This window comes from Glaciimonas sp. GNP009 (assembly GCF_054343755.1).
In genome coordinates this window covers 1,614,328-2,075,700 of the sequence record NZ_JBTGUV010000004.1, presented here as the reverse complement: position 1 = coordinate 2,075,700, position 461,373 = coordinate 1,614,328, and the positions used below count along the sequence as shown (strand labels likewise).

The 461,373-nt window shown below is 49.3% G+C and carries 389 protein-coding genes, 6 tRNA genes and 4 pseudogenes (2 of these 399 cut by a window edge); 237 read left to right on the top strand and 162 right to left on the bottom strand.

The genetic code is table 11. The features are described from left to right. Nucleotides 1–250: the 5' portion of an EamA family transporter RarD gene (rarD, locus tag ACXX82_RS10065; RefSeq protein WP_458562852.1), read on the bottom strand. It extends 647 nt beyond the left edge of the window; the window shows 250 of its 897 coding nt (coding positions 1–250); the start codon lies at nt 248–250; the stop codon falls past the left edge of the window. A 148-nt stretch (nt 251–398) separates the two neighbouring features. Beyond that, nucleotides 399–1,637 carry a Bcr/CflA family multidrug efflux MFS transporter gene (locus ACXX82_RS10060; RefSeq protein ID WP_458562851.1) on the bottom strand — a complete coding sequence of 413 codons (1,239 nt, stop codon included), beginning with the start codon at nt 1,635–1,637 and terminating at the stop codon, nt 399–401. 484 nt (nt 1,638–2,121) lie between these two features. Between ACXX82_RS10060 and ACXX82_RS10055 the strand changes: the two genes are divergently transcribed. After that, on the top strand, nt 2,122–4,188 hold the full coding sequence (locus ACXX82_RS10055; protein WP_458562850.1) for a putative bifunctional diguanylate cyclase/phosphodiesterase: 2,067 nt from the start codon (nt 2,122–2,124) through the stop codon (nt 4,186–4,188). Nucleotides 4,189–4,231: 43 nt separating this feature from the next. Here the strand turns inward: ACXX82_RS10055 and ACXX82_RS10050 are convergent, their stop codons facing one another. Beyond that, nucleotides 4,232–5,470: a M20/M25/M40 family metallo-hydrolase gene (locus ACXX82_RS10050; RefSeq protein ID WP_458562849.1), complete on the bottom strand. Its 1,239-nt coding sequence runs from the start codon at nt 5,468–5,470 to the stop codon at nt 4,232–4,234. A 106-nt stretch (nt 5,471–5,576) separates the two neighbouring features. On the opposite strand from ACXX82_RS10050, the gene ACXX82_RS10045 reads away from it, so the two are divergent. After that, nucleotides 5,577–5,720: a hypothetical protein gene (locus ACXX82_RS10045; RefSeq protein ID WP_322234244.1), complete on the top strand. Its 144-nt coding sequence runs from the start codon at nt 5,577–5,579 to the stop codon at nt 5,718–5,720. A 131-nt stretch (nt 5,721–5,851) separates the two neighbouring features. Here ACXX82_RS10045 and ACXX82_RS10040 read toward each other — a convergent pair whose 3' ends face one another. Beyond that, the gene (locus ACXX82_RS10040) at nt 5,852–7,138 is read right to left on the bottom strand and encodes a D-amino acid dehydrogenase (protein WP_323506604.1); all 1,287 of its coding nucleotides are present in this window, start codon (nt 7,136–7,138) and stop codon (nt 5,852–5,854) included. Nucleotides 7,139–7,519: 381 nt separating this feature from the next. Here ACXX82_RS10040 and ACXX82_RS10035 point away from each other — a divergent pair, with 381 nt between their 5' ends. From ACXX82_RS10035 to ACXX82_RS10025, 3 genes are all read left to right on the top strand, one after another. Continuing rightward, entirely contained in the window at nt 7,520–8,008 is a 489-nt protein-coding gene (locus ACXX82_RS10035; RefSeq protein ID WP_458562848.1) for an Lrp/AsnC ligand binding domain-containing protein, read from the top strand. 354 nt (nt 8,009–8,362) lie between these two features. After that, the gene (locus tag ACXX82_RS10030) at nt 8,363–9,526 is read left to right on the top strand and encodes a porin (protein WP_322234236.1); all 1,164 of its coding nucleotides are present in this window, start codon (nt 8,363–8,365) and stop codon (nt 9,524–9,526) included. A 470-nt stretch (nt 9,527–9,996) separates the two neighbouring features. Beyond that, on the top strand, nt 9,997–11,328 hold the full coding sequence (locus tag ACXX82_RS10025) for a voltage-gated chloride channel family protein (protein WP_323506605.1): 1,332 nt from the start codon (nt 9,997–9,999) through the stop codon (nt 11,326–11,328). Between the two features lie 146 nt (nt 11,329–11,474). Here ACXX82_RS10025 and ACXX82_RS10020 read toward each other — a convergent pair whose 3' ends face one another. Next, nucleotides 11,475–12,740: an Hsp70 family protein gene (locus tag ACXX82_RS10020; protein ID WP_323506606.1), complete on the bottom strand. Its 1,266-nt coding sequence runs from the start codon at nt 12,738–12,740 to the stop codon at nt 11,475–11,477. A gap of 374 nt (nt 12,741–13,114) precedes the next feature. On the opposite strand from ACXX82_RS10020, the gene ACXX82_RS10015 reads away from it, so the two are divergent. The 3 genes from ACXX82_RS10015 (at nt 13,115) to ACXX82_RS10005 (ending at nt 15,770) form a co-directional block, all read left to right on the top strand. Next, on the top strand, nt 13,115–13,966 hold the full coding sequence (locus ACXX82_RS10015) for a PA4780 family RIO1-like protein kinase (protein ID WP_322234229.1): 852 nt from the start codon (nt 13,115–13,117) through the stop codon (nt 13,964–13,966). 180 nt (nt 13,967–14,146) lie between these two features. Beyond that, on the top strand, nt 14,147–14,800 hold the full coding sequence (locus tag ACXX82_RS10010; protein WP_322234226.1) for a 2OG-Fe(II) oxygenase: 654 nt from the start codon (nt 14,147–14,149) through the stop codon (nt 14,798–14,800). Between the two features lie 73 nt (nt 14,801–14,873). Next, nucleotides 14,874–15,770, top strand: coding sequence for a TIGR01777 family oxidoreductase (locus tag ACXX82_RS10005; RefSeq protein ID WP_458562847.1), 897 nt, complete (start codon nt 14,874–14,876; stop codon nt 15,768–15,770). Between the two features lie 140 nt (nt 15,771–15,910). Here ACXX82_RS10005 and ACXX82_RS10000 read toward each other — a convergent pair whose 3' ends face one another. From ACXX82_RS10000 to ACXX82_RS09990, 3 genes are all read right to left on the bottom strand, one after another. After that, on the bottom strand, nt 15,911–16,336 hold the full coding sequence (locus ACXX82_RS10000) for a BLUF domain-containing protein (protein ID WP_322234221.1): 426 nt from the start codon (nt 16,334–16,336) through the stop codon (nt 15,911–15,913). Nucleotide 16,337: 1 nt separating this feature from the next. Continuing rightward, the gene (gene folE / locus ACXX82_RS09995) at nt 16,338–17,045 is read right to left on the bottom strand and encodes a GTP cyclohydrolase I (RefSeq protein WP_322234218.1); all 708 of its coding nucleotides are present in this window, start codon (nt 17,043–17,045) and stop codon (nt 16,338–16,340) included. Between the two features lie 517 nt (nt 17,046–17,562). Next, complete coding sequence (locus tag ACXX82_RS09990) at nt 17,563–17,847, bottom strand: hypothetical protein (RefSeq protein ID WP_322234216.1); 285 nt, start codon at nt 17,845–17,847, stop codon at nt 17,563–17,565. A gap of 376 nt (nt 17,848–18,223) precedes the next feature. Between ACXX82_RS09990 and ACXX82_RS09985 the strand changes: the two genes are divergently transcribed. After that, nucleotides 18,224–19,363, top strand: coding sequence for a metallophosphoesterase (locus ACXX82_RS09985; protein WP_322234213.1), 1,140 nt, complete (start codon nt 18,224–18,226; stop codon nt 19,361–19,363). A 57-nt stretch (nt 19,364–19,420) separates the two neighbouring features. Here ACXX82_RS09985 and ACXX82_RS09980 read toward each other — a convergent pair whose 3' ends face one another. The 3 genes from ACXX82_RS09980 to ACXX82_RS09970 all read right to left on the bottom strand — a co-directional run bounded on the left by ACXX82_RS09980 (nt 19,421) and on the right by ACXX82_RS09970 (nt 21,060). Beyond that, nucleotides 19,421–19,783, bottom strand: a complete 363-nt coding sequence (locus ACXX82_RS09980; protein ID WP_458562846.1) for an aminoacyl-tRNA synthetase — start codon at nt 19,781–19,783, stop codon at nt 19,421–19,423. 45 nt (nt 19,784–19,828) lie between these two features. After that, nucleotides 19,829–20,065 carry an oxidoreductase-like domain-containing protein gene (locus ACXX82_RS09975; protein ID WP_458562845.1) on the bottom strand — a complete coding sequence of 79 codons (237 nt, stop codon included), beginning with the start codon at nt 20,063–20,065 and terminating at the stop codon, nt 19,829–19,831. 119 nt (nt 20,066–20,184) lie between these two features. Beyond that, entirely contained in the window at nt 20,185–21,060 is an 876-nt protein-coding gene (locus ACXX82_RS09970) for a pirin family protein (RefSeq protein ID WP_322234205.1), read from the bottom strand. A gap of 352 nt (nt 21,061–21,412) precedes the next feature. Here ACXX82_RS09970 and ACXX82_RS09965 point away from each other — a divergent pair, with 352 nt between their 5' ends. The 3 genes from ACXX82_RS09965 to ACXX82_RS09955 all read left to right on the top strand — a co-directional run bounded on the left by ACXX82_RS09965 (nt 21,413) and on the right by ACXX82_RS09955 (nt 22,679). Beyond that, nucleotides 21,413–21,616: a hypothetical protein gene (locus ACXX82_RS09965; RefSeq protein WP_322234203.1), complete on the top strand. Its 204-nt coding sequence runs from the start codon at nt 21,413–21,415 to the stop codon at nt 21,614–21,616. 120 nt (nt 21,617–21,736) lie between these two features. Further along, on the top strand, nt 21,737–22,276 hold the full coding sequence (locus tag ACXX82_RS09960) for an ankyrin repeat domain-containing protein (RefSeq protein ID WP_322234201.1): 540 nt from the start codon (nt 21,737–21,739) through the stop codon (nt 22,274–22,276). 169 nt (nt 22,277–22,445) lie between these two features. Further along, nucleotides 22,446–22,679: a SlyX family protein gene (locus tag ACXX82_RS09955; RefSeq protein ID WP_322234199.1), complete on the top strand. Its 234-nt coding sequence runs from the start codon at nt 22,446–22,448 to the stop codon at nt 22,677–22,679. Between the two features lie 61 nt (nt 22,680–22,740). Here ACXX82_RS09955 and ACXX82_RS09950 read toward each other — a convergent pair whose 3' ends face one another. Then, nucleotides 22,741–23,154 carry a hypothetical protein gene (locus ACXX82_RS09950; protein ID WP_322234196.1) on the bottom strand — a complete coding sequence of 138 codons (414 nt, stop codon included), beginning with the start codon at nt 23,152–23,154 and terminating at the stop codon, nt 22,741–22,743. 396 nt (nt 23,155–23,550) lie between these two features. On the opposite strand from ACXX82_RS09950, the gene ACXX82_RS09945 reads away from it, so the two are divergent. After that, nucleotides 23,551–23,901, top strand: coding sequence for a 2Fe-2S iron-sulfur cluster-binding protein (locus ACXX82_RS09945; protein ID WP_322234193.1), 351 nt, complete (start codon nt 23,551–23,553; stop codon nt 23,899–23,901). Between the two features lie 140 nt (nt 23,902–24,041). Here the strand turns inward: ACXX82_RS09945 and ACXX82_RS09940 are convergent, their stop codons facing one another. The 5 genes from ACXX82_RS09940 to ACXX82_RS09920 all read right to left on the bottom strand — a co-directional run bounded on the left by ACXX82_RS09940 (nt 24,042) and on the right by ACXX82_RS09920 (nt 28,368). Next, on the bottom strand, nt 24,042–25,283 hold the full coding sequence (locus ACXX82_RS09940; protein WP_322234191.1) for a hypothetical protein: 1,242 nt from the start codon (nt 25,281–25,283) through the stop codon (nt 24,042–24,044). 290 nt (nt 25,284–25,573) lie between these two features. Continuing rightward, nucleotides 25,574–26,290, bottom strand: a complete 717-nt coding sequence (locus ACXX82_RS09935; RefSeq protein WP_323506610.1) for a hypothetical protein — start codon at nt 26,288–26,290, stop codon at nt 25,574–25,576. A 387-nt stretch (nt 26,291–26,677) separates the two neighbouring features. Further along, nucleotides 26,678–27,217 carry a hypothetical protein gene (locus ACXX82_RS09930; RefSeq protein WP_322234187.1) on the bottom strand — a complete coding sequence of 180 codons (540 nt, stop codon included), beginning with the start codon at nt 27,215–27,217 and terminating at the stop codon, nt 26,678–26,680. Next, entirely contained in the window at nt 27,214–27,492 is a 279-nt protein-coding gene (locus ACXX82_RS09925; protein ID WP_322234184.1) for a DnaJ domain-containing protein, read from the bottom strand. Before ACXX82_RS09925 ends, ACXX82_RS09930 begins: the two co-directional genes overlap by 4 nt. Nucleotides 27,493–27,837: 345 nt before the next feature. Continuing rightward, nucleotides 27,838–28,368: a hypothetical protein gene (locus ACXX82_RS09920; protein ID WP_416186792.1), complete on the bottom strand. Its 531-nt coding sequence runs from the start codon at nt 28,366–28,368 to the stop codon at nt 27,838–27,840. A gap of 340 nt (nt 28,369–28,708) precedes the next feature. Between ACXX82_RS09920 and ACXX82_RS09915 the strand changes: the two genes are divergently transcribed. After that, entirely contained in the window at nt 28,709–30,271 is a 1,563-nt protein-coding gene (locus ACXX82_RS09915) for an EAL domain-containing protein (protein WP_323506611.1), read from the top strand. Nucleotides 30,272–30,339: 68 nt separating this feature from the next. Here ACXX82_RS09915 and ACXX82_RS09910 read toward each other — a convergent pair whose 3' ends face one another. Beyond that, the gene (locus ACXX82_RS09910) at nt 30,340–31,791 is read right to left on the bottom strand and encodes a DHA2 family efflux MFS transporter permease subunit (RefSeq protein ID WP_322234180.1); all 1,452 of its coding nucleotides are present in this window, start codon (nt 31,789–31,791) and stop codon (nt 30,340–30,342) included. 133 nt (nt 31,792–31,924) lie between these two features. Then, entirely contained in the window at nt 31,925–33,172 is a 1,248-nt protein-coding gene (locus tag ACXX82_RS09905) for an aminotransferase class I/II-fold pyridoxal phosphate-dependent enzyme (RefSeq protein WP_458562844.1), read from the bottom strand. A 404-nt stretch (nt 33,173–33,576) separates the two neighbouring features. On the opposite strand from ACXX82_RS09905, the gene ACXX82_RS09900 reads away from it, so the two are divergent. Continuing rightward, nucleotides 33,577–34,659: a calcium:cation antiporter gene (locus tag ACXX82_RS09900; protein WP_458562843.1), complete on the top strand. Its 1,083-nt coding sequence runs from the start codon at nt 33,577–33,579 to the stop codon at nt 34,657–34,659. Between the two features lie 300 nt (nt 34,660–34,959). Continuing rightward, nucleotides 34,960–35,478: a hypothetical protein gene (locus ACXX82_RS09895; RefSeq protein WP_322234172.1), complete on the top strand. Its 519-nt coding sequence runs from the start codon at nt 34,960–34,962 to the stop codon at nt 35,476–35,478. A 234-nt stretch (nt 35,479–35,712) separates the two neighbouring features. On the opposite strand, the gene gorA is transcribed toward ACXX82_RS09895, so the two are convergent. The 3 genes from gorA to trxA form a co-directional block, all read right to left on the bottom strand. Next, the gene (gorA, locus tag ACXX82_RS09890; protein WP_458562842.1) at nt 35,713–37,074 is read right to left on the bottom strand and encodes a glutathione-disulfide reductase; all 1,362 of its coding nucleotides are present in this window, start codon (nt 37,072–37,074) and stop codon (nt 35,713–35,715) included. Nucleotides 37,075–37,338: 264 nt separating this feature from the next. After that, nucleotides 37,339–37,740 carry a DUF4148 domain-containing protein gene (locus ACXX82_RS09885; RefSeq protein WP_322234167.1) on the bottom strand — a complete coding sequence of 134 codons (402 nt, stop codon included), beginning with the start codon at nt 37,738–37,740 and terminating at the stop codon, nt 37,339–37,341. Between the two features lie 189 nt (nt 37,741–37,929). Then, nucleotides 37,930–38,277: a thioredoxin gene (gene trxA / locus ACXX82_RS09880; RefSeq protein WP_322234164.1), complete on the bottom strand. Its 348-nt coding sequence runs from the start codon at nt 38,275–38,277 to the stop codon at nt 37,930–37,932. A gap of 120 nt (nt 38,278–38,397) precedes the next feature. Between trxA and ACXX82_RS09875 the strand changes: the two genes are divergently transcribed. From ACXX82_RS09875 to ACXX82_RS09865, 3 genes are all read left to right on the top strand, one after another. Then, nucleotides 38,398–39,225: an AraC family transcriptional regulator gene (locus ACXX82_RS09875; RefSeq protein WP_322234162.1), complete on the top strand. Its 828-nt coding sequence runs from the start codon at nt 38,398–38,400 to the stop codon at nt 39,223–39,225. A gap of 926 nt (nt 39,226–40,151) precedes the next feature. Then, a complete protein-coding gene (locus tag ACXX82_RS09870; protein WP_323507604.1) occupies nt 40,152–41,357 on the top strand; it encodes a glycerophosphodiester phosphodiesterase family protein in 1,206 nt (401 codons plus the stop codon). 225 nt (nt 41,358–41,582) lie between these two features. Continuing rightward, on the top strand, nt 41,583–42,836 hold the full coding sequence (locus ACXX82_RS09865; RefSeq protein ID WP_322234154.1) for a 6-phosphofructokinase: 1,254 nt from the start codon (nt 41,583–41,585) through the stop codon (nt 42,834–42,836). Nucleotides 42,837–42,963: 127 nt separating this feature from the next. Here the strand turns inward: ACXX82_RS09865 and ACXX82_RS09860 are convergent, their stop codons facing one another. The 7 genes from ACXX82_RS09860 to msrB form a co-directional block, all read right to left on the bottom strand. Beyond that, nucleotides 42,964–43,290: a barstar family protein gene (locus tag ACXX82_RS09860; protein WP_322234152.1), complete on the bottom strand. Its 327-nt coding sequence runs from the start codon at nt 43,288–43,290 to the stop codon at nt 42,964–42,966. 245 nt (nt 43,291–43,535) lie between these two features. Continuing rightward, a complete protein-coding gene (gene ggt, locus ACXX82_RS09855) occupies nt 43,536–45,197 on the bottom strand; it encodes a gamma-glutamyltransferase (protein WP_322240301.1) in 1,662 nt (553 codons plus the stop codon). A gap of 410 nt (nt 45,198–45,607) precedes the next feature. Next, complete coding sequence (locus ACXX82_RS09850) at nt 45,608–46,627, bottom strand: polysaccharide deacetylase family protein (protein ID WP_322234150.1); 1,020 nt, start codon at nt 46,625–46,627, stop codon at nt 45,608–45,610. Nucleotides 46,628–46,715: 88 nt separating this feature from the next. Continuing rightward, complete coding sequence (locus tag ACXX82_RS09845; protein WP_323507606.1) at nt 46,716–48,023, bottom strand: DEAD/DEAH box helicase; 1,308 nt, start codon at nt 48,021–48,023, stop codon at nt 46,716–46,718. 413 nt (nt 48,024–48,436) lie between these two features. Then, nucleotides 48,437–48,850, bottom strand: a complete 414-nt coding sequence (locus tag ACXX82_RS09840) for a VOC family protein (protein WP_458562841.1) — start codon at nt 48,848–48,850, stop codon at nt 48,437–48,439. Between the two features lie 215 nt (nt 48,851–49,065). Beyond that, nucleotides 49,066–49,791, bottom strand: coding sequence for a peptide-methionine (S)-S-oxide reductase MsrA (gene msrA, locus ACXX82_RS09835; RefSeq protein ID WP_416186789.1), 726 nt, complete (start codon nt 49,789–49,791; stop codon nt 49,066–49,068). 41 nt (nt 49,792–49,832) lie between these two features. After that, nucleotides 49,833–50,435 carry a peptide-methionine (R)-S-oxide reductase MsrB gene (gene msrB / locus ACXX82_RS09830; protein ID WP_323507607.1) on the bottom strand — a complete coding sequence of 201 codons (603 nt, stop codon included), beginning with the start codon at nt 50,433–50,435 and terminating at the stop codon, nt 49,833–49,835. A gap of 137 nt (nt 50,436–50,572) precedes the next feature. Here msrB and ACXX82_RS09825 point away from each other — a divergent pair, with 137 nt between their 5' ends. Next, entirely contained in the window at nt 50,573–50,896 is a 324-nt protein-coding gene (locus ACXX82_RS09825) for a hypothetical protein (protein WP_458562840.1), read from the top strand. A gap of 14 nt (nt 50,897–50,910) precedes the next feature. On the opposite strand, the gene ACXX82_RS09820 is transcribed toward ACXX82_RS09825, so the two are convergent. Continuing rightward, nucleotides 50,911–51,306, bottom strand: a complete 396-nt coding sequence (locus ACXX82_RS09820; RefSeq protein WP_323519401.1) for a hypothetical protein — start codon at nt 51,304–51,306, stop codon at nt 50,911–50,913. A gap of 848 nt (nt 51,307–52,154) precedes the next feature. Here ACXX82_RS09820 and ACXX82_RS09815 point away from each other — a divergent pair. The 5 genes from ACXX82_RS09815 to ACXX82_RS09795 all read left to right on the top strand — a co-directional run bounded on the left by ACXX82_RS09815 (nt 52,155) and on the right by ACXX82_RS09795 (nt 59,642). Continuing rightward, nucleotides 52,155–52,700 (top strand): hypothetical protein, encoded by a 546-nt coding sequence (locus ACXX82_RS09815; RefSeq protein ID WP_322234140.1) that lies wholly within the window; start codon nt 52,155–52,157, stop codon nt 52,698–52,700. A 387-nt stretch (nt 52,701–53,087) separates the two neighbouring features. After that, nucleotides 53,088–53,393 carry a hypothetical protein gene (locus ACXX82_RS09810; RefSeq protein WP_323518821.1) on the top strand — a complete coding sequence of 102 codons (306 nt, stop codon included), beginning with the start codon at nt 53,088–53,090 and terminating at the stop codon, nt 53,391–53,393. Between the two features lie 2 nt (nt 53,394–53,395). After that, on the top strand, nt 53,396–55,138 hold the full coding sequence (locus ACXX82_RS09805) for an SPM autocatalytic domain-containing protein (protein ID WP_458562839.1): 1,743 nt from the start codon (nt 53,396–53,398) through the stop codon (nt 55,136–55,138). Between the two features lie 44 nt (nt 55,139–55,182). After that, nucleotides 55,183–55,824 (top strand): hypothetical protein, encoded by a 642-nt coding sequence (locus ACXX82_RS09800; protein WP_458562838.1) that lies wholly within the window; start codon nt 55,183–55,185, stop codon nt 55,822–55,824. A 2-nt stretch (nt 55,825–55,826) separates the two neighbouring features. Further along, nucleotides 55,827–59,642 carry a calcium-binding protein gene (locus ACXX82_RS09795; RefSeq protein WP_458562837.1) on the top strand — a complete coding sequence of 1,272 codons (3,816 nt, stop codon included), beginning with the start codon at nt 55,827–55,829 and terminating at the stop codon, nt 59,640–59,642. Between the two features lie 352 nt (nt 59,643–59,994). On the opposite strand, the gene ACXX82_RS09790 is transcribed toward ACXX82_RS09795, so the two are convergent. The 4 genes from ACXX82_RS09790 to ACXX82_RS09775 all read right to left on the bottom strand — a co-directional run bounded on the left by ACXX82_RS09790 (nt 59,995) and on the right by ACXX82_RS09775 (nt 66,171). Further along, complete coding sequence (locus tag ACXX82_RS09790; protein ID WP_458562836.1) at nt 59,995–61,356, bottom strand: carbohydrate porin; 1,362 nt, start codon at nt 61,354–61,356, stop codon at nt 59,995–59,997. Between the two features lie 198 nt (nt 61,357–61,554). Beyond that, the gene (locus tag ACXX82_RS09785; protein WP_458562835.1) at nt 61,555–62,994 is read right to left on the bottom strand and encodes a PepSY-associated TM helix domain-containing protein; all 1,440 of its coding nucleotides are present in this window, start codon (nt 62,992–62,994) and stop codon (nt 61,555–61,557) included. A gap of 178 nt (nt 62,995–63,172) precedes the next feature. After that, nucleotides 63,173–65,569: a TonB-dependent receptor gene (locus ACXX82_RS09780; RefSeq protein ID WP_458562834.1), complete on the bottom strand. Its 2,397-nt coding sequence runs from the start codon at nt 65,567–65,569 to the stop codon at nt 63,173–63,175. Nucleotides 65,570–65,691: 122 nt separating this feature from the next. Further along, nucleotides 65,692–66,171 (bottom strand): DUF2946 domain-containing protein, encoded by a 480-nt coding sequence (locus tag ACXX82_RS09775; RefSeq protein ID WP_323506183.1) that lies wholly within the window; start codon nt 66,169–66,171, stop codon nt 65,692–65,694. A gap of 488 nt (nt 66,172–66,659) precedes the next feature. On the opposite strand from ACXX82_RS09775, the gene ACXX82_RS09770 reads away from it, so the two are divergent. Then, nucleotides 66,660–69,413 carry an EAL domain-containing protein gene (locus tag ACXX82_RS09770; RefSeq protein ID WP_458562833.1) on the top strand — a complete coding sequence of 918 codons (2,754 nt, stop codon included), beginning with the start codon at nt 66,660–66,662 and terminating at the stop codon, nt 69,411–69,413. 83 nt (nt 69,414–69,496) lie between these two features. On the opposite strand, the gene ACXX82_RS09765 is transcribed toward ACXX82_RS09770, so the two are convergent. Then, entirely contained in the window at nt 69,497–70,594 is a 1,098-nt protein-coding gene (locus ACXX82_RS09765; RefSeq protein WP_322234113.1) for a tartrate dehydrogenase, read from the bottom strand. Nucleotides 70,595–70,940: 346 nt separating this feature from the next. Between ACXX82_RS09765 and ACXX82_RS09760 the strand changes: the two genes are divergently transcribed. Together ACXX82_RS09760 and ACXX82_RS09755 are read left to right on the top strand one after the other, a co-directional pair. Next, nucleotides 70,941–71,282, top strand: coding sequence for a hypothetical protein (locus ACXX82_RS09760; protein ID WP_322234110.1), 342 nt, complete (start codon nt 70,941–70,943; stop codon nt 71,280–71,282). A gap of 189 nt (nt 71,283–71,471) precedes the next feature. Further along, nucleotides 71,472–71,837 (top strand): PXPV repeat protein, encoded by a 366-nt coding sequence (locus ACXX82_RS09755; RefSeq protein ID WP_323506184.1) that lies wholly within the window; start codon nt 71,472–71,474, stop codon nt 71,835–71,837. Nucleotides 71,838–72,048: 211 nt separating this feature from the next. Here the strand turns inward: ACXX82_RS09755 and ACXX82_RS09750 are convergent, their stop codons facing one another. Beyond that, nucleotides 72,049–72,513, bottom strand: coding sequence for an RDD family protein (locus ACXX82_RS09750; RefSeq protein ID WP_323506185.1), 465 nt, complete (start codon nt 72,511–72,513; stop codon nt 72,049–72,051). Between the two features lie 446 nt (nt 72,514–72,959). On the opposite strand from ACXX82_RS09750, the gene ACXX82_RS09745 reads away from it, so the two are divergent. From ACXX82_RS09745 to ACXX82_RS09730, 4 genes are all read left to right on the top strand, one after another. After that, nucleotides 72,960–73,679 carry a fimbria/pilus periplasmic chaperone gene (locus ACXX82_RS09745; RefSeq protein WP_323506186.1) on the top strand — a complete coding sequence of 240 codons (720 nt, stop codon included), beginning with the start codon at nt 72,960–72,962 and terminating at the stop codon, nt 73,677–73,679. A gap of 13 nt (nt 73,680–73,692) precedes the next feature. After that, the gene (locus tag ACXX82_RS09740) at nt 73,693–76,143 is read left to right on the top strand and encodes a fimbria/pilus outer membrane usher protein (RefSeq protein ID WP_458562832.1); all 2,451 of its coding nucleotides are present in this window, start codon (nt 73,693–73,695) and stop codon (nt 76,141–76,143) included. Nucleotide 76,144: 1 nt separating this feature from the next. After that, the gene (locus ACXX82_RS09735; RefSeq protein WP_322234098.1) at nt 76,145–76,735 is read left to right on the top strand and encodes a hypothetical protein; all 591 of its coding nucleotides are present in this window, start codon (nt 76,145–76,147) and stop codon (nt 76,733–76,735) included. Between the two features lie 107 nt (nt 76,736–76,842). Further along, nucleotides 76,843–77,619: a fimbrial protein gene (locus ACXX82_RS09730; RefSeq protein WP_458562831.1), complete on the top strand. Its 777-nt coding sequence runs from the start codon at nt 76,843–76,845 to the stop codon at nt 77,617–77,619. A gap of 631 nt (nt 77,620–78,250) precedes the next feature. Here ACXX82_RS09730 and ACXX82_RS09725 read toward each other — a convergent pair. The 11 genes from ACXX82_RS09725 to ACXX82_RS09675 all read right to left on the bottom strand — a co-directional run bounded on the left by ACXX82_RS09725 (nt 78,251) and on the right by ACXX82_RS09675 (nt 93,701). Next, nucleotides 78,251–80,437 (bottom strand): hypothetical protein, encoded by a 2,187-nt coding sequence (locus ACXX82_RS09725; RefSeq protein WP_323506188.1) that lies wholly within the window; start codon nt 80,435–80,437, stop codon nt 78,251–78,253. 971 nt (nt 80,438–81,408) lie between these two features. Continuing rightward, nucleotides 81,409–81,954, bottom strand: a complete 546-nt coding sequence (locus tag ACXX82_RS09720; RefSeq protein WP_458562830.1) for a hypothetical protein — start codon at nt 81,952–81,954, stop codon at nt 81,409–81,411. Nucleotides 81,955–82,083: 129 nt separating this feature from the next. Then, nucleotides 82,084–83,649, bottom strand: coding sequence for an IS66 family transposase (tnpC, locus tag ACXX82_RS09715; protein ID WP_458562829.1), 1,566 nt, complete (start codon nt 83,647–83,649; stop codon nt 82,084–82,086). 29 nt (nt 83,650–83,678) lie between these two features. Then, a complete protein-coding gene (tnpB, locus tag ACXX82_RS09710; RefSeq protein WP_323507754.1) occupies nt 83,679–84,026 on the bottom strand; it encodes an IS66 family insertion sequence element accessory protein TnpB in 348 nt (115 codons plus the stop codon). After that, nucleotides 84,023–84,415 carry an IS66-like element accessory protein TnpA gene (gene tnpA / locus ACXX82_RS09705; RefSeq protein ID WP_416186780.1) on the bottom strand — a complete coding sequence of 131 codons (393 nt, stop codon included), beginning with the start codon at nt 84,413–84,415 and terminating at the stop codon, nt 84,023–84,025. Before tnpA ends, tnpB begins: the two co-directional genes overlap by 4 nt. Before the next feature lie 92 nt (nt 84,416–84,507). Beyond that, nucleotides 84,508–86,091 carry a hypothetical protein gene (locus tag ACXX82_RS09700; RefSeq protein ID WP_458562828.1) on the bottom strand — a complete coding sequence of 528 codons (1,584 nt, stop codon included), beginning with the start codon at nt 86,089–86,091 and terminating at the stop codon, nt 84,508–84,510. Nucleotides 86,092–86,856: 765 nt separating this feature from the next. Then, on the bottom strand, nt 86,857–89,052 hold the full coding sequence (locus ACXX82_RS09695) for a hypothetical protein (protein WP_458562827.1): 2,196 nt from the start codon (nt 89,050–89,052) through the stop codon (nt 86,857–86,859). A 625-nt stretch (nt 89,053–89,677) separates the two neighbouring features. Continuing rightward, entirely contained in the window at nt 89,678–91,033 is a 1,356-nt protein-coding gene (locus ACXX82_RS09690) for an ATP-binding protein (protein ID WP_322234082.1), read from the bottom strand. Next, nucleotides 91,009–91,671 carry a response regulator gene (locus ACXX82_RS09685; RefSeq protein ID WP_322234079.1) on the bottom strand — a complete coding sequence of 221 codons (663 nt, stop codon included), beginning with the start codon at nt 91,669–91,671 and terminating at the stop codon, nt 91,009–91,011. The genes ACXX82_RS09690 and ACXX82_RS09685 overlap by 25 nt, the downstream gene beginning before the upstream one ends. Nucleotides 91,672–91,855: 184 nt before the next feature. After that, nucleotides 91,856–92,452 carry an undecaprenyl-diphosphatase gene (locus ACXX82_RS09680; RefSeq protein ID WP_322234077.1) on the bottom strand — a complete coding sequence of 199 codons (597 nt, stop codon included), beginning with the start codon at nt 92,450–92,452 and terminating at the stop codon, nt 91,856–91,858. A gap of 190 nt (nt 92,453–92,642) precedes the next feature. Next, nucleotides 92,643–93,701, bottom strand: a complete 1,059-nt coding sequence (locus ACXX82_RS09675) for an aldose epimerase family protein (RefSeq protein WP_458562826.1) — start codon at nt 93,699–93,701, stop codon at nt 92,643–92,645. A 429-nt stretch (nt 93,702–94,130) separates the two neighbouring features. Here ACXX82_RS09675 and xylB point away from each other — a divergent pair, with 429 nt between their 5' ends. Continuing rightward, nucleotides 94,131–95,633 (top strand): xylulokinase, encoded by a 1,503-nt coding sequence (gene xylB / locus ACXX82_RS09670; RefSeq protein WP_458562825.1) that lies wholly within the window; start codon nt 94,131–94,133, stop codon nt 95,631–95,633. 314 nt (nt 95,634–95,947) lie between these two features. After that, nucleotides 95,948–96,709: a CDP-diacylglycerol diphosphatase gene (locus tag ACXX82_RS09665; protein WP_458562824.1), complete on the top strand. Its 762-nt coding sequence runs from the start codon at nt 95,948–95,950 to the stop codon at nt 96,707–96,709. A gap of 213 nt (nt 96,710–96,922) precedes the next feature. Here the strand turns inward: ACXX82_RS09665 and ACXX82_RS09660 are convergent, their stop codons facing one another. Further along, nucleotides 96,923–97,843, bottom strand: a complete 921-nt coding sequence (locus ACXX82_RS09660) for a CgnE/CgnB domain-containing protein (protein ID WP_458562823.1) — start codon at nt 97,841–97,843, stop codon at nt 96,923–96,925. 431 nt (nt 97,844–98,274) lie between these two features. Between ACXX82_RS09660 and ACXX82_RS09655 the strand changes: the two genes are divergently transcribed. Next, on the top strand, nt 98,275–98,913 hold the full coding sequence (locus ACXX82_RS09655) for a hypothetical protein (protein ID WP_458562822.1): 639 nt from the start codon (nt 98,275–98,277) through the stop codon (nt 98,911–98,913). Here the strand turns inward: ACXX82_RS09655 and ACXX82_RS09650 are convergent. Then, nucleotides 98,910–99,113: a hypothetical protein gene (locus tag ACXX82_RS09650; RefSeq protein ID WP_458562821.1), complete on the bottom strand. Its 204-nt coding sequence runs from the start codon at nt 99,111–99,113 to the stop codon at nt 98,910–98,912. The two genes, ACXX82_RS09655 and ACXX82_RS09650, sit on opposite strands and share 4 nt — an antisense overlap. A gap of 197 nt (nt 99,114–99,310) precedes the next feature. Between ACXX82_RS09650 and ACXX82_RS09645 the strand changes: the two genes are divergently transcribed. Then, nucleotides 99,311–99,883 (top strand): RHS repeat-associated core domain-containing protein, encoded by a 573-nt coding sequence (locus tag ACXX82_RS09645; RefSeq protein ID WP_503421161.1) that lies wholly within the window; start codon nt 99,311–99,313, stop codon nt 99,881–99,883. Between the two features lie 159 nt (nt 99,884–100,042). Here ACXX82_RS09645 and ACXX82_RS09640 read toward each other — a convergent pair whose 3' ends face one another. From ACXX82_RS09640 to ACXX82_RS09630, 3 genes are read right to left on the bottom strand one after another with little or no spacing between them, the layout of a single operon-like run. After that, on the bottom strand, nt 100,043–100,972 hold the full coding sequence (locus tag ACXX82_RS09640; protein ID WP_458562820.1) for an ABC transporter permease: 930 nt from the start codon (nt 100,970–100,972) through the stop codon (nt 100,043–100,045). Next, nucleotides 100,969–102,030 (bottom strand): ABC transporter permease, encoded by a 1,062-nt coding sequence (locus ACXX82_RS09635; RefSeq protein WP_322240297.1) that lies wholly within the window; start codon nt 102,028–102,030, stop codon nt 100,969–100,971. Before ACXX82_RS09635 ends, ACXX82_RS09640 begins: the two co-directional genes overlap by 4 nt. Nucleotides 102,031–102,055: 25 nt before the next feature. Continuing rightward, the gene (locus ACXX82_RS09630; protein WP_458562819.1) at nt 102,056–103,657 is read right to left on the bottom strand and encodes an ABC transporter ATP-binding protein; all 1,602 of its coding nucleotides are present in this window, start codon (nt 103,655–103,657) and stop codon (nt 102,056–102,058) included. Between the two features lie 176 nt (nt 103,658–103,833). On the opposite strand from ACXX82_RS09630, the gene ACXX82_RS09625 reads away from it, so the two are divergent. From ACXX82_RS09625 to ACXX82_RS09600, 6 genes are all read left to right on the top strand, one after another. Beyond that, the gene (locus tag ACXX82_RS09625) at nt 103,834–104,136 is read left to right on the top strand and encodes a hypothetical protein (protein WP_322234039.1); all 303 of its coding nucleotides are present in this window, start codon (nt 103,834–103,836) and stop codon (nt 104,134–104,136) included. Nucleotides 104,137–104,348: 212 nt separating this feature from the next. Further along, entirely contained in the window at nt 104,349–105,185 is an 837-nt protein-coding gene (locus ACXX82_RS09620) for an outer envelope protein (RefSeq protein WP_322234036.1), read from the top strand. Between the two features lie 147 nt (nt 105,186–105,332). Beyond that, the gene (locus ACXX82_RS09615) at nt 105,333–106,418 is read left to right on the top strand and encodes a BMP family ABC transporter substrate-binding protein (RefSeq protein WP_458562818.1); all 1,086 of its coding nucleotides are present in this window, start codon (nt 105,333–105,335) and stop codon (nt 106,416–106,418) included. A gap of 412 nt (nt 106,419–106,830) precedes the next feature. Continuing rightward, nucleotides 106,831–107,553: a GntR family transcriptional regulator gene (locus ACXX82_RS09610; protein ID WP_323506125.1), complete on the top strand. Its 723-nt coding sequence runs from the start codon at nt 106,831–106,833 to the stop codon at nt 107,551–107,553. A 779-nt stretch (nt 107,554–108,332) separates the two neighbouring features. Further along, a complete protein-coding gene (locus ACXX82_RS09605) occupies nt 108,333–108,791 on the top strand; it encodes a (2Fe-2S)-binding protein (RefSeq protein ID WP_322234028.1) in 459 nt (152 codons plus the stop codon). Nucleotides 108,792–108,935: 144 nt separating this feature from the next. Further along, nucleotides 108,936–111,104 carry a xanthine dehydrogenase family protein molybdopterin-binding subunit gene (locus ACXX82_RS09600; RefSeq protein WP_458563978.1) on the top strand — a complete coding sequence of 723 codons (2,169 nt, stop codon included), beginning with the start codon at nt 108,936–108,938 and terminating at the stop codon, nt 111,102–111,104. Between the two features lie 435 nt (nt 111,105–111,539). Here ACXX82_RS09600 and ACXX82_RS09595 read toward each other — a convergent pair whose 3' ends face one another. The 4 genes from ACXX82_RS09595 to ACXX82_RS09580 form a co-directional block, all read right to left on the bottom strand. Next, on the bottom strand, nt 111,540–111,761 hold the full coding sequence (locus ACXX82_RS09595) for a DUF1059 domain-containing protein (RefSeq protein ID WP_322234026.1): 222 nt from the start codon (nt 111,759–111,761) through the stop codon (nt 111,540–111,542). Nucleotides 111,762–111,948: 187 nt separating this feature from the next. Further along, nucleotides 111,949–113,007 carry a class I SAM-dependent methyltransferase gene (locus ACXX82_RS09590; RefSeq protein WP_323506127.1) on the bottom strand — a complete coding sequence of 353 codons (1,059 nt, stop codon included), beginning with the start codon at nt 113,005–113,007 and terminating at the stop codon, nt 111,949–111,951. Between the two features lie 603 nt (nt 113,008–113,610). Then, nucleotides 113,611–114,870 carry a serine hydrolase domain-containing protein gene (locus ACXX82_RS09585; RefSeq protein WP_323506128.1) on the bottom strand — a complete coding sequence of 420 codons (1,260 nt, stop codon included), beginning with the start codon at nt 114,868–114,870 and terminating at the stop codon, nt 113,611–113,613. 411 nt (nt 114,871–115,281) lie between these two features. Continuing rightward, nucleotides 115,282–116,247, bottom strand: a complete 966-nt coding sequence (locus ACXX82_RS09580) for a LysR family transcriptional regulator (protein ID WP_458562817.1) — start codon at nt 116,245–116,247, stop codon at nt 115,282–115,284. 291 nt (nt 116,248–116,538) lie between these two features. Between ACXX82_RS09580 and ACXX82_RS09575 the strand changes: the two genes are divergently transcribed. Continuing rightward, nucleotides 116,539–117,954, top strand: a complete 1,416-nt coding sequence (locus ACXX82_RS09575) for an FAD-linked oxidase C-terminal domain-containing protein (RefSeq protein WP_458562816.1) — start codon at nt 116,539–116,541, stop codon at nt 117,952–117,954. A 214-nt stretch (nt 117,955–118,168) separates the two neighbouring features. Then, on the top strand, nt 118,169–119,464 hold the full coding sequence (locus ACXX82_RS09570; protein ID WP_458562815.1) for an MFS transporter: 1,296 nt from the start codon (nt 118,169–118,171) through the stop codon (nt 119,462–119,464). Between the two features lie 67 nt (nt 119,465–119,531). Here ACXX82_RS09570 and ACXX82_RS09565 read toward each other — a convergent pair whose 3' ends face one another. After that, a complete protein-coding gene (locus ACXX82_RS09565) occupies nt 119,532–119,990 on the bottom strand; it encodes an Lrp/AsnC family transcriptional regulator (protein ID WP_322234012.1) in 459 nt (152 codons plus the stop codon). A 133-nt stretch (nt 119,991–120,123) separates the two neighbouring features. On the opposite strand from ACXX82_RS09565, the gene ACXX82_RS09560 reads away from it, so the two are divergent. Beyond that, nucleotides 120,124–123,636, top strand: a complete 3,513-nt coding sequence (locus ACXX82_RS09560) for an indolepyruvate ferredoxin oxidoreductase family protein (protein WP_458562814.1) — start codon at nt 120,124–120,126, stop codon at nt 123,634–123,636. A gap of 96 nt (nt 123,637–123,732) precedes the next feature. Next, entirely contained in the window at nt 123,733–124,869 is a 1,137-nt protein-coding gene (locus ACXX82_RS09555) for an acyl-CoA dehydrogenase family protein (protein WP_322234008.1), read from the top strand. A 163-nt stretch (nt 124,870–125,032) separates the two neighbouring features. Here ACXX82_RS09555 and ACXX82_RS09550 read toward each other — a convergent pair whose 3' ends face one another. Continuing rightward, nucleotides 125,033–125,542, bottom strand: coding sequence for a DUF2380 domain-containing protein (locus ACXX82_RS09550; protein ID WP_323506133.1), 510 nt, complete (start codon nt 125,540–125,542; stop codon nt 125,033–125,035). A 369-nt stretch (nt 125,543–125,911) separates the two neighbouring features. Between ACXX82_RS09550 and ACXX82_RS09545 the strand changes: the two genes are divergently transcribed. The 5 genes from ACXX82_RS09545 (at nt 125,912) to ACXX82_RS09525 (ending at nt 132,051) form a co-directional block, all read left to right on the top strand. Further along, nucleotides 125,912–126,904 carry an alpha/beta hydrolase gene (locus ACXX82_RS09545; RefSeq protein ID WP_322234004.1) on the top strand — a complete coding sequence of 331 codons (993 nt, stop codon included), beginning with the start codon at nt 125,912–125,914 and terminating at the stop codon, nt 126,902–126,904. Between the two features lie 341 nt (nt 126,905–127,245). After that, the gene (locus ACXX82_RS09540; RefSeq protein WP_322234001.1) at nt 127,246–128,373 is read left to right on the top strand and encodes an alkene reductase; all 1,128 of its coding nucleotides are present in this window, start codon (nt 127,246–127,248) and stop codon (nt 128,371–128,373) included. A 569-nt stretch (nt 128,374–128,942) separates the two neighbouring features. Further along, nucleotides 128,943–130,253, top strand: coding sequence for an MFS transporter (locus ACXX82_RS09535; protein WP_458562813.1), 1,311 nt, complete (start codon nt 128,943–128,945; stop codon nt 130,251–130,253). Between the two features lie 71 nt (nt 130,254–130,324). After that, the gene (locus tag ACXX82_RS09530; protein ID WP_458562812.1) at nt 130,325–131,560 is read left to right on the top strand and encodes an aconitase X; all 1,236 of its coding nucleotides are present in this window, start codon (nt 130,325–130,327) and stop codon (nt 131,558–131,560) included. Then, nucleotides 131,557–132,051: an aconitase X swivel domain-containing protein gene (locus tag ACXX82_RS09525; RefSeq protein ID WP_322233995.1), complete on the top strand. Its 495-nt coding sequence runs from the start codon at nt 131,557–131,559 to the stop codon at nt 132,049–132,051. Before ACXX82_RS09530 ends, ACXX82_RS09525 begins: the two co-directional genes overlap by 4 nt. 17 nt (nt 132,052–132,068) lie before the next feature. Here the strand turns inward: ACXX82_RS09525 and ACXX82_RS09520 are convergent, their stop codons facing one another. After that, nucleotides 132,069–132,860, bottom strand: coding sequence for a GntR family transcriptional regulator (locus tag ACXX82_RS09520; RefSeq protein ID WP_458562811.1), 792 nt, complete (start codon nt 132,858–132,860; stop codon nt 132,069–132,071). Nucleotides 132,861–133,146: 286 nt separating this feature from the next. On the opposite strand from ACXX82_RS09520, the gene ACXX82_RS09515 reads away from it, so the two are divergent. The 3 genes from ACXX82_RS09515 to mdeB all read left to right on the top strand — a co-directional run bounded on the left by ACXX82_RS09515 (nt 133,147) and on the right by mdeB (nt 138,930). Next, on the top strand, nt 133,147–133,683 hold the full coding sequence (locus ACXX82_RS09515) for a DUF2058 domain-containing protein (RefSeq protein ID WP_322233992.1): 537 nt from the start codon (nt 133,147–133,149) through the stop codon (nt 133,681–133,683). Nucleotides 133,684–134,287: 604 nt separating this feature from the next. Beyond that, nucleotides 134,288–135,868 (top strand): isocitrate lyase, encoded by a 1,581-nt coding sequence (locus ACXX82_RS09510; protein WP_458562810.1) that lies wholly within the window; start codon nt 134,288–134,290, stop codon nt 135,866–135,868. Between the two features lie 377 nt (nt 135,869–136,245). Then, nucleotides 136,246–138,930 (top strand): alpha-ketoglutarate dehydrogenase, encoded by a 2,685-nt coding sequence (gene mdeB, locus ACXX82_RS09505; protein ID WP_458562809.1) that lies wholly within the window; start codon nt 136,246–136,248, stop codon nt 138,928–138,930. A 513-nt stretch (nt 138,931–139,443) separates the two neighbouring features. On the opposite strand, the gene glmS is transcribed toward mdeB, so the two are convergent. Continuing rightward, a complete protein-coding gene (gene glmS / locus ACXX82_RS09500) occupies nt 139,444–141,261 on the bottom strand; it encodes a glutamine--fructose-6-phosphate transaminase (isomerizing) (protein WP_322233984.1) in 1,818 nt (605 codons plus the stop codon). A gap of 172 nt (nt 141,262–141,433) precedes the next feature. On the opposite strand from glmS, the gene ACXX82_RS09495 reads away from it, so the two are divergent. Then, entirely contained in the window at nt 141,434–141,898 is a 465-nt protein-coding gene (locus tag ACXX82_RS09495; RefSeq protein ID WP_322233982.1) for an Lrp/AsnC family transcriptional regulator, read from the top strand. Between the two features lie 121 nt (nt 141,899–142,019). Here ACXX82_RS09495 and glmU read toward each other — a convergent pair whose 3' ends face one another. The 6 genes from glmU to ACXX82_RS09465 all read right to left on the bottom strand — a co-directional run bounded on the left by glmU (nt 142,020) and on the right by ACXX82_RS09465 (nt 147,436). Continuing rightward, the gene (glmU, locus tag ACXX82_RS09490) at nt 142,020–143,378 is read right to left on the bottom strand and encodes a bifunctional UDP-N-acetylglucosamine diphosphorylase/glucosamine-1-phosphate N-acetyltransferase GlmU (protein ID WP_323506140.1); all 1,359 of its coding nucleotides are present in this window, start codon (nt 143,376–143,378) and stop codon (nt 142,020–142,022) included. A gap of 345 nt (nt 143,379–143,723) precedes the next feature. Beyond that, nucleotides 143,724–144,308, bottom strand: a complete 585-nt coding sequence (locus ACXX82_RS09485; RefSeq protein ID WP_322233978.1) for a hypothetical protein — start codon at nt 144,306–144,308, stop codon at nt 143,724–143,726. Nucleotides 144,309–144,546: 238 nt separating this feature from the next. Further along, nucleotides 144,547–144,879 (bottom strand): YegP family protein, encoded by a 333-nt coding sequence (locus ACXX82_RS09480; protein WP_322233976.1) that lies wholly within the window; start codon nt 144,877–144,879, stop codon nt 144,547–144,549. Between the two features lie 307 nt (nt 144,880–145,186). Then, nucleotides 145,187–146,149 carry a tRNA 2-thiocytidine(32) synthetase TtcA gene (gene ttcA / locus ACXX82_RS09475; protein ID WP_416186851.1) on the bottom strand — a complete coding sequence of 321 codons (963 nt, stop codon included), beginning with the start codon at nt 146,147–146,149 and terminating at the stop codon, nt 145,187–145,189. A 32-nt stretch (nt 146,150–146,181) separates the two neighbouring features. Further along, a complete protein-coding gene (locus ACXX82_RS09470; protein WP_323506141.1) occupies nt 146,182–146,598 on the bottom strand; it encodes a dihydroneopterin aldolase in 417 nt (138 codons plus the stop codon). A 49-nt stretch (nt 146,599–146,647) separates the two neighbouring features. Continuing rightward, a complete protein-coding gene (locus tag ACXX82_RS09465) occupies nt 146,648–147,436 on the bottom strand; it encodes an SDR family NAD(P)-dependent oxidoreductase (protein WP_322233972.1) in 789 nt (262 codons plus the stop codon). Nucleotides 147,437–147,668: 232 nt separating this feature from the next. Here ACXX82_RS09465 and ACXX82_RS09460 point away from each other — a divergent pair, with 232 nt between their 5' ends. Both ACXX82_RS09460 and ACXX82_RS09455 read left to right on the top strand, forming a co-directional pair. Further along, nucleotides 147,669–148,847, top strand: coding sequence for a class I SAM-dependent methyltransferase (locus tag ACXX82_RS09460; protein WP_323506142.1), 1,179 nt, complete (start codon nt 147,669–147,671; stop codon nt 148,845–148,847). Between the two features lie 171 nt (nt 148,848–149,018). Then, nucleotides 149,019–149,213 carry a DUF2905 domain-containing protein gene (locus tag ACXX82_RS09455; RefSeq protein WP_322233966.1) on the top strand — a complete coding sequence of 65 codons (195 nt, stop codon included), beginning with the start codon at nt 149,019–149,021 and terminating at the stop codon, nt 149,211–149,213. 58 nt (nt 149,214–149,271) lie between these two features. Here the strand turns inward: ACXX82_RS09455 and ACXX82_RS09450 are convergent, their stop codons facing one another. Both ACXX82_RS09450 and kefC read right to left on the bottom strand, forming a co-directional pair. After that, on the bottom strand, nt 149,272–149,715 hold the full coding sequence (locus ACXX82_RS09450) for an ArsC/Spx/MgsR family protein (protein ID WP_458562808.1): 444 nt from the start codon (nt 149,713–149,715) through the stop codon (nt 149,272–149,274). A gap of 147 nt (nt 149,716–149,862) precedes the next feature. Beyond that, a complete protein-coding gene (gene kefC / locus ACXX82_RS09445; RefSeq protein WP_458562807.1) occupies nt 149,863–151,701 on the bottom strand; it encodes a glutathione-regulated potassium-efflux system protein KefC in 1,839 nt (612 codons plus the stop codon). A gap of 441 nt (nt 151,702–152,142) precedes the next feature. Here kefC and ACXX82_RS09440 point away from each other — a divergent pair, with 441 nt between their 5' ends. From ACXX82_RS09440 to rpoC, 14 genes are all read left to right on the top strand, one after another. Then, nucleotides 152,143–153,228 (top strand): gamma-glutamyl-gamma-aminobutyrate hydrolase family protein, encoded by a 1,086-nt coding sequence (locus tag ACXX82_RS09440; RefSeq protein WP_322233959.1) that lies wholly within the window; start codon nt 152,143–152,145, stop codon nt 153,226–153,228. Between the two features lie 190 nt (nt 153,229–153,418). Further along, nucleotides 153,419–153,504 (top strand) — tRNA-Tyr (locus tag ACXX82_RS09435). A 70-nt stretch (nt 153,505–153,574) separates the two neighbouring features. After that, nucleotides 153,575–153,648: transfer RNA gene (locus tag ACXX82_RS09430), tRNA-Gly, on the top strand. 114 nt (nt 153,649–153,762) lie between these two features. Continuing rightward, nucleotides 153,763–153,837: transfer RNA gene (locus ACXX82_RS09425), tRNA-Thr, on the top strand. Nucleotides 153,838–153,974: 137 nt separating this feature from the next. Continuing rightward, nucleotides 153,975–155,174, top strand: a complete 1,200-nt coding sequence (tuf, locus tag ACXX82_RS09420; RefSeq protein WP_205322864.1) for an elongation factor Tu — start codon at nt 153,975–153,977, stop codon at nt 155,172–155,174. 139 nt (nt 155,175–155,313) lie between these two features. Then, nucleotides 155,314–155,389, top strand: a tRNA-Trp gene (locus ACXX82_RS09415). A gap of 39 nt (nt 155,390–155,428) precedes the next feature. Beyond that, nucleotides 155,429–155,809 carry a preprotein translocase subunit SecE gene (secE, locus tag ACXX82_RS09410; protein ID WP_322233957.1) on the top strand — a complete coding sequence of 127 codons (381 nt, stop codon included), beginning with the start codon at nt 155,429–155,431 and terminating at the stop codon, nt 155,807–155,809. A gap of 71 nt (nt 155,810–155,880) precedes the next feature. Then, nucleotides 155,881–156,417, top strand: coding sequence for a transcription termination/antitermination protein NusG (nusG, locus tag ACXX82_RS09405; protein ID WP_370446503.1), 537 nt, complete (start codon nt 155,881–155,883; stop codon nt 156,415–156,417). A 221-nt stretch (nt 156,418–156,638) separates the two neighbouring features. Further along, nucleotides 156,639–157,070: a 50S ribosomal protein L11 gene (gene rplK / locus ACXX82_RS09400; protein ID WP_168057399.1), complete on the top strand. Its 432-nt coding sequence runs from the start codon at nt 156,639–156,641 to the stop codon at nt 157,068–157,070. Beyond that, the gene (gene rplA, locus ACXX82_RS09395; protein WP_322233953.1) at nt 157,070–157,765 is read left to right on the top strand and encodes a 50S ribosomal protein L1; all 696 of its coding nucleotides are present in this window, start codon (nt 157,070–157,072) and stop codon (nt 157,763–157,765) included. Before rplK ends, rplA begins: the two co-directional genes overlap by 1 nt. Before the next feature lie 359 nt (nt 157,766–158,124). Then, complete coding sequence (gene rplJ / locus ACXX82_RS09390) at nt 158,125–158,661, top strand: 50S ribosomal protein L10 (RefSeq protein WP_205322867.1); 537 nt, start codon at nt 158,125–158,127, stop codon at nt 158,659–158,661. 84 nt (nt 158,662–158,745) lie between these two features. Beyond that, nucleotides 158,746–159,120 carry a 50S ribosomal protein L7/L12 gene (rplL, locus tag ACXX82_RS09385; protein WP_205322868.1) on the top strand — a complete coding sequence of 125 codons (375 nt, stop codon included), beginning with the start codon at nt 158,746–158,748 and terminating at the stop codon, nt 159,118–159,120. Between the two features lie 324 nt (nt 159,121–159,444). Further along, entirely contained in the window at nt 159,445–163,551 is a 4,107-nt protein-coding gene (rpoB, locus tag ACXX82_RS09380) for a DNA-directed RNA polymerase subunit beta (RefSeq protein ID WP_322233950.1), read from the top strand. A 204-nt stretch (nt 163,552–163,755) separates the two neighbouring features. Then, nucleotides 163,756–167,997, top strand: a complete 4,242-nt coding sequence (rpoC, locus tag ACXX82_RS09375) for a DNA-directed RNA polymerase subunit beta' (protein ID WP_322233949.1) — start codon at nt 163,756–163,758, stop codon at nt 167,995–167,997. 377 nt (nt 167,998–168,374) lie between these two features. Here rpoC and ACXX82_RS09370 read toward each other — a convergent pair whose 3' ends face one another. Next, nucleotides 168,375–170,243 carry a phosphoethanolamine transferase gene (locus ACXX82_RS09370; protein WP_323506145.1) on the bottom strand — a complete coding sequence of 623 codons (1,869 nt, stop codon included), beginning with the start codon at nt 170,241–170,243 and terminating at the stop codon, nt 168,375–168,377. A gap of 519 nt (nt 170,244–170,762) precedes the next feature. On the opposite strand from ACXX82_RS09370, the gene rpsL reads away from it, so the two are divergent. From rpsL to ACXX82_RS09180, 38 genes are all read left to right on the top strand, one after another. Next, nucleotides 170,763–171,146, top strand: a complete 384-nt coding sequence (gene rpsL / locus ACXX82_RS09365) for a 30S ribosomal protein S12 (protein ID WP_205322873.1) — start codon at nt 170,763–170,765, stop codon at nt 171,144–171,146. A 134-nt stretch (nt 171,147–171,280) separates the two neighbouring features. After that, nucleotides 171,281–171,751, top strand: a complete 471-nt coding sequence (rpsG, locus tag ACXX82_RS09360; protein WP_108441496.1) for a 30S ribosomal protein S7 — start codon at nt 171,281–171,283, stop codon at nt 171,749–171,751. 126 nt (nt 171,752–171,877) lie between these two features. Then, entirely contained in the window at nt 171,878–173,983 is a 2,106-nt protein-coding gene (gene fusA / locus ACXX82_RS09355) for an elongation factor G (RefSeq protein ID WP_322233939.1), read from the top strand. A 105-nt stretch (nt 173,984–174,088) separates the two neighbouring features. Beyond that, nucleotides 174,089–175,288 (top strand): elongation factor Tu, encoded by a 1,200-nt coding sequence (tuf, locus tag ACXX82_RS09350; protein WP_205322864.1) that lies wholly within the window; start codon nt 174,089–174,091, stop codon nt 175,286–175,288. A gap of 95 nt (nt 175,289–175,383) precedes the next feature. After that, nucleotides 175,384–175,701, top strand: coding sequence for a 30S ribosomal protein S10 (rpsJ, locus tag ACXX82_RS09345; RefSeq protein ID WP_108441493.1), 318 nt, complete (start codon nt 175,384–175,386; stop codon nt 175,699–175,701). A 196-nt stretch (nt 175,702–175,897) separates the two neighbouring features. Then, complete coding sequence (gene rplC, locus ACXX82_RS09340; RefSeq protein WP_240162494.1) at nt 175,898–176,566, top strand: 50S ribosomal protein L3; 669 nt, start codon at nt 175,898–175,900, stop codon at nt 176,564–176,566. Nucleotides 176,567–176,569: 3 nt separating this feature from the next. Further along, nucleotides 176,570–177,190 carry a 50S ribosomal protein L4 gene (gene rplD, locus ACXX82_RS09335; protein WP_168054174.1) on the top strand — a complete coding sequence of 207 codons (621 nt, stop codon included), beginning with the start codon at nt 176,570–176,572 and terminating at the stop codon, nt 177,188–177,190. Next, nucleotides 177,187–177,501: a 50S ribosomal protein L23 gene (rplW, locus tag ACXX82_RS09330; protein WP_168054172.1), complete on the top strand. Its 315-nt coding sequence runs from the start codon at nt 177,187–177,189 to the stop codon at nt 177,499–177,501. Before rplD ends, rplW begins: the two co-directional genes overlap by 4 nt. Further along, nucleotides 177,501–178,328 (top strand): 50S ribosomal protein L2, encoded by an 828-nt coding sequence (gene rplB, locus ACXX82_RS09325; protein ID WP_322233934.1) that lies wholly within the window; start codon nt 177,501–177,503, stop codon nt 178,326–178,328. The genes rplW and rplB overlap by 1 nt, the downstream gene beginning before the upstream one ends. A gap of 10 nt (nt 178,329–178,338) precedes the next feature. Then, the gene (gene rpsS, locus ACXX82_RS09320) at nt 178,339–178,614 is read left to right on the top strand and encodes a 30S ribosomal protein S19 (protein ID WP_108441488.1); all 276 of its coding nucleotides are present in this window, start codon (nt 178,339–178,341) and stop codon (nt 178,612–178,614) included. Between the two features lie 6 nt (nt 178,615–178,620). Beyond that, entirely contained in the window at nt 178,621–178,953 is a 333-nt protein-coding gene (rplV, locus tag ACXX82_RS09315) for a 50S ribosomal protein L22 (RefSeq protein ID WP_184013448.1), read from the top strand. Nucleotides 178,954–178,962: 9 nt separating this feature from the next. After that, the gene (rpsC, locus tag ACXX82_RS09310) at nt 178,963–179,805 is read left to right on the top strand and encodes a 30S ribosomal protein S3 (RefSeq protein WP_322233932.1); all 843 of its coding nucleotides are present in this window, start codon (nt 178,963–178,965) and stop codon (nt 179,803–179,805) included. A gap of 2 nt (nt 179,806–179,807) precedes the next feature. After that, complete coding sequence (gene rplP / locus ACXX82_RS09305) at nt 179,808–180,227, top strand: 50S ribosomal protein L16 (RefSeq protein WP_168054168.1); 420 nt, start codon at nt 179,808–179,810, stop codon at nt 180,225–180,227. 12 nt (nt 180,228–180,239) lie between these two features. Then, nucleotides 180,240–180,431: a 50S ribosomal protein L29 gene (gene rpmC, locus ACXX82_RS09300; RefSeq protein WP_205322877.1), complete on the top strand. Its 192-nt coding sequence runs from the start codon at nt 180,240–180,242 to the stop codon at nt 180,429–180,431. Further along, nucleotides 180,431–180,703 carry a 30S ribosomal protein S17 gene (gene rpsQ, locus ACXX82_RS09295; RefSeq protein WP_168054164.1) on the top strand — a complete coding sequence of 91 codons (273 nt, stop codon included), beginning with the start codon at nt 180,431–180,433 and terminating at the stop codon, nt 180,701–180,703. Before rpmC ends, rpsQ begins: the two co-directional genes overlap by 1 nt. A 226-nt stretch (nt 180,704–180,929) precedes the next feature. Beyond that, nucleotides 180,930–181,298, top strand: coding sequence for a 50S ribosomal protein L14 (gene rplN, locus ACXX82_RS09290; protein ID WP_108441483.1), 369 nt, complete (start codon nt 180,930–180,932; stop codon nt 181,296–181,298). Nucleotides 181,299–181,307: 9 nt separating this feature from the next. After that, entirely contained in the window at nt 181,308–181,622 is a 315-nt protein-coding gene (rplX, locus tag ACXX82_RS09285) for a 50S ribosomal protein L24 (RefSeq protein WP_205322878.1), read from the top strand. A 6-nt stretch (nt 181,623–181,628) separates the two neighbouring features. Next, nucleotides 181,629–182,168: a 50S ribosomal protein L5 gene (rplE, locus tag ACXX82_RS09280; protein ID WP_205322879.1), complete on the top strand. Its 540-nt coding sequence runs from the start codon at nt 181,629–181,631 to the stop codon at nt 182,166–182,168. 7 nt (nt 182,169–182,175) lie between these two features. Then, nucleotides 182,176–182,481 (top strand): 30S ribosomal protein S14, encoded by a 306-nt coding sequence (gene rpsN, locus ACXX82_RS09275; protein WP_108441480.1) that lies wholly within the window; start codon nt 182,176–182,178, stop codon nt 182,479–182,481. Between the two features lie 14 nt (nt 182,482–182,495). Further along, nucleotides 182,496–182,891 carry a 30S ribosomal protein S8 gene (rpsH, locus tag ACXX82_RS09270; RefSeq protein ID WP_205322880.1) on the top strand — a complete coding sequence of 132 codons (396 nt, stop codon included), beginning with the start codon at nt 182,496–182,498 and terminating at the stop codon, nt 182,889–182,891. A gap of 10 nt (nt 182,892–182,901) precedes the next feature. After that, nucleotides 182,902–183,435, top strand: coding sequence for a 50S ribosomal protein L6 (gene rplF / locus ACXX82_RS09265; protein WP_205322881.1), 534 nt, complete (start codon nt 182,902–182,904; stop codon nt 183,433–183,435). A 12-nt stretch (nt 183,436–183,447) separates the two neighbouring features. Beyond that, entirely contained in the window at nt 183,448–183,810 is a 363-nt protein-coding gene (gene rplR / locus ACXX82_RS09260) for a 50S ribosomal protein L18 (RefSeq protein WP_108441477.1), read from the top strand. Between the two features lie 12 nt (nt 183,811–183,822). Beyond that, nucleotides 183,823–184,341 (top strand): 30S ribosomal protein S5, encoded by a 519-nt coding sequence (gene rpsE / locus ACXX82_RS09255; protein WP_322233924.1) that lies wholly within the window; start codon nt 183,823–183,825, stop codon nt 184,339–184,341. A gap of 10 nt (nt 184,342–184,351) precedes the next feature. After that, nucleotides 184,352–184,531 (top strand): 50S ribosomal protein L30, encoded by a 180-nt coding sequence (rpmD, locus tag ACXX82_RS09250; protein WP_205322882.1) that lies wholly within the window; start codon nt 184,352–184,354, stop codon nt 184,529–184,531. Nucleotides 184,532–184,557: 26 nt separating this feature from the next. Beyond that, complete coding sequence (rplO, locus tag ACXX82_RS09245) at nt 184,558–184,989, top strand: 50S ribosomal protein L15 (RefSeq protein ID WP_168054152.1); 432 nt, start codon at nt 184,558–184,560, stop codon at nt 184,987–184,989. 26 nt (nt 184,990–185,015) lie between these two features. Further along, nucleotides 185,016–186,347 (top strand): preprotein translocase subunit SecY, encoded by a 1,332-nt coding sequence (gene secY, locus ACXX82_RS09240; protein WP_108441473.1) that lies wholly within the window; start codon nt 185,016–185,018, stop codon nt 186,345–186,347. Between the two features lie 35 nt (nt 186,348–186,382). Then, the gene (gene infA / locus ACXX82_RS09235) at nt 186,383–186,601 is read left to right on the top strand and encodes a translation initiation factor IF-1 (RefSeq protein ID WP_014004414.1); all 219 of its coding nucleotides are present in this window, start codon (nt 186,383–186,385) and stop codon (nt 186,599–186,601) included. Nucleotides 186,602–186,641: 40 nt separating this feature from the next. Further along, nucleotides 186,642–186,755, top strand: a complete 114-nt coding sequence (rpmJ, locus tag ACXX82_RS09230) for a 50S ribosomal protein L36 (RefSeq protein WP_168054150.1) — start codon at nt 186,642–186,644, stop codon at nt 186,753–186,755. A gap of 27 nt (nt 186,756–186,782) precedes the next feature. Then, complete coding sequence (gene rpsM, locus ACXX82_RS09225) at nt 186,783–187,148, top strand: 30S ribosomal protein S13 (RefSeq protein ID WP_108441471.1); 366 nt, start codon at nt 186,783–186,785, stop codon at nt 187,146–187,148. A gap of 42 nt (nt 187,149–187,190) precedes the next feature. Then, a complete protein-coding gene (gene rpsK / locus ACXX82_RS09220; protein WP_014004417.1) occupies nt 187,191–187,595 on the top strand; it encodes a 30S ribosomal protein S11 in 405 nt (134 codons plus the stop codon). A 173-nt stretch (nt 187,596–187,768) separates the two neighbouring features. Continuing rightward, complete coding sequence (gene rpsD / locus ACXX82_RS09215) at nt 187,769–188,392, top strand: 30S ribosomal protein S4 (RefSeq protein ID WP_108441470.1); 624 nt, start codon at nt 187,769–187,771, stop codon at nt 188,390–188,392. 99 nt (nt 188,393–188,491) lie between these two features. Next, nucleotides 188,492–189,469, top strand: coding sequence for a DNA-directed RNA polymerase subunit alpha (locus ACXX82_RS09210; RefSeq protein WP_205322884.1), 978 nt, complete (start codon nt 188,492–188,494; stop codon nt 189,467–189,469). A 180-nt stretch (nt 189,470–189,649) separates the two neighbouring features. Next, entirely contained in the window at nt 189,650–190,045 is a 396-nt protein-coding gene (gene rplQ / locus ACXX82_RS09205) for a 50S ribosomal protein L17 (protein ID WP_205322885.1), read from the top strand. A 221-nt stretch (nt 190,046–190,266) separates the two neighbouring features. Beyond that, nucleotides 190,267–191,208 (top strand): ATP-binding cassette domain-containing protein, encoded by a 942-nt coding sequence (locus tag ACXX82_RS09200; protein WP_458562806.1) that lies wholly within the window; start codon nt 190,267–190,269, stop codon nt 191,206–191,208. Between the two features lies 1 nt (nt 191,209). After that, a complete protein-coding gene (locus ACXX82_RS09195; protein WP_458562805.1) occupies nt 191,210–191,986 on the top strand; it encodes an ABC transporter permease in 777 nt (258 codons plus the stop codon). Nucleotides 191,987–192,029: 43 nt separating this feature from the next. Further along, complete coding sequence (cutA, locus tag ACXX82_RS09190) at nt 192,030–192,332, top strand: divalent-cation tolerance protein CutA (protein ID WP_458562804.1); 303 nt, start codon at nt 192,030–192,032, stop codon at nt 192,330–192,332. Beyond that, nucleotides 192,333–194,201, top strand: coding sequence for a protein-disulfide reductase DsbD (gene dsbD / locus ACXX82_RS09185; protein WP_322233911.1), 1,869 nt, complete (start codon nt 192,333–192,335; stop codon nt 194,199–194,201). It begins immediately after the preceding gene. A gap of 373 nt (nt 194,202–194,574) precedes the next feature. Beyond that, on the top strand, nt 194,575–195,213 hold the full coding sequence (locus ACXX82_RS09180; RefSeq protein ID WP_322233909.1) for a peroxiredoxin: 639 nt from the start codon (nt 194,575–194,577) through the stop codon (nt 195,211–195,213). A gap of 80 nt (nt 195,214–195,293) precedes the next feature. Here ACXX82_RS09180 and ACXX82_RS09175 read toward each other — a convergent pair whose 3' ends face one another. From ACXX82_RS09175 to yihA, 3 genes are all read right to left on the bottom strand, one after another. Then, complete coding sequence (locus tag ACXX82_RS09175; protein ID WP_322233907.1) at nt 195,294–196,451, bottom strand: magnesium transporter CorA family protein; 1,158 nt, start codon at nt 196,449–196,451, stop codon at nt 195,294–195,296. Nucleotides 196,452–196,639: 188 nt separating this feature from the next. Beyond that, a complete protein-coding gene (hemB, locus tag ACXX82_RS09170; protein WP_322233905.1) occupies nt 196,640–197,665 on the bottom strand; it encodes a porphobilinogen synthase in 1,026 nt (341 codons plus the stop codon). Nucleotides 197,666–198,035: 370 nt separating this feature from the next. After that, entirely contained in the window at nt 198,036–198,761 is a 726-nt protein-coding gene (yihA, locus tag ACXX82_RS09165; RefSeq protein WP_322233902.1) for a ribosome biogenesis GTP-binding protein YihA/YsxC, read from the bottom strand. 261 nt (nt 198,762–199,022) lie between these two features. Here yihA and ACXX82_RS09160 point away from each other — a divergent pair, with 261 nt between their 5' ends. The 6 genes from ACXX82_RS09160 (at nt 199,023) to msrQ (ending at nt 206,417) form a co-directional block, all read left to right on the top strand. Next, the gene (locus ACXX82_RS09160) at nt 199,023–199,685 is read left to right on the top strand and encodes a c-type cytochrome (RefSeq protein ID WP_322233901.1); all 663 of its coding nucleotides are present in this window, start codon (nt 199,023–199,025) and stop codon (nt 199,683–199,685) included. A gap of 202 nt (nt 199,686–199,887) precedes the next feature. Then, nucleotides 199,888–202,044: a cytochrome c biogenesis protein ResB gene (locus ACXX82_RS09155; protein WP_322233898.1), complete on the top strand. Its 2,157-nt coding sequence runs from the start codon at nt 199,888–199,890 to the stop codon at nt 202,042–202,044. A 115-nt stretch (nt 202,045–202,159) separates the two neighbouring features. Then, nucleotides 202,160–203,305 carry a c-type cytochrome biogenesis protein CcsB gene (ccsB, locus tag ACXX82_RS09150; RefSeq protein WP_322240293.1) on the top strand — a complete coding sequence of 382 codons (1,146 nt, stop codon included), beginning with the start codon at nt 202,160–202,162 and terminating at the stop codon, nt 203,303–203,305. A 4-nt stretch (nt 203,306–203,309) separates the two neighbouring features. After that, a complete protein-coding gene (locus ACXX82_RS09145; RefSeq protein WP_458562803.1) occupies nt 203,310–204,020 on the top strand; it encodes an HAD-IA family hydrolase in 711 nt (236 codons plus the stop codon). Between the two features lie 480 nt (nt 204,021–204,500). Continuing rightward, entirely contained in the window at nt 204,501–205,481 is a 981-nt protein-coding gene (msrP, locus tag ACXX82_RS09140) for a protein-methionine-sulfoxide reductase catalytic subunit MsrP (RefSeq protein ID WP_322233893.1), read from the top strand. A 270-nt stretch (nt 205,482–205,751) separates the two neighbouring features. Continuing rightward, on the top strand, nt 205,752–206,417 hold the full coding sequence (gene msrQ, locus ACXX82_RS09135) for a protein-methionine-sulfoxide reductase heme-binding subunit MsrQ (RefSeq protein WP_322233891.1): 666 nt from the start codon (nt 205,752–205,754) through the stop codon (nt 206,415–206,417). 123 nt (nt 206,418–206,540) lie between these two features. On the opposite strand, the gene lysA is transcribed toward msrQ, so the two are convergent. Together lysA and lptM are read right to left on the bottom strand one after the other, a co-directional pair. Further along, nucleotides 206,541–207,830 (bottom strand): diaminopimelate decarboxylase, encoded by a 1,290-nt coding sequence (lysA, locus tag ACXX82_RS09130; protein WP_458562802.1) that lies wholly within the window; start codon nt 207,828–207,830, stop codon nt 206,541–206,543. A 27-nt stretch (nt 207,831–207,857) separates the two neighbouring features. Then, on the bottom strand, nt 207,858–208,127 hold the full coding sequence (gene lptM, locus ACXX82_RS09125; protein WP_458562801.1) for an LPS translocon maturation chaperone LptM: 270 nt from the start codon (nt 208,125–208,127) through the stop codon (nt 207,858–207,860). Between the two features lie 52 nt (nt 208,128–208,179). On the opposite strand from lptM, the gene cyaY reads away from it, so the two are divergent. Further along, on the top strand, nt 208,180–208,512 hold the full coding sequence (gene cyaY, locus ACXX82_RS09120; protein WP_322233885.1) for an iron donor protein CyaY: 333 nt from the start codon (nt 208,180–208,182) through the stop codon (nt 208,510–208,512). A 222-nt stretch (nt 208,513–208,734) separates the two neighbouring features. On the opposite strand, the gene ACXX82_RS09115 is transcribed toward cyaY, so the two are convergent. Continuing rightward, nucleotides 208,735–211,050 (bottom strand): penicillin-binding protein 1A, encoded by a 2,316-nt coding sequence (locus ACXX82_RS09115; RefSeq protein WP_322240291.1) that lies wholly within the window; start codon nt 211,048–211,050, stop codon nt 208,735–208,737. Between the two features lie 465 nt (nt 211,051–211,515). Here ACXX82_RS09115 and ACXX82_RS09110 point away from each other — a divergent pair, with 465 nt between their 5' ends. The 8 genes from ACXX82_RS09110 to ACXX82_RS09075 all read left to right on the top strand — a co-directional run bounded on the left by ACXX82_RS09110 (nt 211,516) and on the right by ACXX82_RS09075 (nt 220,959). Continuing rightward, the gene (locus ACXX82_RS09110; RefSeq protein WP_323506149.1) at nt 211,516–212,595 is read left to right on the top strand and encodes a pilus assembly protein PilM; all 1,080 of its coding nucleotides are present in this window, start codon (nt 211,516–211,518) and stop codon (nt 212,593–212,595) included. After that, a complete protein-coding gene (locus ACXX82_RS09105; RefSeq protein WP_322233879.1) occupies nt 212,595–213,233 on the top strand; it encodes a PilN domain-containing protein in 639 nt (212 codons plus the stop codon). Before ACXX82_RS09110 ends, ACXX82_RS09105 begins: the two co-directional genes overlap by 1 nt. A gap of 28 nt (nt 213,234–213,261) precedes the next feature. Continuing rightward, entirely contained in the window at nt 213,262–213,921 is a 660-nt protein-coding gene (locus ACXX82_RS09100; protein WP_322233877.1) for a type IV pilus inner membrane component PilO, read from the top strand. After that, nucleotides 213,918–214,466: a pilus assembly protein PilP gene (locus tag ACXX82_RS09095; protein ID WP_322233875.1), complete on the top strand. Its 549-nt coding sequence runs from the start codon at nt 213,918–213,920 to the stop codon at nt 214,464–214,466. The genes ACXX82_RS09100 and ACXX82_RS09095 overlap by 4 nt, the downstream gene beginning before the upstream one ends. Before the next feature lie 101 nt (nt 214,467–214,567). Then, on the top strand, nt 214,568–216,712 hold the full coding sequence (locus tag ACXX82_RS09090) for a type IV pilus secretin PilQ (RefSeq protein ID WP_458563977.1): 2,145 nt from the start codon (nt 214,568–214,570) through the stop codon (nt 216,710–216,712). Nucleotides 216,713–216,969: 257 nt separating this feature from the next. After that, nucleotides 216,970–218,772: a bifunctional shikimate kinase/3-dehydroquinate synthase AroKB gene (gene aroKB / locus ACXX82_RS09085; RefSeq protein WP_322233872.1), complete on the top strand. Its 1,803-nt coding sequence runs from the start codon at nt 216,970–216,972 to the stop codon at nt 218,770–218,772. Nucleotides 218,773–218,793: 21 nt separating this feature from the next. Continuing rightward, the gene (locus tag ACXX82_RS09080) at nt 218,794–219,975 is read left to right on the top strand and encodes a deoxyguanosinetriphosphate triphosphohydrolase (RefSeq protein ID WP_458562800.1); all 1,182 of its coding nucleotides are present in this window, start codon (nt 218,794–218,796) and stop codon (nt 219,973–219,975) included. Between the two features lie 285 nt (nt 219,976–220,260). Continuing rightward, nucleotides 220,261–220,959 (top strand): DUF4197 domain-containing protein, encoded by a 699-nt coding sequence (locus ACXX82_RS09075; protein ID WP_322233867.1) that lies wholly within the window; start codon nt 220,261–220,263, stop codon nt 220,957–220,959. Between the two features lie 358 nt (nt 220,960–221,317). Here the strand turns inward: ACXX82_RS09075 and hpf are convergent, their stop codons facing one another. From hpf to ACXX82_RS09035, 8 genes are all read right to left on the bottom strand, one after another. After that, nucleotides 221,318–221,671, bottom strand: a complete 354-nt coding sequence (hpf, locus tag ACXX82_RS09070) for a ribosome hibernation-promoting factor, HPF/YfiA family (protein WP_322233864.1) — start codon at nt 221,669–221,671, stop codon at nt 221,318–221,320. A gap of 133 nt (nt 221,672–221,804) precedes the next feature. Next, the gene (locus ACXX82_RS09065) at nt 221,805–223,292 is read right to left on the bottom strand and encodes an RNA polymerase factor sigma-54 (protein ID WP_322233861.1); all 1,488 of its coding nucleotides are present in this window, start codon (nt 223,290–223,292) and stop codon (nt 221,805–221,807) included. A 26-nt stretch (nt 223,293–223,318) separates the two neighbouring features. Beyond that, on the bottom strand, nt 223,319–224,071 hold the full coding sequence (lptB, locus tag ACXX82_RS09060) for an LPS export ABC transporter ATP-binding protein (protein WP_458562799.1): 753 nt from the start codon (nt 224,069–224,071) through the stop codon (nt 223,319–223,321). Between the two features lies 1 nt (nt 224,072). Then, nucleotides 224,073–224,612, bottom strand: a complete 540-nt coding sequence (gene lptA, locus ACXX82_RS09055; RefSeq protein WP_322233856.1) for a lipopolysaccharide transport periplasmic protein LptA — start codon at nt 224,610–224,612, stop codon at nt 224,073–224,075. 73 nt (nt 224,613–224,685) lie between these two features. Continuing rightward, nucleotides 224,686–225,288: an LPS export ABC transporter periplasmic protein LptC gene (lptC, locus tag ACXX82_RS09050; protein WP_322233853.1), complete on the bottom strand. Its 603-nt coding sequence runs from the start codon at nt 225,286–225,288 to the stop codon at nt 224,686–224,688. Further along, complete coding sequence (locus ACXX82_RS09045) at nt 225,285–225,857, bottom strand: KdsC family phosphatase (protein WP_322233851.1); 573 nt, start codon at nt 225,855–225,857, stop codon at nt 225,285–225,287. Before ACXX82_RS09045 ends, lptC begins: the two co-directional genes overlap by 4 nt. Beyond that, nucleotides 225,857–226,909: a KpsF/GutQ family sugar-phosphate isomerase gene (locus ACXX82_RS09040; RefSeq protein WP_323506151.1), complete on the bottom strand. Its 1,053-nt coding sequence runs from the start codon at nt 226,907–226,909 to the stop codon at nt 225,857–225,859. Before ACXX82_RS09040 ends, ACXX82_RS09045 begins: the two co-directional genes overlap by 1 nt. Nucleotides 226,910–227,235: 326 nt before the next feature. Beyond that, nucleotides 227,236–229,734: a S8 family peptidase gene (locus ACXX82_RS09035; protein ID WP_458562798.1), complete on the bottom strand. Its 2,499-nt coding sequence runs from the start codon at nt 229,732–229,734 to the stop codon at nt 227,236–227,238. Between the two features lie 513 nt (nt 229,735–230,247). Between ACXX82_RS09035 and ACXX82_RS09030 the strand changes: the two genes are divergently transcribed. Next, nucleotides 230,248–232,236 (top strand): monovalent cation:proton antiporter family protein, encoded by a 1,989-nt coding sequence (locus ACXX82_RS09030; RefSeq protein WP_322233843.1) that lies wholly within the window; start codon nt 230,248–230,250, stop codon nt 232,234–232,236. Nucleotides 232,237–232,402: 166 nt separating this feature from the next. Continuing rightward, complete coding sequence (locus ACXX82_RS09025) at nt 232,403–233,338, top strand: alpha/beta hydrolase (RefSeq protein ID WP_323506153.1); 936 nt, start codon at nt 232,403–232,405, stop codon at nt 233,336–233,338. A 30-nt stretch (nt 233,339–233,368) separates the two neighbouring features. On the opposite strand, the gene ACXX82_RS09020 is transcribed toward ACXX82_RS09025, so the two are convergent. Together ACXX82_RS09020 and uvrA are read right to left on the bottom strand one after the other, a co-directional pair. Next, nucleotides 233,369–234,139 (bottom strand): phytanoyl-CoA dioxygenase family protein, encoded by a 771-nt coding sequence (locus tag ACXX82_RS09020; protein ID WP_322233838.1) that lies wholly within the window; start codon nt 234,137–234,139, stop codon nt 233,369–233,371. A 232-nt stretch (nt 234,140–234,371) separates the two neighbouring features. Then, on the bottom strand, nt 234,372–237,221 hold the full coding sequence (uvrA, locus tag ACXX82_RS09015) for an excinuclease ABC subunit UvrA (protein ID WP_322233835.1): 2,850 nt from the start codon (nt 237,219–237,221) through the stop codon (nt 234,372–234,374). A 480-nt stretch (nt 237,222–237,701) separates the two neighbouring features. Between uvrA and ACXX82_RS09010 the strand changes: the two genes are divergently transcribed. The 4 genes from ACXX82_RS09010 (at nt 237,702) to ACXX82_RS08995 (ending at nt 243,853) form a co-directional block, all read left to right on the top strand. Beyond that, a complete protein-coding gene (locus ACXX82_RS09010) occupies nt 237,702–238,898 on the top strand; it encodes an MFS transporter (RefSeq protein ID WP_322240288.1) in 1,197 nt (398 codons plus the stop codon). Between the two features lie 31 nt (nt 238,899–238,929). Beyond that, nucleotides 238,930–239,496 carry a single-stranded DNA-binding protein gene (gene ssb / locus ACXX82_RS09005; protein WP_458562797.1) on the top strand — a complete coding sequence of 189 codons (567 nt, stop codon included), beginning with the start codon at nt 238,930–238,932 and terminating at the stop codon, nt 239,494–239,496. A 456-nt stretch (nt 239,497–239,952) separates the two neighbouring features. Next, on the top strand, nt 239,953–240,348 hold the full coding sequence (locus ACXX82_RS09000) for an RHS repeat-associated core domain-containing protein (RefSeq protein WP_322233832.1): 396 nt from the start codon (nt 239,953–239,955) through the stop codon (nt 240,346–240,348). Nucleotides 240,349–240,502: 154 nt separating this feature from the next. Further along, the gene (locus tag ACXX82_RS08995; protein WP_458562796.1) at nt 240,503–243,853 is read left to right on the top strand and encodes a DEAD/DEAH box helicase; all 3,351 of its coding nucleotides are present in this window, start codon (nt 240,503–240,505) and stop codon (nt 243,851–243,853) included. 47 nt (nt 243,854–243,900) lie between these two features. On the opposite strand, the gene ACXX82_RS08990 is transcribed toward ACXX82_RS08995, so the two are convergent. Next, nucleotides 243,901–244,788: a dienelactone hydrolase family protein gene (locus ACXX82_RS08990; protein ID WP_322233827.1), complete on the bottom strand. Its 888-nt coding sequence runs from the start codon at nt 244,786–244,788 to the stop codon at nt 243,901–243,903. Nucleotides 244,789–245,161: 373 nt separating this feature from the next. Here ACXX82_RS08990 and ACXX82_RS08985 point away from each other — a divergent pair, with 373 nt between their 5' ends. Next, nucleotides 245,162–246,136, top strand: a complete 975-nt coding sequence (locus ACXX82_RS08985) for an alpha/beta hydrolase (RefSeq protein WP_322233824.1) — start codon at nt 245,162–245,164, stop codon at nt 246,134–246,136. On the opposite strand, the gene ACXX82_RS08980 is transcribed toward ACXX82_RS08985, so the two are convergent. From ACXX82_RS08980 to ACXX82_RS08965, 4 genes are all read right to left on the bottom strand, one after another. Further along, nucleotides 246,119–248,419 carry a bifunctional diguanylate cyclase/phosphodiesterase gene (locus ACXX82_RS08980; RefSeq protein ID WP_458562795.1) on the bottom strand — a complete coding sequence of 767 codons (2,301 nt, stop codon included), beginning with the start codon at nt 248,417–248,419 and terminating at the stop codon, nt 246,119–246,121. The genes ACXX82_RS08985 and ACXX82_RS08980 overlap by 18 nt on opposite strands. 458 nt (nt 248,420–248,877) lie before the next feature. Beyond that, the gene (locus tag ACXX82_RS08975) at nt 248,878–251,742 is read right to left on the bottom strand and encodes an insulinase family protein (protein ID WP_458562794.1); all 2,865 of its coding nucleotides are present in this window, start codon (nt 251,740–251,742) and stop codon (nt 248,878–248,880) included. Between the two features lie 168 nt (nt 251,743–251,910). Continuing rightward, on the bottom strand, nt 251,911–252,954 hold the full coding sequence (locus ACXX82_RS08970; RefSeq protein WP_322233818.1) for an FAD:protein FMN transferase: 1,044 nt from the start codon (nt 252,952–252,954) through the stop codon (nt 251,911–251,913). 10 nt (nt 252,955–252,964) lie between these two features. Then, complete coding sequence (locus ACXX82_RS08965) at nt 252,965–254,995, bottom strand: 4Fe-4S binding protein (RefSeq protein ID WP_458562793.1); 2,031 nt, start codon at nt 254,993–254,995, stop codon at nt 252,965–252,967. Nucleotides 254,996–255,575: 580 nt separating this feature from the next. On the opposite strand from ACXX82_RS08965, the gene ACXX82_RS08960 reads away from it, so the two are divergent. Both ACXX82_RS08960 and ACXX82_RS08955 read left to right on the top strand, forming a co-directional pair. Then, nucleotides 255,576–256,724 (top strand): porin, encoded by a 1,149-nt coding sequence (locus ACXX82_RS08960; RefSeq protein ID WP_458562792.1) that lies wholly within the window; start codon nt 255,576–255,578, stop codon nt 256,722–256,724. A gap of 348 nt (nt 256,725–257,072) precedes the next feature. Continuing rightward, the gene (locus tag ACXX82_RS08955; RefSeq protein ID WP_322233810.1) at nt 257,073–258,824 is read left to right on the top strand and encodes a PQQ-dependent methanol/ethanol family dehydrogenase; all 1,752 of its coding nucleotides are present in this window, start codon (nt 257,073–257,075) and stop codon (nt 258,822–258,824) included. 808 nt (nt 258,825–259,632) lie between these two features. Here the strand turns inward: ACXX82_RS08955 and ACXX82_RS08950 are convergent. Then, a pseudogene (locus ACXX82_RS08950) lies at nt 259,633–261,554 on the bottom strand (sigma-54-dependent Fis family transcriptional regulator). Nucleotides 261,555–261,947: 393 nt separating this feature from the next. On the opposite strand from ACXX82_RS08950, the gene pedF reads away from it, so the two are divergent. After that, a complete protein-coding gene (pedF, locus tag ACXX82_RS08945; protein ID WP_322240285.1) occupies nt 261,948–262,367 on the top strand; it encodes a cytochrome c-550 PedF in 420 nt (139 codons plus the stop codon). 136 nt (nt 262,368–262,503) lie between these two features. After that, nucleotides 262,504–263,388, top strand: a complete 885-nt coding sequence (locus tag ACXX82_RS08940; RefSeq protein WP_458562791.1) for a substrate-binding periplasmic protein — start codon at nt 262,504–262,506, stop codon at nt 263,386–263,388. A gap of 198 nt (nt 263,389–263,586) precedes the next feature. Here the strand turns inward: ACXX82_RS08940 and ACXX82_RS08935 are convergent, their stop codons facing one another. The 4 genes from ACXX82_RS08935 to ACXX82_RS08920 are packed head-to-tail and all read right to left on the bottom strand — an operon-like array spanning nt 263,587 to nt 265,827. Then, the gene (locus tag ACXX82_RS08935; RefSeq protein ID WP_322233806.1) at nt 263,587–263,985 is read right to left on the bottom strand and encodes a hypothetical protein; all 399 of its coding nucleotides are present in this window, start codon (nt 263,983–263,985) and stop codon (nt 263,587–263,589) included. Next, on the bottom strand, nt 263,982–264,383 hold the full coding sequence (locus ACXX82_RS08930; protein ID WP_322233804.1) for a hypothetical protein: 402 nt from the start codon (nt 264,381–264,383) through the stop codon (nt 263,982–263,984). Before ACXX82_RS08930 ends, ACXX82_RS08935 begins: the two co-directional genes overlap by 4 nt. Beyond that, nucleotides 264,359–265,270: a DUF6402 family protein gene (locus tag ACXX82_RS08925; RefSeq protein WP_322233802.1), complete on the bottom strand. Its 912-nt coding sequence runs from the start codon at nt 265,268–265,270 to the stop codon at nt 264,359–264,361. The genes ACXX82_RS08930 and ACXX82_RS08925 overlap by 25 nt, the downstream gene beginning before the upstream one ends. Then, nucleotides 265,267–265,827, bottom strand: a complete 561-nt coding sequence (locus ACXX82_RS08920; protein WP_322233798.1) for a PAAR domain-containing protein — start codon at nt 265,825–265,827, stop codon at nt 265,267–265,269. Before ACXX82_RS08920 ends, ACXX82_RS08925 begins: the two co-directional genes overlap by 4 nt. An 832-nt stretch (nt 265,828–266,659) precedes the next feature. Between ACXX82_RS08920 and ACXX82_RS08915 the strand changes: the two genes are divergently transcribed. From ACXX82_RS08915 to ACXX82_RS08865, 11 genes are all read left to right on the top strand, one after another. Next, entirely contained in the window at nt 266,660–268,162 is a 1,503-nt protein-coding gene (locus ACXX82_RS08915) for a PEP-CTERM sorting domain-containing protein (RefSeq protein ID WP_458562790.1), read from the top strand. A 717-nt stretch (nt 268,163–268,879) separates the two neighbouring features. After that, nucleotides 268,880–272,218 carry a transglutaminase family protein gene (locus ACXX82_RS08910; RefSeq protein ID WP_458562789.1) on the top strand — a complete coding sequence of 1,113 codons (3,339 nt, stop codon included), beginning with the start codon at nt 268,880–268,882 and terminating at the stop codon, nt 272,216–272,218. 279 nt (nt 272,219–272,497) lie between these two features. Beyond that, entirely contained in the window at nt 272,498–275,173 is a 2,676-nt protein-coding gene (locus ACXX82_RS08905; RefSeq protein ID WP_458562788.1) for a circularly permuted type 2 ATP-grasp protein, read from the top strand. Continuing rightward, complete coding sequence (locus tag ACXX82_RS08900; RefSeq protein ID WP_322233786.1) at nt 275,173–276,099, top strand: transglutaminase family protein; 927 nt, start codon at nt 275,173–275,175, stop codon at nt 276,097–276,099. The genes ACXX82_RS08905 and ACXX82_RS08900 overlap by 1 nt, the downstream gene beginning before the upstream one ends. A gap of 153 nt (nt 276,100–276,252) precedes the next feature. Continuing rightward, nucleotides 276,253–277,260, top strand: a complete 1,008-nt coding sequence (locus ACXX82_RS08895; RefSeq protein ID WP_322240283.1) for an aldo/keto reductase — start codon at nt 276,253–276,255, stop codon at nt 277,258–277,260. 230 nt (nt 277,261–277,490) lie between these two features. After that, nucleotides 277,491–277,892: a hypothetical protein gene (locus tag ACXX82_RS08890; protein ID WP_322233782.1), complete on the top strand. Its 402-nt coding sequence runs from the start codon at nt 277,491–277,493 to the stop codon at nt 277,890–277,892. A gap of 851 nt (nt 277,893–278,743) precedes the next feature. Then, the gene (locus ACXX82_RS08885; protein WP_322233780.1) at nt 278,744–280,558 is read left to right on the top strand and encodes a methanol/ethanol family PQQ-dependent dehydrogenase; all 1,815 of its coding nucleotides are present in this window, start codon (nt 278,744–278,746) and stop codon (nt 280,556–280,558) included. 106 nt (nt 280,559–280,664) lie between these two features. Then, complete coding sequence (locus ACXX82_RS08880; RefSeq protein WP_322233778.1) at nt 280,665–281,114, top strand: c-type cytochrome; 450 nt, start codon at nt 280,665–280,667, stop codon at nt 281,112–281,114. Beyond that, nucleotides 281,111–282,037 carry a quinoprotein dehydrogenase-associated putative ABC transporter substrate-binding protein gene (locus tag ACXX82_RS08875; RefSeq protein WP_458562787.1) on the top strand — a complete coding sequence of 309 codons (927 nt, stop codon included), beginning with the start codon at nt 281,111–281,113 and terminating at the stop codon, nt 282,035–282,037. Before ACXX82_RS08880 ends, ACXX82_RS08875 begins: the two co-directional genes overlap by 4 nt. Before the next feature lie 47 nt (nt 282,038–282,084). After that, a complete protein-coding gene (locus ACXX82_RS08870; protein ID WP_458562786.1) occupies nt 282,085–282,930 on the top strand; it encodes a hypothetical protein in 846 nt (281 codons plus the stop codon). A 104-nt stretch (nt 282,931–283,034) separates the two neighbouring features. Then, on the top strand, nt 283,035–284,048 hold the full coding sequence (locus ACXX82_RS08865) for an ATP-grasp domain-containing protein (protein ID WP_322233768.1): 1,014 nt from the start codon (nt 283,035–283,037) through the stop codon (nt 284,046–284,048). A 106-nt stretch (nt 284,049–284,154) separates the two neighbouring features. Here ACXX82_RS08865 and ACXX82_RS08860 read toward each other — a convergent pair whose 3' ends face one another. Beyond that, nucleotides 284,155–286,134, bottom strand: coding sequence for a sigma-54-dependent Fis family transcriptional regulator (locus ACXX82_RS08860; RefSeq protein ID WP_323506169.1), 1,980 nt, complete (start codon nt 286,132–286,134; stop codon nt 284,155–284,157). A 520-nt stretch (nt 286,135–286,654) separates the two neighbouring features. On the opposite strand from ACXX82_RS08860, the gene ACXX82_RS08855 reads away from it, so the two are divergent. The 3 genes from ACXX82_RS08855 to gfa all read left to right on the top strand — a co-directional run bounded on the left by ACXX82_RS08855 (nt 286,655) and on the right by gfa (nt 289,292). After that, nucleotides 286,655–287,761, top strand: a complete 1,107-nt coding sequence (locus tag ACXX82_RS08855; RefSeq protein ID WP_322233762.1) for an S-(hydroxymethyl)glutathione dehydrogenase/class III alcohol dehydrogenase — start codon at nt 286,655–286,657, stop codon at nt 287,759–287,761. 20 nt (nt 287,762–287,781) lie between these two features. Further along, nucleotides 287,782–288,645, top strand: coding sequence for an S-formylglutathione hydrolase (gene fghA / locus ACXX82_RS08850; RefSeq protein WP_458562785.1), 864 nt, complete (start codon nt 287,782–287,784; stop codon nt 288,643–288,645). A gap of 71 nt (nt 288,646–288,716) precedes the next feature. Beyond that, a complete protein-coding gene (gene gfa, locus ACXX82_RS08845; protein WP_322233758.1) occupies nt 288,717–289,292 on the top strand; it encodes an S-(hydroxymethyl)glutathione synthase in 576 nt (191 codons plus the stop codon). A 172-nt stretch (nt 289,293–289,464) separates the two neighbouring features. On the opposite strand, the gene ACXX82_RS08840 is transcribed toward gfa, so the two are convergent. The 8 genes from ACXX82_RS08840 to ACXX82_RS08805 all read right to left on the bottom strand — a co-directional run bounded on the left by ACXX82_RS08840 (nt 289,465) and on the right by ACXX82_RS08805 (nt 297,098). Next, nucleotides 289,465–290,463, bottom strand: coding sequence for a GlxA family transcriptional regulator (locus ACXX82_RS08840; protein ID WP_322240281.1), 999 nt, complete (start codon nt 290,461–290,463; stop codon nt 289,465–289,467). A gap of 274 nt (nt 290,464–290,737) precedes the next feature. Beyond that, entirely contained in the window at nt 290,738–291,955 is a 1,218-nt protein-coding gene (gene pqqE / locus ACXX82_RS08835; protein WP_458562784.1) for a pyrroloquinoline quinone biosynthesis protein PqqE, read from the bottom strand. Nucleotides 291,956–291,960: 5 nt separating this feature from the next. Continuing rightward, nucleotides 291,961–292,224 (bottom strand): pyrroloquinoline quinone biosynthesis peptide chaperone PqqD, encoded by a 264-nt coding sequence (pqqD, locus tag ACXX82_RS08830; protein WP_322233754.1) that lies wholly within the window; start codon nt 292,222–292,224, stop codon nt 291,961–291,963. A 70-nt stretch (nt 292,225–292,294) separates the two neighbouring features. Continuing rightward, the gene (gene pqqC / locus ACXX82_RS08825) at nt 292,295–293,026 is read right to left on the bottom strand and encodes a pyrroloquinoline-quinone synthase PqqC (protein WP_322233752.1); all 732 of its coding nucleotides are present in this window, start codon (nt 293,024–293,026) and stop codon (nt 292,295–292,297) included. Further along, nucleotides 293,023–293,949, bottom strand: coding sequence for a pyrroloquinoline quinone biosynthesis protein PqqB (pqqB, locus tag ACXX82_RS08820; RefSeq protein WP_322233750.1), 927 nt, complete (start codon nt 293,947–293,949; stop codon nt 293,023–293,025). The genes pqqC and pqqB overlap by 4 nt, the downstream gene beginning before the upstream one ends. A 165-nt stretch (nt 293,950–294,114) precedes the next feature. Then, nucleotides 294,115–294,189, bottom strand: coding sequence for a pyrroloquinoline quinone precursor peptide PqqA (gene pqqA / locus ACXX82_RS08815; protein ID WP_322240279.1), 75 nt, complete (start codon nt 294,187–294,189; stop codon nt 294,115–294,117). A gap of 488 nt (nt 294,190–294,677) precedes the next feature. Beyond that, on the bottom strand, nt 294,678–295,253 hold the full coding sequence (locus tag ACXX82_RS08810) for a c-type cytochrome (RefSeq protein ID WP_416186850.1): 576 nt from the start codon (nt 295,251–295,253) through the stop codon (nt 294,678–294,680). Between the two features lie 120 nt (nt 295,254–295,373). Next, on the bottom strand, nt 295,374–297,098 hold the full coding sequence (locus tag ACXX82_RS08805) for a pyrroloquinoline quinone-dependent dehydrogenase (protein WP_416186787.1): 1,725 nt from the start codon (nt 297,096–297,098) through the stop codon (nt 295,374–295,376). Between the two features lie 225 nt (nt 297,099–297,323). On the opposite strand from ACXX82_RS08805, the gene ACXX82_RS08800 reads away from it, so the two are divergent. The 4 genes from ACXX82_RS08800 (at nt 297,324) to ACXX82_RS08785 (ending at nt 302,308) form a co-directional block, all read left to right on the top strand. Then, on the top strand, nt 297,324–297,998 hold the full coding sequence (locus tag ACXX82_RS08800; RefSeq protein ID WP_322233746.1) for an ankyrin repeat domain-containing protein: 675 nt from the start codon (nt 297,324–297,326) through the stop codon (nt 297,996–297,998). A gap of 405 nt (nt 297,999–298,403) precedes the next feature. Continuing rightward, nucleotides 298,404–300,599, top strand: coding sequence for a TonB-dependent receptor (locus tag ACXX82_RS08795; RefSeq protein ID WP_458563976.1), 2,196 nt, complete (start codon nt 298,404–298,406; stop codon nt 300,597–300,599). A gap of 75 nt (nt 300,600–300,674) precedes the next feature. After that, the gene (locus tag ACXX82_RS08790; RefSeq protein WP_322233744.1) at nt 300,675–301,727 is read left to right on the top strand and encodes a beta-propeller fold lactonase family protein; all 1,053 of its coding nucleotides are present in this window, start codon (nt 300,675–300,677) and stop codon (nt 301,725–301,727) included. Further along, a complete protein-coding gene (locus ACXX82_RS08785) occupies nt 301,724–302,308 on the top strand; it encodes a cytochrome b (RefSeq protein ID WP_323506174.1) in 585 nt (194 codons plus the stop codon). Before ACXX82_RS08790 ends, ACXX82_RS08785 begins: the two co-directional genes overlap by 4 nt. A gap of 205 nt (nt 302,309–302,513) precedes the next feature. On the opposite strand, the gene ACXX82_RS08780 is transcribed toward ACXX82_RS08785, so the two are convergent. Beyond that, nucleotides 302,514–303,425 (bottom strand): LysR family transcriptional regulator, encoded by a 912-nt coding sequence (locus tag ACXX82_RS08780; protein WP_322233740.1) that lies wholly within the window; start codon nt 303,423–303,425, stop codon nt 302,514–302,516. 272 nt (nt 303,426–303,697) lie between these two features. Between ACXX82_RS08780 and ACXX82_RS08775 the strand changes: the two genes are divergently transcribed. The 11 genes from ACXX82_RS08775 to fba all read left to right on the top strand — a co-directional run bounded on the left by ACXX82_RS08775 (nt 303,698) and on the right by fba (nt 315,691). Further along, the gene (locus tag ACXX82_RS08775) at nt 303,698–305,161 is read left to right on the top strand and encodes a form I ribulose bisphosphate carboxylase large subunit (RefSeq protein WP_322233738.1); all 1,464 of its coding nucleotides are present in this window, start codon (nt 303,698–303,700) and stop codon (nt 305,159–305,161) included. 68 nt (nt 305,162–305,229) lie between these two features. Then, nucleotides 305,230–305,649, top strand: coding sequence for a ribulose bisphosphate carboxylase small subunit (locus tag ACXX82_RS08770; protein ID WP_322233735.1), 420 nt, complete (start codon nt 305,230–305,232; stop codon nt 305,647–305,649). Between the two features lie 29 nt (nt 305,650–305,678). Further along, nucleotides 305,679–306,620, top strand: a complete 942-nt coding sequence (gene cbbX, locus ACXX82_RS08765; RefSeq protein ID WP_322233732.1) for a CbbX protein — start codon at nt 305,679–305,681, stop codon at nt 306,618–306,620. A gap of 65 nt (nt 306,621–306,685) precedes the next feature. Next, nucleotides 306,686–307,468: an HAD family hydrolase gene (locus ACXX82_RS08760; protein ID WP_322240273.1), complete on the top strand. Its 783-nt coding sequence runs from the start codon at nt 306,686–306,688 to the stop codon at nt 307,466–307,468. 1 nt (nt 307,469) lies between these two features. Further along, nucleotides 307,470–308,201 carry a ribulose-phosphate 3-epimerase gene (rpe, locus tag ACXX82_RS08755; RefSeq protein WP_322233729.1) on the top strand — a complete coding sequence of 244 codons (732 nt, stop codon included), beginning with the start codon at nt 307,470–307,472 and terminating at the stop codon, nt 308,199–308,201. Between the two features lie 66 nt (nt 308,202–308,267). Beyond that, nucleotides 308,268–309,365: a class 1 fructose-bisphosphatase gene (locus ACXX82_RS08750; RefSeq protein ID WP_322233727.1), complete on the top strand. Its 1,098-nt coding sequence runs from the start codon at nt 308,268–308,270 to the stop codon at nt 309,363–309,365. A gap of 122 nt (nt 309,366–309,487) precedes the next feature. Further along, nucleotides 309,488–310,372: a phosphoribulokinase gene (locus tag ACXX82_RS08745; RefSeq protein ID WP_458562783.1), complete on the top strand. Its 885-nt coding sequence runs from the start codon at nt 309,488–309,490 to the stop codon at nt 310,370–310,372. Nucleotides 310,373–310,384: 12 nt separating this feature from the next. Beyond that, a complete protein-coding gene (gene tkt, locus ACXX82_RS08740) occupies nt 310,385–312,421 on the top strand; it encodes a transketolase (protein WP_458562782.1) in 2,037 nt (678 codons plus the stop codon). Continuing rightward, nucleotides 312,418–313,101, top strand: coding sequence for a phosphoglycolate phosphatase (gene gph, locus ACXX82_RS08735; protein ID WP_458562781.1), 684 nt, complete (start codon nt 312,418–312,420; stop codon nt 313,099–313,101). The genes tkt and gph overlap by 4 nt, the downstream gene beginning before the upstream one ends. Nucleotides 313,102–313,209: 108 nt before the next feature. Next, nucleotides 313,210–314,406, top strand: coding sequence for a phosphoglycerate kinase (locus tag ACXX82_RS08730; protein WP_458562780.1), 1,197 nt, complete (start codon nt 313,210–313,212; stop codon nt 314,404–314,406). A gap of 217 nt (nt 314,407–314,623) precedes the next feature. Then, nucleotides 314,624–315,691 carry a class II fructose-bisphosphate aldolase gene (fba, locus tag ACXX82_RS08725; RefSeq protein WP_458562779.1) on the top strand — a complete coding sequence of 356 codons (1,068 nt, stop codon included), beginning with the start codon at nt 314,624–314,626 and terminating at the stop codon, nt 315,689–315,691. Nucleotides 315,692–315,727: 36 nt separating this feature from the next. Here fba and ACXX82_RS08720 read toward each other — a convergent pair whose 3' ends face one another. Next, nucleotides 315,728–318,409: a bifunctional diguanylate cyclase/phosphodiesterase gene (locus ACXX82_RS08720; RefSeq protein ID WP_458562778.1), complete on the bottom strand. Its 2,682-nt coding sequence runs from the start codon at nt 318,407–318,409 to the stop codon at nt 315,728–315,730. A 398-nt stretch (nt 318,410–318,807) separates the two neighbouring features. On the opposite strand from ACXX82_RS08720, the gene galE reads away from it, so the two are divergent. From galE to ACXX82_RS08605, 23 genes and pseudogenes are all read left to right on the top strand, one after another. Then, nucleotides 318,808–319,854: a UDP-glucose 4-epimerase GalE gene (galE, locus tag ACXX82_RS08715; protein ID WP_458562777.1), complete on the top strand. Its 1,047-nt coding sequence runs from the start codon at nt 318,808–318,810 to the stop codon at nt 319,852–319,854. 647 nt (nt 319,855–320,501) lie between these two features. After that, entirely contained in the window at nt 320,502–321,632 is a 1,131-nt protein-coding gene (locus ACXX82_RS08710) for a polysaccharide biosynthesis/export family protein (protein ID WP_458562776.1), read from the top strand. After that, nucleotides 321,629–322,066 (top strand): low molecular weight protein-tyrosine-phosphatase, encoded by a 438-nt coding sequence (locus tag ACXX82_RS08705; protein ID WP_458562775.1) that lies wholly within the window; start codon nt 321,629–321,631, stop codon nt 322,064–322,066. Before ACXX82_RS08710 ends, ACXX82_RS08705 begins: the two co-directional genes overlap by 4 nt. Before the next feature lie 25 nt (nt 322,067–322,091). Then, nucleotides 322,092–324,311, top strand: a complete 2,220-nt coding sequence (locus tag ACXX82_RS08700) for a polysaccharide biosynthesis tyrosine autokinase (RefSeq protein WP_458562774.1) — start codon at nt 322,092–322,094, stop codon at nt 324,309–324,311. A gap of 443 nt (nt 324,312–324,754) precedes the next feature. Further along, nucleotides 324,755–325,912, top strand: coding sequence for an MraY family glycosyltransferase (locus tag ACXX82_RS08695; protein ID WP_458562773.1), 1,158 nt, complete (start codon nt 324,755–324,757; stop codon nt 325,910–325,912). Continuing rightward, on the top strand, nt 325,909–326,421 hold the full coding sequence (rfaH, locus tag ACXX82_RS08690; protein ID WP_458562772.1) for a transcription/translation regulatory transformer protein RfaH: 513 nt from the start codon (nt 325,909–325,911) through the stop codon (nt 326,419–326,421). Before ACXX82_RS08695 ends, rfaH begins: the two co-directional genes overlap by 4 nt. Nucleotides 326,422–326,668: 247 nt before the next feature. Beyond that, on the top strand, nt 326,669–328,189 hold the full coding sequence (locus ACXX82_RS08685) for a mannose-1-phosphate guanylyltransferase/mannose-6-phosphate isomerase (protein ID WP_458562771.1): 1,521 nt from the start codon (nt 326,669–326,671) through the stop codon (nt 328,187–328,189). Nucleotides 328,190–328,449: 260 nt separating this feature from the next. Next, nucleotides 328,450–329,460: a UDP-N-acetylglucosamine 4,6-dehydratase (inverting) gene (gene pseB, locus ACXX82_RS08680; protein WP_458562770.1), complete on the top strand. Its 1,011-nt coding sequence runs from the start codon at nt 328,450–328,452 to the stop codon at nt 329,458–329,460. 1 nt (nt 329,461) lies between these two features. Next, nucleotides 329,462–330,622 (top strand): UDP-4-amino-4,6-dideoxy-N-acetyl-beta-L-altrosamine transaminase, encoded by a 1,161-nt coding sequence (gene pseC / locus ACXX82_RS08675; RefSeq protein WP_458562769.1) that lies wholly within the window; start codon nt 329,462–329,464, stop codon nt 330,620–330,622. A gap of 20 nt (nt 330,623–330,642) precedes the next feature. Beyond that, nucleotides 330,643–331,155, top strand: a complete 513-nt coding sequence (locus tag ACXX82_RS08670; RefSeq protein WP_458562768.1) for a GNAT family N-acetyltransferase — start codon at nt 330,643–330,645, stop codon at nt 331,153–331,155. Further along, entirely contained in the window at nt 331,139–332,026 is an 888-nt protein-coding gene (locus ACXX82_RS08665; protein ID WP_458562767.1) for an aldo/keto reductase, read from the top strand. Before ACXX82_RS08670 ends, ACXX82_RS08665 begins: the two co-directional genes overlap by 17 nt. After that, nucleotides 332,026–334,053 (top strand): aminotransferase class III-fold pyridoxal phosphate-dependent enzyme, encoded by a 2,028-nt coding sequence (locus ACXX82_RS08660; protein WP_458562766.1) that lies wholly within the window; start codon nt 332,026–332,028, stop codon nt 334,051–334,053. The genes ACXX82_RS08665 and ACXX82_RS08660 overlap by 1 nt, the downstream gene beginning before the upstream one ends. 8 nt (nt 334,054–334,061) lie before the next feature. Then, nucleotides 334,062–335,573: a UDP-2,4-diacetamido-2,4,6-trideoxy-beta-L-altropyranose hydrolase gene (gene pseG, locus ACXX82_RS08655; protein ID WP_458562765.1), complete on the top strand. Its 1,512-nt coding sequence runs from the start codon at nt 334,062–334,064 to the stop codon at nt 335,571–335,573. Between the two features lie 2 nt (nt 335,574–335,575). Beyond that, nucleotides 335,576–336,631, top strand: coding sequence for a pseudaminic acid synthase (pseI, locus tag ACXX82_RS08650; RefSeq protein WP_458562764.1), 1,056 nt, complete (start codon nt 335,576–335,578; stop codon nt 336,629–336,631). Then, nucleotides 336,631–337,767 carry a FemAB family protein gene (locus ACXX82_RS08645; protein WP_458562763.1) on the top strand — a complete coding sequence of 379 codons (1,137 nt, stop codon included), beginning with the start codon at nt 336,631–336,633 and terminating at the stop codon, nt 337,765–337,767. The genes pseI and ACXX82_RS08645 overlap by 1 nt, the downstream gene beginning before the upstream one ends. Before the next feature lie 2 nt (nt 337,768–337,769). Then, entirely contained in the window at nt 337,770–339,116 is a 1,347-nt protein-coding gene (locus ACXX82_RS08640) for a hypothetical protein (RefSeq protein ID WP_458562762.1), read from the top strand. 222 nt (nt 339,117–339,338) lie between these two features. Further along, the gene (locus tag ACXX82_RS08635; RefSeq protein ID WP_458562761.1) at nt 339,339–340,550 is read left to right on the top strand and encodes an O-antigen ligase family protein; all 1,212 of its coding nucleotides are present in this window, start codon (nt 339,339–339,341) and stop codon (nt 340,548–340,550) included. Between the two features lie 419 nt (nt 340,551–340,969). Beyond that, nucleotides 340,970–341,125, top strand: a pseudogene (locus tag ACXX82_RS08630) (DapH/DapD/GlmU-related protein); the annotation flags it as partial. A gap of 116 nt (nt 341,126–341,241) precedes the next feature. Next, the gene (locus tag ACXX82_RS08625) at nt 341,242–342,072 is read left to right on the top strand and encodes a hypothetical protein (RefSeq protein ID WP_458562760.1); all 831 of its coding nucleotides are present in this window, start codon (nt 341,242–341,244) and stop codon (nt 342,070–342,072) included. Between the two features lie 203 nt (nt 342,073–342,275). Then, nucleotides 342,276–342,830 carry an acyltransferase gene (locus ACXX82_RS08620; protein ID WP_458562759.1) on the top strand — a complete coding sequence of 185 codons (555 nt, stop codon included), beginning with the start codon at nt 342,276–342,278 and terminating at the stop codon, nt 342,828–342,830. Between the two features lie 3 nt (nt 342,831–342,833). Beyond that, nucleotides 342,834–344,090: a hypothetical protein gene (locus ACXX82_RS08615; RefSeq protein ID WP_458562758.1), complete on the top strand. Its 1,257-nt coding sequence runs from the start codon at nt 342,834–342,836 to the stop codon at nt 344,088–344,090. Between the two features lie 30 nt (nt 344,091–344,120). Then, nucleotides 344,121–345,248, top strand: coding sequence for a glycosyltransferase (locus ACXX82_RS08610; protein ID WP_458562757.1), 1,128 nt, complete (start codon nt 344,121–344,123; stop codon nt 345,246–345,248). A gap of 132 nt (nt 345,249–345,380) precedes the next feature. Further along, entirely contained in the window at nt 345,381–346,073 is a 693-nt protein-coding gene (locus ACXX82_RS08605) for an IS6 family transposase (protein ID WP_458562756.1), read from the top strand. Nucleotides 346,074–346,339: 266 nt separating this feature from the next. On the opposite strand, the gene ACXX82_RS08600 is transcribed toward ACXX82_RS08605, so the two are convergent. After that, a tRNA-Phe gene (locus ACXX82_RS08600) sits at nt 346,340–346,415 on the bottom strand. Between the two features lie 120 nt (nt 346,416–346,535). On the opposite strand from ACXX82_RS08600, the gene ACXX82_RS08595 reads away from it, so the two are divergent. The 5 genes from ACXX82_RS08595 to ACXX82_RS08575 all read left to right on the top strand — a co-directional run bounded on the left by ACXX82_RS08595 (nt 346,536) and on the right by ACXX82_RS08575 (nt 352,041). Beyond that, nucleotides 346,536–347,858 (top strand): FAD-dependent monooxygenase, encoded by a 1,323-nt coding sequence (locus ACXX82_RS08595; protein ID WP_458562755.1) that lies wholly within the window; start codon nt 346,536–346,538, stop codon nt 347,856–347,858. Nucleotides 347,859–347,869: 11 nt separating this feature from the next. Further along, entirely contained in the window at nt 347,870–348,637 is a 768-nt protein-coding gene (locus ACXX82_RS08590) for a DsbC family protein (protein WP_458562754.1), read from the top strand. Nucleotides 348,638–348,665: 28 nt separating this feature from the next. After that, on the top strand, nt 348,666–349,262 hold the full coding sequence (locus ACXX82_RS08585) for a nucleotidyltransferase family protein (protein WP_458562753.1): 597 nt from the start codon (nt 348,666–348,668) through the stop codon (nt 349,260–349,262). A 231-nt stretch (nt 349,263–349,493) separates the two neighbouring features. Next, nucleotides 349,494–350,030 carry a DUF3429 domain-containing protein gene (locus ACXX82_RS08580; RefSeq protein WP_458562752.1) on the top strand — a complete coding sequence of 179 codons (537 nt, stop codon included), beginning with the start codon at nt 349,494–349,496 and terminating at the stop codon, nt 350,028–350,030. 190 nt (nt 350,031–350,220) lie between these two features. Then, complete coding sequence (locus tag ACXX82_RS08575; protein ID WP_458563975.1) at nt 350,221–352,041, top strand: M61 family metallopeptidase; 1,821 nt, start codon at nt 350,221–350,223, stop codon at nt 352,039–352,041. 56 nt (nt 352,042–352,097) lie between these two features. Here ACXX82_RS08575 and ACXX82_RS08570 read toward each other — a convergent pair whose 3' ends face one another. Then, nucleotides 352,098–352,739: a UbiX family flavin prenyltransferase gene (locus ACXX82_RS08570; RefSeq protein WP_503421159.1), complete on the bottom strand. Its 642-nt coding sequence runs from the start codon at nt 352,737–352,739 to the stop codon at nt 352,098–352,100. Between the two features lie 10 nt (nt 352,740–352,749). After that, on the bottom strand, nt 352,750–353,061 hold the full coding sequence (gene grxD / locus ACXX82_RS08565) for a Grx4 family monothiol glutaredoxin (RefSeq protein ID WP_322233653.1): 312 nt from the start codon (nt 353,059–353,061) through the stop codon (nt 352,750–352,752). 236 nt (nt 353,062–353,297) lie between these two features. Here grxD and rplU point away from each other — a divergent pair, with 236 nt between their 5' ends. The 4 genes from rplU to proB all read left to right on the top strand — a co-directional run bounded on the left by rplU (nt 353,298) and on the right by proB (nt 356,767). Further along, on the top strand, nt 353,298–353,609 hold the full coding sequence (gene rplU, locus ACXX82_RS08560; RefSeq protein WP_205322978.1) for a 50S ribosomal protein L21: 312 nt from the start codon (nt 353,298–353,300) through the stop codon (nt 353,607–353,609). A 126-nt stretch (nt 353,610–353,735) separates the two neighbouring features. Next, nucleotides 353,736–354,008, top strand: coding sequence for a 50S ribosomal protein L27 (gene rpmA, locus ACXX82_RS08555; RefSeq protein WP_322233651.1), 273 nt, complete (start codon nt 353,736–353,738; stop codon nt 354,006–354,008). Between the two features lie 326 nt (nt 354,009–354,334). Continuing rightward, on the top strand, nt 354,335–355,444 hold the full coding sequence (obgE, locus tag ACXX82_RS08550; protein ID WP_322233648.1) for a GTPase ObgE: 1,110 nt from the start codon (nt 354,335–354,337) through the stop codon (nt 355,442–355,444). 204 nt (nt 355,445–355,648) lie between these two features. Further along, nucleotides 355,649–356,767 carry a glutamate 5-kinase gene (gene proB / locus ACXX82_RS08545; protein ID WP_322233646.1) on the top strand — a complete coding sequence of 373 codons (1,119 nt, stop codon included), beginning with the start codon at nt 355,649–355,651 and terminating at the stop codon, nt 356,765–356,767. 186 nt (nt 356,768–356,953) lie between these two features. Here the strand turns inward: proB and ACXX82_RS08540 are convergent, their stop codons facing one another. After that, nucleotides 356,954–357,523 carry a CNP1-like family protein gene (locus ACXX82_RS08540; protein ID WP_322233645.1) on the bottom strand — a complete coding sequence of 190 codons (570 nt, stop codon included), beginning with the start codon at nt 357,521–357,523 and terminating at the stop codon, nt 356,954–356,956. Nucleotides 357,524–357,531: 8 nt separating this feature from the next. Beyond that, on the bottom strand, nt 357,532–358,161 hold the full coding sequence (locus ACXX82_RS08535; RefSeq protein ID WP_322233643.1) for an RNA pyrophosphohydrolase: 630 nt from the start codon (nt 358,159–358,161) through the stop codon (nt 357,532–357,534). A gap of 201 nt (nt 358,162–358,362) precedes the next feature. Between ACXX82_RS08535 and ACXX82_RS08530 the strand changes: the two genes are divergently transcribed. Then, the gene (locus tag ACXX82_RS08530) at nt 358,363–360,102 is read left to right on the top strand and encodes a proline--tRNA ligase (RefSeq protein ID WP_458562751.1); all 1,740 of its coding nucleotides are present in this window, start codon (nt 358,363–358,365) and stop codon (nt 360,100–360,102) included. 183 nt (nt 360,103–360,285) lie between these two features. Next, nucleotides 360,286–360,927 carry a lytic transglycosylase domain-containing protein gene (locus tag ACXX82_RS08525; protein WP_322233637.1) on the top strand — a complete coding sequence of 214 codons (642 nt, stop codon included), beginning with the start codon at nt 360,286–360,288 and terminating at the stop codon, nt 360,925–360,927. A gap of 410 nt (nt 360,928–361,337) precedes the next feature. Here ACXX82_RS08525 and ACXX82_RS08520 read toward each other — a convergent pair whose 3' ends face one another. Next, nucleotides 361,338–361,700 (bottom strand): SWIB/MDM2 domain-containing protein, encoded by a 363-nt coding sequence (locus ACXX82_RS08520; RefSeq protein WP_205322985.1) that lies wholly within the window; start codon nt 361,698–361,700, stop codon nt 361,338–361,340. Between the two features lie 370 nt (nt 361,701–362,070). After that, nucleotides 362,071–363,438 carry a signal recognition particle protein gene (gene ffh, locus ACXX82_RS08515; RefSeq protein WP_322240265.1) on the bottom strand — a complete coding sequence of 456 codons (1,368 nt, stop codon included), beginning with the start codon at nt 363,436–363,438 and terminating at the stop codon, nt 362,071–362,073. 460 nt (nt 363,439–363,898) lie between these two features. Between ffh and ACXX82_RS08510 the strand changes: the two are divergent. The 10 genes and pseudogenes from ACXX82_RS08510 to ACXX82_RS08465 all read left to right on the top strand — a co-directional run. After that, nucleotides 363,899–364,669: pseudogene (locus tag ACXX82_RS08510) on the top strand (NYN domain-containing protein); the annotation flags it as partial. A 246-nt stretch (nt 364,670–364,915) separates the two neighbouring features. Continuing rightward, nucleotides 364,916–365,725, top strand: a complete 810-nt coding sequence (locus ACXX82_RS08505; RefSeq protein ID WP_322233633.1) for a cytochrome C assembly family protein — start codon at nt 364,916–364,918, stop codon at nt 365,723–365,725. Next, nucleotides 365,722–366,003, top strand: coding sequence for a PP0621 family protein (locus ACXX82_RS08500; protein WP_322233631.1), 282 nt, complete (start codon nt 365,722–365,724; stop codon nt 366,001–366,003). The genes ACXX82_RS08505 and ACXX82_RS08500 overlap by 4 nt, the downstream gene beginning before the upstream one ends. A 120-nt stretch (nt 366,004–366,123) precedes the next feature. Further along, nucleotides 366,124–367,914, top strand: coding sequence for a sensor histidine kinase (locus tag ACXX82_RS08495; protein ID WP_458562750.1), 1,791 nt, complete (start codon nt 366,124–366,126; stop codon nt 367,912–367,914). Nucleotides 367,915–367,941: 27 nt separating this feature from the next. Continuing rightward, nucleotides 367,942–369,444: a sigma-54-dependent transcriptional regulator gene (locus tag ACXX82_RS08490; protein ID WP_323507583.1), complete on the top strand. Its 1,503-nt coding sequence runs from the start codon at nt 367,942–367,944 to the stop codon at nt 369,442–369,444. Nucleotides 369,445–369,582: 138 nt separating this feature from the next. After that, nucleotides 369,583–370,149: a 1,6-anhydro-N-acetylmuramyl-L-alanine amidase AmpD gene (ampD, locus tag ACXX82_RS08485; RefSeq protein WP_322240262.1), complete on the top strand. Its 567-nt coding sequence runs from the start codon at nt 369,583–369,585 to the stop codon at nt 370,147–370,149. A gap of 500 nt (nt 370,150–370,649) precedes the next feature. Continuing rightward, entirely contained in the window at nt 370,650–373,574 is a 2,925-nt protein-coding gene (locus ACXX82_RS08480) for a ribonucleoside-diphosphate reductase subunit alpha (RefSeq protein WP_322233625.1), read from the top strand. A 126-nt stretch (nt 373,575–373,700) separates the two neighbouring features. Continuing rightward, nucleotides 373,701–374,807, top strand: a complete 1,107-nt coding sequence (locus ACXX82_RS08475) for a ribonucleotide-diphosphate reductase subunit beta (protein ID WP_416186786.1) — start codon at nt 373,701–373,703, stop codon at nt 374,805–374,807. Nucleotides 374,808–375,401: 594 nt separating this feature from the next. Next, the gene (locus ACXX82_RS08470; RefSeq protein WP_458562749.1) at nt 375,402–376,223 is read left to right on the top strand and encodes a histone; all 822 of its coding nucleotides are present in this window, start codon (nt 375,402–375,404) and stop codon (nt 376,221–376,223) included. Between the two features lie 272 nt (nt 376,224–376,495). Further along, on the top strand, nt 376,496–377,035 hold the full coding sequence (locus tag ACXX82_RS08465; RefSeq protein ID WP_322233621.1) for a YggT family protein: 540 nt from the start codon (nt 376,496–376,498) through the stop codon (nt 377,033–377,035). 362 nt (nt 377,036–377,397) lie between these two features. Here the strand turns inward: ACXX82_RS08465 and bfr are convergent, their stop codons facing one another. Both bfr and ACXX82_RS08455 read right to left on the bottom strand, forming a co-directional pair. After that, nucleotides 377,398–377,868, bottom strand: a complete 471-nt coding sequence (gene bfr / locus ACXX82_RS08460) for a bacterioferritin (protein ID WP_322240257.1) — start codon at nt 377,866–377,868, stop codon at nt 377,398–377,400. A 353-nt stretch (nt 377,869–378,221) separates the two neighbouring features. After that, nucleotides 378,222–379,130, bottom strand: a complete 909-nt coding sequence (locus ACXX82_RS08455; RefSeq protein WP_322233619.1) for a LysR family transcriptional regulator — start codon at nt 379,128–379,130, stop codon at nt 378,222–378,224. Nucleotides 379,131–379,249: 119 nt separating this feature from the next. On the opposite strand from ACXX82_RS08455, the gene ACXX82_RS08450 reads away from it, so the two are divergent. The 3 genes from ACXX82_RS08450 (at nt 379,250) to ACXX82_RS08440 (ending at nt 381,562) form a co-directional block, all read left to right on the top strand. Continuing rightward, nucleotides 379,250–380,320: an aldo/keto reductase gene (locus ACXX82_RS08450; RefSeq protein ID WP_323507585.1), complete on the top strand. Its 1,071-nt coding sequence runs from the start codon at nt 379,250–379,252 to the stop codon at nt 380,318–380,320. 147 nt (nt 380,321–380,467) lie between these two features. Continuing rightward, entirely contained in the window at nt 380,468–380,821 is a 354-nt protein-coding gene (locus tag ACXX82_RS08445; protein ID WP_323507588.1) for a DoxX family protein, read from the top strand. 135 nt (nt 380,822–380,956) lie between these two features. Continuing rightward, entirely contained in the window at nt 380,957–381,562 is a 606-nt protein-coding gene (locus tag ACXX82_RS08440) for a flavodoxin family protein (RefSeq protein ID WP_322233613.1), read from the top strand. 75 nt (nt 381,563–381,637) lie between these two features. Here the strand turns inward: ACXX82_RS08440 and ACXX82_RS08435 are convergent, their stop codons facing one another. The 17 genes from ACXX82_RS08435 to ACXX82_RS08355 form a co-directional block, all read right to left on the bottom strand. After that, complete coding sequence (locus ACXX82_RS08435) at nt 381,638–382,054, bottom strand: ExbD/TolR family protein (RefSeq protein ID WP_322240253.1); 417 nt, start codon at nt 382,052–382,054, stop codon at nt 381,638–381,640. Then, nucleotides 382,054–382,794 carry a MotA/TolQ/ExbB proton channel family protein gene (locus ACXX82_RS08430; RefSeq protein ID WP_322233611.1) on the bottom strand — a complete coding sequence of 247 codons (741 nt, stop codon included), beginning with the start codon at nt 382,792–382,794 and terminating at the stop codon, nt 382,054–382,056. The genes ACXX82_RS08435 and ACXX82_RS08430 overlap by 1 nt, the downstream gene beginning before the upstream one ends. A 134-nt stretch (nt 382,795–382,928) precedes the next feature. Continuing rightward, nucleotides 382,929–383,615: an energy transducer TonB gene (locus ACXX82_RS08425; RefSeq protein WP_416348586.1), complete on the bottom strand. Its 687-nt coding sequence runs from the start codon at nt 383,613–383,615 to the stop codon at nt 382,929–382,931. Nucleotides 383,616–383,643: 28 nt separating this feature from the next. Beyond that, a complete protein-coding gene (locus ACXX82_RS08420) occupies nt 383,644–383,883 on the bottom strand; it encodes a (2Fe-2S)-binding protein (protein ID WP_322233606.1) in 240 nt (79 codons plus the stop codon). 107 nt (nt 383,884–383,990) lie between these two features. Then, entirely contained in the window at nt 383,991–384,323 is a 333-nt protein-coding gene (locus ACXX82_RS08415) for a hypothetical protein (RefSeq protein ID WP_322233604.1), read from the bottom strand. A gap of 138 nt (nt 384,324–384,461) precedes the next feature. After that, nucleotides 384,462–384,665, bottom strand: a complete 204-nt coding sequence (hemP, locus tag ACXX82_RS08410) for a hemin uptake protein HemP (RefSeq protein ID WP_322233603.1) — start codon at nt 384,663–384,665, stop codon at nt 384,462–384,464. Between the two features lie 456 nt (nt 384,666–385,121). After that, the gene (locus ACXX82_RS08405) at nt 385,122–386,375 is read right to left on the bottom strand and encodes a THUMP domain-containing class I SAM-dependent RNA methyltransferase (protein ID WP_322233601.1); all 1,254 of its coding nucleotides are present in this window, start codon (nt 386,373–386,375) and stop codon (nt 385,122–385,124) included. Nucleotides 386,376–386,616: 241 nt separating this feature from the next. Then, nucleotides 386,617–387,225: a 2-hydroxychromene-2-carboxylate isomerase gene (locus ACXX82_RS08400; protein ID WP_322233600.1), complete on the bottom strand. Its 609-nt coding sequence runs from the start codon at nt 387,223–387,225 to the stop codon at nt 386,617–386,619. 87 nt (nt 387,226–387,312) lie between these two features. Then, nucleotides 387,313–387,735 carry a CopD family protein gene (locus tag ACXX82_RS08395; RefSeq protein WP_322233596.1) on the bottom strand — a complete coding sequence of 141 codons (423 nt, stop codon included), beginning with the start codon at nt 387,733–387,735 and terminating at the stop codon, nt 387,313–387,315. Between the two features lie 83 nt (nt 387,736–387,818). Then, nucleotides 387,819–389,090, bottom strand: a complete 1,272-nt coding sequence (locus ACXX82_RS08390) for a glutamate-5-semialdehyde dehydrogenase (protein ID WP_458562748.1) — start codon at nt 389,088–389,090, stop codon at nt 387,819–387,821. A gap of 118 nt (nt 389,091–389,208) precedes the next feature. Continuing rightward, nucleotides 389,209–390,225: a DNA polymerase III subunit delta gene (gene holA / locus ACXX82_RS08385; RefSeq protein ID WP_323506523.1), complete on the bottom strand. Its 1,017-nt coding sequence runs from the start codon at nt 390,223–390,225 to the stop codon at nt 389,209–389,211. 12 nt (nt 390,226–390,237) lie between these two features. Continuing rightward, nucleotides 390,238–390,846 (bottom strand): LPS-assembly lipoprotein LptE, encoded by a 609-nt coding sequence (locus ACXX82_RS08380; RefSeq protein ID WP_322233591.1) that lies wholly within the window; start codon nt 390,844–390,846, stop codon nt 390,238–390,240. 238 nt (nt 390,847–391,084) lie between these two features. Continuing rightward, nucleotides 391,085–393,730 (bottom strand): leucine--tRNA ligase, encoded by a 2,646-nt coding sequence (gene leuS / locus ACXX82_RS08375; RefSeq protein ID WP_323506525.1) that lies wholly within the window; start codon nt 393,728–393,730, stop codon nt 391,085–391,087. A gap of 192 nt (nt 393,731–393,922) precedes the next feature. Next, complete coding sequence (locus ACXX82_RS08370; RefSeq protein ID WP_322233587.1) at nt 393,923–394,354, bottom strand: ExbD/TolR family protein; 432 nt, start codon at nt 394,352–394,354, stop codon at nt 393,923–393,925. A gap of 54 nt (nt 394,355–394,408) precedes the next feature. Continuing rightward, nucleotides 394,409–395,101 carry a MotA/TolQ/ExbB proton channel family protein gene (locus ACXX82_RS08365; protein ID WP_322233585.1) on the bottom strand — a complete coding sequence of 231 codons (693 nt, stop codon included), beginning with the start codon at nt 395,099–395,101 and terminating at the stop codon, nt 394,409–394,411. Nucleotides 395,102–395,424: 323 nt separating this feature from the next. Further along, nucleotides 395,425–396,231, bottom strand: coding sequence for a 4-hydroxy-tetrahydrodipicolinate reductase (gene dapB / locus ACXX82_RS08360; protein WP_458562747.1), 807 nt, complete (start codon nt 396,229–396,231; stop codon nt 395,425–395,427). A 22-nt stretch (nt 396,232–396,253) separates the two neighbouring features. After that, a complete protein-coding gene (locus tag ACXX82_RS08355) occupies nt 396,254–396,841 on the bottom strand; it encodes an outer membrane protein assembly factor BamE (RefSeq protein WP_458562746.1) in 588 nt (195 codons plus the stop codon). 80 nt (nt 396,842–396,921) lie between these two features. Here ACXX82_RS08355 and fur point away from each other — a divergent pair, with 80 nt between their 5' ends. Next, nucleotides 396,922–397,341 (top strand): ferric iron uptake transcriptional regulator, encoded by a 420-nt coding sequence (fur, locus tag ACXX82_RS08350; RefSeq protein WP_322233579.1) that lies wholly within the window; start codon nt 396,922–396,924, stop codon nt 397,339–397,341. Between the two features lie 127 nt (nt 397,342–397,468). Here fur and hrcA read toward each other — a convergent pair whose 3' ends face one another. Both hrcA and ACXX82_RS08340 read right to left on the bottom strand, forming a co-directional pair. Next, nucleotides 397,469–398,491, bottom strand: a complete 1,023-nt coding sequence (gene hrcA, locus ACXX82_RS08345; RefSeq protein ID WP_322233576.1) for a heat-inducible transcriptional repressor HrcA — start codon at nt 398,489–398,491, stop codon at nt 397,469–397,471. Between the two features lie 151 nt (nt 398,492–398,642). Further along, nucleotides 398,643–399,380: an HAD family hydrolase gene (locus ACXX82_RS08340; protein ID WP_322233575.1), complete on the bottom strand. Its 738-nt coding sequence runs from the start codon at nt 399,378–399,380 to the stop codon at nt 398,643–398,645. 64 nt (nt 399,381–399,444) lie between these two features. Between ACXX82_RS08340 and ACXX82_RS08335 the strand changes: the two genes are divergently transcribed. From ACXX82_RS08335 to can, 7 genes are all read left to right on the top strand, one after another. Further along, a complete protein-coding gene (locus ACXX82_RS08335; protein ID WP_322233573.1) occupies nt 399,445–400,371 on the top strand; it encodes an NAD kinase in 927 nt (308 codons plus the stop codon). 137 nt (nt 400,372–400,508) lie between these two features. Then, nucleotides 400,509–402,188, top strand: coding sequence for a DNA repair protein RecN (gene recN / locus ACXX82_RS08330; protein WP_323506527.1), 1,680 nt, complete (start codon nt 400,509–400,511; stop codon nt 402,186–402,188). 154 nt (nt 402,189–402,342) lie between these two features. Next, entirely contained in the window at nt 402,343–403,449 is a 1,107-nt protein-coding gene (hemH, locus tag ACXX82_RS08325) for a ferrochelatase (RefSeq protein WP_322233569.1), read from the top strand. A 563-nt stretch (nt 403,450–404,012) separates the two neighbouring features. Further along, nucleotides 404,013–404,552, top strand: a complete 540-nt coding sequence (gene grpE, locus ACXX82_RS08320; RefSeq protein ID WP_322233567.1) for a nucleotide exchange factor GrpE — start codon at nt 404,013–404,015, stop codon at nt 404,550–404,552. 144 nt (nt 404,553–404,696) lie between these two features. Continuing rightward, nucleotides 404,697–406,640, top strand: a complete 1,944-nt coding sequence (dnaK, locus tag ACXX82_RS08315) for a molecular chaperone DnaK (protein ID WP_322233565.1) — start codon at nt 404,697–404,699, stop codon at nt 406,638–406,640. Between the two features lie 335 nt (nt 406,641–406,975). Continuing rightward, on the top strand, nt 406,976–408,115 hold the full coding sequence (dnaJ, locus tag ACXX82_RS08310) for a molecular chaperone DnaJ (protein ID WP_322233563.1): 1,140 nt from the start codon (nt 406,976–406,978) through the stop codon (nt 408,113–408,115). A 436-nt stretch (nt 408,116–408,551) separates the two neighbouring features. After that, a complete protein-coding gene (can, locus tag ACXX82_RS08305; RefSeq protein WP_322233561.1) occupies nt 408,552–409,220 on the top strand; it encodes a carbonate dehydratase in 669 nt (222 codons plus the stop codon). A gap of 224 nt (nt 409,221–409,444) precedes the next feature. Here the strand turns inward: can and panB are convergent, their stop codons facing one another. The 7 genes from panB to ACXX82_RS08270 form a co-directional block, all read right to left on the bottom strand. Next, the gene (gene panB / locus ACXX82_RS08300) at nt 409,445–410,284 is read right to left on the bottom strand and encodes a 3-methyl-2-oxobutanoate hydroxymethyltransferase (RefSeq protein WP_322233559.1); all 840 of its coding nucleotides are present in this window, start codon (nt 410,282–410,284) and stop codon (nt 409,445–409,447) included. A 1-nt stretch (nt 410,285) separates the two neighbouring features. Next, a complete protein-coding gene (locus tag ACXX82_RS08295) occupies nt 410,286–410,933 on the bottom strand; it encodes a deoxynucleoside kinase (RefSeq protein WP_323506528.1) in 648 nt (215 codons plus the stop codon). Between the two features lie 216 nt (nt 410,934–411,149). Further along, the gene (gene folK / locus ACXX82_RS08290) at nt 411,150–411,629 is read right to left on the bottom strand and encodes a 2-amino-4-hydroxy-6-hydroxymethyldihydropteridine diphosphokinase (protein ID WP_458563973.1); all 480 of its coding nucleotides are present in this window, start codon (nt 411,627–411,629) and stop codon (nt 411,150–411,152) included. 11 nt (nt 411,630–411,640) lie between these two features. After that, nucleotides 411,641–413,020, bottom strand: coding sequence for a polynucleotide adenylyltransferase PcnB (pcnB, locus tag ACXX82_RS08285; RefSeq protein WP_322233556.1), 1,380 nt, complete (start codon nt 413,018–413,020; stop codon nt 411,641–411,643). Between the two features lie 217 nt (nt 413,021–413,237). Next, nucleotides 413,238–413,909, bottom strand: a complete 672-nt coding sequence (locus ACXX82_RS08280; RefSeq protein WP_322233553.1) for a histidinol-phosphatase — start codon at nt 413,907–413,909, stop codon at nt 413,238–413,240. Next, nucleotides 413,906–414,646, bottom strand: coding sequence for a DnaA regulatory inactivator Hda (gene hda / locus ACXX82_RS08275; protein WP_322233551.1), 741 nt, complete (start codon nt 414,644–414,646; stop codon nt 413,906–413,908). The genes ACXX82_RS08280 and hda overlap by 4 nt, the downstream gene beginning before the upstream one ends. Before the next feature lie 107 nt (nt 414,647–414,753). Continuing rightward, nucleotides 414,754–415,836, bottom strand: a complete 1,083-nt coding sequence (locus tag ACXX82_RS08270) for an AI-2E family transporter (RefSeq protein WP_323506529.1) — start codon at nt 415,834–415,836, stop codon at nt 414,754–414,756. Nucleotides 415,837–415,989: 153 nt separating this feature from the next. Between ACXX82_RS08270 and purM the strand changes: the two genes are divergently transcribed. After that, nucleotides 415,990–417,033: a phosphoribosylformylglycinamidine cyclo-ligase gene (gene purM, locus ACXX82_RS08265; protein ID WP_458562745.1), complete on the top strand. Its 1,044-nt coding sequence runs from the start codon at nt 415,990–415,992 to the stop codon at nt 417,031–417,033. Nucleotides 417,034–417,733: 700 nt separating this feature from the next. Next, nucleotides 417,734–419,359 carry a scabin-related ADP-ribosyltransferase gene (locus tag ACXX82_RS08260; RefSeq protein ID WP_458562744.1) on the top strand — a complete coding sequence of 542 codons (1,626 nt, stop codon included), beginning with the start codon at nt 417,734–417,736 and terminating at the stop codon, nt 419,357–419,359. Nucleotides 419,360–419,799: 440 nt separating this feature from the next. Here the strand turns inward: ACXX82_RS08260 and ACXX82_RS08255 are convergent, their stop codons facing one another. The 9 genes from ACXX82_RS08255 to ACXX82_RS08215 all read right to left on the bottom strand — a co-directional run bounded on the left by ACXX82_RS08255 (nt 419,800) and on the right by ACXX82_RS08215 (nt 430,102). After that, nucleotides 419,800–420,669, bottom strand: a complete 870-nt coding sequence (locus ACXX82_RS08255) for a proteasome-type protease (RefSeq protein WP_322233543.1) — start codon at nt 420,667–420,669, stop codon at nt 419,800–419,802. A 221-nt stretch (nt 420,670–420,890) separates the two neighbouring features. Next, complete coding sequence (locus tag ACXX82_RS08250) at nt 420,891–421,709, bottom strand: transglutaminase family protein (protein ID WP_458562743.1); 819 nt, start codon at nt 421,707–421,709, stop codon at nt 420,891–420,893. Between the two features lie 30 nt (nt 421,710–421,739). After that, on the bottom strand, nt 421,740–422,753 hold the full coding sequence (locus ACXX82_RS08245) for an alpha-E domain-containing protein (protein ID WP_322233537.1): 1,014 nt from the start codon (nt 422,751–422,753) through the stop codon (nt 421,740–421,742). Nucleotide 422,754: 1 nt separating this feature from the next. Then, nucleotides 422,755–424,170, bottom strand: coding sequence for a circularly permuted type 2 ATP-grasp protein (locus ACXX82_RS08240; protein ID WP_322233535.1), 1,416 nt, complete (start codon nt 424,168–424,170; stop codon nt 422,755–422,757). Nucleotides 424,171–424,333: 163 nt separating this feature from the next. Beyond that, complete coding sequence (locus ACXX82_RS08235) at nt 424,334–424,813, bottom strand: cupin domain-containing protein (protein ID WP_322233533.1); 480 nt, start codon at nt 424,811–424,813, stop codon at nt 424,334–424,336. A 321-nt stretch (nt 424,814–425,134) separates the two neighbouring features. After that, nucleotides 425,135–427,186 carry a sodium:solute symporter family protein gene (locus tag ACXX82_RS08230; protein WP_416186784.1) on the bottom strand — a complete coding sequence of 684 codons (2,052 nt, stop codon included), beginning with the start codon at nt 427,184–427,186 and terminating at the stop codon, nt 425,135–425,137. Further along, complete coding sequence (locus ACXX82_RS08225) at nt 427,176–427,508, bottom strand: DUF4212 domain-containing protein (RefSeq protein WP_322233531.1); 333 nt, start codon at nt 427,506–427,508, stop codon at nt 427,176–427,178. The genes ACXX82_RS08230 and ACXX82_RS08225 overlap by 11 nt, the downstream gene beginning before the upstream one ends. Before the next feature lie 263 nt (nt 427,509–427,771). Beyond that, a complete protein-coding gene (locus tag ACXX82_RS08220) occupies nt 427,772–429,376 on the bottom strand; it encodes a sensor histidine kinase (RefSeq protein ID WP_458562742.1) in 1,605 nt (534 codons plus the stop codon). Nucleotides 429,377–429,385: 9 nt separating this feature from the next. Beyond that, a complete protein-coding gene (locus tag ACXX82_RS08215) occupies nt 429,386–430,102 on the bottom strand; it encodes a response regulator (RefSeq protein ID WP_458562741.1) in 717 nt (238 codons plus the stop codon). Between the two features lie 435 nt (nt 430,103–430,537). Here ACXX82_RS08215 and ACXX82_RS08210 point away from each other — a divergent pair, with 435 nt between their 5' ends. From ACXX82_RS08210 to ACXX82_RS08200, 3 genes are all read left to right on the top strand, one after another. Continuing rightward, entirely contained in the window at nt 430,538–430,879 is a 342-nt protein-coding gene (locus ACXX82_RS08210) for a hypothetical protein (RefSeq protein WP_458562740.1), read from the top strand. Between the two features lie 397 nt (nt 430,880–431,276). After that, the gene (locus ACXX82_RS08205; RefSeq protein ID WP_458562739.1) at nt 431,277–432,269 is read left to right on the top strand and encodes a Tim44 domain-containing protein; all 993 of its coding nucleotides are present in this window, start codon (nt 431,277–431,279) and stop codon (nt 432,267–432,269) included. Then, on the top strand, nt 432,236–432,430 hold the full coding sequence (locus tag ACXX82_RS08200) for a hypothetical protein (RefSeq protein ID WP_322240765.1): 195 nt from the start codon (nt 432,236–432,238) through the stop codon (nt 432,428–432,430). Before ACXX82_RS08205 ends, ACXX82_RS08200 begins: the two co-directional genes overlap by 34 nt. On the opposite strand, the gene ACXX82_RS08195 is transcribed toward ACXX82_RS08200, so the two are convergent. After that, nucleotides 432,427–433,845, bottom strand: coding sequence for an aminotransferase-like domain-containing protein (locus ACXX82_RS08195; protein WP_458562738.1), 1,419 nt, complete (start codon nt 433,843–433,845; stop codon nt 432,427–432,429). The genes ACXX82_RS08200 and ACXX82_RS08195 overlap by 4 nt on opposite strands. Nucleotides 433,846–434,071: 226 nt before the next feature. Here ACXX82_RS08195 and aptA point away from each other — a divergent pair, with 226 nt between their 5' ends. From aptA to ACXX82_RS08180, 3 genes and pseudogenes are all read left to right on the top strand, one after another. Then, complete coding sequence (aptA, locus tag ACXX82_RS08190) at nt 434,072–435,391, top strand: omega-aminotransferase AptA (RefSeq protein ID WP_458562737.1); 1,320 nt, start codon at nt 434,072–434,074, stop codon at nt 435,389–435,391. Between the two features lie 306 nt (nt 435,392–435,697). Beyond that, nucleotides 435,698–435,907: pseudogene (locus ACXX82_RS08185) on the top strand (Zn-dependent hydrolase); the annotation flags it as partial. Between the two features lie 50 nt (nt 435,908–435,957). Continuing rightward, nucleotides 435,958–437,454: a M81 family metallopeptidase gene (locus tag ACXX82_RS08180; RefSeq protein WP_322233517.1), complete on the top strand. Its 1,497-nt coding sequence runs from the start codon at nt 435,958–435,960 to the stop codon at nt 437,452–437,454. A 151-nt stretch (nt 437,455–437,605) separates the two neighbouring features. Here ACXX82_RS08180 and ACXX82_RS08175 read toward each other — a convergent pair whose 3' ends face one another. Beyond that, nucleotides 437,606–438,553: an NAD-dependent epimerase/dehydratase family protein gene (locus ACXX82_RS08175; protein WP_322233515.1), complete on the bottom strand. Its 948-nt coding sequence runs from the start codon at nt 438,551–438,553 to the stop codon at nt 437,606–437,608. 13 nt (nt 438,554–438,566) lie between these two features. Continuing rightward, entirely contained in the window at nt 438,567–439,775 is a 1,209-nt protein-coding gene (gene kbl / locus ACXX82_RS08170) for a glycine C-acetyltransferase (protein WP_322233513.1), read from the bottom strand. Between the two features lie 395 nt (nt 439,776–440,170). Here kbl and ACXX82_RS08165 point away from each other — a divergent pair, with 395 nt between their 5' ends. From ACXX82_RS08165 to ACXX82_RS08130, 8 genes are all read left to right on the top strand, one after another. Further along, nucleotides 440,171–440,746: a helix-turn-helix domain-containing protein gene (locus tag ACXX82_RS08165; RefSeq protein ID WP_322233511.1), complete on the top strand. Its 576-nt coding sequence runs from the start codon at nt 440,171–440,173 to the stop codon at nt 440,744–440,746. A gap of 329 nt (nt 440,747–441,075) precedes the next feature. Then, nucleotides 441,076–442,200 (top strand): recombinase RecA, encoded by a 1,125-nt coding sequence (gene recA, locus ACXX82_RS08160; RefSeq protein ID WP_322233509.1) that lies wholly within the window; start codon nt 441,076–441,078, stop codon nt 442,198–442,200. 281 nt (nt 442,201–442,481) lie between these two features. Continuing rightward, complete coding sequence (gene recX / locus ACXX82_RS08155) at nt 442,482–442,973, top strand: recombination regulator RecX (RefSeq protein WP_458562736.1); 492 nt, start codon at nt 442,482–442,484, stop codon at nt 442,971–442,973. 370 nt (nt 442,974–443,343) lie between these two features. Then, nucleotides 443,344–443,976: a DUF2889 domain-containing protein gene (locus tag ACXX82_RS08150; RefSeq protein WP_322233505.1), complete on the top strand. Its 633-nt coding sequence runs from the start codon at nt 443,344–443,346 to the stop codon at nt 443,974–443,976. A 70-nt stretch (nt 443,977–444,046) separates the two neighbouring features. Then, nucleotides 444,047–445,237, top strand: a complete 1,191-nt coding sequence (sucC, locus tag ACXX82_RS08145; RefSeq protein WP_322240246.1) for an ADP-forming succinate--CoA ligase subunit beta — start codon at nt 444,047–444,049, stop codon at nt 445,235–445,237. 96 nt (nt 445,238–445,333) lie between these two features. Beyond that, nucleotides 445,334–446,215: a succinate--CoA ligase subunit alpha gene (gene sucD / locus ACXX82_RS08140; RefSeq protein ID WP_205323055.1), complete on the top strand. Its 882-nt coding sequence runs from the start codon at nt 445,334–445,336 to the stop codon at nt 446,213–446,215. A 444-nt stretch (nt 446,216–446,659) separates the two neighbouring features. Continuing rightward, nucleotides 446,660–447,484 (top strand): Stp1/IreP family PP2C-type Ser/Thr phosphatase, encoded by an 825-nt coding sequence (locus ACXX82_RS08135; protein WP_322233501.1) that lies wholly within the window; start codon nt 446,660–446,662, stop codon nt 447,482–447,484. A 188-nt stretch (nt 447,485–447,672) separates the two neighbouring features. Beyond that, the gene (locus ACXX82_RS08130; protein ID WP_322233499.1) at nt 447,673–448,314 is read left to right on the top strand and encodes an FHA domain-containing protein; all 642 of its coding nucleotides are present in this window, start codon (nt 447,673–447,675) and stop codon (nt 448,312–448,314) included. A gap of 279 nt (nt 448,315–448,593) precedes the next feature. On the opposite strand, the gene ychF is transcribed toward ACXX82_RS08130, so the two are convergent. The 9 genes from ychF to ACXX82_RS08085 all read right to left on the bottom strand — a co-directional run bounded on the left by ychF (nt 448,594) and on the right by ACXX82_RS08085 (nt 459,804). After that, complete coding sequence (gene ychF, locus ACXX82_RS08125) at nt 448,594–449,685, bottom strand: redox-regulated ATPase YchF (RefSeq protein ID WP_322233497.1); 1,092 nt, start codon at nt 449,683–449,685, stop codon at nt 448,594–448,596. Nucleotides 449,686–450,305: 620 nt separating this feature from the next. Next, a complete protein-coding gene (locus ACXX82_RS08120) occupies nt 450,306–452,111 on the bottom strand; it encodes an autotransporter domain-containing protein (protein ID WP_458563972.1) in 1,806 nt (601 codons plus the stop codon). Between the two features lie 1,222 nt (nt 452,112–453,333). Further along, nucleotides 453,334–453,918 carry an aminoacyl-tRNA hydrolase gene (gene pth, locus ACXX82_RS08115; RefSeq protein WP_322233495.1) on the bottom strand — a complete coding sequence of 195 codons (585 nt, stop codon included), beginning with the start codon at nt 453,916–453,918 and terminating at the stop codon, nt 453,334–453,336. 281 nt (nt 453,919–454,199) lie between these two features. After that, on the bottom strand, nt 454,200–454,820 hold the full coding sequence (locus tag ACXX82_RS08110) for a 50S ribosomal protein L25/general stress protein Ctc (RefSeq protein WP_322233493.1): 621 nt from the start codon (nt 454,818–454,820) through the stop codon (nt 454,200–454,202). A gap of 121 nt (nt 454,821–454,941) precedes the next feature. Beyond that, nucleotides 454,942–455,895, bottom strand: coding sequence for a ribose-phosphate pyrophosphokinase (locus ACXX82_RS08105; RefSeq protein ID WP_205323061.1), 954 nt, complete (start codon nt 455,893–455,895; stop codon nt 454,942–454,944). Nucleotides 455,896–456,126: 231 nt separating this feature from the next. Next, nucleotides 456,127–456,203, bottom strand: a tRNA-Gln gene (locus ACXX82_RS08100). A gap of 79 nt (nt 456,204–456,282) precedes the next feature. Beyond that, nucleotides 456,283–457,146 (bottom strand): 4-(cytidine 5'-diphospho)-2-C-methyl-D-erythritol kinase, encoded by an 864-nt coding sequence (ispE, locus tag ACXX82_RS08095; protein ID WP_458563971.1) that lies wholly within the window; start codon nt 457,144–457,146, stop codon nt 456,283–456,285. Nucleotides 457,147–457,258: 112 nt separating this feature from the next. Then, a complete protein-coding gene (locus ACXX82_RS08090) occupies nt 457,259–457,975 on the bottom strand; it encodes an outer membrane lipoprotein LolB (protein ID WP_458562735.1) in 717 nt (238 codons plus the stop codon). 35 nt (nt 457,976–458,010) lie between these two features. Next, nucleotides 458,011–459,804 carry a tetratricopeptide repeat protein gene (locus ACXX82_RS08085; RefSeq protein ID WP_322233489.1) on the bottom strand — a complete coding sequence of 598 codons (1,794 nt, stop codon included), beginning with the start codon at nt 459,802–459,804 and terminating at the stop codon, nt 458,011–458,013. Nucleotides 459,805–460,197: 393 nt separating this feature from the next. On the opposite strand from ACXX82_RS08085, the gene mutM reads away from it, so the two are divergent. Together mutM and mutY are read left to right on the top strand one after the other, a co-directional pair. After that, the gene (gene mutM, locus ACXX82_RS08080) at nt 460,198–461,019 is read left to right on the top strand and encodes a bifunctional DNA-formamidopyrimidine glycosylase/DNA-(apurinic or apyrimidinic site) lyase (protein ID WP_458562734.1); all 822 of its coding nucleotides are present in this window, start codon (nt 460,198–460,200) and stop codon (nt 461,017–461,019) included. A gap of 320 nt (nt 461,020–461,339) precedes the next feature. Beyond that, nucleotides 461,340–461,373 carry the 5' portion of an A/G-specific adenine glycosylase gene (gene mutY, locus ACXX82_RS08075; RefSeq protein WP_323506555.1) on the top strand. It continues 1,076 nt past the right edge of the window, so the window shows 34 of its 1,110 coding nt (coding positions 1–34); the start codon lies at nt 461,340–461,342; its stop codon lies beyond the right edge, outside the window.

The window sequence follows — 461,373 nt, the reverse complement described above, 5'->3', positions numbered from 1 at the left end:
TAGTCCAGTTAGCCGCCAACAAAAACGCACTGGCAGTAAAGCCAGCAAGAACGCGGGGTTGGCGCAGTACCGGCACAATCCAGGCCCATTGCTTGCGAAAAGCCAGCACGATCACCAAGAACAGAAATGACCATAGCATCCGGTGCATGACGATATCGACCGGCGGAATGTCACGTAACGCTTTGAAGTACAGCGGGAAAATGCCCCATAGGACGTAAGAGGAGAACGCGTAAAACATACCTGCTTGCATAGCTGTAAGGATGAAAAAGAGTTAGGGTATTCTACGCAAAAAATTTTAGAGCGTTTTGTTCCTGGGAAATAAACGCTTAGCGATCAATATCGGTATACCGTCATTCACGCATATAGCATTCGTGCTAACGATGGTTTCGCCGACTGCTTCACATTTTTGTCCCTAGTGACAGCATTCGATCATGTTCCGGTCGGGCGATAGTGCGATGTAGAAGCAATGCGCCGACGCCGCACACGCTCATCACCATCATCAATGGTCGCGCAGTGCCGTCGTGCCACAGACTCATGCTGACACCGGCGATGATGCCGAGAGAGAATTGTACCGTCCCCATTAACGCTGACGCAGTACCGGCTTGATGGCCTTGCTGGGACAAGGCGATTGCTGATGCATTCGGGCTGATAAAACCATAAGAGGCCATAAATCCAAAGAAGCCGACCAGTAAGAGCGGCAGATTATTCACGCCAACTGCGACCAGTATCGTGATGACTAAGGTTAAGCAGGCTGGAAGCCATAAAGCCCGCCCAAGAATGGCATCGGGCGTCATTTTGCCGACGAGTCGGGCATTGAACTGCGAAGCACCGATAAGGCCGATGGCATTAGCGCCAAAAACCCAGCCGAAATTTTCTGGCTTGATACCGTGTAGTTCGATCAGCACAAAAGGTGAACCGGTGATATAAGCAAACATACCCGCCTGCAATAAACCGCCGCACAAAGCGTAGGCCAGGAATTGACGGTCCATAAGTAAGGAGCCGTATTGTTTTAATACCCGTCCCAAATGTAGCGGTGCAGTGTCCTGGCGTTTCAGGGTTTCTTGCATCGTGGTATGAATAGCAACCAGACAAAACAAGCCAAAACACGTCAGACCGCCAAAAATGACGCGCCAACCCCACAGTTTAAGCACTTCTCCGCCGATCAACGGCGCCAGAATCGGGGCGATTCCCATGACCAGCATTAATAGTGAAAATGCCTTGGCCGATCCAGCTGCGCCCATGCGATCCCGAATGACGGCACGCCCGACGACCATCCCGGCGCAACCGCCAAGCCCTTGCATAAACCGCGCAAAGATCAGCGTTGTCACATCTGGCGCAAACAGGCAGGCAATGGACGCAAGCGTATACAGCCCGAGGCCAAAATAGAGCGGCGGTTTACGGCCAAAGTGATCACTTAGCGGTCCGTAAAACATTTGACCGACCGCCAGGCCCACCAGGAAGCTAGCTAACGTGAGTTGGACCAGATTGCTGCCGACCGCAAAATCTTTTGCAATAGTTGGGAAACTTGGCAGGTACATATCAATCGAAAGGGAGCCAATCGCTGTTAGTGCACCGAGCAAGATGAGCCAGCCGGGCAGCATTTTTTCTGGCGTTACAGTGTCGATGTTGTTTGTCATTAAGAACTTTGAAGTGTGCGAATGATGCCTGTCTTGCATTGCCTAAACAATCGCATTGGATAGCACAAGATTTTACGCTGAGTGGTGGCGCGACGAAACGTCGACATAGTGTAGGTAAAAAGCAAGAGTGACAAAAAGAGACCGGTGCAGCCAATAATCCAATACTGCATCATTGTTTTTTAAAAATGAAATCCGAGAACAGTCGGCATGTTCGAGGAATAACGTTAGCGGTAGCATTTTATAGCATTCGCCAAATAATTGCCGCTGGGGAATAGGATCAGCCTTATTGCCTGAGCGCCCTGACAGAATACGCGGCAATGATGGTTTGCATTTGCGCTGTCAAAGCGAACGGATTGGCTAGACAAGCGGGCTGCCAATGAAGAACGAAAGTTAACAAAAAAATATATTCAGATTGCTATGACCCGCTTATAGATTGTGTCGTTTGTTGAATGACTTAACGCACTATTACTGTAAACCTATTTTGATGAATGACGCCTCTATTCCTTCGCTTTACATACTCGCCTTCGTTGTTGCTGTCATGGCTTCCTATTTTGGATTGATGTTAGCTGGGCGTGTTAGTCGTGCGCGGCGCGGGCAAGCGTTAGCTTGGTTGATCGGAGGCGGTATCACAATAGGTACCGGAATTTGGGCGATGCATTTCATTGGGATACTGGCGTTTTATTTGCCAATAAAGGTCTCGTATAGTGCAAGGGTAACTTTGCTTTCATGGTTGATTGCGGTGGTCGTGTCTTGCTTTGCTTTGTTCATGGTCAAGGGCACGCGTAGAAACCGGCACAATCTGGTATTCGGTGGCATCGTCATCGGCGTCGGTCTTTCGGCTATGAATTACGTGGGAATGGCTGCGATCAAATTTGGCTCTGGATTGCGTTACGATCCGGCACTGTTCGTGGCTTCGGTTGGCGTGGCGATCGTCGGTGCCATTGTCGCTTTATGGCTCGGGTTTCGTTTGCGTGGGGGCGACAGTTGGCATACAAAATTGACGCGATTTTCGGCCTCGATCATTATGGGGCTGGCGATTATCGGAATGCATTTCACCAATATGGCTGCTTCACGTTTTTCTTCGGCCTCACTGTATGGGTTAAACGACGGGCTGGACCACAATTGGCTGGCGTTTTCAGTGTCAGGAATGATATTGATGATATTGGCGTTTATATTGTTGTGGTCGTTTATCGATATTCGGAGTCGACGCTATGCCGAAGCACTGCGCGCCTCTCTTAAAACGGTCCATTCGAAACTGGCTTATCTCGGCACGCACGATGCGTTGACCAGTTTACCTAACCGCTCCTTACTCAATAAAAAAATTGCGGAGACCATCGCCAGCGCAGAGGGTAAACCAATCCTATTTACCATCCTGCACATCAATATTGATCGTCTGAAAACTGTGAATGAATCGCTCGGACGCGCTGCCGGCGATCAACTGCTCAATGCGTTTGTGTTGCGCATCCGCCAGACGCTGCGCTTGGGCGACATGTTGGCGCGGTTGAGCGGCGATGATTTTGTTGTATTGGCAGAAGTGCGTCAGACCAAGGACGCCGCCCGGATGGCAGAAAATCTGATCGAGCTATTAGGGCGTCCTTTGCATGTTCCTTCGCATGAGATTCATGTGACAGCGTCCATTGGCATCAGCCTGTTTCCCCATAATGGCAACACAGCGGAATCGTTGTTGGCTACCGCAGATATAGCGATGTCGCATGTGAAGCAACATGGGCGCAACAATTATCAATTTTTCACGTCAGAAATGCATGCGCGCAATCGTGACCGGATTGACCTGGAAAGTGGATTGCGTCCCGCATTACGGGAAAATGAATTTCGGATGTATTACCAACCCAAAGTGGATATCAAATCTGGAAAAATTGTCGGTGTTGAAGGACTTTTACGCTGGAAGCACCCCGAATACGGCCTCGTGTCGCCGACCAGATTTATTCCTCTGGCCGAGGAAAGTGGTTTGATAGTGGCGATCGGAGATTGGGTGATGGAGGCTGCATGTAAGCAAAGCCGACAATGGCAAAATCAGGGTTTGATGCCGGAGATCATTCCCATCTCGGTGAATCTATCAGCGCATCAATTTTTACAGCGCGACCTGGTGGATAGTACGATGACTGTTTTAAAGCGGCATGCGATACCGGCAGCAAGTCTCATATTGGAGCTGACGGAAGGATCGCTGATGGGTAATCCAGAGAATGCCATTGACGTGCTGCGCGAATTGAATCGATTAGGCGTGCGGGTTTCAATCGATGATTTTGGGACCGGTTATTCCAGCTTGAGTTATTTACGTCGCTTTCCATTGAGCGAAATTAAGATTGACCGCTCTTTTGTGCAATCCCTGGAGAGTAATCTCGAAGATCGCGCGATTGTGCGCGCGATTGTGACGTTGGCACATAGTTTGCAATTGACCGTGGTCGCTGAAGGCGTCGCTAACGTTGAGCAGTTACGGTTTTTGAGACAGATTGGCTGTGATCAATATCAGGGTTTTTTGTTTAGTGAGCCGGTTCCTGCGGAGACTATTTCAGAGATGCTGGCGAGTCAGTGATTCTCGCCAGCAAAGACATAGAAGCGCCGCATCGACACAGACATTAAGCCTGCAAGAAATCCAGCAACGTCATCGACACCACTTTGGTGGCCTTGCGCAAATCATCGAGCGAAAGATTTTCATCGGCCTGTTTGGCGTTTGACTCGCCCAAAGTGCGTGGGCCAGCGCCGTATAACACCACCGGAATACCTTGCTCGCCATACAGTCGGGCATCGGTGTAGAGCGCCGAGCCATCGGTTGATATTGGTTCGCCGAATATGGCCTCGGCATTTTTTTGCAAGCTATTGCGTAATAATTCGTGACCAGGAAGTGGGCGTAACGCGCGGGCCAGCAACAGGCGTTTAATGTCCACCCGTATGCCCGGCAAATCCGCGACCGCCGCTTCGATCATAGCGCGCACATCGCTTTCAACTTGCGTCGGATCTTCTTCCGGAATCATGCGGCGGTCCATTTTCAGAACCACTTTCCCAGGAACCACGTTGGTGTTGGTGCCGCCATCGATGCGTCCAACAATCATCGTCGGGTGGGTAATGCCAGGAATGGCCGATCTGATCGCTTTCAGTTCAGGTAGTTTGGCGTAGATCGCTTGCAGAACAGCAGTCGCCGCTTGCAGCGCATCATGGCCGGTTTCTGGCGCCGAGCCATGCGTTGCTTTGCCGTGTACGGTCACTTCAAACTGCAAACAGGCATTGTGCGCGGTAACAATGTTATAGCTGAATCCGGGCGCAATGACGTAATCCGGTTTGGTCAGGTTATTCTCCAGCAACCAACCCGGACCAAGCAAACCACCAAATTCTTCATCGTAAGTAAAGTGCAATTCCAGCGTACCTTTTAGCGGCATGCCTAAAGCTTCCAACGCACGTACGGCAAAAATATACGTCGCAAAATCACCCTTCGACACCGCCGTTGCCCGTCCGAATATACGGCCATCCGCAATTTCGCCACCGTACGGCAGTTTGCTCCAACCGTCACCGGGTGGCACCACATCGCCGTGGGCGTTGAGGGCAATGGTCGGTCCCGGCGCGTCATAATGACGGCGAACGATCAGATTGGTAATACTTTCCATGCCATACGCCTGCACCGTGTCAGCCGGCACAACATGCTTCTCAACTTCCCAACCCATGGAGGTCATCAACTCGGCTACCACGTCCGCGTGCGGCGCATTGTTGCCGGGGGGCGTGTCAGTGGGAATGCGAACGATTGTTTGAAGAAAGGCGACTTCTTCGTCGAAATGGTCGTCAATCCAGGTGGAGAGTTGCGTGGCGTTTTGTGGTTTGACCATGGTTGTTAGGGCGAATAGTGGGGAAGGAATGGGAGTGATTTTACGTCTTTATGACGGTTTGGGCGCTGTTTGTGGGAAATGCAGCGATTCTTAGCAGTCTTCGTGAATGAAGCGATTTGCGCCGTATGCAGATTTTTTTACTGGTTTGTGGCAAACTACTTTTGAAACACTCACCGCCTTCACAGTCGATTCCGCTGGTGTGGAGCGACATTTTTTAGTTGTTGGTCATGCTTCGTGGGCAATGACGTGATTACTTCAACATTTCAATTTCCTTGTGCGTGGTGAAGTCGTCGCCAGTCAATGCGTTGCTACTTTGCATTAGAAACACGACGACCAAACACACGCGTTGCTACATCAAACGCTGATTATCTCGCATCCCAATCAAGCATAAACGCCCTCTTCTGTTTGGTTTCCATGTCGACTATAACGACTAACATTCAAGTCATCCGCTGCAATCGCTGGACGTCGGCCGGAGATAACATCGGCCAATAGTGCCGCCGATCCGCACGACATGGTCCATCCTAACGTCCCGTGACCAGTGTTGAGGAACAGGTTGCGAATGCGTGTTTTGCCGACAATCGGCGTGCCATCCGGCGTCATTGGGCGCAATCCGGCCCAGAAACTGGCTTGCGCTGTATCACCTGCGCCCGGGAATAAATCGTTGACGACCATTTCCAGCGTGGCGCGGCGTTTTGGATTTAATGATTTGTTGTAACCGACAATTTCGGCCATGCCGCCGACGCGGATGCGATTGTCAAAACGCGTGATCGCGATTTTGTAAGTTTCATCCAGAATCGTCGAGACCGGTGCAGCATCGGCGTCGGTGATCGGAACGGTAATCGAATAACCCTTGAGCGGATAAACAGGAATATCGACGATAGAACGCAAAAAGTTGGTCGAATAAGTGCCCAACGCCACGACGTAACTGTCAGCTTGTAAATAGTCGTGACCGCATTGCACGCCCGCGATTGCACCATTGGAAAATGTCAGCGAATCGATTTGCAGGTTATAGCGAAATTGCACGCCAAGTTGTTCCGCCATTTTTGCCAGGCGCGTGGTGAATAACTGGCAATCGCCGGTTTCATCGTTTGGCAAGCGTAGGCCGCCATGCAGTTTGTGCTTGACGGCTGCCAATGCTGGCTCGACGCGGGCCATTTCTTCCACGGTCAGCAGTTCAAACGGCACCCCGCTTTCCTTCAACACTTGCGTATCTTTGGCGGCTTCTGCTAATTGTTGTTCGGTGCGGAACACTTGCATCGTGCCTAACTGCCGACCTTCGTAAGCGATCCCGGTATCGGCGCGCAATTCCTTAAAGCAGTCACGGCTATATTCCGCCAATCGCACCATACGTTCTTTATTGACCGCGTAGCTGGCTGCGTTGCAATTGCGAAGCATTTGCCACATCCAGCGCAATTGAAACAATGATCCGTCCGGCGTAATTGATAGCGGCGCATGTTTTTGCAACATCCACTTTAACGCTTTGAGTGGAATACCGGGCGCGGCCCATGGTGATGCATAACCCGGCGAGATCTGACCGGCATTTGCGAAACTGGTTTCCTCGGCAGGTCCTGGCAAACGATCAACTACCGTCACCTCATGCCCAGCCTTCGCCAAATAATACGCAGTCGTCACACCGACCACGCCACTGCCCAGAATAAGCACCCGCATGTTATTTCTCCTAAATACGCAAAAAACACGCCTTCGTTTTGGGGCAACAAGGGGCGTGTCCAGATCAATTACATGAATCGGTATCGATTTATAGTAATTAACGCTATGCTATTTAAAATCTACCAGTTTTTGTTACTGTAAAAATGACAATATTTAGGAAATAATCCTGAAAAAATATTCCTTTTCCCAGATTTTTTAGAAATTGTAAAAGAAGCTAATGGTTTTGTCTGGCTATGTAGCTAAACGCCTCAGGCAGAGTCGCAGGGTTATACGAATGTGTAAAGTTTACCCATCATGCTTTTTGAAAATTATTTGCCAACGAATTGACCGCCACAAATTCGTTGTTTAATTTGTGACTAACACTGCGCCTATAGAATAACTATGAGAACCCAAAAAGAATCCGTTCGCTCTCTTGATAAACTGGATCGACACATTCTCCGTCTCCTGCAACAAGACGGACGGATGTCGATGAAAGAGTTAGGTGAGCAAGTCGGCCTTTCAATTACCCCCTGTATTGAGCGGGTTAAACGGATGGAGCGCGATGGTGTAATTGATGGATATTACGCACGCATTAATCCCGCGGCGGTAGGCGCAAAACTGCTCGTATTTGTAGAGATTACGCTTAACCACAAATCTGCGTCGACCTTTGAGCAATTTCGGCGCGAAGTGTTGCGCATTCCAGAGGTGCTGGAATGTCATCTGGTCTCAGGCGATTTCGATTATCTGATCAAAGCGCGTATCCGTGAGATGTCGCAATATCGTACCTTGCTGGGCGATATGCTGCTGAAATTACCGGGCGCGGTGCAGTCCAAAAGTTATGTCGTCATGGAGGAAATCAAAGAAACGCTGGCGCTTTCGCTGGAACCTTGATAAAGCCTATTAATGGCTCTGAATGACGTCGCTTCGCTATCTTCTCCGAATAATTTACCGGTCATCAATAAATCCAGCAGGCAAGACGTGCGTGCTTGCTGTTGTTTTTTTGTGGCATGCATTTTGGTCGATGTGATGTTTTACGACGGATGTGTTTCTCATTGCGACAGATTTTTTGGAGTTGGTTTTGGCAACTATTCATGCATTGCTCTTTATGCCATTCTTACCTTGTCCTTGATTAACCGGTGCGGACCGGATGCATCATTGATGGCTTTGCAAGTAGCCAAAAATCGGTGCGCGGCGGTAGTCAATATCCCGAAAAGTAGATCGTTACATCCTTTAGGAGCGTAATACATGAAGAAAATTATTCTGGCTGCTGGTTTGTTGAGTGGTGTTGCATGCATGGCGCAAGCGCAGACAAACGTCACCATTTATGGTGTCATTGATTTAGGGTTGAACTACACCAACAATGTCGGTGGTAAAAACGACGTGCAAATGGAAAGTGGCTATGCCCAGGGCAGTCGGTTGGGTTTCAAGGGTAACGAAGATTTAGGTGGCGGTTTGAGTGCGTTGTTTCAGTTAGAAAACGGGTTCGCCGCAGACACCGGCAAACTGGGACAAGGCGGTTTGATGTTTGGTCGTCAGGCATTGGTCGGTTTGTCGAGCAAGACTGCCGGTACCGTCACACTGGGACGTCAATACGACTCGGTAGTTGATTTTCTTGCACCGATGACTGCGAACGGTAATTGGGCTGGTTATCTGTTGTCTCATCCACTGGATAATGACAACACGGATAACTCATTCCGCATCAATAATTCGCTGAAGTACACCAGCCCGACTTTTGCTGGGGTCACGTTCGGTGGCTTGTATGGCTTCGGCGAAACCGCTGGTCAGACCGCTAAAAATCGTACCTACAGTTTGGGAGCGAGTTACGCCAACGGTCCATGGGCGGCGGGTATCGCGTATATGAATTTAAGTTCGCCGGGTTCGACCGGTGCGGGCGGTGGCGCGGTCACTGCAACCGACGCTAACTTTACCGGCCCCAACAGCAAGCAAAAAATATTCGGCGCGGGTGTCAATTACACCATCGGTGCGGCGACTCTGGGGTTCGTCTACACAGGAACGAATTTAAGCAATCCAAACGGTGGCAATGCGTACATCGCCTCATTTGCGCCAATGAATGGCAGCACGCTGAATTCGCTCAAATTTACCAACTACGAACTCAATTTTAAATACCAATTCACTCCTGCATTTTATGTCGGTGCGATGTACACCTACACACAAGCCAAATACAACACGAGTGCAGGTAACTCCAAGCCAAAATGGAACGAAGTCGGTTTGATGGCTGATTACAACTTCTCCAAGCGCACCGACGTTTATTTGCAAGGCGCGTATCAAAAAGTCGGTGGCGACCTGACTGGATCGTCACTTGATCAAGCCTACATTCCCGGCGCCGCCGGAAGTTCGGGTAATGACAAGCAAGCCGTTATTCGTGCTGCAATCCGTCACAAGTTCTGATAACTGGTTGGATGTTGATATAACCTGATCCGGCCAATTGCGGATCAAATTAAGGCGGGGCCGGAGACTTTATTCCGGCCCCGTTTTTGTTTGATGCGGCGCGATGGGTGTCACACTATCTAAGCGGGTCATTAAGATGGGATAAGCGGGAAATAACCGTATTGTTGCAGCAACAAGCACTTTACGGCAGAATGGGCGATTGATAGGAGATGGCATGCCTCCTGGGTTTATTCCTAACCGCTACAAGTGATGACCGCGTTGAAACCGCCTGCATACTCATCGGATGATTAAGTAAAGTCACTGATCCGTTGCCGATGGTTTGCAGTAAGAACTCACGCTGTAACTGATGATGCCTACAAGTTCCTGAATCGGGAAGTTGTAGGCGTGCGTGAGCGGTTAATGTGTTTACATCGTTTGCCAACAATGCAGCTTCCCGCGATTCAGGTTTGTCGCCCCCAAATCTGATCATAATGAAACCATCCAAAATCCCCGAGCAATGCCTGATGCTGCTCTATCTTGGCCGTTGGCTTGTACTGTCTTCTGTCGTCGGCGCGTTAGCCGGTGTCGCTTCTTCTGCTCTTTTAGTCTCGCTCGATTGGGCCACCGCCACGCGCGTGGGGCATCCCTGGTTGGTATGGCTGTTGCCGCTTGCCGGGCTGGCGGTCGGATTGCTTTATCATCACTTCGGCAAATCGGTCGAAGGTGGAAACAACCTGCTGATTGATGAAATTCACGATCCGCAGCGAATCGTACCAAGGCGCATGGGGCCGTTGATTTTGATTGGTACTGTGGTGACGCATTTATTTGGCGGATCAGCTGGTCGAGAAGGGACCGCGGTGCAAATGGGTGGCGTGCTGGCCGATATGGTGACGCGGGTGTGCAAACTGGACAAGGAAGATCGGCGGATTCTGCTGATGGCGGGTATCAGTGCCGGATTCGCGTCGGTTTTTGGTACGCCATTAGCCGGTGCTATCTTTGGATTAGAGGTGCTTGCGATTGGGCGCTTGCGTTATGACGCGATTCTGCCGTGTTTTTTTGCCGCTATTATTGCAGACCAATTGCCCGGCTTGTTGGGCGTGCATCACACGCATTATGCGATTCCGTTCGTGCCTCAAATTAGTTTGATTGTGCTCGGGGCGACGATTGTTGCTGGCATTGTGTTTGGGTTGGCGGGAATGTTTTTTGCCACGGCAACACATGGTTTGTCGCGCTTATTTAAGCGTTGGATCGGTTATGCGCCGATGCGGCCTTTTGTTGGTGGCGCGATCGTGGCGCTTGCGGCGATGCTGTTGGCGACTGATAAGTATTTGGGTTTGGGTATTCCGACCATCGTCGCATCGTTTTCGCAACCGTTGCCAGCATTCGATTTTTTCGGAAAATTCATCTTCACGATAGTGACATTGGCATCCGGCTTTAAGGGTGGCGAGGTGACGCCGCTGTTTTTTATCGGGGCGACGTTGGGTAATGCGCTCAGTTATGTGCTGGCTTTGCCGTTGCCAGTTTTGGCCGGACTGGGTTTTGTGGCAGTGTTTGCGGGTGCCGCCAATACTCCCATTGCCTCGACGATCATGGCTATCGAGTTGTTTGGGCCAGAGATTGGCGTCTTGGCTGCGATCGCATGCATTGTGAGTTATTTATTCTCGGGCCACGCAGGTATTTATCGTGCGCAGCTGATCGGTGACGGAAAATTTTTACGGCTGCCGGATGGATCGCCGCGCTCAGGAATTTCTGGGTTTCGCAGGAGTGCAGCGAAAAGGTCATCAGACAAAAAAGAGGTGGTCGCTGAAGAAAGGGATGACTAGAAGGGGCGCCGGGATTGTGTAGCATTGTTATGCTCTTAATCCCGGCATTGCATGCCGTTGTATCTTCACGATAAAAGTCATCGGGAGATAAGGGCTCTTGGATGATTTGATTAAATTGATGCTTTTTTGGCGATCATAGAGACTAGTTACGAGAACTTACGCACCGCATCCAACGCTAGTCCCGCGCCAATGCTGCCGAACAAATCCCCTTCGACCGCCTTTGCAGTCGGCACCACAGCGGCAATCTGCTGCCGTAACAAGCCCACGCCGCTTGATCCACCGGTAAAAAACACCGTATCGATGGCATTTGCTTTGACACCGGCATCACGCAGCAGTTTGGTCACGGTTTCTTCTACCGATGACACAAGGTGCGAGATGCTGGTATTAAAGGCACCGCGACTGAGAAGGATTGGCTCGTTAGCGGATAATTTTTCCAACGTCAGTTCTACCGTTTCGGCATCCGACAACGCTATTTTGCCTTCTTCTACCTTCATCGCCAGCCAATGGCCAGCGCGCTGTTCGACCAAATCTAACAGTCGATCAAACTTGTCGCGTTCACGGACCTCGCGCGCGACATCTTTCAGTTGCTCCGCCATTCTGCGCGTGTAGATCAGATTGATGGTGTGCCAGGTTGCCAAATTGAAATAGTAACTCGACGGTACTTCACTGTTGTTCATTAGTCGGCTACCCAAACCCAACATCGGCATCACGCTCGACAAACTCAGGTATTTGTCAAAGTCGGTGCCACCGATATGCACACCGCCGGTGGCGAGTATATCGTCGCGCCGGTCCTGCTTTTTGGCACGTGTTGGCGATAGTCGCACCAGCGAGAAGTCGGAGGTTCCACCGCCAATGTCGGCAATTAATACCAGTTCTTCACGGTCAATTGTCGATTCATAGTCAAACGCTGCGGCGATTGGCTCGTATTGGAATGCGATATGTTTAAAGCCGGCGGCGCGGGCGACTTCTTCCAGCGTGGCTTGTGCGCGCTGATCGGCAGCGCGATTATCGTCGACGAAAAATACAGGCCGACCTAATACGACGCTATCGAATTCCTGCCCCGCAGACCGCTCCGAGCGGATTTTGAGTTCGTTGATGAACTGTTCCAGCAGGGTGCGAAAAGGCAACGCCCGTCCGCCCACTTCAGTCTGGCCATCAATCAGTGCCGATCCCAGCAAGCTTTTTAGCGACCGCATCAGGCGACCTTCATAGCCCGTCAGATAACCGGCCAAGGCAGCGCGTCCATAACTGAATAATTCATCTTCGGCGTTGTAGAAGACAACGGAAGGTATGGTGACCTTGTCATCTTCCAGTTGGAGCAAAGGTGATTTTCCGGGCCACGCTTGGTCGGGCCGACTCCAGCCTACGGTGGAATTGGACGTGCCGAAATCTACACCGCAAGCATTCGACATGGTCTTCCTAAAATATAAAAACGGGCGTAATCATAGCGCAAAGCACGGTTTGACGTGCGAGGCAGCGCACCTTTTTTAATCAGTTGGTGCGATCAATGCCGGAGTGTTGTTTTTTAAGTGCTAAGCGATGGTAGAAGATGGCGGTGTTGAGCCAGCGCTTGGGTAGCCCTGCATGCGGCCTAAATTCCCCCCTTGGCAACATCTTCAAAAATGCTGCGGATGCTGGCTAATGGCATCCCTCGGCGTCATAGGAAGATTTCGACGTGCGCCGAATGACGGTGACATACGTTTCTTTAAAGAACTATTAGCCAATTTGCGCCATACTTTGCCTTTATGCCTTAGTATGCAAGGTTCAGATCGTCACCTATTTATCTATGAAAACCCCAAAAAGAATTGAACCGTTAGTAGAAGAGGGCCTGGTAGACGAGGTAATTCGCCAACTAATGAGTGGCAAAGAAGCAACCGTATACGTCGTCCGCTGCGGCGAAGAAATCCGTTGTGCCAAGGTTTATAAAGACGCGAATCAGCGCAGCTTCCGCCAGAATGCATCCTATCAGGAAGGCCGCAAGGTCAAGAATAGTCGTCAGGCGCGCGCGATGGAAAAAGGTAGTCGTTATGGCCGTAAGATGCAGGAAGAAGTATGGCAAAACGCCGAAGTTGATGCTTTATACCGTTTAGCCGCCGCCGGTGTGCGGGTGCCACAGCCTTTTATTTGCTTTGAAGGCGTTCTGTTGATGGAATTGGTCACGGACGCAGCTGGTAACGCCGCAGCACGTCTGAACGATATCGAAATGAGCGAGGAACAGGCGCTGCAATTCCACGCGATGTTGCTGCGTGAGGTTGTGCTGATGCTTTGCGCCGGTGTGATCCATGGCGATTTGTCGGAGTACAACATTCTCGTGGATGCGCACGGTCCCGTAATTATCGATTTGCCGCAGGCAGTTGATGCCGCGGGGAATACTGGTGCGGCTGAGATGTTGGAGCGTGATGTTGATAACTTAGCGACCTATTTTGGTCGCTTCGCCCCACAACTCCAGAGCACGCAGTACGGCAAGGAAATCTGGGCACTGTACGTCGCTGGTCTGTTAACTCCCGATGTCAAACTCACCGGCAAAATCGCGGTGAATAATAAGGTCGTCGATGTAGGCGCCGTGGTGCGTGAAATTGCGCTGGCTCGTGAGGAAGAAGAAGAGCGCCGTCGCGCTCAGTATGAAGCGGAGCACTAAGACGACAACGCGAACCAACACTAATACCGATGTTGGCGTTGGTTACGGCCTGATTTCCCTATTGTTTATTTCTGCAACCTATCAATTTGTGCTTAAAAGTAACTTTTTTAACGTTGTCATTAAGTAATCGAGTTGCTGATAAAATCGGTGAATCCTGTGCCACCGTCGATGCCTTCGCCAATGCTAACTTCCATCTCCGATCAAACGTCTTTGCCGACTGCCATTAACAATCAGATTGCTTCGATCAGTTCAATTGGTCAGATCGTCGACGATTTGGTCGCCCGTGGCTGGTCACAGCAATGTGATTTTTTGCCTCCGAGTGTGGTTTTGGCGCTTGCGGCCGAATGCCGTACACGCGCCGATAACGGTAAGCTAACGGCTGCCGGTGTCGGGCGTGGCGCAGGTCAGGCTATACGCGATGGCGTGCGTGGTGATCATATTCAATGGCTGGAAGCTGGTCAATCGGTGGATTGTGATCATTACTTGCGCGTCATGGACACGCTCCGGCAAGAGTTGAATCTGGCACTGTATCTTGGGTTGGACGCGTATGAAACTCACTTTGCCTTATATCCACCGGGGGCGTTTTATCAGAAGCATGTAGACCGTTTTCGCGATGACGACCGCCGCACTGTTTCGGTCGTGCTGTATCTCAATCAAGACTGGTTGCCGGAACATGGCGGGGCTTTACGTCTTTATCCGGAGGGTGAGCCGCCGCAAGACATTTTGCCGCTGGCTGGCAGTCTGGCATTGTTTATGTCTGGTGACATGGCGCATGAAGTTTTGCCGGCAACCCGTGAACGTTTATCACTGACGGGATGGTTTAAGCGTCGCTAGTCGAAAACTGGCGAGCATGTAGTCCTGACTTTTTTTATCATCCATTGCTTCATTAGGATAGGAGCATCTCAGCATGCGGATTTTGATAACCGGAGGAACCGGTCTGATTGGAAGGCGTTTATGCCAGGCATTGCTTCAGGCCGATCACGACATTACCGTCCTAAGCCGTCAACCTGACACGGTAAAGGACAAATGTGGCGCAGCGGTTCGCGCCTTTGGATCGCTCGATGAATGGAAAAGTGAAGAAACTTTTGACGCAATCATCAACTTGGCAGGCGAGCCGATTGTCGATGCGCGCTGGACGGAGGAGCGCAAAGAATTGCTTTGGCGCAGTCGTATCCGACTGACTGAAGATTTGGTCAAGCGGATAGACGCCAGCCATCAAAAACCATCTGTTATGTTGAGTGGATCGGCGGTCGGTTTCTATGGCGACGGTGGTGACAAGACGTTCGATGAGTCCAGCCCGACGTCTACCGACTTTGGTGCGACGTTATGTGCATCATGGGAGGAAACTGCGCAAAAAGCCACTGCCATGGGCGTGCGGGTTTGTCTGTTACGAACCGGTTTGGTGCTGGATCGCTCGGGCGGTATTCTGGGGAAAATGTTGCTGCCGTTCAAGTTGGGTTTGGGTGCGCGTTTGGGTGATGGACATCAATGGATGAGTTGGGTCCATATTGACGATTATGTGGCGATGGTGCTCGTATTGTTGCATCACACGCATGCATCCGGCCCATTTAACATGACGGCACCGGAACCAGTCACCAACCGCGTTTTTACCGAAAAACTCGCCAGAGCATTGCACCGCCCCGCCATTTTTGTCGCACCCGCATTCGTCATGCGGCTGGCGCTGGCAGAGCGGGCCTATTTGTTATTAGGCGGACAAAAAGTGATACCGACGCAGATAACAGGATTAGGCTATCGCTTTTTACATGCAAAGCTAGAAGACGCTTTGCAAGACCTGCTGGGTTAACAAAACTTAGCGGACTTACGCAAACCGTCTCCGCTGCGTTGTGATCTGTAGCCGTATTGGCATGCTGTTTTCGTGGGCAGGTCAATAAGCTGGTTGTTGTGGCTGACATGAAATTTCTTTAATGCCAGCCACTAAAATTGCTAGTCGCGGGAAGAAAAGCATCCCGTAGCGGCCAATTCTTCAAGTAATGCAACTGTCGTGCAGCCCGACACAACATAAGGATTGAGTGTTGGCGTTGCTGAATATTTTAGCAATAACGATAGATTGATGCGATCCAGGCGGATTTTGCTCATGGTCCAGCCTGAATACTGACGCGCTTCAATTTCTGAATAGTCGAGCAAGATTAGTTTGGTATGGCGCGGGTCTTGTTGCAAGCGTGCGTATAAGTTATTGATTTGCTCGCGACCGCCTTCCAGCGCCTGTACAAATATATTGTCACCATAGCAAAGCACGCCTGTCACACCATTGGCAGGATTGTTCTTACGGGACACCTCAAGAATTTTTTCAATCATCTCGTGATTGACCAATTCGCTGGCCGTACTGGCGTAAATCAAACGGACTAGCATGTCATCCTCGCTTGGTTATCAGGGCTAAAAATTCGCGCCGTAAATTAGCGTCGCTCAAGAACGAGCCACGCATAACGCTATTGATCATCTTTGCATCGGTATCTTTGACGCCGCGCCAACTCATACAGAAATGATCGGCTTCCATCACGATGGCGAGTCCATCCGGTTTCAGTTTTTCCATCAGCAGTTGCGCAACTTGCGATACGGCTTCTTCCTGAATTTGTGGTCGACCCATGACCCATTCGATTAACCGCGCATATTTGGACAGGCCAATCAGGTTGGAATGCTCATTGGGCATCACGCCGATCCAGACTTTGCCCATAATCGGACAAAAATGATGCGAACAGGCGCTGCGCACGGTAATCGGGCCAACGATCATGAGCTCATTGAGTTGTTCAACGTTGGGAAACTCAGTCACTGGCGGCGGCGCTTGATAGCGCCCCTTAAACACTTCTTGAATGTACATTTTGGCAACGCGACGCGCGGTATCTTGCGTATTGTGGTCACTTTCGATGTCAATCACCAAGCTTTGCAGAACCCCGGAAAGCTTGCTCTGCACTTCGGCTTGTAATGCCTCTAGTTCGCCATCCTTGATGAACGAGGCAATATTATCGTTAGCATGAAAGCGGACGCCGGCTTTCTCGATACGCGCACGGATACGCGCTGAAATCGGCTCGCCGCTTGTTTCTGAAGAGTGGTCAGTTGGCATTGTTTTTTGGACGTTATTCTTAGCGTAGTAGTAAGCAGGCACTTAGTCTACCTCAAATCCAAGGATCAGATTTGACGGCCATTGGGTGACTCTTCGCATCATCAGTATCGCTGTTGAATAATGTGGGAGATTGGTGCCGTCGATTTCTAGTTGACGAGGAAAGTGCTGATAATAAAGGTTTGCGCTGGAATCTTAAAAAAGAGTGTTGGGAGTTTCTGGCCGCTAAATCGATTTGTCGCCCGGCGGTCGACAGAAAGTAGCGAAAACCGACTAGATATCTTCGAGGAGCGTTCTATCGGTTTCAACCTTAGGGCGAAATTTAAAATACTCAGCAAACACGAATGTAATGAGTGCGCTTAAAACGCCAGACAAAGTGTTCGACGAAAGATAGTCGCGAAAACGGTTAAGCGCTGGCGCGGAATGTGATGTTCCAAAGGCCGTAGTGGCAGGATGGCTCGCCTATATTGTGACGCAGATACTCCTTCCGCGTCGCCGCGTGGGCGACCCGGACGGTATGTTATTTCAAGCCAAGACGAATCTTGGTTGCCGCGATCAAGTCGGTATCGTAAGGATTGAGGTTTTCGATAAACATTAATTCGGTCTCGGCTGGCTCTTCCAGGCACATCGTCAACATGTTTGGTGCATCGTCAAACGTACCCAAAAATTCGTCACCCCACCGGTTCAAACGGTGCAAGCGTAAAACATCGCTGCCTAACGCTGCTAGTGGCGCTGCTACACCTGCTGCTAACGCTTCTTGTTTCCAGTCATCCCAGAAAAAATTTGTTGCCGGTTGTTCGTTCATTATGTCGCTCCAAATAAGGTGTAATGGCGCGGACCATACTATTGATGGCGCTTTTTATCAATAGCCAATGTTATCGCAATCATGGTGTTCGTTGTAGTTGGGGGCGCAGACTAGCTTTTTTCGACGACAAAGGTTGATGGAATTGAAAATAATTACTGCTAAAAAGATAATAAATGGCATCGTCGTTGCAAAATCGAGCCTATTGAAACTGTCTTGCCCGCACCAATATAATAGTCAATAAGGGCAAACTCAACGCCTGTATACCTTAGACAAAATTTGGACTAAAAATTAGCTTAACAGTTGGATCTAGGCAGCCATCAGCCATCAGTTAGCGACCAGCGCCGGGGTTTCACGACGCTTAATCATAGGAATGTGTATGCGATCACGTGTGACCGTTGCGATTGTTTTTTGCCTACTTGCGGCGCTGCATATTCTCATCGGCTGGCAGATATTGCCAGCGTTGCCCGTATCAACGCCGATGAAATGGCTCGGTGGCGGCTGGCTCCTGTCATCATTTTTGCTGATTCCTGCCGGGTTATTGGCGTCGTTTATTAAACGGCAACCATTATCGGACCGGCTGGCCTGGATCGGCATGTTGGCAATGGGCATGTTTTCGTCGCTACTGATGCTGACGTTGTTGCGCACAGTCATCCTGATAGTGTCGGGATGGTTTGATGTTCCCGCTATCCATTTATCCGTAATCACTGCTTGCGCTGTGCCAGTACTGGCTATTGTTAGTACCTTGCTGGGCTTTTTTAATGCGAGAAGGTTAGCCAAAGTGGTACGAGTAGATATACCGATTAGCCAACTTCCACGTGGTTTGCATGGATTTACGATTGCCCAGATTAGCGATATTCACGTGGGCCCGACGATCAAGCGCGGTTATCTGAACGCGATTGTCACACGCGTCAATACTTTGGGCGCAGATGTGATTGCGGTAACCGGTGATCTGGTGGATGGCAGCGTCAGTCGACTGGCATCGCATACAGCGCCATTAGCGGATCTGAAAGCGCAGCATGGCGTTTATTTTGTGACAGGAAATCACGAATATTACTCAAACGCGAATGCGTGGATCGCAGAAGTACGGCGGCTTGGATTAACAGTGTTGATGAATGAGCATGTGGTGCTTGATCATCAGGGCGAATCGATTCTTTTGGCCGGTGTGACCGATTTTGGCGCGCATCATTTTGACGAATCGCATCGCAGCGATCCGCATCTGGCCATGCGCGGCGTTAAGGGTAATGTGGGTATGAGGCTACTTCTCGCGCATCAGCCACGCTCGGCAGAAGCCGCCGCTGATGCCGGTTTTGATTTGCAGTTGTCCGGCCATACGCATGGCGGACAGTTTTTTCCCTGGAATTTGTTTGTACCTTTGCAGCAGCCGTTCACCGCCGGCTTGAACAAGTTGCGCAATCTCTGGGTATATACCAGTCGCGGAACCGGCTATTGGGGCCCACCGAAACGGATCTGGGCACCCTCCGAAATTACGCTTTTGCGATTGGTATCGACTAAATAAGCTTTATTCACTACTTGTCGTGAATAGATAAACGGGTAAATAGGGTGAAGAAAAATTCTATTTGGCTTGGTGGCATTTCGCATGCTCCAGCAATGCAATGACTGCTTTCACTACAGCAAACATGATGGCGCGATCTTTGGTTGGATGGTCGGAAAGTGGGACGTTGATGGCACCGCTGATGACCGCATCACCATGCTCGTGCGCCGGATCTTTGCCGTATTGGATGGGAATACAATAGGCGGCAATCAATGGTCCGCAGGCTTTCCAGTCACGCGTCCATTGTGGTAGCGCGTCGGTATTGACCAACAAAGTACCGGCCCGTTCGTAGCATTCCTCGATGTTCTCGTAACCCAGCAATTGCGCCAAACGTCGCTCTTTGGCAACGCAACTCCGAAAATACTCCTCGTCGCTCATCCGCATGGCACATTCCTCTCAGTGGAGTTGGCAGTAATGATTAGTTATTTCTTAACGGGCTTTAGACGATTTTACGATTTTTTTAACACTGGATTTTTTAATGGTTTTTTCAATTGCGATCACCGCATTTTTCGCTTCCCAAAGCTGCAAGCGGGCGCGATAGCGTTCCATCTCCTCTTCATAGAGATCAAATATACACGGGTTGCATCCGCTCGCGCAGCAATCATCCAAATTTGGTTGGACTGGCGGGGTTGGTGCCGCGTCGTTAATAATCGGTTTGATGGGCATGGCTGATGAATTTTATCGCATTCGGTAATACGGTTTAAGGATGCCGTATTACCAAACCGATATTGCTCATTGAGAGTCCTGTGAGTTAGCCGCTTGCGTTAGTCAGTTAAGTTAGCTTCTCATGAAGTTGCTGGTGCGATTTCGCCAAACCGTCCACTGTTAAAATCTTGCATCGCCGTGACAATTTCTTCGCGCGTATTCATAACGAAGGGGCCGTGAGCGAATACGGGCTCATCCAGCGGTGCGCCGCTCAACAACAGCAATGTCGCATCACTATTCGCCTCCAGCAGCACTGAGTCACCGTCACGATCAAGCAATACCACTTGTGCCTCACGCGCGACTTCAGCGCCGTTGACCAGTATCGTCCCGTGCAATACGACGACCGCCGCGACGTGACCAGTCGGGATCGGGAGTGTCGTGCTACTGTTCTGACGCAGACGCACATCCCACACGTTAATCGGTGTGAAGGTATGCGCCGGACCTTGTGCACCGTTGAATTCTCCCGCAATGACGCGCATCGTGCCGGCATCGTCCGCCAAGCTGACGACAGGAATATCTTTATTGATGATTCCCTGATATCCCGGCGGTGCCATTTTGTCCTTGGCGGGCAGGTTGATCCAGAGTTGCACCATCTCGAACGCGCCACCCTTTTTGCTGAATTCAGGCGCGTGGAATTCCTCATGCAGAATCCCCGAAGCCGCCGTCATCCATTGCACGTCGCCGGGACCGATAACGCCGCCGTTGCCGGTGGAGTCGCGATGTGCAACTTCGCCCTCATAGACAATTGTCACCGTCTCGAATCCACGATGCGGATGCTGGCCGACACCGCGCTGGTGTTCAGTTGGTGCAAACTCTGCAGGACCAGCGTAGTCGAGAAGCAGGAACGGATTTAAGTGGCCATCGAGCGTGTCGAACGAAAATAGTGACCGGACAGGGAAGCCGTCACCAACCCAATGCTGCCGTGGAGCGCTCAAGACACCGAGAATTGTTTTCATTGCATTTTCCTTTCGTTACACCGTCAAGTTCTTCTATTTGATGATGATACAAGGACTCAACAGAAGTGGGTAGATGGGATAATTTATACTCACTGTTCCATATAGAGAACGATTAAAACACATCGTCCAACAGCTCTTTGTAGTTGCCATGTTGATCATTTCGTTAATACTGACTCACACCCCGCAGCGAAGATTGGGACTTGTGCATTGACCTGTATCATTCACTATGCCGGAAAAGATTGAGGGGTCTTGCGCATTTGTCAGCGCAAGGGTGTGAATCTTGGCTTATGCTGCTTGAGTGGCATATTCAACATTACTGAATGCATCGCAGGCGATGTTAATAAAAGGAGCCATGATGGCAAAAAAGAACGAACTGGATCCAGAGACGCTGGCGTTGATTAACTGGTGTATTGAAGTAGAAGGATTTTTAGTGGCGGGCGGTGCAACGATCGCGCAGGCGCAGGACCACATCGAAGAGGACGTCGAGTGGTTTACCGACCAATTTTATGATGGGCTAACTCCGGAAGAAGCTGCCAAGGCAGCGTTGAGCGATTAAATTCGAACGGGTGTAACGGCGGCACATCGTCGCTGCACCCAATCGCGCACACATAGCTGAATAACCAAGTAACCGTGAATTGAACCGCGTCGCAATGACGGGGAATAGCTGGAGATTCAAATGGATGAACGATTTACAAGTGCACCATCGGCAGATGCCAACCTGGATGACGCCACGCTGAATTTTGCCCACGAAATGTTTGAACTCGCCCGCAACGGCGATAGTGCCAAACTCAGCACGTTATTGACGCAAGGCTTGCCGCCCAATTTACGTAATCACAAGGGCGATAGCTTATTGATGCTGGCCAGCTATCACGGTCATATCGAAGCTGTCCGCCTGCTGCTTGCGCACAAAGCTGACCCGGAACTGCGAAATAATAACGGTCAGACGCCGATCGCCGGCGCGGCATTCAAAGGCGACCTGCCAATGATCCAACTTTTATTGGCGCACGGCGCCGATGTTGAAGGCGCTTCGCCGGATGGCAAGACGGCGTTGATGATGGCAGCCATGTTTAACCGCACAGAGATCGTCGACTTTCTGCTGGCGAACGGTGCTAAACGTAATGCAGTGGATGCCAACGGCGTTACGCCTTTGGCTGCGGCAAAAATGATGGGCGCGCCGGATACTTCGGCCCAACTCGAAAAATCTTCGGATATGTAATTGCGCGATTTTTACGTTAGCTTGGGTGGCTAATTTGATTTAGTTGCATTCCATCGCCTTAACCAACCGCATGAAGACACAACGCCGAAGGGACGATTTTGCGTAAGTCTTAATAAAATCGTGCGGTGCGTTACACTCTGCGCTGCCAAAATGTTTAAGGGAGTTCACCGTGCCGCATAAGACAAATCATGAAATCGATTCAGAAGAGCGCTTTGTCGCCATCGAGATTAAGATCGCGCATCAGGAGGATCTGCTGGATGAGTTAAACAAGCTGGTCTATCGCCAGCAGCAAAAGATTGATCAGCTGGAAACCCTCTGCGCAGCGTTAGCCCGCTTGATTAAAGATGCGCGGGAAAGCAGTGAACAAGGTCAGACACCGCATGAACGGCCGCCGCACTATTGATGCTGGCGACGATGCAATGATCACGCCTGCCGCTGGCAAAATGTGAGAGTGTGCCGTGACGTTAATATTTAGGCACTTTGAATGGGTGATCCAGCACGATGCGGGTTGATGCAATCATGTTACTCAGGCCGAGTATCAGCTGCGTCAATGTGTCGCTCGGTAATGCCCATATTTGCGATCCAGGCGATTGCACGCTGGTCGCCGCAGTGATCACCGGCGAGACCCATTCGGCATCGGGTGTGACGTCTAGTACAACGTCACCATCCTGCGTGGTGTGCAAAAATATCTCACCGCCCAGTTCCAGAAAAAAGCAGATGCCATAACCGGTCGCATTAGACTTTTTTATCGCGTATTGCAGATCGCGATTGTAGCTGTCGATCCATGCTTCAATGTCATAGGTCGTATTCAACACGATCCAGGGCCGTTTAGCATGGAGATCAATTGGGTCAACATTTGGAATATCTGTGTCTTGCATGCTTGCACCTTACCGTTAATCAAAATCCCAATCCCAATACTTAAGTAATTGACCTAGATTGAAGAGCGTTACTTTAATGGATAAATCGACGTCAGGGCAAAAAAATCAGGGATGATCTCTCAAAAGTGGCGTCATTCCAGAATCGCTCGATCGAGATGGACCAAGTATCAGAATGAACAGCAAATTATACTGCGCAAAAAGGTGTATTGTAGTGACACCTTGTTAACGAAAAGGTGGTCATTGTGAAAATCACGTTTATCAGATGTATTGCCACCGTCATGATAGTGGGTTCCACTTATTTGTCGTATGACAACTATCAACAAAATAACCTTAATGATATGTGGTACCAGATGCCTTCCGTCGGTCCGAATTAACTGACGCTAATGAATGTTTTAGATGATAAATGCGCCACCGAGTCGGCCTTTGAATAAGTCCGCGCCACTACCGTTGAGTCAATCATTCCAGGTAAAGGTAGAGCCAAAAGGCTTTGCGTTTGAGTCGACCAGAGATGTGGCGTTGCTAGCAGCGGCCAGAAACAATGGGATTATCCTGCCAAGCTCATGCAGAAACGGGACGTGCCGCACTTGCCTTTGCCGTATGTTGAGCGGGCGAGTTCGATATGATATTGAATGGCCGGGCTTGAGCGCTGACGAAAAATTCGACGGCTATATTCTTCCTTGTGTGGCCCATGCAGAATCGAATCTGGTGATTGAGGCTCCGTTAGCAATGAGGGTGAAAACGGGTTGAAAATAGTTGAAATCAGGTTTAAACGATTCAAAGGCTGCAAAGTGCACCGCTGAAAACGGGTTCAACGCCATAAATTGACGTGATCCCGAGTGAAACTGGTTGTTGAGTTCACATTGGGCTTAGCAACTCGTCCGACAATTTTATGCCGCTTTTTTCTTGCCCACGTTCGCTGTTTTTAGCTTTATATTGCAATTTTCTTTTAAAAATTTGATCGCGCTGAGGTACTTGATGTCGTCTTGATCAAGTAAGTAAGATGTTGCTTCCGGCAAAAACTCATCTTCCCAAAGCGACAACAGGTTTTCTTTCATCTCAAATGGTGCAGCCGTGGTGATAAATTCCGCTACGGCGTCGGTATTGAATCCATGTTGGCGCACCTGCCGCGTAATCGCTTTTGCTTCCGCTTCTGAAATCGTTGTTTTTGGTTTGATGTCAGCGGCGATACATAAAAAGGCGGTGAGGCGTGAGAACGGATCCTCTTTGCCACCGGTGACCCGTCGCCATTCCTCTGACATTAATGTGTCAAATTCCTCGACATCATCCATGCCACTTTCGCGCACGAAGTAGCGTAATTCGATTGTATTGCGCAATTCGTCGAGGGCAATGGTGTTGTTGGCGATCAGCGGGGCATCGTGCTTTTCAATTTCCTTGCGAATTTTATCGCTGATTTTTAGATATTCTTCCGGCACATCGTCGAGCAATTTTTTTGCTATTTTTAGTTTGCCAACTGCGGTTGCCTGTGCACGGATCGTACTCAGCAAAGTGGCAAAAGCATGCCGGTTAGGGAAGCTGTCGGCTCCCGCGGCGCGTACCAATATGGCGCTGCGGATAACCGTTTCTGCGCTGGTAAATTCGAGTGCGGAGCGTGGTAGCGCCATACTTTTGGCAAACCAGGTTGCCGCTGCTAATGTGTTGGCATCTTCTTCGCGAGTTTGGCGTTCCTTGCGGTAGGCGCTTAAGGTATAAGGTTTGATGAGCGTCCGCTCGTCCTGGAAGCTTTTTAAATCCTGGCTTTTTACATCGCCGAACACCGCGCAATCGGGTAATGCATGCAAGGCCTTTAACATGTCGTTACCGCCGCGGGAGTGCGATAAAAAGGTATTGTCGCGTAGCGAGATCGCCGCTTTTTCGAGGTCGCTGGCATAAGCATCTTCAAGGAACAGGCTGATCAGATTAATCATCCGCTTGCGGGCGTTATCAAGGTCGGTATAGAGATGGCTGGAACCGAAAAAATCTGCGATCTGCACTGATCCTTTCGCGCCATCACCAATGATTGCCTGACGTTTGGCATGGTCAATGATGTCGTTTAGTACGCCGTAACTGAGCGCTTTTTCAAAAAAAGGGCGCTTATCGACGGTGGCAATATTACGATTGTTATCGGTCATGGCGAGACATTTAAGAGGTAAGGAACGGGTGTGCTGGCAATATGAAGCGCCAGATTTTGGAACCCAAAAGCGCGGTACGGAAAACGCAACTGACCGGCGAACAGGCTGACACGAAAAAGCAAGTCACCGTTATCCCTGAGAGTGATAGCTAGCTAAGCTAGTCAGGGATAAAGTCTCAAGGTGACCGCAGATTCGATGATGGTGAACGGTACTGCGCGCATCCACGCGTCAGCTGTCTTGCTTTAAGCGTCCGTTCAGCCAAGACCTTATTTCAATTCTGCGTCAGTCCGTTACAGCGCCGACTCTTCGGATGGATCAATGGCGATGGACGGTTTGGCTGGGGATTTAACCGGTGCTGGCGCGTCTTCCTCGTATTCCTGGGCGGCCTCAAGTTGTTCAAGGCGTTCTAGTTCAGCTTCGCGCCGTTTGCGCTCGATACTGCGTTTTTTTAACGTTGGCCAGACTTGCTCAAAAATGTCTTCGTGCTCATGCTTGAGCAACCAGGTGAGTTCTTTCCAGTCGCGGTCCGCCACTTCAGATTTTTCGACGGCGTCGCGATCTTCGGTGAAATTCACGTTAAATGTGTCAAACGCCGCAAAATGGGTGACTTCATCGTCGCGGTCCGACAGATAGTCGATAAAAGCTTCGTAACCGCCCTCGCGCTCGGCGATCGCTTCGATGAAATCACTGGTTTTTGTGTCGTCGCGAAAAAGTACCGAGTTCATCATGCCGCGCAGACGCACATGCGTATGATCGGCGTACAGCTTCTCGATCACAACCGCGCGCGCAAACTGTTCCGGCGTTACCAGCAAATTAACTACTGATTCTTTGGAAGTGTCGTACTCGCGGATCACGGCGAGCAAATCTTTCGGTGGCATTTCTTCCAGCACGGCGACCAGGGCGTAATCGCCTTCCGTTTCTGCCAGATTAACCAGTGCAAATTCTGCACCGGCAATATCGCCTTCACGGATTAGATTGGCTGCTTTAACTATGAGCGCGTTTGTCATGGTTTACTTTGTAAAAGGATACAAAAAATAGGGATAAAGGCAAACAAGTGTCATTGTCGGGTAACTGACGCTAATCACATAAGAATACGAACGCTCAAAGTGCCCGATTTGTATGTCGTGTAAGCGGGTGATCAATGGCGGGTGATCAGCGAGTAAATGTTAAGAAGGTCCGGTGCGATGACCTCTGCCACCTTGATAAATCACGTTTATAAGTCGTCCTTAATACGGCATCCTTAATACGTCAACGTTGCTACAACAGCATCGATAAATGTATTACTCAGGCAACCCATCATCGTGACTTACATCCTGGCTTACTGCTTGGAGACGGTCGTTGACCGGCATCACAGCGCCGCGGAATTAAATGCAGCGCTTTGATGCGGTGTCATTTTAGTGACGGTCAAAACCTTGCTCGGCGAGCCAGTCGGCGCCTTCGGTTTCAAGATCCTGATCGCGATCTTCATCACGTTCGACTTCATCCACGCTGTCGTCTGACTCATCAATACTGGATTGATTGGCATAATCACCGTGATAATTGCCGTTGCTTTTTTCGTAGAGGTATTCAAGGCAAACGGTGGTAATCAGAAAGCTCTCGCCACCGCTTTCTTTCAGCGCAATCGCCACTAACTCATCCGCCCATGGCGCAAACTCTACCGTGGCAGCAATCTCATCCCAGGACGGAAATTCGTCCAGCTCATTAGTCGACAGCAGAACCATCGCATGCGGATTCGGAAAACTGACGCCACCGTGAAAGGCGACCGATACCATTTCCGGCGCGGTGTCGATCATTGGCATCATCAGGGCAAATTGGGCGCGCTTGGCTTTAAGTCGGGACTTGAGGATATCGTTACCCTCAGAGTCGCTACGCAAGTCTTCCAATTCAGCCTGATAGGCTTTGGTCAAGTCTTCAAAATAGGAGGAGAGCATCATTGCAAAACCTTGTTTATGTAGGTGGTCCAGATTTGTTGCGCCGTTTCGAGCGGACTTTCTAACAGACTACGTCGTCGATTTTCATCGTATTCACTGCGCTTGGTTTCATCCGACAACAGATCGTAGGCTTCTTGTACTTGTCTAAATTGCGCTGGTGCGTCCGGTGACGTGTTTCTATCCGGATGGAATTCTGAGGCTTTTTTGCGGTAAGCATTTTTTATCGCGCTAATCGACGCATTACTTTCGGTGCCGAGAACGGCGTAATAGTCTTTCATACATCCTTAGACCCGTATTGGAGCGGTTAGTTTTGAATCCGCACACTAGCCTGCCAGTGTCGTTGGTGTTTTGATGAGTGTTGCTGCTGCCTGCGGATGGATAAGTTGCATAAATTGCATTTATTTTTCCTTGGAGCGTCTAGCAGTATAAATCAATCTTATACATCGTGTCGATGATCAAGACGACAACTCTAGCGCTTATATGGTGATGGATAGCCCGATGACAAGTTGATTGTTCTGGCTGGACCACTCACCATCGCGCAAATCGCCATTCAAAGGTTATTTAAGAGTCGTCTTGAGCCGGATTACCCTTATCAAGCTAAATAATTTGTTATTAAATTGTTATTAATTTGGCTTGCGGAAGTCGGCTTCCACCCAAGCGGCGGCACTATTTTTATTCAACGTGAAATTTGATCTGACCTGGACTTGTGCCAGTTGCGTACCATCCTCATTATGCGCTGTCAGCACCGCATACGGAAAGTCATCATCTGGAACGATGTCTAGTGTCACGTTGACCGTTGCAGATGGCGTCGTGACAATAATTTCTTTATGCAGCATCGCGTGCAGTTGCTGCTCATGCCGACGCAGAACTTCTGAAGCGGTCTTCACCAGTGTATTAAACGCGTTTGTGTCCAGAGGTTTGGGATTTTTTTTGTCGCGTCCCATGGTCCATGGGCCAACTAGCGCCGGTTCGGGCTCGCCATCCTTGATCATCTCAACCGCCCAGCCCTCGTCGTCCACATTTTTTATAACGCGTGCTGTCCAGCCGACGTCACGCCACAAACGGGGTTCCTGCGTGATGGTGTCCAGGCTGTCCTCGGCATCGTGGTCCGGTTCATCAAGCATGCTTTCTGAGGGGATTGGCAAATCAGTCATTACGGTATCGCTCGCTGCTAAAGGTTGGGAACGTATCTTAGTCGAAATCACCGCACACCACATCATTAGGCTGACTGCTCAGAGGGCATCCGATACGGCAACAGATACTAGAGAGCGGCGGCGAGTGGTAGTGACAAAAGGCGAGATCTGGTTGAGGCGCGAGGTTAATGACTTAGATTCCATTCGAAAGTACGATGCTATATTTATAATTAGTTGCAATGCGGCATTGCAGGGATGGGTTGTCATGTATCCTCTAATTATTATAACCAGCGGGGCACGGTACGATGGAAGTGAGCGTAGCCGAGATCCTGGCGCACCAGAACGTAAGTAGGAGCACGATTTGAATCGTAAGCAGGTCATGATCTTTGCAACGCTGCTGGCGTTGGCCGGTGTAGCAGGCTCGTTAGCATTGACTTTTTTTGTGTCCTGGAATCTTGCGGTGAGCGCGGAGGAAGAGCGTCTTCAACTTTTTTCTCAACTCGCTCTTGACCGATCAACGATGACTTTCACCAGTGCGGCGAAGGCATTGCATAAGTTTGAGCATTTGTCAGTCAAACCATGTTCTGAAGACCATATCAGGCACATGCGCCTAGTGACGGTCACCACGCAAAACATTGAGGATATTGGATACATACCAAACGGTCTGCTGGAGTGTACTGCCGGTGGTCCCGCTCCCAATCATATAAAACAATATCCGGTTGACTTTACGCTCCCTGATGGCGTCGCGGTAAGCGTGGGCGTGACTCCTGAGTTCGGCGGCGACCAAACCATGACCAGCCTATATTACAAGTCGCACATGGTGCTGATTGCTTCCGGGCGATTTGCTGATGTCATTCTCGAACCCGACGTGCAATTGGCCGTGTTAACCTCGGCAGGTAAGTTACTTGGAACCCTGCACGATCCAGATATGGAAACGGTCAATGCGATTGTGCGCAAGGGTGCCGGAATCCAAAAGAAAGGTACCCTTTTTTCGGTACTTCGCGACTCCGGATTAGTGGCAGTGGCCATTGAGCCGCGTAGCAAAATAATCGCTCAATTGAGACGCGAGCAAATGATGCTGTTACCGCTTGGCTTGTTGAGTGCATTACTTATTGTCGCAGCCATCGTCGTTCTTTCGCGCCGAAGGCTGTCACCCTTGGGTGAATTGAAAATCGGGATTGAGCGACGCGAGTTTGTCGTTCACTATCAGCCGATAATAGAACTCAAAACCGGCATGTGCGTGGGCGCCGAAGCCTTGGTCCGATGGCAGCGACCAAGTGGCTACATGATGGCACCAGATCTTTTTATTCCGTTGGCAGAGGATAGTGGTCTGATTTTTGCTATCACCGATCAGGTTGTCGATGCAGTTGTTCGCGATATGAAAAATATACTTGTGATGAACCGCCGCTTGCATATTGCCATTAATCTTAGTGCGCGCGACATCAAAAGTGGGCGTATTTTGACGGTATTAGGAAAAGCTTTGCATGACACCGGCATACATCCGCAGCAGATCTGGTTAGAGGCAACAGAGCGTGGGTTTATGGATATCAGCGCTGCACTAGGGACGATTACGAAAGCGCGGCAGTTAGGATATACGGTGGCGATTGATGATTTCGGTACCGGTTATTCCAGTTTGGCGTACTTACAGGGCCTCCCGCTGGATGCGCTAAAAATTGATAAGGCGTTCATTGATACGATTGGGACCGATGCACTGACCAGCAGCGTAACGCCCCATATTATTGACTTGGCTAAAACCTTAGAGTTGAAAATTGTCGCCGAAGGCATCGAAACGCAAGCGCAGGCGGATTACCTTGTGATGCGTGAGGTTGATTACGGTCAGGGATGGCTATTTGCAAAGGCATTACCCGCGCCTGCGTTTCTGGATTTTTATCAGAAAAACATTGCGGCGCGAGCGGAAACATGACCAGAAGAGAGTATGAAGCGGTCTCATAGTCTGACTAACCGGATGATGGTTTCCGTATTATCTTTTTTTCATCGATTGACGAGATCCTTGATGCGTAGAGCGACAAATATGCAAGAAGTGATCAGAAGTACGATACATATCAGTTGAAATGTATCTTGAAACGCAGATTGATAACTTTGATAGGCCAGTGAGGACAGTGAAACCCCCGGGACGTCTGCATAAGTACGGATCAAAACAGCGTAATAGTGTATTTGCAGATAACTGACTAGCGTGGTTAATACGGCAACTCCTAACGCGCCGCCAAGTGTCCGCGATACATTAAATAAAATCGATGCGGATGCAGCATCGGCCTTTTTTATCGAGGTTGTTGCCAATATTCCTAAAGGCGTCAACATGAGTGTCCCGCCCAAGCCTCGTAATATTTGCGCTCCGATGATCCACTCATAATGAAAATTGGTGGATGCGACACTCCAGGTGATGGAGCTGAGTGCAAAGAGAAAACTGCCCGTAGCTATCAACACATAAATATTGATTTTCTTCAAAATAATGGGCATACACATCAGTGCCGCCAGCTGTGCGATTCCTCCGAATATAATAATATGACTGATCTGGATAGGCGAATAAGATTTCAGCGTGATGAGGAAGTAAGGAATTAAAAAATAACAACCAAATAACGCCGCTCCCGCCAGCAGATTCGCCATGCAACTAATGAATAACTGACGATTTTTTAAAAGCAAGAGATTCACCAACGGATCTTTCGTACGCAACTCATTCACCACGAAAAGGGTTAATGCGGACATTGCCGTTACGAACAGCATAGAAATGGGTGTGGATGCAAACCAGCTATGACTGCGCCCTTCTTCGAGAACGTATTGAAGACAACCTAACCCGACCACGATAGTTATTAGCCCCATAAAATCGATCCGACCCTTTACGGAAGGCAGATGAATATCGTGCCGTAATCCGACCATCATCAGACAAAGTGCAAGCAGGCCGATGGGAAGATTTATATAAAACAGCGACTGCCATCCAAAAGCCTCGGTCATCACGCCTGCAATCATGGGGCCAAGTGTGGGCGCCAACGCCACGGTAGCACCAAATAGCGTGTTCGCTTTGGAGTGCTCGTGCGCTGGCAATTTGATGATAATCAAATTATAGGCAAACGCCATCAGCGCACCGCCCGCCGCCCCCTGAAGTGCGCGAAAAATAATCAGACTTGAAAAACTCCACGCTTGGGCGCACAGAATGGAACTGACCATAAACATGACGCAAAAAATAAAAGCGTAACGTTTTGTTCCCAACGCCTTAAGCAGCAGCCCAGACAGAGGCAAGGTCACGATCTCAGCCATCAAATAAGACGACGATAACCATGAGCCTTTTTCCAGTGGGAACTTCAGCGCCGTTTGAATCGTACCAATGGCTGCATTCGTAATCTGAATGTCCATGATGCTCATCAGCACAGCGATGATGCTACCAATAAAGCCCATCCATGCCAGAGTGGACTTTTTGTCAGATGTCATCGCCCCGGTTTTTGAAAGCGTGTCCATTTAGACGATTAAAAATAGAGGTCGAAGTGGAAGCGCGTCGCTGTTCGCGCTAAAACGCATGCGTAAGCAACGTGCGATGTGACATTCGCGATGATATGGTCGGCTATTAATGTTGCACATCCATTTTGCGCAGTATGTCTTTTAGTTGATCGACAAAAGACTGCACTATTTCTGCCGGCAAGTCACCGCGTAACATGAGCCGAACACCCGCTCTGTCCCGACCTACGATAGGAAAAAATACTGGCGAACAGTAAAACCCTTTCTCATAAAGGGCTTTCGATAAATGGACCGCTTTACCCTGATCACCGACTTCGACTACCTTGATATTGAGTCCGTTGCCACGCTGAAGCGTGGTGATCTGACGATCAAATAAGGCAATATTGTGTGTTAACTGTTGCTGAAGCGTGTGCAGTTCAGCGCTCTTATGTACTTTGATGCTGCCTAAAGTGGTACCGATTGCCGCTGTGCGCAGGCTTTGTGACCATCCGAGTGGTCCAGCCCGGTATAAAAATTCGAAATGTTTTTCTGAACCCAGCATGGCGATGCCGCCGGTACTCCCAAATGCCTTGGCGATTGAGGCAACGATAATGGTTCTGTCGTTTAACGCGGCAAGCCGGGATCGGATGTGACCTTCACCGTTGTTGCCCTCAACCGAAAGAGAGTGCGAGTCATCAAAGTAAAGAAACAAGCCATAACGCTCTTGTAGCGACAATAGAGCGGCAAGATCAGCGACGCCGCCAACCGAATACACGCCATCGCATATATAAGCCACCCGGGGATATTTTTTGCAGATTTCCTCCAGATACATCATGTCGTTGTGAGGACAGTTCAGGACCAGTGTCTCATCGGCGATAATCGGTTTAATAAAAGCCATTGAAAAATGCGCGCACTTATCAAACACCATCACCATCGGCTCACCATCGGTTAAATGTCCGGATGCCAGCAGCGGCAATATTCCTGCGGTCAATGCACTGCAAGAAATCGCGGGTAACACCGGTCCATTAAAAAGATCCCTCAATTCCTGCTCTAACTCCTCCATCACACTCAAGCGGATGCGGTATTCCGCCATCGCAAGGCCAGTAATACCCTGACTTTGCAAAGCGTCAATGCCACCCTGCAACACCGCAGGATGACTATTCAGCCCCAAATATGAGCAAGAGCATAAATTGACAAAATCCTTGCCGGTTGCGATATCACGCAACTTGTTTTGCCCAGCGCTGGCGTCGACACGGATACCGATCATGTTCTGTTCTTGTGCAATTCTGTAGCCGACCTCCGAAGCGGCCACCATTTTTGCATTATTGCGGAACAGGTTTTTACCAATTACATTGATAGACTCAAAATCAGGTTTCACGAATGAGGTGCCTTTCGTTATTACGACATTTTTAATGGGAAAAATGGATAAATATTGAGAGAGAATTACGCTACGGAGCACGTAGAAATAGGCATGCTTTACTTACTATGTCGTTAGGTTGTCAGTCCTTTTTGTCGGAAAACGCAGTAACACACGATGCAGGATTTCAGCGCGTGAACGCTGAGAGGCTTTCTTTTTGATAAGTAACGGTACACTTGAATTGGGTCGAAACGTGCTTCGTTCGATGCGATTTAAGTAAATGGCTAATGTTTGTGAAGTGACATATGTTGCTGACAAGCGCTGCGCCTACGTATCGCTCGGTTGATTGCCTGCATTGCAATCCCTTGCTGGAAAAGCCAAGCAGTCGCTTGCCAAAAATCCTTGATTCGTGTCCAATCGGAAACATGAAAAAATTTCCCTCGCTCCCCATCTGGACTGTCGTTGCGCCGATTGCCGCGTGGATGTTAATTATCGGAACCCGGTTTGATCTCGGTCTTGTCTATACATTCTTGCTCGTGGTGGGCCTGCTCGGAGGCGTGCTTGCTGCCGTTTATCATGCAGAAGTCGTCGCGCATCGGGTCGGCGAACCTTATGGAACATTGGTCCTGGCGCTCGCGGTTACCCTCATTGAGGTGGCGCTGATCGTATCGCTGATGTTGGCTGGCGGCGAGGAGACGATGGGACTGGCGCGTGACACGGTTTTTGCCGCGATCATGATCATCCTCAACGGTATCGTCGGTATTTGTTTATTAGCCGGTGCTAGTCGGCACAAAGAGCAAACTTTTGGGCTGTTGGGCGTCAGCGCATCGCTAGCTACCTTGGCGGCCATTGCTGTTCTGACACTGGTATTGCCTAATTACACGTCAAGCGCCGTCGGCCCGTTCTACAGTTCCAGTCAGCTTGCATTTATCGCTATCATTTCATTAGTCCTTTATGGCACCTTCGTGCTGGTGCAGACGGTACGGCATCGGGATTATTTCCTGCCCGACGAATCGACGAATGATGAAGAGGTACACGCCGCGCCGCCATCCGACAAGGTGGCGTGGATTAGCGGCGGTCTCTTGCTGGTTTGTCTGGGAGCAGTCGTTTTGTTGGCGAAATCGCTAGCACCGTCGCTGGAAATGGCTGTTGCCAGCGTCGGTGCGCCAAAAACATTGGTCGGTATTATTATTGCAGCAGTCGTGTTGCTGCCGGAAGGTTTGGCTGCGGTGCGCGCGGCACGTGCCAATCGTCTGCAAACCAGTCTCAACCTGGCGCTTGGATCGGCGCTGGCAAGTATCGGATTGACCATTCCAGCGGTGGCAATTGTCTCGCTGACGACCGGTTGGTCGCTGTCTCTTGGGCTTGATGTAAAGTCGACTGTGTTGCTGTTGTTGTCTTTTATTGTTGCTACCTTATCGTTAGGAACGGGTCGCACAACCGTTATGCAAGGGACGATTCATCTGGTGATTTTTGCGGTGTATCTGTTCACAACGATTGTCCCGTAGCGTGTGCCCATGATTTCAGCGCACGGTTGCGCAGTGATTACGCGCCAGACTTAGCGCAAAATTGTGGCAAGCGCCACTTTTATATCCGCATATTCAACAAATACGGGGATAAAAAAATATTTTTCAAAAATATTTTTCAGTAGTCTGCTCGAAATAAATCCTGTCGGGGGATAATGTCGGTATTACTTAATTTACTGACTTGATTTCACCCGGCACTGATCACGCCTGCATTTTGTGCAAATCTATCTGCATCGAATTCACCGCGATCTGTTCAGCCATCATTATTGGAAATATTGTATTTTGAAGACGACAAGAAGCAAGCGCTGGGACGGCACGATTAACACTCTGTCAGTTGACTACCTAAACGACGTTGTAGGACAAATGGTCGCTTATGGCGACCGCGTGCAGTTCGGACTAACTGGTACTGGTCAACGACCGTATTATCAGGTTATTAATAGTTCCGATAAGAAAATGGCATTTAACAGCACCAATCACCTGATGCACCCTATCGGTGAAGAGTTTGATGGCAGCAATGGCAGCATGGTCTACACGCTCGATCAAATTAAAAATGCCATGGCCGGTGTCGGTACTCGTACAACGGCAGTCACGGCAACCCGCAGTCGTAGCGTAGGCGGCACGCGCGCACCAACGGTCAAGATTCAGGACATCATCGACTCCCAAAAATACGATTATTTCAAAGCGCACCGCGATTTGCTGCCGCCGACCATCGGCGAATACTCTATTGAAATCACTGATTTGATGAAATTGGGGCAGTCGGCAGAAGAAGCGTTTGATGCTGTGATTAAACTGCATTTCTGATGCATTGAAAGTGTGGTTAATATGGATTCGTTGGTTTGATGCAAAGCTAGGAATAGTCTTGTATTTTGATAAATGCGTTTATTTTTAATTATGTAACTAGCGGCATAATCAACGAAAATAATCAACGAAATAACTAACGTCGACAAAAAAGAGACCCAAACGGGTCTCTTTTTATTTTTCTCTACAGAGTATTTTTTATCACCACTATTAGGATAGTTACCACCATCAATCCGATTATTTTGCCGGCAGTGGCGTCCGCAAAGTAACAAACTCTTCTGCTGAGGTCGGATGAATGCCGATTGTGTCGTCAAATACACGCTTGGTTGCGCCCGCTTTCAGCGCCACCGCAATCCCCTGAATGATTTCACCAGCTTCGGGCCCGACCATATGGCAGCCGAGGACTTTGTCGGTGTCGGCATCAACGATAAGCTTCATGAGTGTTTTTTCGTCAGACGTGCTGAAGCTCAGCTTCATCGGGCGAAACCGACTTTCAAAGATGGTCACGTTATGGCCCGCGCTCCGTGCTTCCTCTTCGCTTAGTCCGACCGTGCCGATGTTAGGCAGACTAAAAACTGCGGTAGGAATCATTTTGTAATCTACCGGGCGGTATTCTTCCGGGCGGAATAAGCGTCGTGCCACGGCCATGCCTTCGGCCAGCGCCACGGGCGTGAGTTGTACGCGGCCGATGACATCGCCGAGTGCGAGGACCGATGGCTCGGTGGTGCGGTATTCGTCATCGACTTTAATGAAGCCCTTGTCATCGAGGGCGACTGCGGTATTTTCAAGCCCTAGATTGTCCAGCATCGGGCGCCGTCCGGTTGCGTAAAACACGCAATCCGTTATTATTTGACTGCCATCCTTAAGGGTTACGCACAAGCTGTCGTCATCCTGTTTATCGATGCGTGCGATATCCGCGTTGTATTCCAGGCTCAACCCCTTTTTTACCAACTCTTCATGCAAGTGTTGCCGCACGCTTCCGTCAAAACCCCGTAATATTTTTTCTCCGCGATAGACAAGGCGGGTTTCTGCACCCAATCCGTGGAAGATGGACGCGAATTCGACAGCAATGTAACCGCCCCCAACCACCAATACGCGGCGCGGCAGTTCCTTGAGGAAAAAGGCTTCGTTCGAAGTGATCGCCAACTCTTTACCGGGAATGTCGGGAACATGCGGCCAGCCGCCGGTGGCGATCAAAATATTGGCCGCGCTAAACCGTTGATCGTTGATTTCCACGGTGTGGGGATCAATCAGGCGCGCATGGCCTTCCATTAGCGTGACGCCGCTGTTGACCAGTAAAGAGCGATAAATATCATTGAGGCGATGTATTTCGCGGTCTTTATTGGCGATGAGTGTGGTCCAGTCGAATTTCGGCTTATCGGTGGTCCAGCCAAAACCGCTTGCCTGACCGAAATCCTCGCTGAAATGCGCGCTATAGACCAACAATTTTTTGGGAACGCAGCCGACATTGACACACGTGCCACCCAGATACCGACTTTCCGCAACGGCAACGCGAGCGCCAAAGCTCGCGGCAAAACGCGCTGCACGAACCCCGCCGGAACCGGCACCAATGACGAACAGGTCAAAATCGAAAGACATACTGCTTCTCCTCAGCCGTTTCCAGCCGGTTGTTTGCCCAGAACGGGGTCGATGATGGATCCAGAAATGATCCACAAGCGATCTTAACTGGTTTGAATTAGTCCCGTTGATCGGATTGACTTACACGCGACCAATGTCAAACGAGGCAGATTGCGTTGATCGCAAGCTGCCTCGTTTAGCCTCGCACTACTAAGTTGTTCGATCTTGCGATGGACAACTTGGCAGGCGCTAGCTGAACTACCACTTTATTAATTAGTTACTAACTTAGTTGCTGCCGGTGAGTTGTTGATCAGTATCGATATCAGCGGTGGCTAACTCTGCACGTACTTGTGCACGGGTTTTAGTTGATGCAGTCGATGGCGTCACTGGATAGGATGCGTGACTATAGTTCAGGCGCCCTTGATCGCTAGCCTGGGTCAATTCCGCAATCACTTCTGCGCGCGTTTTGGTCGAAGCCACAACCGGGGTGATCGGATACAGCGTGTGGCTATAGTTCAAGCGCCCTTGGTCGCCAGCTTGCGTCAGTTGCGCAACGACTTCTGCGCGGGTTTTGGTGGAGACAAATGGTGCGTCGACTGGATAACGAGCGTCAGCAAAAGCAGAACCCGCAATAGCGGCAGTAGTAGCAACAAAAGCTGCAGTAAGAGCAAATTTTTGGATGTTCATTTTTTTTCTTTCAGTAATAGAGCATTGGAGCTTTAGAGATTACTGCTTTATAAATGACTAATAGAGCAAGGTTTAAAGACAATGTTAGTGCAATGCCCGTCAGGCAGAATTGCCCGATGGGATAAATCAAGACCACATATTTAAAATCAGGTTAAGCGTGTTCGTTTGCGTGATGACTGTGTAGATCGGTCAAGCCGATCGTTGTTGATGCTGCAACACCGCTTGACTTAACCACGCTTGCAACGAGGACTTGCTCTGCAAGCCTACTTTTTGCGAAATAGGTTTGCCATCTTCAAACAGGATCAAAGTCGGTACGCCGCGTATGCTATGCGTTTGCGCCAGTTCGGCAGCGTTATCGATATTGACTTTTGCCATCCGTATCTGTCCTTCAAATTCGGACGAAAGTGCGTCCAGCGTTGGTGTCTGCGCAATACATGGGCCGCACCATGGCGCCCAAAAATCAATCAGTGAAACGCCGGATGTGCTATTGGTAAAGGCAGACACGGCATCGGCTTTAAGATCAGGTAACGCGGACATAGTGTGTTTCCTTTCAAATTGACTGCTGAGTGCATGAGTAGAATCATGCCACCGAAAGTGATACTATTTGTCATCAATAGTCTTCTAAATAACGCAGTTAGTATCAATGTGAGGAAAGTAATGGATCGCTTGTCACCGTTGTTCGCACGCTTCGCCCCTTCTGCCCGCGTATTTCACTCCGGTTCACTGTGCGGTAGCGCAGATGCTGATTTATCGGCCGGAACAGGTCATATTCATCTGATCAATAGCGGTCGCCTGACAGTATTGCGCCCGCGTATGGAGCCCATCACCATTGCGGAACCATCCGTATTGTTTTTCCCACGACCCAGCGTGCATAGATTGCATGTGGAGGAGCGCGACAACACCGAAATGGTTTGCGCCACCATTCAATTCGGCAATGGTGTGGAAAATCCCGTCATGAAGGCACTCCCAGAAGTCATGGTTGTCCCATTGGAATTGGTGCCTACCTTACAACCGATGTTAGCGTTGTTATTTGCCGAGGCGTTTTCAGATAATTGCGGTCGACAGGCTGCCGTTGACCGACTTACCGAGTATTTGATGATCTTGTTGCTGCGCCATGCAATGAGCAACAAATTAATAGGCGGTGGTATTTTGGCCGGTCTGGGCGACCCGCGTCTTGCAAAAGCCATCACAGCGATGCACGAGCGCCCCGAACAAAGTTGGTCATTAGAGCAATTGGCGGAATCCGCCGGTATGTCCAGAGCCCGTTTTGCTGTCCATTTTCGCGAGACAGTCGGGATGACACCGCTGGATTATCTGACCGACTGGCGCGTTGGTGTTGCGCAGGTTTTGTTGCGAGCGGGTCAGTCCTTGAAACTCGTCGCACCCGCTGTTGGTTATTTGAGTCCAACCGCTTTTACGCGCGTGTTTAATCAGCGGATAGGTGCTTCACCGACAGAGTGGTTAGCCCAAAACCCCGCCACCTAAACTTGCGGACTGTCGCAAATCCGCCCCAGCTGCGTTGTGCTTTCCTTGCCGTACTAATCGTACTGTCTGCGTCGGCACGCCTTGCTGGGACGAATTTGCGACAGTCCGCCCTGTCAAACTGGTTGAAAAGTTTCTGGGTTTAGTTTTTAGGTGACTTTGAGCTCATGTTTCTCTCGCCAAAATCGGGTTTGCTACGTTATCTAATAAGTTGTCAATTTTCGGTGGTTTTTAACCGTGACAAAATGATAGCTGCGTTGTGCTTTCCTTGCCGTACTAATCGTACTGTCTGCGTCGGCACGCCTTGCCGGGCCGAATTTGCGACAGTCCGCCCTGTCAAACTGGTTGAAAAGTTTCTGGGTTTAGTTTTTAGGTGACTTTGAGCTCATGTTTCGGTCGCCAAAATCGGGTTTGCTACGTTATCTAATAAGTTGTCAATTTTCGGTGGTTTTTAACCGTGACAAAATGATAGCTGCGTTGTGCTTTCCTTGCCGTACTAATCGTACTGTCTGCGTCGGCACGCCTTGCTGGGACGAATTTGCGACAGTCCGCCCTGTCAAACTGGTTGAAAAGTTTCTGGGTTTAGTTTTTAGGTGACTTTGAGCTCATGTTTCTCTCGCCAAAATCGGGTTTGCTACGTTAGCTAATAAGTTGTCAATTTTCGGTGGTTTTTAACCGTGACAAAATGATAGCTGCGTTGTGCTTTCCTTGCCGTACTAATCGTACTGTCTGCGTCGGCACGCCTTGCCGGGCCGAATTTGCGACAGTCCACGGTTATTGGCTGACAATTTTTTTAGGTGAGTTTCAGGTCATGAAGCGGTCACCAAAATGGTGTTTACTACGTTATCTAATAAGCTATCAATTTTCGGCATTTTTTAACCGTGCCAAAATGCTGCTGGTGACTTCCCTAAACGCATCTCAAAGGACTTATGAAACGATTACTGACTGTTACCGCCTCACTCATCACCGCTACGTTATTGATCGCAGGGTGTGCTGGCAATAATGGCAATTTGCAAACTGCCGGACGTAGTGGCGGTGTCTTTAAAACATTGGATGGCAATCCGCCTTTGATTGTTGGGCATCGTGGGTTGCCTGGTCTTTATCCTGAAGAAGTCATCGCTGGTTATCAGGCTGCGATTGCCGCCGGTACTGATGCGCTCGAACTGGATTTGCAATCTTCTAGCGACGGTGTTTTGTTTGCCTGTCATAACGTTTTTTTGAGCGACACAACCGATGTTGCTAGTCACCCCGAATTCGTCCCACGCAAAAAATCGCGCATGGTGGATGGGGTTGCTACCGGTCCAGAGTGGTATTTCAGTGATTTCACGGCTGCCGAGCTGAAGACTTTGCGTGTCAAGCAGCCAATCGCTACGCGTAGCAAGCAATATGACGGTTTGTATCCGCTGGCGACGTTTCAGGAAGTGATTGATCTTGCCAAGGCGACTATGGCCGCCCATCCGCAACGCAAAATGTTTATTTATCCGGAAACCAAAAATCCGATTTATCAACGCCAGTTAGGTGTGCCGCTGGAAGAAAAATTGTTGGCAATGCTGATTAAAGAAGGTTGGAATACGCCAGACTCGCCCGTTTTTGTGCAGTCGTTTGAGCCGACTAGTTTGAAGTTAATGCGCAAGATGGGGTTGAAAACCAAGGTCGTGCAATTGATCGACGGCGACGGCACCAATTTTAAAACCGGTGCAATGACCTACGGTTCGCCCGACACTGCTAAACCTTACTCATGGCTGCAAGCTAATGACCCGCGGACTTTCGCGGCAATGGTCACGCCAGCCGGTCTGGCAGAAATTAAGACTTACGCAGATGGTATTGGGCCATGGAAGTTATATATTTTGCCACCGCAGGGCGTTGATGCATCCGGCAATGCGGTGAAATCGTTAGATCAGGCCTCAAATATGGCGCCGACAAGTTTGGTCGCTGATGCGCACAAGGCGGGTTTGTTCGTGCATCCGTTCACGTTTCGTGATGAAGGTGTGCGCCTGACCAAGACCTATAACGGCGATCCTAAAGCGGAATACAAGGCGTATTTTGACTTGGGTACAGACGGTGTTTTTACCGACTTCTCGACGACCGGCCGCGTGGCGCTGACCGAGTGGATGAAGGCTAACGCGGCTAAGTAAGCAAGCCATGCAGTGCTATTCAAGCCGTCGCTGAATTGATGCGCCGAACGGGTGTCAAGGTGTTTGCGCCATTTTTTGCTATGCGTCTCACCGTCCGTTCGGCCCGACGTATCAGCTTCGGCAGTTTTGTTGATCAACGGCCGTCGAGTAGAAACGATTGCAATCTGCGTCGCAACTGGCAATACTAGCCAATGTGAATGTATCGACAACTCGGAGAATAAATCCATGGCTAAAAAGAACGCCTTTTACGCGCAATCCGGTGGCGTCACCGCTGTCATCAATGCTTCCGCCTGCGGATTAATCGAAACCGCGCGCAAGCATAAAGACACTATCGGTAAGGTCTACGCTGGTCGTAACGGCATCATCGGTGCGCTCACTGAAGACTTGATCGACACCACCAAAGAATCGGTCGCCGACATCGCAGCCCTGCGCTATACGCCGTCGGGTGCATTCGGTTCCTGCCGCTACAAATTGAAAAGCTTGGAAGCCAATAAGCGTGAATACGAACGCCTGATCGCCGTGTTTAAGGCGCATAACATCGGGTATTTTTTCTACAACGGTGGCGGTGATTCGGCTGATACCTGTTTTAAAGTCTCGCAGTTATCGGAAGCATTGGGCTATCCGGTGCAAGCCATTCACGTGCCAAAGACGATCGATAACGATCTCCCGATTACCGACTGTTGTCCCGGTTTTGGATCGGTCGCCAAGTACGTTGCGGTATCAACGCTGGAAGCCTCGTTCGATGTCAAATCGATGGCCAAGACTTCCACCAAAATTTTTGTCCTTGAGGTGATGGGGCGTCACGCCGGATGGATTGCGGCAGCGGGCGGACTGTTGATTGATCACAATATTCCAGTGGTGATTTTGTTTCCGGAAGTCGTATTCGATCAGAAGAAATTTCTGGCCCGAGTCGATGCAAACGTTAAAAAATTTGGTTATTGCACCATCGTCGTGTCAGAAGGATGTCATTACGCGGACGGCAGATTCTTGGCCGAACAAGGCACTACTGATGCATTCGGTCATGCCCAGTTGGGTGGCGCGGCGCCAGTCGTGGCGAACCTTATCAAGGATGCGCTTGGCTATAAATTTCATTGGGCGGTGGCGGATTATTTGCAGCGCTCAGCCCGTCACATCGCCTCTAAGACCGATGTCAAGCAAGCTTATCAACTGGGTCAGGCGGCGGTTGAGCTGGCGGTGAAGGGACGCAATGCCGTGATGCCGACGATTCAGCGCTTGTCTGACGTGCCGTATAAGTATCGGATTGGCGTGGCGGACCTGAAAGACGTGGCGAACGTGGAGAAGTTTATGCCAAAAGACTTTATCAGCCGCGATGGGTTCGGGATTACCGAGAAATGTAAGCGCTATCTGTTGCCCCTGATTCAGGGCGAGGATTATCCGCAATATGAAAACGGTTTGCCGCAATACGTCACGCTTAAGAATGTTGCTGTAGCGAAGAAGTTAGCCGCTTTTAAAGTGTAGTTGACTTAGTCTAATTGAATTAGTGTTGTTATCTTTTGCAAGATTAAGCATCCATGACGCTTAATCTTGCACCTTGAGATATCGGCGCTATTGTCCACCTGCACTGCGTCCAAGTTATCACTACAACTCAGCACAACCGCAATACCAATGCCAATTTTTCGCCATAGTCGTCATAACGCTCATTGATAGCGCTGACGCAAAATGACAATTCCTCGACGATGTCGGGTGACTTTTGTTGCAATAGTGCGCTGTCGTGGAGTTCGATGATCAAAGTTTCATCGGGCTTCAATTTGAATTTACTCATGCTCTCGTCGTCGCGCAAATAGCTCAGACAGTCAATCCAGGCGCTCATGTTGCGTCCGTAAAAGTCGGGGAAACCGAATATTTTTTGGGATTCGGTGTGAAAGGCATCCCAATCGGTGATAAGGCTACCGTCTAAACGGACTGTTGGCATGATGTTATCTCGCTAGGTAAAAGGTGCAGTGTTCGATTTGATGGACAGACTAATTTTACCCATGTAATGGATTGATGCTGTGAGTAAATCATTGACGCTGATCGGTCTCTGATTGACTTGCTTGAGTCAACGTATCCAAATTAGGGGCGGCTCCACGGTTTTGTCGCCGCAGAATAGAAAAGAGGAAGCGCATGCGCTTCCTCTTTTATACCTTTTTCAAGTCAATGCTGCAACTTTGGCAGAAGTTAGTAACCGATCGCGGCACCGGCAGGACGACGACCATCATTTGCGCCGTAATAGTATCCAGGCAAAACCTTGCCTGAAACGCCAGCGTCGTTACCGGAACTAGTCGCAGAAACACCCGCTGCACCCGGCACGCCCATCATGACCATTTCAGCCGCACCCCATGGCGTTTGTTCGGTCATTTTGTAACCCATTCCACGCAAGACCTTCAGGGTATCCGCTGACATACCGCGCGTTTCGTAATACACCTCGTCCGGCAGCCATTGATGGTGGAAGCGTGGTGCGTCAACTGCTTCTTGCGGACTCATGCCAAAGTCGATCACATTGAGTGCGGTTTCCAATGTGATAGTGATGATGCGCGAACCGCCCGGAGAACCAATCACCATAAAAGTTTTGCCGTCTTTGGTAACCAAAGTTGGTGACATCGACGACAGTGGACGTTTGCCCGGCGCAATCGAATTGGTTGCACCTTGCACCAGACCGTACAGATTCTTTACACCGATTTTGACGGTGAAATCATCCATTTCATCATTGAGGAAGAAGCCCGTGCCCGGCGCAATCACTACCGCACCAAAGCGACCGTTAATGGTGTAGGTGGTCGATACCGCATTGCCTTCCTTATCAACGATAGAATAGTGCGTCGTTTCAGGTTTTTCGTGCGGCGCCATACCGGGTTGTACCTCTGCGGACGGAGTGGCTTTATCGGCGCTGATCTTCTCACGAATCGATGCGGCGTAAGGCTTGCTCAACAGACGCTCTAGCGGATTTTTCACAAATTCGGGATCGCCCAAGAATGTGTTGCGATCCATGTAAGCGTGGCGCATGGACTCTGTCATCACGTGGACTGCCGCTGCGGAATTAAATCCCATCGACTTCAGGTCATACCCTTCAAGCGTGTTGAGGATCTGGCACATTGTCGCGCCGCCCGAGCTTGGCGGTGGTGCGGATACAAATACGTAGCCGCGGTAATCGCAGGTCACCGGCGCAGTTTCGGTAATCTTGTAATCAGCAAAATCGGCGGCAGTAATGATGCCTTTACCGCTCTTGGATGCCCGCTCAACTGCCTCTGGAATAGCGCCTTTATAAAAGGCGTCAGGACCGCGGCGGGAAATAGCCTCAAGCGTCTTGGCCAGATCCTTTTGCACTAGTCGGTCGCCAGGTTGTAACGGCGAGCCATCGCGGCGCAAGAAAATTCTACTGGCTTCAGGATCTTTTTTGAAGTACTTAATCGTTGTATCGAGAATATCGGTATCGCCACGATTAAGGATGAATCCGTCACGCGCCAGCTTGATCGCCGGCAGCATGACTTGCGCGCGCGTCAACTTGCCGTATTTACGCTGTGCAGTGTCCAGACCAAGCACGGTGCCCGGTACGCCGACCGCCAGATAGCCATACAAACTGGCATCGCCGATGACTTTACCGTCAGCATCCAGATACATATTGGCGCTTGCCGCAGCGGGTGCTTTTTCGCGGAAATTAATAAAAGTATCGCGTCCATCGGCTAGGTGAATGGTCATGAATCCGCCCCCACCGATATTGCCGCAGCACGGATTGACGACCGCTTGCGCATAACCGACTGCGACGGCAGCATCAACGGCGTTGCCGCCCATTTTCAGGATATCTACACCAACTTGTGAGGCTAAATGCTGCGAGGTGACGACCATGCCGTTTTTTGCCTCGACCGCCGGCACGCCGACCGCATTAACATTCCCAATTAAGGCCAGTGCGAACACCGACGCAACCAACGGTTTTAACCAATTTTTGAGATGCATACATTCCCCTTTTATGGACTAACTAAAACTTGAAGATCATTCAAGCTTGCGACTTAAGGCTTATTACTCATTTGCAAATTAAAAATGACTGAAACCCGTAGCGAACTGATATGGTGTTCGCCTGCTAAGGCAAAGGCTAACGGAGGTGGCAAGGACCGCATCGTTCAGATCGGTGGAATCGGCAGATGCCAGTGGTTTCAGATGATTCTTAATGAATAAGTAATTAGGCTGACAGCTATGCCATTGTAGCTAGCTGCGCTATTGTTGTGTAATGGTTTACGTTGTTTCTGCACAACGAGAGGCTACATCCATGCCCATAAAAAATTCCAGAAACCGGGTAAGTGAGTGGTTTGCTCACCATCACGCACACTTCTGGCCAAGGCGGCGCGCTCCACCGCCTCTTTGTTCTCGTAAAAAGGTTTGGCGGCGGTTGGCAAGTGCACTGCCCGCGCACAATCCAGCAGAATCTGTAAATATTCGGCCATGTGATCGGCGGTATAGCCGTTAATGTCGTGGAAGGTGACGACCACCGGAATATTTCCGTCGACCACCGGCAACTCGCCCGCTGCGATTCTTTCGCGTACATCGGTCAACAAATGCAACATGTTCGAGCGTCGCCGCAAGCTCGCTTTGAAGCCGTAGATCTTGCCGTCATTTGCGCTCAAATCAGTGAGCAAAATATGCATGCCGTGCTGTTGATAGACGCCAAAAGTGCGCTTGTCGTAATTCCAGAACGGCGGCCGAACCAGTTTGGGCGCACTTCCCTGAATGGCAACAATGTCGCCAATTCCCTCATTGAGCGACTCGTCGAATTTTTCCGGACTAAGAAAGCGATGATTGGCGTGGCGCGGCGTAGCGGTATGAAAGCCCAGCAAGTGACCTTCTTCCACTTCACGGCGTAATATATTGCGCCCAAAATCGGTTTCTCCCGCGCCTGATGACCGGGTTTGCACAAAAAAGAGCGCTTTTATGCCGGGCTGTACGGGATTCACCAACAGCGTGTTCAGGATGGAAAGCGTCGAGTTATCAGTCTTCGGTCTGGCGGGGCCATCGTCGAAGGTGAGCAAAAATCGGATCGGCGGTTGAGATTGCAACGCCGCTGCAGTGCGCGGTGACATCGGGACTGGCTCAATCGCGCAGCCCGCGGCACTGAGCGCCACCAACATGATTATCAAGTTGGAAGCGATTTTTTTGAAACGGTTTGATGTGGTTGCAATGACGGTATAAATAATACCGCGGTAGCTCGGTGAAAAAAGAAGAGTAGTAGTCATACGCAGCAGACACAAAAAGAGGAACTTGCCCGTGGTAAAGGCGGACCTCATGATACGTCCGCCTAAAGGTAGATCAGCCAACTGTTACAAACGAGACGCAACTTTGTTAACTCGGCTGAGAGTGCTTCAACGCGTTCTTCTACTCTATCGGATCGGACGCTGTCGCTTCACGTAGTTTGTCTTTTTTGCTCTTACGTTTGCCTTTTATACCGCCATTAGCCGGATTATCCGGTGAGTTTTCCGATGTTGTATCGACTGAACTATTCATAGCAAAGGGAAGACCTGTGTTGGAATGCAATGTCTCGACCGGTTCAAAGCCTGCGATTTGTTCACGGGGGCAGCGCACATTATGGCGTTTTTCTATCAGCCGAAAATGGGCTTCGGTATCAGCACTGATAAAGCTGACAGCGATGCCGGTCTCGCCCGCACGACCGGTACGACCGATCCGGTGCGTATAGTCAACAGCCGACCGTGGCAGGTCATAGTTCAACACGACCGGCAATTGCGGGATATCAATACCGCGCGCGGCCACATCGGTGGCGACCAGCACCTGCAACTCGCCGGCTTTAAATTCTGCCAATATCCGGGTGCGCGCACCTTGGCTGAACTCGCCGTGAAATGCCGCGGCCTTAACGCCTGAGCGGTGCAATTTTTCAGTCACGTAATCGGCGGCATATTTGGTCGCGACAAAGGCCAGTACGCGATCCCATTTATGTTCTTTCAACAGATGCACGAGCAATTGCGTGCGGCGTTTTGGATCCACCGCAATAGCGCGTTGCACAATGTCCGGCTGATTGTTTGGCTCGGCCGCCACTGCGATGCGCGTGGGATTGCGTAATATTTTCCTGGATAGCGCTTCCACTGCGGGAGGAAATGTTGCCGAAAAGAATACACTTTGTCGGGTCATCGGTAAGAGTGCCAGAATCCGTCCAATTTCTTCCGCAAAACCCAAATCCAGCAGGCGATCTGCCTCGTCGAGTACCAACATCGATACGGTCGAAATCGTCAGTGCGTGATGGTCAAGCAAGTCGAGCAGACGTCCCGGTGTGGCGACGACGATATCTGCACCGCCACGCAACGTCATCATCTGTGGATTGATCGACACGCCACCAAATATCGTTACGATCTTTAATGTTTGCGCATTGTGCTGTGCAAGTAGTTGTAGTGACTCACCGACCTGCACAGCCAGTTCTCGCGTTGGCACTAAAATCAGGGCACGCACTGACCGGTCCCGAGACTTTTCGCTGGGTGTTTGATTTAATAATTGTAACAACGGCAAACAAAACGCGGCGGTCTTACCGGAGCCGGTTTGGGCCGAGCCCACGACATCGTGGCCCTGCAAAATGGCGGGAATAGCAGCTTCCTGAATCGCGGTGGGTGCAAGATAACCCAGGTCATTGACGGCGCGCAGAAGGGAGGGAAGCAAACCCAATGAAGAAAATGGCATAAGGGAATGGTCGAATTTCGATTTAATGAGACTGAGAAATGGCACTAATTAGGTGGCTGAATTCGTGCCTGACAAGTGGCTGAATACCTGGCCATGTGTGCCCTTGCATGGCTATTTGGCACGCGATGGTGGATTGTCGCTTGAAATGGCTTCTTTTACCACCGGCATCGAAGTGCGTGGATCCGAGAGCGCATCAAAGAAGTTGATTACTAACCAACTTCTTTGATGCGCGGTCTGGGACTTATTTGATGGTGGAACCGTAATGGCGGCTTGGCACGTATTAAGAACGCAAGAGACGTTCATCTGAGCGATCTGCCTCCCGCGCCGTTTAGGGGCGCAGGTAATATCAACTCGACATATCGCTAAACGTCAGGTCGATTGGGGAAATCGGGACCCGGACCTCAAGCAACACGTCACTCCGGTCTCTTCTCACAATTAATCATCCATGGAGTACCGAACTGGTCGGTGAGCATCCCAAAACGTTTAGCCCAGAAAGTCTCCGCAATCGGCATCTGTATCGTGCCGTTTTTCGCCAATGCTGCAAATGCGCGTTCGGCTTCTTCCGGTTCATCAATACCCAGCATCACATGAAAACCTTTTGCTGCCTCATAGCGTTCAGGCGGACTATCCGCACCCATTAATAGTTTATCGCCCACCATCAGGCGTGCATGGATAATCTTATCGCGCCACTCCGGTGGCGTCTGCTCTGCTATAGGCGTATCGCCGTGCGTCATCATCGCGACGATTTCACCGTCCAGACAGGCGGCATAAAAGGTAAATGCTTCCTCACATTGTCCATTAAAGTTGAGATACGGATTCATTTGCATGGTCGGCTCCTTAAAATGGGTTCAAACTGTTTTGAGCCATTGGAATTACTTCGCCCCAATATGGCTAAAGCGACATGTTCTCCCATAGGACCGATACAAACTTTTAATGTTCCCCCATCATATCGGCTAATTCACATAATATTTTTCTTGAAAAAAATGTCAAGAATTGACCTTGCTTTGTCATCAAACGCGTCTTAAGTCAGACACCATCACTACTAATAACCACTGGCAACCGGTACATTGGTATAAAGTTTTGGGAAGACACGTTTCAGATTGTCGATTTTAGGTAAGTCATTGAACACGATGTAAGGATACGTAGGATTGTGGAGCAAGAAATCCTGATGATATGCCTCCGCCGGGTAAAATCCTTGTAATGGATCGACACGTGTCACGATGCTGGCCGGAAATGCATGCGCTTTTGTCAGTTGCGCAATGTAGGCTTGGGCGATGTTTTTTTGCGTGTCATCTGCATAGAAAATATTGGAGCGATATTGCGTGCCGGTATCAGGCCCTTGCCGGTTAAGTTGGGTCGGATCCTGTGTCACCGAGAAGAAAACCTGGAGTAATTCGCCATAGGAGACGACTGCCGGATCGAAGGTGATCTGAACCGACTCGGCGTGCCCGGTTTTTCCTGAACTGACTGTCTCATATTGGGCGCTGTTCTTATCGCCACCGCTGTAGCCAGAAACAACCTTGTGTACGCCACGAACGTGTTCGTACACGCCTTGTACGCCCCAGAAACATCCTCCAGCGAATACGGCCGTTTGAAGCGGGCCTTTAGTTTTTGCGATGTTGGCCTCGGGTGGCGCGATGATGACGGGCGCCTCGGCAGCGTATGACGCGGTTGTCCAGGCAATGCAGGTGGCGCTTGTGATGCCCATTAATAGCGTAAAAATAGTCCGCATAACGATTTTTGTATGGCGTGGTTTAAGAGATTTCATTGTGTCCTCCTGATGATTATTCATTCTACAGCGACCGTAGATTAGCCGCGCGCGACGAAACGTAGCGCAACAGAGTTCATGCAATAACGTAAACCGGTTGGCTTGGGACCGTCATTGAAAACGTGGCCCAGATGCGCGTCGCAAAGATGGCACGAAATCGCATCACGTTGCAACCCTAAACTATTGTCAGCATCATTGACGACATTGTGTGTCGATATAGGTTGCCAAAAACTTGGCCAGCCCGTACCGGATTCGAATTTTGTTTTTGAGTCGAACAGTGCCGTATCGCAACAAATACAGCGATAAAGTCCATCTGCATGGTTATCCGCGTATTTCCCTGTAAATGGGGTCTCGGTTCCCGCCTTGCGCGTGACTTGATACGAATCAGCAGAAAGCAAATGTCGCCATTCATCATCAGTTCTGACAAGTTTTTGTATGGAGGCCACTTTCAGACTCTTGCCCGATGCCGAAAAATATTCAATGGTGACTTCGTGACTTTTGGCTGGTGTGGATAGCGTCGCCGCCATTGCCTTACCAAGCAGATTACTGGCGACAACGGCGCTCACGCCATACTTAAGCAGCATGCGCCGTCCGAACTTTGTTTCGCCAATGATCAATGCACATTTTTTATCTGTTGCGTTCATGATGCATCCTTACCGAAAGATGAATGTTTGATGTTGCGTCGTGCTGAGTCGTGTAATTTCGCTGCGACAACATCGACCGATGTACACGTCACTAATGTCTATTAAGTCGTCAATTTGAGCAAAACCTTACACCCGAAATGAAATTTGTTTGCCGCCGGCATAGCTGCGGACGGGGCCAGCGCGCAACTATTGCGTGGTGCTTAGCCGCTTTTCTAAAGACTGGTCGCAACAACCATACTGCATCGTTCGATGCCATGAATGACGTGGTGTCGCACTCCATGCAACATATGACCGATGCCGATCTGGGTAGCATTGCCGTATATCTGAAGTCACTAGCGCCCAAAAATCTACAGGCAGTGCCATTTAAGGCGGACAGCAAAGTCGCAACGGCTTTATTTAACGGCGTGGTAAGTACAACTGGCGCGCAGATTTATCTCGACCGCTGCGCTTGCTGTCATTGATCGGACGGTAACGGTTATAGCAAAGCTTTTCCTGCGCTGGCTGGCAATGCCGTGCTGCAAACCGCTGATCCAACCTCCGCAATTAATATTGTATTGTCAGGCAGTGCGTTACCAGCGACCAGGACAGCTCCATCGGCGCTCACCATGGCGGTGCGGCAACGGCTGCACAAGTCGCCAAAATCTGCAAAATGTCGGTTCCGGTCAAGGCTGAAACTGCCGGTTCCGGTCAAGGCTGAAACTGCCGCATCACTTGCGCCCGGACGCGCGAGAACTTTCCCCGCGGCCGAGCTTGCGACAGCGTCCTCTCGATAGGTGACATCTTTAATCTCACACCAGCTAATGAGACCAGCAGCATTCTGATCTACGTGATGGTTTGCGTAAATCAGAAACGCATTTAACGCTACTTTCATTTACTCTTCAATTTCTTTTAGCCAGCTTCGTGCTGGCTTTTTTACGTCTGAAGCGACGATCTACAAAGAAATCAAATTGTCGCTCATCCCCGACATGATCAACATCAAGCCCAACATTAAGCCTGACAAAAAAATACATCGATAGCGCAAAAAACACTCTGACAATCTTGCTAACAAAATTTTCAAAGAAGTAGAAATGAGTCAAATCACGATCACCTTTGGCATTTTAATAGTGTGATCAACTGATCCAGCATGAGGGGAAGTGTATTTTGTAGAATTTTCTCTGTTAATTCGAGAATAGTCTCGTATCAATCTGGAAATTTCATTTGTAGAATTGAAGCCAATTAAAAATAAAAGAATAACGAGAATAGGTCACGAGAGCGCTCACCGCGATTGCAGTTACGCCACCACATCTTGACACCAGATCGAATAACGGTCGATGAAAATATAAATAACGGAATGAAGTCGTTCCGATCCAAACATGATTGATCAGTACTCCAGGCGCGCAACGCTCCTCGATATTTAAACAAAGTGAGAACTTACGCAAAACTGTCCCAGCAATGGGGTTGCAAACCTTGCTGACGGTGACAGTGCGCTAGTGCTGAGCCGTCAAGGTCTGGCCTTGTCGGCGGCTAGGAAAGTACAACGGAGTTGGACAATTTTGCGTCAGTCCTAAAAGTAAAGAAAAGTTTTTAACCGACAAATACTGACAGAGTTATAGACAGAATCAACCAAGGAACAGTGAGCATGAGGAACGCATTTTGCATGACGATACGCATACCATTTTACTTAATATTTTTTCTGATGATGAAATCGGTTCTAGTTAGTTTCTTTAGCGAGACGACACATTGAAACAAATACACTCCAAAGACCGCAAAGCGACTTTTACTTTGCCTGCCGAACACCAGCGTGACAATCCCAACAAAGACCGCATTACCTTTGCTTTTCATTATCCGGATATGACGCCGATAGCGCAGGGAAACGCACCTGAAAAAGATGAGATAAAAATATATTTGAGCCCTGCATTCGCAACTGATCGCCTTAATACCAGCTATGCAAAAAATCTGGAAGAAAATGCCATAGATTACTTTGATCCGATGCGGAGCGAAACCAAATATCGCACCGGCCGGGAAGGTATATACCGGAAGTATCAACTAGGCAAACCAGACAAGCCGGATTTGGTAAGCATCTATTACATCTTTCAGGCAGCCGATAAGCAACAAGTATGGGTGAACGACCCCGCGCGCTGGATGTGCGTTTTTAAAGTTCATAGAACTGTCGATTCGTACTTCGATGTGCAATACACGATTGCCAAATCGCTAGGCAAAGACTTCTTCGAAATCGACAAAATCGTCGCCGAACTGATTCACAAAAATATAACCATTCACCCTTGATTAGAGTAATCAAGCATGACTGCAATTGAATTGTGTCTTGGTGAAGTGTTGAGTTTAAGGCGGGTGGTTAGCGACCACCTATTTATTGAGGTGCGAAGTGGACAAAACTAAGGAGACAAAATGAGAAAAAAGGTCGCTGCATGATCAAACGTAAGCGGTCATGGCTCCGTATTTTTTGGATATTTTTGATGGAGATAGTAATTTTCATATTTTTATATTTTTGTCGATGGCATCGCAATGAGGGATTACATTGATATATCTTATATTCGAATTTTTTTCATATTAATTGTTACAGTTTTTCCCGATGTATATGTTTGTCTTTGTATAAGAGCATTCAAATATTTTGGGGGCTTAACACATTTAGAATTTTTTATAGAAAATTTATACATGTCATTTTCTATAATCAATGTTGCGGTTTTTTCTTTGTTAATAGTTATTCGTGAAATTTCATTTGATAAAACGGCGTATAGAAATCAAGTCAATATAAAAAAATTTCTAAAAGATAATTGGATATTTTTCTTGGTTGTAATAGCTCTTTATCTTAAGTTGAATGAAATTAAATTCCTCTCTCCAGATTGGCCATTAACGCAAGGTCGGTTGTTTATATTGTTTAGCTTGATAAGTGCATGGTGCACTTCTGCCGTTATCGCAAATACGGTAATTTACATAAAAAATATTTCTTATAAAGATTGAACATGGACTCCACTGTAATTACTCGTAAGCAAGCCGCTACTCATGCAATTAGTAAAAGTATAAGCCGCCTCGTTGATCGATATGAAAAAGGGGACACAGCAGGAGTAGCGCAATCACTTGCTCAAATTACTGCTGTCTCCGCTGCATATGTTGCTGGAACGTTAGCCGGATTTGGCAGAAAGTTTGCCGTTTCAGGCTTGGATCAAGCAATTAGGCTTTTAGGTAGAGATCCCAGTGGCCTGGGAAAAGTACTTTTACGTATGGGGTTAATTTCTGATCCTCTAGTTGCTCAGAGGCTTACCAACGTTGGGCGCGCTTTTGGGGCTGGGGCCGCTACGGCATATCTCGTCGATCAAGCTATTGATTGGGCGAATAAACAAAATCTAGGTGGTAAATTGTACGATGCACTTCACCCAGACGAAGCTGCCCGTGGCTACTTCAACCGTTCACGCACCTACCGCTACGATCCCTTAGTCCTCGACCTCGACGGCGACGGCATCGAAACCGTCGGCAGCAAAAACAACATCTACTTCGACAACAACAACGACGGTATCAAAACCGCGACCGGCTGGGTCGGCGCTGACGATGGCTTGCTCGTCATGGATCGCAACGGCAACGGCGTGATCGATAACGGAACGGAACTCTTCGGCAATTCCACCCAACTCGACAACGGCCACACCGCCAGCGATGGTTTCGGTGCACTGGCTGATCTGGATTCCAACCACGATGGCAAGATCGATAAAAACGACGCCAACTGGAATCAGCTCAAAGTCTGGCATGATCTCAATCAGGATGGCATATCTCAATCCAATGAATTATTCACGCTGGATCAACTCGGCATCGCCAGTCTCAACGTCAACAAAAAATCACATAACCAAACACTCGCCAATGGTAACCAGTTAGCCGACCAAGGTACGTACACAAAAACCGATGGCAGCACCGGCAACATGGGTGACGTGAATTTTGAAGAAGACGCCTTCCATCGGGAATTTACTGATGAAGTCGTGATTGCCGATAACGTCAAAGACCTGCCCGATATGCAAGGCGCAGGCAAAGTGCGCGACCTGCGCGAAGCCGCCAGCTTATCCACTTCGCTACAAAGCGTATTAGCGCACTACAGCGCCGCCACCACACGAGAAGAACAGCGCGGCTTGCTGGATCAAATGCTGTCCGATTGGGCCGACACATCCAGCATGACTAAAACCCTGCAAGAACGCGCTGGCAGTGCTTATACGGTGATCTGGCAATCGCTGGGCGGTCAGGTTATTACTGACGACGCCGCCGGTCGCGCCATCGTTGCCGCGTGGGAAAAGAAGCTGCATATTCTGGAAGCGTTTAACGGGCAATATTATTTTGCGATGCATAACCTGACCGGCATGGGTTATAACGGCTTCAAGATGGTCGAAGGCAAAAATGGTCAGCCTGGGACTATCACGATTAGTTTATATGCCGAACAGGTAAATAGCCTCAATCAAGCTTATGACGCATTGCAGGAATCGATCTACGGTTCACTGTTATTGCAGACACGGTTTAAGTCGTTGATTGATCAGATTGAATTGAAGGTGGATGCCCATGGGATGCATCTGAATGGTTTTGACGCTATTCGAAACACGCTGGATCAATTTGAACCAAGCGCGCAACGCGCTCTGGTGTTAAGCAAAGCGCTCAACAATCACCTGTTGAACACCCCAATAAGTGGACAAAATCAAAGTGCCGAAATAACGAGAAACAAGGTCGCTGCATGACGAAACGTAAGGGGTCATGGCTCCGTATTTTTTGGATTTTTTTGATGTCGATAGTGATTTTTATATTCTGTATTTTATTGTCGGTGGTGGTGTTCTATTTGATCGTTTCCAACACGAAGGACGATTCGGTGAAACAACTGCATTCGAATGATGGGAAAGCGACTTTCACTTTACCGTTCAAATACAAACCTAGTACTGCAAATAAAGACCGGATTATTTTTGCTTTTCATTATCCTAGTTTGGAACCGATAAGACCGGGATATGCACCGGAGGAAGATCAGATAACAATATATTTAAGTCCCACAATAGCACCTGATCGCTCTCGAGCAAATGCCGCAAAAAATCTGGAGGCTAATGCAATAGGCCAGTTCGACTCTCATCGTCCCGGATTGGAATACCACGTTGGACAATCTGGTATTTATCGAATGTATCAGGAGGGTAATCCCGATAAGCCCGATTCTTTAACCAAGTATTACGTTTTTAAGGCAGCTGATGGACAACGTGTCTGGGTCGAAGACCCGGTTGATTTTATTGTCCTTTATAAAGCGCTCCGTACTATCGATTATCACTTCGATGTTCAATATACGAGTGCTAAAGAATTAGGCAAAAACTTCGCCAAAATCGACGAAGTCGTCACCACGCTGATTAACGAAAATACTACCTTCCAACCACCACCAAAGGAATAAAAATGTCTGCTATTGAATTATCGATTCATCAAGTTTTGAAGCTGCAAGAAATGGGAACGAATCATCAATACGCGGATGCGTACCGCTATCTGCGCGATATTGTCGGAGAGATGCAAAAGAGTAATTACACGGATCAACGTAATCGCCTGGAAACCTGGCTGGACCGTGCGGCTAGTATTAACGCCAATGATGGTTCTAGGTCCAGCGAGTTTGTGCGCGGAGCGACGGAGTCGATTGGGGAACAAATGGGTAAGCCGATTACAGAGAAAAAATTTCAGGAGGTATCTGATGGATTGGCAAGATCAGTCATTAAGCGAATTCTGGAAGAAAAAGGCATTCCCGATGCAGAAAAAATTATTGAAGAGGATGTCAGATCAGCGGTAGATGGTTTCAAGCTACCAAAATGGGCATGGGCCGGCACCATGGGCGATATCGTCCCAACCGTCTTCGGCGGACTCGGCAACGATTACGTCCAGCTACCTGACGGGGATGCACGAGAATACGGCGAAGCGTTCGGCAAAGCCGCCGCCGCAAACGCGGCTGGCGCGTGGCGCATGTTGGGCGGCGATGCCATCAGAGATTTCTTCAACCGTTCACGCACCTACCGCTGCGATCCCTTGGTCCTCGACCTAGATGGCGACGGCATCGAAACCGTCGGTAACAAAAACAACATCTACTTCGACAACAACAACGACGGTATCAAAACCGCGACCGGTTGGGTCGGCGCTGACGATGGCTTGCTCGTCATGGATCGCGATGGTAACGGCGTGATCGATAACGGTACGGAACTCTTCGGCAATTCCACCCAACTCGACAACGGCCACACCGCCAGCGATGGTTTTGGTGCGCTGGCTGATCTGGATTCCAACCACGATGGCAAGATCGATAAAAACGATGCCAACTGGAACCAGCTCAAAGTCTGGCGTGATCTTAATCAGGATGGCATATCTCAAGCCAATGAATTATTCACGCTGGATCAACTCGGCATCGCCAGCCTCAACGTCAACAAAAAATCACACAACCAAACACTCGCCAATGGTAACCAGTTAGCCGACCAAGGTACGTACACAAAAACCGATGGCAGCAGCGGCAATATGGGTGACGTAAATTTTGAGGAAGACGCCTTCCATCGGGAGTTTACTGATGAAGTCGTGATTGCCGATAACGTCAAAGACCTGCCCGATATGCAAGGCGCAGGCAAAGTGCGCGACCTGCGCGAAGCCGCCAGCTTGTCGACATCACTGCAAGACGTCTTGGCACACTACAGCGCCGCCACCACACGTGAAGAGCAACGCGGTTTGCTGGATCAAATGCTGTCCGATTGGGCCGACACATCCGGCATGACTAAAACCCTGCAAGAACGCGCTGGCAGTGCTTACACCGTGATCTGGAAATCGCTGGGCGGTCAGGATATTACTGACGACGCCGCCGGTCGCGCCATCGTCGCCGCGTGGGAAAAGAAGCTGCATATTCTGGAAGCGTTTAACGGGCAATATTATTTTGCGATGCATAACCTGACCGGCATGGGTTACAACGGCTTCAAGATGGTCGAAGGCAAAAATGGTCAGCCTGGGACTATCACGATTAGTTTATATGCCGAACAGGTAAATAGCCTCAATCAAGCTTATGACGCATTGCAGGAATCGATCTACGGTTCACTGTTATTGCAGACACGGTTTAAGTCGTTGATTGATCAGATTGAATTAAAGATAGATACCGATGGGATGCATCTGGATTATGGTGCGCTGGAAAAACACTTCAAGGCAGCGATTGCGGCGGATGGCATAAAAGGGTTGTACGATTTGATCGACTTTAATCGTGCAGCGGGAAGTGCGATGCAGGATTTTAGCTGGATTGGAGCTGAGATGATTGCCTTGGGTCTCTCCACACTGGATGCATCGCCTGAAATACAAAAGTTATTTGCTGAACTGAGCAGCGTTATGAACAAGAATGGTACGAAGAAAAAGGATTTGATTGTCGGTGGGAATGGAAATGATACTTTGAATGGCTACGCAGGTAACGATGTCATGCTGGGAGGGAGGGGCGATGATTCGTTAGATGGGGGTGAGGGCGATGACACGCTAAGTGGTAATGCTGGTGACGATCGTCTCAACGGTGGGGAAGGTAATGACACTTTGCTAGGTGGCGCTGGCAACGATACCTTGATCGGTGGCGATGGCAACGACATTCTGACCGGTGGTAAAGGGGGCGATACACTCTATGGCGGCCTTGGCAATGACACGTATATATTGCGCCGTGGTGACGGACATGACACGATCAGAAACGAGGATCGTGGTACTGATAACAGGGGCGGTGGTCGCACGGATGTCGTGATTTTTACCGACATGAATGCCAGCGATATTCAGAGTCTGCACACTGTCAATTACGATCTGGTGATCGAATTCGGAAGCGGTGACAGTCTCACGATCAGGAACTATTTTAATGACGCGACCTATCACATCGACCAGTTCCGGTTTGCGGATGGTCAGGTGTGGACCGGCTCGCAAATACTGGCTGCACATCCGGTTGTGGCGACCGACAATAATGACAATCTGGGATTTACCAATAGTGCAGATACGATCTATGCGCGTGGCGGTAATGACACTATTTATAGTTATGGCGGGGATGATGTCATCGACGGCGGGACCGGGAATAATTCCCTGTGGGGTGGGAGTGGCAATGACCGGCTATCCGCGGGTGATGGTGACGATGCGTTTTATGGCGAATCGGGCGATGATGTGTTGGACGGTGGCGACGGTAATAACTCTTTAGACGGTGGAAGTGGAAACGATACGCTGATCACCGGTGCTGGCAACGACAGGTTAAGCGGTGGCGATGGCAACGACATTCTGACCGGTGGTAAAGGGGACGATACGCTCTATGGCGGCCTTGGCAATGACACGTATATATTGCGCCGTGGTGACGGACATGACACGATCAGAAACGAGGATCGTGGTACTGATAACAGGGGCGGTGGTCGCACGGATGTCGTGATTTTTACCGACATGAATGCCAGCGATATTCAGAGTCTGCACACTGTCAATTACGATCTGGTGATCGAATTCGGAAGCGGTGACAGTCTCACGATCAGGAACTATTTTAATGACGCGACCTATCACATCGACCAGTTCCGGTTTGCCGACGGCAAGACATTGACCGGAACAGAATTACTTTCAGCATATCCGATTGCTCTACCCGAAGCTGCCGATAGCATGGGCGTTATGAACGCAGATCAGCATAGTCATGCTGACGTTAGTGATGATAACGGTCAAGCTGACAATGATGACGTTAAGAGCGAAGCAGATAACGACGACAAAGTGATAACAGATAGCATAGGCAAGCAGGTGGTTGCTGTGCATGTTAGCGAGGGAATCGCCGCTGCTGCTTTGCTGTTTGGACAAGCGGGCGATCGGGTGTTGGCTAAGGCTCGGAAACAGCAGGCAATTATTGATAATTGGTTCACGAAAGTGGATGGTCGTCGCGCGTTATCTTTGCAGACGGTGACTGACAATTCGACCGTTGATGCTGCCGGTTCTACTGATACGCTGCCCAATCAGAAGATTCCGCAGTTTAATTTTGATGCCGTTGTTGCGCAGTTTGAACAACTGCGAGGCACGCCTCCCGCTGTTAATTTGTGGGCGGAGTCGGCTGCGTTGCTCGATTTGCATCTCAAGAAGAGTAATGCGGCTGGTCTTGGTTGTGATCTGGTCGGGCAATATGCAAAGAATGGCCATGACGTCGGTAGTGCAGTCAATTCGGCGCAGGCAATGTTGGCACCGCCGCATTTCGGTGCGACTGATTTGCACGGGCGACGATAGTCATTTTGTAATCAACGTATCGGCAGGGAATGTTTAATCTTGCCGATATTTCATCCTACGCTAAGGCGTTACCCAAAATCGGTTTGGTGGGATTATTTGCCTGACCGTTGGTAAATGCCCTTAGTTGACGGTGTTGTTAATCTCGCTATCACTAACTCGCCTTTGGCTCAAACATGTTTCCCAACAATTCCCGCCGGATGACTAAAATACTGGCAGGGCCAATGACGGGGTAAGTCATTAGCAGCAGCCTTCGTAATTGACGAGATTCGGTGTGCGCTAACCTCGTCTACAAGGTCTATATATCAGCACGCTCTAGGGCTAATCGCTTGCCCAATCAGGGTCGGGCAAACAATTAAAATTCTGCGTGAAGCCGAATAGTCCCCACATTGACCGGACCGCGATCTGCGTTATAGGCGGGATTGGTAATACGTTGAGCGTCAAACATCAAGTAAGTATCTTTGTATAGGTGGATGTTGTAATACGCCTCCAGAATTTTTTCCGGTTTGTAATGCAATTTTCCATCGCCAATAAACGCACCAAGGCCACCTAGCGATAAATAGTCCTGATGCGCTTTGCTTAAGCCATTTTGCGCGACGGCAACACCAATCGTGTCTTTGGAGCGTCCCCACTGCTCGCCTTTTATTGCTACGCCAGCGGTGACAGAGCGTTCGATCTCGGTGAAAGAATACGTCTCGGTCTTGCCATCGTTTCTGCTGGCCCGGGCGAAGAGGCCAATGTCAGAGCGCAGTGCATGTTCCAGACTGAAGCCATAGCCAACCTTGAAACTGTCTTTGCGCACGGCAGCGACTGAAGGAATGCCGCCGTTGTCAGCGGCGATAGCATCGCTGAAACTGCCCATGTTTTCTTTGTTGCGGAAGACTAGAAATCTTACTTTGCCGACTTGATTGCCGAGGGCGTAGCCGCGTTCAATTTCAATTTGATCGCCGTAATACTTGGCCAGACGAGTTTCCAGCGGCTGTCCGTTGGACATAATCGGGACCATGAACCGACCGTAACGTATCGCCCAATCGTCATAGTAATATTCTGCCGCACCGCCCCATGTATAACCACGGGCGTCACCCGCATAATCGTATGCGCCGTAAGTCAAAAAGGACCAGTTAACGAATTGCGTGCGGGCATCGTGCGCGTAGGCGTTGTTATCGAAAATATCGGTGACGCTGACGTTCCCCAGCGTAACGACCAGCCGCCGCTTATCGACCATGCCAGCCAACTGATTTGGCCCGGATTCGACGGCATCACGCGCCCCGCCAAAGTCGAATGTTTGCCGTAAGAATAGCCGTGCACGATAAAACTTTGGGTTGGGTCCGCTGGTTTTTTGTTGCTCGCTATTGGTCATGCCGCCCAAACCATGCAAACCTGAAAGCGGTACTGCCTGGACCATTTCCGGATTGAAATACAGTTCTGCTCCACCCCAGAGCCGAAGGCCGAAATAACCGGTCGCTGTCAGGGAATATGCTTTTTCGCGTTCTGGCGACAAGCTGTTAGTGCCGCTATAAGGCGCATCGAACGACTGTTTACGCTGCCAGATGTAGGTTGACTGAAATTTTGCGTTCCATGTCTCGGGAGCAATAATTTTTTCTGCTTCCCGAGAAACTGGGGTCGGTTCTTCCTGGGCATTGGCCATGGGGATACTGATAAGGTAGGCCGACGCTATCAGGCAGCCGATAAGGGTATTTTTTTTACTTGTAAACATAGGGGCTCCGAGAACAGCGCGAGTCTATTGGCCGCCATTTTTTTAGTCAAGAACAATGGCGGAAATAAAATTAGCTTGCGCTCGCTACGTTGCTACGTGGAGACAATGACATAATACAGTAGCATATTTATGCTAGATGTTACTGAATCTCAATTTGATTCTGGTGACGTCATTTGTGATTAATGACCTAAAAAAGCATCAAGGTTTCTTTCTAAAAAATAGGGTGTCGCCTAACCACACAATAAGCATCGACACGCCCATCAATGGGAATAAAAACCCCATAATCGCCAGATATCCTTTCCATCGCTTGATGGAGGATGGTGGTTGCAGCACCCGCTTTGGCGCGCCCAATGCTTTTACTGGACGGCGTTTCCACCAGATCACAAAGCCAGTAATTGCCATTCCTAGCAGCGCTAATGAAATCGCTGCGCAAATCAGTTGATTCGCCAAGCCAAAATATTCGCCCATGTGCAAGGCAACACCTAGCGAGACTGCTTTGGACACGGGGTTGTAGTCGGAAAAACGCATATCTTTCAACATTTTTCCGCTATATTGATCAATATGCAGCGTGCGTTGTTGGTCAAGATCGGAGCGTAAAAATATCGAATTGCCGGGAGCATACGATACGGTAAATACACCGGATTTTTTTGTAGGCAGCGCGAGTTGATAGGTCAGCATGCCGCTGGCCGCCGCTATCGCCGCGACTTGATCGATGGAGAGTCTTTGCGGTGGCATCATGTGGACATGTGACATCGGCACGGTGGTCGCGCCCACCGCCCAGGGAATCTCGGCCAATGGGAGATCGCGCATCTTCATTGGTGGTGAGGGCATCGCTGGCGTGGAAAGGTTTAACGGCGCTGTCGATCCATGAATATGTTCGGTTTTAGACGCCGGTGCAGAATGATCGACATTCGCCCATGTGACGATAGCTTGAAAATTCTTGCCCCAGAAACTCGACCACGGTAATCCGCTCAAGATAAAAAACAAGGCACCGATTGCCACCCAGATACCGACGACCAGATGCAGTTCTCGCCAGATGGCGCGTCCGCGTAAACCGCCGCGTGGAAGTAACGTTCCCCATACAGAAAATGCTGTTCTGGGCCACCACAAAGCGATTCCGGTTCCCAGCATGATCAATGTCCAGCAAGCCGCCAGTTCCATTAACCATCCACCCCATTTGCCCAGCATTAGATCGCGATGAATCTGTCGTACCTGATTCATGATGCGATGTTCTACGCTGAGCGTGCCTAGAACACTGCCGGTGGTTGGATTGACGTACACGCTGGTGCTTTCGCCCGAGGTTAAACGGAATACCGCTTCGGTGCTGCGTTGCGGATTGGCGCTGACGCTTAACGAGGTGGCGACGGCCTCATTGGGAACCGCGCGGGCGGCAATCGCTAACTGCTTGTCGTAGCTAATTGGGTGTTGCGTGCTGGCGGCGACGAATAACTTGTCGCCATACAGCGCGGTATCGATCTGCGGCTTAAAGACATAGATCGCGCCGGTAATTGCCAGTGCGATCAAAAAAGGCATCACGAACAGTCCGGCATAGAAATGCCATCGCCATAAAATACGGTAATTGCGCGAGGCAGAAAGTGCTGAGTCGGTGGGCGATGGCGCTTGAAGGGTGGTTTGCATAGTTTGTTTTCGGTACTAAATGTGTTTTTACGGGGCGGTGACTAATGGCTAGTCGCTGCCCCTTTTGCGTCAACCAATAATTGGCGGTGTACAGCCGAGCTGATCTTAAGAGTGTGATAGAGAGTGAACAGGCGCTGTCTATACGGTATACGGTGCCTATCTGTCACGCATCTATCTTCTACATGCTGACTTTTGCTTCCATATAGAAAGTTCTGCCAGGATACGGGTAGTACACGTAGTAGCGTCGGTCGGTCAGATTGTCGATGCCGAATCCAAGCTCAGTATGTTTCGTCGGCTTAAACGTCAGCTTGGTGTCGAATACCAAAAATGAACTGGTGCCGCCAAAAGTATTGGGATTGATATCGGTATTTGTGAGCGTGTTGAACTGTCGCCCGGAGAAGCGCCCGCCAAGCATCACGCTGGCTTGCTCATTGAGGCGATAGGTGCTGACCAGATTTGCGCGCCACAATGGAATGCGGTAAAAATTCTTTCCAACCGTCGCCGGATTTTTGCTATTTTCCACAATGATTGAGCGTGTATAACCAACGCTGGCACTGAGATCAAGGCCGCGCAGGATGACATTTTCACCGGAATAACGCAGCTCGACGCCGCGCGAGCGCACGCGATCAATATTCTGGATATTCGTCACGTTAGGAAACACCGCCGTATTGGTTTGGCTAAACAAGGTGTTTTTTACATCATCTTCAAATAGCGACATGCGCAGCAGACCGTTCGATTGTGACCACTCGGCACTCAATTCTTTTGCCAGATCGTTTTCGGGCTTCAAATTGGGATCGTTATTCACTAACGTTGATCCGGTCAGGCTGCCTTGAAATAGTTCGCTCACCGTTGGGAAGCGATACGCGCGTCCTGTAGAAAAGCGGAAAGTCAGATCGGGCGTGGCCTGATACGACAATGCCACCTTTGGCGACCAATAAGATTCGGTGCGATTGCTATAGGCTTGCGACGAACCAACCACTGCGCGCATGCCATCATAGGCGCGCCAGTCTTCATAGCGCAATCCGGTGGTTAACTTCCAGCGTGAGGATAGTTGCCATGCGTCTTGGGCAAACAGCGCCTGTGTTTCGGTTTTGCCGGCAAAGGCATTATTGAATCCGCCGCCACCACTACCATCACCATCTCGCCAGTTGCTTAGATTTTTGGTCGTATTTTCCAGGAAGTAATTGTCGTAGTGATAGCCGAAGGTGGGCCAATGCGTCCCTGCGCTGACGGTAACCGGTTTGTAGTCGGTCACAAGATCGAGCGTTTTCCAACCGGAACCATCGCCGAAGGTGGCCACGCCGGTCAGATCATTTGGCAGTCCGCTGTTGGCGGATCGCGAAATGCTCTTTGAAATGTCGAAATAGGAAGCAATCGCCGAATAGTTCCAGCCGTTCGGGTGTTGGGTTTTGAGTGTCAGGCCATAAAGCTGATTCTCGCTTTCGCTGGCCGCGGGGGCAAAGAACCCTTTTGGGAGGTTGTATTGATAGCCACCAATATTGACCAGACCGGCGACCACAGGATTACCATTAGCGTCGCGCAAGAATGTTGTGGTGTTGTTATTCACTTGTTGACGCCAGTAGCCGAACGTCAATCCTGCCTGCAACGTTGGCGTGATGTCGTAAGTTGCTTTGAACTTGAACTGATCTTGCACGACGCGTTCAGCACCTTCGGAGTTCACGCCAAATAGCGTCGAAGGTGCACCGTTGGGATTGGTATATTGATAAGCGCCAGTGACCGGAACAGCCCCGCCAGTGGCTAATGTGGTGGAGCGCAGCTGGTTGCCATAGACGAAAGGTTGCCCGGCATTGCTGAGATGATCAATCCCCAACAGGAAGGACAGATTTCCAACCTTGTTGCCAATCGACGCGGTGGTTTTATTGCCATCAAAATGGCTATCCACACCGAACAGATTGAATTGCTGACGGAATACTTGGGTCTTCAGCGTGGCCTCAAGTTTGGTCGGTATTTTGGTTGTGATCGCCACGGTTGCTCCCATTGAATTGCCCGGGTATAAGGCCGAAAAAGGACCGTACATGACGTCAACCTGCGCAATATCTTCGGGAAAAACCATCGACCAATGCGGTGGAAAGCTGAATGTATTGCCTAGGAAATTGCTCAACAAAAGACCATCCGCGTACACCAATCCGCGTGCGGTCTGTGAGTTCCCATTGCCACGGACGGAAATGGTGGCGTTTTCATCACCGATAAAGCGCTTGCGAATCGCCATATTAGGCATGTATTTCAATGCATCTTCGGTGTTGATGACGTTCATATTTTCTACCTGTTGGGCGGTGATACGTTCACTCGTAGCTGGCAAATTGACATCAAACACTTGTTTTTCTCTCACCCCCGTGACGACGACTTCTGGAACATGACTTTCTTCTTCAGCGGCAAACGCAGGTTGAAAAAGGATAGGCAGGACAAAAAAAGAAAGCGGTAACAATGCCGCTGTTAAGTAGGATGACTGGCTGGATGATGAAGTGCGTTGTGATGCAACAAGCGCAATTGAACACCCGATGGCACGTGCATTAGCACGCACGACTCCCTTAGTTTGCGAACGCAAATTAAGCATAAACTTCCCCTGGATTTCACCTAGCGCTTTAATTGGCTAAGCAAATGAATAAGCACCTCCGCACGGCATAAGCAATGCAGCGGCGGCGACACTATCGTGTCAGCACATGACTAATCAGAAAATCAGGACTGCTTCAGGGGCGAGGGAGGATCGAGCGGATTGGTCTGCCCGCGAAATGGGCGTGGTGGATAGTAATCGTATAACAACGGCACCGCATGCGACGTCGTGACCGCCGTGACGACCATGATGTGGAAATAACTGGTGACGAGCGGGCTATGCGCTAGCAGCGTGCAGTAGCCGCAGGCATCGCCATGGTCGGCGTGACTGTCGTGACCATCGTGCCTATCGTGACCATCGTGACCATCCTGATTCGGGTGATCTTGGTGATCTCCAGTCTCGTTGACCAGGAGCGAGTAGTTGTCGCCCTTATTCGTGTCAAGATGAACTAATCCCGAGGATGTGCAGAGGTCATTGACTATCTGCGCCGTCCGCGTCGCCGTCATCGCCTTCATCGTTTGTGAAATCGCAGGCATGAACATGCTTAGCCAGAGGGCTATGAGGCACGTCCAGACGATGCGTTTTTGAAAACGGGTAAGTGACATGCGGTACTGACGGAGAGGGTGTCAACTATAAGTGAGGCCGTGACACTAGGTGTGGCATGGCTGACATGATGCAAATTCGGGACTAAAAATGATAATGATCCGAGCCGCGATAATGCTTTGGCATTCTATTGTGAAGGTGTGAGAAATACAAGCTGCAGTGACGCCTAAGCGGTCAATATAATAATATCGAACTGCGGCCACCTCGTAGACTATCCCGGCGCATCCGTTGATATAGTTATCTAAATTACAAATCACTGTATTATCCAAATATGCCTGGACTGGGGTTGCTGGGCTGGCGTGCTAAATCCGGGGTGTCTTAAACCAGTGCATTCTTTATCGGAAACTAATACTTTCCGGCATCGAGTTCGGGGTTATTATTGTTTTTGAGAATTATTCTTCTCGGACGTAATTAATCCGTTGGCTTGCGCACCGTCAACCATCCGGAGTTCGGCATTCTCGGTCTCAATGCATGTTCCCGAGATATAAAAATGATTAAAAAAAGTATTAAATCTTTAGTCATCATTTCCCTCGTCGTCGTAGTGTTCGTACTCGTTCTATTAGCCAGCTTGTCTGTATACATGGAAACGAAATTGAACAGTGCCACGAAATGGGTCGACCATACCCATCAGGTCCTGAGTACGATTGAAAAATTTCAAAATAATCTGATACGCGCCGAATCGGCACAACGCGGGTATTTTGTCCTCCGGGCGGCGCGTTTTTTAAACGATCGTGAAAATGCAGTCGATTTGGCGCGCGTGAATATACGCGAAATAGAAGCGCTCACGTTAGATAACAATAAACAAATACATTACCTGAAGACGCTTCAAGACTTGTTTGCGCAGAGAGTCGCGATGTTCATCAAAACGCAGGCAATTAGTGACACCTTGGGGAGCATTCCTGCAGCGCACTATTTTGTTGAGGGCGCCGATATATCTAACAGGTTGCAGCACGTGACCAAGAACATGATAGACGAGGAAAATGGGTTGCTGACGGCCCGCAATGCAAAAGAATCGAAGAGTCTGCGCTTAGCTCACGCTAGTTTCATTTTGCTGGGCGTCTCACTTACACTGGTTTTATTGCTGTTGGCAAGGCGTATCGTTCGGGATTTGGGGGCGCAAGAACAAGCGATTGAGGTGCTGCGACGGTCCCGCGACGAACTTGAAACGCGAAACCAATATCAGGCAAGAATGTTGCGCAGTGAAGCACTGATTCAAATCGCGAGTCGTATCGCCCATTTTGGCGGTTGGATGGCTGATTTAGAGACCGATCAGGTTTCCTGGTCGGAAGAAGTGTGTGACATCTATGCCGTATCACACGGCACCACTCCGACGATTGCAGATGCAAGTCAGTTTTACGTGGACAAAGGGCGCGTATCACTGACACATCTCTTTAATACTTGCGTCCGCGACGGCACGCCCTACGACCAAGAGGTGGAAATTTTAACGGCCAGCAAGCGCCAGGGGTGGGTACGTATCACTGGCGAAGCCGTACGCGATACAACCGGACTGGTCATACAGATAAGGGGAGGAATCCAGGATATTTCCGAGAGGAAGCGTTCCGAGGCGAACGCGGTACGGCAGGCGGCGCTGTTGACGGCCACTCTGGAAAGTATTACCGACGCGTTTGTGATGGTCGATCGACAATGGCATTTTAAGTATCTCAACCACGAAGCTGAGCGGCTATTGCAAATTTCGAGTGGGCAGGTTCTTGGCACCAGTTTGTGGGATATATTTTCTGAAGCGGTCGGTGGCCAATATGCCAGGGAATATCATCGGGCGATTGCACAAAACTGTTCAGTGGCTTTCGAGGAATATGACGGGAAACTGAAAATATGGATGGAGATACGGGCATATCCTTCCGAAGAGGGCCTGGCTATCTACTTTCTGGATATCAGCCAGCGTAAGGCAATGGAGGGCGAATTACACGCACTTGCATTCTACGATGCGCTGACTACACTTCCCAATCGTCAGTTGCTGCTCGACCGGATCGAGAAGGCGGTGGCGTTAAGCCGGCGTACAGGACGTTTTGGCGCTGTGCTATTCATTGATCTGGATAACTTCAAGGGTATTAATGACACTCGCGGGCATGACGAAGGCGATATGTTACTAAAGTTAGTTGCTAACCGGCTGAAAGAATCTGTGCGGGTCAGCGATACGGTGGCGCGGCTCGGTGGCGACGAATTTGTTGTCTTGTTAGAAGATTTAGCGGATGCCGAGAAAGAGGCAGCGGACAATGCCGGGGGAGTTGGTGAAAAAATACTTAACTCCTTTGGCAAGCCTTTCGAGATCATCTATCAGGAGCACTATAGTAGTGCCAGCATCGGCATCGCCATTTTCGGCGGTCCATCGATTACTTCCGAAGACGTTTTGAAACAAGCTGATCTTGCAATGTATCAGGCAAAAGCGTCCGGGCGCAATGCCATGTCGTTTTTCCTCCCCGAAATGCAGGCACTAGTCACCGCTCGTGTTGCTATGGTCACCGATCTTCGTCATGCGTTGACCAGGAATGAGTTTCTTCTCTACTTTCAACCGCAGTCTGATGTGCAGGGCCGAATGACCGGGGCTGAAGCGCTTGTGCGCTGGAACCACCCGGTGCGGGGATTGGTGATGCCAGCAGAGTTTATTTCCATCGCAGAAGAAACCGGTTTAATTATGCCACTTGGGCTGTGGGTATTGAGCACGGCTTGCGTCCAATTGGCTCGATGGGCTAAATCGCCAGAGACCGAGATGTTTAGTATGTCGGTAAACGTCAGCGCTTCCCAGTTTCATCATCTGGATTTTGTAGATCAAGTTGTGAAGATCCTTATTGATACAGGTGCGAATCCCGCCAGACTCAAGCTTGAATTGACCGAAAGCCTGTTGATTAAAGATGTTGAAGGCACGATTAGCAAAATGCATGCTCTCAAGGCCATGGGCATTGGATTCTCGCTAGACGACTTTGGAACGGGTTATTCTTCACTTTCCTATCTACAGCGCCTGCCTCTGGATGAGTTGAAAATTGATAAAGTCTTTATCCAGGATTTTGCCGATGAACAACAAGGCGCGATCATCATCCGTATGGTCGTAGCTTTGGGTAAAGCGTTTAATCTGGACGTGGTTGCAGAAGGAGTAGAAACGGCCGAACAATATGCATTCGTCGTAGAAGAGGGCTGTCAGGCATACCAAGGTTACCTGTACAGCAAACCGCTACCGAAGCTTGCACTAGAGGCATTCATTCTTGAGCGGTGCGATGTATCGCCGTAAGCAAAAGGTATTATTTTGGAATAGGCCCGGTCAAGCATCGAGTATCAACTATCGCGGGCCATTCCCAACACTACAAGCCTTCTTTAGATCGCTTCAGACACCAGTCGGGCGATCGCTTCACCCATCGCAGTGGTGGACGTATTTCCGCCCATATCAGCGGTATGCGGCCCAGATGCGAGCGTAGATTTGATTGCAGCCAATATTGCGTCATGCGCCTGACGGCCCTTGCTATCGCTACTGCCACCGCCGAGAAAGTCGAGCATCATCGCACCCGACCAGATCATGGCAATTGGATTGGCGATGTTCTTGCCGTAGATATCCGGGGCCGAGCCGTGGACCGGTTCGAATAAGGAAGGAAAATGGCGTTCCGGATTCATGTTCGCCGATGGTGCCAGACCGATAGTGCCGGTGCATGCTGGTCCGAGGTCTGAGAGGATGTCGCCGAAGAGGTTGGAGGCAACCACGACGTCGAAGCGTTGCGGTTGCAGGACAAACCGCGCGCACAAGATATCGATGTGTTGTTTGTCCCACGTAATGTCTGGATATTGGCTTGCCATCTCGGCTGCGCGGGCATCCCACCAAGGCATGGAGATTGAAATGCCATTGCTTTTGGTCGCCACCGTGACGTGCTTGCGTGCACGCTTTTTGGCCAGTTCAAATGCGAACTTGAGAACCCGATCACTGCCGCGACGTGAAAATATCGACTGTTGCATCACGATTTCGTTAGGCGTTCCCTCGTACATAATGCCACCGACGGACGAATATTCACCTTCAGTGTTTTCGCGTACGATCATCATGTCGATATCGCCAGCGCCACGATCTGCCAGCGGGCTGCGCACGCCTTCGAAGGTTTGCGCCGGGCGCAAGTTGATGTATTGGTCAAACTCGCGACGAAACTTTAATAACGAGCCCCATAGCGAAATGTGATCGGGCACGATGTCAGGCCAGCCGACTGCGCCAAAATAGATCGCGTCCATTCCCGACAACTGCGCCTTCCAGTCGGCTGGCATCATATTGCCGGTTTGCGCATAATAGTCGCAACTGGCCCAGTCGAATTCGGTGAGTTCCAGATTAATGCCAAAACGTTTGGCGGCAGCGTTGACGACGCGCAGGCCTTCGGGCATGACTTCCTTGCCGATGCCATCACCTGCGAGTACGGCGATTTTGTATGTGGTGTTCATTGGTGTTCTCCTAGAGCGTCGTGGACGCGGGCAGTTGTCATTATAGTCATTCTGCTTGATCTTATAATTATGACTTTAGTTAACGCATTGCAGATGGTGTGAAAAACCGCTGGCATCCCAAAATGTAGGCGTATTTAACTTGCGCGTATTTGTTGCAGTGGTTCAAAAATCGCGCTGCTCAGCCGTCGCCGATAAGTAAGGTAGTCTGCCCGTCTATATCACGCCAACGTTAAGGAGCAGAGTTGTAACGGGTTGTAATGCGCGTCAACGTTATCTTTCCCAAGTCGTTTATATCTCAACTCCTCGAGAATCATCTTGAGGCTACTAAGATACCTAAGGGACACACATGAACAAATTCCACGCTGCTTTGATCACCGGTTTGTTAATCACTGCTGGTTTCGCTCAAGCTGCAATGCCAACCGCAGCAGTTAATGCCGCAACATCTACCTCAGTATCTGCAAATCCTGATGTAAAAGCACCAAGTGCTCTCGTTGCTGCAGACACTAAAGCAAAAGCTGGCGCAGAAGATGTCAACGCAAAAGCACATGCTGGTGTCGTAGATGCTAAAAGTGATGCGATGAATACTGCAACGAAAGCGCACCACACTTCGCTTAACAGTAAAGTCAAAGTGCACCCCGCTGGTGTTGGTGTGAACGCAAAAGCAGGTGCATCTGCATCTGCTAAGTAATCAAGTTAGCGTGTAAAAAAAGAGACAGGCTTGTCCTGTCTTTTATATTTCAGTATTTGACTGACTACGTTCAACAAGTTCTTGTATTACGTCTGGGTTAATAAATTTCTTTGAACGATAACTGCCAATTCATGGTAGTGGCGCAAGCCGAATCGGTATTAAAAATGGTTTAAACAGAAGGAAAAAATGATGAAAAAAACGATTAGCATCATAGCCGGGCTGATCACCAGCGCGGTATTAGTGATGGCGGCAAGTCCCGCTATGGCGCACGTGGATGTGGGTGTAAATATTGGCCTTCCGGGCATATATGTTGCCCCTGAACCCGTCTATGTTCGTCCAGAACCGGTGTATGTTCAGCCGCGTCCGATATATGTTCAACCTCGCCCTGTTTATATAGAGCAGGATCGTGAGTCAGAGTGGCATGAACGCCGTATGCGTGCGCGTGAATGGCGTGAACGTCAATGGCGAGAAAATCATTACCGCGAAGATAATCACGATGACCACCGTGATGGCCGCCGTGATGAGCGTCAAGAAGAACATCGCGATAACCATTAATATTTGTCGCGTTAAAGCGGCTTTTAGCTGCCAGACCACAATGTACTTATCTTCCAGCCTCGGGCCGCCTATTGAACAAAATAGGCGGCCCGAATGGTTTAAAAACTATGCACGTGCGTATTGGGAATGCTGGCCAAGATAGCTGGCTAAGGAAAGCATATGTCGTAAGCGTATGACCACCAATTTTATAAAGCGACTATTTCTCGATTTTTTAAATGCCGAACCTGACAGGCTCTGTTCCTTTGTTTTTCTTCCGCACAACCACCGTTCCCGCCAGTTTGTCATGCCACCCCTGTTTTTTTCTATCGAATCCAACCCAGATAAAACCAAGGCAAAAGATAATCGCTGAAAGGTAATAGCCGATATAGCGGATTACATGCTGCTTCAGGCTTGGTGGTTCGCCGGTTTCTGCATCAACGATAGTGGCACCTATCACCATTTTTCCCGGCGTTGCATTCTTGGTAGTCCAAAATATAATTACGACGACGGCCGGCAAAATATACGAAATCAAAATATTAGACGCACCCGTCAACGTGACGCCGGATGCCATTTCCACACGCCCATAAATGGCGAACAATATCGGAAAAATCACCATCATCATCAAAATGGTGTCAATCAGACTGGCCCAGACGCGCGCCCAAAATCCTACATATTCAAGCTCGGTGGATATAAACATCGGTTAGCTCCAGATAGTGCAAGTTGGTGATGATCGGGGGGATCAAGGCTGTAAGGGAGAATCCAATACTTAGCAAATTGGTTCTTTGGATTGTGCCACATTTAATTTTTCGATAGTCTATTCTTGATACCATTTTATTCAAATAATCCGGTTCTGGTACCGTTTAAAGCAGAGGGCGCTCCATTCCCATTGCAAGGTAGAAACCACCTGCAAAATGCTTTGTTCAGCTGACCCCTCAATAAATAAATTTCTGCTTTTCCCTACACCCTTTAGGGAATTCTTTTTTCATTACAGATATGTCTAATTTGTCGGTAATTTATAGATACTTCTCACGTATTAAAAGGGTTCTCCAGTATTTTTCGACGCCAGTATTTTCTATAATTCTTCCACTATGTTTTAGCTTGGATATGACAGGCGTCTGTCAATAATACGAAGGGATCAATGAAATGTTTTTTCAAAAAAAAGCGTGTCTTTTTGCGCTCACGCTAGCTTGTGCATTACCCTTTTTTGCGAGTATTGCAAAAGCCTCAGTCACGCTGGAACGCCTGGCAGTGATTGTCGATAGCAAAACTGGTGAAGGCGTAAATAATGTCAAAAATACGTTTCCCTATCCTATATTGCTGCACTCTTTTATTGAAGATATTCCTGAAGATACGACGACTAAAATAATCGTATCGCCACCAGTCGTACGTATCGAACCTGGCGAAACACAAATGGTACGATTTATGCTCAACGGCGATCAGAAGTCAAAAAAAGACACGCTGAAGCGTGCTGTGTTTGAAGCTATTCCACCGGAATCAACCGGCATCAAATTCGTACTCCAGCAAGCTGTTCCGCTTTTTGTTCACGTCAATGCCGCCGAGCAAGAAAATGCCGAAGACACCTACAAAAAACTTCAGTGGACGCGTGATGGTAAGCAACTTAACGTGGTCAACAACAGCAATCAGGTCGTTATGTTTATGCCGCAACTGACATTATTGCCGTCAAAAGAACAGGCAGTTTTATCGGGCGGATATTTATTGCCTGGCCAACAGCGCGTTGCGGTTTTGAGTGATGCAACATCTGCCTTTTCTTCGCTAAGTCTGTTGCCTGTAAATGATTATGGGCACACCACGAAAGAGATTGTTTCTTCCGTCACCGATCTGATGACCAAAGCACCAACCTAAGAAAAAAACTGACATGAAGAAATTAATACCGGCAGCTTTAAGCTTGGCCGTAAGGATAGCGCACGCCTCAGAATTGGCAATGGTAAATTTCGATACGGATATTTTGCGAGCACGATCTTTGCCGCAAGAAATGGCGACCCACTTTGCTAAAGGTGGCAAATTTCCGATGGGCAACCAGCGCGTTGATGTGCGGATTAACCGAGTCAAAACTATCACAGCGACCATCCGCTTTGATGATGAGGGAGTGCCTTGTTTTAGCGCAGACAATTTGCAAATACTTGGTATCGCGCCAGCACCGGAGCAAATGCTTTCCATCGGAGAAGCATGTCGACCTTTGACCGAGCTTGTGCCGCTAGCTACCGCACATTTCTATCCGCAACGTCAAGCGATGGATTTATATGTTCCCGCTGAAGTGATGCGAGCATCAAGCGAGCCAGAGCTCGCTCTTCAACGAGGTGGTGCGGCTGGAATGTTTAATTACGACGTGTCCTACTTTCAGGGGCGTTATGCAGGTGGCGGGTTTGATTCCTTTTCTGGTTTCACAGAGCTTGGTTTGAATGTCGATAATTGGGCGCTACGGAGTCGACAAACGTTCACGCAAGATGACACCGGTCGTTTGGATCTTCAACACCAGTACGCTTACGCGCAGCGTTCGGTGATGAAGTCGCGTACGATTTTACGTGTTGGGCAATTGAACGGGGACGGCTCTCTCTTTTCTGTTCCTTCCTACGTCGGCGCGCAATTTATCCCTGATTTTGCTGCAAACTCCCTGGATGGTGTGACGACCACAGTGTCTGGAATGGCGGAGACCGTGGCGCGTATTGAAGTGCGTCAGCAAGCCACGCTGGTGTACTCAACGGTGGTACCGGCAGGTGCTTTTTCGTTGAAAAAAGTGCCTCTCCTAAGTCGTACATCAGACGCAATTGTTACAGTGATTGAGTCGAACGGTCAGCACCAGACGTTCTCTGTACCGGCTTGGGATTTCGCAGGCGGTGCCGGACAATCACGTCCTACTTTTTTTGTCGGGATGGGACAAACCGGCGTTCTTAATACAGGCAACAAGGATCGTTCCAGCTGGCTTTCCTACGGTTCAGTTCAAATGCCGCTTGGAGAGGCCAGCAGTGGAATGGCGGGATTTTTATTGGCTGACCGATATTATGGCGTCGGCGCTACTGCGCAACGTTCGTTCGGCTCCGTCAGGAACCGCATTGGTTCGCACAGCCTTAATATGGGCTTGCGCACGGCCACAGATCAAAGTTCCGACAGCACCGGGGCAATAGTCAATATTGGTAGTAGTCATCAACTTCGCTCCGGTTTTGGCGCTAGTTTTGGCGCGTCGACGCAGACTGAAAAATATCGGGAATTTGGTTCGCGTTTCCGTCAGCTAAATGCTGATGAGCAGCACACGGTAAATGCGCTGGACGATCTGGATGAGCGTAGGAATTCCTATAGCATGGGAGTGAATTATTCCCACCGCACGTTGGGTAGTGTGAGTGCGTCTTACTACCATCATGTGTTGGCACATCATGGTGAGACTGGGCAATTCCGCGCGAGCTGGCGCAAAACGCTCAAACGAATGTCGTTTAATGTAAATGCCGAGCGCACTACCCGACAAGCCAGTGACTGGCGCATTTATGCCAGTTTGAGTATGCCGTTGGGCAAAGGTAATTTTGGGGCCTCAGCGCAGAGATCTGGTGGTCATACATCACTCGCCGAGACTTATAGCCAGAGCGTTAACGACCAGTTCGCCTATTCTTTGGGATCAGCACAATCTGCTTACGGTGGACCGAGTGCTTCCGGCTCAGTATCGTACCTATCGCGGGTGGCAGCAATGAGTGCCTCAGTTTCAAGTGGCTCTGATGGTACTGGCAGCAGTAGCTTCAGCATCAAAGGTGGTGCGGTGGCGCATGGCGGTGGAGTGACATTAACACCGCATCGGGTCGATGACACCTTTGGCGTCGCTTCGGTTGGTGAGTTCAGTGGCGTCAAAATGATGACACCATCGGGACCAGCGTGGAGTGATTGGCGTGGCTACGCAGTTATTCCAAATTTACGCCCCTTCAGTGCTGAACGTATTCAGCTTGTCCCTTCAACGCTGCCACGTAATGCAGATATTAAAAACGGCGTCAAAGAAGTAAGAATGGCGCGCGGCTCCGTGACCAACATTCCGTTTGAGGTCACACAGGTACGCAGAATGTTTTTGAACATGCAGGATGGAGATGGCCATCCAATTAAAGCCGGTGCGATCGTTTCGGACGTTGAAGGCACATACATCACCACGATAGTCGGTCGCGATGGTGGCGCTTTCATCCCAAATGTTACAGATTTGGACGCAGTCCAGGTACGCGTTGGCAAGACGATTCTATGCGAGGTCGCCTTACCGAAAAAGCAGGCAAGCGACCAGATCTATGAAACAGCCACGGCGGTGTGCCAGCAATCAATTAATAGTGAAAAGAAATCTTGAGATGAAACATTACACAAAATGGGCAAAGTATTTTGCCATCGCGGCTTTAATGGGAGGCAGTTGCGCATCCGCGGCCTTTGCGCAGACAGGCGAAAACTGCTCTCTGGCGCTATCTCAAACGCAAATTGATTATGGCAATTTCACGCATGAATATTTGCAAGCGACCAGCGTGGATGGCAAGTCTGCATCTGCTGGACGGCAGGAGCTATCCGTGCAGGTTAGTTGTCAACGACCTGTCCGCCTAGGCTTGAGAATTACCGGGATGGGTGCAGAAACTGAGAAGACGATCCAGTTTGGTACTGCAGATGAAGGCCATGTTATCGCTACTCTAGGCCCAGCTATCGTCAACGAGCGGCCCATCCAGCAATGGCGTGTGTTGCAGGCCAACAAACAGAACGACATACAAAAAGCGGACTTGCAGTTGCAGGCAGATGAGACGGTTGTTCCTCTGGCATCTGATGGAACAGAAATATTGGTCAGCACATTGCAGGCCAAATTAGCACTCTCACCACAACTCAATCTACAAGGAAAGTCGGGTTCCGCGCAAGCCATTATGAGCAGCAATATTCGTATTTCTATTATTGAGTTGTAGTAGGAAAAAATTGGAAGTGAGTTTTATCCAAAAAAATTTCTCCCGTTAGGGAGAAATCTTCGCGCGACATAACGTGCATTATTTTTAATTTATGAGGTTTTACAACAATGAAACAAATTTCTAAACACTTATTAGCAGCATCTATTGCGACGGTATTTTCTGCTGGCGCAATGGCGGCAGACACTGCGACCGTTACGTTGAACGTAAAACTGACTCCTGGCGCGTGCGTCGTATCGATTGGTAATGGTGACGCTACGTTTGAATATGGTACACAGTCTGCTTCAGCGCTGGGTAAAGCACTTTCTAAAAAGACAAAGACTTTTACAGTAGATTGTAACGGCGCAGACACACCAATTGCGCTAAGTATGAATGATACTAATTTTGAGAACGGCGACAAAGTTGGTACCGATATTCCTCTGGCGGATCTGGGTATTACTTCGATACTGGGCTCCATCGCGCCTGCTTACTTCTACAACATGACCACATTAGTTGATGCAAAACCGGTCAATGTCGGTATCTGGGGTGCCCAGCTTGACAATATCAAGTACGGTGCGAAGACCAAAGCGTTGAAGACAGCACATCCGATCCGTCTGGCGATCGAGGGCTCAGACAATGTTGGCCTGCCTACCATACCAATCGCTGATATCGCGAGTCTTACTGGGACTAAAGAGTATCTGACTCCTGGTGGCAGTAAGATACATTTGGCTGACCCGCTTTCAGTTTTGAACCTTCACAAAGCTATCGGTAGCTACTATACCGGTGAGATAAATGTTCAGCCAGCCATCGCTTCGCTAGATAAATTGATTGCAGCGGGCGTGAAAACTGAAGAAGAAGTCGACATCACTGGTGTCGCTACATTCACTGTAAATTATGGTTCTTGGTAAGTAGCCGCCGCGCAGGTAATAAAACTGCGTGCTAGTTAATGAAAAACACAGCATCTAAAAATGCTGTGTTTTTTTTATTTAGATTTAATTTAAGGTTTTTCGCCTACAAACCGCACAATTATTCAGAGAGTTTTTCCTACATATATTGAGAGGCATGTAAATCCTAGGGCACTGTTTTTTTGCTAAAACAGTGTTGCAAAATTGTGGAAATATTGTCACTCTACAGTTGGGGGGCTTCGACATGACCAGATTGGTAGTCGGTTATGGGCTTTCACACTGAATGGCGCAACCACGCAGGCGAGTCACAACTGAATTGTTCCATGTAACCGCAGGACCGTCGAATAAACGATGGAAAATTTCAACCTGAATAAAAGCATCATTGGTACATCGGTTGAAAACCAGATTGGAGCAGAATTCTCTCCCTTTTGTGACATGCGGCATTGATGGACCGTTGAGCGGTTTTGAGCAGTTTTTGCGTGATTTAAAAAGCGTTGACGGTTTCGAAAAACCGACGAGCGTCAGTCCGATACAAGTCTTTAAATTGTCAATGTGATTTTCCTCGCTTTGCTCTTATGAAGAGAGCAAAACGAGGACTTTGAAGAAGATTTTAATTATATTCTTACAGCGCTACCTAGAACGGGTTAATCTCATCTTTAATCGGCTGAAAAGAGACGGTAGTAGAAGAAGAAATAGTATGTGTATCTTTTTGATACCCTTTTACAATAATACTATATTCCTCAACTTGTCCCGCTGGCATTGTAAATTCAAATGTTGAAGAATCAGTGAGTCTCTCTGTCGGATTATGTTCCGTGGATCTAACTGGTCTTCCCCATCGATATTCGATCGGCATCGGAGGCGTCGCTTCATGTGGATTACTGGCTTGAACAACGACTCTGGTTGCGCCACTTTCCAACCTGGTTTGAGTGGAGTGAAACGTCAATCCATTCAGAAAGGCTTGCGTCGTCCCGATTGGCATAATTGAAGTCATATGTGGAGCTCTTACTTTATTATTTCCCTCTTCGAATCCTTCGATATTAAAATTATATTCTTCAATTTGTGTCGCAGGCATTGTAAATTCAAATGTAGAAAACTTGGTGCGCGAGCCACTTTTAGGATGATGTTCGGTTGAGCCCGGTGGCGCTATCCAGTAGTATTCCACCGGTGTCGGCGATGCCGACATGTGCGTATTGATAGCCTTGACTACTACTTTGGTGCCGCCTACTTCTAACTTGGTTTGGGTAGTTTCAAGCGTCAATCCATTGAGGAACGCTTGTGTCGACTCCGCAGGCGTAATTCGCGTCTCTAATATGCGGATTAATTTATTATTGACCTTGTCATACGTAGGGACGTAGAGATAATAGTTTTCAGTTTGTGCTGCTGGCATCGTATATGCAAACGTAGTCAACTCAGACCTCTTTCCATTTGCCGGATGATGTTCGGTCGAACCTGTGGGGCCTCTCCATCCGTAGGTCAACGGTGTTGGAGGCGTTGGCGCATCCCGATTAATGGCTTTGACGACGACTCTGGTCTCGCCGCTGGCTAATTTATCTTGCGTGACATCAAGTTTTAATCCGTTTACGAAGCCTGTGATCGACTGACTCGATGGAGCGGTGCGACTGCCTTTCAAATTAGATTGCGTGTCACCAGGCTGCAAGCGGTTCAGAAACGCCTGATGCGCTTTAAGAGGCTGAATTGAGGCATGAATAAAAGCATGAACGGTAGTATGCGCCCTTTCGGCTACCATCATACTAAGATCGTATTTTTCAGTTTGTGCGGCAGGCATCGTAAATGTGAACGTCGAAGACTCGAGCTGTTCTAATTCAGATTCAGGATGATGATCAACGGAATTCGATGGCGGTATCCACGCGTAATCCATCAGTTTTGGCGACGTTGGTACAGTCGGATTGCTGGTTTTAGCAACCACCTGTATTTCGCCATTCGCTAACTTTGATTGCGTTATATTAAGCTCTAATGCGTTCAGGTATGCCTGCGTCGATCCAAGGGGTACAACGGAGGCATTGACGGTAGCGGAAACGTTAGTGTTCCCCTTTTCCATTCCTGTTACGCCCAGGTTGTAATTTTCAGTGTGCGCTGCTGGCATCGTAAATGCGAACGTCGAAGACTTACTTTGTTCATATTCAGAGGCAGGCTCATGATTAACTGAATCATACGGGGCTCCCCAATGGAATTCTACCGGCTTTGGTGACGTCTGGACATTCGGATTGCTGGTTTTTACGACTACCCGTATTGCGCCATTCGCCAATTTCGATTGCGTAAAGTCAAGCTTCAGCCCGTTCAGGTAGGCTTGCGTCGACTCAATTGGTACCACGGAAGTACTGACATGACCGGCGATGTTACTGCTCCCCATTTCGATTCCCATCAAATCGATAATGTATTTTTCAGTTTGTGCTGCGGGCATTGTAAATGTAAAAGTCGACGACTCGGTTAGTTCTGATTCTGGTTGATGATCTTCAGAATTCGACGGCGTTATCCAGTAGTACTCCATCGGCGTCGGTGGCATTGGCATTTTGGGATTATTGGCAACAACAGTCACACGGATTCTGCCGTCTGCCAACTTAACCTGGGTTACATCTAGATCCATCCCGTTCAAAAAATCTTGCGTCGACTTGGCGTTATTTGCGTTAGCTCTCAGTTTGTTGTTTGGAGCGGCTTCTGCTGCACGCGCGTTTTGACCTGCCTTCACTTTACCTATACCGTCATAAAGAATCGGGCTTGAAACGGCCGCCTGCGCAACACTCAGCACCCCTAATGCAGCCACTGTATAGGATACTTTCTTTAACCACTTTGTTTGTTTCATCGCTTTCTTTCACTGGATTGATTGTAGGATTATTGGTATTAGTTCGCGAAGGTAAAGCACCCCCGTAACTAAGCATGTTTATCAGGCCTGTTGACTTATGATTGGGGGGTACGAGGTTGCGGCCGGCGCTGCGAATGAATGTGGAGCGAGGCGACGTAGCGGTACGATAGAATGTAGCGGCAAGCTCAAACCCAACGTGTGCTGGTTCTGCATGGTTTGTCGGAGCGGTTCCCAACTTTGCCAGGCGCTTTGCTGTACACATTTTGAATTTAACGCAATTTCCAAAATCATATGTCAACAGGCCTTGCGTAATCAGGCCCATTTCAGTTGGTATTAATCAATGATCGGATGCATGAAGTACTTCTCTGACCATGTCAAATACGCAGGCTAATATTACAAATTATAAAGAGGGATTGATACCAGAACAATCTCTAACGACGTAAGAGGATTCTCTAATGTGTATAAGATTCCTGTAGTTGCCTAAATCTGCACAACATTATGTCGCGTCTTTGGATAGCCATAACCCGATAAGTTATAAGTGACCTAAAGTGATAGTTTTTTTGTGGTCTGACGCAATGTGTGGAGAGTCGATTAACCGAGAAAATGGAAATGGCAAGGTGCTAAAAGTGTGCTTGGTATTTGGTGCGCGGGACATCGTTGGCAGAATTTTTGCGACAAGAACATCGAATTTAGAATAAGGGATTAGAGGAATATGTGCGCGTAATCGCAGCGTAGTAACGCCAAATTTTGAAATTGATATTTTACGACATCACCCTTTGAAGGAATGCTGCAATGATCGTATGTCGCGCTGTCTTTGAGTAGTTTGAAAAGCGTTGATAGCTATGGGAAATTGTGAGCGCCTGCTGGCTATCGGACTTCAGGGTGCCACTATGAGTTTCCTCGCTTTGCTCTTATGAAGAGAGCAAAGCGAGGATTGTTAAGAAGAGTCGATTAAATTATTACTGTGCCACTTAGAGTGGGTTAACCTCTAAAACCGGCTCGATAGAAATTTTGAAAAAAGAAGAAACAGAATGTTTATCCTTTTGATATCCTGTCACGTTGGTGCTGTATTTTTCAGTTTGTCCGGCAGGCATTGTAAATTCAAATGTTGAAGAATCCGTGAGCGGATGGTCCGGATGCTGCTCCGTTGAGCCACTTGGTTTTTTCCATAAATATTCTACCGGCATTGGAGGAGCCGCTTCATGCGGATTGCTGGCCTGAACAACGACTCGGGTTGCACCACTTTCTAACTTGGTTTGTGTGGCATGAAGCTTCAATCCGTTTAGGAAGGATTGCGTCGTCCCAACTGGAATAATCGAAGTGATATGAGTAGCGCTAACTTTATCACGCCCCGCTTCGTATCCTGTGACAACAAAAGTGTATTTTTGATCTTGTGTCGCAGGCATCGTGAATTCAAATGTTGAAGAATGGGTGAGCTGGCCAATGGCCGGTTGATGCTCCGTTGAACCCCTTGACCCTGTCCAGAAATATTCAACCGGTGTTGGCGATGTAGGCATGTGCGGATTGTTAGCCTTGACTATTACTCGGGTTGCTCCGCTTTCTAACTTGGTTTGTGTGGTATCAAGGTAAGCGTATTCCCACGGCCGTCTCGATAAATTCCGGCAGAGAAATTCAATCGGCAAGAATTAGCGGGCTATCGCCATCGTAGATGTGAAGTTCCACGGCAGGAAGTCATGGACCTGATTGACCGGGTGGTCGGCGATATGGGTGAGAACGTGGCGTAGCCAGGCTTCAGGATCAATACCGTTTAATTTCGCTGTGCCGATCAGTGAATAAACAGCGGCAGCCCGCTCTCCACCGCTGTCGGCACCCGCGAAGAGATAATTACGACGTCCGATAGCGACGCCACGCAAGGAGCGCTCCGCTGCGGAATTATCGATTTCAATGCATCCATCGTCACAATAACGTTTTAGCGCAGGCCATAGATTGAGGCTATACATGATGGCAGCGGTCGTGTCTGACTTGCGCGATAGCAGCAGAAGCGTCGCCCGTAACCAGAATTCGAAGTCATCGATAAGCGCGAGCGATTGTGCTTGTCGGGCTGCGCGACGTTGGTCCGGTGGTTGGCCGCGAATCTCAGCTTCAATCACATACAGTTCGCCGATCCGGCGCAAGGCTTCAGTGGTGACCGCAGATGGTCGGGCCACATGCAAATCATAAAATTTACGGCGTGCATGCGCCCAGCAAGCGGCTTCCACGACCTGGCCGCTTTCATAAATGGCGTTAAATCCAGCGTAGGCATCCGCTTGCAACACGCCACTAAAAGAGGCCAGATGTGTTTGTGGATGGATGCCTTTACGGTCCGGAGTATAGGCAAACCAGACTGCTGCTGGTTCAACAGATCCGGAAGGACGGTCATCCCGCACATAGGTCCATAGTCGCGCTGTCTTGGTCTTGCCATTACCCGGTGCCAGAACGGGTATGGGTGTGTCGTCGGCATGCAGTTTCGTGGCAGCCAGCACATGGCGTCGAATCGCGTCCACCAGTGGTCGCAGCAAACTGCTGGCAGCACCGACCCAGTCAGCCAATAATCCCCGATCCAGTTCGACACCTTCACGGGCATACATGACAGATTGCCGATAGAGCGGCAGGTGATCGGCATATTTACTGACCAGTACATGGGCCAGTAATCCGGGACCTGCCAGACCGCGTGTAATCGGACGACTGGGCGCGGCAGCTTGCAGGATGGTATCGCAGCACTTGCAGGCCAGCTTCGGACGAATGTGTCGGATGACTCTGAAGCTGGCGGGAATGAATTCGAGTTGTTCAGCAACGTCTTCGCCCAGTTGCCGCAGGCCACCACCGCAATCCGGACAGGCATTTTGTTCGGGCAAATAAATCTTCTCATCACGGGGTAAATGAAGGGGCAGCGGTTTGCGCGGTGCACTCTGGCGTGGCTTTCTGGTCGGAGGTTCTTCCATGGCAACAGCACTCTCATCGGCCTGCAAATCTTCCAGTCGCAGTTCAAGTTGTTCGATCTGGTGATCGAGCTTCTCGGATTTGCGGCCGAACTGCATGCGTCTGAGCTTGGCGATAAGAAGCTTGAGGTGTTCGATTTCGATCCCGCGCGTGGAAAGCTCTTCCCGCAACTGCGCCAGCGTTTCACTTTGCGCGGCAAGGGCGACGTCACGCTCCAGGATCATGGCCTGCAAGGTCGCGATATCGTCAGGAAGAGTGGTGTGCGTTGGCATGGTGCCAGTTTACGCATGTGTGGCGATGTTTACAAGCCTGATGAGGGCCGATTCGTGCGTTCCGGACGCCGCCAGTCGATCCCTTCCAATAGCATCGACAACTGCGCTTGCGAGAGCGACACCGATCCTTCCGTTGCCTGCGGCCAGATGAAACGGCCGCGTTCGAGGCGCTTGGCCAGCAGGCACAGGCCATCGCCGGTCCACCACAGAATTTTAAGGATATCTCCACGCCGTCCCCGAAAGACGAAGACATGACCGCTGAACGGATCTTCGGCCAATGCCGTCTGCACCTTGGCTGCCAGGCCATTAAAACCACAGCGCATATCGGTCACACCCGCTGCCATCCAGATACGTGTGCCTGCCGGCAGACCAATCATGCGAGCAACCGTTCCAGAACAAGGGCAAGCATGGCAGAGTCGACGACGCCTTCGAGTCGAAGCCGGGCTTTGCCTACTTCCAGAATAATGACCCCGGGGGAAACAGCGGTACTGGTAAAGACCGGTTGTGTATCTACCGGCAGGGGATCGCTGAGCACAACCGGCAATAATGTACTCTGCGGGCCCGAGGCAGTTTCAAAGGCTCCCACATGAAATAGCTTGCGCCATGCAAAAACCTGATTGGCATTGAGGTCATGCGCACGCGCCACCCGCGATACCGAAGTTCCTGGCACCAGAGATTCTTCGGCGACCCTGCGTTTAAATTCCGTTGAATGCTGGCGATAAGCGCCGCGCTTTGCTCGCGAAACCGTCCCAATATTTGTGTCCATAATGTGAATTTGTGGGCACAATTAATTTGTGCCTTCCCATTCAAATCATGCAGAAATTTGGTGTTTATTGGTAGAGGGTACTGAGGGAACGCTTACGTATCAAGTGTCAATCCGTTGAGGAAGGCTTGCGTTGACTCTGCGGGGGTGATCAGTGTCTTTACAATGCCGCTGTAACCTTCATTGTTTGCATCATATGCTGTCATCATGAACTGGTAGGTTTCAGTTTGTGCAGCCGGCATCGTAAATGTGAATGTAGACGACGTAGTCTCGCCCGCTATCGGATCATGGTTGGACGCACCTTTGGGGCCTCTCCAAAAGTAGCTCAACGATGTTGGCTGGGTTGGCATATCCGCATTAATGGCTTTGACGACCACTTTCGTCTCGCCACTGGCTAATTTATCTTGCGTGACATCAAACTCTAACCCGTCTACGTAATCTTCGATCGACTGAATCGATGCCTCGGTGACACTGCCTTTTAATGTAGCTTGCGCATCGCGAGGTTGCAAGCTGTTCAGAAGCGCTTGCTGGGCCTTAAGAGGCGTAATTGATGCATTAAGATAAGTGTCATTCTTGGTGTTCTCTTTTTCGTAGCCTAGCAGATTAAGTCTGTAATTTTCAGTCTGTGCTACGGGCATAGTAAATGTGAACGTCGAAGATTCGTTTTCTTCTGATTCAGATTCAGGATGATGATCAGTTGAATTCGATGGGGCCTTCCAGAAGTATCCCACTGGTGTTGGTGAAGTTTGCATATCCGGATTGCTGGCTTTGGCGACCACCTGTGTTGCGCCATTCGCTAATTTCGATTGCGTAAAATTAAGCTTTAGCCCGGTTAGGAAGGCCGTTGTCGAACCAATGGGGATAATCGAAGTATCGATTTCAGCTTGAACCTTATCGTTCTCCTTTTCGAAGCCCGTCAAACTAAAATCGTATTTTTCAGTTTGTGTGGCGGGCATTGTAAATGTAAATGTCGAAGACTTGCTCCGGTCAGATTCTAATGCCGGATGATGATCAACAGAATTAGACGGGGCCTTCCAGTGGTATCCGACCGGCTTTGGTGACGTTTGTGTATCCGGATTGCTGGCGTTGGCGATTACTTGTATTGCGCCATTTGCTAACTTGGTTTGCGTGACATTAAGTTCTAGTCCGTTCAGATAAGCTTGCGTCGATTCAATGGGGACAATGAAAGTATTGATAATCGCGTAGACGCCATCGTTTGTCTTTTCGGAACCCATCATACCAAATTTGTATTTTTCAATCTGTGTTGCGGGCATCGTAAATGTGAACGTCGAGGACTCGCCTTGTTCTGACTCTGATGCCGGATAATGATCAACTGAATTAGAGGGAGCCGACCAGTAGTATTCGATTTGCTTCGGCGGAATTGGCGTTTTCGGATTGCTGGCATGAGCGGTCACGCGGATTCTACCATCTGCTAATTTAACCTGGCTTAAGTCTAGCTTCATCCCGTCAAGGTAGGTTTGCGTCGACTCGGCGGTGCTGACATGAGACTTCAGTTTATTGTCTGGTGCCACTTCTGCTATACCCGCGCTTTGACTTGCCTTCACTTTACCTGTCTTATCATAAAGAACCGGGGCGGAAACGGCGGTTTGAGCAACACTCAGCAGTCCGAACGCGGCAACAGTATAGGACATCTTCTTTAGCCACTTTGTTTGTTTCATTTCTTTCTTTCTCTGGATTGATTGTAAGATTTTTTGTAGCAATTCACGAAGGTGAAAAACGCCTCCATAATTAATCCTATTGATAAGGCTTGTTGATATATGATTTTATGGGTGCGAAGGTGTCGCGATAAGATAGGAAGGCAGGAAGCGGTTGCAACTGTGCCACGCACCACTTTGCCCTGGATGCGTGTAGGTATTGAACGTAGTTCTTAAATCGTATGTCAACAGGCTCTGATTAAACAGACTTATTTCAGTTTTCACTAATAGATACCGCATCCATAAAATATTTCTCTGACCACATTAAGTACGCAATCCAATTTTACAAATTACACAGAAAGATAGATATGAGAGCAATCTCTAACGTAGCAAGAAAATTCTATAATTTCGGTAAGATTTCTGTAGTTGCTTAATGTCGAACAGTCTTGTGTGGCGTTCTATAAAAGCATAAACGGAGCAGTGATAAGTGACCTGATGCCGTTATCCTTTTGTGCCGTCTAACTCAATAAAAAGAAGCCATCGGCAGAGGAAATGTTGGTGGCAAGGCGCTGAGCGATTCTTGCGTGGCTTGAAGGGGGTGACGGATGTGGAAACTGCGAGGGTCAGTCCTACACCAATCTTAGAATTGTCAAATTAAGGTTCCTCGCTTTGCTATCATACAGAGCGCAAAGCGAGGATTGTAAAGAAGATTTTGACTAAATTATTACCGCACTATTAGCAGTGCTTTGGTCGAGTCACTTTCTAACATGGTTTGCGTGCGTTCAATCATCAATTCTTTGAAGGGGCTTGCGTCGACCCGACCGGGACAATGGAAGTTGTATGCATAGCGCTAACTTTATCATTCCCCTCTTCGTATCCTGTGACATAAAAATTGTATTTTTCAATTTTTTCCGCTGGCATCGTAAATTCAAATGTTGAAAGCTTAGTGCGCTTTCCACTGACTGGATAATGTTCTGTTGAGCCCGTTGGGGCCCTCCAGAAGTAGTCTACTGGCATTGGAGGGGTCGCCTCATGCGGATTGCTGGCATAAACAACGACTCTGGTTGCGCCACTTTCTAACTTGGTTTGTGTGGTATGAAGCGTCAAGCCATTCAGAAAGGCTTGCGTCGACCCGATTGGAACAATAGAAGTCGTATGCATAGCGCTTACATTATTATTGCCCTCTTCATACCCTGTGACATAGAAATTATATTTTTCATTTTGTTCCGCAGGCATCGTAAATTCAAATGTTGAAAGCTCAGTGCGTTCACCACTGACTGGGTGATGATCGGTAGAACCCTTTGGCCCTCTCCAGAAATAGTCGACTGGTGTCGGCGATGTAGGGGTATGCAGGTTGTTAGTCTTCACTACTACTCGGGTTGCACCGTTTTCTAACTTGGTTTGGGTAGTATCAAGCGTCAATCCGTTCAGAAAGGCTTGCGTCGACTCCGCTGGTGTAATTTTCGTCTTTACAAAATCGATGAATTTGTCAGTGTTCTTGTCATATGCTGAGATCATGAACTGATAGGTTTCAGTTTGTGCCGCCGGCATCATATAGGAAAACGTAGACAACTCAGTCCTCTCGCCCCGTATCGGATTATGTTCGGTTGCACCTTTGGGTCCTAGCCAGAAGTAGCTCAATGGTGTTGGTGGAGTTGGGACATCAGGATTAATGGCTTTGACAACCACTTTAGTTTCGCCATTGGCTAATTTATCTTGTGTGACATCAAGCTTTAAGCCAGCTACGAAATCTTGAATCGACTGAGTCGATGCTCCTGTGTCGCTGCTTTTCAATGTAGATCGCGCATCGCGCGCCTGAAAGACGTTTAGAAACGACTGATGCGACCTAAGAGGCGTAATTGGGGCATTAATGTAGGTGTAAACGTTATAGTTTTTCTTGTCGGTGCCGATTACATTAAAATCGTATTTTTCAGTTTGTGCAGCAGGCATCGTAAATGTTACCGTCGAAGACTCGCTCCGTTCAGCTTCTGATTCAGGACGATAATCAGTTGAACCCGATGGTTCTTCCCAAAAATATTCTACTGGCGTTGGCGAGGTTTGTATATCAGGGTTGCTGACTTTTGCGACGACTTCTATTGCGCCATTCGGCAATTTTGATTGTGTAACATTAAGCTTTAGTCCGTTCAGGTAGGCTTGCGTCGACCCAATAGGGACAATGGGAGTACTGACAATGGCAAAAACTTTAGCGTTTCCTTTTTCAGCTGCCTCTATGTGGAAATCGTATTTTTCGGTTTGTGTCGCTGGCATGGTGAACGTAGCCGTTGAAGACTTGCTTCGCTCGGACTCAGTAGCGGGATGATGATCAACTGAATCAGGCGGCCCCTGCCAATAGAATTCCACCGGTTTTGGCGATGTTTGAACAGTTGGATTGGTGGTTTTGGCGACAACCTGTATTGCGCCATTTGCTAACTTCGTTTGCGTGATATTAGTTTCTAGCCCGTTCACGTAAGCTTGCGTGGATTCGATGGGAACAATGACAGTATTGATAATAGCGTAGACGCTTTGGTTCGCCTTTTCGTAGCCCGTCATACCAAATTCGTATTGTTCAAGCTGTGTTGGGGGCATTGTAAATGTAAGCTTCGAGGACTCACCCTGTTCTGAGTCTGATGCAGGATAATGATCAACTGAATTAGAGGGTGCCGACCAGTAATATTCGATTTGCGTCGGTGGAATTGGCATTTTTGGATTGTTGGCATTAGCGGTTACGCGTATGCTACCGTCCGCCAACTTAACCTGAGTGAAATCTAGTTTCATCCCGTCCAGGTAGTCCTGCGTCGACTTGGTATGGTTAGATTTTAGTTTTCTGTTTGGCGTTACTTTTTCTGCATCCGTGTTCTGACCGGCCTTGGATTGACCTCTTGCATCATAAAGAGCTGGGCTGGAAACAGCCGTTTGCGCAATAGTCAGTAGCCCAAATGCAGCCACTGTATAGGACATTTTCTTTAACCACTTTGTTTGTTGCATTGTTTTCTTTCTCTTCATTTATAGCTAAATATTTGGCATCAAGTCGCGAAGGTAAAAGTACCTTCTGTAATTAAACCTGTCGATAAGGCCTCTTGACGTATTATTTGTGTTTTCCCACGCGGCAGGCGTTGCATGTCGATGCAGATTGGAGCGGCGTCGTAGTGCACCGGCAAGGAGCTGCAACAATGGCATGTGACGCTGGCAGTTCATTTTGGTTTTAATGAAATTTCCCAAAACATAGGTCAACAGCCCCTGATTAATAAGGCGTATTTCAGTTGGTATTACTCAAGACCTTATGCAGGAAATATTTGCACTGGCTCACATCAAATACGCAGCCGAATTTTACAAATTACACGGAAGGATTAATATGGGAACTATCTCTTTCTAGGTAAGAGTATTCTGTAATTGACATAAAATTCCTTTACCTTCCGCATTCTGCACGGGGATATGTAACGTTAAGCCATCGTCTTAACATGACCGGCTATGAGTGACTTGAAGAAATAGGTTTATTTTGTCGTCTAACGCAATGCGTAGAAAATCGATGACCCAGGCTAGCGCTATCAGGGTCTGAAGTGTTTGATAGTTATTTCAACAGAACTACGAAGTTAAGAGCAATGCAGCAGATTCAGACTGGTAGTCGAATGGTGACTTTTAGTCCAAACGGTGCGATTAGATGTGCGTTCTGCAATGTGACTGTGCCCTGCAAGCGCAGGACGATCGATTTGACGATGGAGAGTCCGAGTCCAGAGCCTTCGCTGTCATTACCGAGAATGCGGTAAAACGGGTCAAAAACGCGCTCTCGTTCCAGCTCAGCAATGCCCGGACCGGTATCTTCGACTTCAATCCATAGTGCGCCATCCGCGGTGCGTACGCGTACATCTATGGTCCCGTCAATTGGAGTATAGCGAATCGCGTTTTCTAGCAAATTGCGGAGTAGCGCAACGAACTCTACTTCTGATGCAACCAAGGTAAGGTCGGAGTCACGGTCAGTGTGGGTAGCCACGCCGATGTCGATTCTTTTCGCTTCTGCCATTGGCAGTAACTCTTCCATGACGTGTCGGAGCACGGCCGTAACCGAAAGTTGCGTGGCCTGTGCACCTCGCGTATTTTGTGAGCGCGCAAGTGTCAGCAATTGCTCTAGCAAGTTCTTGGCACGTTGTAATCCCTGCCTTAACGGAATCAGTCGTTCCTGGGATTTCGGGGAGAGATTAGTTGCAGCCAGATTTTCGGCTTGCAGCGATAATGCGGTTAACGGTGAGCGCAACTCATGTGCGGCATCGGCGATAAAACGACGCTGTGCGTCCATCGCCTCTGCAACGCGCCGCAGCAGGCGGTTGATTGACCCTATCAATGGTCGTATTTCATCCGGCACGTGCTGGTCGTCAAGTGGGCGGATGTCCTGATCGTCACGCTGGTCAACTTCGTGGGAAAGTCGGGTGATTGGTCGCAACATGCCGCGTATCATCAGACTGATCAAACCGATCAACAAGGGAATGAGCACTATCAGTGGCATCACCGTTCTCAGGCCCCCATCGCGCGCAATTTCATCACGCACTGCGGTTTGCTGACCAACCACCAATCGTTGTCCCGTGTTTATGCTGCGCACGAATAAGCGCCATGGCACACGATTAACTGTGGCCGTTTGTAGCCCATCTGCCAGATTGTCCGGCAACGCCAGATGTCCTGATGCCAGTGGATAATGCGAGTTTGCATCACCTAAGGTTTGTACGATGACCTGTGATTCGTCATCTTTCATTTGGCCGACGCTAGCGGGCGTTGGTGTCGCAAGGGGAAGACCACGACTATCGACTAACGCAGCGACTTGCCGCAATTGATCGTCCTGCAAATCATTGGCTTCGCGAAAAGCTGAAATAAATGAAAATACGCCGGCCAGTATGGCCATCACTAAAATCGTCAGTGATAACCATAGCGACAGACGAAATTGCAGCGAGCGGTTCAGTTTTGCTTTGACACCATCCATCCCAACCCCCTGACATTCTTGATCGATGTGGCACCCAACTTTTTGCGAATCGAATGAATCAGAAATTCGACGGCGTTGCTTTCCACTTCTTCATTCCATCCATAGAGCCGGTTCTCCAGCTCTTGCCGCGATAAAATCGCGCCCGGTCGCAGCAACAATGCATGCATCAGCGAAAATTCTCGCGCCGACAGGCGAGTGACGATGCCTTCAACTGTAACCTCTCGCGTACTTGGGTCCAGGCTCAGTGTGCCATTGGTCATGGTCGGGGTGGCGTTACCCGCCTGCCGACGTATCAATGCGCGCATCCGCGCCAGAAGCTCACCCATTTCAAAAGGCTTGACGACATAATCGTCGGCACCCAGATCAAGCCCGCGTATCCGATCATCCACCGCGTCGCGTGCGGTGACAATCAGCACTGGCAACAAATTGCCTTGTTGGCGCAATTGGCGCAACACTTCCAGGCCATCCACACGCGGCAATCCCAGGTCGAGCAACATCAGGTCGTAGGACGCCGTTTGCGTGGCGATCAGCGCGGCTGAGCCGTCATGCGCCCAGTCCACGGCGTAGCTGGCGTCGCGTAAAGCCACTTGAACAGCTTCACCGATCATTCGGTCGTCTTCAACCAGCAATACTCGCATGATGATTCCTTATTGTCAGGACTTATGCCAAATCGCGCCTACTGCATTATGCTTTTCTAGCTTGCATACGGTTGTGGTCCGCAGAGATGGTAAGTCCGTTGCAGGGACGGTTTTGCCCAAGTTCCCATCATTAATATAACGAAAAACCAACGCTTTATGTCCGATAATAACTATTCTGCTTTGGTTATTTTATCAACCATCCACGCCGAATGAGCGGCCCGAAGAGCCAGCGATGTATTGCTGTGGCATAACGGAATGTCTGCGCAACATACCATTTTGCCGTCCATAATCCGATTCCGGCACTCACCACCGCGACCACTGCTGCGCCTAGCATGTCTAATGGAAAATGAACGCCGACATAAATTCGCGCCCATGCCACTGGCAACCCCATCAAAGCAAACATCAGACCAATCACTCGGACACGACGATGGCAAATAAAGCTGAATGCCACCGTCCATAACAAGGTCAAATGGTCGCTTGGAAAAGATGAGTCGGCGGCGTGCGGGACAAAGTTATGGCCCAATCCGATCATAAACGGTCTTGGATGCTGCCAGACCAAACCAATTAATTGGCTGAGCAACATGCCGATGATGCCCGATACAGTCGCTTGCAGCATGATTTTTCGCGTTTTCTCTGCACCTGACAACCAGCCCACCAATACCGCAATCGGGATCAGCCAAATCAGTTGTTCAGCACACACTTTGGCAAATATGAGCAACGCGGGAGTGGGATGTGCAGGCGCATTAATGAGCAGAAACAAGCTTTGATTCAATTCTTCCATGGAACCTCAAAAAATAGCACATTAAGGGCAAAGTCAGAAGATTGATCCTAAATGCAAGGATCGATCTCCTTTTGGACTTTGTTTGTTATGTGCCTCTGAGGATAAACACAGAGACTTAGGAGCGACTGAGGGCTTTTAAATAGCCCCACGAGCCCATTTAGCTTAACAATAAGCGCACCGACTGCCGCATTCATGCGCGTACGCTCAAACGATACACAGTAGTTTGCCGATAAGTGCGGCCAGGGCGCAATATCACCGCCTCGGCGTCAGGGCCATTTATTTGGTTGGGGAAAGCTTGCGCCTCAAGGCAGAATCCGTCATGCGTCGCATACGGTAGCGCGCCACGACCTTTGACACCAGCGAGATAATTTCCGCTATAAAACTGGAGCCCCGTTTCGGTCGTCGCGACGGTTAATTCGCGTCCGGAACCGGGATCATAAACATTCGCTACGTCACGTAAAGTGCCAGGTTCAACGCCTGCGTTCCAATGCAAGCAATAGCAATGATCGAACCCACCCGCCAATTTGATTTGGGCATCCGGCCAGGTTAAACGGGGACCAATCGGCGCTGGCTGCCGAAAGTCGAACGTACTGCCCGCCACCTCGGCACGTTCTGTCGGAATCAATTTTGCATCGACTTTTAGAAAATGATCAGCATCAATCGCGAGTAAGTGATCGCCAATACCGCTGCACCCGCCATTCAGATTGAAGTAGGCGTGCGAAGTCAGATTGACCGGCGTCGGTGCGTCCGTGATCGCTTGATAATCAATGGTCAGGCAACCATTGTCATCAAGCTCATAGCGTACCTCCACCTGAAGATTGCCAGGAAAACCGGCTTCGCCTTCTGCCGACGTAAGCGTGAATCGTAACCCGTCTTCCTCCGGATGGGCTTGCCACATAGCCAGATGAAAACCAGCATTGCCGCCATGCAGATGATTGGTACCGTTATTCTGATCGACCAGAAAATCTACTCCGTCAAGCGTGAAGTGGCCATCCGCAATACGATTGGCCCAACGCCCGATCAGACCGCCAAAATAGGTGGGGTTATTAAGATAACCTTGGCTATCTGGATACCCGAGCAAGACATCGGCGATACGATCGTAGCGGTCAGGAGTGTGCCACGAGATCATTGTTGCACCGCGATTGCTGATCACGACGCGCATATCGCGGGCATTTTGTAATGTGTACAGCGTTTCACCGCTGTCGGTCTCGGTGCTGGTGATGGGAAATGGGATCATTGTCGCAGTCATTGGTTACAGTCATTCATCTGGCAAGATCCTCACGGTCAACGCAAAAATAACGAGTGGAACCGTCAAGTGTTATCTTTTAAGTCCCTTCATTCGTCCAGATCGAGACTTAAATTGTACGCAGCATGGTGTAACGCGTCCGATTAAATATATTTAAGCGCGAGTAAAAAACGATAATTATGTGCTCATTTTAATAATTTTATATGGGCGTGCCATTGTCAATATTCGACCACACCCTCTTGGATTAACGCAAAAACGTCCCCGCAACGGACTTAAGCAAGCCTAAATAATGCCGACTGTCGCAGCGTGGGTCCTTCAGTATCCCAGTAATATCTGTCGACAAAACCATGGCGAATGGTATGTTAAGCGGTATAGCGCCGCTGGGGCATCTGCCGTCAGTCTCCGTAAAAACAAATAACCACAAGTGACCATATGTTTATAGGTATCGATCTAGGTACATCCGGCGTAAAGGCGATTCTTCTTGATCGCCAGGATAATCTGCGCGGGAGCATCACCATACCGCTAACGGTTACCCAACCGCAACCATTGTGGCGTGAACAAAATCCAGCAGATTGGTGGCATGCTTGCCAGCAAGCGGTGGATGCATTGCTGGTCGCGGCGGCCAAAGAAGGTATTCGCCCCGCTTCTATTGAAGCGATTGGTCTGACCGGTCAAATGCATGGTGCGACTGTGCTCGATGCCAAAGGCGACGTGTTGCGTCCGGCAATTCTGTGGAATGACGGGCGCTCCTTTGAAGAATGCGCTGAACTGGAACGACGCGTTCCCACCTCGCGCACACTCACTGGCAATTTGATGATGCCCGGCTTTACCGCGCCAAAATTGTTGTGGCTGGCAAAATACGAGCCTCAACTATTTGACCAGATTGAAATGGTATTACTGCCCAAAGACTGGCTTCGCTACCAGCTTACCGGTGATTTCGCCAGCGATATGTCGGATGCCGCCGGTACAATGTGGCTTGATGTCGGGCAGCGCGACTGGAGTGATGAATTGCTGGTCGCGACCGGACTCACCCGCAAGCACATGCCCCAACTCTATGAGGGAACCGATATCACCGGAACGTTGCAGCCAGAGTTGGCGCAACGTTGGGGCTTGAAGCAAGTGCCGATCGTGGCCGGTGCGGGTGATAACGCGGCCGGCGCAATTGGTGTTGGCGTGATCAAGCCGGGTCAGGCCATGTTTTCTCTTGGTACTTCGGGCGTCTACTTTGCCGCGAGCGACGGTTTTCATGCCAATCCTGAGCGGGCAGTCCACAGCTTTTGTCACGCGCTACCCAATACCTGGCACTTGATGTCGGTCATGTTATCCGCGGCATCATGCCTCGACTTCACGGCACAACTGACAGGTTACGCCGATGTGCCAGCGCTACTCGCGGCCGCTGAAGCACGTGGCGAAGACAATACCGGTGATGGCACTGGCAATAGCGGCACGCCATTATTTCTGCCCTATCTGAACGGCGAGCGTACACCGCATAACAATCCCGCTGCACAAGGCGTTTTTTTTGGACTCAATGCTAGCACCAAGCCTGCCGATTTGGCCTATTCAACTTTGGAAGGCGTCGGTTTCGGCCTCGCTGATGGTATTGATGCGCTGGAGTCGACAGGGTTGGTATCGACCGATATCACACTTATTGGCGGTGGTTCGCGTAGCGCATTTTGGGTGCAGATGCTGTCTGATATCAGCAACAAGCCGCTCACCCGGCGTCAGGGTGGTGATGTCGGGCCAGCCTTAGGTGCCGCACGATTGGCACGGATTGGTGTCGCGCAGATCAGCGGTGACACCGCTACGCTGAGCGAAATCTGCACAGTCCCTAAAGAGATCGCCATTCATACACCGAATCTTGATCGTCATAACCGTTTTGCAACCCGCAGAAAGAAATTCAACGTGATTTACGAACAGTTGAAATCTGTGTTTTAAACCAAAACTTGGTGACCGGCTTCGTCCCATTTTTTATCTGAAGTCAGGAAAATGTGAACGGTTATCAAAGAGAAAAAATGAGGTTTTCACATTTTCTCTGTTTTGATAGATGTTGCGCGAAGTCGGCATATATGCCATTAAGGTGCGGTGTTCGCATAGACCCGGTTATTGAAAAAATGGTGTGTGGCAAACCGACCTAACCTTAATAGCTGGCGGTAAGCTAAGGGATTAGCACGCATGCAGATGGGCACTCTACAAGCCTATTGTTTGCATAAATAGACATTTCATATCGAATAAAAATGACCGGAAGAAGAGTGAAAAAGTTAAATCAGATCATTGTTTTGAGTGCATTCAGCATATTTTATACCGCAGCTTCAGCCGCAAATTTCTGCGTGGCAGAAGGCGCTAATAGCAACAAACTATGGGAAGTCGTTAAAAAATATTGTGTCCAAACAAAGACGCCTGATCACGTGCAATGCTTAACAGAAAACAAGAATTTCGTAGTATTTAAATCGAATCAGATTCCACCGCATTATCTTTTGATTCCGACGTTAACCGTTACAGGTATTGAATCACCTGAAATGTGGCGCCCTGGTTACCCAGCGTATTTTTCAGAAGCGTGGCGGCAGCGTTATATTGCAGCGGCGCAGTTTGGCAACAAACCAGAACAGGTCGGCATTGCGATTAACTCTGCCTGCAATCGTAGTCAAAATCAGTTACATGTCCACATGAATTGCATCAAGCCATCTGTCACCCAGGAATTGGAAAATATAAAATGGAAAATAAATGAAAAAAAATGGATCAAAATCAAGATTAATAGTCAGCAAAATTATTATGCCAAACGCATGCCAGGCGCAGATATTCCCAATAATCTCATGCAAGATTTTTTAAAATCTTATCCTAGCGCAGCGCATCACCCGGATAGGCAGAGTTTTTTTGCGACCAGCATGCATTATGGAAGCCTTGGAGAACGTGCGGTCGTATTACGTAGCGAGTATCGAAAAACTAATCCTAGCCGTTACCCTGGACATGCTGAAGACTTGCTCAGCAGCTGCGCGCCTGTTAGCGATAAATAATTTTTCGTGAAACTTTGTGCAAAAACTTTATCATCGGTGTAATTAATCCACATTTTTTGTTGTATTGATAGGCGGGTGAATGTGGCCTGATCGCAGGTCAACGTATCGATGGAATCGGGCTGTGGATTTTCCCGATTCTGTATCCGTACTTTGAATCATTTCTCTATATTTACTTATTGATAAAAATCAAGCCGGGCAACCTGTCGATGATTGTTACAACGCCTGCGTACAATTATCAAAGGATAATCCCTTCGCAATGAAATCGATGTGTGGTGCTTGCTGTCCCATACCAATTCCAATATGCATTCCGTAAGTGCTTTCGTTTAACAACGAATTAATATTCCACTGAATCGCATCATGTTCCACGCATCCAAAGGCGAATTCGGTGGCAGACATTTCCCTTCTGTCCCGTTCAAACATTCTTTGTAAACACGCTGTCTCGTCTTGTCCCCCCGCGATCAATGACACCAGTTTATTATTTTCAAATGTGACGAGGTTTTTCCCCTGGCTAACCAGTTGCAGTAATCGATCAGCATCCTTGTGACATTTTTTCTTCAATTCGGAATTGTTGGCGAGATAAATTAATCCATCGAATTCCAGGGTGCCAGCGAGAGAAAAACTTGATCGCTCCGATTCCATATTCACTACCGACGCTTCAAACCATTCTGCAATCGAGTAAAACCAACCCCCGGATAATTCGAGATCACAATTCGCGATTTCCAATTCATCACCGAGCGTGCAACGCACGTCCGTCGCGCCGCGCTGTATGTGAACAATGTCGCTAACAGAGAATGCCTCGTAGACTTGATTACGATAGTGAATAGCCTTTGCGGCATCGACAGCCAGCATCCGTTCCAACGCGTAATCAATACTTGCTATCGAATTGTCAAATTTCGCCACCGCAATATGTGATACGTAGGCGCGGGAAGTATCCCATAACACTTTTAATTTATCGTGGGTTTCATACAACGAGATGATTGCAAAGCATGGTTTCTCAATGCTGAAATCAAATCGATCAAACGCCACCAAATTTCTAAACCCCTGACGTCTTAGCGATTCGTATACCGGCATGCTGTCGTAGAGGCAGGTCAACTCCCTATCCTTCAACGCTTTGAAATAGTCGATAAAATGCATTTTGTTCTCCCCAAAAAATAAAGAGCCCGCAAGCTCTTTATTCTTATTTATTTTTGATTTACCAGTAGGCGTTTTGATTTTTTTTGCGGGTGTCTTTGGAGATTTGTTTGAGTGTTTTTTTCATGATTGTTTTCCTTTAAAAATTTTAAAAAAGCGAAAAATTGGCGCGATTGAAAACTAATTCAGTCATCACTTTAGCCTCACGAATAGAGACTTAAGCGAACATAAAGTTCATCGAAATCTTATCTTTTTGAGGGAGGTAAATAGTCGCCGCAAAAACGTATCAGTCGTGCGCGATAATCGTATTATATTTTTGTCGTTTAGTAATTAAGTAATACCCCTAGATCGCCAAATCTGCTGTCCTGAATATTCAAATCCGAGTCTATTATTTGGCACGAAATTCCAAATAAAAAATTAGGGAGATGCGATCTATGGGGCAATCTGTTCAGTCGGGTAATGGGCATTTTCGAAAGCAAATAAGGCGGCAATATACGGCATTATTTAGAATATTTATAGACAGACGACATCGCTATATAACGATACTTACCATTGTCGTATTGTTGATTCTTGGTGGCCTTGATAGCACAGTCGCCACCGCTCAAACTGGTCCCAGCACCACCACCTATTTCTACGACAAAGTCGGCAACCGGACCCAAGTCACCGATCCGATCGGCCGCATCACCACCTACCAATACGACATCCTGAGCCGACCGATTCAGCAACGCTTGCCGTCCGCGGTATTGAACGGCGTCGGTCCCACGATCCATCTGCAATATGGCCCGCTGGATTACCTGCGTTCAGTGACCGATCCGCGGAATCTGGTGACCCACTACACCGTCGATGGATTCGGCAACCCAACCGCCACTGCCAGCCCGGACACCGGCAACACAACCCGCACCTTTAACGCCGCAGGTAAGTTAAAGACAGCCACCGATGCCCGTGGCAAGACAACGACCTTTGCCTATGATGTACTCGGACGCCTGACCCACATTGGTTATGCCAGCGTCCGGCGACCATATTCACGTATGACGGCGCCTCCGGTGGACAGCCCGCCGCGACCGGTTATTTAACCGGGATGGTCGACAGTTCCGGTGAGTCCGTTTATACCTACGATGGCTTCGGTCAACTGTTGCATCAGCAACACACCATCGTCGGCGGCCCCACCCTTCACACCCTGTCCGTCAAGTATGTCTTTGGCGAGAAAGGCAGCAGCACGGCCAAACCGATTCTGATACGCTATCCCAGAGGCAACAGTCTTTTGTATGCGCATGACGCAGCAGGACGCCTCAACAGCATCAGGCTGCAACCCGCCCACGCGAACGGAAGCACGGTCACCTAGATTCCTCTTGTCTTAGCAATTGGTTATCAACCGTTTGGTCCGATCAATAGCTGGACGTGGGGCAACAGTACCGAAACGGATAAAAATACGGTAGCGCGCACGTATGATCTGGACGGCCGCATGACGGCATGCGCCACTACACCTACGATGACCGCGGACGCATGCACAGCGCAACCAACGGCGGTAACACCGTCATCCATACCTACAACGGCATCGGTCAACGCGTCCAAAAACAAGGCCCAAACACGGTTGTTGCCACGGGCATCAACCGCTACGTCTATGACGCCGCCGGTCATCTGCTCGGTGAATATGACGCCGCATGGAACCCGATACAGGAGACGGTCTATCTCGGTGATATTCCCATCGCCGTATTGAAGCCACGCCTAATTCCTAACGGCGGCGAACCAACGACCGTCACCGATATTTTTTACATTTATGCCGATCACAGCAATACACCCCGCGTCATCGCCGACGCCAGCAACAACCAGATGGTCTGGCGTTGGGATCAGGGCGATCCGTTCGGCATCTTGCGACCAAGCGAAAACCCGAGCGGACTCGGTAACTTCCCCTACAACCAGCGCTTCCCCGGCCAGTTGTATGATCGCGAGACGGATCACTTTTATAATTACTATCGAGATTATGATCCGCAGTTGGGACGGTATTTGCAGAGCGACCCGATTGGGTTGGCGGGTGGGATTTAAACTGGAAGCCAGAAGATTACGCTTTAGCAGTGGCATATTTTGCGCAGAATTTACCTCATGAAAACAATAGCACGCCCTCATTTAGTAAACAGTGGAATAAGAATGCAGCGAGTACATGATGCATTCGCTGCCACATATCATTTGCCATCCATCCTACACTCAAGCATCAGGATGAAAACTACGTCCAAGCGACACCGGTTGATTCAACAAAATAGTTTTGGGATCGCGGCAGATGATGACCAGTACGACGATTGTTGCTACGTAAGGCAGCATCGATAATATTTGTGACGGTACGCCCAAACCGAAACCTTGTGCGTAGAGTTGTAATACGGTGACGCCACCGAACAGATAGGCTCCGAACACGACGCGGAGAGGTTTCCATGTGCCGAATACGACGAGTGCCAACGCGATCCAGCCTTTGCCTGCGGTCATTCCTTCTACCCACATCGGGGTCTGCACAATCGATAAATACGCGCCTGCGATTCCGGCTGTTGCACCGCCGAACATGACGGCAAGATAGCGGATCAGGATCACTGGGTGACCGATGGCGTGTGCGACTGCTGGCGATTCACCGACGGCGCGCATTTTTAATCCGGCGTGACTTTTGGTGAGAAACCAATACACCGCGCCACACAGTACCAGCGACAAGTAGACCATGATGTCGTAATGGAACAAGAGCTGACCGATGACGGGCAAGTCTGACAGCAACGGAATATCAATGCCTTTCAGGCCTTGAATCGGGGTTCCAGCCAGATCGTGCCCGACGAAAGCCGACAAGCCAATGCCGAATAGTGTCAAGGCGAGTCCGGTCGCCACTTGATTGGCTTGCATACTCAGCGTCAAAAAAGCAAAGATCAGCGACAGGAGAACGCCCGCTGCTGCTGCGGCGATGAAGCCCGCGGTCGCGCTGCCGGTCGTCAATGCTGCGGCGAAGCCAGCGACGGCGCCGACCAGCATCATGCCTTCGATACCGAGATTAAGAACGCCCGCTTTTTCGACGACCGTTTCGCCGATTGCGGCATAAATCAACGGCGTGGCGGCAATCACGGTACTGGTAATGATAGGAAGGATGGGGCTGGCGGGATTCATGCGGCTTCCTTGGTGACGACGAGCGGGGCTTGTTTGCGAGCAACCTTGATATTGATCAATCTGAAAGTAATGAACAGGTCGGCAGCCAGCAAGTAAAACAACAGCAGACCCTGAAACAGGCCGGTGATCGCTGATGGCAACGCCATTTGCATTTGTGCCGATTCGCCGCCAAGATATAACAGCGACATCAGCAGCGCGCCCAGCACGATACCGACCGGATGCAGACGCCCGATCCATGCGACGATGATGGCTGCAAAGCCATACCCCGGTGAGATTTGCGCCTGCAACTGACCGATTGGTCCAGCCACTTCACATAGTCCGGCGAGTCCGGCGGTAGCGCCGCTGATGAGTAGCGCGGTCCAGACGTTACGCTTATTCGAAAATCCGGCATAAGCAGCCGCTGCGGGGGCCAGACCAGCCACTTGCATGCGAAATCCGGCAAAGGTTTTACTGGAAAATAACCACGATGCGAGGGCTAGCACTAGTCCAAGGATAAAACCCCAATTGGTACGCGCACCTTCGATCAGCAGCGGAACCAGATGGGCGTCGCTAAATGATTTGGATTGCGGAAAATTAAAACCTTGAGGGTCGCGCCATGGACCGTGCACCAGATACGACAACAGCAATTGCGCAATATAGACCAACATCAGTGTGACCAGAATTTCACTGGTATTAAACCGATTGCGCAGGAACGCCGGGATCGCGGCCCATGCCATACCGCCAAGTGCGCCAGCCACAAACATCAGCGGCAATCCCCACATGGAGGTGCTGTCGCCCAGCCACAGTGCAACGCCACCACCGGCTATCGCGCCCATCGTCAGTTGACCTTCGGCACCGATGTTCCAGACATTGGCACGGAAACCTAAAGCGAGACCAAGAGCACACAATAATAAAGGTGTGGCTTTGAGCAGTAACTCACCGACGCCATATAGGGTGGCCAACGGTTTAATGAAAAAGACGTAAAACGCTTGTTGCGGGTCTTTGCCAAGTATCGTGAAGATGACGATACCGGTCAAGAGCATCGCCACCGCCGCTATCAGAGGTGAGGCGACTCGCATGATCGGCGACGGGGCCGCACGGCGTTCAAGTTTGAGCAAGATGGCTCTCCTGTTTGTTCGGTAAGGGTGAAGACGTGTTCGCATCAGCAGAATGAGACGGCATTTCGTCAAATTGGCCGCTCATCCAGTTGCCGATTTGTTCGATGTTGGTGTCAGCCAATCGTACCGCTGGCGACAACCGACCTGCGGCCAGTACGCAAATACGGTCGCTGATGGTGAATAGTTCTTCCAGTTCTTCTGAGATGACGAGCAACGCCACGCCTTGCAGGCGCAGATCGATCAGGGCTTGCCGAATCAACTGCGCGGCGCCGACATCGACGCCCCATGTCGGTTGCGCGACGATCATCATTTTGGGGTTTAGCATGGTTTCACGTCCGACGATGAACTTTTGCAGATTACCACCGGAGAGGCTTGATGCTGCCGATTGTTCACCGCCGCATTTGACGCCGAAGCGGGTAATCACGTCTTTTGCAAACTGCCGGATTGCCGTATGTCGCATTAGACCTTTGCTTACCATGCCATGGCGAGCGCCGGTCAGCAGCGCGTTTTCTGCCAGACTCATGGCCGGGACTGCACCACGTCCGAGTCGTTCTTCCGGTACAAATGTCAGACCGAGTCGACGCCGCTGGGCCGGGTTAAGTTGGCCGACCTGTTCACCCATCAGTGTGATCATCGGACCGTGCGGGCTCAGGTTTTCGCCAGAGAGGGTAGCCAGTAATTCTTTTTGACCGTTGCCCGATACGCCCGCAATGCCAAGGATTTCACCGCTTTTGACCGCCAGACTGATATTTTTCAGCGTGGTGCCAAACGGATCGATGGTGGTAAGCGATAGCTTATCCAGCGCGAGCCGGACTTCGCCGGTGGCTTGCGGTGTCAGGTGACACTCAGCCAGTTCGCCGCCAATCATCATGCGCGCCAAACTATCGTTGGTTTCGTTCTTGGGGATGGCGGTGCCGCTGACGCGTCCACCGCGCAGGACGGTGGCGGTGTCACACAAGGCGCGAATCTCGTCGAGTTTATGGCTGATGTATAGAATGCTACAGCCTTCCGCTGCCAATTGTCGCAGGGTGGCAAATAAGACGAGTACCGCTTGCGGTGTCAGTACCGAGGTTGGTTCGTCCATGATCAGAAGCTTCGGCTCTTGCAAAAGGCAGCGCACGATTTCTACGCGCTGGCGCTCTCCCACCGACATGCTGTGTACCAGTCGATGTGGATCGATGGGTAGGCCGTACTTTTCCGAGACTTCGGTAATCCGCGCAGCTAATTTTGCTGGCGGCATTTGCGCATCCAGTGCCAGCGCAATATTTTCAGCGACGGTCAGGGTTTCGAACAATGAAAAATGCTGGAATACCATGCCGATGCCCAGACGTCGCGCCTGAGAAGGACTGGCGATGTCCAGATAGCGACCTTCCCACAGAATACTGCCCGCGTCCGGCTTGGTGACGCCGTAGACGATTTTCATGAGCGTGCTTTTTCCTGCGCCATTCTCGCCAAGCAAGGCGTGAATCTCGCCAGGTCTTACGCTCAGGCTGATGTCGTCGTTGGCGACCACCGTCGGATATCGCTTGGTAATGCCGTTTAAGACAAGGCGCGGCGGCAGATCAGAATAAATCGGCAGGAGGTCCATGGAAGCGTCCGTAATATAGATTGAAAAGCGATAGATTAAAAAAAGATAAATTAAAAACAATTAAATTGAAAATGATAGATCGAAAACGGTAGATAAAAAAATCTAAATTTCAAACGTTTTACATTTAAAAGCGAAAATTAAATAGCGATTCGTAATAAGAAGGAAATGCAATTGTTGTGCCAGTTCTGCTGAGAATGCACGATGCGACTGGTTGGGGCGCAACCATCGGACACAAACCATTTCTGGCAATAATTGGTAACGGATTATGTGCTTTCCTAGAGCACGATGCGATCGATCTGGCATCTTTAAAAATATTTTGTCGACAAAAAACATCATTGATTGGATGCAATAATTTTAAATTTTGCGTAAATATTTCAGCTAAAACAAATTTTTTATTCCCCCTTTCTGCACCGCAACAGTGCATTTATGATTCTAAGAGCGCCAATTTAATGCAAATTATTGATGCGCTGCACCGATAGTCGTCATAAGTTTTTACATAAATAAGAATATTAATTATTTTCACCAGTGACTAGTAATTGTCAACAATTGGCATGAGAATTGCTGTGAATAAATCAAACGAATTTATGCATAGTTATTATTTATTTACAGCAAGTTTTACATAATCATCGTAATAGGGAGAAACGGGGCTCCTTAATTCCTTTTTTGTATTATTAATAATCTTGGAAAAAAAATGGCAAAGCAAGCAGCAATGAAAATGGGCAAGTTGGCGGTCAATGCATTAACGGTCGCAGCGGCGCTGGCAAGTGTTCAGCAAGTCAATGCAGCGGAGTGGAGCGATACGTCAATTGGGTATCGTTACGGTACGCAATTTGCTGAGCCATACGTCGGCAATGGCATTTCGAAGAACATCATCAATCTGACCCACGCAAGCGGTTATAAATACGGCACCAACTATTTCAACGTCGATTTGCTGCAATCCAATAGCAAGGATGCCAACGCACAAGAAGCCTATATCGTCTATCGCAACACGCTTGATATGGGCAAAGTCTTTAACAAAAACCTGTCCTTCGGTCCGGTTCGTGGTCTTGGCGTGACTGCCGGTTTTGACTGGAATACCAAAAATGATCCTGGCTATGCTTCCAAAAAACGTATGTTGGTCTTGGGACCTACGCTGATGATGGACGTACCGGGTTTTCTGAGCATCAGTTTGCTGTTGATTCAGGAAAGTAATCAACCAGTTGGCATCACCAGCCGTTATACCTACGATTTGCATCCCATGTTGAGCGCAGCATGGGGAATTCCTATTGCTTCAACTGGATTTGCATTTGAAGGTTATATGAACTACATCGCGGCCAAGGGTACCAATGAATTTGGTGGCGGCACGGCGCCAGAATTAAACATCGACGCCCAAGTCATGTATGACCTCGGCACACCTTTGGGAATGGGTAAAAACACACTACGCGCGGGTTTGGAATATCAATACTGGCGCAATAAATTCGGCAACCCAGCCAACGTACGCGGCTCTTTAGCAAAAACACCGATGGTGCGTGTCGAATACCATTTCTAAATAAGTGCAGAAACGTATTCTATAAATACGTTTCTGCGATCCTGAGAATTGGTCCTGCGATAGATTTTTAAGTCTGCCTGTGCAATTTTTTTTCGATTTTCTGCAAGTTACATTGCGGAAAATTGCATCCACGTAAAGGAGTTCAAGATGTTTCGATTACGCTCTACATTAGCGGCCATTGCGGCAGCTACCGGTTTGGTTTTGGGTGTGCTTCCGGTTGCGCACGCTGCTGAGCCGCTGAAAGTGGCTTTTGTGTATCTTGGCCCAGTCGGTGATGGTGGCTGGACATTCCAGCACGATCAGGGGCGTCGCGCTTTAGAAAAAGAATTCGGTAATAAGATCAAGACGACTTTCGTCGAAAACGTGCCAGAAACGGCAGATGCTGAGCGCGTGATTCGCCAATTGGCGGTTGACGGTAATCAGATGATCTTTACGACCTCTTTTGGCTACATGGACCCAACGATGAAGGTAGCAAAATCCTTCCCGAAGGTCCATTTCATGCATGCGACCGGTTACAAAACGGCAGCCAATGTCGGCACGTATCAGACTCGTTTCTATGAAGGCGCTTATCTGTTAGGCATGATCGCCGGAAAAATGACGAAGACCAATACATTGGGTTTCGTTGGTTCGTTCCCGGTCCCGGAAGTAGTGCGCAATATCAACGCTTATACATTGGGTGCAAAGAGCGTCAATCCTAAGATCAAGACCAAGGTTGTCTGGGTAAATACCTGGTATGACCCGGGCAAAGAGCGTCAAGCTGCAGAAACATTGGTAGCCCAAGGTGCGGACATGCTGGCACAAAATACCGACTCGCCAGCTGTTGTGCAGGTTGCCGAAGAGAAGGGTGTGCATGCATTTGGTTGGGATACTGATATGGCTAAATACGGCCCGAAAGCCCACCTGACCGCCAATACCGAAAACTGGGGCGTGTATTACATTCAGGAAGTCAAGCGCGAGCTGGCCGGAACTTGGAAACCAGAGCAAACGTTGTGGGGAATTAAAGAAAATCTGGTCGTTTTGTCGCCATTGAATGCGTCTGTTCCTGCGGATGTATCGAAACTATTCAACGACAAGAAAAAAGATATCGTGGATGGAAAATTGGTACCTTTTGCGGGACCGCTTAAAGATAATACCGGTTCTGTAAAAGTAGCCGCTGGCGCTGTATTGCCGATGGGTGAGTTGATGAGTATCAACTGGCTGGTTGACGGTGTAGAAGGTTCTTTACCTAAGTAAATATTGGCATTGCTCAATTGTATGCTCTTGGCATCTTAATGGGCTAAGAGCATGCTGATTTTTTGATCATGTTAAGCACTTATTTTTCCGCATTACTAGTGTGCCGATGCCTCTCCAAAATGTAGGGTAATATCGTCACTTATTTATTTCCTGTATTTAACTTTTTAGGGAAATAAGAACATTGTTGTCGCCAATTTAAGGCGATTGAATCAAAATATATTATTAAGAATGAACATAAACACTTCTTTGTGTCATTGCGATTAGACATAGAGTCGATGGAGTTCAATCACACATTTTTCATTTTTTAATCAAAACAAATTAATTCGATCACGGTCAAACACAGGATTATTGAATTTTTAAATGGTTGTCATCGACAAACGCTTTCGATATGGCTGTTTCCAACGCGATAAATATGAATAAACCAGTCAAACCCTTGCGCCTGGCAAGTGCCGCCGCCGCTAAACCGCAGGCCAATGCCGAAGAGCGTATTTACCACGATGTGTATGACGCCATCATGGAACATCGGTTGCCGCCTCGCACCAAACTGACCGAGCAGGTCTTGTGCCAGATTTACGATACGGCGCGTCATACTGTGCGCAAAGTACTGATCCGTCTGGAGACTGAAGGACTCGTCGAATTGGAGGCTAATCGTGGAGCCTTCATCGCCAGTCCGACCAGCGCAGAAGCAAAAGACATGTTTGAGTTACGCAATATCATTGAACACGCAACACTGGAAAAGGTCGCCCGGAGCGCGACCCCGAAGCAATTGGCGGCGCTACGAAAGTGCGTTGACGATGAGCGGGCCGCCTATCTGAGCGGTGATCGCCCGCGCTGGATTCGGCTGTCGGCGCAATTCCATCTGGAATTGGCCGAGATCACCGATAACGCTATGCTGGTAGAAGTGCTGCGTAAACTGGTCTCGCGCACGACATTGCTAATCGCTAAGGTCGAAGCGCCGGGGCAAAATGCCTGTTCTTTTGACGAACACGAAAGCGTACTGGTTGCGTTGGAGAATGGCGATGCAGCACTGGCACAAGCGCAAATGGCCCACCATTTGCATAGTTGCGAAGAGCGCGTACAACCGGAACAATCTACCAATTTCGATTTGCGGGCAGCACTGGGAAAGCCTCTGTAAGTGGGTATCAGTAGTTGATTTAAGCGGCAATATCTGTTTGATGGTCGATTTCCCTGCGCTGAATCATCCGAATACTGCAACAGTATTGGTGTTGCGTTATTCAGTTAGTCAGACTTATTGCTGTTTCGTGAAAGTCTCGGATTTTCAAATTCGGATTTATTTTCGGGTAAATCGAAAAGGCCAGATTTACTGATCCAATTTTGATGGCAACAAATCATACAATTGGCAGATTTAAATCAAGTTCGTGAATTTATAGTAATCTCATCTTATTGATGAAAAGAAACTTTATCACTCCATCAAATTTATCGGCAAACCGAATCTGGAGCCGATCCCTTTAATACCTCTTAAGAATGGCTATCAGTCTGGAATTCAGGCAAATGATGGCCTGAGAATGCCTTTGTCCGCAGATTGATAACGGCATTCGCTTAATCAACAAACCAAGTTCTAAGGAAATCTCGGGATTGCGCCCGGGATTCTGCGTGGATGAAAGCTTTATGTCTCAATGAATATAGCGGTGCTTTGAGTTTTTAAAAATGGTAAACCGTAATCGTCGTCGACGCTCAAGCGCGTTAGGGTTGGGTGTATTAACACGTTACGTAATGGCAAAATAGGAGCTTCGCCACTAACTATATTCAATTAAATATATTTAATTCAAGGACTTATGGAAAACCATCCCGGCAAGGCGTGCCGATCGAAGACGGCACCGAGTACCGCTAGGAAAGCGCAACGCCGCTAGGGCGATTTTTCATAAGTCCTTATTTTTCAAGGAAAAAAGAGTCATGATCAGCATAAATATTAACGGCAAGGATACGCAAATCGACGCGCCTGCCGACATGCCCTTGCTATGGGCGTTGCGCGATGTTGTCAACCTCACTGGTACCAAATTCGGTTGCGGGATGTCATTGTGCGGCGCTTGCACTGTTCATCTTGACGGCGCAGCAATCCGTTCTTGCGTGACCCCGATCTCTGCGGTAGCAGGAAAAAAAATCACCACCATCGAAGGCGTTGACATCGGTCACGTCGGTCAGGCGGTACAAGCAGCGTGGCGCAAGCTTGACGTGGTGCAATGTGGTTACTGTCAGTCCGGTCAGATCATGTCTGCGGTTTCATTGCTGAGTAAGAACAAACAACCAACGGATACGGATATTGATCAGGCCATGAGCGGCAATATTTGTCGTTGCGCTACCTACGTCCGCATTCGCGCCGCCATCCACGAAGCCGCTAAAACGCTGGCATAACAGGAGACCAGGATGAAATCTATTGATCGCGCTTTTCAGTCAGCTTCCCTCCAACTGGCATCGCCCGACGCCCAGAGTAACGATGATTTTGCCATCACTAATGTTAGTCGAGGTCTTAGTCGCGGTGTCAGCCGTCGACGCTTCATGCAAGCCTCCGGCGGTCTGGTATTGGGCTTGCATTTAGGTTCTTTGATGGCTGCCACCGGCACACAGGGAACCACCGCTGCGTTCGAACCGAATGCCTTTGTGCAGATCGGCAACGATGGCAGCATCACCATTCTGGCTAAACATCTGGAAATGGGACAAGGTATTTATACCGGTTTGGCAAGTCTGATTGCGGAAGAACTGGACGCAGACTGGAGCAAAGTCCACGTCGAAGGCGCACCAGCTGACGTCAAGCTTTATCAGAATCTGGGATGGGGTATTCAGGGTACTGGCGGCAGTAGTTCGATCGCCAACTCCTACGAGCAAATGCGTAAGGCCGGCGCGACAGCGCGTGCAATGCTGGTGTCAGCAGCGGCGGCCAAATGGAAAGTCGCGCCAGCCAGTATTACCGTCAGCAAGAGCGTGGTGCATCATGCCGCATCTGGTCGCAAAGCCGGTTTTGGAGAATTAGCGGCAGCGGCGGCGGCACAGCCGGTCCCAACCGACGTCAAATTGAAAGCGCCGAAGGAATTCAAGTTAGTCGGCAACGCCAAATTGCCGCGCCTTGATAGCTTTGCCAAGACCAATGGCACCGCAATGTTTACGCAGGATATCAAGTTGCCCGGCATGTTGGTGGCGGTACCATTGCATCCGGTCCGCTTTGGAGCGACGGTTAAAAGCGTCAATGCAACCAAGGCCAAGGCCATTCCCGGTGTGGTCGAGGTGGTCCAGTTTGCAGGCACGGCGCGCAGCTTTGCCGGTGTCGCAGTGCTGGCAACCAATACCTGGGCCGCCCGCCAGGGACGCGATGCGCTCGAAGTAGAGTGGGATGAAACTCACGCTTATAAAAAAGGTTCGCCCGAAATTCTGACGCAGTATCGTGCTGCATTGGAAAAACCGGGTCTCGTTGCGCGCAAAGTTGGCGACGTTGACGCCGCATTGGTCAAGCCAGCGACCCTGATCGAAGCGGACTACGCAGTGCCGTTTCTTGCGCATGCCGCCATGGAACCGCTGAACTGTCTGGTACAGCTTGGTGAAAGCACTTGCGAGATATGGAACGGCGAACAATTTCAGACCATCGATCAGGGTTCAGTTGCCAAGTTTTTGAACATGCCAGCCGACAAGATCAAGATCAATCAGCTATATGCAGGCGGCAGTTTTGGTCGACGCGCCAATCCGCATAGCGACTATGTAGTGGAAGCAGTCTCCATCGCCAAGTCGGCACGCGCGCAAGGCGTCAAAGGACCGGTCAAAATGGTCTGGATGCGAGAAGACGATACGCGTGGTGGTTATTACCGACCGATCAATGTGCACCGTGCACGGCTGGCGCTGGACGCGCAAGGGCGCTTGTCGGCATGGCATGTAAGAATGGCCGGTCAATCAATCATGGAAGGTTCTGCGTTTGCGGGTGTGATCAAAGACGGTATTGATCCGACCTCAGTCGAAGGGCAAGCGGATCTGCCTTATGATGTGCCGAATCTTCAGGTTGAGCTATATACGCCGACGGATGTTGGCGTTCCGATACAATGGTTCCGTTCAGTCGGTCACACGCACAGTGCTTTTTCATCAGAAGGCCTGATGGATGAAGCAGCCGTTGCTGCCGGTAAAGATCCACTGGCGTTTCGACTGGCGATGTTAGCCAAACACCCGCGTCACAGCGGCGTGTTGCAATTGGCGGCGCGTCAGGCCGGATGGTCAAAACCATTAGCTCCGGGCGCAAAAGGTGAGCGTCGCGGTCGTGGATTGGCGGTGCACGAATCCTTCAATACATTCGTCGCTCAAGTCGCCGAAATCACCGTTAAGGCAGATGGAACTTTCAAGGTTGATCGTATTATTTGCGCGGTCGATTGCGGTGTTGCAGTGAATCCCGACGTCATCAAGGCGCAGATAGAAGGTGGTATCGGCTTTGGTCTGGCCGCTGCCTTGCATGGCGCGATCACACTCAAGGACGGGGTGGTTGAGCAATCCAATTTCCACAACTATCAGGTTTTACGCATCAATGAGATGCCTAAAATTGAGGTGTTTATTGTGGGTTCAACTGAAAAGCCAAGCGGTGTCGGTGAACCGGGTGTGCCGCCGGTAGCGCCAGCGGTCGTCAATGCAATCTTCAATGCCATGGGAAAACGTCTGCGGACGTTACCAATCGCGGATCAATTGACAAAGGCTTGATCATCTTGAGGTAATGATTTATCTTGACGGCTGATGTGCAAAAGTAGAATTATCTGGGAATGTGATTGTCAGGTAATAAGGAAGATTGAGTCGGTGGCGATGCTGCCGATTCATGCATTACCAGTCTTTCGTGCCTGTTTGCATATAAGTTTTTTTGATGACGTTCATACAAACTGAATTACATAAACTTTAAAGGCGGTTGCGGTTATATTTGAATTTGTTTTTGACTTACCCCGACATTGTCAGCGCCAATGTCGGGGTAAGTCAAATTCAAAGACAACCGCACCAGCACTAACCTTGATGGTGAATGTGATTTGGTTTGCATTTACCTCATTTACAATCTTTAATAAACACCCTGATAGTCCAGTGTTGTAAAACAACCGCGCAACCCGCTAGTCGCCGCTAGTTTATATTGAATCCTTGAATCAGCACCCTTTAACCGGCCACTGCATCTTTTCGAATTTCTAACGGAGGCGTGCCCTCCTTAAATAACTGGCTAATCTGGCCCCGTAACTCAGGCGAATCCTCATGACCATGCACGCTGACGGCATGCTGGACCGCTGCTTCTAACAGTTCTTTATCATTGTCCGCCGAAATCGCTACCGAGCAGTTTGAGTCGCTTGGATATTCGCGGCAATCGATGTATTTACGTGTCATGGTGAACTCCTTTAACGAGGATCAAATAGCCGCATCGCGCTCGACTACAGCACTTACGGCCCCACCGCAATTGCCTGCCAGAATCCGAGTGCAAAACGGTCCGAGTGGTCACGATTTAACACTGAACTATCTGCTGACAATGTGCGTGATGCTTAGTTGGATGAGGTTTTAGATCACGGATAGCTTCTCAGGGCCTCGCTTCCAATATTAAGTTGAACGGCGTCTCGGTGGCACGACGGAAATGACGGAATCCACCTTTGACGACAACGTCTTTTAAGCGCTTTTCTCCGGCTTGCGCACCGAGACCCATTTGACCGTCCTGCGATAGCGATGCGGGCGTGCAAATCAAAGTCGATGCAGCGTAGAAAATGCGCCCGACCGGATTAAGATTATCTTCTGTTCTATCATTCGCAAACGGTTCCACAATCATCCATGTGCCATCCGGTTTGAGTGATTGACGGACGTGCTCGGCGGCACCGATTGGATCTCCCATGTCGTGCAAACAATCGAAAAAAGTCACCAGTTCGTAGTCGCGCCCCGGAAAATCTTTTGCGGCAGCTACTTCAAATCTGACTCTATCGGTAACCTCGGCTTTTTCTGCAGCGCGACGGGCATACTGAATTGATGGCTCATGGTAATCAAAGCCGACAAAGGTGGATTGGGGATAAGCTTGCGCCATCAATATCGTTGAGGAGCCATGCCCACAACCGACATCTGCAACTGATGCACCGGCTTTTAGTTTTGCATCCACGCCGTCCAGCGCCGGTATCCATGTGCTGATCAGATTGGCTGCATAACCGGGACGGAAAAAACGTTCGGTTCCGTGGAAAAGTGCATGACTATGCTGATGCCAGCCTACGCCTTTACCTGTCCGAAAGGCTTCTTCGATTAACGGTAAATCATTAAACATGGATTCGCAAACCTGAAAGAACCCAGGAATGAAGACAGGGCTGGTCTCGTCAGCGAAACAGAGTGCCTGTTCAGCGGGTAGTTCATACGTTTGGCTAGATGATTGGTACTCAACGAACCCGGCTGCGGCCTGTGCTGATAACCATTCGCGCAGATAGCGCTCGGTCATGCCGGTGCGCGTGGCAAGCTCGGAGGAAGTCATGGGACCGCGCCCTGCCATTGCCTGGTACAAACCAAGTTTGTCACCGAGCAATATCAGCGCCGCTGATGCGACGGCGCCGAACTCGCCCACCATGCGCCCCATAAAAGTCTGAAGTCGTTCTTGATCGACTGCCATGATGCGCCTCCTCATTATCAGTCAAAATATAATTTGGTCGCCGCGCAAGTGCAGAGTTGGTGTGGGTAAACTACGCCCAACTGGCGCAGTACTATTAAATTTTAGGAATCAAAGTTGTGTTTGTCAACGCCGAAATCAGGCGTTTATTTATTTTATTAATAGGTAATGGTTCAGCTGACAGCGATCTAAGATAAGTGCCCACGCCATCGAGATTTCTATGCAGATGTGTGCATTGTGGCATTAGCCAGAAAACGGCTGGTATCGGTCAACCGCGTATAAAGAAGTTAGTATCAGAGGCCGTCAATGTAATGTTAATGCGATGGAAAAGCGTCTGCGGGCGCTGCCAATTGTGAATCAATCGACGTCTAAAGCACTGTAGTTGACGCCAGCGGCAACAGAACTGAATCCGATTGCAGATACAACGGAAAGAAAGATAAAACAGGCCGCGTCAGGCAGGTCGCAGAATTTGCACTTTCCACTATTTCTGATTTTTTGCGCTAGTTGAGAGTGCAGAGTGAAGAGAGGCGGGACCAAATCTGCTGCAGCCTTATAAACCAAAGCTGCAGCAATCCAGCGGATTTGGCATTCTACGTCTGGAAAATATTATTCAACCTTTTCGCCAATGGCGCGAAACATCGCCAGCATCTGATCTGTGTATCCTTTTTTATCGAGGTTCAGATCATTACTAACTTTGGCGATCACCAGATTTTTCTTTGGGTCGACATAGATAAATTGGCCCTTTAATCCGACCGCTATAAAGTCCTCTTTCCCATCTTTTGGCACCCACCACATATAGCCGTAACCGATGATGGTATTAGGTGAATCGGCACTTTTGTCCTGCGCGGGGTTGGCACGACCGCCTTCGGCGGTTAAGCATGGCTCGTCAGGAGTGATCGCCTTATCCTCATATTTTCCGCAGCGATAGTCAGTAGGGGTTGTTGATTCTTTCACCCAAGCCGCAGGCACAATTTGTACACCGCCAATTTTTCCTTGATTTGCGTAAATTTTTCCGAAGCGGGCGAAGTCGCGTAGCGTCATGTTGGTACAGCAAAAACCCATCTCAAGACCATGACGGTCAGTTTCTAATGTGGCGATACTTTCCATGCCCGCTGGTGTCCACAATTTTTCTTGCATGTAGTCACTCATCGACATACCCGTCGCACCGCGTAGCACGGTTGCCAATGCCGCAGGATCCATACCGATGTAATGCCAGTATGTGCCAGGCACAAAATTTTCAATATGTCCACGTCCTGCGATGTAGCCATCCAGCGTATTAGGAGGCCATCCAAGATAAGTGATCATCCATTTATAATCTGCGTCAAAGCCATAGCCTTCGTTAAATTTTATCCCGCTCGACATTTGTAGCAAATGGCGCAACGAGACGTCTTTGTAACTCGAAGAGGCTAATACGGGCGCGTATTGTGCCACGCTATCGTCAATCGATCGAATAGTGCCATCATGCAAGGCAATACCAACCATCGCAGACGTGATCGATTTATTGATCGAGTAGGATGGGAAGAGCGTTTTCTGGGTGCTATTTCCGAAATACTCCTCATGCAATACCTGATCTTGCTTGAGCACGAGCAAACCAAGTGTCGCTGTATCAGTTAGCGTATCGGTGACGGTGAGTGACTTACCTTCAGAAACGTAGGTAATATTTTCCAGTGATAGTTTTTTGTCTGACGTCTTTAACTCAGAAATATGATCAGAAAGATTGGAAATTGTTTTGGTCTTCCACTTAACTGGCAGTTGTTTTTCACTTATGGGTGCTTGAATTTCAGGGGCTTTAGTCATGGAATAGGCAGTTGTGCCCATCAATAGCGCGACTGAAAATAGGAGTAATTTGATATTAATTTTGTTCACTTAAACTTCTCGAATGGTTGCAAAAAATGTTGATAAAAACGCCTGATACAATTTGGGCGTTACACTTTTTGGGGTTGGTGAGAATACAGCGAAAATTCTTCAAGAAAGACCAATAACTCGAGCGATTTAAGTAATTGGAACGGTAAGCAAAAGGCCGTTACTGTTTTGGCATTCCTATTCCATTCCTTGCCAAATCTCAGCCACGCCGCCATCGGCTATCTCTTCTCAATTTTTGAGGGGATTGGCTTCTCACTGAAGTGCATCGAGAACGTTCATCAATAACGCGTAAAACGACTTATGAAGTAGAAGATAGGATCTTCAGTATATATTTGACAATGCAGGGACTGTGACTGCCAGTATATTGGCAACGCGCTCGACTTCAGTGCTGAACGACTTCGTGCGGGATAGATACTAAAGTGCGCCATCCTTCAGATTGCTCATCCGCAGCGATGGCCACTTCCCACTCGCGCACAGCTCGCCAACCAGGCGTGCAATCAATTGCGCCACTGCCCGTTTCGCGTTAGTCGCAGGAATGTTGTTCGACGTGCAAATTCCCAAGGTGCGCGAGATCTGGGTCGGATCGATTCGTTTGGCTTTCAGTCTTCCCTGCGTCACTTCTTGCTGCACGAGTGCAAGCGGCATGATGGTATTGCCCTGACCTGCTTCAACTGCGATTTTGAGAATGTGTACCGAGTTGATTTCGGCAAACAAGGACGGCATTTGCATACCTAGTCTGACCACCGTTTCTTCGATGATACTGCGGATACAGTGGCTGTGTTGCAAGCCCGACAGCATCAGTTGCCCGGAAAGCGCTTCTTGCAGCGATACGTCACCTTCTTCACATGTTTTGGACTTTGGGCCTTTGGCGGGCTTGACCAGATAAAAATCCTCTTGCGCAATCGGTGTGAAGGAGAAGCCCTGTAACTGGATGTTAGACGTAAAGACCGCCAGATCAACGCGGCCTTGCCACAGTTGTTCCAGCAGATTCCCGGTTAGTTCTTCATTAATATGCAGGGATACGTTTGGTAATTGTGCCTGCACCGCGTTAATCAGCGGTAACGCCAGCGCCGCCGAGACACTTTGCGGTACACCCATGACGACATTACCGACGATGGCTTCGCTTGAAAAATGGACAGCTTCACGGGCATCGCCTATCTGTTTCAGAATAGCTTGTCCGTATTCATAGAACACCTTGCCGCTTTCGGTCGGAAACACGCCGCTGCGACTGCGATGCAACAATTTGACGTCAAGATCGATTTCCAGATCCGAGATTTGTTTGCTGAGTGCCGACTGGGCCACGAACAATCGTCGGGCCGCACGCGAGACGCTGCCACTGTCGACCACGGCGAGGAAATATTTGATTTGCCTGATTTCCAACTAAGTTATCTCCGCTGCCGACACCGACATAATGTTGATGACGAATTATTTGTTTTATTGTCAATGTTCTGTATCGCTTATGTCACTCTCATGGCACTCTTATGCCACCCTGCTTATGTCATCCTTAATGGTATTCAATTCGCAGCCATCTGGAAACGAGAACGAAGGATATGCAATCGATATTACCACTGGCTCTTGTTTCCACAGTAACCTGATTTCCGATTCATACTTACCAGTAGATTAGCCTTAGAACCGCCAGAGTTCGGCTCTGCAACATAACGGAGATGCCCCATGACAGCCCTGCCAAAAATTGCGCCTTTGAGCGCTCGAATTCTTCCCGTGCCATTTTACGAAGCGATGACCGTCTTGCTTGGTGCGCGATTTACACTGTCGCTGCCCGTGCGCGAACATCACGGCAAGGACGAATCGCCGTTCGGTATCATCGCCCCGGACGCCGTAGCCTTTGTCAAAACCACGGAAGAGGCGGCGGCCGTCATGCAGTTGTGTCACGAACACCGTGTTCCGCTGATTCCATTTGGCGCAGGAACGTCGATTGAAGGACATGTTCTGGCACCGTACGGCGGTCTCAGTCTTGACCTTAGCGGTATGAACGCCGTCGTTGCAGTGCATGCCGATGACTTGACGGTGACCGTGCAGGCAGGTGTTTTGCGGAAGCAATTGAACGAAGAAATCAAACATACCGGCCTGTTCTTTCCGATTGATCCGGGCGCTGATGCGTCTATCGGCGGTATGTGCGCCACGCGCGCGTCGGGTACCAATGCGGTGCGTTACCAGACCATGCGGGAAAATGTGCTGGCCCTGACCGTGGTGACGCCCGAAGGCAAGATTATCCATACCGGAACAAGGGCAAAGAAATCCTCGGCTGGTTACGATCTGACCCGCGTGTATATCGGCAGTGAAGGCACGCTTGGTATCATCACCGAGATCACGCTACGCGTTTATCCGCAGCCGGAAGCGATTTCGGCCGCCGTGTGCGCTTTTCCTACGATTGCGGATGCGGTGCAGACGGTGATCGAAACGATCCAGATGGGCGTGCCGATTGCGCGGGTCGAGTTCGTCGATGCGTTGTCGATTAAGGCGATTAACCGGCACGACAAACTCGAATTGGCAGAAATGCCGACACTTTTTTTCGAATTCCACGGTAGCGAAAATGGCGTCAAGGAACAGGCCGAGACTGTTCAGCAGATTGCTGCAGAACACGGCGGCCATCAGTTCGAATGGGCAACGCAACCTGAAGATCGCAAGAAGCTATGGAACGCACGGCATAACGCCTACTTTGCTGCGTTACAACTCAAGCCTGGTTGTCAGGCTGTGGTCACTGACGTTTGCGTACCGATTTCGCGTCTGGCTGAATGTGTGATGGCGACGGATGTGGATTTGCAGGCCTCATCGCTCCCTTGCCCGATCGTGGGCCATGTGGGTGACGGCAACTTCCACGTCATTATCCTGATTGATCCGAATAAGCCGGAAGAGCGGATAGAAGCAGAGCGCATCAACGCCAATATCGTTGAGCGCGCTCTTGCCGTGGGTGGCACTTGTACTGGCGAACACGGAATCGGCATGCACAAAATGGATTTTCTAAAAACCGAGCACGGTGACGATGCGTTAGATGTGATGCGTGCGATCAAGCGCGCGCTGGACCCACTGAATTTGATGAATCCCGGCAAAATATTTGAACTGAAGTAATGTTCAGGCGGCAAAGATCAGCGATTGCCAAGGGGCGAACGAGGATTCATTCCTCTTTGGTCAATGCCGATTTCAACGGAAAACTGCGTTAGCAGAATAAGAATAGATTTTTTGGAAGGTAGTTCACGGCAGCTTTTTAACGTTAATTTCGCAGCTTTAAAATAACACACTATTAAAACCGGTTCAAACCGGATAAACAAGTCGGAGACAAAAAATGAATGACACCACTGCCGAGGGCGTGCGATTTAACGCGTCGACTGGCATCGACCAAATATACAAAAAAATTAGCTTGCGCCTGATCCCGTTTCTTTTATTCTGCTACATCCTGTCGTATCTGGATCGCGTCAACATCGGTTTCGCCAAACTGCAGATGCTCGGCGAGCTGCATTTTACCGATGCTGTGTATGGACTTGGTGCCGGTGTATTCTTCATCGGCTATTTTTTCTTTGAAGTACCCAGCAATATCATCATGCATAAAGTCGGCCCACGACGTTGGCTGGCGCGTATTTTAGTGACTTGGGGCCTTCTGTCGGCGGCGATGATGTTCGTTCAGGGTGCTACCTCATTTTATGTTTTGCGCTTTTTGCTGGGCGTGGCCGAAGCGGGCTTTTTCCCGGGCATCATTTATTACCTCACCCGCTGGTATCCAGCTGACCGACGCGGACGTGCTACATCGTTATTCCTGTTGGCACTTCCTTTATCCGGTCTGATCGGTGGTCCGCTGTCTGGTTGGATTTTGCGCGATACCCACGGTATCGGGGGACTTTCAGGATGGCAATGGATGTTTTTGATCGAAGGCCTTCCTACCGTGATTGCAGGATTTTTTCTGTTTCGCTATCTGGATGACAACGTTGCAGATGCCAAGTGGCTTACCGAATTAGAAAAACGCGAAGTCATCGCCCTCATGCAAAAAGAAGAAGCGACTAAGACCCATTCGGGCACAGGCAAGGCTTTTGGGAGTGCCCGTACCTGGTTGCTAAGCCTGATTTATTTTCTGTTCGTGTTCTCTCTGTACGGTATTAGCTTCTGGTTGCCAACCATCATCAAGGCCGCTGGCGTAAAAGACGCGCTCGACATTGGCCTGCTCAGCGCATTGCCATGGGCGGCTGGTGTAATACCTATGTTATTGATCGCCCGCAGCGCGGATCGCCGTGGTGAGCGGCGCTGGCACATCTTCGTCCCGGCCGTCATCGGAACCATCGGATTTATCATCAGCGTGAAGTTTAGCGCCAACGTACCGATCGCTTTAATGGGCATGTCGATTGCAACAATGGGGATCTTAAGCGTGCTGCCGATTTTCTGGAGTCTGCCGACTGCCTATCTTGGCGGCGCGGGTGCGGCGGCCGGGATTGCGTTGATCAACTCATTCGGTAATCTGTCTGGCTTTGTCGGGCCGACGCTGATAGGTTGGGTCAAAGGGATTACCGGTACGCTCGACAGCGGCGTTTATATGCTTGCCGGATGCTTGTTTTTGGGCGGTTTGTTGACGCTGTTCACGGCATCAAAATAGTGCAATCCCAACTTCACTATCAGCAAGGCGGCACTATCATCAATACCGCATTGCGTTCAGGCGTTCATTAAAGCGGCGGTGCATTTCTCATCAAAACGGTTTTCAGTGCAAAGCTCGATTTGATATGCGCCACGCCCGGAATACGGGTAAGGGTGTTGGTCAAGAATGCTTGGTAATTGTGCAAATCCTTGACCACCACGCGTAACAGATAATCTGCATCGCCCGTCATCAGGAAGCAACTCATTACTTCCGGCACCAGCGCAATTCTCTCTTCAAAATGGTTCAGCGCTTCAAGCGCCTGTTTGTCCATAGCGACTGACACAAATACCACCAATCCCCCGCCTAGTCTTGTCTCATCCAATCGGGCTATATAGCCCTGAATATAGCCTCTTTCTTCCAGCAAACGCACGCGGCGTAAAGTCGGTGTTAGAGACAAACCAATTGCATCGGCCAACTCGCGCCAGCTAATTCGCCCATCATTTGCCAGAATATTGAGTATTTTGACGTCGAATTTGTCTATTTTCATTTTTATTGAACTATTAAATGTCACTTTGTTAGTCGAAACACTTTAATAACTACAGTTAACGTAGTCCTTTTTGGTCCCAATTGCTAGCAGTTGAGACCTATACTTTTCTGACTATAAAAAGTGTGGAGATTGTATGACACAAGTTGATCTGACGTATTCTGCTGAAGATGTTTATACGCGCACGGATGGCCGTATTTATCTCACCGGAACACAGGCGCTGGTGCGCTTGCCGATGATGCAGAGAATGCTGGATCGTGCGCGGGGTTTGAATACCGCCGGTCTGGTGTCGGGTTATCGCGGTTCTCCACTTGGCACTTACGATCTGCAACTATGGAAAGCCTCCAAGGCGCTTGCGGCGCACGATATTGTGTTCCAGCCTGGTCTTAATGAAGATTTAGCCGCGACCGCTTTGTGGGGCGCGCAAATGCATAAAGCGTATGGCGAGACCAAAGTCGATGGCGTTTTCGGTGTTTGGTACGGCAAAGGACCGGGGGTTGACCGTACCGGCGACGTGTTTCGCTCCGCCAATATGCTGGGGACTTCGGCTCTGGGTGGCGTGCTGGCGGTATCGGGTGACGATCATTCGGCGCAATCATCGATGTATCCGCATCAGACTGACGGCATATTTTCTGCGGCGTCGATTCCCGTTTTACAACCATCTAACCTGGCTGAAATTCTTGAATTCGGTCTGGCGGGCATTGCGTTGTCGCGCTTTTCGGGTTTGTGGGTGTGCCTGAAGACGATCGCTGAAGTGGTCGAAACCGCTGGATCACTTAAATTGCCGCCATTGCCACATTACGTGACGCCGGAGGACTTCATTGTGCCAGCGCACGGTTTGAACTGGGATCCAAGCATTGCGTGGCCGGGTGAGCGAGCTGAGCTTGAGCGGCGACTGATCAATGAAAGACTGCCTGCCGCGTTGGCGTGGGCCCGCGCTAACAAACTCGACCGCACTATTGTGACGACGCAAGGCGGCTGGTTAGGTATTGTGACGGTCGGCAAGGCGCATCAGGATGTGATGCAGGCGGTGGAAGATTTAGGCCTAAAAGCCGCGGATTTAACGGCGCTCGGCATTGCGATTTATAAGGTGGCGATGAGTTGGCCGCTGGAAACGGTCGGCATGAAAGCGTTTGTTGACGGGCGCGAAGAAATCTTCGTTGTCGAAGAAAAGCGCGCCATCGTCGAGGCCCAGATTAAGGAAGCGCTATTTCATGAAACCAGTGGAAAGCGTCCTTGTGTCGTCGGTAAGACCGATCAGGTCGGCAAACCGTTGTTGCCGGAAATCTCTGAATTTACGCCATTGATGCTGGCGCGTGCGCTGGTGGCGCGCATCGGCGACAAAGCACCGATACTTCACACCCGGCTAGCCGCACTGGAAGCCCGTTTGTTGCCGCCACAACGCACAGTGATTCCGATTCGTCGCCCGTATTTTTGCTCGGGTTGTCCGCACAATACTTCGACCAAAACGCCTGATGGTTCAATTTCTGGTGGTGGTATCGGTTGCCATGTGATGGCATTATCTGATCCAAAATTAAAAACCACTACCTTCAGCCAGATGGGCGGCGAGGGTGCGCAATGGGTTGGTGCGGCGCCGTTCTCGGCGACATCACATGTGTTTCAGAATCTGGGCGATGGTACATATCAACATTCTGGCTTGCTCGCTATTCGCGCTGCGCTGGCGGCAAAAACCAATATTACCTACAAAATTCTGTACAACGACGCGGTGGCGATGACCGGCGGGCAAACTGCGGAAGGGTCAATGGACCCGCTGCGTATTACGCGTCAGTTGCAGGCTGAAGGCGTGGAGACGATTGCATTTGTCTCGGACGATCCAGAACGATGGGAAGGTAATCCCGAACTGGCAAAAGGCGTGGACATTTATCATCGTGATGCGTTGGATGAAGTACAGCGCAAATTGCGCGAAGTTGCGGGTGTCAGTGCCATTGTCTATGAGCAAACCTGTGCGTCGGAAAAGCGCCGGCGTCGTAAACGCGGTGCTTTTCCTGATCCGGACAAGCGTTTATTCATCAATCCTCGCGTGTGCGAAGGGTGTGGCGATTGCTCGGTGCAATCGAACTGCATCGCGGTGCAACCGCTGGAAACTGATTTCGGCCGCAAGCGCGAAATCAATCAGAGCGCCTGCAACAAAGACTTCTCCTGCGTCAAAGGTTTTTGCCCAAGCTTTGTCGAAATTGACGGTGTGCAATTGCGCAAGCCCGACCCTAAACGTTTGCAAGAACTGGAGGCACAGACAATTCTTTCATTGCCAGCAGTCAACGTACCGTTACTCGACGGTCCTTATAACGTGTATGTGACCGGTATCGGCGGTACTGGCGTACTGACGTTGGGCGCGTTGTTGGGCGCGGCTGCGCATATTGAAGGTAAAGGGGCGAGCGTGCTCGACTTTACCGGTCTGGCACAAAAGAACGGCGCGGTAGTCAGCCAGATACGGATTGCGACAATGGCCGAAGAGATCAGCGCAGTGCGGATTGGTGTGGGCGCAGTCGATCTGCTTATCGGGACCGATTTAGTAGTGGCCGCTGCGGCCGATAACCTGGCGCGTTTTGCTGTCCATCGCACGGCTGCAATCGTCAACCTGGGGCAGACACAGACGGCCGATGTCGTGTCTCAACGCGATGCCAGTTTGCCGGTGGACGAGATGCTCGAACGCGTGCGTAACCGTACCGTTACGGATCGCTTTTATACATTCAATGCCAGTACTTTGGCACAAACTTTATTTGGTGATACCGTCGCCGCCCATACGCTGATGCTGGGTTATGCGTGGCAGTCTGGTCTGGTCCCTTTGTCGCTGGAAGCGTTGACACGGGCGATTGAACTCAACGGTGCGGCGGTGGGAATGAACAAAAGCGCGTTGGCTTGGGGGCGCATTGCTGCGGCTAGTCTAGAAACGCTGGATAAAATCGATGCGCCAGAGGTTGACCTCAATACCGCTGCTATTCGCCCGAAAGACTTTGAAGGAACGGTCGATTTTTTTGCAAATGAACTTATTGCCTATCAAGGCGGTGATTATGCGCGACGGTATCGCAATCTGGTTATGCAAGCGCGTCAGGCGGAACAGCGTCTGGGCAACGATTCGGAAGCATTTGCCACGGCAGTCGCCGAGCAGGCATTCCGTTTGATGGCGTATAAAGATGAGTACGAAGTAGCGCGTCTTTATGCCGCACCAGATTTCAGGGCGTCGCTGGCAAAGCAATTTTCGACTACGGACAAACTCTCGGTATGGCTATCGCCGCCGTTGATTTCGGGTATTGATCCGGCTACGGGACGACCTAAGAAACGTCGCTTTGGCCCGTGGATATTTTCTGCGTTTGCGGTGTTGGCAAAGTGTCGCGGGTTGCGCGCTACGCGTTTCGATCCTTTCGGTTATACCGAGGAGCGTGCCAGTGAACGTCGTTTGATTGTCGACTACTTCTCGATGATCGAAAAACTCTGCAGTAAAATCAGCAAGATGAATCTAACAGCGGCGGTCGCCTTGGCCCACTTACCGGGTGAAATTCGTGGATACGGACCAGTCAAACACGCGGCAATCGTGAAGTATGTCGAAGATAAAGTTGTACTGTTGGAAATATTCGACAAACCAGTCGATTTATCTGGCTACAAGACGCTATCTTTTAAGGCCGCGTAAGCCTTGATAGAAAAGATCAAACTAGAAGATGTGGTGCTTGGCGTTTTAATGTTCTAACGTTAAGGCAATGCATTAATAAATACAATCGGAGATAACATGATTTTGACCGAAGAACAGCAAATGATCCGCGCAGCGATACGCAGCTTCGCTCAAGAACAATTGGCTCCGTTTGCCGAAAAATGGGAAGCGGAATCCCTATTCCCGCGGGAAGCATTGAAAGCGCTAGGCGGCTTAGGCGCGATGGGCGTGACAGTGAGTGAACAGTACGGCGGCGCGGGCATGGATTACGTCACACTAGCCGTGGTACTGGAGGAAATCGCAGCAGGCCACGGCGCGACATCCACCATCGTGTCAGTTCAGAATTCGCTCATCTGCGGGATCACTGAAAAATTCGCCTCGGAAGCGCAAAAATCGCGCTATCTGGAAGGCTTCGCCAGCGGTCGCTTATTGGGATGTTTTTGTCTGACAGAACCGCAAGCGGGTTCCGATGCATCGGCATTGAAGACCAGCGCACGGCGTGATGGCGACGAATGGGTACTCAATGGCGTCAAGCAATTTATCACCACCGGACGTGAGGCCGATGTCGCTATCGTACTCGCGCTCACCGATCCCGCTAAAGGTAAAAAGGGAATGTCGTGCTTTTTGATACCGACCAATACGCCCGGTTATCGGGTTGCCGGTATTGAGAAAAAACTCGGACAGCACGCATCGGACACCGCGCAAATTAGCTTTGAGAATTGTCGCGTACCACTTGATGCGTTGGTTGGTGAGGAAGGACAGGGTTACAAAATTGCACTGTCGAATCTGGAAGCGGGACGTATTGGTATTGCAGCCCAATCAATCGGCATGGCGCGTGCCGCGTATGAAGCAGCGCTGACTTATGCGAAGGAACGTGAATCGTTCGGTGTGCCTTTACTATCACATCAGGCGGTCGCTTTCCGGCTTGCAGATATGGCGATGACCATTGAAGCATCGCGGCAATTGACGCTGCATGCCGCCGCACTGAAGGATGCCGGATTGCCGTGCCTCAAAGAAGCATCGATGGCTAAACTGTTCGCGTCTGAAGGCGCGGAGAAAGTGTGTAGCGCGGCGCTGCAAACCTTGGGCGGCTATGGTTATACGCGTGACTTTCCGGTCGAACGGATTTATCGCGACGTGCGCGTGACGCAGATTTATGAAGGTACGAGTGATATTCAGCGGATGGTGATTGCCAGGGCAATTGCGATGGATTAGTGGAAGAGTAGCAAATTGGCATAGAGCATGACCGTTGAGGGTCATGCTCTGCCAATCTTTGCGGAGCTGTTACGTTTATCAACCTGTTGGGGTGGAAATATGGCGCCGAATTAATCAAAATTTACATACAAAAATTCGCGTGCCGTCTCGGCATGATGCCGCATTAGAGGTGCGGCTGGCTGGCTTCGGAGCGTATCGTATCGTTTATCTGTTGTGCCAGACGGTCCACGCCTTTTGGCGTAATCTTGTTTTGCTGACCCTTGATTTCGACCGAGTATTGTTCGACCACTTGTTTGGTTTTTGTATTAATCAGTTGGGCTTTCAAATAGACAAACAAGAAACTCGCTTTGTGCAAGCGCCCAACCACGATCCAGTCTGCGCCCACGCTTTGCCCAAGTTCTGCAGCAACGTCGGGATGACCATAAAGATACCCTAATCCTGCATTTGCTTTTTCCTGAGTGGGCGAATCGATAGCGCATATCGTGTAGCCGCCCTTCGCTATCAACGCATTTTTTAATAGCGATTGAAGCGTCGATGTACGCACTACCTCTTCAGGATTGACCGGATTAGCGGTCAAATTGAGTGTCAGGTCATTGAGCTCAAAATCCAGGATAGCGATGGGCGTACCCGCAGCGAAGACGCCGATAGCAGGAACAAGGCTTAGTAAAATCACTAGCAATCCTTGTCGACAGGTCGAAAAAATAAAATGCATTCTATTCAGTCCCTTTTAGTCAGAAAGAATATTCGCTGTGGTGATGCCGCGAATCGTCTTCCTCATGTCGGTATGTTATCAGCATGTTATCAATAAGGAATGATTCAACAGTATCTTTTTTGCCGGACAAGACATAAACACAATTGTAATTGTATTTTGTTAATCACCGCGATCATTAATGCGCTGGTAATAGCGAAATAACGGCAAAATAATGGCGTATCGATGACGCCCTTAATTGACTAAAGTTTATAGCGCACTATGCTAAAAACATAGCAAACGATCTCAATCACTAGCGCAGTTTTCATCCCATTCAATTAGAAAGGAAGCTCTATGGAAACGGATAAAGATAAACCTATGAAGAACGTTGCGGCAGGAAACCCGTCAGTTGACCATCAAGTGCAGGCATTCCTGGAAAAGCTGGCGGCCGCGGGCGGTGAGCCGATGGAGAAATTATCACCTGAGGAGGCACGAAAGGTCCTGGCTAACGCGCAATCTGGCGTTAATTTAACGCTACCAGCAGCCGAAGTGATGGAAAAGATGATCAACGTCGATGGCGGCGATATCAAGCTGACGATCGTTCGCCCGGTCGATGTTTCCGAGGCATTGCCTGCTTTCATGTTTTTCCACGGCGGTGGCTGGGTCTTGGGAGATTTTCCCACTCATGAGCGGATGGTGCGAGACCTGGTGGTTCAGTCGGGTGCAGTGGCTGTCTTCGTTAACTACACGCCTTCACCTGAAGCACAGTATGGTATTGCAATTAAGCAAGCTTACGCAGCAACAAAGTGGGTTTCAGAGCATGGTAACGAAATGAAGGTTGATGGTGCCAGGCTAGCGGTGGCGGGAAATAGCGTGGGCGGCAACATGGCAACGGTGGTCGCGTTGATGGCGAAAGATCGGGGCGGGCCGCCACTTCGGGCGCAGATATTGTTTTGGCCAGTAACTGACGCCAATTTCGAGACGGCATCCTATAAACAATTTGCGGAAGGTCATTTCTTAACGCGGAATATGATGATGTGGTTCTGGGATAATTATACGACCGACCTTGCCAAGCGGAGCGAAATTACGGCCTCGCCTTTGCAAGGCAGCACCGCACAATTTAAAGGATTGCCGCCAACACTGATTCACACTGCCGAAAATGATGTACTGCGTGATGAAGGCGAGGCCTATGGCCGCAAGCTTGATGCTGCTGGCGTACCGGTCACCAGCGTACGTTTTAACGGCATGATTCATGACTTCGGTCTGCTCAATGCTATCAGCGAGGTACCAGCCGTGCGGTCATCAATTGAGCACGCCGGTGAAGAACTGAAAAAGCAGTTAAAGTAGGTTTACATGGCTATGGCGTGCGCAAAGCTGCTTTGTGCAAAGTTAAAGTTTTATGACAGATCGTCGAAGACGTAGCGTGTTTAAGATGTCTGATTGTCGCCTTTGTTGGCAAAATCATCATTTGTCCAAGGTGATGCGATTATCATCGCATCACCTGAAAATCTCGATGACCCGGCAAATAAATGCGACATTTTGTTTGATGTCGACAATAGCCTTGCAAAATTGCCATTCTTCGGATGGTGAGGTATTTAAATAACGGGTTTTTTCTCACCAGCGTTAGGTAAATAAATATCTTCCTCGCTCGCTCACCTTCAATCCCATTCTTTTTAATCAGGATCACTATGCAAACAGGTTCAAGCAAGACAGCCAACCCTAGTAACGACCGTTTATTCGAAAGTGTTCAACTCGGTCCTTATCTACTCCCTAATCGTATCGTGATGGCGCCGTTGACACGCAGTCGGGCGACTGATGGTGATGTGCCGAGTGAAATGGCGATTTTGTACTATGCGCAACGCGCGAGTGCGGGGCTGATTATTGCCGAAGCCACTCAAATTTCGCCCCAAGGTAAAGGGTATGTTTTTACACCAGGCATTTATAACGAGACGCAAGTTGGGGCCTGGAAGAAAATTACCGACGCGGTCCATGCTAAAAGCGGCCATATCTTTTTGCAGTTGTGGCATGTTGGCCGGATTTCGCATCCTTCCATTCAGCCGAATGGTGAATTGCCGGTTGCGCCCTCTGCGATTAAACCAGAAGGACAAGCCTATACCAACGATGGCTTCGTGCCATTGGTGACGCCGCGGGCATTGCGGCTGGACGAAATGGCGGGCATCGTTACCCAGTATCAGGATGCGGCTAAGTACGCGTTAGCTGCCGGTTTTGATGGGGTTGAAATTCATGCGGCGAATGGTTATTTACTTGATCAGTTCCTTCGCGACAAAACCAATCAACGCACGGATGAATATGGCGGCAGTATCGAAAACCGTGTTCGCCTTTTGGCAGAAGTCACGGAGGCAGTCACCGCAGTGTGGGGTGGCGATCGGGTGGGTTTAAGGATCTCACCGCTCAGCAAATTCGGTGATATCTGGGATAGTAATCCACAGGCTCTTTTCACCCACGTGATTGAAAAATTGAACGCTTTTAATCTTGCATATCTTCACGTCATTGAAGGCGATACCGGTGGTGAGCGCGAGGTACCCGGCGGCTTCGACCTGCAACTATTACGCTCTTTGTTTAACGGCGCGTATATGGCAAATAACGGATACGACGCCGCATTGGCAGATGATCGGTTGGATGCGGGGCAGGCTGATTTGATCGCATTTGGTCGACCGTTTATCAGCAATCCAGATCTGGTCGAGCGTATGCGACTATCCGCACCGCTCAGCGAAGCCGATCCATCGACGATGTACGGCGGTGATGCGCATGGCTATGTTGACTATCCGACACTCGATGGCAGCGTGGCCGCATAAGAAATCGGGCAATACACCTTGATACTCGGGATTCCGTCATAACAGACGAAACTCCCGACAACAGGTTATGCATTGTTGCGTTTAAACCTTCCTGCAATGCGATTATCCTTGGCGTAGCCGGTTTGTCTTTTGCACTCCAGGATAGGTTCTGCTCATGTTAGTCGAGGTGAGTGAATCGGCTCGCATGACGAGTAACACGCCTATTTCGCTGCTCCGTTCGTGAGGTGCGACTTGCAATCACATCGGAATGCTTCCTCAATCCAGGCTCGCATGAACACCAACGATAATCTGCATTAGCGACGTAGAACAAGCGGCAAACAGGTTGACCTGACTTCCTTCGCAACATTTATATCTTGATATCTTGAATTAAGACGATTGTATCGAGAGCGGCAAATAGATGTCTCGATGGCAATCTATCGCAAAGCTGTTGACAGGCATTATGCCGGTCTATATTCTAAGATGTATTAAGTCGTATTAATACATTGAAGTGTAGACTTGGCGAGATGGTGAGATAGATTCAAACACCTCGCTTGCCTAAAAAGGAGGGATCGGTGGACAGTAGAACGGTAGTGAAGAATCTTCGCTGGAAGCCGAAAGTGTCAGATTGCGTACTTCTTCTGATCTGTCTGCTCTATCTTGTTCAGTACTCAGACCGCGTCAATATTGCGACTGCAGCAGATGCCATCCGCCGCGATTTGCAACTGTCGAATACGCAACTCGGGTTTGCGTTTTCCGCCTTTGCCTATCCTTACGCCATCGTGCAGTTATTCGGTGGCTGGCTAGGTGATAAGTTCGGGCCGCGTCGGATACTGACAGCCTTTGGTTTAATTGTCGCTTGTGCGTCGTTGCTGACCGGATTTGTTGGCGGCATTGTGTCACTGGTCATGTGCCGGATTTTACTGGGCATCGGTGAAGCGCCGACGCTTGCTACCGCCACGAGTGCGATGGCTCGCTGGTTGCCTGCGGAACGGCGCGGACTTGGTCAAGGCATTACCCATGCGTGCGCGCGTCTTGGGAGTGCATTGACGCCACCAATCGTGGTGTTGCTGATGACCTTCTGGAACTGGCGCGGTACCTTTATCATCGCAGGTGTTATCGGCGTGCTGTGGATCATGGCGTGGTACTGGTATTTCCGCGATGACCCAGCAACGCATCCGGGCATGAATCCTGAAGAGCTTGCGCGGTTGCCTAAGCTTGCATTACATAAACAAAGTGTCAAAGTGCCGGTCAGGCGTCTATTACGGCGGATGCTGCCGGTCACGCTGGTCGACTTCTGCTACGCCTGGACGCTATGGGTTTTTCTGACCTGGCTGCCGTCCTTCTTCATGCACAACTATCACCTGAATCTGCGTGATTCGGCGTTGTTCACTTCTGGCGTGTTCATTGCGGGGATCGGCGGGGATATGGTGGGCGGCGTGTTGAGCGATCATGTATTCAAACGGACTGGTAACGTACAAATGGCACGGCGTAACGTCATCATTCTGGGTATGGGTGGTGCACTGATTTTTTTGCTGCCGGTACTCTTTCTCACTGATCTTAAGGTTGTATCGATCTGCTTGTGCATGGCGTTCTTCTTGATGGAGTTGGTGATTGCTCCGCTCTGGGCAGTGCCGATGGATATCACCCCCCGTTATGCAGGAACGGCAAGTGGTTTTATGAATATCGGCTTCGGCGTGGCAGGGATTACTTCACCATTACTATTTGGTTTCATCATCGACGAGACGGGGAACTGGCACTTGCCGTTTGTATTATCGATTGGCTTGCTGTTGATCGGTATGGTGGCCGCATTCTGGATGAGACCAGACAAACCGTTTATCGATCACGACGATTCCGCGCCAGGCACCGAGATCACGGCGGGTATTGTGGGTGCAAAAGCATGAGTTGCAGATTACAAATCAGGTTACAAAACAGATTAAAAATAATTTACAAAACAACTTACACAGGATAAAACATGCACCTCAATGACGAAGAGAAGGCGATGCTGGCCGGTGAGATGGGTGAAGTCGTGCAGATCGCTATGCAACATCAGATCATGGTCGGTGATTTTTTTGAGGCACGCGACTTTGTTCCTGTCACGCAAGCGCACGTCATGGCCGATACCGAAAGCCTTGGTCAGGCTGGCGTCATGTGGCTGGAACGCTTGTGCGACGTCAAAGATGGCCTGCATCGCGTCCGCGTGCCGACCATCACCGATCCGCGCGGGACCGATTTTTCCAAAGCGAATGAGCTGGGCCAGCAGTCTTGGATGTTAGAGCTGGAACGTCGCGCAATCAATGCCTTCATCAAGCTCGGTGTCAGCATGACGGATACTTGCATCAACTATCAGACGGTGCAGGCAGCGACACGTGGCGAACACGTCGCGTTCGGCGATACCGGTGTCGTGATCTATTCCAACTCGATCAACGGCGCGCGCTCGAACTTCGAGGGTGGTCCTTCTGCTATTTCGGCAGGTTTGACCGGACGGACGCCGCGCTATGGCTTTCATCTTGATGCGCATCGTCAGGCGACGCTGCGTTTTCAGGTTAACCTGACGCCAAAAACGCTCAACGAGTGGGGCGCACTGGGTGGCGTAATCGGGCGATTGGCGGGTAACTATTGGGAAGTGCCGGTGATTGATGGCCTCACCGTTGCGCCGACTTCGGATGAGTTGAAACACTTTGGCGCAGCGATGGCGAGCTTCGGATCGATCGCGCTGTTTCATATCGTTGGTATCACGCCGGAAGCGTCGCGACTGGAAGATGTTGGAGGCCACAAGCTTCCAGTGCATCATCGTATTACCCGAAGCGATATCGATGCGCTGACGAAAAGCTACGCTGTGGAAAAGACTATTGATGTCGTCGTGTTCTCCGCGCCGCAACTGAGCTTGTACGAACTGCGTTCCCTGGCTGAACTGTGCGAAGGTCGCCGCTTCAAGATACCGCTGCTGGCGATTACCAGTCCGCAGGTTAAGCCAGATGCGGATCGTTTTGGTTTCACCGACCGGATTGAGGCGGCAGGCGGAACCGTGATGTCGGGCATGTGTTTTTATCAGTCGTACGCACGTGAAATCGCAGAGGCCAAGGGCTGGAAACGGCTCGCCAGTAATAGCGCCAAGTTGATTAATATACTGGGCGGTTACGGTTATGTACCGATGCTCGCATCGATGGAAGACTGCGTGAATGCTGCTGTAACGGGAGAGTTATCATGAGTGAACTAGTCTTGACCGCGCGCTATGCGATGGGAAATAAAGTGACCGCTGAAGCACTGGTGGCGAAGGATGGATTCTCCGCACGCTACGATTTGAATCGCTTGCGCGGGGTGTTTTCCCGACCAACGCACAAGCTTGTCGGCCAATCCTATATTGGCAAAATTTTGGTACTTGATACCGCTAAGGGTGGCGTGGCGAGTGCGTGGATGTTGAATGAAATGCAGTCGCGTGACATGGTGCCACTCGCCATTGTGTTCAACAGCGTCAACCCGATTTTGGTACAAGGTGCAGCGCTTGGCGGCATCTCAATGATGGCGGGGTTCGATGAGGACGTGACGTCGTTGATTCCCCATGGTGCATTGGTAGAGATTGATCCGGCAACCAAAACCTTGCGTGTGTTGCGCGGCCCTGTTATTGCCCCGGCGTCAGCGGATGATCACCTGGCTGCTGACGGTTCGCCACAGAAGGTACGTTTTATTGGTCGCGAGTAACAACTGAGCTGTGTGGATCAGACCGTGGCGCTAGTGTGCTGGTCGGGCGTGGACAAGACGTTAAAAAGCGATGAGCTAATCGGCAACGGTCCTGAAACACTCAGTTTGAACTCATAGTTCTCAGGTCGAATGTAGAACGTCGAGTGCTCACGGACCCGACCACGATTGCAAAAGGACGTACGCTGCATGACCAGTGTGGAGGCCCGCGACGGCAGGGCGAGTTCTTGACTGACCTTGCGTGTGGCTTGTTCTGAGCGAATGCGTATGTCGGCGCGGGCGATTTGGGCAGATGTGAAGTGGTCGAGCAAACCATAGATCGGATAGCGCTGCGCCTCTTCCCAAGTGACATTGGCGTTGTCCAACCGCAGATAGCCATAGGCGATAGCGATGGGTTTGTTATCGACCAGATACAAGCGTTTCAGAAAATGCAATTGCGTGACAGTTTCGTCGAAGGTGGCCACCAGTTCTTGCGGCGTGAGGACTGGTACAAATTCCAGCAATTGCGTTTGTGGCACGACTCCTTGTTTAAGCAAGACATCATAGAAGCCTTCCAGATCACCTAGCTCATGATGCATGACCTGACGTGACACAAACGTCCCCTTGCCTTGTTTGCGGGTCACAAGCCCCTGACGGCCCAACTGATCGATAGCCTGACGAACAGTGACGCGGCTGACTGCGAACTGGGCCACCAGATCCGCTTCCGAAGGTAGGCGCGCCGATGGTGGGTATATGCCCTGCGCGATGTCGCGCGCCAGCGCATCGGCGATCTGCACGTACATCGCTACATTACTATGACGATCGAGTTTCATTTGGATTCCTTGATGACGCAGAGGCAGACGCAGTCCGTGCCGACAGCATTTACTTGTATTGACTCATATTATAGCTTTGCGATGCGTGGAATCGGCATGGTTTGATGCACAGAAAATCCACATTCAAGCCGCACAATCCCTTGCCACAGCGGTACTCTGACAGAGTTTGAATGCTTGCCAGTCACGATCCCTGATCTGCTTGGTCGACATTTTTGCTATGCTAGCGTCTTTCCACTGATCGGCATCATTGCATGATCCGGTAGACCCTATTTACGGAGTAGTTCATATGGCCTCTTTGCAAGAGCAATTTTTAAAAGCTGGCCTGGTCGACAAAAACAAAGCCAAAGTGGCGCACCAGGACAAGAGTAAGCAGCAAAAGGCTGAGCGCCGTGCAGGTACGTCCAGTGTTGATGAGTCGCGCCAGGCAGCACTCGACACGCAACGCAAGAATGCTGATCGCGCCCGCGAACTCAATGCACAGCGCGACGCGGCCGCAACCCAAAAGGCAATCCTGGCGCAAATTACCCAAATGGTGCAGCAGAATCGCCAGAGCAAGGGCGCTGGCGATATCGCTTATCATTTTACGCATGACAAGAAGATCGAACGGCTATATGTATCTGCCGCGGTTCAAGCGCATTTAGTGGCTGGGCGTCTGGTGATTATTTGTCAGGGCGGCGTGCCTGAATTGGTACCTAGAATTATTGCCGACAAGATCGCGGAGCGCGATGACTCGCTCGTCGTGCGGGTGAGCAAGACTAGCACTGAAATTGACGCTGACGATCCGTATGCAGCCTTCCAGATCCCGGACGATTTGATGTGGTAATTGCGATAATGTTGGCTTGCGTTAACGTTTTCAACGTTCGTCCTTCAGCGTCAGCGTCCGGGCTTGGCGGGCGCTCGATCCATGTATTTTTCATCTCATGCAAAAAAGTAGTTTCCCTTTTTCCGTTAAAAGTCATTAGGCGGAAGGGCGAATGTGCCGCTTTCGCAACACACGCCTGCACTGCCTCTCCGGCGGTGACTAAATTTCGGCGTTTACATCATTTTTGTCTGTCATCGCTTAACAATTCGCTCGCTTAAACGGGTTAAGGCGAACTGTAACTGTGGTTTTCCCACGATACGGAAAGTTGATTCCACACTGTGAAATGACGGCATGAAAAAAATGAGGGAATTTATACATTTTTTTTGAAAATACATTTCACATAGCAAAAAATAGTATGTAAGTATCTGAAAATAAAGAGATTAATTTAAGTCATATGTCTTATATAAGACATGGCTCATATGAGAAAAACCGGCTATTATTGATCCATGCAGTTTTGCTTTGAGTTCACCGCCCTGTTGTTCGGGCATGAGTGAAGAGATGCCTCAGCACCCGATTCGTTTTTTAGTCTTACTTATTTTCAAACTTACTTTATTAAGGAATCCACATGTCACAATATCAAGAAGACATCAAAGCCATCACCGGTTTGAAGGACAAAGAAGGTAGTGCATGGAACGCGATTAATCCTGAGTCCGCTGCACGTATGCGCATTCAGAACAGATTTAAAACGGGCTTGGATATCGCACGTTACACTGCGAAAATCATGCGCGATGACATGAACAACTACGATGCTGACTCGTCCAAGTACACCCAGTCTTTGGGTTGTTGGCACGGTTTTATCGGTCAACAGAAGATGATTTCTATCAAGAAACACTTCAACAGCACCGATCGTCGCTATTTATATTTGTCGGGTTGGATGGTTGCCGCATTGCGTTCTGAGTTCGGCCCATTGCCTGACCAGTCGATGCACGAGAAGACTGCTGTAACGGCGCTGATCAAAGAGCTTTACACTTTCTTGCGTCAAGCTGATGCACGTGAGTTGGGTGGTTTATTCCGGCAATTAGACGGTGCTGAAGGTGCTGCCAAGCAAGCGATTCAGGATAAAATTGATAACCACATCACGCACGTAGTACCAATCATTGCTGATATTGATGCCGGTTTCGGTAATGCGGAAGCGACCTACCTGTTGGCTAAGCAGATGATCGAAGCGGGTGCATGCTGCATCCAGATCGAAAATCAGGTTTCTGATGAAAAGCAGTGCGGCCATCAAGACGGTAAAGTAACGGTTCCTCACGAAGACTTCCTCGCCAAAATCCGCGCGGTTCGCTACGCGTTTCTGGAACTGGGTGTAGACGACGGTGTCATCGTTGCGCGTACCGACTCATTGGGTGCTGGCCTGACCAAGCAAATCGCAGTAACGAATGAGCCTGGCGATTTGGGTGATCAATATAACGCCTTCCTCGACGTTGAAGAAGTGTCGGCCGATGCGATGAAAAACGGCGACGTCATCATCAAGCGCGACGGTAAACTTGTCCGCCCTAAGCGTTTGCCTAGTAACCTGTTCCAGTTCCGCGCTGGTACTGGTGAAGAGCGTTGTGTTCTGGACTCAATTACATCCCTGCAAAACGGTGCTGACTTACTGTGGATTGAAACTGAAAAACCACACATTGCACAAATCGGCGGTATGGTTAAGGCGATTCGTAAAGTTATTCCAAATGCCAAGCTGGTGTACAACAACAGCCCATCATTCAACTGGACACTGAACTTCCGTCAGCAAATTTTTGACATCATGAAAAGTGAAGGCAAAGATGTTTCTTCGTACGATCGCGCTGGTTTGATGAGTGTTGAATACGATGCAACGGAGTTGGCGATTGCTGCTGACGAAAAAATCCGCACTTTCCAAGCCGATTCAGCACGTGAAGCCGGTATTTTCCATCACCTGATCACGCTGCCGACTTATCATACTGCTGCATTGTCTACTGACAACCTGGCAAAGGATTACTTCGGTGATCAAGGTATGTTGGGTTATGTTGCTGGCGTTCAACGCAAAGAAATCCGTCAGGGTATCGCTTGTGTTAAGCATCAAAACATGGCCGGTTCAGACCTCGGCGATGATCACAAAGATTACTTCAGTGGCGACGCTGCGCTGAAAGCATCTGGTAAAGACAATACGATGAACCAGTTCTAATAACTGCCTCTAGTGTCAAAAAAAGCTCGCTTCGGCGAGCTTTTTTTATGGGCGTTGTGAGCGTTTGAGGTCATCGTAATCAAATGAAAAGTGAATAGACATCAATCAATGTTTGCGTCGCACACGCTTGTGAACTGACAGGTTCTGATGCAAATACAATATAGGTATTAGAATCGACGACATCATTTGAAAAATCCACATCCAATGATAGCGGGCGTTAACAGTCGGACTAGCTCGGTAATCCTTGATAGTGGTGATCTTGTAGTCATTATTTAAACTTTTTGAGAAGGTTGGACGTGTAGGAGGATGTAATCGTTACCATCCCTCCTTTATCTTGTTTTCGATTCATTCTATGTATCAAGCGAGGAACGAAAGTCATGGAAATGTCATCCACGAACCATTTGAATGGTCAGTTCGATAGCGATGTGCAAGAAACCAGCGAATGGATGGAGGCATTCCAAGGCGTGATCGAAGCCGCTGGTCCGGAACGTGCGCGTTATCTGCTGTCGCGGCTGAGCGCAGCTGCGCAGAAGGCTGGCATCAAATGGCGTGACTCGCGCAATACACCTTATACCAACAGCATCCGCGTTGAAGACGAGCCTCCTTTTCCGGGCGGTTCAAATGCGCTCGCCATGGAGCAACATCTGGGTAGTCTGATCCGCTGGAACGCATTGGCAATGGTGGTGCGCGCCAACCGCGCGTATGGCGAACTGGGCGGACATATCGCCAGTTATGCCTCGGCAGCCGATCTGTTCGAAGTCGGCTTCAACCACTTTTTCCGTGCCAGGACTGACGATTTCGGCGGTGATCTGGTGTACTTTCAGGCCCATTCTGCTCCCGGTATTTACGCGCGTGCATTTCTTGAAGGCACGCTGACGGAGAAAGAATTATCGTTCTACCGGCAGGAAATTGAAGGCAAGAAACAAGGTACGCAGGGATTGTCGTCCTATCCACATCCGTGGCTGATGGAAAATTTCTGGCAGTTTCCGACCGGCTCGATGGGACTAGGTCCGATCAGCGCGATTTATCATGCGCGCTTTATGCGCTACATGGAGAACCGCAGTTTGCTGAAACCGCAGGACCGCAAGGTCTGGGGCGTATTTGGCGATGGTGAGATGGATGAGCCGGAATCGCTGGCCGCGCTCAGCCTTGCTTCGCGTGAGACGCTGGATAACCTCGTCTTCGTGGTTAACTGCAATTTGCAACGGCTCGACGGTCCGGTACGTGGCAACGGTCATATCGTCGACGAGCTGGAAACCTTATTTACCGGCGCTGGCTGGAACGTCATTAAATTATTGTGGGGTTCAGACTGGGACCCGTTATTTGCACGCGACAAATCGGGCGAGTTGGTCAATGCGTTAAACGATACAGTAGACGGTCAGTTGCAAACATTTGCGGCCAATGATGGCGCATTTAATCGCGCCCATTTTTTCGGGCAGAATCCAGCGATGCAGGCGATTGGTGCAACGCTGACCGACGATGAGATCGATCGTCTGCGACGCGGCGGCCACGACATGAAAAAAATTCATGCGGCGTATGAGGCAGCGGCCAATCATCGTGGTCAACCTACGGTGATTTTGGCGCAAACCAAAAAAGGTTTTGGTATGGGCGCAGCGGGTCAGGGCAAGATGACCACGCACCAACAGAAAAAACTCGATACCAGCGATCTGATCGCGTTCCGTGACCGCTTTCGTTTACCGATTTCGGATGCGGATTGCGAAGCGCTGGCGTTTTATAAGCCCGCTGATAACAGTGCCGAAATGTGCCATTTGTTGGAGCGACGCGCTTCGCTGGGGGGTTTCATGCCACGCAGAAATAAAGTGCAAACCAAATTGGCAGTACCGGAAATCCGTGCCTACGCTAAATTTGCGCTCGAAGCCGATAACAAGGAGATGTCGACCACCATGGCGCTGGTGCGGATGATGGGGGGATTGTTGAAGGACGCTGTAATAGGCAAACACATCGTACCGATTGTGGCCGATGAGGCACGTACTTTCGGCATGGCCAACCTGTTTCGGCAAGTGGGGATTTATTCCGCACAAGGTCAACTATATGAGCCAGAAGACATTGGCTCAATTCTGTCCTATCGCGAGGCCAAGGACGGACAGATTTTGGAAGAAGGCATTACCGAAGCGGGGGCGATTTCTTCGTGGACGGCGGCTGCAACCAGCTATTCGGTACATGGTTTGCCGATGTTGCCGTTCTATATCTACTACTCGATGTTTGGCTTCCAGCGCATCGGCGATTTGATCTGGGCCGCCGCCGACCAACGTGCGCGCGGCTTTCTGATTGGCGCGACCTCAGGGCGCACCACGCTGGCGGGCGAAGGCTTGCAGCATCAGGATGGTTCCAGTCATGTGATGGCAGCAATGGTGCCGAATTGTGTGTCCTACGATCCTGCGTATGCCTATGAATTGGCAGTGATCGTGCAGGATGGTATGCACCGTATGCTGGACAACAATGAGGATGTTTTTTACTACCTCACCGCGACTAACGAAAATGAAGCGCAGCCGAGCCTTCCGCAAGGTGCTGAAGAGGGTATCAAGCGCGGCATGTATTGCCTACAATCGCAGGAAAATCCTGACGTACGTTTGCTGGGTGCCGGACCGATCTTGAAAGAAGCAATTGGCGCTGCTGCTTTGCTTAAAGAAAAATTCGGTGTGATCGCGGAAGTCTGGAGCGTCACCAGCTTCACCGAGCTGGCACGCGACGGCATCGCAGCAGAACGCAATCAACGCCTTTCTTACGTTTCGACCGAAGCGTATGTCACGCAGCAACTGAGCCCGAGTAGGGGGCCTGTTATTGCCGCCAGCGATTACGTGAGGAGTATTCCCGAAAGTATCCGTGCCTACGTCCCGGCAGATTACGTTACATTGGGAACGGATGGCTTTGGACGCAGCGATACACGCGCTAACCTACGTGATTTTTTTGAAGTCGATGCGAAATGGATTGCGTTTGCTGCATTGCGTGCGCTGCCTTCCGGCAAAGATGCCGCGCAGTTGGCGAAGTTTGCAGAAGTGCTTGGGCTGGATTTGGGTAAACCGTTAGCGATGACGGTTTAATGTATGCGGAGAGGTCGCCATTGCAATCCAATAATCGCTTGTGACCAACGTGAGGCCGGTGACAGGTAGCGCCCCCGAGTTGTTGCGTATGCGCTAACGCACACGGGAATCAGGTTTTTGGAAAATTGGATGCATTAAATATCGGGGATGTTCGCTGACGATTTTAATAAAAAGATCCGGCAACGCGATGTTGTCGCCACGCCGAAGGTGGTTCAGCAGTTGGTTTAAGGAGGGTTCGGCAATTATGGACAACTTGCTCCTCGCGGCTTAGTCGCGCGCCGCATGCTGTTTGGCTTGTTTAAACCAGACGACATTTAGTGCTAGTCACCAGCGGCTCCACGACGGTGAAAGTGACCTTAGTGAGCCGCTTTCGTAAAGATTTCATAGCGGTTTCGGATGGCCGAAAAACTGGTCACATGATGCAATAGCGGTTGCCAACTTAGGGAGGCATTACTCAATCATTAAGTGAATTTTTTTGTGGTCCACACATTAAAATAACGCGCTTACCTCTACTCACTCAACCGTCACCGACTTAGCCAAATTTCTCGGCTTATCCACATCCGTCCCACGTGCCAGCGCGGTGTGATACGCCAGTAACTGTAACGGCACCACGTGCAGAATTGGTGATAGAACGCCATAGTTTTCCGGCAGTCGAATCACGTGTACGCCTTCGCTGGAATTGATACGGGAGTCGGCGTCGGCGAAGACGTATAACTGACCGCCACGAGCGCGGACTTCTTGCATGTTGGATTTGAGCTTTTCGATTAGGGCGTCGTTGGGGGCGACGGTGACGACGGGCATTTCTTCGGTGACTAGCGCGAGCGGGCCGTGTTTTAGTTCGCCAGCGGCGTAGGCTTCGGCGTGGATGTAGGTGATTTCTTTGAGCTTTAATGCGCCTTCGAGGGCGATTGGATAGTGAATGCCGCGCCCGAGGAAAAGTGCGTTTTCTTTACGTGCAAAGGCTTCGGCCCAGGCGACGATGTGCGGTTCCAGTGCTAGGACGCTTTGGAGCGCAGCGGGCAGATGACGTAGTGCTTTGAGGTGCGCTTGCTCTTGTTCGTCGCTGAGGCGATTTTTTGACTGTGCTAATGCCAGGGTCAGCAAGAAGAGGCCGACCAGTTGCGTGGTGAAGGCTTTGGTTGAGGCTACGCCGACTTCGACGCCTGCGCGGGTGATGTAGGCTAGCGCGCATTCGCGCACCATGGCACTGGTGGCGGCGTTACAAATCGTCAGCGTGTGCAGCATTCCTAGGGCACGCGCATGTTTCACGGCGGCGAGTGTGTCGGCAGTTTCGCCGCTTTGGGTGATGGTGACGACCAGTGTGTTTGGGTTCGGCACGCTGTCACGATAGCGATACTCGCTGGCGATTTCGACATTGGTGGGAATTTTGGCGATTGATTCTAGCCAGTATTTGGCGGTCAGGCCAGCGTAATAGCTGGTGCCGCATGCCAGTATAAGGACTGAATCTATTTTTTGAAAAGTGCTGAATGCTTTGTCGCCGAACAGTTCCGGCATGATGTTAATGACGCCTTCGAGCGTATCGGCAATAGCGCGTGGTTGCTCGAAGATTTCTTTTTGCATGTAGTGCTGATACGGCCCCAATTCGACCGCGCTGCTATACGCATGGACGGTTTTGACTTCGCGCTCGACAGATTTTCCATTGGCATCGACGATCCAGACGCCTTGCAGTTGCAAATCGACAACGTCACCTTCTTCCAGATAGACAATCTGATCGGTCGTGCCAGCGATCGCCATTGCGTCGGATGCGACGAAATTTTGCCCTTTCCCGATACCAACAATCAGCGGTGAACCTTGGCGGGCAGCGACCACGCGATGTGGCTCATTAAGGCTAAATACTGCGATGGCATAAGCGCCAGTGAGGCGCTTGACGGCCTGCTGGACGGTGTCGAACAAGTCGCCGGTGTACATGTGATCAACCAGATGGGCGATGACTTCGGTATCGGTCTGACTTTCGAACACATAACCGACGGCTTGCAATTCGGCACGGAGGTCATCGTGATTTTCGATAATGCCGTTGTGTACTAGCGCAATGCGGTCGCGGGAAAAGTGCGGATGGGCGTTGTGCGTGGCGGGTGCGCCGTGGGTGGCCCAACGAGTGTGGGCGATGCCGGTAAATCCGTTTAGCCCTGATGTGACGATCTGGCTTTCCAGATCGGCAACGCGCGATGTGCTGCGCGATCGTTGCAACTTTCCATCCAGATGTACAGCGACGCCGCAAGAGTCATAGCCGCGGTACTCAAGGCGTTTTAATCCTTCGATGAGGATTGGAATGACATTGTTTTGCGCAACTGCGCCGACGATACCGCACATGGCAACCTCAGAATAAATATGAATAATTCTATTCTAGGCGTAAGAGAATGAAATAAATGTTCTTTATACAGTTAAAAATGACGTATTATTTCACTGTAATTAATTGGTGATATTTAAATTCAAATATCACTAATTTTCGGTTAAATATTTCAGATTAATTTTGAATTTCCATATGGATATTATTTTAGATGGGCTTGATCGGCGTATTTTGAACGCGCTGCAAATGGATGCATCGCAAACCAACCAGCAGTTGGCGGCAACTATTCATGCATCTGCACCAACCTGTTTGCGTCGGGTTAAGCGCTTGACCGATCTGGGCGTGATCGTGCGCCAGGTGGCAATCGTTGCGCCGGAAAAGGTGGGTGCGGGACTAACGGCGCTGGTGGAAGTCACACTGGATCATCAGGGTGACGAATATCAAGTGGCATTTGAGGCGCTGGTTGCGAAAGAGGCGTCAGTGTTGCAATGCTATCGCGTATCGCCAGGGCCGGATTTTGTGTTGGTAGCGCAGGTTGCCGATATGGCGGCCTATCATGCGATGGCGCATAAGTTATTTGCGGCGCAAAAAAATGTACGCAACGTGAAAACGTATTTTTCGATTTTGCGCAGCAAGTTTGAGACTAACATTGCGGTTTGAGACAGAAGTGCTCGCTGTGTTGACGGTCTAAGGCGGTTAATGATGATCGGTTGAATGGTGTAACTTTCACCATGAACCGCCTTGGCTAGCGTTCAAATTCTGGCGCAACTTACCAAAAGTACTATTTTTTTATTTTTACAGGGCGTTCCCAGCCATCGATCGTCATTTGCTTACTGCGCGCTACGGTGAGTTTGCCTGCTGGCGCATTTTTGGTCAGCGTAGTTCCTGCTCCCAAAGTAGCGCCTTTGCCGACCGTGACGGGTGCCACGAGTTGACTGACGCTACCGATAAATACGTCGTCTTCAATGATGGTGCGGGATTTATTGACGCCGTCATAGTTACAGGTAATGGTGCCGGCCCCGATATTAACGCGCGAACCGATTGTCGCGTCGCCGAGGTAGGTCAGATGATTGGCTTTGCTGTGCGCGGCGATCTGGCTGTTTTTGACTTCGACGAAATTGCCGATGTGGACTTCTTCGCCCAGTGTGGTACCGGGCCGTAACCGGGCATAAGGTCCGATTTGGGAGGCTGCACCGACTGTCGCTTGCTCGATGTGGCAGAAAGGTTTGATATTGGCTGCAAGGCCAATGTGGGCATTTTTGATGACGCAATTGGCACCCACAGTCACGCCATCTTCTAACGTGACGCTTCCTTCAAAAATACAATTAACATCGATCGTGACATCGCGACCGCAAGTTAGCGTGCCGCGCACGTCAAGACGCGCTGGATCAAGCAAGGTCACGCCCTGTTCCAGCAGACGATCCGCAACGCTACGTTGATGGATGCGTTCCAGTTCGGCCAATTGGACTTTGCTGTTGACGCCTAAGGTTTCCCATACTGCGTCTGGCTGCGCTGATACGACTTCGGTGGCGCCGGCAACGGCGCTGGCGACGATATCGGTCAGATAATATTCGCCCTGTACATTGTTGTTCGATAAGCCAGCGAGCCATTGCTTTAGCAGCGCGGTGGGTGCGACCATGATGCCGGTGTTACATTCGGTAATAGCGCGCTCGGTTGGGGTGGCGTCCTTTTGTTCCACAATACGAACAATTGCGCCATTTTCTCGAACGATGCGGCCGTAGCCGGTTGGGTCGTCAAGTTGTACTGTCAAGATGCCGAGTTTGTCTGAGCCAGCTGCGGCTACCAGACGTTGCAACGATGCGCTGGTGGTCAGCGGCACGTCGCCGTATAGAACTAGTGTCGGCACAGCGTCGTCGAGTTGCGGAATCGCTTGCATGACCGCGTGGCCGGTGCCTAGTTGCGGCTCTTGCTTGGCAAATACTAAGTCGGCAGCAGTAAATTGGGTCAACACTGCATCGCCGCCGTGCCCGTAGATGACGCACAACGTCGTGGGCGATAAGGTGCGTGCTGTATCGATAACATGCGTTAGCAAGGATTTACCCGCCAGCGGATGTAAGACTTTGGGTAGGGCGGACTGCATGCGTTTGCCCATTCCAGCGGCGAGGATGACGACGTTCATGACGGTACTTTGCAGTGAAATGAGGTGCGAAATTTTAGCACGATGGCCCACAATCATTTCAATGGTTTTTGGTCGGCAATAGCGGATAAACAATATGGCAAGGCAATATCTCCGCGATCAGTAATGAGAGGCCTTAAAAGAGAACGAAGCGAGAAAGATAGTACTTTCCATTTGGTCGATGCTGGAGCTTCTGCTACGACGCTGAGGATATTTTTAAATACGGATTGGACGTCAACCCAGATAAATAATCCGTCTAGACGTAAACCTCCCATGGTGGCATTGCCACGGTGGGAGGTAAATATGCGATTTATAGCAACTTCATCTCATCAAAGACACTTTAAAGGCTTAATAGTGCTGCCAGAATCCGCTGGAAAAGGTCCAGGTGTTGCCACTTCGATACCAATGTGCCGGTGCATAAAAATAACCGTCGCGTCGCACTTCCCAATGTCCGCTGACCCATACGTGCTCGCCATTGTTCCAGCGCCAATAGCCGCCGATCCAGACATGGTTCGGACTAGGCGAGGGCGTCAGGTTTTCGATTCTAGGTGGAGGCGGCGCGACGTTGATGACTATTGCTGAGGTGCTAGTGGTTGGAACCAGCGTTACCCAACGACCTGGATGATAGGTCCATTCGACACCATTGTTACTCCAATAAGGATGCTGAAACACTTGATTTTGACGAGATTGTTCCCAGTGTCCGTTGTTCCAGACATAGCGGTTACCTTCCCATTTCCAGTGGCCGCCAATCCAATAGGCATCGGGATAAGGTGGCGGCGGGATCACCTCGGATAATGGCGCTGGTGGTGTTTGAACAATGTGATTTTCATGCGCTACGCGCTGTTGCGGTGCGACCACGCAACCGGCGACAGTAAGAGTGGCTGCAATAGTGAACGCCAGGACAGCATAACGATGAAGGTATCGATGTTTCATGTGAGCCCTTAATTAGTATTGTGCAGTCTAGAACGGATTGTCGTCAGAAAAGATGACGCGGCTTACAGTTGGTTGCAAATACAATAATAATTATTGCCTCTTGTGCAACAGTCTCGCAACAGAAAGCTAACTTCACACAACCATCAAGTGATCCGCCAAGTTATGCGGAGGTCGATGGAAATCGTATTTTTAAACCGTTATGTGATGACGTTGACTGGCCCATTACGTGACTACGTCGTCACGTGTCATTGACTACCGATTGCGTTGGTCCATTTTTCTTTACCGTGGCGATGGCAACATCGCGGGCAACGGTCGTGCTGTACATCAGACTGTGGCCGATGACTTGATGATTGGCAGCTTTCAGATTGAAGTAAAACTTGCCATTGGCTGCCTGATTTCGGCTGTACCGGTCATCATGCGAGCTGTTGGTTTGTACTGAGGCGATGCCATTTTCTGCAGATGCTTTGGCTGCGTAGGTTTCGCTGGTTAAGACGACTTCACCATTAGCTGCGTACAACACAAAATAAAACTGTCCATCGCTGTCCCTTTTGAGGGTGTAGGAAGCGGGCATATAATTTCTTCTCCGATGATTAATAGAGCGAGATGAGCACCCGTAAAACAAATTCACGTCCCGTTGACATGGCGGATTGATACAGCTTATTGAGGCCGCTTATCGACTTTGCTTAATGCCAGCAGGAGTTTTGATTATATAGTCCGATCTCGCAACTACCATTGAAAATTTGCAAGATGGTGAATTGTGCGTTTAACTGCCATAAACGGTTTATCGGTTAAATCAGTGATCCAAAGTTGGAAAACGGCTTATTTGTAACGTTTAGCGTCACAAATAAGCCGTTTGATTTGCCGAACTGGTTATTCAGTTATTCGGCAACTTGCAACGGAATGATGCTTGAGACAGTATTAGTTGGCACGGCGCATGGCTCATCATCAAAGGCAATATCGCCGTTGGGGTCGGCAATGCCGGTTGCTTTCAGTCCGGTGAAGTCGAACAGGTTGCGATCCATCAGATGCGATGGCGCGACGGTGGACAGCGACGAGAAAATGTTATCTACGCGCCCAGGATGCTTCTTTTCCCAATCACGCAGCATGCCTTTGATCTGTTTGCGCTGCAGATTTTCCTGACTGCCGCACAAATCGCAGGGAATGATCGGAAATTGTTTCACTTCAGCGTAGCGGCTGAGATCCGCTTCTTTTACATAGGCCAATGGGCGGATGACGATTTGTTTGCCGTCGTCTGACTGTAACTTGGCCGGCATACTTTTTAACTTGCCGCCAAAAAACATGTTTAGAAAGAAAGTTTCCATGATGTCGTCACGATGATGACCAAGCGCGACTTTGGTGGCACCCAGTTCTGTGGCGACGCGATACAGAATGCCGCGGCGCAGGCGGGAACATAGCGAGCAAGTGGTTTTGCCCTCCGGGATCAGGCGCTTGACGATACTGTAAGTATCCTGATTTTCAATGTGGAACGCCACGCCGAGTTTGGTCAGGTAGTCGGGCAGTATATGCGCAGGAAAATTCGGCTGCTTTTGATCCAGATTGACTGCGATGATCTCGAAATTGATCGGTGCACGCTGGCGTAACGTGATCAAAATATCCAACAGCGCGTAGCTGTCTTTGCCGCCCGATAAACACACCATAATTTTGTCGCCGTCTTCAATCATGTTGAAGTCGCCGATGGCTTGTCCGACTTGCCGACAAAGACGTTTATGCAGCTTGTTATTTTCGTGGGCGATCTTTTCGACTTGCTTTGCACTCGGCGGCGCTGGCTGCTCAGCAACGGCGCTCGCGAGATGGGGTATGGCTGGGATGAGATCCAGCATATTTGGATCGAAAAATGTTTTTAATACGGAATTCATAATGGCTCCAACAATGATGCTTTCGGTTTGATCCGAAATACTTCGACGCCAACTGAATCGCAGTCGTTATAAGCGTCCGGTTTTTCGGTGATGACACGCACGGCACGTACCTTGGGATGTGCCAGCAACGCGCTGGCAAGGTCATCACATAAAGTCTCTTGGAGATGTATATGGCCTTGCTGCATGCGTTTCGCGACAGTGTTACGCATGAAGTCGTAGTCGACAACTTCATCGAGTTGATCATTATTGGGTGTCGACACCGCCAATGGGATAAACAGATCAACGCTGATGAGCGCCCGCTGTTCGCCTTTTTTTTCGAATTCAAAGACGCCGATATTGATCTGCACTTCGTAGTTACGCAAAAATAGGCGGCGGCAGTCGCTAAGATCGGGATGGATGAGCGCAGATGGCATGGTTTCAGTCAGTAAAAATAAGGTTGATGTTGGCTGATTTTTTCATGAATCAGGTCGCCGATAGTGCAGATGCTGTGGTCGGGACAATGACATTCCGATTTCCTGAACGAGCGCGCAAATGCGCGCCGCCGTCGATCAGCAAAGTGGTGCCGGTAACGGCGGTCGAACTGGCGATAAAACAGATGCTGGCGGCAAAGTCATCCGCGGTCGTGGCAGCGTCCAATGTGAGAGTCAAACCGGGAGCATCAAGATTGAGCGCCGGGGCAATGCCAACCACGCGTACCCTTGGTGCCAGCGCCAGGGCCAGCAAGTCTGTCGCCTTTTGAAGTGCCGCTTTTGACAATGTGTAAGATAAAAAGTCAGGTGCGGGATTAAACAGTTTTTGGTCTAATAAATTAATGACCACCGCTTGCGCTCCTTCAGCAGTGGTTGCATGCAACGATTGCGCCAATAGAATTGGCGCGGCTAAATTGGTGCGCATATGCCGTTCCAGGTGTGAGGCTGAAAAATCGGCGGCAACATCAGCCACAACACGGGCTGCGTTATTGACCACGCACGTTAGGCTTCCAAGGGCGACAATGATCCGTGGGATCAACGACTTAACCTGTGTTTCATCGGCTAGATCGGCGCTGATGAGATGCACGCGATGACCCAGATTTTCGCATTCTTTGACGAGCTTCAGCAGCAATGCCGGTGGCTGTGCATCCCCGTAATGTAGGGCAAGGTCCCACCCTTGTTGTGCCAGCGCGCGCGAAATGATGCTGCCGAGTGGATTCGAGGCGTCGGTAACAAGTGCTACTTTGGCGTTTAATAGCGGCCGTGTGGGAGAGTAATTCATTGGGGAAAAAATTCACTAAAATTGGCTAAAATTCATTAAAGTCGAGTATGTTTCTTTAATATTCTCGAATAATTTTCTGAGTTGTTTCAAAAATCGTGCAAGCTCGGGATGACTATTCGTCTTTGTTTGTCTTTGCTTACGCTAAGATTTGCAGCGAATTGACAGTATGTTAGCATTTAAAAAAAGCTATTGAAGTTGCTATGAAACCGGTGATATCTCCTACAATATCGCCATGCAACTGCAACTACCCGAAGCTTCTATCGAAGCGCAGCACGCGTCACGCTTGCTGCACAACCTCATTGCCGCCGAAATCCGTCATTATGATGGCTGGATTTCATTCGCTCGTTATATGGAGTTGGCGTTATACGCACCAAACCTCGGGTATTACAGCGGTGGCGCAGCAAAACTGGGTAAAGACGGTGATTTTACAACCGCACCGGAGATTACGCCGCTTTTTGGCGCAACACTTGCGCAATTATCCACAGAACTGATCACTGCGACAGACGCAACGTTAGCGCCGCAGATGCTGGAGTTCGGCGCCGGTACCGGGCAATTGGCCTTTGATATCCTGACCGAATTGCATGCCAATGGGTTTAGTCTTGACGCATATTACATCGTTGAGCTGTCGGCCGAGTTGCGCGCACGGCAAGAGCAGAAGCTGAGTGGCTTTAGGCAAGTGCAGTGGCTGGATCGGTTGCCAGCGTCTTTTTCAGGCGTGGTGATCGGTAATGAAGTGTTGGATGCGATGCCGGTTGAGATGCTGTTACGGGGCGAACAGACCTGGATGCAGCGCGGAGTTGGCTTAGAAGAGGTGACGGATTCAGTCGGTGAGGCGCAGTTCGTCTATGTTGATCGGTTAGCAAATCCATCGTTGGTGGAGCAAATCCCAGGCGCTGATGACTTGGCGGTTGGCTATTTGACAGAAGTCCATCCGGTAGCAATCGGTTTTATGCACTCGGTAGCCGCAATGTTGAACGCCGGTTCTGGTGGTGTGGCGATATTCCTCGATTATGGATTTCCTGCGGCTGAATATTATTTGGGACAGCGCGATCAAGGCACGCTGATGTGCCACTATCGTCACCACGCACACCCAGATCCATTTTATTGGCCGGGTTTGCAGGATGTGACGGCCCATGTTGACTTTACCGCGATGGCCGTCGCCGCCATTCATGGTGGCATGGATGTGTTGGGGTATACCTGCCAGGCGGCTTTTCTACTTGATGCAGGGATTGCCGAATTGTTGTTGCGGACCCCGCCGGAAAATGCCTTGCAGTATTTACCTCAGGCGAATGCGGTTCAAAAATTAATATCTCCGGCTGAGATGGGTGAATTATTTAAGGTGTTGATTGTAGGGAAGCAAGCAATTTTTCCGGCCCGCTTTGGACGCAATGATCGTTGCCACAAATTGTGATCGAGCTTGATGGGCCTAAATAGCGATAGGCTCAAATTAAATTGCCAAACTTGTTTGTTTTACTTAACGCATTTAGCGGCTTGGTCATAGCTGTCGATCATGTTCTAAGGTGTTGTACGTAAGACCGTCCTGCCGCTGGCATCAAGATGTGGCTTCAATTGAAAGAACGGTATGATTCGTTGGGTTTTAGTAATTTTTCTTGCGGTAATTGTATTGTCCAGCGCTCTGCCATGGTTAGAAAAAATGGGCATCGGACGCTTGCCTGGAGACGTCCGATTTAAGCTGTTTGGCAAAGTATTCTCGTTGCCATTTGCCTCGACGATTCTGATTTCGACAGTCGTATTTTTGCTCGCACGATTTCTGTAGAAAAGGGGCGTCCAAGTGTTATCGCGATAGCTTGCTGGTCATGCGTCTTATAGGCGGTTTATTCTGCCGAAGGTGGTGCCGGGACCACATCCGCAACGGTAACCGCAGCCGCAGCCGCAGATTTTGACCGGGGTTTTGCTTTCCCCGAGGTTTCAAATAATGTCTCTACCAATGCGGATGGTTGTGCGATGACGGCACGATTTTGATATTCCACGATGGGGCGCTGTAGCAATTTTGGATAATCAACGAGTGCTTGTAATAGCTGGGAGTCGTCAGCCTTGGAGAGCTTGAGTTTTGTGTACTTTGGATCCTGATTGCGCAACATGGCACTGATCGGAAGGCCTAATTTCTTTTGCAAGTTAATCAGCTGCGGGATACTCAACGGTAGTTGCTGATAGTCGATTATCTCGAGGATAAGGTTTTCACGGGTCGAAATTTCTTCGATCAGGTGAAGTGCTTCGCGCGAAAACGGGCAGCGAGGATGGTGATAAATTGTGATCATAATTGGAAGCCTTTTTGTAATACTGCTGCCAAATGCTGGCGGCGTTGAGTGTAAACGCGCTAGCGAAGGATGTCGAGTTTGTCGGTTCTAAGCAGCAGCGAGATCGCCCGATCCGCCGTGAAGGTTGATTCCGCCTGCGTTGGCGACTCAGTCGCGCCCATCGTCCGCATCCGGATCCTTGCCTGTTTCACCACCAATTGCAATTTCGTTATTGCGAATCATCTGATCGTGCGCGAACATTTCTTCAAGTTCGGCACGGGCTTGCCTTGCTAACGAAACCCTCTGTTGCTGATCTTTATGATGCGGATAAATATCATGCACGGTTTGTAAATTGTGTGCACGAAATTTTATCGCAGCTTGCTCCGCGCGCGATGGACCGAAGCCCAGTTGTTGTAAAGCTTGTCGACCAAGTTGTAAGGCGGAGTCGAAGGTTTCGCGCTCAATAACAGTGACGCCAAGGTCCATCAAATCGTAATAGTGGGTAATATTGCGTGCACGCGCCGCAATCGGCAGCAAAGGATAAGCGCGACGAACTGCAGCGATCAATCGCAAGCTGCCGTCAATATCATCAATGGCAACTACCAGCAGGCGCGCTTTGGCGACGCCCGCCGTGCGTAACAAATCGATGCGGGTAGCGTCACCGTAAAAAACTTTGAAGCCGAATTTACGTAATAAATCGATCTGATCAGGGTCATGGTCAAGCACCGTCATGCTGACCTGATTGGCGTGCAGCAAGCGTCCTACAATTTGTCCGAAGCGTCCAAACCCAGCAATGATGACAAGATTTTCGTTGTCGTCGATGACGTCATCGGGCCGCTGGCGCGTTGACACAAAATACGGCAAGACGACCTTGTCATAAAAAATTAGCAATAAGGGTGTGGTGACCATTGAGAGCGCCACGACCACCACCAGGAGTGAGGAAGTCTCCTGTGTGAAGACCTTGGCTGCGGCAGCCGCACCAAATACGACGAAAGCAAATTCGCCGCCTTGGGATAGCAATACTGCGAACAAAAATTGTTGGGCTCGGGCGATTTTGAATAGCTTGCTGAGGATATATAGCACGCTTATTTTGATAAGTAAAAAACCTGCGACCAAGCCAAGTACTAACCATGGCTGCGCAAGAAATACGCCGAAATCTACGGACATCCCTACTGCAATAAAAAACAAGCCAAGTAACAAGCCCTTGAAAGGTTCTAGGTCGGTTTCCAAGGCGTGTCGGTATTCAGAATCGGCCAGCAAAACACCAGCTAAAAATGCGCCCAATGCCATCGACATGCCGACCCACTCCATCAGTAATCCAGTCGCGATCACCAGGAGTAAGGCAAATGCCGTGAAAATTTCTCGCAGGCCGGTTTTGGCGATCATGCGTATCAGAGGTCGTACCAAAAAACGGCCACCAAAAATCAGTGTAGCGATTACAGCAACAGCCTTAGCAGCGCTCAGCCAACCGGCATCGCTGCCTTGGACCGCGGCGACCCCTAGCAAGGGAACAATCGCAATCATCGGAATCGCGGCAATATCCTGAAACAACAGTATCGCGAATCCAGCAGAACCTGCAGGCGTGGCTGTCAATTTACGCTCTGACAGCGTGGCGAGCACGATAGCGGTGGATGATAGCGATAACCCAAGCGAGGCGATGAGTGCGGTTTTCCAGTCAACACCAAAGCCGATTGCTGCGCCAAATAGCGCTAGCGTGACGATACCAACCTGCGTACCGCCCCAACCGAAAATTGGCCGCCTCAATGACCACAAACGTTTAGGCTCAAGTTCCAGTCCGATCAAAAAGAGCAGCAGAACTACGCCGAACTCAGAAAAATGCAAAATATCTTCAACGCCATCGATCAGGCGCAGACCCCAAGGTCCGATTACCATACCCGCCAACAGATAACCTAGGACCGCCCCTAGTCCTAGGCGCTTGGCAATCGGTACTGCGACGACAGCTGCGGCCAAATAGATTAATGCATTGAGTAAGAGACTTTTTTCCATTGGCTATGTGTAATTTATTGTGGGACATTTGCACCACGTTGATCGATAGTTGCTCGACGCTGTTCCAAGTGGAATCATGGTATCAAACATCGTGATACCGCGATGATGCCAGAGGTTGTAGGGGTGTTTAGGCCTCAACGCAGAGGTAACGCTTGATCGACCGTTCTATATGCCTAAATATTGCATCAAGCGCTAAATTAAACTAAGTAGGCCTATACTTTGGTAAATAATTTTTTATCCTGCTGGCAAAATTGTATCGCTGGCGCCAGCGCAGTGAGCCAGTTTGCGCGGAAGCGAATGGATCGCTAGAAGTATCAATAAAGTGCTAAGTGGTCAACGTAATAAAGCAATGTAATAACGAGGATTAGCGAAATTTAGCTGCTACGGATAGTTTTGCCCTGGCGATAGTCTACCTACATTCCACTTTAAGTTTTCGACACCATGACCGATAAGAAAAATTCTGAATCAATACCTACCCTTCCTATTGAGCCCCCTGTTATATCCGAAAATGCTTCTGAGCCGCTTGCTGCGTCTCCTGAGCCAGTAACTGCGTCGTCTCCCGCCATGGCAGAAAAAATTATAAAGCCGGCGGAACAACCGACGGTGTATACCAGTTTAGGCCACGCTGGCAGCGCAACTTCTGGCGCTCGAGCAGATGACGCGCCATGGACGCAAACCTGGAAATTGATTGCAGCGCGGGTCCGAGCAATATCGGACAAGGCTGGCCGCAGAATGATGCAGCGTACGCTGAAAATTGGCGTTTCCGCGCGTATATTTCATCCTGAAGAAGGGGCAAAAGGTTTGCGCGGACGGACATTGCAATATCTTGAAGAATCGATTGCACAGTGGGTGATGTCGCGCGACGTACTCGTATTCATGATTCCGACCGTGAACACCAATGGCCTGGTACATCCTAGTAGTATTCGTCTACGTGACTATGCCAAGCATCTGGATGGATTAGTATTGCAAGGTGGTGCAGATGTTTCGCCGCAAAGCTATGCCGAAGCCGCTACCAGACCAGAGTGGGGTGGTGACCGCGTGCGTGACATGTATGAGCTCGAGTTGCTGCACGAATTTATAGAGGCAGGCAAGCCAGTACTGGGCATTTGCCGTGGTTGTCAACTAATCAATGTGGCGTTGGGCGGGACCTTGTATCAGGACATCGCTACCGACGTCCCGACCTCGATCGCCCATGTGAACGATGAATATGATCGTCTACATCACGCGATCCAGTTTCCACCGGGATCGTCGCTGGCGGCCCTATTTGCGTCGGACAGTGATACGCGCAAAGAGTGGGTGGTGAATTCAATTCATCACCAGGCAGTTAAGGATCTTGGTCGCGATCTCTCCGTTGAGGCAGTGTCCGGCGTAGATAACATCACAGAGGCTATCCGCTATCGCAAAGCACCTTTTGTCATGGGTTTGCAATGGCATCCCGAATTCCACCGTGCAGGTGGTCCAGAATTGCTCGATTGCACGCCAATATTGGATGGATTTTTGCGGGCAGCGCGGGAAACGCGTTTCTAAAATACACATTCGCAAGAAATATCATTATATTTTGATGTAGCGCTTGTCTATTTGAAAATCTTCGTTGTATACTGTTGGGCTTGGCTTTCAGCGATAAAGCTGTTTAATGCATTATGAAACTAATTCATAAGAAATTATCGGTAGTGGTTGACAAAGTCAGGAAGTTTCACTATAGTTTTGGGTTCCGTGCGGAGGGGTGGTCGAGTGGTTAATGGCAGCAGACTGTAAATCTGCCCTCTTGCGAGTACGCTGGTTCGAATCCAGCCCCCTCCACCATTGCCGGAAATAGTGAAGTAGTACTGTTGTGCAGAGTAAGTAAAAATGTTGTGGTTGAAGAAATGATCTCGCGGGTGTAGCTCAATGGTAGAGCAGAAGCCTTCCAAGCTTACGACGAGGGTTCGATTCCCTTCACCCGCTCCAGTTCAGTAAAAAGTTTGGCATTACAGATTTAGTAGTACATGAGTTGCAAGTAAATGGTTTTCAAGTTTATAAGTTGAACGTGCCACTGTGAGTTTTCGGTGTACGGGCAGCATAGCCCTTGTAGCTCAGTGGTAGAGCACTCCCTTGGTAAGGGAGAGGCCACGTGTTCGATCCACGTCAAGGGCACCAGCTATACAGTTTGTTTGCAGTGCCCGAATCAGTGTGAAGTTAGCGCTGTGTTCTCTGGATTAGTCAATCGTAGTATTCAATGCAATGCAGTCGGGCGCGTGCCTGAACATTCTCATCAAATCTTTAGGAGTTCCAAGATGGCAAAAAGTAAATTTGAGCGGACCAAGCCGCACGTGAATGTGGGTACGATTGGCCACGTTGATCATGGTAAAACTACACTGACTGCGGCGATTTCTAAAGTGCTGACCAAGAAATTCGGCGGCGACATGCGCGATTTCAGCACGATTGACTCTGCCCCGGAAGAGCGTGCACGCGGTATTACTATTAATACTTCGCACGTAGAATACGAAACAGCGAATCGCCATTACGCGCACGTTGACTGCCCAGGCCATGCTGATTATGTTAAAAACATGATTACTGGTGCTGCTCAGATGGACGGTGCGATTCTGGTTTGTTCTGCTGCTGATGGTCCAATGCCGCAAACGCGTGAGCACATCCTGTTGGCGCGTCAAGTTGGTGTGCCATACGTCATTGTGTTTCTGAATAAAGTAGACATGGTTGACGACGCTGAGTTGCTCGAGCTGGTTGAAATGGAAGTGCGTGAGTTATTGAGCAAGTACGATTTCCCAGGCGACGATCTGCCAATCATCCAGGGTTCAGCGAAGCTGGCGCTGGAAGGCGACACAGGTCCGTTGGGCGAAGAAGCGATCATGAAACTGGCCGATGCGTTGGATAGCTACATTCCAACCCCGGAGCGCGCAGTTGACGGTGCTTTCTTGCTGCCAGTGGAAGACGTATTCTCGATCTCCGGTCGCGGTACTGTTGTGACTGGTCGTATTGAGCGTGGTATTGTGAAAGTTGGCGAAGAGCTGGAAATCATCGGCATCCGCGACACACAAAAAACGACCTGTACTGGTGTTGAAATGTTCCGTAAGTTGCTAGACCAAGGTCAAGCTGGCGATAACGTCGGTGTGTTGTTGCGCGGTACCAAGCGTGAAGACGTTGAGCGTGGTCAAGTCTTGGCCAAGCCAGGTTCGATCAAGCCACACAAGCATTTCACTGGCGAGATCTATGTGTTGTCGAAAGATGAAGGCGGCCGTCATACACCGTTCTTCAACAACTATCGTCCACAGTTCTATTTCCGTACCACGGACGTCACTGGTTCGATCGCTTTGCCAGAAGGCAAAGAAATGGTCATGCCGGGCGATAACGTGTCGATCACTGTGATGTTGATCAACCCAATCGCGATGGAAGAAGGCTTGCGCTTCGCTATTCGTGAAGGTGGTCGTACAGTTGGCGCGGGTGTTGTTGCCAAGATCCTGCCAGATCCACAATAAGTTAGCTGAACGCGCCGCAATTCTGGATTTATCCGTCTTGCGGCGTTGATGTCTCAGCAAATAGTGGTTGTAAAAGTAGTGAGTAGTAGAGTCTAGAGTGAGTTAAGAAGCCAGATAACTCATGGTAATGTTAAGCGTTAGGGGTGTAGCTCAATTGGCAGAGCGCCGGTCTCCAAAACCGGAGGTTGGGGGTTCGATGCCCTCCGCCCCTGCCACCGATTTAGGTGTAGGGTACTGAAAGTATAAATCCAAGTATGTCTAACCACCCTGTGCAAACAGTCAGCCCATCCGGCGACAAGCTCAAAGTAGTATTGGCAGTATTAGCTGTCGTTGCCGGCATAGTCGGCTTTTATTTTTTGTCGGACAAGCCAAGCTTGGTACGTGCAAGCGTTTTGGTCGCCGGTTTGCTTGTGGCGATTGCCTTGGCATGGACCTCGACGCAAGGTCGTGGTTTTCTGAGTTTCGCGAAAGAAGCTATACGCGAAACTAAAAAGGTGGTCTGGCCTACCCGCAAAGAAGCGATGCAAATTACTGCAATCGTATTTGTCTTTGTTCTGGTGATGGCCATTTTCCTATGGGGCACCGATAAGCTCCTCGAGGTTTTGTTGTACGACGTGATTCTGGGTTGGAAATAATAATGAGCGAAAGCACACAAGACGACGCACAAGCAACGCCGGTCGATGTGACGACACCGGCGTCTGCGCCTATGGGCAAGAAGCGCTGGTATGTTGTGCACGCCTATTCTGGTATGGAAAAAAGCGTCATGCGTGCGCTCACCGAGCGTGCTGAACGTGCCGGTATGCAAGATCAGTTTGGCCAGATTTTGGTGCCAACTGAAGAAGTAATTGAAGTCAAGAACGGTCAAAAATCTGTCACCGAGCGTCGCTTCTTTCCTGGCTATGTTCTGGTTGAAATGGAAATGACTGACGAAACATGGCATTTGGTCAAGAATACGAATAAAGTTACCGGTTTTATTGGTGGCAAGTCAAACAAGCCGACTCCAATTCCACAGCACGAAGTCGACAAAATCATGCAGCAAATGCAAGATGGTGTCGAGAAGCCGCGTCCAAAGGTATTGTATGAAGTCGGCGAGTTAGTGCGTATTAAAGATGGTCCGTTTACAGATTTCAACGGTAACGTTGAAGAAGTGAACTACGAAAAATCGCGCGTGCGCGTGACGGTCACCATTTTTGGTCGTGCCACACCGGTCGAGCTGGAATTTGGGCAGGTCGAAAAAGTTTAATTTTTGAGTCGAATGTTGTTAATCGTCGCAAGGAATGCAGGGCTCGGAAGCAAAGAATTAGTAATACAGAAGTGAGTATTAGAGAAATTTTAGGATGCGCCCAGCGAAGCGCAGTAAGTTAGAAGAACTTGTCAATTCGCTGTTATTAGTAAGAGAGGAGCCCAATTAGGTCAGGCAACTGAGCGAAAAGGCGCTAACACTCAACCAACGTAGGAGCCATCATGGCAAAGAAAATTATTGGTTTTATCAAGCTGCAAGTTCCAGCTGGTAAAGCAAACCCGTCCCCTCCGATCGGTCCAGCACTGGGTCAGCGCGGTCTTAACATTATGGAGTTCTGCAAAGCGTTTAACGCCCAGACTCAAGGTGTTGAGCCAGGTCTGCCAATTCCAGTTGTGATCACAGCATTTGCGGATAAGTCCTTCACGTTCATCATGAAGACGCCTCCTGCAACTATTTTGATCAAAAAAGCAGCTGGTATCACTAAGGGTTCGGCTAAGCCGCATACCGATAAGGTCGGCTCGATTACTCGTCAACAAGCAGAAGATATCGCTACTCAGAAGAAGCCCGACCTCACTGGTGCTGATCTGGAAGCTGCCGTGCGTACTATCGCCGGTTCCGCTCGTTCGATGGGCATCACGGTAGAGGGTCTGTAATGGCTAAGTTAACTAAACGCGTAAAAGCAATCAAAGCAAAAATTGACAGCACCAAGGCTTATCCATTCGATAACGCCATTGTTTTGATCAAAGAATGCGCAACTGCTAAATTCAATGAGTCAATCGATGTCTCCGTCCAATTGGGCGTTGATGCAAAGAAATCGGATCAAGTTGTCCGTGGCTCCGTCGTATTACCAGCTGGTACAGGCAAGAGTGTTCGTGTTGCTGTTTTTGCCTCAGGCGAAAAAGCTGAACAAGCTAAAGCAGCGGGTGCAGATATTGTTGGTATGGAAGACCTGGCTGAGCAAATTAAAGCCGGTAACATGCCTTTCGATATCGTTATCGCTTCGCCAGACACAATGCGTATCGTTGGTACTCTGGGTCAAATCCTAGGGCCACGTGGCCTGATGCCTAACCCAAAAGTCGGTACTGTTACTCCTGACGTTGCTACTGCAGTTAAAAATGCGAAAGCTGGTCAAGTGCAATACCGTACCGACAAAGGCGGTATCATTCACGCAACAATCGGTCGTAAATCGTTCAGCGATGCTGATCTGAAATCGAACCTGTTGGCACTGATCGATGCATTAGCTAAAGCTAAGCCAACAACCAGCAAAGGTGTTTACCTGCGCAAGGTTTCGCTGTCTTCAACGATGGGTGCTGGTATCCGCGTTGAGCAAGCAAGCTTGGTTGCTTAATTACTGAATCAAGTCCTTATGGCGCCGCGAAGGTACAACTTGTACTAGCGCTGGTGATTAAGGCAAATCTTTGGGCTAGATCGTCATCGTCAACGATGGTGGCGGTTTAGACAATCAAAGACCGTTGGGCGGCGTGCATGCAGGTTTATGCACAAAGTTAAAATGTCAGATGATGTTAAGTTGTCTGGACCCCAGCGCAGATGGTGCACCCGAACAAGTTTTGTAGTCTCAACACTGCTGCGTTATTTATAGCGCCCTGGTACTGAACTCCTAACTTCGGACGCCGTGTTCGAACCGATGTGAGGTGAGTAGCCACTTGCGGCTATGTTGTTACTGAGCATCATTTATGGAGGTTGATCTTGAGTCTCAATCTGAATGACAAAAAGGCCGTTGTAGCCGAAGTTTCTGCAAAAGTGAAAGCTGCGCAGACTATCGTCTTGGCCGAATACCGTGGCATCCAGGTTAGTCACTTGACGCAACTGCGCGCCAATGCGCGTACCCAAGGGGTGTACTTGCGTGTATTGAAAAATACATTAGCACGTCGTGCCGTTGAAGGTACCGCTTTTGCTGAACTCGCAAACGAAATGACCGGTCCGTTGATCTATTCGATCTCGGTTGATGCCGTTGCTGCTGCTAAAGTCCTTGCTGACTTTGCAAAAACCAACGACAAACTGGTCCTCAAAGCGGGTAACTTCGCTGGCAAATCGCTTGATAAAGCGGCTGTCGTAGCGTTGGCAAATATCCCAAGTCGTGAAGTTCTGCTGGCCCAGGTTGTGGGCATGATGCAAGCTCCGATATCCGGATTTGTGCGTGGTTTGGCTGCTTTGGCAGCGAAAAAAGAAGCCGACGCTGGCGTTGTTGCCGGCGAAGTTGCAGTCGAAGAAGTAGCCGCTTAATTTCATAGTTAAGGTGCATTTCGACGCTTTTTTCAGCGTTAGTACTAATTAGATGTTGTTATCAAATAAATTTAGGAGTTTCACATGGCACTTGACAAAGACGCAATCCTGGACGCAGTTGGCGCCCTGACCGTTTTGGAATTGAATGACCTGGTTAAGGCATTCGAAGAGAAGTTTGGCGTTTCGGCTGCAGCTGTTGCTGTTGCTGGCGGCGCTGCTGGCGGTGGCGCTGCTGCTGCTGAAGAGCAAACTGAATTCACAGTTATCCTGACTGAATTCGGCGCGAACAAAGTTGGCGTAATTAAGGCAGTTCGTGAAATCACTGGTCTGGGCTTGAAAGAAGCTAAAGACCTGGTTGACGGCGCACCGAAGCCAGTTAAAGAAGCTGTCTCTAAAGCAGATGCTGAAGCCGCACAGAAGAAATTGGTTGAAGCTGGCGCGAAAGCGGAAATCAAGTAATTCTGATTTCACAGTGCGCCTCCGTCAAGGAGGTGCAGGAGTCAAAGTGCAGAATCCCCCGAAAGTGGGGGTTCGGCTTTGGCTCCTTTGTCGTTTTCAATTTTATTGTTGTTATAAGTTTTACTCGTTGAACCAGGTTAGCTCTTGACCGGTTTATAGCGTTCTTTTTGCAGCCAAGCTCGAAGGGCTGAGACTTGAGGTTTCGTAGCTGTTGGGTTTTATAGTTTGTCTTAACGGTTAATCAATTTGGTTAGCCGGGAGATATATCTATCTAACTTATCGAATCCTGAATTCTCTATCCTTCCTGTCACTCACGGAGTGTCCATGCATTACTCATTTACTGAGAAAAAACGCATTCGCAAATCTTTTGCGAAACGTGCGAATGTTCATCAAGTTCCGTTCCTGCTGGCGACCCAGCTCGAGTCGTATCTGGGCTTTTTGCAGCAAGACAAAGTACCGTCTCAACGCAAAAACGAGGGCTTGCAATCTGCCTTCTCGTCCATTTTTCCTATCGTTTCGCACAATGGATTTGCGCGTCTCGAATTCCTGTCGTACGTCCTCGGTGATCCACCGTTCGATGTCAAGGAATGTCAACAACGTGGATTGACGTTCGCGTCGCCTCTGCGTGCCAAGGTGCGATTGGTTATTCTTGATAAAGAATCTCCAACTAAACCGGTTGTTAAAGAAATGAAAGAGCAAGAAGTTTACATGGGCGAATTGCCTTTGATGACAACTACTGGCTCGTTTGTGATTAATGGTACTGAACGTGTCATCGTGTCGCAGTTGCATCGTTCGCCTGGTGTGTTCTTTGAACATGACCGCGGCAAAACGCACTCGTCCGGTAAATTGTTATTCTCGGCCCGTATCATTCCTTACCGCGGTTCATGGCTTGACTTCGAATTCGATCCTAAAGACATCTTGTTCTTCCGTGTCGACCGTCGTCGTAAGATGCCTGTCACGATCCTGCTAAAAGCAATTGGTATGTCGGTCGAGCAGATTCTGGCTAATTTCTTTGTATTCGACAATTTCGCATTGCGCAATGAAGGCGCAGAGATGGAGTTCGTTGCTGAGCGCTTGCGTGGTGAAGTTGCGCGTTTCGATATCGTTGATAAAGCTGGCAACGCATTGGTCGCCAAAGACAAGCGTATCAATTCGAAGCATGTTCGCGACATCGAAGCTGCTGGTATTAAGAATATCTCGGTTCCGGAAGATTACTTGTTGGGCCGCGTTTTGGCGCGCAACATTATCGATGAAGATACCGGCGAAGTAGTTGCCAACGCGAACGACGAGTTGACTGAAGAATTGCTGGCAAAGTTACGCGAAGCTGATATCGCTGCTATCCAGACGTTGTACACCAATGATCTGGATCAAGGCGGATACATATCGCAAACGCTGCGCAGTGACGACACTAACGATCAGATGGCGGCTAAAGTTGCTATCTATCGCATGATGCGTCCTGGTGAACCGCCAACTGAAGATTCAGTTGAAGCGTTGTTCAACGGCCTGTTCTACAACGAAGATCGTTACGATCTGTCGGCTGTTGGTCGTATGAAGTTCAATCGTCGTATTGGTCGTGATGAGTTGACCGGCGCGATGACGTTGTCGAACGAAGATGTGTTGGCTGTCATTAAGATTTTGGTTGAGTTGCGCAATGGTCGCGGCGAAGTCGATGACATCGATCACTTAGGTAATCGTCGTGTGCGTTGCGTCGGAGAATTGGCAGAAAATCAATTCCGTGCTGGTTTGGTGCGGGTTGAGCGCGCGGTCAAGGAACGTTTGGGCCAAGCTGAAGCTGATAATTTGATGCCGCATGATCTGATCAACTCCAAGCCGATTTCGGCCGCAATTCGTGAGTTCTTTGGTTCGTCGCAGTTGTCGCAGTTTATGGATCAAACCAATCCGTTGTCGGAAATCACCCACAAGCGCCGTATTTCGGCACTTGGGCCCGGTGGTTTGACGCGTGAACGTGCTGGTTTTGAAGTACGTGACGTGCATCCAACTCACTATGGCCGTGTGTGCCCGATTGAGACACCGGAAGGTCCGAACATTGGACTGATCAACTCCTTGGCGTTGTATGCGCGTTTGAATGAGTACGGTTTCCTTGAAACACCATACCGCAAGGTTGTTGACAGCAAAATCACTGAACAAGTCGATTTCCTGTCCGCGATTGAAGAAGGTCGTTACATCATCGCTCAGGCGAATGCGACCATCGACAAATCGGGCAAGTTGTCGGATGAATTGGTTTCGGCGCGTGAAGCGGGTGAAACAATTCTGGTATCGCCCGAACGTGTTCAATACATGGACGTGGCAACCGGTCAGGTGGTTTCGGTAGCTGCTTCGTTGATTCCATTCCTGGAACACGATGATGCGAACCGTGCGTTGATGGGCGCCAACATGCAGCGTCAGGCAGTTCCTTGCTTGCGTCCGGAAACGGCACTGGTTGGTACCGGTATCGAGCGTACTGTGGCGATTGACTCTGGCACTACGGTGCAAGCGTTGCGCGGCGGTATTGTGGATTACGTCGATGCTGGCCGTGTGGTGATTCGGGTCAATGATGAAGAAGCGTTGGCTGGTGAAGTCGGTGTTGATATTTACAACCTGATCAAATACACCCGCTCGAATCAAAACACCAACATCAATCAGCGGCCTATCGTTGAAGTCGGTGATCGCGTTGCTAAGCTTGACGTTATCGCTGATGGTGCATCGACTGACCTGGGTGAGTTGGCTCTTGGTCAAAACATGCTCGTGGCATTTATGCCATGGAACGGTTATAACTTCGAAGATTCGATTCTGATCTCTGAAAAAGTTGTTGCTGATGATCGTTACACGTCGATCCATATCGAAGAGTTATCGGTTGTGGCACGTGATACCAAGCTGGGCGCCGAAGAAATCACGCGTGACATCTCGAACCTGGCCGAAAATCAGCTAGCGCGTCTGGATGAAGCAGGGATTGTTTATATCGGTGCAGAAGTTGAAGCTGGCGATACATTGGTTGGTAAAGTTACACCTAAAGGTGAAACGCAACTAACACCAGAAGAAAAACTGCTGCGTGCGATTTTTGGTGAAAAAGCGTCAGACGTAAAAGATACTTCGTTGCGCGTGCCATCGGGCATGGTCGGTACCGTTATCGACGTGCAAGTATTTACACGCGAAGGTATTGTGCGCGACAAACGTGCGCAGCAAATTATCGATGACGAACTGAAGCGCTATCGTCTCGACCTGAACGATCAGTTGCGGATTGTTGAAGGCGATGCCTTTGAACGTCTAGAGCGTATGTTGATCGGCAAGGTCGTCAATGGTGGTCCTAAGAAATTGGCCAAAGGCGCCAAGTTGACCAAGGAATACCTGGCTGACCTGGATAAATACCATTGGTTTGATATCCGTCCATCGGACGATCCGACTGCTATCGCGCTGGAAGCGATCAAAGAATCGATCGCCGAGAAACGTCATCAGTTTGATCTGGCATTCGAAGAAAAGCGTAAGAAGCTGACTCAAGGCGATGAGTTGCAGCCTGGCGTGCAAAAAATGGTCAAGGTTTACCTGGCTGTTAAGCGTCGTCTGCAACCTGGCGACAAGATGGCGGGTCGCCACGGTAACAAGGGTGTGGTGTCACGCATTCTGCCTATCGAAGACATGCCGCATATGGCAGATGGTACGCCAGCTGACATCGTATTGAACCCGCTGGGCGTTCCGTCACGAATGAACATCGGTCAGGTGCTGGAAGTCCATTTGGGTTGGGCTGCAAAAGGTCTGGGTCTGCGTATCGGCGAAATGCTGAAGGCGCAAACTGCGATTGCTGAGCTGCGTCAGTTCCTCAACACGATTTATAACGAATCGGGCAAAGTTGAAGATCTGGACAGCATGAGCGACGACGAGATATTGCGTTTGGCCGCAAACCTGAAAAAAGGTGTGACTTTCGCAACGCCGGTATTTGATGGCGCGAACGAAGCCGAAATCAACCGTATGTTGAATCTGGCTTATCCAGATGCTGTTGCTAAGCAACTTGGCATGACGCCATCGAAGAATCAGGTCACGATGTATGACGGTCGTACTGGTGAAGCGTTTGAGCGTAGTGTCACCGTTGGCTATATGCATTACCTGAAACTGCACCATCTGGTCGACGACAAGATGCATGCACGTTCCACCGGTCCTTACTCGCTGGTTACTCAGCAACCGTTGGGTGGTAAAGCGCAATTCGGTGGTCAGCGCTTCGGTGAGATGGAAGTTTGGGCATTGGAAGCGTACGGCGCATCGTATGTACTGCAAGAAATGCTGACAGTTAAATCAGACGACGTGAACGGTCGTACTAAGGTCTATGAAAACTTGGTCAAGGGTGACCATGTTATCGAAGCCGGTATGCCGGAATCTTTCAACGTGCTGTTGAAAGAAATCCGTTCGCTAGGTATTGATATGGATCTCGATCGCGACTAAAGCGGTTTCGATTTTGATCCATTGTGGGACAGGGTTTATGCGGCTGACTACTAAAATAGGCGCCAAATGACCCTGTCCCACAACTGATTCAACTAGCAGCTAAAAGGTCGGTGAAAGTTGCCCCCTCATTTGTGAATAATGAGAGAAACAGCCCACCGTACTAATAAAAGAATTTAGTTTTTTCACGCCAACCTGGAGTGATACATGAAAGCACTGCTCGATTTATTCAAGCAAGTTCAGCAAAATGAACAGTTCGACGCAATCAAAATTGGCCTCGCGTCGCCAGATAAAATCCGTTCATGGTCTTATGGCGAAGTAAAAAAGCCAGAAACCATCAACTATCGTACCTTTAAGCCTGAGCGCGATGGTCTGTTTTGCGCCAAGATTTTTGGCCCAATCAAAGACTACGAATGCCTGTGTGGTAAGTACAAGCGTCTGAAGCATCGCGGTGTAATCTGCGAAAAGTGTGGTGTTGAAGTCACGCTGGCAAAAGTGCGTCGTGAGCGCATGGGCCACATTGAATTGGCATCGCCAACTGCACATATCTGGTTCCTGAAATCGTTGCCGTCACGTCTGGGTATGGTCCTCGACATGACGTTGCGGGATATCGAACGCGTTCTCTATTTTGAAGCGTACGTTATTACTGATCCAGGCATGACGCCGCTGAAGCGTTGCCAGATTATGTCGGAAGACGACTACGCAGCTAAATACGAAGAATACGGTGATGACTTCACGGCATTCATGGGCGCCGAAGGTATCCGTGAATTGCTGCGCGCGATCGATATTGATCGCGAAGCTGAAACTTTGCGTCAAGACTTGAAAGATTCCAAGTCAGAAGCCAAAATCAAGAAATATTCCAAGCGTCTAAAAGTGCTGGAAGCATTCCAGCGTTCGGGTATTAAGCCGGACTGGATGATCATGGAAGTGTTGCCAGTGCTGCCGCCAGAATTGCGTCCGCTGGTACCGCTGGATGGTGGTCGTTTCGCCACTTCTGATCTGAACGATCTTTATCGTCGCGTCATCAACCGTAACAATCGTCTAAAGCGCCTGATGGAATTGCGCGCGCCGGAAATCATTACGCGTAATGAAAAACGGATGTTGCAGGAAGCTGTCGATTCGTTGCTGGATAACGGTCGTCGCGGTAAGGCAATGACTGGCGCCAACAAGCGTCCGCTGAAGTCATTGGCTGAGATGATTAAGGGTAAGGGCGGTCGTTTCCGTCAAAACTTGTTGGGTAAGCGCGTCGATTACTCTGGTCGTTCAGTGATCGTGGTTGGTCCACAACTGAAATTGCATCAGTGCGGTTTGCCGAAATTGATGGCCTTGGAACTATTCAAGCCATTCATTTTTAACAAACTTGAAGTAATGGGCATTGCAAGCACCATCAAGGCAGCCAAGAAGGAAGTTGAAAATCAAACTTCCGTGGTGTGGGATATTCTGGAAGAAGTGATCCGTGAACATCCGGTCATGTTGAACCGCGCGCCTACATTGCATCGTTTGGGTATCCAGGCGTTTGAGCCGGTCCTGATCGAAGGTAAAGCGATTCAGCTGCATCCATTGGTCTGCGCTGCGTTTAACGCCGACTTTGACGGTGACCAAATGGCGGTCCACGTTCCACTGTCGATCGAAGCACAGATGGAGGCACGTACGCTGATGCTGGCGTCGAACAACATTCTGTTCCCATCGAACGGCGAACCGTCGATCGTTCCTTCGCAAGATATCGTGCTGGGTCTGTACTACGCTACTCGCGAACAGATCAACGGTAAGAACGAAGGCATGATGTTCCCGGATGTTTCAGAGGCGATCCGTGCGTATGACAACAAGGAAGTCGAACTGACAACCCGTGTCACCGTCCGTATTACCGAGTATCCGAAGGACTTGGTCACGGGCGAGTTCGTCAAGACCATCAAGCGTTACGAAACGACCGTTGGCCGTGCGATCCTGTCAGAAATTCTGCCTAAGGGTCTGCCATTCACCGTTCTGAACCGTGCGTTGAAGAAAAAAGAAATTTCAAAGCTGATCAACACTTCGTTTCGTAAGTGTGGTTTGCGTGCGACCGTTGTCTTTGCCGATCAACTGATGCAGTCGGGTTTCCGTTTGGCGACGCGTGCCGGTATCTCGATCTGCGTGGACGACATGTTGGTCCCGCCACAAAAAGTGACATTGATCGCTACTGCAGAACAAGAAGTCAAACAGATCGAACAGCAATATTCGTCCGGTTTGGTTACTGCTGGCGAGCGCTATAACAAAGTGGTTGATATCTGGGGCAAAGCCGGTGATGACGTCGGTAAAGCCATGATGGAACAGCTGAAGGTTGAAGACGTCGTTCGCCGCGACGGCACCCAAGGTACGCAAGAGTCGTTCAACGCCATTTACATGATGGCCGACTCCGGTGCACGTGGTTCCGCAGCACAGATTCGTCAGTTGGCTGGTATGCGTGGTTTGATGGCAAAACCGGATGGTTCGATTATCGAAACGCCGATTACCGCGAACTTCCGCGAAGGTCTGAACGTTTTGCAGTACTTTATTTCCACCCATGGTGCGCGTAAAGGCTTGGCAGATACTGCGTTGAAGACAGCAAACTCGGGTTACCTGACGCGTCGTCTGGTTGACGTGACCCAAGATTTGGTTGTGATCGAAGATGATTGCGGCACGTCAAACGGTGCAGTCATGAAGGCGATGGTTGAGGGCGGTGAAGTGATCGAAGCGTTGCGTGACCGTATCCTTGGCCGTGTTGCTGCGAATGACATCGTGAATCCTGAAACGCAGGCAACGTTGTACGAATCCGGTACATTGCTTGACGAAGACTCCGTCGAAGAAATCGAACGTCTGGGTATTGACGAAGTGAAAGTTCGCACGCCGCTGACTTGTGACACACGCTATGGCCTGTGCGCACAATGTTACGGTCGGGATCTGGGACGTGGTTCATTGGTTAACGCCGGTGAAGCAGTCGGAGTGATCGCGGCGCAGTCGATTGGTGAGCCAGGTACCCAGCTGACGATGCGTACGTTCCACATTGGTGGAGCGGCATCGCGTGCAGCTGTCGCGTCTAGTGTTGAAGCCAAGTCGAACGGTGTGGTGCGCTTTACGGCAACCATGCGTTACGTCACTAACGGTAAGGGCGAGCTAATCGTTATTTCCCGTTCCGGCGAAGTGTTGATTACTGATGACCATGGTCGTGAGCGTGAACGTCATAAAGTGCCTTACGGCGCAACGATGATCGTTAATGACGGTATGACGATCAAGGCTGGTGCAACATTGGCAACGTGGGATCCGCTGACACGTCCGATCATTACCGAGTACACCGGTACTGTGAAGTTCGAAAACGTTGAAGAAGGTTCAACCGTTGCACGTCAGATCGATGAAGTAACCGGTCTGTCGACATTGGTTGTTATCGATGCCAAGCGTCGTGGCTCTGTGACTAAAACTGTTCGTCCGCAAGTTAAATTGCTGAATGAACAAGAACAAGAAGTGAAGATATCCGGCACTGAACACGCTGTGACGATTGGTTTCCAGGTCGGTGCGCTGATTACCGTGAAAGATGGTCAGCAAGTACACGTTGGTGAAGTACTGGCGCGTATCCCGACTGAATCGCAAAAAACACGTGACATTACCGGTGGTCTGCCGCGTGTTGCTGAGTTGTTTGAAGCGCGTTCACCGAAAGATGCTGGTATGTTGGCTGAGGTTACCGGTACCGTGGCATTCGGTAAAGAAACCAAGGGTAAACAACGTCTGGAAATCACAGACATGGACGGCAACAAGCATGAGTTCTTGATTACTAAGGACAAACAAGTGCTGGTCCATGATGGTCAAGTGGTGAACAAGGGTGAAATGATTGTTGACGGCCCAGCCGATCCACAAGACATTCTGCGCTTGCTGGGTATTGAAGCATTGGCGCGTTACATCGTTGACGAAGTGCAGGATGTGTATCGTCTGCAGGGCGTGAAGATCAATGACAAACACATCGAAGTAATCGTTCGTCAGATGTTGCGTCGCGTGCAAATTGTTGATGCTGGCGATGCTAATTACATCACTGGTGAACAAGTTGAGCGTTCAGAGTTGCTCGATGAGAACGATCGCGTGATTGCTTCCGGCAAGATTCCGGCAACTTACGAAAACGTATTGTTGGGTATTACCAAAGCATCGTTGTCGACCGACTCGTTCATTTCGGCAGCATCGTTCCAGGAGACTACTCGTGTCCTGACTGAGGCTGCGATCATGGGCAAACGCGATGGTCTGCGCGGTCTGAAAGAGAACGTCATTGTTGGTCGTCTGATCCCGGCTGGTACGGGTCTGGCATTCCACCGTGCACGTAAGGAAAAAGACACGTGGGAAGCGGAAGAGCGCACTGCGTTGCTGCAATCTGAGCAACAGGCGCGTAACCTTCAGGCTGAAGCGGAAGTGCACGCAGCGGAAACACTGGGAACGACTGACGGCGAAGCTTAATTCGTTAGCATCGTTTCAATAGAAAACGGCACCGAAGATATTCTTCGGTGCCGTTTTTATTTGTGCGTACCCAACGGTGTTTCTTGCGCTGTACCGGAATAGAAAAGTGGGGCTGTGAAGTTGTGGCTAACTTCTCTGGTTTTCCGACCGCTGGTGGTCAAGTATCGTGGAGGTGGAAAGACGCTGCAATGCCCCATTTATGCCGTTGGGCCGGTAGGTTGATGCGGAGCGGGTATTTGGCTAGGACGATGGTAAAAGTAGGATTACAGAGTCCTCTATTCGGGGTAAAAGAGACTTATTCACTTCTTATACTTTAAGCCCTTTGCGCATTTAATTCAAAAAATACGAGGCGACCGACTGCGTTGTTTAGCCCTCCATTAATCTTTCAATTGCACTAAGGGCTTGCCGTTGTCTTTCACTTCTCTGCAATCGCCTTTAAAGGTCGAGTTGTCGTAGTCAGACCAGCCATAACTGTCCACATAGCGCTTCTGAGGACGCAGCTTACTGCTGAGGAAACTCCTTTCCAGATGTTCGTCCGGGTATCGGATATCCGACAAATCCAATAAGGAATGAAACACATTTTCAGTGTTGATGCGGGCACGTTTATGACGTATCAATTGCGCTACTTTTTCTGGGTACGCAACTTTGTACGCATCTGAATACCACATCAGACCTGGAATATGGAACTCGAACTGCGTATTGTGTCCGTGGAAAGCGATCTTGCAACTGCCATCGTATAAAGTCTCCCCATGGTCAGAAAAATACATCATGGCCGTCAGCTGGTTAGTAGATTTGAGCGTCTTAATGACCTGCTCTAAAAACCAATCGGTATACAGTACGGAGCTATCGTAACTGTTATTGAGCGCTGGCTTGTTCCCCAGGTTGGTATAAGCAGGATTTGAGATGCCGTAGAGCGACGGTAGCCACTTATCGAATGCCTGTGGGTATCGGTGGCTATAATTCCAATGGCTGCCTAGCGTATGCAGCACAATGAGTTTTTTTGGATGCGGGTCATGAATTGCGGACTGAAAAGGCGAAAGCAGCGCCTGATCCAAGCTCGAAGTATCTGTAAAACCGCCTAGATTGATAAATTGTGTGACGTTCGCTTCATTGGCGAATACAGAAATCGGCGTATCGAATTTGCCGAAGGACATTTGGTTAGAAATCCAGTAGGTCTTGAAACCAGCTTCCTTATAGGCTGTGATGAAGGACTTTTCTGAAAATCCGGCACGCAAGCTTTGTACGATTGGCTTACGTGAAATCATCACGGGAACTGACAAGCGCGTCGCGGCGACCCCGGTAAGCACGTCTGAAAAGCTGACAAGGTTTGGTTCTTGTTTTAATAGCGGATTAGTTTCACGCGCGTAACCATTCAGACTCCAGCGATCATATCGTGATGATTCGCCTATCACCATGACAACGATCTGTGGGGTTTCTTGCTGACTCGCCTGATGCGCAACAAATGCAAAATTGCGATTCTTGTGCTGCAAATCCTCTAAATATCGATGCTCTTTCCAAAAATCGTATCCGCGCACCGCCAGTCCGAACGGCCAAGTGGCGCCGAACGGCTCAACCTGAAAGGGAATGCTTGCCCAGCTCGGTAGCTTGCCTAATTTAATTGAGGTTACGGCCTCCTTTGGTACAGAAGTGAGGCCCGCGTCCGATATGTCGCTTGCTCCCGCCATCGGAGTCTGGACGCTACTTGCGCCATCTTTAGTAACGGCTATGATCGCAGCGCTATCCGGCGGCGAACTTTTACTCAGCGGCTGCGACACGATTAGCGACGCGAACGGGGATGCCTTAATCCCAACTTGTTCACCGTACAGCCAAATTCCAAATGCCACCAAAGCCAACACACAAATCATCCCACGTGAGCCGCCACGCCAGTCCAGATCGCGGGTTCGGATCGCAGCAATCCAGCTCAGGCCCCACCACAAAATGATAACCACCAGTAAAAATGCCAGCAGCCAGATTTTATTGCCCAGGAATTCAATTGCTTCCGCTGGAGATGTCTCTGCAATGATCCCTAAATGATGCGTGGAAATACCTTGTCCATAAAACTTGCGCAAGTAAAGCTCGACGGGTAATGCGATAAATGCGGGCAGCAGCAGCCAATGGAACATTGCTGGGCGTTTGAAAATCCCCCACACCGTAATCCAGGCGATAAATTCGATTGCGACGACCCGGCCCGGCCGGACCACTATCTGACCAAACAGCCAAGGCGCAAACGGAACTAATGACAACATTAGATAGGTAATTAATACAAACAGATTATTTCGGCGCAGCAAGTAGGGCATTGTGATGACGGAAAAAAGAGAAAAGCTATTATCCCGTAACGCCGCACACTTGCGCGCTATAAACAACCAAACTACCAGTTGTTAGCTTGTTACTTATGATTCTAGTCGGACTGTTCCTTCGCGGTTGAGGGCGAAGGTCAGGGATTCATTCATAATGAGGAGAGACTCAGGCCGAAATATAGCAAAGTATGGCGTTTGTTTTCGTTAGTTGTTGCAAAGTTTGCACACCCATGCATATAGTAGTGCAAGACTTGACCTAAACGCCTCATGCCGATATACTCGCGGGTTCTCGATTCTAAGTTTTACTGGTTTCGACGTTCTTTAGTGTGCTTACGCCTGCTGTGGTGCGTTTCTCCTTTATTGCCAAATCGAACTGCGCGGGTTTTTCGTGCAAGTATCTGTCCAATCCCGGACAACCGATTTCGGGATTGTTGTTATTAACGTCGTAATTTTGTTGGATAAAAAACGATGCCAACCATCAATCAATTGATTCGCCAGCCACGCGTATCTGCTGTTGTAAAAAGCAAATCGCCGGCGCTGGAAAATAGCCCGCAAAAACGCGGAGTATGTACCCGTGTTTATACGACAACTCCAAAGAAGCCAAACTCGGCTCTGCGTAAAGTTGCCAAGGTACGCTTGACCAACGGTTTCGAAGTTATTTCGTACATCGGCGGTGAAGGCCATAACCTGCAAGAGCATAGCGTCGTGTTGTTACGCGGCGGCCGTGTAAAAGATTTGCCGGGTGTGCGTTACCACATGGTTCGCGGTGCATTGGATACTCAAGGCGTCAAGGATCGTAAGCAATCGCGTTCGAAGTACGGTACCAAGCGCGCTAAAGCTACAAAGAAATAATTTCGTCAGGCTTAGGCCGGATGAAACAGGTGTCGGTCCCCAATGGGCCGAGTAAGTGGTTAGCTATGATGGCTGTCCGCGAGGGTGCAGGAGCAAAGCTCTACACACTCAACTGAAGATTGAAAGGAATCGAAATGCCACGTCGTCGTGAAGTTCCCAAGCGGGACATATTGCCGGATCCTAAGTTCGGTAACATTGATGTTGCGAAATTCGTCAACGTCTTGATGCTTTCCGGTAAAAAATCGGTAGCTGAAAATATTATTTACGGTGCTTTTGAGCACATTCAAACTAAATCCGGCAAAGATCCGCTGGAAGTGTTTGCATTGGCTATTGGTAACTGCAAGCCGCTGGTTGAAGTTAAATCGCGTCGCGTTGGTGGTGCAAACTACCAGGTGCCAGTAGAAGTTCGTCCTATTCGCCGTATGGCTTTGTCGATGCGTTGGTTGCGTGAAGCAGCTAACAAGCGCAGCGAAAAATCGATGCCACAACGCCTCGGCGGTGAGTTGCTCGAAGCTGCTGAAGGTCGCGGCGGCGCAATGAAAAAGCGCGATGAAGTACACCGTATGGCAGAAGCGAACAAGGCGTTTTCGCACTTCCGCTTCTAATAGACTGGATAGCTGTTTCCCGAGATGGAGACAGTTATTCGCATCTGAAATTTGCTCGAGCCGAGCGCATATTTTCATTGAAAAATAGCGCTCGGTTTCGTGCATTAAAAGACTTAGGAATAAATCATGGCTCGCAAGACCCCCATTGAGCGCTATCGCAACATCGGTATTTCCGCTCACATTGATGCTGGTAAGACAACAACCACTGAACGTGTGTTGTTCTACACCGGTGTGAACCACAAAATTGGTGAAGTGCATGATGGCGCGGCCACCATGGACTGGATGGAACAAGAGCAAGAGCGCGGTATCACTATTACTTCCGCTGCTACCACCTGTTTCTGGAAAGGTATGGCGGGTAACTTCCCTCCGCACCACATCAACATCATTGATACTCCGGGTCACGTTGACTTCACAATTGAAGTTGAGCGTTCGATGCGCGTATTGGATGGCGCTTGTATGGTGTACTGCGCAGTTGGTGGCGTTCAGCCGCAATCTGAAACAGTATGGCGTCAAGCTAACAAGTACAAAGTTCCACGTTTGGCATTTGTCAATAAAATGGATCGTACTGGTGCTAACTTCTTCAAAGTTTACGAACAAATGCGTGCGCGTTTGAAAGCGAACCCAATTCCTATGCAAGTACCTATCGGTGCCGAGGAAAATTTTGAAGGCGTCATCGATCTGGTAAAAATGCAAGCGATTTACTGGGATGATTCAACTCAGGGTATGAAGTTTGACTACCGTGATATCCCTGAAAATCTGATGGCCGAAGCCAAAAAATGGCGTGAGAACATGGTCGAAGCGGCTGCTGAAGCATCAGAAGAACTGATGAACAAGTACCTCGACGAAGGTGATTTGACAGAAGAAGAAATCAAAGCGGCGATTCGCCAGCGTACTATCGCTAGTGAAATCGTTCCAATGATGTGCGGTACAGCCTTTAAAAACAAGGGTGTGCAGGCAATGTTGGATGGCGTGATTGAATACTTGCCATCGCCAGTCGATATTCCACCTGTTCCAGGTATGGATGAGGACAATGAGCCAGTAGTGCGTAAAGCAGAAGATACTGAGAAATTCTCAGCATTGGCATTCAAAATTGCAACAGATCCGTTTGTTGGCCAATTGTGCTTTATCCGTTGCTATTCAGGCACTTTGAATTCGGGCGACACAGTTTATAACTCTGTTAAAGAGAAAAAAGAACGTATCGGCCGTATCGTTCAGATGCACGCAAATCAACGCGAAGAAATTAAAGAAATGTTGGCGGGTGATATCGCAGCGGTCGTTGGTCTGAAAGATACAACTACCGGCGATACATTGTGCGACGACAAAGCAATTGTTGTGCTCGAGCGCATGATCTTCCCTGAGCCAGTTATTTCGCAAGCAGTTGAGCCAAAGACTAAGCAAGATCAGGAAAAAATGGGTCTGGCTCTGAATCGCCTGGCCGCTGAAGATCCATCGTTCCGCGTACGTACCGACGAAGAATCGGGTCAAACCATCATCGCCGGTATGGGCGAGTTGCATCTGGATATTATTGTCGATCGTATGCGTCGTGAATTTAACGTCGAAGCGACCGTTGGTAAGCCACAAGTTGCGTATCGTGAAACGATCCGCAAGACTTGCGAAGAAATTGAAGGCAAGTTCGTTAAGCAATCTGGTGGTCGTGGTCAATATGGTCACGTGGTTCTGAAGATCGAGCCACAAGCGCCAGGTAAGGGCTTTGAGTTCGTCGACGCTATTAAAGGCGGTACTGTTCCGCGCGAATACATTCCTGCAGTTGAAAAGGGTGTTCGTGAAACATTGACTTCAGGTGTATTGGCCGGCTATCCAGTTGTTGACGTTAAAGTCACACTGTTCTTCGGTTCGTACCATGACGTTGACTCCAACGAAAACGCCTTCCGCATGGCCGCTTCAATGGCATTCAAAGACGGCTGCCGTAAAGCTAGCCCGGTCATTCTGGAGCCAATGATGGCCGTTGAAGTTGAGACGCCAGAGGACTACGCCGGTACAGTAATGGGCGATTTGTCTTCACGTCGCGGTATGGTGCAAGGTATGGATGAGATTGCTGGCGGTGGCGGCAAAATTATCAAAGCCGAAGTACCATTGTCAGAAATGTTTGGTTACTCGACTTCGTTGCGTTCGGCCACTCAAGGCCGTGCAACTTATTCGATGGAATTCAAGCATTACTCCGAAGCGCCGAAGAACATCATCGACGCAATCGTGACATCGAAGACTAAGTAATTAATAAGTAAGACACGGCATTTTGCCCGCCTCGGAAGGGGTAGGCATTTGCCTGAAAAATTTCAGTATTTCATTGAATAATCGCTCTTTTGAAGGAAGAATAAAATGGCAAAAAGTAAATTCGAACGGACCAAGCCGCACGTTAACGTCGGTACGATTGGCCACGTTGATCATGGTAAAACTACACTGACTGCGGCGATTTCTAAAGTGCTGACCAAGAAATTCGGCGGCGACATGCGCGATTTCAGCACGATTGACTCTGCCCCGGAAGAGCGTGCACGCGGTATTACTATTAATACTTCGCACGTAGAATACGAAACAGCGAATCGCCATTACGCGCACGTTGACTGCCCAGGCCATGCTGATTATGTTAAAAACATGATTACTGGTGCTGCTCAGATGGACGGTGCGATTCTGGTTTGTTCTGCTGCTGATGGTCCAATGCCGCAAACGCGTGAGCACATCCTGTTGGCGCGTCAAGTTGGTGTGCCATACGTCATTGTGTTTCTGAATAAAGTAGACATGGTTGACGACGCTGAGTTGCTCGAGCTGGTTGAAATGGAAGTGCGTGAGTTATTGAGCAAGTACGATTTCCCAGGCGACGATCTGCCAATCATCCAGGGTTCAGCGAAGCTGGCGCTGGAAGGCGACACAGGTCCGTTGGGCGAAGAAGCGATCATGAAACTGGCCGATGCGTTGGATAGCTACATTCCAACCCCGGAGCGCGCAGTTGACGGTGCTTTCTTGCTGCCAGTGGAAGACGTATTCTCGATCTCCGGTCGCGGTACTGTTGTGACTGGTCGTATTGAGCGTGGTATTGTGAAAGTTGGCGAAGAGCTGGAAATCATCGGCATCCGCGACACACAAAAAACGACCTGTACTGGTGTTGAAATGTTCCGTAAGTTGCTAGACCAAGGTCAAGCTGGCGATAACGTCGGTGTGTTGTTGCGCGGTACCAAGCGTGAAGACGTTGAGCGTGGTCAAGTCTTGGCCAAGCCAGGTTCGATCAAGCCACACAAGCATTTCACTGGCGAGATCTATGTGTTGTCGAAAGATGAAGGCGGCCGTCATACACCGTTCTTCAACAACTATCGTCCACAGTTCTATTTCCGTACCACGGACGTCACTGGTTCGATCGCTTTGCCAGAAGGCAAAGAAATGGTCATGCCGGGCGATAACGTGTCGATCACTGTGATGTTGATCAACCCAATCGCGATGGAAGAAGGCTTGCGCTTCGCTATTCGTGAAGGTGGTCGTACAGTTGGCGCGGGTGTTGTTGCCAAGATCCTGCCAGATCCACAATAAGTTGGTGTACCTGTTCGGAGCGCTTTAGGCCGGACAGGTTGTTAAATATACCTTGGATGGCTATTCATTCAAGGGTCGTTCTTTAAAGGAAAATCATGTCTGCTCCAAATCAAAAAATCCGGATTCGTCTGAAAGCATTTGACTATCGTTTGATCGATCAGTCGGCACAAGAAATCGTCGATACAGCAAAGCGCACTGGTGCAGTCGTTAAGGGTCCGGTACCTTTGCCAACACGTATTCAGCGTTTTGACGTTTTGCGTTCGCCGCACGTTAATAAGACTTCACGCGATCAATTCGAAATCCGTACGCACCAACGTTTGATGGACATCGTTGATCCTACAGACAAAACTGTTGATGCATTGATGAAACTGGACTTGCCAGCTGGCGTTGATGTAGAAATCAAACTGCAGTAATTTCTGATTTACAACAGTTGCGTTGCAACTGTTGTAAAAAAGATTTAACGGGATATATTCTGCACATACCATGATCAACTTGGTGTTGCAAATTAAATTTATCCCGGATATACTAGTCGGCTTCGGTGTGGTCGTGGATTCCACAATCACACGTATTTAGTAGTACAACATCAGCCCCGCCCAATCGTAGGCGGGAATGGAGAAAACAATGAGCCTAGGCCTTGTTGGTCGCAAGGTTGGTATGATGCGCATCTTTACGGATGATGGGGAATCAATTCCTGTTACCGTTGTAGACGTATCGAACAACCGTGTGACTCAAATCAAAACGCCTGAAACAGACGGTTATACCGCTGTTCAAGTAGCATTCGGTCAGCGTCGCGCTTCACGCGTGAATAAAGCTGCAGCCGGTCACTATGCCAAAGCTGGCGTAGAAGCTGGTACCATCCTAAGAGAATTCCGTATCGATTCTGCTAAAGCATCTGAATTGACTGCCGGCGACGTTATCGCTGCTAGTTTGTTCGAAGCTGGTCAAAAGGTCGATGTGCAGGGTACTTCAATCGGTAAGGGTTACGCTGGTGTTATCAAGCGTTACAACTTCTCATCCGGTCGTGCTACCCACGGTAACTCCCGTTCACACAATGTTCCAGGTTCCATCGGTATGGCGCAGGATCCAGGTCGCGTTTTCCCTGGTAAGCGTATGACCGGTCACATGGGTGACGTTACTGTAACTACGCAAAACCTTGAAATCGCACGTGTTGACGCTGAGCGCCAGCTACTGATGGTTAAGGGCGCAGTTCCAGGTGCAAAGAACGGTCAAGTTGTCGTGATGCCTGCTGTTAAAGTCAAAGCAAAGAAGGGAGCCTAATTCATGGAACTCAAGCTCCTGAATGACCAAGGACAAGCTGCTTCAAATGTTGCCGCTCCGGATACTATATTCGGTCGTGACTACAATGAGGCGCTAATTCACCAAGTCGTCGTCGCTTATCAGGCTAACGCTCGCAGCGGTAACCGTAAGCAAAAAGATCGTGAAGAAGTTCATCACACAACCAAAAAGCCTTGGCGTCAAAAAGGTACGGGCCGCGCTCGTGCTGGTATGTCGTCATCACCTTTGTGGCGTGGCGGTGGTCGTATTTTCCCGAACTCGCCTGACGAAAATTTCACGCATAAAGTTAACAAGAAGATGTATCGCGCAGGTATCTGCTCGATTCTGTCTCAGTTGGCACGCGAAGGTCGTTTGTCGGTTGTCGAGAATTTCTCAGTAGAAGCACCAAAGACTAAGCTGTTGTCACAAAAGCTAAAAGATATGGGTCTGGATTCCGTGTTGATCATTACTGACAACCTGGAAGAAAACCTGTTATTAGCGGCGCGTAACCTGCCAGGCGTACTGGTATGTGAGCCACGTCATGCTGATCCAGTTTCTCTGGTGTTCTACAAGAAGATCTTGATCACCAAGTTGGCATTGGCCAAGATTGAGGAGATGCTGGCATGAACGCATTAAAACATAGCGAAGAGCGCTTGATGAAAGTGCTGTTAGCGCCAGTTATTTCCGAGAAGGCAACGTTTGTTGCGGAAAAAAACGAGCAAGTCGTTTTCCGTATCGCACCAGACGCTACCAAATTGGAAGTTAAGGCTGCTGTCGAATTGCTCTTCAAAGTGCAGGTTGAGTCGGTGCAAGTCGCCAACCGCATTGGTAAGCAAAAGCGCTCCGGTAAATCCAACGGCCGACGTAATCATACTCGTCGCGCATTTGTATGTTTGAAGCCGGGTCAAGAGATCAACTTCACCGAGGAGGCTAAATAATGGCACTCGTTAAAGTTAAACCGACCTCGCCGGGTCGCCGTGGAATGGTTAAGGTCGTTAATCCCGACCTGTACAAAGGCCGTCCATTTGCCGCCCTGATCGAAAAGAAATCGAAAACTGCGGGTCGTAACAACAACGGTCACATCACTACTCGTCATATCGGTGGTGGTCATAAGCAACACTATCGCGTTATTGACTTTAAACGTAACAAAGATGGTATTCCAGCGAAAGTGGAGCGTATCGAATACGATCCAAACCGCACAGCGAATATCGCTTTGTTATGCTATGCAGATGGTGAGCGTCATTACATCATTGCAACTAAAGGCATGGCAGTAGGCGATCAAGTGATGAATGGTTCGCAAGCGACGATTAAGTCTGGTAACTGCCTTCCAATCCGCAATATTCCGGTTGGTACCATCATGCATTGCGTCGAAATGCTTCCAGGTAAAGGCGCTCAAATGGCGCGTACTGCTGGTGCTGGCGTTGTGTTGATGGCTCGCGAAGGAATCTACGCTCAGGTTCGCCTGCGTTCCGGCGAAGTCCGTCGTGTGCACGTCGAATGTCGTGCAACGGTCGGCGAAGTCGGCAATGCGGAACATAGTCTGCGCAAGATTGGTAAAGCGGGTGCGATGCGTTGGCGTGGTGTTCGTCCTACCGTTCGCGGTGTGGTTATGAATCCGGTCGATCATCCTCACGGTGGTGGTGAAGGTAAAACCGCAGCTGGTCGTCATCCAGTTTCGCCATGGGGTCAACAGACAAAAGGGAAGAAGACACGCCGTAACAAGCGTACTACTTCAATGATTGTCTCGCGCCGTGGCAAGAAATAAGGGGTAACACATGACACGTTCATTGAAAAAAGGGCCGTTCTGCGACGCCCACCTGGTGAAAAAGGTCGAGGCTGCTCAGGCAATCAAAGACAAAAAGCCAATTAAGACTTGGTCGCGTCGGTCAACCATCATGCCGGACTTTATCGGTTTGACGATTGCTGTGCATAACGGCAAACAACACGTCCCGGTTTATGTTTCCGAAAATATGGTCGGTCACAAACTCGGCGAATTCGCTTTGACTCGTACGTTCAAGGGTCATGCCGCCGATAAAAAGGCTAAGAGATAAGGTCCGATGATGGAAACTAAAGCTACCCTCCGCGGTGTGCGTCTGTCGGCCCAAAAGGGCCGTCTGGTCGCCGATCTGATTCGCGGCAAAAAAGTTGATCAAGCTCTTCATATTCTGACGTTTAGTCCGAAGAAGGGTGCAGCTATCATTAAGCGTGTTCTGGAGTCCGCAATTGCGAACGCCGAGCACAATGATGGTGCTGATATCGACGAACTGAAAATCACGACGATCTATGTCGAAAAAGGTTCGGTCCTTAAGCGCTTCACAGCGCGTGCAAAAGGCCGTGGTGATCGTATCTCGAAGCAATCCTGTCACATTTACGTGACTGTCGGAAACTAAGGAGTCACGATGGGACAGAAGATTCATCCAACCGGTTTTCGACTTGCAGTAACGCGTAACTGGAGCTCACGTTGGTATGCTGGCAATAGTAATTTTGCCACTATGCTAAATGAAGATCTGAAAGTTCGCGCTTACCTCAAGAAAAAACTGAAGAACGCCTCCGTTGGCCGTGTTGTTATTGAGCGTCCTGCAAAGAACGCCCGTATTACAATTTACAGCTCACGTCCTGGTGTTGTTATCGGTAAAAAAGGCGAGGACATCGAAGTATTGAAGTCAGCGTTGACTAAATTGATGGGTGTACCGGTTCACGTTAATATCGAAGAAATTCGTAAGCCTGAAACTGATGCACAATTGATTGCTGATTCGATTGCTCAGCAGCTCGAAAAGCGTATTATGTTCCGCCGTGCGATGAAACGCGCAATGCAGAATGCAATGCGTTTGGGCGCGCAAGGGATCAAAATCATGTCAGCCGGTCGTCTGAATGGTATCGAAATTGCTCGTACTGAATGGTATCGCGAAGGCCGTGTGCCACTGCACACTCTGCGCGCTGACATTGACTACGGTTTCGGCGAAGCTGAAACTACGTACGGCATTATCGGTATCAAAGTCTGGGTTTACAAAGGTGATCGTTTGCCTAACGGTGAAACACCGGTAGTCGACATCCCTAATGACGATGACAAAAAGCGTCGTGGTCCACGTCGTGACGATGGTAAGCCGTCTAGCCGTCCACGCCCTAAAACTACAACGGCAGCAGGACCAGGTGCAGCAGTTGCGCGCCCAGCCCGTGCCAAAAAGCCGGATGGCGCTGCTGAAGGTGCTGTTGTTGCACCGGCTGAGAAAGCAGGAGAATAATCATGCTGCAACCAGCACGCAGAAAATTTCGTAAAGAGCAAAAAGGCCGCAACAAAGGCATTTCTCATTCGCGCGGCACTGCTGTGTCGTTCGGTGAGTTTGGTCTGAAAGCGGTTGGCCGTGGTCGTATTACGGCACGTCAGATCGAAGCTGCACGTCGCGCAATGACACGTCATATCAAACGGGGTGGTCGGATCTGGATTCGTATTTTCCCAGACAAGCCAATTTCCCAAAAACCTGCCGAAGTCCGAATGGGTAACGGTAAGGGAAATCCTGAGTACTACGTGGCTGAAATTCAGCCAGGTAAAATGCTTTACGAGATGGATGGCGTCGATGAAACACTCGCGCGTGAGGCATTCCGTTTGGCTGCAGCTAAATTGCCGCTATTGACCACGTTCGTCGTGCGTCAAATCGGCCAATAATTGGAGTGAATCATGAAAGCATCTGAACTCCGCGACAAAGATCAAGCGGCATTGGCGAAAGAGCTGAAAGAGTTGCTGAAGGCGCAGTTTAGCCTTCGTATGCAAATCGGTACTCAGCAATTGAACAATACGTCGCAATTGAAGAAAGTTCGTCGCGATATCGCACGGGTAAAGACCGTCATCAATCTGAAGGGCGCCCAGTAATGAACGATCAAGTGAAACAACCGCTGAAGCGCACGCTGGTTGGTAAGGTCGTATCCGATAAAATGGATAAGACAGTTACCGTCCTAATCGAACGCCACGTAAAGCATCCTCTGTATGGCAAAATCATCGTACGTACTAACAAGTACCACGCGCATGACGAAGCCAATCAGGCCAAGGAAGGCGACGTAGTTGAGATCCAGGAAGGCCGCCCTATCTCCAAGACTAAAGCCTGGAGTGTGACGCGTGTTGTACAGGTTGGACAAGTTTTATAAGTATTTGTTGCGAGCCAAGCATTTTGATGTAATAATGCTTGGCTTCGCTCTTGTTGGTTCCCGATGAGAGCGAAATGAATACTCTGCAGTTGAAAGTTAGAATTAGCAAGAAGTTTTGGAAGTCGTCCACCTAAGCAGTACATCCATCAGGATGTTTCTGACAGGACCAAGACTGACCGTAAATCCGCATAGTGCGGCCGCGAGTTAAGTTGGGAAAGAAAATATTATGATTCAAACGGAAAGCCGGCTCGAAGTAGCCGACAACACTGGTGCGCGCGAAGTTATGTGCATCAAGGTTCTGGGTGGTTCCAAGCGTCGTTACGCTAGCATCGGCGATGTTATCAAGGTAACTGTCAAAGTTGCTGCGCCGCGTGGTCGTGTTAAAAAGGGCGAGATCTACAACGCCGTGGTTGTTCGCACTGCTAAAGGTGTGCGCCGCCCCGATGGTTCGTTGGTCAAGTTCGATGGTAACGCAGCTGTGTTGCTGAACGCAAAGCTGGAGCCAATTGGTACGCGTATTTTTGGACCAGTCACTCGTGAATTGCGCACAGAGCGCTTCATGAAGATTGTTTCACTCGCGCCTGAAGTGCTGTAAGGAGTCGAGATGGATAAGATTCGGAAAAGTGACGAGATAATCGTCCTGACTGGTAAAGACAAGGGCAAGCGCGGAGTTGTAAAGCAACGCGTTGATGCTAACTTCGTTATCGTTGATGGTATTAACATCGCTAAAAAAGCGACTAAGCCAAATCCGATGACGGGTGAAACTGGTGGCATCGTTGATAAGCTGATGCCAATTCATGTGTCAAATGTTGCGTTGTTCAACGCAGCAACTGGCAAGGCAGATCGCGTTGGTTTTAAAGACGTGGACGGTAAAAAAGTTCGCGTCTTCAAGTCCAGCGGCGAAGTTGTTAAGGTTTAAGAGATCATGGCCCGTCTCCAAGAGTTCTATAAAAATAAGATCGTTGCTGATCTGGTAGCGAAATACGCTTACAAATCGGCAATGGAAGTTCCGCGTATTCTAAAGATCACCCTGAACATGGGTTTATCTGAAGCCATTGCGGATAAGAAAATCATTGAGCACGCTGTTGGCGATTTGACCAAGATTGCAGGTCAAAAGCCAGTTGTGACCAAGGCGCGTAAAGCGATTGCGGGTTTTAAAATCCGTGAAGGCTACCCAATTGGTTGCATGGTTACGCTTCGTGGCGCTCATATGTACGAGTTTTTGGATCGCCTGGTCACTGTCGCGCTACCGCGCGTTCGTGACTTCCGTGGTGTGTCCGGTCGTGCATTTGACGGTCGTGGAAACTACAATATCGGTGTGAAAGAGCAGATCATTTTCCCCGAAATTGAATACGACAAGATTGACGTATTGCGTGGTCTGAATATTAGTATTACGACGACTGCTAAGACCGACGATGAAGCAAAATCGCTTCTCGCCGCATTTAAATTTCCGTTCAGAAACTGAGGTTGCCATGGCAAAACTGGCACTGATTAACCGTGAACAAAAGCGTGCTGACCTGGTAAAGAAATTTGCTGGTAAGCGTGCCGAGTTAAAGGCAATCATTGATGACCAATCGAAGTCGGAAGAAGAGCGCTACGAAGCTCGCTTGAAATTGCAAGCGCTGCCACGTAACTCGAATCCGACTCGTCAACGTAATCGTTGCGCCTTGACTGGTCGTCCACGTGGCACTTTCCGCAAGTTCGGTCTGGGCCGTATTAAGCTCCGTGAAATCGCCATGCGTGGTGAGATTCCGGGCATGACTAAAGCTAGCTGGTAATAGGAGAATATGCAATGAGTATGAGCGATCCTATCGCCGATATGCTGACCCGTATCCGCAATGCGCAAGTAGTACAAAAGACCGCCGTGGCAATGCCATCGTCGAAGGTCAAAGTTGCGATTGCTAACGTCCTTAAGGACGAGGGTTACATCGAAGATTTTGCTGTTGCCGAAGCAGGTGGCAAAGCAGAACTGAAAATCGGTTTAAAGTATTACGCTGGCCGTCCAGTTATCGAGCGCATTGAGCGCGTATCCCGTCCAGGGTTGCGCGTCTACAAGGGCAAAGATGACATTCCAAATGTGATGAACGGCTTGGGTGTTGCAATTATTTCGACACCACAAGGTGTCATGACGGACCGCAAAGCGCGCGCAACCGGTGTCGGTGGCGAAGTTATTTGCTACGTCGCCTAAGGAGCCCAACATGTCACGTGTAGGTAAAATGCCGATTGCACTGCCAGCTGGCGCGGAAGCGACCATCTCTGCAGAGCAGATCGTAGTAAAAGGCCCGTTGGGCACTTTGTCCCAGTCCTTAACAGGTCTGGTGACTATCGAAAACAACAACGGTACGCTTAATTTCGCAGCTGCGAATGACAGTCGCGAAGCCAATGCGATGTCCGGAACACTACGTGCTCTGGTCAACAATATGGTTACCGGCGTTACTAAGGGTTTCGAAAAGAAGCTGAACTTGGTAGGTGTTGGTTTTCGTGCGCAAGCGCAAGGCGATAAGTTGAATTTGTCGCTCGGTTTTTCGCATCCTGTTGCTCACCAAATGCCAGAAGGCGTAAAGTGTGAAACTCCGACGCAAACCGAGATCCTCATCAAGGGTATCGATAAGCAACGTGTTGGTCAGGTTGCTGCTGAAGTTCGTGCTTACCGCAAACCTGAGCCTTATAAAGGCAAGGGCGTTCGTTACTCGGACGAAGTGGTAATCCTTAAAGAAACCAAGAAGAAGTAATAGGGGTTGACGATGGATAAGAAACAATCACGTCTGCGCCGCTCACGCCAAACGCGTGCCAAGATCGCAGAGTTAAAGGTGACTCGCCTAGCAGTGCATCGTACTAACTTGCACATCTACGCCAGCATCATTGGCCCTGACGCAAAAGTGTTGGCTTCGGCCTCGACACTGGAAGCCGAAGTTCGCCAAGAGTTGGCAGGCCAATCTGGCAAGGGCGGAAACACTTCTGCTGCATCGCTGGTTGGTAAGCGTGTCGCTGAGAAGGCATTGAAAGCCGGAGTTACCGAAGTTGCGTTTGATCGCTCCGGTTTCCGTTACCATGGCCGCGTCAAAGTGTTGGCAGATGCCGCACGTGAAGCTGGTCTGAAGTTCTAAGGGAAAATCGTCATGGCAAAAATGCAATCGAAAATGCAAAGCGACAAGCCGGATGATGGCATGCGCGAAAAAATGATTGCGGTCAACCGTGTAACCAAAGTGGTTAAGGGTGGTCGTATCATGGGATTCGCAGCATTGGCTGTTGTTGGTGATGGCGATGGCCGTATTGGCATGGGCAAAGGCAAATCGAAAGAAGTGCCAGTTGCTGTGCAAAAGGCTATGGAAGAAGCCCGTCGCAAGATGATCAAAGTAACGCTGAAAAATGGTACTTTGCAGCATACCCTGACCGGTAAGCATGGCGCCTCATCTGTTTTGATGGCTCCCGCTAAAGAAGGTACTGGTGTTATTGCTGGTGGTCCAATGCGCGCTATTTTTGAAGTGATGGGTGTAACTAACGTTGTGGCTAAATCCAACGGTTCCACTAATCCTTACAACTTGGTTCGGGCTACGTTGAATGGTCTGGCAAAAATGAACACTCCATCGGAAATTGCTGCTAAGCGCGGTAAGTCCGTTGAAGACATTATCAGCTAAGGTGATCAAGATGACAAAGACTCTAAAAGTACAATTGATCAAAGGTTTGATCGGTACGCGTGAAACACATCGTGCGACAGTGCGCGGTTTGGGCTTACGTCGTGTTAATTCGGTTTCCGAATTGCAAGACACACCGTCTGTGCGTGGCATGATCAATAAAGTGTCCTATCTTGTGAAAGTAGTTTCGTAAGCTTAGGCTTACGAACGGAGCAAATTATGGAATTGAATACTATCCAACCAGCAGATGGCGCAAAGCATTACAAGCGTCGCGTAGGTCGCGGTATTGGCTCAGGTATCGGTAAAACTGCCGGTCGTGGTCATAAAGGTCAAAAATCTCGTTCAGGCGGTTTCCATAAAGTCGGTTTTGAAGGCGGTCAGATGCCTTTGCAACGCCGCTTGCCTAAGCGCGGTTTTAAATCAATGGCGACACCGTTCAAAGCAGAAGTTCGCTTGTCGGAACTGGAACAATTGCCTGTTACTGAGATCGATATTTTGGTCTTGAAGCAAGCCGGTGTTATCGGTGAACTGGCACGTGTGGTACGGGTTATCCTGTCTGGCGAGCTGACAAGAAAAGTAAACTTGAAAGGCTTGATCGCCACTAAAGGCGCTAAAGCTGCGATTGAAGCAGTTGGCGGCACTGTTGCTTAATTTGGCTTACTGATTCGGAGCGAAAATTGGCGACTACTCCACAACTTGCGAAAAGTGCTGCTAGCGGTTTCCCTTGGGGCCGTTTGTGGTTCTTGCTTGCAGCATTGGTTGTTTACCGGATTGGCGCACATATTCCTGTGCCGGGCATTGACCCGACACAGTTAGCCCAGTTGTTTAAACAGAACCAGGGCGGTATTCTGGGTATGTTTAACATGTTTTCCGGTGGTGCGTTATCACGCTTTACTGTCTTTGCATTAGGTATCATGCCGTATATTTCGGCATCGATCATTATGCAACTGATGTCGATCGTGTCACCTCAACTCGAGGCCTTGAAAAAGGAAGGCGAGTCGGGGCGACGTAAGATCACGCAATATACACGTTACGGTACGCTACTATTAGCGACTTTTCAGGCTTTAGGGATAGCAGTAGCACTTGAATCACAAGCAGGCTTAGTACTTGACCCAGGTTTAGCTTTTCGTTTCACGACGGTAGTTACTCTGGTGACTGGTACGATGTTTTTGATGTGGTTGGGCGAACAAATTACCGAGCGTGGTCTTGGTAACGGGATCTCGATCATTATCTTTGCGGGTATAGCGGCTGGTTTGCCGAATGCAGTTGGTGGTTTGTTTGAGTTGGTGCGTACTGGTTCGATGGCAGCACTATCAGCGATTTTGATTTGCCTTATTGTTGCGGCGGTCACATTTGTGGTGGTATTTATCGAACGTGGTCAACGCAAGATTCTGGTGAACTATGCCAAACGGCAAGTCGGTAATAAGATTTATGGTGGTCAAAGTAGTCATTTGCCACTGAAGCTAAATATGGCTGGAGTAATTCCTCCTATCTTCGCTTCGTCGATTATCTTGTTTCCGGCAACGATTACCAGCTGGTTCATTTCAGGTGATACTACTAATCCGGTAGTACGTTTTCTGAAAGATCTGGCTGCGTCACTGGCTCCTGGCGAACCGATTCACGCGTTATTGTATGCAGTTGCGATTGTGTTCTTTTGCTTTTTCTATACCGCATTGGTATTTAATAGCAAGGAAACAGCAGATAACCTGAAAAAGAGCGGTGCATTTGTTCCAGGGATTCGTCCGGGTGATCAGACTGCACGGTATATTGACAAGATCTTGATGCGCTTGACGCTTGCAGGTGCGGTTTATATTACACTGGTGTGCTTGTTACCAGAGTTCTTGATTGCGCGCTGGAAAGTACCATTTTATTTCGGTGGTACATCTTTGTTGATTATTGTTGTGGTTACCATGGACTTCATGGCGCAAGTACAAAATTATGTGATGTCGCAGCAATATGAATCGCTGCTTCGTAAAGCAAATTTTAAGGGCGGAATTCCTACGCGTTAAGTTGGATGCAGCGCCCAGAGGAACCAGTAGACCGAATGGCAAAAGACGACGTTATCCAGATGCAAGGCGAGATTCTTGAGAATCTCCCCAATGCTACATTTAGAGTCAAGTTGGAAAACGGACATATCGTTCTCGGTCATATTTCTGGCAAGATGCGAATGAATTATATTCGTATCCTTCCAGGAGATAAGGTGACGGTAGAATTGACTCCTTATGATTTAAGCCGGGCACGGATTGTTTTCCGTACCAAATAAATAGTATTTAGAACCTTAAGCTGAAAGAAAGAGGGCTACCATGAAAGTGCTCGCATCAGTTAAGCGGATTTGCCGCAACTGTAAGATCATTAAGCGCAAAGGCGTTCTACGCGTCATTTGCATAGAACCGCGCCATAAACAGCGTCAAGGTTAACTAACGTTATTGATCGAGGAATAACGAATGGCACGTATTGCAGGGGTAAATATCCCAAACCATCAACACACTGTTATCGGCTTAACCGCCATTTATGGTGTTGGCCGCCCACGTTCGCAGAAAATTTGCGACGCGACGGGTATTTCGACCAGTAAAAAGGTCAAAGATCTAGACGATAGCGAATTAGAAAAGCTGCGCGATGAAATTGCAAAATTCATCGTCGAAGGTGATCTACGTCGCGAACTGTCGATGAACATCAAGCGTCTGATGGATCTGGGTTGCTACCGTGGTATGCGTCACCGTAAGGGTCTACCTTGCCGTGGTCAACGTACCCGTACCAACGCCCGTACCCGTAAGGGGCCGCGTAAAGCCGCTCAATCGCTGAAGAAATAATTAACTTCGCGTTGATTTGTAGTCGGATTCAAGGAAATTATTATGGCAAAGTCCCCCAATAACGCCGCAGCAGCACGTGTGCGTAAAAAAGTTAAAAAGAACGTTGCAGAAGGTATCGCACATATTCACGCGTCCTTTAACAACACCATCATCACGATTACCGATCGTCAAGGTAACGCGTTGTCATGGGCGACATCTGGTGGTGCTGGCTTTAAAGGCTCCCGCAAGTCGACTCCATTTGCAGCGCAGGTAGCAGCTGAAGCCGCCGGTAAAGTAGCAGTTGAATGTGGTGTAAAAAATCTGGAAGTTCGCATCAAGGGCCCTGGTCCTGGTCGCGAATCTGCAGTTCGCGCTTTGAATAACCTGGGTATCAAAATTACCCAAATTCAAGACGTGACACCAGTTCCACACAACGGTTGCCGCCCTCCAAAGCGTCGTCGCATCTAAGCAATTATTGCGCTGTTAGTTTTCGGATTGACAGTTAGCAAGTAACCCGCCAATGACCTTGGCGGGTTTTGTTCTTAAGCCCACCGTCTGTTTGTAGGTAGAACAGACTAGCGTCAGGTAGCGTTAGCCCTTACAGGCTATACAGCCAGGCGTCACTCATCAAAGGAATTAAAGTGGCACGTTATATTGGACCTAAAGCAAAACTATCACGCCGTGAAGGCACGGATCTGTTCCTCAAAAGCGCACGTCGCTCTTTGGATTCGAAGTGCAAACTGGATTCAAAGCCGGGTCAACATGGTCGTACCTCAGGTGCGCGTACTTCGGACTACGGTAACCAATTGCGCGAAAAGCAAAAAGTTAAACGTATGTACGGTATTTTGGAACGTCAATTCCGTCGTTATTTCGCTGAAGCAGACCGTCGCAAGGGTAACACCGGCGAAACGCTGCTGAGATTGCTGGAAGCGCGTCTGGATAACGTTGTTTATCGTATGGGCTTTGGTTCGACTCGTGCTGAAGGCCGTCAATTGGTCTCGCACAAAGCGTTCACAGTCAACGGTAACGTTGTTAACATCGCTTCTTATCAAGTCAAGGCTGGTGACGTTGTTGCTGTTCGTGAAAAATCGAAAAAGCAAGTACGTATAGTTGAGGCGTTGTCGCTTGCAGAGCAAATCGGTATGCCTTCATGGGTATCCGTTGACGCTAAGAAAATGGAAGGTACTTTTAAGTCCATGCCAGATCGCAGCGAAATCGCCGCTGATGTCAACGAATCGTTGATCGTCGAACTGTACTCGCGTTAATTCGTTATTATTTTTGTTGCCCATCCTCGGATGGGCTTTTTTCGTAATGCCATCAGCCTTATCGGTGTAATGAGCCGAGGGTATTGAAAAGGACATTTCATGCAAAACAGTTTGTTGAAGCCCCGTATTATCGAAGTAGAAGCGCTTGGTGCAGGTCACGCTAAAGTTGTGATGGAGCCGTTTGAGCGTGGTTATGGTCACACTTTAGGCAATGCGTTGCGTCGCGTCCTGCTGTCATCGATGGTAGGCTATGCACCGACTGAAGTTACTATCGCTGGTGTTGTGCATGAATATTCATCATTGGATGGCGTGCAAGAAGACGTTGTTGATATTTTGTTGAATTTGAAGGGTGTAGTTTTTAAACTGCACAACCGCGACGAAGTAACACTGACCTTGAAAAAAGGCGGCGAAGGCGCTGTATTGGCTTCCGATATCGATCTGCCGCACGATGTTGAACTGGTTAATCCAGACCACGTTATTGCGCATTTGACCGGTGGCGGTGAGTTGGATATGCAAATCAAGGTCGAAAAAGGCCGTGGTTATGTACCGGGTAATGTTCGTCGTTTGTCGGAAGATTCGAACAAGACGATTGGCCGTATTATTTTGGATGCATCTTTCTCACCAGTTCGCCGCGTGTCATACGCAGTTGAGTCGGCTCGTGTCGAACAACGTACGGATTTGGATAAGCTGGTCATCAACATTGAAACGAATGGTGTAATTACGCCAGAAGAAGCGATTCGTCAGTCAGCACGTGTGCTGGTTGATCAATTGAATGTGTTTGCCGCACTGGAAGGTACTGAAGCAGCTGCTGAAGCACCATCACGCGCACCGCAAGTTGATCCTATCCTGCTGCGTCCGGTCGATGATCTGGAACTGACAGTGCGTTCAGCGAACTGCCTGAAAGCAGAAAATATTTACTATATTGGTGATTTGATACAGCGTAGTGAAAATGAGCTGTTGAAGACACCGAATCTGGGTCGCAAGTCATTGAACGAAATCAAAGAAGTTTTGGCATCTCGTGGTCTGACTCTGGGTATGAAATTAGAGAACTGGCCTCCTGCTGGTCTGGAAAAGTAATTCTGTTGTAATTAATATTTGTTGTTTCAACGCGGACGGGTTAAAATCTCGGCCCTGTTGAGACGATTTGGTTATGTTGACCAAGCTGTTGTTAACTCGTACTAACCGGCCCGCGACTAGGTGATAAGCCTAAATCGATCGAAGAGCTGGATTTAAACTCAAAAACTGAAAGGAATTATCATGCGTCATCGTCACGGCCTACGTAAGTTAAATCGTACCTCTTCCCATCGTTTGGCCATGTTGCGCAACATGACTGTTTCGTTGCTGCGTCACGAAGCAATCAAGACGACATTGCCAAAAGCAAAAGAATTGCGTCGCGTTATCGAGCCGATTCTGACATTGGGCAAGACCGATACACTAGCGAACAAACGTCTTGCTTTCGCCCGTCTGCGTGACCGCGAAATGGTATTGAAATTGTTTGCTGAATTCGGCCCTCGTTACGCAAACCGTAATGGCGGTTACCTACGCATCTTGAAAATGGGTTTCCGTGTTGGTGATAACGCTCCGATGGCATTCATCGAGCTGATGGATCGTCCTGAAGTCAGCGACGACGCTGAAGTCCCAACAGCTGACTAAGACGTCACAGGTTACAAGTAACGCATTGCGTTAAAATCGAAAGCCAGGCTATGCCTGGCTTTTTTGCATTTCCCGTACACTGAAAGAAGTTTTTGCGGTTGTTCATTCTGCTGTCGATTAGTCACGATTTTTATCATTGATATGAAACGTCGCTGTCCGATGATTTGCTACGCATTGGCGCGTGGCTCTCGTAATAGGTGAAATAGGTAAATTGATAATTTATGTCTGAAATCCCAGATTCATCTATTTTAAGCGTCACTGACCTACGTAAATCCTTTGGTGCAAAAGATTCTCGGACGGTTGTCATCGACGGGCTTTCGTTTGCCTTGCGGGCGGGCGAATGCTACGGATTGTTGGGGCCGAATGGTGCAGGTAAGACAACCACATTGCGCTTGTGTCTGGGCTTGACGACAGCGGACAGTGGAGATATTTGCCTCGCAGGACACCCTGTGCCGGCAGACGCGCGTTTGGCTCGCTTAAGAGTCGGTGTGGTGCCACAGGGCGACAACCTGGATCCTGATTTCACCGTGTCGGAAAACCTTTTGGTATTTGGTCGCTATTTTGGCATTCCTGACGCGGTTATTAACGCCAGGATTCCGAAGTTGCTGGAGTTTGCCAATCTAGGTACCAAGCAGCATGCGCGTATCAATGAATTGTCGGGCGGCATGCGAAGACGTTTGACCCTGGCGCGCGCTTTGGTGAATGATCCTGATCTGATTTTTATGGATGAGCCGACTACCGGCCTCGATCCACAAGCCCGGCATATGATCTGGGAGCGATTGAAGACTTTGCTGAGTCAGGGCAAGACCATCCTGTTGACTACGCACTTTATGGACGAAGCAGAGCGTTTATGTGACCGACTCGCGGTTGTTGATCATGGAAAAATGATTGCTGAGGGATCGCCGCGTGAGTTGATCGCGCAGCATATTGAGTCTGAGGTCGTTGAAATTTACGGCGACAATGCAAAGGCGTGGCTTGATGCAAATAATGGCCATGCTTCGGCGCGGATAGAGATAAGTGGTGAAACGGTTTTTTGTTATACCAACGATGCGCAGACGTTGGTCAGAATGCTTCAGGGGGCACACGGCGTGCGTTACATTCATCGCCCCGCTAATCTTGAGGACTTATTTCTAAAACTCACTGGCCGTGAAATGCGGGATTAAAATGAATATCTACGCACTTCCTGAATTTTCTAAACGCTTCCAACCGATCTGGCGACGCAATTTTCTGGTATGGAAGAAGCTCGCTGTCGCCAGTGTTCTGGGAAATATAGCTGATCCCCTGATTACCTTGCTCGCGTTCGGTTACGGCCTCGGTAGTTTGTTAAAAGAAGTTGACGGCATTCCCTACATTCACTATCTCGCATCAGGCTCTATTTGCATGTCGATCATGTGGGCGGCGTCTTTTGAGGCATTGTATTCAGCTTTCTCACGCATGCACGTGCAAAAAACCTGGGATGCGCTTTTAAATGCGCCATTGGCGCTCGATGACGTGATATTAGCCGAAATGTTGTGGGCCGCGACGAAGTCGATTTTTTCCGGTGTGGCGATTCTTCTGGTGATGTTTTGTCTGGGAATAGGGTTGCATCTCCACACGTTGCTGGTACTGCCTCTATTGTTCTTGATCGGCATGACGTTTGGGTCGTTAGGCTTGGTCTTCAATGCGCTGGCCACAGGTTATGACTTCTTCACTTATTATTTCACTTTAGTGTTGACGCCCATGATTTTTTTGTCTGGCGTCTATTATCCATCCGCACAGTTGCCTTCATGGCTACAAATAGTCGCCCATATATTGCCTCTGAATGCCGCGGTAAATCTGGTGCGACCGCTATTGTTAGGCAATTGGCCGGTCACGCCAATCACTGATTTGGCTATTTTAGTAGCGTATTGTTGCGTGGGATTTTATGCTGCCGTGGTCTTGACCCGGCGGCGTTTGTTGTAAGGAGTAGACTCGTGGGGCGACTATGTTGGATGTGATCTTAGTGATGACCACAATGCCGAATGTGGTCGACGCAAACGTACTCGCGGAGCAACTCGTGGAACGTAAGCTGGCGGCGCGTGTCAACCTACTGCCGGCGGTGCAGTCTGTATATCGATGGGAGGGAGTTTTAGAGCGAGCAAACGAGGTGGCGATGCTGATTAAGACTACGACGGAGCGTTACAGTGAACTTGAGGAATTTATAAAAGCGGCGCATCCCTATGCGCTGCCAGAAATCATTGCGATCCCGCTGGTTAGCGGCTTACCAGCCTATCTCGAATGGATAGGCGCAGCAACACAAAGGAATTGAATGTTTACCTGGAGCAAACTGCGATCGATGTTTTTTGTCATCCTGAGCCTGATGGTTCTATTGATGTCTTCTGCGCGTGCAGAAGAGGATTATCTGGCGCCTGAAGTCGCATTTAAATTTTCTGCGCGTATGGCCGATCCCAAAACCGCCGAAGTGACTTATGCAATTGCAGATGGTTATTACATGTACCGTGAGCGGTTTAGCTTTAAGGCTGAGGGCGCGACGTTGGGTGAGCCGAAAATTCCCGCGGGTGTGGTTAAATTTGATCGGACTTTTCAGAAAAATGTGGAGATTTATCATCACAGGGTGACCATCAATATTCCGGTCGAGTCCACCAAGGCATTTACGTTGATTGTTACAGGTCAGGGATGCGCGGATAAGGGCTTGTGTTACCCACCTATGGAGCATCGCGTTAATCTGTCTGCCGATGGCATTACAGCTGGCGGAGGCTTGATGGGTGCAATCTCTGCAGCGAAAGGTGCTGGCGCAGCGCTTGATACCTCCTCATCGTCCCGTACATCAAATCCAAATATCGATACGCCATCGAATTCTGTTGTTAGTAATTCCGCAGTATCTTCCGTGGACTTATCCGGCGGCTCTGACATCGGCCGTATCGAATCATCATTGAAGGGCGGCAAACTGCTGGTTATCATGCCGTTGTTTTTGTTATTAGGGCTCGGCTTGTCATTCACTCCTTGCGTGTTACCGATGGTCCCTATTTTGTCGTCGATTATTGTCGGCGAAGGGACGAAGGTTAAACGACGTCGTGCGTTTGTGTTATCGGTTGCTTATGTGTTGGGAATGGCGCTCGTTTATACCGCGCTCGGCGTCGCAGCAGGTCTTGCTGGCGAAGGTTTGTCGGCGGCGTTGCAGAACGCGTGGGTATTGTCTGCTTTCGCGCTGCTGATGGTATTGATGTCGCTATCTATGTTTGGTGTATATCAATTGCAGTTGCCCGGATCGATGCAAACCAAGTTGTCACAAGTGTCGGATAAGCAATCATCGGGCAAACTGGTAGGTGTTTTCGTAATGGGTGCGCTTTCTGCATTGATCGTTGGTCCTTGCGTCGCGGCTCCGCTAGCGGGCGCGTTGGTATACATCAGTCAAACGCGCAATGTGGTTATTGGCGGTAGTGCGTTGTTTGCGATGGCTGTGGGGATGAGCGTGCCGTTATTATTAGTCGGTATTTCGGCCGGTGCGCTATTGCCCCGCGCAGGTGCGTGGATGGAGTCTGTTAAACGATTCTTTGGTGTGCTGATGTTAGGCGTGGCGGTGTGGATGGTCTCGCCGGTCATTCCTGCGGCAGTGCAAATTCTGTGTTGGGCCGCGCTAGGAATCGGTTACGGCGCTTATTTGTTGTGGCACGTGTCCACCAGTTGGTTTTCGAAAGCGGTCGGTTTGGTGTTCGCTGCACTCGGAATTTTGCAGTTAGTGAGCGTTGTAACGGGTGGTCGTGATGTACTGGCACCGCTGGCGCAATTAGGTAGTGGCACGCAAGCGGCGCATACCGAATTTGTGAGAGTCAAGTCGGTTGCTGAGCTGGATGCAGCGTTGGCCCAAACGAATGGTAAACCGGCATTGCTGGATTTCTATGCTGACTGGTGCGTATCGTGCAAAGAGATGGAGAAATTTACGTTTACTGATCCGCGTGTTAAAGCCCGCCTCAACGATATTGTGTTGCTGCAAATTGATGTGACCGCAAACAACGCCGACGACAAGGCCATGCTCAAACGCTTCAATTTATTCGGGCCTCCCGGGATTATACTTTTTGATCACCGAGGTAAAGAGTTGGCTGGCGGTCGAGTGATTGGTTTTCAGAATGCGGATAAATTTACGCAGTCATTGGCTGTTTTAGATCAGCCTCGGTAAGGTAAAGGGGTACACCGCCGGTTACAAGTGATCAGTGATAGTGCCTTGCATCAAGTTCTTAAAATCAACATGTCACGAGTTTCAACATAGGGTAAAGTTATTTGCATAGTCGTTAAAAATCCTTAGAAAAGTCTTTCGATGAGATTATAGTTTTAGGGCTATCAAAGTCCCGGCTGGAATCAATAACGGTTCTAAGAAATTGGTAATGCGCACCGAAGGCAGTCAGATGAGCAGACAAATTTCATGAGATTGCGTTAATGTTTTCTGTGGTTTTCAGAATGCCGTCGGTATTTTTTACGATATCTTTACAGATATTTTGCCGATTCACTGGCGCAAATTTGTCCGATAACCGAATTATTTAAAGGAGATTGACATGACCCTACGTCTTGGCGACGTTGCCCCTGATTTTCAGCAAGATTCTTCGCTGGGCCAGATTAAATTTTACGATTGGGCTGGCGATTCCTGGGTGGTACTCTTTTCTCATCCATCTGACTTTACACCCGTATGCACGACCGAACTTGGTTTGACTTCTAAATTGAAATCGGAGTTTGAGCAGCGCGGCGTTAAGGTGATTGCACTCTCGGTTGATCCTGCGGATAAACATCTGGAATGGATTAAGGACATCAATGAAACCCAAAACACCATAGTGGGCTTCCCTATTATCGCCGATGCCGACCGCAAGGTTTCGGAACTATACGATTTGATTCACCCGAACGCGAGTACAACGGCCACTGTACGTTCATTGTTCGTCATTGATCCAGCCAAAAAAGTACGTTTGACCATTACGTATCCGGCCAGCACGGGCCGTAATTTTGATGAAATTTTGCGGGTGATTGATTCGTTGCAATTGACTGACAGTCACTCGGTCGCAACGCCAGGTAATTGGAAGGATGGTGACGATGTGGTGATCGTGCCTTCGTTACAAGATGAGGAAATTCTCAAGCAAAAATTTCCTAAAGGATACAAGGCGATAAGGCCTTATTTACGCTTAACTCCGCAGCCAAATAAATAAAAACGTACCTTAAAAAAAGGCCTCAAACACGTGTGTTTGAGGCCTTTTTTTTCTATCTTCATTACGCCGCGATGACCGCATTAATGGCGCTCTGACGGAGGATTTTCAAGATAGCGGCGGCGGCGAAAGAACGCTAACATCCCGACGACAATGAGGACCATGCTGATCATGGTCAACCAAAATCCAGTCTTATTTTGTAGCAATGGCATGACGGCAAAATTCATTCCGAAAATACCGGTAATCAAGGTAAGCGGCATGAATAGCGCGGTAATAACGGTCAACGTGCGCATCACTTCATTGGTCCGATGTGCAACCGCAGAGAAGTGGATTTGTACAGCAGATTCAATCGATGATTCGAGACGACTGGCATGATTGAGCACGCGGGTGATATGTTCCATGACATCGTTGATGCGCACTAATAACAGGTCGCGGGTACGACTGATGGTAACCCCGTCACCCTCATCATCCATATCCACAAAATAATCGCGCAGCTCTTGCATCGCGTCGTGCTGTTCTTCGCACAAACTTTCAAGTTTGCGTAATTCAATCCGTGCATCAAGTAATGTCAGCCAATCCTTGAACGGCCGTGCCGGATCGAGCAAGGCACGTTGCCAGCGATCCAGTTGTGTTGTCAGCGGCTGGCGCAATTCCAAATATTTATCGACCATTGCATTTAAAAGCCGCAGCATCAAGTCTTCGGGTGACGTGGGCAATCGGTTTGTGTGCTGTGCTTTGTTACTTTTATTCGCATAATCCAGCAGTCGGCTGCGCGTTGCGCTGATGGTGCGGCTGTGGTGCTCGTGCACTGTCACCAGCGCATTTTCCAGAATGAAAAATGTAATCGGTTGCGTGGTCAGGTTGCCAAAAGCGGCGGGCAGCGGGCGCTTACTACCAATCGCAGTGGTGGGGTTATCAGGCTCCTCCGCTGCAACCGCTGCCGTATCGATATTGCGACTACCATTATCATTCCCATGTAGCGATAGCTTGCGAAATACCACCATGCCGTAATCTTGCGTTGAGTCAAAATAGGATGGGTGAGCCGGATTGATCGCATCCTTTAAATGAGGGTCGTAGATCTGCGTGCCGGTAGCGCAAGCAATCAGATCGCGCCAGCCTTCTGGATCAGCGGCAACTTCTTCATGGGTGGTGTCTATCCATAAAAAACCTTGCGGCGGAACGCTGTCTGGTAGTTCGCTAGTTTGGGTGACTTGATTGTCACCGATTAAAAAAATATCCATATTGAGTGACGAAACCGCTGAAGTGTATGGGAGTGATGCGCCATGTAATTATTGCTAATTACATGGCCTTGTTCTGCCATCATCTGACTTTCGTGATTGTCGAATGTGCGAAAGCTGTTCGCTCGCAAAAGCAAGTTTTGTATGCGGTGACTCTTTGGTACAAAGAAGCACCACATTGATTAGTTCGTTTAATTTTTGTGCAAGAGTCGCGCAATATCCAGAGCGAAATAGGTGAGTACGCCATCGGCACCAGCACGTTTAAAGGCCATCATTGCCTCCATCATTGCCTTGTCGTGATCTAGCCAGCCATTTTGTGTCGCCGCTTTAATCATCGAGTATTCGCCGCTGACTTGATAGGCAAAAGTTGGGACTTTGAATTCGTCTTTGACGCGGCGAATGATGTCCAGATATGGCATGCCCGGCTTAACCATTACCATATCTGCACCTTCAGCCAGATCCAGAGCCACTTCGCGCAAGGCTTCGTCACTGTTGGCCGGATCCATTTGATAGGTATTTTTGCTACTCTTGCCAAGATTGGCCGCTGAGCCCACTGCATCGCGGAACGGGCCATAGAATGCAGAAGCATACTTTGCTGAGTAAGCCATGATGCGCGTATGAATGTGATGATGCGCTTCCAGCGCAGTCCGGATGGCGCCGATGCGTCCGTCCATCATGTCGGAGGGCGCCACAATGTCAACGCCAGCATCGGCCTGAGTGAGTGCCTGCTTGACCAGAAGGACGCAGGTCTCATCATTGAGCACATAGCCATCGGCGTTCATGACGCCATCCTGGCCATGGCTGGTATAAGGATCTAACGCTACGTCAGTCAAAATACCCAACTCAGGAAAGCGCTGTTTTAGCGCGCGGACCGCTTGCGGAATCAAGCCGTTTGGATTGGTCGCTTCTATTCCGTCGGGGGTTTTTAGTGAGGGATTGATTACGGGAAATAGGGCTATAACCGGAATGCCCAGTTCGACGCATTCCTCGGCCACATTTATTAGCAAATCGATGGAGAGGCGCTCCACGCCTGGCATGGAAGCAACCTTCTCGCTATGATTATTTCCTTCGACCACAAAGACTGGATAAATCAGATCGGACACGGTGACGGTATTTTCGCGCATCATCGCGCGAGAAAAGGCGTCCTTGCGCATACGACGCATACGCAATGCTGGGAATGGGGCAACCAACTGGTTGGCTTTTGGGGTATTTTGCATATGAGCTCCGAGATTTTTAGTCAACGCGTGGTGCGGTATTCGTTAATCGGTGTCTGGGCTGAGTGTTGAGGAAGAAAAAATAAAATGTTAGAAAAAATTAGAAACTCTTGAACTTTTCATGTTTAACCGCCTCTTAGCGATAGGTGCATTATTCACCTCCCGCTTCCCTCCCTGAGCGGGGCCATGTCGCTTTTAGTGATAAGGCATTCAGCCCTGAAGATCTTCCCCTTTCTTCAGGGCTTTTTTATTCCCGAGAGGTTTGCGATGTAAACATCATGGCATCCACGGATTTAATAATGTGCTTTAGTTTCCCTGTCGGTTCCTACAGGTTTCACTAAAATTTCTTTTATCAGCAGCCGCACGAACCAGATTATTTGTTATCTGCTTTCTGGGTATCAACGCCAGCGTCGGCGTCAGGTTCTTCTTTCGTGACGTTAACTAAACCCGCTAACTCAAGAATGCGCTGATTGGCTTCATCTAAACCAGTGCGTTTCAACGCTGAAAACAACTGTGCCGTAAATGGCAGTGGTTGATTATTTTCGTCAACGTAACTACCTAAAAAAGTATGTGCCTGGCGTAAAGCATTGGTTGCATCGTTTCGATTGAGCTTGTCAACCTTGCTTAATATGCAATGAATTGGCTTGCCGGTTGGGGCAAACCACTCGACCATTTGCACATCCAGGTCAGTAAATGGCCGACGGGAATCTACAATAAGTACTAATGCAGCTAATTGTGAACGACGGCGAACATAATCGCCGAGTAGCTCCTGCCAGTGCAATTTAGCGGATCCTGAAACTTGCGCATAGCCATAACCGGGTAAATCGACCAACATTGCGCGAATTTCATCGACCTTAGTTTCATCTTTGCGATGCTGACCGACTTGCGCGCCACCGATTGAAAAATAGTTGATATGCTGGGTGCGCCCGGGCGTTTTAGAGGCAAACGCAAGCTTCTTCTGATTGCACAGAAGGTTGATGGCGGTTGATTTGCCTGCGTTTGAACGACCCGCGAAGGCAATCTCAGGGATTTGGGTGTTGGGTAAATCACGGAGGTGATTTACCGTAGTAAAAAAACGGGCTTGCCAGAGTAGAGACATGGAATGAGCAGAAAATGCGGTAGAGGCGGCGAAAATGCCGGAAAGCTATTGTACAATAAGGGGTTGTGTAATGCTGCATTGCGTATGTCAATAGCATGCCGCTAACGCAGAGGAGATATAGTTGGAGTTTGTTAAACCGCCAACAGACCATGCGTAACATTGATAGCAGTGACAGCCGCCATAAGCGATAGCAGCAATAATTACTCGCCGTCTGGGCAGAATTTATTGTCAAGTTTAATTATAAAGTCTCAGGGTGTTTGAATGAACCGTGCGTTTCTATCCGTTTTAAAGTCAGTATTTATTTCCATGCTGGCTTTGTCGTCCTTTGCCTATGCAGCAGATGCACCGGCAGTGGCTCCAAAAGTCGATCTTGCGAAGGGTGAAGCCTTATATACTAATGGCGATCCAACCCGGAATATTGCCGCCTGTATTTCTTGTCATGGTGCTGCCGGTGCTTCCACAATTAGCCAAAATCCGAAATTGGGTGGTCAGCACGCTGCATATGTTTATAAGCAGCTAAAAGATTTCCAGGGCCCTGATCGCAATAATCCGATCATGACGATGTTTGCCAAAGCATTGACTGACGATGAAATGAGAAATATCGCTGGTTATCTGGATGCGCAAAAAGCCAAGCCAGGTGCGGCCAAAAACAAAGATACGCTCGATATGGGCAAAAAAATCTTCCGCGCAGGCATAGCAGAAAAGAATATTCCGGCTTGCGCAGCTTGCCATGGTCCTGGCGGTTCTGGCATTCCAAATCAATTTCCGCGTATTGGCGGACAACATCAGGATTACACTGTCGCCGAGCTAACCAATTTCCGTAGCGGCGTGCGTAAGAATAGTCCACAAATGATGACCATTGCCAAACGCATGTCCGACGACGAAATGAAAGCTGTAGCAGACTACATTGCTGGCTTGAAGTAGCAACAAATACTAAATTCGCGAATAGACTTTTTTTTGAAACCTCATACGCACCATCAAGATTGCGCCCGTGATGCTCGCCGTAGCTGCGTACAGTTGCGGTTTTCGGCACAACCTTGAAGGTGGTCGCGACGGTTCTGAAAGAAGTCAAATAAAGGGGGGCGGCGAAGGTCGTCCCTTTTTCTTTTCAAAAGAGCAATTACTTATGAGCATCAGTAACAAACCGACGACCGGCCTTGACGACGCACCGCGCACTGGCGGCATAGAGTTGAAGACCAAACACCGGTGGCTCGCCGAGGCAGTGGAATTAGTGTCCTCGATGCGTTTTGCCATTAGCATGCTGACGTTAATTGCGATCGCCTCAATCATCGGCACCGTACTAAAGCAAAACGAGCCAATGCCGAACTACGTTAACCAGTTTGGGCCATTTTGGTTTGATGTTTTTGCAAAACTAGGTTTGTACGCTGTGTATTCGACATGGTGGTTTTTGCTGATAATGGGATTTTTGGTCCTGTCTACGTCACTCTGCATTAGCCGCAATGGTCCGAAAATGCTAAAGGACATGCGTAGCTGGAAAGAAAATGTCCGCGAGCAATCATTGCGCAACTTCCATCACAAAGCGGAGTGGACCGCTCCAGTGATACCGGCCACGCTGACGCAGCAGTTATTGGCACGGATCGCTGCCAAAGGATATAAGACTAAAGTTGTTCAAAAGAATGATGCAGTATTAATAACGGCAAAACAGGGCGCAGCGAATAAGTGGGGCTACATCTTCGCACACAGTGCCATTGTGATCATTTGTATCGGCGGACTATTAGATTCTGATCTGCCAATTCGCGCCCAAAAGTTAATTTTTAATAAAACGCCTTTCAGCGGCACGGGCGTCATCGCCGATATTGGTCCGGAGCACCGTTTAGGGTTGGGAAATCCAACCTTTCGGGGCAACTCGTTGATACCTGAAGGTTCTGCCAGTAGCACGGCCATTATTCCGCAACAAAATGGGGTCTTGATTCAGGATTTGCCATTTACGCTGCAACTCAAACGTTTTGTCATTGATTATTACAGCACCGGCATGCCTAAGTTGTTTGCCAGTGACGTGGTATTGCGCGACAACGTCACGGGTGAAACAGTCACATCAACCGTCAAGGTTAACCAGCCCCTGATTTACAAAGGAATATCGATTTACCAATCCAGCTTTGAGGACGGTGGCAGCAAATTACGGCTTACCGCATTTCCGATGCTAGGCGATCAAAACAAGACCTCACCTTTGGCCGGTGTTGTCAATGGAACGACGCCACTAACTGCCGGTCCTAATAATGAGTATACGGTTGAATGGTCAGGTTTTCGCCCGTTTAACGTGGAGAATATGGCGCAATCCGGTCAAGATTTACGTGCTGTTACCAAGACCAAAAGGAGTTTTAACCAGACATTGTCGGACGACATTGGTAAGCATATGGGTTCGGGTGCTAAAAGCGCCAATGTTAAAGAGTTGAAAAACGTCGGGCCGAGTGTTCAGTATAAGTTGCGTGACAAAACGGGTCAGGCACGCGAGTTTAGCAATTACATGCAACCGGTGAAAGTCGATCAGGATTATGTGTTCCTGGCGGGTGTGCGCGATGTGCCGGATGAGCCATTCCGTTATCTGCGCATTCCGGCTGATGAAAATGACTCGGTAGAAGAGTGGATGCGCCTGCGTTCGGCGTTGATGAACCCGGAGTTGCGGAAACTGGCAGCGCAGCGTTATGCACAGCGTGCTATTCCTCAAGCACGAGCCGATATGCCAACTTTGCGCGACCAGTTGGAGCAATCTGCATTGCGCGGATTGTCGATGTTTGCCGGTGATGGCAAACAGGCCGGATATATGGCGATATCGAAATTCTTGGAGCAGGTTCCGGCGCAGGAGCAAGAAAAAGCAGCTGATATTTTCATGAAAATATTGAACGGCAGTCTGTGGGATTTATGGCAGGTGGCGCGTGAAAAGGATGGTTTGAAGGATATTCCTGTGAATGAAAAAAACACGCGCTTCCTACAATTGAGCAGTAATGCACTGTCTGACGCAACCTTCTATAATGCTCCGGTATATCTTCAACTCACTGGCTTCGACGAAATCAAGGCCTCGGTATTCCAGGTGACGCGTTCGCCGGGTAAGAAAGTGGTCTATTTGGGCTGTTTATTCTTGGTTCTAGGTATCTTTTCGATGTTATACATACGAGAGCGGCGCTTGTGGGTATGGATACGTCCCGACAGTCTGGTCGAAGGTCAGTCGCACATATTGATGGCCATGAGCACGCAGCGAAAGACGCTGGATTTTGAAAAAGAAGTTGATGTGATGAAAATACATTTAAAGCAATCGCAAGGCTAACCCGAATCCGCCCGCAGTAATGACTAAAATGCAATCGTCATTACGCGTCCTCAGATTCAGCAATTAAATACATACATGCGCCCTGCGCAAAGATAAGAACGATTCGGAGATCATGATGGAACTGACCCAAACTTATTCACCACCGGATGGCTTTTTTAAGCGTTTGTCGATACTAGACTGGTTGTTCGCTTTTGCGCTGGTGGCCGGTTCACTCTTCGCATTGGGTCGGTATGGCACGCATATGGACTATTACGAAAAAGGCGTGTTGCTTCTGGCTGCTCCGACCTTTGCGCTAGTGGGCTGGAACTGGAAATCGGTCCGCTGGTTAATGCCGTTGCTAGCCTTATTGGCGCTGTCTGCGATTGCCATGTATGGCGGCGTGCTTGATATGGCAAATAAGAAATTTTTTCTCAAATATATTCTTTCCAGTCAATCCGCAATTCTGTGGATGGGCACTTTATTCTTTCTATCCACATTTTTCTATTGGATCGGTTTAATTGCGCGGTCAGATTTCGGTTCGTCGATCGGTTCCAAATTATGTTGGGCAGCGGTGATATTGGGATTTACCGGCTTGCTGGTACGCTGGTATGAGTCCTATCTGATTGGTGTGGATATCGGTCATATACCAATTTCTAACCTGTATGAAGTTTTTATTCTTTTTAGTCTGATTACAGCATTATTTTATTTATATTACGAGCAACGCTACGGTACGCGCCAACTTGGTCCGTTTGTCATGCTGGTGATTTCTGCTGCTGTCGGCTTTTTGCTTTGGTACACGGTTGCGCGCGATGCCGCTGAAATTCAACCACTGGTGCCTGCACTACAAAGCTGGTGGATGAAAATTCACGTACCGGCCAACTTTATCGGTTATGGCACGTTCTCAATGTCCGCGATGGTGGCGATGGCCTATTTGCTGAAATCAAGCGGCTATCTGGTTGATCGTCTGCCGCCGTTGGAAGTGCTGGACGACGTGATGTACAAGGCGATTGCGGTTGGCTTCACATTCTTCACTATTGCTACCATTCTCGGTGCGCTTTGGGCTGCGGAAGCCTGGGGCGGTTATTGGTCATGGGATCCAAAGGAAACGTGGGCGCTGATTGTCTGGCTCAATTATGCCGCCTGGCTACACATGCGGTTGATGAAGGGCCTTCGCGGTCGCGTCGCCGCTTGGTGGGCGTTAATCGGCCTCTTGGTGACGACCTTTGCTTTCCTCGGCGTGAATATGTTTCTGTCTGGTTTGCATTCTTACGGCGAGTTGTAAAAAGATGTCCGCACTATTGCCTATTATTGCAAGCCCGCTTGATGGTTCGTTGAAGAGTGCGATTAAAAACTCTTTAACGGATGGCGAAGTCGATCTGGTTATTTTCGATTCTGACGGTACTTTGGTTGATAGCGAGCTACTGGCTGCTGAGGCAATGGTAGATTATGCTGCCGAGTTCCAGATAGTCATGACCGTGACCGAAATCATGGAGCGATTCAAGGGCGGCAAAATGGCCGATTGGGTTCTCGCCATGGAGCAATTAGGTGGCGCGGCGTTGCCAGAGTCATTTGCTTTGACCTTACGTCAACGCACCGCCGTTCTATTTCGGGAGCGACTACAGCCGGTTGAAGGCGCCCTGGAATTGGTGCGCTCCCTCAGCATACCTTTCTGTCTGGCCTCCAATGGGCCGCGTGACAAAATTGAGTTGTGCCTGGGAGTCACTGGTTTGTTACCCTATTTTGAGCGACGCATTTTTAGCGCCTATGAAGTGGGCACGTGGAAACCCGAGCCAGGTTTATTCTTACACGCAGCCGAGCAAATGGGCGTCAACCCCTCGCGTTGCGTCGTAGTCGAAGATAGTGTTCCCGGCGCAAAAGCGGCCGTTGCAGCTGGCATGCGCGTATTTGCGTTACAAACCGGCGACGTCGAGCCTGGCATGCCGGCACAAGCAACCGTTATCAAACGGTTGGATGAGTTATACGATCATTTCGGCTAATCGCCGTGAGTGCGCTTGCGCATTAAAACGTCCGCGTTCTGCCTTAATTGCCTTATCCCTATATGATGGCTGGTTGGTGGCGTCGGCTTCGACAATGCTAACTTGCGGTTACGCCTTGGCGATGTCATTTGGTAGTCTCAGCTTAGTCTAGCTCGACCTATTTCGGCTGCCTTAATTGGTCGGCAACTCTTTCTGCCGGATCGATTGGGATTTTGGCACAGCGATGGCAAAATTCAGGTAGCAGTGTGATGGCGGTTTCTGTTTAATGACGCACCTCCATTGCTTTTATTGCATTGAAAAAAGTCCTTTACTTAGATTAAGTTGCATCTGCGACTCAACATTTTGCGTATAAGTTAGAGAGGGTCTGTAAGGATAGGTGACGCCCGTCGACCAATGAGCATATCAGCAACACCCCTATTCGTATTTAAACAGCCAAGCACAATAGACAAATTGTCTCACCGATTTTCACAGGAGATTCGCATGCTGATTCGCCGCAGCCAAAACATCATAGAAATTCCCGCCGCATCCGACATTACGCCGCGTGCGATATTTGATTCGCGCCGCAGTTTTATTCGTCAATTGGCCGTGGGTTCTATCGCCACCGGATCGATCTTGGAACTTGCCTCGCATGAGGCTTTTGCGCAAAACTCTACGTTGCCAAAACTTGCCGCGAAGCGCAATGCTACCTACGTAGTCACCGATAAGGCGACTCCTTATAAAGACGCCACAACGTATAACAATTATTACGAGTTCGGGACTGACAAGGCCGACCCTGCGCAAAATGCTGGGACCTTGAAGACCAGGCCCTGGAGCGTCTCAATCGAAGGAGAAGTGAAAAAACCGATGACGCTTGATCTGGACAGCCTGATGAAACTGGCGCCGATGGAAGAGCGCATTTATCGGCTCCGTTGCGTGGAAGGGTGGTCCATGGTGATTCCTTGGATCGGTTATTCGCTTTCGGCATTGATCAAAAAAGTTGAGCCGACCAGCAATGCAAAATATATTGAATTCACAACTTTGGCTGACAAAAAGCAAATGCCTGGCCTGAGTAGTCCAGTGCTTGAGTGGCCTTATGTTGAAGGTCTGCGCATGGACGAGGCGATGCACCCGCTGGCGCTGCTGACCTTCGGTATGTACGGCGAAGTATTGCCCAACCAAAATGGTGCGCCGGTGCGGATGGTATTGCCGTGGAAATATGGTTTCAAGTCAGCTAAGTCGATTGTCAAAATTCGCTTTCTGAAAGAGCAGCCAAGAACTGCCTGGAATCTGACTGCGGCGAATGAATATGGGTTCTATTCCAACGTAAATCCCAACGTCGATCATCCACGCTGGTCGCAGGCAACCGAACGCCGAATCGGCGAAGACGGTTTTTTCACCAAAAAGCGTCCCACTTTGATGTTCAATGGGTATAACGACGTCGCATCGTTATACACAGGGATGGATTTGAAGAAATATTTCTAATCGTTAAGCGGTTTAAAGTACCCAAATATATGAGCCCGGAGCGTCTTAAAGATGCATAAAAGTCGGCTCTACAATTTGGGTCGCACCCGATATTGATGCCATTTTTTCTGACGAAGTTAGAGCAGAGTCTTTGTGGAAGTAATTTTCCAACAATCCTGCAGCGTCGAATAAAACAATACGAACTGAGTCTGGTATTGCGGCGTTAAGCGGTCTGGCACAAACGTATAGACAATATGTCGCAACACGTTTTTCTGATGTCGAAAGTAGACAATGATTAATCCAAATCCTAAGCAATTCCGTGTTCTGAAAGCCGCACTATTTGTGCTGGCTTTGCTTCCTTTCATTCGATTATTTGTGTACGCGTTCACGGATCAACTCGGGGCCAATCCAATCGAATTTATTACGCGCAGTACTGGCGACTGGACCTTGTATTTTTTGTGTATTACTTTAGCGGTGACGCCGTTGAGACGCTGTACCGGTTGGAACTGGTTGATTAAATTGCGGCGCATGCTAGGTTTGTTTGCGTTCTTTTATGCTGCCTCGCACTTCACTACTTTTCTTTGGTTTGATCATTTTTTTGACGTTACAGCAATGCTCAAAGACGTCTACAAACGGCCATTTATTACGGTAGGATTTATCGCGTTTGTGCTACTGATTCCCCTAGCGCTAACGAGCACTAACGGCATGATTAAACGGCTTGGTGGCAAGCGTTGGCAATGGTTGCATCGCACCGTGTACGGCATTGCCATGCTGGGAATTTTACATTTTTGGTGGATGCGCGCAGGAAAGCATAACTTCGAAAAACCAATCGTATTTGGCACAATCGTTGGCGTGTTATTACTGTTGCGCGTTTATTGGTATTTCAAGCAAAAGCGCGGTGCAAGCAACCGTCAGACAGATGGTATTCAAAAGCGCCAGATAATCTCTCCGCAATGAGCACACAGCAATAAAAATTGATTTACTGTCAAGGCATTGCAATCTGGCATGGTGTGAAATAAAAAGGGGCAGGGTATTTTTACCGTGCCCCTTTTTTACTCCATCACTTTCGTATGCTGACTGTTATGGCAGCATGGATTCCAGCGCAAACAAATCTTGCGGCGCTTCCCGCTTGCGTATCAAATGGACCTCGTCACCATCCACCATCACTTCAGCAGCACGTCCACGTGTGTTGTAATTGGACGCCATCGTCATACCATAAGCGCCAGCGGACTGGAATGCTAGCAAATCGCCTTGTTCGACCGCCAGGACGCGTGCGCGAGCCAACCAGTCGCCCGACTCACAGATCGGCCCAACGACGTCGTAGGTGGCGCTGCTGGCCTTAGGATTCAGTTCTATAACAGTTTGAACACCATGCCATGCTTCATACAATGCCGGACGCATCAAGTCATTCATTGCGGCATCAACCACCGCAAAATTTTTGCTCGTACCATATTTCAAATATTGCACTTCAGTGAGTAAGATACCGGCATTTCCTACAATCGAACGGCCTGGTTCAAACAGCACTTTCAAAGGTATCCCTTGATATTTTTCCTGGCGCCATGTGTCAATTTTGGCGAACAAACGGCCGAGATAGGCGCTTACCGCAACAGGTTTTTCATCATCGTAAGTGATCCCGATACCGCCACCGATATCGAGATGGTGCACGTGTATATTTTCACTCGCTAACTGATCTATTAATTGGATGACCTTTTCCAGCGCTTCAAGCAATGGCGCGTCGTCCAGCAATTGCGAGCCGATGTGGCAGTCGATACCGGTAATGTCAATATGTGGCAAAGTAGCCGCTGTACGATAGCAGGACAGCGCGTCTTCGTAGGCGACACCGAATTTGTTATCTTTCAGGCCGGTCGAAATATAGGGATGGGTTTTGGCATCGACATTGGGGTTAACCCGCAACGAAATAGCAGCGGTCTTGCCCATTTCGCCAGCGACCTCGTTAAGTCGGTGCAGTTCTGGAATTGATTCCACGTTAAAGCATAAAATATCGTGCGTCAGCGCCAAACGCATTTCATCACGTGTTTTGCCAACACCGGAAAAAATTACCTTGCGCGGATTACCGCCAGCAGCCAGAACCCGCAATAATTCGCCACCCGACACGATGTCAAAACCGGAACCGAGTTGACTCAGTACTTGCAGCACGGCCAGATTAGAGTTGGATTTGACCGAATAACAGACCAATGATTCTGCAGCCTCGCGGCCGCCCGCGGTACAAGCGTTGGCATAAGCCAGGAAATGATCGGTCAGAGCTGCTTTGGAATAAACGTAAGTCGGTGTTCCAAATTGCTCCGCGATAGAGGTCAGAGAGGTGTTTTCGGCGTGCAGTGCACCGTTTTGATACGAAAAATAGGACATGGAAAAGTCAGTTATGAAGTCAATAAATTATTGGGAAATAGTGTCAGGCCCAGTTGGCTCAGGCGGTACCATTTGAGTGTGTGGTCCCGCTTTCGCTGCTCCGCTCTCCGTGGTACCCGGTGCCGTCACTGTTGCCGGTGTCGCTAGCGGCGCGGATGTTCCAGATGGTTGCGTAGCCAGTGGAGGTATTTTTGGCATGAAAAGAGGGCCTTTTTGACCGCAGGCGGTCAGGAAGAGCGAAAATGCAAGCGTACTACCTAAAATTGCTACGCGGGACAAATCAAATGATGGTTTCACGGATTAGAATCACTGAGTAAGTTTAACAACATGGAATGGATTGGAGTTTAGCATGACAGAATCAGAATTTCTGGTTGCGGCTGAGGCGACCTTGAGCGCGCTAGAGGCGGCATTGGAGCGTGCCAACGATAACGACGAGTTGGATGTTGAGTGCAGTCGTCGCGGCAATGTACTGGAAATCGAATTTATCGATAACGGATCAAAAATCATCGTCAATAGCCAGGCACCGATGCAAGAGCTGTGGATTGCGGCCAAATCGGGCGGTTTTCACTATAAATTGAAAGGTAACGTCTGGCGCAATACACGTGATGACTCTGAGTTTTTTGCCGCTTTATCAACTATGGTCGGCGAGCAAGGCGGAACTACATTACAACTAAAGCCTTAGTCGGACTCACGCAAAATAGCATCAGTGGCTGGCTAACGCCCAGCCACCTGAATGGTTTCCGGGCGATACCGTTCTCACGTTTTTAATGTCATCGTCTGTCTGTCTGTCTGTCTGTCTGTCTGTCTGTTTCGTTCGTTCGTTCGTTCGTTCGATTTTGCGTGAGTTATCATCTGACCAGCGCTGTTTTTGTACGTTTGTCAAAACGCACCTAACTGCTTGTGTCTAGAACAATTCGTTTTTAACCTCGTCTTGCGCTTTATCATCGCCACCAGGAGCGCCAGTACTGCCGACGCCAATACTTTGGGTACCGGTGCCCGGCGGATATTCAGCATAATAATACTCACTGCCACTGTGCAGCAGGCCTTCTGGTACTTCTCGCTCCACAGTCGGAAGTCCTTTTAATGCTTTTTCCATATAGTCGACCCAGATTGGAAGTGCCAGGCCACCACCAGTCTCGCGATCTCCCATATTTTTTGGCTGATCAAAACCCATCCAGGTGACAGCAACCAACGTCGGTTGATAGCCCGCAAACCATGCATCCATCGAATCGTTGGTGGTACCGGTTTTGCCCGCCAGATCGGTGCGTTTGAGTGACATCGCTTTGAATCCGGTGCCAGCACGCACGACATCTTTGAGCATGCTATCCATCAGAAATGCGTTGCGTGCATCGATGACCCGATTGTTTTCATCGCCAGCTTTGGCGGGGTGCGCTTCTGCCAACACCTGGCCGTTCGCATCCAGAATTTTACTAATGAGGTAAGGATTGACCTTATAACCGCCATTGGCAAATACCGCATAGCCAGCGGCTAACTGTAAAGGCGTCACGGCCCCTGCTCCGAGGGCGAGCGTCAGATAAGGAGGATTCTTGTCTGGATCGAATCCAAAACGGGTCGCATATTCCTGCCCGTATTGCGCACCAATCTTATCGAGAATACGTACTGATATCATGTTCTTGGATTTCATCAATCCTCTGCGCATGGTCATCGGACCTTCGTATTTATTGCCATAATTTTTTGGCTGCCATACCTGACCGCCTGTCAGGCCGCCGCCAAAAGTAATGGGCGCATCGTTGATTATTGTCGCTGGCGACAAACCTTTTTCGAGGGATGCAGAATAAATGAATGGCTTGAACGCAGAGCCCGGCTGACGCCACGCTTGCGTCACATGATTGAATTTATTCCGATTAAAATCAAAGCCCCCCACTAAAGCGCGAATAGCGCCATCGCTGGTGCTGGTGGAGATTAACGCCGATTCCACCGCAGGCATTTGCGTAATGATCCAGGACTTTTCATTTTGCATCACGCGGATGATAGCGCCGGGTTTCACTTTGCGTTGAGGTGGCGCTTTGTCGCTCAATAAATTTGTGGCAATACTTAAGCCGCTACCGGTAATCGTGATTTCTTCTCCGGTGGAAAGCACGGCACGGACGCTTTTCGGATTCGCCTCCAACACCACAGCGGCAACAATATCATCGCTGTCAGGATGGTCGGCTAGCTCCACTTCGATCGCGCCATCCAACTCTTCCTTTGAGCCGGTAGGAATGGTCATATAGCCTTCGGGGCCGCGGTAACCGCGTCGTTTGTCGTAGCTCATCACGCCCCGTCTCAACGCAAAGTAGGCGGCGTCCTGATCGGCCTTGGTGATTGTGGTGAACACATTCAAACCACGTGTGTAAGTGGCGTCCTTAAATTGTTCATAGACTAATTGTCGGGCCATTTCAGAGACATATTCCGCATGAATACCAAATTCGGTCGCCCCGGTTTTTAAGCGCAGTGGCTCGTTTTTGGCTTGATCATATTGGCCCTGCGTGATGTAGCCCAACTGCAGCATCCGCAACAAAATATATTGTTGACGCGCAGTGGCCCGTTTCGGATTAACAACAGGGTTGTTGGCCGATGGTGCTTTGGGCAAACCTGCGAGCATGGCGGCCTCGGCGATAGTCAGTTCCTGTAATTTTTTACCAAAATAAACTTGTGCAGCCGAAGCAAAACCATAGGCTCGTTGTCCCAGATAAATCTGGTTCATGTACACCTCAAGAATTTGATCCTTGGTCAAATTTTGCTCGATTTTCCAGGCCAGGGGAATTTCATAAAGAAATTTACGTGAGGCCTTCTGGAGAAATGTTGGTTCGTTACTGGTCAGGAAAAAATTACGCGCAACCTGTTGTGTAATCGTACTGGCACCGCCGCCGCCGCCGGTCAGGTTAGAGAATGTGGCGCGCAAAATACCTTGATAATCCACGCCGCCATGTTGATAAAAGCGATCATCTTCAATCGCAAGAACGGCTTTTTTAACGACATCAGGAATGTCGTTAATATGCACCAGACTGCGCCGTTCTTCGCCAAACTCACCGATTAGCACACCGTCTGCCGAAAAAATACGAAGCGGAATTTTGGGACGGTAGTCGGTCAGCGAGTCCAGAGCAGGAAGGTTCGGCCAAGCCAGCGCAAGCATGAATCCAAATGTAAGTGCCGCGATTGCCATAAGGCCCGCGACGATACCGAAAAATCCAATGAGCAGCCTTAACGCCAACGGCATGCGACGCTTTGGCGTTGGGACTGATGTCGGATTGCTAGAATTTAAATCGGAAACTGGAGGTGTCATGCGCGTGTGAAATATCTGTAGTGATGGGACGCATTATAACGGCACGCGTTAAACGTACAACAGGGCATAAAACTTGCAAGCCTTGGCAATATACTTAAATTTGTTATTTCTCGTACAAAATCACACAGAAAGTGGACAAAAAGCATTACATTTGACAATTATTTTCCATCGATGTGACCGAAATTGGCGGTCCATCTGGACTTAGTTGCCGCCTGGAAAAAAGTTAATTCAAGGCACTTAAAAATGTTGTTCTGGTTGAATAAATAAATGTAATAAATAGTGCGGATAACCAACACTGTATTTATTTATTAATTAATTAATTGGACTTGCCAAAATATTATTTTGATTTGCTGATCAGTAAATGTTCCTGCAAAAAATACGCTCACCGGAGATAGGCTCTTGGTACTAGATCTTGGATCATTGTTCGGCAAAAAGAACCCACCGTTAGTGGGGATAGATATTAGCGCCTCAGGCGTGCGGTTGGTGGAGTTGGCGTCGGCGGGTAGCGATCAGTTGAAGTTGGAGCGCTACGCCTCAGAGCCGTTGCCGCGTGGTGCAGTTGTGGACGGCAATATCGAGAACATCGAATTAGTAGCTGACACGGTTCGGCGACTTTGGAAAAAAAGCGGCTCGAACACAAAAAATGTTGCCCTTGGCATGCCGTCCGCATCAGTTATTACAAAAAAAATTATTTTGCCCGGCGGTATGAGTGATGACGAGCTAGAGCTACAAGTCGAATCGGAAGCAAATCAGTACATTCCTTTCGCATTGGATGAGGTGAGCCTGGATTTCCACGTTATTGGTCCCTCGCAACAGGCGCCGGAAGATGTTGAGGTGTTACTGGCCGCTACACGTAAGGAGAAAGTCGAGGACCGCGTAGCCGTAGCTGAAGCGGCAGGGCTGAAGCCGATCGTCATGGACATTGAGTCGTACGCTGCACGTGGGGCAATCAACCGCATTGTCGCGCAATTGCCCCAGGCTGGGCGCGGCCAAATGATTGGACTTTTTCAAATTGGTGGCCAAAGTACCCACGTTTCGGCGCTGTTGGATGGGCAGCTTATTTATGAGCGCGAACAACCTTTTGGTGGACATCAACTAACGCAAGATATTGTGCGTGCGTACGGATTGTCTTACGAGGAGGCAGACGCCAAAAAGCGCACAGGCGATTTGCCTGCGAGCTATCAACAAGAAATACTCAATCCGTTTTTGGAAAGTGCTGCTATCGAACTCAGCAGAGCGATTCAGTTTTTCTTCACTTCAACTCCCTACACCCGTATCGACCAGATATATCTGGCGGGCGGCTGTGCAATCATTCCCGGCATAGTTGAAGCCGTCGCTGGGCGCGTCAAGATTTCTACCTCCTTGGTTGATCCCTTTGCCGGCATGCAATTGGCCTCCAATGTGCGTGAAAAGCAGTTGCGAATTGAAGCGCCTTCGTATTTGGTCGCTTGCGGCCTAGCAATGCGGAGATTTGGCTGATGATAAAAATTAACCTACTCCCTCACCGTGAAGAAGCGCGACAACAACGTAAGAAGGCATTTTTTGCCATGCTTGCGCTGTCGGCTGTCTGCGGATTGCTTTTGGTATTGGTACTCGGTGCCTTTTTTGCTCATAGTATTTCAAATCAAAGCGAACGTAATCTCTTCATTCAGGCTGAAAACACGCGCCTGGATGGTCAAATCAAGGAAATCATCAGCCTCAAGCAAGACATCGCCTCTCTTAAAGCGCGTCAGCAAGCAGTCGAAAATTTACAAAGCGACCGCAATCAGCCTGTGTATTTAATGGATGAACTGGTTAAGCAAGTGCCGGAAGGAATTTATCTGCGTAGTTTCAAACAAGAGGAGCAACGCGTCGTGTTGAGCGGCTATGCGCAATCTAATGAGCGCGTATCTGAACTGCTGCGCAATCTGAGTAACAACTCCCCTTGGTTGGAGCGTCCTGATTTAATTGAAATCCGTGCTGCAAATATTGCAGTGGGGAAGGATGGTAAGCGGGTTTTCGATTTTACGATAAACGTCGGCATTAAAAGACCTAGCGACACCGTACCTGGCAACGCAGTTAAAGCGACAGATGGGTCAAATGGCGGTCAAGTTACCGGCCCGGTGATCGTTAAGTGAGACCGCAGCATTCAAAGAGAGATGCACGATGACGGATTTGAAAGAATTACAGGCGATAGTCAGTACCCAGTTTAAGGGGCTGAACGGACGCCATCCTGGTCAGTGGCCGGCTATTCCCCGCAATCTTTGCGGCGTCGGTGTTTTATTGGCGGTGTTATTCCTCGGATGGTTTTTTTATTGGAGCGATCAACAGACTGATCTTACCAATGGCCAGCAACAAGAGGTGCAGCTAAAGGATCAATACAAAAGCAAGATTGGACAGGCAATTAATCTGGATGGTTTGCGTAAGCAAAAAAAACAGGTCGCTGAATACGTTATTACGCTAGAAAAGCAACTCCCAAGCAAGGCTGAAATGGACGCGTTGCTGTCAGACATCAACCAGGCTGGCTTAGGCCGGGGATTGCAGTTCGAACTATTTAAGCCGGGTCAGGTTGTGGTGAAGGATTACTACGCCGAGTTGCCTATTGACATCAAGATTACGGGCGGATATCACGATGTTGGTTCTTTTACTAGCGATATCGCCAATTTGCCCCGCATTGTCACATTAAATAACATGAGTTTGAGCGCCGGTAAAGATGGCGCATTGACGTTGGAAGCGGTGGCAAAGACGTTCCGTTATCTTGATCCAGAAGAAGTGGCGGCGCAACGCATCATCAGTGATGCGGCCAAGCAGAAGGGTGCAAAATGATCCCCTTTCCCGTGCCCAGTTCGATCAGATCAGTGATCGCCATTATTGCTATTGCTACCTTATCCGGTTGCGGTGATAGCGGAGTGCAAGAGGTAAGAGAGTGGATGGCAGATGTCAAAATGCATACCCGTGCATTTATCCCTCAGCTGACGGAACCCAAAAGATTTATCCCTTTTATTTATGCAGGCAACACCAGTATTGATCCGTTTGATCCTAACAAGTTACTGGTCGTGTTGGCCAAAATGCAGGCTAATTCCAACGGTCTAAAGCCGAACCTGGAACGGCGGCGCGAAGCGCTGGAAAATTATCCGCTAGACACCATCAAGATGGTGGGCACATTACAAAAAGTTGGCTTGAGTTATGCGTTGCTGCAAATTGATAAAACGGTATTTCCGGTGAAAGTCGGAAACTATGTCGGGCAGAACTTTGGCATGGTCACTCACATTAGTGAGACCGAAGTAAGTTTAAAAGAAATTGTACAAGATGCGTCGGGCGAATGGGTCGAACGCGAAGCCAAGTTAGTATTGCAGGAGAGCATAAAATGAGTGCAGCAATGGGTGCAGTAACGGGTGGCATAAAGGGTGTAACAAAATCCGTAGCAAGAGCGCCATTCAACTGCCTGGACGTAATTCGTCATAAAGCATTGATGCTGGTGACGATGGTTCTATTGGCTGGGTTTGGGAGCGCTGCGCTGGCCGACGACAATGCCGTGACGTCAATTAGTGCGAATCATCAGGGTAGTAATACTATTGTGACGGTTCACCTCAAAAAACCAATAAAAACGCTGCCGGTGGGCTTTGCGGTTGTCAGCCCTGCGCGAATCGCGCTGGACTTTCCTGGGATCGGTAATGCGACCGGAAAGACTGTGCAGGACGTTAGCTTAGGCGATGTTCGCAATGTAATTGTTGCTCAGAACGATGATCGCGTGCGTCTGGTTATTAATCTTAAGCGCTCGTTAAATTATGCCCTGGCTATGGAAGGTAACGCAGTCGTTGTAACGATTGATGGATCGGGCGGTCTGGCGACGGCGGTCAACTCAGTCGGTGAGCCAGTTCTACCTGTCGCGCCGAATCGCCCCGCTGTTCTCGATGGCTCTGTGGTACCGACAACAACATCTACGGTTGCTTATCCCGCGACTCTTGAAGACAGTAAGCCCGCGTTGCGCGATATCGATTTCCGTCGTGGCAGCGCAGGTGAAGGCCGCATCGTGGTTGATCTGCCGAGTAAGCAAGTTGTGGTCAACGTGCGACAACAGGGACAGTCGATTGTCGTCGATTTCAGTAAGACAAGTTTACCGGCAACTCTACGTCGCAAATTGGATGTTGGGGATTTCGGAACGCCAGTACGGACTATCACTACCATGCAGCAGGGTGAAAATGTTCGTATGGTGATAGAACCTAAGGGCCTGTGGGAGCATACCGCTTACCAGAGTGATTCCCAATTGGTGATTGAAGTCAAGCCGATCAAGGAGCAGCCGAACAAGTTAGGGCAAGGCGTGCAAAATTACCGTGGCGACAAATTGTCGTTAAACTTTCAAAACATTGAAGTCCGTGCAGTACTGCAGGTCATTGCGGACTTTACTGGTTTAAATATTATTACCAGTGACACGGTCAGCGGTAACCTGACATTGCGTCTAAAAGACGTGCCCTGGGATCAGGCGCTCGACATCGTCATGCAGTCCAAAGGATTAGACATGCGTAAGAATGGCTCAGTCGTGTGGATTGCGCCGAAAGACGAGTTGCTGACGAAAGAGAAGTTGGAGTTGGAGCAACGCGCCTTAATTGCCGATCTGGAGCCCTTGCGGACCGAGTCGTTTCAATTGAACTATCAAAAGGCCGATGCGTTCAAAAAAGTATTTGGTATTAATGATGATGGCAGCAGCGCAGGTGACAAAAAGAACAGTATTTTGTCCAAACGCGGAAGCGCCGTGATTGATCCACGTACGAATCAGTTATTCATTACAGATACGGCGACCGTCCTTGAAAATATTCGTACGCTAGTCACCAAGATCGACATTGCCTCGCGGCAGGTACTGATCGAAGCGCGTATGGTGGAGGCTAACGATGGTTTTAGTCGTAATCTGGGTGCGAAGCTTGGATTTGGTTTTAATAGCAATAACGTCGCCGCTGGTGGACAGCAAGTTCCAACTACAGTGACGACTACCTCGACAGGGGCGACTATCCCAGGTATTGGACAAAGTGCGGTGAATTTGCCGGCTAATCCTGCTACTGGGTCAGCGGGTTCTGTTGCATTGACGTTGTTTAATGCGGCTGCATCAAAATTTATTAGTCTCGAATTGTCCGCGCTTGAGGCGGATGGGGAAGGTAAGATCATATCCAGTCCGCGCGTTGTTACTGCCGATCAGCAAAAGGCATTAATTGAGCAAGGAACGGAGATTCCTTATCAAAGTGCTACCAGTAGTGGCGCAACTTCGGTTGAATTCAAAAAAGCCAACCTGAAACTTGAAGTGACGCCACAAATTACGCCGGACGGTAACGTCATTTTGACTGTCGATGTGACTAACGACAGTGTCGGCCAGGTTGTTCCGGGTGGCGTATCAATCAACACCAAGCATGTGCAAACGCAGGTTCAGGTAGAAAATGGCGGAACAGTCGTTATTGGTGGTATTTACACGCAAACAATTTCGAATGCCGTCAATAAAGTGCCTTTGCTTGGAGATATTCCGGTTCTGGGTTATCTTTTCAAACAAACAGCAATTGTTAACAAAAGAACGGAATTATTGATTTTCCTTACACCAAAAGTCGTCATAGACCGGATCGCTGGGCGCTAAATGCCTAAAGATACCGGCTTTACGCGGGTGTCTGGATTTGTAGTGAACTTGTTCGTATCTGTTGTTGGTTGGCTAAAGGCTGGATAAAAAGCGCAAAAGCTGAGATACACTTGTTTATTGGTAATCGGATTTTCAGCGAAACGCTTCTCTGAGTTTTACTACGATAAGTTAGCGTATTGAAATGGCAACTCCGAATCCGACTAATAAGATACGAAACAGGTTCCGAAACGGCTTAGTGGTGAAATGGTACGGTGTACATGAAAGGCAATATTATTCTGGTCGGCCTGATGGGATCAGGCAAGACCACGGTTGGTCGTGCTTTGGCGAGAAAACTAAACAAACTTTTTATCGATTCGGACCATGAGATTGAGGCGCGTACTGGCGCTTCAATTCCATTGATTTTTGAGATTGAAGGCGAGCCGAGTTTTCGTCAGCGCGAAGCAGAAGTCATCCGCGATCTGACTGCACGTCAAAATATCGTGTTGGCAACGGGTGGGGGCGCGATCTTAAATCCGGACAACCGGGCTTTGTTAAAGAGTTGTGGTACTGTCATCTATTTGCGCGCCAGTGTGCATCATATTTTGCAGCGTACAGGCCGTGATAAAAATCGTCCTTTATTGCAAACAGCTGATCCTCGCAGACGGCTAGAGGAGTTGTCGCGCCAGCGCGATCCACTCTATCGGGAAATTGCCGATATCATCATTGATACGGGCCGTCCTAACGTACAATTTTTGGTTCATAGCATTTTGTCTCAGCTTGATATGACGCGTGTCAACGTCGATGAGCATGTCGGGCTAATGAACAATAACGCAACGGATCTGACTGCTACAAACGCGGTATCCTCAAGCGACCATCTTTCTACCAATTTTTCTATGAATCAACAAAATACTTTGAATGCATCTCCATACGCAGCAACTTCTACTTTATCCGTCAGCTTGCAAGTTGAGTTAGGTGAGCGTAGTTATCCGATAGAGATCGGACAGCGGCTGTTGTTGGATGGTGAATTGATCGCCCGACTGGTCAAGGGCAAGCAGGTTGCTATTGTCACCAATACTGTAGTCGCCCCGCTGTATCTGGATGTGTTGCGTTCATCGCTCCTTTCGGCAGGCAAGTCGGTTGTTGAAATCATTCTGCCAGATGGTGAAGAAGAGAAAAACTGGACCAATCTGATGGTGATTTTCGATCGCTTATTGAGTGAAAAGTGTGATCGTAAGACAACATTGGTTGCACTGGGCGGTGGCGTTATTGGGGATCTGACTGGCTATGCGGCGTCAGCTTATATGCGTGGCGTGCCGTTTGTGCAAATTCCTACTACTTTGCTGGCGCAGGTTGATTCATCCGTTGGTGGCAAAACCGGCATAAATCATCCGCTTGGCAAGAATATGATCGGTGCTTTTTACCAACCTCAGGCAGTACTTGCGGATATCACAACACTGCAAACATTGCCGAAGCGCGAATTATCTGCCGGTTTGGCGGAAGTTATTAAATACGGCGCGGTAATTGACGCCGCATTTTTCGATTGGCTCGAGGCGAATATTGGCAAATTGATGGCGCGCGATAGCGCAGCGCTGGCTTACGCTATCCAGCGCTCATGCGAAATCAAAGCTGATGTGGTACGACAGGATGAGCGCGAAGGTGGTTTGCGAGCGATTTTGAATTTTGGACATACTTTTGGTCACGCTATCGAATCCGGTCTGGGTTATGGCGTATGGTTGCATGGCGAAGCGGTCGGCTGTGGCATGATCATGGCGGCTGAATTATCACACCGTCTGGGTTATATCGATGCCGTTGCACGTGATCGCGTGAGCGCGTTAGTGCGGGCGGCGGGCTTACCAACTGCCGCGCCGAATCTTGGTGCAGGGCGCTGGCTTGAGTTGATGCAGGTCGATAAGAAAAACGAAGATGGTCAAATCAAATTCATTTTAATGAATCAACTGGGTGGATCATTGGTTAGCACGGTGCCACAGGAACCACTATTGGCGACGATACAACAATTATCGACTGTGCCCGTTAACCCATCAATTAATCCGTCCGTTAATCCCCCTAAATCCATCGCTTAATAACCCGCTTAGCGCCGTCCCATGACAAATCAAGAAGCGTCTCTTGCACCGTATGCTGCACATTCAGCGACATCACGGGGACGCTTGTTTGACGAAATTGCGCCCAACACCCGCACTGAGTTTCAACGTGATCGTGACCGCATTGTCCATTGCACAGCCTTTCGTCGGCTAGAATATAAAACGCAGGTATTCGTTAATCACGAAGGTGATCTATTTCGTACCCGGCTGACGCATAGTATTGAGGTTGCTCAAATCGCCCGCTCTATCGCCAGAAATCTGCAACTGAACGAAGATCTGGTGGAGGCGATTTCGTTAGCGCACGATCTTGGTCACACGCCTTTTGGGCATGCTGGACAAGATGCCCTAAACGCCTGTATGAATAACTTCGGTGGCTTCGAGCACAACCTGCAAAGTCTGCGACTGGTCGACAAACTGGAGCAACGATACGGCGCATTCGACGGTTTGAATTTGATGTTTGAAACGCGCGAAGGTATTTTGAAGCACTGTTCAGTGGCTAACGCCAAAAGATTGGGCGATATTGGTCATCGCTTCCTCCAGCGCAAACAGCCCAGCCTGGAAGCGCAGGTTGCCAATCTTGCGGATGAAATTGCCTATAACAATCACGATATTGACGACGGCTTAAGGTCGGGACTGCTGACACTTGACCAGATGATGCAAATTGATTTTTTTGCACGTCATAATCGCGAGGTCGAAACGACTTTTCCCGGACTACGTGGACGCCGTGCGATCAACGAAACTGTGCGCCGCATGATTAATGCCTTGATCAACGATTTAATCAATACATCGCGTGAACGCATTAAAGCTGCTGCACCGCAGACGGTCGATGACGTGCGGGATGCGGCGCCACTGATTGCTTTCTCGGACCCAATGGCGCGTGAGGCCATTGCACTGAAACAGTTCTTGCGTGAAAATCTTTATCGCCATTATCTAGTCAATCGGATGACCAGCAAGGCCAGGCGGATTGTGGTGGAGTTATTTGACTGCTTTGTTAATGAACCGGCTTTGCTGCCGCCGGATTATCAGTTAATACAAGCTGTTACGCAGCCAGGGCTCCCTGATCCACAGGTTGATAGTGTCCAATTGCAAGCGCGTCAAGTCGCCGATTACATCGCGGGGATGACCGATCGTTATGCAATACGTGAACATCGCCGGTTGTTTCTGGTCGATGATGGACATTTATAATCTCCTTTGTTGAATCGCGTTACGTCATTGCGTGATGGCGCAGCAGATATCAATGCGATGATACATAGCAATATACGTTTTTATATCTGAACGTCTTATCGTACTTTCTGTCAATACATGTCGTCGCGTTATTCTCATACGAACATAAAAATGCACCGCTGTTTTTATTGAGTTGGATCAATGGCTGCATTGACAGGATGATCGGCGAAGTGATCAGCTGATGTTTCTTATATATTTTTGCGCGTGTTTTTGTTTGCTTTTTCGTCTTTATAAAAGGGACTTTACATGAAATTTATCTTTCAACCGGCATTACGTTTAGGTCTGGTGATCTCTTTAGTCTCTACCGCCGCGATGGCATTTTCTTTGGCGGATTTGAGCAATCAGGATGCCAACTCAGGACTGAAGGCGGCGCTCAATAAAGGCGCGGACGTTGCAGTTGCCAAGCTGGGCGTCGAAAACGGATTTTTAAATAACGATAAAGTAAAAATCGGATTGCCAGGGATGCTAGAGAAAGCACGACCGCTGCTTAAAATGACAGGGAAGGGCCAACAACTGGATGATCTGGTCGTGTCGATGAATCATGCCGCAGAGTCTGCCGTGCCATTGGCGAAGCCGTTGCTCCTGAATGCGGTGAAATCCATGTCGGTCACGGATGCGAAGAATATTCTGAGTGGCGGCGACACATCGGTAACCGATTTTTTCAGAGAGAAAACTGCCACCCCGTTAGGAGAAAAATTTCTCCCGATAGTAAAGAAAATCACCGACCGTAACGGTGTATCCACACAATACAATTCGACGATGGGATTGGTCAGTAAAACGGGTCTTGTGCCAGGTCAGGCGGCGACTGTTGAAGGCTATGTCACGCAGCGCACCTTGGATGGCTTGTTTTACATGATAGGGGAAGAGGAAAAAGCGATTCGACGTGATCCGATCGGTGCTGGCAGTGCAATTATCGGAAAAGTTTTTGGCGCATTAAAGCAATAGGCTGCGGCATACCATCGTCATGGTATTTTTGATGTGGACCGAATTGGGAAAGTTACGGGTCTGGCGACTTTATGAAAACTCTTTTGAGAGTGACGTTATAAAGCTTCTTGCTTAGTTATTTGTTTTGGCCGCTGTTTGAGGTGTACCCGGTTGCGTTCGAGACATTCGGCGATGCCTCCGAACACTGCTAAACGATGCAAAGTGTTACGAACATATTCGGGCAGGGCGTGTGTAAGTAATATAATTTTAAAATGACAAAGGGCGCATTAACTGCGCCCTTGCTCATTTGTCAGTATAGTATTTTTCAATTTATTTATTGAGCAATACTTACGTTGACCGCATTAGAGAACCCCGTCCATCACGTTGCTGCGATGGGCAAATCCTCAGGTAGATGCTTGATTGCCGAATGTTGATGATTCTGCAATTTGTCCTTATATTTAATCACTTGTCGATCGAGTTTGTCGATTAACAAATCGATGGCGGCGTAAAGGTCATGCGCAATGCTCTCGGCATGCAGGTCTTTGCCTTTAACGCGCAGATTAATTTCGGCTTTTTGACGCTTTTCTTTCTCTGTGATTTTGTCTACCGTCAGGATCACACTAATATCTATGACCTGATCGAAGTGGCGCTTGATACGCTCCAATTTGCTTAGCACGTGTTCGCGAATGGCGGGAGTTACGTCGAGGTGATGCCCACTAATTGTGAAATTCATACAGCGCTCCTATCAAGTGTGTCGTTGGCGGTTCGGACCGGGACGATTAATTCAGTGTTGAATCACCAATTTATTCATCAACCATAAATCAATCAGTCAGAACACAGCGACGTTTGTGCAAACAAGCAAACAGCTATAAAGATTTACGCAAATTGACCGGCGGAATTCGTAAAGCTTCGCGATATTTTGCGACGGTGCGACGGGCCACTACCATACCTTGTTCCGCGAGCATGTCGGCAATCTTGCTGTCAGAGAAAGGACTTTTAGAATCTTCCGCTCCTATCAGTTGTTTGATTAACGCCCGTATCGCCGTTGAGGAAGCCTCTCCACCTGCCTCTGTAGCAACATGGCTGCCAAAGAAATACTTTAATTCGAACATCCCGTGTGGGGTGAGCATGTATTTCTGAGTAGTTACACGTGAGATAGTACTCTCGTGTAATCCTAGTGTATCAGCTATTTCGCGCAACACAAGAGGTCGCATAGCAACCGCCCCATGTGAGAAAAAATTCCGTTGACGCTCAACAATTGCCTGCGCTACACGCAGTATGGTATCGAAGCGCTGACGCATATTTTTGATCAGCCACTTTGCCTCCTGTAGCTGCGAGTTAAGTGATCCCTCGCTCTTGCCCTGCTTGAGAATGTTGGCATAAAGAGCATTAACTCGAAGCCTTGGCATAACGTCATTGTTGAGCATTACCTGCCAACCATTTTTTGTTTTTCTGACAATTACATCTGGTACGACATAATCTGACGCACCGCCAGCAAAGGTCGCGCCGGGATGAGGATTACATTTTTTGATAATAATTTGTGCCTCGCGCAAATCTTCATCATCACACTCCAGCGCTTTTTTGATTTTATTAAAATCGCGCTGGGCAAATAAGGTCAGATAACCTTCAACGATTGTTAGTGCCAGTCGGCGTGTGACGAACGCTACTTTGGGAAATGCTTTGATTTGCAATGCGAGGCATTCTGACGCGTTGCGTGCTCCGACACCAGTTGGGTCGAAGCTTTGGACCATCTTCAAGGCCATCGACAATTCTTCTATCTCGATATCAAGTTGCTCTGGAAGACGTGCAAAAATATCGTCTAGTGATTCCTCCAGGTAGCCGTTTTCATCAAGCGCATCAATGATCAACTCGATCAATGCACGGTCGCGTTGCTGATCAACAGCTTCACGCATTTGTTTGAGCAAATGTTCGCGCAACGTCGATTCGCAGGCTTCTAATTGTGGTCGTGAATCCTCATCATCTGGGGCTTTGGAGGTTCGGGAAACGTCGTCAAAGCTCCATTCGCTGTCAGTATTGCCGTTCTCTTGATTGTTTTCGCCAGACTCGGGCGCTTCACCACCGCCCTCAGGCTCAGTTGGCGAGCTGCTTACTTCACTGTCACCTGGTGGCGCATCCATTGTTGAGGCACTGGTACTGATCGCCCCGTCGGCGAGTAATCGCACTGAATTGTCCAGGGGATCGTCGAGGCGTTCCAGTAACGGGTTATCCGAAAGGATATGTTCAAGTTCCTGATGTAACTCCAACGTAGACAATTGCAACAATCGAATCGATTGCTGCAATTGCGGGGTTAGCGCCAGATGCTGCGAGGTACGGAGTTGGAGAGATTGTTTCATGGGCGCTAGGGAATCCGTTGAATCCGTTACATGCGGAAATGTTCACCCAGATAAACTCGTCGCACTGATTCGTTGGCGATGATGTCGTCTGGACTGCCGCTGGCTAGCACGCTACCTTGGTTGATGATGTATGCCCGGTCACAAATGCCGAGCGTTTCGCGCACATTATGGTCGGTGATCAAGACACCGATGCCGCGCTCTTTAAGGAACCTGACGATACGTTGAATTTCGATAACGGCGATAGGATCAATACCGGCGAACGGCTCATCAAGAAGCACGAAGCGCGGATTGGTGGCTAAAGCACGGGCGATTTCAACTCGTCGTCGCTCTCCACCGGACAAAGATAATGCCTGATTTTCCCGCAATTTCTCAATTTGCAATTCTTGTAGCAGTGAATCGAGTTTGTCCGAGATTTCATCTTTGGTCAGTGCTTTGCCGTTTGGCCGCTGTAATTCAAGTACCGCACGAATATTGTCTTCGACCGTTAGCTTGCGAAAAACAGAGGCCTCTTGCGGCAGATAAGACAGGCCAAGCACCGCGCGTTGATGAATCGGTAAACGCGAGATGTCAACGCCATCTAAATCAATTGTTCCACCATCCGATGGCACCAGACCGACGATCATATAGAAAGAAGTCGTTTTTCCAGCGCCGTTAGGACCAAGCAAGCCGACGACCTCGCCGTTATTTACTTTCAAAGAGACATCGCGGACTACTTGGCGCGCGCCATAACTTTTTTGCAGCCCTTTAACGATCAAGGTGCTTAAATTTGTAGAGGTCATCTTATTTACTCTTCGGCTGGATGACTGCTTTGATGCGGCCCGCGCCAGGTTGACTATTGCCGGAAACATTGTTACTGACCGAGTAGAACTCCACGCGACTATCGTAAGAGATGAATTCGCCGTTTACAACATCGGTGACTTTGGTCCCTTGCAGACGTCGCATTTGCGCTTTCGAAAATAATTTAACGATTTCAGTTTTATCGTCGTACTCAATTCGCTCAGCTTCACCTTCGATCCATAAGTCAGGACCGCCGTCGCGCTTTTGGCGAAACGTGGCTAAGCCACCGGGAGGTGCGTATAAGGTGGCAAATTGATAGCCTGATGGGTCCGTCGTGACGACGACTTTGTTGGCTTTCATGATCAGCGTGCCGCGGGTCAGTATCACCTTGCCGGTGAATATCTTTACTTGTTTTACGTCGTCCAGCGTGAACTGGTCTGCGTCTACGTTGGATGGTTTATCTGCGTCAGCTTTTTCAGCATGGGCACCTGAAATACAAGTCAGTTGCAGCGCGAGTAGGGTTAAAAATAGAATACGTTTCATAAAAATCCTGAAAGGGGATACTGGCACTAAAAGCAACAATGGCTTCAATAGGATTATCCGGTAATCATGTGAGTTATTTAGTCTGCCGCGGTGTTGCGCGATAGGTGCCACGGACATTGTTTAATAGGCGTAATTGCATAGTCGCATTATTGGCATACATACCAACACCGGTCATTTTCGACTGATCGATCGTGATTTCGACCGCCTTGTTACTTGTCATAATGTCATCATCTGGCAATAGCTGAAGGTACTCGGACTGCAAATGAAGCTTTGACGACTTTGGCGTCGCTGAGCGGTCTGCGTTCACATTGCCGTACATATTCACTTTACTGTTGTTGTCTTCGATTTTGGCAGTATTGGAGCGCAAGGTCATCGGCGGTTGTTGTTTATCAAGGCTACGAATGACGGGAAGAATCACGTCAAATGAATCGTCGGCGGGATTGTGCGTCAGGCGTTGACCTGAGATGTTGTAGCGTGGCTGACCATTAAGTGCGAGTTGCACATAATTAAAATTTTCGACGTAATAATCAGGCGCAACACGCGGCGCACCCGGCAATAATTGCTCTGTATTTTTACGCATCACTTCCATGATCCAGAAACTACCGAGAGTGAGTGCCACACACACCGTCAGCAGCAGCATGAAGCGTAGGCGAAAAGTTGACCGCAGGTTTTTCATGCCGCCTCTATGACGCCGGTCAAATACTGTGCCAAAGCGGCGGCGTACTTGCCTTGCGCACGCAGAATTAAATCACAGACTTCACGCGCAGCGCCTTGCCCGCCGTTTGCCTGCGTAACATAGTGAACGCGCGATTTGACCTCCTGATGACCATTGGGGACACTGACAGCAAAACCGGTACGCGTCAAAATAGGCAGGTCAATGATGTCGTCGCCAATAAAACCGCAAACATCTGGGGTAAGGTTGGTATCGGCCAATAACGCGGCAAATGCGGTATTTTTGTTATGCGCGCCTTGATAGACGTGCGTAATGCCGAGATCGCTCACCCGACGGCTGACGATGGCTGAGCTGCGCGCACTGATAATGGCGGTGATAATCCCTGCTTGTTGGAGTAATTTGATGCCGAGTCCGTCGAGTACATTGAAACGTTTTATTGCCTCTCCGTCGGGACCAAACAATATGCCACCATCGGTCAACACGCCATCGACGTCAAAAATCATCATCTTGATTTGGGCGGCGCGCGCCATGACTTCTGCGGGTATGTTAATAGTATTGGGGGCGGCTACCATCAAATCACCTTGGCACGGGTCAAATCATGAATATGTAGCGCACCGACCAGTTTGCCATCGGCATCTGCCACCAGCAACTGGTTAATTCGGAACTCTTCCATGATTTGTACAGCATCAACTGCCAATTGGTCAGGGCCAACAGTACGCGGATTAGCATGCATCACGTCGGCAATTGTCAGCTTGGAAAAGTCCTGTACGTGTTCAATTAGGCGTCGCAGATCGCCGTCGGTGAATACGCCGACAGGGTGAAATTTATCGTCCACGATTGCCGTCATGGCAATACCTTTGTGTGTGATTTCGAGCAATGCTGCCGATAACGATACTTCTGCGGTGACCGCAGGAATATCGGCACCGCTGCGCATAACGTCACGCACGTGGGTCAGTAAGCGTCTGCCGAGCGCGCCGCCAGGATGGGAGCGAGCAAAATCTTCTTCACGAAAGCCACGCGCATCCAGCAATGCTACCGCCAGCGCGTCACCTAGCGCCAAGGTCGCGGTAGTACTTGCAGTTGGCGCAAGATTAAGGGTGCACGCCTCTTGGTCTACTTTGACGTTGAGATGAACTGTTGCTAACTGTGCAAGGGAAGAGTGGTCATTGCCGGTCATCGCAATTAGCGTCGCGCCCATGCGTTTAACGATCGGCACGATCGCCATTAACTCGGCGGTTTCGCCGGAGTTGGAAATAGCGATAAAAGCGTCATTTTCTGTCACCATCCCAAGATCGCCATGGGCGGCTTCGGCGGGATGAATGAATAAGGCCGGTGTGCCGGTCGATGCCAGCGTTGAGGCAATTTTTCGGGCTATATGACCGGACTTGCCGATACCAGAAACAACGACACGACCGGTACAGCTCAACAATAGTGCGACCGCTTGCGCAAAGGGAGCTTCAATGGCCCCCATTGCACTGTCGGCAGACATCCCGGCGCTGTCAGAAATGCGGTTTTTTAGCGCAATTATTGCATCCGCTTCGATTTGTAGCGTTTGACACGCGAGCTCAAGCGCTCGTTTGGCGTTAAAAGATTTTGGCAAGATTTTGGCATGGATTACACTCATCTCGAAAGTATAAACGAATTCCTAAAGCAAAAAACTTGCCAGTGTCATTATGGTGCAATTAATATCGACATATTGCACGGTGGTGTTGCGTACAGCGTCGGATAATCATTTTAATTATTAAATTAATTATTAAATTAATTATCAATCATGCAATTGTTGAGCAATAACTAAGCAAACATGTTTTCCACATCAGGATTGACGCATTTCTATGCGCTGTTACACAGTATTAGATGCTTATCCTGCCCATCGCAGGCTCGCCTAGCGGATGCCGGGTGAATACTTGATGAGCGAGATTGCGTAGCCAGCACGACAGCGCAATCAAACCATTAATGGTTGCATGCCCCACGATCAGCCCACTCAAAGCCCCAACCTTGATTGATGGTATCGGTATAAGCCGGATCGCCCGGTTCCCGTTGCGAATGCCACATTGCAAGATAGATGCGACCGTTATGCTGGACCATATCTCCCCCTTGATAGCTCTGACTTTGCTTCCACAATGGTTTGCATTCTTCCACTGGTATTGGTGCGACGTCATCTGCTTTCACTATTACGGTGTGGTTCTTCTGCGCGCTCAACTTTCCGTCATTTGCGGTGACGGTGAAGTGATACTGTGTCTCCTGTGCCAGTGTAGGAGCAGTGAAAGTGAGTTGCGCGCCATCCGCTATGAATGCCAGTGGAGGCGATACTTTCCAGCTATAAGCTAGCTTGCCGCCATCGGCAGCGCTTGAGCCCGCAGCGTCTAACTTCACCGAAGTGCCGCTTGTTGCTTGCGTGGGACCGCTAACGACGACGACCGGTGGTCGACTTTCTTCCGACTTTTTCACAGTAATTTTTTGCTCAGCGTGCGCTTTACGTCCGCCATGGCTGCTGGAGACATCAATTGTTACCTGATAACTGCCGGCGGCTAATGTTGAAAGCGTCAATTCCTGCTGCGCGCCTTGCAACACTCCCGCACCAGTTGCATCCTGAATTTTCCAGTTATACACCGGGGGTGTACCAGCTTCGCCTTTAAAGTTTGGTGCGGCCTTCAAATTCGCTGCTTGCCCCTGTACGATTGACGTCGGACCGACAATTTCTACGTTCGTGGCTACTACACTTACTTTCATGGTGGAACTGCTTTGCACACCCTTTTTGTTGGTAATGGTGAGTTGATAGATGCTTTCGCCAGTCTGGTGTGTGTTCACGACCGCTTCGGCAATGGCTTTATTTGCATGGCGTAGCGAAAAAGGACCGCTCAACATTTTCCATTGATACGTCGTCGCGTTTTGGCTTTTACTACCGTCCAGTTGATAGGCAAAGGAGGTGCTGGTGGTTGAAACAGCATGTATATCTGCTTTGACAACCGCTTCCGGTACATCAATATCTACCGGCGGCTCGCCTTTATTTAACAACAACTCAACCGCAGCTTGCACGTCCGGTTGCATGCCAATCGGGCGCTGCGCATCAGGAGACGGCAGCGGATGTCCCGTATCTACCAATACCTGGCGCATTTTTTTAGGTGAAATAGCCCCGAGTCCGTGGGCAAATGCAATACTTTGAACTTGTGCGACAGCACCTGCGATGATCGGATTGCTGGAAGACGTGCCGGAGAAAGTATGGCTGTAAATGTCGTTGGAGCAGTCTTTACCGCTGCATGACGTGGTTGTAACGTCTCCGCCCCAAGTGAAGAGATCAACCCGGCTTCCATACTCTGAGAAACTGGCGCGTTGTCCACTTCCCGGATTTGCCGCACCGGCGTAAATAGCCCCAGTGTCATTCAGATTGCGATCATATCGACCCTTAAAATAAGGGTGATCGAGGTTGATATTGCCGTTGCCGGCAGCAATAATGACATGCACCCCCTTTTCTTGCGTTAGGTAGCTAATTTCATCGGCCACAGATTGAACCGATTCAATGGGTAAGAAACAAGCGTAACGATTTTCTTTATCGCAGACTTCAATTGGAATGGGCAACGGCGGCCCAAAGTGGATGCCAACCTGGACTACATCTCCTGGTTGTAAATGTTGGCCCAGATTAAACAAGCTTCCTCCTCCTGGCTGAGAAAATTTGCTATAGCCTGCTTGCGCTTTTGGCACAAATCCTGTGGTACCAAAACCATTGTCTTTCGAAAACATAATTCCCGCACTCATCGTGGCATGGGAGTTCGGGGCGCGCTCCGCCACTTCCCCGTGTTGCAGAAAGGGACGAGGCAAATCAGCGTGATCATAAGACCAATGGTTCCATTCAGTTGAGATAATGCGTACGTATTCCCCGTCACCGCCAGGATAAGCGCGCGCCGCAATCGCATTCAAGCCGCCCAGTTTAAATCCGCCTTTAGACGTTGCGTCTTGCATATAAAGCTGGCGCGAAGTGTAATCGGGAGTGGCGTTGGATCCTGCGGTACTTTGTTTTGCATCTGTTTTCGGCACCCCAGCAACGACAAAATTCTCGTCTTGACGTGCTAATTCCGGTGCAACTTGGGCCGACTCGACTAGCGGGTTATTTCTTAAATCCGCCAACATTTCATTTACGGCATCGTTTGACTTACCGCTGGTATCGATTGCGTAATAGCGCGTCAGATTGTGCCGCTCCATTGCGGCTATCTCATCGGCTGAAAACGTCATCGGCACAGGAAATATTGCATTGAGACGCGGTGCAATTTGTTCTAATTGGTGTAGTGCAGCGGAGGTTCTTTTAGGTAATTGCTGTTGCGACTCTAGTGAAGTAATGGTGGCGCGTAAGAGCACGGTAATGCTGGTCGGCTCAACCTCTTTCGCGTGTAGCGGTCCTGAGAATAGCGCGCCAATCGTGGCGCATAGAAATAGTTTCGTGAACGTATTTTGCATGATGGTAACAATTTTCTTTAATAGGTCGCAAGCGAACCCGTGCGTCGCATTGGCGTACGTTTAAACGGCTTTAGTAACAAAGTCGGCGGGAGTTTTTGGCTGGCTTAAAACGGCTTCAGTTACGTTTAAGCCAGTTTTTTGCGGCAATTTGACGCCACGCATTCATTGGCGGGACATAGCTTGAACCAGCCCCGGAATTATCAGTTTTTGTATTGCAGCAGGCTAGGAGACAACCAGCCTGAATCGCAGAGAAAGTGTCTTGTTTTTATGTGGAATACTCTCGGCCTCTGAAGAGCCACCACCGGAATGTCTCTTGCGATAAACGTTCATTACGCAAATGCGGCCAAAAGATTTTGGCATCAATGACACTGATTTCTAAGGTATAAACGAATTATCAATCGCAAAAATTGTCCGTATCATTTAAGACAATGCAATGCGACATACAACACCATCGCTGTGTAGATTAAGTCGTGAAATTATTTTTATTGTTAATTAATTAAGAACTGAGCAAGCATGCTTTCTGGTTTAGAACTGACTATTTTGTTACTCGGATCCGCGGTATTAGGTGTCGTGGCGTTTCGTATGTTCCACTTGCCACCAATGTTGGGCTACCTGACTGTCGGTATACTTATCGGCCCGCACGCACTTGGGTTTGCCGAGGACAATGAAACCACGCATACGCTGGCGGAATTCGGTGTCGTGTTTTTAATGTTCTCCATCGGATTGGAGTTTTCATTATCCAAACTGTCAGCGATGCGCCGGATCGTCTTCGGACTTGGCATGGCGCAGGTATTGTTGACGATCGGCGCGACAATGTTGTTTGGTTGGATGGTCGCCTATATATTGCCGCAACTGACCAATATCAGCTGGCAAGCCGCCTTCGCATTGGGTGCTGCGCTGACCATGTCCTCCACCGCCATCGTCTCAAAACTGTTGACTGAGCGGCTGGAACTGGAGACAGAACACGGACGCCGCATCATCGGCGTCTTATTATTTCAGGATTTGGCGCTGGTGCCGTTACTGATCATCGTTCCCGCTTTAGCAAAAAATTCCGGTGACCTCGCCGCAACGCTGGGATGGGCCAGCGCCAAAGCGGTGATCGTGCTCGTATTGTTGCTTTTCATCGGACAAAAACTCATGCGCGGCTGGTTTCAGATTGTCGTCAGACGGCGTTCGCAAGAGTTGTTCATGCTCAACTTGCTGCTGATCACTTTAGGCGCCGCATGGATTACCGAGCGCGCTGGTTTGTCGATGGCGCTTGGCGCTTTTATCGCGGGTATGTTGATTTCAGAGACCGAATATAAGCATCAGGTTGAAGAGGATATCAAATCATTCCGTGACGTCTTGTTGGGCCTGTTTTTTATTACCATCGGCATGTTACTCAACATACGGCTAGTCATTGAACATTGGTGGCTGGTATTGCTATTGTTGTCCGGGCCGGTATTACTTAAATTTGGCCTGATTGCGGCGCTCTCAAAAATTTTCGGCTCTACTACCGGTGTCGCACTAAGAACGGGTTTGGCCTTGGCGCAGGCGGGCGAATTTGGCTTTGTGCTGTTGAGTCAGGCCGGTGGCTTGCATTTGATGGATCCTCTGCTGATCCAGTTAATTCTCGCATCGATGGTGCTGTCGATGCTGGTTGCACCCTTTATTTTAAATAAATCAGACGCCATCGTCATGAAGCTTTCCGCTAACGAATGGATGATGCAATCGCTAGCGCTGACCCAATTGGCGACCCGCACCATGTCGACCAAGAAGCACGTCATTATTGCCGGTTTCGGCCGTAGTGGCCAAAGTCTGGCCACGTTACTTGAAGAAGAAGGGATTGGTTATCACGCGCTTGATCTCGATCCAGATCGCGTGATTGAAACGCGCGGAGCTGGCGCGCAAGTTTCCTACGGCGATGCGTCACGCAAGGAAAGTCTGGTCGCAGCCGGGATACATCGGGCAGCGGCATTGGTCATCACCTATGCCAACACGCCATCGGCGTTGCGCGTGCTGCACCATGTCCACGAACTGGCGCCGGAATTGCCTGTGATTGTGCGAAGCTACGATGATACGGATCTTGATAAGTTGCGTGCGGCAGGCGCTGCTGAAGTCGTGCCAGAAGCATTGGAAGGTAGCCTGATGCTGGCATCGCATGCGTTAGTGATGTTGGGTGTACCGTTGCGGCGCGTTGTGCATCGGGTGCAAGCATCCCGTGATGAACGTTACGCTTCCCTGCGAGGATACTTTCACGGCGTAGGCGATGCGAGTGATATCGACGACTATTTGCAGGAAAGACTGCATTCCGTGACCTTATTAGAGGGCGCAAAAGCGGTCGGAAAGTCATTGGCCGCGCTTGATCTGGCAAAAGTCGGAGCAGAAATCAGCAGTGTTCGTCGTGGCAAGGGCCGACTTAATATTACGCCCGAGACAGTGCTTGAAAGTGGAGATATCATCATTTTACGTGGTGCTGCCGAGGGTATTGCCAAAGCGGAAGAACGGTTGTTCGCCGGCTAAATTAGGCGGCCGTTAGTAAATTATGCCTGAATCTATTGTGGCGTTTAGTCACAGTAATGCGTGAATTCGCTTGAATTATTTGAAAAAGTTGAATCCATCACCGATATTTTGTCGTATAAATAACGTCAATCCACAATTTAATGTGGTGATGTTATGGAGTTAGTCCATGGTTCTTTTGTCAAAAATTGCATTAATTTTCTGCGCGGTGACGTTGGCTTTGGTAGCGACGGTTGCCTGTTCGCCGCTCACCGCGATCAATGCGTTGACGACCGAAAGTACTTACGACAAAACCAGTGACGTTGTCTATGGCGCGAATGACCGTAATCAACTAGATATTTACACTCCTAAAAATCTGCATGCCGCCGCGCCGGTCGTGGTATTTTTTTACGGCGGCAGTTGGAGTAGCGGGGCGCGTGGCGATTACGCGTTTGTGGGAGAGGCGCTGGCCTCACGCGGCGTCGTCGCTGTTGTAGCCGACTATCGACTCTATCCCGAAGTCCGCTACCCGACATTTCTCGAAGACGGCGCACACGCAATAGCGTGGACAGTCAGGGAAATCTCAAAATACGGTGGCGACCCCAAAAGGTTGTATGTCATGGGTCACAGTTCGGGTGCCTACAATGCGGCGATGTTGGCGCTTGACCCGCGTTGGTTAGCCGAGGTTCATCTGACGCCTGCCGTGCTGCGAGGATGGATTGGATTGGCTGGCCCTTACGATTTCCTACCGATTGAAAATCGCGGGGTGCGACCAGTATTTTTCTTCCCCAATTCACCCGTTGATTCTCAGCCCATTAATCACGTAACCTCGTTAGCGCCTCCGACGTTGTTAATTGCGGCGAATACCGATAGTTTGGTGAACCCAGTCCGCAATACCGGCGGCTTGGCAGCCGCATTGCGGACTGCGCATGTGCCCGTGACTGAGCAATATTTTGACCATGTCAGCCATGCCACACTGGTCGGTGCGATCTCGCGCCCGTTGCGGGGTTTAGCTCCGGTTTTAGATACTGTCGATAAGTTTATTAAATCCGATGCCGGTCGAATTGCGTCACCTATTTCACCTGATCAAAGTGATCAAAAATCGGTCGCGCTGAATGCGCAGTAAACGCTGAATTTTGCTGCGGAATGGCGCATTTTAAGAGGACAGCACGATATCCTCAGAAGCGGCCGAACGGCTGCCTGGCAATGGCGCATTGGTGATGCCGTGATACGCAAAAACGACTGATTCTTTTATCGCCTGACTATTATTCCTGCCAGCAGCATGGAACAGACCGCTGTGAAAAAAGACCACGTCGCCGGGGTTCAACTGGAGTGCGAAACCTTGCGCAAATAGTGTTTGATTTTCAGCGACATCGGGACGCAAAAAATCAAGGCCATCCATTTGTGATGGCTGAATGTCGAGTCGGTGTGAACCAGGAATAAGACGTAACCCGCCATTGTTTTCGTTTTCATCATCCAAAGCCAACCAGACCGAAATCAACGCATTGCGCGGAAAGGACCAATAGCGGATATCGCGATGCCAGCCGGTCGCAGTGCCAAAGTCAGGATGTTTGGTCATCACGCAATTATGATGCGCCAACGTTAAGCAAACCTGTTCTCCGAGAAGCTGGGCAAGCATCGCTACCAGAAGTGGATTGCCCGCCCATTCCCGAAACGATGCATGACGTTGATAAGCATCCCGCAAGCGCCGCGCAGTGCGCCCCCCAACGCTATCGAGTGAGGTTGGCGCGCCAGCGTAGCCGACCGCGGACTCGTATTCCAGTGGCGCCACCGCATCGCGTAAATGTTGGTTGGTGATCGATGCCATTTCGGCACAATCAATGGTCGACACCAAGCGTGGCAATATCAGAAAACCGTCTGTTTCAAATGCCGCAATTTGTTCGGCGGAAAGAGGGGTGCTGTTCATTACGACGTTCCTATGGTTGGAAGAAAGCGCAAAACGTAAGCAAAACAAAACAAGGCAGAAGCCGCAGAGCTGATCGATAACGACGCGTTACCGAACATCCAAGTCGAGCGCTATTCGCCGATCCTGGTACGCCTATGTTGCGCCGTACCGGATCGATCTTTGGCGCTTAGCGCTTACTCGCTCTGCTACCTTCCTGTAATGCTATTATCCTCTTGCGCGTGTGCAATTGCTTTTATTTTTCCAACAGCGGGGCGAGATATTTTCCCGTCACACTATTCGGATTTTTAGCCACATCTTCCGGCGTTCCTGTTGCAATAATCAGCCCGCCTCCAGCGCCACCTTCCGGACCCAGATCAACCAACCAGTCGGCGGTTTTAATCACATCCAGATTGTGTTCGATGATCACTAAAGTATTACCCTGATCACGCAAACGATGAATCACTTTCAGTAATAAATCGATGTCGTGGAAGTGCAGACCGGTAGTCGGCTCATCCAGGATGTACAGTGTGCGACCGGTATCGCGTTTGGATAATTCGAGCGACAACTTGACCCGTTGCGCTTCGCCACCAGAAAGCGTTGTAGCGCTTTGGCCCAGACGAATATAACCGAGACCAACATCTAGCAATGTATGCAATTTTCGCGCGATCACCGGCACAGGTTTGAAGAATTCATACGCTTCTTCGACCGTCATTGCCAACACCTGAGTGATATTTTTTCCCTTGTATTGGACCTCTAGCGTTTCGCGGTTATAACGCTTTCCGTGGCACACATCGCAGGGAACATAGACATCCGGCAAAAAGTGCATCTCGACTTTGATCACGCCATCGCCCTGACACGCTTCGCAACGACCGCCTTTGACGTTGAACGAAAAACGTCCGGCGTTATAGCCTCGTTCTTTCGCCATCGGCACGCCAGAGAACAAATCGCGGATCGGTGTAAACAGGCCGGTATAGGTTGCAGGATTGGAGCGCGGAGTACGTCCGATAGGCGCCTGATCGACGGAAATAACTTTGTCGAAATGTTCCAGTCCGCTGATCGATTCATGCGCCGCCGGTTCGGCTTGCGAGCCATATAAATGGCGCGACGCGGCATGATATAGCGTGTCATTGACCAGCGTTGATTTGCCAGAGCCAGAGACGCCAGTGACGCAAGTCAGTAATCCGACTGGCAACCGCATCGTGACGTTTTTTAGGTTGTTTCCGCTAGCGCCGGAGATGATGAATTGTCGATCCGGATCGGCTGGTGTACGCTTTTTCGGAACAGCAATTTTGAGTGTGCCGTTCAGATATTTCGCCGTCAGTGATTTTTTACTTTTGAGAATTTCGGCGAGCGTGCCCTGAGCAATAATCTCGCCTCCATGCACGCCAGCGCCGAGACCCATGTCGACCACGTAATCAGCGGTGCGAATGGCATCCTCGTCATGCTCAACGACCAAAACGCTGTTCCCAATATCACGCAAATGACGCAGCGTTTCAATCAACCGGTCATTGTCGCGTTGATGCAAACCGATGGACGGCTCATCCAGTACGTACATAACGCCGGTCAGGCCAGAGCCGATTTGCGATGCCAGGCGGATGCGTTGCGCTTCGCCACCGGACAACGTATCGGCGCTGCGTTCCAGCGACAAATAATCGAGTCCGACATTGTTGAGGAAGGTCAAACGTGAAATGATTTCCTTGATAATCCGGTCGGCGATTTCTTTCTTCGCGCCGGTCAGTTTCAGCTTTTCAAAGAAATGCAAAGTCTCGCGCAATGGCGTCGCCGCCACCTCGTAAATGGCGCGCTCTTGCTTGCCATTGCCGACCTTAACGAAGCGTGCCTCGATTCGCAGACGCGCACCGTGGCAGGACGGACACTCTTTCTCGTTGATGAACTTGGCAAGCTCTTCCTTGACCGCCATCGAATCAGTTTCGCGGTAGCGGCGCTGTAGATTGTTGACCACGCCTTCAAAGGTATGATCTTTGATCACTGCCTTGCCACGCTCGTTAATATACGTGAACGGAATCGTCTCGCGCCCCGAACCATACAACACAACTTGCTGCGCTTTTTCAGGCAGTTTTTCAAATGGCATATCCAGATCGAATGCGTAATGCGCAGCAAGATTCGATAACATCTGGAAGTAAAATTGATTGCGTCGATCCCACCCTTTTACTGCACCACTGGCAAGCGACAGGTTCGGAAAAGCAACGATCCGCCTGGGATCAAAGAACTCGATATGACCAAGCCCATCACATTCCGGACACGCGCCCATCGGATTGTTGAAAGAGAACAGGCGTGGCTCAAGCTCTTGCAGAGAATAGCCACAAGTCGGGCAGGCGAATTTGTTCGAAAACATGTGTTCAGCGCCGCCATCCATTTCCAGTGCAATGGCGCGTCCTTCGGCCAGACGCAATGCGGTCTCGAAACTTTCTGCCAATCGCTGCTTGATGTCCTCTTTTACCTTCACGCGATCAATCACCACGTCAATGGTGTGCTTCTCGGTTTTTTTCAGCTTCGGCAAATCATCGACTTCATAAATCTTTGCCTTGTTAGTACCGCTTTGAATCCGGAATCGAACAAAACCTTGCGCTTGCATGTTTTCAAACAGATCGACATGTTCGCCTTTTCGATTCGCCACCACTGGCGCCAAAATCATCAGCTTGGTCTCATCCGGCATTGCCAGCACCGCGTCAACCATTTGCGACACAGATTGCGCAGCTAACGGTTTCTCAGGATGATCAGGGCAATAGGGCGTGCCAACCCGTGCGTACAGTAGACGCAAATAATCGTGAATTTCAGTGACGGTACCGACCGTTGAACGCGGATTGTGCGAAGTCGCTTTTTGCTCAATAGAAATGGCAGGAGAAAGACCTTCGATCAAATCGACATCCGGTTTTTCCATCAACTGCAAAAACTGGCGCGCATAGGAAGACAGTGATTCGACGTAACGACGCTGACCTTCCGCATACAGCGTATCGAAAGCCAGCGACGACTTGCCAGAACCAGATAAACCGGTAATGACAATCAGTTTATTACGAGGCAAGTCCAGATTGATGTTTTTGAGGTTGTGCGTACGTGCACCCCGGATGCGAATTTCTTCCATTAACAGCTTTCTGCGTAAATATTTACGGCGATAGTTTATGTTGGAGTTGCAGCTTACTTGTTCTGAATTACCGCTTCGTTACCGTCGAGCCCGGCGTCTAACTAGCATTAAAATAATACCTAAGCATCTCTGGCAATCACATCTCGTACCAGCCGAAACATGCGTGGGATCAGCCATAAGCCAGTAGATTCTTTAAGCGCCTTGCCAGATTTGTTTATTAACTGCCAAGCAATCAACGGAAAAGGGTCAACCTGATATCATAACGGGTTTCGAACATCGTCGTCATATACGCCGCTATACTTTAGTCCTTGGATGAAGATTGCACAGACGAATGCAATGTCGCCAACGCCCTCAATTACCCCCATTTACTCGCCTTGCTAGCAAGGCATGACAAAACTCCACATGACTAGCTCGTTATCTACACCCGCCATTGCCCCAAGGGCAGAATCAGATCCAGGCTCTCCTGACGATAGTCAACGCATGAATAGCGCTGAAATTCGATCGAGTGCATCTCTCGCGTCGATTTTTGCTTTACGTATGTTGGGTTTGTTTTTGATTTTGCCAGTGTTCTCGGTGTACGCCAAAGGCCTCCCGGGCGGTCAAAGTGCAACGCTGGTTGGTCTTGCTATGGGGATTTACGGATTGGCGCAATCGTTCGGACAAATTCCGTTTGGTGCAGCGTCCGACAAATACGGTCGCAAAAAAATCATCATCATCGGCTTGATCCTGTTTGCAATTGGATCCTTCATAGCCGCTGCTGCACCCAATATCTATTGGATCATCATTGGACGCGCAGTGCAGGGCGCGGGCGCGATATCAGCCGCCATCACGGCCTTCATTGCCGACTCCACGCGCGAAGAGCATCGCACCAAAGCCATGGCCATGGTTGGCGGCTCGATTGGTCTGACCTTCGCCTTGTCGATGGTCGCTTCGCCGTTGTTGTATGAATGGGTGGGAATGGGCGGTATTTTTGCTATCACCGGGATATTGTCGCTCGCAGCCATTGCCATGATCATTTTCGGTGTGCCTGACGCGCCATTGATAAAAGTTAAGCAAGTCTCCTGGTCGGAAATTCTGCGCAATGGCGAGCTGATGCGGCTAAATGTTGGCGTGTTCTCTCTGCATCTGACGCAAATGGCGATGTTCGTCGTGATGCCATCCGCTTTGGTGCAATACGCAGACTTGCCAGTTACGCAACACTGGAAGATTTATTTGCCGGTTGTGTTGATCTCTTTCGCATTGATGCTGCCGCCCGTCTTTGTTGGCGAAAAGCAAGGCAAGATGAAGCAAGTATTCGTTGCCGCTATCGCTATGCTGTTGGCAGTGCAGATCGGCATGTGGCTGGCATTCTCCCAAGCAACCGTGCATTGGCCGTTATTGGTTGGTTTATTGCTGGCATTCTTTATTGCGTTCAATGTGCTCGAAGCCAGCCAGCCGTCGCTGGTCTCGCGTATCGCGCCGCCCGGAGCCAAAGGAGCGGCGCTGGGCGTCTACAACACACTTCAGGCGCTCGGCCTCTTTTGCGGCGGTGCCATAGGCGGTTTACTTAAACAACACTTTGGCACGCCCTCCGTATTCATTTTGGGTGGAATTTCAACCCTGTGTTGGCTTATAATCGCTTCCGGAATGATAAATTTACCGCGTCGTGGTAAGCCAGCCACCGCGGTTACACATTAAATTATAGTTAATCAAGATTTAGGAGAAATATATGGCGTCGGTCAATAAAGTCATCATCGTCGGTAATCTAGGCCGCGATCCGGAAACCCGCTACATGCCGAATGGCGAAGCGGTGACCAACATCGCCGTGGCGACTACGGAAAGCTGGAAAGACAAAAATAGTGGCGAAAAGAAAGAATTGACCGAATGGCATCGTATTACTTTCTATCGCAAACTGGCTGAAATCGCCGGGCAATACCTGAAAAAGGGCTCGCAAATCTACATCGAAGGCCGTCTGCAAACCCGCAAATGGCAAGATAAAGAAGGCGTAGAGCGTTACACAACCGAAATCATCGCGGATTCCATGCAGATGCTAGGTAGTCGCCAAGGTCAGGGCGGCGCCTCAATGGATGACGGCGGTTACGATGGCGGCGATGCACCACGTCAAAGCGGCGGCGGATCGTCATACAATAATGCACCATCCGGTAACGCTCCTTCACGCCCGGCCCAAGCGCCCGCATCCCGTCCGGCACAAGCACCTGCTTCGCGTCCGGCACAAGCACCTGCTTCGCGTCCGGCACCGAACTTCTCGGATATGGATGACGATATTCCATTCTGAGACCCTACTAACTGAATTTGTAAAACAAGACCCGCTAAGTCACTGATTTAGCGGGTTTTTTAATTCTTACATTTTTTCTTCGACGACCATACATGATAAATGTCGCAAGTTAATCTAGAAAGGTGTGAGTAATGAACTGCCTTTTCGCTCCAAAAAAGTATCAAATCCCCGCGATTATCGTATCGGATAGGCGTGATGCTGAACATTCCTTGAGTAAGTAATTCCCCTAACTCAATAGTTCAACGCCATCCATAGCGCAACAACCCCGCCTATTATTTAGCACGAAATTTCAAATGCAATATTTGGGAGGTGGGATGTATGGGGCAATCTGTTGAGTGGGATGAGGATCATTTACAGAAGCAAGCAGTGCAGCAAATTTCGGCATTATTATTAAAGCACTGACACGCTGCCGATATCACGGCTGGAAATTTTTCACCGTCGTCGTATTGATAACTCTTGCCGGTCTCGGCGGCACAGTCGCCAGCGTACAGGCGACACCCAGCAGATCGGGAGACGGACCACTTTTATAATTACTATCGGGATTATGATCCGCAGTGGGGACGGTATTTGCAGAGCGACCCGATTGGGTTGGAGGGCGGGATTAATACGTATGGGTATGTGGGTGGAAATCCGGTTTCGTGTAGTGATCCGTTTGGGTTAAATCCCGTTGCTGGCGCTATTGGCGGTGCGGGAATTGGCTCTGCGTTTGGACCGGTCGTTGGCGGTGTCGTTGGGACGGGTGTTAGTGCTTGGTTTGGCCGGAATGTGGTTGGGCCGATTATTAACCAAAATGGTTCTGGCGATCCTATTGTCTATCCAGAGATTCCGACTGCCGCAGTTGAACGACGATAGTTACATACGTCCAATGAAAATTGGGCATTTCGTTCGCATGACTGATTCGTCATCTGTAAGTATCACGAATTTTTCTTGCTGAATCCTTCACTCCCTTTTTAATGAGTTGCTGACAAGAAAGCAGTGTTTTCATTTTCTTGCGCACACAAAAAATATGACCTCCGAATATATCAAAACACTCCGTTACTGGTTTGACGTCGAAGCCCTAATGTATCCGGATATCCCCAAAGAAAATGTTAAGCGACGACGACGCGCCTTTAAGAAACAATACGCTGAGCTGCTACCGTGGCAGGTACCGCCCTATGACACACGCCAAGAGGAGTTTAAATATTTTGTTTATTTTGGAGTGGTCGATAAAAAAATATTGGAGAAGGAACTATTAAAGCTGTATGCCGGCGCAGAGGATGCCGAAAATTACTCAGGAAATCAAAAGCGTAACGTATACGGGAACACATTCCTTTGTGCCATCGAAATGACCGGCGCTGGCGGTCCGGTTGTTTCAAGTTTGCAATTGGCTGCATATGCCATCGCGTTTGCCGAACGAAAGAATCAAAAAAGATACGATTACGAAGCAATCTCTTTTTTGCTCAAGACAAAGATTGAGAACCTTCTATCACGAGACCACGACAGTGTCGTCGACGGGTACTGGTTCGAGGAAATTATTGAAATTCTGATTGAAGAGTTAGATTGGAGCCCGCGAGCGCTAATGGCTTCGTCTCAAATATACGTCCACACGATCCCTCTGCTTAATGAGAATGGTAGGACCATCTCGCCACCGACTGAAATGGACCCAATTAATTCGTTCTATCTTGAGGATATTCAGCGGATTCTGAACCTCGGGGAAAGAGGTTCAGAATCACAGCAAATAAAGAGATATTTGCAAGATGAGCGGCCTATGGCGCAAAAGATTGATGTGAGTCAACTGGACATAGCGAATCGCCTCTTGTCCGCAGAGAAATTTCCTTTGGGGCGCTGGCCGTCTGAGTTCCCGCTGTTCATGATGCAGCAGGTTGCGGTCAACACTGCGCTGCATGAAATGAAAGATGGAGGAATTTTTTCGGTAAATGGTCCACCAGGTACGGGAAAGACAACGCTGTTAATGGATGTTATCGCTGCCCGTATTATTGACCGCGCAGAAGTTCTAGCGTCTTTTGCCAATCCAGCAGAGGCATTTTCTCGCAATGAGCAGCGCGTCGAATATCCTGAAACGAGTAAGTTACCTGTGGGTGACGGCTGTTACTTGGTGGATCAACGATTATTAGATTTTGGTATCGTAGTTGCTAGCGCAAATAACAATGCGGTCGAAAACATTACGCGTGATCTGCCTAACATCAAAAAGGTCTCTTCAACGTCACTCACCATAAACGGCACCCCGTTTAATTATTTCGGCGCTATTGCCGAATCGATTGTCAATGACGAAGCGAATAAGCGAAAGAAAAGTAATAAAATGTCCTCTGCCTACGGGGATGTTATCAGCAGCGCGGAAGATAAAAATCTCGAAGAGCAAATCTCTATAGAGCAAGACCTGATGAAATGCTGGGGATTGATATCAGTACCTCTCGGAAAGAGGGCAAACTGCAATCTCGTTGCTGAAAAGTTGAGGCGGTTTAGTGAAAAGGGAGGATTGTCAGGGGCTCTCGACGCTGAGCCTTCAAATGATCTGAATTGGGAGCAAGCGCGTACACAATTTCGGACCGCGATGGATAACGTGCGGGCCACACAAGCCAAAATGTGTGAATACGAACTTAACTTATCCCGATTGAATGTCGCAGTAAAATCATTCTCTGATTCAGAGGAGCGCTTAAGGCAGGCGCTCGATAACTTAACGCCGGTGGTGAAAGAGCGAGAGGGTTTAAAACGAAGGCTCTCTGACATAGAAACGCAGGCAAAATCTACCCTTGATGCGCACACAATACTCCATCAAGAATGGCCAGTTTTGCGCCAAATCTTAAAATGGCTATTTGACCGAGAAGAATACCGAAAATTTCGCACACGACAGATTGTGCTTTCGGATGCGTCCAACACTCTTTGGCAGGCCGCCGCAGGCTTAAGAAGAAATTGCCTTGAAATTGAGGAGCGTGCAGCAAAATTGGAGCGAATCCTCTCTGATGCACGACTCGCTGTTGCGGCATCCGCGAAGGAGGTGACGCGTATTGAAAAATCCACTGCATCGCTCGTGGAAACCCTGGGTGTGGCCGCGCATGACCATACGGGTTTTAAATCCTTACCAATAGACGTTCAACAAACGAGTCTGCCCCGCAATAACACTCTCTATCAAGAGGCGCGTGCCGCGGTTTTCGTTGCAGCGATGCATTTGCATAAATCGTTTATGAAGCATGCGGGAGAGGCATTTGATATAAATTTCCAACTTGCACTCGGCATGCTTGAGCGGCAGCCGCATGTTCAAGAGTTGCTGCCGACGATGGCACCGCACTTCTGGGCAACATTTTTTTTGGCAGTGCCTGTCGTTTCTAGTACATTCGCGTCGTTTCCTCGTTGTTTTGGCAATCTTGGAGAAGGTGCAATAGGGCTTCTTCTCATTGATGAGGCCGGTCAAGCAGTGCCATCTAATGCGCTTGGTGCAATTTGGCGCTCAAAACGTGCCCTCCTTGTCGGAGACCCGCTGCAGGTTGAGCCGGTGATTACAGTGAACAGAAAACTAGATAACGAAATATTGAAATATCATGGTGCGCCGATACGCCATCTCCTGACAGAATACTCCGCACAGCATCTGGCAGACCGCGGTAATTCCCATGGCTCGCACGTGACGCAATATGACGGAGCAGAGCTGTGGGTCGGTTCACCTTTACGCGTTCATCGACGATGCGTTGCTCCAATGTTCTCATTGTCGAACGCTATTGCCTACAATAATAAGATGGTATTTGGTCCCAACCCAAAAGATGAAATAGCCAACACAATCTCTCGGCCTCTGTTCGGGCGTTCCCGATGGATTCATGTGGAATCGGATGACTTCGATGAGCATTTCAGTACCGCCGAAGGCTTAGTTGCCACGCAAATTGTTATTCGATACCAACAAAAAAAATGGGTAAATCAGATCGATGGCTTGCCAGATATCTTCGTCATTTCGCCATTCAAGTCAGTTGCTGACGGACTGCAAAATCTCCTTGCTGAGCGACTCAAAGAATGGGCTCCACAGGCAGATGAAGGCGCGGTCAAGAAGTGGCTCAAGAGCCATGTTGGAACAGTTCACACATTCCAAGGAAAGGAATGTGAATCTGTAATCTTTGTCCTGGGCGGGCAAACTGCCGGAGCCATAGGATGGGGCGGAAACAAGCCAAACATTATCAATGTCGCAGCCACAAGGGCAAAGCGACGTTTCTACGTAGTGGGGAATCGCAAAAAATGGGAGACTTCGACCTTTGGTGGGGAATTAACACGCGCGTTTTCCTCTGATGGTAAAGATGACCAATTTGTCGCCGATGCTGTTAGGAACGCATCGGCTCAGAATAAGGCTGCGCCGTTAATGCCGATGTATCTCCCATAGAAATTACCTTGAGTTCTATTGAAATTTTGGTTTGGGTGATGGCAACTTTATTGCAATGTCGCGTTTGCCGAGGCGTTAATCGGAGAGATCCCTGTGTCCGTCGGCATGCCGATTCCCTTTAAAAATTTTTCCGTTTCCGGCCACCAAATGTCCACGCCGTCCTGACTGCTGCTCATGCCGTGTGAATCGTTTTTAAATGGGCCGTAGGCGATTAATATGGCTTGACCGCCAGCAGCATTATAAGCAGCAAGCATTTTGGTGGCGACTTCCGGATTAAAGTAACTATCGTTCGCGCCGTAAAACCACACACTAGGCACCTTTGTCTTCGCGCCATAGTCAGCAAAAGCATCCACCAATGCAGATCGCCATGTGCAATCCTCGAGGCGCAGTCCTCCTGCAAAATTGATCAATCCCTTCACGCCGGGAAAATTGCGCGATCCGAATGCCATTGTGGTCAATCCGCCGTGTGATTGGCCCGCAATGATAATGCGCTTTTTATCAGCCCAGGGTTGGGCTAGCGCGTATTCCAGCGCACTTTGCAAATCATCGGCCTGCGCGCGTCCGTTACCAGCAATATTGCATCCACCCGCGACGTAAAGGCCGGTGGATTGAGAAAAACCTTTGCGCATCGGGATCACCACCGCATAGCCGCGTTTGACAAATTCTCTGCTGATGACCGTGTAACGCGCACGTGGTTGAAAATGCGGATTGCCCGCAGCCTTGCCGTGATTCATTATCAGCAAGGGAAAAGGGCCTTCTCCCGGCGGTTTAAAAATAGTGGTTTCCAGTTTGACGCCAAAAATGCCGGAGCCGACCGGTATCATCACGACCTGTTCGCCTAATGCGGCATTCAATATCGGTTCTTGCGCCATGCAGGCGCTGTTGAGCAGCGCTAATATGAAGCCGACTAGAAAGGTTTTTATTTTATTTTGCATCTGTATCGGTCCATGAATGTGTAAAAGGCATGCGGCCATTTTGTTGCGCTATATTGTGGACGATGAATTGTTCCAGTCTTGGTGCCAATATATTGGAAAGTGACCTGCGTCAGTGCGATAACGTAATGTTGGCGTAGACTAATTGTATATTTGTTAATTTGCGTTTATTTGTTTAAGTTGGCTTCTTTGCGCAAAGTGGCGGCGCAGTTTAGTTGCGTCATTCCGACAATTACAGGTTTTTTCTGAAAGGAAATAGGGGCAGATACGCGCTTAATCTACCGACACAATGTGCAGCGGCACCCCTTGCGCCGTTACAATTCCTGACCAATTAATTATCGCGGCATCGGGAAGAGGTTAGTACAATCGATTGTATATGAAGCAAATTAAATACAAAAAAATGACGGGAATGGGCGGGATCGTCGCCCTAGGGTGGTTGATTTTTACCACCGCAGTCGCTGTGACGCAACGCAAGCTGATTTTCAAGCCGGTCCGCATTAAGGAAGTTGAGCGTCCTCGCAGTATTGGGCATCGCACTCGGCCAGTCGTGCTGCGCAGCATTGATGGTACAAGGCTTTCCGGTTGGTTATTGACACCGCGTGCGCCCGGCCCGCATCCCGCGGTCGTGTATTTTGGTGGGCGTTCGGAGGAGGTTTCCTGGGTGGCGCGCGATGCCTGGCGCATGTTTCCTAATATGACGGTGCTGGCCATTAACTATCGTGGTTATGGGGATTCGGAAGGAATTCCGGGTGAACTAAAAATGATTGAGGACGCGCACATGTTGTTTGACTGGATGGTCGAGCATCGGCATGTCACTGCGGGGAAAATCGCCGTAGTCGGTCGCAGCCTCGGTTCGGGCGTGGCTGTCCAGTTAGCCGTCAGCAGACCTGTCGCAGCGGTGGTGTTAATCACACCTTATGATTCGTTGCTGGCGATTGCAAAGCGCCGCTTTCCCTCGATACCGGGCTTCGTTCTGAGGCATCGCTTTGATTCAGTCAAGCATGCGCCGTTACTATCTGCGCCGACATTTGTCATTCGTGCTGCGAGTGATGACGTTGTTCCGGCTTCGCACACAGACTTGCTAGTGGCAAAATTGACCTCCGTTTTGCGCGATGAAACCATTCCTGATTCGGACCATAGCACCATCCCTTATCTTGAATCAACACAGGATTGCATCGCTGAATTTCTTACGACACATTTTAATGAAGTTTCTGAGGCTGTTCTTGTCGATATTGAAGTGACCGCTAATGTTACCTCGCCGGTATTAGCTGATCTGGCTATTTCTATTCCTTCAGGCGTCTTGCCCATGCAGATTAATCCTGGTGACACTGGCTTAAACGACCGTCGGTAGTTCACCAACGTCCGAACGGTTAAACGCGGTCATGCCAGAAAATTTCTCAAGTAAAGCCGGTATTTCTTCCGGCGGCAACGGCCGGCTATAGAAATATCCCTGTGCAAGTTCACAAGAGAGTTCTTTTAACATGTCTCGCTGGATACTGGTTTCGACACCTTCTGCGATGACTTGTAACTTAAAGCTTTTTGCCAGTGCGATGACAGTGCGAATAATTTCGATCGAACTGCTTTGGATAAACGCACGGTCGATTTTTAAGCAGTCTACTGAGAAATTCATAAGCGAAGCAAGCGATGAATGGCCAGCGCCAAAATCATCGATCGAGATCTTGACGCCGATTGCCCTCAGTTCAAGCAGTATCACCTCGGCTGCCACAGGGTCATCCATTACCAGACTTTCGGTTAGCTCGACTTCTAATATGGAAGGAGGGACGTCATACTTTTTCAGAACCGCAACAATTTCCTCTAGCAAACTGTCGCTATTAAATTGACGGGCGGAGACGTTGACCGCAACGGGTATCCAGCCTAATCCGGCCTGATGCCAGAATTGCATTTGCGCACAAGCCATTTCTAATGCGCGCCGACCTAATGGCAAGATAAGACCTGTCGCCTCTGCCACAGGAATAAACTCTCCGGGCAAAATGATCCCTTTAAATGGATGTCGCCAGCGCATAAGTGCCTCAAATCCGACAATGCGCTCAGTTCTTAAGTCAACCTTCGCCTGGTATGTGAGAAAGAATTCACCGTTAGAAATCCCTTCCCTGATTGATTGCTCCAGCGCCAGTCGATCTGCCAGTTCGTTCCCCAATCGCGCTGAAAAGAACCTATAAGCACCTTTTTGCTCGGTCTTGGCCTGGTACATTGCGATGTCAGCGCGCTGTAGCAATTCTGACGTTGTGTTGCCATCCAGCGGATATCGGCTGATGCCCACACTTGCGCCAATCGATAGCGATCTTTCATTCATCGGGAATGGTCGTTCCAGTGCCGCAAGAATGCGGTTGCAGGCCAATACCGCCAGTCTGTCATCGGTGAAATTATTTAAGATTACGGTAAACTCATCGCCGCCAAGTCGGAATACGCTATCGGTGCTGCGAACAGAAGATTTCAGGCGTTCGGCCACAGCGCATAGCAACTGATCTCCTGTTTCGTGTCCCAGACTATCGTTAATATTTTTAAAGTTATCCAGGTCGATAAACAGTACGGCGGTACCACCATTGCCTTCCTGAAAATGGTTAATCGCGTTTTGCAGACTGCGGAGAAATAACAGGCGATTGGGCAGCTGGGTAAGCGTATCGTGTCCCGCCAAGTACTCCATCTGCGCCTGATGATTTTTGAGTCTGAAAGCTAACAGACTAGTGACCAATAAAAATATAGCTATGAGACAGGTTGCGGCGGCTGCCCATCGATAGTGGGTCACCGCTGCTAAATTGACATCCCGCAACACATCCTCCATGGAAATACCGACACTGACAATAAAAGGATATTCTTCGAGTTGTCGGTAGGCGGAAACGCGGGGAGTGTTATCAATCGCTTTAATGACTACCGGGGTCTCCGCTTTGCGGGCCTCAGAATATAGTTTTACCGTGCTGGTAAAGTCGACCGTAATATTTCTTTTTGCGGTATTACCGATGCGGATTGCGCGATAGATACCGTCGGTTCCAAGCAAGCTGACTAAACCTTGGGTTCCAAAATCTGCTTTATTATAAAAATCGGTGAAGGTTGAGGGTTCGGCAGATAACACAACGACACCGGCAAATGTCCCGTCAGCATGATTAAGACGACGGGACATCTGTAAGGTTTCTGTCGCCGAAACACGACCGACGACAGGCTTGCTAATGAACATTTTCTGCGAGTCTGCTGAGACGTGCGTATAGAAATGCTCGCGATCGCGCAGATTGACTCTCTCGAACGGTTCTGGTCGCGTGGTTGCAATGAGGTCACCATTTTCGTTGATGATGGACGCCAGCGTTAGCACATCGGACGACAGCAGACCGCGCTCAACAAAGTCTGGTAGATCGATTGCGCCCTCTCTACTTTCGTACTGAAACTTTAAAAACTTGACCACCTCGTCATCGTGATGGAGAGTCCGTAAAATGTATTGTTCGTAGCCACGCACAAGGTTTTCCATGTCGCTATTAGCGGCATGAATAGCGGCCGTACTTTCATTTTTTGTGTATATATTTATTCCGACCCATAAGCCCACCAACAATAAAAAATTGAAAGCGATGAGGAGGGCCAGCAAGGATTCGTGGCCCCGACGAAAGAGAGCAGCTTTGAGTGGCATACGACGCCCTTACGTTATAGCCAGCATATATGCGACGATCTAAAAAATACCCACAAGTTTTCGGAGATTTTTTTTAGATTGGAAAGAACATCGGTGCACCGTTTTTGGTAGCGCCAGACTGAGAGAGTCTGTGGCGGTAATGTGTTATTTTTCATTAGTAGAGTAAAAATTTAGCTTAGAGAAGCTTATCGTTTTAATTATTAAGGGCTAACAACGTTAACCTCGCTTTGTGCTTTGCTTTGTGTATTGTTTGTACGCGTGATCACATGCAGCTTCATGTCTGATCGTGGTGCCTGATGTTCATGCTTGATATATGCTCCGTACGAACGCCATTATTGCCGCCATTATCGCTGTTTTTTCTGCTGTTTTCGTTTTCGTTTTTACCACCGCTTTTGGCAGCTTAATTACGACGATTAGGACATAAAAAGTGGAAAGAAAACGTTTTTCAAGGATGCAACTTACATCAGCGAAGCCAACTTGGTGACGCTAAGTGCTGCCATATCCTGATCTATTTTTCCGACAAAGGCAGCACGGCTAGGAGTAATGTTGAGTAGCCATTTTTTTGCTGCAGTCTTTAGATCAGCCGCAGTACAGCGCAGAACATTTTGACGATATTGCATCCGCATGTCTTCAGTGACACCGATCTGCTTGCGCGACCAACTATTGTGGGCTTCCGCGTAAGGTGAGCGGGGCTGGTCCATTGATTGCACGACGCTAATGATTGCTTCTTCGATACTTTCTTCGGTCAACTCGGACGCCAACACCCAAGCAATCGCTTGTTCAAAATCAGCATACGTGGCAGACAGACGCGGATCCCGGAACGACGTCATTTTGAAAAGCCCGGATCCTACCGCATGCGAGGCTTGCGCGCCGTATGCACCACCTTCTTCACGGATTGATCGGTGTAACACTTCGTTGGTCATTAATTCCGCCAGCACGGAAACAAACGCGGCGTCCGGCTCTGCGATAGTCGGTCCGGCCCAGACAGCGAAACAATGATTGATCTGGGCCGATGCATGCAATGCCGAATTGGCTAATGGCAGAGCGGCAGAGCGTGGCGCGACCCCCATCAGTCGTGAAGCTGTTGTGAAGGGTTTGACTAATGACTGAGCAAATAGAGACGCCACCTCTGGTTCCGCCGCAACAATCACTGTGACGGGGCTGCTGCTGACTTTTTGATGTAATGTGGTCAGTCGGTCTGCGATTGCCTTAATGCCTTTTTCATCTTCAAGCTGTTCTTGCAAATACCGATAAAAAGGTAGTCCCGGTGCGCCAAACACCGCTTCCTCAAACTGACTTGAGCGAGATAACGGCGCCGACGCTGCCAGTGCAGCATAGCGACTGCCATCTTCTGCTAAGTCGTTTTGTACGTCGCGCACCATGCTGTCAATTAAAAATGCCAGTCTATCGAGTTCATCAAAGCGCGCATCGGCAATCGTCTCGTGCAATGATTGCTGGAGTTGATTTTGCTCCTCTTGCAAGCCTTTGGCAGAAAACTCCACCGAAATATGCAATGCCGCATTGTGGTCCAGCGGCTGATGTACATCCAGATTGACTTCAAAGTCAGGGACTAAATCCTGTCGCCAGGCGCTTGCTGTTTCATAGTTCTTTTTTCCTACGCCGACATCCGGAATCAATCCGGCGTACAAATTTAGCCAGCACCACTCATCTGCTGAAAAATCTGAAACGTTAAACAGAACTGATGCGTAGCTCACCCCGTTGGAAGCGATTGGGAGGACGATTGCACCTTGTTTTGGTTCCGGGATGGGGAAGCCGGGTTTGGCTACCGGCGAAACGTCAGCAGGGCGGATGCGTGGGAGGATATCCTTGTTGACTGTCTGCCGTTGCCGATGGAGCAGTTCCGCGGATTCGTTAACGATACGCGCACGATCGTCAGTGGTGAGATGTTTTTCGATTTCAGCCAGACGCGCAGTCTCTTTTTCCATGCGGTCGGTGCCATAACGCGCTTCGGCGACGACACTTGACTCGAGTCGCGTCGGAGAATCGAGCAACGTTTGCACCAATCCTTTGAAAAAGGCCGGATCTTTGATTTCATCGTCAAATTGTTGCAGAACAGGTTCGACATCAAAGGCCTGGATGATATCGCCGCCATTCATCTCGAAGGGCAGGGCGTTAAGCAACAGATGCAGGCCATACGGCAGACCGCCGCCTTTAATTTCGCGCTGATGAAACCGCAGGTCGCGCAGGCTTGCTTGTAGCGTTGACGATGGGACGCCCTCAATGGCAGTTTTTTCCAGTGCATCCCAAATACGTGTTCTGGCTTTGCTGATTTCTGATTTCTTCAAACCTTCCATGCCGGTGTGAAAAGTGATTTGGCGTGAACTGGTTTCTGCATGGTTCAGGGCAGATGGGCGGCCAAATCCTGCGGATTCCATCGCGCGCGATAACGGCGCTGATGCGTCTCCCAATAACCCTGCTTCTAATAATTTGGCCCGAATATTACCCGCGGCATCGGATGATTCGCCTAATAGCCAGCTCATCTGAAATCCATATTTATTATCATTTCCTTCTTGCGCAGGAATGACGATAGTCGCATTTTTGGGCGCATCCCATGTCGCGGCGAGTTGCGGCATCATGCGTTCTGAACGACCGGGTAATTTTGTCAGTACACGCTCAGTAATAATGGCTTGCACCGCTGTAATATCAACGTTCCCGGCGGTCATAAATACCGCTTGGGATGGGTGGTAATGCTTTGCATGGAATGCTTTTAACGCTGCGTGTGTCAGTGATGGAATTTCCAGCGGATCGCCGCCGGATTCCATCATGTACGTCGTGTGTTGAAAAAGATGCTGATTAATACCCTGATCCAGAGCCCGCATCGGGTCCGAAAACGCTCCTTTCATTTCATTCAACACAACACCTTGCACACCCAGTTTGCCGTCTTCGAAAGCAAGACGCCATCCTTCCTGCAGAAAATCGTAATAGTCCAGGGTAGGAAAGAAAGCCGCATCAAGATAGACATCGAGCAAATTGAAGAAATCGGTACGATCAGTCGTAGCAAATGGATAAACGGTTTTCTCGGGATAGGTGAGTGCATTCATCCAACCTAACGAGCGGCGTGTCATCGAGAAAAATGGATCGCGCACGGGAAAGCGCGCCGAACCACACAACGATAAATGTTCGAGGATGTGTGCCCGGCCGTCGCTGGTCTCTGGAATGGTGGGGAAAGCGACCAGAAATACCATTTCCTGATCGTCGGTACGCAAATGTATATGACGCGCGCCGAAGGAAGAGTCTTCGTATTCTTCTACTACAGCACGGAGAGCAGGAACAGAATGCAGACGGGTTTGTTTGAAAGCCATGTATGAATTATTGAATAGTTTAATTACCAGTATTCAATAGTGCCTGAAAAACCCGATTAACGGTTTTCAAAAGCGATTTCATCCACAATTTTCTCTCGTGAAATAAGCGAAAGGACAACACACAATTATTGCTAATGTGGACATTATTTGGTCTTAAAATCTATGTCTTTAAATCAATGATTCGCGCAGGTTGGGGGTTTTCCAGCTCTTTCCTTTTTTGTCGACCAGCAGAACGTCCACATTATCAAGTTTGGGTGCAAGAATCATGGCTTTTTCAGATCCCAGGACAAATAATGCGGTAGACAGGCCATCTGCTAACAATCCGGTTGGCGCCATAACGGTGACGCTGGCTAACTCAACAGGAGAGTCGCCGGTGGCGGGATCAAAGATATGATTGTGGACAAAATCCGGTGTGAAAGTCGTTTCATAATCGCCCGAGGTTGCCACGCTGCGTCCATCCATCTGCAAAGCTGCGGTAAATGCATCAACAATCCTGGGGTCTTGCACCCCGACAGTCCAGCGACGGTCCGGTGTTTTAGTTCCAATCGAGATAAATTCGCCGGTATCAAGCAATGCATGCCTGATACCGCGGGATTGGATCGCAGCGAGCGCCAGATCGACAGCATAGCCTTGGGCGACGCCATTGAGCGTAATTGACATACCGGATTTCTCAAACTGAACCTGACGCGCATCAATGGATAGTTTTTTCCAATTGACAAGAGATTTTGCGGCCTCTACTTCAGCATAGGACGGTAATGTATTGACAGCAGCGGCTTGGCTAAACTTAACCCAAAGCGGTTGCACCGTTATATCGAATGCACCGTCTGTCAGTGCCGAGAAGCGTTGCGCCTCTTTCAAAACGACTAACAGATGAGGATCGGGGTGCGGCAAACGGCCATCGCGGTTCAACTGAAAGACCTGACTAGTGTCACTATAGATGCTCATGAGTGCATCAATCTTCTTCGCCTCATGTATTGCGTCTTGTATGGCCAATTCTGCTAGGCGCTGATCATGATGCAACAATTGAACCCCAATCGTTGTACCAAACGCCAGATCGGCACCAGAAAATAGTCGTTGGCCGCATGGAAGCACATCGCTGCGACTAAACTCACCAGAGATGGCCTGCGGTTGCAAAAATTGCCATCCCGCCAAACCGGTCAAACCAGCCACAGCGCCGCCAATAGAAGCTGAAATAAAGGTGCGACGTCGCATGATAATCTCCTTAAAGGTTGACGGGGGATGGCTGAATTGGAATTATCCGGGCACGTTTTTTTTCTAATATGAGTGGCGCGCATTTGTGGTCGCTTTCATAAATAACGACGCAATCCAGACATTGAAAACATTCTTCGTAGACGATTTTTCCATCCGGCTTAATCGCCTGATAGTCGCATCGATGACGACAGGTCTGGCAGGGCGTTCCGCATTCTTTACGTCTTGGTAGCCATTCGAAAAGACGGAAGCGTCTCAGCACCGCTAGCGCCGCACCAAAGGGACAAAGATAACGGCAGAAAAATTTATAGACAAAACTGCTGGCGATCAATAATCCAACGGCGTACGCAACATACGGCCATGAACGGATAAAGTTCAGCGTGATGGCGGTTTTAAATGGCTCCACCTCGACTAATGCATCGGTTAATCTGGGGGTAAAGAAAGTACTGATCAGAATGCCGAGCAGGACAAAATATTTAATGCGCTTGAGCTTTACATCTGTTTTTGATTTTATTTTAAGCTGAGGAATTTTAAAAAAATGGGCAAGCTTCCCGACCAATTCCTGTAGCGCGCCAAACGGACATAACCAACCACAGAAAGTGCCGCGCCCCCACACAAACAATGACACGCCGACAAATCCCCATATAACGACCGTCATTGGGTCGTACAAGAAAAATTCCAGACTACGGCGTCCAATCACTGCCTGCAAAAAACCGGTGATATTGACGATCGACAATTGTCCTTGCGCGATCCATCCGATAAACAAGAGCGTGAAGGTCAAAAAACCGCGTCTGAACCAGACAAACGCCGTGCCATTGGTTGTCAGTCGTTTCTGCAGCGTCAAGGCAACAGCAAGTACGGTAAGTCCGGCGACAAGAAGCGCAATCTCCCACCATCGTTTTATCCAACTACTTTTCCATGTCTTGTCATCTCCTTCTGCTTCCTGATAAAACTGCTTTGGTAATGTAAAACTGAACGGAAAGTTTTCGGTGATGCGTTCTGGATAAATGACACCACGATTACGCGTCACTGCCAGTGAAAAATCAAGTGATCGCGAAGGGTCCAATCCGGATTGGCTAATGACGCGAAATACCTTGATTGAATCCATCTTCAGATCATCGTTGCCAGCAAGGGCAATATCCAGATCCAGGTCGCGCATTTCAATCGGTAGCTTGTCCTGCTGCAATTGCAAGCGGTCTGGAATCGTGCCACTGACAAAGGTATCACTGAGTACGCTATAACGGCCTTTCGACATCACCAGAAGTGCGTGATCACCTTTGTCCAAACGGTTCTCGAGTTTTTTCCAGCTATCTGCGCTCAACAAATTGCGACCAATACTGGGGACCGATACATAGGCAACATAGAGATCAATAAAGATGGATTTTGGATCCATCGCCGCTTCGGGATCAAGACCTTCACCGGCGGTCTTTTTAAACTTTTCTTCCACCGCGCTATTCCGCAACACAAGGCGTTTGATCAACCCCGTACTAATTAACTGCGCCACGGTGCTCGGTACAAAAATATCTGACTTTACCCGCGCAATCAAATCCGGATCACGACCTTCCGCAAATCCCAGTTTTTTGCGCGCAACTTTGAGTGCCGCCGAAAGAACGGTTTGATTCATGATCCGCACTGAGGCGGTGGCTTTGGTCACGCCGTCAAGATAAACATTTACGCCGTGTGTTTTGTTGGTGTTATTTTTTTGCGTTTCTATTTTTATATTTTGAAATAACGACAAGCCCTTATATTGACTGACGAATTGAAACATTGGCGCTTCGCCCAAGCCATCAAGAAACACCGGCTCGTGATGTGTCAGTACGCTGACCTCAAGAAAGTTACCTTTGGGATCAAGCGCAATCAGAAGGTTGATCGGCAAGCCGGAGAAGCCAGAAATCGGTGCGAGGTCGATTGATTCGAACACATAGCCCACCAATTCATTGGCTGTCGCGTTTTGTTTAAAAATGGGCCACACCGGGATCGTACTATCTTTTTCGCCGATGATAAACGGTGCAGGGAATCGCTTCACCAACGTAGCATGCGTCATTTCTCCTGCTGAAGATGGCGTGGCGCAGCAGAATGCTATCAACCAGGTGAAAGCGATTAACCAATGGCGCATCGGCGGCCTTATAGGTATAAATGAGATTGCGTATTAAAGATAAGCGCGGCTAATTGCCTTCGGTATCTTCACTAAATTAATGTGAGATGAGCAATAAATGTGCCATCTTAGCGAATCATAATCACGACGTTTGATTCATCCCATTCGATCAGAATAGGAACAAGTTGACTTCAAAGTGATTCATATTTGGACACTTTGCCCGCACCGAATGTTTTCGGAAGTATTTCAAAAAGCCAATCAATCCAAGCCATATCCCCGCTTATTTACGTTCATATATTGCATCTCCGTAGCGTTGATTCCATCACCCTTCGTCACTCCGCTGTCGAGCCTTTTTTAATCGAATGAGGGGGCTTCGATTGGGTGCCCATCCGTTTGTTCTCTTGTCGGAATATTGGCCTTGGATTGCGAGCATAAAATCATTGGCATGGCTTTTGCCAAGAGCCAGATGCCGCAAGCCGTTTAAAAACAGGCGCGGAATGTATAAAGAAAATAAACCAAGGAGACTTTTGTGAAAAAAATAGTAAAGCGTGTGGCATCCCCGACAGCACTCATGGCGCTCATGGCACTTAGTGCGATTGCTGGTACTGCACAAGCGCAATCATCCGTGACCATCTACGGTGTGGTAGATGCAGGACTTGTGTTCGTCAACAATCAAAAAACGCCTAGCGGCGGTACGGGAAGCGTCACAGCCTTAAACACCGGCGGCGTGACACCTAGCATTTTTGGTTTCAAAGGTTCGGAAGATTTAGGGGGCGGATTAAAGGCCAATTTCAACCTTGAAGGTCACTTTTTTGCCGGTACTGGACAAGGCGGACAATGGGGCGGGCTGTTCGGACGTCAATCGAACGTTGGTCTGTCTAACAGCTACGGTACCATCACGTTGGGTAAGCAATATTCGCCTGCTGTACTGGCTTATGCTGCGACTGATCCACGCGGTCTCAAGGAAACTTTTTCAGGTCTGATTTCATGGGCGCTAACCCAAAGCCCGTTGAATGTTGGCACAGCGACTGCGCCAGCTAATTCGAATTCCCCGATTGATGTGTTTGTGGCGAATGCTTTGGCGCTGAGCACAAAAATTGCGGATGTCAATTTGAGCGGATCGTACAGTTTCGGTGAAAACGCCGGTAGCAACGCCGCAAACCGAGTTATTGCTTTGGGCGCAGTCTATACCGGTCCCGTCACGCTGTCAGCCAGTTACCAATCTGAGAATGGACAAAAATTCGGTTTGATCGGCGGAACTGGAGTGCAAACCAGAAAATATAGCGTTGGCGCAGGTTATGTCATTGGCGATGCAACGTTGACGGTGAATTATCTGAACAACAAAAACAGTGATCCTGCATCAGGATCCGAACTGGCGCAGTACCGCGTTTATGGTGCTGGCGTCAACTACCGGACTTCGGTCGCCAACACCGCGACGCTGGCTTACTACTATTCCAGTAACAAAGTCGGCGCAAGCGACAACTCTAAAACCATCATCCTTAGCGATGATTACGCTCTTTCGAAGCGGACAACGCTCTACGGACTGGTCGCGGGTGTGAAAGCGGGTAGTGGCTACACAGCTGGCTCCGCCTTTGGTGTCGCCAATAACAATCTTTACCTTGCTTCTGGCGGAAAAACCATCACGGCTGTGGAGTTGGGCATCAAACACGCATTCTAGTTGGTAGCGTAAGGTGATTGTCCATGCTACCTCGGACTTTTGCCATTGTGTTCATCGTATCGTCTATGTAACGGCGTCCAATGTGGTTGTTCTGTTCTGAGACAGTTGCTAAATTTTAGCGCAGTTAATAAGACACATTGGACGGTATAACCCCCTAAAACAGGGCAGTGCTTAGAGAAAATAGATGGCATGCACCTTGCCTATATAGAACGCGTGGGTGGTACGACAAACGCAAACGAGATTGACAAAGGCGTTGGTAAAAAACAGTAAAAAAGTAGTAGAGAAAAATAGCAAAAAAAAACAGTAGCACAACACATTCAATATTCGATATACAAATAGGAGGATGACATGCATAAAAAACTGATAGGAGTGCTGCTCAGCGCGGTTGTTAGCAGTGCGTTTGCGGTGCCTGAACCGGCCGTGACGGATGCGATGATTGCCAATGATGCCAAGGCACCAAATACGGTTTTGTCATGGGGAATGGGCACACAAGGTCAACGTTTTTCGACCTTGACGCAAATTAACACCAGTACCGTTAGTAAGCTGACGCCAGCGTGGTCGTTTTCATTCGGTGGAGAAAAGCAACGCGGGCAAGAATCACAGCCGCTGATTTATAACGGAAAAATGTTTGTTACCGGTTCGTACTCGCGTATTTATGCGATTGATATGAAGACTGGAACCAAGTTATGGAAATACGAACATCGCTTGCCAGACGGCATCATGCCTTGTTGCGACGTGGTTAACCGCGGCGCAGCTTTGTACGACAATTTGGTGATTTTCGGCACTCTGGATGCGCAATTGATTGCGTTGGACCAAGACACCGGCAAGATCGTCTGGAAAGAAAAAGTAGCTGACTACTCAGCTGGTTATTCTATGTCTGCCGCACCACTGATCGCTAAAGGATTGTTGCTGACTGGCGTATCGGGCGGTGAGTTCGGCGTTGTGGGACGTGTGGATGCGCGCAATCCGCGCACTGGTCAGCTAGTCTGGTCACGTCCGATGATCGAAGGCCACATGGGCTACAAATACGATAAGGATGGCAAGGCAATTGAAAATGGTATTACCGGTACGACCAACAAATCATGGCCTGGTGATTTGTGGAAAACCGGTGGTGGCGCTACATGGCTCGGCGGAACCTATGATCCGTCGACTGGCTTAGCTTATTTTGGTACCGGTAATCCATCGCCGTGGAACAGTCATTTACGTCCTGGCGATAATCTTTATTCGTCCTCTACAGTGGCGTTGGATCTGGAATCAGGGCAAATCAAATGGAGCTATCAGACTACGCCGCACGACGGCTGGGATTATGATGGTGTGAATGAATTTGTTACCTTTGATATGGACGGAAAACGATTCGGTGCAAAAGCTGACCGTAATGGATTCTTTTATGTCCTCGATGCTAAAAACGGAAAGTTAGAAAACGCTTTTCCTTTTGTTAAAAAGATTACCTGGGCATCAGGAATCGACATGAAAACAGGTCGTCCTAACTACATTGAGGCAGGACGTCCAGGCGATCCAACCAAAGGTGAAGAAGGCAAAAAAGGCGCAACCGCTTTTGTCGCACCCGCTTTCCTCGGCGCGAAAAATCAGATGCCGATGGCTTACAGTCCGCAAACCAAACTGTTCTATGTCCCAGCAAACGAATGGGGAATGGATATATGGAATGAGCCGGTTAGCTACAAAAAAGGGAGTGCCTTTTTGGGTGCCGGATTTACTATTCGCCCAATCAACGACGACTATATCGGTGCGATGCGCGCGATTGATCCTAAGACAGGCAAAATCGTCTGGGAAATCAAAAATAATGCACCGCTATGGGGTGGTGTCATGACGACGGCGGGTGGTCTGGTTTTTTACGGCACACCAGAAGGCTTCCTAAAAGCGGTTGATGCTAAAACAGGTAAGGAATTGTGGAAATTCCAGACCGGTTCCGGTGTCGTAGCGCCGCCAGTGACATGGAAAGATGGCGACACGCAATACGTCGCTGTTGTGTCAGGTTGGGGTGGTGCTGTGCCATTGTGGGGCGGTGAAGTTGCCAAGAAAATTAACTCTATCGAGCAAGGTGGTTCGGTCTGGGTTTTCAAGTTAAGTTCAAAAATGTAAGAACGTTGCAGTGATCAACGTTGATACTTTTTTGACGTCACTTCAAGTGATCAAAGATCGCTAGATTATCTGGCGAATCACATATTGAAGGCGTACTAGTATTTCTCCTCCTCTCCAGGTGATTTTTCTGACGACTACGGTCGTCAGTTTTTTTTTGTCACAACGCTTTTATCCCCGACTTGAAAGTCAAACTCACAACATGATCTAGGCCCGCCACTATCCTCTTGCTGTGCGATTTACCTACGCCCGGTAACAGTTTGGGACGCGTATTGGCACATCAATTTTTGTTCACTTTAATATTTCTTTATTGTTGATCGGAGTTATCCCATGATGATCAACGATACATAGGTTGCTGCGGTTGCTGGGCGTCTAGGGAATATTTGAATGAGCAGAGCGAACAAATGGTTGGGAAAATGTTGTGCGGCCCTATGACTTCTTACGCTTTAGTTATTTTGACTAATCTGGAACGACCAAATATTAACGTCATTTAGCCAGTTAAAAAATGAAGGAATTTTATTGCTGGTGTCACAAACGGGTGAAATTGGTGACGGATTTTCCTTGCATTCTTGCGCAGATAAATACAAATAGAGCTATCGGTAAATGTGCAATTGGTCGATCAAACGGAGCGCTTGTTGGCATTGACTTTCGCGGGGGCAACCCGCTTGCTGCGGCAGCATCTGTCGCGCCAATAAGGGGTAATTAAATTGACGTGCCATTGAATTTAATTACTCCACACAGGCGCAATTTTTGGGAACTGAAATAGCCCCGGATGTAGAAATAGTAATCGACTAATAATCAGAGAATCTGACTATTTTTGTAGAGGAATTTTTCGATAGATCGTATTGCGTGATACTCCCAATGCTCTGGCGGTTGCCGATACATTGCCGCCGTGTGAGGCCAGCGCTTTTTCGATCACCGATCTTTCTACTTCCTCTAAATTAGCACCGCTCGATACCAGCCATTTCGTATTGTCGTTTTGTTCGCTGACACGAGCTTGTTCAATATCTTCCAGAAAATCATCAGGCAAATGGTGATGCTGAATTTCATGTTCCTGGTCTGCCATGACGATGGCGGTGCGCAGAAGATTGGTTAGTTGTCGGAAGTTGCCGGGCCAGTTATGCAGCTTGAACAGTCGCATGATTTCAGGCGCAACCGTGTAGCGCCCGGTAACGGATTCGGCGATAAGTATTTTTTCGACAACGATGTCCATGTCGGTACGCTCACGCAACGGCGGCAACTTGACGACCAGGCCATTTAATCGGTAATAAAGATCCTCGCGAAATTCACCCTTGGTGATCAGGTCTCGCAGATTACGGTTGGTGGCGCAGATCAACTCAACATTGACGGTGATTGACTTGGTGCTGCCGAGTGGCGTGACCATGCGCTCTTGTAAGACCCTTAAAAGACGGGATTGCAGGCTAAAAGGCATGTCGCCGATTTCGTCGAGGAATAGTGTTCCACCATTCGCTTGCAGTATTTTCCCCACCGCGCCTTTTTTACGCGCCCCGTAAATGCGCCATCCTCATAGCCGAATAATTCCGATTCAATCAGTGTCTCGGGAATGGACGCGCAATTGACTGCGACAAAAGGACCGCTTGAGCGCGGCGAATCGTTGTGAATGGCTTGTGCCAGTAACTCTTTGCCGGTACCGGTTTCGCCCATGATCAAAATCGGAATATCGCGTCCAAGTACCTTGTTCACTTTTTCAATCAGCGCCGCTACTTGTGGATCGCCGGTGTTCAGATAGCGAAGGCCAGACATGCGCCGCGCTGCTTGAGTAGCGCGATTGATCGCCATCGCATTGGCTGTTGTTGTCCCGGTATGGTTGTTGGTTTCAACGTCCTGCTCAGAATCAGCATTGGCGCGAACCAACTCCACCGAGCGATGAAATGGGCTATTGGCCAGGTGCATTTGAGCGCGTCCGTATACGCGGACACCGCTTGGCATGCAAAGATTCAAAAATCCTGGTGCTGCCGTGCGGTAATGGTCGAACAAGGCCGCAATCGACAAGCCGAATAGCGAACTAAAGGTATGCGATTGCAGCGCCGACATGGGTAGGCCAAGCTGAAACAGTCCGGTCCGGTTGGCAGACAGAAACCGGCCATTTGGAGAGAACGAAACAATGCCTTCCATTAACGTGCCGATAAATTCGGGTCGTGTATTAAAGTGTAACGTGATCGCATCCTGAAACGCCGCCAAAAACAAATGATTTTCGATCATTTGCGCCGACATACGGACCAGCGCCATCGTGTGTTTGTGAAAACTGGATTGATCTCCGGTGACGTCGAGCACGCCGATGACGTTGCCTTTGTGGTCCAGAATGGGAGCGGCAGAACAGGTGAGGAAGTGATTGGCGACCAGAAAATGTTCATTCGCATGGATCTGGACCGGCAGTTGTTCCGCAATCGCCGTGCCAATCGCGTTGGTCCCCTTGCTGGCCTCCGACCATGTCACGCCGGGTTTGAGGGCGACCCGATTGGCTTTTTCTAAAAAGTCGTCGTCTCCCAACGTATGCACGATCAAACCGTTCACGTCGGTGAGTATCACCATGTTGTGCGTGTTAATGATTTGTTCGTAAAGCGTTTCCATCACCGGTATCGCGTGCGTGTGCAGCGTGCGGTTTTGGTCCAACAATAGCGCTAAATCAGGCCGCCCAATGGGACTGAAATCTGGTTTTTCACCTTCCGACAGGCCATACGCTTTTGAGCGTTGACGGGATTCTTCTATCATCATGGCTCCATCGCAAGCAGAAAGCGTGCCACGGGCCTCTTTATTAGCCGAATTGCTATTTGAGATAGCGGCGGGCTTGCCGCGGGAGTCGGAAGTGTCAGTTGGATGCATGGTTGTCTCCTGCTTGTATGTTGCGGCACGGATTCTGTCGGCTTAGCGCTCAGACTCCTGGAGCCGCATTATTTTTTTGTATTGTTTTTTTATATAGTGCTCTTAAATATAGCACTTGATGGCGCTGTTGTTCAGAAATAGAACAAGATTTGGTGCCAATGTGTCGTATTTGCTTGGCATGACAATTGCCACTACCTCCGTATTATTTAAAAACGTTGTAGAGGAGATCGTATGAAAAAACTAACCCACCTTATTTCGTGTTGCGCTTTATCGTTTGCCATCATGGCACCGTCGTTCGTGTATGCGCACGGTGACGTGATACCGCAACCGGTTGATACCAAAACATTACCAGCGCTGGGAGCCGCATGGCGTGACGAAAATCCTTTCCGCGGTCAGAAAGAGGCCATCAATATAGGCACCTCTGCCTATGCTGAAAATTGCGCCCGATGCCATGGACTGCAAGCACAATCGGGTGGTATCGCGCCAGATTTACGATTATTGGATCGCGATTGCATGGATCTGAAAAGCCCTGATAAAAAAGCAGCCTGCTTCAAAGAGACCGATAAATATTTCCTGGTTTCCGTGCGTCACGGCAAAGTCCGTAATGGTGCTGTGTATATGCCGCCATTTGAAGGAATCCTAAACCAGGAAGCGATGTGGTCTATCAAAGCGTATCTTGAGACGCTACGCGCAATCAATTAGGGCATGATGATCGCGTGATAATGATCAAAACGCGATCATATTGAGGGTCATCGATGCGGCACATCTGAGACGGTGTCACCCATGACGTCACCAAGTAACGGTAACCAAAAAACATACAATAACAAGGTGCTATTTAATGTACACACTTTCTTGTCAGGTCGTCGGTGCAATGCTAATACTTGCCCGAACATCGCTCGCCAGAATTCCTGTCTTTCTCTCCCTCAGCGTTTGTCTTTTCTTCAGCGCTCCGGCGCATGCTGAGGCGAGTGCCGATTTTTTAAAAATCACACAATCGGGTGTTTTAAAGGTCGCCGTTTATGATGACTTTGCGCCGTTTTCATCCACCAAGGGCGGGATCGATATCGATATCGCAGAAGCGTTAGCAAAAAAATTGGGACTCAAAGTGAGTTTGCTACCGTTCCCTGCCGGTGAAGATCTGAGTGATGATTTGCGCAATATGGTGTGGAAAGGGCATTACCTTGGATATGGTCCCGCCGATCTGTTGATGCATGTGCCAGTAGATCCGCTTTTGATAAACCAAAATGACAAGGTCAGCATTTTTGCGCCCTATCATCGCGAAACGGTACGCCTGGTGCGGGATATCCGTAAAGTGCCGGAGTTCGACAACCTCGATTCAATTACCGGAAAAACTATTGGTGCCGAAAAAATTTCAATTGGTGCCATGTTGTTACTCGGCGCGGAAGACGGCAAGTTTCGAGAAAATGTAAAGATCTATCCGACCGCGACCGAAGCGCTTGAAAAACTCAAGGCGGGTAAACTGGATGGCGTTGTCGCCAATCGTTCAGAAATAGAATCAGTGATCGGCAAAGATCCCCATTTTCAAATGACCGAAGTTACCTTTCAGCGGCTGCCACGCAAAGGTTGGGTGATCGGCATGGCGGTGAAAAAGGATGATCCTGAACTCGCAAAGGCATTGCAAGATGCTACCGACGCATTGGTCTCCTCAGGCGAAATGGCCCAGATATTTGCTAAACATGGGGTTGAGGTGGTGACGCCTTGATAGGCTACAGATGACATCCCTGTTTTTGTATTTCCCTCAACGTTATCTGTAGCTTCAATATCTGAGTCAGATGGTCGACCCGTGTGCTATTTATTGTTAAATAGCGCACGGGCCGCGTTCCCTTTCGCCAATTTGCATAAGCAAAATAAGTAACCATGGGGAGGATTATGGATGTGATGTGCATTTTTCTGATTTTTATCATGGCTCGCTTGAACTTCTCGGAAGGATAATTATGCCCTCGCCATCCTTACCGCTTTCCTCACCATCCATCATTATGAGTTTATTGCGCGCCCAAAATACGTGTGCCATTGGCATTCCGTGCGCGTACGTTTCTCCAATAAAGTCTCCGGCCGCCGTGTATGCTCTGACGTAACCGTCTACATAAAACAAACTGTCAGAACCTCCGCCCGGCAACGGCATGAAGGGAATCAAGTCGTCGATGATGAAGACTTTGTATTGCTGATAGTAAAACTCCTTATTCGGGCTATATTGTTTTTCTCCGTAAGGCGTTCCCTCATGCCAATTTTCATAAGAAAAATAAGCAAGCACGGGAAGGGCTATTAATATGAAAAGCCATTTTCTTCTGATTTTTATCATGGAAAACCTACATCTTTTGGAAACTTAATTCCTCCGTCATCATTCTTGCTTTGAAGGCCATCCATTACTACAAGTAAGTCATCTATCCAGAATATGTTTGCCATCGGCATTCCATGTGCGTACGCTTCTCCAATAAAATCTCCGTTTGCTGTATATCCCCTGACGTAACCGTCGATATAATACAAACTATCAGAACCTCCTCCTGGCATCGGCACGTACGGAATCCACTCCTCAATGGTGATGACTTTGTATCGCTGATAATAGAACTCCTTATTCGGGCTATATTGTTTTTCTCCGTAAGGCGTTCCCTCATGCCAATTTTCATACGTAAAATAGGCAAGTACAGGAAGAGCTATTAATATGAAAATCCATTTTATTTTGATTTTGATTTTTGCCACGGTAGCGCTATCTCCATTTTTTTAGGTACTTTTACCCACATCACATCCGAATACACCACAAAATCCCCACCTGTCTTATGGCGCGTTTGGTAGCGTCGGAAGTCGTCGTTAAAGGCAGGGACCACACTCGGGAATTGTTTACTCATGTTTGTTTTGTTTATAGCGCTGTACAACAACATGTAAGCAGCCATTTCATCTTTTGGAAGTAATCGCGTTTTGCTCCATACCCCCAAAGGAACCATTTCTTCAAAAGTGCTAGTAGTATTGAAATCGTACGTGTCTCGACAGTAAATGCCGATATGTTTGACATGAAATATGTCCTTCTGCAGCAACCAATTGGTGCTTGTTTCGCCGACTACGGCCAGTTTAAAAATACCCTTACCAACAGCACCGTATAACTCGTCAAAAGTATCCAGTTTTGTGCCAAATTCTCGGTAATTTACTTGGCACTTACTATCTAGTTCACGCGCAGACATGACGCGATCCCCTAACTTGAATGGTTTTATCGATTTTGGTATCCAACCCCCTTTAACTAATTTTTTCTTAAGCTCCTCCTTTCCCCTATCCGTTGCCCAATTTTCCAAAACATAATCAAACGCCTCCACCGCACGTGGGAATTTCAGTAGCCACGCCATCTTGATAATCTGGTCGTCATACTCCGCTGGCTTCAGTTTACAAGGATCAAATTTCCCTATTTTTACGTCGTTGGGCATCACCCACCCGGTGTCGTTCGCGAACCAGTGCCGCATAATCTGTGCGGCGATAGGCCAGCCCATCTTTTCCATGATGTCGGGGATGTCACGGAGCTGCATCATTTCTATTGCGCATTCCACTCCCTTGCGATCACTGCACGGGGTTGTCATGGCGACTGCAATGGGTAGACTCATTTTTTGTCCACTCCGAATCGCGTTGGTACTGCGTATTGCAAGGTGACTTTGTGCGGTGCCGAAGAATGGGCCTGAACCGTTTCGCCTTGATCATTGGCGCTGCCGTGGTGTTGGCCGGATTCAGATTGGATTCCGTAGGCGACGCCTTCGACTGGCAGCCCAGTTACGCTATCAAGCAACACAAAATGCCGGTCGTATGCGCTGCCAGCGTTGCCGAGGGCTGCGTTTTTATGGTGATTGCCAAAGTCTTCATCGGAAGGCGTGGCGTCGCCTTCGGTGTACGAAATGGATTGTGAGGCGATCAGGCGTGGCTTCCGCCTGCATCTGCAATTGCACAAATCACCGTCCAGTGCGGCTTCTTTACCGTGCGAACCCAGGTTAGGGACACGGGTGCCGGAACAACTGATCGTCCCCGTCGATCTGCAAGTACGGCAATAGACATCATCGCCTTCGAACGATCGCGTCAGGCCGTGCCATTGATCGTTGGCAAGCCCTTCCTTGACTACCCCGCGGGCCGTTGTCGCATCACCTTCATGGATGTAATACCGTCTTGTCATAGCATTCTCAATAGTGTTGGTCGTCAAAAATTACGACGAGTATCAACGCTATTGCTTGCATTTTTACGACGCTTCTATGCTTGTTAGGTGTTCGGCTTAGTACAGGCCGAAATTCGTCCCGTCGAGTCAGGTCCGGAGTTTTTACATCGTCGAGCGATGTGGTGATCGCGACCACGCTGACAGTGATATTGATAAAAGAAACAACGCAAAATCGCAGACCAGAGCATCAAAATAACTCACCACATCATCACGCATGAGCCGCCGCGGAGTGGCGTCTGTTCAACATTTCCATCAGTTTCCCCGTATCGGAAATAGCATTGGAAATGTCGTTAAAAACTTTTTAAATTGAGGTGCCATATAAATATTACGCGGTAGTAATGCGCCCGTCATTTAGCTGGTGTACGTCAATATGAAAATAATTTCTATCTCGCCCAGATGACGATTTTTTTTACATCTTTTATTTAAAAGTTATTTTTGTGAAGAGAAAACAATAGAAAAACGACCATAAAATTCACAATCAGAAAAATGGACTCAGAAAATTATTATTCAGCGTGTTTTCTCAAAATAAAATGCCTGAAATATCGTTAAAAATTTTCCTTAATTACATGCATCACACAACTATCATATTCCTGTAATACGCCGGTCATAAATATCGTATAGCTGCATATGACCAAAGATAATTTACCCCTCTTTGAGATGTCGAAATTTTTTACATTCATGCTTAAAAAATTATTTCAATCGATCTAAATACCTGATTTATATCATCTTATTTTTCTGGCTCACTATTTGCATAGAAGCGGCGCAACCTTGATCTTAACCCACAGAGAATTCTATGCATCCCTCCTTCCTGCCACTGCAGCGCCGTTACGCATCTTCCGCCGTCGTTCTACTTGGAGCGCTTTTTGCAGCGTCTTCAGCGATGAGTGCACCCATTACCAGTTTCACTGCTGGTAACCTCGTTATTAGCACCGTGTCGTCTTATAACGGGAGCGGGCTCGACTCCGCAGCGCCTATCGTATTGGTACAATTGCAGCTTGGTGCTGGCGGTACCACGGCGACACAAAACGGTTCGCTGACACTGTCGCAAACCAACAACGGAAATAATTCCGCAATTTCCGGTGAGTATGGCTCGGCCTCTGAAGGTATTTTGCAAACCTCAGTGAATGGTCAATACCTGACTATCGCCGGCTACGGAGTCAATGCCACAGCTTTTAATACCGCACCAACATCGGTCTACGGCAACGCGGCATTGGGCCAATCGACAAGCTTAACAGTGGGAAATCAAACCGGAACTCCGGTCACCACCGTGGCCCGTGTCGTCGCATTAATCGGCGCTGATGCCAAAGTCGATACCAGCACTGCATTGTCAGGAATTTTCAATCAAAATAATCCACGCAGTGTTGCAACGGTAGACGGTTCAACGTTATACGTATCAGGCCAAGCTGCCAGCAAAACCGATCCGACTCAGGGCGTGTTTGTTGCCGCACGCGGCGCAACCACAGCAACGGGTATCGATAACACGACTGATACCCGCGTCGTCTCGATCTTCAATAATGGAAATGGGAATACTCTGTATGTTTCGCGCGATCGTAGCCCTGGCGGCGGAGCTGCTAATAACCTCTCTAATATCAGCGCATTGACTAGCGCCACAGGTCTCTTACCGACCTCTGCTACGGGTCTCCAGACTACCCATATCACACCGGTTGCTTCGCCACTGTCGCTTGGTGGCAATAATGGCTCTATCAATCTCACTGCGAATACGGCAAACGGCGTCAACAACGCGCGAATTGGTAGCTTTGTATATGTCAGCCCTGAGAGCTATTTTTTCGCCAGCCCGACTGTTCTTTATGTAACCGACAGCGGCCAGCCCAAGAACGGCAATGTAGATAAAGCTGCCTTGGGCGAAGGCGGATTGCAAAAATGGGTGCTGACCAATGGCAATTGGACTTTGGCCTATGACCTTGTCAAAGGATTGAATCTGGTTGATAACGCCGGTGCTAACGCTGCAACGCCAAGTGCGCCTGGCGTGACCGGTTTGTTCGCGCTGACTGGCGAAGTCATAGGTAACCAGGTGGAGCTGTTTGCTACTAGCTACGGACTCAATGAACTCTCCCAAAGCTATTTGTATAGCATCACGGATGCTCTGAGCAATACCACAGCAGCACAGGCATCCAATGAGAGTTTCTCGACCCTATATACGGATGCTACTGGCAACACCTCGATTCGTGGCGTTGCATTTGCTCCGGTTCCTGAGCCAGGTTCATTGGCACTATTTGCTATCGCACTGATGGGATTGTTTACATTGCGCCAGCGTAGTTTGTCACAGCGCGGTTAACGAGCATTAGCCGGACTATCGCGTAGCAAGACCGTTGCGCGATAGCAGTGCAATACTATGGCGGTGAGGTGGTGAAGTTCAGTTGTTGCGGATCAGTTCTTTAAAGTCGACGAGATGCATCAGCATCAAGACCCGAGCGAAGCATAGGTAGCACATGCCGTTCTGCGCGTGAGCACTGTTGGGCCAGCGCACATCGGCGGATGCAATAAGTGGGCATGATGCAAAGTCGTCTTGGGTCTTCCATCGGAGATCTTTTTGAAATTGGTTTTTGTGTTGATATTTTCACCTGTCGATGCTGCCATCGTTTATTCGACGCTATCCATTTTTGCCAGAGCATCTTGATGATGCTAAAATGACAATTTTATCAGCGGATTTCCTCTAGGCACACCGTCTATCGATGCGTGGGGATGCCGTATCAAAAAAATCGTTCGTGTCCCTCCCGTCAATCCCGCATTGAAGTAATATTGTGAGGTAGAAAAATCGCAAGATAGCACGCGAAGGAGTCGCGAAAGTTGCAATGGTTGCGTCTGGCCCTGGGTAACTCGACCGACTTTAATTTGGTTGCTATAACTAGATTGGCTCTGTGATATCCCTACGTGGCTTTTCGGGTATGAATCCTGCTTAGAGAGAAATGGACCTTTTTTAGCGATTTTTAAACATTACTGGCATCGCTTATCCACCCATTTCGCGTCAACTTTCATCGAAAGGCATCACTCAATGGCCATCCGTGTCGCGCTGCATCACAAAACCAGCTACCACTATGATCGCCTGGTCACTTTATCTCCGCATGAAGTCCGTTTGCGTCCTGCTCCGCATGCGCGTACCCCGATTCTGTCGTATTCGCTGAGCGTCACGCCTGAAGACCATTTTATCAATTGGCAGCAAGATCCTTACGGCAACTATATCGGCCGTTTTGTGTTTCAGGAGAAATCTGACGTCCTGGAATTTACGGTTGATTTGATTGCCGATATGACGGTCATTAACCCGTTCGATTTTTTTGTTGAGAAGTACGCAGAGACATTTCCGTTCAGCTATCCCGCACAACAAAAGTCCGAACTCAGTGCGTATCTGGCGGTGGATGAACCGGGTCCGTTGCTGGTGGAATGGGTCGCGGCAGCAAAGCGCGACATTCTCAAAAAACCGCTCGCGACGAACGATTTTCTGGTCGCCATTAACCAGCGTTTGCAGGGCGATATTGCTTATCTGCTGCGGATGGAACCGGGCGTGCAAACGCCGGAAGATACGCTCCTGAAACGGTCTGGTTCTTGCCGTGATAGTGGCTGGTTGTTAGTCCAAATTATGCGTCAGTTGGGTTTAGCTGCGCGTTTTGTGTCGGGCTATTTGATTCAATTGCGTCCCGATCAGGAATCACTCGACGGCCCAAGTGGCACCGAAGTCGATTTTACCGATTTGCATGCGTGGACCGAAGTGTATATCCCGGGCGCAGGCTGGATCGGCCTGGATCCTACGTCAGGCATGCTGGCGAGTGAAGGGCACATTCCGCTCGCTTGCACCGCGATGCCATCCTCGGCAGCGCCGGTGAGCGGCTTTACCGACAAGGCCGAAGTAACGTTCTTCCATGAAATGACCGTCACACGGATTCATGAAGATCCACGCGTGACCAAGCCCTATTCGGAAGAAGACTGGCTAAAAATCGATAAGCTTGGACATCAGGTCGACGCTGACTTGAAGCGCCAGGACGTGCGCCTGACTCAAGGTGGCGAACCAACCTTTGTGTCTGTTGATGATATGGACGGCGCGCAGTGGAATACTTTAGCGCACGGCGACGAAAAGCGTGAATTAGCGGGGCAGTTGATGCACCGCTTGAAGAACCATTTTGCGCCGGGCGGCATGCTGCATTATGGTCAAGGAAAATGGTATCCTGGCGAGCCATTGCCACGCTGGGCGTTAAATATTTTTTGGCGTGTTGACGGTCAACCAATGTGGCTAGACGCAACGTTGTTCTCAGACGAGAACAAGCCGGATGGTTATGTCGGCGACGAAGCAGCGCGCTTCACTGCCGAACTGGTAAAAGCGCTCGGCCTTCCTGCCAACAGTGCCATCGCGGCCTATGAAGATGTCATGCTTCAGGTCCATCGTGAGCAGGGAATGCCGGTCAACGTTGATCCGTTAAAAGCCAATTTAAAGGCTTCGGAAGAGCGTCGTCGGTTAGCGCGATTGCTGGAAACCGGCTTGGGCGAGATAGTCGGTTATGTCTTGCCGTTGAAGCCAAAAGACTTTGATCCTGCTACGTCTTTAGGGACAGTCTGGCGTACTTCAGCATGGCCGCTCAAACGCGAGCATTTGTATCTTACCGAAGGCGATTCGCCGATGGGACTGCGTTTGCCTCTAAACGCGTTGCCTTGGGTGTTGCCGGACGAAGTGCCGCCGGAATTTGACGTTGATCCGTTTGCTCCTCGCGGCGCTTTGCCTACGGCAAAAAATGGAAAGCGTCCTACGCTGAGTCTGGACCCTGAAAAAGGGACCAAAGCGGCACCTGTTCCGGGTGTCGATCCTAAACCCGCACCGCGTGAAGTGATTCATACCGGCTTGTGCATTCAGGTTCGGGCGGGGCGTTTGCATATCTTTATGCCGCCGGTCAAACGCGTTGAGGATTATCTGGCCTTGGTGACGGCGGTGGAAAATACTGCGGCCAAGCTGAAGTTGAAGCTATGGATTGAGGGTTATCCGCCACCGCGCGATCCACGGGTCAAGTTGCTTAGCGTGACGCCGGACCCTGGTGTGATTGAGGTGAATATTCATCCTGCCGCAAGCTGGAAGGAACTGGTCTACAACATGACCACGCTGTACGAAGAGGCGCGCCTGACACGTCTTGGTACGGAAAAATTTATGGTTGACGGACGCCATACCGGCACTGGCGGCGGCAACCATGCCACGTTAGGCGGTGCCACGGCAGAAGATAGCCCGATGCTGCGTCGTCCTGATCTACTGAAAAGCCTGATCACGTACTGGCAAAATCACCCCGCCTTGTCATATCTGTTCTCGGGCACGTTTATTGGACCTACAAGTCAGGCGCCGCGGGTGGATGAAGCGCGTGATGACAATTTATACGAGTTGGCAATTGCCTTCCAGCAAATGGACAAAGTGTTGCCGACCTTGCATCCGGGCGACAAACCGTGGATGGTTGATCGCTTGTTACGTAACCATCTGGTCGATTTGACTGGTAATACCCATCGTTCCGAATTTTCGATTGATAAACTGTATTCACCGGATGGTCCGACTGGCCGCTTAGGACTAGTCGAATTCCGTGCATTTGAAATGCCGCCGCATGAACGCATGAGTTTGCTGCAAATGCTGTTGCTGCGCGCGCTGGTGTCGCGTTTCTGGAAGCAACCGTATCAGGCTAAATTGGTCAATTGGGGCACGGCATTGCATGATCGCTGGATGTTGCCGCATTTTGTGGCACAAGATATTCGTGATGTTGCTAAAGATCTACGTGCTGCCGGCTACGCGTTCGAGGAAAACTGGTTTGACCCGTTTATCGAGTTCCGCTTCCCGCGCTTTGGTACGGTTGTCTATGAAGGCGTAGAGATGGAACTGCGTCAGGCGATTGAGCCATGGAACGTACTGGGTGAGGAAATGGCTGCTGGTGGCACCGCACGGTATGTTGATTCTTCGGTCGAACGCATGCAGTTGCTGGTACGCGGACTGACCGACGGACGTCACGTTATCGCTTGTAACGGACGCATGTTGCCGTTGCATCCAACTGGTATTCCCGGCGAATATGTCGCCGGTGTACGGTTCCGCGCCTGGAGTCCGTGGTCAGCATTGCATCCAACGGTCAAGATCCACGCGCCGTTGACCTTCGATCTGGTCGATACCTGGAGTGGCCGCGCCATTGGCGGTTGCACGTATCACGTGGTCCATCCGGGTGGTCGCAGTGAAGCAACTGCACCAGTGAATGCTAACGCTGCCGAAGCACGCCGCTTTGCACGATTTTGGGCGCATGGCCACACGCCAGGACCCATGACCGTCTACAAAGAGGAAACTAATCCAAGCTTCCCAATGACGTTGGATTTGCGTTGGCATGACTAATACATTTTTAGCGTAACTAGTGCAGGGCCGTGTCAGAAGGCTGGATGAACGCGACATGTGCTTAAGTCATCCGGTGGTGAAGCCTTGAGAACAACAATCCTCATGTAAATATCTGCATGAGGATTGTGCCCAGTGCGCAACGCAGAATTCATCTTGCGCAGTAGCTTACGAAAAAAATCAATTGGTCGTATCCTTAAGATTCGGGTGTGTGGGGGCGCATAGTGTTATTGTGCGACCCCGCACACCGATTGAATCGCTCGAAGAGGAAAAAGCGACAAAATGTTAAATCAAATACTCGCAAGCTACCGCGCTCCGCCAGACAGTTTCGATGAAATGCTGGATGCGTCTCATCATCCGCGTCCACATTGGCGCGCTTTGTTGGATGGTTTAGGAGCAGAAGCACCCTACATGATGCGCGAACGCATCGAAACGGTGCAAGAGCAGGTGCGCGAAAATGGTGTTACATACAACGTTTATACCGATTCCAAGGGTATCCAACGTCCCTGGGATCTAAATGTTTTACCTTTAATTCTGCCGCAGGATGAATGGAGCGGCATTGAAGAGGCCGTTATTCAACGTGCCACTCTGATGAATCAGCTGCTGGGCGACGTTTATGGCGACCAGAAAATGCTGGAAGAGGGCTTGTTGCCGCCAGAATTGATCCATGGTCATGCTGGCTTTTCTCGCCCTTGCCACGGCATGCAGCACCCCGACGGGGTCGCCTTGCATTTTTACGCGGTTGATCTTGCACGTGCGCCCAATGGCAACTGGTGGGTAGTGGCAGACCGCACACAAGCACCGTCCGGTGCCGGTTATGCACTGGAAAATCGCGCCATCATCGCGCGTACTTTTCCTGATTTGCTGCGTGACCTCAAGGTTCAACACCTGACTGAATTTTTTAATACCATGCGCGACAGTCTTGCGCATTGGGGGCGGCTATGCGCAAAAAATGGCAATGGCGGCAAAAATGGTCCGGCGTTGCGTAACAGTGAAGCACCGTTAATCGTACTGCTAACGCCTGGACCCTATAACGAAACCTATTACGAACAAGCCTATCTGGCGCGTTATCTGGGTTTGCCGCTGGTCGAGGGCGGAGATCTTACCGTGCGTAACGGTGTCGTTTGGCTTAAAACCTTGTCCGGTATGCAGCGTGTGCACGTGATCATGCGTCGAGTTGATGATGATTTTTGCGATCCGCTTGAGTTACGGCCAGACTCCGGATTGGGTGTGGCGGGGTTAACCGAGGCGGCGCGGCGCGGCAATGTGCTGATTGCGAACAGCCTTGGATCAAGTTTGCTGGAGTCCGGTGCGCTACTCGGATTTTTGCCGGGATTATGTGAGCGCCTGCTCGGTGAATCATTAAAAATGCCGTCAGTGGCGACCTGGTGGTGTGGCGAACCAGCGGCTTTGGAGGAAGTGATTGAAAAAATGGATGAGCTGATTATCAAGCCAAGCTTTCCGCAGTCGCGCCAATTTCCAGTGTTTGGGCAAGACCTTAAAGGTGCCGAACGAATTGCTTTTATCGCAAAAATGCGTGCTAAACCACACGATTACGTGGCACAGGAAATGGTGCGATTATCGCAAGGTCCGGTGTGGAAATCGGAGGGACTGAGTGCTTGCGCCATTGGTCTTCGGGTTTATGCTTGCGCTACGCCGCAGGGTTATGTAGTCATGCCGGGTGGGTTGACGCGCGCGGCGACGGGAACGGATGCACGTATTATTACCATGCAACGTGGCGGCGGAAGCAAAGATACCTGGGTGCAAGGCAATGAGCAGATTGCAACACAAAGTCTATCCAGAAGAACGACTACCATTGATGATCTGGTACGCGATGATACGCACCTGTCGAGTCGCATGGCAGAAAATCTGTTTTGGTTTGGGCGCAACGCTGACCGCTGCGATAATGTCGCTCGCCTGTTGCGCGTTACGCTGAATATTTTGTTCAATGTTCGACCCGCCTATCGCGGCGCTGAATGGCCGACTGTGGAATCATTGTGTATTTATTTCCATCTGATTCCCATGAAAGAATCGGAGTCCGAGGCAGTTGCCATTGCGGCAGCAAGCCAAATAGCGGATTTGAATCATAGTCAAATGCAAACGCAGGTTCAAACGCAGGTTCAAATCCAGACGCAGAGCCAAAGCCAGATTCAAAGTCAACGTCAAAGCCAAATCCAAAGTGTAGTCAGTAAGCCAACAGCGATTTACAGCGATGCGCAAATTGAATCCACTTTATTACGTGCTGTCATATCACCAGATGTTCCCGGTCTGGCCCGACAGCAGCAACAACTGTATGGTATTGCCAGTCACTTGCGTGAGAGATTGTCGGTTGACAATTGGCGTGCCCTGAACCGGATGGTGCCGCGTGAGACCAGTGACGATCATAGGTTGTCTCAGGCGGAGGCGATGACCATTCTGGACGACGCAACAGCATCCTTGATGACTATGGCTGGCTTTGCCTTGGATGGTATGACGCGCGATCTTGGATGGCGTTTTCTGTCTCTTGGTCGTCGTCTCGAACGCTTGCAGTTTCAAAGCGTTATTTTGCAGCGCGCGCTGGAGATGGATGCAAACGGCAGTCTCGATTGGTTGCTTGAGTTGTCGGACAGTATTGTTACTTACCGCTCCCGTTATCGCGCACAACCAGAGTGGTTGCCGGTGCTTGATTTGTTGTTACTCGATGAGACCAATCCACGTTCCATTCTGTTTCAGCTTGAGGGCATCTTAAAAAGTCTGAGAAAAATTGCGGTCACTTACGGGCCTTGCGGTGCAGAGCGATTAATTCCGCTAAAAGACGAATTGTTGACGTTGGCACCGGAAACTGATTTGTATTGCGGCAATGCACATTTGATCGATTTATTACATCGTATGCAAGTCGCCAGCGAAGCCATGTCGGAACAAATCAGCGTAAAATTTTTTAGTTACACGGATAGCTATCAAGACAGGACGAAGAAATAATGAGCGATTCACCAGCGACTATCGCTCCCGGCGCTCCCGGCGCACGTTTTCGCGTCGTGCACGAAACGCGCTATACCTATCAAAGTCTGGTGACGCTGTCGCAGCAATACCTGCATTTGACGCCGCGCACGTTTCTATATCAGCACATTGAATCTCATAAGATCGATATTGAGCCACGGGAAGAAGATGTTTCCGAAGGCCGCGATTATTTTGGCAATATTACGCGTCATATTGCTATCACTGTGCCGCATAAAGTGCTGTCGGTGCGCGCTGAGTCGATTGTCGTACTGAAGCCGCGCTACCAACTCGCGCAGCTTCAGGGCACGCTTCCGTGGGAAAGTTTGCGCGATAGTGTCGGGCAAGATAAATCGGCTGCTGCGCTTGATGCATGTCGTTATTTGTTCTCATCGCCGCATGTTCAGTTCAGCACCGAGTTGGAGCAGTACGCGCGCGTTAGTTACACGGCGGGCAGAGCATTGCTCGATGCCGCATTGAATTTGACGCAGCGTATTTTTGATGACTTTGAATTCGACGATAAAGCCACTGAAATCTCTACGCCATTGGATGAGGTTCTAAAGGGGCGACGAGGTGTTTGTCAGGACTTTGCGCAATTGATGATCGGTTGCTTGAGAAGTATCGGCCTTCCCGCACGCTACGTCAGCGGTTACATACTCACGCATCCGCCTGCCGGACAGCCGCGCATGATCGGTGCAGACGCTTCCCATGCCTGGGTCTCGGTCTTCTGTTCGGATCTTGGGTGGATAGATTTCGATCCGACGAATCGCTGTCTCGTACAGTCCGAGCATATTACCTTGGGTTGGGGCCGCGATTTTAGCGACGTCACACCGATGCGCGGCATCGTGCTCGGTGGCGGTGAGCAGACCTTGGATGTTGAGGTGACGGTCACGCCGTTATCCTGGGTGTAAACAGCTGTAATGAAGGTACTGGATTTGATGGGAAATGACGGTATTGGCGTCTTTTCGGCATAATACGAGATGCGTATACGATTTTTGTCCGAATTATACAAATGAATCGGATGCCTCCCGATTTTCCTTACTCTCAAAACAGGATACAACATGATGCAATATCGACGCCTAGGCAACAGCAACCTGAAGGTCTCCGCACTTTGTTTGGGAACCATGATGTTTGGTGACCAAACCGACATCGGCGAAGCAGAGCGGATTGTCGCTTCAGCCCGTGAGCATGGTGTTAATTTTATTGACACCGCTGATGTCTACACCAAAGGTGCTTCAGAAGAAATGGTCGGTAAGGTACTAGCTGCCGATCGCCCTAACTGGGTGCTTGCCACCAAGCTCGGCAATCCGATGAGCAGCCAGCCCAATCAATCGCATTACTCACGTCACTGGATCATCAGTGAAGTCGAGAACAGCTTGAAGCGGTTATCGACCGACTATCTGGATATCCTTTATCTCCACCGCGATTATCACGAAGAAAATCTGGATGAAGCGGTTCGCACCCTTGGCGATTTGATTAGCCAGGGAAAGATTCGCGGATTCGGTCTCTCCAACTTTCGCGGATGGCGTATTGCCGAAGTAGTGCGCCTGTGCGAAAAAAACGGCATCCCAGGCCCTATCGTCTGCCAGCCGTATTACAACCTGCTCAATCGCATGCCTGAAGTTGAAATATTGCCAGCTTGTGCGCATTACGGACTAGGCGTTGTGCCTTATAGCCCGATTGCCCGCGGCGTATTGACCGGCAAATATTTGCCGGGGCAGACACCACCCGAAAACACGCGGGCAAGTCGCGGCGACAAGCGCATCATGGAAACTGAATTCAGAGAAGAGTCACTACAAATCGCACAGCGCCTCAAGCAACATAGCGACGAACTTGGTATTCAGTTGGGACAGTTTGCCACCGCCTGGGTACTGGCAAATCGGCATATCAGTTCGGTGATTGCCGGTCCCCGCACGCTAGCCCAAATGGACGATTATTACGCAGCGGTGGATGTCAAAATTTCGATGGATGATGAGGCTTTAGTCGATAGCCTGGTGCCGCCGGGCCATGCATCAACACCTGGCTATACCGATCCTGGTTATCCATTTTTTGGCCGTGTGGTTGTTGGCTGATTAACGTTTCAAAAGTGATGGAACGGCTACGGTATTTGCGGTTCCATCACCTCAATTTTGCTTTTTTTAGCTCCCTTTCTCATTTTCCTTTCTCGACCCCATTCTCATTCTCATTCTCATTCCTATTCCTATTCGATCCCTGATGGTTAGTTGTTCGGTAAAGCTGCGTGACAATTGTTTGATCGATGGATTGAGCTCTCATCACAACAGATCAGCTCATGGCATGATATATGCATATTTTTTGTTTCCTGAGATGGAAATATAAAATAAATGGAGATGAAATGAAGGTTTTACGCCTGTTTTTACTACTGACAATTCCCGCCTCGGTTGCTGCTCCAATCAGTGCTTACGCCAACGATTTTCCGACCACGGACCGGATGGAATATGTGCTTGAATGCATGAAAAATCATGCCGGAAAATACGAGTATTTATATAAATGTTCTTGTGCCATAGATAATGTTGCGCAGGCGGTTAAGTACGATGAATACGTCGAGATATCACTAGCGGCGCGACCGCAAATGGCGAGTGGAGCGCGCGGGTCGGAGTTTCGTGATCCGGAAATTGTTAAAACCATGGCAAAAAAATACAAGACAATTCAAGCAACTGCTAATCAGGCCTGTTTTGTTCAATAGCTGATGCGACCGCGTAAACACTATACGTGAGGCTGATCGTCGGCGATTCATAGACGATCGTCGCTCAATGATGGGCAACCATAAGCATGGACAATTTCTGATCGCCCACGATCTGATGGCAGACGACTAGTGCACTCTCGGTTTCGGCATTTTATAGTGGGCTGCGACCAAATTCATTACCGCCTGGCGAAATAGCGCTCGGGGGCAATTAACGGTGTCCGCCGCTGTTGTTTAAACACGACGATGTAGTTTCTTTGCTGGCATCTGCGCGAAACAAAAGACGATATTTGCCGCTGGTAAATCGTTAGGCGCAATTTTCCGGGCGTATTTGATAGATAGTTTCCCGCTACGTCTGCGAAGCAATCATCGCCGGGACCGGGTCTGTTCCACTACTCTTCACTCCACTCCACTCCAATTCATTTCAGCTCTATAAGCGATGCATGGCTTATACGTCTCCGCATTTTTTATTGGTTTCATTGGCAAATGCTTCGCCACTGTGTTTTAAACGCGGTATCGACAGTTCGGCCGGCAGGGTATGACACGGAAGTGACGCAAACTGATTTTCCAACTGTTCATCAACCAGAACATGGTGCTCTGCAACATCGTTTGTTCTTTGTAGGCCTAACGCCGAGTTTGGAGCGAGCCGCCGTCGGATACGCCCGACGGAGTGACTTTTTTGCGGGTTGTTGGCACGTTCTATGCTGAGAGTAACTCGAAATTTGGAGAGAAATGCGTTTGGAAGTAGAAGTTTGATCCCTAACGAATCCTCCTATTTCATCGCCAGGCAGCACATTGGCAGCAAGTGGGTTCGTTGAAGTTTTACTTAAAAAAAATCAACAAGGAGATTACACATGGCATCCCGAAAGAGCTTAAAAAGCTGGTGGCAATGCGCCATTTTGCTCGCGGTACCGGTTTTTGCGTTCGCTAACTCAGATATTGAAGCGCTCACTAAAGATCCCAATAACTGGGCTATGCAGTCGGGTAATTTCGCCAATCAGCGTTATAGTGAATTGAAGCAGATCAATAAGAGCAACGCGAAGGATTTACAAGTCGCCTGGACCTTTTCTACCGGTGTTCTGCGTGGGCACGAAGGTGGTCCGTTGGTGGTCGGTGACACGATGTATGTCCATAGTCCGTTTCCTAATAAAGTGTTCGCACTGAATCTCGGCGACCAGACGATTAAGTGGAAATATGAGCCAAAGCAAGATGCCAGCGTCATTCCTGTAATGTGCTGCGACACGGTTAATCGTGGTGTTGCATACGCTGACGGCAAGGTGTTTTTGCAACAGGCTGACACCACCTTGGTAGCGCTTGACGCCAAGACTGGTAAAGAACTCTGGAAGGTCAAGGTAGGCAATCCAAAGATTGGTGAGACGACGACAAATGCACCGCATATTTTCAAGGATAAAGTGATCACCGGCATCAGCGGCGGCGAATTTGGTGTACGAGGCCGTTTGGCTGCCTTTGATATCAACACCGGCAAAGAAGTCTGGAAAGCGTATAGCACAGGTCCGGATGATGAAATGTTGATGGACCCTGCGAAGACTATGACCTGGACCGATGGCAAGATGGCGCCAGTGGGCAAGGATTCGTCGCTAAAAAGCTGGAAAGGTGATCAATGGAAACTCGGCGGTGGCACAACATGGGGATGGTATAGCTATGATCCAGCCCTAAATCTTGTCTACTACGGCAGCGGCAATCCAAGTACCTGGAATCCAAGCCAGCGTCCCGGCGACAACAAATGGTCTATGACGATTTTTGCACGCGATCTGGATACTGGTAAAGCGAAGTGGGTGTTCCAAATGACGCCGCATGATGAGTGGGACTATGACGGTGTCAATGAAATGATTCTGGCTAACATCAAAGTCAAGGGTCAGGACCGCAAGACGCTGGTGCACATGGATCGTAATGGCTTCGCTTACACGATGGATCGCTCTACGGGTGAATTGCTCGTCGCGCAAAAATATGATCCAACGGTTAACTGGGCCACAGGTGTTGATATGAAAACAGGCCGTCCAATTCTTGATGCTAAATACAGCACCGATAAGCAAGGACCTGACGTCAATATCAAAGGCATTTGCCCTACAGCGCTCGGTACTAAAGATCAGCAACCGGCTTCATTCTCACCTAAAACCGGTTTGTTCTATGTACCAACTAACCATGTGTGTATGGACTACGAACCGTTTGCAGTCGACTACACAGCTGGTCAACCGTATGTTGGTGCAACGCTTTCGATGTATCCGGCTGAGAAGGATAAGGGCAATGGTCACATGGGCAATTTCATCGCCTGGGATGCCGGTACGGGCAAAATTGTCTGGTCCAAGCCTGAGAAATTTTCGGTATGGAGCGGTGCCTTATCAACTGCTGGTGATGTGATTTTCTACGGCACATTAGAAGGCTATTTGAAAGCGGTCGATACCAACGGTAAGGAACTATGGAAGTTCAAAACGCCTTCCGGCATTATCGGCAACGTGCATACCTGGACTTATAAAGGCAAGCAGTTCGTCGGCGTGTTGTCCGGCATCGGCGGTTGGGCTGGTATTGGTCTGGCTGCAGGTCTTGAAAAAGACACTGAAGGTCTGGGCGCAGTGGGCGGCTATAGAGATCTGGCCAAATACACTGAATTGGGTGGTGTCTTGACAGTGTTTGCCGTACCTGGCGTTTGATTACCGTAGCATCGTTCTATTGACAAATCTGGACATTAGTACTGACATTCCGGCATGCCGGAATGTCAGTACAGTGCCAGGATAATTCCCGATTAGAAAGACTTTAATGACTATACGCACCATACAAGTAGCGCTTCATTCAGCCTTCTATGCAGCTTCTCATGCAGTGGTTCAGGTAACCATTGTCGGCGTGGTACTGGCCGGTGCAGTTGGCACCGCAAGCGCAGCCGATGCGCCTCCTTATACAGTGGTAAATGGCAATCAAGTCGATAGTAATACGCTCAAAGGCTGGCATACATGGAGAGCGATGGCATGTGAACGTTGCCATGGCGCCAATCAACAAGGTCTGGTCGGCCCGGCGCTGGTGGATAGCCTTAAAACCATGACTAAGGAAGACTTCAAAACCACGGTGCTGCTTGGCCGAATGGAAAAAGGCATGCCCAACTTCAATGGCAGTAAACAAGTTGTCGATAATATCGATAATCTTTACGCATTCCTCAAAGGGCGTTCCGACGGTGCTATTAATACAGGTAGCTTGAAGGAAATTCCAAAGTGAAAAACCCCCAAGGTTCAGGTCTAGCAGACCAGATATCTGTGATCGGTCGTCCCGCCAAATTCTGGCGCTTGGGTGCGGTCGGCGCTCTTTTGGTAACGGCTTTTGCCGTGATTCCGGCGCATGCCGCCGATCCGGAGCCGGAGCAAGATAAAGTGTTGCGGGTCTGTCAGGACCCGAACAACATGCCTTTTTCTAACCGCGATTTAAAGGGGTTCGAGAACAAGATTGCGGAACTTTTCGCGAAGGACTTAGGCTGGAAAATTGAATACACGTGGTATCCGCAGCGGATGGGCTACATACGTAATACGTTGAAAAAGAAGGTGCCGGATTCGGATAAATTTGAGTGTGATCTGGTGACCGGGGTCGCCGTTGGTTTTGACATGGGGGCAACCACGCAGGCTTATTATCACTCGACTTATGCGATGGCCTACGTTAAGGGCAAGGGATTTGATGACATCAAGTCGCCGGATGACTTACTGAAGCTCGACCCGACTAAACTCAAATCGCTGAAGTTAGGCGTTTTCGGGCGTTCACCGGTGGTGGACTGGTTGCTCAAAAATGGGCTAGCGGATCAGATGGTGTCTTATCAGACCCAAACCGGTGATCCAGATCAATATCCTGGAGAGATCGTGGAAAAAGATTTGGCAAGCGGCAAGATTGATGTTGCTTTTGTTTGGGGACCCATTGCCGGTTATTTTGCGAAAAAATCGCTCGTACCGATCGTAGCAGTGCCACTGAAATCGCAACCGAACATGCGGATGGACTTCAGTATTGCCATGGGGACACGTTATGGTGAAAAGGAATTCAAGGACCGTATCGATCAATTAATTATTAAAGATCAGAAACAAATTACAGCGATTCTTGAGCAGTATGGCGTGCCGTTACTTGATACGCAGGGTAATTTATTGATGACGGTGAAATAACCGCTATTGATTCTCTGATTCATATGTGCTGGCGTGTGGATATGAAGATGAATGAATCAGCAGGCGGGCTGTTTATGTTACGTGCGCTCCGATCAGCGTTAATTGTTAAGGACTCACAGATGCAAATTTTTTTCGGACATCGGCTTAGCGCAATCCGAGAACTGATGTGCGTGGCCTTTTTTGTCCCCACAGTCCTTGTAATGTCAATGTCAGTGTCATTGGCCGCACCTGCAGAAACCGCGGCAACATCGAGGCCCTCAGCGCCAGTGCAAGAGATTTCTCCTGCTGAGGTAATGCTGTTCCAAACCGATCATTTAAAAAATATACGCATGCCCGTCGACCTCACTTATGCCTACAGGAAAGTGAATGAAAGCGGATCTGCTGTGGATGATCAGATTCACGTGGATGTGACCAAAATCAATCCCGATGGATCGTCGACAGTATCGCTGCGGTTCTTAACCGGAACCCGGAAACTGGAAATTCCGAAGGTGGAAAATTCAAGAGGAAATCCTTTATTACTGGGTTTTTTAGAATGGGATATCGGCCAGATGAAACAAGAGACTGGCGGTTCGACAAACTATTTCCGTAAGCGGATTCGAATGGCGCTGGCAGATACCGCACAAGTTCGCCCGATCACGTTTATGTACCACGGAAAAAAATTGGATGGCCAGGAGATTAGTATTCAGCCGTACCGCAACGATCCCATGCATGCGCGCTTTGAAAAGTACGTCAACAAGCGTTATGTATTTATATTAAGTAGCCAGATCGCAGGTGGCGTGTATCAGATAGGATCGTCTTTGTCGGGGGTTCTGACTGATGTATCGACCCAGCGAAAAGTCGGCCAAATGGAGGAATCCATAACCTTGGTTAAGGAAGAAAAAAGTAAACGTTAAATCTTTTAACGCGTTTTTGATCGATCTACAATCGATTACAAACAAGATATCTTTGAATGGCCGCGCATGGACCAGCCCTCTACAATTAAAAAAACGGTGTCCCCATGAAAGTTTTTTTGTTTGACTATGCGTCAGGCGGTGGCCTCGCGCACCGCGCTCTGGAACATACTCACATGCATCAGAGCGAGATAATAGTGCGCGCTTTGATGACTGATCTTTCCACACTTCCTGGCATCAACGTCACCACTACCTTGGATGCCCGTTTACTGGAAATCGATCTGGCGCAGTCCGCCAACGTCATTCCTATATCAGGACAGGTCGAATCGCATTTCAACGATTGTGTAGAAGACGCTGATGCCGTATGGCTGATTGCGCCGGAAGCCGACGATATATTGGAAACCCTGTCGCGTTCAGTGTTGTCGCATAATCGTATTTTATTGGGGTGCACGCCGGAAGCTGTTCATGTGTCCGCCAGCAAGTTACGTACTGTCCAGATATTGGCCGAAGCAGGTATTCGAACCGTTGATACTTATACGATAAGCGATGATTTTCCGACGCAGATCGTGCCTTCGGCCTGGGTAGTTAAGCCTGACAAAGGCGCTGGTTGCCGAAATAGCCGGATATTAAGCTCGCCTCTCAAGGCGCTCGCATGGATCAGAGAAAATAGCGAGGATGACTTTATCATGCAACCCTTCATTTCTGGACAACCGTGCAGTCTTTCGTTGATTTGCTGCAACGGCGTAGCGCGGGTGTTAAGTTACAACAAGCAGCGAATCGCCGTACGAGATAACCAATTGTATTTTCTTGGTAGCACGATCAATAGTTTCACGGATATTAGCGGAGAGTTGGACCGATTAGCGCAAAGGATTGCGGCTGCTATTCCCGGTTTGTGGGGCTTTGTCGGTGTTGATTTTATTCTCACGGATACGGGGCCGATAGTGCTTGAGGTGAATCCCCAAATGACTACCTCATGTGCCGGATTGCATGCATCAATTGGTTGTAATCCGGTGGCACTTATTCTTGATTTATTGAACGAAACTGGGGCGGAGTCGTTATTAAGGACGACGCTTAAAGCGGATGCCGTGAGTATTGATGTCGCTGCATTCGATGTTCACTAGTTCTATACTATTCTCAAGGCAGATTTGCTCTGTTTAAAAAAATAGCCGGTTGCGTTAGAGCGCATCCGACTACATTTTGATGATCATAAGTCTTGGTGTGGAGTGTTTATAGCGATATTTTGTCCAAATCCTTGACGTCCAGTCGACGCATTTTTCGATACAGGGTATTACGGCTCATCTTGAGTTGTTTTGCCAATGTGGTGATGTTCCAGTTATGTTGTTCCAACTCCTGGATAAGTGCATCTCTTTCCGCATTCTCCAAGGGGTTGCGGACGACTTCCAATCTCATCGCGCAATCACAAGCAAAGTCGCAATCGCAGCCTGGAACACGCAGCGGTCCCGTGTAAAATCCCGCTGGTAGGTCGCAGATGGACAGCACGTCGCTTTCACGCAAGGCAATCATCGTGCGTAAAAGGTGGCGCATTTGGCGAATATTTCCCGGCCAGCGATGGTGATCAAATACCGACAAAAGTGCGTCATCTATTTCGACATTGTCGTCGCCACCACCTTCTTTAACCAAAAGATGTTTGATTAACGCATGTCGGTCAGTGCGTTCGCGCAGCGGTGGAAGCGTAATGGTCAAGCCAAGCAGTCGATAATATAAATCTTCACGGAAAAGATTCTGGGCAATTTTTTCCTGAAGATCACAATGCGTAGCGCTGATCAGCCGGATATCTAATTTGATGGGTTTGTCCGCGCCGAGCGGCATGACTTCTCGCTCTTCTAAAACGCGCAGCAACCGCGCTTGAAGGGACATCGGCATGTCGCCGATTTCATCGAGAAAAAGTGTTCCGCCATTCGCCTGAAAAATCTTGCCGCGTTGACCGTCTTTGCTCGCACCTGTAAATGCGCCGGATTTATAGCCGAACAATTCACTTTCTATCAAGGACTCTGGAATCGACGCACAGTTAATAGCAACAAAAGGTTGCTGTGCCCGACTGCCTGACAGATGGGCGGCCTTGGCGTACATTTCCTTACCGGTTCCGGTTTCACCGCACAGTATCACGCCCACATCGCGCTCCAGGACGCGTTTGGTGGCCTGAACGTTGGTGGCCATCACCTGGTCGCCAAAATGCAGCTCATCGAGCGCACAGCGGGCGCTGGAAGCCTCTTTGCATGCGTCGCGCTTTAGGGTCGCCATGCGCGATGCGCCATGCGTCGGTTCCGGTGGATAGATCACCGCGAAATAACGTGCGCCGCTGCGAACTTCAAAAATAGGTGTCGGGTGGAATGCTTTTTTCAGGCTGCTGTCCAGCAATCCCGATAACGACACATTAAACAATTCCGTAATATTGCGGCCGTAGATATCGGCAGGCGAGCGAACGCCAAGCTGGAATTGCGCACAGCGGGTCGCGGCCAAAATAGTGCCCGCGCCATCGAATGCAATAGCGCCTTCGCTTAATGTGCCGACGAATTCAGGCCGGTTATGAAAGCGTACGATGTATTCTTTATTGAACTGTTGCAGGAATACACGATTTTCAATCATCTGCACGGACATGTTGACCAGCGCCAACGTATGTTGTTGCGCCAATCGCGATTCGCCCGAAGCATCCAGTACCGCCAGCACATCGCCTTGATGATTACAAATAGGCGCAGCGGCGCAACTGATACCGATGTTCCGCACCAGATAGTGTTCGTTTTGATGCACGATAATGGGTTTTTTTTCGACCAGACACGTCCCCATGCCGTTAGTACCTTGCAAGCGTTCGCTCCATACTGCGCCTTGCATGAGGCCAGTTTTAGACGCCGCATGGGTGAAGCTCGGATCACCAAAATAATTGAGCAGTACGCCATCGCAATCCATCAGCATGATCGCGTAGCCAGATCCCGCTAACTGCTGATAGAGGTTCGCCATTTCTATTTTTGCGACTTGCTGAACATCAGCTAAGCGTGCCTGTCGCTCCTGCAATTCAACATTGCCGATGACGACAGGTTCGTCGCAGTTATCCGGGTCCAGACTGTATTCGTTCAGACATCGTATCCACGAATTAACGATCGGATCTCCGATCATATGGCCATCCGGTTGCATGCCTCTTTGGACAACCGAACGCACGTGTTTAACGTGGCTTGCGGTAACTACTGTCATGCTGTCTCCTCTTACAAACATCTGATGACGGCTTCGGAATTCTTTCCGTCAGATGCCTATTTTTTTTGTGGACTGTTTTTTGCTTATGTCGGGTATAACGAACCCGTATGTGTCATCGCAATTTTTTATTTGTCACTGAATACTACCCTAACTACGGGGTAAGCAGGGGCGAAGTGTTTTTAAGTTGTAAGACTGGGATGTGCAAATTACGGAGCAGTGCGGGGATTTATTGATGCAGAAGCGTAGCAATTAGTATCAAGTTGCATACAATGGTGAGGACGTCTTGCGCAGTCAGAAGACGTCTTGCCACTGAATGTGGATTGCGCGTAGCGATTTAATATCGTCGTATCGTCGTTACCGCGTTGAATTGCCTGCAGTATGGAGTAAAACCAACTGCTGGAAAGGATGGGACGCAAATGCGGACGGAATTGCGGCATTTTCAGCCAACATTTAGCCGATTTCCATTTGTCTCCTTTTGCGGACAGCAGAATACGTCTATTGAATATATTGGAGCCACCTGATGAAAACGAAAGCCGCAGTCGCATGGAAAGCCGGAGCGCCGCTCACGATTGAAGAAGTTGATCTGGCTGGACCGCGAGAGGGTGAAGTACTGGTCGAAATTAAGGCCACCGGAATTTGCCATACTGACTATTACACGCTCTCAGGCGCAGACCCTGAAGGAATTTTCCCGTCCATTTTAGGCCATGAAGGTGCAGGAATTGTGGTGGATGTCGGCCCCGGTGTTACGTCGGTAAAGAAGGATGATCACGTTATCCCTCTATACACCCCGGAATGTCGTCAATGCAAATTTTGTTTATCACGGAAGACGAACCTGTGTCAGGCGATTCGCTCGACCCAAGGTCGTGGTTTGATGCCGGATGCGACATCACGTTTTTCGATGGATGGAAAACCGCTTTTCCACTACATGGGAACCTCGACTTTCTCCAACTACATCGTCGTACCAGAAATCGCATTGGCAAAAATCCGTGAAGATGCGCCATTCGATAAAGCATGCTACATCGGCTGCGGTGTGACAACCGGTGTCGGCGCGGTGGTTTTCTCAGCTAAAGTCGAAGCGGGCGCAAACGTGGTCGTGTTCGGACTTGGCGGTATTGGGCTGAACGTGATTCAGGGTGCCAAGATGGTCGGTGCTGACAAAATTATCGGGGTCGATATCAATCCGGGTCGCATAGAAATGGCGCGTAAGTTTGGTATGACCCATTTCGTGAATCCGAAAGAAGTCGCCAACGTGGTTGATCATATTATCCAATTAACCGATGGCGGCGCGGATTACTCCTTTGAGTGCATCGGCAACACGACCACTATGCGGCAAGCGCTGGAATGTTGTCACAAGGGATGGGGGCAGTCATACATCATCGGCGTTGCAGCAGCAGGGCAAGAAATCAGCACGCGTCCGTTCCAACTGGTTACCGGACGGGAATGGAAAGGTTCCGCTTTTGGTGGTGCACGCGGACGTACAGATGTACCGAAAATCGTTGACTGGTATATGGAAGGCAAACTCAACATTGATGATTTGATCACGCATACCTTGCCGCTTGAGCGGATTAATGAGGGCTTCGATCTGATGAAAAGCGGTGAATCGATTCGATCCGTTGTGTTGTATTGATCGTGGCGAAAGAAGCGCAAATGCCTACTTCAACACTTGAGATCGTCAGCGAACACGCCTGTTTTGGCGGGGTGCAACGGTTCTATAGCCATCACTCTAAAGAAATCGGTTTGTCTATGCGGTTCTCAGTATTCCTGCCGCCACAGGCGCGTGACGGCAAGGTTCCCGCCTTGATGTATTTAGCGGGCCTGACATGCACTGAAGAAACTTTCATGACCAAGGGCGGTGCGCAGCGGGTGGCGGCAGAAAAGGGTTTGATGCTGATTGCGCCGGATACCAGTCCGCGTGGCGCCAATTTTCCGGGTGAGGCAGAAAGCTGGGACTTCGGTCTCGGCGCGGGGTTTTATGTGGATGCTACAGAAACGCCGTGGAAGCAGCACTATCGGATGTACAGCTACGTGCTGGAACTGCTTGAATTGATCAAGGAGAACCTTCCGGTGCAGCCTTCCAGTATTGGTATTACTGGTCACTCAATGGGCGGCCATGGCGCGCTGGTGTTGGCGCTGCGCAATCCCACATTGTTCAAATCGGTATCGGCATTCGCACCGATTTGCGCACCGATACAGTGTCCATGGGGCGTGAAGGCATTCTCAGGATATCTCGGAAGCGATCAACATACCTGGCGGCAATACGACGCCAGCCTATTGATGGAACAACAGACCGCGCCGTTTCCTGGCGGAATTTTAATAGATCAAGGGTTGAACGATAAGTTTTTGCCGAGCCAACTGTTTCCCGAAGCATTTGAAGCAGGGTGCGAAAAGGCGCGCCAGCCTTTGGAGCTGCGCAGGCAAGCTGGCTACGATCACGGCTATTACTTTATTTCGACATTCGTCGAGGACCATCTGCGATTTCACCACCGACAACTAAATGGAGCCGCCCGGTAAACGGCAAAACGATATCCATCCCATTTATTAACAAGCTGTTCACAACCATAAAATCCACTAGGAGAAGCTTCATGAATACTTCAGTCAAGATCCATCCAGCCGTAGATAACGGACTTAAGCCAGCTGCAGCTGGTTTCGATGGTGGCACCATTTCTTGCGCCTGTTCGAGCAACAAGGTGGAAGTTGCCCTTAAAGGTCAGGTTGCGCATAATCATGTGTGCGGTTGTTCGAAGTGCTGGAAGCCGGACGGTGCACTGTTTGCACAAATTGCGGTCATCTCCCGCGACAATGTAAGCGTCACAGCAAATGGCGACAAACTAGCCGTTGTCGATGCAAGTGCTGCTATTCAGCGGCATGCTTGTAAAGAGTGCGGCGTGCACATGTACGGTCGCATTGAAAATACGGGACATCCGTTCCATGGCCTGGATTTTGTTCACACCGAGCGCTCGACAGCAAGCGGATGGGCACCACCGGAATTTGCGGCATTTGTGTCGTCGATTATCGAAGCCGGCGCTAAGCCAGAGACAATGGGTGCGGTCAGAGCCAGATTGGTTGAACTAGGCTTGCCTCCTTATGATTGCCTGTCACCGCCATTGATGGATGCTATCGCCACGCATACCGCCAAAGCTAAAGGTTTGCTGCAATAATCTTGATTGCTGCAGGCGCGTCCTGCTGCGGCAGCATCCTGGGTTTGCATCACCATGCGCGGTTGTGCGGGTGATGCATTACCAGCATGGTGAAATAGTGCTCGGCTGAGTTGCTTGGTTAAGTTGGTTTGAGTTAAGTTAAGCAAACCGAGCGGCCTCTCACTATCTGAATCTATACCGTAGTTGAAAAGCGTTCGCGATAGACTTTTGGTGTCACGCCGATTTTTTTCTGAAAGACGCGGCGCATTTTTTCTTCTGTACGAAAGCCGGTCTTCAGCACGATTTGCTTTAATGCAGATGTGTTTTCTTCCAGCATTCTTCGTGCCACTTCAAAGCGTGCACTTTCTATAAACTCTGCCGGACTTTCTGCCGTCTCACGCTGAAATACACGCGCAAAATTGCGTTCGCTCATGGCTATTCTCGCTGCCAGTTTAGGAATACTCAGATCGTCATCAAGATGCAACATAATCCAGCTTTGTAACTCGCGGATCGTTGGATGGGTTGTCATCTGGCTCGAAAGATGCACGCTAAACTGTGACTGACCGCCCGGTCTTTTTAAGTAGATCACCAGATCACGTGCGACTTCGAGCGCAATCTCACGGCCAAAATCTTCTTCCACGATGGCTAATGCCAGATCCATTCCTGCGGTCACGCCAGCGGAAGTCCAGATATTTCCCTCTCGAATAAATATCGCATCTGCATCGACTTTTATAGCCGGATATTTTTTGCCCAATCGTTCCGAAAAGCGCCAATGCGTGGTGGCACGTCGACCATCTAGCGCGCCGCCTTCAGCCAGGAAAAAGCTGCCCGTACATAATGCCGCCAAGCGCTGAATTTTTGGTGCAGCATTGGCCACCCATTCGACAATCTCCGGCGAATCCTGCAACGATTTTTCGATATCAGGCGCACCAACGATGATGGCAAGATCCGGCAATGCAAGCGTGCTGATGGCTTTTGTCGCCTCGAGCGACATGAGCGTGTCGGACACGATCATGCCGATTTTGGTCGACGCAATCGCGACTTCATATCCCCCCGACAATTGACGTTGACGCAGGCAAGTATTGGTATAGTCAAAAACCTTCAAAGGCCCAATGGCTTCGAGCGCTTTAAAACCGGGATAAATAATAATGTCGACGGTGCGTGTTTTGGAAATCGGTACGTCATTGCGCATAATTGGTGGTTTATTCAAAACAGCCTTGACTGGGACGGTCTTGCAAAAGTCCTAAGAGTTGATGTGTTGTGACGGCCTCGCTATTTTAGCGGGTATTGGCGATCATGTAATGGTCGGGCTGGACGCGGGGAGAGCGAAGGGGCGACTCCACCTTTTGAGCATCGTGCTCATGTGAAGGCATCGGAAACGATGTTCAGCGTCGGACGATGGCGGCTGTAATCTGCGCACTCGTTTGGGCGGCAAATTCCTCGGCTATCAGGCCGAGGTGGTCATGTTATTTTTCGATTGTCAGGGCGTTGGGCGCTTTGCCGCTTGGCGTGCCATTGGCAAAGCGTAGCGAATTGGCGTCGGTACGAAACAGGATCGGTTGCGTTGTATGTTGCGGTGCGCCGGTCTTTTGGTTGGGTTGCGCGTGCAGGACGATTTTTTGTAAGTCGCCATGATGCGGGGATTTGCTACACACGGGATCTGCATTGGTCGCATCACCAGTCAGGGCCAATGCCTGGCAGCGGCAACCACCGAAGTCTTTCTTTTTATCCGGGCAACTTTGGCATGGCTCTTTCATCCATGCGTCGCCACGATAGCGGTTGAACGCATCGCTGTGATGCCAGATGTCATGCACGCTGTCTTGCAGCACGTTAGGGAAATCAAAACCCGGCAATGATTTTGCGGCATGGCAAGGCAATGCCGTGCCATCGGCGGCTACAGCCAAAAATACGGATCCCCAACCATTCATGCACGCCTTCGGGCGCTCTTCAAAGTAATCGGGCACCACGAACAAAATACGCAGCTTATTGCCAATCTTGGCGCGATAGGCATTGACCGTTGCCTCGGCGCGCTCGAGTTGTTCGCGCGATGGCAGCAAATGGGCGCGATTGACTAAACCCCAACCGTAATACTGGGTGTTGGCCAGTTCAAGATATTCAACATCCATCTCGATCGCCATCTCGATAATACGGTCGACATGATCCAGATTATAGCGGTGCAATACGACGTTGAGCACCATCGGATAATCGTATTGCTTGATCAGTTTTGCGACCTTTGATTTTAGATCAAAAGTCTTGGTACTGGTCAGGAAATCGTTCATTTCCTTGGTCGAATCCTGAAACGACAACTGGATATGGTCCAGTCCCAACTCCTTCATGCGGGCAATACGCGGCTCGGTCAAACCGACTCCGGAAGTAATCAGATTGGTGTAAAAGCCTAGCCGACGACCTTCTCCAATCAGTTCTTCCAGATCGTCCCGCAGCAATGGTTCGCCACCCGAAAATCCCAATTGTGCCGCGCCTAATTTACGCGCCTGACGCATGACGTCGAACCATTGTTCGGTTGTCAGCTCATTGCGATTTTCTGCGTAATTCAACGGGTTGTAACAAAACACGCAGTGCAGCGGACAGCGATAGGTGAGTTCTGCCAGCAACCATAAGGGCGGCGTTACGACGATATTTTCGACCTGCTGAACTGGTTCGGTTTGCTGCGTTAATTCGGTCATGTTGATCACCTTATCCAGCCTTGTGCATCAGCTGTATGTAAAAAGCTTTCTACATCGGCAAGCAGATTTTGCATGCCGAAAGTTGTCTCCAGATCGCTGACAATAGCGGCACAATCACGCTCACCATCGCACCGCTTCAATATTTCGGCAGCGCTTTGATTCAGCTTCACCATGCCTTCCGGGTACAACAACACATAGTTGTTCTGCGCCTCTTCCCATTGCAATCGAAACAGTTTGGATAACTTTGGCTTCTCGGGAAAAGTGTTCATAGTGATATCAATGGTGATGACAGAGGTTGCTTAATCGGTTGGATTGACTGCCGATATATTTTTACGGAAATCAAGGCAGTGATGGATAGGCTTTATCAATCGCGTCCAGCATTGACCATAAAATGTCGAGCTTCAGCTGCAAAATATCCAGCGCACGATCTTGCTGCACGCGGGTAGTAAAATGATCTAGCGTGACTTCAAGCCCATGCTCGACATCGCGTTCGGCCAGCGAAATCCGGCTACGGAAATATTGCAGACCAGTCGTTTCTATCCATGGATAGTGTTGCGGCCAATTTGCTAACCGGTCCTTGTGGATTTTCGGCGCAAACATCTCTGTCAGCGAAGAGCATACAGCCTCTTGCCATGGTGATCGGCGGGCAAAGTTGAGATAAGCGTCCACCGCAAAACGCACGCCCGGAACCACATATTTCAACGACCACAGATCTTCGCGTGAAATGCCAACAGCTTCGCCAAGCGCGGTCCATGCTTCGATGCCGCCTTCATTCTCTTCCCATCCATCATGATCAAGTATCCGCAATACCCATTTACGTCGGGTTTCGCGATCATCGCAATTTGAAATAATTGCGCCGTCTTTTTGCGGAATGATGATCTGATAATAGAACCGATTGGCGACCCATCCGCGGATCTGATCGTTGGATAATTCGCCGTTGGTCATCTTGACGTTGAACGGATGATGAATATGGTATCCAGCACCTTTGGCGCGTAATTGCGCCTCGAATTCTGTACGGTTCCAGGGCGCTGCGACTATTGCCGCAGTGGCTTCTCGCGTGTTGGCGTTCATAGCGTAATCTCCATACCGTCAAATGCCACTTCGATTCCGTGTTGCGTTAAAGTTGCGCGCTGATGCGAGTCTGCATCCAGAATAGGATTGGTATTGTTAATGTGAATCAGAATTTTGCGGGGCGCTCCGATAGCATCCAGCACTTCAATCATGCCGCCGGGACCGGATTGCGGCAAATGACCCATATCAGCTGATTTCTTTTTAGAAAATCCCAGCGTGATCATTTCGTCTTCTGTCCATAAAGTGCCATCGACCAATACGCAATCTGCGCTATGCATCGCCGCCTTGATGTGTGGTTCCAGCTGGCCCAAACCGGGTGCGTAAAACAATTTTTTCCCGGTAGCGATCTCTTCGATCAACAGCCCGATATTGTCACCTACTTGCGGTTGCTCGCGATGCGGGGAATAAGGCGGTGCTTTGCTTTTGAGTGGCAGCGGCGTAAAGCTAATACCTTCGATGCCTGGAATTTGTATCGCTGGGTAGTGCGTGAACTGATTGTTGGTTGGCAATGGATGCCATTGGACGCCGCAGTAATGCGACAACACATGCATTAACGGCAGTCCTGTCGTGAGGTCGTCCCAGACAGATGGTGTGCAATAAATGGGTAGCTGCTTGCCCTCGCGCAGCATCAATAATCCGGTGACATGGTCGATTTGTGCATCCATCAACACCACCGCTGCAATACCGGAATCACGTTTGTGACGGTTCGGTTGTAGCGCTGGTGTGTTGCGAATTTGGGTCAGTATATCGGGTGATGCGTTGATCAATACCCAATCGGTATCGTTGGCTGAGACAGCAATCGAAGATTGCGTTCGCGCTGTTGCGTTGATGGTGCCGTTACGCAGGCCGTTGCAATTATGGCAATTGCAATTCCATTGCGGGAAACCACCACCAGCTGCCGAACCTAATACGATGATTTTCATGTGGAGAAGGTATTAAGCGAGGATTTAATAGGGAAGCAATTCAATAGCTAAATTGGCTGTCTTGATGCTGGTGATACGTACTATGCAATACAAAGTAATAAAAGTTGGGGTGAAGAACGGCGATTGCGTTAACAATCGCCGCAAAGCCTAAGTTGCAAGGCTCAATTAACGATTTGCAATGTACATCGTGATTTCAAAGCCAAAACGCATATCTGTAAAAGCAGGTGTAGTCCAGTTCATGTTTAATCTCCAGTTGTTATTAAAAAATACTACGGGTTGCTACTGTGGTTGCTACGGTAAAACTTTATTCCATTCACTCTCAGCGGGACGCTGATATTAAGGCAATCATCTAAATTTAGAGCAATTTTCATGCCCAAAACTTTGTTCCTTCTAGCAGAAATCGGTGATTGTCTGATATCACTAGTCTTGCGTAAATGTTATCAATAGGAGTTAAACTGCTCGCCTATTTGATACGGTACGGTATTGTCTCAAACTGTATCGAATACGCGTAATTAACACGTAACGATATGACAACAAGTGGTTATTCAATTGCGCACAAATAATATTCATATGTTCGAAATTGACACAGTCGTTGCGCCAACTGTTCAATTATCGGACCAGAAACATGACACTATTCGACCATCTTACAGTCAGGCGATTGGCAGTTCCGCCGTCTCGAATGGTTTTATAAACAATGTTGTCGATCTTAACCGGCCGATCGACGATTCCTAGTTGATATTAGCAATGTACTGCGACAGGTTGATGATGTCATCGTCGGTCAGGTTCTTGCTTACGGCCGTCATATTGCCCGCATCATTGGTGCGATTGCGTGCTCTGAAATCCGTCAATTGCTTCACTATGTATTCATAGTGCTGTCCGGACAGTTTTGGAATTTCATTTTGTCCTTTCATTCCGCCCAAGTGACACATGGAACACAACACCTGTTCTGCTTTGGCAAAACCCAGTTTTACCCGAGCCGGATCAGCGGTGAATTTAATCGCTGTCGGTGTTTGCGCCGCAAAATAGGCTGCCAAATCCTGCATGTCTTCCTTCGATAGATTTGCCGCCATTGGGCTCATCATCGGGTTCACACGCGCACCCTCTTTAAAATCTCGTAGTTCCAGATACAAGTAACGCGCATTTTGTCCTGCAAGCACTGGAATCAGAGGCATAACCGAATTGCCGCCTGCTCCATGACAGGCCATGCAGGTCTCGGCTTTTTTCTTACCCGCTTCGATATCAACGGCGTGACTCTGAATGGAAAGCGTGGTCAACACCGCAAAAATTATATGGGAAGCTTTCATGTGTTTCGTATCCAAAATGATCTTGTAGAAGGAAAAGAGACCGGGCCAGGGGTGGATGCGGTCTCTATTTCCGTTATTCAACAGCAATTGTCGTGCCTAATGCCTGTTACAGATCACAGATTACAGACCAAACACAAAAATACTATTGCCGCGTTTGAAATCCATTTGTGAATTACCGCCTGCAGCAACGGCGATGTATTGCTTACCGTTGACTGAGTACGATACTGGTGGTGCATTCACGCCCGCGCCGCACTGGAACTTCCAGAGCAGTTTGCCGGTTTTTGCGTCGTAGGCCTTGAACCAGCCATTACCTTCGCCTGCAAACACCAGATTGCCAGCAGTTGCCAACGCGCCACCGATCATTGGTTGGTCGGTTTTTGCTTGCCATGCGATCTTGCCGGTATCGATATTCACAGCCGTTACGTTACCCGATTGCTCTTCGCCAGCTGCGTTTTTGAACGCGCCGCCAAGCCATAGCTTGCCGTTTGGATAGTTCGATCCATCAACCTGATAAGTCATCGGTTGATTCAGATTCAGCGCATAGGTCAAACGTGCACCTGCGTTGTAGGCCATTGGCGACCATTCAACACCACCATTTGCGCCCGGCAACATGCGTGCACCGGTTGCAGTAGGCAAAGTCCACATGTTTTCTTGTGGAATCATCGCATCTGAAAAACGAATCAAACTACCGTCCCGACGATCATGCACGTAGACGTGACCAGTTTTGCCAGCGTGTACGATTGCAGGAATCATCTTGCCGCTCTTGTCTTTAACATCGACCAGAATCGGTGGGCTTACAGCATCCAGATCCCATACGTCGTGCGCGATGTACTGGAAATGCCATTTGTATGCACCGGTATCAAGGTCGATGGCGACCAGTGAATCAGTATACAAGTTGTCGCCAGGGCGCTCTGCACCGTATAGGTCAGGCGATGGATTGCCGACTACGAAGTACACCGTCTTAGTGGCGCGATCAATTGCCGGAGTAGTCCAGACACCGCCGCCCAAGGTTTCATGGAAGTTGGATTTCTTGGCAAACGCGACTTTTTCAGCAGCGATGTCACGGTGCATATCACGGCCGGTTGCGTCGTTTTTCGCCCATACGCCTTCATGACCTTTTTCTGGAATGGTGTAGAACGTCCAGACCAGCTTGCCGGTATTAGTATCGAATGCTTTGACGAAGCCACGGATACCATATTCACCACCGTTTGTGCCGATCAGGACTTTACCGTCGATAACAGTTGGTGCCATTGTTTCGCTATAGCCTTTTTCAGGATCAGCGATTTCAGTTTCCCACAATAGCTTACCGGTCTTGGTGTCCAGCGCAATTAGCTTGGAGTCTAGTGTGCCCATATAGAGCTTACCGTCTGAGACCGCGACGCCGCGATTGTTTGGACCGCAACAGAACGTCGTCACTGGCCCCATCTTATGTTTGAAATGCCAGAATTCCTGACCGGTGACTGCATCAACTGCGTACACGTGGTTATAGGCGGTGGTCAGAAACATGACGCCATTGACCACAATTGGCGCAGTTTCCATCGACTCAACAACAGCAGTCTGGAAAATAAATTTAGGCTTCAGTGTTGCAACGTTTTTCGAATTGATTTGCGCAGATGGATAAAAGCGCGTCTGGCCGTAGTCGCCATTCGTGTGCAACCAGTTTTTGCTGTCTTTAGCAGCACCATCCAGCATCGCTTGGCTGACGGGAGCCAGCGCTTGCGACATTGGCTGTATTTTAATACCGGCACCGCCTTCGGTTTCTTGCCCGCTGGACATTCCTGCGGCAACTATCATGCTTGCTGCCAGAGCGAATTGCCCTATTGTTTTATAACTTGAAATACGCATTACTATCCCCTTGGTAAGGTTGCCTATGCAACACAAATTTTTACTTTTGATTATGCTTTTTTTTTGTTAAAACATTTTGAGTATCAAAAAACAGACAGTGATTTGCCTAGTTCTTAATTCTGTTTTGGCATAATATCCCTATTTCATATTGCAATGTATTAAAAATAGAATGATGAGCTTAATAGCTAAATTCTATGCATCCGATACAACTAACAGGAACAAAACATGCGCGTAGTTCGATCAATCACTTTTTCAATCATTTTTTTAATACTAGGATCGGGATGGCTGAACGCCGTCCATGCCAACGACGAGCAAGTGGACTTGAATCGCCAGGCTTTAGCTGCCGCTCGAAGCGGAAATGCAAAAACGTTCAAAGAGTTTATCGAACTTGGGGCATCGCCCAATACGCGCAATAGAATCGGCGACTCGCTATTGATGAGTGCCATCAAAAACGGACAAACGGACATCCTTCTAATGCTGATAGAGCGCGGGGCGGACGTTAATCTGGCAAACGTTGCGCGGGTGACGCCTTTAATGGCTGTCGCTTATTATGGTCGGCCTGCCATGGCGCAGATTTTGATCGACAAAAAAGCCGACGTCAATGCGGTCGATCAAATGCACAAACCCGCCATGGTCTACGCGGCCGGTACCGGACAGACCGAGATCGTAAACATGCTGTTAAAGACCGGCGCTACCAGCGGCATTAAAGTTAATACAGTGTATCCAAACGGGCTTACCGCGCTGATGTGGGCTAGCGGTGCCGGTCACCTAGCGACGGTTCAAGCACTGCTGGATCAGGGTGCAGACGTGAACATGGTCGACAACCGTGGCAAAACCGCATTGCAGATGGCAGATGAAAATAGCCAGCTGGATGTCGTCAAACTGCTAAAACCACTGTAAACAACTCTCATTGGGTTGCGTACGCATTACCGGAAGTATTGGCGTTCCAATACTTCTTGAGCGCAGCGCAGTTCTTCCGTATCCAACGCGCATTCCACATTTTTTACCGACTAATGTGTCACGTATTAGTCACGTAATGAAGATGGGGTACGCGATTGAAAGTGTTGCTTTTTTTTGAATACTTTTGCTTAGCCCAGCAGTATCCCCCACTTCACCGTTATGAAGCTTTTCTGCCGAACGTTATCTGGTCGGCATGGATATTGCATAAAAGAATGATTGTTGGCTCACGTTATACAATTGTGGGTCGAAAACACAACTAAAAAAAGACAAATAGGAGATTAAAAGATGGCGCATTGGAAATCTTTACCCGGCGCAAGTGAACTTGCACTCGGCAGCGTCCTGCTGATGTTACAAGGCCCCGTTTTTGCCGCTGGTGGTGCAGTTGTAGCCGATGAGAAGTTATCCGAGATTGTTGTTAACGGAACCACGCCGCTTCCTGGCCTCGGTTTGCCATTGCGCGACGTTGCCGCAAATATACAAACAGTCGCGGGAAAAGAGATTACGCGTCAACACGCTGGCAATATCACCGAATTTTTGGAGCAAAACCTGAATAGCGTCACGATCAATTCGGCGCAAGGCAATCCGTACCAGCCCGACGTCAATTATCGTGGCTTCACCGCATCGCCACTTTTAGGCACGCCACAAGGTCTTTCTGTGTTTCAGGACGGTGTGCGTATCAATGAGCCGTTTGGCGATGTTGTCAATTGGGATTTGTTGCCACAATCAGCTATTGCGAACCTGCAAGTAATGCCGGGTTCGAACCCGGTATTTGGCTTAAATACGCTCGGCGGTGCGCTCGCGATCACAACCAAAGATGGTCGAAATAACCCGGGCGGTCAGGTCGAAGTCTCTGGTGGATCGTTCGGTCGCAAGACGGTAGAAGTGGAGCAGGGCGGAACGGTTGGCAATATCGATTATTTTCTGACTGCCAACGACTCAAAAGATAAAGGGTGGGGCGATCACAATCCGAGTAGCGTAAAGCAATTTTTCGGTAAGCTCGGTTATCAGGACGCTGACACAAGGGTAGCGCTCAGTTTGACGGCGGCTGACAATGACTTGCAGGGTACGCAAACTATCCCGCGCGCATTTTTAAATAATCGCCGTCAGGCCTATACCTTCCCGGACGAAAACATCAACCGTGCGCAGCTTTGGAATTTGTCGGCGAGCCACTTCTTCAATGAAAAATTGCAGTTGTCGACCAATGCGTATTATAAAAACTACCATAACAATAATATTAGTAGTAACGTCAATGGGGACTACGACGCCGTTAATAATCCGGTGCCGGCTAATAATACCCGTTCGGTCATTGACCAAGGCAGTTATGGTTTCGGGGCGCAACTAAGTTATTTGGGTAAGCTGGGCAACATGAATAACCAACTGGTGGTTGGTGTATCCGGCGATTTTGCTAATTCACGCTTCAAGCAATCAAGACAGGATGCTGATTTCACTGCTAGCCGGGATACGATTGGTCTGGACGCCTTTATGTCTGGAACTGACGCCAAAACCCATAATAGCAATCTCGCCATTTTTATTTCCGATACATTAGCGCTCAACGACCAATGGTCATTGACCGGCTCTGGTCGCTATAACTATGCACGGGTGAATATTAGTGATCAAACGGGTAATCAGCCATTATTGAACGGGAAAAATACGTTTACTCGTTTTAATCCCGGCGTTGGCCTGACGTACAATCCGAGCCCGGCGATCACTGCCTACGCCACCTATAACGAAGGCATGCGCACCCCAACTGCGATCGAACTGGCTTGCGCCGATCCAAACGCTCCTTGTTCGTTACCGAACGATTTCATCGCCGACCCTGCATTAAAGCCGGTTATCGCCAGAACGGGTGAATTTGGTCTACGTGGAAAATTGGGTCCCGTATCCAGCTGGAGTGCTTCGATATTTAGAACCGCACTGGATAACGACATCCAATTTATCAGCAGCAGCGGCGCATCTGCCAGCACCGGATACTTTCAAAATGTGGGCAAGACCCGTCGGCAAGGAGCAGAAGTTGCAGCCCATACGATGGTCGGACCAGTCGGCGTGACAGCGAGTTATAGCTATATCGATGCAACCTATCAGACCGGCTTCGACGAGCACAGCGCCAGTAATTCAAGCGCCAGTGCAGCGGGTGTTATCACCGTCAATCGCGGCAACAAGTTGCCGGGTATTCCAGAAAATACCTTCAAGCTGCGCTTTGACTATGCACCAACGTCAAGCTGGAACATTGGTACTAATGTGGTCTACCGCAGTAATGTTTATGCGCGTGGCGACGAAAATAATCAGGATACGAACGGCAAGATTCCTGGCTACACAATGGTTAATCTTGACACCACGTATTCGCTTACCAAGCAATTGCAAATCTTTGCTCGGATAGATAATTTATTTAATCGTCAATATGCAAATTTTGGCGTTATCGGTCAAAATTTTTTCAATGGGCCAGGGCATTCGTTTGACGGTGGCAGTATCTCCAACGAGCAATTTATCGGCCCAGGCGCACCGCGTGGTGGTTGGATCGGTTTGAGATACTCGTGGAGCTGATGGCGGCTTCATGTCAAAGTCGTCTGAATCTTCCATCTGATTATTCTGCTAAATTCTTTTAAAGGTATCACCATCATGAAGTGTCATTTTCTGCGTAAAAATTCTTCAAACGTTGCCCTCAATGGTCTTCCTATCTGTGCATCGCATACTTCTGGCGCCGCTTTCGGCGCGGTGCGTGGCGCGATCTTGATCGGTGCAGTGTTATCAGTTTTTTCACTCGGACTGTTGCCAGGCATTGCCAGCGCCAGTCCTTTTGCTTACGTACCTAACGAAAAATCGGGCACTATTTCTATTATTGATACCGCCAACGATACCGTCGTTGGCGAAATCAAGGCAGGCACCAAGCCACGCGGTCTGGCAGTGCGCCATGATGGAAAAGCCTTATACGTCAGTGACCAACCGACCAATTCGTTATCAATCGTTGACTTGGGTAGCCGAGCAGTTGTCGGCTCTGTAGCAGTCGGAGAGTCGCCTGAAGGTGTGGGGATTTCACCGGCTGGTGATTGGATCGTGGCAGCAAGTGAAATTACCAACTCGGTGAATTTCATTTCCACGGCGACAAACAAACAAGAATTCATCATCAAGACGAAGGGTAAGAATCCGGAACATGCGGAATTTAGCCCGAATGGTAAATGGCTTTATGTCAGCGCTGAAGAGGCAGACTCGATCGATATCATTGACATGACCAAGCGTGAGCAAGTTGATCTGGTCAAGCTCGGAAAACGTCCTCGCGGCATCGCCTTCACGCCCGACGGCACGCGTGCTTACATCGCAGCGGAACTTGAAAGCATGGTCTATGTAGTCGATGTTGCGACCCACAAAGTGATCGCGCAGGTAAAGGCTGGCACGTTCTCGAACGGCGTCACCATGGCTCCAAATGGCAAACGTGTTTATATTTCGAACGGTAAAGACTATACAGTCTCGGTCATCGATACTGCGACCAATACCGTGGTGGCGACTGTTCCGGTCGGCAAACGTCCGTGGAATATGGCGATCACACCGGATGGCAAAAAATTGTATGTTGCCAACGGTCGCTCTAACTCGGTATCAGTCATTGATACCGATACCAACCTGGTGAGTAAAGAAATCCCTGTCGGTGAATTACCTTGGGGCGTCGCTATCAGATGACCACGCCAACCAAGTACGCGTCTAACGACAGGTCAAGAGGCACGTTCGGCGGCAGGTTAGCCGGTTACCGCTTGCCTGCGATCGCCCTGCATTGGCTGGTTGGATTGTTAATCATCGGGATGCTTATATTGGGCTATTACATGATCAATGTACCCAAAGGCACGCCGGGGCGCGCGTTTTATTTTAACCTGCATAAATCCATCGGAGTGATGACCGGCGTATTGATATTGATACGTTTGGCCTGGCGTCTTACACACCGTGCGCCGCCGTTGCCGAACGCCATGCCGCGCTGGGAAGCACGCGCTGCGCAATGGAGTCATCGCCTGTTGTATCTATGCATGATTGTGCAGCCGACGAGTGGTTATATATCGTCGTCGTTCAACAAATATGGGGTGAAGTTTTTTGGCATTCCTCTACCTAAATGGGGCTGGGAAGATCCGGGTTTGCGCGATCTTTTTGGCCTTATCCATTATGTGGCAGGCGCGGTATTTACGGCACTGGTCGTGCTGCATGTTTTGGCCGCTTTCAAGCATCTCCTGATTGATCGGGATGGCATTTTTCAACGCATATTACGGCCATAATATTGGTTCGATGTTGCATTGAATAAATTGCGCAGCTCGGGTTCTAACTTAGTCTGTAACTCAGTTGGAACTAAGCAATGTTTTCCTGTAGTCATTTTCAATGAGCTAAAATCGGGCCGACGCAAAATCAACTCAGCGGCGGGTATTGAACGTCGCACCACATAACATGGTTGGACGGCGCAACGCCGTTGGTGCTCCATCGAGATTAAGCCCAAAGATTGATTAACGGCGCTGCTTCTTCGATCAGAAATGTTTTTAATACGTGGGCCGCTGGTGAGAGCCTTTTTGACGTTAAATGCGTCACGTGCCAGTGTCGCACAATCGGTAATCCTTCAATATCCAACAAAACCAAATGCCCGGATGCCAGTTCGTGCCGGATCGTCCGCAACGATAAAAAACTCAGTCCCATGCCCGCCATGACCGCCTGTTTGATCGTTTCATTGCTCGGCATTTCCATCACGATGGGTGGATTGATCTTGTACTCCGCAAACAGGCGTTCCATCAATTGGCGCGTTCCCGAGCCTTTTTCTCGTACGACAAATTCATGGTGTTCGAGGATCGACAGCGGCGCATTTCGTCTGCGCGACAGCGGATGCTGCGGTGCGCTGATAACACCTAGCGGGTTGGTAGCAAATATGTTGGCGGTGCAATCCAGCGTATCCGGCGCATGGCCCATGATTACCAGATCAATCTCATTGCGCGCAAGCAAATTCATGATGCTTTCACGATTGTGTATTTGCAGTACGACTTCAATTGCAGGGAATTTTTTGCGAAACAATACCAATAGCATCGGCACAAAATACTTCGCCGTGCTGACGATTGCCAGTTCCACGCGTCCCTTCTTGAGGCCACGCCTTTCTGCCATCGCATCTTCTAGTTGTTTCAATTGTGCAATGGCCCCAATCGCATATTGTTGGAAATCCTGGCCCGCATCCGTCAGGCGAATCTTGCGACCAATCTGTTCATACAGCGGGATGCCGATGGCTTCCTCAAGTTGCCGCATTTGCATCGATACCGCAGGCTGCGTGACGTGCATTTTTTCTGCCGCGCCGGAGACCGATAGTTCGCGTGCGACCAAAAGAAAAGTATCCAGCTGACGAAGAGTGTAGCGGCGCATAAAAAACCTCGAATTAAGATTTACCTATAAGTATTTTCTGATGCACATTTTAGTTTTATTTATTAGACCTGATGCTAGTCGTTTTATATAGTGAAGTCCATAGGCAAGTGCAACCAAAGTCTCGTGTAGATGTTGTTGAAATTTCTTGTCGTACCTGCGTGATGCCTGCGTCGATACACCTGATTTGCACGATTTTTTGGTGACACTTAAAAAGGACTTACACAAAGTCCTGAGGTTGTTAAACGGGTATCGGCCCAACTGAGGAGAGCACGATGGGAAGCAACGACGCAGGTCAGATCATGGATTCAAAGAAGCGCTATTCAGCAGGTGTTTTGAAATACGCCCAAATGGGTTATTGGGATGCAGACTATGTGCCGAAGGAAACAGATATCCTGGCCCTCTTCCGTATCACGCCACAAGATGGCGTTGATGCGATTGAGGCCGCTGCCGCAGTCGCCGGGGAATCATCGACTGCGACCTGGACCGTCGTATGGACTGATCGCCTGACCGCTTGTGATATGTATCGTGCCAAAGCGTATAGGGTTGATCCGGTACCGAACAATCCTGGTCAATATTTTTGTTGGGTCGCCTACGATTTGTCATTGTTTGAGGACGGTTCCATTGCCAACGTTACCGCGTCGATTATCGGTAATGTATTTAGTTTCAAACCGTTAAAAGCAGCACGTCTGGAAGACATGAAGTTTCCGGTTTCCTATATCAAAACCTTCCCAGGTCCACCGACCGGGATCATCGTTGAGCGTGAACGCCTGGATAAATTTGGACGCCCTTTGCTCGGTGCGACGACCAAACCTAAATTGGGTTTGTCAGGACGTAACTACGGCCGCGTTGTTTACGAAGGTTTAAAGGGTGGACTCGATTTCATGAAGGATGACGAGAACATTAATTCGCAAGCGTTCATGCATTGGCGCGATCGTTTTCTGTTCGTGATGGAAGCGGTCAATCGCGCCACCGCAGCAACCGGTGAAGTCAAAGGTCATTACCTGAATATCACTGCTGGAACGATGGAAGAAATGTATCGTCGTGCCGAGTTCGCTAAGGAGTTGGGATCGGTGGTCGTCATGGTCGATTTGGTAGTCGGCTGGACTGCGATCCAATCGATGTCTTACTGGTGTCGTCAGAACGACATGATGCTGCACATGCATCGTGCTGGTCATGGCACTTATACACGTCAGAAGAACCACGGCGTCTCGTTCCGCGTGATTGCAAAATGGCTCCGTATGTGCGGTGTCGATCACTTGCATACAGGTACAGCAGTTGGCAAGCTTGAAGGCGATCCAATGATCGTGCAGGGTTATTACAATATTTGCCGCGATACACAGACCAAGATGGACTTGGAGCGCGGAATATTTTTTGATCAGGATTGGGGCTCATTGCGCAAGGTGATGCCGGTCGCTTCCGGTGGCATTCATGCGGGACAAATGCACCAGTTGCTGGACCTGTTTGGCGATGATGTGATATTGCAGTTCGGTGGCGGTACGATCGGTCATCCGCAAGGCATCCAGGCGGGCGCAGTTGCTAACCGCGTGGCGTTGGAGACGATGGTATTGGCGCGTAATGAAGGCCGCGATATCAAAAATGAAGGACCACAAATCCTGCGTGATGCAGCCAAGTGGTGTACACCATTGAAAGCGGCGCTTGATACATGGGGTGAGATTTCATTCAACTATGCATCAACCGATACGTCTGATTTTGCACCGACTGCTTCGGTTTCATAAACCTGAATTTACGGTAAAAAATCGTTCATCCGCGCATCACGTTAATTATAGAATTGAAGAGGATCATCATGCGAATTACTCAAGGCACATTTTCATTTTTGCCCGATCTGACCGACGCACAAATCACTAAGCAAATCGATTATTGTCTCGAAAAAGGCTGGGCGTTAGCGGTTGAATACACCGACGATCCCCATCCGCGCAACACCTATTGGGAAATGTTTGGACCGCCGATGTTTGATCTGCGTGATCCGGCAGGCATTATGCAGGAACTGACCAATTGTCGGAAGACGTTTCCCCAGTATTACATCCGCCTGACGGCGTTTGATTCGAGTCAGGGTGTAGAGTCGCTGGTGATGGCGTTCATCGTCAATCGTCCTGAAGTCGAGCCTGGCTTTAGATTGGTGCGGCACGAGGAAGCGGGGCGCACGATTCGTTACAGCATCGAGAGTTATGCGGTGCAAGCCAAGCCGGAAGGTGCGCGGTACTAGTCGGTTATTTTTTTAAGAGCGAGTGAATTATGCAAACGCCGAATATCTTATCTGCCGTGCCAGTTGATCCGGTCGCATCAGGAAACCCCTTTGCACAAGCATTGGCAGCTTCTGGTATTACCGAATTGTTAGCGCAACTGGATCGCGAATTGATTGGTCTTGCACCTGTCAAGCAGCGTATTCGCGATATTGCCGCCTTGTTGTTAGTCGACAAGCTACGCGCAGAACGAGGATTTTCGGCTGGGGCACCGAGTCTGCATATGTGTTTTTCGGGCAATCCCGGTACAGGTAAAACCACCGTTGCCTTACGAATGGCGGAGATATTGCATCGCCTGGGTTACGTCAGAAAAGGTCATCTGATCGCCGTCACACGCGACGATCTGGTCGGCCAGTATATCGGTCACACCGCACCTAAGACTAAGGAAGTGCTGAAACGGGCGATGGGCGGTGTGTTGTTTATTGACGAGGCTTACTATCTCTATCGCCCTGAAAATGAGCGTGATTACGGGCAGGAAGCAATCGAAATTTTATTACAGGTGATGGAAAATAGTCGCGATGATCTGGTGGTGATTCTGGCCGGTTATAAAGACCGGATGGATAAATTTTTTGAGTCCAATCCTGGCATGTCGTCGCGCATTGCTCATCACATCGATTTTCCTGATTACAGTACGGGAGAACTATCCCAGATTGCCGATCTAATGTTGCAGACGATGCAGTATCGGTTCGATGATGAGGCGGTTGCAGTCTTTTCTGACTATCTGAATCGTCGTATGTTGTTGCCGCATTTTGCTAACGCCCGCAGTGTACGTAATGCGCTGGATCGTGCACGTTTGCGACATGCTTCGCGCTTGATGAACGATGCCGACTCTGCAGCGAATGACGTGACGTTGACCACTATTACCGCTCCCGATTTATTGGCAAGCCGCGTATTTGCGCAGGGACCTTCGCTGATTGACACAAAGGAGCACTAACAATGCAAACGCAGTCGCAGGTAACTATTCCAAATAACGTTGCAGCCGCCGAAACTGCCAGCAGCATGAGTACCGCAGGGACACTACGCGCGCTAATTTTTGATGTGGACGGTACGTTAGCCGATACCGAAACCGCTCACCGCAATGCCTTCAATGCGGCATTTGTTGAAGTCGGGCTTGACTGGCATTGGAATGAATCACTTTATGCCGGCCTCCTTGACGTGACCGGCGGTAAGGAAAGATTGCTGCACTACTGGAATATTATCGACCCCGACGAATCCAGTGGTTACAAAGTGCAGGAAACCATCAACGCCGTACACGCCATTAAGACGCAACATTATGCAGCGCTGGTGAGTGGCGGCAAATTGTCTTTACGGCCTGGAATCTTGCGATTGATACATGAGGCGCACGCAGCGGGTATGCCGATGGCGATTGCTACCACCACCACACCGGCCAACATCGATGCACTATTGCGGACGTCTTTAGGCGACGATTGGCGACAGTTCTTTGTCGCGGTCTGCGATGCCTCGACGGTCAAAAATAAAAAGCCTGCACCGGATGTATATCTGGCTGCGCTGGAAGCGCTTGGGTTGCCCGGCGCTGATTGTCTGGCTTTCGAAGATTCCGAGAACGGGCTGCGTGCAGCCGTTGCGGCTGGGATTCCTACGCTGATCACGCCGAGTACTTTTACCGCTGGTCAGCAGTTTGCAGGCGCATTGCTGATAGTGCCGCATCTTGGCGATCCGGATCAACCCATGCATCAACATGTTCCCGGCGCCGACCAGCGTTGGGTCGACCTGGCGGCACTGCGCCGCTGGCATTACGGCACTCTATTTGAAGCGGCATAACATGACTACTCCACACATCTCTTCCATGTCGACAACGCAGGGACTTCGTATTGCACCATCAATCTTGTCCGCAGACTTTTCGCGACTGGGCGAGGAAGTCCGCGCCATTGAAGCTGCAGGAGCAGACTTGATTCATTTTGATGTGATGGACAATCATTACGTACCAAATCTGACCATGGGACCGATGGTGTGCGAAGCCATCCGCCCACATGTGACGATACCTATTGACGTCCATTTGATGGTCGAGCCGGTGGATGCGTTGATACCGCTGTTTGCTAAAGCGGGCGCGAATATTATTACATTCCATCCAGAGGCGAGTCGTCACGTTGATCGTACATTGAGCTTGATTCGCGAGCACGGTTGTCGGGCTGGATTGGTTTTTAATCCAGCGACACCCCTGGATGTGCTGGATTACGTCATGGATAAAATTGACATTATTCTATTGATGAGCGTCAATCCGGGCTTCGGTGGGCAAAAATTTATTCCCAGTACGCTCACCAAACTCAAAGCAGCGCGTGCACGCATTAATGCCCATTTGGCTGCTGGTGGTCAGGAGATCTGGCTGGAGGTCGACGGCGGCGTCAAGGCAGACAACATCCTTGCGATTCAGCGTGCGGGAGCAGACACATTCGTCGCAGGCAGCGCCGTGTTCGGCGCGCCGGATGCTGATCAAGGTTATCGCACCATCATGCAGCAACTGCGTTCACAGCTTAATGCAGAACGGATGATGTAAAAATTGATGCAACTACAAATACAATCGTATCTAAAAAAATAATGCAAGTATATATAGGAGACCGGCATGCCTTTAACCCACCATCGCACGACACTGACCCAATTCTTAATTGAAGAGCGGCGTCAATTTCCGGAAGCCAACGGCGATTTCAATAGCTTGATCTTGAACGTCGCGCTGGCCTGCAAAAGTATTGCGCGCGCGGTTGCTTTTGGCGCGTTAGGTGGCGTACTAGGTAACGCTGCAGGATCTGATGGCACGAGCGCCTCGGTCAATGTACAGGGCGAGACGCAAAAGAAACTGGATGTCATGAGCAACGATACCTTCTTGCATGTGACGGAGTGGGGCGGTCAATTGGCGGGAATGGCATCTGAAGAAATGGAACTTCCGTATCAGATTCCAGAGCAATTCCCAAAGGGAAAATATCTTCTCGTATTTGATCCGCTGGACGGCTCATCCAACATCGATGTTAACGTCGCGGTGGGGAGTATTTTTTCTGTGCTGCGTGCACCGGACGGTATTGAGTATGTTACCGAAGACAGTTTCTTGCAACCCGGATCGCAACAAGTTGCTGCGGGTTACGCAATTTATGGCCCCGCAACGATGTTGGTGTTGACGGTTGGAACTGGCGTAAGCGGTTTCACGCTTGATCCTAACCTGGGTGAATTCATGCTCACCCATCCGGATTTGCAAATCCCACCCGATACCAATGAATTCGCGATCAATACATCCAACAGTCGCTTTTGGGAAGAACCGATTAAACGTTACGTCGACGAATGTGTTGCCGGTAAGAGCGGTGTACGCGATAAAGATTTCAATATGCGCTGGATCGCCTCAATGGTCGCGGAAGCGCACCGTATTTTAATGCGCGGGGGCGTATTCATGTACCCGCGTGATACCAAAGATCCGAGTAAATCCGGTCGTTTGCGCCTGCTGTATGAAGCCAATCCAATCGGCTTCATCATGGAGCAAGCGGGTGGCAGAGCCAGCACCGGGCGTGAAGCGATTATGTCAGTTGAACCGACCTCTTTACATCAGCGTATTGGTCTCATTTTTGGATCGCGTAATGAGGTCGAGCGGATAGAGGCTTATCACCATGCGCCAGTGAGGGACGAGCTGTCGAGTCCGTTATTCAATGAGCGCAGTTTGTTTCGGGTTCCTGCTTAATAGTTATCGATAGTGCGGTTTCATTTTTTTTACTTAGCCGCAGCGCAACTATTCTGATGTATAGCAGGGATTTTCCCCGCACCCGCATCACGTAATTCTCACCAATACTTTGAGAGATCACCATGTCCGAACGCTATCCAATCATTGCGATTACCGGTTCTTCGGGGGCGGGAACGACGTCCGTCACGCGCACTTTTGAGAATATTTTCCGTCGTGAGAACGTCCGTTCGGTGATCGTCGAGGGCGATAGTTTTCATCGCTATGATCGTCAGGAAATGAAAGTAAAACTATCTGCTGCCGAGGCGAGTGGTGACAATAATTTCAGTCACTTCGGCCCTGAGACCAATCTTTTTCCTGAGCTCGAAGCGCTATTTTCGAACTATGCAAAAACCGGTAACGGACGGCGTCGCAAGTATTTGCATGACGTGGAAGAAGCAGCACCATACAAACAAGAGCCAGGCACTTTTACGCCTTGGGAAGATTTGGATCCCAACAATGATTTATTGTTTTACGAAGGTTTGCACGGCGGGGTGGTGACCGAGAAAGTCAATATTGCCCAACATCCGGATTTGCTGATTGGTGTTGTTCCCGTCATCAACCTTGAATGGATCCAAAAATTATGGCGCGACAAGTCGAAGCGTGGCTATTCAACAGAAGCCGTGACCGATACGATCCTGCGCCGTATGCCGGATTATGTGAATTATATTTGCCCGCAGTTTTCGCATACGCATGTCAACTTTCAACGCGTGCCTTGCGTCGATACTTCTAATCCTTTCATTGCACGGGAAATCCCCGCACCGGATGAAAGTCTGGTGGTGATCCGATTTTCTAATCCGAAAGGGATTGATTTTCAATATCTGCGCAATATGGTGCACGACTCCTTTATGTCGCGTGCCAACACGATCGTAGTTCCTGGCGGAAAAATGGAATTAGCCATGCAATTGATCTTCACGCCCTTCATTCTACGCATGATGGAACGTAAAAAACGCGCAGCAAGCTCACTCTGACTGAGGACCGATATGAACGCTCCAGAAAAATTAGGTGTTACGACGCCGACTCCCGCCGATGCCTTACGTTTTTTAGCAGCCGATGCGGTGGAAAAAGCAAAGTCAGGTCATCCTGGTGCGCCAATGGGAATGGCGGAAATTGCGGACACGCTTTGGCGTGGTCATCTACGCCACAATCCAGCGGATCCAAAATGGCTTAATCGTGACCGTTTTGTTCTATCCAACGGCCACGGTTCGATGTTGCTGTACGCTCTGTTGCATTTAACTGGTTATGATTTACCAATCAGTGAATTGATGCAATTTCGTCAGTTGCACTCCAGAACACCCGGTCACCCCGAAGTAGATGTAACGCCCGGCGTAGAAACCACGACCGGACCGTTGGGCCAAGGTCTGTCGAATGCGGTTGGCATGGCGCTGGCCGAAAAAATATTGGCTACCAGTTTCAATCGCCCCGGTCATGCCATCATCGACCATTACACTTACGTATTTGTAGGTGATGGCTGCCTGATGGAGGGGATCAGTCATGAAGTCAGCTCGTTAGCAGGAACATTGGGTTTGGGTAAGTTGATTTGCTTCTACGACGATAACGGCATCTCTATAGATGGAGATGTAAAGGGCTGGTTTGCTGACGATACACCAAAACGTTTTGTTGCCTATGGCTGGAACGTTATTGCGGGTGTGGACGGACACGACGTAAAGGCGCTCGACGAGGCAATCCGCCAGGCCAAGGCGCAGAGCAGTCAACCCACTTTGATTTGCTGTAAGACAGTCATTGGAAAAGGGGCACCAACCAAAGCTGGTGGTCATGATGTCCATGGAGCGCCGTTAGGAGGTGGCGAGATCGCCGCTATGCGTGCCGAAAAAGGATGGACTGCTGCACCTTTTGAGATACCACCAGAAATCGCAGCAGCCTGGGATGCGCGCGGTGTCGGACAAGCGCGACAGGCAGAATGGAACGTTCATTTTGCCAACTATAAGTCTCAGTATCCGGCATTAGCCGCCGAATTAATGCGCCGCATGGCCGGCTCATTGCCAGTCGGATTGATGCAAGTGTTTTCTCAGTTGGTTGATACTCAGGGTGAATTGCATAAAAAAATCGCAACACGTAAAGCTTCACAAATAGTGCTCGAAGCCATCAGCGCCACACTTCCCGAATTTTTTGGGGGCTCCGCAGATTTAACCGGTTCTAACCTTACCAATGTCAAGGCGTCGGTTTGGGTCAATCATCAGAGCAACGGAAGTGGCAATTACCTCAGCTACGGTGTGCGTGAATTTGGCATGGCGGCAATGATGAACGGCATGGCCCTATACGGCGGCTTGATACCGTACGGAGGCACATTTATGACGTTTTCCGATTACTCCCGAAATGCGATCCGCATGGCTGCGCTGATGAAGCAACGCGTCATTCATGTTCTGACACATGACTCGATAGGATTAGGCGAAGATGGCCCAACCCATCAACCAGTTGAGCACGCTGCGAGTTTACGTTTAATCCCTAATAACCGACTCTGGCGACCGTGCGATGGGGTGGAAACAGCTATCGCATGGCAAGCCGCAATTACCCGTGCTGATGGCCCGACTTGTCTGGTTTTTTCACGCCAGGCTCTGACACCTTTTATGCGTAGTCCTACCCAGATTGACGATATTGCACGCGGCGGTTATGTGTTAAGTGAGACCCTGGCAGATCGCTTGACTCCGCAGGTGGTTCTCATCGCGACAGGATCTGAAGTCGAGATTGCCGCCGCCGCCGCCGCACAATTAGCTAATAACGGGGTATCGGTAAGGGTCGTATCGATGCCCTGCGTAGAGGTTTTTTATGCACAGGATAAGAGTTACCGCATACAAGTTCTGCCGGATGGCATTCCACGTGTCAGTATCGAAGCAGGGGTAACCTGGTACTGGCGCGCAATCGTCGGAGACAATGGGATCGCAATGGGAATTGACACCTTCGGCGAATCGGCGCCCGCAGAGCAATTGTATGCACACTTCAAATTAACGCCCGATCACATGGTGAGCTGCGCGATGTCAGTTTTAGAGTGCGCATTATGAGCCACATAGATACCTCGCAACGCGCCGTCCTGATCGACCTCGACGGCACACTGGTGGATACTGCGCCGGATATATTTGCGGCAGTTAATCGAGTACTCGATGATCTGAAGGTTGAGCCCCTACCGTATCAGACGGTTTGCAATTTTATCGGCAAAGGCGTTCCTAATCTGGTGCGACAGGTACGAAAAGCCAGAAATATTGTCGCTATGACGGACGAAGAGACCTGCGCGTTATTTTATCGCCATTATTGGGACACCAACGGCCGATTTGGCCATGTATTTCCAGGAGTACTGGAAGGCTTGATAGCCTTGAAAGCGGAAGGTTACCGAATGGCCTGTATTACAAATAAGCCGTTCGCACTGGCAGAGTCTTTATTACAAATCGCCGCCCTCGACGGCTATTTTGACATACTGCTGGGCGGTGATTCGCTACCGGAAATGAAGCCTGCGCCAGAGCCTTTACTACACGCCTGCGACTTTTTATCAACACTCCCGGACAGGGCAATAATGGTCGGCGACTCCGCGGTAGATGTTGCCGCAGCCCGTGCGGCGGGAATTCCTGTGTATGTAGTCCGCTATGGCTATCCGGGCCCAGCCGGATTGGATGCGCTAAACAGTGATGGACTGATCGACTCTTTATTAGAGCTGGTGCCACAATTAGCCGATCCTTTAGCGGTCTGAGTGCAGCGAGAAAAGTCGCCCCATAGCGGGTTTAGTCCCTGATAGATCGCATTGACAGTTGTGCTCTCCAGGATGCTGAGCAATGCCATTTTTAAGAGAAAGCACTTTATGCGATTTATTAAATTAACCGATTTTCCGGCGGCACAATTGACTGGTCAACGGGTGTTTATTCGTGCTGACCTGAACGTCCCTATTGATGATGCGGGGAATATCACAGACGATACCCGAATCCGCGCGGCATTGGCTGGGCTACGCTTTGCGGCCAACGCGGGTGCGCGGGTGATGGTCACTTCGCATTTGGGGCGACCCACAGAGGGTGAGCTAAATCCGGTCGAATCGCTGGTATCCGTGGCAAAATCACTGAGTCACCATTTGGGTCAGCCTGTCAGACTGATAAAAAACTGGATAAACGACGCGTTTTTCGTCGCCGACGGCGAAATTGTCTTACTGGAAAATTGCCGCGGTAATGTCGGTGAGAAAAGTAATAGCACCGAATTATCGAAGACCATGGCAGCACTCTGCGATATTTACGTGAACGACGCATTCGGTAGCGCGCATCGCGCCGAAGCGAGCACAGAAGGGATCGCCCATTACGCCAAGATCGCCTGCGCCGGGCCTCTGATGGCTGCAGAACTGGATGCTCTGACGATCGCACTGGCTAATGCCAAAAGGCCATTGGTAGCCATTGTCGCTGGCTCCAAAGTATCAACCAAACTGACGATCCTGGACGCTTTGGCTGAAAAGGTAGATTTATTAATTGTTGGTGGGGGTATCGCGAATACCTTCCTTCTCGCACAAGGATCGCCAATTGGCAAATCACTGGCGGAGCCAGATCTTGTTTGCGAAGCGCGGTCAATCATCGCAAAAATGCAGGCACGCGGCGCGGCGGTGCCACTCCCAACCGATGTAGTATGCGCCAAACACTTTTCCCCCGATGCGCCACCTACGATTAAATCGATCAATACCGTAGAAGCAGATGACCTGATTTTTGACATTGGTCCTGATAGCGCAGCAGCACTTGCCAGAACACTCCAAAGTGCCGGGACAATAGTGTGGAATGGCCCGGTAGGGGTATTTGAGTTTGCGGCATTTTCCGAGGGTACACGGATAGTCGCAAATGCGATCGCAGCTTCTGCGGCCTATTCGATTGCTGGTGGCGGCGATACGGTCGCAGCGATCAATGCGTTCGGGATCGCGGATCGGATCGATTATATTTCCACTGCTGGCGGCGCGTTTCTGGAATTTCTGGAGGGGAGGGAATTACCTGCGGTAGCAGCACTAAATCGGAGGGGCGAGCGAGCTTGATTCGCCATAAAAGCCCGGGTGCGGTGTATTCAAACGGTAGTGCTACACGTTGCTGAGTTCGGCTTCAGGGCTAGCGTTCAGGTACTGGACAGCAGAGACGACTGCAAACTGTATTCGCCACCAAGACCGTAATTACGCGACCAATAAGCTGTTCCAAAAGCACCCATCACACTAAATACGCTTTACTCATCGATCCAAAAAACCAACGGAGATTTCCATGTCCCTCGTATCCCTGCGCCAACTCCTCGACCACGCCGCTGACCACCAATACGCTCTTCCAGCTTTCAACGTAAATAATCTTGAGCAAATTTTAGCCATTATGCAAGCGGCAGATGCTTGCGACAGCCCCGTCATTCTGCAAGCTTCCGCAGGTGCCCGCAAATATGCCGGTGAGGCATTTTTGCGCAAAATGGTGGAGGCTGCGATTGAAACTTACCCCCACATCCCGGTGTGTATGCACCAGGATCACGGCGGCAGTCCTTCTGTTTGTCAGACCTCGATACGCTCAGGATTTTCGAGCGTAATGATGGATGGCTCATTGATGGAAGATATGAAAACTCCTTCATCGTACGACTACAATATACAGGTGACTCGCAAGGTCGTAGATTTTGCACACTACGTCGGCGTATCGGTTGAAGGCGAATTAGGCTGCCTGGGTTCACTGGAATCTGGTCAGGCAGGGGAGGAAGACGGCTCGGGTGCAGAAGGAATATTATCGCATGATCAGCTACTGACCGACCCATCGCAGGCGGCTGATTTTGTCAAGCGTACCGGCGTGGATGCGTTGGCGATCGCGATTGGCACCAGCCATGGAGCGTACAAGTTTAGTCGTAAGCCAACCGGTGACATTCTTGCGATCAATCGGATTAAGGAAATACATGCGCGCATTCCGAATACACATCTTGTGATGCACGGCTCTTCCTCTGTTCCACAAGAATGGTTAGAAATTATCCGGCAGTATGGCGGTGACATGAAAGAGACCTACGGCGTTCCAGTCGAAGAAATTTTACTGGGGATTAAGCATGGCGTACGCAAAGTAAATATCGATACCGATATTCGCCTAGCAATGACCGGTGCGATGCGGCGCAGTATGGCCCAAAATCCCTCTGAGTTTGATCCGCGCAAGTTTTTCAAAGACGCCACCGCCGCCGCCAAGGATATATGCAAAGTACGTTTTGAGGCATTTGGCTCAGCAGGTATGGCCTCGAAAATCAAAGTCAATTCGCTGGATCAGATGGCACAGAGTTACGCCAAAGGCAATGTGGCAGCAGCTGTCAACGCATAACCTAAATAGTTTTGCTTAATGGGTAACCTAAACGGGTTATCCTGATTTTTCAAGTTCCACCGCCTCTTCAGGGAAAAGAAACCGCTTATATAACAGGGTTTCAATTTCATCTGCCGGAACCGGTCGAGAAATATAGTAGCCCTGTATTTCATTGCAGGATAATGCTTGTAAGATTCGAAGTTGTTCTAGTGTCTCGACGCCTTCCGCCACGACGCTCATGTTGAGTACGTGCGCCATGGAAATGATCGCCATAAAAAATACTTCACCTTCTTTTCCGTTGCCAAGTTTGGCAGTGAAAGCACGGTCAACCTTTAAAATATCCAGGTCAAGCCGTTGCAGTTGCGATAGCGATGAGTAACCGGTTCCAAAATCGTCAAGCAACAGCTTTACGCCCAACGCCTGAATCGCTTCAAGTTGTGAAAATATCGCCAGATCCTCACCCATCATGCAAGATTCGGTAAGTTCGATTTCTACCATCGACGAATCGATTCCGTACCGCTTCATATGCGATGCAAGCGTTATCGGAAAATCGCCCTGATTAAATTGTGGCGATGAGACATTGATCGACACCGGCACCATTGGCACCTTGTCTGCCTGCCAGCGGGCCAACTGAGCACATGCTTTTTCGATGACAAGCTCACCCAGCTTGACGATTAATCCGGTCTCTTCTGCTAATCGGATAAACTCGTCCGGTTGAACCATTCCACGGGTTGGATGTACCCAGCGCACTAGTGCCTCCAGGCTGCGTAATTCACCGCTGGCGGCATCTACTCGTGGCTGGTAATACAGGACGAATTCGTCACCCTCAATGGCTGCTCTCAGGCTCTGCTCATTGTTTAGTCTGACCACCAGGTTTTGTGATAATTGGGGTTGAAAAAATTGATAACTGGCCTTGCCATTCGCTTTTGCTGCGTACATGGCGATGTCTGCGTGTTTGATTAATGTCTCAACGTCGTCGCCGTCCTTTGGAAAAATACTGATTCCAATTGATGCACACACGACATGGCTACTTTGGCCGGATAGAAAAAAAGGACTTCGAAGTGCTGCAATAACGCGCTGACTGACACTTTCCACCATTGCCGTATCGTCCGGGCTCTCAAGAATTATCGTGAACTCATCACCACCAAGACGCACGACGTTGTCACCAGGGCGAATCACAGAGCGCAGGCGCGTGGCGGCTGCCTGAAGTAACTCGTCGCCTGCCGCGTGGCCCATGGTGTCGTTTATGTTTTTGAAGTCATCCAGATCGACAAACAATAACGCTAATGAAGTTTGACTGCTGCGCGCACGGTTAATTGCCAGCGGCAAATAGCCCATTAACCAGTGGCGGTTGGGGAGGGCGGTCAATGCATCCGAATTTGCCATTGCTAATAGCGCTTGTTCATGCGCTTTGTTTTCGCTGATATCGCGTATCGTGAGCGCCAATCCTACGTTTGAACGCATCATTTTTCGATGCACCCAAGTCATTTTAAGTGGACTTTCAGGAGGAATCGAAAAATCGTCTTCGTAAAAATTGGTATTGATTGCCTCGACATAGGTCCGCATCAACTGTTCGAAATAGGGCAGATTGGCATACATACCAGAGAGTCGACGTCCTACCAATTCATTTCTGGTTAAACCGTACTGCGCAGCCCCGTACTCGTTGCAGTCTGTGATAATAAAGTCGACGATACCAGCGCCTCGTCGACCTTGTGCTGCGAGCATGAAAAAGCCCTCATTACCGCCTCCGCTAGAAATTCCATAGGCCTCGCGTGCTTGGATAAACTGATGCTTGCGCCAAGCAAGTCGACCATTAAAAAAAACGGCAACGATGGTAAAGAAAAGTACGCCAACTATGCGCGCCAGTGCCAGCAGCCATTGCTCACGCGCTATGGCATGAAGAGGAATTAGTAACTCCTCTTCAGATAGGCCAGCCACCGCAAGAAGCGGAAAGTCTTTAATTTTTTGCCACGCAACAATACGCGACCTTCCGTCGATAAACCGATCATGTTCCAAATGACCGACGCCTTTAACAGTGTTGAACACCGGCTTGGATCTAAATACCGTAGGACGGGAACGAAGACTTTCACCCATGCGTTTTGCGAGTACGACGCCATCTACAGTTCTGAGGGAAAGAAAACCATTTTTTCCGAGTGCTGCGTCAACTGCCGGGCTATAAAAATAGGCGGGTTCAACCGATACCATAACAATGCCGTCGAAAGCGCCATCCTTATCCAGCAGGCGGCGTGTGAAACGGATGATCATTTTTCCGGAACCAGCGCCAATGGAGGGCTTTGTGATCACGAGTTGGTTGGTATCAGCGTTTTTTTGCGTTTGAAAATAATCTCGTTCCGAAAGATTCACTGTCTTTCTAGGCAAGGTGGTAGTAATAATGTCGCCGCGGCGATCGGCTATAGTCACGTACAACATATCGGTGACGGGATAAAGACCCGCTTGCATCTGGTCTTCTAATTTTAAGGTGCCGCCGCTGGTTTGCCAGTAATATTTGAGGTTGAGCGTAATCTGATCAATCTGCTCAAGTGGGCGTGCCAGCTGTTCGGCATATGCTCCAGATAACAAAGCGACTTCTGCAGTGCCGTTCTTGAGCAGGATTTGCTTCTGTTTCTCAATTTGAGAGGAAGTGAATAGCCAGATGAGAGCCACAAGCACCAAACCAACGCTTGGCCAGATCGCGATCGTCCGAAACGAGCCGCGGAGAAATCCGAAACTTGTGGTCATGCGGCTGAGGCATCCTGGGGGGCGAAATATAGGCATTAAGATGCTTTTTGTTTGGTCACGCTTGGTACTATTCGCATAAACAGATCGTTTTCTTTTGGAATTTAGCCCGAAACGTATTTAATATAGTTCTATTTGGAAAGACTAGCACGCACGGCAATTTATTTCTTGACAATTTGAAAGGAAATGCATGGTGTCAGCCAATTGCTTGTTCGGCTTAAGGACTTTTACTCATTGATGACACGTTCGTGGAGCGCTGTTTTTTTACCTCATTATTCTGGACACTTCGTTTATGGTCTTGATTCAAACAGGATAAATTTGCATAAAAAATTCTTCGCTTATGTAAAATTTATGAACATTTCAAGTCGATTTTTATCTTATTATTTATTTTCTAGGGTCGTATGAGCATCGCAAAAAACGCAGTCATCCTGCTTACGGGCGCAACTGGCTATATCGGCTCCCATACCTGGGTCGAATTGCTGATGGCTGGATATGAAGTCATTGGCGTAGATAATTTGGTTAATAGTAGCCCGCTCGTTCTGGATCGGATTGCAAAAATCACTGGTAAGAAACCGCAATTTATCGAGGCGGATTTGTGTGACCGTAAGGCATCAGAACAAATATTCAACAATCATCAGATTACTGCCGCAATTCATTTTGCGGCGTTGAAATCGGTGGGCGAATCGGTAGCCAAACCAGTTGAATATTATGCGAATAATTTAGGTGCTTTGCTAACCCTTTGCGGTGTAATGCAAAGTGCCGATGTAAGTCAATTCGTCTTTAGCTCCTCGGCTACGGTTTACGGAAACCCAGCAACAGTACCCATTGACGAAAATTTTCCTTTGTCGGCGACCAATCCATACGGTCATACCAAGTTAATGGGGGAGCAAATCCTGCGCGACCTGGCCCACTCCAACCAGAGCTGGAAAGTGGCTTTCCTCCGGTATTTCAATCCTGTCGGTGCGCACGAAAGTGGATTGATTGGTGAGGATCCGCGCGGGACACCTAATAATCTCATGCCTTACATTGCCCGCGTCGCAGCCAAACGTTCTGCGAAATTATCTGTGTTCGGATCTGATTATCCAACCATCGACGGAACCGGCGTGCGGGACTATATTCATGTGGTTGATCTCGCCAAGGCGCATCTTGCTGCGCTGAATTATCTGCAAAAAAAAGGGCAGAGCTTCACTGCAAATATAGGAACTGGTTGCGGGTATAGCGTGCTTGAAGTCATCGCTGCGTATGAAAAAGCCAGCGCACAATCCGTCCCGTACGAGGTAGTGCCGCGCCGTCCAGGTGATATCGCGTCGTGCTACGCAGATCCTGCACTTGCTGCCGAACTACTCGGCTGGAGAGCGGAGAAAAGCCTGGCAGCGATGTGTGCAGACTCATGGAGATGGCAGTCATTAAATCCAAAGGGATTTGATGTCGAATCGGATGCGGCATAACCTTATGTCGCATAACCGTATGCCGCATAACCGTATGCCGCATAATCGTATGCCGCATAATCGGACGCCGCATAATTAGTTAGTCAAAGCGGCACGCCTGTCACTGAGTCCATTAATTTGCACGCGAAGTGACATCATCAGGAAACCGGAAATTAGAAACAGTCCGACCCACGCAGTGATGCTGGGGTTGGACTTTTTTTTGTGCTGATTATCATGCCCGAAATTTCAAGTAAGAGTCGCAGCAGAATATGTCGCTTATTTTCATGTTTTATTTTCAGCGCAGCCCAAAGTTGTGGCGTGTAAGTAAAGCAATCGTGGTAACGAGAATGGATTCAACTTTTAATAGTCAATAATTAATTTTATAAATGTTCCATTATGGAATAATTAATTATTTGCTATGATTTTGCTCATCATTTAGCACTTTTTTATGTCATAACGATTACTTTTTTTAACGTGGTTTTTACGCCACGTATTCATATTTTGCATAATGTTGCGCTAATAAAATGTTGTAAAATCTAAATTAACGCTAATAGCAATTGAAAAATGGGTGCATAAAAATTTGATGTGTTCCGCGAAAGCGGTGGACGTTTACTACTAATGCATGTGCAACATTAAGCCGCAGCAGGCTTACATTTCAGGTTAGATTCATGCATTTCTTGTCCAAAGTCACTTTTAAAAAAATGGCATTAGTAGGGTTAATTCCTTGGTTGGCAGCCTGCGCATTGGCGCCTGGAATGCACATGGATAAAAAATATATATCCGAGCCTCCTGTTTCCGACGTTAAGCCCACGTTCAAGCAGATTACCCCTGATCTGTTACAAGCTGAAAAAATAGCGCGTGAAAATCAAGCCAGCCAGGATATTAGTAATCTGCTGGCTAGCCCGAAACCTTATCTCATCGGCAGTGGCGATATTCTTTCCATAGTGGTGTGGGATCACCCTGAGCTTTCCACGCCAGCGATGACAGCAGCGACAATTGTCGGTGCAGCAACGACTGACGCAAGTTCAACTAACGTTACCGGTTTTGTTGTTGATCGGGACGGGTTGGTGCAATTTCCCTACGCAGGACAACTCAAGCTGGCTGGATTGACTGAGGGGCAAGCGCGCACTCTGTTGACCGGGCAGCTGAAAAAATACCTCAAAAAACCGGATCTGACGTTACGTGTTCAGGCTTATCGCAGCAAGCGCGTATACATCGACGGCGAAGTCAAAACCCCAGGTATCCAAAGCATCAATGATCTTCCAATGACATTAATGGAAGCGATAAGTCGGGCTGGCGGTTTCTTGACAACTGGCGATCAAAGCCAGATAGATGTTAGTCGCGCAGGGGTAACTTATCGCGTTAATCTTCCTGAGCTACTACGAAAAGGAATTAATCCCTCCGGTATTCTGCTGGCAAATGACGATGTAGTGCGGGTGATTGCGCGTGAAGAGAGCAAGGTTTTCGTTTTGGGTGAAGTCACGAAACCAACGACATTGACGCTGCGTAACGGCCGACTCACACTTAATGAAGCGCTGGGCGATGCAGGTGGTCTCAACCAGCTAAGCGCCGAAGGCCGCCAGGTATATGTTGTACGCAACGCCTCAGACATGAATCCAACCGTTTATAACCTTGATGCTCGTTCGCCGGTAGCGCTGGCGCTGGCAGAAAACTTTGAACTTAAGGCCAAAGACGTGGTGTACGTCGACGCCTCATCGCTAGCTAACTGGGCACGTGTAATCAGCCTGATAGTGCCTAGTGCGCAGTCTCTCACTGGTGCCGTCCAGGTCACAAAATGATCCGCAACATCTTAGTGATTTGTATTGGCAACATCTGCCGCAGTCCCATCGCCGAAGGATTACTCAAGCGCGCTTTGCCGGAAGCATCGGTGCGCTCTGCCGGAATCGGGGCAATGATAGGCCAGCCTGCCGATCCGTTGGCACGCCAACTGACACAAGAGCAGGGTTTTGATATCAGCGCGCATCGAGCACAAAGTCTGACGGCGTGGATGGTGAACGAGGCCGACATCATCTTAACGATGGATCTGGAACAAAAGCGTTTCATCGAACAAAAATATGCGACATCCAAAGGTAAAGTCTTCCGCCTGGGGGAATTTGATAAGTATGACATTCCTGATCCATACATGGAGAGTCTGGAAGTTTTTCGTCAAACATACGGACTTATCGCGCAAGGCGTTGACGCGCTGGTCGAGCGCATCGCACATATCAATTAATAGCACCGTTTAAATAGTCATCACAATGAATCAGCCTATTCAACAATTAGTTCCACTCAACATCCCGGACGATGACGAAATCGACCTGGCAACTTATCTTGATATTCTTTTAGATAATTGCTGGCTAATCGCTAGCATCACGTTAGTGATTGCGTTGCTCGGCACTGCTTACGCGTTTATTGCTAAACCGATTTACGAAGCCAATATGATGGTCCAGGTCGAGGATAGCCCTAACTCGTCGAAAAACATCCTGGGTGATATGTCATCGATGTTTGACGTTAAAACCGCTGCGTCATCCGAAATGGAAATTCTCCGTTCGCGTATGGTGGTATCGCGTGCGGTAGACAATCTGCGCCTCAATATTTCGGTACACCCAAAATATTTTCCATTAGTTGGATCGTGGCTGGCTGGCGGCAATAAAAAACTGTCCGATCCAGGGTTGTTTGGTTATGGCGGTTACGCATGGGGCGCTGAGAAAATTGATGTTTCCACCTTCATCGTTCCAGAGTCCCTGGAAGGTCGTGAATTTGTTCTCACAGCAGAGGCCAATGGACAATACACCCTGAATGAAAGCAAAGACAATCTAAGGTTAAAAGGTAGCGTCGGATCCGCACTCAAAGTCGGCGAAGAAGGTGGCAACCTGGAACTGCGCGTCGATCAATTGTCGGCCCGTCCAGGGACGCAATTTATATTGAGCGCGACCTCCCGTTTAGGCGCAATCGAAAAGTTGCAAAATGCAATGGGCATCGGTGAAAAAGGCAAGCAGTCTGGCATTATCAACGTCACGTTAGAGGGCACCAACCCGACACTCACCAGCAGCATACTCAATGAGATCGGTCGCGAATATGTACGTCAGAACGTAGAGCGCAAATCGGCAGAAGCAGAAAAATCTCTGAGTTTTTTAGATAAGCAATTGCCAGCCCTGAAACGGCAATTAGAACAGTCCGAAACCAAATTTAATCAATTCCGTAATGCGAGTGGCACCGTCGATCTTGGCGAAGAGGGAAAAATGCTATTGCAGCAATCCGTCGCCGCTCAAACCAAACTGATTGAACTGAAACAAAAGAGAGAAGAGTTACTGGTCCGCTTTACGGCCGACCATCCTGCGGTGGTGGGAATAGATAGCCAGATGAAAGAAATAACGGCTGAAATGCAGACCATCGTAGCGCGCATAAAAAAGCTCCCATTAATTGAACAAGATGTTCTCCGTCTTACTCGCGACGTAAAGCTAAACACCGATTTGTACACTGCCTTATTGAATAGCGCGCAACAGTTGCGTCTGGTCAAGGCGGGGAAAATAGGCAACGTGCGTTTGGTAGACGCAGCCATGGTGCCGGAAAAGTCGATCAAACCTAACCGACCTGTAGTGATAATGGTCGCGTTGTTGATCGGCCTGTTTTGTGGGGTGATCGCCGCCTTTATCAAAAAATCGTTGTTCGGCGGAATTAGCGATGCCCATGATATTGAGCAAGCGCTTGGGCTCACAGTGTACGCAAATATTCCGCACAGTAAACAGCAAGAAGCTTTGTACCAACAGGTGCTTGCCAAGTTGCCGCAAAACTCAGTATTGGCGCAGATAGACCCAACCGACACAGCGATAGAAAGCCTGCGCAGTTTTCGCACGTCGCTGCAGTTTTCGATGCTGGACGCAAAAAATAATATCATCCTCATCACCGGACCAACACCAGGATTAGGCAAGTCATTTATATCTGTCAATATTGCGGCCGTCCTGGCAGTCGCAGGAAAAAAAGTATTATTAATTGATGCAGATTTACGTAAAGGTTATTTGCATCAATACTTTGGTTTAGGTCGGGAAAACGGACTGTCAGAGATTATTGCTGGCTCCAGCACCGTTGAACAAGCTGTGCATAAAGGCGTCTTGCAAAATGTCGACTTTCTCGCCTCTGGCCGTCTCCCACCTAATCCATCGGAATTGCTGTTACACGAGAATATCGGACGCTTGCTGAAATCGTTATCCAGTGTTTACGATTACATCCTGTTAGATACGCCTCCTGTTCTGGCTGTTTCGGACACGCTAATACTAGGTCCACTGGTCGGTGCGGTGTTCATGATTACGCGTGCAAACGAAAGCACAATCGGTGATATCAGGGAGTCGATCAAACGCTTTAGCCATACAGGCATTCCGGTTAAAGGCGTGCTGTTTAACGATATTAAACGGCGTCCAGGTAGCTATGGATATGGTGCCAAATATGGCAAATATCGATATACCCAATATAAGTATTGATGAGCGCGCTTTGGAAGAAACAACCGGTTAAAAATTTACTTTTTTCTATACATTAAATGTGAAATGTAAGGTAAAAAATAGATGCATCGATCAATCATCCAGCGCTTGAATTCAGTCTTTTATACGCAAGCGAGATGATGATCGGATATGGCTCGATAAGGGTACTACCAGTAAAAGTGATGCTTGAATCTAGGTGGCTATTTATCCGCCACGATATCGACACGAACGTGTTTTCAGAAAATTTTTACGCATTATTTTTGGTTAAACGTGAACCTTAGAACAAACAAAATGATGCAAATTTTTTTCAATCAAAGCTATGACCATGTCTTGTACGCTTTGGTTCGATCTTTTTACGTTCAATTAAAAATTTATTGCAATACGCTGATAAGCGCAAATCACGCGCTTGTGAAATTCGGTGACACACGCGCTGATGGAAGAAGTCTATGATCTCAATGCTCAACATTTCCGCTACGGCCTTGGCTGCGGCATCGGCAAGCTTTGTTACCAGTGTGATAATCGTGGCATCACAAAAGTGGCACGGGAAGCATTCGTTGGATCACGACACATCTGGCGTTCAAAAATTTCATACGGTTGCCGTACCGCGCGTCGGTGGAATTGCCGTCGTAACGGGAATTACTTTCACGTTATTACTGTTAATAATCACTGATCCGTTTCTTGCGGCAGTCTCAGGCAGTGGGGACGCATTCAAACTTCTACTTGCGGCCATTCCCGTTTTTTTTGCAGGGACTGTAGAAGATCTAACAAAAAAAGTCTCTGTTAGGGTGCGACTCGGTGCAAGCATTTTTTCAGCGTTGCTGGCTAGCTGGCTGCTGGGTGCCACCATTGACAGCCTAGATATATGGGGTTTAGACACGCTATTAACAATCGCTCCTATCGCAATTATCGTGACCGCTTTTGTTGTCGCAGGCGGAACCAACGCCATTAATATTATTGATGGTTTTAACGGGATCGCCGCATTCAGTGTCATTATCATATTGGCTGCCATGGGATATCTGGCATGGAGTTACGGTGACATGTTTGTTATGCAGTTAGCCGTGATTGGCGCTGGTGCAGCGTTTGGTTTTTTGTTGGTAAATTATCCGACTGGTCGAATATTTGTGGGCGATGGCGGAGCTTATCTTTTGGGCTTCTGGGTCTCCGAGGTCGCAGTATTGTTGCTGATAAGAAATCCATCGGTCAGCGCCTGGCAACTGCTAGCCATCTTCGCCTATCCAATTATCGAAGTTCTATTTAGCATCTATAGAAGAAAGATTATTCGAAAATCAGACCCGGGGCATCCCGACTGCCTCCATCTTCATACGCTAATTTATCGCCGTCAGGTGTGCAAATTGTTACGCCATAATCCTGATAAGCCTTGGATCAGAAATGCTGCTGTCGTTTGTTTTGTTGGAACATGGATCGCGCTTATGGCTGTTGTTGCCCTATTTATTGGCAGCACTATTGCTGGCGCTGTTGCGGTCGTACTGGTGCAGCTCGGATTATATTTGTTAGTGTATGCACGCTTAGTGCGGGGGCGATGGTATGGGAGCCCGTCGCCAAATGTTGCCTTGCCGATCGTTGCGAATGCAGAGTTGAAATGATGGACTTGGTGCCTTCAGAGAGGCAATCCTGGTACGTAATTCAGTCCAAGCCGAGGCAAGAATTTAGGGCGCTGGAACAGTTACACTACCAAGGTTTTGAGTGCTTTTTACCGATCTTGCAAAAGGAACGGATTCATCGCGGAAAATTAGTGCACTGTTCCGAGCCTTTGTTCTCAAGATATTTATTTATTCAACTCGATACTCTAAAAAGTAATTGGGGCGTGATTCGCAGCACTCGTGGAGTAAGCAATCTCGTTGCGTTTGGAGGACGATATGCAACCATATCGGACACCTGTGTTCACGCATTGCAAAATACGCCGCAGGCTCAACCCCAACCCATCTTTGAGGCAGGCGAGCCGGTTGCGATTATCTCCGGGCCTTTTGCCGGTTTAGAAGGTATTTATCAGGTGCCAGACGGTGACGCGCGAGCGATTGTTCTCATCGAGCTTTTGAGCCGGCCGCTAAAATTAGTATTTGGTGTTCAGGTGCTGGAAAAATTAGAGCCGTAAAAATATTTTGATACAAATACCGTGCATAAGCACGGGATTTATATCTCCGTTGAGATTTCGGTATTTGGAAGAAGCCCTCAATCCGAGGGCGGTAGCGTGCCCGAAGCACAATGACAACCGTTGAACCGCGCCGCTTTGACGCTGACGCATGCTAAGCCCGATAGCACCCCTTTGATGCAGGCATATGCTATACGTGATATCACCCATTATCGTGCGTTATTGTTGTTTTTTGGATTGGCGAGTTTTTATGATGTGCAAAGCACTGGCTGATGGCGGTGTTCCGGAAATCTTTAACGGCACTATTAAGTATGAATTTGAAGCTAGTATCGAAAGCGAAAAACCTGTCATGAGCATAGTGAAGATTCTACCGGTTGTCCTCTGTGGTGGTTCCGGTACCCGTTTGTGGCCACTCTCCCGCGAGTCATTCCCTAAGCAGTTCATACGTCTACTCGGTTCAGATTCCCTGCTACAGCAGACCATTCTCAGACTGAAGGCAATTGATGGAGTAGAACCGGCACTACTGGTTCTCAATGAGTCATCCCGGTTCATAGCGGCAGAACAGTTGCGTGAGATCGGTATTGAAGATGCAACGATTTTGCTTGAACCCATGCGCCGCAACACCGCACCTGCCATTGCCGTGGCCGCGCTACACGCTGTTTCAAAAGGCGAGGATCCTCTTCTCCTGGTATTGCCATCGGATCATGTCATAAAAGATGCCGCCACTTTTCGTGCCGCTATTAGCGATGCCACGCAGGCAGCCGCTGCGGGCGACCTCGTGACATTCGGAATTACTCCGCTCCGCCCCGAGACCGGATACGGTTATATCCGCGCGCGCAGAACCGAGTTGGAAAGAGTGCAGAAGGTATTGGAATTTGTAGAGAAACCTGATCGTGCTGCCGTAGAGCAATATGTAGCGAGCCGCGACTATTATTGGAACAGCGGTATATTTATGTTCCGTGCCAGTAGCTTCCTAGAAGAATTAGCACAGTTCCATCCGGAGATCGTTGAGTCCTGCCAAATGGCAGTAGCGGCGGCGATCAAGGATCTTGATTTCATTCGACTAGATAGCAAGTCGTACGCGTTAAATCCTGACATATCGATCGACTATGCATTGATGGAGCATACCAACCGAGCTTCCATGGTCTCAATGGACGCCGATTGGAGCGACATTGGTTCATGGGCATCGGTATTGGAAGCCTCTGATAGAGACGTCAATAATAACGCAACGTATGGCGACGTGATGCTGCAAGACTGCCAAGACTGCTTGGTATACGGTAACTCTCGCCTAGTCACAGCTGTCGGTCTTCGTAATATTGCAGTCGTCGAAACTGCCGACGCGATACTGGTCATGAACACTGAGCACGCTCAGGACACTAAAAAACTGGTAAATAAGCTGGCAATACATAAGCGTCCCGAAGTGCCAAACCACCGTGAAATATTCCGTCCTTGGGGTACCTACGATGCGATCTGGAATGGCACGCGCTTTCAAGTCAAAAGTATCAAGGTGAAGCCCGGCGGAAAGCTTTCTCTTCAATTGCACCATCACCGTGCTGAACATTGGATCGTGGTAACGGGTACAGCGAAAATCACTAACGGTAATGATCAATTTTTGTTGACAGAGAACCAATCCACGCATATTCCTTTAGGAGTAGTGCATTCGTTGGAAAACCCCGGAAAGGTCCCGCTGGAGCTGATCGAAATTCAATCCGGCGCCTATTTAGGTGAGGACGACATTGTGCGTTTCGATGATCGATACGGTCGCGCGTAAGATGCTTAGTGGACGATCCGTTTGCGACCGCATAAGAGTATAGGTTTGGCCAAGATCGCACTCGACGTAGAGCCTTGTCTGTAATGGGCGATATGAATTCCCTCCTTGCTTGAAGACACTCTCGTGTACGGGGGTATTAATCGAAGTGCAAAGCGGTGACTATCTGGGCGCAGACGACATTGTCCATTATGAACATGGGTACGGTCAAATAACCTGCATAACTGAAGTTTCAACCTTATAATTTTTTTAAAGTAACGACCATGCTAAATAATAAATCCATTCTCATTACCGGCGGCACAGGTTCGTTCGGAAAAGCATTTGTTAAAACTGTGTTGGAGCGTTATCCGACAATTAAACGACTCGTTGTTTTTTCACGGGATGAGTTGAAACAATACGAAATGGCCCAGCAGTTTTCGGATAAAACTTACTCCGGGATGCGCTATTTCATTGGTGATATACGTGATGAGCCTCGTTTGCGTCGCGCGCTTGAGGGTATTGATATCGTCATCCATGCCGCAGCTCTCAAGCAGGTGCCGGCAGCAGAATACAACCCTTTTGAATGTATAAAGACCAACGTACTTGGTGCGCAAAACCTGATTGAGGCATGTCTAGATAGCAATGTGCAACGTGTTGTTGCACTGTCCACTGACAAGGCTGCCGCGCCAATCAACCTGTATGGTGCCACCAAGCTATGTTCGGACAAACTATTTGTAGCAGCCAATAACATTAAAGGCCATCGCGATATCCGCTTCAGCGTAGTGCGCTACGGTAACGTTATGGGTAGCCGTGGTTCCGTGATCCCATTCTTTCTTGAAAAACGATCAAGTGGGGTGCTGCCTATTACCGACTCGTCTATGACACGTTTCAACATCAGCCTACAAGAAGGTGTCGACATGGTGTTGTGGTCTCTAGAAAATGCTTGGGGTGGCGAAGTGCTAGTGCCGAAAATACCGTCTTATCGCATTACAGATGTGGCGCACGCCATCGGCCCAGAGTGCAAACATCCAGTCATCGGCGTACGCCCAGGTGAAAAGATCCACGAAGAAATGATTACAGCCAGCGATAGCTTTAATACGGTTGATATGGGTAAATACTACGCCATCCTACCAATGGGGGCGATGTATACGATGCAGGACTACTGCGAACAAGCGGGCGCCACGCCGGTCCAGCCCGGTTTCAGCTACGACAGCGGCAGTAATACGCATTTTTTGACCGCAGATGAATTGCGTCACTTGATTCAAACGCACGTTGACCCTACTCACACAGTCTAGAATGAATATCATCCCCTACGGACGCCAAGACATTTCCGAAGCTGATATCCAAGCCGTGGTGGATGTGCTGCGCTCGGATTTTTTAACCCAAGGTCCGGCGGTCCCCGCCTTTGAAAAAGCCGTTATCGAATATTGTGTTGCCAAGCATGCTGTGGCGGTCAATAGTGCTACCAGTGCCCTGCACATTGCGTGTTTGGCGCTTGGTGTGGGGGCGGGCGATGTGGTTTGGACCACTCCCATCACCTTTGTTGCTAGCGCCAACTGTGCACTGTATTGTGGCGCGCAAGTCGATTTTGTGGATATTGACCCGCGTACTTATAACATAAGTGTGCAGCGTCTTTCTGAAAAGCTGGCGCAAGCTGAACAAGCCGGACTGCTGCCGAAGGTTGTCATTCCGGTACACCTTTGTGGTCAGTCTTGTGACATGGCGGCTATTCACGCACTCAGCCAGCAATACGGATTCAAAATTATCGAAGATGCCTCGCACGCCATTGGTGGAAAATATCGCGGTGAGCCCATAGGTAACTGTCATTTCAGCGACATCACCGTATTCAGTTTCCACCCGGTCAAGATCATCACCACTGCCGAAGGCGGTATGGCACTAACCAACGATGTGCAACTTGCTAAACGCATGCAGTTGCTCCGAAGCCACGGCATTACCCGCGATGCGACCGAAATGACACATGCCCCGGAGGGACCGTGGTACTACCAGCAGATTGATCTGGGCTTCAACTACCGGATGACTGACCTGCAAGCCGCATTGGGCTTGAGTCAGATGCAGCGTCTGGATGCGTTTGTAGCCAAGCGACATGACCTCGCCCAGCGCTATGACGAGCTGTTGGCAGAACTACCACTTACCACACCTTGGCAGCACGCCGACGGCTATTCCGGTTTGCATCTGTACGTGATCCGACTCAAGCTTGATGAAATTCACAAGACGCACCGTGATGTATTTGAGGCACTTCGCGCGGCGGGTATTGGTGTCAACCTGCATTACATTCCGATTTATCGCCAGCCGTATTATGAAAGACTGGAGTTCAAGGCAGGAGACTACCTTGAGGCGGAGAAGTATTACGCAGAGGCGATTAGTTTGCCAATGTATTCGGAGTTGACTGAAGTTCAGCAAGGGATGGTGGTAAGCGCACTAAGATCATCCTTATAACTACCATCGACTCAGAACGGTTGCAGTTCAGAATTCTTGGTAAAGAGGATGTCACGGAGCGCTACTTGGGCTGGCTTAACGATCCTGACGTAAACCGGTTTCTTGAGACACGTTTTGCTCACCAGACGCTCGATGCATGCAGGCAGTTCGTCTCAGACATGGAGCGTGACCCTTGTAGCCATCTGTTCGGTATTTTTGATAAAAAAACACTAGAGCACCTTGGCAACACAAAGCTGGGTTTTATCAATACAAACCACCGGAACGGTCAGTTGAGCTTGTTAATCGGCGAAAAATCCCATTGGGAAAAAGGCTACGCAGCCGAATCGGTCAGAAGCATTACCAAATGGGCGTTTGACGTCCTTGCGTTGGAGCGGATCTCGGCAGGTTGTTACGACACGAATACACGCTCGCTCCGTGCTTTCCTCAAAGTTGGTTATTCGGTGGAAGGTTTTTTTCGGAATAGCATAGTTTCCGATGGCCGTCGAATAGGCTCCTTTTCGTTAGGTATTCTCAAAAATGATCGAGTTTCATAAATGCGCGTCGAGGCTTGCTCTCGGTACCGCCCAATTCGGCCTGTCGTACGGCATTGCCAATCAAAACGGCCAAGTCACGCGGCCAGATGCCAAGGCAATGCTGCAACTGGCCGCGGAAAATGATATTGACACGCTCGATACCGCTATCGCCTACGGCGAGAGCGAGACCTGTCTCGGTGAAGTGGGAACCCCAGGTTTCAGCCTGGTCACCAAATTGCCGGCAGTACCCGATGGCTGCGCTAATGTAAGCGCCTGGGTTCAAAATCAAGTCGCCGCATCGCTGTCCCGCCTCGGCGTGAATTCTGTATATGGCCTGTTGCTGCACCGTCCGGAGCAGTTGCTTGGTATAGACGGCAAAACACTCTATCAAACCTTGCAAGCATTGAAAGAAACAGGGCTGGTGCAAAAGGTGGGCATCTCCGTCTATGCTCCAAGCGAATTAGAAGCGCTGGCCCAGGGATACCGTTTTGATCTGGTACAAGCCCCTTTCAATCTAGTGGACCGCCGCTTACACATGACAGGCTGGCTGCAGCGCATGAAGGATGATGGTGTTGAAATTCACACTCGTTCGGCCTTCTTGCAGGGTTTGTTGTTGATGCCGCTAGCAGCCATACCAGCCCAGTTCGCGCCGTGGGTTAACTTATGGAGCAAATGGCATGAGTGGCTTGCACGTCACAACATATCCGCTGTCCAGGCTAGTCTGGCGTTCCCATTATCCTTTCCAGAGATTGACCGTGTCGTCGTAGGTGCCGAGAGTATGCGCCAACTGACGCAAATTATCGGTGCCGCGAGCAGCGACGTGCCATATAATTTGCCCGACCTGCAGTGCGACGCAGAGAATTTGATTAACCCCGCCCGCTGGTCTCATTGATGAAAACAATTGCCATTGTTCAAGCCCGCATGGGCTCTACCCGTCTGCCTGGCAAGGTGATGAAGCCTATCGGCAGCATCCCCATGATTGAGCTCCTACTCTCGCGCCTGTCGCACGCCAAGGAAGTGGACAAGATCGTTGTCGCCACTTCGGCGGATGAGCGCAACCAACCATTGGTCGCGCATGTCCGCAAGCTCGGCTACGCCTGCGAACAGGGCAGCGAGAATGATGTGCTAGACCGCTTTGTGCAAACAGCACGAGCACATCAAGCCGATGTGGTAGTGCGCATCACCGGCGATTGTCCGTTGGTAGACCCGGACTTGGTGGACGAAGTCATCCGTCGCTTCAACGCTTCAGGCGTAGATTACTTCAGCAACACTAATCCACCCAGCTACCCGGACGGCCTAGACATCGAAGTGTGCTCCTTCATAGCACTGGAACAAGCCAGTCAAGAAACCAGCAAACCATTTGATCGCGAGCATGTGACGCCCTACCTGCGCGAGCCTGGACGGTTTAAGACTGCTGCGATGTCGCACAGTCAAGACTTTTCTGCCTTGCGCTGGACCGTGGATGAGCCCGCCGATTTCGCCGTTATTGAAAAAGTCTTCCGGCACTTCCACCCGCGCATTGATTTCACCTGGGGCGAAGTGCTCGACTTGCAACACCAGCAACCAGACATTTTTAACATTAACAATCACCTGATTCGTAACGAAGGAGCAAGCATGGGCACAGGTCAGAAGCTTTGGAAACGCGCCAAACAAGTTATCCCCGGCGGCAACATGCTGCTCTCCAAGCGGGCAGAAATGTTCCTGCCCGACTTATGGCCCGCCTACTTCAGCAAAGCCAAGGGCTGCAAGGTCTGGGACCTGGACGGTAACGAATACATCGATATGTCCATCATGGGCATCGGCACCAACATCCTCGGTTACGGTCATCAGGAAGTCGATGATGTCGTACGTAAGACCATCGACGCCGGCAATATGTCCACCTTCAACTGTCCGGAAGAAGTCTACCTGGCCGAGAAGCTGGTTGAACTGCACCCCTGGGCCGATATGGTGCGCTTTGCCCGCTCCGGCGGGGAGGCCAACGCCATCGCCATCCGCATTGCCCGTGCCGCTTCTGGCAAAGACAAAGTTGCCATTTGCGGCTACCACGGATGGCACGACTGGTATCTGTCCGCCAACCTCGGCGACGACAAGAATTTGGCAGGCCACCTGTTGCCCGGCCTGGAGCCAAAAGGCGTCCCGCAAAACCTGCGCGGTACCGTGTTCCCGTTTAACTACAATAACTTTGCCGAGTTGGAAGCGCTGGTCAATACCCATGACATTGGTGTGATCAAGATGGAGGTCGTGCGTAATCACGGCCCGGAAGACAATTTCCTGCACAAGGTGCGTCAGCTCGCTACCGACCGCGGTATTGTGCTGATTTTTGATGAATGTACTTCCGGTTTTCGCCAGACTTTTGGCGGCTTGCACAAGCAGTATGGGGTAGAGCCCGACATCGCCATGTTCGGCAAGGCACTGGGTAATGGTTACGGCATTACCGCCATCATCGGCAAGCGCGAAGTCATGGAGGCCGCCCAATCCACCTTCATCAGCAGTACCTTCTGGACCGAGCGCATCGGCCCCACTGCCGCGCTCAAGACACTTGAAGTGATGGAGCGCGAGAAGTCCTGGGAGCAGATCACTCGGACCGGTCTCGACATTACCGAAAAGTGGACAGCGCTGGCGCATAAACATGGCCTGTCCATTAGCACTAGCGGCCTGCCTGCACTGACCGGTTTCGCCATCAATAGTCCCGACGCGCTGGCTTACAAGACCCTGATCACGCAGGAGATGCTGCACAAGGGCTATCTGGCAGGAACCAGCGTCTATGTATGTACCGAACATACCCCGCAAGTCGTTGCCGACTTTTTTGAGTTGCTGGATCCTGTGTTTGCGCTGATCAAAGAGTGCGAGGAAGGCCGGGACGTGATGAGCTTGCTCAAAGGTCCAGTGTGCCATGGCGGATTCAAGCGCCTGAACTGATTGCGCCGATGAACATTGCTATTCGTGTCGACGCCTCTAGCCAAATCGGCACTGGACATTTCATGCGCTGCCTCACCTTGGCGGACGCGCTGAAGCAGCGTGGTGCAAAGATTCGTTTTGTCAGTCGCCATATGCCCGCGCATTTACGGGATATGTTGGCTGTCAAGGGGCATGAGTTCGCACCGCTCACCAGTAACCCTGGCGAAGAAACCGCTGATGGCCTGTCCCATGCTCACTGGCTTGGCACCAGCCAGGCGCAGGATGCGACGGCCTCGATCCATGCACTATCCGACCAAACCTGGGATTGGTTATTGGTGGACCATTACGCATTAGATACTTGCTGGGAGACGGCACTACGCACAACAGCCAGACGCATTATGGTCATCGACGACATTGCCGATCGCCAGCATGACTGCGATGTGCTGCTTGACCAAAATTTCTATGCGGATATGGATATCCGCTACCTTGGCAAGGTTCCTCCGGATTGCCAGTTATTGCTAGGCCCGCGCTATGTTCTGCTACGCGACGAGTTCCGACAATTGCGAGAACAAGTCAAGCCGCGCACTGGGCCGGTCAAGCGCGTGCTGGTCTTTTTTGGTGGTGTGGATGCTGAGAATTACACGGCACTTGCGATTGAGGCACTAGCCAGTATCGCCCGTTATAATTTGCAAGTCGATGTGGTGATCGGTGCGCAACATCCTGCCCGCACTGAGATCAAAGCCGCATGTGCTCGGCACGGTTATTTCTGCCATGTACAAATACCCAATATGGCGGAATTGATGGCCCAAGCCGACTTGGCCATTGGTGCCGGTGGGACAGCAACATGGGAGCGGTGTTGCCTCGGGTTACCGACACTCACGCTAAGTGTTGCTCGCAACCAACGAAAGTTGGTCGACGACTCCGCCCTTTTCGGCCTAGTCTACGCCCCGGTAATGGGGAGCAATGTAAACTCGGGGTTACTTCTTCATTTGCAGGCTTTGCTCGAAAACCCAGGTTTGCGAGCGCTCATTTCACGACATGGGATCGACGCAGTCGATGGTCGCGGTACATTGAGAGTCTTACGTACCATGGGGAACAATTCGGTTAAAGTGCGTTTGGCAAATGACAGGGATTCAGCTGATCTCATGTCTTGGCGCAATCATCCTTCTATCCGAGCAGTTTCACGTAATAGCGCACCGATCAGTGCTGAGAACCATGGGCACTGGCTGCATGGGGTACTACGAGATGAGAACCGAGCTTTACTCATTGGTTATCGTGATGAACAACAGCCAATAGGCGTTGCGCGCTTTGATATGGCGGGTGATTGCGCTGAAGTGTCGATTTATCTAGTGCCTGGATTTAGCGAACAAGGCTTAGGAGCTGAATTACTGGAAAGTGCCGAACAATGGTTGTGTAGTACCCGCACCGACATCAAATACCTCCGGGCGGAGGTATTAGGCAACAATGCGCCGTCTCACCGTTTGTTCACGGCTGTCGGATATGTTAAAGACTCCACTCGCTATCTAAAAAAGGTGCACTAAGCATGACTGATTCAATCAAAATCGGTGAGCGGTTCGTAGGCAAGGGCCACGCCCCGTTCATCATCGCCGAAATGTCCGGCAACCATAACCAGTCGCTTGAGCGCGCACTGGAAATCGTAGAGGCTGCCGCCAAAACGGGCGCTCACGCGCTGAAAATCCAGACCTACACACCCGACACCATGACACTGGACCTGGATGAGCGCGAGTTTCATATCAGCGATCCCAAAAGTCTGTGGGCTGGCACCTCGCTCTACAAACTTTACGGTGAGGCATATACACCCTGGGAATGGCATAAGCCAATTTTTGATCGCGCGCGCGAACTCGGCATGATCCCTTTCAGCACACCGTTTGACGCCAGCTCGGTAGATTTTCTGGAAACGCTTGATGTTGCTGTGTACAAGATAGCTTCGTTTGAAAATACCGACTTGCCGTTGATACGTCGCGTGGCGGCTACAGGCAAACCGATGATCATTTCAACCGGCATGGCCACAGCGGCAGAAATAGATGAGACCGTCCGCGCTGCCCGTGAAGCCGGATGCAAGGATTTGGTTCTACTTAAATGCACCAGCACATATCCCGCAACACCAGAAAACACAAACATCTTGAGCATCCCGCACATGCGTGAACTCTTCGGCTGCGAAGTCGGCTTGTCTGACCACACCATGGGCGTCGGAGTATCCATTGCAAGCGTTGCTCTAGGAGCAAGCGTGATTGAAAAGCACTTCACGTTAAGCCGTGCCGATGGCGGCGTCGATAGCAGCTTCTCTATGGAACCAGCGGAAATGGAGCAACTGGTGGTCGAGACCGAGCGTGCCTGGCAAGCGCTTGGCAAGGTCAGTTACGGCCCCACGGCTGCCGAAGAAAAATCACTTCAGTTCCGTCGCACGCTGTACATCACGCAAGATATGCAAGAAGGCGATGTCCTGACCGTACAACATGTGCGGGCGATCCGCCCAGGTCTGGGGCTGCCTCCAAAATATTATGATGTCGTACTTGGCAAGCGGATTAATCAGACAGTGCGGCGCGGTACGGCTTTGTCTTGGGACTTGTTATCCTAATGGTTACTTTAGCGTCCAATACCGCAAGCCGATCCAATGTGATCCATTGGTTAGAGCAAAGCGAGCTGGCTGCTGTGCTGCGCCAAGAGCAAGGTGCAGCATGGCAAGATGCATGGGGAAGGCTGGAGTCGCAATCTACAAGCGCTTCGGCATCCATGATCGATTACCAGCACGCCTATATGCGCAGTGCGGGGCTGTGTATCGTTGATATGTCCCTAGTGTTATTAAACGATGGCAAACCTTGTGCGATCTGGCCACTGACCCTCACACTAGACGACATAAGCGGCAAACTAAGCTCTCTTGGAGCGCCTGTGCGCCCCCCCGCATTTGTTACCAATCTGTCGCCGCGCACCGTAAAAAAAATGACGGCAAGCGCGCTGCGCTTTGTGCTCGCCATACAAAAAGCAATATCACAAGAGACTGTACACACCGAGGAACCGATTACGCCGAATGCTATTACTGGTTTGTCCGAATGGCATCAACAATGGATGTCGATTGGCGCTTCTGTAGCTGTAAAACATGACCTCTACGTTGATTTACGCTTGAGCCTGGATGAGATACGCGCCAACTTCCGCAAAAGCTATCGATCACTGATTTCCTCTGGGCAAAAAAAATGGACGGTGGATGCAATGGACAACACCTGTTCCAATATCGACGTCTGGGCAGAGTTTAAGTCACTACACCGCCAAGTAGCTGGCCGTGTTACGCGCAACGATGAAACCTGGGCCTTGCAGTTTCAAATGATCGTGCAAGGAGAAGCCATACTCATTACGCTACGCGACCCAGCCTCCCAAAACCGAATGATCGGTGCCGGATTTTTTCAACTTACCCGTGACGAAGGACTTTACTCGGTCGCTGTCTATGACCGCGAATTATTCGATCAGCCAATTGGTCATGTCGTGCACCAGCGCGCCATTGAATTAATGAAGCAACGCGGCCTGCGTTGGTATCGGATTGGAGAACGGTGTTTTCCCTCAGATTGCCCTAAACCCAGCGACAAGGAAATCGACATTTCATTCTTCAAGCAAGGGTTTGCAAGTAACCTTTCTCCGCGGTTTGTGTTTAGCGTGCCATGCTCAGCAACGGCTTTTAATGCGCCTGACATTGGTTTGGGTGAACGTGGAAGTTTGAATTAATTATGAAAATATTGTTTATTGAAAATCGATATTTCACATGGATTTTAGATACGGTTGCGAAAGGGTTACAAGCATCTGGGCATGATATCCATTGGATAGTACAAAACCCAATGTTTACGCCAAAAACTGGCCATATTCATTTGCTGTCTTTTCCGAAATCTAGCGCTGCAAATAAAGTGGTGGATTCTTCATGGTCATGGTTGCGGGAGTCTGATCGCGGCGTGCGCTGGTTTGGCGGAAATGGCGCTCATTGGGAGCCATATCATCGCCAAATAAGCGAAATCATTCGGAATGTATTGCCAGATGTCGTATTTTGCGAGATGACACAGTTTCATGAATTATTGACGTTGGACGTGTGTAAAGAACTGGGTATTCCATTGTTATCTCCTAACGTCACGCGCTATCCAGTCGGGCGACTCCATTTTCTTGCCAACGACACGCTAGATCCAGTTGGTGGACGGGGGGTAAATCTTACCGATCCTGAAGTGGACGAGATGTTAAATGCGATTAATAGCAGGACTTTACGCCCCTCGTATATGGAGCCCATAACTCAATCTAAATTAAACAAAATAACTAAGATACTCACAGATAAGGTTCGCATTCTCACGGGATGGTTCATAGGCGAACGTTATGTTACTCCTTCCCCTTGGGTAAAAATGCAGCTTGAGCGTAAGCACGCCCGCCAATATATGCACTGGGAGTCATTTGCGCATCAAACTTTGCCTGACGCGATTATTGACAAACCCTGGGTCCTTCTTCCATTGCAGATGCAACCAGAAGCCAATATCGAAGTTTGGGGCCGGCCTTGGAGCGACCAGACAGACTTGGTAAAGCGTACCGCAAAAGCTCTTGAGCACATTGGTGCTGTGTTAGTGGTTAAACCAAACCCTAAATCAAAATATGAATTGATGCCCGAGTTATGTGACCTTGTCGCACGCACGCCAAACATCGTTGCCATTTCACACACCACACCTATGAAAGCTGTGTTTGCGCAAGCACCTCTTGTAATGACGGTAACTGGCACAGTGTTACTAGAATGTGTATTTTCTGGCAAACCAGTTGCAAGCTTGGGAAGTCATGCCATGACGCGTTACCCAGGTGTGAAGGCGCTCAATACACCAGAAGAGGTTGCTTCAGTTCTAGAAAAAGTTTTGAACAAGGAAATTGTTGGTGCTAGTAGAGAAGAAGCTAAAGGTTTATTAAATTTTTTGTATAAGACAAGCTACCCGGCGATGATTTGGGATCCATTAAATCGACCAGAGTTGATGACAACAAAAAATATTGGTGGAATTTTGAGTGCTTTTGTCGATATTCTGAACATCTACGAAAAGAAAATTACTGATTTTTAAATATACATTTTTCAACAAATTTTTTATTTAATATCAATAATGGGATTGCTGACGTGACGTATGAGATTTAGCAATAAGCTTAATCCATTACTTAAAATAATTTTGATTGATGCGTTTTCAATAGATTTTATTTTTATGACTCACTTGGATTTTTTTCAGACTTGATAGACCTGACTTACTATTACCTTAGATGTTTAAAAGCCATCATTAAAAGAAAAGAAATTGTTTAAAATCATAGAATCCCTCCCTTTGCCAAATGATAATCGCTCAAAGATAGGTTTTTTTGTCGTTATCCTAATCTATTTTGGTGTTTATATTAAGGACATCGCCTCACCAGTAGTTGGTGTGGCGATACCCACGGCACTCATTGGATTGGCAATTATTGTCGGCTTCAACGTGGTTTTGTTACGAATCGCCAGTGCGGCAAAAATAAACAAAATCTCACAAAACGTTGTGCTAGCCAGTATGACTGCCTGGCTACTTTCAACGATCGACGCGGGATCTTTAAATTTAAGTAGTTATTACCTCGCAATACCATGTGCTTTTGTCATAATCAATACTAAGCCAAGATTTTTTTTAAAATTGATGGTAATCCATTTCTTAATCAGTTTAGCAATGCAAAGTATTGAATATGCTACGGGTCATTATTTTTTTATATATAACGCTGCTGATGGTAGTGTGCTTAACGAAGAGTTGTTTGGCGGAGGTCTTGACATATTTCGTGCCAAGGGAATGTTTCAAGGACCTTTAAGTGCGGTTGCCTTTTCTTTATGGCTTGCATTTATGTTTAGGGGCAGTGTTTTTTTTGTTATAGGGTTATTTTTATCCGCCTTTTTTGCTAGTGGCCGTTTAGGGATGGTCGTTGCTACTATATTGTTAATAGTGCGCGTATTTTTGCAGAAACAAGACGATAAACGCTCAAAATCCTTGCTTGGATTAGCAATAGTGGCATCAATTGCATTTTTGCTATTTAAGTCAATTGATGAAAATCGAATGATTTTTATATCTTCTGCTTTTGATTTACGAAATGACCAAAATGTATCTAGATTAGAGTTTTGGGGCACATCCTTACAACACTTTCTAAATTACCCTCTGGAAAAAATAATGTTTGGTAATTTCGGTTATATTCAAGCAAAAGAGGGCGGAACTGAAAACGACTTTTTACGAATAGCATTGGACAATGGCGTTGTTGGCTTCATGATTTACATGATACCTTTCGCTATATTATTTTTATCAAAATTAAAGAAAAGAAAACTCGGTTCTGAGAGCGGGTTAATCTGGATATTGATTTTTTTACTTATGAATATTTTCCCGTTCGTGCAGTCTTTATCCTCATCTTTATTGTTCTGGATTTTCGCATTTACGTATTTGAATTACAATTCGATCAGAAAAAGTGAACTAAATTATGTTCCATTGCCTTATCTAAAAGATTAGATTTTAAAACGTAATGCAAAGAATTTTGCGATGCAACACCTACTTGGTGACTCTTGAAAAAAATAATACTTAAAATTGAATTTCTAATTTATGGATTTTTCTTTGTCTCATTGATTGTTACAATCATCGACAAGCTCATACGCAGAGTTTTTTGGGTATGGGGACGTGCACGTTTTGGTGCCTTAGTAAAAAATCGTGGTTCCGGTTGTGTCTGTCACTGGGCGACTGATCTCAAATATCCTGAAAATATCTTCCTAGGTGAACGGGTCGTAATTGGTGTGAATGCTTCATTGGGTGCCCATAGTGAGATTCGTATTGGCGACAATGTACATATTTCTCGCGATGTTCACTTGGAAACTGCGGGATTGGATTTTCATGAAAAATTTCCGCCGTATGCACATCTATCCCAACCGATAACGATTGATAAAGGTGTCTGGATTGGCAGTCGATCAACGATCCTCGGAGGCGTGCATATTGGTGAATACGCGATTATCGCAGCAGGATCAGTTGTCACGAAAGATGTTCCGCCTTTTGCCGTTGTTGGCGGTATTCCTGCACGAATCCTGAAAATTAGAAATCAACCTGTAGAAGCCGAAATATGCTGAAGAGAAAATTCCGTCGTCTTTTAATGGTGCTATCGGACTCTCGCTGGTGGCCGTTTTATGTGCAGCGTCGGTTTATGCAACCTAAAATGAGAGCTTGGTTGTCTTCTTTGGCTGCGACAACGCGACCAACGTCACTGCCAGTAAGATCGGACTATGATGAGTTATCCAAGCATAGTGCAGCATTGCAAGGTGCAGGTATTTCTCACTTAGGTGCTTTGCTGACACAAGCGCAATGCGAGGAATTAAGAAAATATTTTTCTGGCAAACTCGTATGTGATGATTATCGGCCAGAAACACCACCGTACCTTCCGGGTAGTAATGCGAGGCATCCTGAAAGCCATGTTGCCCATCATAGCCCTGGAGATATCTTGTGCGCGCCTTATTTGCTCCAGTTGGCAAATGATCCCCGAATATTGGATATTGCGGCGACTTTTTTAGGCTGCAAACCAACCATAGGATACCTTGCCGCGTGGTGGAGTTATCACACGGAAACCGGCGCACAACAGGCAGAACATTTTCATCGAGACGTAGATGACTGGCGTTTCCTGAAGCTCTTTATTTATATAACCTATGTAGATGAAAAGAATGGTCCCCATATTTACGTGGCTCATTCTTCATCCAGTGCCAAGTTACGGGAAATTCGCCGATTCGAGGATGCTGAAGTTGTCGCTGCATTCGGACAAAATAATATTTTGCAGCTGACAGGTCGCGCAGGCGAAGGCTTTTTGGAGAACACTTATGGCCTGCACAAAGGGCAACCTGTCAAGGAGGGGACGCGGCTCATTTTCCAGGTTGTGTACAGTATGTTCGCTTTGCCGTATGGGCCAAAAGTGCCGGTGATCAAGCAGAATGAGTGGACAAGTCAGAATGCGTTTGTGCCGGACCCTTGGATTAATCGTTTGTATATTGCACCATGAAGAAAAAAATTGTCCGCATTATGACGGCAGTTGTCATTTTTTGTTTGCCGTCTCTAATTGCCGGGCCATTGCTGAGGTTGTTGGGGCACCGGATTGGGCGCGGCTGCCGATTTGGATTTTCCTTTGTCTTAGTAGATGGGCTACTGTTAAAAAACCGGGTAAAAATAGGGCATTTCAACTTTCTCCGGATACGCATTTTAGTCATGCGTGATGATGCTTATATTGGCCGCATGAATATGGTTCATGGCCCTATCGATCTCATCATCGGGAAGCGCTCTTGTGTCGGCAATACCAACAAGATAACGCGTGCGCCACAAGATATCGTGGCGGTTGGTAGGGGTGTCCTGAGACTTGGTGAATTGTCTTCGATCACGGCCAATCACAGAGTAGATTGCGCTTCAAGCGTACGACTAGGTAATTTTACGACACTGGCTGGCGCAGGCTCACAAATCTGGACACACGGCTATATCCATGACACACAGGGTCCAGGGCGTTACCGGATCGATGGCGGGATTGAGATTGGCAATAATGTATATATAGGAGCGGGATGCATTATCAGCATGGGTGTCAGGATTGCTTCTGGGGCGATTGTTGGTGCAGGCGTGACAGTAGCTCGTAACCTGGATGAGCCAGGACTATATGTGTCTGCTGCGATTCGTCAATTACCTCGCCCTTCCCCGCCTGATGAACGAGTTGATCTACGTCCTGTATTGGATGCTCGTCTATGTGAGCGCGTCTATGTCAAGACTTCTCGTTAATCAATGAAAAAATTATTGCGCCTCGGGATTTATCTTGCCAGCTTTATGTTTGCGCGCGGAACACTCTTTTTCGCCCCAATTGCTCTTGCTAACTTATTGCCAATCCGCTCGTACGGCACGGTGGAGTGGGCCTATGCGGCAGCATCTTTTGGAGCCTCGATTACGGCAATTGGAACAGGTGCGGCTCTTCCGCTGATTACTTTGAATAAGGCAGTCAAAGGTACGATGAGCGGTATTCTTGCCCATCATATTGTGGTCGTGCTCATGTGTGTCGCTTTAATTTGCGGTGCTTTGTTGCTGAATGGAGGAATAGCTTTGCAGATGGCAGCTTTGTTGGTATCTGCTGTCGCATTGCAGGCACTATGGAGCATCCATCTAAAGACATGCGGTAAAGGTGAGGCGTCTTTGCTGCTGGACGCTGGCTTGTTTGCTTTGATGGCCTTCACTGCCGCAGCGGTGAATTATTTACATTTATTGGATTCCTTGTTTTGGCTCGCGTGCGCGGTTGCTGCGTATGTTTTTTGTTTGCTTAGTGTGACGGCGATTGCGCTTTTTAAGCGATTGTATGCGGGTGAAGTCGTCGCATATCAAACTATCTTAACCTTAGGCTTTCCATTGATGTTAGGTGCGATGGTTACGATTGCGGCAACGACTTCAGGCCGATTGGTAATCGGCTATCTTGGAGGGCCGTTGTTAACCGCCGATTATGCGATCCTGGCCCGTGCGGCCGCATTGCCAATTGTTGCGCATCAGATTGTCCTCGTTGCCAAATTCCGTCACTTATACACATTGCAGGACAAAGAAATGGAGCGCGTCATTTCTTTCATCCTTGGCATGGTTGCATTCTCGGTTGTGGGGTTGTGGGTTGTGAGCCCTTTCTTCAGCTGGATGCTTGGTCCTGCATTTGCGAAAGCATTTCAAAGTTATACGTTGCCGGCTCTTTGGATTTTGTCGCAATCCATATTGTGGTCCGGAATATCTCTCAACGATACGATCAATACACGCAAGCAGGCAATGCACAAGGTTTTACCTTGGAGCGTGCTTTTTCTGGTTATTTCGATCCCATTTTCTATCGTATTAATTCGATATGTGGGCGTTACTCTAGCGCATTTTGTTTATATTCATGGCCTGCTGATGTTGCTGTTTTATCTGACCCAAATTTTTGCAATGTATCAGGCGGGCATTCGGCTGTTTCGGGCTTGGACTTTTTCAGTATGCGCCTACGTCATCCTGATTACGCTAGCGAGTTTGATGTATTGATTGTACGTATTTTATGTGGCGTCAAAAATCATGACCAAGATTGTGCATTTCGGTAAATATTATCCTCCCGATATGGGTGGCATTGAGAGTGTAACGCAGACTTTAGCGGAAGGAGCGTTTGCAGCCGGCTATGAGGTGAAGGTTGTTTGTTTCGATAAAACCAAGGTGGGTAATCAAATAAATTCTTCTGTACAGGTTAAGCGCTATCCTATTAAAAAAATGTTCAGTTCACAGCCATTGAGTTGGGCATATTTTATTGGCGCGGTACGTGAGGGGCGCAGGGCCGATATTGTCCATTTACATGCACCTAATTTGCTGGCCGCGCTGGCCTCTTTATTTATCGGCCATAGACCGAAGCTGGTGGTTCATTGGCATAGCGATGTGGTCAGCAAAGGATTGTTGGGTCGCTTGGTGAGGCCTATGGAGCGGTGGATGTTGTGGCGTGCCACCTGCATTTTGGCAACTTCGCAACATTATGCCGATGGCTCCAAACTCTTAAAGTCATTTGTTAAAAAAGTACGCATCGTTCCGCTGGGCGTATCAACACCAGAATTTAAGGTTGAAACTATGCCTTTACCCCCCAGATTGGCGCAGTTTGCGGGTGGCAGGCGATTGGTCCTGAGCGTTGGCAGACTGACACCTTATAAAGGGTTTTCTGTTTTGGTGGATGCAGCAAAATATTTTGCAGAGGATGTCGCTATAGTCGTTGCGGGTGACGGCGAGTTGTTGGAAAGTCTTACCAAACAAATCAATCTGAATCATCTCGGGCACAAAATCCTGCTCGCGGGACGCGTGACAGATGAGGAATTAGCAGCTTTATATCAGAACGCGGATGTATTTTGTTTGCCGTCAATAGAACGCTCTGAGGCATTTGGTGTGGTATTGCTCGAAGCAATGGTGTACAGCTTGCCGATAGTTGCAACCAATATTCAAGGTTCGGGAGTGCCGTGGGTGAATGAGCATCAGGTTAGTGGTGTTAATGTCATGCCCGGCGATGCGAAGGGCTTGGCAGCGGCATGCTCAGATATTTTGTATAAACCGGCATTGAGAGCCAAATATGCATGTGGTGCCAAAGCGAGGTTTGATGGCAACTTTACAGCTGAAAAATTTTGTGCAAATACGCTTGCAGTTTATACAGCTATGACCTTTCCCCCTTAATATGGTCTCAATACGGTAACGTTAATCAATTTGTTCTGACATCCTTAGGCTAACATATGGTTCTGTCGCATTAAGCGCAGTCATCAAAGCATTCGAGTAGACTTCTTCCTTTTAAAAAAAAGGCGAACCGAGATGCTGGATACCAAAGGGATGCGATTTCCGATCGACGTGATTCTGTTGTGTATCCGCTGGTACGCGGCCTACCCCTTGAGTTTCCGGCATCTTGAGGAAATGATGGAGGAGCGTGGTGTGGTTGTCGACCATTCTTCGATCAATCGTTGGGCTATCAGATTCTTGCCGCTGCTGGAAAAAGTATTCCGCAAATACAAGCGTCCGGTTGGCGGCAGCTGGCGAATGGACGAAACGTCTATTAGCGTAAAAGGGGTCTGGAAGTATCTCTATCGGGCCGTTGACAAGGAGGGTAAGACGGTCGATTTTCTTTTGACGGCCAGACGGGACAAGGCGGCAGCCACACGTTTTTTCGACAAGGCCATGCAGACCAACGGTATCCCGGAAAAAGTCACGATGGATAAAAGCGGCGCCAACAAAGCGGTGATCGATAAGATCAATGCCGGCATGGACACGCCAATGGTAGTTCGGCAGGTCAAATACCTCAACAATGTCGTCGAACAAGACCATCGTGCCGTCAAGCGTGTGACCAAGCAGATGCTCAACTTTAAATCATTTCGGTCCGCCCGAAACGTCCTGGCCGGCATCGAACTCATGCACATGATCCGCAAAGGACAGCTCATGATGGAAGACTCCGATGCGATGTCTTTTGCCGACCAGTTTTATGCGCTGGCAGGACAAATCCGTCCAGTTTGAAGGCGGGGGGCAAGAGCCAGCCAAAAATCCGATCTGTCCTTGCTAACGCGACAGAACCTTTTGGATTGTGCTTCGCGCACATCCTTAATTTTTTGTTAATAATTGAGCGATCCGCGCCACATGCTCCAGATTAATTTAATTGAGGTAGCTAGAAGTTCAGGTCTGACAAGTTATCTGCAAGGCCAGGTTTGAATTTTATCTGAACCAAGGGTATTAGAATGCAGAAAAGCCGCTGAGTAGATTTCTCTACTGAGCGGCTTAATTCTTGGTGGCCCGGGGCGGAATCGAACCACCGACACAAGGATTTTCAATCCTCTGCTCTACCGACTGAGCTACCAGGCCAAGGAGCCGAATTATAGCAAGACATTTTGAATTCGCAAACCCCTTATGTAATTATTTTATTTAAGTAGTCGTTATAATAGTGGGATGAATGATTCCAGACTACCTTCCAAGAGCGTTTTAATGGGTATCGCGGCACGCGGCACGCGTGGTGTGTCTTCGCGAAATGTTTCTCACAGTGATATTTGTATCGTTGGAAACGGTGCAATTGGTAAGACGGCGGCGTTGGGTTTGGCGCAAGCGGGTCTTACTGTGACTTTACTGGCCCAGCCCCCTACCGTCCCGCGTGGTGCCCCTTCGGGAAGTTCAACGAGTCCATCTTCTATTCCTTTGCCTCGGGTGGAGAGTGATAGTGCTGACGCTGTTGTTGACTGGGACACTCGCGTTTTTGCGTTGAATCACATTGCCCGTAGTTTGCTGTCTGGACTTAAAGTATGGGATGCGTTGGATGCCAGTCGTGTGGCGCCCGTGGAGAGCATGCTGGTCAAAGGCGGTGCAGACGCCAATGCGGGGAGTATTTCCTTCGATGCGTTTAGTGCGCGAACGGGGGCGCTGGCGTGGATTGTTGAGGGTAGCAATCTGAACCAGGCGCTGGATGCGGCGTTGAAATTTGCGCATAACGTGCGTGTCGTGGATGGTCGGGCGCAGCAGATGACGATTGATGCCGACAATGGTGGCAGTGCCACGTTGACGTTGGATGATGGTTCGCTGCTGAGTTCTACGTTGCTGGTTGGGGCTGATGGTGCGCAATCGTGGGTGCGTCATCAATGCGATATTGGGATTGATTACCGGTCTTATCATCAGCGGGCGATTGTTGCCAACTTTGAGGCTGAACTGCCTCATCGTGGTGTCGCGCATCAATGGTTTACCGCGGAAGAGGGGATAATCGCATTATTGCCGTTGCCGGGACAGCGTGTGTCGCTGGTATGGTCGGCACCGGAAAGCCTTGCTCCGACCTTACTGGGAGAGTCAATGTCCCAACTGGCGGAGCGTTTATCTTTAGTAGCGGGTGATCAGCTGGGCCGATTGACGCCGTTGCAGCCTGAGAAAGTACAAAGTTTCCCGCTGGCGTTGATTCGCAGCCATGCTTTGGTGGCCCCACGTGTTGCATTGATCGGTGATGCGGCGCACTTGGTGCATCCGCTGGCTGGACATGGGATGAATTTGGGGTTTGGTGACGTCGCGGCTTTGATTGCGGTGTTGAGCGGGCGGGGTCCGCATCGTGATTGTGGCGATGCGACGGTGTTGTTAAAATACGCCCGCTTGCGCAAGGAAGAGATTCTATTAATGCAGTTTGCGACTGACGGTCTGGAGCGTTTGTTCGGGCTCGACATTGCGCCGCTGCGCTTGGTGCGAAACGTGGGATTGAACTTGCTGGATAGACTGCCGGTCTTAAAGCGGCGACTGATGGGGCATGCGTTTGGTCGAACATTCGAAAAAAATTGATCGGAGTGGTAATGCAAGTACGGATTTGGGAACGTTTGAAGCCATTATTGCTGGTGGTGATGTTGGGTTCATTGATGACAACAGCTATCGCTGAAACAGCTCAAGAGGCGGCGGTTAAAAGACTTATCGAGCCGCGTTTGGGAGACGGCGTTAAAGTCGATGCGGTGACGAAAACGCCGTTTTTGGAAATGTTTGAAGTGCGCGTCGGGAAAGATATTTTTTATACCGACGCTGGCGCTAAGTTTATGTTCGTGGGCCGGATTCTTGACGCTAAGAATTCCAGGGATTACACCAAAGAGCGGATGGATGAAATCAATAAGGTAAAGTTCTCTGACTTGCCACTGGACTTGGCAATGAAGTCAGTGAAGGGTAACGGTAAGCGTGTCATCGCTGTATTTGAAGATCCGAACTGCGGTTATTGCAAAAAATTCCGGAAGACTTTGCAGGATGTTGATAACATCACGGTCTACACTTTTATGTTCAATATTTTGGCCCCAGACTCGGCAGTGAAGTCAAAAAATGTCTGGTGCAGCGCTAATCGCGACAAAGCCTGGGACGATTGGATGCTGAGTGGGAAGTTGCCAGCCACGGCAGCGGCGAGCTGTGTGACGACGCCAAACGAGAAAGTTCTGGCACTTGGACAGGCGCTTGGCGTGAGTGGAACACCGACCATTATTTTCGCCGATGGCTCGCGCATTCCAGGCTTTATCGATGCAAGGGCGCTTGAAGAAAAGTTTGCTTCAGTAGTGTCCGTTGCGCCGGTTACATCCGTTAAGTAAAACGGTTAGCCATCAAATGGACGTTGCCATGTCCAATCGAATAGTCGGGATTTTGCTGGCTGCAGGACGTGGGCGTCGGTTTGATCAGAGCGGGCAGCAAAATAAATTGCTGCAACTTCTCCCTGGTGGCGACTCGGTTTTGGTGACGGCTGCAAAGAATCTATCCATAGTCGTGCCGACCACCGTTGTGTGCCGGGCTGATGCTGCTACGGCAACCGCGCAAATGGCAGCGCATGATAAATGCGGTGAGTATGGTTGTAGCGTACTGCATTGTGCCAATGCGGACGATGGCATGGCGACGACGTTGGTGCATGGCCTTTTGCAAACGACGACAGCGGCGGGTTGGGTAATTGCGCTTGCCGATATGCCTTTTGTGCAAGTCGCTACCATCATGGCGTTAAAAACGGCGTTGGAGCAGGGGGCTGATATTGCTGTCCCAGTGTGCAATCAGCGTCGCGGCAATCCGGTCGCTTTCAGCCGTCGTCACCTGCCGCGTTTATTAGCGCTGCGCGGCGATCAGGGAGCGCGTGCGCTGTTGCAAAATTTTCCTGTGGTAGAGGTGGTCGTAGATGACCCGGGTATCCTGCAAGACATCGATACCGTCGCCGATTTACCACATTTATAAGCTGTGAGAGATCGTTTGGTGATTAACCCGCTTGGCAAGCGATTAAGCTGATGTTGGTTTAGGGATAACCCCGTAGACTATTGTTTTTCCACGCCATCGGTCGACGAATTCCATTCCTGAATCATACGTGCATCTTGCGTCGCCTTTGCCTTGCATTCGCGCTGCCTGCTACTTCCAGTGTAGGTTTCGGTGTCTGTTCCAGGCCGGTTGCGTTTGATTTAGAAATGGAATTTGTTGCCGCGAAATGCCGTGCCGGTGTTTCCCTTATTAGCCAACTTTCTTAGCCAATCTCCTGCGATGAATCCACACTTTTTAAATAAACGCCTGATCCTTGTTCTGGGTTATACCGGTTTGGTCCCGTTCGTGTTATTAACGCTCGGCTGTTGGGTAGTCAGTCCAGATTGGCTTGGCGAGTTTATTCGCGGTCAGATGGCTTACGGTGTCGCTGCGTTATCGTTCCTTGGTGGTATTCATTGGGGGGCGATGGTATTGCGTGCTGACCTCTCAGCGGAACGAACCAAAAGGGCGTTAATCTGGGGCATCATGCCGACCACGATAGCCTGGTTTTCGACCCTATTCTTTGCGTATGGTTATACTTTGTTGATTCTTGGCTTTATTGCGGCGTATCAGGTGGATAAACGTTTGTTCGTTTGGTACGGTTTGCCGGGCTGGTTCATTGAATTACGTTATAGACTAACTTGTGCTGCGGTCAGCGCGATGGTGTTAGCGATGCTTGCCGTGGGAGTGAGAGGAAATCTTGGTACATAAATTGACTCAAAAATCTGTTGCAAAACCGACGGCGAAGGCTGCCGCAAAATCGACTACGAAGCTGGTAACTTCCAAGTCCGCCGTCAAGCGGACCAAAGGTGGATCAAAAGTGGGGGCTAAGCTGAGCGCTAAGTTATTGGCGAAGGCGCTTCCGAAACGCATCCCTTCGAGCAATACCGCCGCTGGCGATATAAAAAATTCCGCTGTGCATTACAGCATCGTAGCGTCGGATCCGGCGGCCCATTTATTTGCGGTGACATTGGTGGTTGATGCACCAGCAGCAGTCGGACAAATTGTGGCGCTACCGGCATGGATACCTGGCAGTTATATGATCCGAGAATTTGCGCGTCATGTGGTTCAGATTCGCGGTGAGTCAAATGGTCGAACGATTGCGTTAAAAAAACTTGATAAGCATTCTTGGCAAGCTGCACCATGTGATGGGCCGCTAACCTTGCACTATCAGGTATATGCATGGGATTTATCCGTCAGGGCCGCACATCTGGATCAAACGCATGGTTTTTTTAATGGGACCAGCGTATTTTTACGGGTTGTGGGTCACGAAAACCTCTCACACGTGGTTGATATTCAGCGCCCTCATGGTGATGAGTATGCGGATTGGCGTATCGCAACAGCGTTACCCGTCTTGAAGGCCAGACGCGGCACTTTTGGTACTTATGTTGCGGGCAATTATGATGAATTGATTGATCATCCGGTTGAGATGGGATTGTTTCAGCTCGCAACTTTTAAAGCCCACGGCGTCCCCCACGAGATCGCTGTTACCGGTAACGTGCCAAATCTGGATATGTCACGTCTGACAGTTGACCTTAAAAAAATCTGTGAAACCCAGATTGCGTTTTTTGAGCCAGCGGGAACCAAATTTGCCAAACAAGCGCCGATGCCGCGTTATGTATTTTTAACGCTGGCAGTGGGAGATGGATATGGCGGTCTTGAGCATCGCGCGTCGACTGCATTAATTTGTGCGCGCGCCGATTTGCCGGTCAAAGGACAGCCTGAAACCAGCGATGGTTATCGTACCTTTCTCGGACTTTGTAGTCATGAGTATTTCCATACATGGAACGTCAAGCGCATTAAGCCTGCTGCGTTTGCCCCCTATGATTTGCAAGTTGAAAACTATACGCCGTTATTGTGGCTGTTCGAAGGATTTACCAGTTACTACGATGACTTAATGTTGTTCCGTTGTGGCCTGATCGATCAGGCTCAATATTTGAAAATGGTCGCAAAAACGATCAATGGTGTCTTGCTCGGAACTGGGCGCCGCAAGCAAAGCGTCGCTGAGTCGAGCTTTGACGCATGGGTGAAGTATTATCGTCAGGATGAGAACGCACCAAACGCGATCATCAGTTACTACACCAAAGGATCGTTGGTCGCGCTGGCGCTGGATTTGATGATACGTAGCGAAACCAAAAACAAAAAATCGCTCGATGATGTGATGCGCGCACTGTGGCAACAATATGGCCGGGATTTTTTTGCTGAAAATGATATGTCTGGGCGTGGCATAACGGAAGCGGCGGTTGAGGCTTTATTCGATGCGGTGACCGGTCTGAAGTTAAAGCGGTTTTTTGAGCGGTTTGTGCACGGTACAGAAGATCTGCCGATGGCAAAGTTGCTGGCTACCGCGGGTGTGACGATTGCTGATACACGCAAAACGACAAAGCCCGGACTGGGAGCGCGTATTAGTCGCACCGGTGCCGAGAGCAAAGTGGTGAATGTTTACGAGGGTGGCGCTGCGCATCGTGCCGGTTTATCGGCTGGAGATGTATTGTTGGCGCTCGACGGCATCCGCGTACAGTCCAATCTGGATATTCTTCTGGCCCGCTATCGGGTTGGTGATAGCGTGACGCTGCATGTATTTCGACGCGATGAGTTATTGATGTTGCGGGTCAAGTTGCTGTCTGATACGACGCCGCAATGGGGGCTCAACCCTGAGTCAAAGCCAGTTGGTGTTTTGGCGGCGCGCAATGCTTGGCTGGATGGACGAACCGGGCGCTAATGCCTAAGGTGTTGGAGGGTTTGGCGGCAAAAAATGGGGAAGCCATGCTTTCACATTTAGGTATTGGCCTTCAAACCGCTCCAGCGTGGGGTCAACGTATGCGTAACGCCATACAAATCGAGCACGCGGCCGACAGTATGGTCGATCATTTCGTTGATGGTTGCGGGGCGATGATAAAAACCTGGAAGTGGCGGGAAAATAATCCCGCCCATTTCGGTAACGCTGGTCATATTGCGCAGATGCGCTAAATTAAATGGTGTTTCACGGACCATCAATGTTAACCGTCGACGTTCTTTCAGGACTACATCGGCCGCGCGCGTAATTAAATTGTCAGACAGACCGTTTGCCACCGCTGCCAACGTTTTCATGGAGCAGGGCGCAACGATCATGCCATCGGACTGAAACGATCCGCTCGCAATCGAAGCACCAACATCGCGCACGTTATACGTCACGTCCGCTAATGCTTCTACTTCTTTGCGGCGCATATCGAGTTCTTGATGCAGATTGAGAACGCCCGCATCCGAGATCAATAAATGCGATTCAATCTCCGGCACTTCACGCAAAAATTGCAAAAGCCTCACACCGTAGGCAACACCGGTCGCGCCAGTGATGGCTATAATTAACCGACGTTGCGCAGCCGGAGACGCTGGCCGCTGATCACGATCAGCGGCCTTAGATTCCTCGGATTCAGCCGACACCGCGGGCCGCTTAAGGCGTTAACAAGGTTTTCAGTTCGCCGGATTCGTGCATCTCGTTCATGATGTCCGAACCACCAACAAATTCACCTTTGACATACAGTTGCGGGACTGTCGGCCAATTTGAATAGTCCTTGATACCTTGACGCACGGCGGGATCTTCCAGCACGTTGATGGTGACGATGTTGACCGCGCCGTTAGCTTTGAGTAGCTGGATGGCACGACCTGAAAAACCGCATTGTGGAAATTGGGCAGTGCCCTTCATGAACAAAACCACTGGGTTTTGTGTCACGGTTTCTTTAATCCACGTTTGTACTTCGCTCATGGCAAACCCTTAAAATTATTCAGAATGCAGTCATTATATGAAAAAGCAGCGTGCCCCGCTGACGCGACTGAAATGCGACACAATTAACGTGTGCTTAATGCAATTGTCAAGAGTTTTTGACTCTGAAGAGAAGACTATGTATAATCTCAGGTTCTCCCGACTCCGGATGACATTTTATGCCGTGCAGGGAAGGATGAATTGTTGTTAGTTATTCAATTATTTCGATGAGGTTTCATATGTACGCGGTCATAAAAACCGGTGGCAAACAATATAAAGTTATTGCCGGCGAAAAACTTAAAATAGAACAGATACCTGCAGACATTGGCACCGAACTCACTATAGATCAAGTGCTGGCAGTTGGCGCTGGCGATACTCTGCAGGTTGGAGTGCCATTGGTCGAAGGTGCTACGGTGTTGGTTAAGGTATTGGCGCAAGGTCGCCACGATAAAGTCAAGATCTTCAAAATGCGTCGTCGTAAGCATTATCAGAAGCATCAAGGCCATCGTCAAAATTACACCGAAATTCAAATCGTTTCGATCAACGCTTAATTTAGTTAGCAGCTGACTTCATTCAAAACCGTAGCGCGCAACGCAGTTTTTGCGAGGCACATCACGTTGCGAAAGAAGTCTGACTAAATGACGTTGATTGACTTAACCAAATATCAGGAGTTTTAAATGGCACATAAAAAAGGCGGCGGCACTACGCGCAACGGCCGTGACTCAGAGTCAAAACGACTCGGCGTCAAGGTCTACGGTGGCCAGGCGATTAACGCTGGCGGCATCATTATTCGTCAACGCGGTACTAAAACGCATCCAGGCGAAAATGTTGGCATGGGCAAGGATCACACCTTGTTTGCACTGATTCAAGGAAAAGTACAATTTGTGATCAAGGGTGCTGAGAAGCGTCAATACGTCACTGTTGTAGCGCCTGCTGCAGTTGCTGCTTAATTAAGCAAGCAGTAAGCATTACTTGAAGTAGATGAGCGCGAAGCGCAAGCTTGGCCGCGAAAGGCTCTGCCGCAGGTAGAGCCTTTTTAGTTTTTTAGTTGCAAAATTCATTCGATGTCAGCCTGTAGTCTGAATATCATGCCAGAAGGCAATATGCGTTGTACACATTGAATGGGGCAACTCGGTAATTGTTGTGTTAGTTGCACCTGGTTGTGCGGACTTCAACAATGCTGCGGTAGCCTGCTCCCGGATTTTTTATAAAATCAGAGCGGCAGACAAAATAGTCAAATCAGAATTAAAATAGTCAATCTCATTAGGATCTTCGAATGAAGTTTATAGATGAAGCAAAAATCGAAGTCATTGCCGGCGATGGTGGCAATGGGGTTGCGAGCTTTTTGCGCGAAAAATTTCGTCCCTTTGGCGGACCAGACGGCGGTGACGGCGGCATTGGCGGCAGTATTTACGCCGTGGCTGACCGTAACGTCAATACACTAGTTGATTTTCGCTTTTCCAAAATGCATCGCGCAGGCCGCGGCGAAAACGGTCGTGGCTCGGATTGCTACGGCAAAGGCGCGGACGATATCAAGCTGCGCATGCCGGTTGGCACGCTGATCGTTGATGTCGATACCGGCGAAAGCATTGCCGATTTGACCGAACATGGTCAAGAAATCATGTTGGCTAAAGGCGGCGAAGGCGGTTGGGGTAACATTCACTTCAAAACCTCGACCAATCGCGCACCACGTCAAAAAAGTGATGGTAAAGAAGGCGAACGCCGCATCTTGCGCTTAGAACTAAAAGTACTCGCTGATGTTGGTTTGCTGGGACAGCCGAATGCCGGTAAATCGACGTTTATTACGGCTGTGTCAAACGCACGTCCGAAAATTGCCGATTATCCATTTACAACCCTGCATCCTAATCTGGGCGTTGTCCGCGTCAGTCACGAGAAAAGCTTCGTGATTGCGGATATTCCGGGATTAATTGAAGGTGCAGCAGATGGCGCAGGACTGGGAATTCAATTCCTGAAGCATTTGCAACGTACCGGTTTGCTATTGCACATCGTTGATTTAGCACCATTCGAATCAACGGTTGATCCGGTGAAAGAAGCCAAAGCAATCGTCAAAGAACTCGAAAAATACGATCAGTCGTTGTTTGATAAACCACGTTGGTTGGTTCTCAACAAACTGGACGTTGTACCGGAAGACGAGCGCAAAAAACGGGTGAAGGATTTCGTGAAGCGTTTTGGCTGGAAGGGCCCGGTTTTCGAAATCTCTGCATTGACGCATGCTGGTTGCCCTGAACTGGTTAATGAGATCTATGCTTATCTGGCAGAAAAGCGTCAGCAAGAACATCGCGCTGAAGAAACGCATATGACGGAAGAAGCACAAGGTATTCTGTCTATCGATCCAGATGATCCGCGCTTTAAAATTCTTGATTAATATTTTAAGCTCGGTTGAGCCTTATTATTTCGGTTTTGGCCTCGGCCTTGGCCTCATCAAAGCGCTGCATTAAGATTCAGCAAATTGAACCGGCTAATTGGCTTTGCCAATCAACCGACATGGCTAGCGCTTAACGCTCTGGCGATGTCGGTTTTTTATTATCAGCGCCAAATCGGTGCTTTCGGCTGTGGCAGATAAAAAAATATGAATTCCGTCATTCAAAAAGCGAAACGTATCATCATCAAGGTCGGGTCGTCGCTGGTTACCAATGATGGCAAGGGACTTGATAGCGAGGCGATTGCTACCTGGGCTGAGCAAATTGCTGCCTTGCGAGAAATGGGTAAAGAAGTGGTGCTGGTCAGTTCCGGTGCTGTGGCAGAAGGTATGCAGCGACTTGGTTTTGATAAGCGCCCAACCAGTATTGATGAATTACAGGCATGCGCTGCGGTAGGGCAAATGGGGTTAGCGCAGATTTATGAAACCAGTTTTCGTGCGCACAACTTGCATACTGCACAGGTGTTGTTGACGCACGCTGATTTGGCTGATCGAGAGCGTTATTTGAACGCCCGTTCTACGCTTTTTACACTGCTACGTTTTGGCGTTATTCCGATTATTAATGAAAATGATACGGTGGTAACGGACGAAATCAAATTCGGCGACAACGATACGCTTGGTGCGTTGGTAGCGAATTTGATTGAGGCTGAAGCTTTAATCATTTTGACCGATCAAAAGGGTTTGTTCACCGCCGATCCGCGTAAAGACCCGAACGCGAAATTTGTGCACGAGGCGCAAGCTGGCGATCCTGCACTCGAAATAATGGCTGGCGAGGCCGGTTCAAGTATTGGTCGCGGTGGGATGTTTACCAAAATTCTGGCGGCAAAACGTGCGGCAACCTCCGGCGCGCATACCGTGATTGCGTGGGGCCGTGAAACGGATGTATTGACGCGACTTGCTGCCGGTGAAGCGATTGGCACGCAGTTGAACGCACAGACTGGCCAATTAAAAGCACGTAAGCAATGGATGGCAGATCATCTGAAAACAGCGGGGAAAGTGCTGCTGGACGCGGGTGCGGTGCAAAAGTTGACGGAAGAGGGCAAGTCATTGCTGCCGATTGGCGTCACCGATGTGTTGGGTGAGTTTGGTCGTGGCGATGTGATTACTTGCGTCGGTAGCGATGGTCGTGCGGTTGCGCGTGGTATCAGCAATTACACCAGCGCAGAAACCAGGCGGATTATGCGACATCCATCGTCGGAGATCGCTACTATTTTGGGCTTTGTCGAAAAGTCAGAATTGATTCATCGGGACAATATGGTTTTGTTGTAAATAATTAAATAATTAAATAATTAAATAATTAAATAATTAAATAATTAAATAAAAAACCGATATGTAAACCATATCGGTTTTTTTTAGGCATTTAGTTGATCCGAACCTAAAATGGTCATTTGGCCTGAGAGCCGGACAGTTTTCTAGCGCTAGCTCCGATTTACTTGAGCTTACTAAAATTTTTGCTTAACCACCCGGTTTCAATGGCCGATTGTCCCGTAGGCGAGTTTGTATATCCGTTACCTTGCCAGCGATGGTGCCGTTCTGGCACAAAAAATCTTTGAATAGCGCGGCATGTTGGCGGTTTGCGTTAACGTCGGTGATTTGCTGCCATTTGCTGAGGCGAGCACGCGACCAAGTGCCGTCTTTATGCCCAAAAGCATACAACTTTCTTTCGGCAGTCTGGCAGCGGATTCCTTCATAGCTGACATTTTCAGCGCCGCCACTGCTGGTACTGATCAGCGTGTAACGTACCACGCCATCTGTCCCAACTGTTATTGATTTAATATCAATTGCGAATTTCATGATCGATGTCGGGCTGACATAGAATGAGACCATACTCGCCGGTTCCGGTTGTGCCGGTAATTGAACAGCGAGTTCCTGCCAGGTTTTTACTTCATCATCGAAATCGTCGTCAAACCCGGGCCCCGGGCCAGAACCGGGAGCGGCATGGACATGGGCAGTCGCGGAAAGAAGTAGTGCCGTGACGACAAACAATTTACGCAGTTTTGGTTGGAAAGTGGCGTTAAAAAACATAGAAAAACTTACTCCTTATCGATACTCGGTTCAGCCGAAATGCAGTGTTGTGGGGCATTTCCAATTTCTTCGTCGCAATCTGGGTCTGGTGAGTCTCTGGAGTCGTGCGTTTCTCCTGATTCTGCGCAGCGCAACGGGCGAGTATGACGTCCAGCACTTTGCATCGGACGTGTCAGGAAGCGCGACAGCTCTTGCAAGGCGCGTTGATAAACATCGCGCTTGAACTCGATCACGACATCTAGCGGGACCCAGTAATCGTGCCAGCGCCAAGCATCAAATTCGGGATGCTCGGTCAGGCGCAGGTTAACATCACAATCGCGTCCGACCATCCGCAGCAAGAACCAGATTTGTTTCTGGCCGCGATAATGCCCGCGAATATCGCGTTTGATGAAATGATCTGGCACTTCATAGCGCAGCCAGTCACGGGTTCGACCGATAATTTTGACATGCTCCGCCTTGAGGCCGATTTCTTCCTCTAGTTCGCGAAACATGGCTTGTTCCGGCGTTTCACCGTACTTAATGCCACCTTGTGGAAATTGCCACGAATGTTCGCGCACGCGCTTGCCCCACCACACTTCATTCTGGGTGTTAAGCAAGATAATGCCGACGTTAGGGCGGAAGCCTTCACGGTCCAGCATACTGATACCTCAAAACTTTCTGCGACTAGGCGATCCCTATGCCAACTTGCTTACGTGTTAAATCAACACGAAACAGGTCCCAATCAGAGGTTAATCCGATCAGAACATCAATCAATTGTGCAAAGAGTGGGCGCATCAGCCAGCTAATCCTTTAAAATTGAGTCGATTATAACCCTCTCTTTTTAAAAAGAATTCACCGTTATGCGCGCCTCCCGTTTTTTTGTCTCAACTCTTAAAGAAGCACCATCCGACGCTGAAATCGTTAGCCATAAATTAATGATGCGCGCCGGCATGATTAAACGCCTCGGTTCCGGCATTTACACCTATATGCCGATGGGTTTGCGGGTTATTCGCAAAGTTGAAAATATCGTGCGCGAAGAAATGAATCGTTCTGGCGCGGTTGAACTATTGATGCCAGTCGTACAACCTGCTGAACTTTGGCAAGAAACCGGCCGCTGGCAGAAATACGGCGATGAACTGATGCGCGTCAAAGACCGTCACGGCCGTGATTTCATCATTCAGCCGACTTCGGAAGAAGTGATTACCGACATTGCGCGGACCGAATTGCGCTCGTATCGCAAACTTCCAGTGAATTTTTATCATATTCAGACTAAGTTTCGCGATGAACGGCGTCCCCGTTTTGGTTTGATGCGCGGTCGTGAGTTTACGATGAAAGATGCCTATTCTTTTGATCGGGACCTTGATGGCCTGAAAAATTCGTATCAAATTATGTACGATGCCTATATTCGGATTTTTAATCGTTTTGGGCTGCAATTCCGTCCTGTCGCCGCGGATAACGGGGCCATTGGCGGCACTGGTTCGCATGAGTTTCACGTCATCGCTGCTACCGGAGAAGACGCGATTGTGTATTGCCCGACGTCTGATTACGCGGCAAATATGGAAGCTGCCGAGGCGCTGCAAATTGAAGCAGTGCGCGCTGCACCAACGCAGGAGCTGACCAAAACGGCAACGCCGGGCAAGGCCAAGTGCGAAGCGGTTGCTGAATTGCTGAGCATCCCACTGAGCACGACCATTAAGTCGATTGTCCTGACCGTTGAGAAAGAGGCGACTGAAAAAGAAGCCGCTTCCAAGCAAGTCTGGTTGTTGATGTTGCGTGGCGATCACGCTCTTAACGAAATCAAGGCTAACAAAATCCCTGGTCTGACGGGTTATCGCTTTTCAACAGAAGAAGAAATTGTTGAGTGGTTTGGTACGCCACCGGGTTATCTGGGACCGATCAATACTAAAAAACCGATTATGGTCGTTGCTGACCGAACCGTCGCCAACATGCATGATTTCGTCTGCGGCGCGAATGAAGTAGACTTCCATTTCACTGGTGCGAATTGGGGCCGTGATCTGCCCGAGCCGATGGTGATGGATATCCGTAACGTGGTCGCTGGCGACCAGTCGCCGGATGGCAAGGGCGTGCTGGAGATTCAACGTGGCATTGAAATTGGTCATGTGTTTCAGCTTGGTACCGCCTATTCGGAGGCAATGAACGCCACCTTCCTGGACGAGAACGGCAAGCCGCAACCGTTGCAAATGGGTTGTTATGGTATTGGTATCACGCGCATTTTGGGCGCCGCCATCGAGCAGAACTTTGATGACAAGGGCATCATCTGGCCAATCGCGATTGCGCCATTTGAAGTTGTTCTCTGTCCAATGGGCTATGATCGTAGCGAAGCGGTCAAAACCGAAACGGACAAACTCTACGAAGCGTTGCTAGCCGCAGGTGTCGACGTGATTCTGGATGATCGCGGCGAACGTCCGGGTGCCATGTTTGCGGATTGGGAGTTGATCGGTGTGCCGCATCGCGTGGTGGTCGGTGATCGTGGATTAAAAGAAGGCCAACTGGAATATCAGGGTCGACGTGACACTGAAGCGACGAGTGTGCCTTTGGCTGAAATGGTGAATTTTGTGAAAGCGCGCCTGATCGCTTAATGCGATTAATGCGCTTAGTTGGTTAAATAAGCGTGGCTGTTGGTCGTTTCTTCGGCATCCTGGGTATTTCTTCCTCCTCCTTGAAGGACGGGAAAATGGCTTAGGATGCTAGTTGGATTGTTGTTTCAAATCGGGTGTTTCCTTGGAAGCTAAACACCGGTAGTTTATTTTCCAGGAGTTCACTTGCGTTTGATCGATCGTATTATTCCGTGGTTGTCGGTAGCGCTGCTCTTGGTGAGTGGTGTGACGCATGCCGGCAATCAAAAGGAAGAGGCGATGGCCGATTCGGTGCGGCTGGCTCTGTCGCGTGCGATTAACGATGCGGGGCCTCCCAAACCACAATTCACCGACATCAATCAGCGCATACAGTACTTATATTGGCTGGTTGAGATGTCGACACGTCTTAAAAAGAAATTTCCTGATGCGCAGATGCGTAACGAATTTCTGGAAACCACCTGGTATGAATCCAAACGCGCAGGTCTTGATCCAGCGTTGGTATTGGGCTTGATTCAGGTTGAATCAGCATTTCGTAAATATGCGCTGTCTAGCGTCAACGCGCAAGGTTACATGCAGGTGATGCCGTTCTGGACGCGTGTTATCGGCGACTCTGATCGCAGCAGACTTTTTAATATGCAGACCAACCTGCGCTACGGTTGCGCGATTTTGCGGATGTATCTGGATATGGAAAAGGGCAATCTATATTTGGCGTTAGGCCGTTACAACGGTAGCCGCGGCCGTCCGGAGTATCCGAATGCAGTGCAGGCCGCATGGAAGCGGTGGGAATATAGCCAGGTTCCTCTTAATACGACGGTGGCGGTGCAGTAGTAGTTTGGGCAGTTGTGCCGACTGGCCCAGATTGATCGTAACATCGCATACATCGTTACTAATATTAGCGCTCGGACACATTTCGTTAGCTGCGTTTGAGATGTGCTTCCTCTTCGTTTCAATTCTTTGTAGGTCGGTTCCAGATCGGTTTCACATATTTGCCTGTTCCTACCTTTTCATAAGAATATAGACGTTTGTGTCTCTTTGATGCGCTTTGCACGTAGCGATGCCTCATTCGATCTTAATGAAGGGGTCGTGATTTTGCAGAGATGTGTTGAAGGGAGAAGTGGGAGTTAATTCTGCTCAGCGTGTGCTAAAGAAAATATAAAAACGGAAAAGAGAATACAAAAAAACCCGCGCAATGCGGGCGTTTTTGTTTGGCACTTAAGATATTTTAGAACTGCTATATCTTAAGCATTGCTCAAGTGGTCAGAAATGAGTTTAGTCATTTCAAACATAGACACTTGTTTTTTGCCGCCAAAGACAGCTTTTAGCTTTTCATCAGCATCGATGTTGCGCTTGTTTTCTGGATTTTGCAGATTGTGCTTTTTGATGTATTCCCAAACTTTCTTGGTTACTTCAGTACGTGGCAAAGGATCAGCGCCGACGACAGCAGCCAAAACAGCAGATGGTTTCATTGGCTTCATGAACGCTGCGTTTGGCTTACGTGCTGGCTTGTCTGCTGCTGCTACTTTTGCTGGTGCTGCTTTTTTTACCGCTGGTTTAGCTGCAGGTTTTTTTTCTGCAACTACTGGTTTTTTTGCTGTGGCCATCTTTGAGCCTCCTTGACGAAGAGAGTGTGAAAAATGCGTCAATCACGCATCGCTCATAGTGGTGCGGTTTCCTCAGTGACGCAAGTGTTTTTTGTGGCTTTTGCAGGTTTTGTTGAGGGTTGATCAGGAGTGCCCAAAAACATCCTTTTTTCATAGGAGTTTGGGGAACTAAATGTGATGTGATTTTACGATCAATTCGATGGCAAAATAACACCATATTTAGTCCGCTGCATGTCAATGGCGCATCGCTTTCAGTCCCATCGTCGACAGTCGGTAAAAAGCGTGAAAGCCTTATCAATCAATGCTTTAACCGCTTTAATGCCATTAAAGTGCGATGCTTCCTGTCAACACTAGGGAATAAGAACTGGGCTTACTTTAAGCCTGGCATCATCCCTTTCATACTCCGCATCATTTTCATCATGCCGCCGCCTTTAAGTTTTTTCATCATCGACTGCATTTGATCAAATTGCGACAGCATGCGGTTAACTTCTTGCACCTGAACACCGGCACCGGTTGCTATGCGGCGCTTGCGCGATGCTTTTATTAGTTCCGGTTTGGCACGTTCTTGCGCGGTCATGGAGTTGATCATGCCTTCCATGCGACGCACGGATTTTTCTGCCTGACCCATATTTGCCGCTCCTGCAGCTTGCTGAAATTGTGCTGGCAGTTTATCCAACAGGCTCGACATACCGCCCATTTTTTTCATTTGACCTAGTTGCGCTTTAAAGTCGTTAAGGTCAAATTTTCCACCGCCTTTGATTTTTTGCGCTAAATCTTGCGCAGCGGCGACATCCACACCCTTTTGTGCTTCTTCAACCAGCGCCAGAATATCGCCCATGCCGAGAATGCGGTTTGCCATGCGCGAAGGATCAAATGCTTCCAGACCGTCCAGCTTTTCACCGACACCGGCAAATTTGATTGGCTTGCCGGTAATATGCCGTACTGAAAGGGCGGCACCACCACGAGCGTCACCATCCAGTTTGGTGAGGACTATACCGGTGAGCGGCAACGCATCGTTAAATGCTTTGGCGGTATTGATCGCGTCCTGACCAAGCATCGCGTCGACGACAAATAAGGTTTCAATTGGCTTGACCGCGGCATGCACTGCAGTGATTTCCTGCATCATCGCTTCGTCAATACCAAGACGACCCGCGGTATCTATAATTAGCACGTCGTGATAATGACGCTTCGCAAAATCGAGTGCCGCCAGCGCAATATCAACTGGTTTATCTGTTGTCAGGCTCGGGAAAAAATCCGCGCCGACTTGTTCTGTGACCGTCTTTAGCTGGCCGATCGCCGCAGGGCGATAAACGTCGGTAGAGACGGTGAGTACTTTTTTCTTTTTCTGCTCACGCAGATATTTAGCTAATTTACCGACGGTAGTAGTTTTACCTGCACCTTGCAATCCAGCCATCAAAATGATCGCGGGCGGTTGCGTGGCGAAGTTCAGTTGCGATGCTTCGGGCCCGAGATCTGCGCCCATCAGTGAGGCTAGCTCTCGCTGCACGACGCCGACAAGTGCCTGACCCGGTGTGAGCGAGGCGATGACTTCTTCGCCCAGCGCTTTTTGTTTTACGTTGGCGATAAACTCACGAACGGCGGGTAGCGCGACATCGGCCTCTAACAACGCCAAACGAACTTCGCGTAGCATTTCGGCAGTATTGGTTTCTGTCAGGCGCGCTTCGCCGCGCATGGTTTTGACGACTTTGGCAAGACGCTGGGTAAGATTGTCTAACATAGGTGACTGTTTTTCAGAAGAGGGGCAAAAGGGCAATGCGTCATTGCGTCCGCTAAGGTTCCGGATGCAATTTTCATCACGGATGATGACAGACGCGGCGTACTGAAAATAATCCTCCATTTTACCCGATACGGCTGCAAAACCGCTTTGAAGACGGCGGCGCAAAGCAGAATAAGGCATTTTTGGAGAAAATTTTGCCACAGGGCACCATAGTCGTTAACAAGGTCACCATAAAAAGCTTTGCAAGCGCTTCAAAGTCTGGCCCGGTGTTAACCTCGGTGTAATTAAGCCCTGCCGCGAGTCGTTCTTGTTAATTAGTAAGCACGCATAAAACACGAATAAATGATTGGTCCCTTGGCTTAAGAATCAAATTCGGTTGGTGTATGCTGCAAAACGGGAACGACTAGAGTGTGCTCTTCCCTTCGGGTATTATTCTTCTATTCACAATTGAGGAATGGCTATGTCAGGAAACACCGCTTCTGAAGCACCGCGTCTGGCAGTACTAATCGATGCAGATAATGCGAGCGCGGCGATTGTCGACGGCTTATTATCAGAGGTCGCCAAATATGGTGTTGCCAGCGTCAAACGGATTTATGGCGATTGGACCGATAATCGCCTAGGAAGCTGGAAAGAGTGTCTTCTGCGTAACTCGATCCAGCCGATTCAGCAGTTTGGGTATACCAAAGGTAAAAATGCGACAGACAGCGCGATGATCATTGATGCGATGGATTTGTTATATACCGGTCGTTTTGATGGTTTTTGCATCGTCTCAAGCGATAGTGATTTTACCCGACTAGCCTCGCGCATCCGAGAAGAAGGATTGACCGTCTATGGTTTTGGAGAGCGGAAGACGCCGCAGCCTTTTGTGACAGCGTGCGACAAATTTATCTATACAGACCTGTTGATCGAGTCAGCGGTGTCAGAAGTTGCGGAGCAGGACGGTGCGAGCGATGTACCGAGCAAGTTGCATCGGGCCGCCAATGAGTTACGCCAGGATACGCGACTGTTGCGGTTGTTACGCAGTGGGGTTGAAGCGGTATCGGATGAGGACGGTTGGGCGCAGTTGGGTTCGGTTGGGAGTTATATCGCTAAGCAGGCGCCTGATTTTGATGCCCGTGAATATGGGTATGCCAAGTTAAGTGGTCTGGTCAGCGCGACGGAATTATTTGATGTCACGCAACGCACTTTGGCGAATAACAAATTGGCAATGTATATCCGTGACAAGCGCAAAAAATAAGGTGGAAGACTTTTAAAACGACCGGTTGGCGTCATTATGCTGATTGTGGCGTTACCTTTGCTATGTTTTGATTCAAGCATCCCAGTCATGACTTTGCTGATTATTTTTGCGTATTCCGAGTGACGTAAAGCATTTTGAATTGGTGTAACCAGTCGTTGTAGTAAATTTCTTTTGAATTGTTGGCTATCACATGCCCAGTAATCGGTCACATACTGCGGTCACATACTGTAAACTTATACGATGCAAACTTATCTATTTATTCTCACAGCTTTGTTATATCTTGGCTGCGCCATATTGCCGTCGAAGCAGCGAAAAACCATTTCGGTTGTCGCTGCGGTCGGCTGGCTGTTACATGGCGGCGTGTTGTGGGCCGACGTGGTCGGGCCAGAGGAAGTACGCGTAGGTTTTTCGATGATGTTATCGGCGACACTATGGGTTTCAGTCGCCGCTTATTGGCTTGAAAATCGTAACTATACTCTCGATGGATTGCGCGTTCTGGTGTTGCCAACGGCGGCCGTTGCAGTCATCTTGCCAGCGTTGTTTCCGGGGAATATGGTGTCGTTGAGTGGTAAATCACCGATATTTTTATGGCACATCGTCATTTCTATCCTAGCTTATAGTACGTTGACGATAGCGGCGTTTCATGCGGTACTCATGGTGTTACAAGAATCTCGACTCCATACGCGGCCCGGCAACGCCAATGCCAGTTGGTTCGGCGCGGCGCTGGATCGATTGCCTGCATTACTGACCATGGAAAAATTGCTGTTTCGATTGATCGCTTTCGGGTTCGCTTTATTGACGTTGACGGTGTTGTCCGGCGTTGTGTTCTCTGAGGAGTTATTTGGGACCGCGTTTAGATGGGACCACAAGACCATTTTTACGCTGCTGTCGTGGGCGCTGTTCGGCTTATTATTGGCCGGACGTAAATGGCAGGGTTGGCGCGGACGTACGGCGCTCAGTTTTACGTTGATCGGGTTTGCTATTTTGCTGCTGGCTTATGTCGGTAGTCGTTTTGTATTGGAAGTTGTATTGCATCGGGTCCTGGTATGAAATATGTGATTTGGTTAGTTATCGCGCTGGCGGTTATCGTCTGGTTTCAGCGCGTCAAAAAAAATATCATTAATAAGAGCGGTGCTGCGCCAGATGGTGCCAGCGGTGCAGGTCCTAGAGACGGGCGCCCGTCATCGTTATCGGGCGCGTCGTCACCTGTGGAAGAAATGGTGGCCTGTGCACATTGCGGGTTGCATTTTCCTGCATCTGAAGCGGTGACTGATTATGCCGGTACTATTTATTGCGGTGAGGACCATCGGCGCTTACACGCGCAATGACCAGCATAATGATCCTGCGCAGTGATAATCTGGTCGTATAAGTCTTTGATTGGTGCTTTGTAATGCGTGTTTTGTACTAAGCGCTTTGAATATAGTCTGAGTTAGCCCGAGTTAACGTGCATGATCAAATCCGCAATGTCCTTTCACCTGCCCAAAACGATGTCGGCCTTCTTTACCGATGGCGACAAACCAATGACGTTTTGGCGCACCCTGCAAACGTTTAACATCACCCGTATTGTTGTCGCGCTGGTACTGCTCGTGTATCTCAGCGCGAATGTAAAAAATGCTCTGCAATTTTCGGAGTTTTTTAACTATCCGCAAACTTGCTCGCTCTATTTACTTTGCGCGATCATCTTCACTTTGTTGGCAGCGTATTGCCAACGGCAATACCGGTTGCAAATTGTCGTGCAAATTTTGGTCGACATAGGAGCAATTTCGATTCTCTATATCGGTGCTGGTGGCGCTAAAAGTGGATTAGCTGTTCTTTTTTTGTTTCCATTAGCTGGTGGTGCTATTTTGGCGTCGTTGCCTTTGGCGATGCTATTCGTATCCATCGTGACCTTGATTTTATTGGGTGAGAGTGGATATCAGATTTTACAAGAAGCTTCAGAGGCGACAACAGTAAAAGCAGGATTGTCGGGCGCCGCGTTCTTTTTTTCGGTGTTTGTGATCAATCGCCTGGCGAATCGCTTGATCCGCCAGGAGGACCTGGCAAATCAGCGTGGGAAAGATTTGCGTGTACAACTTGCTATCAACCGTATGGCCGTTGCCGATATGGGGGATGGTTTGTTGGTGGTTGGGCCAGACGGCACTATTTTGATGGCAAATCCGATGGCTGGGCGTATGCTTGCACTATCGATACTGGACGATGGTCCCAGGCATAAACTGAGCGACTTTCCCGCCTTGACGCCGATTGCTGAGGCTTTTTTTGTCTGGACTGCGACGGTTAACCAATATCCTAGCGCAGCTGCGCAAGCCGCATCACAAGCTACTCCGTACTTTGCACAGTCAATTTCTGATGCGACGTCCAGTGATTCTCCCTTTTTGGTCACCATTAAACATACTGATGACCGAAGACCCAGCGCCGTGTTGATGGGGGCGAGCGGGCACGAGCTGGCAGTGCATTTCAAGTTACGCTTTGCGGCAGTTAAAACCGAGGATTTGAGTGAATATGTCGCTGTGATTTTTTTGCAAGATGTGAGTGAAATCGAAAATCAGGCACAGCAACTGAAGTTGGCATCAATGGGGCGATTGACCGCGAGTATTGCCCATGAGGTACGAAATCCACTTTCATCAATATCCTATGCGGCTACGCTTTTGATCGAAGATGCGACTAATCCGACACATGTACGTTTGCTCAATATTATTGAGGATAACGTGGCGCGGCTGAACCGCATGATAGAAGATATCTTGTCGCTTTCGCGCAAGGTACAACGACAAACCGCGCCGATCCTTTTGTGTCCATTGGTGTTCGATATAGCCGAAGAATTTCAGCAAATGAATGTTATCAAGAAAGGCGTATTGCAGTTGATGATTTCGACGACCGATAAATACGCCGTGTGGTTTGATCCTTTGCATCTGCGCGAGGTTCTGGTAAATTTATTGTCGAATGCGCTGCGTTATGCAAGCGGCGGTCCAAACAGTATACGACTTCAGGTCATGACGAACGCCGCAGGTGGTCTAGAGTTACATGTACAGGATGATGGTAATGCGATTATGCCGGCGGTTCGCTCGCATTTATTTGAGCCGTTTTACACGACTTCTAATAGAGGAACCGGTTTAGGGCTATTTTTGGCGCGCGAGTTGTGTTTGAATAACGGCGCTATGCTGGATTATGAATATAGGCACGAGGTGCATGAAGACCTTACCGGGCGATTTGTGATCGCATTTGCGGTGCGTGGACCAATTTAATTTTATTTGAGCGGGAAAATTGTTGCTATGACTTCACCCCGTATTTTAGTTGTCGATGACGAAGCACATTTGCGCGAGTTGCTGGAAATCGCGTTGGTCAAAATGGGTTTGGACGTCGATAGTGCCGATTCACTGGCAGAGGCGCGACGTTTCCTGCTGCTACGTGACTATGCACTCGTGCTGACTGATATGCGGCTTCTTGATGGTCTTGGCATTGAATTGGTGCACGAGATTGTCGCCAGTGGCAAGATGACACCGGTCGCCGTCATTACTGCGTTCGGCAGTGCGGACAACGCGGTAATGGCATTGAAGGCGGGGGCATTCGATTATTTGTCGAAGCCGGTTGCACTTGATCAATTACGTTTGATGGTGCAATCGGCGCTACGCGTCCATTTGCCAGAGCGCAACGGCGTGCCTCCTGCTGGCATATTGCCACGCAATGGACTGAGTAATAACAAGTCCGGCGCACCGGCCTTGCGTCTGATCGGAGTATCGGCGGCAATGCAGGATTTGCGTACGCAAATTGCGAGGTTGGCGCGAAGCATGGCACCGATTGCGATTAGCGGCGAATCCGGTAGTGGAAAAGAGTTGGCAGCGCGCGATTTACACGCACTCAGTCCACGCGCTGATAAACCGTTTATTGCTGTCAACTGTGGCGCAATTCCAGAGAATTTGATGGAAGCGGAATTTTTTGGCTATCGAAAAGGTGCGTTCACTGGTGCAGCGGATGATCGGGACGGTTTTTTTCAAGCGGCAAATGGCGGTACGCTATTGCTTGATGAGGTGGCTGATCTTCCACTGGCGATGCAAGTAAAATTATTGCGTGCAATTCAGGAACGGCGGGTGCGCAAAGTCGGTGCAACCACGGAAGAAGTGGTCGATGTACGTTTGGTGAGTGCGACTCACCAAAATTTGGCGGAGTGTGTGGAAAAGGGTAAGTTTCGGCAGGATTTGTATTACCGTTTAAATGTCATCGAGTTACATCTGCCACCTCTGCGGGAACGCGTCGATGATATTGGCTTGTTGGCGGAAGTCATTTTGACGCGTCTTGCATTTCCAGATCAGCACCAGTCGCCAATATCGCTCAGTCCGGCTGCCTTGCAGGCCCTGCGTGGGTATACTTTCCCCGGCAACGTACGTGAACTGGAAAACATTCTTGAGCGCGCATTAGCGTTTGCGAACGATGGCCAGATCGAAGTTTCCGATCTGGCATTAAGAGCGCCGGGATATCGGCAGACGGAAGCAGGCAGAGCGATTGAATTACGAGAGCCTATCGGTCCTGAAGAGTCTGCGGCAACAGTCGCGGCCATTATGGCGATGGGTGGACAGTTCATTATAGAGCCGGATGATACGAAGGTCAGCTTGCCGCCATCGCTGCCGATGCATCTGGACGATGTGGAGCGCAATATAATACGGCAAGCCTTAGGTCGAACGCAATTCAACCGTACCAAAGCAGCTGAGTTGTTAGGGATCAGCTTTCGCCAATTGCGATATCGCATGCAGCGGCTATCAATTCATGAGCAGGAATGACGAGTATTCGTGATGACGGATAAATTATCCATGGCGGCCGTAGCGGCAAATGTTGCTGGAATCGGGCCACAATCGCAATCGCCGATTTTTCACATCGGTGAGGACGGCTGGTGCAATATCAGTGGAGAAGGTATTGGCATGCCCGCCGTTCAGCATCTGCGTTCGCCCAATTGCGATGCACGGCCCTCGGATGGTGGGATTGAGTTGTTGGTCATTCATAATATTAGTTTGCCGCCAGGACAATTCGGTGGTCCTTTTATTGCAGACCTGTTTTGTAACCAGTTGGACTACGATGCTGATCCCTACTTTGCGCAATTGCGACCGTTAAGGGTATCGGCGCATTTCCTGATTCGCCGCGATGGTGATGTTGTGCAATTCGTATCGACTAATGAAAGGGCATGGCACGCCGGTGCATCTTCGTTTGGCGAGCGAGAGCGTTGTAATGATTTTTCGATCGGAATCGAGCTCGAGGGAACCGATTTTGAGCCTTTTTCCTCGCGGCAATACCTTGCTTTATGCGCAATCACCGATGCATTGATGTCTCGACACGACTTGCTGGCGGTACGTGGGCACAGCCATATTGCACCCGGCAGGAAAACTGATCCAGGTCCATTTTTTGACTGGCATCAATACCAGCAAGGCTTGGCAGGCTATCGACCGCAAGTGCTCACCAACCCCACATTGCGCTTCCCTGTTGGAAGCTAGGAAAGTCAACAGATTTTGGCTTTTGTTCTAAAAAAAGATTCTACAAATGCGCACGTATAAGCATTGCATCTACGCAGTTCAGGTACTACAATTAGTGCATACACCGATAAAAAAGACTATATATAGTGTTTTGTGGTGAAAGGTGTGATTTCTTCATTTTGCTGTTTCAGGTGTCTTATCTACATCACTAAGAGTGTTTTGGTACTCATGTTGGATGGGCCCGTTGCAGCGCCCCTCGTTTAAAATTGATGATGTTTGACCGTAGTGTCAAATAGAATTTTGCGTTTACGTACGGTTTTAACAGCCTGCAAAAGGCATGAGGAATCGTGTATTGGTAGACGCAATGCAATGAGTTGAAGTGATTTAATTGCAGTGCATAAGTTATTACGACGTAGGCGTGGTGGTATGTCAGTGGATCCTGAAAGTTTCAGTGATTCTCAATAATAGTTAACAACAACAGACGCGATGAGCGCGTTTGTCAACTCAGCTCGGGAGGCTCAGTGCAATCTACTCAAGAAATTTCTATCAAATCTTCCTCAGACTTCGGCGGCGCATCGTCCCAATCTGGCAAAGCTTCCGCTCCCGCGAATGCGCCGGTCAGTTTTGGTGATTACCGAATCATCCGCCGTAACGGCGCAGTGGTCGGATTTGAACCGTCCAAGATTTCAATCGCTGTGACCAAAGCTTTTCTAGCGGTCAACGGCGGTCAAGGTGCTGCTTCCGCACGTGTGCGCGAGTTAGTCGAGCAGTTGACCCTGAACGTTGTCAACGCATTGGTGCGTCGTCAACCAACCGGCGGCACTTTTCACATTGAAGATATTCAAGACCAGGTCGAATTGTCCCTGATGCGCTCGGGCGAGCATGACGTGGCACGCGCTTACGTGCTGTATCGCGCCAAGCGTATGGAAGAACGTGCGCAACTGATTACCACTAACGCTGCTGCGACATCGGCCGACATATATGTAACGGAAGATGGACAACGTCGCGTTCTGGACATGAATCAAGTGCGTGATTTGATTTCGGCGGCTTGTATCGGTTTGGAAAAGCATGTTGATGCCGAAGCGATTCTGTCTGAGGCAGTCAAAAACCTGTACGACGGTGTGCCGGTTGAAGAGTTGCACAAGTCAGCCATTTTGGCAGCGCGTGCTTTGATGGAAAAAGATCCTGCTTATAGTACGGTGACAGCACGTTTGCTGATGCATACGATTCGCAAGGAAGTCTTCGGAAAAGAAGTGACGCAAGCCGATGCGCCAGCGGAATACCTTGAATATTTTCCAAAGTATATTAAAAAGGGTATTGAGGCAGATCTATTGGATAGCAAGCTGGCCCAGTTCGATTTGAAAAAACTGGCCGATGCATTGCAACCAGAACGTGATCTGCAATTTGCTTATATCGGTCTGCAAACTTTATATGACCGCTATTTCCTACATATTCAGGATGTGCGTATCGAAATGCCGCAAGCGTTTTATATGCGCGTCGCGATGGGCTTGTCGCTAAACGAAGTTAACCGCGAAGAGCGGGCGATTGAGTTCTACAATTTGCTGTCTAGTTTCGATTTCATGAGCTCCACGCCAACCCTGTTTAATTCAGGGACATTGCGTTCACAACTGTCATCGTGCTATCTCACCACAGTGTCGGATGACCTTGAAGGTATTTACGACGCTATTAAAGAGAACGCTTTGCTGGCGAAATACGCTGGCGGGCTAGGTAACGACTGGACGCCTGTGCGTTCGCTTGGTGCGCACATTAAGGGCACCAACGGCAAATCACAAGGCGTGGTGCCGTTCCTGAAAGTGGTTAACGACACAGCTGTTGCAGTCAATCAAGGCGGCAAGCGCAAGGGCGCAGTGTGCGCTTATCTGGAAACCTGGCACATGGACATCGAGGAATTCCTCGACCTGCGTAAAAATACTGGCGATGATCGTCGCCGTACGCATGATATGAATACCGCCAACTGGATTCCTGACCTGTTTATGAAGCGCGTGATGGAAAAGGGCGAGTGGACTTTGTTCTCGCCTAGCGATGCGCCGGATTTGCATGACAAAGTCGGTAAAGCGTTTGAGACGGCCTACATCGGGTACGAAGCCAAAGCCGCACGCGGTGAACTGCGCACGACTAAGAAGCTGCATGCGCTGGATCTGTGGCGCAAGATGTTGTCAATGCTGTTTGAAACCGGTCACCCATGGATTACTTTTAAAGATCCTTGCAATATCCGTTCGCCACAGCAACACGTCGGTATGGTGCACAGCTCTAATTTGTGTACAGAAATCACGTTGAACACGAACGAGTCAGAAATCGCGGTATGTAATTTGGGCTCGGTCAATCTGCCAGCGCACATGAAAGACGGCAAGCTGGATCCGGTCAAGCTGCAGAAAACCATTACTACGGCGATGCGGATGTTGGATAACGTCATTGATATTAACTATTACGCAGTTAAAAAGGCACGTGATTCCAATTTGCGTCATCGGCCGGTCGGTCTGGGCATTATGGGTTTCCAGGATTGCCTGCACATGATGCGGATTCCTTATGCGTCCCAGGAAGCGGTTGAGTTTGCCGATCGTTCGATGGAAGTGGTGTGTTACAACGCGTATTACGCATCGACTGAGTTAGCAGAAGAGCGTGGTCGTTACAGTTCATTCCGCGGTTCTTTGTGGGATCGTGGCATTTTGCCGCAAGATTCCCTGAAGCTGTTGGCAGAAGAGCGTGGCGGTTATCTTGAGACGGACATGTCGGAATCACTCGACTGGACTTCTTTGCGCGCTCGCATCAAAGAGTTTGGTATGCGCAACTCGAACTGCGTAGCGATCGCGCCGACCGCCACCATCTCAAACATTATTGGTGTATCGGCTTGTATTGAGCCGACCTATCAAAATCTGTATGTGAAATCGAACCTGTCCGGCGAATTTACGGAAATCAATTCTTATTTAGTGCGTGATCTGAAAGCGCGTGGTCTGTGGGATGAAGTCATGATCTCGGACCTCAAGTATTTTGATGGCAGTCTGGCCAAAATTGATCGCATACCGCAAGATTTGCGCGCTATTTATGCGACCGCTTTCGAAGTCGAGCCGTCATGGTTGGTCGAAGCTGCCTCGCGTCGTCAAAAATGGATCGATCAAGCCCAGTCATTAAATATCTACATGGCCGGCGCATCGGGTAAAAAACTCGATGAGACTTACAAATTGGCATGGTTGCGTGGACTAAAAACCACTTACTATCTGCGCACAATCGGCGCTACGCACACTGAAAAATCAACGACCAAAACTGGTGCGTTGAATGCGGTGTCGGTGGACGGCGCTGTTAGCGGCGGTGCAATGGCAAATTATGCGGCAAAGCCAGTGGTGTCGGATGAGTTGGAATTGGATGGGCCGGCGTGCACCATGCGTCCAGGTGATGCAGGTTTCGAAGAGTGCGAAGCTTGCCAGTAAATGCAGTACAACGGCACGTTCCGGCCAGTCCGGAATGTGCCGATAACATTGTTTAAGACACGAACTGTTGCGCTGGCTGAACTAAAGTCGCGCATACCAATCAAAAGATAAAGTGAAGGAAGAAATATGCTCTCTTGGGATGAACAATCAAGTTCAACACCCGACTCGCGTGTAATGCCACCTGTGATGCCGACAGAGGCTGCCGTGGATACGACACATCGCGTCAATGCTGCTGATAAGCGCATTATCAATGGTCATACAGACGTCAATCAATTGGTGCCTTTTAAATATAAATGGGCATGGGACAAGTATCTGGCCGGTTGTGCTAATCACTGGATGCCGCAAGAAATCAATATGCAGCGCGATATCGAACTGTGGAAAAGTCCAAATGGGTTGACTGATGACGAGCGTCGTCTGGTAAAACGCAATCTGGGTTTCTTCGTCACTGCTGATTCACTGGCTGCCAACAACATCGTACTTGGCACTTATCGCCACATCACTGCACCAGAATGTCGTCAGTATTTGTTGCGTCAGGCGTTTGAAGAGGCTATTCACACCCACGCATATCAATATATTGTCGAGTCGCTGGGTTTGGACGAAGCTGAAATTTTTAACGCGTATCATGAAGTCAAATCGATTCGTGACAAAGATGAGTTTCTGATTCCGTTCATCAACACGTTGACCGATCCTGAATTCAAGACCGGCACAACGGAGAACGACCAGAAATTATTGCGTTCGCTGATCGTGTTTGCCTGCATCATGGAAGGCCTTTTCTTCTATGTCGGCTTTACTCAGATCCTGGCGCTTGGTCGTCAAAATAAGATGATGGGTGCGGCAGAACAGTACCAATATATTTTGCGCGATGAATCAATGCACTGTAACTTCGGCATCGATTTAATCAACACAATCAAGATGGAAAATCCGCATTTGTGGACCTCCGAATTTCGTGATGAAATTAAATCGTTGTTTTTAAGCGCAGTAGAGTTGGAATATCGTTACGCAGAGGATACAATGCCGCGTGGAGTGCTCGGTTTGAATGCGCCAATGTTTAAAGGTTATTTGCGGTTTATCGCAAATCGCCGCGCGCAGCAAATCGGACTGGACCCAATGTTCCCTCAGGAAGAAAATCCCTTCCCCTGGATGAGCGAGATGATCGATCTGAAAAAAGAGCGCAACTTTTTTGAGACACGTGTCATTGAGTATCAAACCGGCGGTGCACTGAACTGGGAATAACGGTACCAGAATCTCCGACAAGAATATGAGGTGGACGGAAAGATGCAGCGAGTAGTTTAAAAAAACGCTGCATAACCAAAGGTAGCAATTCAATTTAATGAACAGTCAAAGACCGCAAAGATCTTATCTGTCGTCGCCGCTCATCCCGACTAAATCGGGCATGGCGGCTTTTTCTTTGGAAAATCCGAACACCTTTTGTAACTGAATAAACTTCTTTTGGAACCGCAGCAAGTTAATGAAGATAATCTGCACCGGGCAACGTGGTATTGCGAGGCGGAGTAGGTTCCGGAAGAGGTTTAATTAAAGAATTCCGACGTTGGCGTAATAGCTGGCGTTTTTTTGGCTAGGTTCGCAGCCGCAAGGCGTTGCGAATAACGTGACTCTTCCAGGTCGGCGATCGTGGAAGATATCCCTGGCCAATAATGGCTGAAGTGCTGCATCAATGAGGGGATGGAGCAGTTCAGCTGGTGCCGAATTCATTAGCGCAAGCAGAGAGTTGATTGCGCCGATGAATAATCCGCCGGACCATCGCGATGGGCCGTCGGGTTTCCAACTTGGAGCTTGATTTTTTCCATCACGTGAAGGAGAAACAAAATGGCAACAGCAACAAAGAAATCCGCAGCGAAAAAAACCGCTGTGAAGAAAGCCGCTCCGGCAAAAAAGCCAGTAGCAGCTAAAAAACCAGTGGCTAAAGCAGCAGCGAAACCTGTAGCAAAAGCAGCGGCCAAAAAGCCAGTAGCAAAAGCAGCAGCGAAACCTGTAGCAAAAGCAGCGGCCAAAAAGCCAGCAGCGAAACCTGTAGCAAAAGCAGTGGCCAAAAAGCCAGTAGCAAAAGCAGCAGCGAAACCTGTAGCAAAAGCAGCGGCCAAAAAGCCAGTAGCAAAAGCAGCAGCGAAACCTGCTGCAAAAGCAGCGGCCAAAAAGCCAGTGGCAAAAGCAGCAGCGAAACCTGCAGCAAAAAAGCCAGTAGCAAAAGCAGCAGCCAAACCTGCGGCAAAAAAGCCGGTAGCTAAAGCAGCAGCAAAACCTGCTGCCAAAAAGCCGGTAGCTAAAGCAGCAGCAAAACCTGCTGCCAAAAAGCCAGTAGCTAAAGCAGCAGCGAAACCTGCAGCAAAAAAGCCGGTAGCTAAAGCAGCAGCAAAACCTGCTGCCAAAAAGCCGGTAGCTAAAGCAGCAGCGAAACCTGTCGCTAAAGCGGTAGCAAAGCCAGCAGCTAAAGCAGCGGCGAAACCTGCAGCTAAAGCAGCAGCGAAACCTGCAGCTAAAGCAGCAGCGAAACCTGCAGCTAAAGCAGCAGCAAAAAAGCCAGCGGCAAAAAAAGTAGCGGCAAAACCGGCAGCAGCAGCTGATTCAGCAGTAAAAACTATACTGAATCCGGCAGCAGCATGGCCTTTCCCTACTGGTACGCGTCCGTAATTGTTCGCGTGTCGGAAGAGAGCCTAGTTAGTTTCAGGCGTACTACCCGCTGTATGGCCTTGTGCTATCAGCGGGTTTTTTGTTTTTTCATCGGATTGTGCTGCTACCACTCTGAAGAAAAAAGTAAGAAGTAGGTAGTCCGTATGGCAATAGCATTTTCAAATACGTCATCTTAGGTCATGATGCTTCTCTAGCGTGATTGTGTGCCATCGTTTAAAGTGGCTATAGTGTATTGAAATGTCACGCTTCATCCGAAAAGAGAGAAAAACATCGTGCTGCAGAATATTTTTTCATTGATCATCGAGACTGCCGGGAGTGTTTTAGGTGGCGTGCTGTTATTACGTTTCTGGATTCAGGCCGTCCGCGTGCGTCCACCCCAACAGGTGGCCCATTTCATATTTACCATTTCAGACTGGATGGTGCGCCCACTGCGCAAAGTGCTGCCTGGTTTCAGTGGTTATGACTGGGCGAGTCTGATTGGTGCGCTAGTGGTCGCACTTGTTTGTGTAGCATTGCAACTTGCAGTTGCTTCAGTTTTGAGTGCTCCGGTGGTATTGGTTTTGGCGGCGTTGCTGTTTCTGCAATGGGTTTTTTATGGCCTGATAGGGTTGTTAATTATCGAAGCCATTTTTAGCTGGGTAAATCCGCAGGCACCATTGGCGCCCTTCGTGCGGGCACTGAATGCCCCGCTGCTGGATCCTGTGCGTCGGATTATCCCTTTATTAGGGAATGTCGACTTATCGCCTCTGGTGGCGCTTATTCTATTGCGGATAGTCCACCAACTGTTGATCGCGTTGATTCAATCTCTTTAATTAATTCGTAGTAAGGCAAGGAGTGGACAAAGAAGGAGAGTTCGCGCAGGCGAAAAATGCCGCTGTTGTGCTGCCTGGATTGCTCTTGATTGGTCTATGTTCGGGGTGGAAACGATATTTTTTGGTGCTCGGTGATGCCTGGCATTATTATCGATTCTGGAGGAGTGCGCTGGCGCTAAACCATATCGCAAGCTCACTACTTTGCGTCTATGCCACGTGACCCGACATTTTGCTGTATCGCTTGAGCAGAGATGCGCATAACATTGTGTAGCGCCAACGGTGCGTATTTGCCGATAGCAAATATTTCCGTTGGCTCAATGCTAATTGAACGCTAACTGCGTGTTAATGAAATATTAATTAACTCAGCTTCCGATCTGGGTTTGCAGATAATTCTGGATACCGACTTTGTCGATAAGGTCGATTTGGGTTTCGAGCCAGTCGATGTGTTCTTCGGTGTCATCCAGAATGTCTTTAAACAATTCGCGTGAGATGTAATCACCCGCAGCCTCAGACGCAGCAATGCCTTCTTTGACGGTGTGTTGCGCAGCTTTCTCTAACTTCAAATCGCATGCCAGCATCTCGGGCGTATTCTCGCCGATCATCAGTTTGTGTAATGCTTGCAGATTAGGCAGTCCATCCAGCATCAGGATACGATCGATCAGGCGATCAGCATGCTTCATTTCGCCGATCGACTCTTCGTATTCTTTCTTGCCCAGTTTTTCCAGGCCCCAGTGTTTGTACATCCGGGCATGCAGAAAATACTGATTAACTGCGCTGAGTTCGTTGGTCAACTGTGCGTTGAGCAGTTTAATGATGTTTTTGTCGCCTTGCATAATTGCCTCTCTAAAAATAATATCGGCGAACGAAGGTGATATGACGTGGGGAAATATAACCAGCACCGCCCGAAAAGAGCAATGATAGCTTAGCCACTCAGCTTTTTCACCATACATTAGCAGGAATCATTCGCACTCTTGTTCAAGCCTTTTAATCCAGGATTAAAATTGTCTTAAGCTTGGCAAGGGTAAACTCGGCGGCAGTTGTTTTAAAGAGAGTTGCGGAATAAATCGACGTAGGTGCGTGCTTGAATCAAAGTACTGAATAGCACGCAGATGCATAAAGCCTCTAAAGCAACACTCCCAGACTTTCGCTTTGTGCGGGAATGAGTTATCCGCTTTGCCTATGCGCGCTAACGATCTAGATAAGGCGCCAAAATTTGCTCAAGCCACTCGATGAAGATGCGCACCCGACGCGACAGGTTCTGTCGGTGCGCTACCACGATTGACACCGACAATGGTTCCGGACGCAAATCTGGGAGGACTTCGATTAGCTCGCCACTAAGGAGGAAGGCCGAGAGGCTTGAGAGCCCGGCCTGTATGAGCCCAAGCCCAGCCAATCCCGCGCCATGATACGTCTGCACGTTGTTGACACTGAGCGAACCGGGAAGCGCAAGCATTGCATAGCTGTCGCCGTCTGGATATTCCCAGCCGAGTGGCCGACTCCCCAATGTTGGCGTGTAGTGAACCATGCGATGGTCCTGAGCCAGCAGATCTTCCAGCGTGCGAGGTATGCCATGCCGCTTGAGGTAGGCCGGACTTGCCGCATTGACCATCCGCAAGGCTCCAAGCCTCCGCGCAACGAGCGTCTCGTCAACGATTTCGCCGACGCGGAGCACGCAATCCATTCCTTCCTGAATCAGATCAACGCGCCGGTCAGTGCTTGATATTTCTAGCTCGACTTCCGGGTAGGCGTCCATGAACGTTGGCAACGCAGGCAAGATGGTGGAGCGAGCGAATTCGGTCGGCATGTCGACCCGTAGACGACCGCGTAGAGGCGCCTCGCCTCCAGCAAACATCGAGTTCAGATCCTCGGCATCTGTAAGCAGGGCGCGCGCGCGTAGATAGAAGCTTCTTCCGTCCTCCGTCAACTGTACCGTTCGGGTTGAGCGGTGGAGCAAGCGAACACCCATCTGTGCTTCCATTTTGCGAACAACATTCGACGCTCTGCCCTTTTGAATGCCGAGGCTCTCCGCTGCGTGAGTGAAACTGCCCATTTCTGCTATGCGAACAAAGATCGCCAGTGCGTCGAGATTTTGCATTGTTCTTTATCTGGGTAACAATGAGTTTTGATTGGAGTACTTTATAGCAAACGTCGCGCGGCGCATAGTTAACGCTTGTGGAGCCAGAAGGGCTGGTCCCACGCACTTTGGAGGCCACAATGCGCTACAACCAACTGGGTAACACAGGACTTTTCGTATCAGAACTTTGCCTCGGCACGATGACCTTCGGCCCTTCAGGGCAGGAAGGCCTTTATCACGATATTGCGGGAATGGATCAGGCAACAGCCGATAGTATCGTGAAATGCTGCCTTGCTGCAGGTGTGAATTTCTTTGACACCGCCGATGTTTACACCCACGGCCATTCTGAACGCATGCTGGGTCAGGCGCTAAAAAACCTGGGCGTACCGCGTAAGGATGTCGTCATTGCGACCAAAGTATTTAATCCATCCGGCAGCGGACCGAATGACCGGGGCTCCTCTCGTGGACACATCATGGATTCGGTTGAGGCGAGTTTAGAGCGCCTCCAGACCAATTATCTCGACCTTTACCAAGTTCATGCCAACGATCCGGTGACGCCCATAGAGGAAACTCTTCGCGCGTTCGATGACCTTATCTCGCGCGGACTTGTGCGCTATATCGGCGTTTCAAACTGGTCGGCATGGCGCATTGCCAAGGCTCAAGGCATTGCTGAACGCTGCGGTTTTTCTCGCTTTCAAACAGTCCAAGCTTATTACTCCATCGCGGGCCGCGACCTTGAGCGGGAAATAGCGCCGATGTTGACGGAAGAAAAGATGGGTTTGATGGTTTGGTCACCGCTTGCAGGTGGGTTGCTGTCCGGAAAGTTTGGTCCGGGCTCGGCAAGCGAAGGGCGGCGTGCGACCTTCGATTTTCCACCTGTTGACAAAGATAAAGCCTGGTCCTGCGTGGCGGCGATGCGCCCCATCGCAGAGAAACACGGCACCAGCGTGGCGAGCGTCGCGCTTGCTTACGTCTTGGCGAAACCCTTCGTTACGTCCGTCATTACTGGCGCAAAAAGCCTTGATCAAATTGAACAGAACTTAGCCGCCCGAGGGCTCAAGCTTGACGCTGATGATCTTGCTACGCTTGACGCTGTTAGCAGGCTCGCGCCGGAATATCCAGGCTGGATGCACGAGCGGACCGCTCCCACGCGAATGCCCTCAGGTACGCAAATCAAGCCGAACAGTCCTCCGTCCAGTAGCAAATCATAAAGCCATCAATTAAAAGGAGGCAACCATGCCGCAAATAACTGAGCAACAAATGGCGTTTCAGGTCAGCAACGCAACTTTCGGCCTGGAGGGCGCTAGCAAACGAAATATGCGTGCGCTTGCCTCTGAATGGAGGGTTAAATTTTGAGAATGATCTCCTGGCGCGCACTTTTGACATGGAGCCTTGTGGCATTTTTCGTGTTTGCTGGCCTACTAAATATCTTCGCGCCGCTATCGCTACGCGAGGACTACCTCAATTGGGGATACCCCGGTTGGTTTCACTACGCAACTGGCTCACTCGAACTTTTGAGCGCAGTTCTCCAGGGGCGACGTGCGACCAGCAAGCTCGGGGTATTACTTGGGGCGTTAGTCATGGGAGCCGCCGTCATTACTTTGCTGATTTATCACGACTGGCTACATGCAACCTTCCCGTTACTAATTTTCGTCGCCTTGGCCGGAAAGCTTATGCCTGAGGCACAAAGATCTCAGCGGCTCTCAATTTGATAAATAAACGGCGCAAATGGGGCAACTTCAGGAAGGAGCGAAAAGCGCCCCGATGACAGCTATCTCAACAAGTCCGATTTTTTAATCGCCTCTTAAATGGGGCAAACAGTACTACTTAACGTTAAGGGTTTTATCATGAGCATTTCTTCTTCGGAATTAAAAGGCGTCGTTGTTTTCCATTCAGGCTATGGCCATACAAAACGGGTGGCTGACGCCATAGCGGAGGGCGCGAACGCTAGCTTGTTGCAAATCGATGCTGAAGGAAATTTGTCTGACCAGGCGTGGGCAGACATCAATGAGGCGCACTACATCATTCTCGGATCACCCACATATATGGGCGGCCCCAGTTGGCAATTCAAGAAGTTTGCGGATGCGTCGTCCAAACCATGGTTCGCCGACCTATGGCAGGACAAGGTCTTTGGTGGGTTTACCAATAGCGCCAGTATCAACGGAGACAAGCTGGCGACTCTTCAGTATTTCACTCTCCTCGCTGCACAGCATCGCGGGATTTGGGTGGGCATGGGAATGAAATCATCCAATACGAAGGCTTCTCAACGAGATGACATAAATCGCATGGGTTCCTTCCTTGGCCCAATGGCTCAGACGCCAGCCGATGCATCTCCTGAAGAAATGTCTTCGGGAGACCTGGAAACCGCGCGTCTATACGGCTTGCGCGTTGCTGAGATAGCAGCCAAATTGTTCTCGATTGATCCACAAGGTGGCTCGCTCAATAGCCTGTGAGATAGTGAGGCAGGGCTTTTTCGCTGAATTTGAAGTTAGTGCGGCCAAAGCCTGACCCAATGCGGTCAGGCTGGCTTATTTAGATTCAGGATCGGTGACAAAGCCAATTTTCCCTAATCCGCCAGATTGCGCCGCCGCCATTACCTGCGCTATTTTTTCGTATTCAGTGGTGCGTTCAGCGCGCAAATGTAATTCAGGCTGCGGTTCTTTTTTTGCCGCCGCCGCAATCTTTAGTTGGAGTGCGTTGCGATCAACTATTTCATCGTTCCAGTAAACTTTGCCGGCAGCATCAATTGACAGGCTAATGCTTTCTGGCTTCACCTGATCTGGCTGGTTAGTGGCACGTGGCAAATCGATTTTGACAGCGTGATTCATCACCGGAATCGTCATGATAAAAATGATCAGCAGGACCAACATTACGTCGACTAATGGTGTGGTGTTGATCTCTGGATTAAAGTCGTCGTCCGAGTCGGACAGGGAGCCCATTGACATCATGCACCTTTCACAGCGACTAACTTGGAAGTCGTTTCAGGGCTTGTTCCGTTGCCAATTTTGTTGGCATCAGCACGTGACCCTGTGACGAATAATGCATGTAAGTCAAAGCCAAATTTATTGAGTTTGGCGATGATGGTTTTGTTGCCGCGCACCAATGCGTTATAGCCAAAGGTAGCTGGAATAGCGACCGCGAGACCTAACGCGGTCATGATGAGCGACTCACCCACCGGCCCGGCGACTTTGTCGATGCTTGCCTGACCGGAAGTGCCAATCGCCACCAACGCGTGATAAATCCCCCACACGGTACCGAACAATCCAACGAACGGTGCCGTCGAACCGACTGAAGCCAACACCGCCATGCCTGTTTGCAATTTGCTGGAGGCCTCATCAATTGCCTGGCGCAAAGACAAGGTTACCCAGTCACTGGTGGAAAGTTGATCGTGTAAATGACCGCTATGAGCGGTGTGATGGCGCATGGAAACGACGCCAGCTTGGGCAACGTCGGCAAACGGATTTTCGGTGCCTAAAGTGGCAATACCTTCAGGTAGATTGGTCGTATCCCAGAACTGATGTCCTGCTGCGTGCGCTGCGCGCTGCAAGCGGATAAGTTGGATTGCCTTGGTTAGGATAACGTACCACGAAGAGATGGACATGATGACCAGCAATAACGCGACACTTTTAATCACGATATCGCCCTGTGACCAGAGCGCTTCTAAACCGTATGGACTTACTTCCATGATTGTTCCTTTATTTCTGACAATGCGATCGTTGATTTGGTTGGTGCGGCGCTTCGGTGCATAGATTGCGCGCCACACTAACGGTATGGAATACGTTTGCTAAATGGTGCTAATAGGGTGTTTGAATGCTTTATTTAATTTGAAAGCTGAAAATTGATAGGTACTATTGCATACACTGGCAGGGCTTTGCCATCCTCCATGTAGGGCTTGAAAAGCGCCCGCAAAAGCGCCTGTTTGGCTGCTTCGTCCAGACGTGCCGAACCGGAACTTTTTTGTATCTCTACGCGTTCTGCGCGCCCCTTTTCATTGATCAGCACGCGCATGACGACTTTTCCTTCTTCGCCCATACGTTTGGCAGCAGCAGGATATTCAGGACTAGGAGGTCGAATATACTCCACTCCAGAGCTGATCGTCCGGGGAACAGCAGGTGCGGCCGGTGCCGCAACCGGTGCCGGCGCAGGTGGCGAGTATTCTTCTTTTTGTGGCGGCTGCGGCGGTGCCACAGGAACAGAAATAGCTTGCTCGGAAGGCGTATTATTTACGATTACCGGTGTAGGGTGGGGCGGCGTGACATGTTTCCTCACGACTTGAACCGTCTTCGGTACCGCGGGTTGGGGTTTTGGCGGCGTTGGTTCAGGTGCGCGCTCGGGGGTGATGAAGGTGGCGAACACTTCTTTCGGTATTGCTTGTGCCACTTGATGAATCAGGCCACTTTTCAGGGCGATGAAAAAACCAACATGTAACAAGATAATCGCGCCGAGCGGCCCGATACGTTTGACTTGATTCCACACAAAAGTGGAGACCTGCGGTGAAGACGACATTGTTGCGCTCATTTACACTAACGACTCTTTATGCAACGATTGCACCGTTTGGCATCGGTTGGAATACCAATGCGTGAATATGACGGTGTGCTGTGGGAACATTATTATCCAAACATTCACGCAACACATTCTTGGCGCAAGAATGGCATTTTCCACAGCTGGTTGCGACCCCTAGATTCTGCCGCAATTCCCGCATAGAAGACATGCCAGAATTAACCGCCTGGCGTATTTTCCATTCAGAGACATTATTGCAAACACAAACGATCATTTTTTACCTTTACTATCTATTAGCAATTTATTAGCAATTGATATTAACGAATGATTTAAGAAATAAGCGTAAAAACAGGTGTGGTTTTTACGCGATAAGTGACTGTTTTAATGACTGCGATTGCCCGTCACAAGACGCGCAAATAAATTATATTTTTCCTGCCGCGGCATACTACGTTCTACTAATGTAGCCCACTGTTCCGATAGTTGCTGACAAGTAGTACGCAATACCGGTGCCAGATTTGGTAACACCGCCAAAGCCTTTAAATGTCGCTCGATGACCGATGCCAATTTTGTGCAGCCGCGTGTCTCTGGCTGATTCGTCTGATGATGCGCCGTATAATGGGACATCAGATGTAATACCGCTGATACCAATAGTTCCGGTTGTGCCGGCGCTTCATTAGGTGCCGCAAACGTGATATCCAACTCTTCGTTAACCATCAAGTGCTCCTTGTCAGTAAATCGCTGGCTGTTCGGCTGGCTGGTATCGGGAACTTCATCTTTTATCGCTACATTATTCAATGAAATTAACGCAGTTCTATTCGGCATCTTCAGAAGAGAGGAATCTTCAACAACACTTCAAGCGGTCAAAATTAATTTATTCAATTGCGTCAGTCGTAACTTGTAAATTCTGCCGCCGTGATCAATTTCCAGCTCACGCATTTGCTGAAAAAGGTCCCGACTAGTAATCCGTGTGATGGTCGGTTTGACTGCTTTACTGACAACTGAAACGGATTGCTCACGGTCCTGATGTTCATTTGCGCGCTGTAACGAGTGACCCATAATAGTCCTTTATGTAAATGCGAACAATTCTTATTTAGATTATTCTCTATTTAAACAGGGATTGCAAGTGCTTTTACTATCTTTGCGATAGCTATTTTATAAAAGGCTTCTACTATGCGGTCAAAATGATATCGTATCATCAACTTCTATCGACAGTTGTCCTGCCACAAACCAATAAAATTTTCGAGTACAGTATTTATACCACGAAATAAGAATCATTATTATCTGAAGTCGTATTTATACCTCGTATTTACAAAGTTAAGCGCTCTGCGGGATTTTTTGACTTTAGCGTTTTACAGATTCCCTAAGTCCTGATGCGGTCGTTGTATTTAGACCAGATTAGGGGATGGGGTCCATCGTGGATTGAATAAAAAAAAAGCCATCAAATCGCATTTGACGGCCCTTCAAGTTTTCTAACTTGTTCGCTATAAAGATAGCGTCATGCGTATGACAACCTTACTCTTTTGGCTTAGCTGCCTCACGGCGATTGAAGCCGGCCACCATGTCAAAGCGGAACAAGCGGCATTCCAATGCGCCGTTGAAAAATGGTGTTTTGCGCGCTTCTTTCAGACGTAGCAATTTTGGCAAAGTCAGGTCAGCAGTGAACAAGAATACTGTCCAGCCAGCGAAACGTTGCTTCAGCGTATTGCCAAAGGCACTAAAGAACGCATTGAATAGATCTTCGGTTGCCAGTGTGCTGTCGCCGCGCACGCCAATCCGCTCACCGTACGGAGGATTGGTCAAAATAATGCCCCCGCTGCCGCTGAGTTCATTTGGCGGCCTGACTTCCTGTGCCTCAATTTGTTTCAGCGGAACTTCAAAAAGGATACCAGCGTTACGTAAATTTTCTGCCGTCATGTCGATCATCTCGCCAGAAATATCACTGCCGAAAATGGTCGGTATCAGTGGCATTGGATTTGGCTTAATGGCGCCTTTAATGGCTTGCCATTGGCCAATCTCGAAGCCATGAAATTTTTCAAAAGCAAACGCGCGTCGGGCACCAGCAGGAATGCCAGCTAACATTTGTGCAGCCTCGATCAAAATGGTGCCAGAGCCGCACATCGGGTCGAACAAGACCGTGCCGGGCTTCCAGCCAGCAGTGCGTAGCAATCCGGCAGCAAGATTTTCACGTAACGGCGCATCGCCCGTTTCAGCGCGCCAGCCGCGTTTGAAAAGTGCTTCGCCCGAAGTATCCAGATAAAGCGTGAAATTATGCGCATCCAGAAATCCGACGATCCGCATGTCGGGTGCATGGGTATCAACTGAAGGGCGCTCGTCGCAGATGTCGCGGAACCGGTCACAAATCGCATCCTTGATTTTGAGCGTTGTGAACTCCAGGCTGCGCAAGGGCGATTTAATGGCGGTGATATCGACGCGAATAGTATGGTCAACCCGAAACCAGTTCTCCCATTCTTGTTCGAGCGCCTTATCGTAAATATCATTTTCAGTCTTGTAGGCGCAGTGTGCTAGGCGCATCAATACGCGACTGGCGATCCGTGAGTGCAGATTGACAAGCCATGCGTCACTCAATAAGCCAGAGCAATGTACGCCTCCCGGCACCTGATTATGGACTCTGAGCGTTACCGCGGGAGCGGCTAGTTGTGCGATTTCATTGATTTCTTCAGCAAGTGCGGTCTCTAATCCGCGTGGACAAGGGCAAAAATACGAGTGTTTCGAACTTGCTGATTGTGCTGTGAGTGCTTGTGCCATAGGGGGTTCTCTTAATCCGTTAACTGCATCGACTGGGATGCAGCGGTGAAATGATTACTCACGAAAAAGTGAATAACGGTGGTCTTACTTGCGAACTGCCTGCAGACTATTCGGATAGTGATGGTGCAAATAGTTTGCAATTTTATTTATTGCTATCCATTGGTGCGATCTACTTAAAGTGCCAATAAAGCATTAGTAGCCGTGTATTAAAACGTAGTGTTAAAACCGCGTGCGGATCAGATCATGCTATTTTTGCAAAGGCGCGCTCGACGAAGTCTAATCGGTCCTGGCCCCAATGACCTTCTCCATCGACAACGTACCAAGGCGCACCAAAGACATTGGCGGCAATGGCTTCATCGGTAAAACGAACAAACTCGGCCTCTACGCTAGCAGTGTCGGCAGATTTTAACAAGGTTTTGCCATCATGCCCAAGTGCTGTGGCTATGCCGATTAAGGTGTCTGTATCTGCAATGTTTTTCTCATCTTCCCACACGGCACGCATAATGACGCCAGTCAAATCTAGTGCAGCCTGAGTTCCGTGTGCCAACTGGGTCGCGATGATCAGTTTGGCTGCCTCGTCGCTGTGCACCGGAAAGTAGGTCGGTTGCAAATTCATTGGCAATCCTAAATACTCTTTCCAGCGTCGGAGATCCTCAAGTCGATAAGCTTGGCGCTGTGGTGAGCGCTTGGCTAACGGTAATCCACCTGAAACACCAAATACTTTTGACAAGTCGATTGGCTTTAATACAATTTGTACACCATATTTCTGGGCTAACGCGACAAGTCGCGCATGTCCCAGATAAGTAAATGGCGACTGAGGCGCGAAATAATACTCACAGATTTTGCTCATGTCGATTCCTGTCTCTGTTGTTTATTTTATGGTTTTTTTTATGTTTTTTATGTTTGCTTCCATTCGCCAACTAATGATCAGCCCGATTTAGAACGGCTTGACGACCACCAGAATAACAATAGCTAGCAACAAAACCACCGGTACTTCATTGAAATAACGAAACCAGACGTGACTACGCTTATTGGTACCTAATTCGAATTTCTTCAACATGCTGCCGCTGGCGTGGTGATAACCGATTAAAAGAATGACTAATAGCAACTTTGCATGCAACCAGCCGTTTCCCGGGCCTTTTCCAATACCATAACCTAGCCACAACCACACGCCGAAAACAATAGTACCTATCGCAAGAGGCAGCATGAAACGGTATAACTTGCGTGCCATCAACAATAATCGTTGTGTCGCCACCGGTTCCGTCTCTTGCGCCAGATTAACAAGAATACGCGGCAAATAAAACAGGCCTGCAAACCATGAAACGATGAAGACGATGTGCAGCGCTTTGATCCAGAGCATGAAGTATCCTTAGAAAAGTTAATTCGAAAACAGAGGGAAAATCGATAGTCTTTGTTGATTTAACAGGTTGTTTTGACAATCCTCTAGGTGCGTACTTCGCCGTGACCAAACACCACATATTTCAAGGAGGTCAAGCCGTCCAGACCCACCGGACCGCGTGCGTGTAACTTGTCATTGGAGATGCCAATTTCAGCACCAAGCCCAAATTCGAAACCATCCGCAAACCGGGTTGAAGCATTCACGATTACAGAGGCCGAGTCGACCTCACGTAAAAATCGCATCGAGCGGGAATAATTTTCGGTCACAATGCTATCGGTATGATGGGAAGAGTAATGATTAATATGTGTAATCGCTTCGTCCATATCCTCAACCACCTTCACGGCCAGAATTGCCGCCAGATATTCAGTGCTCCAATCTTCCTCGGTCGCTGCGACCACGTGCAAATAGTCGCAAGAGCGTAATATCTTGCTAGCCTCGGCATCGGCGCGCAGTTCCACGTCTTTTGTCCGATATAAACGTGCCAGTTCCGGCAAGACCTGCGGCGCAATGGCACGTCCTATTAGCAGGGTTTCCATGGTGTTGCAGGTGCCGTAACGGTGACATTTTGCATTAAAAGCAATTTTTACCGCTTTTTCTGGATCAGCCTGATCGTCTATGTAGACGTGACAAATGCCATCCAGATGTTTAATCATCGGTACCTTGGACTCCTTCATCAAGCGCTCAATCAAGCCCTTGCCGCCGCGCGGGATGATGACGTCAATATATTCCGGCATGCAGATTAAAGCGCCGACTGCAGCGCGATCAGTGGTTTCGATAACTTGCACCGCATCGCTTGGCAGGCCTGCACCATCCAGTCCTTCTTTGACCAGTCTGGCTAGCACCTGATTGCAGTTAATCGCTTCCGAGCCGCCGCGCAAAATAGTCGCATTACCACTCTTGATACATAAACCAGCCGCATCAATGGTCACGTTGGGACGTGCTTCGTAAATAATACCAATGACGCCGAGAGGAACGCGCATCTGTCCAACCTGAATCCCGGTCGGACGATATTTCATGTTCGAAATTTCACCGATCGGATCGGGAAGGGCGACGATTTGCTGCAATCCTTCAATCATGGTGGTGATCGCTTTGTCGGATAGCGTCAGACGATCCAGCATTGCTTCTTCCAAACCATTGGCGCGTGCTGCATCCAAGTCTTTTTGATTGGCGATGCGCAAGGTGTCCGATTCGCGCCGGATCGCTTCAGCGATTAACGTTAGTGCACGGTTCTTGGTTGCCGTATCGGCGCGTGCCATCAGGCGAGATGCAGCCCGGGCACGTTGACCGACGTTAGTGATGTATTGTTGGATATCCATAATTGGTAGTATGTCTGATATGTTGAGTGTTGGTCTGGTTTCGTGAAATACAGAGCCAAAGCCATGCGTCAAAATGCCTTTCGGGATATGGATACAGTAGAAACTACATGGCAGTCACTTACGAACGTGCGACTTTTAGTCCCAATTGCAATAGTGCATCCCAAGCATCACCAGCGAACGTCTTGGCACGCAAACCTTTTACCATTTTGTCGATCTGCGCTGCCTGTTGTAATGCCGCTTCCAGAGTCGTCAATGATAAGCGACGCAGTGCCGGCTCCATTAAACGTTCACGTGGCCCCCAAATACGATATTCTTTCAGCAACGCGCTGAGTGGACGGCCTTGCGTCATACCGGATTTTAGCTTCAATAAGGTGCGGCACTCTTCTGATATCGCCCAAAGAACCAATGGCAATGCTTCGCCTTCACCTTTTAAACCATCAATCATCCTGACTAAACGGGCAACATCACCGCCTAACATTGCCTCATTTAATTTAAAAACGTCATACCTTGCGACATTGAGAACAGCATCGTGCACTTGTTCGAAACTGAGCTTGCCCGGTGGATGCAATAAAGCCAGTTTCTGAATTTCCTGATGAGCGGCCAGCAGGTTGCCCTCAACCCGATCAGCGATAAAGTCGAGTGATTGACGATCAGCGCTTAGTTGTTGTCCTGCCAACCGGACACCAATCCAGCTTGGCAATTGAGTCCGTTCAACCAGCGGAATATCAATATACACTCCCGTTTGCTGCAACGATCCGACCCATGCCGCTTTCTGAGTTGCCCAATCCAATTTCGGCAACGTGATAATAGTCACATTGTCGGGGTTAAGCGTCGTCGCATATTGCTGTAATGCCTGACCACCGTCCTTGCCCGGTTTGCCGGTTGGAATATGTAACTCAATCAATTTTTTGTCGCCAAACAACGATTGCGACTGGTTGGACGCCTGTAATTCGCCCCATTTAAAACTACGATCCACCGTTAAGACATCGCGCTCTGAGCAGCCATTGGCTCGGGCACTCTTGCGAATTTTATCCGCCGCTTCGAGCGCAAGCAGATGCTCGTCGCTGGTGATGACGTACAGCGGCGCGACTGTCTTGGCCAGATGAGTATCGAGAGCGTCAATCCGCAGTTGCATCGCCGGTCCTCGTTATGGCGCTGGTTTTGTCGATGGAACTGACGGGGCCGGCGATGTTGTTGGCGATGTCGCTGTCGATGGCTCTATCACAGTATTGTTAGCAGTGTTAGCGGGTTTGAGTGCGTTCATCCGGCGCAGAATTTGCTGTACCAGATCAGTTTGCATATCGCGATACAACAGCGCTTCTTCAGCCACTTTTGATAGTTCTTGCGATTCGTTGTAGCTGATGTCACGCTTCAGTGTGATCAGGGTTTGTGGCATTAACTCCTTCTGCTGCGCATCTTTTAGACGGAATGAAAATCTCGAGTACAGCATATATTCACGCGCACGGCCTTGACTGTTGAGGGTCAAAATGACTTTTTCCTGCGTCTGCGAGATCACTTCCATCACAGCCTCAGCCCCTTTTTCATTAGGAACTACTTCAGTGGTCCCGCTAGCCTGAATATTACGTTTGAGTTCGACTCCCAGTGGTGTGCCTGTAGCAGACCCCAAATAAATAGTCTTGAAAGGAAGGTTGGCAGTGCCGCGCAAGTGAAACCCGCACGCGGCAAGCATAGCGGTAAGGGCGATGATAATCGACCAGCGAACCAACGGTTGGCGACTCATGAAAACGCGCGTCATACAGATATTCCTTGTTTCAAGATTCGGGACGAAAATCGCTGTCCTGGCTGGCAATCGGACGGTCCACTTATGTGACTTAGTGGACCGCTTTAATAGATCAAGCAGCATGTTTTATGCGAGCTATCACTAAGCGTTTCACGGGTGATTTAATTCGCGCTTTAGCTGAGCCTTTCGTTAAGTGCTCGGTTTAAAGCGCAACTTACACTGTCCATCAAATACTCAGCGATTCATTTTTACATCAGGCAACGATATTAATCAATTTGCCCGGAACGACAATTACTTTCTTTGGTGCTCCTTCGAGATACTTTTGCACATTTTCATGCGCCAGCGCCAGCGCTTCGACGGTGGCTTTGTCAGCATCTTTGGCGATTATAATGCTGCCGCGTAATTTGCCGTTGACCTGAATCATCATCTCGATTTCGCTTTGCTCAAGCGCCTTAGCATCAACCTGCGGCCAACTTGCGTCCAGAATATCGCCATGCACTTTCGCGAAGCCGAGCTCTTGCCATAGCGTGTGCGTGATATGCGGCGCGATTGGGTTGAGAACGCGCAAGAAAATTGACAGACATTCAGTCAGTACGGCATTGCTGGCTCCCGATGCTTCGAGCTTGGTAGCTTCTAGCGTGTTGAGCATTTTCATGCAAGCCGATACGACGGTGTTGTACTGAATGCGCTTCAAGTCATGGTCGGCCTGTTGCAAAATTTTATGGACTTCGCGCCGCAAGGTTTTGAGCGGGACCGACAAATCGGCATATTGCTTATTTGATCCCGGAATAATATTCGCGGCCTGTGCGTGGCTGAAGCTCCAGACCCGACGTAAGAAACGATGGGCACCTTCGACACCCGCGTTCGACCATTCCAGCGTTTGTTCTGGTGGCGAGGCAAACATCGTGAATAAACGGGCAGTATCGGCGCCGTATTGGTCAATTTGTGCTTGTGGATCGATGCCGTTATTCTTTGATTTCGACATTTTTTCCGTGCCGCCGATAATGACTGGCTGTCCGTCGGCTTTTAGAAGCGCTGAAAGTGGACGTCCCTTGTCATCGAAAGTCAGAGTAACGTCTTCCGGGTTGTGCCAGATTTTCTTGCCGTTGGCTTCTTCGCGATAGTAGGTCTCATTGAGAACCATGCCTTGCGTCAGCAAATTGGTAAATGGCTCATCAAATTTCACCAGTCCAAAATCACGCATGACTTTGGTCCAGAAGCGCGCATACAACAAATGTAATACTGCATGCTCGATGCCGCCGATGTATTGATCCATCGGCATCCAATAGTCGTTACGCGCGTCCACCATCGCATCGGTAGAACCGGGCGAGGTGTACTTCATGTAATACCAGGACGAATCGACAAACGTATCCATGGTGTCAGTTTCGCGGCGTGCAGGTTTGCCGCAAGTCGGACAGTCGACATGTAAAAATTTTTCATGCTTGTTAAGTGGATTACCACTGCCGTCCGGGACGCAATCTTCGGGTAATAAGACTGGTAAATCTTTTTCTGGTACCGGTACGTCGCCGCAATCTTCGCAATGGATGATTGGGATCGGTGTACCCCAATAACGTTGACGCGAGATGCCCCAATCACGCAAGCGATAGGTGATTTTCTTTTCACCCAGACCATGCGCGGACAAATCGGCAGCGATGGCGTCAACAGCTTGCTGAAAGTGCATGCCATCGTATTTTCCGGAGTCGACGCAGCGACCATTTTGTTTGTCTGCATACCAGTCGTGCCAGGTTTCGGTGGAATACACTTTGCCTTCCACGGCGATCACCGGGCGAATCGGCAATACGTATTTTTGCGCGAACGCAAAGTCGCGCTCGTCATGTGCAGGAACACCCATCACGGCACCATCGCCGTAAGTAATCAGGACATAATTGCCGACCCAGACTTCGACCAGCTGGCCGGTCAGCGGATGCGTAACGTAAAGCCCGGTTGGCATCCCTTTCTTTTCCATTACCGCCATATCTGCTTCGGCAACCCCACCTTTTTTGCATTCGGCGATGAATTCAACCAGTTCGGGATTCGTTTTTGCGGCGAAGGTGGCCAATGCGTGTTCTGGCGCTACGACGCAAAAGGTCACGCCTTTGATGGTATCGACACGAGTGGTGAACACCCACAATTTGCCATCCTGAATGAGCTTGCCATCTTCTTCGATTTTATGTGGAAAAGCAAAGCGCACACCGGTTGATTTGCCTATCCAATTCGCTTGCATCAAGCGCACGCGCTCTGGCCAGCCTGTTAATTTGGTTTCGGTGTGGTCCAGCAATTCTTCGGCGTAATCGGTAATTTTGGCGTAATACATTGGAATTTCGCGCTTTTCAATCAGCGCACCTGAACGCCAGCCGCGACCATTGATAACTTGCTCGTTGGCTAACACGGTTTTGTCGATCGGGTCCCAGTTCACGGTACCGGTTTTTTTGTAGATGATGCCTTTTTCGAGCATCTTAAGGAACATCCATTGGTTCCATTTGTAATACTCTGGCTTGCACGCCGTCATTTCACGTGACCAATCAATGGCGAGTCCCATGGATTGCATCTGCGTTTTCATGTGGTCAATGTTGCTATAAGTCCACTGGGCCGGTGGTACGTTGTTTGCCATCGCCGCGTTTTCCGCAGGCATGCCAAACGCATCCCAACCCATTGGCATCAACACATTGTAGTTATTCATCCGCATGTAGCGATACATGACATCGTTGATGGTGTAATTGCGGACATGACCCATGTGCAATTTGCCGGATGGATACGGCAGCATCGAACAGGCGTAAAACTTTTGCTTATCTAGACCGTTCTTGTCTTTTGCGTGTTCGACGACTTTATAGGCATCAATAGCGCGCCAATGGTCTTGCGTCGATTTTTCGACGTCGGTCGGGCTGTATTTTTCTTGCATGGCGTGATGGACTAAAAAAGTGAATGTGAAAAAGCATAGGAGAATTATCCCTGAACCGGTGATTATACTGGTTCAGGTGCTCTCATACGATAGTGGGATTGTGGGAGTCGACGGAAGTTAACGATGAGACGATCTTTTTGCCAAAAGCGAGGCGGTTAGTATTTCACCAAGTGACCGTCTTTCAATAGGGAGTTATTTTGCTGCAGGGACGCTTTTTGGGTCGGTTACGAAGCCGATTTTTGTCAAACCGTTATTTTGTGCCAGTGACATAACCTGCGCCAACACCTGATATCGGGTGTCTTTGTCGGCCCGCAACTGCAATTCCGGCTGGGGTTGGCGTTGTGCGGCAGCGATTAATTGCGTTGTCAGTTCTGGTTCTGCGATGGGCTTGTCATTCCAGAACATTTTGCCCGCGCGGTCAATTGACAGCGATACCGTCTCTGGCTTTTCTGGAGCGGGAGCGGATTGGGCGGTCGGTAAGTTGACTTTGACCGCATGCGTGAATAGTGGTGCTGTGATGATAAAAATCACCAATAACACCAACATGACGTCGACCATGGGCGTGATATTGATATCGGCCATTGGCGCTGAGTGCTGATTGTCGTTAAATCCACCGAATGACATACTGGTTCCGGACTGAAGTTAGTGATGAGTGTATAAGGCTATTAGGAGGCTAAATTATTTTCCAACGCGACTGCCAGTCGTCAAATAAGCATGTAAATCATGCGCGAACGCATCCAACTCTGCCAGTGTAACGCGATTAACACGTGTGAACGCGTTGTAGGCCAGTACTGCGGGAATCGCAACTACCAAACCAAGTGCGGTCATGATGAGTGCTTCGCCAACTGGTCCTGCGACTTTGTCGATCTGCACAGTTCCCGATGCAGAGACTGCCATCAAAGCATGATAAATACCCCAGACCGTACCAAACAAACCGACGAAAGGGGCGGTTGAACCGACTGATGCCAGTAATGTTAATCCGCTTTCCAGCCGTGACGAAACGCGATTGATTTCTCGTCGCAATGTGCGTGTGACCAGTTCGCCAAGATCGGTGCCGGCGTTGAGCGAGGCGGCGGGTTTGCTGGTCATCGGTGACCGAATGCCTGCAGCGTCGGCCGCTTGTATGGCTAAAGGTGCGTAAACATTTTCGGTATCGACCGGTTTGATGACGGCAATCGCATCATTTAGTGTCGGTGCTTGCCAGAATCCTTCAAGCGATGAAGCGCTGCGCCGGATACGCCAGGAACTCAAGGCTTTGGACAAAATGTAGTACCAGCTAATCACGGACATCAGCAATAGCAAATAGGCTACGCCGTGAGAGACAGCATCGCCTTGCGACCAATAGTGGGCGAACCCGAGATTATCATTCATGTTGTTGATCCGGATGGTGGTGGGGCAGCATAACGATCTTTAGGTGAAGATCATTAGTTGGCAACAATTTATTACATTTTGAGCGCAACTCCAGGTCGGTTGAGTCATCAACATCAAACTCGCCATGAGAAGCTAGGAGGAGCGCTCAAAGTATGGGTAAAAATCGAGTACAAGCAGGCCGAACATGGTTAATGAACAAATTAGTGTTATCTGCTGCGCACTTCCCATGCCATAGGCGAGTCATTGTTTGTATTTTGACATCGCCCGGCCCTGAATTTGCGTAAAAATCATGGTAACAATCAGCTTATTACTCTGCTAATTACTCAGCGAAGCCCAAGAACGTCCTGCATATCATATAAACCCGTTGCTTTGTCGTTAAGAAAGCGCGCAGCGCGCAAACTGCCATGGGCATAAGTCACACGGCTGGACGATTTATGTGTGATTTCAACGCGCTCTCCATCGCTGGCAAACAGCACGGTATGATCGCCAACGATATCGCCGCCCCGTATGGAAGCGAAGCCGATGGTAGATGGATCGCGTGCACCGGTTACACCCTCGCGCGAATAGACGGCGACTTCGTCGAGTTTGCGACCAAGTGCATCAGCAATCACTTCGCCCATTTTCAGCGCTGTGCCAGACGGCGCATCGACTTTGTGGCGGTGATGGGCTTCAATGATTTCAATGTCATAGCCGTGCGAAAAACTCTTCGCTGCCATTTCAAGCAATTTCATGGTGACATTGACGCCGACACTCATGTTGGGAGCGAACAGGATGGCTGTCTTTTTTGCTGCTTCTGCGATCGCCGCCTTGCCAGCCTCATCAAAACCTGTCGTGCCGATGATCATTTTGATGCCATGCTCGGCGCAATAGGCGAGATGTGCAAGCGTGCCTTCTGGACGCGTAAAGTCAATTAAAAAGGTAGCGTTAGCCAAGCCCGTAGCAAGATCGAACTCGATATTCACGCCGGACGGCTTGCCCAGAAAAGCGGCGGCGTCGGATCCTAATCCGGGCGCAGTCGGCACATCCAGCGCGCCGGTTAATGTGGCATCTTCTGCATTCTGGATGGCTTCGATCAGCATATGTCCCATACGACCGGACGCACCAGCAACAGCAATTTTCATTTGATTCATCGTTATTTAAGGCTTTGACTGGTTATTTTGTGGGTGCTGTCGGAGGAGGCGTAGGCGCATCCTTTGCAATTCCACTATCTTTGGTGGCTTTTTTAGCTTCTTTATTACCACCCGAAATACGTGCAAGATAATCTGCTTCAGTCGGCAGATCACCACCCTCTACGCGGACCACAAGGTTATCCTTGAAGAAAACGCTGACGCGGCTGGAAGTGATTTCGCCATTGCCTTTTTGCAAACGGAAAACATAATCCCAACGATTCGCGTGAAACATGTCTGTCAGTAATGGCGTACCCAGCGCAAAAGATACTTGCTCTGTGGTCATGCCTTCCTTGACTTGCGAGATCATCTCTTTCGAAACAAAGTTACCCTGTTGGATATTGTAGCGATAAGGAGAAAGGATTCCGAAAAAACGGGGATTCTTTATGGTTTGGACGCCATCGCCCGCTCTATCGCCAGTCGGTATTCCCGAACTGGCGTTAGCTGCATTGGCGCCGGTGGCCGAAGTCGGTCCGTCAATGAGAGGATTTTTTGATGCGCAGCCAGCCAGCAAAGCCATGGAAACAGCAGCTATTGTAAAGGCGGAGGTGCGGGCAGTACGGGAGAGCAACATTCGCATAAGTATCTTAATTGATTGAGCAATTGTGCTAAAACGCTATATGATAAAGCAGATCATCCATTTGCGACGTAAACATGCCTAACAATCCATCCGAACTAAAAGCTAGTGGCCTTAAAGCTACTTTGCCCCGACTCAAAATTTTGGAAATATTTCAAAATAGTGAAGTCCGACATTTAAGCGCTGAAGACGTTTATAAAATTTTGCTTACCGAGAATCTTGATGTCGGTTTGGCAACTGTGTATCGTGTATTAACCCAATTTGAGCAAGCTGGCTTGTTGCAGCGTAATCATTTTGAAACCGGCAAGGCCGTTTTTGAGCTAAACGAAGGATCGCATCATGATCATCTGGTGTGTCTGACCTGCGGTCTGGTCGAAGAGTTTTACGACGAAGAAATTGAGGTTCGCCAGAAAGCCGTCGCCACAGAGCGTGGCTTTGAGATTGCGGATCACGCCTTGGCGCTGTACGGTCACTGCCGGAATTGCGTAAAAAAGTAATTGGGTCATGCGCCGAGTAGCATTAATGCTGTGCGTTCCAAAGCTTCGGATCGTAAGGCATTAAACGATGCTTGCTGTTTTTCTTACTGAGCGAGACTTAGTGATCCGAAATAGTTATTAAGCCAGACTAGTTCTGGCTTAATGCATTGGAAAGCAGCTTTGCTGTAATGTCGACAATCGGTATCACGCGTTGATATGCCATGCGCGTCGGACCGATCACACCCAGCGTGCCCACGATTTTTCCGTTCACCTCATAAGGTGCGGTGACGACGCTCATCTCTTCCATTGGAACCAGTTGTGATTCGCCGCCAATGAATATTTGAACGCCGGTGGCCTTGCCTGATATGTCCAGCAGTCGCATCAAATTGGTTTTTTGTTCAAACATATCAAACAGCTTACGTAAGGAACTCATGCTCGATGACAGGTCAGTCACGCTGAGTAGATTGCGCTCACCTGAAATGACAACTTCGTCAGCATCGTCGGTCATCGCCTCGCTACCGGCCTCAACTGCGGCCAACATGAGTCGATTCATATCATCCCGCAACTGGCGAACTTCGGTTTGCAGGCGTAAGCGAACGTCATCAATACTATGGCCTCCGTAGTTTTGATTGATAAAATTGGCCGCTTGTACGAGCTGTGAAGGGGTGTAGTCGACATCTGTTAACAAGAGTCGATTTTGCACATCGCCGCTAGGGCCGACGATGACGAGCAGAATACGTTTTTCAGAAAGTCGTAAAAATTCAATCTGCTGAAACACCGATTCACGCCTTGGGGTTAGTACCACGCCTGCAAATTGTGAGAGCGATGACAACACTTGCGCAGCGTTGGCGATGATCTTTTGCGGCGAGTTAGTTTGCAGTCTTGCCTGCATTCTCGATTCGAGCACGCCCTCGTCAATCGGCTGGACCGTCAATAGTGTGTCGACAAAGACACGATAGCCGCGGGGCGTTGGTACCCGTCCCGCTGAGGTATGCGGACTCGCAACAAAACCCATTTCTTCCAGATCGGCCATGATATTGCGTATGGTCGCGGGAGATAATTCCAGCCCGGAAATTTTTGAGAGTGCGCGCGAGCCTACCGGTTGCCCATCCGCGATGTAGCGTTCCACGAGGGCTTTGAGAAGAGTTTGAGCGCGAGTATCAAGATGCATGGCGATTATTGGTAAGTGCTGGCGTGATTTGCCATGAGCCAGGTCTGACAGGTGTCTGGCCCTTAATAATTGTATTTATACACTGTTAAGCCGAATCGCGCCTATTCGTCGGCGTGGATTTTCTCTATCAAAAGAGATTTTATGAGGGATTTTACGTGCTGGCGGATTGATCTTCCAGCCATGTTTCAAGCTCATGTAACGTGACGCATTGAGCATCTGCTACGATTCCAACGGGCAATACGCGGTCAAACCGATTAATCCAAACGCTTCGCAAGCCAGCTTCACGCGCGCCCACCACGTCTAAAAGCGGATCGTCACCCACATAGACCGCTTCTTCGGGTCTGACATTAAGGGCTTGGCACGCCGCATGGAAGATCGCGGGATCAGGTTTAGCGCAGCCGAAGCTATGCGCGGCGATGGATATAGCGAAATGCTGTGACAGGCCGATTTTCTCCAGATCCGCAAATCCGTTCGACACTGAACCCAGTAATACGTGTTGTCCTAAGCGAGATAGCACCGGTTGAACGTCGTCAAAGGGCGTCACCGCATGACGCGCCTCAGCAAACAGCGCCATGGCGGCATCAATCTTGCTAATATCTTCGCCAACAGTATTAAATGCTTCAGTCAGTCCAGCGTGTCGTAAAGCCGATAAATTAATTTTGAATAGGGCATTAGTGGCACTCAACGCTTGACGCCGTTGCCGCAGACTGGCGATCGTAAATGCCTCCGAGACGGCCGGTGCGTTGAGGCAAAGCCAGTCATACAATAATTGCTCTGCGCGGATCAATACCGGTACGATTGGCCAAAGTGTATCGTCCAGGTCGAACAAGACGGCTTTAATGGGTGCAGCGCTGGGCGAGTGTTGACGGTGACTAGCGATATTATTCATGGAATCGTGGAGTATCCTCTAGAGAAGCTTTAATGCAGACCCAAATTATGGTCTAATCGGCGGCATGTGGCCTATAAAATTATCTCATCAACAGAATTTACCTAGTTTGCCTAAAACTATTGCGATCGTTGGCAAGTATTTTGCCGCCGGTATTGACGACTCATTGACCGAGGTGGCCGACTTTCTTCAGGTGCGCGGACATAAAGTCGTGTTTGAGGCCGAGACCGCGCAAAATATTGCCTTAACCGGATTCGAGGCGATGACGCCCGAGCAAATCGGCCAGCAAGCCGATGCCGCGATCATTGTCGGCGGCGATGGCACGATGTTGGGTATTGCGCGTCAACTGGCACCTTACAATGTTCCGCTCATCGGTATTAATCAAGGGCGACTTGGTTTTATGACCGATATTTCTCTTGAACGCATGCTTCCGGTATTGGGGGAAATGCTGGATGGAAATGTCGAGTCGGAACGGCGGACCTTATTACAAGGCGTGGTCAAGCGTGACGATGTCGTTATTTTTAGTGCGCTAGCGTTTAATGACATTGTTGTCTCGCGCGGCGGTACTTCCGGCATGGCAGAGTTGCGGGTCGATGTGGATGGTCGTTTTATGTATAACCAACGTTCCGATGGCCTGATCGTTTCGACTCCCACCGGTTCTACGGCATATGCGCTTTCTGCTGGCGGGCCTTTGCTGCATCCATCGTTGAATGGCATTGTGTTGGTGCCGATTGCACCGCATGCGTTGTCCAATCGTCCGATTGTCGTGCCGGACAGTAGCGAAATCGTCATTGAAATTGTCAATGGTCGGGAGATCAATGTTAATTTTGATATGCAGTCGCTGACCAGTCTGCAACTTGGGGACCGCATCGTCATCCAGCGTTCTGAGCACGCGATCACTTTTTTACATCCTGCTGGCTGGAGTTACTATGAAACCCTGCGCCAGAAGTTACACTGGAATGAGTATCCTTCGGCAGACGGTCATTTGCGTTAATTGCGGAATGGGTGCGGTGTCCTGCGCGATCAATTGCAGTACACTGCTGCTTCGACGGTATTGTCACCAGCGCTGACCGCCGATACCTTAGTCCGCTTTCCTGAAACCGATTTTGTTCTACAACCTGATTCGATTCCATGCTGCGCACCCTTTCCATTCGCGATTTTGTTATCGTTGATGCCATTGAGCTTGACCTGGCCTCTGGCTTTACTGTCTTCACCGGTGAAACCGGTGCGGGGAAATCCATCCTGATCGACGCGCTTGCTTTGGCGTTAGGTGGGCGGGGTGACGCCAGCGTCGTACGCGAGGGTGCGGCCAAAGCAGACATCAGCGCCGAATTTTCGGTATCAAACCGCAGCGAAGGCAGCCCGATTGACACCAGTGAAGCAGTCAGAGCATGGTTGACCACGAACGAATTTGAGAGCGAAGAAGGTGGTGTACTGCTGCGCAGGGTGATAGATAACGCAGGACGTTCCAAGGCCTACATTAACGGCATTGCCGCGACCGCAGGGCAATTGCGCGAACTCGGCGAAATGCTGGTCGATATTCATGGGCAACACGCGCATCAGTCGCTCTTGAAAGCGGATTCACAACGTCTACTGTTAGATGGACAAGCAGGATTGCAGGACGATTTGCAAATCGTTGCGGCTGCGTATAAAAAATGGCGTGGATTGGCGCGTCAACGTCAGGAATTTGAGACAAACGCCAAGAACGTTTTGCTGGAGCGCGAGCGCCTCGAATGGCAAGTGAGTGAGTTGGAAAAACTAGCGGTCAAGCCGGGCGAGTGGGATGACATCACCAACGAGCATAGTCGCTTGTCGCATGCCGCCAGCTTGATCGAAGGCGCGCAAGAGGCGCTGAATATAATTTCAGAGTCTGATATTCCCATGCTGTCGCAGTTATCAGGACTCAACATCAAGATTGGAAAATTAGTCGATCTGGATGCGGATATGAAGCCGGTATTGGAAGCCCTGGAACCAGCGCGGATTCAGTTGCAAGAGGCGGTGTACGCCCTCAATGATTATCTGAGCCGGGTTGAGCTGGATCCTGCACGCCTGAACGAAGTGGATCGCAGGTTAGAGGCAATTCACTCCGCTTCACGTAAGTTCAGGCTCGAACCTGATGCTATACCGCAGGAGCTCGTCACGCTCTCCGTCCAATTGCAGCAATTAGCCGATGCCAGCGATCTTGATGCTTTGCGCGCGCAGGAAGAAAAGCTTAAGACGATCTATCTTGGATTGGCGCAAAAGTTATCAAAGGCCCGCGCCAAAGCGGCCAGAAATTTGACGAATACCGTGACGATAGCGATGCAAGAGTTGAGTATGAATGGTGGACGTTTTGTAGTCGCTTTAAACCCTTGTGAACCTGCTGCGTATGGCATTGAACAAATTGAGTTTTTGGTCGCTGGCCATGCCGGAGTTGCGCCTCGACCCTTGGCAAAAGTTGCTTCCGGAGGCGAACTGGCGCGGATTGCCTTGGCAATTTCGGTCATTACGTCAAGCGCCACGGCTACCCCAACGTTGATATTTGATGAGGTCGATAGTGGAATCGGTGGCGGCGTCGCCGAGGTAGTCGGCCGCTTGCTAAAACGCCTTGGTCAGGCGCGTCAGGTGTTATGCGTCACCCACTTGCCGCAGGTCGCGAGTCAAGCCAATCAGCATTTTCAGGTAAGTAAACAAAGTGCTGCCAACAAAACCGTATCGGCAATTGATGGCCTTGATACCAAGGGCAGAGTGGAAGAAATCGCGCGGATGTTGGGCGGTCTTGAAATTACCGCAACAACGCGTAAGCACGCACGCGAGTTACTGGCTTCATAGTGGAACGTCGAAGGCGGTGTTGCGCATTATCCAGATAATGCGGCGGCGCGGTCAATGACGCGCGCTAAGTAAGAAGTTTCAAGGAACTGGTTTTATTCAAGCTTTCAAGTGCGCTCACTATATTGTGCCGCAGATAATTTTTTAGGAATTTCGCATGCGCTTTCGTAAAGAGCCACCTTTCACTCACGGCACGACATCAAAAACAGCAGTCGTACTGGTAAACCTGGGAACACCTGACGCGCCAACATCTAGCGCGGTGCGGCGGTATTTGAAAGAGTTTCTTTCCGACACGCGAGTGGTTGAAATCCCACGGGCAATCTGGTGGTTGATTTTGCATGGCATTATTTTGCCGTTTCGTTCAGGAAAATCAGCCCTGAAATATGCGTCGATCTGGACCAATGAGGGCTCACCACTCAAAGTGCACACCGAAAAGCAGTCAACCTTGTTACGTGGTTATCTGGGGCAACGTGGGCACAAAGTGCAGGTTGCCTATGCCATGCGGTATGGCAATCCGTCCGTGTCATCGGTGCTGGACAAATTAAAGTTGGACGGCTGTGATCGGGTACTCATTGTTCCAGCCTATCCGCAGTATTCGGCGACCACCACGGCGTCCATTTTTGACGCCGTATTTAGTCATTACGCCAAGGTACGCAATGTGCCCGAGTTGCGTCTTATCAAGCATTATCATGATCACGAAGCCTATATTCATGCGCTAAAAGAGTCGGTGCTGACGCATTGGGCGATGAATGGGATGCCGGATAAGTTGGTGTTGAGCTTCCACGGTGTCCCCAAGCGGACATTGCTGCTGGGTGATCCGTATCACTGTGAATGTTATAAAACGGCGAGATTGCTGGCACAGGCGCTAGATTTGTCACAAGAGCAATATATGGTGACATTTCAATCGCGTTTCGGGAAGGCGGAGTGGCTGCAACCATATACTGCACCAACATTAGAAAAATTAGCCAAACAAGGCGTCGAGCGCGTTGATGTCATATGTCCAGGATTCACCAGTGATTGCCTGGAAACATTAGAAGAGATTGGTATCGAAGCAAAGGCCGATTTCTTAAAAGCAGGCGGTAAGGAGTTTTATCTGATCCCATGCCTGAACGAATCATCAACATGGATTCAAGGCTTGGCGACGTTGGTAGAGGAGCAATTAATCGGTTGGCCAACCCATTTGTCCCCCAATGACGTTGCTGAGCAAAAGCTGCAAGAGAAAGTGCAAAAAGATGAGGCGTTGCGCGTCGGTGCTGAGAGATGAAGTAATTAATGCCACGAATCATGGGTACGAATGCTGTGCTGTCGTGGTCGGCAGATTCTACTCCTTAATGCAATTAATAGATTTTCTATTAATAAATCGCGACTAAATGTGAATAGCTTATCCAACCGGCCGCTAGTGAAATATACAGCAGCATGAAGGCCGAAATGAGAGATAGTTTCATGGTATTCACCTATTGACGAGTCAACTTTTAATAACTTTTAATTTTCAATTTGAATGCCTTGAAATTTGAATAAATAAGAGTAAAAGCCAAATGATAGTGCGCTTGATGCGTCGCAGCAAATTCAAAGGGGTAAAATGTGAAACAAATTGTTGCAACGCCACACATTTGACACGCCATAATCCCCTTGAAAAAGTAGGGGATAGCCCCATTTGGCAAGTCATAGATCAGTTTGTCCCGCTTTAAAGTGGTTTTAAGGGCGCCGAAAAGCCGCCGGAAAACTTTTTTTTGCACACGTGATAACGCAAAACCTTAAAACATCGCAATACACCGCATTAAACGGATTTAACACATCATTAAGTCATTGATTGCAGGAGATTTTTGAATGGAAGACATGGAAAAGCAGACCGCGCAAGTTGAAACCGAAAATACCATCGCTCAAGAACAAGCGGCGGTCACGCCTGAATCAGCATTAGAAGTCGAATTAGCAGAAGCGCTAGCCAAAATTGCTGATTTGCAAGATGCATTTTTGCGTGCCAAGGCAGATACCGAGAACGTTCGTCGTCGTGCCCAGGAAGATATCGCGCGCGCCAGCAAGTTCGCTATCGAAAATTTTGCCGAGGCAATGGTTCCAGTGAAGGACAGTCTGGAAATCGCATTGAAACTGGAAACACCTTCTGTCGAGTCGTTAAAGGAAGGTGTGGAAATGACGTTGAAGCAGTTGGTTGCAGCGTTCGATAAAAATCGCCTTCTCGAAATTTCGCCAGAACCGGGCGAGCGTCTTGATCCGATGAAGCATCAGGCGATTTCAATGGTACCAGCCGAGCAAGAGGCAAATACCGTCGTGAGCGTGTTGCAAAAGGGCTACATGATTTCAGACCGCCTGTTACGTCCGGCGCTGGTCACTGTTGCTCAAAGTAAATAAGTCGGCATTAAGTGAAAATAAGCGTGTAAATAAGCGAGAAAATCAAAAATAATCGCTTATTTCCGCTGAAAAGGCTTGAAAGCTTGATTTTTCTCCCAATATTTAGCATATCAAAATTCAACAAATTTAGTAAAGGACAGCATCATGGGTAAAATTATCGGTATTGATCTGGGTACGACAAATTCTTGTGTTTCCATCATGGAAGGCGGCAAGCCTAAGGTTATTGAAAACTCCGAAGGCGTGCGTACTACGCCATCCGTGATCGCTTATCAGGAAGACGGCGAAATTTTGGTCGGTGCACCTGCTAAACGTCAGGCTGTCACAAATCCAAAAAATACGCTGTACGCAACCAAGCGTCTGATTGGTCGCAAGTTCGACGAAAAAGAAGTGCAAAAAGATATCTCGTTAATGCCTTACGAGATCACTAAAGCCGACAACGGCGATGCATGGATTGCTGTGCGCGACAAAAAACTGGCACCGCAGCAAATCGCTGCAGAAGTGCTGCGCAAGATGAAGAAAACCGCTGAAGATTACCTCGGCGAAGAAGTCACAGAAGCGGTTATCACCGTTCCTGCATACTTCAATGATGCACAACGTCAGGCAACCAAAGACGCTGGCCGTATTGCTGGTCTTGATGTGAAACGTATCATCAATGAGCCAACCGCAGCCGCATTGGCTTTTGGACTGGACAAGACCGAAAAAGGTGATCGCAAGATTGCTGTGTATGACTTGGGTGGCGGTACTTTCGACATCTCGATCATTGAAATCGCCGACGTTGATGGCGAAATGCAGTTTGAAGTGCTGTCGACTAATGGCGATACTTTCCTCGGTGGTGAAGATTTCGATCAACGCATGATTGATTACATCCTCGACGAGTTCAAGAAAGTTAACGGTATCGATCTGGGTAAAGACGCGATTGCACTGCAACGTATTAAAGCGTCCGCTGAGCGCGCTAAGATTGAGTTGTCATCGTCACAACAGACCGAAATCAACGAGCCGTACATTGCCATGGCTAACGGCGCACCAGTCCATCTGACCATGAAGATGACACGTGCCAAGCTGGAGTCTTTGGTCGAAGAGTTGATCGAAAAGACCATTGCACCTTGTCGTATTGCGATTCAGGACGCGGGCGTCAAAGTATCTGACATCGACGATATCATCCTGGTCGGTGGTATGACGCGTATGCCTAAAGTGCAAGAGAAAGTAAAAGAATTCTTCGGTAAAGATGCACGTAAAGACGTCAATCCAGACGAAGCGGTTGCCGTTGGTGCCGCGATTCAAGGTTCGGTATTGTCTGGTGATCGTAAAGACTTGTTGTTGTTGGACGTAACGCCTCTGTCGCTCGGTATCGAGACAATGGGTGGCGTGATGACCAAGATGATCAAGAAAAATACGACTATTCCGACCAAGTTTAGCCAGGTTTTCTCGACAGCAGACGACAATCAGCCAGCCGTAACAATTAAAGTGTTTCAGGGTGAGCGCGAAATGGCTGCCGGTAATAAAGGCCTGGGCGAATTTAATCTGGAAGGTATCCCGCCAGCATCACGCGGTACGCCACAGATTGAAGTGACTTTCGATATCGACGCGAACGGTATTTTGCACGTCGGCGCGAAAGACAAAGCAACCGGCAAGGAAAACAAAATCACCATCAAGGCAAACTCTGGTTTGACTGAAGATGAAATTCAAAAGATGGTGCGTGATGCTGAATTGAATGCTGAAGACGACAAGCGCTTGAAAGAGCTAGCTGAAACGCATAACCAAGGCGATGCTCTGGTGCACTCAACCCGCAAATCGCTGGCTGAATACGGCGATAAGTTGGAAGCGGCAGAGAAAGAAAGCATCGAAGCAGCGATCAAGGAACTGGAAGAAGTGTTGAAGGGTAGCGACAAAGCCGCCATCGACAACAAATCAGCAGCCTTGAGCACTGCGGCGCAAAAACTTGGCGAGAAGATGTACGCCGATATGCAAGCGCAGCAAGCTGCGGCTGGCGGTGCTGAAGGTGCTGCCGCAGGTGGTGGCGCATCAGAAGGCAAGCCAAAAGAAGACGACGTCGTTGACGCCGACTTTAAAGAAGTAAAAGATAAGTAAAACCCGTCCGGGCAGTGGTTTGGAGGGTTCTCCAAGGTACTGCATTGACGCGCCGGACATAGCTTAAAGCTCTGTTCGGCGTTTTCGCTTTGAACAAATTGCTATGTTGCTGCAACTGCGGGATTGATTCTGGCCTTGAAATTGCTTGAGGTTTTTGCAAATGCTTCAGCTTTAGGCGAAGTTAATGATCAGAGTGCGATGTTTAAACGCCTTCGCTGGGTTTAATTGTCGGACATCGTTAAATTCGGTAGGGAAGTTCTGACCGAATGGTGAGCTGTCGCAGATACGCTAAAAATAGCAACTGTGTTCTTAAATAATAAGTAAGGTGCCAAAACATGGCGAAACGTGATTTTTACGAAATTCTGGGTGTAGCGAAAAACGCTTCTGATGAAGAGATCAAGAAGTCGTACCGCAAACTCGCGATGAAACATCATCCGGACCGTAATCCGGATAGTAAAGGCGCCGAAGATAAATTCAAAGAAGGCAAAGAAGCCTACGAGATGCTATCGGACCCGCAAAAGCGCGAGGCCTATGATCGCTATGGTCACGCGGGTGTCGATCCTAATATGGGTGGAGGCGGCGGTGGCGGTGGCGGTGGTTTTGCCGACGCTTTCGGTGATATCTTCGGGGACATCTTTGGTGGCGGCGGTGGCGGTGGCGCGCGAGGTGGTCGTGGCGCCGGTCCTCAGGTATATCGCGGCGCAGATTTGCGCTACAACCTGGAAATCACGCTGGAGCAAGCTGCGCATGGTTTTGATACCACGATTCGGGTTCCTTCGTGGGATGCGTGCGAACCTTGTCACGGCAGTGGTGCCAAGCCTGGAACGCAGCCGGTAACCTGCCCAACTTGCGGCGGTCATGGTCAAGTGCGGATGCAGCAAGGATTTTTCAGCATCCAGCAAACCTGCCCTAAGTGTCATGGCAGCGGAAAAGTGATTGCTGAGCCGTGCGCGTCATGTGCAGGCGCTGGACGTATCAAGCGTAACAAGACGCTCGAGGTGAAAATCCCGGAAGGTATCGACGACGGAATGCGCATTCGGTCATCCGGCAACGGAGAGCCGGGCACAAACGGCGGTCCTCCTGGCGATTTATATGTCGAAATTCATATCAAGCAACATGGCGTATTTCAGCGTGATGGTGATGATTTGCATTGCGAAATGCCGATCTCATTTGCCAAAGCAGCTTTGGGTGGTGAAATTGAAGTGCCGACGTTAAATGGCAAAGTCTCCTTTACCATTCCTGAGGGAACGCAATCTAGCAAAACCTTCCGTCTACGCAGCAAGGGTATCAAAGGCGTGCGTTCAGGTTATGCGGGTGATCTGTTTTGCCATGTTGTGGTTGAAACACCAGTCAAGCTTAGCGATCGTCAGAAAGACCTTCTGCGTGAATTCGACGAACTGACTACTGAAGGCGGTGCTAAGCACAATCCTCAGAGTAAATCGTGGAAAGATAAGGTTAAAGAGTTTTTTGAATAGGGTGTAATGGCGCTTAACCTAGGCGGGTTCGATGTCCTAAATCTGTCTATAACTTTTAGCTTGCGCCTTCAATAGCCGCTGATCCGTAATGGTTAGCGGCTATTGTCTATTTTACTTTCGCTGTCTTATTTCAAGCTGTGGTCCGCGACTGGACTGATAGCTAGCCATATCCAATAAATTGGTAATTCGGAATCGAATACAATCGTAGTTAGCATTTTCTCGCTACACTCCCATCGCGCTTATGTGTTGTTTTTAACAAATGTTAGCTCTGAAATGCATGTGTCGATTACCAATATTTAGGTGCAAATTATCGTCACTTTTAGCAGGGCTTTCAAAAAAAAAGTTCTTACGCGCCATTTTCGATAAAATGTCGTGCACGCGGGCTTACATGAGTTGCATAAACATCATGTTGATAATCCGTTAATTTGATTGGAAAATGATGATAGAACATAAAAATGTCCTAACCACGGAACAACTTTTCGAAAGCAACCGTCAATGGGCTGCCGGGATGACGGCACGTGAACCTGGATTTTTCAAAACATTGGCAGCACAACAGTCACCAGAGTATTTCTGGATTGGGTGCTCTGATAGCCGGGTTCCGGCAAACGAATTATTGGGCCTTCGTCCGGGTGAATTATTCGTACATCGGAATATTGCAAACGTTGTTGCGCATAGCGATCTGAACTGTTTATCGGTGCTTCAATTTGCAGTTGATGTGCTGAAGGTCAAACATGTATTCGTGGTCGGTCATTACGGCTGTTCCGGCGTTCATGCGGCGTTGACCAAGCGCCGGGTCGGGCTTGCTGACAACTGGTTGCGTCACGTCCAGGACGTGCATCAAAAGCATGAGCGCTATTTGGGTGAGGCTTTACCGGAACAATTGCGTCATGATCGCCTGTGCGAGCTCAATTCGATGGAGCAAGTCGGTAACATCTGTCAAACCACGATCGTTCAAGATGCTTGGGAGCGAGGGCAGGAACTGACGATTCATAGTTGGGTGTATGGCTTGCAAGACGGCTTGCTGAGAGATTTGGGCGTCACTGCCAGTGGTCCGGACGACTTGGCGAAAGCGATGATCTGCAGCCTGAAGCGGTATGAAGATTGAGATAAAGTAAGAAAAATCGGATTTGGGCACGCTAGCGCGAAAACGATTTCAAAATAAATTGATCTTTGAAGAGCCGTTTATAAGAAAGTAAATCGCTCACAAAAAATCCCCAATCAGGAATGTCCGATTGGGGATTTTTGTATTTTGATCGATTATCGTGATCGATTTATCTTGCTCGATTTATTTTGCCGCTAAAGCGTTTAAGAGCGGATTAAAGAATATTCCTAAAAGCAATGCTCCGGCGCAGGAAATGACTTGTCCTTCACCGCCGCGATATACGCTTTGATGGCTGAATCAATATTCGGTTGGCCTTGCATAAAATCTTTAACAAAGCGTGCTTTGTGACCCGGAAACACGCCCAGTAAATCGTGCAACACTAACACTTGCCCGGAGCAATCCGGACCAGCCCCAATGCCTATCGTTGGTATAGTAAGCAATTCAGTGATTTCCTTGCCCAGCACCGCCGGGATCGCTTCGAGAACCACCATGCTGGCACCGGCAGCCTGCAATGCCAATGCATCAGATTTCAGTTGTTCCACCGCAGCGCTGGTTTTACCCTGTACTTTGTAGCCGCCCATCTGATGCACAGACTGCGGCGTAAGGCCGAGATGTGCACAGACCGGAATCGCGCGTTCAGTGAGAAAGCGCACGGTTGGCGCGAGCCACGCGCCGCCTTCCAATTTGACCATTTGTGCGCCAGCCTGAATCAGCTGTACGGCGTTGATAAAGGCGGTCTCCGGCGTGCCGTAACTGCCGAACGGTAAATCGGAAAGCACGAGTGCGGTGGGCTTGGCGCGACTGACACTGGCTGTGTGATAAGCAATATCTTGCACGGTTACCGGCAATGTTGACGAATGTCCCTGACACACCATGCCGAGCGAATCACCAATTAATATAGTGTCAATTCCGCAGCGATCCAGCAGCGCGGTAAAGCTAGCGTCGTAACAAGTCAGCATGGTAATTTTTTCGCCCTTATCACGCATGTTTTGCAGCACTGGTATCGTTACCGGTTTCGTCCGTGCCTGCGCTGATGTCGCCGCTTCGCCTTGCAAATAGCCTGCCATATTATTCTCCGCGATTAAAAAATTCACGCTTGCCACGCATGCTTTCGATGCGATCCAGCAGCAATGCGAAATCACCATCATTGCCTGATAGATCCATATGTTGATTATTCACGATCAGTAAAGGGGCGGCTTCGTAATCGTAGAAAAAGCGGCTGTAACTCTCACATAATCGCTTGAGATAGTCGAGGGTAATCCCCGATTCCATTGGAATGCCACGTTTTTTAATGCGTTCAATCAGCGTGTCAGGTTCAGCTTGCAGATAGATGACCAAATCGGGTGTTGGTGTTTGTGGACGTAAGTGATCGTAAAGTTGTTGATACAGTTTCAGCTCTTCGTCAGCTAAGGTCAGATTAGCGAAGATAGGGTCTTTATCGAGCAAAAAATCTGTAACTATCGCGCTCGAGCCATCGAAAAGATCGGTCTGTGAAAGGCTGCGCAACTGATTGACGCGTTGGAACAAGAAAAACATTTGTGTCGATAGCGCATAACGCGATTGATCGGCATAAAACTTTTCCAGAAATGGGTTACTTTCCGGTTGCTCGAGCAGAACTTGTGCGCCAATGTGTGCCGCGATTTTTTGCGTTAAGGTGGTTTTACCGACTCCGATAGGGCCTTCAACCACGACGTACCTGTAATTATGTAGATTCATATTCGAAAGATAAAAGGGATCGCTTAACTCACATACGATGTGAATGAATAAGTGGCAATATTGTCATGAGAACAGTCGCAAAAAAGATTGTGGTCATGTTGCGTTGGTCTGTACTTAGCGAGCATGGTGTAACAAGTTTAGCGTAAACGCTTTTGGGCGTTGGCCCAATATCACCGAAGATCACACGTTCCGCTGGTGTTATCAATATTGATTCAGTTAAATTTTGGCAATCGACTGATCTGCCACTTGCGGCATGAACTGATGCGCTGGCCCGTGTCCGGGTATGGTGATAAAAGGGTCAATTTGCAACAGCGGGATCAAGACAAAAGCGCGTTGTATCATGCGGGGATGTGGCACGGTCAAGATCGCATCGGCGATCGTCATCGCGCCATATAACAATAGATCCAGATCCAGAGTACGTGGTGCATTCGGATAGGGACGTTCGCGGCCGAAACGTTGCTCAATGTCCTGAAGCGCTTGCAGCAACGCATGCGGCGTTAATACGGTATCGAGGCTGACCACAGCGTTGACGTAGTCATCGCCGCTGGAATCAATCGGAGCCGTGCGGAACAGGCTGGATTGCGCAATGATTGATGTCTTGGGCAATCTGCCCAGTTGCATAATAGCGTTAAGCACGTGTGCCTTGGCGTCGCCCAAATTCGCACCGATACCAATGTAACTTTTGACAGGATGCAGATCAGCCACGCTTAAGCACCGTCCTGCGTGCCGCTACTGTTACCGCTGTTGCTGCTGCCAGGACTGCGCGGACTCCGGCGTCGCGCACGTTTTTTTGGCGGCGGGCCTTCGTTGGTCAACTTTGGTTTCTGTGCCAGCAAAATTTCACGGCCGGTACCGTCGGCTTCCATAAAAGCGGTCCACCATTCGCCCAGTTCGCTATCCAGTTCACCGGAAGCGCAGCGCAATAGCAGAAAGTCGTAGCCCGCACGCAAGCGTATATGTTCCAACAATTTGTATGGCGCTTTACCTACGCGACGTTCAAAACGCGGTTGCATAGCCCAGATATCGCGCATGTCTGAAGCGATTTTCCGTTGCAACGCCAACTTGTCGGTTTGGGCATCCAGCACATCATCCGCGGCAAGATGCAGCGCCGGAATAGGAAATTCGCCAGCAGCTTTGTAGGCCGTCCATTTTTCGAGTACTTGATGCCACAGCAACGATGCAAAGAGAAAGCCGGGCGAAACGGGTTTGCCTTGCAATACGCGCTGATCGGTATTTGCTAATGCCAGCGTGACGAATTTTTCGCCCATCGGTTGCTCAAGAACCACGTCCAGCAGCGGCAGAAGGCCGTGATGTAAGCCTTCTTTGCGCAGTTGTTGCAGACAAGCCAGCGCATGCCCGCTCATGAGCAATTTCAGCATTTCATCAAATACGCGTGCAGTCGGCACGTTATTGATGAGGGTTGCCATAATAGGAATCGGGGCGCGGGTGTCCGGTTCAATCGTAAAGTTTAACTTGGCGGCGAAGCGAACAATCCGCAACATGCGCACCGGATCTTCGCGATAGCGGGCCTCGGGAACGCCGATGATGCGCAAGGTCTTGGAGCGAATATCCGCAATTCCTCCGTGATAATCGAGGACACTCTGGCTACTTGGATCGTAATACATGGCGTTAATCGTGAAGTCGCGTCGGATTGCGTCTTCATGTTGCTCGCCGAACGTGTTGTCGCGTAACACCCGGCCATGCTCATCCTTTGGCGCGCCTGTCGATGAGGCGCCACGGAAGGTGGTGACTTCGATCAACTCTTGGCCAAACATGACGTGGACTATTTGAAAGCGCTTGCCGATCAAAAAGGCGCGTCGAAATAACCGTTTGACCTGCTCCGGCGTAGCGTTAGTGGCGACGTCGAAATCTTTTGGTTTAACGCCCAATAGAAGATCGCGGACCGCACCACCGACGATGAAGGCCTTGAAACCGGCTTCTTGCAAGGTGCTGGTGACACGGATCGCATTGGGCGAAACGAGTTGAAGGTCAATGCCATGTTGCTTGGGGCTTAGCACCACCGGCTTGGTGTGGTCTTCCACCTTTTTTTTGGGTCCGAGAATGGAGCGAATCAGCTTTTTGATCATTGTGTCTTGATTATATGTTGGCTATATGTCGCCTCGACTACAGACGAACTCAAAAAACCACCTGCATCTACCAAGCTTGTCTGTGCGATGCATGCTCTCGTTATTGCAAATGGTGTGATTGTATTAACACTTAAACTTGCATTTGCATGAGATTGCATAGTTGGCAGCATCGCCAATCCAAATTGGGGCGTTTGTTACGGTTTTTTTAGAGATGTGTCTATTCGTCGAACAACTGCAGTATTGACCAACCGTGTGCGTCAGCATGTGCTTTTAGCTGGGCATTTGGGTTGGTAGCGATCGGATCGGTCACCAGCATCATCAGCGGTAGATCGTTATGCGAATCGCTATAGAAAAAAGACCGTGGAAAGCTGGAGAGCGTCATATCCATCGTTGCCAGCCATGCGTGGGTATGAATAACCTTACCAGGGCCGTATGTCGGCGTGTCTAACAGTTTTCCGGTGATTTCTCCGTCATCCGTAGTTTCTGGATCGGAGGCAATCAAAAAGTCTACGCCAAGTGCCTTCGCAATCGGTTCGGTGACAAAACTATTGGTGGCTGTCACGATGGCGACCAGATCGCCCGCATCGTGATGCTGTTGCAGAAGGTCTAACGCCTGCGGAGTAATCCGCGGCACGATCACTTCTTTCATGAATTGTTGGTGCCAGGCGTCAAGCTGCTTACGCGGAAATGTAGACAGCGTGCCGAAAGTGAATTCCAAATACTTTACCGGATCGAGTGTGCCCGCTTGATACTGGGCAAACCATTCGGCATTACTTTTACTAAATAGATCAGCATCCACCGCACCGATGCGGATTAAAAATTGGCCCCACTCATAATCCGAGTCGATCGGCAGCAGAGTGTGGTCAAGGTCGAATAGGGCCAGATTCATAGTGATTTTTCTTCAGATTCGAGTTGTAACAGGCTGCGTAACAACGGCAGGGTTATAGGACGCTTAGTTTCTAGCGAGTAACGATCAAGTTCGTCCAGTTTTTCCATTAATGAGCGCATATCGCGTCGAAAATGCGTAATGAGATAGGGTAGCACGCCACTCGACAAGGTGAGTCCACGTGCTTGCGCTGCTTGTGACAATGTTGAGATTTTTTCTTCATCGCTGAGGCCATTTAGTTGATAAATCAGGCCCCATCCAAGTCGCGTTCGCAAATCTTCACGTATGGTATGGGTTAATTCTGCCGGCGGTTGTGCGCCGCTGGTAATAAACCAACCGCCATGCTCACGAATTTGATTGAATAAAGCAAACGCCAAAATCTGATCTTCTGCGCATAGCTTGTCGCAATCATCAATCAGATAGCCGGTATCTTCGGCAGAAAAATGAAACAGACCAGCGCTATAGGACTCGTTGTATTCAATTGCATGATGCGCGTTTAAATCAGCAGCGCTGATCAGATGGGCGTTAGTAATGCGTGCAAAGGCTTGCAACAGATGGCTTTTTCCGGCACCGGATTGACCCCATAAATAGACGAATCGATCTCCCGGTGCGGTTGCTGAGGTAGTCGATGGCGCTGTCAATTGGCGCAAAAACTGCAACACTTCCTGATTGTTTCCAATCACGAAAGTATCGAGCGTTTGCGCGTCGTCGGCAGTAATATCGAGTAGTAATTGCCTCATGCTTGATTTTTCATACTTTTTACAGACTTAATTGCGTATTGAGTTGCGTATTGAGTTGCGCATTGAATGCGCTATTAAATTCCGTACGTTGTTGATATAAATGCATTTTACTGAGTATAAAAACTACTATTCAGATAATGCATGCGAATATGTTTCACAATGACCGACATAATCGCCGAAGTTGGTAGCGCCAGCAAGATGCCGACGAATCCAAATAGTTGTCCGAATGCCATTAAAGCAAAAATTACCACCAGCGGGTGCAAGCCAATCCGCTCACCGACCAAACGCGGCGTCAGGAAGAAACTTTCAAGCATTTGACCTAATCCATAAACAATTGCCACTGCCGCTAAACCGTGAAAACCGCTGAACTGTAACATCGCTGCGATCAGCGCCAGCGCTAAACCGAGACCAAAGCCCACGTATGGAATAAACACCAGCAAACCGGTGATGATGCCGACCGGCAGCGCTACGTCAAAACCTGCAATTGCCAGGCCGGTTGAGTAATAAATCGCCAGAACCAACATCACCAACAATTGACCGCGGAAATATTGCGCCAGCAATCCATCTACTTCAAGGGCCATGCTATTGGTCTTGGCTTGCCAGCGACGCGGGACCATGTGACCTAATGTGGCAATAAATCGATGCCAGTCTTGCAATAGATAAAATAACACGATTGGGACTAACAGTATCGTTGCGATCCAACCTAATACCGCGGTTCCACCGACTTTGACCGAAGCCAGAACCGCAGCCCAGATTTCGTCACCGCTGGTTGCCATTTGTTTGGTCAGCATCTCTTTGATACCACTACTATTTAGTCGAAAATGAATACCAAAGTCTTCCAGGTGCGGGCCAATAAAACCATCTAATTTGGTCAAAAAGTTTGGAATTTGGTTTTGTAACAACGGAAATTCAGTCCGCAACACCGGTATCACAATGAGGATAACTGCCAGAATCGCAAGCGATAGTATCAGCATGACAAGCAATACCGCCAACGCCCGTGGAAAAGGGTATTTTCCAATCCGCCGCCTAGCTAGCCAGTCAACACCCGGGTTCAGCGCGTATGCGAGGATGGCAGAAGCCACAAATGGCGTCATGATCGGCCCCAAAGCAACAAAAAGCGCAATAAGCAATATCGCCACAACTAGCCATAACATTGTTTGTTTTTGTTCGTCAGTAAAAGAAAATGGCATGTAATTGGGGGATAGTTGAATCGGTTTGATAAAATAGCGCTTTTATCGCGGTAACGGAACAAAGTAAACTCACTAATAGAGTGTTTACTTATTGTTGTTTTGCTACGCGCGGACGTATTCCTCTATTTTACCGCCTCTGCTGCCAATCACATCATGACTTCAACAACCAATGTTTCTCTTTCTTATCGCGACGCCGGCGTTGACATGGACGCCGGCGACGCTTTAGTCGAGGCTATCAAGCCCTTTGCCAAGCGCACAATGCGTGAAGGCGTCATGGGTGGCATCGGCGGTTTTGGTGCTCTCTTTGAAATCAGCAAGAAATTTAAGGAGCCAGTGCTGGTCTCTGGAACCGATGGCGTCGGCACCAAGCTGAAATTAGCATTTATGCTGAACCGCCACGACACCGTTGGTATCGACCTGGTCGCCATGAGCGTCAACGATATTTTGGTGCAAGGTGCCGAACCGTTGTTTTTCCTGGATTATTTCGCTTGCGGAAAACTTGATGTTGCCATCGCCACCGACGTCATCAAGGGTATCGCTCAAGGTTGCGAGCAAGCTGGTTGCGCGCTGATCGGTGGCGAAACCGCCGAAATGCCAAGTATGTACCCGGAAGGCGAATACGATCTTGCCGGTTTCGCGGTGGGCGCGGTAGAGAAGTCGAAATTGATCGACGGTACCAAAATCACGCCGGGCGATGTCATTCTTGGTCTGGCATCGTCTGGCGCGCACTCCAACGGTTATTCATTGGTACGCAAAATTATTTCGGTTGCACAGCCTGATCTGGACGCGGACTTCCACGGTCGTCCACTAGCGGATGTTTTGATGGCGCCGACCCGGATTTACGTCAAGCCATTGCTGGCCTTGATGGATGCGATGGAAGTCAAAGGCATGGTCCACATTACTGGTGGCGGCCTGGTAGAAAACATTCCGCGTGTATTGCAAGACAATCTAACCGCTGAACTGCATCGCGATGGCTGGACGATGCCACCACTCTTTACATGGCTGCAACAGCACGGCCGCGTGGCTGATGACGAGATGCATCGGGTCTTCAACTGCGGTATCGGGATGGCGGTAATTGTGGCTAAGGAAAACGCTGACGCTGCGTTTGCGCAATTGCAAGCTGCCGGTGAGACGGTTTTCAAAATCGGTACAATCCGCACACGTGCTGAAGGCGAAGCACAGACGATCGTTTTGTAAAACGTTGACAGTAATTTGTATTAAAAAAGGCTACGAAGAAATTTTCGTGGCCTTTTTTACGTGGAAACCAATGATGTAAAAGTAAATACAATCCTTGCATCTATACAGTCGCGCGGTGAAGCGCCTGCCGGATGATCATTCCAGACGACGAAGTTTTCCGGGATGATTAAAAATCTTTAAGCGCCTGGCGAAAATCCCATGATTTAGTGCTGCCATTTATTAATGCTGCGTAGATTTCTAATGCCTAAGATTTTTTCTTTTAAAAAAAAGAAAAGCCTTACTCAACTTTCAGATTCGTCTGGATTTAAAAATTATGTCGTACTGATATTATCTTCACGTGGCTAGGAGTCAGACAAACACCCGAATTGTCGGTGAGTTGAATCTGTGACCTCAAATAGTTTCGCTGCATCGACATTGCTTGCATTGCGGGGATTTAGCACGCGTTGCAATGGCCATTGAGTTTCTTATTGGGGTGATGATAAGACCCTTGAGCGCATCCGCCTAAGGCGAGCTGTTTTCACAAGTCACTGCTGCTGGCACCTGGACCCTCAAAAGGGGCGACGGTGATATTAGCATGGGGTCGGCCGCGCATGATCTGTGTCGTTTTCGCTTTGTTGCAAGGCGATGCAGTCGTCTCTTTCTTCCAAATAAGTTTTCCCTGTTCGATTCAATCTATGCCATAGAATTTGTGGCGTTTTATATGTTAAATATCATGAAAAAAATATCTCTATTTTGTTTGAGTAGCGTTGCCGTTCTTTGTTCTTTTAGTCCTCCTTTGTCTGCGCAGACACTTGGCGATATCGATGTGCCATATGTTGTACCGGAGGAGTGTTTGCCGGTTAAGGGAAAAGAGCCGATTTGGGCAACTGATGCAATAAAAGAGCAGCGTTATTATCAGGACTGGCTAAAAGCGACCACTACGATTTGTGTTGATCTAACGGCAGCACCGGGCCACAACGCGGTGAATAATCCCAGCGGCGAAGATTTACCCATGGTGTGGCGTAACGATAAGCGTTGGCAGCTTCGTGCCATAAAAAGTCACGTCAACCCTGATGATATTTTTCAAAAAGGAGATATTCCTGGTAAAACAGTGGACGGAAATCTTACTCTGGAACCGTTCTATCATGGTATTTCCGGCAAGGAGTCGGCCTTAAAAAGCACAACATATAGCTCTTCCGTTACTTCTTTTTACGGTGATATGTTGTACATGATTGATGCTCCTGGCGGGATCAACGTAAATAACACCCTTCCTAAATATTCCGGAGATCACTTTACGAATGAAATTGCTTTTCCTGGCGGCTTTAAACGTCAGTTCATTCGCGGGGTTTTTTCGGTTCCAGAAAGAGTATCTAACGGAAGTAAGCACAGTAATAATTTCACAAAATATCAAGCAAATCCTTATTATGCAAAATTTGATCCAACCCCTTTGGGGAAAGTAGATGTCGCTACTACTGCAGAAGGCCCTTTCGGGCATGAACTCACTTTGCAGGTCAATAGACCCGCAACCCGATCAGATGGCTATCCAATCTATCGTATTGCGGGTACAGACACGGTGACGATATCTGCTCTGGATTCTCATGGCAAATTTCGTAACGTGTCGTGGATGGTCAATGGTACGAATGCACATGTGAATTTAAATAATTACGGACACTGTTTGAATCTCCCAGCATCAATGCAAGTCGATGGCAATATAGTCGTCACGGCTGTCGATAATTCTCAAGAGGCCGCAACAGGAGAGGCAGCCTGTGTTGAGGTGGAGCGCCATCTTGTTGATGATGGAAAATTCCTGGAGCATCCAATAAATAAAGAAGATCCCGGTGTGGTCGTGGTTGGCAATTTTGGCAGTTGGGAAGCATTGAAGGCAGTGACGTTGTATACCGATAAGATCATTGGCAAAAGTCTTCCTGGAAATACCAGAGCGGTTATGTTGAACAGTACTCGAGCAAATGGTGGCGAAGCAGGTGTGATTGAAGGTAGCGTAAAAGCTTTGGATGAGTCCCGTAGGGGAAATCTGAAGATTTCTTTCTACGCGGGAAACAATGTAATGCCAAAATGTGGGAAGGGTCTTGCTCTAGGCGGAGATCAGACTTTTATGTTGGAAGCGTTTGACCGTGCAGGTACGATCATCGCCAGTAAAGCATTTAATATTGGTAGCGCCAACAAAAATTCCTCTCATTATTTGACGCCGAACTGGAGGCCTTTAGAAATGATATTTGAACCAAGCAATGAGGATATGAAACTGCGATTTACATCAACCAGTGAGGGAGCTTTTGCTTGTGGTTCCATGATTACTGACGTTCATGGATTTGTTCGCGGGCATTTTTGATCAAGCAGATTAAGACGAGTTAAAGACGTCGATTACCCTCTAAAACTGGTACGTTTGAAGTAATCGGCTGAATGGCTAAGCCTTTCGACGTACTCGTCTTTTATTATGTCGCGTATAGATTCGCGATTAATAATGTTCTGATGGACTGCTTGTTATTCGGGTTGCGTCGAGCTGGCGAACAGAAAAGCTGAATGGATACTGCGATCCAGAATGGTATCGACGTCGTGTCTGCGTTGGGCGACGTCGGACCGTCTCCATTATGAAAGCATATTTTGTGAAGTGCCAACCAGTCAGGGGAATTTTTTTAAAGGTTCGATCCGATGTTCGACGAATGGTGACTACAAAGAATTTATTGAGATAGTAAAAAATACGACTGAATTTGATACACGTCACCGAAAGAAAAATCCTAATTCAGGCGACGTGAAGTAAATCAAATAAATCTACTTTTGCCCCGTTTCGTCATTCTGGGCCAGCGTTTGTAGTGCCGCTGGCGTGCCAACCCAATTGATTTCTTTTGGCATCGTTACCAAGGGTTGACGTTGATCGGTTTTCAACGCTGCTGAATCGACGGCAGTTGCTACCGTGTGCCAGACCGGGTCTTCGATTTCGTCGAAAACTTCTCTCAAGCGACTAGACCAACCGCTCGAAATGGATTTGAAATATTCATTTTTCGAATCGATAGTGACGAAGCGGGTCAAGGCCAATTGTCCACTTTCATATACCAGCAGATCTAGCGGCAAGCCAACCGATAGATTGGAGCGCAACGTTGAATCCATTGAAATCAGCGCACACTTCGCAGCCTGATCTAGGGTGATTTCCGATCCAGCCAACACGCGGTCGATGATCGGTTTGCCGTATTTGGATTCACCAATCTGGAAGTAGGGATTTTCGTCATGCGCTTCGATGAAATTGCCTGCCGAATAAATCTGAAACAAACGGCAGCGCTCACCTTTGATCTGGCCACCAAAAATGATGCCGACGTTGAAGTCGATGCCAAATTTTTGCAAGGCGCTCGCATCGCGCTCGTACACCAACCGAATAGCGGCGCCTACTATTTGCGCTGCCTCGTACATTGAGGTGGCGTTCCAGATACTTTTGCCATCGGCATTAGTGTGTTCTGAAATGATTTGTTTAATCGATTGCGAAATGGATAAGTTGCCAGCAGTCATCATGACTAGCATGCGTTCGCCAGGATTCTCAAAGACACTCATTTTACGAAAAGTGCTGACGTGATCAACGCCAGCATTGGTGCGCGAATCGGACAAGAAAACGAGTCCGGCCTTCAGGCGCATAGCAACACAATAAGTCATGATGTAGAGCTCAAAATACAAAAAATGGATTTTACAGCATAGCCATTTAATCTTGGTTATCTAACTAGTAACACGCACATCAAGATGCAACAAGTCGATTTTCCACTATATTTCATGTTGGAAATATTATATTTTGAATGTGTATTTAAGCTCCGTCAGGGATTGCTTTTCATGCGTTGAAACGAAGTGTCATGCATCAGCATATCTTCTAGTGCGCACTATCATGGACTTAAACTTAGCGCTTTAGCGCTGACATGGACACTGACACTCAAGGTTTCTTCTCCGCCACCACGACGAACTCCCCGAACTGGTGCGGCTGAGTCGTAATCGCGGCCGATCGCCAGCCGACAATAGGCATCGCTGGCAAAGCACGCGTGGGTGACATCAATGCTTACCCAGCCTGTAAAATCTGACTGGGCCACCCACACATCTACCCACGCGTGGCTTTCAGCGTGATCGCTATTCCCCGGATCGATATAGCCGGACACGTAACAGGCCGGGATGCCAACCGCGTGGCAGCAGGCAAGAAATAAATGTGCATGATCCTGGCAAACACCTTGGCCCAGTCGTAATGCATCATCTGCGCTGCTGGTGACTAGTGTGGAGCCACTTTGATAAGTGACCGCATTGCAAATGGCTTGCGCCAGCGTGACTAAATCCTCGCTGTTTGGATTACGTGATAAGTGACGATGGGCAAACTCGATGATCGTTGGCGTCGCTTGGGTCAGCGATGTTGCTACGGTGAACACGAGTGGAGAAACTGCACCGGTTTGTGGCAATCGCCCCAAGTACAAGGGGGTGACCGCGATGCTGCCTTCGGCAACGATCCTGACTTCGTTATGCCGACCCGTGATGGTCAACATATGACTCAGATTGCCGAACGCATCCGTGAAGGGGTGGCGCACACCGGAACTGGTGATATGCCAGTTAAGTGTGCGCTGATGCTCTTCGGGACGTGGCGTCAATCGCAACTGTTGAATCGTGTAGGTTAATTCTTCGGTATAGTGATAAATCGTCTCGTGCCTGATGGTTAGCAGCATGATAGTTAGCGGAAGCGGAGCAGAGGCCGGTCAGGCCGCTAGTGGAACCAGAAAGTCACGACTGATACGATTGCCCAATTCAAAGATGCGCTCGAAAAATACCGTCAAATAATCGTGCAGACCGGCCTCAAGAATTTCATCAATGCTACCGAATTGAAGTTCAGCATGCAACTTGCCAGCGAAGCGCTCCGTATCAGCTGATACATTATTGCTGACGTGTTTCAGATTATTGAGGACCTCTTCCATACATGCCGCAAGTGAGCGTGGCATGTCCGCGCGCAAAATCAGCAAGTCAGCGACGCGTGCCGGCGTGATGACGTCACGATACACCTTACGATAAATTTCAAACGCTGAAACCGAACGCAAGATTGCTGCCCAATAGTAGAAGTCAATTTGCGGCTCGGTCTTCGCTTCGAGTGCCTGTTCGTGCTTTTGTTCCTGATCTTGCGATTGGGACTGAGATTGAGATTGTTTTTGCTGCTTCTCATTGGCGCTATGAAACTTGACGTCAATGATCCGTGCAGTATTATCTGCACGCTCCAAAAAAGTCCCGAGGCGGATAAAGTGAAATGCTTCATCCTTCAGCATGGTGCCGATTGTCACGCCACGTGAGAGGTGCGAGCGATGTTTGACCCATTCGAAAAATTCTGCAGGGTTTTGATCTAGCGCATCAGTTTTCAGATAGCCCTGCATTTTTAGCCAGGTGGCATTTTGGATTTCCCAGGCTTCCGTGGTTAATGCTCCCCGCACTGCGCGTGCATTTTCCCGCGCCTGAGTAAGGCAGGCGGAAATAGAGGATGAGTTAGCCGGGTCGCGGACCATGAAATCGATGACGTTTTGCGGTGTCAATGTTTTATGTCGCTTATCATAAGCCTCCTGCAGCTCGGAGATGCCGAGGAGGGCACGCCAGCCTTGCTCAACGTCTTCATCCGCCTGCGGCAACATGCCTGTTTGCAAATGTACATCCAGCATGCGTGCAATATTTTCAGCGCGCTCGGTGTAACGGGCCATCCAGAATAAGTGATCTGCGGTGCGGCTCAACATGTTATTTCTCCAGTATCCAGGTGTCTTTGGTGCCGCCGCCTTGGGACGAATTGACGACGAGCGAGCCTTCTTTGAGCGCCACGCGCGTCAGTCCACCACGTACCATCGAAACGTTTTTTCCCGAAAGAACAAATGGTCGCAGGTCGATGTGGCGCGGGGCAATCCCGGCCTCAACATAAGTAGGGCAGGCTGAGAGCGCCAATGTTGGCTGGGCTATGTAGCCTTCTGGATTGGCGATCACGCGAGCACGGAAATCTTCGATTTCTTGCTTCGTCGATGCCGGACCGACCAGCATGCCATAACCACCAGCGCCGTGGACTTCCTTGACGACCAGATCTTTAAGATTCGCCAAGGTGTATGCCAGATCGTCTTTTTTGCGACACTGAAAAGTCGGGACATTATTGAGAATCGGTTTCTCCGCCATGTAAAACTTGATCATGTCGGGAACGTATGGATAAATCGATTTGTCATCAGCCACGCCGGTACCGATAGCGTTCGCCAACGTGACGCCGCCCGCACGATAGACCGATAGCAAACCGGGCACACCAAGTGTAGAGTCCGGACGGAACGCCAGCGGATCCAGATAGTCATCATCGATTCGGCGATAAATGACGTCGACGCGTTTTGGTCCACGCGTGGTGCGCATATATACTGCGTTATCGTCGACAAACAAGTCTTTTCCTTCGACTAGCTCAACGCCCATTTGCTGCGCTAAAAATGCATGCTCAAAGTACGCTGAGTTATACATCCCCGGCGTCATGATCACGACCGTTGGATCGGTAACACCAACTGGTGCCACGGAGCGCAAATTATCGAGCAACATGTCAGGATAATGATCAACCGGTGCGATTTTATGACGTGTGAATAATTCTGGAAACAGGCGCATCATCATCTTGCGGTCTTCTAGCATATAAGACACGCCGGACGGGACACGCAGATTGTCTTCTAATACATAAAATTCGCCTTGACCAGCGCGTACGATATCGACGCCTGCAATGTGCGCATAAATATCCGAGGCCACTGAAATACCCTGCATTTCAGGGCGGTACTGCGCATTGCGGAAAATTTGTTCCGCAGGGATCACGCCGGCCTTGATGATGTTTTGATCATGATAAATATCATGGATGAACATATTCAGCGCCTTAACACGCTGAATCAGCCCTGCTTCCAGCACCGACCATTCGGCGGCATGAATGATGCGTGGAATAATATCGAAAGGGATCAGTCGTTCGGTACCGGCGTCGTTGCCATACACTGCAAAGGTGATGCCGACACGACGGAAAATGACATCTGCTTCAACGCGTTTTCTAGCAATCGTTTCGGCCGATTGCTGTCCAAGCCAGTTTGAAAACTCACCATAATGGGGACGAGCAACGTCGGAACCATCGGTGTACATTTCATCGAAAAAATTTGCCATAACTTTACTTCGCAGTTGTTTTGTACGTAAACATCAAAAGATTTCCCCTGATGACCAAGGTCAGCGCTGATGGCATTTAGTCTCGTATTAATTTTATCAAAATAGCATTATTCGTACTGAGTGGCAACTGCCCTGCATGGTTAGCCAAGGCAGTTTTAAGCCGTTATTCGCTATTGATAGTTGAGCTTTCAGTTAACTCGGAAAACCAAGGTGTTGGTTTCGGTACTGCGCACGGAGCTGGCGCATCGATTGAGGTGAAGTTAGCGGGGCCAACAACTTCCAGATATTCCATGTCGGGAGAGTAGTCGAATAAAAAATGCACTATACCGGGGCGCTGGTGCACGCAATCACCCGCGTTGACCAGCGTTAATTGGTCCTCATACATGAAGCGTGCCCAACCTTTGAGCATGTAGACCATATGAAACTTTGCTTCATGTCGATGCCAGCCAGTGCCTTCTTCTGGTGCCATGTTCGCCTTCACCAACTGAGCGATGACCTGGCCACCTGTGGCCGCACTAATACCTAAATCGCGATATAGGAAAAAATCCCGGAGACCACCAGGTTCAAATGCAGTATCGCCCTCGCGTATATGAGAAAACGCGGTTTTTGGAACGGTTTGGTCATTGGTGTTTTGCGCATCCATTGCACTGTCCTTTCATGCAAAATACGAATTAAACACGACCATGACGACAATCAATGTCATGGTGACCATTGATAAATCGGTCGCATGGACTGTTGTAGAGTGACTTTAACAGCTACATACAACACATACTCGTAATAAAATTTCAGTAGTAACTTTACTCCTGAATCGCCTTCAAGCGGCGCTCGAAATGACGATTGAGATGATAGAAATTACTCTTTTTGTCTAGCAATTCCCGTGCCAGATAGCTGATGTTTATGGTAACAATTTGCTTAAGGGGAAATCATTCCCTCCCAGCAAGATCGCTTGGCTGCTCGCAGCGCTTCAAGGCGCACGAATATAATCGACCAACGCCATCGTGCGTGCATCCGGTGGTGGTGTCAGTAAGCTGACGACTATCATCGTCAGCAATCCAGCTGGGACGCCAAAAACGCCAGCTGAGATGGGAGCAATGTGAAACCACTGCCCCGTGACGGACCCGCCCAATGCAGGAAGGGTGTGCAACATGTAAAACACGCACATGCCGAATCCGGCAATGATCCCGGCAATGGCACCGTGTTGATTGGCTCTTTTCCAAAATACACCAAGCATGAGCGCGGGGAAAAGTGCCGAACCGGCGAGTGAGAATGCCGCTCCAACCATAGACAAAATATCGCCGGGTTTTAACGACGCGGTATAAGCCGCCAGCAACGCCACGACGAGTAGCAGCAATTTGGAAATCGTAACGCGCTTTTGTGTGGAGGCCACCGGATCAATCATTTTGTAATAAACGTCGTGTGATAGCGCGTTAGAGATCGTTAAAAGCAGGCCATCGGCAGTGGATAGCGCTGCTGCTAAACCGCCCGCAGCAACCAATCCTGAAATGAAATAGGGCAATCCGGCAATTTCTGGTGTCGCCAATACGATCATGTCACCGTCCAGCGATATTTCCGATAACTGTACGATACCATCATGATTCAGGTCGATGATGCTGACCAGCGGATTAGTTTTGTCGATATTGGCCCAATACGACACCCAGTTTGGTAGATGCGCGTACTCGGTCCCGACCAATGAAGTATAGATGTCGTACTTGACCAATACCGCTAAAGCAGGGACCGTCAGGTAGATCAATAAAATAAAAAACAGCGTCCAGAAAACCGATTTACGCGTTTCTTGTACCGATGGCGTGGTGTAGTAGCGCATCAACACATGCGGCAATGCGGCTGTCCCTAGCATCAGGCAAAACACTACTGCCAAAAAGTTGTTACGTTTAATATCCGATGCTTCTTTATCCTTGCCCGGAAATGGGGTTGCTTGTGGCGTGGGTGGCTCGGCGTGCGCCAGATTGAGGGCTTTGGCATCTCTCCATCTCTGCTGGGCTTCTTCCGGTGATTTTGGATATTCGCTCAACTTACGATTGGCAACGCGAATGTCGATCAGCGAAGTGTCACTGCTATGTTTTAAGGCTTTAAGTTCGCGCTGTGCTTCGATCCGACCTTGCGTCCAGGATTGAGGCAAATTGTTCAAGCGCTTGTCGAATGCTTCGGCACGTGCTTTGTAAATACTCCGCACCTCTAATTCTTTGGGATCATCGCTCAACGTTTTTTCAATATTGCTTAATTGCGTCATGACCGAGCCATATGCAAATTGCGGAATTGGATTATGTGTATGTTTGGCTGATAGCCAGATGACGGGAATCAAGTAGGCAAAAAGAATGATGATGTACTGCGCCACTTGCGTCCACGTAATCGCGCGCATTCCACCTAAAAATGAACAAACCAAAATGCTGGCAAGACCGAGAAAAATGCCAACGGAAAAATCGACGCCAGTGAAGCGCGACGTGATAAGTCCGACACCATAAATTTGTGCCACCACGTATGTAAATGAGATGAGTACAGTGGCGATTACCGCCAAAATGCGAACTGGATTGCCGCCATACCGACCACCAATGCGGCCGCTGTAGCGTGCGGCCAAAAAGTCCGGAATAGTGTACTGACCGAATTTGCGTAAATAAGGCGCAATGAGGAGCGCAACCAGACAGTAGCCGCCGGTCCAGCCAATGATATAGGCGAGACCATCAAAGCCCTGCAAATATAAGCCCCCGGCCAAGCTGATGAAAGTTGCTGCCGAAATCCAGTCGGCAGCCGTTGCCATGCCGTTAAAAATTCCCGGTACACGTCTCCCCGCAACGTAATATTCCGACACGTCGGATGTCCGGCTAACGACGCCAATGCCCGCATACAGGGCGATGGTAGCGAACATGAACATATAACCAATCCAGGAGCGTGGAAATCCTTCTTTTTCGAGGATGGCGAGAATGATCAGAAAGCCAATGAAGCCTGCGGTGTACCAAGCGTAATAGCGCGTCAAACGCGATAAGAATGACTTACTTTTCATTATTGAGTTCAGCCAGTTGAGACGACTTCATTGCGCGCAGCTTTGGATCGGGCAAAGTCATATCGGCATCACGGTCAAATCGTCCCATTTGCCAGGTATATATACCGACGAGTAGGAGGTAAATCACGACCAATCCTTGTGCGGCCATATAAAAAGATAAGGGCCATCCGAACACGGTAACGCTTGATAATTCTCGCGCAAAGAAAATCACAAGAAACGTGACCGAAAACCAAATCAGTAACAGGCTGAAAGTCAGTTTTTTGGTCCTGCGCCAGTGTCTGGCATTGCGAGCAGCGATATTCTGAGGGACGGATTGGGCCATGGTTTTAGTCAACAATCAAAGAATCAAAAACATTGAACGCGCTACAATCTGGCGAGTACTTTAAGGGACTTTTTATGCAGCTCCTTTACCTTTGAACCTCAAGATTGCGGAGGCAGTAAGCTGCATTTATTTAACATTTTCTGTGCTTATTTTCTACTGACTTGCGACTTTCCTCTGCTTATTTTTTCCTGTATTACAGACTTCTTACACTGGCTTTTTAATCATATTTTTTACTCACGCAACCGCTAAACTGCAATACGCTTTTAGCGATATTCATCACGAAAATTAGCTGGGGAAGTTTGCTTGAATGTGACGCGAAATAAACACCCTGGCAGCTTTTGATCGTCGCAACGAGGATTGTAAAAAATACTGACGTCAGCGTCATGTTGTTGGGCTATTTCCCGCACGATAGCGAGCCCTAAACCGCTTCCGCTCCGATTGCTGTCAAGTATGCGATAGAAACGCTCGAACACACGTTCACGCTCCGCTGGCGGGATACCTGGGCCGGTATCTTCTACTTCCAGAATTGCCTCTTGCTTATTTTCTCCGGCACGAATGCGCACCGTCACGTGGCCTTCTGGCGGCGTGTAATGCAACGCGTTATCAATCAAATTGCTCATCAACTCTCGCAGCATCATTGGATTGCCGATGACAAGGAGAGGTTGTGGCGCTTCTTCGAAGCCCAGATCGATACGCTGTGTAAACGATGCTTGTACCCAGTCGCCCACGACGTTGCGTGCCAACTCTGACAATTCAATAGGAATGAGAGCGGTACTTTCCTGGGTTTGATTTTCTGCACGCGCTAACGAGAGCAGTTGATTTACAAGGCGCGTGGCAGAATCTGAACTCTTCGCCAATTGCTCAAGGGACCGACGAATATCGTGACCGTCCGTTTGGCGCAGCGCCAGTTCGGATTGCATGCGCATGCCCGCCAACGGCGTTTTCATTTGATGCGCGGCGTCAGCGATAAAACGTTTTTGGGTTTGTATCGTCTGTGAAAGACGTGAGAGCATGTCGTTGAGCGAGCGTACTAAAGGCGATATTTCCTCGGGAACCTGACCGGAATCAATGGGGCTTAAGTCATCAGGTCGTCGAGCTCTTATCCGTTGCTGCAATTCGGATAGCGGTGATAAACCGCGCGACAAGGCAAACCAGACGAGTGCGAGTGCGATCGGCAGAATCAAAAACTGCGGCAAGATCACTCCCTTGATGATTTCATTGGCTAACTGTGCACGTTTTTCCAGCGTTTCCCCTACTTGCACCAACGCCATCGGCGGCGCCGGATCATTGATGTTGGCGCTAGCTGCATCGTTACGCAAATCGACATACGTGTACGCCACCCGCACGTCGGTGCCATGCATCGATCCATTATGAAATTGTACGGTGCCTGCATGCGGTGGATCCTCATCCGGGGCAATCGCTGGCATTTCCCGGTCGCCGTCGACATATTCACCCTTGGGGCCGGTGATCAAAAAATAGATATTGTCGATATCATCGGCACGCAAAAAATCGCGCGCTGCACCCGATAAGCGGGTAACGACCTTACCGTTGGCTTGACTAACCTGTTGTGATAAGACTGTGACGCTATCATCCAACGCGCGGTCAAATGGCTGGTTGGCAATGGACTTAGCCACTAAATACGTGATGGCGATACTCATCGGCCATAGTAATAGCAATGGCACCAACATCCAGTCAAGAATCTCGCCGAATAGTGAGCGTTGAATGCGTTCTTTCGATTCACTTTCTAACGCCACGCTCGGGTCGAATCCGAGATCGAGATCGAGACCGATCTCGGATTCGACTATATGATCCCGATCCGAGAGGGGTATGCTGGAAGCCTGCGCGGCCATGATTTGGTCGTCACGCATCTGAGGAAATTATTTTGTACTGGAGAAGGTAGCTGGCGGTGTTTGCGGGGGAGGCACCTCAGCAATTTTTTCGAGGCAATAACCCAATCCGCGCACAGTCGCAATCCGCACACCGCCGACTTCGATTTTTTTGCGTAACCGGTGTACGTAGACTTCAATGGCATTATTGCTGACTTCTTCACCCCACTCACACAAGTGATCGACCAACTGTTCCTTCGATACCAGACGACCGGTCCGTTGCAGCAACACTTCCAGTAATCCGATTTCTCGCGCGGATAAATCCAGCATCTGATCGCTTATATAGGCGATCCGGCCAACCTGATCGTAAGATAACGGACCATGTTTGATCACGGTCGGGCCACCGCCAGCACCTCTGCGCGTAAGCGCGCGCACGCGCGCTTCGAGTTCCGAGAGCGCAAATGGCTTGGCCATGTAATCATCGGCGCCCAGATCAAGCCCTTTGACGCGCTGTTCGATGGAGTCTGCTGCGGTTAATATCAGCACCGGCAAACGTGAGTTACGTGCGCGCAGGCGGCGTAGTACTTCCAGACCAGCCATTTTCGGCAGTCCTAAATCAAGGATCAACAGATCGAAATCTTGTGTCGATAATGCCGAGTCAGCTTCCATACCGTTCAGCACGCAGTCGGTCGCGTAACCGGATTGGCGTAATGAACGGGTGAGTCCGTCGGCTAAAACACTATCATCTTCAGCGAGTAAAATACGCATGGCTAAGTTTGCCTTTTGGATGTTCTATGATCGGGATATGGCGCTGGTTATGATTGTTTTCAGCAGCTATCGTCGTCGGCTTACATTCTGGGCTTTATTCGTCGGCTACATTCAGCGTCGGTCAGTGTTTTCGGTTGCGCGTTGCTAATAATACTTGTTACTTTATTGTTACTTTTGTCTCAAGCATAGTCTAGGGCGTTTCCGCCATAGCGGCAAGCGTTGTAACTATTTAAGACCATCGGTTACTGAGTGTATCTTTAGCGTGCACTTTATTCACAAATTAATCTGAGATTTGGGGTAAGTGGCTAATGGTGCGGCCGATTGAGGCGACGACCCGGCACTTTTGGTATAATAAAGAAGTTGTTCCTTTGAAATTTATTATTGCGATTATTCATGATCCGAGTGTTGATACTTTTCTTGACGTTTTTGCTGCCTATGCAAGTATTTGCAAGCGGTGTAGACGCGCATATTAAGTTCGCACTGGCGCAAGACAATCATGCATTGGTACAACATGAGCAGCTACAGCAACAATCGCAATTTCTTGATATCGCCGATGTGATGGCGTATCAAAAAAGCATGAGTGAAGATTGTTGCTCGTTCGGTGATGATGAAGATTCAGGTGAACTCAATTTGCATGCCGACCTGAGCGACGAACCAGTGCCAGCACTTGGCTTCAACTTCAGACCAAATTCATCTCCGTTAGCCGCTGCGCACGGCAATGACGGCATGCGTGAACCGCCTTTCTTACCCCTCATTTCTCCTCCACCTCGAGCATAAACACTGTTGGCTAACTGCGTTTTCGGTTAGTCAGCAATATGCGTTGGCCGAATTGTTATCGGCTTAATGCGTATATTTCACGCTCTATTTCTGTAAATCTTCATTTTTAGTTGTTCTGCGATCCTGCTTGTCGCTACACGTTCGCGCAGCCGCTAATGTACGCCACCTGGTTTCATCATCCGGTCGCATCAATTAGTGTTTAGTGCAATGGTGAGTTAAAGGTCGCAAGGGGCGCTACGTTGTTATTTGCATTGTCAATTAATTGCAAGATTTTCACCTGATGGCAGACTAGCTTACGTGGGTAACAACCGCTAAGCGAGGAAAGTCAGGAAGTTTTTAGCGAGTATGGCCCTTCAAGTGGCCCTATTTCACACTGATTTAAATCTCGGGAGTTAGCATGAAAAAAATGTTTATTGCGCTGATGGTCGTTGCGATGACGTTGTCAGTCGGCGTTTCATCGGTAGAAGCAAAACGTATGGGCGGCGGTGGTTCGTTTGGGAAAAAATCCCAAAGCATGAATCGTCAACAGGCCACGCCAGCACAAAATCAGGCAGCTGCTAAAGCCGCTCCACCTGCTGCGGCCGCAGCAGCAGTTGGTGGCGCAGCCAAGTCCAGCGCATGGAAAGGAATGCTGGGCGGCGCGTTGTTGGGCTTAGGTCTTGGTGCGTTGTTGTCGAGCATGGGTCTTGGCGGGGCGATGGCCAGTATGATCAGCACTATTTTAATGGTGGGCTTGTTAGCGGTGGCGGGTATGTTCATCTACCGCATGGTGCGTCGGAAAATGGATAGCAACAATGGCATGAAGCCAGCATTCTCCGGATCTGGCCCGATGAATAACGTTCGCAGCGCAAGCTTTACGCCGGAAATTGCGTCACGTATGTCAAATGTGGAACCAGCGCAAAAGACCACATTTGACTCAAACACATTTGATGCGCCAACCAGTACCGGTGCAACGACTGGCACTGCTTTTGGCGCTGCAAGCGCATCTTCAGCGGCGGGCAGCAATGCGATTGATGTACCGGCAGATTTCGATACAGCGGGTTTTGTGCGCCATTCAAAAACCAACTTTATCCGTTTGCAAGCGGCGTGGGATAAGGGTGATACCGATGATATCCGTGATTTCACTACACCTGAAATGTTTGCCGAATTGAAAATGCAATTACAGGAACGTGGTCAATCGGCCAACAAGACGGACGTGATCACGATTGATGCTGAATTCCTCGGCTTGGAAACCATTGGTAACGACTACATGGCTGGCGTCAAATTCTCGGGCATGATCAAGGACGATCCAACAGCACTGGCAGAGCCGTTCAATGAAATCTGGAATCTAACCAAGCCTATCCACGGCAATGGTGGATGGACTTTGGCTGGTATAGAGCAAGTGGCCTAAGTTATAAAACCTTTGATGGCGCTCACTTGACGGTGAACGCAGGTCTTGCTGAGCTGAAAATAAAAAACCGTCTGCGAGAAATTGCACGCGGTTTTTTATTATTTTTACCTGCTTGTATGATGGGAAAAGAGGTAATGCGTCAATGCGTGCCTCAAGCTTAAATGCTCTGGAAGAAACTCACCAATTCAGGCACGTCTGAATACGCTACGTTGAAGCGAAACCAAGGTTGCGCTGGTGCAGCTAGATGAAAAAAGTCTCCCGGCGCAAGCCAAATTCCTTTTTGTCGGGCAAGGTCGGCAATATCACGGGCCGATAAATCAGTATGTTCAAATTTTGCCCAAGAAAACATACCCCCGCGTGGTGTGGCAAATGGCGTCAATCCAGCTTCGATCAGTCGCGCATTGACGCGCGCTTGCGCATTTGACAAAGCGGCAGAAAGGTTCTCAACGTGACGACGGTGATGACCTTCAGTCAATGCGCTGTGTACCAACCGCTCGGTAATTTCCGAGTTAGTGAGTGTAAGTACCATTTTGGTATGGACCAATTGCCGCGCTAATTCACGCTGGCAGGCGATGTATCCCAGTCGAAGCGAAGGTGCGACTGTTTTGGAAAAGCTACCAACGTAGATCACCCGCTGCAAGCCATCAAGCGCGGCCAGCATCGGATCGTTTGGTTGGCCTAACTCCCGAAAAATATCGTCCTCGACCACCCAAAATCCGTTTCGCTCTGCCGCCTGCAAAACCCTCATGGCACAAGCGGGCGTATAGGAAGTGCCCGTTGGATTGTGCAACACACTGGTCGTGAAGTACAACACGGGTTTATGTGTCCTGGCTAATATCTCCAGTTGCTCGGTATTAACCCCGCTTGGTGTGCGCGGGATGCCGATCACGTTCACATCCGCCATCCTCAACATCGCGATTAAATTACAATAACTAGGATCGTCGACCAACACGGTATCACCGCGCTTGACCATAGTTCTGATAATCAGATCAAGCGCTTGCGTCGCGCCATGTGTCGTAAGGATGTGGTCAATCGGCACCTCAAGCGACCATTGTGCCAAAAATTGACTAATAGTCAGCCGTAGTGGCGCATAGCCGCAAGGATGACCGTAGCCAACTTGCTGCGCGCCAGGCGCTCGGATGATGCGCCGTTCGGCCTGATGCAGACCATCGTCGTCCAGCCATTTTCCCGGCAACCATCCGCATCCCGCTTTGATCGGAACACGCTCATCTGCAAACATTTCGGATAACAACCAGGCAGAATCGATCACCGGCTCAGGCGGATTAAAGGTGGGTATTGGTTGTGTCTGCGTGGATTGATAAGCGATGAAAAAGCCAGCGCCACGGCGCGCCGCCACCAAGCCGCGCGCTACAAGCCGTTCATAGGCTTCCACGACCGTTGACGTTCCAATGCCCTGATCAATACCGAATTGGCGTACGGATGGTAACTGTTCGCCTGAACGGAGCATGCCTTGGGCAATTAATTGCGCAAGATTCGTGGCAATCTGATCGACCAAACCGATGGGGGAAGCGCGGTCCAGCGATAACTGGATGGATTTGGCGCGTGCTTGTTTCATGACAATTCCTGGCGATTTTAGATAAAATTTCGACAACTAGTTCGACAATAATTGCGCAATCCAAAGAGCGAGGCAGAAAAGGTATTAAAAAAGCAACCTAAAAACACTTTGTCCGAGCAATACAGTTTTTCAACTAAAGCAAAAGTGTATCTAACAATACTGGGCGTGTCCCGTAATAATCAGTTATTAATATGAATGATTAACAATCCTACCTAAGGTACGCGCAATGACAACTAACACCAGCCATGCTGATATGTCTGCTTTCTGGATGCCTTTCACTGCAAATCGCGACTTTAAAGAAGCGCCACGCCTGCTGGAATCGGCATCCGGTGTGTACTATAAAGATGTGAAAGGGCGCAAGATTTTGGACGGCACTGCCGGTTTGTGGTGTGTCCCGCTGGGACACGCGCAGCCAAAAATTGTCAAAGCGGTACAGGACATGGTTGCCAAACTGGACTTTGGGCCTACATTTCAGATGGGGCATCCGTCCGCTTTTGAGTTGGCCGACCGTTTGAAGCAATACACTAATAACCGCTACAGCAAAGTGTTCTTCACCAATTCCGGCTCCGAATCGGTTGATACTGCGTTGAAAATGGCAATTGCCTATCACCGTGCGCGTGGTGACGGTACGCGCACTCGCTTGATCGGCCGCGAGCGTGGCTATCACGGCGTTGGCTTCGGTGGTATCTCGGTCGGCGGCATTTCAGGTAATCGCAAATCCTTCGGGTCGCTGTTAGTGGGTGTCGACCATATGCCGCACACTCATAATCTTGAACAAAATGCTTACACCAAAGGAGAGCCGGAATGGGGCGGTCATCTGGCGGACGATCTTGAACGCATTGTGGCTTTGCATGACGCCTCAAATATCGCCGCCGTTATTGTTGAGCCGGTGGCTGGATCAACCGGCATTTTGGTCCCGCCAAAAGGCTATCTGAAACGCTTGCGTGAAATATGTACCAAGCACGGCATCCTGCTTATATTTGATGAGGTGATCACTGGTTTTGGTCGTCTAACGACGCCATTTGCGTTTGATTACTTTGGCGTTGAACCGGATCTGGTGACGACAGCAAAAGGTTTGACCAATGGCGTGGTACCGATGGGCGCAGTATTTGTAAAGCAACATATTTACGATGCGTTCATGGACGGCCCGACTGGAATCGAACTGTTCCATGGTTACACCTATTCTGGTCATCCGCTGGCCTGTGCCGCCGGACTGGCGTCTTTGGATATCTTTGAAAACGATGGCATTCTGGATCACGCAAAGAGCATCGCCAGCTATTGGGAAGATGCAGTGCATTCGTTGAAAGGCCTTCCGCACGTTGTTGACATCCGAACCATTGGTTTGATCGCAGGGATCGAACTCACCTCGATTGTGGGCAAGCCCGGCGCGCGCGCTTTTGATGCTTTCAAACAGGCGTTTGATGATGGCATTCTAATTCGCACCACAGGCGACATCATCGCGTTATCGCCACCGTTAGTATTCGAAAAAACGCATATCGATGAACTGATCGGCAAACTATCCGGTATTTTAAAAACCTTGGATTGAGCCAAAAATAAGAACTGGGTTTGCACCAAGTTATGCCGACGTTTTTAATGCCACGCTCGGCAAACCAGTTGCACAAGTCGTTCTCGGTATCGCGTAGGAAGTCGTTGCAGCGATTGCTGCAGTCAGCACTACGTTTTTTCATGTCGCCGATAGCAGTCATGCAACCTCGGCCGAATACCGCTAGTTGGGGTGTCAAGTTTGCATTTCAGAAAATGAAGTAATCTGGAATGCGAAAAAATAATTACGCAAAATAATGGCATGAGTAATCTCATGCCATTATTTTTTATCGGCTTCGCTGAGGATTTTCTTGGATACGCGAAGATGGACGTGGTATTCGGTGCCGGTCACAATGCGATTTATACTGCTCGCGTTGCGTCGTCCGGAATGATTTTTGTGCCGTGCAAAGATGGCGTCAGCCACAATGAAATCGAGGATGCTAAATCAGAACATCTGAAAGCGGGTGCGAACGTCTTGCTGCACGCCATATTAAACAGCGCAATTCGTATCGCTGATTAATTAAGAATAGGCTGAATTAATCTGGTAATGAATTTTTGAGGAATAAGAAAATGCTATTGAAAATCGTTGTCGCGCGACTGAATCACGAGACGAATACGTTTTCTCCTATCACTACGCCGCTGGATGCTTTCGCGCCGCAATGGGATGAGGCGGCCTATCGTGATCAGAAAGGGGCACGTACCGCCATGGGTGCATTTCTGGATATTGCGGACGGGTTGGGCGCTACGATAGTGACACCAATCGCGGCCATGGCCAATCCAAGCGCGGCCGTCGCTGCAGATGCTTACACGCTGATGAATGACGCTATCTTGCGGGCCATCAGCGTGGGTTGCGATGCGATCATGCTGGATCTTCACGGCGCGATGGTAGCGGAAAACGCTGAAGATGGTGAAGGTTCGCTACTCCAAAAAATACGCGAGATAGCGCCTGATACCCCTCTGTGCGTCGCCCTTGATCTGCATGGCAACATTACACAAAAAATAATAGATAACGCGGATATTATTGTCAGCTTCAAGACCTATCCACACATCGACATGTACGAAGCTGGCGAGCATGCCGGTCGTTTGCTGGTTGATATGTTGCAACAAAAAAGTCATCCGGTAGTCGGGTGGTGTCAGTTGCCATTGCTGTCGGCCTCACTGACTAGCGACACATCGACCAGCGCGATGCAGCGTGCAGTGCAAGCCGCGATCGCTGCGGAATCTGAAACGGGTGTCTTGGCGGTATCGATCTTCGCCGGTTTTCCGTTGTCGGATTTCCGCGATGCAGGGATGTCGGTAGTAGTGGTGACCGAAAACGATGTGGTTCTTGCCAATCAGGTAGCAGAAAAAATTGCCCGTTCGATGTGGTGCGAGCGTGATGGTTTTGTGTATGACAGCAAGCCCTTAAAGCAGTCGCTGGCGAACGCAAAAGAGATGGCCGCAGGTGACGGTGCCGGACCAGTGTTATTGCTTGATCATAGCGATAATGTCATGTCTGGCGGCACGTGCAACACGCTCGATGTGCTTGAAGTCGCCATGGCCGAAGGTCTTACAGACATCGGTGTCGGACCAATCAGTGATCCAGAAGCGGTCTCAAAATTGGTCGCTGCGGGTATCGGCGCGACCGTCACCGTTACGCTAGGCAACAAGGTCGCCCTCACCAAACAAGGCATTACTAAAACACCGCTAACCTTGACTGGCCAAGTGTTAGCGATAACGGATGGACAATTTTCGGTAACCGGTCCTATCTATACTGGTTCCACCATACAAATGGGGAAAAGTGTCCTGTTCGATATTGGCGTGGCACAAATCGTTGTGACCGAAGAGCGGGTGGAACCTTACGACCTTGGCGTCTTTACTAGTATGGGCCTTGATCCAGTTAAAAAAACGTTCTTGTTGCTGAAATCGCGTATGTATTGTCGTCCGGTATTCGGACCGATTAGTAAAGGCTTGGAGGAGTGCGACTCCGATACTGGCGGTCCGACCAGTTCGAATTTTGCGTTATTTCCCATCAAGAATGTACGCCGCCCGATTTATCCGCTGGATATGGATACGCGTTGGCAGTGAACGCACTACATGGTGCAAAAGTCCTGAAGAGTGCCGAGTCAATGCTAGAAGAGTGATAAAGACAGTGACGGATGTCGGTAAAGCGAAGTAGCGGCTTACTGAAAGGCGCATTCATCAATTCGCTTCATCGTCCCGGTTAATGCATCATTCACTATTTTGCGTGAATATTTTCTAGCATATCCCGCACCATTTGATCCAGACCAATTTCGGCATGCCAGTTCCAGTCGGTGCGTGCTTGCGTATCGTCCAGACTCTGCGGCCAACTGTCGGCGATATCTTGTCGATCATCCGGTTGATAAACGATCTCGAACTGCGGCAACTGTTGCCTGATGGCTTGCGCTAACTGCGCTGGGTTGAAGCTCAATCCAGCCACATTATAGGCCGACCGTATCCGCACTTGCGCTGCTGGTGCCTCCATCAGTTCGATAGTAGCCCGAATGGCATCGGGCATATAAATCATCGGCAAGGTGGTTTCCGGATAAAGAAAACATTGATATTGTTCAGCACGTTTGGCAGCATGAAAAATAGCGATTGCATAGTCAGTCGTGCCCCCGCCGGGAGGCGATTTGAAGCTGATGATACCCGGATAGCGGATGCTGCGGACATCAATATCGAACTTGCTGAAATAGTACTCGCACAGTCTTTCACCGGCTTGTTTACTGATGCCGTAAATGGTGGTTGGGTCCATGATCGTCATTTGCGGCGTATTGATGGCTGGCGTATTTGGCCCAAATGCGGCGATTGAGGATGGCCAAAATATCCGTAAAGGTTTACCGACCTGATTGCGTTCCCGCGCCAGTTCTAAAATGTTGAGTAAGCCATTGATATTTAATGTCCATGCTTTCAACGGTGCTTGCTCGCCGGTGACCGATAACATCGCGGCCAATTGGTAGACCTGTGTAATCTCATAACGGTTGATTACTTCTGCAAGCAGATTGCTATTGAGTACGTCGAGACGCTCGTAGCAAGCCGCGCCATACGAACTGGAAGGGCTGATATCGGCCGCGATGATATTGGCGGCACCATGTTTTTCTACGAGCGCATCCACTAACTCGCTGCCAATTTGACCGTTAGCACCAATGACCAGAATCTTTTCCATTTTGTTTTCCGTCTTAATGTTTCAAGAGGCCGAGCTCATGGCCGACTTGCGCAAATGCTGCTAATGCCAGATCGAGTTGTTGCGTGCTGTGGGCGGCCGACATTTGTACGCGCACCCGCGCCTGGCCCATTGGTACGACCGGATAGAAAAAGCCGGTAACCAGAATGCCCAATGCATACAAGCGTTGCGCAAATTGTTGGGCTATCGGCGCATCGAATAGCATCACCGGCACAATCGGATGCGTACCCGGTTTGATGGTGAAGCCCAACTGAGTGATTTCGCGCCGGAAATGCTCCGTGTTTGCCTGCAAACGATCACGTAACTCGGTCGAGTTTGAAAGCATATTTAATACCGTCAACGAGGTCCCTGCTATGGATGGTGCCAACGTGTTGGAAAACAAATAGGGGCGAGATTTTTGCCGCAATGTTTCAATCACTTCACGCCGTGCAGCGGTAAAACCACCCATTGCACCGCCGAGTGCTTTACCGAGCGTTCCGGTGATGATATCTATCCGACCCATCACATGATGATGCTCGTGCGTACCGCGTCCGGTCGAACCCATGAAGCCCGACGCGTGGCATTCATCGATCATCACCAGTGCGCCGTATTTGTCAGCCAGATCGCAGATTTTGTCGAGCTGTGCAATCGTGCCATCCATCGAAAATACACCGTCAGTGACAATGACCTTATGACGCTTGTCGCCAGCCGCCTGCAACTGAATTTCGAGATCGGTCATGTCGTTATGGGTGTACCGAAAACGCGCGGCCTTGCACAGACGAATGCCATCAATGATTGATGCGTGATTCAGTGTGTCGGAGATGATCGCGTCTTGCTCGTCAAATAATGGCTCGAACAAGCCGCCGTTGGCATCAAATGCCGCCGCGTACAAGATCGTGTCTTCCATCCCGAGGAATCTAGACAAGGCTTGCTCCAATTGCTTGTGCACGGTTTGCGTGCCGCAAATAAAGCGTACCGAGGATAAACCGTAACCATATTGCTTGGTGGCATCAATCGACGCCTGAACCAATTTTTCTTCGCCGGAGAGGCCGAGATAATTGTTCGCACAAAGATTGATTAGAGTGCGGCCGTCGTCACAGACAACTTCGGCGCCCTGACGCGAATTGATAACGCGTTCCGGCTTATAAAGTCCTTGCTCGCGCAGAGCGTTCAGGTTGGTGTCGAGACTGGCGAAGAAGCTTGCTTTTGAGGATGTCGGCGTCATTTCAATTCCTTGTCGTTTTTTATGCAGACGGTTTTAATACCCACGGTTTTAATGTTCACTATCTATCTTAAAACTTGTACGGCGATCGTGTGCATTTTCGTATTGTGAGCGGTTGCCCAAGGCCAAATGACGGCCCCATTTATCGTTTTGAGTCTTATGTCTTTTGTCAATTTTGTAACCATAAATGTGGCTGTAAAATCCGGTAGCGGAACGCTTTAGCAAACGGCGTCGGCCTACGCTTAACACCTAGTGGGGTATTGGGACCTATTTGATCTATTATCGACTGTTGCATCTGTTACTATGAAGTTCAATATAAAGATATGAATCCACTATATCGAACAAATATTCAATATAGTGGATATTAACGACTGCCATTAAACATAGCAAGTAAATTTATGCATTCACCTATTGCTCACAACACACCACCCGAAGTCGGCGCGACGCTTCAACGGCTACGGCTTAAGCGCGGTCTGACGCTTGACGATTTGTCGCGTGCGGCCGGCGTGTCTAAATCCATGCTGTCGCAAATTGAACGTGAAAAAGCGAATCCGACCATAGCGGTGACATGGCGATTGGCCAACGCTTTAGGTATTGGTATAGAAGAATTGCTCGCTACCGAAACGTCGGAACGGGAAGCTATTCACATCATGGAACCGCACGAAACGCCTACTTTGCCTGGTCTTCACGCTGGTTACGTCCTGCGCATTCTCGGGCCGATGGAATTGGCCGGCAAATATGAATGGTACGAATTGACGTTGGCACCGGAAGGGGCATTAGTTTCCACACCGCACGATCCTGGCACGATGGAGCATTTAACGTTGTTGAATGGTGGTGTCGAGGTCGTCGTGGATGGCGTGAAGAAAAAGCTGAAAATTGGTGGCACTGCACGCTACCCCGCCGACAAAAATCATGTGATACGTAACACAGGAAAAACCGAGGCGAGAGCTCTATTGGTAGTGATTCACCGATAAATCCAGAGGGCTTACGCAAATCGCCTAAGCGGCGTTTTGCTCTCCTGGCCGCGTTTTGCTTTCCTTGCCGCTGCTAGCCCCGGTACTGGCGTACTGTCTGCGTCGGCAGGGTTGGCAAGCCCGTTGCTAGGACGGTTAGTTTGTATCCTCTTGCATCAAGATTTCAACCAAAATTCCACACGGGTTTACAATGCGGGTAAAGAAAGTGGTTGCAGCTGGTTTGCAACATTATCTAACTTTAAGTTTACAACGCTTGCAATTCGCACTGTTTTTTTATACAGTACTGTTTATTAATACAGTCTTACACCCCTTTTGCCGAAAGAAAATCCATGGACGATAAAAAATCCGCAGCAAATCCTGATAAAAGCAAGGCACTTGCCGCAGCATTGGCACAAATCGAAAAGCAATTCGGCAAGGGTTCGATCATGCGCATGGAAGATGGTGCCGTGGTCGAAGAGGTCCAGGTCGTTTCCACTGGTTCATTAGGTCTTGATATTGCGCTAGGCGTTGGCGGATTGCCGCGCGGTCGTGTGGTCGAAATCTATGGCCCTGAATCATCCGGTAAAACCACGCTGACCCTGCAAACCATTGCTGAAATGCAAAAGCTGGGCGGCACCTGTGCGTTTATTGATGCAGAACATGCGCTTGACGTCGGTTACGCTCAAAAGCTTGGGATCAATCTGGCAGACCTGCTGATTTCACAACCGGATACTGGTGAACAGGCGCTTGAAATTACCGATGCGCTGGTCCGTTCCGGCGGTGTAGATCTGATTGTTATCGATTCCGTTGCCGCATTGACGCCACGCGCCGAAATCGAAGGCGACATGGGCGATTCCTTGCCGGGCTTGCAAGCGCGTCTGATGTCACAAGCATTGCGTAAATTGACTGGCAGCATTAATCGCACGAATACACTGGTGATTTTTATTAACCAGATTCGGATGAAGATTGGTGTCATGTTTGGTAATCCGGAAACAACAACCGGCGGTAACGCACTGAAGTTTTACGCTTCGGTCCGCCTGGATATTCGTCGTACTGGCTCAATTAAATCAGGCGACGAAGTGATCGGTAACGAAACACGCGTAAAAGTTGTGAAGAACAAAATCGCACCACCGTTTAAGGAAGCGCATTTCGACATTCTGTACGGTACAGGTACTTCGCGTGAAGGCGAAATTCTGGATCTTGGATCGGATGCCAAAATCGTTGAAAAATCAGGTGCCTGGTACAGTTATAACGGCGAGCGTATTGGTCAAGGTAAAGACAACGCCCGTAACTACCTGAAAGAGCGCCCAGAACTGGCACGTGAAATCGAAAACAAAGTACGTGCATCACTAGGCGTACCATTACTAGAGGGCGCAGTGTCGACAGAAACCGACAAAGCCGCTGAGAAAGCAGCAAAAGCCGCTGAAAAAGCAGCAGCCAAAGAAGCTGCAGCGTTAGCCGCAAAAGTAGAGTAATCAAAGAAAAGTGAATCGGTCGGGTGGCGCATGGCTCCTCGTCCGATTTTTATTTTGTTCTTGATGAGTGCAAAATAAGTGTGATAAGTGTGATGAGTGTTAAGTGAGGTTATAGCTTTCTCCTGACTCCTTATGTGCTTTTAAGATTGCGTTTTAAACAAGGTTGCGACGCTGCAAACTTAATGTGCTGTCGTAAAAGCGAACCCAACGTTTTGTAACGTTTTGTTTTTGGGAAATATTTTTTAATAAGGCGGGCCGTGTTACCTGACCCGCATCCAGTAATGGCAAAACCAACAGTCAGTCTGAAGGGCAGGGCGCTTCGTTACTTATCGATGCGTGAGCATAGCCGTATCGAGTTAAAGCGTAAGTTATCGCGTTACGTCGAAGAGGGCGATGACATAGAGGTTTTGCTCGATTGGCTTGAGGAGTCTAAATTTTTATCTCAAGAACGCTTCTCCGAATCTCTTATTAATCGGCGCTCTGGACGTTATGGCAATAGCCGCATCGTGATGGAATTAAAAAGTCACGGTATCGCCGCCGATGCGATTAGTGCGGTTAAATCACAGCTTGCAGAAGGCGAATTTGCCCGCGCCCGCGAAGTGTGGGTGAGGAAATTTGGGCGTCAACCGCTTAATGCTATCGAACGCGGCAAACAGATGCGGTTTTTATTGCAGCGCGGATTTTCTCATCGGGCGGTGCAAGCTGCGATTAACAGCGTTGGTGATGACGATGCGTTCGAGCCCGTTGAATCTGATGAAGTTGGGATTGTTTAGGGCGGACATCAACATATTATTGCCACCGGTTCGGTCCTAATTTGGGCCTTAACCTAATTTGGTTCTTATGATGCCGAAGACGTCTGATGCGTCTAATAGAGTGGATTTTCGACGATCCTCGTACAATCCTTGTACATGCCTGTACATCCTCGCACATTCTTTCATATACGTGATTTAAAGAGCTTAAATCGCCCATACGCGGGCGGCCATGCAAATTTACCGTAACTAGGTCATACTGTGAGATTGTTGCAACGCACACAAACTCACCTATTCACTACATCTGTGCTACACTTTTGTGGTTTTTTGCAAACCGCAGGAGCGGCAGCTACTATAGAAACTGTAGTAGCGATAAGCAAAGCAGACCAAAAAAATGTCCCTATTACCTCCTACTTCTCGCAGGGCGCTGACACATACGCGCACCATACAAGTCGACGCGTTTATTCGTGACGATGGCTTATGGGAGTTGGACGCGCACATTACCGATATTAAAGCCAGTGATCTTGAGTTGCCGCACGGAATTTTGCCAGCCGGCGAGGCTGTGCACGATTTATGGCTGCGTTTAACGCTAGACAATCTCTACACCATTACCGAGGTCGCGGTGCATTCTGAGGCCATGCCTTATCCCGGACATTGCAATACCGTCTCCCCTGCCTACAATCAATTAGTTGGCCTGAATCTGTTAAAAGGATTTCGCTATACGTTGAAAGAGCGTGTCGGTGGTGCGCTGGCTTGCACTCATCTGACTGAGCTTGCTCAAATATTGCCGACTGTTGCGCTTCAAGCGTTTTCTGGTGAAACGAGTGTTGGCAGCACGGCACCTACACGGTTGAGTACAGGAGACAAAAAACCATTTCAGGTAGGAAGTTGCTACGCGCTGCGGAGGGATGGAGCGGTTGTCGCGCAATTTTATCCAAAGTGGGCGTCCGCGCGGCCAGAAATTCCTGAGACACAATCCAACATGCCAGTTAGTAAGCCCCCGGACATACAGTCCGAACCCCGTTAGTGTCGTTAATGATTTTGTTGTAATTTAATTCTTAGTGCATTTATCTAGTCCAACCAGCAAGTTAATTTAAATCAGCGTCAGAAGGGAAGCTCGCATGAAAATCCATGAGTATCAGGGCAAAGAAATTCTCCGTAAATTTGGGGTAACAACACCGCGCGGTATTCCGTGCCTGAGCGTCGATGAGGCAGTTAAAGCTGCTGAAACTCTCGGCGGTTCGGTATGGGTCGTGAAGGCACAAATTCATGCAGGTGGTCGCGGTAAAGGCGGCGGCGTGAAAGTGGCTAAATCGCTTGAACAAGTTCGCGAATACGCTAATGAAATCCTGGGCATGCAGCTGATCACGCATCAAACTGGCCCAGAAGGTCAAAAAGTGCGTCGTTTGTTGATCGAAGAGGGCGCAGACATCAAGCAAGAACTATACGTCAGTATGGTAACTGACCGTGTTAGTCAACGCGTGGTGCTGATGGCATCGAGCGAAGGCGGCATGGACATTGAAGAAGTTGCTGAAAGTCATCCGGAAAAAATTCATCAGGTCGTCATTGATCCATCGACAGGACTCACTGACGCAGAAGCGGACAGTATTTCCGCAAAAATCGGCGTACCAGCGGGTTCTATTGCTGACGCTCGGGTACAACTGCAAGGTCTATACAAAGCTTATTGGGATACCGATTGCTCATTGGCCGAAATCAACCCGCTGATCGTCACTGGCTCTGGCAAAATTATTGCTTTGGACGCGAAGTTTAACTTTGATCCTAACGCTTTGTATCGCCAACCTGAAATCGTTGCTTATCGCGATCTGGACGAAGAAGACCCAGCAGAAGTCGAAGCATCGAAATTTGATCTGGCATACATCTCACTCGACGGTAACATCGGTTGCCTGGTAAATGGCGCTGGTCTGGCGATGGCCACGATGGACACGATCAAATTGTTCGGCGGCGAGCCAGCGAACTTCCTTGATGTAGGCGGTGGTGCTACAGCAGAAAAAGTGACTGAAGCATTTAAGATCATGCTGAAGAATCCAAGTTTGAAGGCAATTCTGGTCAATATTTTCGGCGGTATCATGCGTTGTGACGTGATCGCTGAAGGCGTGATCGCTGCATCGAAGGCGGTTTCATTGAGCGTGCCACTTGTCGTGCGCATGAAGGGTACCAACGAAGAAATCGGCAAAAAATTGCTGGCGGAATCGGGCTTGCCTATCATTGCTGCCGACAGCATGGAAGAAGCGGCGCAGAAAGTTGTTGCTGCAGCTAACGGTCAATAATCGCATTGGTTTTAGCGATCTGAGAATTTAGCGACGATCAATTTGCACTTACGTTGACGAATTGATTCACGCTCAAAAATAAGGCAAGGAACAAACATGTCGATCCTGATTAACAAAGATACAAAAGTCGTCACCCAAGGTATCACTGGCAAAACCGGTCAATACCACACGCGCGGTTGCCGTGATTATGCAAATGGCAAAGAAGCTTTTGTCGCTGGCGTGAACCCTAAAAGAGCCGGTGAAGATTTCGAAGGCATTCCTATTTTCGCTAACGTCGCAGAAGCCAAGGCCGCTACCGGCGCTAACGTTTCAGTGATTTATGTGCCGCCAGCAGGCGCGGCAGCAGCGATTTGGGAAGCGGTTGAAGCAGAACTGGATCTGGCGATCTGTATCACGGAAGGTATTCCTGTCCGCGATATGCTGGCATTGAAAGACCGTATGGCTAAATCCGGTAGCAAGACTTTGCTTCTAGGACCAAATTGCCCAGGTCTGATCACGCCGGACGAAATCAAAATTGGTATCATGCCAGGCCATATTCACAAGCGAGGCCGTATCGGTGTGGTATCGCGTTCGGGTACATTGACGTATGAAGCAGTCGGTCAGTTGACCGCGCTGGGTCTGGGTCAATCATCGGCAGTTGGTATCGGCGGCGATCCAATCAACGGCCTGAAACATATCGATATCATGAAGATGTTCAATGACGATCCTGATACCGATGCGGTCATCATGATCGGTGAAATCGGCGGTCCTGATGAGGCTAATGCAGCTTACTGGATCAAAGACAACATGAAAAAGCCGGTCGTTAACTTTATCGCTGGCGTTACAGCGCCTCCGGGCAAACGTATGGGTCATGCCGGTGCGTTGATTTCTGGCGGTGCTGATACAGCACAAGCAAAACTCGACATCATGGAAGCTTGCGGTATCAAAACCACTAAGAATCCGTCTGAGATGGCGCGTTTGTTGATGGCGATGTTGTAATCCGGCTACTTGCCTGATTGTAATTGAATGAATAAAAAGGAGCTTCGGCTCCTTTTTTGTGGTCAGTCGTTAACCGTCTAGTGCTGATTTTGTTATGTCGGCTATTTTCTACGCTACCGAAAATCGCAAGTTTTATGTTGCTTCCCTCAGCAATGACATGGCTACGAGGCTTTTTCAGAGTGGGCCTTCGAGGACTTTGGATGGATGAGATGCCAGACGATTTCGTTATCTACATGGACTGCGATGATTCACTACACAATAGATAAGTTAAGATTTCTCTTGGGAGTTAAGGTGTTTGAACGGCTTCGCCAAACAACCATGTACGTCATCAAGAAATATCTAGTTTTTCGCCTTTTTTTATGTTGCTGTCGTTCTATTAACCAACGAAAATACATTTAGATCAGCATTTGCCTGATATCTATACTCTTTTGATCGCTACTGAAAATGTCCATTCCTTTACGATTTGATTTTTTTGCCAAGACCGATGTTGGCATGGTGCGACCAGAAAATGAGGATGCTATTGCGATAAGCGAGGTTTTGCAACTGGCTATTTTGGCGGATGGGATGGGCGGCTATAACGCGGGCGAAGTGGCAAGTGGCATCGCCACGGTGACAATTCAGCATGCGGTAGAGCGGCATCAACGTGAAAACCAATATAGTCATCCAGATGATCAACCAGCGGTTAGGCGTCTGTGTTTAATTCAGGCTGTTCGAAAGGCCAACAGCACAATTATCGAGACTGCCCGCCAACATCCTGAATATCGCGGAATGGGGACGACGGTGGTGCTGGCGTGGTTTCAGGGTGATTGCGTAAGCATTGCACATGTTGGTGATTCACGCGCCTATGTGTTGCGCAATGGCGAGTTGGCGCAATTAACGCGAGATCATTCTCTGGTACAAGAGCAAATTTCTGCAGGGCTTTTAACGCAAGAACAAGCAGCATTCGCCATGAATCGTAATGTGATTACGCGCGCAGTAGGTGTAGAGCATCAACTGGTAGTCGACGTGCAAGAGCAAGCGGTGGAGGTCGGCGATCTTTTTTTGTTGTGTTCTGACGGCTTATCAGACCGCCTTTCACCACTGCAAATTAAAAACATTATCAACGCCACAAGCGATGATTCGAAAGCAGCATGTGAACTCCTGATAAAAGCCGCTAATGAAGGCGGTGGGCAAGATAATATTTCTGTAGTGTTAATAAAAGTTGTTAATAATGATGCCCAGAATGACTCCCAATGCAGTGCCGCAGAGCAATTAAAGCCGAGTCATTAACACCTATGGATACCCATTGTGATTCACTCACAAAGCGCTGGGACCCGAGCGCTCATAATTGCACTTGTAGCATCAACGTTTTTAATTTTCTCAACAGGGAAAAACGAGTAGAAATTGATATCAATCCTGAGAAAATGTATTTAAAATAATATTTCTCCAGTTGTCCACATAAAACGAGAGAGATAGGAATGGCGAAGATTGTATTAACCGAAGGGGACAATGTCGTTCAGGAAATGGTCCTCCATAAGGAGCGCACTACCATCGGTCGGCGCCCTCACAATGACCTGGTGATCGACAGCCCCGCTGTTAGCGGTGAACATGCTGTCATCATCACTATCTATAATGATTCGTTTTTGGAAGACCTGAGCAGCACTAACGGCACGCAAGTCAACGGGCATGCCGTTACAAAACATTTTTTACAGCACAACGACGTCATACAGATGGCGAAGTACAAACTGGTGTATCTCGTCGACGCGGTTGAGGATATCAGCGAGGACCACCATCTGAAGATGTTTCCGTCGCTGCGTCCTGATGCGATCGTTACCGTGATTGACGGCCCCGGTGCTGGCAAGAAACTGGCGTTGGTGAAAGTACTGACGACAATTGGCCGTCCTGGTGTTCAAGTTGCCATTGTGGCGCGTAGAGCGCACGGTTATGAGCTAACGCACGTTGAGGGAAATACCTACACGCGTGTCAACGGTGCACCGCTGAAGGTGGGGGCATGGTCGCTATCAGATGGGGATGTAATTGATATTGCAGGAATGACTATGCAGTTTTCCTGGAAACCTCGGAATGGATATCAAAAAATCAATACTACCGGTAAGCGGTGATTAACTGATCGCGACGCTTAATGCTGCGCGCTCCAGAGATACCCGGACCAAAGCGTCATAAAGCCATAGATATTAATTGACCAAACGTTAAAAAACCTGAAACGCATGGCGTCTTTAGCGGATAACGATTTGGTTTTCTTATTTTTGGGCTGACGAAGGGAGAATGACTTTGCATTCGGTCAGGATGTCCTTACCGAACAAATGAGTAAGTAGCATCTCTTGAGGCAAATGAATCGCCAGCCATTTTTTGGTTGGCGATTCAGATTCAGAGATTAGATGCTAAACGTTAAACAAGAAGTTCAAAACGTCGCCATCTTTCACTACATACTCTTTACCTTCAGCGCGCATCTTGCCAGCTTCCTTAGCGCCAGCCTCACCCTTATACGTAATGAAATCATCGTAAGCGATTGTTTGTGCGCGAATGAAACCGCGTTCGAAGTCAGTATGAATAACGCCTGCTGCTTGGGGCCCGGTATCACCGACGTGGATGGTCCAGGCGCGGACTTCTTTCACGCCCGCAGTGAAATAGGTTTGCAGACCGAGCAACTTAAATGCAGCACGAATCAGACGATCCAGACCCGGCTCTTCCATGCCCATGTCTGCCAGAAACTCGTGTTTGTCGGCTTCATCGAGGTCTGAAATTTCAGATTCAATTGATGCGCAAATTGGTACCATCGGTGCGTTTTGCGACGCGGCGTACGCGGTTAATTGATCGAGCAATGGATTGTTTGTGAAGCCGGTATCTGAAACATTGGCAACATACATCGCGGGCTTTGCCGTAATCAAACAAAGTGGCTTGATCAGCGCCATTTCTTCTTCATCAAGGCCACAAGCGCGTACTGGCTTGGCCTGGTTCAATTCCGGCATCAAACGTTCTAATACTGCGACTAGCTTGGCTGCATCCTTGTCGCCGGATCGGGCCTTTTTGTTTTCGCGATGAATCGCTTTCTCGACCGTTCCCATGTCGGCTAGCGCTAATTCGGTCTGGATAACTTCGATATCGTCTAGCGGGCTGACTTTGCCAGCAACGTGGATGACATTGTCATCTTCAAAGCAGCGTACTACATTGACGATGGCGTCTGTTTCGCGGATATGGGCTAGAAACTGATTACCAAGGCCTTCGCCTTTGGAAGCGCCGGCTACCAGACCAGCGATGTCCACAAACTCAACCGTCGCAGGCAGAATCCGCTCTGGCTTGACAATTTCGGCTAGCGACGTCAAGCGCGGGTCTGGTACTTCCACCATGCCGACATTCGGTTCGATAGTGCAGAATGGATAATTTTCTGCTGGAATGCCTGCTTTAGTCAGTGCATTAAACAGGGTAGATTTGCCAACGTTAGGTAGGCCGACGATGCCGCACTTGAGACTCATGAAAATCTTTCTAGATCAATAGGTTACACAGGAACAGTTACAGATGAAGCGGTCCGGCGCAGTGTCAGGTTAAATGCGCGTCGGCGATTCGAAGTGCCAATAAGCCAGGACGCGTAACGAAGATTCACAACGAGGATTCACAACAGACTTGCAACAGTACCAACAAACTTGGGTGACGTTCACCAATTTTATCGAGACTTTGTTCAAAAAGATGCCTATTGTAACTCTCTCGGAAGGTCTTCTGCCAACGGCGCTGACCTAAAACGGCTGGATATCTGCGAGATCATGCTTTACATCGGTTTTGTGTGCAAATAGCGCGACTTTCACGCAACATAGGCGCGGTGTAAAGGTTTTCAGATGCATTTTGTCGGTGAACAGGTACGTTCGGCTGAATTGCTGTAAATAGTCTTGCGTGCGTTGCAATCAGAACCACCCGCACCTGGAGTAAAAATGCGTAGTCATGAGCGGACCATTTCTTGTCGATTCGGCGATGATGTGTCACTCACTATCATGAGCTTATATAAAGTTGTGATTTGCCGCGCCTGAATATCAGAAGTAGAAGAGGGTGCGCCGTTCCGGTGCTAGGGAACGGCGCTTGCTTTTTTATGTTTGATCAGAACTTAAAATATTTTAGCGACGCCGAGCTGGAATGTATTGGCTTTATTTCCACTCGCGAACTGACCGCTATAATTTGCAAAGGCAGTTGTATCGGCTGCCAGTTTGATGTTCGCACCCAGATCAAGATGGGTTGTGTTTGCCGCGCTTTGATACCCTGGCATCCCAAAACTGCCACCCATTCCGACCACATGCGCACGGACATCATCCGGCGTATTTTTCAATTCTCTGTCCCACGCTAGTTTGGCAAATGGTTGGATCGTAAAGCCCCACATAGTTTGATTGGAGGTTAATTGCAGCCCAACGCTGGATACTAGCGATGTACGTGTTTGCGCGTCAAAGTGCATGGCTGTGCTGTCGTTACCCAGTTCATCATATGCATCGACCTTTATCTGTTGCCAGGTCAAATTAACCAGAGGACTCAATACGGCGGCGCCTAGTGTGAAGTCATATTGAGCGCCTAAGCGCAGAAGTACTTGATCACCTGAAGTCTTACCGTTTTCGTTACGTAAAGCCTGACCCAGCAAGATACTTCGGGTGACATTGTTATAGTCGAGCAAACCGGCTAAGCCGATAGCATTGACAGCCCATGCGCCATCACGGTATTGGGTATAGGCTGAGATCATGGTTTGATCCAGCTTGAAGTGTCCGGTATTGCTGCCAAAATTTTCTTTATTTTGACCGTATCCAAACGCGGTTCCAATCATCCACTGCCGATTAATCGCGTAATCAATTCCCACTGTGGCACTCGTGGCGGAACCATCCAGGCCCTGCATATTATCGGTTCTGCTGTAGTTACGCTGGGTATTGCCAACTACCGCGTAGGCTTCTGGCTTGCCTACGTTTGCTGGTGCCAGGCCGAATAAACGCAAACGATTATCGATGGCGAGCGTTTGGGCTTGTGTGCCGACTAACGGCGCTGAAGCCAGCATACTAATCTGCGTTGGTGCTAACAATACCGACTGCGCATATTGGGCGAGGATTGCCTGCGCTGCGCCGCTGGGATGCACGCTATCGGCGAATAGGTAGGTCATATTTGCGTTCGGCTCTACTAAGGTAGCTGCCGTGCAAGTGCCAGAATCGGGTGTTGTACATGCCGCTGATATGACATTTTTAAAACCGTATAGCGTCGGATTGCGGATTACTTCATCCAGCAGACTGAAGACATCTAATGCAACAATATTGCCGCCTAACTTGTTCAGACTTTGATTCAAGGTTTGATTAAATGTGTAGGTCGAAGCCGTCCATAATTGCTGTAATCCGAGTTGAGCCGCCAGTGGCGTATTTCCGATATCGGGCAAATTCAATACCATTACTTTTCCTGCGCCAGCGTGTTGCAACGCGCCCACCAATCCTGCCACGTTAACGGCTTCACCCGCGACTAGTCCGACGATCGTTTGTGCGGTGGCTGCTTGCACCGCAGTATCTGGGTCTCCTAGTCCCGCCTGATTCAGGGTTGTATAGGCAAAAACGTCGTTGGAGCCCGCCCATACGGTGTAAAGGGCATTTTTATCCACTTTAGGGTGGCTGGCTAAATAACCATTCACCTGATCGGTGATAGAGGGAGTCAAGTATCCACTCGCCGGATCCAAAGAGGCCTGGCTTGTTTGCGCGCCGCCAACAGCGTAATTTGTTCCGCTCAACGGTACCACGCCATTCGGCGTCAGCACATAAGCTGGGTCGGCAGTCAGGCCATTTTTATGTGCCAGTAATTGCGTCCAGATCAAATCAGGATTGGTCGTAAAAGATGGCTGTTGACCGACACCGGTATAAAAGCCGCTATCCATTAAGGAATCGCCAAAAAAAACCATTTGTGAAAAATTCGAGGCAGACGCGACGGGCGCTATGCACAGGCCCATCCCAATACTGGCGCTGATAGCGAGAGTCCACCCAGTTCTGCGAGCTTGGCATTCCGGGCGCAGAGAAAGTAGTGTTGAAAAAAAAGAAGCGCGACGTGAGAGTGCAAACGGGAGCAGTGCCAAAGAAATTCTCCTAAGATAATTGATGTATTTTGTATCGGCAGTGATAGGGGCAATCCGTATTTTTTTTGGGTAGTTCGGACTACATTTCGATTGCTCTTGTTTTCCGGCTGAGACTGTAAGCAATCATCTATTTTTTTACCGAATACTTCTGAAAATAAAACAGGCGCAGAAAAAACATTATTTCCTCCTAATCTGGTGTTGCGCGCAGTGAGAACATCACTGTTCATTTAGGCACAACGGCCATTAATACAGTGTGAAGCGGCTAATGCGCTCGGCAAGTATGCATAACCATTTTCAAACAACGGTAGAAATGTTGTTATTTTTTCTATTTTGATTATCTCATCATGCCAAGAAAATACATTGATAATTCTACGAATCTCTACATTTCCTGATATTTGGATTGGTTGGCGAAGGTCGAATCGTGCCCCTTTTTTAGTTCGAAACTGTGGATATAGGTTTTTTGGGCTGTTGGACAATAAAAGTCCGTAGGACACGGGCATTGGACACCATTTTTATAGCAAAGGGCGAGCGGTGATGGAGGTTGGGGAGAAAACGCGCTTCGAACGAGAGTTGCTCGAAGCGCAGAACGTTAGAAGCGTCTTTATTCCATCCTGATAGCGTTAATTGTCATAAGCCTAGATGTGATTGCCCTAGCTTACGCATATTGGCTTCCTTATCTCAGCTAGAACATCGCATTCACTATGATGGCCTCACAAAAAGGAGGCTTCACAACGCATTAACGATAATGATGAGGTCTGTGGTGGTGTTGAGAGTAATGGTGATGGTGGCGCATCATTGGACGGTGATCTTGTGCTTGCGCGAACGGAATACATCCCAGGACAAGTGCCACAAGGCAAAGTAGCTTTTTCATTTTCACTCCTTCTAGTGGTTGAAGTGTTAACCGCATGGGCAGCGGTACGATATTAAAACGCTATCAAATTGAATTGGTTGACAATGTTTTTATATTAAATGCGTCTTAAAATGGGTCGATTAGCGTCCAAATGAAGCTGAATTTCTCTCTTGATCTAATGGCGCAACGCATCAGCGGAGCTTATTTGGCGGTATGCAATAGCATGGTTGCTTCAGAAAATTTGCCGTCGCACAGCATTGGGATGACTTTTAGGCTTTCTGCGATGGCCTCATCAAGGAGTGGTTGTTCTTCTTTGCGTGGTCGATGCAAGACAAAGTCAGCCACAGCCTGTTGTAAATTTAAGGTGCGCGGGTGTCCGATGCCGATGCGCAAGCGCCAGTAGTCTTGCGTTCCGAGTGCAGCGGTAATATCTTTTAGGCCATTGTGACCACCGGATGAACCGCCTTTTTTTAGTTTGGCGATGCCTGGTAACAAATCCAGTTCGTCATGTACCACTAAAACTTCCTCAGGAGAAATTTTATAAAAGCGCGCTAATGCGCCGACGGATTGGCCGGAACGATTCATGAAGGTTTGCGGTTCAAGAAGCCATACTTCTTGCGCATTAATTCTTGTTTTTACCATGAGTGCTTTGAAATCAGCTTTGCGCTGAAGGCTGCAGCCGAGATCTTGCGCCAGATTGTCGACTAGCCAGAAGCCGGCGTTATGGCGTGTTTGCTCGTATTCCGGGCCGGGATTACCGAGGCCAACGATGAGGCGAATAGACATGAGATTCCGAATAAAGCGTGCGGTGGATTTGAGGCGATATAAACGCGAATGGCATTTTGCTTACATCCCATTAGGCAGCTTTACGCTCTTGTATCGATTTTAGGGGTAAATACCCAACTGTTGCAATCTGGTTAGTTCACCGTCAATGTTACGACTATCGTGATTGGGATCGTCCGATAGCTGGTTAGGGATCGTGGATTAGTTCGGTATAAGGATGGTAATAAAAAAAACCCGCCACAAGGGGCGGGTTCTCTCGTCACAAAACATGCTGACTAATTACATTATTTTTTTTCTGCAGCAGGAGCAGCAGCGGCAACAACGGAAGCAGGTACTTCAGCTTCAACCTTACCAGCTGGAATCGCAGCAGTTGCGATTGTCAGATTTTCCTGGCTGACAACTGTCACGCCATTAGGCAACTTCAGGTCGACCAAGTGAATCGAGTGACCCACATCCAGAGCGGACAGATCAACTTCGACGAACTCTGGCAAGTCTTTAGGCAAGCAAGAAATGTCCAGGTCAGTGATAACGTGGCTGATGATACCAGCCGACAATTTCACTGCTGGCGAAACGTCTGCGTTGATGAAATGCAGTGGGACTTTAACGTGGATCGCGTGTGTCGCGTCTACGCGTTGGAAATCTGCGTGCAAGACTAACTGTTTGTATGCGTGGACTTGGAAGTCGCGCAACAACACTTTTTGCACAGCGCCGTCGATTTCCAGATCAAGGATCGAAGAGTGGAATGCTTCTTTCTTCAGCGCGTGGTAAAGCGCGTTGTGATCGAGCGACAGGTTAACTGGCGCGTCAGAACCACCGTATACGATTCCTGGTGTTTGGCCAGCAATGCGCAGGCGGCGGCTCGCTCCGGTACCCAGCTCTTTGCGAACAAATGCGATAACTTTCATTTTGAAACTCCATGTTTGCAAGATTTGCATCTTGCGGTAAAAATCTCCCGCGACCAGGGGATTTAAGTACACCACCGAAAGGGAAAATCCCAGTTCGGGGGGTATAAATTCTTAAAAAATATTACGATTCAGCAAATAGCGACATGACTGAGTCGCCTCTGCTAATGCGCTTGAATGTCTCGGCTAGCAACTCTGCGCATGACAATTGGCGAATCTTGCCGCAGGCTTTTGCTTCGGCAGAAAGTGGAATCGTGTCGACTACCACTAATTCGTCTAGCGGAGAATTGACGATGCGCTCGAGGGCCGGACCGGACAATACCGGGTGCGTACAATAAGCAACGACCTTCTTCGCGCCGCGTTCTTTCAATACTTCAGCTGCTTTGGTCAGGGTGCCGGCGGTATCGACCATGTCATCCATAATCACGCAGTTACGGCCTTCGACTTCACCGATGATGTTCATGACTTCGGAAACGTTGGCTTTTGGACGACGTTTATCGATAATAGCCAGATCGCAATTCAGACGTTTTGCCAGAGCCCGAGCACGTACTACGCCGCCGACATCTGGAGAAACGACCAGCAGATCATCATAATTTTTGCTTACCAGGTCACCCAATAAAATGGGCGACGCGTAGATATTGTCAACAGGGATGTCGAAAAATCCCTGAATTTGGTCTGCATGCAGATCCATAATCAATACACGTTCAACGCCAGCTTCCTGCAACATATTGGCAACCACTTTTGCCGAAATCGCAACGCGCGCTGAGCGCGGACGGCGATCCTGGCGAGCATAACCAAAGTAAGGAATTGCCGCAGTAATGCGACCAGCAGAAGCACGTTTAAGTGCATCAACCATCAACATGATTTCCATTAAGCTGTCGTTGGTCGGCGCGCAGGTCGATTGCAGAACGAAGACGTCTTTACCACGGACATTTTCGTTAATTTCGACGGCTATTTCACCATCAGAGAATTTGGTGACGTTTGCTTTGCCCAACGGAATGCCGAGCTGTTTGGCAACTCCAATAGCTAGTTCCGGGTTTGCGTTGCCGGTAAAAACCATAAGGTTTTCGAGTGCCATGGAGATCCCTGAGTACAGTCGTTAAAAGTTAAAAAGCCAAGTTGAAAATCCAAGTTAAAAAGCCGACAATGCCCGACTGTGACAGTCTTGCGTTGGCGGCTTGTTCTTGTATTGTCGTATTTTTCGCGATGCTACGGGCGGTGTTGCTGCCACATAAAACGCTGTTTCTCTTGCTGCCTTGGTGTTAATTATTTTGTACTACCAACAGATACGGATAGCACAAGAACTTTATGGCAGGGGAGGAAGGACTCGAACCTTCGAATGCTGGAATCAAAATCCAGTGCCTTAACCAACTTGGCGACTCCCCTACGCAACTTGTTGTCGATCAAAATCGTCAATGCGCTAATCTAGCGCTTGCATTTCATGACCAACGAATTAGGGACCAGATTATAGCAAATCTTTTAAAGGATGGAAGCTTATTCCTTTAGCTTTCCACACTTTCCAACGTTGAGGTACTAATTTCAGTACTTCATCGGCTTGACTTTCCTGTTCAAAGGCGCAGAAGACGCATGCACCAGAACCGGTCATCCGCGCATTTCCATATGCGTTCAGCCAATTAATGACTTCGGCAACAGCTGGAAAAAGCTTGCTAGCAACGATTTGTAAATCATTCTTTCCGAAGCAATCCTGATGCCCTGAAAAGTCCGCTATTTTGACCAATTTTGTCGTCCGTGTCAATTCTTCTGACGAAAATATTAACGAAGTGGAAATTTGAACGCCGGGTTCGATGACGATGTACCAGTAATCCCGGGTATCGACTGGCATCAGCGTCTCGCCAACACCCTCGGCAAATGCATTTTGACCGAATATAAAAAATGGTACATCCGCTCCTAATTGCAGCCCGATCACCATTAACTCTGCGCGGCTGAAACCACCGTCCCATAGGTGATTTAGTGCCATTAGTGTCGTTGCGGCATCCGATGAGCCGCCTCCCAGACCACCGCCCATCGGCAATATTTTGTTTACGGTAATGTTGGCGCCGGGTGGTTGTTGGCCTAATTTTTTTTGCATCGCCGTTTGTAGCAATTTTGCCGCGCGCACGATCAGGTCAGTTTCCGCCGGTATACCTGGAATGTCGGTAATACGTTGAATGATCCCGTCGTCCCGTGTTTCGAAGTCCAGCAGATCACAGTAATCAAGCAATTGAAACACTGTCTGCAATAGATGATATCCGTCTGCGCGCCGCCCACTAACGTGCAGGAAAAGGTTTAATTTGGCAGGAGCAGGGCAGTTTTTAAGCGTACGGGTCATAACGGATAAAGGTGCGGGTAATAAGCGCCGAAAATGGCGCACATGCTGAATTAAGGCCATCCATTCGCAATCTCACTGGCCGCTTTGGTCTGTAAGAATGCAATGGCACGATTTAGTGCGGCTGCGCGCTATCAATCACGATACGGATAGCCACGTCGCCAGCTTGCGCGGTATTGCGCGTCAGATCAATGCGTTTCGGCAGGGGGTTGGCGGCGCCTTCTGCAGGCTGCCAACTAGCATATTGAATGGACCAGTGATCGGTGGTAGTAACGGTTGTCACCCCGTTATCGCTGGCCGGATTGACGTTAAAGGGTTTGCTATTGACATCAGTACCAAAGCCCTGCAACCAGTCCCGCAGACCCGCAATGGGCAGTGGCCATCCCAGTGCTTGCGCGGTCAATAGATCGACATCTGCTGCCGTGCGTGATGGCTGACCGGCTTGATGAAGAGTTGATTGTTTGGGTGTTATATCAATGGTCGCCAAAGTTTGACCCAGCGGGGAAAGCAACGTAACGAGCGTGTGCTGGCTAGTTTGCGCCCAGGTGAAGCTGCCGTGCAGCGCTTGTTCTTTGCCATCCTGTTGATAGCGGACCGACAACCGCCCACTTAAATCAATCGCCTGATGATACGAACGACTAACGCCATTAATAGCTGAAGCGGGTGGTGGCGCAGGCGTTGTGAGTGCCGCGCAACCGCTGATCGTCAAAGCGGCAGCCAGGCTAATGGCGGTAAAAGTAGTGCGCTTTGTCAACTTCGCTAATTTCCGATGAAATCCGAGTCCGCCGCTGGAAATCAACGCATTCAACCCTGACGGGATGTCTGTGCTCATCCTTTGCTGCCAAAGGCGGACAATCCAAGGCATTATCATAGGCGGACGTGCAGGCGTGTCAGCGTGCTGGTTAATGCGGCGTTTTTAGGATCTTTGGCCCGGAGTTCGCGCCATATCTTTTGTGCTTCTTCTTTTTTTCCGGTAGTCCATAAGACTTCCCCTAAATGAACGCCGATTTCAACATCGGGTAATTTACCGTAAGCCGCGCGCAGGTGGACTTCTGCCTCTGTCAGATTGCCCATCCGAAATTCTACCCATCCCATGCTATCGAGAATAAATGGGTCTTGAGGGGCAAGTGACAGCGCTTTCTTAATAAGAACCAACGCTTCCGGGAGCCGAATATTGCGCTCGGCGAGCGAGTAACCCAGTGCGTTGTACGCTTGCTGGCTATTAGGTGCAATTTCGATCAATTTGCGCAGCGATGTCTCCATGACGGCAACTTTGTCGAGTTTCTCCGCCACCATGGCATAGTCGTACAACAGATCGGTATTTTTTGGATAGTGTTTGAGCGCGACTTCGAGAACGTGTAGCGCTTCTATATTGCGATTCGCATCGCGCAAGAATTGTGCGTCGACTTGTGTAACCTGAACTTCTTCGCCCTCGCCATTGGTTTCGATTTGTGCCAGAACTTTTCTAGCGCCATCGATATCGCCACGTTTCGCTATTAATTGCGCGCGTCTTAACTGGGTGTCAAGGTAAGCTTCACCCGGACCAACCTTGGCGAGCCATTTGAGTGCGCCGTCAATATCATTTCGCTCTGCAGCCATTTGGGCCAAAATCTGAAGCGCTTGGGTGTTATCGCGATTTTCGTCTGGATGCGTTTCGAGTTTATCAACATATTGGGTGAGGTATTTTTCGGCCGTTTTGGTGTCGCCAATTTGGGCGTTAAGCAAACCGAGGGCCAACAGCGTGGTCAAATCCTCTTTGTCAGTTTTAAGTAATATTTCAAATTGAGCGCGGGCCTTATCGTATTCTTTTTGTTCGACCAAAGTGCGTGCATAGGCGATGCGGACTTCACGCGCTTTAGGGTGGGACGCGAGAAAATCGGTTAGTGCTTTGCCTGCAATTACTTTGTCTGGTGCGACTTGCGCCACAGTCAGGATCGCCAGCTCAGAATCCGGTTTCAGTTGCAATCCGAGATTGGCTTCTTCGATTGCGCGAGGACTGTCGCCATTCGAGAAAGCTGATTGCGCCAGCGCCAGATGCGCTTCCGGCATGCTTAAATACGGCGCTACAATGGTTTCGAGCATCCGCATGGCAGCGACTTTGTCTTGCGCGCGACTTAACAGACGCTGAATTTGGAAGATGATCAATCCGCGCGTTTGCGGCGTGGCATTCGCCACTCGCTGTTCCAAAATTGGCTGTGCTTCTGCCAGATTATTGCTCAGTATGATGAAGCCGAGAAAATACTGTGTTGCCTCTTCTGAATCGGGGGCAAGTTCACGCCACAAGCGAATGGCGACCAATGCGTCGCCGGCTTGTTTGGCGCTGAGTGCCATTTCGGCAGCGCGACGGGCCGGACGCGGATCGCGGGTCTGTTTAGCCACACTCATTAATGTGACGTAGGCTGATTGCCAGTTGCCGCGCTGAAATGCGATCTCAGAGCTCAACTCTTTGAACAAAATTTCACTGGTTAATTCGACCAACGGTAGGTGCTCATCGGCCTTCTTAACGTTGGCATCGGATGTGTCGTCATCCGATTTTGGCGCAGACGACGCCATTTTTTCGGTGGGCGTATCTTTCGTATCACCGGTGCTATTGGTTGGCGCCAGGCCTGCACATGCAGACAACAAGGTCGAGAGCGTTACAATGGCAAGAGCTTTTTTCAAGGCATTATCCTGACTAGCAAAGCAGAGTTGTAGGGCAGTTCTAATAAAATCAGTGTTTGCTGCAGCTAAACTTTTTAAAGTTAGCCTTGATTTTACGCCCAACCAGAGCGGAATGTGCGACTGCCCCACGGGATTGCAGTTTACGCGTTATCTTAGAATCCGCTTACTATTTGCGGCCTTAACGGCGCTGGTCTATTCCAAGTTCACAATAACGTCGCGTAAAAAACGGCATAGCTGAAATGCACCCGGCATTTTGAGGTGTGTTCGTGTGTTTATTGCGAAGTGAGCGCCAAATCGATGGTCACTCGTGACTACGCAGTAAGATAATGGGCTGATTTTCAAAGTGATATCATCGGGTTATCATCATCTAACTTTTTTGAATGCGTGTACGTTATGCCAGAACTCCCAGAAGTTGAAGTGACGAGACGTGGGGTCGCGCCTTATATTGAAGGCAAGATGGTTACCGAAGTAGTGTTACGGCGGAGTGGACTGCGTTGGCCTTTTCCCTTGGAACTGTCGTTAAGTCTGAGCGGTCGCACGGTTCGCGGTACGGGCCGACGTGGTAAATATTTATTGATTTATTTTGATCATGGTACCTTGATCGTTCACCTTGGCATGTCAGGAAATTTGCGTATTTTGCCACTGGCAACGCTCCCCAAAAAGCATGATCATTTCGATTTAGTTGTTGGTCAGCAGTTGATGCGGATGAACGACCCACGTCGTTTTGGCGCAGTACTCTGGCATGCTATGGAAGACGGCCCGGTTGCGCAGCATGTCTTGTTGGCCAAGCTTGGACTGGAACCGTTAGAAGATGTTTTTTCAGGCGATATTTTGTACGCCCAAACACGTCATCGCAGCGCACCGATCAAGCAGGTATTGTTGGCTGGAGATATTGTTGTTGGTGTTGGCAATATTTATGCGTGTGAAAGTTTATTTGAGGCGGGCATCAATCCAAAGACTGCCGCACAGAGGATCGGCAAGGCGCGGTATGCTAAATTAGCCAGCGCGATCCGCGATATTCTCGCGCGTGCTATCGAAAAAGGCGGCAGCACTTTGCGGGATTTTGTCGGTGCTGATGGCCGCTCTGGCTATTTTCAACAGAGTTATTTTGTCTATGATCGTGCCGGAGAGCCTTGTCGGGTCTGCGGTTCGTTGATCGAGCAAATGAAGCAAGGGCAGCGTTCGACTTTTTATTGTAAAACGTGTCAAAAATAAAATTAAGTAATGGCAATTAATCTGCGGCGTATCGGAGCCGCTTACTATACTGACCTTTATTCGAAGACCAGAAGTTACCGATTGTTAGTTTTAAATAGAAAGTCGAATCTGCATCGGAGTGACGCAAATGCGTTGAATGGGGCAAAATTGAGGCTGACTTCGCATAAATAAGCGCCGCCAGATGGGCTTAACCCACAAAACAATCGTTGAAAGTAGCCGTATAAATGAAGCGTGTCGTGAAGAATTCTCTTGCCAGTGATGGCGTCCTTATTGCGAATAATATCGCTGCCAATAGTGCTGAAGGTGTCGTTGCCGCGGACGTGAGCAAGACCCTATCAGACAACAATCAGCACC

Excerpts from the sequence above, each read along its gene's own strand:
- ACXX82_RS08240 (WP_322233535.1), bottom strand. The coding sequence starts at position 424,170 with ATGGCAAATTTTTTCGATGAAATGTACACCGATGGTTCCGACGTTGCT.
- ACXX82_RS09810 (WP_323518821.1), top strand. The coding sequence starts at position 53,088 with ATGTCATTTTCTATAATCAATGTTGCGGTTTTTTCTTTGTTAATAGTT.
- ssb (WP_458562797.1), top strand. The coding sequence starts at position 238,930 with ATGGCGTCGGTCAATAAAGTCATCATCGTCGGTAATCTAGGCCGCGAT.
- ACXX82_RS09970 (WP_322234205.1), bottom strand. The coding sequence starts at position 21,060 with ATGAAAACAATTCTCGGTGTCTTGAGCGCTCCACGGCAGCATTGGGTT.
- ACXX82_RS09045 (WP_322233851.1), bottom strand. The coding sequence starts at position 225,857 with ATGGTAGCCGCCCCCAATACTATTAACATACCCGCAGAAGTCATGGCG.
- ACXX82_RS09645 (WP_503421161.1), top strand. The coding sequence starts at position 99,311 with ATGCGCCACTACACCTACGATGACCGCGGACGCATGCACAGCGCAACC.
- ACXX82_RS09370 (WP_323506145.1), bottom strand. The coding sequence starts at position 170,243 with ATGTTGTCATTAGTTCCGTTTGCGCCTTGGCTGTTTGGTCAGATAGTG.
- ACXX82_RS08790 (WP_322233744.1), top strand. The coding sequence starts at position 300,675 with ATGAAGTGTCATTTTCTGCGTAAAAATTCTTCAAACGTTGCCCTCAAT.
- ACXX82_RS08780 (WP_322233740.1), bottom strand. The coding sequence starts at position 303,425 with ATGCGCCGCTACACTCTTCGTCAGCTGGATACTTTTCTTTTGGTCGCA.
- ACXX82_RS08210 (WP_458562740.1), top strand. The coding sequence starts at position 430,538 with ATGCAAGTATTTGCAAGCGGTGTAGACGCGCATATTAAGTTCGCACTG.
- hemP (WP_322233603.1), bottom strand. The coding sequence starts at position 384,665 with ATGGGTCACTCGTTACAGCGCGCAAATGAACATCAGGACCGTGAGCAA.
- ACXX82_RS08745 (WP_458562783.1), top strand. The coding sequence starts at position 309,488 with ATGTCCGAACGCTATCCAATCATTGCGATTACCGGTTCTTCGGGGGCG.
- rplD (WP_168054174.1), top strand. The coding sequence starts at position 176,570 with ATGGAACTCAAGCTCCTGAATGACCAAGGACAAGCTGCTTCAAATGTT.
- ACXX82_RS09545 (WP_322234004.1), top strand. The coding sequence starts at position 125,912 with ATGGAAACGGATAAAGATAAACCTATGAAGAACGTTGCGGCAGGAAAC.
- pqqE (WP_458562784.1), bottom strand. The coding sequence starts at position 291,955 with ATGACCGAATTAACGCAGCAAACCGAACCAGTTCAGCAGGTCGAAAAT.
- ACXX82_RS08490 (WP_323507583.1), top strand. The coding sequence starts at position 367,942 with ATGACTTCACCCCGTATTTTAGTTGTCGATGACGAAGCACATTTGCGC.
- rplR (WP_108441477.1), top strand. The coding sequence starts at position 183,448 with ATGGATAAGAAACAATCACGTCTGCGCCGCTCACGCCAAACGCGTGCC.
- ACXX82_RS08150 (WP_322233505.1), top strand. The coding sequence starts at position 443,344 with ATGTCCCTATTACCTCCTACTTCTCGCAGGGCGCTGACACATACGCGC.
- ACXX82_RS09865 (WP_322234154.1), top strand. The coding sequence starts at position 41,583 with ATGGCTAAAAAGAACGCCTTTTACGCGCAATCCGGTGGCGTCACCGCT.
- ACXX82_RS08615 (WP_458562758.1), top strand. The coding sequence starts at position 342,834 with ATGAAAAAATTATTGCGCCTCGGGATTTATCTTGCCAGCTTTATGTTT.
- ACXX82_RS08250 (WP_458562743.1), bottom strand. The coding sequence starts at position 421,709 with ATGCTGCTAACCATCAGGCACGAGACGATTTATCACTATACCGAAGAA.
- ACXX82_RS09610 (WP_323506125.1), top strand. The coding sequence starts at position 106,831 with ATGAATAAACCAGTCAAACCCTTGCGCCTGGCAAGTGCCGCCGCCGCT.
- ACXX82_RS10030 (WP_322234236.1), top strand. The coding sequence starts at position 8,363 with ATGAAGAAAATTATTCTGGCTGCTGGTTTGTTGAGTGGTGTTGCATGC.
- ACXX82_RS09575 (WP_458562816.1), top strand. The coding sequence starts at position 116,539 with ATGACAGCCCTGCCAAAAATTGCGCCTTTGAGCGCTCGAATTCTTCCC.
- ACXX82_RS08965 (WP_458562793.1), bottom strand. The coding sequence starts at position 254,995 with ATGACGCATGCTACGTTGGTGAAGCGATTCCCTGCACCGTTTATCATC.
- ACXX82_RS09195 (WP_458562805.1), top strand. The coding sequence starts at position 191,210 with ATGAATATCTACGCACTTCCTGAATTTTCTAAACGCTTCCAACCGATC.
- rplK (WP_168057399.1), top strand. The coding sequence starts at position 156,639 with ATGGCAAAGAAAATTATTGGTTTTATCAAGCTGCAAGTTCCAGCTGGT.
- ACXX82_RS08395 (WP_322233596.1), bottom strand. The coding sequence starts at position 387,735 with ATGCTCTGGATCAAAGCGCTGCACATCGTCTTCATCGTTTCATGGTTT.
- ACXX82_RS08535 (WP_322233643.1), bottom strand. The coding sequence starts at position 358,161 with ATGCTGGACCGTGAAGGCTTCCGCCCTAACGTCGGCATTATCTTGCTT.
- ACXX82_RS08700 (WP_458562774.1), top strand. The coding sequence starts at position 322,092 with ATGAATCAGCCTATTCAACAATTAGTTCCACTCAACATCCCGGACGAT.
- ACXX82_RS08880 (WP_322233778.1), top strand. The coding sequence starts at position 280,665 with ATGACTATACGCACCATACAAGTAGCGCTTCATTCAGCCTTCTATGCA.
- ACXX82_RS08760 (WP_322240273.1), top strand. The coding sequence starts at position 306,686 with ATGAGTACCGCAGGGACACTACGCGCGCTAATTTTTGATGTGGACGGT.
- ACXX82_RS09870 (WP_323507604.1), top strand. The coding sequence starts at position 40,152 with ATGAAACGATTACTGACTGTTACCGCCTCACTCATCACCGCTACGTTA.
- rpsL (WP_205322873.1), top strand. The coding sequence starts at position 170,763 with ATGCCAACCATCAATCAATTGATTCGCCAGCCACGCGTATCTGCTGTT.
- ACXX82_RS10010 (WP_322234226.1), top strand. The coding sequence starts at position 14,147 with ATGCTAACTTCCATCTCCGATCAAACGTCTTTGCCGACTGCCATTAAC.
- ACXX82_RS08980 (WP_458562795.1), bottom strand. The coding sequence starts at position 248,419 with ATGCCACTCAAAGCTGCTCTCTTTCGTCGGGGCCACGAATCCTTGCTG.
- ACXX82_RS09515 (WP_322233992.1), top strand. The coding sequence starts at position 133,147 with ATGGCCTCTTTGCAAGAGCAATTTTTAAAAGCTGGCCTGGTCGACAAA.
- rpsK (WP_014004417.1), top strand. The coding sequence starts at position 187,191 with ATGGCAAAGTCCCCCAATAACGCCGCAGCAGCACGTGTGCGTAAAAAA.
- ACXX82_RS09990 (WP_322234216.1), bottom strand. The coding sequence starts at position 17,847 with ATGAACGAACAACCGGCAACAAATTTTTTCTGGGATGACTGGAAACAA.
- ACXX82_RS09030 (WP_322233843.1), top strand. The coding sequence starts at position 230,248 with ATGCTTTCTGGTTTAGAACTGACTATTTTGTTACTCGGATCCGCGGTA.
- fusA (WP_322233939.1), top strand. The coding sequence starts at position 171,878 with ATGGCTCGCAAGACCCCCATTGAGCGCTATCGCAACATCGGTATTTCC.
- ACXX82_RS09675 (WP_458562826.1), bottom strand. The coding sequence starts at position 93,701 with ATGACTGCGACAATGATCCCATTTCCCATCACCAGCACCGAGACCGAC.
- mdeB (WP_458562809.1), top strand. The coding sequence starts at position 136,246 with ATGGAAATGTCATCCACGAACCATTTGAATGGTCAGTTCGATAGCGAT.
- secE (WP_322233957.1), top strand. The coding sequence starts at position 155,429 with ATGTCTAACCACCCTGTGCAAACAGTCAGCCCATCCGGCGACAAGCTC.
- ACXX82_RS08805 (WP_416186787.1), bottom strand. The coding sequence starts at position 297,098 with ATGCGTATTTCAAGTTATAAAACAATAGGGCAATTCGCTCTGGCAGCA.
- ACXX82_RS08610 (WP_458562757.1), top strand. The coding sequence starts at position 344,121 with ATGACCAAGATTGTGCATTTCGGTAAATATTATCCTCCCGATATGGGT.
- ACXX82_RS08860 (WP_323506169.1), bottom strand. The coding sequence starts at position 286,134 with ATGACAGTAGTTACCGCAAGCCACGTTAAACACGTGCGTTCGGTTGTC.
- ACXX82_RS08175 (WP_322233515.1), bottom strand. The coding sequence starts at position 438,553 with ATGGAAAAGATTCTGGTCATTGGTGCTAACGGTCAAATTGGCAGCGAG.
- ACXX82_RS08585 (WP_458562753.1), top strand. The coding sequence starts at position 348,666 with ATGTCCAATCGAATAGTCGGGATTTTGCTGGCTGCAGGACGTGGGCGT.
- ACXX82_RS08590 (WP_458562754.1), top strand. The coding sequence starts at position 347,870 with ATGCAAGTACGGATTTGGGAACGTTTGAAGCCATTATTGCTGGTGGTG.
- xylB (WP_458562825.1), top strand. The coding sequence starts at position 94,131 with ATGTTTATAGGTATCGATCTAGGTACATCCGGCGTAAAGGCGATTCTT.
- ACXX82_RS08665 (WP_458562767.1), top strand. The coding sequence starts at position 331,139 with ATGATCGAGTTTCATAAATGCGCGTCGAGGCTTGCTCTCGGTACCGCC.
- rplW (WP_168054172.1), top strand. The coding sequence starts at position 177,187 with ATGAACGCATTAAAACATAGCGAAGAGCGCTTGATGAAAGTGCTGTTA.
- ACXX82_RS09540 (WP_322234001.1), top strand. The coding sequence starts at position 127,246 with ATGCAAACAGGTTCAAGCAAGACAGCCAACCCTAGTAACGACCGTTTA.
- ACXX82_RS08520 (WP_205322985.1), bottom strand. The coding sequence starts at position 361,700 with ATGGCCACAGCAAAAAAACCAGTAGTTGCAGAAAAAAAACCTGCAGCT.
- ACXX82_RS09635 (WP_322240297.1), bottom strand. The coding sequence starts at position 102,030 with ATGCGAGTCGCCTCACCTCTGATAGCGGCGGTGGCGATGCTCTTGACC.
- yihA (WP_322233902.1), bottom strand. The coding sequence starts at position 198,761 with ATGTCTCTACTCTGGCAAGCCCGTTTTTTTACTACGGTAAATCACCTC.
- ACXX82_RS09630 (WP_458562819.1), bottom strand. The coding sequence starts at position 103,657 with ATGGACCTCCTGCCGATTTATTCTGATCTGCCGCCGCGCCTTGTCTTA.
- msrQ (WP_322233891.1), top strand. The coding sequence starts at position 205,752 with ATGATTAATCCAAATCCTAAGCAATTCCGTGTTCTGAAAGCCGCACTA.
- ACXX82_RS09720 (WP_458562830.1), bottom strand. The coding sequence starts at position 81,954 with ATGCCTACATCGCCAACACCGGTTGAATATTTCTGGACAGGGTCAAGG.
- ACXX82_RS08405 (WP_322233601.1), bottom strand. The coding sequence starts at position 386,375 with ATGGCACAAGCACTCACAGCACAATCAGCAAGTTCGAAACACTCGTAT.
- pcnB (WP_322233556.1), bottom strand. The coding sequence starts at position 413,020 with ATGATCAAAAAGCTGATTCGCTCCATTCTCGGACCCAAAAAAAAGGTG.
- rplA (WP_322233953.1), top strand. The coding sequence starts at position 157,070 with ATGGCTAAGTTAACTAAACGCGTAAAAGCAATCAAAGCAAAAATTGAC.
- pqqB (WP_322233750.1), bottom strand. The coding sequence starts at position 293,949 with ATGAAAATCATCGTATTAGGTTCGGCAGCTGGTGGTGGTTTCCCGCAA.
- ACXX82_RS09450 (WP_458562808.1), bottom strand. The coding sequence starts at position 149,715 with ATGATCACAATTTATCACCATCCTCGCTGCCCGTTTTCGCGCGAAGCA.
- ACXX82_RS09725 (WP_323506188.1), bottom strand. The coding sequence starts at position 80,437 with ATGAAACAAACAAAGTGGTTAAAGAAAGTATCCTATACAGTGGCTGCA.
- rpsH (WP_205322880.1), top strand. The coding sequence starts at position 182,496 with ATGAGTATGAGCGATCCTATCGCCGATATGCTGACCCGTATCCGCAAT.
- ACXX82_RS08090 (WP_458562735.1), bottom strand. The coding sequence starts at position 457,975 with ATGAGCACAGACATCCCGTCAGGGTTGAATGCGTTGATTTCCAGCGGC.
- ACXX82_RS09680 (WP_322234077.1), bottom strand. The coding sequence starts at position 92,452 with ATGGAAGAATTGAATCAAAGCTTGTTTCTGCTCATTAATGCGCCTGCA.
- ACXX82_RS08475 (WP_416186786.1), top strand. The coding sequence starts at position 373,701 with ATGCTCTCTTGGGATGAACAATCAAGTTCAACACCCGACTCGCGTGTA.
- ACXX82_RS08800 (WP_322233746.1), top strand. The coding sequence starts at position 297,324 with ATGCGCGTAGTTCGATCAATCACTTTTTCAATCATTTTTTTAATACTA.
- ACXX82_RS09525 (WP_322233995.1), top strand. The coding sequence starts at position 131,557 with ATGAGTGAACTAGTCTTGACCGCGCGCTATGCGATGGGAAATAAAGTG.
- recX (WP_458562736.1), top strand. The coding sequence starts at position 442,482 with ATGGCAAAACCAACAGTCAGTCTGAAGGGCAGGGCGCTTCGTTACTTA.
- ACXX82_RS08785 (WP_323506174.1), top strand. The coding sequence starts at position 301,724 with ATGACCACGCCAACCAAGTACGCGTCTAACGACAGGTCAAGAGGCACG.
- ACXX82_RS09480 (WP_322233976.1), bottom strand. The coding sequence starts at position 144,879 with ATGCCCGCTTCCTACACCCTCAAAAGGGACAGCGATGGACAGTTTTAT.
- ACXX82_RS09730 (WP_458562831.1), top strand. The coding sequence starts at position 76,843 with ATGAAACAAATTTCTAAACACTTATTAGCAGCATCTATTGCGACGGTA.
- ACXX82_RS08470 (WP_458562749.1), top strand. The coding sequence starts at position 375,402 with ATGGCAACAGCAACAAAGAAATCCGCAGCGAAAAAAACCGCTGTGAAG.
- can (WP_322233561.1), top strand. The coding sequence starts at position 408,552 with ATGATGATAGAACATAAAAATGTCCTAACCACGGAACAACTTTTCGAA.
- ACXX82_RS09775 (WP_323506183.1), bottom strand. The coding sequence starts at position 66,171 with ATGTCACTTACCCGTTTTCAAAAACGCATCGTCTGGACGTGCCTCATA.
- rplP (WP_168054168.1), top strand. The coding sequence starts at position 179,808 with ATGCTGCAACCAGCACGCAGAAAATTTCGTAAAGAGCAAAAAGGCCGC.
- rplO (WP_168054152.1), top strand. The coding sequence starts at position 184,558 with ATGGAATTGAATACTATCCAACCAGCAGATGGCGCAAAGCATTACAAG.
- rpsQ (WP_168054164.1), top strand. The coding sequence starts at position 180,431 with ATGAACGATCAAGTGAAACAACCGCTGAAGCGCACGCTGGTTGGTAAG.
- trxA (WP_322234164.1), bottom strand. The coding sequence starts at position 38,277 with ATGTCCGCGTTACCTGATCTTAAAGCCGATGCCGTGTCTGCCTTTACC.
- ACXX82_RS09975 (WP_458562845.1), bottom strand. The coding sequence starts at position 20,065 with ATGCCCATCAAACCGATTATTAACGACGCGGCACCAACCCCGCCAGTC.
- rfaH (WP_458562772.1), top strand. The coding sequence starts at position 325,909 with ATGATGGACTTGGTGCCTTCAGAGAGGCAATCCTGGTACGTAATTCAG.
- hemB (WP_322233905.1), bottom strand. The coding sequence starts at position 197,665 with ATGCAAAATACCCCAAAAGCCAACCAGTTGGTTGCCCCATTCCCAGCA.
- rpoC (WP_322233949.1), top strand. The coding sequence starts at position 163,756 with ATGAAAGCACTGCTCGATTTATTCAAGCAAGTTCAGCAAAATGAACAG.
- ACXX82_RS09695 (WP_458562827.1), bottom strand. The coding sequence starts at position 89,052 with ATGCAACAAACAAAGTGGTTAAAGAAAATGTCCTATACAGTGGCTGCA.
- lysA (WP_458562802.1), bottom strand. The coding sequence starts at position 207,830 with ATGTCCTATTTTTCGTATCAAAACGGTGCACTGCACGCCGAAAACACC.
- rpmJ (WP_168054150.1), top strand. The coding sequence starts at position 186,642 with ATGAAAGTGCTCGCATCAGTTAAGCGGATTTGCCGCAACTGTAAGATC.
- pseI (WP_458562764.1), top strand. The coding sequence starts at position 335,576 with ATGACTGATTCAATCAAAATCGGTGAGCGGTTCGTAGGCAAGGGCCAC.
- ACXX82_RS08920 (WP_322233798.1), bottom strand. The coding sequence starts at position 265,827 with ATGACAAGACGGTATTACATCCATGAAGGTGATGCGACAACGGCCCGC.
- dnaJ (WP_322233563.1), top strand. The coding sequence starts at position 406,976 with ATGGCGAAACGTGATTTTTACGAAATTCTGGGTGTAGCGAAAAACGCT.
- ACXX82_RS10055 (WP_458562850.1), top strand. The coding sequence starts at position 2,122 with ATGAATGACGCCTCTATTCCTTCGCTTTACATACTCGCCTTCGTTGTT.
- ACXX82_RS09650 (WP_458562821.1), bottom strand. The coding sequence starts at position 99,113 with ATGCGCATACAAAAGACTGTTGCCTCTGGGATAGCGTATCAGAATCGG.
- ACXX82_RS08205 (WP_458562739.1), top strand. The coding sequence starts at position 431,277 with ATGAAAAAAATGTTTATTGCGCTGATGGTCGTTGCGATGACGTTGTCA.
- ACXX82_RS08260 (WP_458562744.1), top strand. The coding sequence starts at position 417,734 with ATGTTAAATATCATGAAAAAAATATCTCTATTTTGTTTGAGTAGCGTT.
- ACXX82_RS08695 (WP_458562773.1), top strand. The coding sequence starts at position 324,755 with ATGATCTCAATGCTCAACATTTCCGCTACGGCCTTGGCTGCGGCATCG.
- ACXX82_RS09860 (WP_322234152.1), bottom strand. The coding sequence starts at position 43,290 with ATGCCAACAGTCCGTTTAGACGGTAGCCTTATCACCGATTGGGATGCC.
- rplC (WP_240162494.1), top strand. The coding sequence starts at position 175,898 with ATGGAGAAAACAATGAGCCTAGGCCTTGTTGGTCGCAAGGTTGGTATG.
- ACXX82_RS09930 (WP_322234187.1), bottom strand. The coding sequence starts at position 27,217 with ATGATGCTCTCCTCCTATTTTGAAGACTTGACCAAAGCCTATCAGGCT.
- msrP (WP_322233893.1), top strand. The coding sequence starts at position 204,501 with ATGCTGATTCGCCGCAGCCAAAACATCATAGAAATTCCCGCCGCATCC.
- kefC (WP_458562807.1), bottom strand. The coding sequence starts at position 151,701 with ATGGAAAAAAGTCTCTTACTCAATGCATTAATCTATTTGGCCGCAGCT.
- ACXX82_RS09980 (WP_458562846.1), bottom strand. The coding sequence starts at position 19,783 with ATGCGGATGAGCGACGAGGAGTATTTTCGGAGTTGCGTTGCCAAAGAG.
- rplE (WP_205322879.1), top strand. The coding sequence starts at position 181,629 with ATGGCCCGTCTCCAAGAGTTCTATAAAAATAAGATCGTTGCTGATCTG.
- ACXX82_RS09570 (WP_458562815.1), top strand. The coding sequence starts at position 118,169 with ATGAATGACACCACTGCCGAGGGCGTGCGATTTAACGCGTCGACTGGC.
- ACXX82_RS08915 (WP_458562790.1), top strand. The coding sequence starts at position 266,660 with ATGCATCCCTCCTTCCTGCCACTGCAGCGCCGTTACGCATCTTCCGCC.
- ACXX82_RS09180 (WP_322233909.1), top strand. The coding sequence starts at position 194,575 with ATGACCCTACGTCTTGGCGACGTTGCCCCTGATTTTCAGCAAGATTCT.
- obgE (WP_322233648.1), top strand. The coding sequence starts at position 354,335 with ATGAAGTTTATAGATGAAGCAAAAATCGAAGTCATTGCCGGCGATGGT.
- ACXX82_RS09440 (WP_322233959.1), top strand. The coding sequence starts at position 152,143 with ATGACCGATAAGAAAAATTCTGAATCAATACCTACCCTTCCTATTGAG.
- ACXX82_RS08415 (WP_322233604.1), bottom strand. The coding sequence starts at position 384,323 with ATGGTTAACGAAGAGTTGGATATCACGTTTGCGGCACCTAATGAAGCG.
- ACXX82_RS09755 (WP_323506184.1), top strand. The coding sequence starts at position 71,472 with ATGAAAAAAACGATTAGCATCATAGCCGGGCTGATCACCAGCGCGGTA.
- ACXX82_RS09615 (WP_458562818.1), top strand. The coding sequence starts at position 105,333 with ATGTTTCGATTACGCTCTACATTAGCGGCCATTGCGGCAGCTACCGGT.
- ACXX82_RS09465 (WP_322233972.1), bottom strand. The coding sequence starts at position 147,436 with ATGAATTACTCTCCCACACGGCCGCTATTAAACGCCAAAGTAGCACTT.
- gfa (WP_322233758.1), top strand. The coding sequence starts at position 288,717 with ATGAATACTTCAGTCAAGATCCATCCAGCCGTAGATAACGGACTTAAG.
- rplB (WP_322233934.1), top strand. The coding sequence starts at position 177,501 with ATGGCACTCGTTAAAGTTAAACCGACCTCGCCGGGTCGCCGTGGAATG.
- rplV (WP_184013448.1), top strand. The coding sequence starts at position 178,621 with ATGATGGAAACTAAAGCTACCCTCCGCGGTGTGCGTCTGTCGGCCCAA.
- ACXX82_RS08380 (WP_322233591.1), bottom strand. The coding sequence starts at position 390,846 with ATGACGCGCGTTTTCATGAGTCGCCAACCGTTGGTTCGCTGGTCGATT.
- rpsG (WP_108441496.1), top strand. The coding sequence starts at position 171,281 with ATGCCACGTCGTCGTGAAGTTCCCAAGCGGGACATATTGCCGGATCCT.
- rplQ (WP_205322885.1), top strand. The coding sequence starts at position 189,650 with ATGCGTCATCGTCACGGCCTACGTAAGTTAAATCGTACCTCTTCCCAT.
- folE (WP_322234218.1), bottom strand. The coding sequence starts at position 17,045 with ATGCCAACTGACCACTCTTCAGAAACAAGCGGCGAGCCGATTTCAGCG.
- ACXX82_RS09840 (WP_458562841.1), bottom strand. The coding sequence starts at position 48,850 with ATGCAAATGAATCCGTATCTCAACTTTAATGGACAATGTGAGGAAGCA.
- ACXX82_RS09760 (WP_322234110.1), top strand. The coding sequence starts at position 70,941 with ATGAACAAATTCCACGCTGCTTTGATCACCGGTTTGTTAATCACTGCT.
- rpmC (WP_205322877.1), top strand. The coding sequence starts at position 180,240 with ATGAAAGCATCTGAACTCCGCGACAAAGATCAAGCGGCATTGGCGAAA.
- ACXX82_RS09795 (WP_458562837.1), top strand. The coding sequence starts at position 55,827 with ATGTCTGCTATTGAATTATCGATTCATCAAGTTTTGAAGCTGCAAGAA.
- ACXX82_RS08120 (WP_458563972.1), bottom strand. The coding sequence starts at position 452,111 with ATGGTTTTTTTTGGCGATTCCTTAATGGATAGCGGCTTTTATACCGGT.
- ACXX82_RS08730 (WP_458562780.1), top strand. The coding sequence starts at position 313,210 with ATGCGATTTATTAAATTAACCGATTTTCCGGCGGCACAATTGACTGGT.
- ACXX82_RS09885 (WP_322234167.1), bottom strand. The coding sequence starts at position 37,740 with ATGAACATCCAAAAATTTGCTCTTACTGCAGCTTTTGTTGCTACTACT.
- ACXX82_RS09155 (WP_322233898.1), top strand. The coding sequence starts at position 199,888 with ATGAGCATCAGTAACAAACCGACGACCGGCCTTGACGACGCACCGCGC.
- ACXX82_RS08660 (WP_458562766.1), top strand. The coding sequence starts at position 332,026 with ATGAAAACAATTGCCATTGTTCAAGCCCGCATGGGCTCTACCCGTCTG.
- rplU (WP_205322978.1), top strand. The coding sequence starts at position 353,298 with ATGTACGCGGTCATAAAAACCGGTGGCAAACAATATAAAGTTATTGCC.
- ACXX82_RS08235 (WP_322233533.1), bottom strand. The coding sequence starts at position 424,813 with ATGGATGCGCAAAACACCAATGACCAAACCGTTCCAAAAACCGCGTTT.
- ACXX82_RS09075 (WP_322233867.1), top strand. The coding sequence starts at position 220,261 with ATGAAATTTATCTTTCAACCGGCATTACGTTTAGGTCTGGTGATCTCT.
- ACXX82_RS09105 (WP_322233879.1), top strand. The coding sequence starts at position 212,595 with ATGATAAAAATTAACCTACTCCCTCACCGTGAAGAAGCGCGACAACAA.
- ACXX82_RS08255 (WP_322233543.1), bottom strand. The coding sequence starts at position 420,669 with ATGACTTATTGTGTTGCTATGCGCCTGAAGGCCGGACTCGTTTTCTTG.
- ACXX82_RS10050 (WP_458562849.1), bottom strand. The coding sequence starts at position 5,470 with ATGGTCAAACCACAAAACGCCACGCAACTCTCCACCTGGATTGACGAC.
- rpsS (WP_108441488.1), top strand. The coding sequence starts at position 178,339 with ATGACACGTTCATTGAAAAAAGGGCCGTTCTGCGACGCCCACCTGGTG.
- ACXX82_RS09770 (WP_458562833.1), top strand. The coding sequence starts at position 66,660 with ATGATTAAAAAAAGTATTAAATCTTTAGTCATCATTTCCCTCGTCGTC.
- pqqC (WP_322233752.1), bottom strand. The coding sequence starts at position 293,026 with ATGAACGCCAACACGCGAGAAGCCACTGCGGCAATAGTCGCAGCGCCC.
- ACXX82_RS08710 (WP_458562776.1), top strand. The coding sequence starts at position 320,502 with ATGCATTTCTTGTCCAAAGTCACTTTTAAAAAAATGGCATTAGTAGGG.
- ACXX82_RS09965 (WP_322234203.1), top strand. The coding sequence starts at position 21,413 with ATGATGGCAAAAAAGAACGAACTGGATCCAGAGACGCTGGCGTTGATT.
- aroKB (WP_322233872.1), top strand. The coding sequence starts at position 216,970 with ATGAAAGGCAATATTATTCTGGTCGGCCTGATGGGATCAGGCAAGACC.
- ACXX82_RS09820 (WP_323519401.1), bottom strand. The coding sequence starts at position 51,306 with ATGAAAGTAGCGTTAAATGCGTTTCTGATTTACGCAAACCATCACGTA.
- tuf (WP_205322864.1), top strand. The coding sequence starts at position 174,089 with ATGGCAAAAAGTAAATTCGAACGGACCAAGCCGCACGTTAACGTCGGT.
- ACXX82_RS08495 (WP_458562750.1), top strand. The coding sequence starts at position 366,124 with ATGATCAAATCCGCAATGTCCTTTCACCTGCCCAAAACGATGTCGGCC.
- ACXX82_RS09210 (WP_205322884.1), top strand. The coding sequence starts at position 188,492 with ATGCAAAACAGTTTGTTGAAGCCCCGTATTATCGAAGTAGAAGCGCTT.
- ACXX82_RS09175 (WP_322233907.1), bottom strand. The coding sequence starts at position 196,451 with ATGGATATTTTTTTAATCGGTGACAATCAAGTCACCCAAACTAGCGAA.
- ACXX82_RS08905 (WP_458562788.1), top strand. The coding sequence starts at position 272,498 with ATGTTAAATCAAATACTCGCAAGCTACCGCGCTCCGCCAGACAGTTTC.
- ACXX82_RS09750 (WP_323506185.1), bottom strand. The coding sequence starts at position 72,513 with ATGTTTATATCCACCGAGCTTGAATATGTAGGATTTTGGGCGCGCGTC.
- ACXX82_RS09690 (WP_322234082.1), bottom strand. The coding sequence starts at position 91,033 with ATGGATGGTGTCAAAGCAAAACTGAACCGCTCGCTGCAATTTCGTCTG.
- msrA (WP_416186789.1), bottom strand. The coding sequence starts at position 49,791 with ATGAAATCTCTTAAACCACGCCATACAAAAATCGTTATGCGGACTATT.
- ACXX82_RS08270 (WP_323506529.1), bottom strand. The coding sequence starts at position 415,836 with ATGCCATTTTCTTTTACTGACGAACAAAAACAAACAATGTTATGGCTA.
- cyaY (WP_322233885.1), top strand. The coding sequence starts at position 208,180 with ATGACAGAATCAGAATTTCTGGTTGCGGCTGAGGCGACCTTGAGCGCG.
- pedF (WP_322240285.1), top strand. The coding sequence starts at position 261,948 with ATGGCACCGTCGTTCGTGTATGCGCACGGTGACGTGATACCGCAACCG.
- ACXX82_RS09900 (WP_458562843.1), top strand. The coding sequence starts at position 33,577 with ATGAAAAAATTTCCCTCGCTCCCCATCTGGACTGTCGTTGCGCCGATT.
- ACXX82_RS08605 (WP_458562756.1), top strand. The coding sequence starts at position 345,381 with ATGCTGGATACCAAAGGGATGCGATTTCCGATCGACGTGATTCTGTTG.
- ACXX82_RS08865 (WP_322233768.1), top strand. The coding sequence starts at position 283,035 with ATGAAAGTTTTTTTGTTTGACTATGCGTCAGGCGGTGGCCTCGCGCAC.
- ACXX82_RS09530 (WP_458562812.1), top strand. The coding sequence starts at position 130,325 with ATGCACCTCAATGACGAAGAGAAGGCGATGCTGGCCGGTGAGATGGGT.
- ACXX82_RS09740 (WP_458562832.1), top strand. The coding sequence starts at position 73,693 with ATGAAGAAATTAATACCGGCAGCTTTAAGCTTGGCCGTAAGGATAGCG.
- ACXX82_RS09805 (WP_458562839.1), top strand. The coding sequence starts at position 53,396 with ATGGACTCCACTGTAATTACTCGTAAGCAAGCCGCTACTCATGCAATT.
- ACXX82_RS08810 (WP_416186850.1), bottom strand. The coding sequence starts at position 295,253 with ATGAAAGCTTCCCATATAATTTTTGCGGTGTTGACCACGCTTTCCATT.
- hemH (WP_322233569.1), top strand. The coding sequence starts at position 402,343 with ATGCGCTTTCGTAAAGAGCCACCTTTCACTCACGGCACGACATCAAAA.
- msrB (WP_323507607.1), bottom strand. The coding sequence starts at position 50,435 with ATGAACGCAACAGATAAAAAATGTGCATTGATCATTGGCGAAACAAAG.
- bfr (WP_322240257.1), bottom strand. The coding sequence starts at position 377,868 with ATGCAAGGCGACAAAAACATCATTAAACTGCTCAACGCACAGTTGACC.
- ACXX82_RS08370 (WP_322233587.1), bottom strand. The coding sequence starts at position 394,354 with ATGTCATTCGGTGGATTTAACGACAATCAGCACTCAGCGCCAATGGCC.
- holA (WP_323506523.1), bottom strand. The coding sequence starts at position 390,225 with ATGCAACTGCGGATTGACGCTCTCGATACTCATCTGGCCAAGACAGTC.
- ACXX82_RS08400 (WP_322233600.1), bottom strand. The coding sequence starts at position 387,225 with ATGAGCAAAATCTGTGAGTATTATTTCGCGCCTCAGTCGCCATTTACT.
- ACXX82_RS09200 (WP_458562806.1), top strand. The coding sequence starts at position 190,267 with ATGTCTGAAATCCCAGATTCATCTATTTTAAGCGTCACTGACCTACGT.
- pseC (WP_458562769.1), top strand. The coding sequence starts at position 329,462 with ATGAATATCATCCCCTACGGACGCCAAGACATTTCCGAAGCTGATATC.
- ACXX82_RS09095 (WP_322233875.1), top strand. The coding sequence starts at position 213,918 with ATGATCCCCTTTCCCGTGCCCAGTTCGATCAGATCAGTGATCGCCATT.
- mutM (WP_458562734.1), top strand. The coding sequence starts at position 460,198 with ATGCCAGAACTCCCAGAAGTTGAAGTGACGAGACGTGGGGTCGCGCCT.
- ACXX82_RS09145 (WP_458562803.1), top strand. The coding sequence starts at position 203,310 with ATGTCCGCACTATTGCCTATTATTGCAAGCCCGCTTGATGGTTCGTTG.
- ACXX82_RS08245 (WP_322233537.1), bottom strand. The coding sequence starts at position 422,753 with ATGTTGAGCCGCACCGCAGATCACTTATTCTGGATGGCCCGTTACACC.
- ACXX82_RS09035 (WP_458562798.1), bottom strand. The coding sequence starts at position 229,734 with ATGCAAAATACGTTCACGAAACTATTTCTATGCGCCACGATTGGCGCG.
- ACXX82_RS08430 (WP_322233611.1), bottom strand. The coding sequence starts at position 382,794 with ATGGAAGTAAGTCCATACGGTTTAGAAGCGCTCTGGTCACAGGGCGAT.
- ispE (WP_458563971.1), bottom strand. The coding sequence starts at position 457,146 with ATGACCCGTACGCTTAAAAACTGCCCTGCTCCTGCCAAATTAAACCTT.
- ACXX82_RS08940 (WP_458562791.1), top strand. The coding sequence starts at position 262,504 with ATGTACACACTTTCTTGTCAGGTCGTCGGTGCAATGCTAATACTTGCC.
- glmS (WP_322233984.1), bottom strand. The coding sequence starts at position 141,261 with ATGTGCGGTATCGTCGGCGCAGTTGCGCAAAACAATGTCATTCCAATC.
- uvrA (WP_322233835.1), bottom strand. The coding sequence starts at position 237,221 with ATGGAAGAAATTCGCATCCGGGGTGCACGTACGCACAACCTCAAAAAC.
- ttcA (WP_416186851.1), bottom strand. The coding sequence starts at position 146,149 with ATGCTGGATCTCATCCCAGCCATACCCCATCTCGCGAGCGCCGTTGCT.
- ACXX82_RS09910 (WP_322234180.1), bottom strand. The coding sequence starts at position 31,791 with ATGACATCTGACAAAAAGTCCACTCTGGCATGGATGGGCTTTATTGGT.
- ACXX82_RS09460 (WP_323506142.1), top strand. The coding sequence starts at position 147,669 with ATGCAACTGCAACTACCCGAAGCTTCTATCGAAGCGCAGCACGCGTCA.
- lptB (WP_458562799.1), bottom strand. The coding sequence starts at position 224,071 with ATGACCTCTACAAATTTAAGCACCTTGATCGTTAAAGGGCTGCAAAAA.
- lptA (WP_322233856.1), bottom strand. The coding sequence starts at position 224,612 with ATGAAACGTATTCTATTTTTAACCCTACTCGCGCTGCAACTGACTTGT.
- ACXX82_RS08335 (WP_322233573.1), top strand. The coding sequence starts at position 399,445 with ATGTGGCCTATAAAATTATCTCATCAACAGAATTTACCTAGTTTGCCT.
- ACXX82_RS08995 (WP_458562796.1), top strand. The coding sequence starts at position 240,503 with ATGACCTCCGAATATATCAAAACACTCCGTTACTGGTTTGACGTCGAA.
- ACXX82_RS08795 (WP_458563976.1), top strand. The coding sequence starts at position 298,404 with ATGTTACAAGGCCCCGTTTTTGCCGCTGGTGGTGCAGTTGTAGCCGAT.
- ACXX82_RS08705 (WP_458562775.1), top strand. The coding sequence starts at position 321,629 with ATGATCCGCAACATCTTAGTGATTTGTATTGGCAACATCTGCCGCAGT.
- ACXX82_RS09735 (WP_322234098.1), top strand. The coding sequence starts at position 76,145 with ATGAAACATTACACAAAATGGGCAAAGTATTTTGCCATCGCGGCTTTA.
- ACXX82_RS08750 (WP_322233727.1), top strand. The coding sequence starts at position 308,268 with ATGCCTTTAACCCACCATCGCACGACACTGACCCAATTCTTAATTGAA.
- pqqD (WP_322233754.1), bottom strand. The coding sequence starts at position 292,224 with ATGAACACTTTTCCCGAGAAGCCAAAGTTATCCAAACTGTTTCGATTG.
- ACXX82_RS08620 (WP_458562759.1), top strand. The coding sequence starts at position 342,276 with ATGCGTGATGATGCTTATATTGGCCGCATGAATATGGTTCATGGCCCT.
- ACXX82_RS09485 (WP_322233978.1), bottom strand. The coding sequence starts at position 144,308 with ATGAAACATCGATACCTTCATCGTTATGCTGTCCTGGCGTTCACTATT.
- proB (WP_322233646.1), top strand. The coding sequence starts at position 355,649 with ATGAATTCCGTCATTCAAAAAGCGAAACGTATCATCATCAAGGTCGGG.
- ACXX82_RS09565 (WP_322234012.1), bottom strand. The coding sequence starts at position 119,990 with ATGAAAATAGACAAATTCGACGTCAAAATACTCAATATTCTGGCAAAT.
- ACXX82_RS08645 (WP_458562763.1), top strand. The coding sequence starts at position 336,631 with ATGGTTACTTTAGCGTCCAATACCGCAAGCCGATCCAATGTGATCCAT.
- ACXX82_RS08935 (WP_322233806.1), bottom strand. The coding sequence starts at position 263,985 with ATGATAAAAATCAGAAGAAAATGGCTTTTCATATTAATAGCCCTTCCC.
- ACXX82_RS08445 (WP_323507588.1), top strand. The coding sequence starts at position 380,468 with ATGATCTCCTGGCGCGCACTTTTGACATGGAGCCTTGTGGCATTTTTC.
- ACXX82_RS08530 (WP_458562751.1), top strand. The coding sequence starts at position 358,363 with ATGCGCGCCTCCCGTTTTTTTGTCTCAACTCTTAAAGAAGCACCATCC.
- purM (WP_458562745.1), top strand. The coding sequence starts at position 415,990 with ATGACTTCAACAACCAATGTTTCTCTTTCTTATCGCGACGCCGGCGTT.
- pth (WP_322233495.1), bottom strand. The coding sequence starts at position 453,918 with ATGTCTATTCGCCTCATCGTTGGCCTCGGTAATCCCGGCCCGGAATAC.
- ACXX82_RS09800 (WP_458562838.1), top strand. The coding sequence starts at position 55,183 with ATGTCGATAGTGATTTTTATATTCTGTATTTTATTGTCGGTGGTGGTG.
- rpsN (WP_108441480.1), top strand. The coding sequence starts at position 182,176 with ATGGCAAAACTGGCACTGATTAACCGTGAACAAAAGCGTGCTGACCTG.
- ACXX82_RS09825 (WP_458562840.1), top strand. The coding sequence starts at position 50,573 with ATGAAATTTGTTTGCCGCCGGCATAGCTGCGGACGGGGCCAGCGCGCA.
- rpmD (WP_205322882.1), top strand. The coding sequence starts at position 184,352 with ATGACAAAGACTCTAAAAGTACAATTGATCAAAGGTTTGATCGGTACG.
- ACXX82_RS10060 (WP_458562851.1), bottom strand. The coding sequence starts at position 1,637 with ATGACAAACAACATCGACACTGTAACGCCAGAAAAAATGCTGCCCGGC.
- ACXX82_RS08685 (WP_458562771.1), top strand. The coding sequence starts at position 326,669 with ATGATGTGCAAAGCACTGGCTGATGGCGGTGTTCCGGAAATCTTTAAC.
- ACXX82_RS08355 (WP_458562746.1), bottom strand. The coding sequence starts at position 396,841 with ATGTTGCTCTCCCGTACTGCCCGCACCTCCGCCTTTACAATAGCTGCT.
- ACXX82_RS08110 (WP_322233493.1), bottom strand. The coding sequence starts at position 454,820 with ATGAAAGTTATCGCATTTGTTCGCAAAGAGCTGGGTACCGGAGCGAGC.
- fur (WP_322233579.1), top strand. The coding sequence starts at position 396,922 with ATGCCTAACAATCCATCCGAACTAAAAGCTAGTGGCCTTAAAGCTACT.
- ACXX82_RS09010 (WP_322240288.1), top strand. The coding sequence starts at position 237,702 with ATGAATAGCGCTGAAATTCGATCGAGTGCATCTCTCGCGTCGATTTTT.
- ACXX82_RS08425 (WP_416348586.1), bottom strand. The coding sequence starts at position 383,615 with ATGTCGTCTTCACCGCAGGTCTCCACTTTTGTGTGGAATCAAGTCAAA.
- ACXX82_RS08720 (WP_458562778.1), bottom strand. The coding sequence starts at position 318,409 with ATGACCACAAGTTTCGGATTTCTCCGCGGCTCGTTTCGGACGATCGCG.
- ACXX82_RS08220 (WP_458562742.1), bottom strand. The coding sequence starts at position 429,376 with ATGCGTGACGACCAAATCATGGCCGCGCAGGCTTCCAGCATACCCCTC.
- recA (WP_322233509.1), top strand. The coding sequence starts at position 441,076 with ATGGACGATAAAAAATCCGCAGCAAATCCTGATAAAAGCAAGGCACTT.
- ACXX82_RS08500 (WP_322233631.1), top strand. The coding sequence starts at position 365,722 with ATGAAATATGTGATTTGGTTAGTTATCGCGCTGGCGGTTATCGTCTGG.
- ACXX82_RS09765 (WP_322234113.1), bottom strand. The coding sequence starts at position 70,594 with ATGAACACCACATACAAAATCGCCGTACTCGCAGGTGATGGCATCGGC.
- ACXX82_RS09875 (WP_322234162.1), top strand. The coding sequence starts at position 38,398 with ATGGATCGCTTGTCACCGTTGTTCGCACGCTTCGCCCCTTCTGCCCGC.
- ACXX82_RS10040 (WP_323506604.1), bottom strand. The coding sequence starts at position 7,138 with ATGCGGGTGCTTATTCTGGGCAGTGGCGTGGTCGGTGTGACGACTGCG.
- ACXX82_RS09745 (WP_323506186.1), top strand. The coding sequence starts at position 72,960 with ATGTTTTTTCAAAAAAAAGCGTGTCTTTTTGCGCTCACGCTAGCTTGT.
- tnpC (WP_458562829.1), bottom strand. The coding sequence starts at position 83,649 with ATGCCAACGCACACCACTCTTCCTGACGATATCGCGACCTTGCAGGCC.
- ACXX82_RS09590 (WP_323506127.1), bottom strand. The coding sequence starts at position 113,007 with ATGGCAGTCGATCAAGAACGACTTCAGACTTTTATGGGGCGCATGGTG.
- hpf (WP_322233864.1), bottom strand. The coding sequence starts at position 221,671 with ATGAATTTCACAATTAGTGGGCATCACCTCGACGTAACTCCCGCCATT.
- hrcA (WP_322233576.1), bottom strand. The coding sequence starts at position 398,491 with ATGCATCTTGATACTCGCGCTCAAACTCTTCTCAAAGCCCTCGTGGAA.
- pseB (WP_458562770.1), top strand. The coding sequence starts at position 328,450 with ATGCTAAATAATAAATCCATTCTCATTACCGGCGGCACAGGTTCGTTC.
- fghA (WP_458562785.1), top strand. The coding sequence starts at position 287,782 with ATGCCTACTTCAACACTTGAGATCGTCAGCGAACACGCCTGTTTTGGC.
- cutA (WP_458562804.1), top strand. The coding sequence starts at position 192,030 with ATGACCACAATGCCGAATGTGGTCGACGCAAACGTACTCGCGGAGCAA.
- ACXX82_RS08435 (WP_322240253.1), bottom strand. The coding sequence starts at position 382,054 with ATGTCAATGGGCTCCCTGTCCGACTCGGACGACGACTTTAATCCAGAG.
- tnpA (WP_416186780.1), bottom strand. The coding sequence starts at position 84,415 with ATGGACACAAATATTGGGACGGTTTCGCGAGCAAAGCGCGGCGCTTAT.
- ACXX82_RS08775 (WP_322233738.1), top strand. The coding sequence starts at position 303,698 with ATGGGAAGCAACGACGCAGGTCAGATCATGGATTCAAAGAAGCGCTAT.
- ACXX82_RS08870 (WP_458562786.1), top strand. The coding sequence starts at position 282,085 with ATGAATGAATCAGCAGGCGGGCTGTTTATGTTACGTGCGCTCCGATCA.
- ACXX82_RS09780 (WP_458562834.1), bottom strand. The coding sequence starts at position 65,569 with ATGCTTAATTTGCGTTCGCAAACTAAGGGAGTCGTGCGTGCTAATGCA.
- lptC (WP_322233853.1), bottom strand. The coding sequence starts at position 225,288 with ATGAAAAACCTGCGGTCAACTTTTCGCCTACGCTTCATGCTGCTGCTG.
- gorA (WP_458562842.1), bottom strand. The coding sequence starts at position 37,074 with ATGTCTTTCGATTTTGACCTGTTCGTCATTGGTGCCGGTTCCGGCGGG.
- ACXX82_RS08910 (WP_458562789.1), top strand. The coding sequence starts at position 268,880 with ATGGCCATCCGTGTCGCGCTGCATCACAAAACCAGCTACCACTATGAT.
- kbl (WP_322233513.1), bottom strand. The coding sequence starts at position 439,775 with ATGACGCCGACATCCTCAAAAGCAAGCTTCTTCGCCAGTCTCGACACC.
- panB (WP_322233559.1), bottom strand. The coding sequence starts at position 410,284 with ATGGCAGGCTATTTGCAAGGCGAAGCGGCGACATCAGCGCAGGCACGG.
- rpsE (WP_322233924.1), top strand. The coding sequence starts at position 183,823 with ATGGCAAAAATGCAATCGAAAATGCAAAGCGACAAGCCGGATGATGGC.
- ACXX82_RS09600 (WP_458563978.1), top strand. The coding sequence starts at position 108,936 with ATGCAAGCCTCCGGCGGTCTGGTATTGGGCTTGCATTTAGGTTCTTTG.
- rplF (WP_205322881.1), top strand. The coding sequence starts at position 182,902 with ATGTCACGTGTAGGTAAAATGCCGATTGCACTGCCAGCTGGCGCGGAA.
- ACXX82_RS08135 (WP_322233501.1), top strand. The coding sequence starts at position 446,660 with ATGTCCATTCCTTTACGATTTGATTTTTTTGCCAAGACCGATGTTGGC.
- ACXX82_RS08440 (WP_322233613.1), top strand. The coding sequence starts at position 380,957 with ATGAGCATTTCTTCTTCGGAATTAAAAGGCGTCGTTGTTTTCCATTCA.
- dapB (WP_458562747.1), bottom strand. The coding sequence starts at position 396,231 with ATGAATCAAATGAAAATTGCTGTTGCTGGTGCGTCCGGTCGTATGGGA.
- ACXX82_RS09495 (WP_322233982.1), top strand. The coding sequence starts at position 141,434 with ATGGATATTATTTTAGATGGGCTTGATCGGCGTATTTTGAACGCGCTG.
- ACXX82_RS09785 (WP_458562835.1), bottom strand. The coding sequence starts at position 62,994 with ATGCAAACCACCCTTCAAGCGCCATCGCCCACCGACTCAGCACTTTCT.
- ccsB (WP_322240293.1), top strand. The coding sequence starts at position 202,160 with ATGGAACTGACCCAAACTTATTCACCACCGGATGGCTTTTTTAAGCGT.
- ACXX82_RS08890 (WP_322233782.1), top strand. The coding sequence starts at position 277,491 with ATGCATATTTTTTGTTTCCTGAGATGGAAATATAAAATAAATGGAGAT.
- ACXX82_RS08990 (WP_322233827.1), bottom strand. The coding sequence starts at position 244,788 with ATGCAAAATAAAATAAAAACCTTTCTAGTCGGCTTCATATTAGCGCTG.
- ACXX82_RS08280 (WP_322233553.1), bottom strand. The coding sequence starts at position 413,909 with ATGAATCTGGCCCTATTCGACCTTGACCACACTCTGCTGCCGATCGAC.
- ACXX82_RS08540 (WP_322233645.1), bottom strand. The coding sequence starts at position 357,523 with ATGTTTTTTAACGCCACTTTCCAACCAAAACTGCGTAAATTGTTTGTC.
- rpe (WP_322233729.1), top strand. The coding sequence starts at position 307,470 with ATGACTACTCCACACATCTCTTCCATGTCGACAACGCAGGGACTTCGT.
- ACXX82_RS10015 (WP_322234229.1), top strand. The coding sequence starts at position 13,115 with ATGAAAACCCCAAAAAGAATTGAACCGTTAGTAGAAGAGGGCCTGGTA.
- ACXX82_RS09090 (WP_458563977.1), top strand. The coding sequence starts at position 214,568 with ATGCTGGTGACGATGGTTCTATTGGCTGGGTTTGGGAGCGCTGCGCTG.
- sucD (WP_205323055.1), top strand. The coding sequence starts at position 445,334 with ATGTCGATCCTGATTAACAAAGATACAAAAGTCGTCACCCAAGGTATC.
- ACXX82_RS09655 (WP_458562822.1), top strand. The coding sequence starts at position 98,275 with ATGGGGCAATCTGTTCAGTCGGGTAATGGGCATTTTCGAAAGCAAATA.
- ACXX82_RS08215 (WP_458562741.1), bottom strand. The coding sequence starts at position 430,102 with ATGCGTATTTTACTCGCTGAAGATGATAGTGTTTTAGCCGACGGACTC.
- ACXX82_RS08955 (WP_322233810.1), top strand. The coding sequence starts at position 257,073 with ATGCATAAAAAACTGATAGGAGTGCTGCTCAGCGCGGTTGTTAGCAGT.
- gph (WP_458562781.1), top strand. The coding sequence starts at position 312,418 with ATGAGCCACATAGATACCTCGCAACGCGCCGTCCTGATCGACCTCGAC.
- ACXX82_RS10005 (WP_458562847.1), top strand. The coding sequence starts at position 14,874 with ATGCGGATTTTGATAACCGGAGGAACCGGTCTGATTGGAAGGCGTTTA.
- ACXX82_RS09960 (WP_322234201.1), top strand. The coding sequence starts at position 21,737 with ATGGATGAACGATTTACAAGTGCACCATCGGCAGATGCCAACCTGGAT.
- ACXX82_RS08420 (WP_322233606.1), bottom strand. The coding sequence starts at position 383,883 with ATGATCGTTTGTGTTTGCAATAATGTCTCTGAATGGAAAATACGCCAG.
- galE (WP_458562777.1), top strand. The coding sequence starts at position 318,808 with ATGAGCATCGCAAAAAACGCAGTCATCCTGCTTACGGGCGCAACTGGC.
- aptA (WP_458562737.1), top strand. The coding sequence starts at position 434,072 with ATGACAACTAACACCAGCCATGCTGATATGTCTGCTTTCTGGATGCCT.
- ACXX82_RS08970 (WP_322233818.1), bottom strand. The coding sequence starts at position 252,954 with ATGCGACGTCGCACCTTTATTTCAGCTTCTATTGGCGGCGCTGTGGCT.
- ACXX82_RS09040 (WP_323506151.1), bottom strand. The coding sequence starts at position 226,909 with ATGAGTGTAATCCATGCCAAAATCTTGCCAAAATCTTTTAACGCCAAA.
- glmU (WP_323506140.1), bottom strand. The coding sequence starts at position 143,378 with ATGAACGTCGTCATCCTCGCCGCTGGAATGGGCAAACGCATGCAGTCC.
- tuf (WP_205322864.1), top strand. The coding sequence starts at position 153,975 with ATGGCAAAAAGTAAATTTGAGCGGACCAAGCCGCACGTGAATGTGGGT.
- ACXX82_RS09845 (WP_323507606.1), bottom strand. The coding sequence starts at position 48,023 with ATGCCATTTTCTTCATTGGGTTTGCTTCCCTCCCTTCTGCGCGCCGTC.
- ACXX82_RS08625 (WP_458562760.1), top strand. The coding sequence starts at position 341,242 with ATGAGAGCTTGGTTGTCTTCTTTGGCTGCGACAACGCGACCAACGTCA.
- ACXX82_RS09935 (WP_323506610.1), bottom strand. The coding sequence starts at position 26,290 with ATGACAAACGCGCTCATAGTTAAAGCAGCCAATCTAATCCGTGAAGGC.
- ACXX82_RS08225 (WP_322233531.1), bottom strand. The coding sequence starts at position 427,508 with ATGGCCCAATCCGTCCCTCAGAATATCGCTGCTCGCAATGCCAGACAC.
- ACXX82_RS08640 (WP_458562762.1), top strand. The coding sequence starts at position 337,770 with ATGAAAATATTGTTTATTGAAAATCGATATTTCACATGGATTTTAGAT.
- ampD (WP_322240262.1), top strand. The coding sequence starts at position 369,583 with ATGCCCGCCGTTCAGCATCTGCGTTCGCCCAATTGCGATGCACGGCCC.
- ACXX82_RS09080 (WP_458562800.1), top strand. The coding sequence starts at position 218,794 with ATGACAAATCAAGAAGCGTCTCTTGCACCGTATGCTGCACATTCAGCG.
- ACXX82_RS08450 (WP_323507585.1), top strand. The coding sequence starts at position 379,250 with ATGCGCTACAACCAACTGGGTAACACAGGACTTTTCGTATCAGAACTT.
- ACXX82_RS09510 (WP_458562810.1), top strand. The coding sequence starts at position 134,288 with ATGTCACAATATCAAGAAGACATCAAAGCCATCACCGGTTTGAAGGAC.
- ACXX82_RS10035 (WP_458562848.1), top strand. The coding sequence starts at position 7,520 with ATGAGAACCCAAAAAGAATCCGTTCGCTCTCTTGATAAACTGGATCGA.
- pseG (WP_458562765.1), top strand. The coding sequence starts at position 334,062 with ATGAACATTGCTATTCGTGTCGACGCCTCTAGCCAAATCGGCACTGGA.
- ACXX82_RS09100 (WP_322233877.1), top strand. The coding sequence starts at position 213,262 with ATGACGGATTTGAAAGAATTACAGGCGATAGTCAGTACCCAGTTTAAG.
- fba (WP_458562779.1), top strand. The coding sequence starts at position 314,624 with ATGTCCCTCGTATCCCTGCGCCAACTCCTCGACCACGCCGCTGACCAC.
- ACXX82_RS08105 (WP_205323061.1), bottom strand. The coding sequence starts at position 455,895 with ATGGCACTCGAAAACCTTATGGTTTTTACCGGCAACGCAAACCCGGAA.
- rpoB (WP_322233950.1), top strand. The coding sequence starts at position 159,445 with ATGCATTACTCATTTACTGAGAAAAAACGCATTCGCAAATCTTTTGCG.
- ACXX82_RS08365 (WP_322233585.1), bottom strand. The coding sequence starts at position 395,101 with ATGAATGATAATCTCGGGTTCGCCCACTATTGGTCGCAAGGCGATGCT.
- grxD (WP_322233653.1), bottom strand. The coding sequence starts at position 353,061 with ATGAGCGAAGTACAAACGTGGATTAAAGAAACCGTGACACAAAACCCA.
- ACXX82_RS08180 (WP_322233517.1), top strand. The coding sequence starts at position 435,958 with ATGCTATTGAAAATCGTTGTCGCGCGACTGAATCACGAGACGAATACG.
- tnpB (WP_323507754.1), bottom strand. The coding sequence starts at position 84,026 with ATGATTGGTCTGCCGGCAGGCACACGTATCTGGATGGCAGCGGGTGTG.
- ACXX82_RS09620 (WP_322234036.1), top strand. The coding sequence starts at position 104,349 with ATGGCAAAGCAAGCAGCAATGAAAATGGGCAAGTTGGCGGTCAATGCA.
- ACXX82_RS08165 (WP_322233511.1), top strand. The coding sequence starts at position 440,171 with ATGCATTCACCTATTGCTCACAACACACCACCCGAAGTCGGCGCGACG.
- ffh (WP_322240265.1), bottom strand. The coding sequence starts at position 363,438 with ATGTTAGACAATCTTACCCAGCGTCTTGCCAAAGTCGTCAAAACCATG.
- ACXX82_RS09985 (WP_322234213.1), top strand. The coding sequence starts at position 18,224 with ATGCGATCACGTGTGACCGTTGCGATTGTTTTTTGCCTACTTGCGGCG.
- ACXX82_RS09790 (WP_458562836.1), bottom strand. The coding sequence starts at position 61,356 with ATGTTTACAAGTAAAAAAAATACCCTTATCGGCTGCCTGATAGCGTCG.
- ACXX82_RS08455 (WP_322233619.1), bottom strand. The coding sequence starts at position 379,130 with ATGCAAAATCTCGACGCACTGGCGATCTTTGTTCGCATAGCAGAAATG.
- cbbX (WP_322233732.1), top strand. The coding sequence starts at position 305,679 with ATGCAAACGCCGAATATCTTATCTGCCGTGCCAGTTGATCCGGTCGCA.
- ggt (WP_322240301.1), bottom strand. The coding sequence starts at position 45,197 with ATGGTCGTCACCTCGCAGCATTTAGCCTCACAAGTTGGTGTAGATATC.
- grpE (WP_322233567.1), top strand. The coding sequence starts at position 404,013 with ATGGAAGACATGGAAAAGCAGACCGCGCAAGTTGAAACCGAAAATACC.
- ACXX82_RS08975 (WP_458562794.1), bottom strand. The coding sequence starts at position 251,742 with ATGGCTTTCAAACAAACCCGTCTGCATTCTGTTCCTGCTCTCCGTGCT.
- ACXX82_RS09605 (WP_322234028.1), top strand. The coding sequence starts at position 108,333 with ATGATCAGCATAAATATTAACGGCAAGGATACGCAAATCGACGCGCCT.
- ACXX82_RS09945 (WP_322234193.1), top strand. The coding sequence starts at position 23,551 with ATGATAAATGCGCCACCGAGTCGGCCTTTGAATAAGTCCGCGCCACTA.
- ACXX82_RS08885 (WP_322233780.1), top strand. The coding sequence starts at position 278,744 with ATGGCATCCCGAAAGAGCTTAAAAAGCTGGTGGCAATGCGCCATTTTG.
- tkt (WP_458562782.1), top strand. The coding sequence starts at position 310,385 with ATGAACGCTCCAGAAAAATTAGGTGTTACGACGCCGACTCCCGCCGAT.
- ACXX82_RS09700 (WP_458562828.1), bottom strand. The coding sequence starts at position 86,091 with ATGAAACAAACAAAGTGGCTAAAGAAGATGTCCTATACTGTTGCCGCG.
- ychF (WP_322233497.1), bottom strand. The coding sequence starts at position 449,685 with ATGAGTCTCAAGTGCGGCATCGTCGGCCTACCTAACGTTGGCAAATCT.
- rpsJ (WP_108441493.1), top strand. The coding sequence starts at position 175,384 with ATGTCTGCTCCAAATCAAAAAATCCGGATTCGTCTGAAAGCATTTGAC.
- rpsC (WP_322233932.1), top strand. The coding sequence starts at position 178,963 with ATGGGACAGAAGATTCATCCAACCGGTTTTCGACTTGCAGTAACGCGT.
- ACXX82_RS09025 (WP_323506153.1), top strand. The coding sequence starts at position 232,403 with ATGGTTCTTTTGTCAAAAATTGCATTAATTTTCTGCGCGGTGACGTTG.
- ACXX82_RS08840 (WP_322240281.1), bottom strand. The coding sequence starts at position 290,463 with ATGCGCAATGACGTACCGATTTCCAAAACACGCACCGTCGACATTATT.
- ACXX82_RS09065 (WP_322233861.1), bottom strand. The coding sequence starts at position 223,292 with ATGAAACAATCTCTCCAACTCCGTACCTCGCAGCATCTGGCGCTAACC.
- ACXX82_RS09925 (WP_322234184.1), bottom strand. The coding sequence starts at position 27,492 with ATGAAAGACTATTACGCCGTTCTCGGCACCGAAAGTAATGCGTCGATT.
- ACXX82_RS09950 (WP_322234196.1), bottom strand. The coding sequence starts at position 23,154 with ATGCAAGACACAGATATTCCAAATGTTGACCCAATTGATCTCCATGCT.
- infA (WP_014004414.1), top strand. The coding sequence starts at position 186,383 with ATGGCAAAAGACGACGTTATCCAGATGCAAGGCGAGATTCTTGAGAAT.
- ACXX82_RS09850 (WP_322234150.1), bottom strand. The coding sequence starts at position 46,627 with ATGAGGTCCGCCTTTACCACGGGCAAGTTCCTCTTTTTGTGTCTGCTG.
- ACXX82_RS09555 (WP_322234008.1), top strand. The coding sequence starts at position 123,733 with ATGATTTTGACCGAAGAACAGCAAATGATCCGCGCAGCGATACGCAGC.
- ACXX82_RS08195 (WP_458562738.1), bottom strand. The coding sequence starts at position 433,845 with ATGAAACAAGCACGCGCCAAATCCATCCAGTTATCGCTGGACCGCGCT.
- rpmA (WP_322233651.1), top strand. The coding sequence starts at position 353,736 with ATGGCACATAAAAAAGGCGGCGGCACTACGCGCAACGGCCGTGACTCA.
- rplX (WP_205322878.1), top strand. The coding sequence starts at position 181,308 with ATGGATAAGATTCGGAAAAGTGACGAGATAATCGTCCTGACTGGTAAA.
- ACXX82_RS09560 (WP_458562814.1), top strand. The coding sequence starts at position 120,124 with ATGACACAAGTTGATCTGACGTATTCTGCTGAAGATGTTTATACGCGC.
- ACXX82_RS09160 (WP_322233901.1), top strand. The coding sequence starts at position 199,023 with ATGAACCGTGCGTTTCTATCCGTTTTAAAGTCAGTATTTATTTCCATG.
- rplN (WP_108441483.1), top strand. The coding sequence starts at position 180,930 with ATGATTCAAACGGAAAGCCGGCTCGAAGTAGCCGACAACACTGGTGCG.
- ACXX82_RS09595 (WP_322234026.1), bottom strand. The coding sequence starts at position 111,761 with ATGACACGTAAATACATCGATTGCCGCGAATATCCAAGCGACTCAAAC.
- rplL (WP_205322868.1), top strand. The coding sequence starts at position 158,746 with ATGGCACTTGACAAAGACGCAATCCTGGACGCAGTTGGCGCCCTGACC.
- ACXX82_RS09115 (WP_322240291.1), bottom strand. The coding sequence starts at position 211,050 with ATGCCGTTGGCGTTAAGGCTGCTCATTGGATTTTTCGGTATCGTCGCG.
- ACXX82_RS08985 (WP_322233824.1), top strand. The coding sequence starts at position 245,162 with ATGAAGCAAATTAAATACAAAAAAATGACGGGAATGGGCGGGATCGTC.
- ACXX82_RS08130 (WP_322233499.1), top strand. The coding sequence starts at position 447,673 with ATGGCGAAGATTGTATTAACCGAAGGGGACAATGTCGTTCAGGAAATG.
- recN (WP_323506527.1), top strand. The coding sequence starts at position 400,509 with ATGCTGCGCACCCTTTCCATTCGCGATTTTGTTATCGTTGATGCCATT.
- ACXX82_RS08925 (WP_322233802.1), bottom strand. The coding sequence starts at position 265,270 with ATGAGTCTACCCATTGCAGTCGCCATGACAACCCCGTGCAGTGATCGC.
- ACXX82_RS09685 (WP_322234079.1), bottom strand. The coding sequence starts at position 91,671 with ATGCGAGTATTGCTGGTTGAAGACGACCGAATGATCGGTGAAGCTGTT.
- ACXX82_RS10025 (WP_323506605.1), top strand. The coding sequence starts at position 9,997 with ATGAAACCATCCAAAATCCCCGAGCAATGCCTGATGCTGCTCTATCTT.
- dsbD (WP_322233911.1), top strand. The coding sequence starts at position 192,333 with ATGTTTACCTGGAGCAAACTGCGATCGATGTTTTTTGTCATCCTGAGC.
- ACXX82_RS08505 (WP_322233633.1), top strand. The coding sequence starts at position 364,916 with ATGCAAACTTATCTATTTATTCTCACAGCTTTGTTATATCTTGGCTGC.
- ACXX82_RS10000 (WP_322234221.1), bottom strand. The coding sequence starts at position 16,336 with ATGCTAGTCCGTTTGATTTACGCCAGTACGGCCAGCGAATTGGTCAAT.
- ACXX82_RS10045 (WP_322234244.1), top strand. The coding sequence starts at position 5,577 with ATGAAGCGATTTGCGCCGTATGCAGATTTTTTTACTGGTTTGTGGCAA.
- ACXX82_RS09455 (WP_322233966.1), top strand. The coding sequence starts at position 149,019 with ATGATTCGTTGGGTTTTAGTAATTTTTCTTGCGGTAATTGTATTGTCC.
- ACXX82_RS08340 (WP_322233575.1), bottom strand. The coding sequence starts at position 399,380 with ATGAATAATATCGCTAGTCACCGTCAACACTCGCCCAGCGCTGCACCC.
- hda (WP_322233551.1), bottom strand. The coding sequence starts at position 414,646 with ATGAGGCAATTACTACTCGATATTACTGCCGACGACGCGCAAACGCTC.
- ACXX82_RS08595 (WP_458562755.1), top strand. The coding sequence starts at position 346,536 with ATGGGTATCGCGGCACGCGGCACGCGTGGTGTGTCTTCGCGAAATGTT.
- ACXX82_RS09920 (WP_416186792.1), bottom strand. The coding sequence starts at position 28,368 with ATGACTGATTTGCCAATCCCCTCAGAAAGCATGCTTGATGAACCGGAC.
- ACXX82_RS09940 (WP_322234191.1), bottom strand. The coding sequence starts at position 25,283 with ATGACCGATAACAATCGTAATATTGCCACCGTCGATAAGCGCCCTTTT.
- ACXX82_RS08895 (WP_322240283.1), top strand. The coding sequence starts at position 276,253 with ATGCAATATCGACGCCTAGGCAACAGCAACCTGAAGGTCTCCGCACTT.
- ACXX82_RS09640 (WP_458562820.1), bottom strand. The coding sequence starts at position 100,972 with ATGAATCCCGCCAGCCCCATCCTTCCTATCATTACCAGTACCGTGATT.
- ACXX82_RS08855 (WP_322233762.1), top strand. The coding sequence starts at position 286,655 with ATGAAAACGAAAGCCGCAGTCGCATGGAAAGCCGGAGCGCCGCTCACG.
- ACXX82_RS08230 (WP_416186784.1), bottom strand. The coding sequence starts at position 427,186 with ATGAAAAGTAAGTCATTCTTATCGCGTTTGACGCGCTATTACGCTTGG.
- ACXX82_RS08900 (WP_322233786.1), top strand. The coding sequence starts at position 275,173 with ATGAGCGATTCACCAGCGACTATCGCTCCCGGCGCTCCCGGCGCACGT.
- ACXX82_RS08200 (WP_322240765.1), top strand. The coding sequence starts at position 432,236 with ATGGACTTTGGCTGGTATAGAGCAAGTGGCCTAAGTTATAAAACCTTT.
- dnaK (WP_322233565.1), top strand. The coding sequence starts at position 404,697 with ATGGGTAAAATTATCGGTATTGATCTGGGTACGACAAATTCTTGTGTT.
- ACXX82_RS10020 (WP_323506606.1), bottom strand. The coding sequence starts at position 12,740 with ATGTCGAATGCTTGCGGTGTAGATTTCGGCACGTCCAATTCCACCGTA.
- leuS (WP_323506525.1), bottom strand. The coding sequence starts at position 393,730 with ATGCAAGAAAAATACAGCCCGACCGACGTCGAAAAATCGACGCAAGAC.
- ACXX82_RS09470 (WP_323506141.1), bottom strand. The coding sequence starts at position 146,598 with ATGCCATCTGCGCTCATCCATCCCGATCTTAGCGACTGCCGCCGCCTA.
- ACXX82_RS09520 (WP_458562811.1), bottom strand. The coding sequence starts at position 132,860 with ATGAAACTCGATCGTCATAGTAATGTAGCGATGTACGTGCAGATCGCC.
- ACXX82_RS08770 (WP_322233735.1), top strand. The coding sequence starts at position 305,230 with ATGCGAATTACTCAAGGCACATTTTCATTTTTGCCCGATCTGACCGAC.
- ACXX82_RS08295 (WP_323506528.1), bottom strand. The coding sequence starts at position 410,933 with ATGAATCTACATAATTACAGGTACGTCGTGGTTGAAGGCCCTATCGGA.
- nusG (WP_370446503.1), top strand. The coding sequence starts at position 155,881 with ATGGGCAAGAAGCGCTGGTATGTTGTGCACGCCTATTCTGGTATGGAA.
- ACXX82_RS09660 (WP_458562823.1), bottom strand. The coding sequence starts at position 97,843 with ATGCATTTTATCGACTATTTCAAAGCGTTGAAGGATAGGGAGTTGACC.
- ACXX82_RS09020 (WP_322233838.1), bottom strand. The coding sequence starts at position 234,139 with ATGAACAGCACCCCTCTTTCCGCCGAACAAATTGCGGCATTTGAAACA.
- rpsM (WP_108441471.1), top strand. The coding sequence starts at position 186,783 with ATGGCACGTATTGCAGGGGTAAATATCCCAAACCATCAACACACTGTT.
- ACXX82_RS08390 (WP_458562748.1), bottom strand. The coding sequence starts at position 389,090 with ATGGATATCCAACAATACATCACTAACGTCGGTCAACGTGCCCGGGCT.